The organism is Marinobacter sp. JSM 1782161, from assembly GCF_011421605.1.
In the GTDB taxonomy this organism is placed as follows: domain Bacteria; phylum Pseudomonadota; class Gammaproteobacteria; order Pseudomonadales; family Oleiphilaceae; genus Marinobacter_A; species Marinobacter_A bohaiensis.
Genome location: NZ_WSSA01000004.1, coordinates 113,793 through 568,336, shown reverse-complemented (window position 1 = coordinate 568,336; position 454,544 = coordinate 113,793). Strand labels below are relative to the sequence as shown.

At 64.8% G+C, this 454,544-nt stretch carries 417 protein-coding genes, 1 tRNA gene, 1 pseudogene and 2 riboswitches (2 of these 421 cut by a window edge); of the genes and pseudogenes, 194 read left to right on the top strand and 225 right to left on the bottom strand.

The genetic code is table 11. The features are described from left to right. Positions 1-306, bottom strand: the beginning of a protein-coding gene (coaBC, locus tag GQB00_RS18990) for a bifunctional phosphopantothenoylcysteine decarboxylase/phosphopantothenate--cysteine ligase CoaBC (protein ID WP_165857423.1). It extends 894 nt beyond the left edge of the window; only the first 306 of its 1,200 coding nucleotides appear in the window; it begins with the start codon at positions 304-306; the stop codon falls past the left edge of the window. Between the two features lie 241 nt (positions 307-547). On the opposite strand from coaBC, the gene radC reads away from it, so the two are divergent. From radC to rpmG, 3 genes are all read left to right on the top strand, one after another. After that, positions 548-1,231, top strand: a complete 684-nt coding sequence (gene radC, locus GQB00_RS18985) for a RadC family protein (protein WP_228160656.1) — start codon at positions 548-550, stop codon at positions 1,229-1,231. A 185-nt stretch (positions 1,232-1,416) separates the two neighbouring features. Further along, complete coding sequence (gene rpmB, locus GQB00_RS18980; RefSeq protein WP_092020087.1) at positions 1,417-1,653, top strand: 50S ribosomal protein L28; 237 nt, start codon at positions 1,417-1,419, stop codon at positions 1,651-1,653. 11 nt (positions 1,654-1,664) lie between these two features. Next, complete coding sequence (rpmG, locus tag GQB00_RS18975; RefSeq protein ID WP_111496926.1) at positions 1,665-1,820, top strand: 50S ribosomal protein L33; 156 nt, start codon at positions 1,665-1,667, stop codon at positions 1,818-1,820. A 130-nt stretch (positions 1,821-1,950) separates the two neighbouring features. Here the strand turns inward: rpmG and GQB00_RS18970 are convergent, their stop codons facing one another. The 3 genes from GQB00_RS18970 to GQB00_RS18960 form a co-directional block, all read right to left on the bottom strand. Next, positions 1,951-2,808, bottom strand: a complete 858-nt coding sequence (locus tag GQB00_RS18970; RefSeq protein ID WP_111496927.1) for an endonuclease/exonuclease/phosphatase family protein — start codon at positions 2,806-2,808, stop codon at positions 1,951-1,953. Positions 2,809-2,843: 35 nt separating this feature from the next. Further along, positions 2,844-3,476, bottom strand: coding sequence for a thiol:disulfide interchange protein DsbA/DsbL (locus GQB00_RS18965; RefSeq protein ID WP_111496928.1), 633 nt, complete (start codon positions 3,474-3,476; stop codon positions 2,844-2,846). 180 nt (positions 3,477-3,656) lie between these two features. Further along, complete coding sequence (locus tag GQB00_RS18960; RefSeq protein ID WP_111496929.1) at positions 3,657-4,265, bottom strand: c-type cytochrome; 609 nt, start codon at positions 4,263-4,265, stop codon at positions 3,657-3,659. A 212-nt stretch (positions 4,266-4,477) separates the two neighbouring features. Between GQB00_RS18960 and yihA the strand changes: the two genes are divergently transcribed. After that, positions 4,478-5,137: a ribosome biogenesis GTP-binding protein YihA/YsxC gene (gene yihA, locus GQB00_RS18955; protein WP_165857422.1), complete on the top strand. Its 660-nt coding sequence runs from the start codon at positions 4,478-4,480 to the stop codon at positions 5,135-5,137. A gap of 302 nt (positions 5,138-5,439) precedes the next feature. On the opposite strand, the gene GQB00_RS18950 is transcribed toward yihA, so the two are convergent. Further along, positions 5,440-6,144: a TetR/AcrR family transcriptional regulator gene (locus GQB00_RS18950; protein ID WP_165857421.1), complete on the bottom strand. Its 705-nt coding sequence runs from the start codon at positions 6,142-6,144 to the stop codon at positions 5,440-5,442. Between the two features lie 284 nt (positions 6,145-6,428). Here GQB00_RS18950 and GQB00_RS18945 point away from each other — a divergent pair, with 284 nt between their 5' ends. The 4 genes and pseudogenes from GQB00_RS18945 (at position 6,429) to ggt (ending at position 10,428) form a co-directional block, all read left to right on the top strand. After that, entirely contained in the window at positions 6,429-7,874 is a 1,446-nt protein-coding gene (locus GQB00_RS18945) for a coniferyl aldehyde dehydrogenase (protein WP_165857420.1), read from the top strand. Between the two features lie 112 nt (positions 7,875-7,986). Then, positions 7,987-8,469: a pantetheine-phosphate adenylyltransferase gene (coaD, locus tag GQB00_RS18940; RefSeq protein WP_165857419.1), complete on the top strand. Its 483-nt coding sequence runs from the start codon at positions 7,987-7,989 to the stop codon at positions 8,467-8,469. Between the two features lie 47 nt (positions 8,470-8,516). Continuing rightward, positions 8,517-8,693 (top strand): annotated as a pseudogene (locus tag GQB00_RS18935) (ferredoxin); the annotation flags it as partial. A gap of 13 nt (positions 8,694-8,706) precedes the next feature. Next, positions 8,707-10,428: a gamma-glutamyltransferase gene (gene ggt, locus GQB00_RS18930; protein WP_165857418.1), complete on the top strand. Its 1,722-nt coding sequence runs from the start codon at positions 8,707-8,709 to the stop codon at positions 10,426-10,428. Positions 10,429-10,434: 6 nt separating this feature from the next. On the opposite strand, the gene GQB00_RS18925 is transcribed toward ggt, so the two are convergent. Genes GQB00_RS18925 through hemB form a run of 4 tightly spaced genes read right to left on the bottom strand, consistent with a single transcriptional unit; the run spans position 10,435 to position 15,784 of the window. Beyond that, the gene (locus tag GQB00_RS18925) at positions 10,435-11,727 is read right to left on the bottom strand and encodes a DUF945 family protein (protein WP_165857417.1); all 1,293 of its coding nucleotides are present in this window, start codon (positions 11,725-11,727) and stop codon (positions 10,435-10,437) included. Further along, positions 11,724-12,623: a cobalamin-binding protein gene (locus tag GQB00_RS18920; RefSeq protein ID WP_165857416.1), complete on the bottom strand. Its 900-nt coding sequence runs from the start codon at positions 12,621-12,623 to the stop codon at positions 11,724-11,726. The genes GQB00_RS18925 and GQB00_RS18920 overlap by 4 nt, the downstream gene beginning before the upstream one ends. Before the next feature lie 5 nt (positions 12,624-12,628). Further along, positions 12,629-14,734, bottom strand: coding sequence for a polyphosphate kinase 1 (ppk1, locus tag GQB00_RS18915; RefSeq protein ID WP_111496937.1), 2,106 nt, complete (start codon positions 14,732-14,734; stop codon positions 12,629-12,631). A gap of 36 nt (positions 14,735-14,770) precedes the next feature. After that, positions 14,771-15,784: a porphobilinogen synthase gene (gene hemB / locus GQB00_RS18910; RefSeq protein WP_111496938.1), complete on the bottom strand. Its 1,014-nt coding sequence runs from the start codon at positions 15,782-15,784 to the stop codon at positions 14,771-14,773. A gap of 322 nt (positions 15,785-16,106) precedes the next feature. Here hemB and GQB00_RS18905 point away from each other — a divergent pair, with 322 nt between their 5' ends. Then, positions 16,107-18,302 (top strand): FAD-dependent oxidoreductase, encoded by a 2,196-nt coding sequence (locus GQB00_RS18905; protein WP_165857415.1) that lies wholly within the window; start codon positions 16,107-16,109, stop codon positions 18,300-18,302. Between the two features lie 161 nt (positions 18,303-18,463). Here GQB00_RS18905 and GQB00_RS18900 read toward each other — a convergent pair whose 3' ends face one another. Continuing rightward, positions 18,464-18,688 (bottom strand): hypothetical protein, encoded by a 225-nt coding sequence (locus tag GQB00_RS18900; protein WP_111496940.1) that lies wholly within the window; start codon positions 18,686-18,688, stop codon positions 18,464-18,466. Positions 18,689-18,981: 293 nt separating this feature from the next. Between GQB00_RS18900 and GQB00_RS18895 the strand changes: the two genes are divergently transcribed. The 5 genes from GQB00_RS18895 (at position 18,982) to GQB00_RS18875 (ending at position 24,205) form a co-directional block, all read left to right on the top strand. Continuing rightward, positions 18,982-19,629, top strand: coding sequence for a TetR/AcrR family transcriptional regulator (locus GQB00_RS18895; protein ID WP_165857414.1), 648 nt, complete (start codon positions 18,982-18,984; stop codon positions 19,627-19,629). Between the two features lie 4 nt (positions 19,630-19,633). Next, positions 19,634-21,325: an isovaleryl-CoA dehydrogenase gene (locus tag GQB00_RS18890; RefSeq protein ID WP_165857413.1), complete on the top strand. Its 1,692-nt coding sequence runs from the start codon at positions 19,634-19,636 to the stop codon at positions 21,323-21,325. Positions 21,326-21,404: 79 nt separating this feature from the next. Beyond that, positions 21,405-21,743: a DUF503 domain-containing protein gene (locus tag GQB00_RS18885; protein WP_165857412.1), complete on the top strand. Its 339-nt coding sequence runs from the start codon at positions 21,405-21,407 to the stop codon at positions 21,741-21,743. A 242-nt stretch (positions 21,744-21,985) separates the two neighbouring features. Further along, a complete protein-coding gene (gene panP / locus GQB00_RS18880; protein ID WP_111496944.1) occupies positions 21,986-23,656 on the top strand; it encodes a pyridoxal-dependent aspartate 1-decarboxylase PanP in 1,671 nt (556 codons plus the stop codon). Between the two features lie 78 nt (positions 23,657-23,734). Continuing rightward, positions 23,735-24,205 carry a DUF962 domain-containing protein gene (locus GQB00_RS18875; protein WP_111496945.1) on the top strand — a complete coding sequence of 157 codons (471 nt, stop codon included), beginning with the start codon at positions 23,735-23,737 and terminating at the stop codon, positions 24,203-24,205. A gap of 366 nt (positions 24,206-24,571) precedes the next feature. Here GQB00_RS18875 and GQB00_RS18870 read toward each other — a convergent pair whose 3' ends face one another. Both GQB00_RS18870 and GQB00_RS18865 read right to left on the bottom strand, forming a co-directional pair. Next, complete coding sequence (locus tag GQB00_RS18870; RefSeq protein ID WP_111496946.1) at positions 24,572-24,838, bottom strand: hypothetical protein; 267 nt, start codon at positions 24,836-24,838, stop codon at positions 24,572-24,574. Positions 24,839-24,933: 95 nt separating this feature from the next. Next, positions 24,934-26,496: an inorganic phosphate transporter gene (locus GQB00_RS18865; protein ID WP_111496947.1), complete on the bottom strand. Its 1,563-nt coding sequence runs from the start codon at positions 26,494-26,496 to the stop codon at positions 24,934-24,936. A 282-nt stretch (positions 26,497-26,778) separates the two neighbouring features. On the opposite strand from GQB00_RS18865, the gene GQB00_RS18860 reads away from it, so the two are divergent. The 3 genes from GQB00_RS18860 to GQB00_RS18850 all read left to right on the top strand — a co-directional run bounded on the left by GQB00_RS18860 (position 26,779) and on the right by GQB00_RS18850 (position 31,146). Continuing rightward, a complete protein-coding gene (locus tag GQB00_RS18860) occupies positions 26,779-27,876 on the top strand; it encodes a GGDEF domain-containing protein (protein WP_165857411.1) in 1,098 nt (365 codons plus the stop codon). A 69-nt stretch (positions 27,877-27,945) separates the two neighbouring features. After that, the gene (locus GQB00_RS18855; protein WP_165857410.1) at positions 27,946-28,404 is read left to right on the top strand and encodes a flavodoxin; all 459 of its coding nucleotides are present in this window, start codon (positions 27,946-27,948) and stop codon (positions 28,402-28,404) included. A 168-nt stretch (positions 28,405-28,572) separates the two neighbouring features. Next, positions 28,573-31,146 carry an EAL domain-containing protein gene (locus tag GQB00_RS18850; RefSeq protein ID WP_165857409.1) on the top strand — a complete coding sequence of 858 codons (2,574 nt, stop codon included), beginning with the start codon at positions 28,573-28,575 and terminating at the stop codon, positions 31,144-31,146. 15 nt (positions 31,147-31,161) lie between these two features. Here GQB00_RS18850 and GQB00_RS18845 read toward each other — a convergent pair whose 3' ends face one another. From GQB00_RS18845 to rd, 3 genes are all read right to left on the bottom strand, one after another. After that, positions 31,162-32,022, bottom strand: a complete 861-nt coding sequence (locus GQB00_RS18845) for an acyl-CoA thioesterase (RefSeq protein ID WP_111496951.1) — start codon at positions 32,020-32,022, stop codon at positions 31,162-31,164. A 166-nt stretch (positions 32,023-32,188) separates the two neighbouring features. Beyond that, positions 32,189-33,346, bottom strand: a complete 1,158-nt coding sequence (locus GQB00_RS18840; RefSeq protein ID WP_165857408.1) for an FAD-dependent oxidoreductase — start codon at positions 33,344-33,346, stop codon at positions 32,189-32,191. 65 nt (positions 33,347-33,411) lie between these two features. Beyond that, positions 33,412-33,579 carry a rubredoxin gene (gene rd, locus GQB00_RS18835; RefSeq protein WP_111496953.1) on the bottom strand — a complete coding sequence of 56 codons (168 nt, stop codon included), beginning with the start codon at positions 33,577-33,579 and terminating at the stop codon, positions 33,412-33,414. A 275-nt stretch (positions 33,580-33,854) separates the two neighbouring features. Here rd and GQB00_RS18830 point away from each other — a divergent pair, with 275 nt between their 5' ends. The 5 genes from GQB00_RS18830 to phoR all read left to right on the top strand — a co-directional run bounded on the left by GQB00_RS18830 (position 33,855) and on the right by phoR (position 38,171). Beyond that, the gene (locus GQB00_RS18830; protein ID WP_111496954.1) at positions 33,855-34,412 is read left to right on the top strand and encodes a hypoxanthine-guanine phosphoribosyltransferase; all 558 of its coding nucleotides are present in this window, start codon (positions 33,855-33,857) and stop codon (positions 34,410-34,412) included. Next, positions 34,393-34,965, top strand: a complete 573-nt coding sequence (locus GQB00_RS18825; RefSeq protein ID WP_111496955.1) for a chorismate--pyruvate lyase family protein — start codon at positions 34,393-34,395, stop codon at positions 34,963-34,965. Before GQB00_RS18830 ends, GQB00_RS18825 begins: the two co-directional genes overlap by 20 nt. 94 nt (positions 34,966-35,059) lie before the next feature. Then, positions 35,060-35,944 (top strand): 4-hydroxybenzoate octaprenyltransferase, encoded by an 885-nt coding sequence (ubiA, locus tag GQB00_RS18820; RefSeq protein WP_165857407.1) that lies wholly within the window; start codon positions 35,060-35,062, stop codon positions 35,942-35,944. Positions 35,945-36,081: 137 nt separating this feature from the next. Continuing rightward, positions 36,082-36,774 carry a phosphate regulon transcriptional regulator PhoB gene (gene phoB / locus GQB00_RS18815; protein WP_111496957.1) on the top strand — a complete coding sequence of 231 codons (693 nt, stop codon included), beginning with the start codon at positions 36,082-36,084 and terminating at the stop codon, positions 36,772-36,774. Between the two features lie 83 nt (positions 36,775-36,857). Beyond that, positions 36,858-38,171 carry a phosphate regulon sensor histidine kinase PhoR gene (phoR, locus tag GQB00_RS18810; RefSeq protein ID WP_111496958.1) on the top strand — a complete coding sequence of 438 codons (1,314 nt, stop codon included), beginning with the start codon at positions 36,858-36,860 and terminating at the stop codon, positions 38,169-38,171. Between the two features lie 21 nt (positions 38,172-38,192). On the opposite strand, the gene GQB00_RS18805 is transcribed toward phoR, so the two are convergent. Then, positions 38,193-39,017, bottom strand: a complete 825-nt coding sequence (locus GQB00_RS18805; protein ID WP_165857406.1) for a response regulator — start codon at positions 39,015-39,017, stop codon at positions 38,193-38,195. Between the two features lie 179 nt (positions 39,018-39,196). On the opposite strand from GQB00_RS18805, the gene GQB00_RS18800 reads away from it, so the two are divergent. Together GQB00_RS18800 and nudE are read left to right on the top strand one after the other, a co-directional pair. Continuing rightward, positions 39,197-40,465, top strand: a complete 1,269-nt coding sequence (locus GQB00_RS18800; protein ID WP_416234169.1) for a lytic murein transglycosylase — start codon at positions 39,197-39,199, stop codon at positions 40,463-40,465. Further along, entirely contained in the window at positions 40,466-41,014 is a 549-nt protein-coding gene (gene nudE / locus GQB00_RS18795) for an ADP compounds hydrolase NudE (protein WP_111496961.1), read from the top strand. It begins immediately after the preceding gene. Positions 41,015-41,052: 38 nt separating this feature from the next. Here nudE and GQB00_RS18790 read toward each other — a convergent pair whose 3' ends face one another. Continuing rightward, entirely contained in the window at positions 41,053-41,625 is a 573-nt protein-coding gene (locus GQB00_RS18790; protein ID WP_111496962.1) for a PEP-CTERM sorting domain-containing protein, read from the bottom strand. Between the two features lie 296 nt (positions 41,626-41,921). Between GQB00_RS18790 and GQB00_RS18785 the strand changes: the two genes are divergently transcribed. After that, complete coding sequence (locus GQB00_RS18785; protein ID WP_165857404.1) at positions 41,922-42,614, top strand: pseudouridine synthase; 693 nt, start codon at positions 41,922-41,924, stop codon at positions 42,612-42,614. A gap of 12 nt (positions 42,615-42,626) precedes the next feature. On the opposite strand, the gene GQB00_RS18780 is transcribed toward GQB00_RS18785, so the two are convergent. Next, complete coding sequence (locus GQB00_RS18780) at positions 42,627-43,118, bottom strand: asparaginase domain-containing protein (RefSeq protein ID WP_111496964.1); 492 nt, start codon at positions 43,116-43,118, stop codon at positions 42,627-42,629. Positions 43,119-43,146: 28 nt separating this feature from the next. Continuing rightward, complete coding sequence (pbpG, locus tag GQB00_RS18775; protein WP_111496965.1) at positions 43,147-44,076, bottom strand: D-alanyl-D-alanine endopeptidase; 930 nt, start codon at positions 44,074-44,076, stop codon at positions 43,147-43,149. A gap of 117 nt (positions 44,077-44,193) precedes the next feature. Between pbpG and GQB00_RS18770 the strand changes: the two genes are divergently transcribed. After that, entirely contained in the window at positions 44,194-44,802 is a 609-nt protein-coding gene (locus GQB00_RS18770; protein ID WP_165857403.1) for an arylesterase, read from the top strand. Between the two features lie 37 nt (positions 44,803-44,839). Here GQB00_RS18770 and GQB00_RS18765 read toward each other — a convergent pair whose 3' ends face one another. The 5 genes from GQB00_RS18765 to GQB00_RS18745 form a co-directional block, all read right to left on the bottom strand. Then, positions 44,840-45,304, bottom strand: coding sequence for a CopD family protein (locus tag GQB00_RS18765; RefSeq protein WP_165857402.1), 465 nt, complete (start codon positions 45,302-45,304; stop codon positions 44,840-44,842). A gap of 89 nt (positions 45,305-45,393) precedes the next feature. Then, entirely contained in the window at positions 45,394-45,720 is a 327-nt protein-coding gene (gene trxA, locus GQB00_RS18760) for a thioredoxin (RefSeq protein ID WP_111496968.1), read from the bottom strand. A gap of 344 nt (positions 45,721-46,064) precedes the next feature. After that, positions 46,065-46,691, bottom strand: a complete 627-nt coding sequence (locus GQB00_RS18755; protein WP_165857401.1) for a TetR/AcrR family transcriptional regulator — start codon at positions 46,689-46,691, stop codon at positions 46,065-46,067. Positions 46,692-46,836: 145 nt separating this feature from the next. Next, entirely contained in the window at positions 46,837-48,513 is a 1,677-nt protein-coding gene (gene ilvD, locus GQB00_RS18750) for a dihydroxy-acid dehydratase (protein WP_165857400.1), read from the bottom strand. Between the two features lie 70 nt (positions 48,514-48,583). After that, positions 48,584-49,180, bottom strand: a complete 597-nt coding sequence (locus GQB00_RS18745; protein ID WP_111496971.1) for a DUF938 domain-containing protein — start codon at positions 49,178-49,180, stop codon at positions 48,584-48,586. A 291-nt stretch (positions 49,181-49,471) separates the two neighbouring features. On the opposite strand from GQB00_RS18745, the gene GQB00_RS18740 reads away from it, so the two are divergent. Together GQB00_RS18740 and GQB00_RS18735 are read left to right on the top strand one after the other, a co-directional pair. Next, positions 49,472-52,030 carry an EAL domain-containing protein gene (locus GQB00_RS18740; protein WP_165857399.1) on the top strand — a complete coding sequence of 853 codons (2,559 nt, stop codon included), beginning with the start codon at positions 49,472-49,474 and terminating at the stop codon, positions 52,028-52,030. Positions 52,031-52,146: 116 nt separating this feature from the next. Continuing rightward, a complete protein-coding gene (locus GQB00_RS18735; RefSeq protein ID WP_111496973.1) occupies positions 52,147-52,809 on the top strand; it encodes a TetR/AcrR family transcriptional regulator in 663 nt (220 codons plus the stop codon). A gap of 9 nt (positions 52,810-52,818) precedes the next feature. Here the strand turns inward: GQB00_RS18735 and GQB00_RS18730 are convergent, their stop codons facing one another. Continuing rightward, complete coding sequence (locus tag GQB00_RS18730) at positions 52,819-53,427, bottom strand: Yip1 family protein (protein WP_111496974.1); 609 nt, start codon at positions 53,425-53,427, stop codon at positions 52,819-52,821. Between the two features lie 243 nt (positions 53,428-53,670). On the opposite strand from GQB00_RS18730, the gene GQB00_RS18725 reads away from it, so the two are divergent. Further along, the gene (locus GQB00_RS18725; protein ID WP_165857398.1) at positions 53,671-54,396 is read left to right on the top strand and encodes a dienelactone hydrolase family protein; all 726 of its coding nucleotides are present in this window, start codon (positions 53,671-53,673) and stop codon (positions 54,394-54,396) included. Positions 54,397-54,448: 52 nt separating this feature from the next. Here the strand turns inward: GQB00_RS18725 and GQB00_RS18720 are convergent, their stop codons facing one another. Then, positions 54,449-55,021, bottom strand: a complete 573-nt coding sequence (locus GQB00_RS18720; protein ID WP_111496976.1) for a glutathione S-transferase family protein — start codon at positions 55,019-55,021, stop codon at positions 54,449-54,451. A gap of 143 nt (positions 55,022-55,164) precedes the next feature. Here GQB00_RS18720 and GQB00_RS18715 point away from each other — a divergent pair, with 143 nt between their 5' ends. Genes GQB00_RS18715 through pelG form a run of 7 tightly spaced genes read left to right on the top strand, consistent with a single transcriptional unit; the run spans position 55,165 to position 67,100 of the window. Further along, positions 55,165-57,930, top strand: coding sequence for a bifunctional glycoside hydrolase 114/ polysaccharide deacetylase family protein (locus GQB00_RS18715; protein ID WP_165857397.1), 2,766 nt, complete (start codon positions 55,165-55,167; stop codon positions 57,928-57,930). Then, entirely contained in the window at positions 57,930-61,343 is a 3,414-nt protein-coding gene (locus tag GQB00_RS18710; RefSeq protein ID WP_165857396.1) for a tetratricopeptide repeat protein, read from the top strand. Before GQB00_RS18715 ends, GQB00_RS18710 begins: the two co-directional genes overlap by 1 nt. A 10-nt stretch (positions 61,344-61,353) precedes the next feature. After that, a complete protein-coding gene (locus GQB00_RS18705; protein ID WP_165857395.1) occupies positions 61,354-61,890 on the top strand; it encodes a hypothetical protein in 537 nt (178 codons plus the stop codon). Positions 61,891-61,897: 7 nt separating this feature from the next. After that, positions 61,898-63,229 (top strand): PelD GGDEF domain-containing protein, encoded by a 1,332-nt coding sequence (locus GQB00_RS18700; protein WP_165857394.1) that lies wholly within the window; start codon positions 61,898-61,900, stop codon positions 63,227-63,229. Further along, a complete protein-coding gene (locus GQB00_RS18695) occupies positions 63,219-64,205 on the top strand; it encodes a polysaccharide biosynthesis protein (RefSeq protein ID WP_165857393.1) in 987 nt (328 codons plus the stop codon). Before GQB00_RS18700 ends, GQB00_RS18695 begins: the two co-directional genes overlap by 11 nt. Before the next feature lie 4 nt (positions 64,206-64,209). Further along, the gene (gene pelF / locus GQB00_RS18690) at positions 64,210-65,724 is read left to right on the top strand and encodes a GT4 family glycosyltransferase PelF (RefSeq protein WP_165857392.1); all 1,515 of its coding nucleotides are present in this window, start codon (positions 64,210-64,212) and stop codon (positions 65,722-65,724) included. Then, positions 65,724-67,100, top strand: coding sequence for an exopolysaccharide Pel transporter PelG (pelG, locus tag GQB00_RS18685; RefSeq protein ID WP_165857391.1), 1,377 nt, complete (start codon positions 65,724-65,726; stop codon positions 67,098-67,100). The genes pelF and pelG overlap by 1 nt, the downstream gene beginning before the upstream one ends. A 62-nt stretch (positions 67,101-67,162) precedes the next feature. On the opposite strand, the gene GQB00_RS18680 is transcribed toward pelG, so the two are convergent. Further along, entirely contained in the window at positions 67,163-67,900 is a 738-nt protein-coding gene (locus GQB00_RS18680) for a lysophospholipid acyltransferase family protein (RefSeq protein WP_111496983.1), read from the bottom strand. Positions 67,901-68,037: 137 nt separating this feature from the next. Between GQB00_RS18680 and GQB00_RS18675 the strand changes: the two genes are divergently transcribed. After that, positions 68,038-69,336, top strand: coding sequence for a glycerophosphodiester phosphodiesterase family protein (locus GQB00_RS18675; protein ID WP_165857390.1), 1,299 nt, complete (start codon positions 68,038-68,040; stop codon positions 69,334-69,336). A 23-nt stretch (positions 69,337-69,359) separates the two neighbouring features. On the opposite strand, the gene GQB00_RS18670 is transcribed toward GQB00_RS18675, so the two are convergent. The 6 genes from GQB00_RS18670 to cysZ form a co-directional block, all read right to left on the bottom strand. Continuing rightward, the gene (locus GQB00_RS18670) at positions 69,360-70,631 is read right to left on the bottom strand and encodes a D-amino acid dehydrogenase (RefSeq protein ID WP_165857389.1); all 1,272 of its coding nucleotides are present in this window, start codon (positions 70,629-70,631) and stop codon (positions 69,360-69,362) included. Between the two features lie 233 nt (positions 70,632-70,864). Further along, complete coding sequence (locus tag GQB00_RS18665) at positions 70,865-71,071, bottom strand: cold-shock protein (RefSeq protein WP_111496985.1); 207 nt, start codon at positions 71,069-71,071, stop codon at positions 70,865-70,867. Positions 71,072-71,301: 230 nt separating this feature from the next. After that, the gene (gene crcB, locus GQB00_RS18660) at positions 71,302-71,676 is read right to left on the bottom strand and encodes a fluoride efflux transporter CrcB (protein ID WP_111496986.1); all 375 of its coding nucleotides are present in this window, start codon (positions 71,674-71,676) and stop codon (positions 71,302-71,304) included. 159 nt (positions 71,677-71,835) lie between these two features. After that, positions 71,836-74,286: an acyl-CoA dehydrogenase gene (locus GQB00_RS18655; RefSeq protein WP_165857388.1), complete on the bottom strand. Its 2,451-nt coding sequence runs from the start codon at positions 74,284-74,286 to the stop codon at positions 71,836-71,838. A 166-nt stretch (positions 74,287-74,452) separates the two neighbouring features. Further along, complete coding sequence (gene rapA, locus GQB00_RS18650; protein ID WP_165857387.1) at positions 74,453-77,308, bottom strand: RNA polymerase-associated protein RapA; 2,856 nt, start codon at positions 77,306-77,308, stop codon at positions 74,453-74,455. Positions 77,309-77,369: 61 nt separating this feature from the next. Further along, on the bottom strand, positions 77,370-78,116 hold the full coding sequence (gene cysZ, locus GQB00_RS18645; protein ID WP_165857386.1) for a sulfate transporter CysZ: 747 nt from the start codon (positions 78,114-78,116) through the stop codon (positions 77,370-77,372). A 192-nt stretch (positions 78,117-78,308) separates the two neighbouring features. Here cysZ and GQB00_RS18640 point away from each other — a divergent pair, with 192 nt between their 5' ends. Beyond that, positions 78,309-78,683 (top strand): VanZ family protein, encoded by a 375-nt coding sequence (locus GQB00_RS18640; protein WP_165857385.1) that lies wholly within the window; start codon positions 78,309-78,311, stop codon positions 78,681-78,683. Between the two features lie 502 nt (positions 78,684-79,185). Here the strand turns inward: GQB00_RS18640 and GQB00_RS18635 are convergent. After that, positions 79,186-79,848: a class I SAM-dependent methyltransferase gene (locus GQB00_RS18635; protein WP_165857384.1), complete on the bottom strand. Its 663-nt coding sequence runs from the start codon at positions 79,846-79,848 to the stop codon at positions 79,186-79,188. A 110-nt stretch (positions 79,849-79,958) separates the two neighbouring features. Here GQB00_RS18635 and mnmH point away from each other — a divergent pair, with 110 nt between their 5' ends. The 5 genes from mnmH to GQB00_RS18610 all read left to right on the top strand — a co-directional run bounded on the left by mnmH (position 79,959) and on the right by GQB00_RS18610 (position 84,573). Continuing rightward, complete coding sequence (mnmH, locus tag GQB00_RS18630) at positions 79,959-81,062, top strand: tRNA 2-selenouridine(34) synthase MnmH (RefSeq protein ID WP_165857383.1); 1,104 nt, start codon at positions 79,959-79,961, stop codon at positions 81,060-81,062. A gap of 207 nt (positions 81,063-81,269) precedes the next feature. Beyond that, positions 81,270-82,109: a mechanosensitive ion channel family protein gene (locus GQB00_RS18625; RefSeq protein ID WP_165857382.1), complete on the top strand. Its 840-nt coding sequence runs from the start codon at positions 81,270-81,272 to the stop codon at positions 82,107-82,109. 167 nt (positions 82,110-82,276) lie between these two features. Continuing rightward, on the top strand, positions 82,277-82,783 hold the full coding sequence (locus GQB00_RS18620; protein ID WP_111496994.1) for an aminoacyl-tRNA deacylase: 507 nt from the start codon (positions 82,277-82,279) through the stop codon (positions 82,781-82,783). 93 nt (positions 82,784-82,876) lie between these two features. Next, positions 82,877-84,163 carry an FAD-dependent monooxygenase gene (locus GQB00_RS18615; protein WP_165857381.1) on the top strand — a complete coding sequence of 429 codons (1,287 nt, stop codon included), beginning with the start codon at positions 82,877-82,879 and terminating at the stop codon, positions 84,161-84,163. Between the two features lie 44 nt (positions 84,164-84,207). After that, complete coding sequence (locus tag GQB00_RS18610) at positions 84,208-84,573, top strand: histidine triad nucleotide-binding protein (RefSeq protein WP_111496996.1); 366 nt, start codon at positions 84,208-84,210, stop codon at positions 84,571-84,573. Between the two features lie 54 nt (positions 84,574-84,627). Here the strand turns inward: GQB00_RS18610 and GQB00_RS18605 are convergent, their stop codons facing one another. Continuing rightward, complete coding sequence (locus GQB00_RS18605; protein ID WP_228160632.1) at positions 84,628-85,053, bottom strand: GFA family protein; 426 nt, start codon at positions 85,051-85,053, stop codon at positions 84,628-84,630. Positions 85,054-85,413: 360 nt separating this feature from the next. Between GQB00_RS18605 and GQB00_RS18600 the strand changes: the two genes are divergently transcribed. Beyond that, positions 85,414-86,673: a maltoporin gene (locus tag GQB00_RS18600; protein WP_111496997.1), complete on the top strand. Its 1,260-nt coding sequence runs from the start codon at positions 85,414-85,416 to the stop codon at positions 86,671-86,673. A gap of 53 nt (positions 86,674-86,726) precedes the next feature. On the opposite strand, the gene GQB00_RS18595 is transcribed toward GQB00_RS18600, so the two are convergent. Together GQB00_RS18595 and GQB00_RS18590 are read right to left on the bottom strand one after the other, a co-directional pair. Further along, on the bottom strand, positions 86,727-87,350 hold the full coding sequence (locus GQB00_RS18595) for a LysE family translocator (RefSeq protein WP_165857380.1): 624 nt from the start codon (positions 87,348-87,350) through the stop codon (positions 86,727-86,729). 35 nt (positions 87,351-87,385) lie between these two features. After that, a complete protein-coding gene (locus GQB00_RS18590; protein ID WP_165857379.1) occupies positions 87,386-88,009 on the bottom strand; it encodes a LysE family translocator in 624 nt (207 codons plus the stop codon). Positions 88,010-88,286: 277 nt separating this feature from the next. Here GQB00_RS18590 and GQB00_RS18585 point away from each other — a divergent pair, with 277 nt between their 5' ends. Further along, entirely contained in the window at positions 88,287-90,143 is a 1,857-nt protein-coding gene (locus tag GQB00_RS18585; protein ID WP_165857378.1) for a diguanylate cyclase, read from the top strand. Between the two features lie 75 nt (positions 90,144-90,218). Here GQB00_RS18585 and GQB00_RS21750 read toward each other — a convergent pair whose 3' ends face one another. The 7 genes from GQB00_RS21750 to GQB00_RS18550 form a co-directional block, all read right to left on the bottom strand. Then, positions 90,219-90,890, bottom strand: a complete 672-nt coding sequence (locus tag GQB00_RS21750; protein ID WP_207950857.1) for a hypothetical protein — start codon at positions 90,888-90,890, stop codon at positions 90,219-90,221. A gap of 8 nt (positions 90,891-90,898) precedes the next feature. Continuing rightward, a complete protein-coding gene (locus GQB00_RS18575; RefSeq protein ID WP_165857377.1) occupies positions 90,899-91,894 on the bottom strand; it encodes a 5'/3'-nucleotidase SurE in 996 nt (331 codons plus the stop codon). Between the two features lie 118 nt (positions 91,895-92,012). Beyond that, positions 92,013-93,212 (bottom strand): hypothetical protein, encoded by a 1,200-nt coding sequence (locus tag GQB00_RS18570; RefSeq protein ID WP_165857376.1) that lies wholly within the window; start codon positions 93,210-93,212, stop codon positions 92,013-92,015. Further along, positions 93,209-94,051: a hypothetical protein gene (locus tag GQB00_RS18565; protein WP_165857375.1), complete on the bottom strand. Its 843-nt coding sequence runs from the start codon at positions 94,049-94,051 to the stop codon at positions 93,209-93,211. The genes GQB00_RS18570 and GQB00_RS18565 overlap by 4 nt, the downstream gene beginning before the upstream one ends. 91 nt (positions 94,052-94,142) lie before the next feature. Next, positions 94,143-95,054, bottom strand: coding sequence for a DNA-3-methyladenine glycosylase family protein (locus GQB00_RS18560; protein WP_165857374.1), 912 nt, complete (start codon positions 95,052-95,054; stop codon positions 94,143-94,145). Then, positions 95,044-96,156 carry a bifunctional DNA-binding transcriptional regulator/O6-methylguanine-DNA methyltransferase Ada gene (gene ada / locus GQB00_RS18555; protein ID WP_165857373.1) on the bottom strand — a complete coding sequence of 371 codons (1,113 nt, stop codon included), beginning with the start codon at positions 96,154-96,156 and terminating at the stop codon, positions 95,044-95,046. The genes GQB00_RS18560 and ada overlap by 11 nt, the downstream gene beginning before the upstream one ends. Before the next feature lie 97 nt (positions 96,157-96,253). Further along, positions 96,254-98,227, bottom strand: a complete 1,974-nt coding sequence (locus GQB00_RS18550; RefSeq protein WP_165857372.1) for a methyl-accepting chemotaxis protein — start codon at positions 98,225-98,227, stop codon at positions 96,254-96,256. 305 nt (positions 98,228-98,532) lie between these two features. Here GQB00_RS18550 and GQB00_RS18545 point away from each other — a divergent pair, with 305 nt between their 5' ends. Then, complete coding sequence (locus tag GQB00_RS18545) at positions 98,533-98,934, top strand: PA2779 family protein (protein ID WP_165857371.1); 402 nt, start codon at positions 98,533-98,535, stop codon at positions 98,932-98,934. A 36-nt stretch (positions 98,935-98,970) separates the two neighbouring features. Next, entirely contained in the window at positions 98,971-99,915 is a 945-nt protein-coding gene (locus GQB00_RS18540; RefSeq protein WP_228276906.1) for a PA2778 family cysteine peptidase, read from the top strand. A gap of 27 nt (positions 99,916-99,942) precedes the next feature. Here the strand turns inward: GQB00_RS18540 and GQB00_RS18535 are convergent, their stop codons facing one another. The 6 genes from GQB00_RS18535 to GQB00_RS18510 all read right to left on the bottom strand — a co-directional run bounded on the left by GQB00_RS18535 (position 99,943) and on the right by GQB00_RS18510 (position 106,522). Further along, positions 99,943-100,812 carry a DUF2059 domain-containing protein gene (locus GQB00_RS18535; protein WP_165857369.1) on the bottom strand — a complete coding sequence of 290 codons (870 nt, stop codon included), beginning with the start codon at positions 100,810-100,812 and terminating at the stop codon, positions 99,943-99,945. A 151-nt stretch (positions 100,813-100,963) separates the two neighbouring features. Beyond that, positions 100,964-101,686, bottom strand: a complete 723-nt coding sequence (gene phoU / locus GQB00_RS18530) for a phosphate signaling complex protein PhoU (RefSeq protein WP_111497008.1) — start codon at positions 101,684-101,686, stop codon at positions 100,964-100,966. Positions 101,687-101,709: 23 nt separating this feature from the next. After that, on the bottom strand, positions 101,710-102,594 hold the full coding sequence (gene pstB, locus GQB00_RS18525; RefSeq protein WP_111497009.1) for a phosphate ABC transporter ATP-binding protein PstB: 885 nt from the start codon (positions 102,592-102,594) through the stop codon (positions 101,710-101,712). Positions 102,595-102,609: 15 nt separating this feature from the next. Beyond that, the gene (gene pstA / locus GQB00_RS18520; protein ID WP_165857368.1) at positions 102,610-103,884 is read right to left on the bottom strand and encodes a phosphate ABC transporter permease PstA; all 1,275 of its coding nucleotides are present in this window, start codon (positions 103,882-103,884) and stop codon (positions 102,610-102,612) included. Then, on the bottom strand, positions 103,877-105,265 hold the full coding sequence (gene pstC / locus GQB00_RS18515; protein ID WP_165857367.1) for a phosphate ABC transporter permease subunit PstC: 1,389 nt from the start codon (positions 105,263-105,265) through the stop codon (positions 103,877-103,879). Before pstC ends, pstA begins: the two co-directional genes overlap by 8 nt. Positions 105,266-105,475: 210 nt before the next feature. Further along, positions 105,476-106,522 (bottom strand): substrate-binding domain-containing protein, encoded by a 1,047-nt coding sequence (locus tag GQB00_RS18510; protein WP_111497012.1) that lies wholly within the window; start codon positions 106,520-106,522, stop codon positions 105,476-105,478. A gap of 329 nt (positions 106,523-106,851) precedes the next feature. Between GQB00_RS18510 and GQB00_RS18505 the strand changes: the two genes are divergently transcribed. The 4 genes from GQB00_RS18505 (at position 106,852) to GQB00_RS18490 (ending at position 110,810) form a co-directional block, all read left to right on the top strand. After that, positions 106,852-107,403, top strand: coding sequence for a TRAP transporter small permease subunit (locus GQB00_RS18505; protein WP_111497013.1), 552 nt, complete (start codon positions 106,852-106,854; stop codon positions 107,401-107,403). A 29-nt stretch (positions 107,404-107,432) separates the two neighbouring features. Then, positions 107,433-108,785, top strand: coding sequence for a TRAP transporter large permease (locus GQB00_RS18500; RefSeq protein ID WP_111497261.1), 1,353 nt, complete (start codon positions 107,433-107,435; stop codon positions 108,783-108,785). An 81-nt stretch (positions 108,786-108,866) separates the two neighbouring features. After that, positions 108,867-109,268, top strand: coding sequence for an acyl-CoA thioesterase (locus GQB00_RS18495; protein ID WP_165857366.1), 402 nt, complete (start codon positions 108,867-108,869; stop codon positions 109,266-109,268). A gap of 144 nt (positions 109,269-109,412) precedes the next feature. Next, entirely contained in the window at positions 109,413-110,810 is a 1,398-nt protein-coding gene (locus GQB00_RS18490; protein ID WP_165857365.1) for an aldehyde dehydrogenase, read from the top strand. Positions 110,811-110,921: 111 nt separating this feature from the next. Here GQB00_RS18490 and GQB00_RS18485 read toward each other — a convergent pair whose 3' ends face one another. The 3 genes from GQB00_RS18485 to GQB00_RS18475 form a co-directional block, all read right to left on the bottom strand. Continuing rightward, the gene (locus GQB00_RS18485; protein ID WP_111497016.1) at positions 110,922-112,073 is read right to left on the bottom strand and encodes a TRAP transporter substrate-binding protein; all 1,152 of its coding nucleotides are present in this window, start codon (positions 112,071-112,073) and stop codon (positions 110,922-110,924) included. A 192-nt stretch (positions 112,074-112,265) separates the two neighbouring features. Continuing rightward, positions 112,266-114,431, bottom strand: a complete 2,166-nt coding sequence (gene uvrD, locus GQB00_RS18480; protein ID WP_165857364.1) for a DNA helicase II — start codon at positions 114,429-114,431, stop codon at positions 112,266-112,268. Positions 114,432-114,586: 155 nt separating this feature from the next. Continuing rightward, positions 114,587-116,041 carry an NAD-dependent succinate-semialdehyde dehydrogenase gene (locus tag GQB00_RS18475; protein ID WP_111497018.1) on the bottom strand — a complete coding sequence of 485 codons (1,455 nt, stop codon included), beginning with the start codon at positions 116,039-116,041 and terminating at the stop codon, positions 114,587-114,589. A gap of 233 nt (positions 116,042-116,274) precedes the next feature. Here GQB00_RS18475 and GQB00_RS18470 point away from each other — a divergent pair, with 233 nt between their 5' ends. Together GQB00_RS18470 and GQB00_RS18465 are read left to right on the top strand one after the other, a co-directional pair. Continuing rightward, entirely contained in the window at positions 116,275-117,300 is a 1,026-nt protein-coding gene (locus GQB00_RS18470; RefSeq protein WP_165857363.1) for a histone deacetylase family protein, read from the top strand. 243 nt (positions 117,301-117,543) lie between these two features. Next, positions 117,544-117,759, top strand: coding sequence for a PA3496 family putative envelope integrity protein (locus GQB00_RS18465; protein ID WP_111497020.1), 216 nt, complete (start codon positions 117,544-117,546; stop codon positions 117,757-117,759). Positions 117,760-117,805: 46 nt separating this feature from the next. Here the strand turns inward: GQB00_RS18465 and thiI are convergent, their stop codons facing one another. After that, complete coding sequence (gene thiI, locus GQB00_RS18460; protein WP_165857362.1) at positions 117,806-119,254, bottom strand: tRNA uracil 4-sulfurtransferase ThiI; 1,449 nt, start codon at positions 119,252-119,254, stop codon at positions 117,806-117,808. 201 nt (positions 119,255-119,455) lie between these two features. Between thiI and ppnN the strand changes: the two genes are divergently transcribed. Continuing rightward, positions 119,456-120,829: a nucleotide 5'-monophosphate nucleosidase PpnN gene (gene ppnN, locus GQB00_RS18455; protein WP_111497022.1), complete on the top strand. Its 1,374-nt coding sequence runs from the start codon at positions 119,456-119,458 to the stop codon at positions 120,827-120,829. A gap of 157 nt (positions 120,830-120,986) precedes the next feature. On the opposite strand, the gene GQB00_RS18450 is transcribed toward ppnN, so the two are convergent. After that, positions 120,987-121,313 (bottom strand): c-type cytochrome, encoded by a 327-nt coding sequence (locus GQB00_RS18450; RefSeq protein ID WP_111497023.1) that lies wholly within the window; start codon positions 121,311-121,313, stop codon positions 120,987-120,989. A 347-nt stretch (positions 121,314-121,660) separates the two neighbouring features. On the opposite strand from GQB00_RS18450, the gene GQB00_RS18445 reads away from it, so the two are divergent. Next, complete coding sequence (locus tag GQB00_RS18445) at positions 121,661-122,767, top strand: enoyl-CoA hydratase/isomerase family protein (RefSeq protein WP_165857361.1); 1,107 nt, start codon at positions 121,661-121,663, stop codon at positions 122,765-122,767. Between the two features lie 7 nt (positions 122,768-122,774). Here the strand turns inward: GQB00_RS18445 and GQB00_RS18440 are convergent, their stop codons facing one another. Both GQB00_RS18440 and GQB00_RS18435 read right to left on the bottom strand, forming a co-directional pair. Continuing rightward, positions 122,775-124,925, bottom strand: a complete 2,151-nt coding sequence (locus tag GQB00_RS18440; protein ID WP_165857360.1) for a tRNA(Met) cytidine acetyltransferase TmcA — start codon at positions 124,923-124,925, stop codon at positions 122,775-122,777. Between the two features lie 4 nt (positions 124,926-124,929). Continuing rightward, positions 124,930-125,313: a DUF2237 family protein gene (locus GQB00_RS18435; RefSeq protein WP_111497025.1), complete on the bottom strand. Its 384-nt coding sequence runs from the start codon at positions 125,311-125,313 to the stop codon at positions 124,930-124,932. 54 nt (positions 125,314-125,367) lie between these two features. Here GQB00_RS18435 and GQB00_RS18430 point away from each other — a divergent pair, with 54 nt between their 5' ends. The 3 genes from GQB00_RS18430 to GQB00_RS18420 all read left to right on the top strand — a co-directional run bounded on the left by GQB00_RS18430 (position 125,368) and on the right by GQB00_RS18420 (position 129,620). Beyond that, a complete protein-coding gene (locus GQB00_RS18430) occupies positions 125,368-127,677 on the top strand; it encodes an ATP-dependent helicase (RefSeq protein WP_416234168.1) in 2,310 nt (769 codons plus the stop codon). Positions 127,678-127,882: 205 nt separating this feature from the next. Beyond that, positions 127,883-129,070: an OmpA family protein gene (locus tag GQB00_RS18425; protein ID WP_165857358.1), complete on the top strand. Its 1,188-nt coding sequence runs from the start codon at positions 127,883-127,885 to the stop codon at positions 129,068-129,070. Between the two features lie 64 nt (positions 129,071-129,134). Further along, the gene (locus GQB00_RS18420) at positions 129,135-129,620 is read left to right on the top strand and encodes a DUF4124 domain-containing protein (RefSeq protein WP_165857357.1); all 486 of its coding nucleotides are present in this window, start codon (positions 129,135-129,137) and stop codon (positions 129,618-129,620) included. Here the strand turns inward: GQB00_RS18420 and GQB00_RS18415 are convergent. From GQB00_RS18415 to GQB00_RS18400, 4 genes are read right to left on the bottom strand one after another with little or no spacing between them, the layout of a single operon-like run. Continuing rightward, positions 129,605-130,849, bottom strand: a complete 1,245-nt coding sequence (locus tag GQB00_RS18415) for a methyltransferase (protein ID WP_323127306.1) — start codon at positions 130,847-130,849, stop codon at positions 129,605-129,607. The two genes, GQB00_RS18420 and GQB00_RS18415, sit on opposite strands and share 16 nt — an antisense overlap. Next, positions 130,846-131,133: a SelT/SelW/SelH family protein gene (locus tag GQB00_RS18410; RefSeq protein WP_111497263.1), complete on the bottom strand. Its 288-nt coding sequence runs from the start codon at positions 131,131-131,133 to the stop codon at positions 130,846-130,848. The genes GQB00_RS18415 and GQB00_RS18410 overlap by 4 nt, the downstream gene beginning before the upstream one ends. Before the next feature lie 35 nt (positions 131,134-131,168). Beyond that, entirely contained in the window at positions 131,169-133,085 is a 1,917-nt protein-coding gene (locus tag GQB00_RS18405; RefSeq protein WP_162628838.1) for a putative bifunctional diguanylate cyclase/phosphodiesterase, read from the bottom strand. Beyond that, entirely contained in the window at positions 133,078-133,641 is a 564-nt protein-coding gene (locus GQB00_RS18400; protein ID WP_165857356.1) for a heme NO-binding domain-containing protein, read from the bottom strand. The genes GQB00_RS18405 and GQB00_RS18400 overlap by 8 nt, the downstream gene beginning before the upstream one ends. Before the next feature lie 185 nt (positions 133,642-133,826). After that, positions 133,827-134,041: riboswitch (cobalamin riboswitch) on the top strand. Between the two features lie 151 nt (positions 134,042-134,192). On the opposite strand from GQB00_RS18400, the gene GQB00_RS18395 reads away from it, so the two are divergent. The 4 genes from GQB00_RS18395 to GQB00_RS18380 are packed head-to-tail and all read left to right on the top strand — an operon-like array spanning position 134,193 to position 137,518. Beyond that, entirely contained in the window at positions 134,193-135,263 is a 1,071-nt protein-coding gene (locus tag GQB00_RS18395; RefSeq protein WP_165857355.1) for an ABC transporter substrate-binding protein, read from the top strand. Continuing rightward, complete coding sequence (locus GQB00_RS18390) at positions 135,260-136,327, top strand: FecCD family ABC transporter permease (RefSeq protein ID WP_111497033.1); 1,068 nt, start codon at positions 135,260-135,262, stop codon at positions 136,325-136,327. Before GQB00_RS18395 ends, GQB00_RS18390 begins: the two co-directional genes overlap by 4 nt. After that, entirely contained in the window at positions 136,324-137,088 is a 765-nt protein-coding gene (locus GQB00_RS18385) for an ABC transporter ATP-binding protein (RefSeq protein WP_165857354.1), read from the top strand. Before GQB00_RS18390 ends, GQB00_RS18385 begins: the two co-directional genes overlap by 4 nt. A gap of 13 nt (positions 137,089-137,101) precedes the next feature. Beyond that, complete coding sequence (locus GQB00_RS18380) at positions 137,102-137,518, top strand: pseudoazurin (protein ID WP_165857353.1); 417 nt, start codon at positions 137,102-137,104, stop codon at positions 137,516-137,518. 61 nt (positions 137,519-137,579) lie between these two features. Here GQB00_RS18380 and GQB00_RS18375 read toward each other — a convergent pair whose 3' ends face one another. Then, entirely contained in the window at positions 137,580-140,069 is a 2,490-nt protein-coding gene (locus tag GQB00_RS18375) for an ExeM/NucH family extracellular endonuclease (RefSeq protein WP_165857352.1), read from the bottom strand. A 138-nt stretch (positions 140,070-140,207) separates the two neighbouring features. Then, positions 140,208-141,023, bottom strand: coding sequence for a polyphosphate kinase (locus tag GQB00_RS18370; RefSeq protein ID WP_165857351.1), 816 nt, complete (start codon positions 141,021-141,023; stop codon positions 140,208-140,210). Positions 141,024-141,148: 125 nt separating this feature from the next. On the opposite strand from GQB00_RS18370, the gene GQB00_RS18365 reads away from it, so the two are divergent. Together GQB00_RS18365 and GQB00_RS18360 are read left to right on the top strand one after the other, a co-directional pair. Then, a complete protein-coding gene (locus GQB00_RS18365; protein ID WP_165857350.1) occupies positions 141,149-141,961 on the top strand; it encodes a TatD family hydrolase in 813 nt (270 codons plus the stop codon). Between the two features lie 147 nt (positions 141,962-142,108). Next, on the top strand, positions 142,109-143,317 hold the full coding sequence (locus GQB00_RS18360) for an HD-GYP domain-containing protein (RefSeq protein ID WP_111497039.1): 1,209 nt from the start codon (positions 142,109-142,111) through the stop codon (positions 143,315-143,317). A gap of 3 nt (positions 143,318-143,320) precedes the next feature. Here the strand turns inward: GQB00_RS18360 and choV are convergent, their stop codons facing one another. The 18 genes from choV to GQB00_RS18270 form a co-directional block, all read right to left on the bottom strand. After that, the gene (gene choV, locus GQB00_RS18355; RefSeq protein WP_111497040.1) at positions 143,321-144,502 is read right to left on the bottom strand and encodes a choline ABC transporter ATP-binding protein; all 1,182 of its coding nucleotides are present in this window, start codon (positions 144,500-144,502) and stop codon (positions 143,321-143,323) included. After that, entirely contained in the window at positions 144,499-145,347 is an 849-nt protein-coding gene (choW, locus tag GQB00_RS18350; protein WP_111497041.1) for a choline ABC transporter permease subunit, read from the bottom strand. Before choW ends, choV begins: the two co-directional genes overlap by 4 nt. Before the next feature lie 73 nt (positions 145,348-145,420). Next, positions 145,421-146,350, bottom strand: a complete 930-nt coding sequence (locus GQB00_RS18345) for a choline ABC transporter substrate-binding protein (protein ID WP_111497042.1) — start codon at positions 146,348-146,350, stop codon at positions 145,421-145,423. 116 nt (positions 146,351-146,466) lie between these two features. Further along, entirely contained in the window at positions 146,467-148,134 is a 1,668-nt protein-coding gene (betA, locus tag GQB00_RS18340) for a choline dehydrogenase (RefSeq protein ID WP_228276902.1), read from the bottom strand. A gap of 222 nt (positions 148,135-148,356) precedes the next feature. Further along, a complete protein-coding gene (gene betB, locus GQB00_RS18335) occupies positions 148,357-149,820 on the bottom strand; it encodes a betaine-aldehyde dehydrogenase (protein ID WP_111497044.1) in 1,464 nt (487 codons plus the stop codon). Further along, on the bottom strand, positions 149,817-150,416 hold the full coding sequence (betI, locus tag GQB00_RS18330) for a transcriptional regulator BetI (RefSeq protein WP_111497045.1): 600 nt from the start codon (positions 150,414-150,416) through the stop codon (positions 149,817-149,819). The genes betB and betI overlap by 4 nt, the downstream gene beginning before the upstream one ends. Positions 150,417-150,779: 363 nt before the next feature. Continuing rightward, entirely contained in the window at positions 150,780-151,688 is a 909-nt protein-coding gene (locus GQB00_RS18325; protein WP_111497046.1) for a lysine exporter LysO family protein, read from the bottom strand. Positions 151,689-151,829: 141 nt separating this feature from the next. After that, positions 151,830-152,144: a DUF2288 domain-containing protein gene (locus GQB00_RS18320; protein WP_165857349.1), complete on the bottom strand. Its 315-nt coding sequence runs from the start codon at positions 152,142-152,144 to the stop codon at positions 151,830-151,832. 26 nt (positions 152,145-152,170) lie between these two features. Beyond that, positions 152,171-152,728: a hypothetical protein gene (locus tag GQB00_RS18315; protein WP_111497048.1), complete on the bottom strand. Its 558-nt coding sequence runs from the start codon at positions 152,726-152,728 to the stop codon at positions 152,171-152,173. A gap of 161 nt (positions 152,729-152,889) precedes the next feature. Next, positions 152,890-153,270: a response regulator gene (locus GQB00_RS18310; protein ID WP_111497049.1), complete on the bottom strand. Its 381-nt coding sequence runs from the start codon at positions 153,268-153,270 to the stop codon at positions 152,890-152,892. After that, a complete protein-coding gene (locus GQB00_RS18305; protein ID WP_165857348.1) occupies positions 153,263-155,872 on the bottom strand; it encodes a GAF domain-containing protein in 2,610 nt (869 codons plus the stop codon). The genes GQB00_RS18310 and GQB00_RS18305 overlap by 8 nt, the downstream gene beginning before the upstream one ends. Further along, on the bottom strand, positions 155,859-157,046 hold the full coding sequence (locus GQB00_RS18300) for an HDOD domain-containing protein (RefSeq protein WP_165857347.1): 1,188 nt from the start codon (positions 157,044-157,046) through the stop codon (positions 155,859-155,861). The genes GQB00_RS18305 and GQB00_RS18300 overlap by 14 nt, the downstream gene beginning before the upstream one ends. Next, positions 157,046-158,770, bottom strand: a complete 1,725-nt coding sequence (locus GQB00_RS18295) for a diguanylate cyclase (RefSeq protein WP_165857346.1) — start codon at positions 158,768-158,770, stop codon at positions 157,046-157,048. The genes GQB00_RS18300 and GQB00_RS18295 overlap by 1 nt, the downstream gene beginning before the upstream one ends. Positions 158,771-158,980: 210 nt before the next feature. Beyond that, complete coding sequence (acnA, locus tag GQB00_RS18290; RefSeq protein ID WP_165857345.1) at positions 158,981-161,749, bottom strand: aconitate hydratase AcnA; 2,769 nt, start codon at positions 161,747-161,749, stop codon at positions 158,981-158,983. A gap of 207 nt (positions 161,750-161,956) precedes the next feature. After that, the gene (locus GQB00_RS18285; RefSeq protein ID WP_165857344.1) at positions 161,957-163,873 is read right to left on the bottom strand and encodes a methyl-accepting chemotaxis protein; all 1,917 of its coding nucleotides are present in this window, start codon (positions 163,871-163,873) and stop codon (positions 161,957-161,959) included. A gap of 185 nt (positions 163,874-164,058) precedes the next feature. After that, positions 164,059-164,823, bottom strand: a complete 765-nt coding sequence (locus GQB00_RS18280) for a c-type cytochrome (protein WP_111497055.1) — start codon at positions 164,821-164,823, stop codon at positions 164,059-164,061. A gap of 70 nt (positions 164,824-164,893) precedes the next feature. Then, a complete protein-coding gene (locus tag GQB00_RS18275) occupies positions 164,894-165,574 on the bottom strand; it encodes a copper resistance protein B (protein WP_228160658.1) in 681 nt (226 codons plus the stop codon). 50 nt (positions 165,575-165,624) lie between these two features. Beyond that, on the bottom strand, positions 165,625-167,565 hold the full coding sequence (locus GQB00_RS18270; RefSeq protein ID WP_165857343.1) for a copper resistance system multicopper oxidase: 1,941 nt from the start codon (positions 167,563-167,565) through the stop codon (positions 165,625-165,627). Between the two features lie 173 nt (positions 167,566-167,738). Between GQB00_RS18270 and GQB00_RS18265 the strand changes: the two genes are divergently transcribed. Beyond that, positions 167,739-168,404, top strand: a complete 666-nt coding sequence (locus GQB00_RS18265) for a response regulator transcription factor (RefSeq protein ID WP_111497058.1) — start codon at positions 167,739-167,741, stop codon at positions 168,402-168,404. Then, positions 168,391-169,737: a sensor histidine kinase gene (locus GQB00_RS18260; protein ID WP_165857342.1), complete on the top strand. Its 1,347-nt coding sequence runs from the start codon at positions 168,391-168,393 to the stop codon at positions 169,735-169,737. The genes GQB00_RS18265 and GQB00_RS18260 overlap by 14 nt, the downstream gene beginning before the upstream one ends. 12 nt (positions 169,738-169,749) lie before the next feature. On the opposite strand, the gene GQB00_RS18255 is transcribed toward GQB00_RS18260, so the two are convergent. Further along, on the bottom strand, positions 169,750-171,555 hold the full coding sequence (locus GQB00_RS18255) for an ABC transporter ATP-binding protein (protein ID WP_165857472.1): 1,806 nt from the start codon (positions 171,553-171,555) through the stop codon (positions 169,750-169,752). Between the two features lie 218 nt (positions 171,556-171,773). Here GQB00_RS18255 and GQB00_RS18250 point away from each other — a divergent pair, with 218 nt between their 5' ends. Further along, positions 171,774-173,216: a DUF4013 domain-containing protein gene (locus tag GQB00_RS18250; RefSeq protein ID WP_323127305.1), complete on the top strand. Its 1,443-nt coding sequence runs from the start codon at positions 171,774-171,776 to the stop codon at positions 173,214-173,216. A gap of 14 nt (positions 173,217-173,230) precedes the next feature. Here GQB00_RS18250 and GQB00_RS18245 read toward each other — a convergent pair whose 3' ends face one another. Beyond that, positions 173,231-174,688 (bottom strand): rhomboid family intramembrane serine protease, encoded by a 1,458-nt coding sequence (locus GQB00_RS18245; RefSeq protein WP_165857341.1) that lies wholly within the window; start codon positions 174,686-174,688, stop codon positions 173,231-173,233. Between the two features lie 216 nt (positions 174,689-174,904). Here GQB00_RS18245 and GQB00_RS21910 point away from each other — a divergent pair, with 216 nt between their 5' ends. Both GQB00_RS21910 and GQB00_RS18235 read left to right on the top strand, forming a co-directional pair. Beyond that, positions 174,905-175,648, top strand: coding sequence for an OmpA family protein (locus GQB00_RS21910; RefSeq protein WP_228160638.1), 744 nt, complete (start codon positions 174,905-174,907; stop codon positions 175,646-175,648). Positions 175,649-175,753: 105 nt separating this feature from the next. Next, positions 175,754-176,203 (top strand): copper resistance protein NlpE, encoded by a 450-nt coding sequence (locus GQB00_RS18235; RefSeq protein WP_165857340.1) that lies wholly within the window; start codon positions 175,754-175,756, stop codon positions 176,201-176,203. Here the strand turns inward: GQB00_RS18235 and GQB00_RS18230 are convergent. The 6 genes from GQB00_RS18230 to GQB00_RS18205 all read right to left on the bottom strand — a co-directional run bounded on the left by GQB00_RS18230 (position 176,165) and on the right by GQB00_RS18205 (position 180,976). Beyond that, positions 176,165-176,566 carry an MAPEG family protein gene (locus GQB00_RS18230; RefSeq protein WP_165857339.1) on the bottom strand — a complete coding sequence of 134 codons (402 nt, stop codon included), beginning with the start codon at positions 176,564-176,566 and terminating at the stop codon, positions 176,165-176,167. The two genes, GQB00_RS18235 and GQB00_RS18230, sit on opposite strands and share 39 nt — an antisense overlap. Before the next feature lie 16 nt (positions 176,567-176,582). Beyond that, positions 176,583-176,825, bottom strand: a complete 243-nt coding sequence (locus GQB00_RS18225; RefSeq protein ID WP_111497063.1) for a GlsB/YeaQ/YmgE family stress response membrane protein — start codon at positions 176,823-176,825, stop codon at positions 176,583-176,585. A gap of 198 nt (positions 176,826-177,023) precedes the next feature. After that, on the bottom strand, positions 177,024-177,746 hold the full coding sequence (locus GQB00_RS18220) for a lysophospholipid acyltransferase family protein (protein WP_165857338.1): 723 nt from the start codon (positions 177,744-177,746) through the stop codon (positions 177,024-177,026). A gap of 119 nt (positions 177,747-177,865) precedes the next feature. Beyond that, complete coding sequence (locus GQB00_RS18215) at positions 177,866-178,156, bottom strand: DUF6316 family protein (protein ID WP_111497065.1); 291 nt, start codon at positions 178,154-178,156, stop codon at positions 177,866-177,868. Positions 178,157-178,262: 106 nt separating this feature from the next. Next, positions 178,263-178,868 (bottom strand): class GN sortase, encoded by a 606-nt coding sequence (locus GQB00_RS18210; RefSeq protein WP_207950873.1) that lies wholly within the window; start codon positions 178,866-178,868, stop codon positions 178,263-178,265. After that, positions 178,868-180,976 (bottom strand): marine proteobacterial sortase target protein, encoded by a 2,109-nt coding sequence (locus GQB00_RS18205; RefSeq protein WP_323127304.1) that lies wholly within the window; start codon positions 180,974-180,976, stop codon positions 178,868-178,870. The genes GQB00_RS18210 and GQB00_RS18205 overlap by 1 nt, the downstream gene beginning before the upstream one ends. A 228-nt stretch (positions 180,977-181,204) precedes the next feature. Here GQB00_RS18205 and pdsR point away from each other — a divergent pair, with 228 nt between their 5' ends. Beyond that, positions 181,205-181,906: a proteobacterial dedicated sortase system response regulator gene (gene pdsR, locus GQB00_RS18200; RefSeq protein ID WP_111497067.1), complete on the top strand. Its 702-nt coding sequence runs from the start codon at positions 181,205-181,207 to the stop codon at positions 181,904-181,906. A gap of 21 nt (positions 181,907-181,927) precedes the next feature. Then, positions 181,928-183,961 carry an ATP-binding protein gene (locus GQB00_RS18195; protein ID WP_228276901.1) on the top strand — a complete coding sequence of 678 codons (2,034 nt, stop codon included), beginning with the start codon at positions 181,928-181,930 and terminating at the stop codon, positions 183,959-183,961. Position 183,962: 1 nt separating this feature from the next. On the opposite strand, the gene rhtB is transcribed toward GQB00_RS18195, so the two are convergent. Next, positions 183,963-184,589: a homoserine/homoserine lactone efflux protein gene (gene rhtB / locus GQB00_RS18190; RefSeq protein ID WP_165857336.1), complete on the bottom strand. Its 627-nt coding sequence runs from the start codon at positions 184,587-184,589 to the stop codon at positions 183,963-183,965. A gap of 141 nt (positions 184,590-184,730) precedes the next feature. On the opposite strand from rhtB, the gene GQB00_RS18185 reads away from it, so the two are divergent. Beyond that, on the top strand, positions 184,731-185,174 hold the full coding sequence (locus GQB00_RS18185; RefSeq protein ID WP_165857335.1) for a DUF4124 domain-containing protein: 444 nt from the start codon (positions 184,731-184,733) through the stop codon (positions 185,172-185,174). A gap of 28 nt (positions 185,175-185,202) precedes the next feature. Here GQB00_RS18185 and GQB00_RS18180 read toward each other — a convergent pair whose 3' ends face one another. After that, positions 185,203-185,757 carry a DVUA0089 family protein gene (locus GQB00_RS18180; RefSeq protein ID WP_228276897.1) on the bottom strand — a complete coding sequence of 185 codons (555 nt, stop codon included), beginning with the start codon at positions 185,755-185,757 and terminating at the stop codon, positions 185,203-185,205. Positions 185,758-186,148: 391 nt separating this feature from the next. Here GQB00_RS18180 and GQB00_RS18175 point away from each other — a divergent pair, with 391 nt between their 5' ends. After that, positions 186,149-187,456, top strand: coding sequence for a DUF3422 family protein (locus tag GQB00_RS18175; protein WP_111497071.1), 1,308 nt, complete (start codon positions 186,149-186,151; stop codon positions 187,454-187,456). A gap of 24 nt (positions 187,457-187,480) precedes the next feature. Here GQB00_RS18175 and GQB00_RS18170 read toward each other — a convergent pair whose 3' ends face one another. Then, complete coding sequence (locus GQB00_RS18170; protein ID WP_165857334.1) at positions 187,481-188,785, bottom strand: MFS transporter; 1,305 nt, start codon at positions 188,783-188,785, stop codon at positions 187,481-187,483. A gap of 229 nt (positions 188,786-189,014) precedes the next feature. Between GQB00_RS18170 and GQB00_RS18165 the strand changes: the two genes are divergently transcribed. Continuing rightward, a complete protein-coding gene (locus GQB00_RS18165) occupies positions 189,015-189,419 on the top strand; it encodes a DUF4332 domain-containing protein (protein ID WP_111497073.1) in 405 nt (134 codons plus the stop codon). Here GQB00_RS18165 and GQB00_RS18160 read toward each other — a convergent pair. After that, a complete protein-coding gene (locus GQB00_RS18160) occupies positions 189,413-190,525 on the bottom strand; it encodes a right-handed parallel beta-helix repeat-containing protein (RefSeq protein WP_207950855.1) in 1,113 nt (370 codons plus the stop codon). The two genes, GQB00_RS18165 and GQB00_RS18160, sit on opposite strands and share 7 nt — an antisense overlap. Positions 190,526-190,748: 223 nt before the next feature. Here GQB00_RS18160 and nfi point away from each other — a divergent pair, with 223 nt between their 5' ends. The 7 genes from nfi (at position 190,749) to nirD (ending at position 199,551) form a co-directional block, all read left to right on the top strand. Continuing rightward, on the top strand, positions 190,749-191,465 hold the full coding sequence (nfi, locus tag GQB00_RS18155) for a deoxyribonuclease V (protein ID WP_416234170.1): 717 nt from the start codon (positions 190,749-190,751) through the stop codon (positions 191,463-191,465). 285 nt (positions 191,466-191,750) lie between these two features. Then, complete coding sequence (locus GQB00_RS18150; protein WP_165857331.1) at positions 191,751-193,118, top strand: CmpA/NrtA family ABC transporter substrate-binding protein; 1,368 nt, start codon at positions 191,751-191,753, stop codon at positions 193,116-193,118. Positions 193,119-193,139: 21 nt separating this feature from the next. Next, positions 193,140-194,117: an ABC transporter permease gene (locus tag GQB00_RS18145; protein ID WP_165857330.1), complete on the top strand. Its 978-nt coding sequence runs from the start codon at positions 193,140-193,142 to the stop codon at positions 194,115-194,117. 66 nt (positions 194,118-194,183) lie between these two features. Next, entirely contained in the window at positions 194,184-195,101 is a 918-nt protein-coding gene (locus tag GQB00_RS18140; protein WP_416234167.1) for an ABC transporter ATP-binding protein, read from the top strand. Between the two features lie 275 nt (positions 195,102-195,376). Next, the gene (locus GQB00_RS18135; RefSeq protein WP_165857329.1) at positions 195,377-196,591 is read left to right on the top strand and encodes an NAD(P)/FAD-dependent oxidoreductase; all 1,215 of its coding nucleotides are present in this window, start codon (positions 195,377-195,379) and stop codon (positions 196,589-196,591) included. Between the two features lie 29 nt (positions 196,592-196,620). Further along, complete coding sequence (gene nirB / locus GQB00_RS18130) at positions 196,621-199,140, top strand: nitrite reductase large subunit NirB (protein WP_165857328.1); 2,520 nt, start codon at positions 196,621-196,623, stop codon at positions 199,138-199,140. Between the two features lie 45 nt (positions 199,141-199,185). Further along, complete coding sequence (gene nirD, locus GQB00_RS18125; RefSeq protein ID WP_165857327.1) at positions 199,186-199,551, top strand: nitrite reductase small subunit NirD; 366 nt, start codon at positions 199,186-199,188, stop codon at positions 199,549-199,551. 61 nt (positions 199,552-199,612) lie between these two features. Here the strand turns inward: nirD and GQB00_RS18120 are convergent, their stop codons facing one another. The 4 genes from GQB00_RS18120 to GQB00_RS18105 all read right to left on the bottom strand — a co-directional run bounded on the left by GQB00_RS18120 (position 199,613) and on the right by GQB00_RS18105 (position 205,631). Next, positions 199,613-202,762, bottom strand: a complete 3,150-nt coding sequence (locus GQB00_RS18120; RefSeq protein WP_165857326.1) for an efflux RND transporter permease subunit — start codon at positions 202,760-202,762, stop codon at positions 199,613-199,615. Further along, positions 202,762-203,832, bottom strand: a complete 1,071-nt coding sequence (locus GQB00_RS18115) for an efflux RND transporter periplasmic adaptor subunit (RefSeq protein ID WP_323127303.1) — start codon at positions 203,830-203,832, stop codon at positions 202,762-202,764. Before GQB00_RS18115 ends, GQB00_RS18120 begins: the two co-directional genes overlap by 1 nt. A gap of 195 nt (positions 203,833-204,027) precedes the next feature. Continuing rightward, positions 204,028-204,429, bottom strand: coding sequence for an NINE protein (locus tag GQB00_RS18110; RefSeq protein WP_111497083.1), 402 nt, complete (start codon positions 204,427-204,429; stop codon positions 204,028-204,030). Positions 204,430-204,524: 95 nt separating this feature from the next. Then, positions 204,525-205,631, bottom strand: a complete 1,107-nt coding sequence (locus GQB00_RS18105) for a helix-turn-helix transcriptional regulator (RefSeq protein ID WP_165857325.1) — start codon at positions 205,629-205,631, stop codon at positions 204,525-204,527. Positions 205,632-205,937: 306 nt separating this feature from the next. Here GQB00_RS18105 and GQB00_RS18100 point away from each other — a divergent pair, with 306 nt between their 5' ends. Further along, a complete protein-coding gene (locus GQB00_RS18100; RefSeq protein WP_165857324.1) occupies positions 205,938-206,828 on the top strand; it encodes a metal-dependent hydrolase in 891 nt (296 codons plus the stop codon). Positions 206,829-207,202: 374 nt separating this feature from the next. Beyond that, positions 207,203-207,778, top strand: a complete 576-nt coding sequence (locus GQB00_RS18095) for a DJ-1/PfpI family protein (protein WP_111497086.1) — start codon at positions 207,203-207,205, stop codon at positions 207,776-207,778. 36 nt (positions 207,779-207,814) lie between these two features. On the opposite strand, the gene GQB00_RS18090 is transcribed toward GQB00_RS18095, so the two are convergent. Beyond that, entirely contained in the window at positions 207,815-208,630 is an 816-nt protein-coding gene (locus GQB00_RS18090; protein ID WP_165857323.1) for an SDR family NAD(P)-dependent oxidoreductase, read from the bottom strand. A gap of 204 nt (positions 208,631-208,834) precedes the next feature. On the opposite strand from GQB00_RS18090, the gene GQB00_RS18085 reads away from it, so the two are divergent. Continuing rightward, positions 208,835-209,239 (top strand): NUDIX hydrolase, encoded by a 405-nt coding sequence (locus tag GQB00_RS18085; RefSeq protein ID WP_165857322.1) that lies wholly within the window; start codon positions 208,835-208,837, stop codon positions 209,237-209,239. A gap of 23 nt (positions 209,240-209,262) precedes the next feature. Here the strand turns inward: GQB00_RS18085 and GQB00_RS18080 are convergent, their stop codons facing one another. The 4 genes from GQB00_RS18080 to GQB00_RS18065 all read right to left on the bottom strand — a co-directional run bounded on the left by GQB00_RS18080 (position 209,263) and on the right by GQB00_RS18065 (position 213,889). After that, on the bottom strand, positions 209,263-209,835 hold the full coding sequence (locus GQB00_RS18080; protein ID WP_165857321.1) for an ATP-dependent zinc protease: 573 nt from the start codon (positions 209,833-209,835) through the stop codon (positions 209,263-209,265). Between the two features lie 138 nt (positions 209,836-209,973). Further along, entirely contained in the window at positions 209,974-211,026 is a 1,053-nt protein-coding gene (locus GQB00_RS18075) for an AraC family transcriptional regulator (protein ID WP_111497097.1), read from the bottom strand. 130 nt (positions 211,027-211,156) lie between these two features. Beyond that, the gene (locus tag GQB00_RS18070) at positions 211,157-212,071 is read right to left on the bottom strand and encodes an alpha/beta fold hydrolase (protein WP_165857320.1); all 915 of its coding nucleotides are present in this window, start codon (positions 212,069-212,071) and stop codon (positions 211,157-211,159) included. 105 nt (positions 212,072-212,176) lie between these two features. Then, complete coding sequence (locus tag GQB00_RS18065) at positions 212,177-213,889, bottom strand: ExeM/NucH family extracellular endonuclease (RefSeq protein WP_165857319.1); 1,713 nt, start codon at positions 213,887-213,889, stop codon at positions 212,177-212,179. A 178-nt stretch (positions 213,890-214,067) separates the two neighbouring features. Between GQB00_RS18065 and GQB00_RS18060 the strand changes: the two genes are divergently transcribed. Beyond that, the gene (locus tag GQB00_RS18060; protein ID WP_111497100.1) at positions 214,068-214,475 is read left to right on the top strand and encodes a hypothetical protein; all 408 of its coding nucleotides are present in this window, start codon (positions 214,068-214,070) and stop codon (positions 214,473-214,475) included. A 30-nt stretch (positions 214,476-214,505) separates the two neighbouring features. Here GQB00_RS18060 and GQB00_RS18055 read toward each other — a convergent pair whose 3' ends face one another. Continuing rightward, positions 214,506-215,369 carry a helix-turn-helix transcriptional regulator gene (locus GQB00_RS18055; RefSeq protein WP_111497269.1) on the bottom strand — a complete coding sequence of 288 codons (864 nt, stop codon included), beginning with the start codon at positions 215,367-215,369 and terminating at the stop codon, positions 214,506-214,508. Between the two features lie 342 nt (positions 215,370-215,711). Between GQB00_RS18055 and GQB00_RS18050 the strand changes: the two genes are divergently transcribed. Then, positions 215,712-217,037, top strand: coding sequence for an MFS transporter (locus GQB00_RS18050; protein WP_165857318.1), 1,326 nt, complete (start codon positions 215,712-215,714; stop codon positions 217,035-217,037). Positions 217,038-217,049: 12 nt separating this feature from the next. Here GQB00_RS18050 and GQB00_RS18045 read toward each other — a convergent pair whose 3' ends face one another. Further along, on the bottom strand, positions 217,050-217,253 hold the full coding sequence (locus GQB00_RS18045; protein ID WP_111497102.1) for a DUF3565 domain-containing protein: 204 nt from the start codon (positions 217,251-217,253) through the stop codon (positions 217,050-217,052). Between the two features lie 213 nt (positions 217,254-217,466). Between GQB00_RS18045 and slyA the strand changes: the two genes are divergently transcribed. The 6 genes from slyA (at position 217,467) to GQB00_RS18015 (ending at position 226,051) form a co-directional block, all read left to right on the top strand. After that, a complete protein-coding gene (gene slyA, locus GQB00_RS18040) occupies positions 217,467-217,898 on the top strand; it encodes a transcriptional regulator SlyA (RefSeq protein ID WP_111497103.1) in 432 nt (143 codons plus the stop codon). Between the two features lie 46 nt (positions 217,899-217,944). Beyond that, positions 217,945-219,336: a DHA2 family efflux MFS transporter permease subunit gene (locus GQB00_RS18035; RefSeq protein WP_165857467.1), complete on the top strand. Its 1,392-nt coding sequence runs from the start codon at positions 217,945-217,947 to the stop codon at positions 219,334-219,336. Positions 219,337-219,516: 180 nt separating this feature from the next. After that, positions 219,517-221,106: a pyridoxal phosphate-dependent decarboxylase family protein gene (locus tag GQB00_RS18030; RefSeq protein WP_165857317.1), complete on the top strand. Its 1,590-nt coding sequence runs from the start codon at positions 219,517-219,519 to the stop codon at positions 221,104-221,106. Continuing rightward, on the top strand, positions 221,099-222,427 hold the full coding sequence (locus GQB00_RS18025; RefSeq protein WP_165857316.1) for a lysine N(6)-hydroxylase/L-ornithine N(5)-oxygenase family protein: 1,329 nt from the start codon (positions 221,099-221,101) through the stop codon (positions 222,425-222,427). Before GQB00_RS18030 ends, GQB00_RS18025 begins: the two co-directional genes overlap by 8 nt. Position 222,428: 1 nt before the next feature. Further along, on the top strand, positions 222,429-223,637 hold the full coding sequence (locus GQB00_RS18020) for an MFS transporter (protein WP_165857315.1): 1,209 nt from the start codon (positions 222,429-222,431) through the stop codon (positions 223,635-223,637). Beyond that, positions 223,634-226,051 carry a GNAT family N-acetyltransferase gene (locus tag GQB00_RS18015; RefSeq protein WP_165857314.1) on the top strand — a complete coding sequence of 806 codons (2,418 nt, stop codon included), beginning with the start codon at positions 223,634-223,636 and terminating at the stop codon, positions 226,049-226,051. The genes GQB00_RS18020 and GQB00_RS18015 overlap by 4 nt, the downstream gene beginning before the upstream one ends. A gap of 214 nt (positions 226,052-226,265) precedes the next feature. Here GQB00_RS18015 and fhuB read toward each other — a convergent pair whose 3' ends face one another. The 4 genes from fhuB to GQB00_RS17995 are packed head-to-tail and all read right to left on the bottom strand — an operon-like array spanning position 226,266 to position 230,763. Further along, positions 226,266-228,293, bottom strand: coding sequence for a Fe(3+)-hydroxamate ABC transporter permease FhuB (fhuB, locus tag GQB00_RS18010; RefSeq protein ID WP_207950854.1), 2,028 nt, complete (start codon positions 228,291-228,293; stop codon positions 226,266-226,268). Continuing rightward, positions 228,293-229,222, bottom strand: coding sequence for an iron-siderophore ABC transporter substrate-binding protein (locus GQB00_RS18005; protein WP_111497108.1), 930 nt, complete (start codon positions 229,220-229,222; stop codon positions 228,293-228,295). The genes fhuB and GQB00_RS18005 overlap by 1 nt, the downstream gene beginning before the upstream one ends. A gap of 16 nt (positions 229,223-229,238) precedes the next feature. Then, entirely contained in the window at positions 229,239-230,006 is a 768-nt protein-coding gene (locus GQB00_RS18000) for an ABC transporter ATP-binding protein (protein WP_165857313.1), read from the bottom strand. Then, positions 229,999-230,763: a siderophore ferric iron reductase gene (locus GQB00_RS17995; RefSeq protein ID WP_165857312.1), complete on the bottom strand. Its 765-nt coding sequence runs from the start codon at positions 230,761-230,763 to the stop codon at positions 229,999-230,001. The genes GQB00_RS18000 and GQB00_RS17995 overlap by 8 nt, the downstream gene beginning before the upstream one ends. Positions 230,764-231,132: 369 nt before the next feature. On the opposite strand from GQB00_RS17995, the gene GQB00_RS17990 reads away from it, so the two are divergent. From GQB00_RS17990 to GQB00_RS17975, 4 genes are all read left to right on the top strand, one after another. Next, positions 231,133-231,723: a TMEM165/GDT1 family protein gene (locus GQB00_RS17990; protein WP_111497111.1), complete on the top strand. Its 591-nt coding sequence runs from the start codon at positions 231,133-231,135 to the stop codon at positions 231,721-231,723. 278 nt (positions 231,724-232,001) lie between these two features. Continuing rightward, entirely contained in the window at positions 232,002-232,916 is a 915-nt protein-coding gene (locus GQB00_RS17985; RefSeq protein WP_228276928.1) for a L,D-transpeptidase family protein, read from the top strand. A gap of 285 nt (positions 232,917-233,201) precedes the next feature. Continuing rightward, positions 233,202-234,647, top strand: coding sequence for an NfeD family protein (locus tag GQB00_RS17980; RefSeq protein WP_165857310.1), 1,446 nt, complete (start codon positions 233,202-233,204; stop codon positions 234,645-234,647). A gap of 39 nt (positions 234,648-234,686) precedes the next feature. Beyond that, on the top strand, positions 234,687-235,466 hold the full coding sequence (locus GQB00_RS17975) for a slipin family protein (protein WP_111497114.1): 780 nt from the start codon (positions 234,687-234,689) through the stop codon (positions 235,464-235,466). A 68-nt stretch (positions 235,467-235,534) separates the two neighbouring features. Here GQB00_RS17975 and GQB00_RS17970 read toward each other — a convergent pair whose 3' ends face one another. From GQB00_RS17970 to GQB00_RS17950, 5 genes are all read right to left on the bottom strand, one after another. Then, positions 235,535-235,813 carry an Lpp/OprI family alanine-zipper lipoprotein gene (locus tag GQB00_RS17970; protein WP_111497115.1) on the bottom strand — a complete coding sequence of 93 codons (279 nt, stop codon included), beginning with the start codon at positions 235,811-235,813 and terminating at the stop codon, positions 235,535-235,537. Positions 235,814-236,019: 206 nt separating this feature from the next. Further along, a complete protein-coding gene (locus GQB00_RS17965; RefSeq protein ID WP_165857309.1) occupies positions 236,020-236,577 on the bottom strand; it encodes a L,D-transpeptidase family protein in 558 nt (185 codons plus the stop codon). A 149-nt stretch (positions 236,578-236,726) separates the two neighbouring features. After that, on the bottom strand, positions 236,727-237,722 hold the full coding sequence (locus tag GQB00_RS17960; RefSeq protein ID WP_165857308.1) for a CobW family GTP-binding protein: 996 nt from the start codon (positions 237,720-237,722) through the stop codon (positions 236,727-236,729). A gap of 79 nt (positions 237,723-237,801) precedes the next feature. After that, on the bottom strand, positions 237,802-239,535 hold the full coding sequence (locus GQB00_RS17955) for a potassium/proton antiporter (protein ID WP_111497118.1): 1,734 nt from the start codon (positions 239,533-239,535) through the stop codon (positions 237,802-237,804). Positions 239,536-239,607: 72 nt separating this feature from the next. Further along, positions 239,608-242,286, bottom strand: coding sequence for a diguanylate cyclase (locus GQB00_RS17950; protein WP_165857307.1), 2,679 nt, complete (start codon positions 242,284-242,286; stop codon positions 239,608-239,610). Between the two features lie 200 nt (positions 242,287-242,486). On the opposite strand from GQB00_RS17950, the gene GQB00_RS17945 reads away from it, so the two are divergent. The 7 genes from GQB00_RS17945 (at position 242,487) to GQB00_RS17915 (ending at position 248,888) form a co-directional block, all read left to right on the top strand. After that, a tRNA-Gly gene (locus tag GQB00_RS17945) sits at positions 242,487-242,560 on the top strand. Positions 242,561-242,982: 422 nt separating this feature from the next. Then, positions 242,983-244,029, top strand: a complete 1,047-nt coding sequence (locus GQB00_RS17940; RefSeq protein ID WP_165857306.1) for a DUF1116 domain-containing protein — start codon at positions 242,983-242,985, stop codon at positions 244,027-244,029. Positions 244,030-244,035: 6 nt separating this feature from the next. Then, positions 244,036-245,379: an ABC transporter substrate-binding protein gene (locus GQB00_RS17935; RefSeq protein WP_228276895.1), complete on the top strand. Its 1,344-nt coding sequence runs from the start codon at positions 244,036-244,038 to the stop codon at positions 245,377-245,379. A gap of 76 nt (positions 245,380-245,455) precedes the next feature. Then, entirely contained in the window at positions 245,456-246,328 is an 873-nt protein-coding gene (locus GQB00_RS17930; RefSeq protein WP_111497122.1) for a branched-chain amino acid ABC transporter permease, read from the top strand. Between the two features lies 1 nt (position 246,329). Beyond that, positions 246,330-247,376, top strand: a complete 1,047-nt coding sequence (locus GQB00_RS17925; RefSeq protein ID WP_111497123.1) for a branched-chain amino acid ABC transporter permease — start codon at positions 246,330-246,332, stop codon at positions 247,374-247,376. Beyond that, positions 247,373-248,182 carry an ABC transporter ATP-binding protein gene (locus GQB00_RS17920; protein ID WP_111497124.1) on the top strand — a complete coding sequence of 270 codons (810 nt, stop codon included), beginning with the start codon at positions 247,373-247,375 and terminating at the stop codon, positions 248,180-248,182. The genes GQB00_RS17925 and GQB00_RS17920 overlap by 4 nt, the downstream gene beginning before the upstream one ends. Beyond that, positions 248,169-248,888, top strand: a complete 720-nt coding sequence (locus GQB00_RS17915; protein WP_111497125.1) for an ABC transporter ATP-binding protein — start codon at positions 248,169-248,171, stop codon at positions 248,886-248,888. The genes GQB00_RS17920 and GQB00_RS17915 overlap by 14 nt, the downstream gene beginning before the upstream one ends. Positions 248,889-248,927: 39 nt before the next feature. On the opposite strand, the gene GQB00_RS17910 is transcribed toward GQB00_RS17915, so the two are convergent. The 4 genes from GQB00_RS17910 to GQB00_RS17895 form a co-directional block, all read right to left on the bottom strand. Further along, the gene (locus GQB00_RS17910; RefSeq protein ID WP_111497126.1) at positions 248,928-249,428 is read right to left on the bottom strand and encodes a MarR family winged helix-turn-helix transcriptional regulator; all 501 of its coding nucleotides are present in this window, start codon (positions 249,426-249,428) and stop codon (positions 248,928-248,930) included. A 97-nt stretch (positions 249,429-249,525) separates the two neighbouring features. Then, a complete protein-coding gene (locus GQB00_RS17905; protein WP_165857305.1) occupies positions 249,526-250,662 on the bottom strand; it encodes a xanthine dehydrogenase family Fe-S subunit in 1,137 nt (378 codons plus the stop codon). Further along, positions 250,652-251,467 (bottom strand): FAD binding domain-containing protein, encoded by an 816-nt coding sequence (locus GQB00_RS17900; protein WP_165857304.1) that lies wholly within the window; start codon positions 251,465-251,467, stop codon positions 250,652-250,654. The genes GQB00_RS17905 and GQB00_RS17900 overlap by 11 nt, the downstream gene beginning before the upstream one ends. Beyond that, positions 251,464-253,809 carry a xanthine dehydrogenase family protein molybdopterin-binding subunit gene (locus GQB00_RS17895; protein WP_323127302.1) on the bottom strand — a complete coding sequence of 782 codons (2,346 nt, stop codon included), beginning with the start codon at positions 253,807-253,809 and terminating at the stop codon, positions 251,464-251,466. Before GQB00_RS17895 ends, GQB00_RS17900 begins: the two co-directional genes overlap by 4 nt. A 289-nt stretch (positions 253,810-254,098) precedes the next feature. Here GQB00_RS17895 and GQB00_RS17890 point away from each other — a divergent pair, with 289 nt between their 5' ends. Both GQB00_RS17890 and GQB00_RS17885 read left to right on the top strand, forming a co-directional pair. After that, on the top strand, positions 254,099-255,361 hold the full coding sequence (locus GQB00_RS17890; RefSeq protein ID WP_165857302.1) for an amidohydrolase/deacetylase family metallohydrolase: 1,263 nt from the start codon (positions 254,099-254,101) through the stop codon (positions 255,359-255,361). 60 nt (positions 255,362-255,421) lie between these two features. Further along, on the top strand, positions 255,422-256,351 hold the full coding sequence (locus GQB00_RS17885) for an XdhC family protein (protein WP_165857301.1): 930 nt from the start codon (positions 255,422-255,424) through the stop codon (positions 256,349-256,351). Here GQB00_RS17885 and GQB00_RS17880 read toward each other — a convergent pair. Both GQB00_RS17880 and GQB00_RS17875 read right to left on the bottom strand, forming a co-directional pair. Next, positions 256,338-257,279: a sterol desaturase family protein gene (locus tag GQB00_RS17880; protein WP_111497132.1), complete on the bottom strand. Its 942-nt coding sequence runs from the start codon at positions 257,277-257,279 to the stop codon at positions 256,338-256,340. The genes GQB00_RS17885 and GQB00_RS17880 overlap by 14 nt on opposite strands. A 94-nt stretch (positions 257,280-257,373) precedes the next feature. Continuing rightward, entirely contained in the window at positions 257,374-258,681 is a 1,308-nt protein-coding gene (locus tag GQB00_RS17875; protein WP_165857300.1) for an NAD(P)/FAD-dependent oxidoreductase, read from the bottom strand. A 311-nt stretch (positions 258,682-258,992) separates the two neighbouring features. On the opposite strand from GQB00_RS17875, the gene GQB00_RS17870 reads away from it, so the two are divergent. Next, the gene (locus GQB00_RS17870) at positions 258,993-259,616 is read left to right on the top strand and encodes a YbhB/YbcL family Raf kinase inhibitor-like protein (protein ID WP_111497134.1); all 624 of its coding nucleotides are present in this window, start codon (positions 258,993-258,995) and stop codon (positions 259,614-259,616) included. A gap of 110 nt (positions 259,617-259,726) precedes the next feature. Here GQB00_RS17870 and GQB00_RS17865 read toward each other — a convergent pair whose 3' ends face one another. From GQB00_RS17865 to GQB00_RS17850, 4 genes are all read right to left on the bottom strand, one after another. Further along, complete coding sequence (locus GQB00_RS17865; RefSeq protein ID WP_111497272.1) at positions 259,727-260,437, bottom strand: amino acid ABC transporter ATP-binding protein; 711 nt, start codon at positions 260,435-260,437, stop codon at positions 259,727-259,729. A 95-nt stretch (positions 260,438-260,532) separates the two neighbouring features. Next, positions 260,533-261,618, bottom strand: coding sequence for an amino acid ABC transporter permease (locus GQB00_RS17860; RefSeq protein WP_111497136.1), 1,086 nt, complete (start codon positions 261,616-261,618; stop codon positions 260,533-260,535). Then, a complete protein-coding gene (locus GQB00_RS17855; RefSeq protein ID WP_111497137.1) occupies positions 261,618-262,805 on the bottom strand; it encodes an amino acid ABC transporter permease in 1,188 nt (395 codons plus the stop codon). The genes GQB00_RS17860 and GQB00_RS17855 overlap by 1 nt, the downstream gene beginning before the upstream one ends. 235 nt (positions 262,806-263,040) lie before the next feature. Continuing rightward, positions 263,041-264,066, bottom strand: coding sequence for an amino acid ABC transporter substrate-binding protein (locus GQB00_RS17850; RefSeq protein ID WP_111497138.1), 1,026 nt, complete (start codon positions 264,064-264,066; stop codon positions 263,041-263,043). 591 nt (positions 264,067-264,657) lie between these two features. Between GQB00_RS17850 and GQB00_RS17845 the strand changes: the two genes are divergently transcribed. The 7 genes from GQB00_RS17845 (at position 264,658) to GQB00_RS17815 (ending at position 273,117) form a co-directional block, all read left to right on the top strand. Next, complete coding sequence (locus tag GQB00_RS17845) at positions 264,658-265,620, top strand: radical SAM protein (protein ID WP_165857299.1); 963 nt, start codon at positions 264,658-264,660, stop codon at positions 265,618-265,620. 62 nt (positions 265,621-265,682) lie between these two features. Beyond that, a complete protein-coding gene (locus tag GQB00_RS17840; RefSeq protein WP_165857298.1) occupies positions 265,683-267,086 on the top strand; it encodes a sodium:solute symporter family transporter in 1,404 nt (467 codons plus the stop codon). Between the two features lie 3 nt (positions 267,087-267,089). Then, positions 267,090-268,046 carry a hypothetical protein gene (locus GQB00_RS17835; RefSeq protein WP_165857297.1) on the top strand — a complete coding sequence of 319 codons (957 nt, stop codon included), beginning with the start codon at positions 267,090-267,092 and terminating at the stop codon, positions 268,044-268,046. Positions 268,047-268,291: 245 nt separating this feature from the next. Then, positions 268,292-268,813, top strand: coding sequence for a diaminobutyrate acetyltransferase (gene ectA, locus GQB00_RS17830; protein ID WP_111497142.1), 522 nt, complete (start codon positions 268,292-268,294; stop codon positions 268,811-268,813). Between the two features lie 128 nt (positions 268,814-268,941). Further along, positions 268,942-270,210 (top strand): diaminobutyrate--2-oxoglutarate transaminase, encoded by a 1,269-nt coding sequence (ectB, locus tag GQB00_RS17825; RefSeq protein WP_165857296.1) that lies wholly within the window; start codon positions 268,942-268,944, stop codon positions 270,208-270,210. A gap of 116 nt (positions 270,211-270,326) precedes the next feature. Then, on the top strand, positions 270,327-271,769 hold the full coding sequence (locus GQB00_RS17820) for an aspartate kinase (protein ID WP_111497144.1): 1,443 nt from the start codon (positions 270,327-270,329) through the stop codon (positions 271,767-271,769). A 271-nt stretch (positions 271,770-272,040) separates the two neighbouring features. After that, a complete protein-coding gene (locus GQB00_RS17815) occupies positions 272,041-273,117 on the top strand; it encodes a sigma-70 family RNA polymerase sigma factor (protein WP_228276892.1) in 1,077 nt (358 codons plus the stop codon). Between the two features lie 34 nt (positions 273,118-273,151). Here the strand turns inward: GQB00_RS17815 and GQB00_RS17810 are convergent, their stop codons facing one another. The 4 genes from GQB00_RS17810 to pdxH all read right to left on the bottom strand — a co-directional run bounded on the left by GQB00_RS17810 (position 273,152) and on the right by pdxH (position 275,299). Next, positions 273,152-273,604 carry a DUF3429 domain-containing protein gene (locus GQB00_RS17810; RefSeq protein WP_111497145.1) on the bottom strand — a complete coding sequence of 151 codons (453 nt, stop codon included), beginning with the start codon at positions 273,602-273,604 and terminating at the stop codon, positions 273,152-273,154. After that, positions 273,601-273,906, bottom strand: coding sequence for a DUF6482 family protein (locus GQB00_RS17805; RefSeq protein ID WP_111497146.1), 306 nt, complete (start codon positions 273,904-273,906; stop codon positions 273,601-273,603). The genes GQB00_RS17810 and GQB00_RS17805 overlap by 4 nt, the downstream gene beginning before the upstream one ends. Positions 273,907-273,993: 87 nt before the next feature. Beyond that, positions 273,994-274,611, bottom strand: a complete 618-nt coding sequence (locus GQB00_RS17800; protein ID WP_165857295.1) for a DNA-3-methyladenine glycosylase I — start codon at positions 274,609-274,611, stop codon at positions 273,994-273,996. 52 nt (positions 274,612-274,663) lie between these two features. Then, positions 274,664-275,299, bottom strand: coding sequence for a pyridoxamine 5'-phosphate oxidase (gene pdxH, locus GQB00_RS17795; RefSeq protein WP_111497148.1), 636 nt, complete (start codon positions 275,297-275,299; stop codon positions 274,664-274,666). Positions 275,300-275,832: 533 nt separating this feature from the next. On the opposite strand from pdxH, the gene proV reads away from it, so the two are divergent. The 5 genes from proV (at position 275,833) to yfbR (ending at position 282,933) form a co-directional block, all read left to right on the top strand. Continuing rightward, a complete protein-coding gene (gene proV / locus GQB00_RS17790) occupies positions 275,833-277,023 on the top strand; it encodes a glycine betaine/L-proline ABC transporter ATP-binding protein ProV (protein ID WP_165857294.1) in 1,191 nt (396 codons plus the stop codon). 2 nt (positions 277,024-277,025) lie between these two features. Then, positions 277,026-278,156 carry a glycine betaine/L-proline ABC transporter permease ProW gene (gene proW / locus GQB00_RS17785; protein ID WP_165857293.1) on the top strand — a complete coding sequence of 377 codons (1,131 nt, stop codon included), beginning with the start codon at positions 277,026-277,028 and terminating at the stop codon, positions 278,154-278,156. A gap of 48 nt (positions 278,157-278,204) precedes the next feature. After that, positions 278,205-279,194: a glycine betaine/L-proline ABC transporter substrate-binding protein ProX gene (gene proX / locus GQB00_RS17780; RefSeq protein WP_111497151.1), complete on the top strand. Its 990-nt coding sequence runs from the start codon at positions 278,205-278,207 to the stop codon at positions 279,192-279,194. 183 nt (positions 279,195-279,377) lie between these two features. Further along, positions 279,378-282,320 carry a DUF748 domain-containing protein gene (locus GQB00_RS17775; RefSeq protein ID WP_165857292.1) on the top strand — a complete coding sequence of 981 codons (2,943 nt, stop codon included), beginning with the start codon at positions 279,378-279,380 and terminating at the stop codon, positions 282,318-282,320. 16 nt (positions 282,321-282,336) lie between these two features. Further along, positions 282,337-282,933, top strand: a complete 597-nt coding sequence (yfbR, locus tag GQB00_RS17770; RefSeq protein ID WP_165857291.1) for a 5'-deoxynucleotidase — start codon at positions 282,337-282,339, stop codon at positions 282,931-282,933. A gap of 134 nt (positions 282,934-283,067) precedes the next feature. Here the strand turns inward: yfbR and queE are convergent, their stop codons facing one another. Together queE and queC are read right to left on the bottom strand one after the other, a co-directional pair. Continuing rightward, complete coding sequence (queE, locus tag GQB00_RS17765) at positions 283,068-283,724, bottom strand: 7-carboxy-7-deazaguanine synthase (protein ID WP_165857290.1); 657 nt, start codon at positions 283,722-283,724, stop codon at positions 283,068-283,070. Then, the gene (gene queC / locus GQB00_RS17760; protein WP_111497155.1) at positions 283,724-284,389 is read right to left on the bottom strand and encodes a 7-cyano-7-deazaguanine synthase QueC; all 666 of its coding nucleotides are present in this window, start codon (positions 284,387-284,389) and stop codon (positions 283,724-283,726) included. Before queC ends, queE begins: the two co-directional genes overlap by 1 nt. Before the next feature lie 178 nt (positions 284,390-284,567). On the opposite strand from queC, the gene GQB00_RS17755 reads away from it, so the two are divergent. Further along, entirely contained in the window at positions 284,568-285,101 is a 534-nt protein-coding gene (locus GQB00_RS17755) for a hypothetical protein (RefSeq protein ID WP_111497156.1), read from the top strand. Between the two features lie 10 nt (positions 285,102-285,111). Here the strand turns inward: GQB00_RS17755 and GQB00_RS17750 are convergent, their stop codons facing one another. Continuing rightward, the gene (locus GQB00_RS17750; RefSeq protein WP_162628844.1) at positions 285,112-285,348 is read right to left on the bottom strand and encodes a hypothetical protein; all 237 of its coding nucleotides are present in this window, start codon (positions 285,346-285,348) and stop codon (positions 285,112-285,114) included. 1,000 nt (positions 285,349-286,348) lie between these two features. Between GQB00_RS17750 and GQB00_RS17745 the strand changes: the two genes are divergently transcribed. Beyond that, positions 286,349-286,618 (top strand): hypothetical protein, encoded by a 270-nt coding sequence (locus tag GQB00_RS17745; RefSeq protein WP_165857289.1) that lies wholly within the window; start codon positions 286,349-286,351, stop codon positions 286,616-286,618. A gap of 27 nt (positions 286,619-286,645) precedes the next feature. Here the strand turns inward: GQB00_RS17745 and GQB00_RS17740 are convergent, their stop codons facing one another. The 3 genes from GQB00_RS17740 to GQB00_RS17730 all read right to left on the bottom strand — a co-directional run bounded on the left by GQB00_RS17740 (position 286,646) and on the right by GQB00_RS17730 (position 291,123). Further along, a complete protein-coding gene (locus GQB00_RS17740) occupies positions 286,646-287,059 on the bottom strand; it encodes a response regulator (RefSeq protein ID WP_165857288.1) in 414 nt (137 codons plus the stop codon). A gap of 34 nt (positions 287,060-287,093) precedes the next feature. Beyond that, positions 287,094-287,522, bottom strand: coding sequence for a hypothetical protein (locus GQB00_RS17735; protein WP_228276920.1), 429 nt, complete (start codon positions 287,520-287,522; stop codon positions 287,094-287,096). A gap of 208 nt (positions 287,523-287,730) precedes the next feature. Then, entirely contained in the window at positions 287,731-291,123 is a 3,393-nt protein-coding gene (locus tag GQB00_RS17730) for a 7TM diverse intracellular signaling domain-containing protein (protein WP_416234166.1), read from the bottom strand. 318 nt (positions 291,124-291,441) lie between these two features. Between GQB00_RS17730 and GQB00_RS17725 the strand changes: the two genes are divergently transcribed. Further along, positions 291,442-292,431, top strand: coding sequence for a hypothetical protein (locus tag GQB00_RS17725; RefSeq protein WP_165857286.1), 990 nt, complete (start codon positions 291,442-291,444; stop codon positions 292,429-292,431). A gap of 12 nt (positions 292,432-292,443) precedes the next feature. On the opposite strand, the gene GQB00_RS17720 is transcribed toward GQB00_RS17725, so the two are convergent. After that, positions 292,444-292,725 (bottom strand): hypothetical protein, encoded by a 282-nt coding sequence (locus tag GQB00_RS17720; protein ID WP_228160643.1) that lies wholly within the window; start codon positions 292,723-292,725, stop codon positions 292,444-292,446. A gap of 278 nt (positions 292,726-293,003) precedes the next feature. Between GQB00_RS17720 and GQB00_RS17715 the strand changes: the two genes are divergently transcribed. Further along, positions 293,004-293,348, top strand: coding sequence for a hypothetical protein (locus tag GQB00_RS17715; RefSeq protein ID WP_111497163.1), 345 nt, complete (start codon positions 293,004-293,006; stop codon positions 293,346-293,348). Between the two features lie 8 nt (positions 293,349-293,356). On the opposite strand, the gene GQB00_RS17710 is transcribed toward GQB00_RS17715, so the two are convergent. After that, the gene (locus GQB00_RS17710) at positions 293,357-294,643 is read right to left on the bottom strand and encodes a serine hydrolase domain-containing protein (RefSeq protein ID WP_165857285.1); all 1,287 of its coding nucleotides are present in this window, start codon (positions 294,641-294,643) and stop codon (positions 293,357-293,359) included. A gap of 221 nt (positions 294,644-294,864) precedes the next feature. Here GQB00_RS17710 and GQB00_RS17705 point away from each other — a divergent pair, with 221 nt between their 5' ends. Next, positions 294,865-295,683 (top strand): zinc-dependent peptidase, encoded by an 819-nt coding sequence (locus tag GQB00_RS17705; RefSeq protein ID WP_165857284.1) that lies wholly within the window; start codon positions 294,865-294,867, stop codon positions 295,681-295,683. Here GQB00_RS17705 and GQB00_RS17700 read toward each other — a convergent pair. The 3 genes from GQB00_RS17700 to GQB00_RS17690 all read right to left on the bottom strand — a co-directional run bounded on the left by GQB00_RS17700 (position 295,647) and on the right by GQB00_RS17690 (position 298,891). After that, positions 295,647-297,212, bottom strand: coding sequence for a sensor domain-containing diguanylate cyclase (locus GQB00_RS17700; protein WP_165857283.1), 1,566 nt, complete (start codon positions 297,210-297,212; stop codon positions 295,647-295,649). The two genes, GQB00_RS17705 and GQB00_RS17700, sit on opposite strands and share 37 nt — an antisense overlap. A gap of 212 nt (positions 297,213-297,424) precedes the next feature. Beyond that, positions 297,425-298,453, bottom strand: coding sequence for a CNNM domain-containing protein (locus GQB00_RS17695; RefSeq protein ID WP_111497167.1), 1,029 nt, complete (start codon positions 298,451-298,453; stop codon positions 297,425-297,427). A 78-nt stretch (positions 298,454-298,531) separates the two neighbouring features. Beyond that, the gene (locus tag GQB00_RS17690) at positions 298,532-298,891 is read right to left on the bottom strand and encodes a DUF6164 family protein (RefSeq protein WP_111497168.1); all 360 of its coding nucleotides are present in this window, start codon (positions 298,889-298,891) and stop codon (positions 298,532-298,534) included. Positions 298,892-298,997: 106 nt separating this feature from the next. Here GQB00_RS17690 and GQB00_RS17685 point away from each other — a divergent pair, with 106 nt between their 5' ends. The 6 genes from GQB00_RS17685 (at position 298,998) to GQB00_RS17660 (ending at position 306,639) form a co-directional block, all read left to right on the top strand. Beyond that, positions 298,998-299,546, top strand: coding sequence for a DUF1415 domain-containing protein (locus GQB00_RS17685; protein ID WP_165857282.1), 549 nt, complete (start codon positions 298,998-299,000; stop codon positions 299,544-299,546). A 167-nt stretch (positions 299,547-299,713) separates the two neighbouring features. Further along, positions 299,714-301,093, top strand: a complete 1,380-nt coding sequence (locus GQB00_RS17680; RefSeq protein WP_165857281.1) for a DUF2868 domain-containing protein — start codon at positions 299,714-299,716, stop codon at positions 301,091-301,093. Then, positions 301,086-302,501, top strand: a complete 1,416-nt coding sequence (locus GQB00_RS17675) for a GTPase/DUF3482 domain-containing protein (RefSeq protein WP_165857280.1) — start codon at positions 301,086-301,088, stop codon at positions 302,499-302,501. The genes GQB00_RS17680 and GQB00_RS17675 overlap by 8 nt, the downstream gene beginning before the upstream one ends. Positions 302,502-302,608: 107 nt before the next feature. After that, positions 302,609-303,010: an ectoine synthase gene (locus GQB00_RS17670; RefSeq protein WP_165857279.1), complete on the top strand. Its 402-nt coding sequence runs from the start codon at positions 302,609-302,611 to the stop codon at positions 303,008-303,010. A gap of 249 nt (positions 303,011-303,259) precedes the next feature. Continuing rightward, positions 303,260-305,338, top strand: a complete 2,079-nt coding sequence (locus tag GQB00_RS17665; protein WP_165857278.1) for a TonB-dependent siderophore receptor — start codon at positions 303,260-303,262, stop codon at positions 305,336-305,338. A 107-nt stretch (positions 305,339-305,445) separates the two neighbouring features. Further along, positions 305,446-306,639 carry a CynX/NimT family MFS transporter gene (locus tag GQB00_RS17660; protein WP_165857277.1) on the top strand — a complete coding sequence of 398 codons (1,194 nt, stop codon included), beginning with the start codon at positions 305,446-305,448 and terminating at the stop codon, positions 306,637-306,639. A gap of 135 nt (positions 306,640-306,774) precedes the next feature. On the opposite strand, the gene GQB00_RS17655 is transcribed toward GQB00_RS17660, so the two are convergent. Next, positions 306,775-307,560: a TerC family protein gene (locus GQB00_RS17655; protein ID WP_165857276.1), complete on the bottom strand. Its 786-nt coding sequence runs from the start codon at positions 307,558-307,560 to the stop codon at positions 306,775-306,777. A gap of 22 nt (positions 307,561-307,582) precedes the next feature. Further along, positions 307,583-308,506, bottom strand: a complete 924-nt coding sequence (locus GQB00_RS17650) for a DUF4124 domain-containing protein (RefSeq protein ID WP_228276890.1) — start codon at positions 308,504-308,506, stop codon at positions 307,583-307,585. Between the two features lie 157 nt (positions 308,507-308,663). Here GQB00_RS17650 and GQB00_RS17645 point away from each other — a divergent pair, with 157 nt between their 5' ends. Then, positions 308,664-309,056 (top strand): nucleoside-diphosphate sugar epimerase/dehydratase, encoded by a 393-nt coding sequence (locus tag GQB00_RS17645; RefSeq protein ID WP_165857275.1) that lies wholly within the window; start codon positions 308,664-308,666, stop codon positions 309,054-309,056. A 23-nt stretch (positions 309,057-309,079) separates the two neighbouring features. Next, positions 309,080-309,613 carry an MOSC domain-containing protein gene (locus GQB00_RS17640; protein WP_165857274.1) on the top strand — a complete coding sequence of 178 codons (534 nt, stop codon included), beginning with the start codon at positions 309,080-309,082 and terminating at the stop codon, positions 309,611-309,613. On the opposite strand, the gene cra is transcribed toward GQB00_RS17640, so the two are convergent. Further along, positions 309,563-310,549, bottom strand: a complete 987-nt coding sequence (gene cra / locus GQB00_RS17635) for a catabolite repressor/activator (RefSeq protein ID WP_165857273.1) — start codon at positions 310,547-310,549, stop codon at positions 309,563-309,565. The two genes, GQB00_RS17640 and cra, sit on opposite strands and share 51 nt — an antisense overlap. A 190-nt stretch (positions 310,550-310,739) precedes the next feature. On the opposite strand from cra, the gene ptsP reads away from it, so the two are divergent. The 3 genes from ptsP to GQB00_RS17620 are packed head-to-tail and all read left to right on the top strand — an operon-like array spanning position 310,740 to position 316,281. Then, positions 310,740-313,589, top strand: coding sequence for a phosphoenolpyruvate--protein phosphotransferase (gene ptsP / locus GQB00_RS17630; RefSeq protein ID WP_165857272.1), 2,850 nt, complete (start codon positions 310,740-310,742; stop codon positions 313,587-313,589). Further along, positions 313,574-314,539 (top strand): 1-phosphofructokinase, encoded by a 966-nt coding sequence (gene pfkB, locus GQB00_RS17625; protein WP_165857271.1) that lies wholly within the window; start codon positions 313,574-313,576, stop codon positions 314,537-314,539. Before ptsP ends, pfkB begins: the two co-directional genes overlap by 16 nt. Next, positions 314,536-316,281, top strand: coding sequence for a PTS fructose-like transporter subunit IIB (locus tag GQB00_RS17620; protein ID WP_165857270.1), 1,746 nt, complete (start codon positions 314,536-314,538; stop codon positions 316,279-316,281). Before pfkB ends, GQB00_RS17620 begins: the two co-directional genes overlap by 4 nt. 59 nt (positions 316,282-316,340) lie before the next feature. Here the strand turns inward: GQB00_RS17620 and GQB00_RS17615 are convergent, their stop codons facing one another. Together GQB00_RS17615 and GQB00_RS17610 are read right to left on the bottom strand one after the other, a co-directional pair. Further along, positions 316,341-316,544 (bottom strand): DUF3185 family protein, encoded by a 204-nt coding sequence (locus GQB00_RS17615; RefSeq protein WP_111497183.1) that lies wholly within the window; start codon positions 316,542-316,544, stop codon positions 316,341-316,343. 101 nt (positions 316,545-316,645) lie between these two features. Continuing rightward, positions 316,646-317,608 carry a LysR family transcriptional regulator gene (locus GQB00_RS17610; RefSeq protein WP_165857269.1) on the bottom strand — a complete coding sequence of 321 codons (963 nt, stop codon included), beginning with the start codon at positions 317,606-317,608 and terminating at the stop codon, positions 316,646-316,648. Positions 317,609-317,738: 130 nt separating this feature from the next. Here GQB00_RS17610 and GQB00_RS17605 point away from each other — a divergent pair, with 130 nt between their 5' ends. Both GQB00_RS17605 and GQB00_RS17600 read left to right on the top strand, forming a co-directional pair. After that, a complete protein-coding gene (locus GQB00_RS17605; protein WP_165857268.1) occupies positions 317,739-318,641 on the top strand; it encodes a DMT family transporter in 903 nt (300 codons plus the stop codon). 283 nt (positions 318,642-318,924) lie between these two features. Next, the gene (locus GQB00_RS17600) at positions 318,925-319,974 is read left to right on the top strand and encodes an acyltransferase family protein (protein WP_111497186.1); all 1,050 of its coding nucleotides are present in this window, start codon (positions 318,925-318,927) and stop codon (positions 319,972-319,974) included. Between the two features lie 12 nt (positions 319,975-319,986). On the opposite strand, the gene GQB00_RS17595 is transcribed toward GQB00_RS17600, so the two are convergent. After that, positions 319,987-320,580 carry an exopolysaccharide biosynthesis protein gene (locus GQB00_RS17595; protein ID WP_111497187.1) on the bottom strand — a complete coding sequence of 198 codons (594 nt, stop codon included), beginning with the start codon at positions 320,578-320,580 and terminating at the stop codon, positions 319,987-319,989. A gap of 16 nt (positions 320,581-320,596) precedes the next feature. Continuing rightward, the gene (gene trxC, locus GQB00_RS17590; protein WP_111497188.1) at positions 320,597-321,043 is read right to left on the bottom strand and encodes a thioredoxin TrxC; all 447 of its coding nucleotides are present in this window, start codon (positions 321,041-321,043) and stop codon (positions 320,597-320,599) included. A 238-nt stretch (positions 321,044-321,281) separates the two neighbouring features. Between trxC and GQB00_RS17585 the strand changes: the two genes are divergently transcribed. Together GQB00_RS17585 and GQB00_RS17580 are read left to right on the top strand one after the other, a co-directional pair. Then, the gene (locus tag GQB00_RS17585) at positions 321,282-322,769 is read left to right on the top strand and encodes a flavin-containing monooxygenase (protein ID WP_165857267.1); all 1,488 of its coding nucleotides are present in this window, start codon (positions 321,282-321,284) and stop codon (positions 322,767-322,769) included. Between the two features lie 63 nt (positions 322,770-322,832). Continuing rightward, positions 322,833-324,086 carry a methyl-accepting chemotaxis protein gene (locus GQB00_RS17580; RefSeq protein ID WP_228160645.1) on the top strand — a complete coding sequence of 418 codons (1,254 nt, stop codon included), beginning with the start codon at positions 322,833-322,835 and terminating at the stop codon, positions 324,084-324,086. 6 nt (positions 324,087-324,092) lie between these two features. Here GQB00_RS17580 and GQB00_RS17575 read toward each other — a convergent pair whose 3' ends face one another. Together GQB00_RS17575 and GQB00_RS17570 are read right to left on the bottom strand one after the other, a co-directional pair. Continuing rightward, positions 324,093-324,521: a potassium channel family protein gene (locus GQB00_RS17575; protein ID WP_111497275.1), complete on the bottom strand. Its 429-nt coding sequence runs from the start codon at positions 324,519-324,521 to the stop codon at positions 324,093-324,095. Between the two features lie 89 nt (positions 324,522-324,610). After that, positions 324,611-325,579 carry an MBL fold metallo-hydrolase gene (locus GQB00_RS17570; protein ID WP_165857266.1) on the bottom strand — a complete coding sequence of 323 codons (969 nt, stop codon included), beginning with the start codon at positions 325,577-325,579 and terminating at the stop codon, positions 324,611-324,613. 135 nt (positions 325,580-325,714) lie between these two features. Next, a riboswitch (TPP riboswitch) is annotated at positions 325,715-325,835 on the top strand. Between GQB00_RS17570 and GQB00_RS17565 the strand changes: the two genes are divergently transcribed. From GQB00_RS17565 to GQB00_RS17555, 3 genes are all read left to right on the top strand, one after another. Beyond that, positions 325,825-327,195 (top strand): sodium:solute symporter family transporter, encoded by a 1,371-nt coding sequence (locus GQB00_RS17565; RefSeq protein ID WP_165857265.1) that lies wholly within the window; start codon positions 325,825-325,827, stop codon positions 327,193-327,195. Its footprint overlaps the riboswitch before it by 11 nt. Positions 327,196-327,497: 302 nt before the next feature. Beyond that, positions 327,498-329,186 carry a PHB depolymerase family esterase gene (locus GQB00_RS17560; protein ID WP_165857264.1) on the top strand — a complete coding sequence of 563 codons (1,689 nt, stop codon included), beginning with the start codon at positions 327,498-327,500 and terminating at the stop codon, positions 329,184-329,186. Between the two features lie 81 nt (positions 329,187-329,267). Beyond that, positions 329,268-331,394: a 3-hydroxybutyrate oligomer hydrolase family protein gene (locus tag GQB00_RS17555; protein WP_165857263.1), complete on the top strand. Its 2,127-nt coding sequence runs from the start codon at positions 329,268-329,270 to the stop codon at positions 331,392-331,394. A gap of 12 nt (positions 331,395-331,406) precedes the next feature. Here the strand turns inward: GQB00_RS17555 and GQB00_RS17550 are convergent, their stop codons facing one another. Next, a complete protein-coding gene (locus GQB00_RS17550; protein WP_165857262.1) occupies positions 331,407-331,736 on the bottom strand; it encodes a hypothetical protein in 330 nt (109 codons plus the stop codon). After that, positions 331,730-332,272: a shikimate kinase gene (locus GQB00_RS17545; protein ID WP_165857261.1), complete on the bottom strand. Its 543-nt coding sequence runs from the start codon at positions 332,270-332,272 to the stop codon at positions 331,730-331,732. The genes GQB00_RS17550 and GQB00_RS17545 overlap by 7 nt, the downstream gene beginning before the upstream one ends. A gap of 400 nt (positions 332,273-332,672) precedes the next feature. Here GQB00_RS17545 and GQB00_RS17540 point away from each other — a divergent pair, with 400 nt between their 5' ends. Genes GQB00_RS17540 through GQB00_RS17520 form a run of 5 tightly spaced genes read left to right on the top strand, consistent with a single transcriptional unit; the run spans position 332,673 to position 335,982 of the window. Beyond that, positions 332,673-333,833 carry an amine dehydrogenase large subunit gene (locus GQB00_RS17540; protein ID WP_165857260.1) on the top strand — a complete coding sequence of 387 codons (1,161 nt, stop codon included), beginning with the start codon at positions 332,673-332,675 and terminating at the stop codon, positions 333,831-333,833. Next, on the top strand, positions 333,830-334,360 hold the full coding sequence (locus tag GQB00_RS17535) for a MauE/DoxX family redox-associated membrane protein (RefSeq protein ID WP_165857259.1): 531 nt from the start codon (positions 333,830-333,832) through the stop codon (positions 334,358-334,360). Before GQB00_RS17540 ends, GQB00_RS17535 begins: the two co-directional genes overlap by 4 nt. A gap of 8 nt (positions 334,361-334,368) precedes the next feature. Further along, complete coding sequence (gene mauD, locus GQB00_RS17530; RefSeq protein ID WP_165857258.1) at positions 334,369-334,974, top strand: methylamine dehydrogenase accessory protein MauD; 606 nt, start codon at positions 334,369-334,371, stop codon at positions 334,972-334,974. A 5-nt stretch (positions 334,975-334,979) separates the two neighbouring features. Continuing rightward, complete coding sequence (locus GQB00_RS17525; RefSeq protein WP_165857257.1) at positions 334,980-335,528, top strand: methylamine dehydrogenase light chain; 549 nt, start codon at positions 334,980-334,982, stop codon at positions 335,526-335,528. Then, positions 335,518-335,982, top strand: coding sequence for a c-type cytochrome (locus GQB00_RS17520; protein WP_165857133.1), 465 nt, complete (start codon positions 335,518-335,520; stop codon positions 335,980-335,982). Before GQB00_RS17525 ends, GQB00_RS17520 begins: the two co-directional genes overlap by 11 nt. Before the next feature lie 7 nt (positions 335,983-335,989). Here GQB00_RS17520 and GQB00_RS17515 read toward each other — a convergent pair whose 3' ends face one another. The 8 genes from GQB00_RS17515 to GQB00_RS17480 form a co-directional block, all read right to left on the bottom strand. Next, positions 335,990-336,970, bottom strand: coding sequence for a hypothetical protein (locus GQB00_RS17515; RefSeq protein ID WP_165857256.1), 981 nt, complete (start codon positions 336,968-336,970; stop codon positions 335,990-335,992). A gap of 2 nt (positions 336,971-336,972) precedes the next feature. Continuing rightward, positions 336,973-337,803: a YbaY family lipoprotein gene (locus GQB00_RS17510; protein WP_165857255.1), complete on the bottom strand. Its 831-nt coding sequence runs from the start codon at positions 337,801-337,803 to the stop codon at positions 336,973-336,975. Between the two features lie 94 nt (positions 337,804-337,897). Further along, positions 337,898-338,311 (bottom strand): alternative ribosome rescue aminoacyl-tRNA hydrolase ArfB, encoded by a 414-nt coding sequence (gene arfB / locus GQB00_RS17505; RefSeq protein WP_165857254.1) that lies wholly within the window; start codon positions 338,309-338,311, stop codon positions 337,898-337,900. Positions 338,312-338,395: 84 nt separating this feature from the next. Continuing rightward, a complete protein-coding gene (gene mtgA / locus GQB00_RS17500; RefSeq protein ID WP_165857253.1) occupies positions 338,396-339,103 on the bottom strand; it encodes a monofunctional biosynthetic peptidoglycan transglycosylase in 708 nt (235 codons plus the stop codon). Between the two features lie 124 nt (positions 339,104-339,227). After that, positions 339,228-340,259 carry a DUF2955 domain-containing protein gene (locus GQB00_RS17495; protein WP_228276918.1) on the bottom strand — a complete coding sequence of 344 codons (1,032 nt, stop codon included), beginning with the start codon at positions 340,257-340,259 and terminating at the stop codon, positions 339,228-339,230. Positions 340,260-340,294: 35 nt separating this feature from the next. Continuing rightward, positions 340,295-341,359, bottom strand: coding sequence for an HlyD family secretion protein (locus tag GQB00_RS17490; protein WP_165857252.1), 1,065 nt, complete (start codon positions 341,357-341,359; stop codon positions 340,295-340,297). Continuing rightward, positions 341,356-341,880, bottom strand: a complete 525-nt coding sequence (locus tag GQB00_RS17485) for a MarR family winged helix-turn-helix transcriptional regulator (RefSeq protein ID WP_165857251.1) — start codon at positions 341,878-341,880, stop codon at positions 341,356-341,358. Before GQB00_RS17485 ends, GQB00_RS17490 begins: the two co-directional genes overlap by 4 nt. Positions 341,881-342,036: 156 nt before the next feature. Next, positions 342,037-342,960 (bottom strand): LysR family transcriptional regulator, encoded by a 924-nt coding sequence (locus GQB00_RS17480; protein ID WP_165857250.1) that lies wholly within the window; start codon positions 342,958-342,960, stop codon positions 342,037-342,039. 143 nt (positions 342,961-343,103) lie between these two features. Here GQB00_RS17480 and GQB00_RS17475 point away from each other — a divergent pair, with 143 nt between their 5' ends. From GQB00_RS17475 to GQB00_RS17455, 5 genes are all read left to right on the top strand, one after another. Then, on the top strand, positions 343,104-345,092 hold the full coding sequence (locus tag GQB00_RS17475) for a ligand-gated channel protein (RefSeq protein ID WP_165857249.1): 1,989 nt from the start codon (positions 343,104-343,106) through the stop codon (positions 345,090-345,092). 107 nt (positions 345,093-345,199) lie between these two features. After that, positions 345,200-346,147 carry an ABC transporter substrate-binding protein gene (locus tag GQB00_RS17470; protein WP_165857248.1) on the top strand — a complete coding sequence of 316 codons (948 nt, stop codon included), beginning with the start codon at positions 345,200-345,202 and terminating at the stop codon, positions 346,145-346,147. A 93-nt stretch (positions 346,148-346,240) separates the two neighbouring features. Next, positions 346,241-347,185, top strand: coding sequence for a FecCD family ABC transporter permease (locus tag GQB00_RS17465; RefSeq protein WP_266096066.1), 945 nt, complete (start codon positions 346,241-346,243; stop codon positions 347,183-347,185). 18 nt (positions 347,186-347,203) lie between these two features. Then, positions 347,204-348,298, top strand: coding sequence for a FecCD family ABC transporter permease (locus GQB00_RS17460; protein WP_228160646.1), 1,095 nt, complete (start codon positions 347,204-347,206; stop codon positions 348,296-348,298). Next, on the top strand, positions 348,295-349,158 hold the full coding sequence (locus GQB00_RS17455; RefSeq protein ID WP_165857246.1) for an ABC transporter ATP-binding protein: 864 nt from the start codon (positions 348,295-348,297) through the stop codon (positions 349,156-349,158). The genes GQB00_RS17460 and GQB00_RS17455 overlap by 4 nt, the downstream gene beginning before the upstream one ends. Before the next feature lie 37 nt (positions 349,159-349,195). Here GQB00_RS17455 and GQB00_RS17450 read toward each other — a convergent pair whose 3' ends face one another. The 5 genes from GQB00_RS17450 to GQB00_RS17430 all read right to left on the bottom strand — a co-directional run bounded on the left by GQB00_RS17450 (position 349,196) and on the right by GQB00_RS17430 (position 352,272). Beyond that, positions 349,196-350,053 (bottom strand): ABC transporter substrate-binding protein, encoded by an 858-nt coding sequence (locus GQB00_RS17450; protein WP_111497213.1) that lies wholly within the window; start codon positions 350,051-350,053, stop codon positions 349,196-349,198. A gap of 147 nt (positions 350,054-350,200) precedes the next feature. Continuing rightward, positions 350,201-350,740: a DUF2058 domain-containing protein gene (locus tag GQB00_RS17445; protein ID WP_111497214.1), complete on the bottom strand. Its 540-nt coding sequence runs from the start codon at positions 350,738-350,740 to the stop codon at positions 350,201-350,203. A 70-nt stretch (positions 350,741-350,810) separates the two neighbouring features. After that, positions 350,811-351,173 carry a thiol-disulfide oxidoreductase DCC family protein gene (locus GQB00_RS17440; RefSeq protein WP_111497215.1) on the bottom strand — a complete coding sequence of 121 codons (363 nt, stop codon included), beginning with the start codon at positions 351,171-351,173 and terminating at the stop codon, positions 350,811-350,813. Between the two features lie 20 nt (positions 351,174-351,193). Further along, a complete protein-coding gene (locus GQB00_RS17435) occupies positions 351,194-351,874 on the bottom strand; it encodes a DUF4336 domain-containing protein (protein WP_165857245.1) in 681 nt (226 codons plus the stop codon). Positions 351,875-351,894: 20 nt separating this feature from the next. Further along, positions 351,895-352,272 carry an STAS/SEC14 domain-containing protein gene (locus tag GQB00_RS17430; RefSeq protein ID WP_111497217.1) on the bottom strand — a complete coding sequence of 126 codons (378 nt, stop codon included), beginning with the start codon at positions 352,270-352,272 and terminating at the stop codon, positions 351,895-351,897. Positions 352,273-352,457: 185 nt separating this feature from the next. On the opposite strand from GQB00_RS17430, the gene GQB00_RS17425 reads away from it, so the two are divergent. Together GQB00_RS17425 and GQB00_RS17420 are read left to right on the top strand one after the other, a co-directional pair. After that, entirely contained in the window at positions 352,458-353,561 is a 1,104-nt protein-coding gene (locus GQB00_RS17425; RefSeq protein WP_111497218.1) for a GGDEF domain-containing protein, read from the top strand. 60 nt (positions 353,562-353,621) lie between these two features. Next, complete coding sequence (locus GQB00_RS17420) at positions 353,622-354,500, top strand: complex I NDUFA9 subunit family protein (protein WP_165857244.1); 879 nt, start codon at positions 353,622-353,624, stop codon at positions 354,498-354,500. Positions 354,501-354,612: 112 nt separating this feature from the next. Here the strand turns inward: GQB00_RS17420 and GQB00_RS17415 are convergent, their stop codons facing one another. Beyond that, positions 354,613-354,939 carry a thioredoxin family protein gene (locus tag GQB00_RS17415; protein WP_111497220.1) on the bottom strand — a complete coding sequence of 109 codons (327 nt, stop codon included), beginning with the start codon at positions 354,937-354,939 and terminating at the stop codon, positions 354,613-354,615. A 164-nt stretch (positions 354,940-355,103) separates the two neighbouring features. Here GQB00_RS17415 and GQB00_RS17410 point away from each other — a divergent pair, with 164 nt between their 5' ends. Next, positions 355,104-356,054 (top strand): LysR family transcriptional regulator, encoded by a 951-nt coding sequence (locus GQB00_RS17410; protein WP_165857243.1) that lies wholly within the window; start codon positions 355,104-355,106, stop codon positions 356,052-356,054. A gap of 45 nt (positions 356,055-356,099) precedes the next feature. Here GQB00_RS17410 and GQB00_RS17405 read toward each other — a convergent pair whose 3' ends face one another. Continuing rightward, positions 356,100-357,182, bottom strand: coding sequence for a lipid A deacylase LpxR family protein (locus GQB00_RS17405; protein ID WP_165857242.1), 1,083 nt, complete (start codon positions 357,180-357,182; stop codon positions 356,100-356,102). A 309-nt stretch (positions 357,183-357,491) separates the two neighbouring features. Here GQB00_RS17405 and GQB00_RS17400 point away from each other — a divergent pair, with 309 nt between their 5' ends. Further along, a complete protein-coding gene (locus GQB00_RS17400) occupies positions 357,492-357,644 on the top strand; it encodes a hypothetical protein (RefSeq protein ID WP_162628848.1) in 153 nt (50 codons plus the stop codon). Positions 357,645-357,755: 111 nt separating this feature from the next. On the opposite strand, the gene GQB00_RS17395 is transcribed toward GQB00_RS17400, so the two are convergent. Then, positions 357,756-357,959, bottom strand: a complete 204-nt coding sequence (locus GQB00_RS17395; protein ID WP_207950852.1) for a hypothetical protein — start codon at positions 357,957-357,959, stop codon at positions 357,756-357,758. Between the two features lie 25 nt (positions 357,960-357,984). Continuing rightward, complete coding sequence (locus GQB00_RS17390) at positions 357,985-358,782, bottom strand: AraC family transcriptional regulator (protein WP_165857241.1); 798 nt, start codon at positions 358,780-358,782, stop codon at positions 357,985-357,987. Positions 358,783-358,854: 72 nt separating this feature from the next. Here GQB00_RS17390 and GQB00_RS17385 point away from each other — a divergent pair, with 72 nt between their 5' ends. Further along, positions 358,855-360,255 carry an SLC13 family permease gene (locus tag GQB00_RS17385; protein ID WP_165857240.1) on the top strand — a complete coding sequence of 467 codons (1,401 nt, stop codon included), beginning with the start codon at positions 358,855-358,857 and terminating at the stop codon, positions 360,253-360,255. A gap of 6 nt (positions 360,256-360,261) precedes the next feature. On the opposite strand, the gene GQB00_RS17380 is transcribed toward GQB00_RS17385, so the two are convergent. The 10 genes from GQB00_RS17380 to GQB00_RS17335 all read right to left on the bottom strand — a co-directional run bounded on the left by GQB00_RS17380 (position 360,262) and on the right by GQB00_RS17335 (position 371,003). Beyond that, a complete protein-coding gene (locus GQB00_RS17380) occupies positions 360,262-360,786 on the bottom strand; it encodes a C40 family peptidase (protein ID WP_228276888.1) in 525 nt (174 codons plus the stop codon). Positions 360,787-360,910: 124 nt separating this feature from the next. Then, positions 360,911-362,479: a bifunctional GNAT family N-acetyltransferase/carbon-nitrogen hydrolase family protein gene (locus GQB00_RS17375; protein ID WP_165857239.1), complete on the bottom strand. Its 1,569-nt coding sequence runs from the start codon at positions 362,477-362,479 to the stop codon at positions 360,911-360,913. A 211-nt stretch (positions 362,480-362,690) separates the two neighbouring features. Then, entirely contained in the window at positions 362,691-363,302 is a 612-nt protein-coding gene (locus GQB00_RS17370; protein WP_111497227.1) for a Yip1 family protein, read from the bottom strand. A 222-nt stretch (positions 363,303-363,524) separates the two neighbouring features. Then, on the bottom strand, positions 363,525-364,415 hold the full coding sequence (gene cyoE, locus GQB00_RS17365; protein ID WP_207950851.1) for a heme o synthase: 891 nt from the start codon (positions 364,413-364,415) through the stop codon (positions 363,525-363,527). After that, positions 364,415-364,747, bottom strand: coding sequence for a cytochrome o ubiquinol oxidase subunit IV (gene cyoD / locus GQB00_RS17360; RefSeq protein WP_111497228.1), 333 nt, complete (start codon positions 364,745-364,747; stop codon positions 364,415-364,417). Before cyoD ends, cyoE (GQB00_RS17365) begins: the two co-directional genes overlap by 1 nt. Further along, entirely contained in the window at positions 364,747-365,373 is a 627-nt protein-coding gene (locus GQB00_RS17355) for a cytochrome o ubiquinol oxidase subunit III (protein ID WP_111497229.1), read from the bottom strand. Before GQB00_RS17355 ends, cyoD begins: the two co-directional genes overlap by 1 nt. Positions 365,374-365,375: 2 nt before the next feature. Next, positions 365,376-367,367, bottom strand: coding sequence for a cytochrome o ubiquinol oxidase subunit I (gene cyoB / locus GQB00_RS17350; RefSeq protein WP_111497230.1), 1,992 nt, complete (start codon positions 367,365-367,367; stop codon positions 365,376-365,378). Between the two features lie 4 nt (positions 367,368-367,371). Continuing rightward, positions 367,372-368,325 carry a ubiquinol oxidase subunit II gene (gene cyoA, locus GQB00_RS17345; protein ID WP_111497231.1) on the bottom strand — a complete coding sequence of 318 codons (954 nt, stop codon included), beginning with the start codon at positions 368,323-368,325 and terminating at the stop codon, positions 367,372-367,374. 632 nt (positions 368,326-368,957) lie between these two features. Then, positions 368,958-369,137: a hypothetical protein gene (locus tag GQB00_RS17340; RefSeq protein ID WP_111497232.1), complete on the bottom strand. Its 180-nt coding sequence runs from the start codon at positions 369,135-369,137 to the stop codon at positions 368,958-368,960. 105 nt (positions 369,138-369,242) lie between these two features. After that, positions 369,243-371,003 carry a diguanylate cyclase gene (locus GQB00_RS17335; protein WP_323127301.1) on the bottom strand — a complete coding sequence of 587 codons (1,761 nt, stop codon included), beginning with the start codon at positions 371,001-371,003 and terminating at the stop codon, positions 369,243-369,245. Between the two features lie 361 nt (positions 371,004-371,364). Between GQB00_RS17335 and GQB00_RS17330 the strand changes: the two genes are divergently transcribed. The 4 genes from GQB00_RS17330 (at position 371,365) to GQB00_RS17315 (ending at position 375,422) form a co-directional block, all read left to right on the top strand. Then, positions 371,365-372,672, top strand: a complete 1,308-nt coding sequence (locus tag GQB00_RS17330; RefSeq protein WP_165857237.1) for a hypothetical protein — start codon at positions 371,365-371,367, stop codon at positions 372,670-372,672. A gap of 178 nt (positions 372,673-372,850) precedes the next feature. Continuing rightward, positions 372,851-374,035, top strand: coding sequence for a PilT/PilU family type 4a pilus ATPase (locus tag GQB00_RS17325; protein WP_165857236.1), 1,185 nt, complete (start codon positions 372,851-372,853; stop codon positions 374,033-374,035). 69 nt (positions 374,036-374,104) lie between these two features. Further along, complete coding sequence (locus tag GQB00_RS17320) at positions 374,105-374,683, top strand: MarR family winged helix-turn-helix transcriptional regulator (RefSeq protein ID WP_228160650.1); 579 nt, start codon at positions 374,105-374,107, stop codon at positions 374,681-374,683. Further along, entirely contained in the window at positions 374,676-375,422 is a 747-nt protein-coding gene (locus tag GQB00_RS17315; RefSeq protein WP_111497235.1) for a siderophore-interacting protein, read from the top strand. The genes GQB00_RS17320 and GQB00_RS17315 overlap by 8 nt, the downstream gene beginning before the upstream one ends. 24 nt (positions 375,423-375,446) lie before the next feature. Here GQB00_RS17315 and GQB00_RS17310 read toward each other — a convergent pair whose 3' ends face one another. Next, a complete protein-coding gene (locus GQB00_RS17310; RefSeq protein ID WP_111497236.1) occupies positions 375,447-376,019 on the bottom strand; it encodes a phosphoribosyltransferase in 573 nt (190 codons plus the stop codon). Positions 376,020-376,108: 89 nt separating this feature from the next. Here GQB00_RS17310 and GQB00_RS17305 point away from each other — a divergent pair, with 89 nt between their 5' ends. After that, the gene (locus tag GQB00_RS17305; RefSeq protein ID WP_165857235.1) at positions 376,109-376,720 is read left to right on the top strand and encodes a phosphoribosyltransferase; all 612 of its coding nucleotides are present in this window, start codon (positions 376,109-376,111) and stop codon (positions 376,718-376,720) included. 44 nt (positions 376,721-376,764) lie between these two features. On the opposite strand, the gene GQB00_RS17300 is transcribed toward GQB00_RS17305, so the two are convergent. Then, positions 376,765-377,172, bottom strand: a complete 408-nt coding sequence (locus GQB00_RS17300; RefSeq protein ID WP_165857234.1) for a rhodanese-like domain-containing protein — start codon at positions 377,170-377,172, stop codon at positions 376,765-376,767. A gap of 213 nt (positions 377,173-377,385) precedes the next feature. On the opposite strand from GQB00_RS17300, the gene GQB00_RS17295 reads away from it, so the two are divergent. After that, positions 377,386-377,799, top strand: coding sequence for a MarR family winged helix-turn-helix transcriptional regulator (locus GQB00_RS17295; protein ID WP_165857233.1), 414 nt, complete (start codon positions 377,386-377,388; stop codon positions 377,797-377,799). A 46-nt stretch (positions 377,800-377,845) separates the two neighbouring features. Next, on the top strand, positions 377,846-378,727 hold the full coding sequence (locus tag GQB00_RS17290) for a serine aminopeptidase domain-containing protein (RefSeq protein ID WP_165857232.1): 882 nt from the start codon (positions 377,846-377,848) through the stop codon (positions 378,725-378,727). A gap of 50 nt (positions 378,728-378,777) precedes the next feature. Here the strand turns inward: GQB00_RS17290 and GQB00_RS17285 are convergent, their stop codons facing one another. Next, positions 378,778-379,080: an antibiotic biosynthesis monooxygenase gene (locus GQB00_RS17285; RefSeq protein ID WP_111497241.1), complete on the bottom strand. Its 303-nt coding sequence runs from the start codon at positions 379,078-379,080 to the stop codon at positions 378,778-378,780. 294 nt (positions 379,081-379,374) lie between these two features. Here GQB00_RS17285 and GQB00_RS17280 point away from each other — a divergent pair, with 294 nt between their 5' ends. Continuing rightward, on the top strand, positions 379,375-379,683 hold the full coding sequence (locus tag GQB00_RS17280; RefSeq protein ID WP_165857231.1) for a hypothetical protein: 309 nt from the start codon (positions 379,375-379,377) through the stop codon (positions 379,681-379,683). 61 nt (positions 379,684-379,744) lie between these two features. On the opposite strand, the gene GQB00_RS17275 is transcribed toward GQB00_RS17280, so the two are convergent. The 8 genes from GQB00_RS17275 to GQB00_RS17240 form a co-directional block, all read right to left on the bottom strand. Then, complete coding sequence (locus tag GQB00_RS17275) at positions 379,745-380,176, bottom strand: GNAT family N-acetyltransferase (RefSeq protein WP_111497243.1); 432 nt, start codon at positions 380,174-380,176, stop codon at positions 379,745-379,747. Between the two features lie 25 nt (positions 380,177-380,201). Further along, positions 380,202-380,567: a VOC family protein gene (locus GQB00_RS17270; protein ID WP_165857230.1), complete on the bottom strand. Its 366-nt coding sequence runs from the start codon at positions 380,565-380,567 to the stop codon at positions 380,202-380,204. A gap of 61 nt (positions 380,568-380,628) precedes the next feature. Continuing rightward, complete coding sequence (locus GQB00_RS17265; RefSeq protein WP_165857229.1) at positions 380,629-382,029, bottom strand: ABC transporter ATP-binding protein; 1,401 nt, start codon at positions 382,027-382,029, stop codon at positions 380,629-380,631. Beyond that, positions 382,026-382,910 carry an ABC transporter permease gene (locus tag GQB00_RS17260; protein WP_228276886.1) on the bottom strand — a complete coding sequence of 295 codons (885 nt, stop codon included), beginning with the start codon at positions 382,908-382,910 and terminating at the stop codon, positions 382,026-382,028. The genes GQB00_RS17265 and GQB00_RS17260 overlap by 4 nt, the downstream gene beginning before the upstream one ends. Beyond that, the gene (locus GQB00_RS17255; RefSeq protein WP_165857228.1) at positions 382,907-383,845 is read right to left on the bottom strand and encodes an ABC transporter permease; all 939 of its coding nucleotides are present in this window, start codon (positions 383,843-383,845) and stop codon (positions 382,907-382,909) included. Before GQB00_RS17255 ends, GQB00_RS17260 begins: the two co-directional genes overlap by 4 nt. Continuing rightward, a complete protein-coding gene (locus tag GQB00_RS17250; RefSeq protein WP_207950850.1) occupies positions 383,842-385,398 on the bottom strand; it encodes an ABC transporter substrate-binding protein in 1,557 nt (518 codons plus the stop codon). The genes GQB00_RS17255 and GQB00_RS17250 overlap by 4 nt, the downstream gene beginning before the upstream one ends. A gap of 261 nt (positions 385,399-385,659) precedes the next feature. Further along, entirely contained in the window at positions 385,660-387,228 is a 1,569-nt protein-coding gene (locus tag GQB00_RS17245; RefSeq protein ID WP_165857227.1) for a phospholipase D family protein, read from the bottom strand. Between the two features lie 129 nt (positions 387,229-387,357). Next, on the bottom strand, positions 387,358-388,077 hold the full coding sequence (locus tag GQB00_RS17240; RefSeq protein ID WP_165857226.1) for an ArsR/SmtB family transcription factor: 720 nt from the start codon (positions 388,075-388,077) through the stop codon (positions 387,358-387,360). Positions 388,078-388,157: 80 nt separating this feature from the next. Here GQB00_RS17240 and GQB00_RS17235 point away from each other — a divergent pair, with 80 nt between their 5' ends. Together GQB00_RS17235 and GQB00_RS17230 are read left to right on the top strand one after the other, a co-directional pair. Continuing rightward, positions 388,158-388,505: an NIPSNAP family protein gene (locus GQB00_RS17235; protein WP_111497250.1), complete on the top strand. Its 348-nt coding sequence runs from the start codon at positions 388,158-388,160 to the stop codon at positions 388,503-388,505. Then, positions 388,502-388,852, top strand: coding sequence for an antibiotic biosynthesis monooxygenase family protein (locus GQB00_RS17230; protein ID WP_111497251.1), 351 nt, complete (start codon positions 388,502-388,504; stop codon positions 388,850-388,852). The genes GQB00_RS17235 and GQB00_RS17230 overlap by 4 nt, the downstream gene beginning before the upstream one ends. 49 nt (positions 388,853-388,901) lie before the next feature. Here the strand turns inward: GQB00_RS17230 and GQB00_RS17225 are convergent, their stop codons facing one another. Next, complete coding sequence (locus GQB00_RS17225) at positions 388,902-389,867, bottom strand: calcium/sodium antiporter (RefSeq protein ID WP_111497252.1); 966 nt, start codon at positions 389,865-389,867, stop codon at positions 388,902-388,904. Between the two features lie 111 nt (positions 389,868-389,978). On the opposite strand from GQB00_RS17225, the gene GQB00_RS17220 reads away from it, so the two are divergent. Next, positions 389,979-390,656: a nucleotidyltransferase domain-containing protein gene (locus GQB00_RS17220; protein WP_228276885.1), complete on the top strand. Its 678-nt coding sequence runs from the start codon at positions 389,979-389,981 to the stop codon at positions 390,654-390,656. Next, positions 390,634-391,062, top strand: coding sequence for a hypothetical protein (locus GQB00_RS17215; RefSeq protein ID WP_165857225.1), 429 nt, complete (start codon positions 390,634-390,636; stop codon positions 391,060-391,062). The genes GQB00_RS17220 and GQB00_RS17215 overlap by 23 nt, the downstream gene beginning before the upstream one ends. A 65-nt stretch (positions 391,063-391,127) precedes the next feature. Here the strand turns inward: GQB00_RS17215 and GQB00_RS17210 are convergent, their stop codons facing one another. Beyond that, a complete protein-coding gene (locus GQB00_RS17210) occupies positions 391,128-391,868 on the bottom strand; it encodes an NUDIX hydrolase (protein WP_165857224.1) in 741 nt (246 codons plus the stop codon). 284 nt (positions 391,869-392,152) lie between these two features. On the opposite strand from GQB00_RS17210, the gene GQB00_RS17205 reads away from it, so the two are divergent. The 3 genes from GQB00_RS17205 (at position 392,153) to GQB00_RS17195 (ending at position 393,706) form a co-directional block, all read left to right on the top strand. Further along, positions 392,153-392,464 (top strand): helix-turn-helix domain-containing protein, encoded by a 312-nt coding sequence (locus GQB00_RS17205; RefSeq protein ID WP_165857223.1) that lies wholly within the window; start codon positions 392,153-392,155, stop codon positions 392,462-392,464. After that, on the top strand, positions 392,461-392,781 hold the full coding sequence (locus tag GQB00_RS17200; protein ID WP_165857222.1) for a HipA N-terminal domain-containing protein: 321 nt from the start codon (positions 392,461-392,463) through the stop codon (positions 392,779-392,781). The genes GQB00_RS17205 and GQB00_RS17200 overlap by 4 nt, the downstream gene beginning before the upstream one ends. Positions 392,782-392,887: 106 nt before the next feature. Continuing rightward, positions 392,888-393,706, top strand: coding sequence for a HipA domain-containing protein (locus GQB00_RS17195; RefSeq protein WP_165857221.1), 819 nt, complete (start codon positions 392,888-392,890; stop codon positions 393,704-393,706). Positions 393,707-393,732: 26 nt separating this feature from the next. On the opposite strand, the gene GQB00_RS17190 is transcribed toward GQB00_RS17195, so the two are convergent. The 16 genes from GQB00_RS17190 to GQB00_RS17115 all read right to left on the bottom strand — a co-directional run bounded on the left by GQB00_RS17190 (position 393,733) and on the right by GQB00_RS17115 (position 410,282). After that, complete coding sequence (locus GQB00_RS17190) at positions 393,733-394,164, bottom strand: bifunctional diaminohydroxyphosphoribosylaminopyrimidine deaminase/5-amino-6-(5-phosphoribosylamino)uracil reductase RibD (protein ID WP_323127300.1); 432 nt, start codon at positions 394,162-394,164, stop codon at positions 393,733-393,735. A gap of 68 nt (positions 394,165-394,232) precedes the next feature. Further along, positions 394,233-394,994, bottom strand: coding sequence for an endonuclease/exonuclease/phosphatase family protein (locus GQB00_RS17185; RefSeq protein WP_165857219.1), 762 nt, complete (start codon positions 394,992-394,994; stop codon positions 394,233-394,235). Between the two features lie 151 nt (positions 394,995-395,145). Further along, positions 395,146-395,598 (bottom strand): hypothetical protein, encoded by a 453-nt coding sequence (locus GQB00_RS17180; protein WP_165857218.1) that lies wholly within the window; start codon positions 395,596-395,598, stop codon positions 395,146-395,148. Positions 395,599-395,808: 210 nt separating this feature from the next. Further along, the gene (locus GQB00_RS17175; protein WP_165857217.1) at positions 395,809-396,309 is read right to left on the bottom strand and encodes a hypothetical protein; all 501 of its coding nucleotides are present in this window, start codon (positions 396,307-396,309) and stop codon (positions 395,809-395,811) included. Positions 396,310-396,406: 97 nt separating this feature from the next. Then, a complete protein-coding gene (locus GQB00_RS17170; RefSeq protein ID WP_165857216.1) occupies positions 396,407-396,859 on the bottom strand; it encodes a hypothetical protein in 453 nt (150 codons plus the stop codon). A 96-nt stretch (positions 396,860-396,955) separates the two neighbouring features. Beyond that, entirely contained in the window at positions 396,956-397,237 is a 282-nt protein-coding gene (locus GQB00_RS17165) for a hypothetical protein (protein WP_165857215.1), read from the bottom strand. Between the two features lie 94 nt (positions 397,238-397,331). After that, complete coding sequence (locus GQB00_RS17160) at positions 397,332-397,661, bottom strand: hypothetical protein (protein WP_165857214.1); 330 nt, start codon at positions 397,659-397,661, stop codon at positions 397,332-397,334. A 99-nt stretch (positions 397,662-397,760) separates the two neighbouring features. Beyond that, positions 397,761-398,453, bottom strand: a complete 693-nt coding sequence (locus GQB00_RS17155; RefSeq protein WP_165857213.1) for a hypothetical protein — start codon at positions 398,451-398,453, stop codon at positions 397,761-397,763. A 46-nt stretch (positions 398,454-398,499) separates the two neighbouring features. Beyond that, positions 398,500-399,027, bottom strand: coding sequence for an ArsR family transcriptional regulator (locus GQB00_RS17150; protein ID WP_165857212.1), 528 nt, complete (start codon positions 399,025-399,027; stop codon positions 398,500-398,502). Between the two features lie 104 nt (positions 399,028-399,131). Continuing rightward, positions 399,132-399,410: an NIPSNAP family protein gene (locus tag GQB00_RS17145; RefSeq protein ID WP_323127309.1), complete on the bottom strand. Its 279-nt coding sequence runs from the start codon at positions 399,408-399,410 to the stop codon at positions 399,132-399,134. 259 nt (positions 399,411-399,669) lie between these two features. Next, positions 399,670-402,153 carry an ATP-dependent helicase HrpB gene (gene hrpB, locus GQB00_RS17140; RefSeq protein ID WP_165857211.1) on the bottom strand — a complete coding sequence of 828 codons (2,484 nt, stop codon included), beginning with the start codon at positions 402,151-402,153 and terminating at the stop codon, positions 399,670-399,672. A 317-nt stretch (positions 402,154-402,470) separates the two neighbouring features. Next, positions 402,471-403,478: a lipid A deacylase LpxR family protein gene (locus tag GQB00_RS17135; protein WP_207950848.1), complete on the bottom strand. Its 1,008-nt coding sequence runs from the start codon at positions 403,476-403,478 to the stop codon at positions 402,471-402,473. A gap of 156 nt (positions 403,479-403,634) precedes the next feature. Further along, entirely contained in the window at positions 403,635-404,414 is a 780-nt protein-coding gene (locus GQB00_RS17130) for a MipA/OmpV family protein (protein WP_111498468.1), read from the bottom strand. Positions 404,415-404,510: 96 nt separating this feature from the next. Next, the gene (locus GQB00_RS17125) at positions 404,511-405,956 is read right to left on the bottom strand and encodes an efflux transporter outer membrane subunit (RefSeq protein ID WP_165857210.1); all 1,446 of its coding nucleotides are present in this window, start codon (positions 405,954-405,956) and stop codon (positions 404,511-404,513) included. After that, the gene (locus GQB00_RS17120) at positions 405,953-409,132 is read right to left on the bottom strand and encodes an efflux RND transporter permease subunit (protein WP_165857209.1); all 3,180 of its coding nucleotides are present in this window, start codon (positions 409,130-409,132) and stop codon (positions 405,953-405,955) included. Before GQB00_RS17120 ends, GQB00_RS17125 begins: the two co-directional genes overlap by 4 nt. Before the next feature lie 4 nt (positions 409,133-409,136). Then, positions 409,137-410,282, bottom strand: coding sequence for an efflux RND transporter periplasmic adaptor subunit (locus GQB00_RS17115; protein ID WP_322873924.1), 1,146 nt, complete (start codon positions 410,280-410,282; stop codon positions 409,137-409,139). Positions 410,283-410,480: 198 nt separating this feature from the next. On the opposite strand from GQB00_RS17115, the gene GQB00_RS17110 reads away from it, so the two are divergent. Then, entirely contained in the window at positions 410,481-411,131 is a 651-nt protein-coding gene (locus GQB00_RS17110) for a TetR family transcriptional regulator (RefSeq protein WP_165857208.1), read from the top strand. A gap of 14 nt (positions 411,132-411,145) precedes the next feature. Here GQB00_RS17110 and GQB00_RS17105 read toward each other — a convergent pair whose 3' ends face one another. Next, positions 411,146-412,357, bottom strand: a complete 1,212-nt coding sequence (locus GQB00_RS17105; RefSeq protein ID WP_165857207.1) for a YbfB/YjiJ family MFS transporter — start codon at positions 412,355-412,357, stop codon at positions 411,146-411,148. 240 nt (positions 412,358-412,597) lie between these two features. Between GQB00_RS17105 and GQB00_RS17100 the strand changes: the two genes are divergently transcribed. After that, the gene (locus GQB00_RS17100) at positions 412,598-413,368 is read left to right on the top strand and encodes a FadR/GntR family transcriptional regulator (RefSeq protein WP_228160726.1); all 771 of its coding nucleotides are present in this window, start codon (positions 412,598-412,600) and stop codon (positions 413,366-413,368) included. A gap of 77 nt (positions 413,369-413,445) precedes the next feature. On the opposite strand, the gene GQB00_RS17095 is transcribed toward GQB00_RS17100, so the two are convergent. Next, complete coding sequence (locus tag GQB00_RS17095) at positions 413,446-415,191, bottom strand: IlvD/Edd family dehydratase (protein WP_165857206.1); 1,746 nt, start codon at positions 415,189-415,191, stop codon at positions 413,446-413,448. Positions 415,192-415,433: 242 nt separating this feature from the next. On the opposite strand from GQB00_RS17095, the gene GQB00_RS17090 reads away from it, so the two are divergent. The 7 genes from GQB00_RS17090 (at position 415,434) to GQB00_RS17060 (ending at position 423,664) form a co-directional block, all read left to right on the top strand. Then, positions 415,434-416,489, top strand: a complete 1,056-nt coding sequence (locus tag GQB00_RS17090; protein WP_165857205.1) for a TRAP transporter substrate-binding protein — start codon at positions 415,434-415,436, stop codon at positions 416,487-416,489. 51 nt (positions 416,490-416,540) lie between these two features. Further along, positions 416,541-417,167 carry a TRAP transporter small permease subunit gene (locus GQB00_RS17085; RefSeq protein ID WP_165857204.1) on the top strand — a complete coding sequence of 209 codons (627 nt, stop codon included), beginning with the start codon at positions 416,541-416,543 and terminating at the stop codon, positions 417,165-417,167. Beyond that, on the top strand, positions 417,167-418,471 hold the full coding sequence (locus GQB00_RS17080; RefSeq protein WP_165857203.1) for a TRAP transporter large permease: 1,305 nt from the start codon (positions 417,167-417,169) through the stop codon (positions 418,469-418,471). The genes GQB00_RS17085 and GQB00_RS17080 overlap by 1 nt, the downstream gene beginning before the upstream one ends. 101 nt (positions 418,472-418,572) lie before the next feature. Beyond that, on the top strand, positions 418,573-419,970 hold the full coding sequence (locus tag GQB00_RS17075) for an MFS transporter (protein ID WP_165857202.1): 1,398 nt from the start codon (positions 418,573-418,575) through the stop codon (positions 419,968-419,970). Positions 419,971-420,000: 30 nt separating this feature from the next. After that, positions 420,001-420,969, top strand: coding sequence for a family 43 glycosylhydrolase (locus tag GQB00_RS17070; protein ID WP_165857201.1), 969 nt, complete (start codon positions 420,001-420,003; stop codon positions 420,967-420,969). Between the two features lie 100 nt (positions 420,970-421,069). After that, positions 421,070-422,056: an AraD1 family protein gene (araD1, locus tag GQB00_RS17065; protein WP_165857200.1), complete on the top strand. Its 987-nt coding sequence runs from the start codon at positions 421,070-421,072 to the stop codon at positions 422,054-422,056. 30 nt (positions 422,057-422,086) lie between these two features. Continuing rightward, positions 422,087-423,664, top strand: coding sequence for an aldehyde dehydrogenase (NADP(+)) (locus tag GQB00_RS17060; protein WP_165857199.1), 1,578 nt, complete (start codon positions 422,087-422,089; stop codon positions 423,662-423,664). A 294-nt stretch (positions 423,665-423,958) separates the two neighbouring features. On the opposite strand, the gene GQB00_RS17055 is transcribed toward GQB00_RS17060, so the two are convergent. From GQB00_RS17055 to GQB00_RS17035, 5 genes are all read right to left on the bottom strand, one after another. After that, positions 423,959-424,642, bottom strand: a complete 684-nt coding sequence (locus GQB00_RS17055; RefSeq protein WP_165857198.1) for an SCO family protein — start codon at positions 424,640-424,642, stop codon at positions 423,959-423,961. A 9-nt stretch (positions 424,643-424,651) separates the two neighbouring features. Next, positions 424,652-425,557, bottom strand: a complete 906-nt coding sequence (cyoE, locus tag GQB00_RS17050; RefSeq protein ID WP_165857197.1) for a heme o synthase — start codon at positions 425,555-425,557, stop codon at positions 424,652-424,654. Further along, positions 425,554-426,654, bottom strand: a complete 1,101-nt coding sequence (locus GQB00_RS17045) for a COX15/CtaA family protein (RefSeq protein WP_111498451.1) — start codon at positions 426,652-426,654, stop codon at positions 425,554-425,556. The genes cyoE (GQB00_RS17050) and GQB00_RS17045 overlap by 4 nt, the downstream gene beginning before the upstream one ends. 178 nt (positions 426,655-426,832) lie before the next feature. After that, positions 426,833-427,468, bottom strand: a complete 636-nt coding sequence (locus GQB00_RS17040) for a hypothetical protein (RefSeq protein WP_165857196.1) — start codon at positions 427,466-427,468, stop codon at positions 426,833-426,835. Next, on the bottom strand, positions 427,461-428,186 hold the full coding sequence (locus tag GQB00_RS17035; protein ID WP_165857195.1) for an SURF1 family protein: 726 nt from the start codon (positions 428,184-428,186) through the stop codon (positions 427,461-427,463). The genes GQB00_RS17040 and GQB00_RS17035 overlap by 8 nt, the downstream gene beginning before the upstream one ends. 80 nt (positions 428,187-428,266) lie before the next feature. Between GQB00_RS17035 and GQB00_RS17030 the strand changes: the two genes are divergently transcribed. Further along, a complete protein-coding gene (locus tag GQB00_RS17030) occupies positions 428,267-428,470 on the top strand; it encodes a twin transmembrane helix small protein (protein ID WP_111498448.1) in 204 nt (67 codons plus the stop codon). 13 nt (positions 428,471-428,483) lie between these two features. On the opposite strand, the gene GQB00_RS17025 is transcribed toward GQB00_RS17030, so the two are convergent. From GQB00_RS17025 to coxB, 3 genes are all read right to left on the bottom strand, one after another. Then, the gene (locus GQB00_RS17025) at positions 428,484-429,371 is read right to left on the bottom strand and encodes a cytochrome c oxidase subunit 3 (protein ID WP_111498447.1); all 888 of its coding nucleotides are present in this window, start codon (positions 429,369-429,371) and stop codon (positions 428,484-428,486) included. Positions 429,372-429,422: 51 nt separating this feature from the next. Further along, positions 429,423-431,009, bottom strand: a complete 1,587-nt coding sequence (gene ctaD, locus GQB00_RS17020) for a cytochrome c oxidase subunit I (RefSeq protein ID WP_111498446.1) — start codon at positions 431,007-431,009, stop codon at positions 429,423-429,425. Positions 431,010-431,100: 91 nt separating this feature from the next. Next, the gene (gene coxB, locus GQB00_RS17015) at positions 431,101-432,225 is read right to left on the bottom strand and encodes a cytochrome c oxidase subunit II (protein WP_165857194.1); all 1,125 of its coding nucleotides are present in this window, start codon (positions 432,223-432,225) and stop codon (positions 431,101-431,103) included. Positions 432,226-432,623: 398 nt separating this feature from the next. Between coxB and GQB00_RS17010 the strand changes: the two genes are divergently transcribed. The 9 genes from GQB00_RS17010 (at position 432,624) to GQB00_RS16970 (ending at position 441,423) form a co-directional block, all read left to right on the top strand. After that, complete coding sequence (locus GQB00_RS17010) at positions 432,624-433,889, top strand: MATE family efflux transporter (RefSeq protein WP_165857455.1); 1,266 nt, start codon at positions 432,624-432,626, stop codon at positions 433,887-433,889. A 224-nt stretch (positions 433,890-434,113) separates the two neighbouring features. Continuing rightward, positions 434,114-434,782: a hypothetical protein gene (locus GQB00_RS17005; RefSeq protein WP_165857193.1), complete on the top strand. Its 669-nt coding sequence runs from the start codon at positions 434,114-434,116 to the stop codon at positions 434,780-434,782. 169 nt (positions 434,783-434,951) lie between these two features. Beyond that, positions 434,952-435,596, top strand: a complete 645-nt coding sequence (locus GQB00_RS17000) for a methylamine utilization protein (RefSeq protein WP_165857192.1) — start codon at positions 434,952-434,954, stop codon at positions 435,594-435,596. A gap of 5 nt (positions 435,597-435,601) precedes the next feature. Continuing rightward, entirely contained in the window at positions 435,602-437,974 is a 2,373-nt protein-coding gene (locus GQB00_RS16995; protein WP_165857191.1) for an EAL domain-containing protein, read from the top strand. Next, positions 437,968-438,819, top strand: a complete 852-nt coding sequence (locus GQB00_RS16990; protein WP_165857454.1) for a DUF3034 family protein — start codon at positions 437,968-437,970, stop codon at positions 438,817-438,819. Before GQB00_RS16995 ends, GQB00_RS16990 begins: the two co-directional genes overlap by 7 nt. A gap of 17 nt (positions 438,820-438,836) precedes the next feature. Further along, a complete protein-coding gene (locus GQB00_RS16985) occupies positions 438,837-439,292 on the top strand; it encodes a group I truncated hemoglobin (protein WP_165857190.1) in 456 nt (151 codons plus the stop codon). A 53-nt stretch (positions 439,293-439,345) separates the two neighbouring features. Continuing rightward, positions 439,346-439,732 carry a DoxX family protein gene (locus tag GQB00_RS16980; RefSeq protein WP_111498439.1) on the top strand — a complete coding sequence of 129 codons (387 nt, stop codon included), beginning with the start codon at positions 439,346-439,348 and terminating at the stop codon, positions 439,730-439,732. 74 nt (positions 439,733-439,806) lie between these two features. Next, on the top strand, positions 439,807-440,022 hold the full coding sequence (locus GQB00_RS16975) for a DUF1653 domain-containing protein (protein WP_111498438.1): 216 nt from the start codon (positions 439,807-439,809) through the stop codon (positions 440,020-440,022). Positions 440,023-440,103: 81 nt separating this feature from the next. After that, complete coding sequence (locus GQB00_RS16970; protein ID WP_111498437.1) at positions 440,104-441,423, top strand: Na+/H+ antiporter family protein; 1,320 nt, start codon at positions 440,104-440,106, stop codon at positions 441,421-441,423. A gap of 213 nt (positions 441,424-441,636) precedes the next feature. Here the strand turns inward: GQB00_RS16970 and GQB00_RS16965 are convergent, their stop codons facing one another. Then, a complete protein-coding gene (locus tag GQB00_RS16965) occupies positions 441,637-441,897 on the bottom strand; it encodes a YheV family putative zinc ribbon protein (protein WP_111498436.1) in 261 nt (86 codons plus the stop codon). A 56-nt stretch (positions 441,898-441,953) separates the two neighbouring features. Next, on the bottom strand, positions 441,954-443,999 hold the full coding sequence (prlC, locus tag GQB00_RS16960; protein ID WP_165857189.1) for an oligopeptidase A: 2,046 nt from the start codon (positions 443,997-443,999) through the stop codon (positions 441,954-441,956). 195 nt (positions 444,000-444,194) lie between these two features. Here prlC and GQB00_RS16955 point away from each other — a divergent pair, with 195 nt between their 5' ends. Beyond that, the gene (locus GQB00_RS16955; RefSeq protein ID WP_111498434.1) at positions 444,195-444,743 is read left to right on the top strand and encodes a gamma carbonic anhydrase family protein; all 549 of its coding nucleotides are present in this window, start codon (positions 444,195-444,197) and stop codon (positions 444,741-444,743) included. Between the two features lie 213 nt (positions 444,744-444,956). Beyond that, positions 444,957-445,412, top strand: a complete 456-nt coding sequence (locus GQB00_RS16950; protein ID WP_165857188.1) for an Hsp20/alpha crystallin family protein — start codon at positions 444,957-444,959, stop codon at positions 445,410-445,412. A gap of 33 nt (positions 445,413-445,445) precedes the next feature. Here GQB00_RS16950 and GQB00_RS16945 read toward each other — a convergent pair whose 3' ends face one another. The 8 genes from GQB00_RS16945 to GQB00_RS16910 form a co-directional block, all read right to left on the bottom strand. Continuing rightward, positions 445,446-445,757, bottom strand: coding sequence for a PA4642 family protein (locus GQB00_RS16945; protein ID WP_111498433.1), 312 nt, complete (start codon positions 445,755-445,757; stop codon positions 445,446-445,448). Between the two features lie 148 nt (positions 445,758-445,905). Next, on the bottom strand, positions 445,906-446,760 hold the full coding sequence (locus GQB00_RS16940; protein ID WP_111498432.1) for a flagellar motor protein MotB: 855 nt from the start codon (positions 446,758-446,760) through the stop codon (positions 445,906-445,908). Positions 446,761-446,763: 3 nt separating this feature from the next. Next, positions 446,764-447,537 (bottom strand): motility protein A, encoded by a 774-nt coding sequence (locus GQB00_RS16935; protein ID WP_111498431.1) that lies wholly within the window; start codon positions 447,535-447,537, stop codon positions 446,764-446,766. A 244-nt stretch (positions 447,538-447,781) separates the two neighbouring features. Continuing rightward, positions 447,782-448,606 (bottom strand): shikimate dehydrogenase, encoded by an 825-nt coding sequence (aroE, locus tag GQB00_RS16930; protein ID WP_165857187.1) that lies wholly within the window; start codon positions 448,604-448,606, stop codon positions 447,782-447,784. Next, positions 448,603-449,529: an oxygen-dependent coproporphyrinogen oxidase gene (gene hemF, locus GQB00_RS16925; protein WP_111498429.1), complete on the bottom strand. Its 927-nt coding sequence runs from the start codon at positions 449,527-449,529 to the stop codon at positions 448,603-448,605. The genes aroE and hemF overlap by 4 nt, the downstream gene beginning before the upstream one ends. 24 nt (positions 449,530-449,553) lie before the next feature. After that, positions 449,554-450,147 carry an L-threonylcarbamoyladenylate synthase gene (locus GQB00_RS16920; protein ID WP_111498428.1) on the bottom strand — a complete coding sequence of 198 codons (594 nt, stop codon included), beginning with the start codon at positions 450,145-450,147 and terminating at the stop codon, positions 449,554-449,556. A gap of 103 nt (positions 450,148-450,250) precedes the next feature. Then, positions 450,251-451,417, bottom strand: a complete 1,167-nt coding sequence (gene dprA, locus GQB00_RS16915; protein WP_165857186.1) for a DNA-processing protein DprA — start codon at positions 451,415-451,417, stop codon at positions 450,251-450,253. A gap of 151 nt (positions 451,418-451,568) precedes the next feature. Then, complete coding sequence (locus tag GQB00_RS16910) at positions 451,569-452,594, bottom strand: LysM peptidoglycan-binding domain-containing protein (RefSeq protein ID WP_111498426.1); 1,026 nt, start codon at positions 452,592-452,594, stop codon at positions 451,569-451,571. 374 nt (positions 452,595-452,968) lie between these two features. Here GQB00_RS16910 and def point away from each other — a divergent pair, with 374 nt between their 5' ends. Both def and fmt read left to right on the top strand, forming a co-directional pair. Beyond that, a complete protein-coding gene (gene def / locus GQB00_RS16905; RefSeq protein ID WP_111498425.1) occupies positions 452,969-453,472 on the top strand; it encodes a peptide deformylase in 504 nt (167 codons plus the stop codon). Positions 453,473-453,610: 138 nt separating this feature from the next. Next, on the top strand, positions 453,611-454,544 hold the 5' portion of the coding sequence (fmt, locus tag GQB00_RS16900; RefSeq protein ID WP_165857185.1) for a methionyl-tRNA formyltransferase. It continues 2 nt past the right edge of the window; only the first 934 of its 936 coding nucleotides appear in the window; its start codon is at positions 453,611-453,613; only part of the stop codon is in view: it crosses the right edge, with 1 base visible at position 454,544.

The window sequence follows — 454,544 nt, the reverse complement described above, 5'->3', positions numbered from 1 at the left end:
GTCGGCCATGCCGTTGGCGAGCCGCGCCATGAAGTCGGCCGAGGCCGGGGCCACCAGGACCACATCGGCCCAGCGGGCCAGCTCGATGTGCCCCATGCCCATTTCGGCGTCGGGGTCGAGCAGCGAGGTGCGCACGGCTTCGCCGCTGAGGGCCTGGAAGGTCATGGCGGTGACGAAGGCTTCAGCGCCGGGGGTCATGACCACCCGCACCTGGTGGCCGGCCTTTTTCAGCAACCTCACCAGCTCCGCGCTCTTGTAGGCCGCAATGCCACCGGTGATGCCCAGAAGAATCTGTTTTTGCGCCATGTCGGCTCCGTTATCCAACCGCAAATAGAGACCGTTGATAAACGCACTAAGATAGCATCGACCGGGCGCTGCCGACAGTCCGGAAGACGTGTTAACCTGTTGCTGGCGCAGGACGCGCCGTTACCGTCTGTAACAGGGAGACCCGCCCAGCCACACGCATAAGGCCCGGCCACTCGCTGTATAAGGAAGACACACCAGGAAAGACACAGCGGCTGGTTTTCGACCGGTCGCCCCGGAGGGAATCGGGATGCCAGATACCACACCGTGGCCGACGGACGAGCGGCCCCGCGAACGCCTGCTGAAACATGGCGCGGACAGCCTGACCGACGCCGAACTGCTTGCTATTTTCCTGCGCACCGGCACCGCCGGCCAACCGGTGATGGCGCTGTCGCGCTCGCTGATCGAGGAGTTCGGCAGCCTGCGTGCGATGATGACGGCCTCGGCGGAGCGCTTCTGCGCCATTCGCGGTCTGGGCACCGCCAAGTACGCCCAGTTGCAGGCCGCTCAGGAAATGGCCCGGCGCGTGTTCGACCACGCCCTGGATCAGGGCGAGCCCCTCACCTCGCCCGACGACACCCGCCGTTACCTGGCCAGCCGCCTGGCCCACTACCCGCATGAGGTGTTCGCCGCCCTGTTCCTGGACAACCGCCATCGCATCCTGCGCTACACCGAACTGTTCCGCGGCACCATCGACGGGGCGGCGGTGTATCCCCGGGAGGTGGTGCGCCAGGCGCTGGAGCACAATGCGGCGGCAGTGATTTTCGCCCACAACCACCCGTCCGGTGTGGCGGAGCCCAGCCAGGCGGACATCAGCCTGACCCGGCGTCTGTCCGACGCCCTGACGCTGGTGGATATCCGCGTCCTGGATCACATGGTGGTCGGCCATGGCGAGGTGGTTTCGCTGGCCGAACGCGGGCTATTATGAGCGGCTCGAACCACGCGACATGCGTAGTGACCGAAAGAACTGATCAAATTCCCAACATTTTTTTGCGTTGGGTTTTGCATTCTGGTATAAAAGCGTCCCTTTCTGGCGGCGTCTGGCGAGCACCCAGAGGCGCGAAATAAAGAATTCCGTATTTCAGGACTTAAGAGCTCAGGTCGGAGGCAAACATGTCCAGAGTCTGTCAGGTTACCGGTAAGCGACCGGTCACCGGTAATAACGTTTCTCACGCGATGAACCACACCAAGCGTCGTTTTCTGCCGAATCTGCAGAACCATCGCTTTTGGGTAGAGTCTGAAAAGCGCTTTGTTAAGCTGCGCGTTTCTACCAAGGGTATGCGTATCATCGATAAAAAAGGCATTGACGCTGTGCTGGCCGACCTTCGTGCCCGCGGCGAGAAAGTGTAAGGAGCCGCATCATGCGCGAGAAGATTAGACTGGTATCATCAGCAGGAACGGGTCACTTCTACACGACCCACAAGAACAAGCGCAACACGCCTGAAAAGATCGAGATCAAGAAGTACGATCCGGTCGTTCGCAAGCACGTTGCCTACAAGGAAGCCAAGATCAAGTAATTGGTCTGCTTCTAAAAAAGCCGGCGCTCACTCAGGTGACCGCCGGTTTTTTTGTGCCCGTTATTCCAGTGTCCCGAGCGACGCCCAGGTCCGGCTGCCCCCGAAAAGACGTCAGATTCCCGAGAAAACGTCAGAATTTTTCGACGTAGCCCGATGGCAGGGCGATGTCCATGGCAATCGGCAGGTGATCGGACACCGGATGGTTTACCACCTCGGCGCGACGGATCTCCAGCGACGGACTGACCAGGATGTGGTCCAGCGCCCGCTCCGGCCGCCAGCTGGGGAAACTGTGGGCGGTTTCCGGCAGCGGCACCAGGTCGGTCTCGGACAACGGAGTGCGGTTAAGCAGCTGGTCGGCGTGATTGTTCATGTCCCCCATCAGCACCACATGCCGGTAGTCGCCGATCAGGTCGCGGATGAAACCAAGCTGACGGTGCTGGGCCTGGGCGCTGAGTGACAGGTGCATGATGACCAGCACCAGCGGATCCGCCGGATCGCCGTAACGGGCAACGATGGCGCCACGCCCCGGAATCAGGGCCGGCAGCTTGTGTTCGGTCACGTCCAGCGGGCGATAGCGGCTCAGCAGCCCGTTACTGTGCTGGGCCAGGCGCCCCAGATTGCGATTGAGCTGCTGGTACCAGTAGGGAATCTGGGCGGCTTCGGCCAGGTACTGCACCTGGTTGATAAAGCCGCTGCGCAGGCTGCCGCCATCACACTCCTGCAGCGCCACCACATCGTAGTTGCGCAGCAGGGTGGAGATCTTGTCCAGGTTGTCGTTTCGACGGCGATGGGGCAGCACGTGCTGCCAGCTGCGAGTTAGGTAATGGTGGTAGGAGGAGGTGCTGATGCCCACCTGGATGTTGTAGGTGAGCAGCCGGATATGCCGCTGGGGCTCGAACTCCGGCACGTGCTCCATGCCGGAGCAGGCCCCTTTTGCGTTTTCCTGGCCTACCAGACCGGTAAGCTGCCTGCGGATCCGCTCGTACATACCCTGCTAACCCTTCAGCCCCTTGATCGGCGGCCTCAGTTTGCGTTGCGCTCCTTCTCGACCAGGTAATCGATTACCTTGATCATGTTCTCGTGGCTCCCGGCCATGGAAGCGGTGACCTTGTATTTACCATTAACAATCATAGTCGGAACCCCGGTGATGCGGGCCGCGCGGACAAAGGATTGGGCCTGCTGCATCTTGGCGTTGACGCCGAAGCTGTTGAACGTCTTCACGAAACGGTCCTTGTCCACACCGTAATCGGTCAGGAATTCGCCAATGTCTTCAGCCGAGGTCAGGCGCTTGTGATCCCGCGCCAGGGCGTCAAACATCGCGTCGTGCGTCTTGCTCAACACGTCCAGGGCCTGGGTGGTGTAGAACGCCCGGGCATGAACTTCCCACAGGCGCCCCAGGGCGGCCGGCACCAGCACAAAATCCACGTCGCTGGGCTTCTGGGCCGCCCAGTTTTCGATCAGCGGCTTGAACGCGTAGCAATGGGGGCAGCCGTACCAGAAAACTTCGGTGACTTCGATGTGGTCAGGGTTGCGGGTGGGGATGGGGCTATCCAGACGTTGATAATCCTTGCCTTCCTGCCATTCCGCCGCCTGCACCGTTGCCGCCAGGGGCAGGAGCAGCAGCGCACAAAGCCAGCCTTTCCAGAATTTCGACATTATTTACTCCTGAGTAGATTTTCGCAGGACCTGTGACCCCGGACCTGCGCGAAAGTTCGAGCCACGTCGGTCGGCGGCCTTCGCAAACCCGCATTATTGCGACTCGATCCGGCCCACGCAACGTCGCCACCAACAAAAAACCCTCGCCAAAGCGAGGGTTTCCATGATGCCCGGGACTGGTCAGTGCAGGCCTGAAACGTAGCTGGCCACCGCCCTGATTTCGTCGTCGGTCAGGCGCGAGGCCACGTCCACCATGATCTGACTCATACTGCCGGTGTTACGCTCGCCGCCACGATAGGCCTCGAGCTGCTGGATCACGTACTCCGGGTGCTGGCCGCTGAGGCGTGGGAAACCGCCCGGCTCGTTGCCCATGCCCTGCGGGCTGTGACAGCCGGCACATGCGGGCACCCCGCTGGCCAGGTTGCCGCCGCGGTAAAGCTGCTCTCCGCGCGCCACCAGTTCGGGATCGGCCTTGCCAATGGGCGTCTGCTGCTGATCGTAATACGCGGCCAGATCCTGCAGATCCTGCTCGGACATGCCATCCAGCAGGCCGGTCATCTCAGCGATCGGACGATCGCCGGACTTGATGTGTTGCAACTGGCGATAGAGGTAGGCTTCGCCCAGCCCCGAAAGCTTGGGGTAAGCCGGCTGGATCGGCGCCGCTCCGGACTGGCCGTGGCAACTGGCGCATACGGCCGCCTTGGATTCACCGGCCTGCGGATCACCATCGGCGTATGCCGACGCCACCAGCCCCCATCCCAGAAAAACCGCCGCGATCCACTGTTTCATGCTCGCCCCGCTCTCAATCAGATTATTCGGATTCTTATCGTGGCCCGGTCGTCGGATGGCCCGCCGTTACCGGCCCTTGGCCCGCTTTTGCTGTGGTACTATACATTAGTTCCTAGGCAGGCTCTGTTCAATTCCCTAGTTATTCTAGTGACTTTGCGCGAGTTTGCCCGTCCGTACCCGCCCACATTCATCCACAGGGAAGCCGTTAGACCGTGCCCGAGTCGACCGCCGGCGATGCCGCAGCCAAACCGATTGCCTACAACAGCGCCCGATTCCTGACCAGCGCCTCAAAGGTGGCCGAGTGCCCCACCGATGAGGGCAGCGAGGTGGCGTTCGCCGGCCGTTCCAACGCCGGCAAGTCCAGCGCCATCAACGCCATTACGGTCAACAGCAAGCTGGCCCGCACCAGTAAGACCCCTGGCCGCACCCGGCTGATCAACTTTTTCACGCTGAACCGCCCCGGCTGCCGGCTGGTGGACCTGCCGGGCTACGGCTACGCCAAGGTGGCCAAGGACATGCAGGATGACTGGCAGCAGCATCTGGACGATTACCTGTCCCGCCGCGAATGCCTGCGCGGCCTGGTGCTGGTGATGGACATCCGCCACCCGCTGCAGGATTTCGACCGCATGATGATCGAGTGGTGCGAACACAGCGGGCTGCCGCTGATGATCCTCGCCACCAAAGCGGACAAGCTGAAATCCGGGCAGGCCAAACAGGCCATGCTCAGGATCCGCAAGGCGCTGGAAGGACTTGAGTGCGTGGAGCACCTGATCCAGTTTTCCGCCCTCAAGAAGCAGGGCCTGGACACGGCCCGCGACGCCCTGACCGGCTGGCTGGAGTCGGAGCCGCACGAGATTACGGTGGCGCCCTGAGGGCCGGCCCGGCAGGGCGGCCTGTTATCGTTTCCATGGTCTGGAAGATGGGTAGACGGGCACCTGACGGCGCCTCCGAAGCTGAAGCTTCGGCTACATTTTTGGGGAATGTATCGGGGAAAGGGGTATTACCCAGACACTTCAAGGCCGGAAAAAAGCTCCCGGCTTGCAGGAGCCGGGAGAACGTCAGGGTTTTGCTTTCAGCTAAAACCTGAGCTTGGCGCTCAGGAAGACGCAACCAGTAATCCGTTCTGGTCCACGTCTACCCTATACGACATCCCTTCCATCCTTGAGTTCCTGAATTATTCGCTCGCTTGCGTCCGTAATAACCCCGACATGAGACCGTCGCCCGGCACGGCACCCAGCAGGGCCGGCCGGTAGCGTTCGCGGATGGCCATGACATCCCGGTAGTAAGGCTCACGCAGGTAGGGCATTTCCAGGGTCAGCACCTGGTAGATGCCCTGCTTGAGCTGATCGCGGGTGATGCTGTCGTAGGCTTCGCTGGCGTGCGCTGTTTTCAGGAACGCCATCCAACTGGTGATCACCAGCCAGACATTCAGGGCCATGGCCTCTTTCAGCGCTTCGGTCTGCACTTCGAACAGACCGCCGTCGGTCAGGCCCGAGAAGATACGGCGAATAGCGTCCAGACAGCGGGTGGTGAAATCCCGGTAGTCCTCCCGCAGGCGTTCGTCGTTATCCAGCAGGAATTCCAGGTCACGGTGCAGGAATCGGTAGCTCCAGAGACCGTCGAACACCGACTCCAGGTAGAACATCATGTCGTCCAGGCCCAGCGGCCGGTCGTCGGGAATCTCCAGGTAATAGTTCACCAGCTTCTCGTACTCCTGGAAGATCTCGTAGATGATGTCCGACTTGTTGCGGAAGTGGTAATAGAGGTTGCCCGGCGATATGCCCAGGTGGGCGGCGATGTGGTTGGTCGTGACGTTGCGTTCGCCACGCTCGTTGAACAGTTCCAGACTGGTCAGCAGGATCTTGTCGCGTGTTTTCATACAGCAGGCTTTTTGTCTTATGTAACAGGCCGTTGGCGAATGTCGGCCGACCGGGAAATCCACCCCGTCAAACCCCAGCCAGGCAGTCTGGCCCGAACGGCCAGCCACCACCCTTGACTCCCTAGAGTATATACTCTAATAATAGCCCCAACCACAAATCGAATAATTTTTGAACACCCAACCATGGCCGCTTCGGCTGCCCTGACAACGCCGTCACACCCGTCTCCAGGCTTCAAGGGGAACGTGCAATCGGCAACGGGCCGGAGTCGTGCGAGGAGACAACCATGACTGCGAACGTCGTTCACCTGACCGAAAGCAAGAAGCAGATCCAGCAGACGGCGCGAATTTTCGAGGAGCAGCGCCAGGCGTTTCGCCGTAATCCCGATCCGTCCCTGACCGAGCGCCGCGAAAACCTCAAGCGTCTCAAGCGCCTGCTGCTGGACAACGAAGACCGCCTGATCGAGGCCGTGGACCGCGACTTCAGCTGCCGCTCCGCCGATGAAACCCGGATTGCCGAGCAGATGCCGAGCGTGCAGGGTATCAACTACGCCCTCAAACATCTGGCGGAGTGGATGAAGCCCTCCCGCCGCAGCGTTTCCATGCTGTTCCAGCCGGCCAGCAACAAGGTGCACTACCAGCCGGTTGGTGTGGTGGGCATCATCGTGCCCTGGAACTACCCGCTGATGCTGTCCATGGGACCGCTCACCGCCGCCCTGGCCGCCGGCAACCGGGCGATGATCAAGATGTCCGAGTTCACACCGCATTTCTCGGCCCTGATCAAGGAGCTGATCGAGGACCGCTTCCCCCAGGATCTGGTCAGCGTGATCAACGGCGACGCCGACGTGGCCGCCGACTTCACCACCCGCCCTTTCGATCATCTGCTGTTCACCGGTTCCACCGCGGTGGGCCGCCACGTGATGCGGGCGGCGGCGGAGAACCTGACGCCGGTCACCCTGGAGCTGGGCGGCAAGTCGCCGGCGATCGTTTCCGACGACGTCCCCATGCGCGACGCCACCGAGCGGCTGGCCTTCGGCAAGGCGGTCAACGCCGGCCAGACCTGCGTGGCCCCAGATTACGTGCTGTGCCCGGCGGATCGGCTGCAGACCTTCATCGACGAGTTCCGTACCCGGCTGGCCAGCATGTACCCGACGCTGCGGGACAATAACGACTACACCGCCATCATCAACGAGCGTCACTACCAGCGCCTCAACGGCCTGCTGGAGGACGCCCGCAGCAAGGGGGCGAAAATCGTCGAGATCAACCCCGCGGCGGAGAACCTGGGGGACGGCGGCCGCAAGATGGCCATGCACCTGGTGCTGAACCCGACCGAAGACATGCGGGTGATGCAGGAGGAGATCTTCGGCCCGATCCTGCCGGTGGTCACCTACGCCAGCCTCGACCAGGCCCTGGACTACATCAACGACCGCCCACGCCCACTGGCCCTGTATTACTTCGGCTACGAAAAGGATGCCCAGGACTACGTGACCCGCAACACCCACGCCGGCGGCATGTGCATCAACGACACCCTGATGCACGTGGCCCAGGACGACCTGCCCTTCGGCGGGGTCGGCGAATCCGGCATGGGCCACTACCACGGCAAGGAAGGCTTCCTGACCTTCTCCCACGCCAAGTCGGTATACAGCCGCCAGCGCATCAACAGCGGCCGTTTCGTGTACCCGCCCTACAACACGCCGTTCCACAAGATGGTGTACCGGATGTTCATCCGCTGATAGCGGTAGCCGGATCGGGGCTGCGCCACCATGGCGCAGCCTGCACCTGATTTGAACAGCCCTGTAAAGTCAGGCTACTATCGCGCTGCATCCATGTCAGCGAGGGCTCCCCATGAACACAGTTGTCTACCCCGGCACCTTTGATCCGGTGACCAACGGCCATGTCGACCTGATTGCCCGGGCTTCCCGGCTGTTCGATACCGTGATCGTCGCCGTGGCGGCCAGCACCAAGAAAAACCCGTTGCTCTCGCTCGACGAACGCATTCACCTGATCGAGGCGTCCACCGCGGACATGTCGAACGTCAAAGTGGTGGGCTTCAGCAAGCTGCTGGCCGACTTCGTCCAGGAACAGGGCGCCAACATCCTGATCCGCGGCCTGCGGGCGGTGTCCGACTTCGAGTACGAGTTCCAGCTGGCCGACATGAACCGGCGCCTGGCTCCGGGTGTGGAGAGTATCTTCCTGACGCCGGCCAACCACCTGTCCTATATTTCCTCCAGCCTGATTCGCGAGATTGCGTCGCTGGGCGGCGATGTCACGGAATTCGTACCGCCGGTGGTGGCACAGGCCCTGCACGACAAATTCGACCGGGGCTGATGCGCCAGGCGCCGGGCTGACTCACCGTCTCCCGGGCGTTTGGGTAAAATGACGCCATTACGCCGGGCGACGGGATCTGCGTCATCCATCCCGGCAAGTGCACCGAGTGCGTCGGTCACCATGATGAACCACAATGTCAGCAGGTGTGTCCGGTGGACGGCATTCCGCTCGACCTGGCGCACCAGGAATCCCAATCGGAACGGATGGACTCAACCATCGACTGACAGGAGCCTGATCATGATGGCACGGACGCCCGGAACCCCCTTTCTTCTCACGGTATTGCTGCTTCTGGGTGGCTGCGCCACCACCTTCCCGCCCAGCGCCGGTGATACCGACACCCGTGCCGTCGCCAGCGCCCATCCCCTGGCCACCGAGGCCGGCCTGGACGCTCTCCGCAACGGGGGCAACGCCTTTGATGCGGCGGTGGCCACCGCCGCGGTGCTGGCTGTCGTGGAACCCTACAGCGCGGGCATGGGCGGCGGCGGATTCTGGCTCCTACAGGAGGGCGACGGCACCACCCGCTTCGTCGACGCCCGGGAGAAAGCCCCCGCCGCCAGCACCCGCACCATGTACCTGGACGCCGACGGCAACGTCCACCCCGACAAGCTGTCCATCAACGGCCCCATGGCCGCCGGCATCCCCGGCCAGCCCGGTGCCTTCGTCCACATCAGCGAACGCTACGGCCAGCGGCCATTGCAGGCCAACCTGCAGGCCGCCATCGACCTGGCCCGCGATGGTTTCCCGGTGGACGAGCGCTACCAGGACCTGGCCCGCTGGCGCCTCGACATCCTGCAGCGCTATGCCGCCACCCGGGACACCTTCCTGCAGAACGGCCAGGTTCCGGCACTGGGCACGCTGATCCGCCAGCCGGCGCTGGCCAACACCCTGCAGACCCTCGCCGACCGGGGCTGGGACGGCTTCTACGACGGCCCCGTGGCGCGCCGGCTGGTGGACGATGTCCGCGCGGCCGGCGGCATCTGGCAATTGCAGGATCTGCGCGACTACACCGTCGAGGAACGCGAGCCGGTGGTGATCCACTACGGCGACGCCACCGTCTGGAGCGCGCCGCCGCCCTCCTCCGGCGGCATCGCCCTGGCCCAGATGTTCGGCATGATGACCCAGCGGCCGTTCGGGGACGTGTTCAGCACGGACGATGCGCTATCCCGCGTCCAGTACCGTGTGGAGGTGATGCGCCGGGCCTACCGCGACCGCGCGGTCTACCTGGGGGACCCGGATTACACCGACATCCCGGTCGACCACCTGCTCGACCCGGCCTACCTGAATCGGCTCATGGCCGGCGTCGATCCCGACCGGGCCACTCCCAGCACCGCCCTCGACGGCGTCCCCAGCGCCGGCACCCACACCACGCACCTGTCGGTAATGGACGCCGCCGGCCGTAAGGTCAGCGCCACCCTGAGCATCAACCTGCCGTTCGGCTCCGGCTTCCTGTCCGGGGCCACCGGCGTGCTGCTCAACAATGAGATGGACGATTTTGCCATGAAGCCCGGCGTGCCCAACGCCTACGGTCTGGTGGGCGGCGAGGCCAACAGCATTGAGCCCGGCAAACGGCCGCTGTCGAGCATGACGCCGAGTATCCTGCAGTCCGGCGACCGTACCGCCATCATCGGCACGCCGGGCGGCAGCCGCATCATCACCATGGTGTACCTGGGCCTGCTGGACGTGATGGCCGGCCGCGACGCCGACGCCATCGTGGGCGCGCCGCGCTATCACCACCAGTACCTGCCGGACGTCATCCAGCACGAACCGGATACGTTTACCGCGGACCAGAAGGCGGCCCTGACGGCCAAGGGTTATGAGCTCAAGGATGTGGGGCGCCGCTACGGCAATATGCAGCTGATCCTGCGGGATCAGGAGAGCGGAGAGGTCAGCGCCGCGGCCGACCCCAGGGGGATCGGCGCGGCCAGGGTGGAAGCCGCCGATACGGAGACCGGCGGCTAGCCGCCATCAGAGCAGCGGCGGAATCGGCATTTCCCGGCCGTTCAGGTTGACGGCCATGTCCGCCACCTCGGCCTCGATGCGATAACGGTCGCCATCCCGGGTCAGGATACCCTGTTGAACCAGGTTCTCCAGGTTGGCGGCCATTTCCGGCTCCGACTGGAACAGCGCCACCGGGGCGGACAGGTCGAGTTCGCCGGTCAGTTGCTGCACGATCAGCGGCATGTCCGCGCGCTGGTCGGCCGGCACGGCCGGATGAGACAGCTTCCAGTGGCCGGTGATGTCGCCGTCCGACGATTTCAGGTCGATGGTTGGCATGCCGATGGTCAGACCGGCCGCGGCGACGCCCTTGGCGGCCTGACTGAACTTCTGCATCAGCATCATCTGCTGTTGGAACAGGGCCTGCTGGGTCATGTTGGGATCCGGCTGCGCCTGCAGCATCTGGATTTCCGTGGCCACCGACTGGAACCGGGTCCAGGCCGCCACGTCCAGGTTGTCCAGCACAATATCCACGCGATGCGGGCCGTAGCTGTCGTCGCCGACGCTCACCTCGTCCAGCAGGAACGACGCCTCCGACGACAGCTTGGTGTCATCTTTCTCGGGACGGGTGTCGCTGGTCACGGTCAGCCCTTCCAGGTGCACCGGTGCCTGGTCCCCGTCCACCAGATCCATACTGGCGATGGTCATCTCCGCGTCGCCGGACCACAGGCTGTCCGCCACACGCTGGGCTTCCTGGGTCAGCTCGAAGTCATCCAGGCTGGCGCGCATCCCGCCGCTGCGCAGGATCACGCCCGGCCAGCGCACGTTGGCCTCCACGTGATCGCCGGCGTCGGTGATCTTCGCCCAGCCGTATGCTTCGGTGGTGTTGAGGGTCTCGCCGGTGGCGTCGTCCACCAGATCAATGGCCGGCACGTTGAAGTCCGCCTCCAGGGTGCCCCACAGCCAGCTCTTGATGCGCAGATTGGGCAACTCATCCGGGAACAGGGCGGTCAGGGTTTCGCCTTCGCGGACCGGCTCCAGGTTCACGCTGCTGCTGAGCACGCCGTGAGTGGCCTCGCCGTTGAACGCCAGGCGGTGGACCTCACCGGTGTCCGGGTCAGTGACCTCGGCGTAGCCGGCCAGGTCGGCGCCAAAGTAGTGGCGCTCATAAGTCTCTGTCACCACCGTGGCGATGGGCTGATCGCTGTTAAAGCGGGCGACCGCGTTCTGCCACTGCTGTTCAGTGGCCACGCCGACACCGTAGGGCGCTGCGAGAATAACGACGACCAGCACCACGGCCCCGGCCAAAATCCATTTTTTCATGTACTGCTATCTCCTGATTCATGAATGGCCTGCCGGGCCCCCTCGATCGCCTCGCACAGATGATGCAGGCCGTCGACCAGGCGCAATGTGGGACGCACCAGGGTATCCGGGGGAAGCAGGACGAGCTGATCGTAGTCTACCGCCGGCGTCGCGCCAAGCGCACGCCAGCGTGCGAACACCATTTCGTCAGCATCGCCGTCCGCAGCCACGATGAGCTCGGGCTGTCGTTCGATCACCGCTTCTTCGCTGACCGTCGCGGTTTTTCCCGGCAGGTCCGCAAAGATATTGATTCCGCCACAACGTTCAATGGCGTCCGTCACATATTGGTCAGACGCCAGGGTCATCAGCGGCTGATTCCACACCTGGTAGAACACCCGAATCGTTTGCCGGGTACCGTAGCGTCGGGTCAGATCCGCCAGGCGTTCACGATAGACACGGGCCTCGCCGGCGGCAAGGGAGTCACGACCGGTCAACTGGCCCAGTCGCTCCAGGACGTCGGGCACCGCCGTCAGGCTGGCCGATTCCAGCACGAACACGGTCAGGCCCAGCGCCCGCAACCGGGCGATGGTCTGCGGCCCGTTGCCGCTGCGCCAGGCCACCACCAGGTCCGGCCGCAGGGCCAGGATGCGCTCCACGTCGACGCGATCGTGGCTGCCAACGCGCGGCAGCGACCGGGCGGCGGGCGGATAATCGCTGTAGGCACTGGCGCCGACGATACGATCCCCCAACTGGAGGGAATACAACAGTTCGGTGATGTGCGGAGCCAGACTGACGATGCGCTGCGGCGGAGACGGCAGCGAAACGGCATCGCCGCTGTCGTCGACGGCCTCCAGGGCACTGCAGCCCAGCGCCCAGCACGCCAGCAGCAGCCCCGCCAGCCCCCGTGTGATCAGCACCCACCTCACTTGCCGGTCAGTCGCTCCAGCAGGAGCAGTTGCGACGCCAGGCGCTCCTCGCCTTCAGCGGGGGTGTTGCGCCGGTAGTTGCCGTCGGACTGCAGTTCCCAGCTCTGGCAGTTGTCCGCCAGGTAGGTTTCCAGCTCCGAGCGCACCCGATCGGCCAAGTCGCGGTCTTCCACCGGGAAGGCCACTTCCACCCGGTTGATCAGGTTGCGCACCATGCCGTCGGCGCTGGAGCAGTACACCTCGAACTTGCCACCATGGCCGAAGTAGTAGACCCGGGTATGCTCCAGGAAACGGCCGATGATCGAGCGCACGTGGATGTTCTCGGACAGACCCGGCACGCCCGGGCGCAGGCAGCAGATGCCGCGGATGATCAGGTCCACACGCACCCCGGCGCGGGACGCCCGGTACAGCGCCTGCATCACTTCTGGCTCGGTCAGGGCATTGATCTTCATGATGATGTGGCCGCGTTCGCCCAGCTGCGCCTCTCGGTCGATCAACTCGATCAGGCGCTTGTGCAGGGTGAACGGGGCGTGGAACAGCTTCTTGATCTTGAGCGCCTTGCCCATCCCGGTCAGCTGCTGGAACAGCTTGTTGACGTCGTCGCCCAGGGCGTCGTCCGCCGACAGCAGGCTGTAATCGGTGTACAGGCGGGCGTTGCCGGCGTGGTAGTTGCCGGTGCCCAGGTGGACGTAGCGCTTGAGCTTGCCCTCCTCGCGCCGCACGATCAGGATCATCTTGGCGTGGGTCTTGTAACCCACCACCCCGTAGACCACGATCACGCCGGCCTCCTGCAGGCGGCTGGCCAGCTCCAGGTTCTCCGCCTCGTCGAAGCGCGCCCGCAGCTCGATCACGGCGGTCACTTCCTTGCCACGGCGGGCGGCGTCCATCAGCGCCTCGACGATTTCCGAGTCGGCACCGGTGCGGTACAGGGTCTGGCGGATGGCCAGCACCTGCGGGTCCTTGGCGGCCTGGCGCAGGAAGTCGACCACCGGGGTAAAGCTTTCATAGGGATGCAGCAGCAGCACCGGTTTCTGGCGGATCGCCTCGAACATGCCCTCAGTGTTGCGGATCTGGCGCGGCACCGCCGGCGAGAAGCCGCTGTAACTCAGGTCCGGCCGGTCCACCAGGCCGCCCACCGCCATCAGTCGGGTCAGGTTGACCGGACCGTGGACGCGATACAGCTCCCGTTCGGTCAGGCCGAACTCCTTGAGCAGGAAGCCGGTCAGCTCTTCCGGGCAGTTGTCCGCGACCTCCAGGCGCACGCCGTCGCCGAAGCGGCGGCTGAGCAGCTCGCCACGCAGGGCCGAGGCCAGGTCTTCCAGGTCGTCCTCCAGCTCCAGGTCGGCGTTCCGGGTGAGGCGGAACTGGTAGCACCCCTTCACTTCCATACCCGGGAACAGCTGGTCGGTGTGGGCGTGGATCATGGACGACAGGAACACGAGATTGTCGCCGCCGTTACAGATGTCGTCCGGCAGGCGCACCAGGCGCGGCAGCGAGCGCGGCGCCGGCACGATGGCCATGCCGGTCTCGCGGCCGAAGGCGTCCTTGCCGTCCAGCTCGACGATGAAGTTGAGGCTCTTGTTGACCAGGCGCGGGAACGGGTGCGACGGGTCCAGCCCGATCGGATTGACCACCGGCAGGATTTCATCCTCGAAATAGCGACGCACCCACTCCGCCTGTTCGGCGGTCCAGTCCCGGCGCCGCACGAAGTGGATGTTCTCCCGCTCCATGGCGGGGATCAGCTCGTTGTTGAGGATGTCGTACTGCTCGTGGATGTAGTCGTGGGCGACTCGACCGATCTCGTTCAGCAACTGCTCCGGCAACAGGCCGTCCGGGCCCACGCTTTCGCGGCCGTATTTCATCTGCTGGCGCAGGCCGGCGACGCGGATCTCGAAGAACTCGTCCATGTTGCTGCTGAAGATGCAGCAGAACATCAGGCGGTTGATCAGGGGATGGGTGTCGTCCATCGCCTGCTGCAACACCCGATAGTTGAACTGCAGGTGACTCAACTCGCGGTTGAAGTAGTTCTCGCTGGCGGTCAGGTCCGGCAGCTTCTCTTCGCTGACCGCGTTGTCGGCGGTGGCTTCCATTTCGGTGGTCATAGTCTGTCGCGTTCCCGAGAGTCAGTGTGCGACGGCTTACCCCTGATCGCGCAGGAGCTGGGCCGCCCGCTTGGCAAAATAGGTCAGAATGCCGTCGGCGCCGGCGCGGCGCAGGCACAGCAGGCTTTCCATCATTACGGCGTCTCCGTCCAGCCAGCCGTTCTCGGCCGCCGCCATGTGCATGGCGTACTCGCCGCTCACCTGATAGACAAAGGTGGGCACCTGCAGTTCGGTCTTCACCCGGTGGACGATGTCCAGGTACGGCATGCCGGGTTTGACCATCACCATATCGGCGCCTTCGGCCAGGTCGGCAGCCGTCTCGTGCAGGGCCTCGTCGCTGTTGGCCGGGTCCATCTGGTAGGTGGCCTTGTTGCCCTTGCCCAGGTTGGAGGCCGAACCGACGGCGTCGCGGAACGGGCCGTAGTAGCTGGACGCATACTTGGCGGAATACGCCATAATGCGGGTATTGATGTGGCCAGCCTCCTCCAGCGCTTGGCGAATGGCGCCGATGCGGCCGTCCATCATGTCCGAGGGGGCCACCACGTCGGCGCCGGCGTCGGCATGGGACAGCGCCTGGCGCACCAGGGCCTCGACCGTGATGTCGTTGAGCACGTAACCGTCGTCGTCGAGGATGCCGTCCTGGCCGTGGGAGGTGAACGGGTCGAGGGCCACGTCGGTGATCACGCCCAGCTCCGGACACGCCTGCTTGATCGCGCGCGTGGCGCGCTGGGCCAGTCCCTCCCGATCCCAGGCGCCGGAGCCATCCAGGTTTTTCAGTTCCGGCGGCGTGACCGGGAACAGGGCGACGGCGGGAATCCCCAGCCGTACCAGTTCCTGAGCCTCCTCCACCAGGAGATCGATGCTCATGCGCTCCACGCCCGGCATGGACGGCACGGCTTCGCGCTGATTGTCGCCCTCAAGGATGAACACCGGGTAGATCAGGTTATCGGCACTCAATCGGTTCTCGCGCACCATACGGCGGCTGAAGTCGTCCTTGCGGTTGCGGCGCAGTCGGGTAGCGGGGAATTGACGGTGGTTGGCAGAAAACACAGCGGGACCTCCTGGAACATGCGATTGAGGGGCGCCAACAGCGCCGGGCAGCGGGGACGGCAACCGGCTCTGATCGGCTTGACCGGAGCGAACGTATCCCACGCTAATTCAACGCATTATAGCGAGGCTAACGACGAAATGTGACAGCCTGTAGACAGCCGCGCCAGATCGCCATGCTGCGCTTTATAACGTCGGAACAGTAAGTTGCCCGTTTCCGGATAGAATTGTGACAGACACACTGTAACGTCGACGGCATGAGCGGGTCTGTAGACAGGACCCCCTATTCGACAACTCGACAACGCCACCCAACAAAGGAAGCCCCATGACCACCTCGCGCAAAGTCGTCCTGTTGCTTGCCATCCTCCTGGCCGTCGGCCTGTTCTTCAGCCTCGACCTCGGCCGCTTCCTCAGTCTGGACTACATCACCAGTCAGCGCGACCTTTTGCAGCAGCAGGTGGCGGCGCATCCCTGGGTGAGCGGGCTGGCTTTCTTCCTGATCTACATCGCCGTGACCGGCTTGTCACTGCCCGGGGCGGCGGTGCTGACCCTGCTGGGTGGCGCGCTGTTCGGACTGGCATGGGGGCTGCTGGTGGTGTCCTTTGCCAGCTCCATCGGCGCCACCCTGGCGTTCCTGGCATCCCGCATCCTGTTCCGGGAGAGCGTTCAGCGTCGCTTCGGCGACTCCCTGCGCTCGGTCAACCGCGGTGTCGAACGGGACGGCAGCTTCTACCTGTTCGGCCTGCGCCTGGTACCGGTGTTTCCCTTCTTCGTGATCAATCTGGTCATGGGCCTCACACCAATGAAAGCGGCCCGCTTTTACTGGGTCAGCCAACTGGGCATGCTGCCGGGCACCCTGGTGTACGTGAACGCCGGCACGCAGCTGGGGCAGGTCGACAGCCTGGCCGGCATCGTGTCGCCGGGCCTGATCGGCTCCTTCGTGCTGCTGGCGCTCTTCCCGCTGATCGCCCGCCGCGTCATGAACGCCATCCGGCATCGGCGCCTGCTCAAGCCCTACAGCAAACCGGCGCGCTTCGACCGCAACCTGGTGGTGATAGGCGCCGGCTCGGCCGGGCTGGTAACCGCCTACATCGCAGCGGCCACCCGCGCCAGCGTCAGCCTGGTGGAGCGGCACCGCATGGGCGGCGACTGTCTGAACACCGGCTGCGTGCCCAGCAAGACCCTGATCAAGAGCGCCCGCATCGCCCACGATGCACGTCGCTCCGATCATTTCGGCATCGACACCGGCCCGGTCAGCGTCAACTTTCCTGCCGTCATGGAACGGATACAGTCAGTGATCCAGACCATCGAACCCCACGATTCGGTGGAGCGCTATACCGGCCTCGGCGTGGACTGCATCACTGGCTCGGCGCGCATTCTCGATCCCTGGCGGGTGGAGGTGGACGGCCGTGTGCTGACCACCCGCAACATCGTCATCGCCACCGGGGCGCGCCCGTTCGTGCCGCCCATCGAGGGCATCGAACAGGTGCCGTACTACACCTCCGACACCATCTGGTCCCTGCGCCAGGCTCCGGGAAAAATGCTGATCCTGGGCGGCGGCCCCATCGGCTGCGAACTGGCCCAGGCCTTCGCCCGGCTGGACGTGCCGGTAACCCAGGTGGACCTGGCGCCACGCATCCTGCCGCGCGAGGACGAAGACGCCGCACGGCTGGTGGAGCGCAGCCTGGTGGCGGACGGCGTCGACCTGCACACCGGCACCCGGGCCATCCGCTTCGAGGCCGGTGACGGTCTGCACACGCTGGTATGCGACCGGGACGGGACGGAAATCCGCATCGAATTCGACACCCTGCTGCTGGCCGTGGGCCGCAAAGCCAACACCGACAGTCTGGGACTGGATAAGCTGGGCATCGACCTCAATGCCAACGGCACCGTGCAGGTGGACGAGACCCTGCAGACCCGCCTGCCCGGCATCTACGCCTGTGGCGATGTGGCCGGCCCCTACCAGTTCACCCACGCCGCGGCCCACCAAGCCTGGTACGCCAGCGTCAACAGCCTGTTCGGCACTTTCCGCCGCTTCAAGGTCGACTATAGGGTGCTGCCCTGGACCACCTTCACCGATCCGGAAGTGGCCCGCGTGGGCCTGAACGAACAGGAGGCCGCCGAACAGGGCATCGAGGTGGAGGTGACCACCTACGGCCTGGATGACCTGGACCGCGCCATCGCCGAGGGTGATGCCGAAGGCTTCGTGAAAGTGCTGACACCGCCGGGCAAGGACCGCATCCTCGGCGCCACCATTGCCGGCCATCACGCCGGGGAGCTGATCACCGAGTTCATCAGCGCCATGAAACACGGCTACGGGCTGAACAAGATCCTGGGCACCATCCACGTCTATCCGACGCTGTCGGAAGCCAACAAGTTCGCAGCCGGCAACTGGAAAAAGGCCCACGCGCCGGAAGCGGCCCTCAACCTGCTGCAGCGCTTCCACCGCTGGCGCCGGGGAGGCACCCGCGAGCAGGATGCGACGCCGGCCCACCCCGAATCTCCCGGTGGGCCGAGCTGACAGGGCTTCGACAGAAAGGGCGGCTGCAAGTCATTGACCGGCGGCCTATAATTAACGACAGGATTTTCCGGGAAAGACAGGACCGGGCAAGGGCGTCCGGCTCCCGGGAACACTGGAAACCGGCCCCGCCAGAGAGGCGTGGCGGGGCCGCAAGAGAATGATCAGATCGACCGGTTGTTGAAGCCCGGCTCTGCCTTTCTGGGCGCATCCGAGCGCAGTGTTGTGTCCAGCTCGGTGATCTGGCCGCCCCGACTCAGGAATTCCTCGATATCCGCCTCAAGCTTCGCACGAATGCGTGCCCGGGCAGCAACGGTGTGGTTATCCTCGGTGTCGGCGCTCCAGTTGTTGCTGGAACTGTCCAGATTGCTTTCGTCGAGTTCACTCATGGGTTTACCTCCATCAGCGAAAACAAACCTGGGATCCGACGCTCGGTCGGACCCGTCTCGGCCTCGGAAGCCACTCACTGCCGTGCCTTGCCCGACTATATAATCCCGAATTGTTGCATTGACTATTCACGACCAAGGTGTTTTTTGTAACGTTTTGTAACCAGCCTGATCTAACCTCCGGAATCTCCGCTGAAATAGGGATTATGGGTCCTGTTGTCACGAGCCTGTAAAGCAGACACCACAACGATTGACACAAAAAATGAATAGTGATTCACTTCTTTTAGGGAGACGCCATGGCCTACCGTGAAACCGAGAAAATGCGGCTGCGTAAAGCGGAAATCCGCCAGCGCATTCTCAGCTGCGCCCTGGACCGGGTCGCCGAGGGCGGTTTCCGCCATGCCCAGATCAACCAGGTGGCCGAGAAAGCGGAGGTCGCCACCGGCACGGTATACCGGCATTTCGAATCCAAGGCGGAGCTGTTCGCCGAGGTCTTCCGGCTGGCCACCGAGCGCGAAGTCAGCAAGGTCGGCGAAGCCCTGAACGGCGACGGCCCGGTGCCGCAGCGCCTGGAAAGGGCCCTGCGCCAGTTCGCGGTTCGCGCAATGCATGGCCCGGTACTGGCCTGGTCGCTGATCGCCGAGCCGGTGGATCCGGCCGTGGAGGGCGAACGCCTCGCCTACCGGCACGCCTACGCCGAGTTGTTCGAACGCGCCATCCGCGAGGGCATCGGCGAAGGGTCGCTGCCCTCGCAGGACGCACGACTGAGCGCCACCTGCCTGGTCGGTGCGGTGGCCGAAAGCCTGGTGGGCCCCCTGGCGCCGACGCAACAGACGACACAGCAGGACACAACATCGCCCACCCTGAGTGAGGCGCAAATAACAGACCTGGTCGACCCCATCATCACTTTCTGCCTGCAGGGAGTGACCGGCCAACGGAGATAACGTCATGAACGCACCGCATCCGTCCCCTGCCGCGTCCGGCGAGGAGCGCTACCTGGCCAGCACCCACGAGGTCGTCAACCAGCCGCCGGCGCTGGAAAACTACAATCTGTATCATCAGGATCGGGCGTTGCAGGAAGGCGCCCGCCGGGAGGGAGCGGATTGGGCCCGCGACGAACTCGACGCCTACGGCGCCCTCACCGGCCGGGCCGACAGCATTGAGCTGGGCTTTCTCGCCAACGAGAACAAACCGGTCTTCCACACCCACGACCGTTTCGGTCACCGCCTGGACCTGGTCAAGTTCCATCCCGCCTACCACCAGTTGATGGACATGGGCCTGAGCCACGGCCTGCACAGCAGCCCCTGGACCGATCCGGGCCCGGGTGCACACGTGGCCCGGGCCGCCAAGTACTACATGCATTCCCAGGTGGAAGCGGCCCACGGCTGCCCCATCACCATGACTTTCGCCGCCGTGCCGTCGATCCGCCAGCAACCGGATCTGGCCGAAGCCTGGCTGCCCAGGGTCACCGCGCGCGGCTACGACCCGCGCAACGTGCCGGACGCGGACAAGAACGCGGTCACCATCGGCATGGCCATGACCGAGAAACAGGGCGGTTCCGACGTGCGCGCCAACACCACCCGCGCCTACCCGGTGGGCCAGGGGGGGCCGGGTAAGGCCTACGAGCTGGTGGGTCACAAGTGGTTTGTGTCGGCCCCCATGTGCGATGCCTTCCTGGTGCTGGCCCAGGCCCCCGGCGGCCTGTCCTGCTTCCTGATGCCACGCTGGCGCCCGGACGGGACCAAGAACCCCTGGCAGATCCAGCGCCTCAAGAACAAGATGGGCAACGTGGCCAACGCCTCCAGCGAGGCCGAGCTGCGCGGTGCCCTGGCCTGGATGGTGGGCGAGGAAGGCCGGGGCGTGCCCACCATCATCGAAATGGTCGCCATGACCCGTTTCGACTGCATGATCGGCAGCTCCGGCGGCATGCGCCAGGCCGCCGCCCAGGCCCTGCACCACTGCCGCCACCGCGCCGCCTTCGGTGCCCGACTGAGCGAGCAGCCGCTGATGCAGAACGTGCTGGCGGACCTGGCCCTGGAAAGCGAGGCGGCCCTGGCCATGACCTTACGTGTGGGCCGTTCCCTCGACCATCAGCACAGCGAGCAGGAACGCCTGTTCACGCGCCTGGCCACGCCGGTGGGCAAGTACTGGATCTGCAAGCGCACGCCGAACCACGCCTACGAGGCCATGGAGTGCATCGGCGGCAGTGGCGTGATGGAAGACTGCATCATGCCCCGGCTGTTCCGGGAATCCCCGGTCAACGCCATCTGGGAGGGCAGCGGCAACGTGCAGTGCCTGGATACCCTGCGCGCCCTGCAGAAATCCCCGGAAAGCCTGGACGCCTATTTCGCCGAAGTCGCCCAGGCTCGCGGCGCCGACGTCCGTTTCGACCGGTTCCTGGCCCGGTTGCAGGCCGACTTCGGCCGCCAGGACGACCTCCAGTACCGCGCCCGCAATCTGGTGGATCGCCTGGCGCTGGCCCTGCAGGCTTCGCTGCTGCTGCGCCACAGCACCCCGGCGGTCGCCGACGCGTTCTGCGCCAGCCGCCTGGAACACCACGGCGGCCTCAATATCGGCAACCTCCCCGCCGGCACCGATGCCGCCGCCATCATCGAGCGGGCGACGCCTGTCGTCGGTTGACGGACCTGTAGTAAAGTGGTGATCAGGGCTGCGGTGCCGCAGCCCTGCCCTGTTTCACGAGCCTGTCCGGAGTTTCCCCATGTCAGAAGCCATGCGCCGGTTGCTGGAAGCCACCGGAGACCACCCCGTCATCACCCCGCACCTGGGCGTGCTGACCCTGCACTTCCAGGTCTACGGCTGCGACGACATCAAGGCCAAGCGCCGCGCCTTCGCCGCCCTCAAGGCAATCTGGGGCAAGGAGTCGGACCTCGCGGTGGCGGAAACCGGCGACCTCGACGCCCTGGACCGGGCCACCTGGTCGATAGCCGCGCTGGGCACCTCGACCCAACTGATCCAGCAGCGCCTGGACCAGGTGGAGAAAGCCATCGAGCAGCGCATCGACGCGCCGGTGCTCGATGTGCATCGGGAGATGCTCTAGCCCCTCGTTGCCCCGGCCAAGCGGCGCTCTGGTCTCCCTATTGATGACGCCTTATACTACGCGGCCCCATGAGAGTCATGGCAGGACAGCCGTGAAAGGCCCTGAAACAGGGACGCCAGAGCAGTCGCCCGGAGGATCCCGGACCTGCGACAATGAAACGGGCCCAGGCCCGAATCACGATGCGACCTGTCGGGCGTTACCCGGCGGGGACGGCATCAACCACTGCAATGTGTGTGGCGCGTATGACCGGTAAGAAGAAAACGGCTCAGGCCTCGCTGGAGGCCATGTATCGGGTATTCACGGTACCCGAGGCCCCCGAATCCACCCTGAGCCGCATCGATCAGGACATTAGCCGAAATCTGGCGGGTTTCCTGCAGGAACACATCGTCGCCATCGAGCGCGACCTGGGCGATGTGGTGAAGGACTTCAGCGAGTCCGCTGTCCCCGAAAAACCCATTTTCGTCTCAGAGCAGACCCAGTTCCTGCTGGACAAGCTGGTCGCCCACTCGGTGCATACCGCTTCCCCCAGCTTCATCGGGCACATGACCTCGGCGCTGCCCTACTTCATGCTGCCGCTGTCGAAGATCATGATCGCGCTGAACCAGAACCTGGTGAAGACGGAAACCTCCAAGGCCTTCACGCCGCTGGAGCGCCAGGTGCTGGGCATGATTCACCGGCTGGTCTACAACGAGGACAGCGCCTACTACCGCAAGTGGATGCACGATCCGCGCTTTGCCCTGGGTGCCATGTGCTCGGGCGGCACCGTCGCCAACCTGACCGCCCTGTGGGTGGCGCGTAACGCGGCGTTCCCGGCGGAAGGCAGCTTCCGCGGCCTGCATGAGGAAGGCCTGTTCCGCGCCCTGCGCTACTACGGCTACGAAGGCGCCGCCATCCTGGTGTCACGCCGCGGCCACTACTCGCTGCGCAAGGCCGCCGACGTACTGGGCCTGGGCCGCAGCTCGCTGGTCTCCGTGCCTACCGACGACAACAACCGCATCCAGACCGACGCCCTGCGCGAGAAATGCCTGGAGCTGCAGGCGCAGAAGATCAAGGTCATGGCCATCTGCGGCATCGCCGGCACCACCGAGACCGGCAGCGTCGATCCGCTGGACGCCATGGCGGACATCGCCACCGAGTTCGGCGCCCACTTCCACGTGGACGCCGCCTGGGGCGGGCCGACCCTGTTCTCGCGCACCTACGGCCCGCTGCTCAAGGGCATCGAGAAGGCGGACTCGGTCACCTTCGACGCCCACAAGCAGCTGTACGTGCCCATGGGCGCCGGCCTGGTGGTGTTCCGCGACCCGGCCATGGTCAACGCCATCGAGCACCACGCCCAGTACATCATCCGCAAGGGTTCCCGCGACCTGGGCAGCACCACCCTGGAGGGCTCTCGCCCGGGCATGGCCATGCTGATCCATTCCGGCCTCAAGATCCTGGCGCGGGAGGGCTACGAGCTGCTGATCGACCAGGGCATCGAGAAAGCCAGGCGGTTCGCCGAGATGATCGACGGGCGGGACGATTTTGAGCTGGTCACCCGTCCCGAGCTCAACATCCTGACCTACCGCTACTGCCCGGCGGACACCCAGCGAGCGCTGGAGCAGGCGGACACGCTGCAGTCCGAGCGCATCAACGCCTCTCTCAACCGCATCACCAAGTTCCTGCAGAAGACCCAGCGCGAGCACGGCAAGGCGTTCGTCTCCCGGACCCGGCTGGAGCCGGCCAAGCACCATCGCTACCCTTGCGTGGTGTTCCGGGTGGTGCTGGCCAACCCGCTGACCACGCCGGAGATCCTGCGCGACATCCTCATCGAGCAGGCCGAACTGGCCGGCCACGACGAGATCCGGGACGAGATGAACGTGCTGCAGAACCTCACCGACGCGGTGCTCTCGCCGCAGCAGGCTCATCGCGCCTGAAGCGCGAACGGTTGTGATCCGGGTGTGATCTGGCGCTATACTGCGCGTAAAACAACAACAGACACACAGGAGCCAATCATGACCAAAAGCGCAGACCAGTGGTTCGAGGAATACGGCGAGAGCCATCGCAACCCGACCAACAAAGCCATCCACTGGGTGGCCGTGCCGGTCATTTTTACCACCATCGTCGGCCTGATCTGGTCGATCCCCACGCCCGCCGCGTTTGACGCCGTGCCCTGGCTGAACTGGGCGACCCTGGCGCTGATCATCACCACCGCCTGGTACGTGCGACTGTCGCCGGCCCTGGGCGTGGGCATGGCGCTGTTCAGCGTGCTGATGGTGGCAGTGATCGCCGGTTTTGAAAGCACCCAGCTGATGCCGGTGTGGGCCGCTTCGCTGATCCTGTTCGTGGTGATGTGGATTCTCCAGTTCGTCGGCCACCACCTCGAGGGCAAGAAACCGTCCTTCTTCAAGGACATCCAGTTCCTGTTGATCGGACCGGCGTGGCTGATGGGCTTTATCTACCGGAGCCTCGGGATTCGATATTGAGCCGATCAGGGTTACGGGTGCGGGAAGGCCTTTAGCGGGCGCTTTAGCTTCCTGAGCCGCCGAAACGATACCCTCTCGGCATCGTTTAATAACCGACCTGCGTTAACACCGGGGACCGGATGCCCTTGCCGAAGGAAGGACAGGGACGTCCTGGTCGCTATTCTGGCCAGGGACGACCATTAATAGCAGCGCAGGCAAGGGCATCCAGGCGCTTCCCGCCTGAGGCCACAGTCTGGCGAACGTAACGGCTTCGGACGACTCGGACGCTCAAGCGCCCGCTGCATTTGACGCCCCCAGCCTGCCGTGGCAACGAAAAACGGCGCCCGCAGGCGCCGTTCTTGTCTTGAATCGGGATGATCGCAGCGATCAGTACAACGCCGCCTCGTCATCCAGCACATCGTGAATGATGTCGATGAACATCTTGTCCGCCTCACTCCAGTTCTCGGGAATTCGCACCGTGGTGTTGGCGCTGATTTCCTCTGCGATTTTCTGGTCGGCGTTGGGATCGTCCTTGTGGCGGCGGGCGATCTCGATGCACTTGACCGCGACGGTCGGGTCACTCAGGACCTTTTTGATGAAGACACGCAGCTCATCGATAATGCGTGCCTGACGGCTTTCGGATGCAGTGCTCATAGGTGTCTCCAGGTTGGCTGTGCCGGGCAGATGGTTTGTCTAACGCTAACCAAGCTGCCCGGTGAGGGCAAGCGACTTTAGCCGCAGTCCCGTCTTTACAGCATGATCCCGCGCAGGGTGAAGAACAGCGTCGCCGCCATCGCCGCCGAAGCCGGCACGGTGATGATCCAGGCCGCGGCAATCCGCATCAGCTGGGAGCGCTTGACCAGCTCCTCCTGATAGATCTTCTTCAGGCGCTTGCGCTCTTTCTTCGACAGCGGCACCTGCACCTTGTTCTTCTTGGCCTCCTTCAGCATGGCTTCCATTTCCTCGACGGACGCCTCGCGGAAGCGGGCCAGGAAGTCATCCAGGCGCGCCCGGTCCTCACCCTGGTGATCCTCCAGGATGCTGTGGAGCTGCGAGGCGTAGCTGCGCTTGAGGTACTCACGCAGGAAGCCGACGCCGAAGACGCCGCCCAGGGCAATGTGGGTGGAGCTTACCGGCAGCCCCAACTGGGAGGCGATGATCACCGTAATCGCCGCCGACAGGGCCACACAGAAGGCGCGGGTCTTGTCCAGCTCGGTGATCTCGGTGCCGACGGTCCGGATCAGGCGCGGGCCGAACAGAGTCAGCCCCAGGGACAGGCCGACAGCACCCACCACCATGACCCACAGCGGAATCGCCGCTGCGGTGGCCACCGCGCCCTGGGTCAGGGCCTCGTTGATGGCTGCCAATGGGCCGATGGCGTTGGCCACGTCGTTGGCGCCGTGAGCGAAGCTGAGCAGCGCTGCGGCGAAGATCAGCGGCCAGGTGAACAGACTGTTGACGGTGTTCTCGCCGTTGGACAGGGTCGAGGCCTTGCGACGGATGTAGAAACGCATCAGGAACAGCACGGCGGCGGCCACCCCGACGCCCACCAGGGCGGCACTCAGGAAGTCCACCTTGATCACGTGCTTGACGCCCTTGAGCATCAGGTAGGTACCGAATGCCCAGGCCATCAGCGCGACGATCCAGGGCACCACGCGGCGGGCCGAAGCCACCATGTTGGACTGGTACAGCACCGTCTTCTTGAGGACGAACAGGAAGAACGCGGCGATCAATCCACCCAGCACCGGAGAGATCACCCAGCTGGCGGCAATCGCGCCCATCACGCCCCAGTTGGCGATACCCCAGCCGCCCGCAGCAATGCCCGCGCCGAGAACACCACCGACGATGGAATGCGTCGTGGACACCGGTGCGCCCATCCAGGTGGCCAGATTGAGCCACAGGGCTCCGGCCAGCAGGGCCGCTGTCATCAGCCAGACAAAGGTCTGCACGTCGGTCAGGCTGGCGGGGTTGATGATCCCCTTCTTGATGGTGGACACCACGTCGCCGCCGGCGATGAGCGCACCCCCGGCCTCGAACAGCGCAGCCACCACAATGGCCGCCCCCAGGCTCATGGCGCCCGATCCCACCGCCGGGCCCACATTATTGGCCACGTCGTTGGCGCCGATATTCAGCGCCATATAGCCGCCGATCACGGCCGCCGCCATCAACAGACTGCTTCCAGGTAATCCGTCACCCAGCTGGCCCACGAAGAGCCAGACAATCACGAGAAAGAAAAGGCTGATCCCGAGCCGGAACCGCTCGGTTCGCTTGCTGGTAAACGCGCCATCCATGAAAGACACATTCTGGGCCATTACAGATCACCACAGTTGTCGAGTCGATTTCAGGTTGGCGCCACTATAGGCAGTTCGTAAACAAAATGAAACTTTGCCGTCATCTTTGCCGGGGAAACCCCGTATGTCGCCATTAACGACAAAAAACGCGACCACGGCAACACCCCGTCGACGGAAGATTTTACAATGAATGACCTGAGCGCCCGGCAAAGCCGCGGGACGTGCATTATCATGCAGCAAAACATATTGAAATAACTGGCATTTTGGCGATCACTCCAGGCGCCGGAGAAGCACAACCCACGCATGTCCCCTCATACACAAGCAGGTGCCGTCCCCGCTGTCGCTGACGACGAAGCCCGGCAATCGGCCCGCATCGTCATTGGCCTGTCCCTGGGAGCGCTGCTCAGCCTGGCACTGGTTGGCCTGGCCTCATGGCAGGCGGGGCAGCGGGTGCACGCCGAGGTGCTGGGCCTGTTCTTTCTGCTGGTCAGCATCAATCTGCTGGTCTACCGCCTGACCATTCGCCTGGAGTGGATGAAAACCGGTCTGCTGGGCATCGCCGGAGGCCTGTTTGCCTACCTGATCGCCAGCGGCGGCGAAAGCGGCACTGGCCCCCTGTGGCTATACGTGCTGCCGCCGGTCATCTTCTACCTGACGAGCCTGCGCGCCGGCACCGTGATGCTGACGGTGATGTTGATATTCACGCTGGTCGTCTTTCGTTTTCCGCAACTGCCGTTCGTGCTCACCCATTACGGAACGGATTTCCAGTTGCGTTTTATCACCACGCTGCTGTTCGAGTCGGTCTGCTGTTTCTTTATGGAAAGCAGCCGTCGCAAGGCCCGCGCCGAATGGATGCGCCTGGCTGAGGCCCACGAGCAGGCCGCCCACACCGACAGCCTCACCGGCCTGCCCAACCGCCGCGACATGCAGCGCCAACTGGCGGAGGAGTTTGCCCGCTACCGCCGCTCCGGGCGGCACTTCTCGGTCTGCCTGATCGACCTGGACCTGTTCAAGCAGATCAACGACGACTACGGACACGACGCCGGCGACACGGTCCTGCTGGCGTTCGCCGGCCTGATGGAACGAGTGTGCCGGGAAAGCGACCGTCTGTGCCGCTGGGGGGGCGAGGAATTCCTGGTGCTACTGCCGGACACGTCCCTGTTGCAGGCTCTGAGCCTGGCCGAACGCCTGCGTGATACCGTCGAGCACCACACCTTCCGCGACCACGACCGAACCCTGCCGGTCACGCTCAGCGCCGGCGTCTGTTCCATCAGCCAGTTCGATTCCATCGACGCCCTGCTGCGCCAGGCCGACAAGCAGCTCTACGACGCCAAATCCGCCGGCCGCAATCGCATCGCGCCCCCGGTACGCCGCAAGGGCAAACGGTCGCCCGGCGCATGACGCTGCCTTGAGGGGCATTCCGCCAGCGGCTACCATAGCCCGCCCAGACAGCAACACGAGACTCTTGTTATGGCCCGGATTCGCATTCTGGTAGGCACGGTATACGGCGGCGCCCTGATGACCGCGCGCGCCATCCGCAAAGACCTGGAGAGTCAGGGCCATCAGGTCACCGTGCTGGAGAAACCCACGCTGACCGATCTCACCGACAGCGACGATGCCGTGCTGGTCTGCACCTCCACCACCGGCCAGGGCGAAGTCCCGGCGCCGCTGCTGCCATTCTACGTGGAACTGCGCGAGACCCTGCCGATGCAACCGGGCCGGCCATTCGGGGTCATCGTGCTGGGGGACAGCTCCTACGGCGACACCTACTGCGGCGCCGGTGAGCTGATGGAGGAAGCCTTCTACGAAATCGCCTGTCGCAAGGTGGGCGAGACCCTGCGTATCGACGCCCTGGAAACCGTCGACCCGGAAAACGAGGCCCTGCCGTGGGCCCGGGACTGGGCGGACGCCGTCGACCGGATCACCTGATCACTGAGGCAACGCAAAAACTGAACGCTGCGCCATACCTCTTGAGACGTTGGGCGATTCTGCCCATACTGCGACTGCACACGTGATATTGACGAGGCCCTGGCGGGCCCGGGACCGGCCACTCCAGGAAGCCGCCCGCGACAACAAACACAACAAAGAACCAATTCCGTGCTTCGACCCGCTCTGTTTCTCGCCTTACTGGGCGTCTGTCTGTTAGCGGCAGCCGATGGTCGCGACGATCTGGCCACCCAGCGTCACATCGAACCCGCCATCGATTACCGGCTATTCCCCGACGCCGGAAACGCGCCCGACGACCCGCTCGTCGCGGCTCAACTCGACGGCTGGCACCGACTGCCGCCGGGCCGCTCCGCCAACTTCGGTTATCGCGAGGATGTCGCCTGGTTCCGCCTCGACGTGCCCACCTTGCCCGAGGCCCGGCAACAGATCCTGGAAATCGGCTACCCGCAACTCGACTCCGTCCGCATCTATCTACTGCGCGACGACCGCGTCGCCGGCCAGTTGGACAGCGGCGACTGGCAACCCATGGCCAACCGCCCCTTGCAGCACCCTCATGTGCTCTACCCCTATACCGTCGATCCCGACAGCCGCTACCGCTTCCTGATCCGGGTGCAGACCAGCGGCGCGCTGCAGGTGCCCATCACCGTCTGGGAGCGGGACGCCTTTTTCGATCACATCTCCCGGATCGACCAGGCCCATGCGGTCTACTACGGCATTCTGATCACAGTGATCTTCTTCAACCTGTTCGTATTCTTGGCCATGCGCGAGGCCACCTACCTCTACTACGCGCTGGCCACCTTCGGCTACCTGTTCCTGATGTCGACCCTGCGCGGGATCACCTATCCGCTGCTGTGGCCCGACAATCCCTGGATGCAGAATCATTCGATGATGCTGTCGGTGCCCCTGGCGATGCTGTTCTCGCTGCTGTTCGCGCGCGCATTTCTTGGCCTGAACCAGCGCAGCCCGGTCCTGGACCGTCTGGTCCGGCTGGCCATCATCGCCAACCTGCTGGCGATCCTGGGCAGCTTCCTGCTCGACTACAACGCGTCCATGCGCCTGTCGGTCGCCCTGGCGATCCCCAGTTGCCTGCTGCTCACCGGGATCGGGCCGCTGGAATGGTGGCGCGGCAACCGCCCCGCCCGGCTCTATACCTTTGCCTGGGGGCTGCTGACCCTGGGCAGCGCCCTGACCGCCGCCAACAAGTACGGCTGGATTCCCAGCAACTTCCTGACCGACTTCGGCATGGAAATCGGCTCGGCACTGGAAGCCCTGCTGCTGACCGTTGGTCTGGCGGCGCGTCTCTACCAGGAGCGGGAGGAGAAAGTCGAAGCCCGGGAATCGCAGTTGCGGGCCCTGGAGGCACGACGCCAGGCGGAGCTGCGGATGATGGAGCAGGCCCTGCACAACCCGCTCACTCACCTGCCCAACCGCAGTTCGTTCGAACTGCTGCTGCAGGATCTGCTGACCCGGGAAAGCGACCGCCGCCACGCGGTGGGCATCGTCCAGCTGGGCAACCTGGACACCATCACCCGCACCCTCGGCCACCAGAACACCGACCGGGTGCTGGAACTGGCCGCTCAGCGCTTCAACAGCGTGTGCCGCGATCTGCCCGGGGTCTACTCGGTGGAGCGGGACGCCCGGCACACCTTCCACGCCGCCTCGCTCGAATCCGCCACCTTCGGCTTCATTGTCGACGCCGACACCGCCCAGAGCCAGCGGCGTCGCATCATCGAATGCCTGGAAGCGATCCGCGCGCCACTGGACTACCTGGGCATGCAACTGCCACTGGAACCCGTGGCCGGCGTGGCGGTTTCGCCGGATCACGGCAATGACCCCAACACCCTGATCCGCAAGGCCTATGTGGCCCGGGAAAGCCTGGAGGCGCGGGAACGGGGATTGGCCTACTACCATCCCCGACACGATTCTTACAGCGCGGACCGCCTGACCCTCGCTTCCAGCCTGCGCGAGGCCCTGAAATCGGACCAACTGGCGCTGTATCTGCAGCCCAAGCTGGACCTGCGGACCCGTCAGGTGGCCGGTGTGGAAGCACTGATCCGCTGGCCCGGACGCGAGCCGGCCGTAAGCGCCGACCAGATCGTCGCCGTGGCGGAACAGACCGGCCTGATCAAACCACTGACGCGCTGGGTCCTGGAACAAGGCCTGGGCATCCGCGAAGCCCTGGTGCGGGCGGGTTACCCGGAGCTGAGCGTGTCGGTGAACGTGTCACCGAACAACCTGCGCGAGCAGGAATTCCCGCTGTTCGTGCAGCGCCTGCTGACCAGCCACCCGCAGCACGCCGGCAAGCTGATTCTGGAAGTGACGGAAACGTCGATGATGCTGGACCCGGCGAACTCCCTGCGCGCCCTGCGCTCGCTGCATTACACGGGCATCCCGCTGTCCATCGACGACTTCGGCTCGGGCTACTCGTCGCTGTCGTACATCAAGCGGCTGCCGGCCCGGGAAATCAAGATCGACCGCTCGCTGATTACCGACCTGAGCGAACTGCCCGAGGACCGGGTCATCGTGCAGACCACCATCAACATGTGCCACGACCTGGGCTACGCCGTCGTCGCCGAGGGCGTGGAAGACCATGCCACGCTGGATTTACTGGGAGAGATGGGCTGCGACATGGTGCAGGGCTATGTCATGACACCGCCGCAGCCGATGAAGGATTTCCTGGCGTGGATGGAGGATCAGGCGGCGTCCGAGCAACGCCGCGCCTGATTCAATGCCGGCACATCACTTGCGGCGCTGGCGGATCAGCGCTTCCTGGGTGGTGGAGGCCACCAGCACGCCGTCCCGGTTGAAGAAGTTGCCGCGGTTGAAGCCGCGTCCACCCGAAGCACTGGGGCTGTCGGTGTCGTACAGCAGCCAGTCGTCCAGACGGAAATCCCGGTGGAACCAGATGGCGTGGTCGAGGCTGGCCACCTGCATGCCCCGGTTCATGAAACTGACGCCGTGTGGGTTGAGCGAAGTCCCCAGCAGCCCGAAATCCGACGAGTAGGCCAGCAGGCAGCGGTGCAGCACCGGGTCGTCCGGCAGGTCGCCCTGGGCGCGCAGCCAGGCCTGTTTATGGGGCGGCCTGGCCTCGGGCTTGAGCGGGTTGACCGGGTCCACCGGGCGAATCTCGATGGGGCGCGGGCGGGTCAGCTGCTCGCGACGGTCCTCCGGGATATGCTGCTTGATCATCAGCGCCAGGGCGTGCTCGGACTTGAGCTGCTCGTGGTCCGGCGCGTCGGGCATGGTGTCCTGGTGATCGAAACCGTCTTCCGGGGCCTGGAACGACATCGAGCCGGTGAGGATCTCCTTACCCGCCTGACGGGCGATCACCCGGCGTACCGAGAAGGTGCCGCCGTCACGAACGCGCTGCACTTCGTAGTCGATGGGCAGTTCCTTGTTCCCCGGGCGCAGGAAATAGGCATGCAGGGAATGCGCGGGCCGGCCCTCAACGGTGCGGCTGGCCGCCATCAGCGCCTGGCCCAGCACCTGCCCGCCAAACACGGCGGGAAACCCCAGATCCTCACTGTCCCCCTGGAAGTGATCATCGCCAATCGGCGCCAGGTCGAGCAATTCGACCAGCTTGCGCGTGACATCCAGCATGCCTGCTCCTGTTTACGGTGTCTGTTTCCGGTCTCTCATTCGGGGCGGCGCTGTGACAACGGCGCCCGGTCGGGAAGGTGGATTATACAGGAAGCGGGCCCGACACGGGCCCGGGTAGGTGTCGTTCGATGCCAGGCAAAGGCATGGTTCGTGGCCGGTCGCGGGATCAGTCGCCGTGGATCGGCGGCACTTCCTTGGCCAGGGACTGCTTCTCGATGGCGAAGTCACCGGTGACCGCAAAGCCACGGATGGTGCCCTCAGCGTCCTTGAACAGTGCACGCACGCTGCGGCCATCCTGCTCGATTTCCCAGTCGCCTTTGGTTTCCGGTGCCGGCGGCGCCACCGCCACCGGGCAGCAGGGTGTCTTGACCATCACCGGCATCACACCATAGGACACCTCGGTCGGCGTGCCGGTCAGGGTCTTGGCCAGGGCGCGGGCGCTGGCCATCAGCGGCAGCACGTACATCAGCACATGGCCATCCACCTCGGCGCAGTCGCCCAGGGCGTAGACGTTGTCGGCGCTGGCCTGCAGGGTCCGGCTCACCTGGATGCCCTGGCCCACGTCGAGGCCGGCGGTCCGGGCCAGCTCGACCCGCGGGCGCAGGCCCACGGCGGAGAGCACGCGATCAGCGTCGACCGTCTCGCCATTGGCCAGGGTCAGGCGCACGCTGTCGCCCTCGTGCGCGATCCGCTCCACCACGGTCTCCAGGTGGAAACGTACGCCTTCGTCCTGCAGGGCGGCCGCCACGGCGTTACCCGCCACCGGCGGAATCAGCCCCGGCATGACCGTGTCGGACGGGGCGATCACGTCCACCTCGTAACCACCGTTACGCAGGTCGTTGGCGAACTCACAGCCGATCAGACCGGCGCCCATGATGGCCACACGGGATTCAGCCTTCAGCGTCTTGCGGAACGCCCGGTAGTCCATCAGGTCGTTGATGGAGTAAACGAATTCCTGGCCGTCGCCATCCAGTGACAGGCGGATCACGTCGGCGCCCCAGGCCAGCACCAGCTTGCTGTAGGCCAGTCGCTCGTCGCCGATCAGCACACACTGGGCCTCGGTATCCAGGCCGGTCACCGTGGTGTGGGTCCGCACCTCCAGGTTGAGCTGCTCCGCCATACCGGCGGCATCGGCCTGGGCCAGCTCGTCGGCCTCTTTGCCCTTGGTGAAACCGGTGGACAGCATCGGCTTGGAGTAGCTGTGGCCGTCGTCCGCCGTGATCATGAGCACCGGCACCTCTTTGTCCTGCTTGCGGATCTCGCGGGCCAGCGAATAACCGGACAGACCGGTGCCGATAATGACGATGGGGGCATCCTGACTCATGCCACTGCTCTCCTCTGATTAGCCATTTGCACGCCGGCCATGCAGCCGGTCGCGGGGGATCGGGATCAGCCGATCTCAATCATCTCGAAGTCTTCCTTGCCGACGCCGCAGTCCGGGCATACCCAGTCTTCAGGCACGTCTTCCCAGGCAGTCCCCGGCTCGATGCCGTCTTCCGGCCAGCCCTGGGCCTCGTCGTAAATCCAGCCACAGACGACACACTGCCACTTTTTCATCGTTTTCCTCCAGGTTCTCTCATCCGGTCAGGGATCTTAAATGTTCTACAATCGAGCGCGCAATTGCGCTCAGCGTACATGTGTTCATTGGGCCCGACATGATACGCCTTGTGCGCGGCAGGACCAATTCCCCGGCGATTGCCTCTGCCTAGCTACGCCATAGCCACATCGGTATCAACCCCGATGCCCCTCCCGCGACGCATCCGGCTTGGGTATAATGGGCCGTTTTTGGGGAGCCGGCGGCGGCCGTTCCCCCCGGAACAGGATCCCAGGGTATGACTGACAGCCACGACGAACTGCAACGCGTCTTCGACGAAGCCGACTGCCTCTGTAGCGAGGCACAGGTGCAACAGGCCATCGATTCCATGGCGCAAGGCATTGCCGAACGGCTTCAAGGTCGTGATCCGCTGCTGTTCTGCGTCATGAACGGCGGCCTGATCCTGACCGGGCAGCTGCTGCCGCGTCTGCCGTTCCCGCTGCAGGCGGAATACCTGCACGCCACCCGCTACCGCCAGGAAACCACCGGCGGCATCCTCGAATGGAAGCTGCGCCCGGACGCCGACATGACCGGCCGCACCGTGCTGATCGTCGACGACATCCTCGACGAGGGCACCACCCTCAACGCCATCGTCGACTACTGCAAGGCCCAGGGTGCCGCCGAAGTGCTCACCGCCGTGCTGGTAGACAAGCAGCACGACCGCAAGGCCCGCCCCGGCCTGAAGGCGGACTTTACCGGGCTGGAAGTGGAAGACCGTTTCCTGTTCGGCTTCGGCATGGACTACAAGGGCTACTGGCGCAACGCTCCGGGCATCTATGCCGTCAAAGGGCTGTGAACGGCACCGTCACGACACGCCGGCCGTGATTCCGGCCTGCCACTGGCACCCCAACGCCGGCGCGGCCAGACTCTCGCACCCCGGCGCGGTGGAAGGCGCGGCGCTGTGGCTGACACTGGAAGGCTCGTTGACCCAGGCCCTCAAGGCACGCTGTCGCGAGCATTTTGCCGTGGAGGTCCTGCGCGAATGCTTCGATCGCCCCAGCTTCGATGAAGCCCGCCTGCTGGGGCTGAACGATCGTGAACTCTGCTGGATCCGCGAAGTCCATCTTCGCGGCGACGGCCAGCCCTGGGTGCTGGCCCGTACGGTGATTCCCCTGGCCACCCTGAATGGCCCCGGCAAACGCCTGCGGCAGCTCGGCCGCCAGCCCCTGGGCGCCTACCTGTTCCATCACCGTCGCTGGCAGCGCGGACCGCTGGAAACCGGCATCGCTCGCCAGGCCGGCCATGACCCGGCCATCGGGCGACGCTCCTGCTTCCGCCGCGGTTCTCACGCGCTCCTGGTCAGCGAATTCTTCTACTCGCAGCTGCTGCGAGCCAGGCCAGCGCTCTAACGTTCCGGGCCGCATTGGACGGTTCGCTTCAATCCGCTGCGCTCCGGCGGCTATAATCGGTCAGCTTTCGTTCACCGGACCTGCCAGGGACCCCATGACGCTCGACTTTCTGCCCGCCAACCTGCAAACCAAGCTCTCCGCCTACTACCGCCTGACGCGGCTGGACCGCCCGATCGGCTCCCTGCTGGTGCTTTGGCCGACCCTGTGGGCCCTGTGGCTGGCCGGGGACGGCATACCGGCGATCGGCAACCTGGTGGTGTTCGTGCTGGGCGTGTTCATGATGCGATCCGCCGGCTGCGCCATCAACGACTTCGCCGACCGCAAGGTGGACGGCCACGTCAAACGCACCAAGGCGCGCCCGCTGGCCACCGGCGAGATCAAACCGGCGGAAGCGGTTTTGCTGTTTCTGGGCCTGTGCCTGGCGTCGTTCCTGATGGTGGTATTCTTCACCAATACCCTGACGCTCTACCTGTCGTTCGGCGGGCTGGTGCTGGCCTTCATCTATCCGTTCATGAAGCGCTACACCCACCTGCCCCAACTGTTCCTGGGGGCCGCTTTCTCCTGGGCCATTCCCATGGCCTGGGCGGCGGAGGCCAACGACGTGACGCGCCTGACCTGGCTGCTGTTCACCGCCAACCTGCTGTGGACCGTGGCCTACGACACCCTCTACGCCATGGTGGACCGCGACGACGATCTGAAGATCGGGGTCAAGTCCACGGCGATCCTGTTCGGCGAAGCGGACCGCCTGATTGTCGGTATCCTGCAGGCGCTGACGGTGCTGATCCTGGCCATGGTGGGCGTGCAGTCGGATCTGGGGACTTTCTATTACCTGGGGTTACTGGGCATGGCGGTGCTGTTCGTGTACCAGCAGCATCTGGCGCGCTTCCGCGAACGCGAGCCCTGTTTCAAGGCGTTCCTCAACAACAACTGGGCCGGCGCCGCCGTCTTCTCGGGCCTCTTCCTCGACCTGTTGCTGTAGCGGCGGTGACAGGAATCGGCCCCGTCCGGCCCTTGTCATATACTTGTAACAAATGACGGTTGTAATGAGCCAGCAACACGAGTGGGGTTTCTCCTGAAACCCGACTCCATTCGCTGGTGATGACAGGGTGAAATGTCATGACAGGAAAGACTGTTCTGATTGTCGATGATGAGGCATCGATTCGCGAGATGATCGCGGTCGCGTTGGAAATGGCCGACTACGACTATCTGGAAGCGGCCGACGCACTGGAAGCGCACGCCATGATCGTGGACAAGAAGCCGGACCTGGTCCTGCTGGACTGGATGCTGCCGGGTACCAGCGGCATCGAGCTGGCCCGACGCCTCAAGAAGGAAGAGACCACGGCGGAAATCCCCATTATCATGCTCACCGCCAAGGTCGAGGAAGACAACAAGGTGCAGGGCCTGGAGTCCGGCGCCGACGATTACATCACCAAGCCGTTCTCCCCGCGCGAACTGGTGGCGCGCCTCAAGGCCGTGCTGCGCCGCACGACGCCGGCCGGGGTGGAAACACCGGTCGAGGTCAACGGCCTGCAGCTCGACCCGGCCAGCCACCGGGTGACGACACCGACCGGCGCGGTCGACATGGGACCAACCGAGTACAAGCTGCTGCAGTTCTTCATGACCCACCAGGAGCGCGTCTATACCCGTGCGCAATTGCTGGATCAGGTCTGGGGCGGTAATGTCTACGTCGAGGAACGCACCGTCGATGTGCACATCCGGCGCTTGCGTAAAGCGCTGGGAGACAAATACGATCACCTGATCCAGACGGTCCGGGGCACCGGCTACCGGTTCTCGACCCAGGCCGCCTGACCGGCCAAGTCCCGCCGGGGCGTTCCAGCATCACCATGTACCGACGCCGGCAACTGCGCCCGGCGTCCTGACGGGAAGTGCCCATGCAGCATAACTGGTCACACTACTTGCGCCTGTTGATCGGGGGCCTGGTGGCCTTGGTTATCGTGGGCTTCTGGTTCGGCTACCCGCTGATCGGGCTGCTGGTCGGCCTGGTGGTGTTTACGATCTGGAACCTGTACCAGACCCGCCGCCTGCATCACTGGCTCTACCATCCCGACGATGACGACGAAGCCCCCGGCTCGGTGGGCCTGTGGGGCGAGCTGTTCGACGGCCTGCATCGCATGCACCAGAACCATCTGCGCACCCGGGACCAGCTGCAGGCCCGCATCAACCGCGTACAGGAATCCACCAACGCCATGCGCGACGGCGTGGTCATGACCGATGCCGACGGGGTGATGGAGTGGTGGAACTGGTCCGCCGAACACCTGCTGGGCTTCCGCCGGGAAACCGACCGCGGCCAGCCGATCCACAACCTGATCCGCAGCCCGGCCTTCAAGACCTATTTCGATGCCCGCGACTACCGGGAACCGCTGGAACTGCGCTCGCCGGCCAAGCCCCACATCCACCTGCAGATCCAGATCAGCCTGTTCGGCGACGACGACCGCCTGATCGTGGCCAAGGATGTGACGCGGCTGGTGCAGCTGGAACAGATGCGGCGGGATTTCGTGTCCAATGTGTCCCACGAAATGCGCACACCGCTGACCGTGATCAGCGGCTACCTGGAAACCCTGTCCGACCACGCCGACGAAGCGCCGCCCAAGTGGAAGCGGGCCCTGGCCACCATGAGCCAGCAGTCGGAACGGATGGAAGCACTGATCACCGACCTGATCCTGCTGGCCAAGCTGGAAACCGGCGAGCAGCACGTCGACGACCGGGTCACCGACGTGTCGGCCCTGATCCGTCAGACCTGCAGCGACGCCCGCGCCTTCAGCGGCGATTCCGGCCACGAGATCGACATGAACATCGGCGAGCGGCACTACCTGTTCGGCGACGAGAACCAGCTGCGCAGCGCCTTCTCCAACATCATCTTCAACGCCGTCAAATACACCCCGGCGGGTGGCACCATCAAGGTTCGCTGGTACACCGACCGGGACGGTGCCCACCTGGCGGTCAAGGACAGCGGGATCGGTATCGACCCGATCCATATTCCGCGCCTGACCGAACGCTTCTACCGCGCCGATCCCAGCCGCCACCAGCAGACCGGCGGCACCGGCCTGGGCCTGGCCATCGTCAAGCATGTGCTGCTCAACCACGACGGCCGGCTGGAGATCCACAGCCACCCCGGCGAAGGCAGCGAGTTCATCTGCCATTTCCCGCGCACGCGACTGACCGAAGCGCCGATCAAGAGCGCCTGAGAGGTCGCCCGGCGGGAATCGCTAGCCGGCGCGAAAGCGGGCGATGAAGCGTGACAGGTCTTCCATTTTCTGGGGGTCGTCGTCGACGAAGCGGATCACCAGGCTGACGAAATCCGTGTCCTGGCGTTTTTCCACCGCCTGCAGCTGGTGCACGTAACCGTTGAGGCGGGCCATCTCGCCCTCACGGAACTCGATGTCCACCACCGCCTGGTCGAGGATGCCCGGGAACGACTGGTCGCGCTTGGCGATGCAGCGTATCTCGGTCAGGGTGATGTCCTTCACCACACACGGCAGGGTGGATTCCGCGAAGCGCACGCTGGCCACGCTGCGGGCCTTGGGGGCCGGACGGCCGGCAGCCGGCGGCTCGCTGGCGCTGGACGGCTTACGGGTCAGCAGCGCGGCGGATTCCTTGAACGCATCCGCCGGCCCCTCCATGGATCCCCCGGACGCGCCCATCGCCTGTTTCAGCTTGCGCCCCATCACTTTGGTGATCTTCTTGCTCAGGCCGTCCGGACTGAACGGCTTGCCCAAGTATTCCGAGACCCCCTCCTGGACCGCCTCGACCACGTGGGACTTGTCGCCGCGACTGGTGATCATGATGAACGGGCAACTCTTGTAATGCTCGTTCTGACGCATCCAGCGCAGCAGCTCCAGGCCAGACATTTCCGGCATCTCCCAGTCGCACAGCACCAGATCGTAGACGGTCTTGGTCATCAGGAACTGGGCCTTCTTGCCGTTGGTCGCCTCGGTCATTTCCATGACCGGGAAGCGGCTGCGGACGGTGCGTTTGATCAGGTCCCGGACGAAGCTGGCGTCGTCCACCACCAGCGCCTTGAGCTTTGCCATACTGCGGCCCTTTTTGGAGTATTGCCCCCACTATAGCCCAAGCCACCCGGCGGCCCTGTTGCACAACCGTGTTATTCCTTAAAAAATTGTCATTGGCAGGACGTACTGGCGGTGTTTTCGGCCGGTCAAAACAGGCTACCATGCGGATTCGCCCCGGTTACCAGCGAGAGGATGCCCCATTGAGACCACGGACTGCCAGACGACGGATCCCTGCCCAACGAACCCTGTGCGGCCTGCTGCTGAGCAGTTGCCTCCTGCCCGGCCTGGGCCAGGCCGCCACAGACAGTGAGGCCGCCAGCGGCACCACGCCGTTCAGCGACTGCATCGCCGGACTCAAGGATCAGGCCCTGCAGGCCGGCGTTACGCCGCAAGTCACCGCCGACGTGCTGGACCACGTTACCCTGCTGGACCGGGTGATCGAACTGGACCGCCGCCAGCCGGAGTTCACCACCACCTTCGCCGACTACTTCAACCGCCGGGTCAACGACGCCCGCATCGAGAAAGGCCGTGAGCTGCTCAAGACCCACGCCGACCTGCTCGACCGGGTCACCCGCGAGACCGGCGTCCCCGGCCCCTACCTGGTGGCCTTCTGGGGCCTGGAGACCAACTTCGGCAGTTATTTCGGCAAGATGCCGGTACCCAGCGCGCTCGCCACCCTGGCCTGCGATCACCGCCGCAGCAGCTACTTCTCCGGCGAACTGATTTCCGCCCTGCGCATCATCGACGAGGGCGCGATCGAGCCGGACCAGATGGAAGGTTCCTGGGCCGGCGCCATGGGCCACGTGCAGTTCATGCCTTCGGTGTTCCTGCGCTACGCGGTGGATGCCGACGGCGACGGCAAGCGCGATCTCTGGCACAGCGTGCCGGACGCCATGATGTCCGCGGGCAATTTCCTCAATAACCTGGGCTGGGACGGCGACTATCGCTGGGGCCGTGAGGTGATCCTGCCGGACGGATTCGACTACAGCCAGGCCGGTCTCAAACGCGCGCGCCCGCTCTCCGAGTGGCGCAGTCTGGGCCTGACCGACGCTTTCGGTAACCCACTGGCGCATGCCGACATTGAGGCGGCGCTGCTGGTACCGGCCGGCCACGAGGGCCCCGCGTTCCTCGTCTACCACAACTTCGACGTGATCATGGGCTGGAACCGCTCGGAGTACTACGCACTGGCGGTCGGCAATCTGGCGGACCGCATCGCCGGTGCCGGCGGTCTGCAGCACCCGCCGCCCACCGACCTGCCGCGCCTGTCCCGGCAGGACATCCAGGCCCTGCAAACGGCCCTCAACGACCAGGGTTATGACAGCGGTACACCGGACGGCATCCTGGGCCCGGCCACCCGCGGCGCCATCCGCGATTTCCAGAAAGACCGCAACCTGATCGCCGACGGCTACCCCGACCCCTCGGTCTTCGAGGCCCTCAACATCCAACTGAGCGACCCGGAAGCCAGCTGAATGGACGACAAACCCGACATCCTCGACACCCGCCTGGTGGCCCGCAGCCGGTTATTCGGCATCGAATCGGTTCACCTGCGCTTCAGCAACGGCGAGGAACGTGAGTTCGAACGCCTGCGCACACCGCCCCTGGCTGGCGTCATGTGCGTGCCCCTGCTGGACGACGATACGGTGGTGATGATCCGCGAATACGGCGTCGGCGTGGAAGCCTACCAGCTCACCCTGCCCAAGGGCGCCTACGAGCATGGCGAGGACTGGCGCGACGCGGCCAACCGCGAGTTGAAGGAAGAAATCGGCTACGGCGCCGGTCATCTGGAACGGCTCAAGGACATGACTCTGTCACCGGGCTACATGGGCCATCATATCCGCGCAGTCATCGCCCGCGACCTTTACGAGGAAAGCCTGCCGGGGGACGAACCGGAGCCGCTGGAAGTGGTGACCTGGAAGCTGTCGGAGCTGGAGCAGCTGGTGGCGCGGGAAGACGTGACCGAAGCGCGGGTGATCGCGGCGCTGTTCATGGTGCGCGACCGCCTGGCCCGCCGGGGATAAGGCAAACAGCGCCCCGGGTGGGGCGCTGCAAATCGCCGTCAGGCAGCCAGTGACGACTGGCGACGGCGGCGGCTGCAGGCGAACGCCAGCAGACCGGTGCCCAGCAGGGCCAAAGTACCGGGTTCCGGCACGGACTTATAGGTGATCTCGAGGACCGACTTCTTGATGTAGAAATCGCCACCCAGCGATTTCAGGGTCACACCGAACATACCGTCGGCCAGGGAGGCCACATCGATGTCATAGCCGTAGGCACCGCTATCGACGCCACCGATGTCCCAGTCGCCGTTTTCGGTGTAGCCGAAACCGAACTCCCAGGTCCAGGGTTTGAAGATGTTGTCGTGCTCATCGTCCTTGAGGTACAGCGTCAGAGTACCGGTCAACAGCTCGCTCGCGGCCGGATCGAACACATACTGGTGCTTCCAGGACACGTGGTCGAGGAAACCTTCCAGCTTGTTCACATAACGACCGCCGTAACTTTGCAAGTCTTCCGGCGCGTCCGTCGCATCGCTCAGGAACTTGGTGGTATCCGTCAGCGTGATCACGGTCGCATTGGCGGAACCGCCAGCCAGCAACAGCAGCGCAGCGCCCAGCATCGCTAGGTATCTTTTCATGGCAAAATTCCTTGTTTCGGTTCTTTTTGGGAGAAGGCAGTGGCCCTCAGACCGTGATTAGCAATCGCCAGGCCAATTTTTAACTGCATGTTTTTAAATGATTTTATTCGGAATTATGACGCCGACCTGTAAAGAAACCCGACGAATTATCAGCTTTGCCGGCAGGCCGTTCGACGCCTGTCACACCCGGTAAACGGGCGCTGCTCCGGCGCCGGCCATCGACGCTCTGCGCCTTTCCCGGTAACCTGCCGGCACCGCGCCATTGCGGCCGCCCAGCAACCCGTGGACTCCCGACCATGCGCCTCGACTTTTTCCTCGCCAACGCCGCCGACATGACTCGCAAGGAAGCCCGCCGCTGCATCCTCGGCCGTCGCGTCACCATCAACAACGAGCTGTGCCGCAAAGCGGCCACACACCTGGCGGACGGCGACGTCGTCGAACTCGACGGCCAGCCGCTGACACTTCCCGGTGAACGCTACCTGATGCTGAACAAACCGGCCGATGTGGTCAGCGTCACCCGGGACGGCGAACACACGACCGTGACCGATCTGCTGCCGCCGGAACTGCGCCGCAACCTGCACGTGGCCGGCCGGCTCGATCTGGACACCACCGGTCTGGTGCTGCTGACCACGGACGGCCAGTGGTCACACCGGGTCACGTCCCCCAGGGCAAAGTGCAGCAAACGCTATCGGGTGGAACTGGCGGAACCCTGGACATCGGACATGGTGAGCGCCCTGGAGCAGGGCGTGACGCTGAAAAGCGATAACCGGCCGACCGCGCCGGCCGGTGTCGAGCCGTTATCGGAGAAGCAGCTGCGACTGACCCTCAGCGAGGGGCGCTACCATCAGGTCAAGCGCATGCTGGCGGCCGTGGGCAATCACGTGACCGGATTACACCGGGAAGCGATTGGGGCGGTTACGCTGGACCCGGAGCTGGGTCCCGGAGAATACCGATCGCTGACCGAGGCGGAAATCGACAGCTTCCGATAGGAAAGCTGGGGGCTACTCCGCCTCGAAGCGCCCCGCCGCGCGGTTCTTGCGGGCGTGATGGGGATTGAGGATCTGGCCGCTCATGGCGATGTAGACGCCGCTGGCCAGGGACTGCAGCGCACCGAGGGCGAAGCCGACGTTGAATGGGGCGTCCGTCACACGCATGCGTGAGGGCTGCATGGCGCCGGTCAGGACGATGATGCGATCCGGCAGGTCCGCCAGCACCCGCGCGGTGTCCACCATGGTGTCGGTGCCGTGGGTGATCAGTATGCGGCGTTCCGGTGCCGCCTCCACCGCCGCGCGGATCGCCTGGCGGTCGGCGTCGGTCATGTCCAGGCTGTCCTTGCGCATTACCGATTCCACCCGGTAGGGCATCGACACCTGGGCCAGCGCGGCGATGTCCGCAAACTCGCTGTCGCCGATACTGAATTCGCTCTTGGCGTCGAAGTAGATCTTGTCGATCGTGCCGCCGGTGGTCAGTACCAGCAATCCGTTGTCCGTCATGACTCGCCCTCCGGTGGTTGCGCCAGCCTCAGGGTGTGGCCGTTTCGGCCTTTGCCGTCTGGCGACTGGCGTATTCGGCATTACGTCGATTCTCGTATGCCCGGGCGGCCTTGGCAATGCTGCCTCCCTGGCCGCTGGTCAGCCAGCGGCGCACCCGCCCGGCATCCCCCAGCGGCGTGCGGGTGCCGAAGGAATCCAGCAGCACCGCCACCACCTCGCGCCCGTCGATGCGGGTGACCATGATCAGGCAGCGCCCGGCCTCGGAGAGGTAGCCGGTCTTGCTCAGCTCCACATCCCAGCTCTGGCGGTGTACCAGCGGATTGGTGTTGCCGAAACGCAGATCGTAGCGCGGCTGGCGGAAATGCGCGGTGAAGTAGCCGGTGGTGGTGTAGCGACGCAGCTCCGGGTGGGCGAAAGCGGCCCGCACCAGCTTGACCAGATCGCCGGCCGAGGCGTGGTTCTCCGGCGACAGGCCGGTCGGTTCCACGAAATGGCTGTGGCTCATCCCCAGCTCCGCGGCTTTCTCGTTCATCGCCCGTACGAAGGCGTCGAAGCCGCCGGGGTAATGCCGCGCCAGGGTGTAGGCCGCCAGGTTCTCCGACGACATCAGGGCGATGCGCAGCATGTCGCCGCGCTTGAGGGTGGAACCGATGCGGATGCGGGAGTAGGCGTTGTTCGGTGCCGGCCGATGGCGTTTGTAGACTTCCAGCCACTGGTCCATCGGCTGGCCGGCGTCCATGACCACCACCGCCGTCATCAATTTGGTCACCGAGGCAATGGGCACCGACCGGTCCGGGTGCTTGCTGAAGATGGGCTCGCCGCCGTCCACATAGGCCACTGCGGCATTGACCGAGGCCAGCTCCAGACCGGCCGGATCGGGCGCTGCCCAGGCACGGCTGCACGCCAGGATCGGCAGAATAACGAAAAGAAACAGCGGGAGTCGCCACCCACGGTGCATACTGGCCCTACCTCTGGAAATCGAACGCTTATGGAATGAGCGTTATACACGGATGAGCGCCGGAATTCAGCCCCGAATCCAGCGACAGACCATGGAATGGACCCTCAGGAAAGACCTATGCGCAACCTCCGCAGTACCCTCACCCTGATCGGCCTGGCCCTGCTGCTGGCCGCTTGCAGCGATCCCAGGCTGGAGCCGCTGTTCGACGACGATGTCATTCTGGCATTCGGCGACAGCCTGACCGAAGGCGTGGGTGTGGACGCGGAACAGAGTTACCCGGCAGCGCTGGAGCGGCTCAGCGGGCGCACCGTCATCAATGCCGGCATCGCCGGAGAGACCACCACAGAGGGCCTGCAGCGCCTGCCGCAGGTGCTGGACCGGACGCGGCCCAACCTGATGATCCTGCTGGAAGGGGGTAACGATATCCTGCGCAACCACGACCCCGCGGTTACCGAAGCTAATCTGGAGCGCATGATTGAGATGGCCCGCGAGCGGGGTATCGAGGTCTTACTGGTGGGCGTGCCCGAGAAAAAACTGTTCTCCGACACGGCGCCGCTCTATGGCGACCTGGCGCAACGCTACGACCTGCCGTTCGAGGACGACGCTGTGGCCGACCTGCTGCGCAACCCGGAGGTCAAATCCGACGCCGTGCATTTCAACGCCGACGGTTACCGGCGCCTGGCCGAAGCCGTCTACGGGCAGTTGCAGGCCGAAGGCGCACTCTGAGCCACGGCCTGCCGGTCTTCAGACCCGGAACACGGCCTCAGCCCAGAAAAATATAACGCCCACCGGAAGCGATCAGCACCACAACGATACCGAGCACCAGGTTAGCGAGTACAAACTTCCGGATCTGACCGATGCGACGGCCCGCCTCGGGAATGTCCTGATTCGCCAGCGCCTGTTTAAGACGGCGATAGGGTGCAAACCATACGTGCAGGAACAGCAGCATCATCACCGCGCCCAGGGTGACCATCGCATGCACGTGCCAGCCGGCCGACGCCAGGCCATCGAAATACAGCCCCAGGGTGGCGAAACCCGACAGCAGCAGGACCACCACAGCGATCCAGACCCACAGGAAAAAGCGGGCCAGCGTGGCGCCCCACAGGGCCGCCCGTTGGGCCGGCTCCAATACCTGCACCGCCGCCGGGCGCAGCGCCACGTAAGCGAAGAACATACCACCGACCCAGATCACGGCGGCCAGCGTATGAAGCGCAATCAAAAATCCCATAATGCCTGTCTCCTGAAGCGGTTACGGCGGGCACTATAGCAGGGCCTCCGATCAGGCAACATGGCACGGGCCTCCCTGCCCGCACAGGATCAGGCGTGGCTGTCGATAAAACCGTTCAGTTCACGCGCGCCCACGGCGCCGATCTGGGTGCCGACCGGCTCACCGTCGCGGAACATCATCAGCGTCGGGATCGAGCGCACGCGGTAGCGGGCGGCCACATCGCCATAGGCGTCCACATCCAGCTTGGCGACTTTCAGGCGCTCGCCCTGTTCGTCGGCGATGTCTTCCAGCAACGGGGCGATGGATTTGCACGGCGCGCACCACTCCGCCCAGAAGTCCACCAGGACGGGCCCTTCGGCGTTCAGCACTTCCTGCTCGAAAGTCTCTGCGGTCACAGCAACGGGTTCATGGCTCATGGTCTATCCTCCTCTTGGTTTCACTCGTGGTTTCACTCTTGGTTTGCACACATGGATCTGCAGCCACGGATCTGCAGACAATCTGCGGGATGCACAGGATCTGCGTTCTTTCACATGCCCCGGCCTGGGACACGATGTGGTGTCGAGCCTGCCCAGTTTGCCTGCTCAGACGACCAGGGTATTGACGGGTTAACCGCCACTCGACAGAACGCGACCTTCTATTCATAGATCGAATTTGTAGACCGGTCTACTACAAACCCGATCCAAAAAATCAGGCGCCCGGACGATCCGTCGCCTGATGACGTCTGCCCCGGCGGTCTCAGCCACCGATGGCTTTCCCGGGACTAATGTCGGGCGCGCGCGCCCAGCACTTGCCGGAAGAACATATCGGCAAAGCCCTGCATCGGCGTCACCGATCGGCTCACCTTGGCACGCAGGGTGGCGCCCTGCCAGCCCATCTGCAGCAGCTGCGCCAACGCCGAGGTGTCGGCGGACGCGTCGATATCACCACGCTCGCGCGCCTCGTCGAGACAGCGGGCAAAACGTGCCTGCCAGTCGTTGAAAAGGCCATCCAGGCGCTGACGGAAGGCCTCGTTCTGTCCCGCCAGTTCCTGCCCCAGGTTGCCCGCCAGACAACCGCGACAACAGTCGCAGTCGGTCATATCGGTCATGCCTTCCTCCAGGAACTGGCGAATTCGCTCCAGCGGCGCCAGTTCCGCGTTGCCCAGGGTACGATTGAGGCGGTCTTCGTAATCCGCGGCGAAATCGTCGATCACCGCCAGCCCGAAATCCTCCTTGCTGGCGAAGTAATAGTAGAACGACCCCTTGGGCACCCCGGCTTCCTTGAGGACCACGTTGATGCCGGTGCTGTTGAAGCCGCGGCGGGCGATGATGTCGCTGCCCACCCGGATCAGTTCAGCCCGGGTTTCGTTGCCCGGTTTGGCCTGGGGTTTTGCGGTTACTGAAGTCATAGCTCGATATTAGACCAGTCGTCTAGTTGGCGTCAAACTGAACAGATTTCGGATACTACCGATTCCGGGCCATCCCCAAGGAGAACGCGCAAGCCACCGCCCGGTATGCTGGTCGGACCGGCACCACGCCGGCCCGACGGCCCGGTCAGAAGGCATCGGTCACCGCTCCCTCGGAGGCGGAATTGACGGTTCTGGCGTACTTGGCCAGCACACCGCGCCGGTACTTCGGCGCCGGCGGCTGCCAGGCCTGGCGGCGGCGCTCCAGCTCCTCATCGGACACGTCCAGCTCGATGGTATTGGCGTCGGCATCGATGGTGATGGTGTCGCCGTCTTCCACCAGCGCAATGGGCCCGCCGTCGGCGGCTTCCGGCGTGACGTGTCCCACCACGAAACCGTGGCTGCCACCGGAGAAACGGCCGTCGGTGATCAGCGCCACGTCGCTGCCCAGCCCCTTGCCCATGATGGCGGACGTGGGGGTGAGCATCTCGCGCATGCCGGGGCCGCCCTTGGGCCCTTCGTAGCGGATCACCAGCACATCGCCGGCCACCACCGTGCCGTCCATGATGCGGGCCTGGGCCTCTTCCTCGGAGTGGAACACCCGGGCGCGGCCGGTGAAGTGGGTCCCTTCCTTGCCGGTGATCTTGGCCACGGCACCGGTGGGTGACAGGTTGCCGCGCAGGATGCGCAGGTGACTGTCTTTCTTGATGGGGTTGTCGAGCGCGTGAATGATGTCCTGGTTGGCCGGATAAGGGGCCACCTCGGCCAGGTTTTCCGCCAGGGTACGGCCGGTCACGGTGAGGCAATCCCCGTGCAGCATGCCGGCGTCCAGCAGGGTCTTCATCAACGGCTGGATGCCGCCGATGGCCACCAGCTCCGACATCATGTAGTGGCCGCTGGGACGCAGGTCCGCCAGCACCGGCACCTTGCGGCCGATACGGGTGAAATCGTCAATGGACAGCTCCACTTCGGCGGTGCTCGCCATGGCCAGCAGGTGCAACACGGCGTTGGTGGAGCCGCCCAGCGCGATCACCACGGTGATGGCATTCTCGAAGGCCTCGCGGGTCATGATGTCGCGCGGCTTGATATCCTTGTCGAGCAGGTTCAGGACCGCCGCGCCAGCGGCCCGGCAATCGGCTTCCTTGGTTTCGGACACAGCGTTCTGGGCCGAACTGCCGGGCAGGCTCATGCCCATCGCCTCGATGGCCGAGGCCATGGTGTTGGCGGTGTACATGCCGCCGCAGGAACCCGGGCCGGGAATCGCGGTTTCCTCGATCTGTTTCACCTCGATCAGATCCATGTCGCCCTTGGCGTGGGCGCCCACCGCCTCGAACACGGAGATGATGTCGGTGTGGTTCTCGCCCGGCTGGATGGTACCGCCGTAAACGAACACCGACGGCCGGTTGAGCCGCGCCAGACCGATCATGCACCCGGGCATGTTCTTGTCGCAGCCGCCGATGGCCACCAGGCCGTCAAACCCCTCGCAGCCGGCGGCGGTCTCGATGGAATCGGCAATCACCTCCCGCGACACCAGCGAGTACTTCATGCCTTCGGTGCCGTTGGCGATGCCGTCGGACACGGTGATGGTGTTGAAGATCAGGCTCTTGCCACCGGCGTCGTCGGCGCCGTGGCCGGCCTCTTCCGCCAGCCGGTTGATGTGCATGTTGCACGGGGTCAGGTTGCTCCAGGTGGACGCAATGCCCACCTGCGGCCGCTTGAAGTCCTCGTCGGTAAAGCCAACCGCGCGCAGCATGGCGCGACTGGCGGATTTGCCCAGGCCATCAACCACAGGGCTCGAGTAACGGCGACGCTTGTCTTCGCTCATATCGTCTCTCCCGGTCTGTCTGTTTTTATGCCGATGTCAGTCCGGCCGCGGCCGGTCGGGTTCGGTCCCGTCAGGAACATTGCCGCAGGACCAGCAGGCGATTATTGGCTGGCATGTCCTGCACGTCGTGGAACCGCAGCCCTCGCTCTGCGGCGCATTCGATCACGTCGGCCTCGTCCTTGATCCCACTGTCCGGATCGCGGCTGCGCAGCCACTCGTCCAGGGCCGCATTGCCTTCGCTGGTGAAACGTTGCTCGCGGTTGAAGGGGCCATAAAGCGCCGCGTAACCGCCCGGGCGCAGGGCCTCCGCGATGCGGTCGAACAGCGCCCGGACGATCGGCCAGCCTACAAAGTGCACGGTGTTGGCACTGAATACGCCGTCGAAATCCCCGGACGGGACGCTGTCGCGGGTCACGTCCAGGATCCGCGGGGGCGGCAGGTTGTCCAGGGCGGCCTCGGACTGCCAGGCCAGCAGGCCCGGCTGGGCATCTTCCAGGTCGCTCAGCTGCCAGACCACTCCCGCGTGGCGGGAGGCGATGTAGACGCCATGCTGGCCGGTGCCGCTGCCCAACTCCAGCCAGCGTCCGCCGCCGGCCAGATAGGGTGACAGTGCCTCGGCGATGGGCTGCTGGTTGCGCAGGCAGTGTTCGGCGATGGGTTTGGTCACAGGGTTCCACTCCGTTTGTTGTCTTCAGGTTACCACCGCTGCCCGTCGCCTGCCGCCGGCGGATACGGCCCTCAACTTTAGCGTCGGGCTTGCCGCATCCGCCAGGGCATGTCCGGAAGGAAAGGACAATATGCAAACAAACTACAAATACAGTAAAATGCCCGAGAATTCAGTGTGTTACAATTCATTTCAGCATGTAGTGAAGTGTAACCGTCCACGATAGGTTGGGCCATTGGGCCCGGGACGACGCGATGGCGCAAAGGACGCACCTCCAGCAGCGGCGAGGCTACCATGCCTGAGCCCCACAGCCCCAGGGTCCGAAAGTGGATCTGGCTACCGTTCGTGCTTTTTCTCGGGCTCGGTGTCTACGGGTTCCTGCTGAATCTGTCGCCGGCCCTGGGCGCTCACGCCCTTCCGCTGCAGCCATCGTCGCTGTTGCCCGAAACCGGCGACGATATCTTCCAGCCCCACATTGCCTTCCGCAAGGCCAACCTGGACCAGGTCCTGGCACACGACGACTGGCTCTCGGGCAGCGGCTGGCAAACCCTGCCCGATTTTCGTGAGGGCCTGGGCTACCTGCAATCGCCCGCCACCTTCCGCATCACGCTGCAGAACCCGGATCCCGAACCGCTCTCGTTGCTGCTGCAAATCGAGGCGCCCTCCCTGGACCGGGTCCGCGCCGTCGCCATTCCCGAGGACGGCCAGCCCGAGCGACTGCCGACGCTCGGCGACCAGGCCCCTTTCGCCGAGCGCATCGTCAAACTGCCGGAGCTGATCTGGCCCATCGTGCTGGGCGGACACAGTTACACCACCCTGCTTTTTGAGGTCAATAACGCCGGACCGACGCTGTTTCCCTTCAGCGTCACGCGCCCGGAGCACCTGCTCAGCGAAGTGGGCAGCCGGATTGCCTGGAAAGCGGCGCTCTACGGCGTCCTGCTGTTTGCCCTGGTGTTCGACATCGCCCTGCTGCTCACACTGCGCAGCATGGCCGCCGCCTGGCTCACCTGCCTGCTGACCAGCGTGCTGTTTACCCAGCTGTGCGTGGACGGCTTCGGGCTCTGGCTGATCTGGCCCAACATGCCGGCCCTGGGCAGCCTGCTGTCCCCCATGATCGCACTCAGCGCCGTGGCGCTGATCCGCTTCTGCCGGCACTTCCTGGGGCTCGCCGGCCCCTGGCTCTACCCCCTGCGCCTTGCCGCCCTGAGCATGCTGGCGCTGGCCCTGCTGGAGCCCGTGCTCCCCGGGCTGGTGGGGCAGGACACCATTCTCGTGGGCGGGAGCATCAGCTTGCTGCTGGTGCTGGCCGTTGCCCTCGCCCGCTCCCGTGAGCAGGCCTCGGCGCGTTATCTCTCGGTGGCCCTGGTGCTGCTGATCCTGGGGGCGGCGACGGCCATGCTGCGCACCATTGGCTGGGTGCCGGTCAACGCCATCACCAATTCCGGTTTCTATCTGGGCACGGCCGCGGCGTCCATTTTCCTGACGCTGGTGGTCGGCTATCGTCTGGTCGAGGAACGTCGGCGTCGCCTCAGCGCCACCCAGCGCGCCCTGGAAGAGCGCCGCCTGCGCACGCGACTGGAGCAGGACTACGACCAACTGGCCGCCTCCAACCGCATCACCCGCCGCCCCAACCGCGCGATCATCGAGCAGACCCTGGCCCAGCTGTCGCCGCTGGACCAGCCCTTCGTGGTGGGCCTGTTGCGCCTGGAACGCTACGGCGAGATCGAGCGCGCGCTGGGCTACCAGGAGGCGGAAAACCTGCTGCGCATCTACCTGACCCGCCTGTGCCGCTACCTGGAAACCCATTTCAGTGGCCAGCTGATCCTGTTCCGGGGCCACCCGGTGGGCACGGTGGACACCTTCAACCACGTCTTCGCCCTGCGCACCGACGTGGGCAGCATTCCCTGGAACGACATCCGCGCCTGGCTGGAGCAGACTTTCAACGAAGAACACTACGCGTTCAGTTGGGTGGGCCGGCTGGGGCTGGCCTACGCGCCGGAACACGGCACCGCCGGCAGCGAACTGATCTCCCGCGCCGGCTTCGCGGCCCTGTCCAGCGACGCCATCATCAACGTCTACGATCCGTATTCCGAGAAGAAACAGAACCTGCAGCACTTCCTGATCCTGGACCTGGACCAGGCCCTGCGCACCGGCGCCATCCACCTGCACTACCAGCCCAAGGTGTTCGTCCACGACAGCCGGGTCATCGCCTACGAGGCGCTGATCCGCTGGGACCATCCGCAGCACGGCCGCATCCGCCCGGACCAGTGGATTCCCTTCGCCGAACAGGTGGGCGCCATCCACGGCGTCACGCTCTGGGCCATCGAACGGGCGGTGCAGGATCTGCCGATGCTGGAGCAGCAGACCGGTTACGCGGTAACCATCGCCATCAACATTTCCGCCCGCGATCTGGCGCGACAGGACTTTCACAGCGAGGCGCTGGCAATCCTCGATCGCCACCGGGTAGCGCCCGACCAGGTGATGCTGGAAATCACCGAAACCGCCGTCATGGGGGATGTGGACCGCGCCCGCCAGATGCTGGAGAAACTCAGCCACGCCGGCTTCCGCATCGCCCTGGACGACTTCGGTACCGGCTATTCCTCCCTCAGCGCCCTGGCCTCGTTCAGTCTGGACGAACTCAAGATCGACCGCAGTTTCCTGACCGACATCCACATCGACGCGGTGCGCCAGCGCATCTTCCACACCGCGGTGGAGCTGGGCGAAGCGCTGGATCTCCGCATCGTGGTGGAAGGTGTGGAATCGGCAGCGGTCGCCGACTGGCTGCAGCGCTACCCCGGCCTGTGCGGCCAGGGCTACTACTGGGGCCGGCCGGCGCCGCTCATACCCGCCTGAAGCACCACGCCCGGCGTGGTCGCCCCAGAAACCCGAGGGACGGTTTCCCGGGCAAACGACTTTCGCGGCGCGTCCACCTAGACTGGCTCAAACCGCCAGCCAGCCGGGAACGCCAGATGACCAGGAAACCGCAACAGCAGCGGGCCAAGGCCACCGTCAATGCCATCGTCGAAGCCGGCTTCATCGCCATGGCCGAACATGGCCCGGCGGCCACCACCACGCGCCAGATTGCGGATATCGCGGGGGTCGGCGTGGGTTCACTGTACGAGTACTTCGACAACAAGGAAGCCATCTTCAGCGAGATGTCGCAGCGTTTCGTGGCGGACACGGTGGCGATGATCCAGCCGCTGGTGCCGGAGCTGGTGCGCTTACCCATCGCCGACGCGGTGCGGGAGCTGCTCGACCGCTTCCGCGATTTCCTGCAGCAGGACGACGGGCGCTACCTCAACTGCGTCCAGTACGCCATGACGCTGGATTTCGAGATGTACCTGGAGCCCCTGCAAAAGGCCCTGTCAGACCTGGTGACCCAGTACCTGATGCACCATCCGGAAACCCTGCAGATCCGCAGCATCCCCACCATGAGTTACATCATGATCCACGGCGGCATTTTCGCGGTGGTGCGCCACCTGACCGACCCCAGCCCACCGATCCGGTTCGACGAACTGGCCGATGGCCTGGCGCGCATGGTGGGGCATTACACAACGCGGGAGATCGAACTGGCACGGCAGCCCCGCGAACAGCCGGTCGGCAGCCGTCCGCAGGACAGCGACGAGCGCTGATTCAGCCGGTCAGCCGATGAACTGCGGCGCGAAACCGTAATTCCAGATCAGCACCGAACCGACCCGGGTGGTGACCAGGATCACCAGCGCCACCGTCAGCACCGCGCCGCAGTAGAGAATCGCCCGCTCCTTGGGAATTCCCATGACGATGGGCAGACCGTCATAGACCAGGTAGCCGGCGTAGGCGGCGGCGGCCAGCAGCACCAGGGCATTGAACCAGGGCACCGGATAGAGCATCGCAAACCCCGCCAGGAACAGCGGCGTGGCGGCATAGGCGGCCAGGGCCATGCCGTTGGATTTGTCCGCCTCACTCTTGGCACCGTAAGTGCTGGCCATCCAGTCGATCATCCAGCCCAGGGCGAACACACCGACCAGAATCGCGACGTAGGTCAGCACGCTGAGCTGGATGGCGCTGATGTTGGACAGCCGGATCAGGCGGTCGCCGCCGACCGTCCAGCCGAAGTAGGTGGTGGAGATATAGGCACAAACCGGTCCGATGGCGGCCAGTATCAGCACGTACGCTACATAGACGTGCCACGGCGTTTCATGCTCCCGACGGATTTCCGCCCATTCGTGATCCGGGTGGGTGAACAGACCGAAAGCGTGTTTGAGCAACATAGAAGCCTTCTCCTTTCTTGTTCGAGTGAGGCGAAAACGGCCCTTTGCTTAGCATAGATCAACCTGCCGCAAGCCGGTCAATAATTGCACAGCACGCACCCCATACTGACCTTGCTCATGACGCCCTTTGACGGAATCCGACGACCGGTCTAGCGTTGCTCCATCCGGATCCGACAGCGGTTGCCCGTCCGAGAGCGGCCGCCCTGTCCAGCAACGGTTACCCATCCATGAGCGGAGGTGAACATGACGAGTGAATCCCTGGAATATACGATCGACGGCCGCAACTACATCGGCCACATTGCCTACGACGATACCCGGAGCGGCCCCCGGCCGGGCATTATCCTGGTTCACGAGTGGTGGGGTCTGAACGACTTCGTGCGCGAGCAGGCGGACAAGCTGGCGGAGCAGGGCTACACCGCCTTCGCCATCGACATGTACGGCGACGCCGCGCAGGCGGATAACCCGGACGACGCCAAGGCCATGATGCTGTCGGTGAAGGACACCCCGGGCGAGCTGGAGAAGCGTTACCGGGGGGCGCTGGAGGTGCTCAAGGCCCATGACAGCGTCGATCCGGAGCGTATCGCTTCCCAGGGCTACTGCTTCGGTGGCGCGGTGTCGCTGAACATGGCGCGGCTGGGATTGGACCTTAAGGGTGTGGTCAGCTTCCACGGCAATCTGGGCACCGACATCCAGATCAAACCGGGCGACATCAAGGGCCAGTTGCAGGTCTACACCGGCGGTGCGGATGTGATGATCCCGCCGCAGCAGGTGGCGGCGTTCGTAGAGGAAATGCAGGAAGCCGGCGTGCGGTTCGACCTGATCAACTACCCCGGCGCCCAGCACGGCTTCACCAACCCCGGCGCCACCGCCAAGGGACAGAAGTTCGGCTTCCCGGTGGGTTATGACGCCAATGCGGCCCGGGACGCCTGGGAAGGCTCACTGGCCTTCTACAAGCGACTGTTCGGCTAAGCGGCCGACCGCATGCCCTGTCTCACGGGACAGGGCTTCTGGTTCACGCGTTTCAAGCGTCTCGCGGATCGGTCCCGCCCACCATGGGCCGCTCCCGGTTGGCATCACGGAAACTCAGCAGACTTTCCACACCGGTGAAATCCACCGACTCACGAAACTCCAGCCAGTCCACCATGCAGTAGAGGCAGATCGCCGGATAATGCCACTGGGCGAATTCGCCCGCGTCCACCATGGCCGCCAGAGTGCGCAACGACAGCATGATGCGCTCACGCTGGAGGTTGTAGAACATCAGGTCCTGTTCCACGTCGATGCCGGACTTCTTCGACAGCAACAGGGTCACCGCCGAATCGTTGACCGCGTCGATCAGCGTCAGCTGGTTCTCCTGATCCCAGCTCAGGGGCGCATCGCCGTTTTTCTGGGCGAGGTAGCGTGAGATCACCCGGGAGTCGTACACCTCCTGCTCGCCGTCAATGAGCATCGGGATCTTCAGGGCCGGGTTGTTACGGCGTAGCTCGTCCCGACCCTCGCCGTAGATGTTCAGGTTGACGAACTCGTAGTCGCTCTCGGCCAGCAACAGGCGGATGCGACGGACGTAGGGCGACGTGGTGGAACCAATCAGTTTCATCTCAGATTTCTCCGTGGGGTTGCTGGCGATGACATGAGTGTCATGATTCAAGCCGTTGAATTAGCATCTAAACTGCTAATCTGATCGTACAGGGATAGTTCCGTCACTTCATGATGACCCATTGCGGCAACAAAAAGGACCCCATGCCCAAAAACCCCGTTGTTTTGCCAGCGGTACTCGTCCTGGCGCTTTTCAGCCAGGTCGTCCTGGCTCAGGCACCCCGGAATGTCGGCTTCTATTACGGCCACGAGGCACCGGTCAGCGCCTTGATGGCGTACGACTGGCTGGTCCTGCAACGCGATCGCAACAGCACGTCACGCCTCGACACCCTCAACGACGCCGGCGTGGCGCCCATTGCCTATGTCAGCGTGGGCGAAATGGCCCGCAGTCACAAGCAGTTTGCGCAACTTCCCGCCACCGCACGCCTGGGCCGGAACACGGGCTGGGACAGTGCCATTCTCGATATCCGCCAGCCGGCGGTACGCGCCTTCCTGCTCGACAGGCTGATCGACCCGGCGTTCCGGGCCGGCTACCACGGGGTTTTCCTGGACACCCTCGACAGCTACCGGCTCACCCAGGCCGGCCAGGACGATCCGGCGGCGTTCGTGCAGGCCCTGGCGACCCTGATCGGCCGCATCCGCGAGCGCCACCCGGACGCCCGGATCATCATCAACCGGGGCTTCGAACTCCCCGAGAGCGTCCACGCCCAGGTAGACGCACTGGCCTTCGAATCCTACCGGCGCGGCTATGACGCCGGCCGCAAACGCTATCGTCCGGTGTCCGACGCCGATCGCCAATGGCTCCGGGGCCAGCTCGATCACTGGCGCGACCGGCACCCGGACAAGCCCCTGATCGCCATCGACTACGTGCGCGACGCCAGCGACGCGCCCGCCCTGGCCAGGCAACTGCGCCAGGATGGCTTCGTCCCCTACGTCACCGACCCGGACCTGCAGCGCCTGGGGCCCACCGAACCGCAACGGATCAAACGCGAGGTGCTGGTCCTGCACGATGCGCCGGACGGCCTGATGGCGCACAGCGCCGCCCACCGGTATGGCGGTGTGCTACTGGAACGGCTGGGTTACATCCCGGTTTACCGGGATATGCACGCCCCCCTGCCCAGCGAGCCTCTCGATGACCGCTTCGCCGGCATCGTCGCCTGGTGGGAGGGCGGCGCCAAGAGCCGTCGTGTGTGCCGATGGCTGTCGCAGCACCGTGGCAACCTGCCGCTGGTGGTCATGGGCCGGCTGCCACCGGACCGCAACTGCGAGGCCCTTATCCGGTCCGACACCGTCACCCTGCCCGCGCTCCCTGTGACGACGACGCCGCGCCAGGCATCGGTCGGCCGTTTCGAGGGCACGCATTTGCCCGCGATGCCGGATTCGGCACTGCCGCGCGCCGAAGGCGTCTCGTCGTGGCTGGAGATCACCGATGCCCAGGACACGACCTTCACGCCGGTCTATACGGCCGAGCATCTCGGCGTGGCCCTGGAGCCCTACCTTTTCGAGCCGGGCCCCGAAGACGAACGCTACTGGCTGTTCGACCCGTTGGCATTTCTGGCGGAGGCCCTCGGGGGGCCTCTCTATCCCACACCGGACGCCACGACGGAAAGTGGGCAACGCATCCTGACAGCTCACATCGACGGCGACGGTTTCGTATCCCGGGCCGAGCTGGAAGGCAGCCCGCTGGGTGCGACGGTCATCATGGACCAGATCATCAAACGTTACCGCGTTCCGCATACCGTGTCGGTCATCGAAGCCGAAACCTCGCCGGACGGCATCTATCCAGCGACCAGCGCCGAAGCCGAACGCATCGCCCGCCAACTGTTCCGGCTGGATAACGTGGAAGTGGCGTCGCATTCCTACAGCCACCCCTTTTTCTGGCAGATCATCGAGGACGGTTCGCGCCCGTTACCGGTGTTTGCAGATTACGGCTACGCACTGGGCGTCCCCGGGTACAAGCCGGTCCTGCAGCGCGAGATCCCCGGCTCGATCGACTACATCAACCGGCGCCTGGCGCCGGCGGACAAACCGACCAACCTGTTCCTCTGGACCGGCGACGCCCTGCCCGGCGAGCGCGCACTCAAAGCGGTTCGCTCCGCTGGCGTCCTGAACGTCAACGGCGGCGACACCCACCCGCTGCCCTACGCCTCCCAACTGGCGGGTGTCTGGCCCATGGCGCGCCCGGTCGGCGACGAGCTGCAGATCTACGCGCCGGTCATGAACGAAAACGTCTACACCAATCTCTGGCACGGCCCGTACTATGGCTTCCGCGACGTGATAGACACCTTCCGTATCCTGGAAAACTACCAACGGCTCAAACCGCTGAGCATCTACTACCACTTCTATTCCGGAACCAAGCCTGCCGCGCTCAATGCCCTGAAGGCGGTCTACGACGACGCCCTGTCGCGGCCGGTGACCCCCCTGTACCTGAGCCAGTACGCCCGGCGCGCCCGGTTCAACTACCGCTCGGCCATGCTGCGGGACAGCCATGGACGCTATACCTGGCGCGGCATCGGCGCCCCGCACACCGTGCGCATCGACCCGGCCGGCCAGTACCCGGATCTGGCCGCCAGTCAAGGCGTCGCCGGGTTCCATGACGATGCCGGCAACCGCTATGTTCACCTGACCGGCTCCCAGCCAACACTCGCGCTGCGCGACACGCCTCCGGAAGGCCCCTATCTGCAACAGGCCAATGCGGTTCTGACCCACTGGTCGCGGCGCCGGGTCGACGACCGCTGGCGTATCGAGCTGGGGTTCTCCGGCATCGGCCCGCTGAGCGCCACCCTGGCCGGCACCGGGCATTGCCGTGTGATCCGCGGAGCGTCCCTGTCCGTGAAGGGCACGGGGCGCCCGGTACAACTGGGCGCGCCGGGTAAAAACGTGAACTCGGCGACCCTGGAGTGCCGTTGATGCGGGCTCGCAGACGCATCCAGTTTTTCCGGCTGCCGTCGCTGCTCGCCATCGGGGTGCTGTTCACGCTGGCGCTGTTCGCCCTGTACCCGCGTCAGACCGTGTTCGAGGACATCCACTTTCTGGAGCAACCGGACGCCCTCTCCATTGCCTACCTGCACGTGCTGCTGCGCGCCGACCCCGACAACCCGTCGCTGCGCATCAATCTGGGGCACATGCTGCGCAAGACCGGGCAGGGCCGTGCAGCCGAGCGAGTCCTGAATCCGTTTCTCGAGAACGATCCCATTCCCTACAACGCCCTGTCCGATATCCTCCTGCTCCGCCAGCAACGGGTGTACGAGGCGACCCGACCGGAAGACCGGGCAACCGCGCGGCGCCGGCTGTTCGAGACGCTGGAGCGGGTGCCGGATCAGCCCTACAGCTTTGACGATAAAACGGCGTTGATCGATCCCGTCGAGGACGCGCTGAGTCTGGCCCAGGCCAGCCACCTATGGCGCGACATGGCCCGTTTCGCACCGGAAGCCGGCGAGCGCCGCAAGATCGCCCGCCGGCTGGCCGAACTCCAGGAGGCCCAGGGCAAGCCCGGCGCCGCCGCCGGGACCCTGCTCGACAGCCTGCGGGAAGACGGCGCGGCCGACTCGGGGCCGATGATCGATGACATTCTGCGACTGCAGCTGGCCGCCGGGCAGCCTCGCCAAGCGCTGTCCCTGTTCAAGTCGCAGCGCGCCACGACTCCGATGGACACCGCCACGCTGGAGCAGGGTATTGAGCTGGCCCGCTACGCCGGCGCCGACGACGACCGCCTGCGCTGGCTGCAACGCCTGGTGGACCAGCAGCCCGATGACGTGCCTCTCCTGCGCGAACTGCTGACCGCGCAACTGGCCCAGGGTGACACCACCTCGGCACTGGCCACGGTCCGCCGCCTGCAGACACAGGCACCGGACCTGACGCCCGCAGACCGGACCCGGATGGCGCAAGTCCTGGACTGGAACAACCTTCCGGCCGAGGCCTTGCCGTACTGGTCCGAGCTGTATGTGGAGCACAACCAGCCGCAAGCACTGGAACGAGCGACCTCGACCGCCCGCAGCCTGTTCGACTGGGCCGCTCTGGAGAGGCTTCTGTCGCTCGCGGAAAATCGCGGTCACAGCAATCCCGACAGCTACCTCCTGCTCGCCGACAGCCACATCCGGAACGGCGATATCGAGTCCGCCTTGCGGGTGCTCGACCGCGGTATCACCCGTTATCCGAAAGCCCCGGCGCTGCAGGAGCGCAAGCTGTCGCTGCTGCTCAACAGCCGGGATTTCAACGGTGCCATCGCCTACCTGGAACAGCGCGACACCCTGAGCGACAAGCAGCGCCTGCAACTGGCACAGCTTTACTGGCGCACCCGACAGCCGGAAGCCGCCCTGGCCCACCTGGATTTCCAGCCGTCGGACCCGGGCATCCGCAACGACGTCACGTTCATGCGTCTGCGGCTGGGGCATTACCTCGGGCGACTGCGGGGGATCCGGGACGATTACCAGGCCATGCTGGACCGCCTGGAAGACGAACCGCCGCAGGTTCAGGAGGAACTGTTGTCCCTGGCGATCCTGTTCGAAGACTACACCGCCGCCCGCCACATCAGTCGCGTGCGCTATGCCAGCACGAACGAGCCGCGCTACCTCGCCAACCAGGCGGAGTACGCGGCCGGCACCGGCGACTGGTCCGCCGCTACGGACGCGCTCGACGCCTGGGTCGACGCCTTCCCGAGCGCGGCCAACCTCAACCGTTACTGGCAGCTGCGCGCCCTGACCTATCACCAGACCGGCCGTCTCGATCAAGCCGACCAGACTTACCGGGAGGCCTACCGCCTTGCCCCCGACGACCTGGAAACCCTGGTCGGCTGGGGCTGGCTGATGCTCAGCGAACCTGAACGTTTCGGCGAGCGACTGTCCCATATGCTCGCCCGCCTCGAGGCCCAGGGCGACCCCGAAACCTATCCGGTGCTGGCCTACGGCCACAGTGCTCTGGGCCATCCCGAACAGGCCCGGGCATGGTTCCTGCGCGGGTTGGACGGGCATCGGGCGGAACCCGAATGGCTGCTGTCCACGGCCCGGGTGCTGGAACTCACCGGCCGGGAACGGCAGGCAGAAGCATTACGGGCGAGCATCGACCCCGGCCGGATCACCGACGCCAACACCCGGGTCGCCTATTACCGGGCCCGCGGACTGGACCGCCTGGCCCTGACGGTCCTCGGTCGCGCCGCCACCGACACCGATCAACGGCAGATGGCACAGCAAGCCCTGGATGCCGGCCACGCCCTGCTGGCCGAAGCCTGGCTGGCGCAGTCGCGCGAGCCGGACGACAACGCGCTGCTGCATCCGGCCGACCTGACCCCGGCGCAACAACGACAGCGCCTGCTGGCCAACCTGGATACGTTGGAATCGGACCGCGGCTCCGATCTGTCACGGTCGCGTCTGCGGGAAACGGTGGACCTTCACCGCGGAGCCCAGCGCTCAATTCAGACGGGCGTGGAACGCCTCGACCTGGGCAATTTCGCCGTGCGCCAGACCGGTATCAAGGGCCGCTACGCGCTGGACGAGGTCAGCGTCAGCGGGGCTGCCAGCCGGGTGGCGCCAGAATCCGCCGGGCGTCTCGCCGAGCGTCCCGACGCCGGCGCCGAGGGACGCCTGGGTCTGGCCTGGCAGGGCTCGCGCTGGGGGCTCCAGGTGGAGGCGGCCAGTCTGGCACGGAACGAAGGGCCCTCGCCGGCCTTCTCCGTGGAAGGGGACTGGCAACCGGCGGACCGCTGGAGCCTGCAGGCGGGGCTGGAACACAACGCCCGCGCGCCCGACTCCGCCGAGGCCTGGTGGCTGCTCGGCCGCGACCGACAGTCCCTGGCCGCCACCTACAGCCCGTTTTCACGGCTGGCCCTGACCGGGCGGGCGGAACGTCTGGCCTACCATTCCGCCGATGACGATTCGCTGGGTTCGGGCCACAGCCTCGAGTTCACCGCCGATTACACCCTGTTCCGCGAAGACCCCGCCATGACCGTGACATTGGGCTACCAGCGACAGCAACTGGACCTGGAGCCGACCCTGCCGGCGAGCGTCAACGACGAACTGGACAGCCCCTTGCCGCCCTCGGCGCTGCTAACCGACGAATACGAACGCGTCGGCGCGCGCGTTCGCTGGTTTCACGGCGAGCCCCACAGCCTTTTCCGAAGTACCGCCTCGCCCCGGGGCTTCCTGGAAGTGGGCAGCGGCTATGTGATCTCCACGGATACCCCCGAGATCGGTCTGGGCGCGGGCCTGGGCTGGCGGCTGTTCGGGGACGACGAACTGGCCCTGTCCGCCCGCTGGGCGTCCGAAGGCATCGACGGCAGCGGTCGCGCCGACCTGAATCTAACCTATACCCTGTATCTGGACCGTTAAGGAGAATCCGATGTTGCAACGTATCCCGCGCCTCCCCACCCTGCTGTTCGCCAGCCTGCTGGTGCTGAGTGGCTGCTCGGTGCTGCAGAGCGAAGACGGCCTGGCCATTCCGGCCGATAGCCGCCTGGCCGTGGTGCCCCTGATGAACCTGTCGCAAACCCCGCAGGCCGGCGAACAGGCCGCCAGCGTCCTCAGTGCGCTCCTGCGGGCCAAGGGCAGTCACAACACCACCTTGTTCCTGCCGCAGCAGCGCGACCCTCTGCTCTACGACAACAGCGAGCGTCGCCAGGAGGCCCTGGAATCGGCCGAAGCCAGCGCGCCCGATTACCTGGTGACAGGCACCGTCGAGGAGTGGCGCTACAAGAGCGGTCTGGACGGGGAACCCGCCGTGGGTGTGACGCTGGAGATCCGCGACGCTGACACCGAACGCCTGGTGTGGAGTGGCACCTCGGCACGCACCGGCTGGGGCCGGGAAAGCCTGAGCGTCGCTGGTCACAAGGTACTGGATGAATTGGTCGAGCGTATGCCGTTAACCAACAGGGACTGAACCGCCCATGGTGGATACTTCGCTACAGAGCGCCCTCCGCCCGCAAGAAGCGAGCGATCTGCTGAAATGGCTGGAAACGCTGCTGATCACGTCGGCCTGCTTCGCGCTGGGGGCCTGGAGCCGCCCGGACGATCCGTTCTTCCTGACCGGTAATTTTCCCTGGCCGGTCATCGGTCCGTTGCTGGTGGCCCTGCGCTACGGCTTTTTCATGGCCCTGGCGGCTTCGCTGCTGCTCATTGGCGGATTGGGGATGTACCTGCGTTATCTGATGGACGTGCCACAGCCGTATCCCTTCACCTGGGCCGCGGGGGTGCTCGCGGTGGTTCTGCTGGCCGGTGAATTCCGGGACTACTGGGAGCGACGCCGGGCCGAGCTGGCGGCGGCAAACGACTACCGCGACGGGCGGCTGGAGGAGTTCACTCGCAGCTATTACCTGCTCAAGGTATCCCACGACCGTCTCGAACAGCGGCTGGCGGGCAGCTCCCGCAGCCTTCGTGAAGCCTTGCGCCGCGTTTATTCGGAACTCGCCGCCGACAGCCACGCCGGCCTGACTCGGGACCGCGCCCAGGCGACACTCGCGTTGTTCGGCCACTACGGTCAGATACAGACCGCCGGGGTTTTCCCGGTGCGCCAGGGACGTCTCACGGCACAGGCCCTGGCATCCATCGGCGAATTCAAGCCGCTTTCCGGTAGCGACCCCCTGATCGAGCACGCCCTCCGGGAGCGCAAGCTGGTGTCGATACAGACGGAATACCACCGCCGCCAGGCCGAGCTCGACAGCCGCTTTCTCGCGGTGATTCCGCTGCTGACGTCCGATGGCGAGATCCTCGGCGTGGTCGCCGTCGAGGCGATGCCGTTTTTCTCGTTCGAGCCGCAGACGCTGCGCTTCCTGGCGATCCTGGCGGGCCATCTGGCCGACCAGTTGCAGGAGCAGGATCTCACGCCTGCGGGAGAAACGGAGGAACGGCGTCACTTCCGTCGTCAGTTGGCGCGAGTCGGACGCGACGCCGAGCGCTTCGACCTGCCAGCCTGTCTGCTGTGCTTCCGGGCCGACACGACGCTGACGTCGCGCCAGATCGTCGACCACATCAAAAGCGTGCGTCGTGGGCTGGATGTGCTCTACGAAGCCTCGGACAACCACGGGCTGCGCCTGGCGATCCTGATGCCGCTGACGGATGAACTGGGGCAGTCCGGCTACCTGCAACGGCTGGAGGACGGCGTCCGCGAGACCCTCGGGGTTCACCTCGCCGACTGGCTGGGCGCCCCAGCCAGTCACCAGGTAAGCGACCGCGCAACCGCCGAAAGCTGGCTGGAGGCCCATCTCGCCCATGGGGAGTAGCGGACTCATCCTCCAGGCCCTGGCGGCCGAAGCCGCTGCGTTCGCCGGTCTGTTCTATCTGGACGACGGGCTGGCGCAGCTGGTCACCTATATGACGCTTCACGCCCTGGCCTGCGGCTTGCTGACGCCGGTGCTGCTGAGGCTGCTGCCGGCCCGCTACCGTGGCTCTCCCCGCCGGGCCGCCGCGTTCCTGTTCACCATTCAGTTCGCCATCCCTTTTATCGGCAGCCTGGGGGTGGCGCTGGGGGTATTGCTGGCGCTTTACCTGCCACGCTCCACCCGCGAGCTGCCCTGGCAGGAAATCGACATTCCCGAATTGCCGTACCGGCCCATCGATACCGAATTGCAGATGTTCTATTCCGAGGGCGGGCTGCAACAGGTCCTGCGTGACGCCGCCGACCCCGAGAAGCGCCTCAAGGCCCTGATCGCCACACGCCAGATGGACAGCCGGGAAGCCATCGTTATTCTGCGCCAGGCCTTGCGGGACAAGACGGACGATGTCCGTCTGCTGGCCTACTCCATGCTCGAACAGAAGGAAAAGACGCTGTCTCACCAGATTATCCGTCTGCAGGATGCACTGCGGACCGCATCCGACGAGCAGGGCCTCATTCTCCAGCGGCGCCTGGCGCAGCTGTGGTGGGAAATGGCCTACCTCGGTCTCGCCCAGGGCGGCTTGCAGCGCCACTACCTGGAAAACGCACGGGCCACGCTGCTCCGCCTGGTCGACCGGCGCCCGAGGCATGGCGACTATCACCTGCTCGGCCGAGTCCACCTGCAACTCGGCCAACTCGACGACGCTCGCGCCGCCTTCGAGCAGGCACAGGCGCTGAACGCGCCCCCCGCGAAAATCCAGCCCTACCTGGCCGAAGTCGCCTTCCTGCAGCGGGATTTCGCCAACGTCCGACACCACCTGTCCGCCTGCCCGTCCACCGTGCGGGATGCGGGCATCGAATCTCTCAAACAGGCCTGGTTGTAAGCGAATGGAGAAACAAGCGCCTCCCGTCAAAGCCGACATCGCCCTCCTGCTGGAGGGCACCTATCCGTTCATCCGCGGCGGCGTCTCGTCCTGGGTCCACCAGATCATCCAGGGCCTGCCGGAGTACACCTTCGCGCTGATTTTCATGGGTGGCGAACGCAGTCACTACGGTGAGCAGCAGTACGAGCTACCGGCCAACGTGCGTCACCTGGAATGCCATTACCTGATGGACGGGCACAGCGAGCCCAAGCCCCGCCCCCGCAAGGGCAACCGCCGGGCGTTCGACGCCCAGCGCGACCTGCACGCGACCTTCCGTTCCGGCGAACCGGCCTCCCGGGCGATCATGCAGCGGGTGTTCGCCGATCTGGGCTCGTCGAAAGGCATCAGCTTCTCGGACTTCCTGCACAGCGAAGCCAGTTGGGAGATCATCGACGATTACTACCGTCGTTACTGCACCGAGCCCTCCTTCGTCGACTATTTCTGGTCGGTGCGGATCATGCACGCCCCGCTGTTCCAGCTGGCGCGCATCGCCCGGGAGATGCCGCAGGTCCGGATGCTCCACTCGATTTCCACCGGTTACGCGGGTCTTCTGGGCGCCATGGTCAGCGAACAGCGCCAACTGCCGCTCGCGCTGTCGGAACACGGCATCTACACCAAGGAACGTAAGATCGATCTGTCCCAGGCGCAATGGATTCACGATCCCGCCGATCAGGTCAGCGGCACGCTCAACGAGCAGGTGGGCTATATCCGCCAGCTGTGGATTCGTTTTTTCGAATCCATCGGGCGCATGACCTACCAGCAGGCCGACCCCATCGTGTCGCTGTACCAGGGCAACCAGGACCGGCAGCACGTCGACGGCGCCCCCACGGAGCGCACACGGATCATCCCCAACGGCATCAACCCGCAACAGTTCGAACGCGCGCGAAAAGCCCGACCGGATCGCGTGCCTCCGGTATTGGGGCTGGTCGGGCGGGTGGTGCCGATCAAGGACATCAAGACCTTCATTCGCGCCATGCGGACCGTGTGCGACCAGCGGCCCGACGCCGAAGGCTGGATCGTCGGCCCGGAAGACGAGGACGAGGCCTACGTGCGGGAATGCAAGGAGCTGGTTCAGAGCCTGGGGCTGGACAAGCGGGTGCGCTTCCTCGGTTTCCAGAATATCCAGGACATCCTGCCGCAGCTGGGCCTGATGGTGCTGACGTCCATCTCCGAGGCGTTACCACTGGTGATCCTCGAAGCCCACGCGGCGGGGCTCCCGTGCCTGGCGACGGATGTGGGCTCGTGCCGGGAACTGCTGGAAGGCAACCAGCCCGAGGACCGGGCCCTGGGCGCCAGCGGGGCGGTGGTGCCCATTGCCGATCCCGAAGCCACGGCGCGGGAGGCGGTGCGCCTGCTGGGTGACGAGCAGGCCTGGTACGCCGCCCAACGGGCCGGACTCGAACGCGTGGAACGCTACTACACGCTCGACAGCATGTTCGAGGCGTACCGCGACATCTACCGGAAAGGAACGACAGCATAATGGCCGGCATCGGTTTCGAGATTCGCCGCATCCTGCGACGCGAGAGCTTCCTCAACCTGATTGAAGCCTACGGGCTGGCGGGGATTATCAGCTCCGGCCCGTGGGTGCTGTCCGTCCTGGGGGTGATGGTCATCGGCATACTCAGCCTGTCGATGGCGGTCGATGATCGCGAAATCATCCAGTTTCTGGTTTCGGTGACCTACCTGATGGCGATCTCGCTGGTGGTTTCCGGGGTGTTCCAGCACGTTTTTACCCGCTGGGTCGCCGACCGCCTGTACGAGAAGAAAAACGAGTTGATCCTGCCCAATCTGATGGGGCTGATCTGGGTCACCACCCTGATGGCCGGCGTCATCGGTGGCCTGGCCGTTGCCTTTCTGCTGGACGGCACCTCGACGATCTACCGGCTGCTGATGTTCGGCAACTTCGTGGTGCTGTGTAACCTGTGGCTGGTCACCATTTTCCTGTCCAGCATGAAATCCTATCGCCGCATCGTGATTCTCTTTGCGCTGGGCTACGCCACCGCGGTCGTGGCCTCCACCCGCCTGGCCGACTGGGGGCTGGAAGGTCTGTTGACCGGCATCCTGCTGGGCCACAGCCTGCTGTTCTTCAGCTTCTTCTATTCCATCATCCGCCAGTACCCCGGCGAGAGCTTCATCCGCTTCGACTTTATCCGTCGCCGCCAGATCTTCCCGTCGCTGATTCTCACCGGGTTGCTGTTCAACGCCGCGGTGTGGGCGGACAAGTTCATCTTCTGGTTCTACCCGCCCACCTCGCAGCCGATCATCGGCGAACTGCGGGCGTCGGTCATCTACGATCTCCCGATTTTCCTGGCCTATCTGTCGATCATCCCCGGGATGGCGGTATTTCTCGTACGCATGGAAACCGATTTCGCCGAAGCCTATGACCGCTTCTACCGGGCCGTCCGCGAGGGCGACACCCTGGCGCGCATCAATCAGTTCCGCGACGAGATGGTGCTCATCGCCCGCAACGGTATCTATGAAATTTTCAAGGTGCAGGGCCTGACCATCGTGGTCCTGTTCCTCTGGAGCGAAGACATCCTCTCGGCCATTGGCATCTCTCCGCTCTATCTGGCGCTGTTCCGCATCGACCTGGTGGCGGTAGGCATCCAGCTGTTGTTGCTCGCTATCCAGAACGTGCTGTTCTACCTCGATGCACGCGGGGTCAACGTCGCGCTTTGCAGCCTGTTCTTCTTCGGCAACATTGCCTTCACCCTGCTGACACTGGAACTGGGCGCGTCGTTTTACGGCTACGGCTTCGCCGGGGGCGCCCTGCTGGCGGTTCTGGGCGGGCTGTTCCTGTTGTCACGCAAATTCGACCGACTCGAGTACGAGACCTTCATGTTGCAGGGACGCTAGTAACCCACCGAACGACGGAGCCCCGGAACACCTTGAGAGCAGGACGCGGTCGCGGTCGGATCTCAACCGGACGGGACATGAGTCGCTTTCCGGGCCCGCTCGGGCAGCGGCAAGCGGCTGGCGATCCGTTCCCGGGTTTCGTCCATCAGCTCGTCCAGTTCCAGGTCGTCGGTGGGAATCGGCGGGTGCACCACCACCTCGATGGTACCGGGCCGAAACGCGCCGGTGCCCTTGGGCAGACAGTCGTGGGAGCCGCGAATGGTGATCGGCAGGATCGGCAGTTGACTGTCCTTGGCGATCACGAAGCCACCCTTCTTGAACGGCAGCAACTGACCATCCCAGCTGCGGGTGCCTTCCGGAAACAGCAGCACGCCGGTGCCGTCCGGTAACTGCCCGACCGCCTCGCGAATACTCTGCATGGCGTCACTGCCTTTGGAACGGTCGATGAACAGGTTGCGGGAGGCCTCCAGCGCCAGTCCGAATAGCGGCACCTTGCGCAGCTCCTTCTTGATCACCCAGCGATACTGGATCCTCAGAGCCAACACCAGAGCCGGCGGGTCCAGATACGAGGCGTGATTGCTGAGAATGACGTAGCGCTGGCCCGGTTCGATGTTCTCAAGCCCAGTCACACGCAGGCGTACACCCACCATCTTGAACAGCACCCATGCATAAACCTGGGTGCCGTGAAACGCCATATCGCCACGCCGGCCCAGCAGTGCGGCCAGGACAATCGGCAGGAAGAGCACTAGAGTCAGGGCAATGGCCCAGAAAAAAATCCAGACTGTTTTCAGGGCTTTCATGGAATACATCTGTCCTTGGCATCCACAAACGGTCACGACTTCATCATACCTTCATGGCCGTGTCACGGATCACCGGCAGCCTGATTGTGGCCTTATCGCAAAGTCAGTTCACTAATAATTCGTAAAAGGATCTTACTATGACGAATGCACGTTATTGCCCGTGGTTGCTGTCACTGGCCGTTCTCTTCACCGTCATGGGCAGTGCCGATCTGCAGGCCGGCTGGGGCCATGGCAAGGACGACGACCGTGACCGCGACCGACACGGCCACCATGATCGCAGCTGGCACGACAACACCCACACGGTCCAGCTGGGGCCGCGCCCCTATTACCTCGTCAACGATATGGACGAGGGACCGCTCAAGCGCAAATTACAGTCCTGCATGAACCAACCGATGAAACGCTCCGACTTCTCCATCGGCCACCGCGGCGCGCCGCTGCAGTTCCCCGAGCATACCCGCGAGTCCTACGTGGCGGCAGCCCGCATGGGCGCCGGGGTAATCGAGTGCGACGTGGCGTTCACCAGGGACCGGGAACTGGTGTGTCGCCACGCCCAGAACGACCTGCACACCACCACCGACATCGTCACCATTCCCGAGCTGAACGCCAAGTGCACCCAGCCGTTCGTGGCCGCCGATCCCGCCAGCGGCACGCCGGCCCGGGCGGAATGCCGCACCAGCGACCTGACCCTGGCGGAGTTCAGGCAGCTGACCGGCAAGATGGACGGCTTCAACCCGGACGCCACCACCCCGGAAGAATACGTTCAGGGCACCGCTAACTGGCGCACCGACCTCTACGCCACGGAAGGCACCCTGATGACCCACAAGGAGAGCATCGAACTGTTCCGCGAGCTGGGCGTCCAGTTCACGCCGGAACTCAAGACACCGGTGGTGGATATGCCGTTCGAGGGGGATTACACCCAGGCAGATTACGCCCGCCAGCTGATCGAGGATTACCGCGAAGCCGGTATCGATCCGTCGGACGTGTGGCCGCAATCCTTCCAGTTGGACGATGTGCTCTACTGGATCAACCACACGCCGGCCTACGGCCAGCAGGCGGTGTTCCTGGACCAGCGCGCCAACGAGCCCGACGTGACGTCACTGGCGTACCTGCAATCCCTCAAGAGTCAGGGCGTGAACGTGGTCGCCCCGCCCTTGTGGAAGATGCTGACCCTGGACCCGCGCGGTGAGATCGTGCCCTCTGAATACGCCCGCAACGCCCGTTCCGCCGGCCTCGAGATGATCGCCTGGAGCCTGGAGCGCAGCGGCCCGCTGGCTTCCGGGGGCGGCTGGTACTACCAGTCGGTGAACGACGCCATCGACAACGACGGCGACATGTTCACCGTCGTCGACGTGCTGGCCCGGGACGTGGGCGTGATGGCCATCTTCTCCGACTGGCCGGCCACCACGACCTTCTACGCCAACTGCATGAAGCTGTGATCCCAACCGGCCGGGCCGCACCGCTACTCGGCGAAGCGGCCCGGCCGGAAGGCGTCCAGATCCAGCGACGGGGTTTCGCCGTCAATCACCTGGGCGATCAGCTCAGCGCTGCCGGCCGACAGGGTCCAGCCGAAGGTGCCGTGGCCGGTATTGAGGTAGAGGTTGTCGCGGGTGCCACGGCCGATGGTCGCCGGGCCGTCCGGCGTCATGGGACGGAAGCCGGTCCAGGACGTGGCGCGCTCCATATCCGCCGCGCCGGGGAAGCGCGAGGCCACGGACGCCCTGATGGTGTCCAGGCGCGTCTCGTGAATACGGCGGTCGAAGTCCGCCAGCTCGACGAAGCCGGTCGCGCGCAGACGGTCCCCCAGGCGCGTGGAGACCACCTTGTAGTTGTCGTCGTGGATCGTTGAACGCGGCGCCGCTTCCGGATCGATCAACGGCGCGGTCAACGAGTACCCCTTCACCGGATAGATCGGCAGGTGCACGCCCAGCGGCTTCACGATCCCGGGTGACGCGCAGCCGGCGGAGACCACCACCGCATCGGCATCGAGCTGCTCCAGCGCGCCGCCGGTTTGGCGTACTTCCACGGCTTCGACCCGCCGATGATCCGCCAGCAGGCGCTGTACCTCGACGTTGTAGCGAAACGTGACACCCCGCTCCTCGCAGGCCGCCGCCAGCGCCTTGGAAAACAGGCTGCAATCCCCCGTGCCATCGGTAACGTAGCGCAACCCGCCGTAGAGCGGCCCGTCACCGCGCATGCCCGGCTCGTATTCGCGCACCTGCTCCGGGCTGAGCAGCTGGTTCTCGATGCCCAGCTCGTCCAGCAGGGCGGCGGTATCCAGGTACTCGGTCATGGTATCCGGGCGACTGGCCAGGTGCATCAGGCCGGCGTGGGCACCGTCGAACGCCAGGTCCAGCTCGTTTTCCAGGGCCAGGAAACAGTCCCGGCTGTGGATACCGAGCCGCAACATGGCGCGCTTGTTAAGCCCGAACACGCCGGGGGCATAAGCGTAGCGCAGGGTGGAGACCAGGAAGCGGAAGGTGTCGAGAGACGGCGGCATGCGCATCTTCAGCGGGCCCTGTTTGTCCAGCAGCCAGGGCAGCGCCTTGCGCACCATGGCCGAGGACGCCCACGGATAGACCACCCCATAGGAACGCTGGGCGGCGTTGCCCTTACTGGTTTCCTCGCCGGCCTGGTCGAGACGTTCCAGTACGGTCACCTGATGGCCACGCTTGCAGAGGGACCATGCGGTGGTCACGCCCACCACCCCGGCTCCGATAACGACGATGTGCATCACTGCCTCCCTGTTGTGGGCGCCCTGTCCCGAGTGGCAGGACGCCGGTACCAGTCTCTATCTCAGTGGCTGGGAGGAAAAAGGTCAACCCGTGGGGATGGGTATTTGCCGCGACAGATCAGTTGCTTGCAGCGCGGCGGGCCGGAAAACGAGCACAAAAAAAGGCAGCCCGAGGGCTACCTTTTCCGGATTCATCCGACGATGAGGTGCATCGCCGGACTGATCGCGGCGGCTTAGAGCGGAGTAACGTTCTCAGCCTGCGGACCTTTCTGGCCCTGAGTCACGGTGAACTCAACCTGCTGGCCTTCAGCCAGGGTCTTGAAGCCGCTGCCGTTGATGGCGCTGTAGTGAACGAAAACGTCCGGGCCGCTTTCGCGAGTAATGAAGCCGAAGCCTTTGGTTTCGTTAAAGAATTTAACGGTACCGGTCTCTGTAGACATGGTTTTCCTGTCCTTCAATTCAAATTCAAAAATTGCCCGTAGGCGGTCATCGGAAAAGCAAACTCGTGTAATCAAAAACAGGACGATGCACTACTTAACTACAGAGGGATACGTCTTATTTATGAAACGCTTTGCTGAAACTTTCCTACGGGACCCACTGTATACCCGATTGGTGACTTTGCCAACAGAATTTTTCATGGTAAGTACAACTACGAAATGGTCCGCGTCAATCACCCTCTCAGCGCGTGAAAACAGTATATTCCCAGCGCCGTCATGGACAGCGATCCGACCACATGCAGGGCGACTCCACCGAAAGCCGCCAGCCACTTCCCGGCCTGGATCGCGCCGTACATTTCCACCGAAAACGTTGAGAAAGTGGTCAGCGCCCCGCACAGTCCGGTGACCGCAAACAGCCGCCATTCCGGCCCCAGATGCGGCGCCTGGCTGAAATAGCTGATCAGGTAGCCAATCAGCCAGCCCCCGCACAGATTGGCCACCAGCGTCCCCACCGGAATGACATGCCCGCTGGTATTGAGCCAGAGGCTGAGCAACCAGCGCAGGTTGGCGCCGATAACGGCCCCCAGGCTGACGGCGAGGATGGACATGGCAACAGGCACCGGCTGGACTCCTTCTGGATCATTCACACGACGGCGCCGGCGGCGAGGCACCGGCCCATAAAAAACCCGCTGGCCCGGGAGACCGGACGCAACGGGTTCGAGTCTACCAGAGCTCGCCGACGCTGAGCGGGCCCGGCTTTGGGCGGATCAAGCGGCGTTGTGCTCGATCACGCTGTCCTTCTGCTGGGCAAAGGCGTCGAAGGCGAAATCGTCCACCGTGAGCATTTCCAGCACGCGCGCCTCATAGTCGCTCATGAAGTCGGCGTCTTCCTGCGAAAGGATGCCCGCCTCTCTGGCGGCGTCGAAACGCTGCTCCGGATGCAGGGCTTCCATGGGCAGTTCGCCTTTGGCGTAGGCCTTGTTCACCGTGCGGTAGATGCCATCCGCCCGCTCGTAGGACGCCAGCAGGTCGTTGTACTCGGCGACCGGGTTGTTGACGCCGCCTTCCACCTGGGTGGTCCAGGCCGGGCGCAGCAGCTTCTCACGCAGCGGCGTGGCGGTGCTGATGGCCCGCGCCAGGGTGCGGGTCACGTCGTCGTGCGGCATTGACCAACGCCGGCCCAGCGGCAGCGTGATGGCCCGCAGTGCCCACGCCACCGGCCGGTTGGGCAGATTCTCCAGCACTTCGTGCAGGGCCTTTTCGGTGCGGTGCAACAGCGTATCGAGACTGTACTGCACCAGCTCCTTCTCGCCCTCCACCGGCTGGGTCTCGTTCCAGTTCTTCAGCACCATGGACGCCAGGTACAGGTTGGACAGCATGTCCCCCAGCCTCGCCGAGATCAGCTCGCGCATCTTCAGCTCGGAGCCCAGCGTGGTCATGGCGGCGTCCGCACACAGACCGAAGGCGGCACTGAAACGCGCCACCGCCTGGGCGTGACGACGGGTGACCACATCGAACGGCACCTCCGGACGACCCACGCCCAGCGCCTGGGTGAAGGCCCGGGCGGCGTTGCCGAAGATCAGGCCGGCGTGACCGAAGAAGGCGCGGTCAAAGGCATCGAGGTCGTCGTTGTCCTTGGCCGCCAGTTCCTCAAGCACATAGGGATGGCAGCGGATCGCGCCCTGACCGAAGATCATCAGGCTGCGGGTCATGATGTTGGCGCCTTCCACCGTGATGGAGACCGCCGCCCCGCTGTAGCCGATACCCAGATAGTTGCGCGGCCCCAGGGTCACCGTCTTGCCGCCGTGCACGTCCATGGCATCGGTCAGGCACTGGCGCTGCATCTCGGTCAGCTGGGACTTGAGGATCGCCGACGGCACCGCCGGTTTCTCGCCCTTGTCCACCATGTTGGCGGTCTGGTAGACCGACGACTGGGTGATGTAGGTCATGGCGGCGATGCGGGCCAGCGGCTCCTGCACGCCCTCCATGTCCGCCACCGGGGTGTTGAACTGGCGACGGATGCGGGTGAAACCGCCGGCTACGCCCAGCGCGCCGGCGGCGGCACCGGCCGCGCCCGATGGCAGGGTGATGCAGCGGCCCACGGACAGGCACTCGACCAGCATGCGCCAGCCCTCGCCCGCCATTTCCGGGCCGCCGATGATGTAGTCCAGCGGGATGAACACATCCTTGCCCTTGATCGGGCCGTTCATGAACGGCGAGCCGATCGGGCAGTGGCGACGGCCGATTTCCATGCCCTTGGTGTCGCGTGGGATCAGGGCGCAGGTGATGCCCAGGTCCTTCTCGTCACCCAGCAGGTTATCCGGGTCGAACATGCGGAAGGCCAGGCCCACCACGGTGGCAATCGGCGCCAGGGTGATCCAGCGCTTCTCGAAGTTCAGGCGCAGCCCCAACACTTCCTTGCCCTCGAACTCGCCTTTGCAGACGATGCCGGTATCCGGCAGGGAGGTGGCGTCGGAGCCGGCACGCGGGCCGGTCAGGCCGAAGCAGGGAATGTCACGACCATCAGCCAGGCGCGGCAGGTAGTGGTTCTTCTGCTCATCGGTACCGTACTTGAGCAGCAGCTCGCCGGGCCCCAGGGAATTGGGCACGCCGACGGACACCATCAGGGATTCGTTGGTGGCCAGGCGCTGCAGCACCGCGGACTGGGCCTTGGCGGAAAATTCCAGGCCGCCGTAGGACTTGGGAATGATCATCCCGAAGAACTTCTCCTTCTTCAGGAAATCCCAGACCTCTTCCGGCAGGTCGGCGCGCTCGACCGCTACATCCCAGGCGTTACACAGGCTGATGGCCTTGACGCACTGGTTGTCGATGAACGCCTGTTCCTCGTCGGTCAGGCCATTGTTGCGATCAACCAGCAGCTTCTGCCAGTCCGGGCGACCGGTGAAGATTTCACCGTCCCAGCCGACAGTGCCGGCTTCCAGGGCCACCTTCTCGGTCTCGGACACCTTCGGCGCCACTTTCTTGAACATCGAGAAGATGCGCGGCGTCAGCCAGGAACTGCGGAACCCGGGCAGACCGCAGGCGGCGGTCGCGATCGCGCCGACGAACAGGACCAGTGCCAGCCAGCCGGAAGCGAAAATCAGCGACACCAACCCGAACCCGGCCATCACCCCGATTGCCGGCTTGGCGCCCGCCTCTTTGCGCAGCACCGCCAGCAGACCGGCGATGGATAACAGGAGCAGGATCAAAGTCGTCATAGGCACTCTCAGTCTTCCATGTCATTGAAGTAGGTGGGTTACATCAGCAACCCGACTTAGCGATACGCTTAACCTACCGCAATGCATGGCTCCCGGCCAGTGACCCGATCACCGTCTGTCAATGCGCCTTTCGGCGAACCGCGCATGAGGCGCGGCCGCCGCCCCGTCAGGACGACACGATCACCCGCAGACCACTCAGGGCCATGCGCGCCTTGTCGATGGCCGCTTCGCCGGCCGCCATCTGGGACTCAAAGAAACGCACCTCATCCTCACGGATCGCCGGGTTGACCTGGCGCAGGGCTTCCAGACGATCAATCTCCGGCTGCAACAACTCGCGCAAACGGCTGACCGCCGACTGCTGGGCCTCACCCAGACGCTCCGCCGCCATGCCTTCGGCGTGGTCGATCATGGTTTCCACCTCGGCGCGGATCTGCGGTACGACGGCCTGAGCGGTACGCCGGCGAATGTTGGAGCACAGCTCGTTGAGGCGATCGTGCGGTAGCGCGCCGGACAGGTCCTTGCCATTGAGGTCCACCAGCAGGCGCAGCGGTGCCAGCGGCAGGACGCGGTCCAGCTGCAGGCTGTCCGGGGCCGGGCAATGCAGGGTGAACAGGGTTTCCAGCAACAGCGTGCCCGGCGGCAGGCCTTTCACGGACAGACTGGCCAGGGCGGCGTTACCCAGCTCGGACTCGGTCATCAGTTCCATCACGCCGCGCACCATCGGATGCTCCCAGCTCAGGAACGCCAGGTCTTCCCGCTCCAGCGCCTGCTGCCGGTCGAAGGTAACGGTGATGCCGTCCTTGGGCAGCTCCGGGAACTGGCCGGTGAGCATGTGATCCGACGGTTTGAGCACGTCCGAGGTTTCGGTGTGGTCCTCGGTCTCGACGCCGAAGATGTCGAAGGCTTCGGTCATGTACCCGGTCAGGCCGTCGCCCTGCTCTTCCGACTCGATGGCGTCGATCAGTGCCTGGGCCTGGTCCGGCCGGCACGAGTTCATCTCGATCAGGGCGTCGCGACCGTCCTGCAGACGCTGGCGCAGGGCGCCGGCGGCTTCCCGGGTGCGCTCGATGAGCGCGTCAATCGGCGCGGATGGGTCGTTGAGGGCGGCGTCCAGGTCATCGGCCACTTCCTCTTTCACCGCCACGCCCACGGCGCTGCTCTGCCCCAGCGCGTTGAGGCCTTCGTGGTACCAGCGGAACAGGGTTTCCTGCACGGTGCCGGCGAGATACGGCACGTGGATATCGATCACGTCGCCCTGGCCGATGCGGTCCAGCCGGCCGATGCGCTGTTCCAGCAGGTCCGGGTTGGCGGGCAGGTCGAACAGCACCAGGTGGTGGGCGAACTGGAAGTTGCGGCCCTCGCTGCCGATTTCCGAACAGATCAGCGCCTGGGCGCCCTGCTCGGTTTCGGTGAAGTAAGCGGCGGCGCGGTCCCGCTCCACCAGGCTCAGCCCCTCATGGAACGCGGTACTGCGGATGCCGGCGCGCAGCTGCAGGTAGTGCTCCAGGGCCGTGGCGGTGGCCGCATGGGCGCAGATCACCACGACTTTCTCTTTCTTCAGCTCGGTCAGTTTCTTCTCGAGCCAGACCACCCGCGGGTCGTCCGCCAGCCAGACTTCTTCGTCCAGACCCGCTTCCGGGGTCAGGCCATCAGTGCCGGTGCTGACGTCGCTGTAGGCCTCGGGACAGGGCAGCGGCTCGCCGTGGACGCGGCGCTCGGGGAAGCCCTGGATCGCCGCACGGGTGTTGCGGAACAGGACACGTCCGGTGCCGTGACGGTCCAGCAGGGTCTCGATCAGGGCCTGGCCGCCGTCGCCTTTCGCCAGCAGGGCGTCCAGGTCATCGCCGAGCCACTGCGCCAGCGTCTGGCGTTGCTCGGCGTCGGGCTCGCCACCCTGGTTCTGCAGGGCCTGGACCAACTGGTTGACCTCGGCGTACCGCGCTTCCTCGGCCTGGAACTCGGCCAGGTCATGGTAGCGGGCCGGATCCAGCAGACGCAGGCGGGCGAAATGGCCGGCCACGCCCATCTGCTCCGGGGTCGCCGTCAGCAACAGCAGACCCCGGGTTTCCTGTGCCAGGGCCTCGATGGCCTGGTACTCGGGGCTGGCCGCCTCCGGGGTCCAGCCCAGATGATGGGCTTCGTCGACCACCATCAGGTCCCAGCCGACGCGGATGGCGTCGCGGCGGGCCTTGTCGCTGCGGGTGAGGAAACCCTGGCTGCACAGGACCAGTTGGGACTGCTCGAACGGGTTCTCGTTCTCTTCCTCGTCGTCCGCTGACTCGCCCAGAATCGCCAGGATCTGGTCGGCAGCGTCGTCCAGCTCATAGTTCGAGTCGTCAACAATCGAAAAGCGCAGGTTGAAGCGCCGCAGCATCTCCACCAGCCACTGGTGCACCAGCGAATCCGGCACCACCACCAGCACGCGCTTGGCCAGACCGTTTTGCAACTGCGAGTGCAGGATCAGGCCCGCCTCGATGGTTTTGCCCAGGCCCACCTCATCGGCCAGCAGGACCCGCGGCGCGTAGCGGCGGGCCACCTCGCCGGCAATGTAGAGCTGGTGCGGCAAGTGGCTGGTGCGGGCGCCGATCATGCCCCGCGCCGGCGACTGACGCAGGCGCTCGGCGTGCTCCACCGTCGCCATGCGCAGACGGAAGGCGCCGTTGCGATCAAAGCGACCGGCAAACAGACGCTGGCGGGGATCGGTGAAGCGCACGTGGCTGCCGAGTTTGACCTCCGAGACTTCCTGCATGTCGCCGTTGGCGTCTTCAGCGTGGTACATCAGCACGCCGTCGAGGTCTTCCACGGCGCGGACGGTGAGCGATTCGCCGTCGAAGGTCTCGATCTCATCGCCCAGTTGGTAACGCACCCGAGCCAGGGGCGCGCTGTCGGTGGCGTAGGTACGTTCTTCGTCGACCGCCGGGAAACCCAGCGTGACGCGACGGCCGGAGATGTCCGTCACGATACCCAGACCCAGGTTGGCGTCGCTGTGGCTGACCCAGCGCTGACCAATGACAAATTCCATGCTTTGATTCACCTTGAAACACTTGGACTTGAAACGGGGGGAGACCGGGTCCGCGGACCGATCAGGCGTTGGCGGAACGCTCACGGACCCAGAATGCCGTCGCACCGCACACGGCGGCGGGCACGACGAAGAGATTCAGCACCGGCACCATCGCCGCGAGGGCGACCGGCAGACCGAAACCGAAAGCAGACAGGCGCCGGGCACCAAGCGACCGACGCAGGTCGCCGAAGCTGACCCGGTGATTGTCCGCGGGGTAATCCACGTACTGCAGCGCCATCATCCAGCCGTTGAACAGGAACCAGAGCACGGCAGACACCAGGTTCACCACCGGGATCAGGCCCAGCAACAGCAGGAAGACGGCACGCGGCAGGTAGTAGAGGATTTTCTGGACCTCCCGCCACAGCGCGCGCGGGATATCCTTGATGATCTGCGCCCAGCCGCCCTCGGTGGTCACTTCCTGGCCGGTGAGCTGCTTTTCGGTCAGCTCGGCCAGGTAGCCGTAGAAAGGCGACCCGATCAGGTTGGCGAGAATCACGAAACCATAGGCCAGCATCAGCAGAATGACGACGCCGTAAAGTAGCCAGAACAGCCAGTCCAGGGCCTGCAGCCACTGCCAGTCCGGCAGCCAGCTCATGGCGGCGGCGATCATCACGCCGAAACCTTCAGCGAGGAAATAGAACAGCAGGCCGAACAGCAGGATGTTGAGGATCAGGGGAATGATGACGAACAGGCGCAGCCCCGGCTGGCGGATCAACCGGAAACCTTCCGCAAGGTAGCCCAGGCCGTGAAAGAAATTGCCCTTCAGCATGTCCGCATCCTCCGGTTTCCTGGCGCAACGATCGCCAATCGCGTTTCAACGCGCGTGGTACCGCCTGGGGCACAACGCGGCCCGACGGGACCGCAGCCGGCGTGCCGACTGGCGCAAATCGGGCGCAGAGCATACCATGAGCCGCCTGCTGACGATAATCGCAAATGACGCCTGCCCGACCGGGAACCGACAATGACCGACCTGCTTCGCAAGCTGACTCAACAGACCCGATTGTGGCGCGTTGCCCTGCTGGTTTCCATGACGGCGATCCTGTGGCTGGCGACCTCCGACCTGGACCAGCCGATCCAGGTCTCCTCCTGGGACAAGCTCAACCACGTCACCGCTTTCGTCGCGCTCACCCTGCTGCTGCGCCTGGGCTGGCCGCGCCTCGGGGTCGCCGCCAGCGTTGCGGTCCTGCTCGGCTACGGCCTGTTCATCGAGCTATGTCAGGCCCCACTGCCCTATCGCAGCTTCTCGCTGCTGGACCTGGTGGCGGATGGGGTCGGCATCGCCGCCGGACTGGCACTCTGGTTCCTGACGGTTCGCCGACTCTCGGATAACACTTAAGAAATCGCCCCCTCTCCGTGTGAGACATTTCTCACAGCGCTGTAGGTAAATTCGATTTCGTGCCGTGCGAAGCCCACGAGAACGCCTCTGAGAATTTTCCAGACCTTTGTTTAAAAAGAAAATTTCAAGATGGCAATGTTCCCGCCATGGGAAAGCAAGAAAGCCGTCACATATCGGCAATGTGCAAATTGCTATAGTGGAGTTGTCAGGATGACAGGGACAGGAAGACACACGGAGTAGTTCCTCACAGGAGCGTGAGGGGAAGCAGGGATTAAACGGATTTCCCGCTTTAGGGACTCGTTTTATCTGGATCGCCGGCTAGGACGCTGGCGCCACGGAGCTGGCAAGGGACTTCAAAACGCGACAGGGTTTGACGCGCGCAGGGACGCGGATACCCGTTCCGACCAAGGGCAACGCAAGTTGCCCTTTTTTTGTGCCCGGTTTTTATTCGCGCGCCCGGCGCTCATCCGGACATACCGTCACGATCACGGCCGATGATCGATCACTCAGACCCCGCCCGATAGATGCGCACCCGGTTGAACTCCTCGAACTCGTGGAGGTCGGGCCAGGTCCGGCCCTCTCCGACCGTCTGCAGAACGTAGCGGTCGTCCCCCAGATCCTTCACCCGGGAATCCGCCAGCAACACGCTGGGCGCGGCGGCCCGGAATTCGGCCAGTAGCGGCCGGTTTTCCGGGTCGTAGAGCACATCGGCCGCCGTCACCACATCGAATACACCGACACGGCCGTTCCAGTCGTCGCACAGGGTTACCGCCACGTCGTTCAGGCGGGCGTTGGCCGCCACAGCCGCCAGGGCATCGGCATCGATGTCGCACGCGACCACCTCGCTCGCGCCCGCACGGGCGGCGGCAATCGCCACAACCCCCGAACCGGAACCGAAATCGATCACCCGCCGGCCGGCCACCGTGTCCGGATGATCCAGGAGGTACTGGGCCAGCACCTGACCGCTGGCCCAGCAAAAGGACCAGTAGGCCGGCTCGGCCACCACCGCCTGGGCTTCGTCGTGACTGAGCGGCCCTTCCAGCACCGCCGGATCGAACAGGTATAGAGGCAGTGTCGGACAGCCGGACGGGGCGGTCCGGGCCACGCGTCCGCGGGCCAAGGTGCGCTGCATGCGCTGGTTGAGCAGGGCGTCGGTTTTGAGCATGCCGCATTCTAGCCCGCCGCGAGCGGCCCGGCCACAACGGGGACTGAAGCCGGCGCGGCCTTTCGTTATACTCCAGACACACTTCGCAATCGCCGCAGACCGACAACCCTATGGCCCGCCCCGACACCCAGGATTACCTCGACATCTTCCTCAACGACATCCCGCTGATGGACGTCCGCGCCCCCGTGGAATTCCACAAGGGCTCGTTCCCCCAGGCCATCAACGCGCCGCTGATGAACGACGACGAGCGCCATCGGGTGGGCATCCGCTACAAGGAACAGGGCCAGCAGGCGGCCATCGAGCTGGGCCACCAGTTGGTGCGCGACGACATCAAGCAGCAACGCGTGGAAGACTGGGTCCGCTTCACCCGACAGCATCCGCAAGGCTACCTGTTCTGCTTCCGCGGCGGCCTGCGCTCGCAGCTCACCCAGCGCTGGATTCACGAGGCGGGCATCGACTTCCCGCTGGTCAAGGGCGGCTACAAGGCACTGCGCCGTTTCCTGATCGACACCCAGGAGCAGCTCCTGGAAGGCGGTCTGCCGCTGCACATCATCAGCGGCCGCACCGGCACCGGCAAGACACGCGTGCTGCTGGAAACCCCCAACCCGGTGGACCTGGAAGGCATGGCCGAACACCGGGGGTCCAGCTTCGGCCGCACCCTGACGCCACAGCCCGGCCAGATCGATTTCGAGAACCGCGTGGCCATCGCGCTGCTCAAAGCCCACCACAAGGTGGGCGGACCGATCTACCTGGAAGACGAAAGCCGCCTGATCGGCCGCTGCGCCCTGCCTCACAACCTGCGCGAGCGCATGTCCGAGGCGCCGTTGCTGGTACTGGAGCGCCCGTTGAACGAGCGCACGGAGATCATCCGCCAGGACTACGTCACCGACATGCTGGCCGGCTTCGTCGCCCGGGACGGCGAAGACGCCGGCTGGTTCAACTTCCGCGACTTCCTGCTCAGCGCCCTGGACCGCATCCGCAAGCGCCTGGGGGGCGAACGCCACCAGCGCCTGCGCCAGATCATGATCGACGCCCTGGACCAACAGCAGGCCCACGGTGATCCGAGCGGTCACGACGAATGGATCCAGGTGCTGCTGCGGGACTACTACGACCCCATGTACGATTACCAGCTGAGTCACAAGTCCGGCCGTATCGCTGTGCGTGGGTGCGTGGACACCCTCCTGGAGTGGACCTATCGCCAGGCGGCAGCCTGATAGACTGACAATATGCATCCAATCCCGCTAACGAACGTACCTCTGGTCGGCTGTCGTCGGCAGGACGATTTTTGCCAGCCGTCTTAGCGGTTTGCCATATTTCTGCTATAAAAACCCGGGTAATCCCAGTCGTTGCGGCGATCAGTGCGCCGCCCCGCACCGGCCCCGGTCGACATCCTGGATTCAAGAACGCAACAAGGAGTTCACATGGAAAACCTCTTCTCCGGCGACGGACAGCTCGCTGAACTGGCCCAGATGGCCTATGGCATGGTGATGGCCTATGCGCCCAAGGTGCTGCTGGCGATTGTGACGCTGATTGTCGGCCTCTGGCTGATCAACCGCTTTGTCGGCGTCCTCGACAAGAAGCTGGGCGCCAAGGACCCGACCCTCAACAAGTTCCTGTGCGGTCTGATCAGTGCCATCCTCAAGATCATGCTGATCATCTCCGCCGCGTCGATGATCGGCATCGCCACCACCTCGTTCATCGCCGTGGTCGGTGCCGCCGGCCTGGCCATCGGTCTGGCCCTGCAGGGGAGCCTGGCCAACTTCGCCGGCGGTGTTCTGATCCTGATTTTCAAGCCGTTCAAAGTGGGCGACGTGATCGAGGCCCAGGGCTTCTTCGGCAGCGTGGTGGAAATCCAGATCCTCTACACCATCATCAACACCTTCGATAACCGCCGCATCATCATTCCCAACGGCGACCTGTCCAACTCCAGCCTGATCAACGTCAACGCCTACGAGCGCCGTCGTGCCGACATGGTGTTCGGCATTGGCTACGGCGACGACATCGACAAGGCCAAGGCCATCCTCAAACGCCTGGTGGAAGCCGACGAGCGCGCCTACATGGACCCGGCTCCGGCCATCTTCGTGGGTGGCCTGGGCGACAGTTCGGTGGACATCAATGTCCGCGTCTGGACCGACACGCCCAACGTCTGGCCGCTGATCTGGGATATGCAGGAAAAGGTCAAGAAAGCGTTCGACGCCGAAGGCGTCACCATTCCGTTCCCGCAGCGCGACGTGCACCTTCACGAGGTGAAAGCCGGCTGATACCAGTCGATCCGGTCGCCCCGGCCGGATCGCTTTTCCTCCCGTCTCCTCTCTCGCCGGTTCAACTTCTTCGCACCCTGAACTATGCTTGCCAGTGACAACAGGTGGCGCCTGGCCGGTCAACGGTGAGGGCGTTCGTGCTGACGTTGCTGGTTGGAGGTCGTCCCATGCCGGTTCAGCAATTGAAGGAATTTCTCGAAGCGAAGGCGGTGCCGTATGACTGCCTCACCCACCCCGCCGCTTTCTCGGCCCAGGAACTGGCACACCACGCGCATGTGTCCGGTGACGACGTGGTCAAGACAGTCATTATCGAACTCGACGGCAAGATGGCCATGCTGGTCATGCCCGCCACCTGGCGGGTGCGTTGGGACCGCCTGTCCCACGTGCTGGACACGGATTTCGTTCAGCTCGCCGACGAGGACGAGTTCAAGGATCGCTTTGCCCACTGCGAGGTGGGCGCCATGCCGCCCTTCGGCAACCTGTACGGGATGTCGGTCTATTGCAGCGAGGCGCTGACCGGCCAGGCCAACCTGGTGTTCGCCGCCGGCAGTCACTCCGAATCGATCCGTCTGGCCACTGAGGATTTCCTGCGGCTGGTCAGTCCCATGGTCATCAACGAGGGTTTCCGGCGCCCGGACTCGCCGCGTCCGGCCTGGCTGCGCAAGGTTTCCTGAGGCGACACCCGCGCCGGTCGGGCGATCGCAACAGCGGTTTGCGGTGCCTGCGAACGGCCTCTAATATGGGGCCATTCGATTCAGGAAGCGGATATGACGCAGACTTTCGACGTGATCATCGTCGGCGCCGGCATGGTGGGCGCCGCCCTGGCCAATGGTCTGGGCCGGGCCGGTTTGACGGTGGCCCTGCTGGACCGCCAGACACCTCCGGCCTTCCATGCCGACGAGACACCGGACCTGCGGGTCTCGGCCCTCAGCGCCGGCAGCGAAGCCTACCTGGAACGGCTCGGCGCCTGGTCGCGGATCCATGCCATGCGCCTGACGCCCTACGCGCGCCTCTCGGTATGGGACGCCACCGAACACCCGTTGAGCCGCCTGCTGCCGCCCGGCCGTTTGCGCACCACCTTCGACGCCGCGCCGCTGGGCCGGGATCACCTGGGCCATATCGTCGAGAACCGCGTAACCCAGGCAGCCCTCTGGGATCAGGCTGGCAGCATAAATACCATCAGCCGGCTGACCCCGGTCGAGATCGACTCCGTCAGCGAAAGCGGGGAAGGCGTTCACCTGCACCTGGCCGACGGGACCCAACTACAGGGCCAGCTTCTGGTGGGCGCCGACGGCGCCCAGTCCGCCATCCGCCAGATGGCCGGCATCGGCGTCACCCGCGACCAGTACGGCCAACAGGCCCTGGTGGCCAGCGTGCGCTACGCCGGCGCCCCACAGGACATCACCTGGCAGGCGTTCCATCCCAGCGGGCCGCGTGCGTTCCTGCCGCTGCACGCCGACGGCGATCACAGCTGGGCGTCACTGGTCTGGTACGACAGTCCGGCGCGCATTGCCGAACTCAGACAACTTCCCGATGACGCGTTCCTGGCCGAAGTCGCCCGGGCCTTCCCCGCCGACCTGCCGCCGCTGCAGGCGCTGGCCGGTCGCGGTAGCTTTCCGCTGGCCCGGCAACACGCCAAGACCTACGCCAGCGGCCGCACGGTACTGGTGGGCGATGCGGCCCACACGATCAACCCGCTGGCCGGCCAGGGCGTGAATCTCGGCTTCCAGGACGCCGAAGCCCTGCAACAGCTGCTCGTGGAAGCACGGCGGGCCGGCCTGCCGCTCTCCGATACGGCGCTGCTGCAACGCTACGAAGCCCGGCGCCGGCCGGCCAACCAGCGCATGATGCTGGCCATGGACCTGTTCTATCACGCCTTCAGCAACCGGCTGCCGCCGCTGCACCTGGCCCGCAACCTGGGCCTGGCGCTGGCCAATAGCCTGCCGTTCGCCCGGCACCAGGTGGCCCGCTACGCCATGGGCATCGACGACCGGCTGCCCGCGGCCCTGCAACCGCTTATCGACCGGGTCCCGCGCCCGGCCCTGTTACGCTAACCCGGATTCCGAATCAACGGACGAGCCAATCCAGAGGAGCCATCATGGCGGAAACCATTTTCGACAAGATCATCAACCGGGAGATTCCCGCCGACATCGTCTACGAGGACGACATCAGCCTCGCGTTCAGGGACATCAACCCTCAGGCGCCGGTGCACCTGCTGATCATCCCCAAGACGCCCATCGCCACCATCAACGATCTGCAGGACGACCAGAAAGAGCTGGTCGGGCATCTGTTCACCGTGGCCCGGGACCTGGCCAAAGAAATGGGCTTCGACGAGAGCGGCTACCGGGTGGTCATGAACTGCGGGGAGCAGGCGGGACAATCGGTGTTCCACATCCACCTGCACCTGCTGGCAGGCAAGCCGCTGGGCTGGCCGCCGTATACGGACAAGATGAAACAGGTCTGAGCCAGCGCGTCCAGCCTGCGCGAGAGCCGGCGACCCGGACCGGCTCCGTTCCCTTCATTCCGGTAGGCCGTAGCGTTCCAGCACCTCGGCCTCAGTCATCATCGGCGTCTGGTTGGCGAAGTCGTAGTAGCCCGGCTTGGCGTCGATGAAGATCTGACCGCACATCACGAAATTATCCGCGCCGGACTGGAAGAATCCCGCCGGCACCGCATACTCGTTATTGCCCTTGAACTTGTAGAACAGGTGGGTCCCGCAGTGGCGGCAGAAGCCCCGCTCGGCCCAGTCCGACGAGTCGTACACCGTAATCGAGTCCTGCCCGGTCAGCAGGATGTCCTGGCCACAGTGCACCGCCAATAGAGGACTGCCGCCCCAGCGCCGGCACATGCCGCAATGGCAGACCTCCAGCTTGTCGCGGCGCTCGGCGCGAATCGAGACCGCGCCACACAGGCATTGTCCTTCCATCATTTCTGTCGCTTCCATGACCGGCTCCTCCCGTTACTCAACTGACACCGCCAGATCCAACTATAGCCGCTTCTCCATGGGAGAGCCCCAGGATCGGACCCGGTTGCCTCGCCTGGCTGGGCAAATGCGCGTTAAGCGATGAGAATGATCAACATTATTTAGAAATAAATCCTATTTAGTTGGCAATAGCGCTTTAAAACCAACCGATTTATATGTAGTTTTACTAACACCCTGCCATTACGCCGGGGGCATACGCCCCGCGCAACCGGTTAAGGGATGAGGAGCCGGCCGGGACAGGCTCAAGGAGAAACAAGCCCGTTTCCAGGGCATCCCGACGCGCTCCGGGTGAATTCCAAAAACAAAACCAGGACGACAATCATGCGCAACAACAAGAATCCTCTGTTCCGCCGTCAGTCGCTTTCGGCAGCCGTCGCCGCGCTGCTGGTGTCCAGCACCGCTTCCGCCGTCGACTTCCATGGCTATTTCCGTTCCGGTATCGGTTCCACCGTGGGTGGTGGCGACCAGGCCTGCTTCCAGGCTCAGGGCGCCGGCGCCAAGTACCGTCTCGGTAACGAGTGCGAAACCTACGCCGAAGTCCAACTGGGCGACGAAGTCTGGAGCGAGGGTGATACCAGCTTCTACGTCGACTCGATGATCGCCTACGTCACCGACCAGGAAAACGACGGCGAATTCAGCTCCGATGACGACGCCAATATCGGCGTGCGCCAGTTCAACGTGCGCGGCACCAACGTCATCAAGTCGCTGCCCGGCTCCACCCTGTGGATCGGTAAGCGTTACTACAAGCGCCACGACATCCACATCAACGACTTCTACTACTGGGACGTATCCGGCCCTGGCGCCGGCCTGGAAGACATCGATGTGGGCACCGGTAAGCTGCACGTGGCCTGGACCCGCTCCACCAACGACGAGACCGGCACCAATGTGGACGACGATGATGAGGTCACCAACGACATCATCGACGTGCGCTGGACCGACATTCCGGTCAACCCCAACGGCAACCTGGAAGTCGGCTTCGACTACGGCAGCGCCAACCTGACTGACGAACAGGAAGACGCCGGCGTCGAGGACGACCAGAACGGCTACCTGGTCACCGCCGAACACCACCAGACCGAATTCCTGGGTGGTTTCAACAAGTTCACCGTGCAGTACGCCACCGACTCCATGATCGGCGGCCCGGGCAAGGCCAACAGCAGCGCCGTTAATGAGGGCGACATGCTGCGGGTTATTGATCACGGTGTGATCCCGCTGGGCAGCAAGATGGACATGTTCTACGCCGCCATCTATCAGGATGTCAGCCTGGACGACGACACCGGCGCGCGCTGGCTGTCAGCCGGTGTCCGCCCGACCTATTACTGGAGCCAGTTGATGAGTACCGCCGTGGAGGTGGGGCTGGACCAGGTGTCGCCGGAAGCCTCGGGAGAGGACGACTACGACCTGCAGAAGATCACCCTATCCCAGCAGTGGGAACCGGACGCGACCTTCTTCGCCCGGCCGCAGCTGCGCCTGTTCGCGACCTACGCCCACTGGAGCGACAACTACAACGCCGCCAGCGAGTCCATCGAGGACAGCGAAACCGACGGCCTGACCTTCGGCGCCCAGGCCGAAGTCTGGTGGTAACGCCAGCCTAGGCAACGATGCGGGCGGGCTGCCCCTTCCTCGGTCCGCCCGCATCAAACTGGACGCGACGCCGTTTTGCTCCCCAACAACAGCGCTGCCCCAATCAGACACAGACCAGCGATCCGATCCAGCCGGCGTCGGGCCACCCCACTCAACCGCTGCGCCAGCAAAGCCGCACTGCTGCCATAGAGAGCAAGAAAGGCGGCATCCATGGCCAGGTAAGTCACGCTGAGCAGCAGGAATTGCGGCCAGAACGCCAGCTCCGAGTCGATGAACTGCGGGAACAGCGCGGCGAAGAACAGGATCGCCTTGGGATTGGCGGCCGACGTTACAAACCCCTGCCACCACAGCTGGCGCCCGCTCGCGAAAGCCCCCGGCGTTATGCCGCCGGTTCCGGCCCGGCGAAAGGTACGCACACCCAACCACAACAGATAGGCCACCCCGGCCCATTGCAGGGCCGCAAAAACAGAGCCTGACGCCAGCACCAGCGCACCAACACCCAGCCCGGCCGCCAGCATCTGCAACAGATTGGCGGACAGATCGCCCGCTGCCGTCAGCAGCGATCGTCGGAAGCCGTTACCGATGCTGTTCGACAACATCAGCAACTGGCTCGGCCCAGGCGTACACATCAGCACCAGGACCGTGGCCACATAGACACTCCATGTCTCCAGCGTCATCTTCGAATCCTCCCTGATTCTCGAATGTTATGGCGCTACCGATTCTGCGACGCCAGTAATCCCGCCCCCGCACAGGCCAGTGCTCCGGCGCAGCCGCGGTTGAAAAGACGCTGCCGGAGCGGTTGGGTGAACCAGCTCTGCAGCAGTTTTCCACAGACGCCGTATCCGGCGATGACCAGCCACTCCATCAACAGGAATACCGCACCAAGTACCGCGAACTGAGCCGGCACCGGGGCTGAGGTATCGACAAACTGGGGAAAGAAAGCGGTAAAAATCAGGATGGCCTTGGGGTTGCCGGCAGCGATCAGAAATTCCCGTCGTGCACCGTCCAGCTGCCCCACAGGGCGAGCCGGTTCGGCATCCGGCATTGCGGCCACCTCCGAAGTCCACATCTGGTAGGCCAGCCAGAACAGGTAGAGCGCGCCGGCTACCTTCAGCGCCAGGAAAAACAGTTCCGAGGTATACAGGATCACCGCCAGTCCGTAGGCGGCCAGTGCGATCATCAAGACGAACGCCACCAAGCGCCCCAGCCCGGCCAGCACAGCGTACCGCAGACCGTACCTTTGACCGTGGGTCATCGCCATCAGATTGTTGGGGCCGGGAAACGCATTCAGGGCGAAGCACGCGGGGATGAAGAGCCAAAGCGTTGATAATTCCATGATCCACTCCCTGGTCGATGGATAAAGGTTGGTTGTGGTCTCTCAGTGGCGCTCGCTCAGCGCCAGGCGGACCAGTGCAGCAAGCTGTATTCAAACATCGCGTCCCTTCCTGTCGGTGATCTCGCGCCGGCACCGCAATGAATAACATTACAAATTATTCACCACTTCATCCAGAATCGTGTAATCTGCTTGGGCGTCCCTGCGCCCATCGTGATCCGGCACCGGACGACGCAACCATGGATCCAGCTTATCAGTTAGCGGATGTCGGTGCCGTTCCATGTCGATCAGCAATCCTTCTCGATCCAGCCTTTGTACTGGCCCGGTATGGTTCGCCAACGCCGCCCTTTATCTGCTGGTTTGCCTGCTGGCCCTGTTGCCGCGATGGAGTACGGCCCAGCCTGTAATCGATGTCACCGACCATGAGAACGGCCGTCAACGCACCGGCCAGGCGGCCATCTGGCACGACCCCGGCGCCCGGGCCACCCTCGACGACGCGCTGACCGCCCTGCGCCAGCAGCGCTTCACGGCCTTGGACAGTGCCGGCTCCACCGGCATGAAACCCGGCGCTTTCTGGTCCCACTTCCGCCTGCGCAACACCACCGATCGCCCCCTGACGCTGAACCTGGAATACGTGGATCACCAGCTCATCGAGCTGACCGCCTTCGCCCGCAGAGACGACACGCCCTACGTCCCGATCGCCGACCTGTCGATGCACCGGCCATTCGACCAGCGGCCCGTGGTCCACAACCGGTTCGTGGTGCCGGTCGACCTGGCGCCGGGCGAGACCCGCGAACTGCTGCTGCGCCTGAGCTCCGACGAGCTGGGGTTCGTCTTCCCCAGCCTGCGCATCTGGTCGCGGGACAATCTCGTGGCCGCCCATACCACCGAATCCAGCGCCATCGCCTTCCTGTTCGGCGGGTTCTTCCTGATGGGCCTGTTCGCCTTCTGCGGCGGCGTGGCCACCGGCGAGCGTACTTTCTTCGCCTACGCGGTCTATTCCCTGTCCAAGATCACCTGCTGGGCGACGATCCTGGGCTACACCCACCAGTACCTGATTCGCGATGATTTCCAGTGGCACTACATGTCCATCAGCGGGGCCGTCACCATCCTGTGCGGTCTCTCGTTCGCCCGGATTTTCCTTGCCACCCGCGAACACACCCCGCGCCTGGACCGCCTGCTCCTGCTGATGATGGCCAACGCGGGCCTGCTGCTGATCGCCGCGCTGTTCCAGATCAAGGTCCTCGCGCTGGCCACCATCACCCTGGCCCTGTTGCTGTACCCGGTCATGATCCTGGTGGGTCTGGTTCGCTGGCGCCAGGGCTCGCTGGAAGCCGCCATCTTCGCTGTCGCCTGGTCGCTGCTAGTGGTTGGTCTGGTGGTGCAGGCCTGCCGCGACCTGGGGCTGGTGGAACACAACCTGTTCAACTACTACTGGCCGCCGGTGGCGTCCTTCACCGAGATGCTGACCATCATGGCCGCCATGGGCTTCCGGGTGCGGCGACTGCGCCAGGAGAGGCGCCAGTACCGGCGCCAACTCGAACAGTCCAAGGCCGACCTGGAGGCCCAGGTGCAGGCGCGGACCCGGGAACTGGAAGACGCCATCCAGACCGCTGAGCGTGAGGCCCGCACCGATGCCCTGACCGGCACCCGCAACCGTCGCAGTTTCCTGTGCGACTGCCAACAGGCGATTGAACGGGCCCGGCGCCAGGGACGCCCGATCAGCCTGCTGATGTTCGACATCGATCACTTCAAAACCATCAACGATACCCACGGTCACTCGCTGGGCGACGAATCCCTGCGCGCGTTTACCCGCGCCATCGTCGAGCAGATACGGGAGTCCGACGTATTCGGCCGGTTGGGGGGCGAGGAGTTCGGTCTGCTGATCAGCGAACATCCCGACGACTCCCTGGTCACCGCAGAGCGCCTGCGCACGCGCATCGGCCGGATCCGGGTGCTCAACGGCAAGCGCACGATCCGCTTCACCTCCAGCATCGGCGTCGCGCACATGACGCCGGACAGCAACATCGACAGCCTGCTCAAACAGGCCGACCAGGCCCTCTACCAGGCCAAACGTGACGGGCGGGACAACGTGGTGGGTCTGGACTGGGGCGGGGAGCCGCAGGCGGTCTCCTGACGACCACGGCCACCCCGGCAACGGGAAGATCAACGCAGTGACCCGCCGCGGCCGAAGCCGCCGCGGGTCGTGGGATCAGCGGATCCAGTAACCGGACAGGTCGGACGCCGGCAGGTACACCGCCAGGGCGTCGTCGTCCGTATACAGCGGCTCGGCCTCCAGGTAGCCCCGGGCCAGGCTGCCACCACAGTCATCGCCGGTGATCGCCACAGCCAGCACCTGGCCGTGCAGGGCCGGACTCACGGTGCCCGCGGTTTCGCAGCCGTTCGCCGCCAGGCTGAACTGGCCGTCGCTGGCCAGGGTCAGCGGATACAGCGCGCCGTCGATGCGCAGCTGGTAGTCGCCCGCCAGGTCGGATACCGCCGGGGCGGTGGCGTCGTTGACCACATCCAGCCGCACCGACACGCCGTCGATGTCGCAGGTCAGGTGGTCGCCGCCGGTGTCGCAGTCCGCGCCGGCAAAGCTCACCGCGCCGCTGCCGGAGTCGAACGTGCCGCTGTACTCGGTGCGCCGGTCCTGCTCATCCAGCCCGACAAACGTCAGGTTGTCGTTGCCGATCAACGTCACCGTGGCCAGGTTGGGCTGGCCGTCCGCATCCTGATAGACGCCGCTGTACTGGCCGACCACGCTGTCCAGCGCCACGCTGTCGTCGTCACTGTCGGATCCGCCGCAAGCCGCCAGGGCCAGTGTCGCGCCGAGCATCGTCAGGCCCCGCAGATACGGGAATCGCTTGGTGTCCGTCATCATGGCCCCCATCACTCGCTCAGTGCGTTGAGTTTCTGGGCGGTCAGCGCCACCTTGGCGCGACTGGCCTGCACGTGGGCATCGATGGTGCTGATGGTGACGTAGCCTTCCTGCACCCGTTTGCCTTCGGCATTGGCGCTGTCGTCATCGACCAGCCCGCCCGTGAACGAAATCCCGGACGCGCCCGCATAGGCGGCCCGCGCCTGGGCCAGGGCCTCGGCTTCGGTCAGGGAGCTGTCGGCCGCCATGATGCTGGCTGCCACATAGCTCATCATCAGGTCATTCTCGGACATATCCTCGACGAACATGGCGTCGTAGCCGCCGGCGTTCCAGGCCACGTCGGTGAAGCGGTAGCCGAGGTGATTGGCCACGTCGTCCGGCGTATTGACGTTGAGGCCGGTGAACGGCGGCAGCAGCGCTTCGCCGGCGGCGCGGCCGGCGTCCAGTTGATCGACGATGTCGATGACGATCTGGGCCACCGTGGCCGCCTTGGTGGCGTCCCCGTCGGCCGCGCTCACCGCAATCGCCGGGATGCCCCGCGCGATGCTGATCATGGCCGCGCCGAGGGTGCCGGAGTTGTTGTTCATGTAGCCCAGGTTATTGCCCTCGTTGGGACCGGAAATCACCAGATCCGGCGCCGCGCCCCAGACCGCGGGCGCCACCACGTCCAGCCCGTGCAACACCGCCATCACCGGGGTGCCCTCGGTGAAATCCTCAAAGGCGACGGTTTCATCGGTGTCGCCGACGCAGTATTCCTGCTGGCCGGCCTTGCTGTCGTCCACGGAGACCGGTTTGAGGAAATTCAGGGCACCACCCTTTCCGCTCTGGCCGGTGCACGGCGCCGACATGATCACGTTGTGACCGGCCGCCTGCAGGGCGCTGAACATCGTCTGGATGTTATCGGTCTCCCAACCGTCGTCGTTGGTCAGCAGAATGTTGAGGGCGGACGCCTGCCCGCTGAACAGCAGGGTGCCGGCCAGGGCCAGCGGGGCGAGGGATGTTTTCATGGGTTTACTCCTGTCATTGGGTGAAAAGCAGGAGCAGCTTCGGCCCGGCGCATGTCCGAACCGTGAAAAAGACATCCCAGAACGCTTTTGGATATCTCCGGAACGTGCCGTGAGAGGATCAGGTGACGATTTCTTCCTGGTGCCGCAGCACCGGCTGGATGGCTGAGGCCGGCAGGGCCAGCCGGTAGCGGGACTGGGCACGGGTGGACACACGCTCACTCTCGAACAGGTAGGGCGCCGCCAGCGACTCGCCGAATTGCCGGGTCAGCTCGTCCTTGATGCGATTGCGGTTCTGGTCGAGGGTCTTGGAGCGCAGGCCGTTCTCGCGCAGGTCGTTGATCGCCTTGGCGTGGCCGTGGTGGGCGGCCATGAAGTCCGCCAGCCAGCGCCCGGCCGCCCGGTCGGGCCGGTTCGACGGCGGGTTGGCGTACCATCCGTCGCCATCAGAGCCACCCTCGCAGCGCTGACGCGCGTACCAGAGGTAATAGAACAAAGGCGTTCGCGGCAGCGCCACGGCAATGCCGCGCACCCGCACTTCGGCCCGTTCCAGATCAAACGCAAGATGGTCGTCCCGTCGGGCCACGGCCAAGGCCGCTTCGGCATCCCCGTCGTGATGGGGCAACGCCCACAGGAACCAGGCCTGGCGACGTTCGTCCAAGCCCTCCCGATGCAGCATCAAGGCCAGTGCCAACTGCTCGGGGAAGGGCCGCCCAATGCGCTCGCGCAGCCGTTCCAGCAACGCCGACGGATCAGTCTCGCAGCTCGCAAGCGGCGCCACCCAGCGTCGCGCCCGGGAGGCCGACACGCCCTCGCCGCGCAGCGTTTGATACCAGGCCTGCTGAGACCCGGTCAGCGGTGTCGGCAATACGCGGATCAGGGCAAGCGCCAGCACCGCAAGCACGCCGCCCTGCCCCAGGGCCGCCCACCACGCGGGCTGACAGTTCACTGTAAAGGCCGCATGCAGCGTCGTGTCCTCATGCCGCCAGCGAATGTCGATATCGGCCCCCGCCGTAGTCTCCCGCGTAGCGGGGCCCAGGGCACTCACCGTCGTCCGGCAGCTCTGGATAGCCGGCCGCAACCCGCCCTGGACATCCAGCCTGTCCAGGTCCGCCTGCAACTGGCCGGCGATGGCGCCGTAGAGGCTGTCACGGTCATCGCCGTTGACCAGAGCCTGATCCACCGCGCCTGGCAGCGACGCCTGCAGTTGCCCCTCCAGGCTGGCCAGCGCCGACTGCCGCGCCACGACCACCATCAGCAGCGCCAGCCCCCCGGCCAACACCAGCGCGGCGAGACCGGTCCGCCACGGACGCGCACTCACAGGACGCACTCCGGGTCCTGGACGCGGAAACCGGGATGGATACGGCGATAGATCGGGGCCATCACCGCCAGCGCCGCCAGCAGATCACAGCGCGCGCCCGGCTCGAGGACGCGGCGGCTGGCGAACCAGGCGCCGGTGGACAGGCCCTCGGCAATCACCAGGCGGCGTTCCGGCGGCACGGCCTGCTCACCGACCCATTTCAGGCCGCTGATGATATCCACGTCGCCGGTGTTGAAGGCCTGATAAAGACTGCGCCGGTCGGCGAAGAAATGCAGCTGCTCCGGCGCCAGTTCGATACCCGCCTGGCGCAACTGTCCCACGGGCTGCTGGAAAGACGACTGACTCTGGCTGTCCTGAATCAGACCCACCCGCTTGTCCGCGAAGTAGTCCGCCGTGAGCTGTGGCTTGTCGGTCCGGCTCAACCAGTAAACGGAATAGGTGGGCGTCTGCAACAGGCGCTCGTAGTACTGGTCGACGTTGGCCAGCAGCCCCCGCAGCACCCGGTGCCGATTCCACAGCAGGTCGTAACGTTGGTCCGCCAGGTCGCGGGTGTCCAGTAAGGCGCGGGGCTGCCAGGAAATGTCCACACCGCCGAAGCGGTCGGCCAGCCAGCCCGACTGGCACAGGTGATCCGCCAGCGCCGGCGCCAGGTAGTTGGTGGTGGTCAGGATGCGGAAATCCCGCCCGCCCTGTTCGGCGCCGGTGTCACAGCGGTAGTGGTCGTAGGGGCCCAGGTTCGCATCCGCCACGCGCACCTGCCCCAACAGCAGAGCCAGGCCGGTGGCGGCGAGCACGACCAGCGCCACCAGCACACGGTAGACAAGCGGCGATAGAGGCATGAACGGAACCAGATCATTCGGGAAAACGGAATGTTACGGAGGTTAGGTCAATCCTGTGACAGTTCTGTGACACAGCGCGGACGCCGGCCAGTCAGTAGCCGGCCGCCGACTGCATGGCCCAGAGGTGGGCCGCCACCAGCGCGCGCCAGGGGGAAAAGTCCGCCAGCCAGTCGCGGGTTTCCTGCTGCGTGGGTTTGTCCTCCCGGCCCAGCAGGGTCTGGAGGTTGCGCCGTACGGCCACGTCGCCGTCGAGGGAGCCGTCCAGCCAGCCGTAGCCGCGCAGCAGGGCGTAGCTGACGGTCCAGGGCCCGATGCCACGCACCGCGTTGAGCCGTTCCTGGATGGTGTCCGCCTGCGTGTCGGACAGCCACTGGTCCAGGGGCAGCTCGCCGCCCAGAATCTGTTCGCTGACCGTCTGCAGGGTGCGGGCCTTGGTGCGCGACAGCCCGGCGCCCTGCAGGGCTTCCGGCGCCGCGGCCGCCACCTGCTCCGGGCCCGGTGGGCACCACAGGCCGCTGCTGTGGCGTAGGCCGAGCGCGCGGATAAAGCGCCGGCGCACGGACACCGCCGCCTGAACGCTGATCTGCTGGCCGGTCACCGCCCAGGCCAGGGCCTCGAACGGGGTGGCGGTCTGGGGCACGCGCAGCCCGGGCTGGCGCGCAATCAGGGGCCCCAGCGCCGGGTGATTAGCCAGCGCGGCGGCAAACTCGGCCACCGGCTGATCGAGGCCGATCATGCGCCGAACCTGCGCGGTCAACCGGTCGCGGCTATCGGGCCGGGGCGCGCCGTCCACGTGCAATGCCGCCCGCATCCGCCCATCATCGAACGCCAAAGCCAACAGCGCCGGCTGGCCATCCCAGATCTGCCCCTTGGCGATACGCGCCCCGTCCACCCGTTCCGCCACCTCTTCAGCGTCGCGGCGATGAAAGGCCAGGATGTCCTCCGCCCGGAAATCCGCGGGCAGGGGCAGGTCGACACTCAACGCGGGCACGTCAGTCGGCATCGCTGTCTCCAGCCTGGGCCGCGGCCTCCCGCTGCAGCAGCGTGCGTTTGCGCTCCAGCCCCCAGCGATAACCGGACAGCCCGCCGTCGCTGCGTACCACCCGGTGACAGGGAATGGCGCAGGCGATGGCGTTGGCGGCACAGGCCTGGGCCACCGCACGGAACGAGCGTGGCGCGCCGATGCGACGGGCCACGTCGGTGTAGCTCAAGGTCTGGCCCGCCGGGATCTGGCGCAGCACCTCCCAGACGCGGCGCTGGAAGGCGGTACCCCGAATGTCCAGCGGCAGGTCGAGGCCGGTCTGCGGCTGCTCCACGAACGCGACCACCTGGTCGATTACGGCCTGAAAGCCGGCCTCGGCGGGTCTCAGCTCCGCCGCGTCAAAACGCTGCGCCAGGTCCTGCGCCAGCGCGTCCGGCTCGTCCCCCAGCAGGATGGCGCAGACCCCACGTTCACTCTGGGCCACCAGCACATGACCCAGCGAACAGGGCGCCACACCGTAGTGAATCTCGACCCCCTCGCCACCACGGCGGAAGCGGCCCGGGGTCATGCCCAGCACGGCGTCGGACTCGGCGTAGAAGCGGCCGCTGGAACCGTAGCCGGCGGCGTAGACGGCGTCGGTGACGTTGGTGCCCTGGCCCAGCGCGTCCTGCAACCGCCCGGCGCGATGAGCGGCGGCGTAGTTGCGCGGCGTGATGCCGGTCGCGGCCTTGAAGGTGCGTTGCAGGTGATAGGGGCTCCAGCCGACGTGGCGGGCCAGCTCGTCCAGGGTAGGCACGCCATCGGCCCCTTCGATGTAACGGCACAGCGCCGCCACTTTACCGGCCCGTTCCCGGTCGGGGGCGGCCTGCTCGGGGCGACAGCGCTTGCAGGGCCGGAAGCCGGCGGCCTCGGCGGCGGCCGCGTTGCTGTGGAAGCTGACGTTCTCGCGCCGGGCCGGGCGCGACGGGCAGGTTGGCCGACAATAGACGCCGGTGGTGCGCACGGCGTACACGAACGCACCGTCCGCCTCGGGATCCCTCGCCAGCAGAGCCTGCCAGCGCGGATCATCGGCCAGCGGCCGGGCATCGCCCGACGAGATGGAGGGGGTGTTGGGGGCAGTCATGGCGCAGGTCTCCTTCGCTGTCTCAATGCTACGCCAAAACTACACCCCGGACGAGGCGCAAACACTCCGCTCCTTGCGCCCGAATTCGACGCCGGCGTCAGGCCTGCAGACGGAAACCCTGGGCGAGGGTCTGGAGCTCCTGCGCCAGTTCCGCCTGATCGGCCGTCACCTGGGAAATCTCCTGCGAACCGGTCAGGGTCAACCGCGAGGTTTCCCGCACCGACGCCAGGTTGTTGGAGATATCCCGGGTCACCGATACCTGCTGCTCGGCCGCAGCGGCGATCTGGGTCGCCATGCCGGAAATCCGGTCCACGTCACCGCGAATATCGGCGAAGGTTTCCTCCAGCGCCTCGGCCTGGTCGGCGCTGGCGTTGGCCAATTGGTGACTGTCCTGCACGGACGCATCGACGGCGTTGGCCACGTCCCGGAAGCCGGCGATCATGCCTTCGATCTCGACGGTGGAGCTATGGGTCTGCTGAGCCAGGGTGCGCACCTCTTCGGCCACGACGGCGAAACCGCGCCCATGTTGACCGGCCCGGGCCGCTTCGATGGCGGCATTCAGCGCCAGCAGGTTGGTCTGGTCAGCCACGCCCTTGATCACATCCACCACCCGGGTGATGGATTCGCTGTTGGCCTGCAGCTGGCGCATGTGTTCGCTGACCTGTTCGATCGACGCCGCCAGCTCGCGGATGCGCGCCACGCTGTCGCGCACCACCTGCTGGCCGGCTTGGTTCTTGGCACTGGCGTCCCGGGCGGCACCGGCCACATCCTGGGTGTTGCGGGAAATGTCCTCAGCGGTGCTCGACATCTCCTCCGCCGCGGTCGCCACCTGTTCCACCAGGGCCTGCTGATTGTTGACCTGGTCGGTGTTCTGGCCGGCGGTGGTGCGGGTCTGTTCGGACGCGGCGGCCAACTGCACACTGGCCCGGTCGATCTGTATCAGCGCGCCGGCGAAGGTGTCCATCAGGCCGTTGAGCGCCTGACCAATGCGCCCCATTTCATCCCGCGTGCAGATGCTCGTGCGGAGGCCCAGGTTGCGCTGCTCCATGATCTGGTGGAAGTCCCCCAGCAGGCGCGACACCTGGCCACTGACACCGCGAATGATCAGGACCGCCAGCAAGGCCACACCCAGCATCACCAGGCCGCCCACCGCCGCCGCGCGATAGAGTTGCGCCTCGGCCACTTCCATCGACGCCGTGGCCTGCACCATCATGTCGCTGACAAGCATCTGTTTGAAGGCATAGAGCGGACCCACCGCCTGACTGCCGGTCTCGAACCAGTCGAAATTGGTCATGCCGATAAAGCCGAATTCGGAGCCAATCAGTTGGCCGCGCATGGCGTCGTAGGCCTGCACCGCATCGGTCTGATCGATGGCCAGCAGAGCCTGCCGCTCGGCATCGGCCAGGAAATCGCCGGCCAAGGCCATCAGCGTACGCTGACGGGCGTGATCGGCGGCGACCGTCGACACCGCCGCCAGCCCGGCGTTGCCTTGCTGGATGATCGACGCGCCGGCGAGTACACCGCGCCCGGCCCATTCCGAGGCCCGGGTCAGGGCCAGGTAGGCGCCCATCTGCCGGGCCAGCACAGCGTCGTTCGCATCCCGCAGGATCACCGGCAGGCGGTCGATCAGCCGGCTCAGGGTTTCGGTGTAAGCCTGGAAGACCGAATCCACCGTCATCTCCCCGCCGCGCACCTGCTGGCGCAGGGTGGCCAGTTGGTCCAACGACCCTGAGAGCTTGGCAAGGCCATCGTCGCCGATCCCGTCGCGGAACGTCACCAGGTGCTCATCGGTGCGGGCCTGCTGGCCGTCGAGCCGGTCCACCACCCGGCCATCGCTGCCCTGGGTGGCGATAAACAAGGCGCTGAGTCCGCGCTCTTTCTGCAGCGATTCCACCAGCGGATCCGCCAGCCGGACCTGCTGGAACCGGTCCAGCAAATGCCGCGTGCCCGCCAGGTTGTCGTAACGGTCACCGATCGTGGTCACGGCGAAATACAGAACCCCCAACAGGGCGGGCAGGATCAGCAGCAACAGCTTGCTGCGCATGGACAGATTACGAAGCAGATACAACATGGACTCGGGCCTTCGAAAGAACAAACCCGGGGCCTTCAGCAAGAACGGGGCCATGACCGGAGCGAGCGACCAGACCGCGCCAGAGCCGCTTCCGGGCACCTCCTGTGCGCCGTATCGGTGCGGCGCGCCAGATCATGGTGCCAGGAGCGACACACGGCAACAGAATGCCTTCGCTATGGCGATACATCGACGCACCTTACAGACCTTTAACCGGATCCCCTCGCACCCGCACGCAGAATCATTACACTTCTGAACACTGCGTCACGCAACAAACAAACCCAACAAGTGCAATCAGGAGTTTGCAGATGGACATAATCCGGCAATGCAGTCGCCCCATCGCGGGGTTCATGTCGTTGATGATGTTGTGTTTCACACTGTTCGCCGCCCCGGCGTCAGCCAGCGTGGTGGGTACCGGCGAGCTGCTCAACCAGCAGCAGGCGGACATCGACCGTCAGGCCCTCATGCAGATGCTGGAACGGGATGACGTCAAACAGACGCTGGTGGACATGGGTGTGAGCCAGGATGAAGTCCGCGACCGCATCCAGAGCCTGACGCCTTCCGAGCTGGCCTCTTTCAAGCAGCAACTGGCCGATGCACCGACCGGCGAAGGCGTGGTGGGCATTATCGTGCTGTTCCTGGTGATCTTCATTGTCACCGACATGCTGTGCGCGACGGACATCTTCCCGTTCGTGAACTGCATCCGCTGATCCATGGGCGATCGTCGTCCATACGGAGCCGGCCGCTTGCGGTCGGCCCTGACCCTCATGCTGGCGCTGGCCCTCGGCGGCTGCGCCAGCACGCCACCCTGGCCAGACACCCCAACGAACACCGACCGGACGCTGCTGACCCACGTTCCCTTCTATCCCCAGGAACAGTACCAGTGTGGCCCCGCTGCCCTGGCCATGATGCTCGGCAGTCAGGGCGTGAGCGAGACACCGGATGCGCTGGTGGACAAGGTCTACCTGCCGGAACGCCACGGCTCACTGCAGGTGGAGATGGTGGCCGCCGCCCGCCAGTACGGCCTGCTGGTGTATCCGCTGGCGCCAACGCTGGACGCTGTTATCCGGGAAGTGAACCACGGCAATCCCGTGCTGGTGATGCAGAACCTGCGCTTCGGCTGGTGGCCACAATGGCACTTCGCGGTGGTGATCGGTTACGACGAGGCCGCCCAGGAGCTGATCCTGCACAGCGGCACCGAGCGCAACTACCATCAGCCCCTGGCGGCGTTCATGGCCACCTGGGATCGCACCGACAACTGGGCCCGGGTGATGCTGCCGCCTTCACAGCTGCCGGCCACCGCCGAGCCCCTGCCCTTCCTGCGCGCCGCCAACGATCTGGAAACCACGCACCAGACTGACGCGGCCCGAACCGCCTACGCCACGGCGCTGGCCACCTGGCCAGACCAGCCGGCGGCGCAGTTGGGACTGGGCAATATCGCGTTTGCCGAAGGAGACTGGCCGCAGGCCGCCGGGCGCTATGCATCGCTGACCCGGGATTTCCCGCGCCTCAGTGCCGGCTGGAACAATTACGGCGAGGCTCTGGAGCAACTGGATTGCCCGCAGGCGGCGCAGCAGGCACGCCACTGCGCAGCGACACTGAACCCCGAACGTTTCGAGGCGGCCGCTGCGGAGGTCGGGGACGACGAGACGGGCAAGGATTGCCCGGTGATTGATTGCCCGGCCCCTTGATAGCGGGCCGGACCGGGATGGACGGAATCAGGAGCCGGAGCGGCCCGGGTTGAGCAGCCGCACCAGCTGGCCGCCGACGTTTTCCACCGGCTCAAGGATCGCCTTCTGGATGCTGTCGGTGACCACCCGGTTGAAGGCGCTGCCGGCATCCGAGCCCATGAAGTCCAGATAGGTGTCGATCTCGTCGGCACTGAAATCCTGGTAGGTGTACAGATAGGCCGCGTAGACCTGCTGTTCCACCGCGCCTTTGAGCATGAAACGCTGATCCTCGATCTGCTGCTTCATCTGGTCATAGGTCGGCCCCTGCCCGCCACTGAAGGCGCTCATGGCCGAGGCCAGACCCAGCTGCACCGCCACCGCCGTGTCCACCGTGCTTTCGGTGGCGCGGGTGACCCGGTCAAAGCGGGAGAACATGTCCGCGCGCTGGCTGCCTTTGTAGCGATCGACCAGGGATGAGCCCTGCGCCTGGATCGTTTTCCAGGCCGACGGGCTGGACGCGGACACTTCCGCCTGCGCCATGCGCTGGCCCAACGGCGTCTCGTACCAGTCCTGCACCGCCTGCAGCTGACCGTCGCTGAGGCCGGCGTCGAGATCCTCCACCACCTGGCGGCGAATGGCCGCACTGCTGAAGGCGTTGCTGACAATACCGCCCACTGTGTTGGCGACCATCGGGTCCACCTGGCCGGTCTGCTTGAGACCCTCGCGGATGCCTTCGCTCATCATCGCCGGATACTGTTCGATGATTTCACCCAGCGGCGACACCCGCACCACGGATTCCGCACGGGTTTCCGCCTCGGCCAGGCCGCCGGCCATCACCAGCGCCAGCAGGGTCAGTGACCGCAGCGCCGTCAGCCGATACAGCGGAGCGAACAGGTCAATTCGGGGGGATACACGCATACTTGATTCTCTCCTGTTTCGATGGGCCCCGTTATGCCATGGCACCGCCCGCCCGGCAAGGGAATGGCGGGCCCACCAGATGACGGTTTGGAGAGAAAGGGGCAGGGAACGGCGCGAAGCGGGCCTCCACCCGCCTCGCCGGATGTCGGCGTCAGTTGCCGACCACCTTTTCCGCTTCTTCCATCGGGGTGTGGCGCACGTCCTCGCCCTTGGCCATGAAGATCACGTGCTCGGCCACGTTGCAGGCGTGGTCGCCGATGCGCTCCAGCGCCCGGAACACCCACATGACCGACATGCAGCGGGAAATATTGCGCGGGTCTTCCATCATGAAGGTGATCAGCGATCGGGTCGCGGCCTGGTATTCCTCGTCCACCCGCTTGTCTTCCTTCATGATGCGCAGGGCCTGCTCGGAGTCCAGCCGGGCAAACGCGTCCAGCGCGTCCCGCAGCATCTGGCCGACGTGGTTGCCGATGTGGCGCACTTCCACGTAGCCGCGCGGGGCCTGGCCTTCTTCCGACAGGCGCAGGGCCAGCTTGGCGATTTTCTTGGCCTCGTCGCCGATGCGCTCCAGGTCCGCCACCATCTTGATCACCGACAGCACCAGGCGCAGGTCCCGCGCCGCCGGCTGACGCCGGGCGATGATGCGGGTGGCTTCCTCGTCGATCTCCAGCTCCAGCTTGTCCACCTGCTTGTCGCGGGTACGGATCTCATCCGCACGGTGGCCGTCGCCGTCGATCAGCGATTCGATGGCGTCCACCACCTGCTGCTCGACCATGCCGCCCATGCGCAGGAAATCTTCCTTGAGACCGGACAGGTCTTCATTGAACTGGTGGGAAATGTGATCGCCGTATACGTCTTCCTGTTTGTTACTCATCTCGTTCTCCGCAGTCCGTCGGATTAACCGAAGCGACCAGTGATGTAGGACTCGGTCAGTTCATGCTCGGGCGCCGTGAACACCTTGTTGGTTTCGTTCACTTCCACCAGGTGCCCCAGGTGGAAGTAGGCCGTCCGGTCGGACACCCGCGCCGCCTGTTGCATGGAGTGGGTGACGATGACAATGGTGTAGCTCTCGGACAGCTCGGAAATCAGTTCCTCGATGCGCGCGGTGGCGATCGGGTCCAGCGCCGAACAGGGCTCGTCCATCAGCACCACCTCCGGGCTCACGGCGATGGCGCGGGCGATGCACAGACGCTGCTGCTGACCGCCGGACAGGCCGGTGCCCGGGGTGTCCAGGCGATCCTTGACCTCGTTCCACAGACCGGCACCGCGCAGACTGTTCTCGACGATCTCGTCCAGCTCCGACTTGCGGTTGGCCAGGCCGTGGATGCGCGGGCCGTAGGCGACGTTGTCGTAGATCGACTTGGGGAACGGGTTGGGCTTCTGGAACACCATCCCGACCCGGGCGCGCAGTTCCACCACGTCCCGCTTGGGATCGTAGATGTCGTTGCCGTCCAGCGACAGCTGCCCCTTCACGCTGCAGATGTCGATGCTGTCGTTCATCCGGTTCAGGCAGCGCAGGAACGTGGATTTACCGCAGCCGGACGGCCCAATGAAGGAAATCACCTCGTTCTTGGCGATGTCCAGGCTGATGTCCTTGATGGCGCGGTTGCTGCCATAGAACACTTCCACGTTGCGCAGGGAGAACTTGGGTTCATCGGCGAAGGGCTTGCCTACCGTCTTGCCTTCCAGCTCGCTGTCGGTGACGGTGGTTTCTTTCTTCTCCACCGCTTCCTCTACCGGGACGTCCTGGTCCTGGGCGATTGTCGAATTCATCGTATTCATACTTTCAATCTCCTGTTACCACCGGCGCTCGAGGCGACGGCGCAGCCAGATGGCCAGGGCGTTCATGCCAATGAGGAAGGTCAGCAGGACCATAATGGCAGCGGACGCCCGTTCAATAAATGCCAGTTCGGGGCTGCCCGCCCAGAGGAAGATCTGGACCGGCAGGACGGTGGCGGAATCGGTAAAGCCGCCGGGTACGTCGACGATAAAGGCGACCATGCCGATCAGCAGCAGCGGGGCGGTTTCACCCAGCGCCTGGGCCATGCCGATGATGGAACCGGTCAGCATGCCGGGCATGGCCAGCGGCAGCACATGGTGCAGCACCACCTGCATCTTGGACGCGCCAATACCCTCGGCCGCCTCGCGGATCGACGGCGGTACGCTCTTGATGGCGGCGCGACTGGAAATGATGATCGTCGGCAGCGTCATCAGGGTCAGCACCAGGCCGCCCACCAGCGGCACCGAGCGCGGCAGGCCGAACAGGTTGATGAACACCGCCAGACCCAGCAGACCGAAGATGATGGACGGTACCGCCGCCAGGTTGTTGATGTTGACCTCAATGAAATCGGTCAGCTTGTTCTGGGGCGCGAACTCCTCCAGGTAGATGGCCGCCGCCACCCCGATCGGGAACGACAGGGCCAGGGTCACCACCATGGTGAGCAGCGAGCCGACCATGGCCCCCAGCACACCGGCGTTGGCCGGCTCGCGGCTGTCGCCGCTGGAAAAGAAGACGTCGTTGAAGCCATTCTCGATGATGCCGCGCTGTTCCAGCTCGTCGACCCAGCCCTGCTGCTCCTCGCTGAGCTTGATGGAATAGCGGTCGTCGTCGGCGTGCTTGACGTAGACGCTGACGTCGTCGTTCACCAGGAACGTCATGGTCTGGGTGGTACCCAGCAGGTCCGGATCGGCCTTGATCGCGTCGCGCAGCTTGTTGGAGGCGTAGCTGTTGAGCAGCCCCTTGAGCGCGCGGTTGTCGTCTTCCCCGGTCTGCGGCAACGCGTCGTGCAGCGCTTCGATCAGCGGTGCGGTGAAGTCCGCCATGGCCAGGGCGTCGGAATCGGTGGCGTCTTCCAGATACATCGCCTGGGGATCGTAGGTAACCTCCAGGGTGATGGTGGTCTTGATGAACCCGGTGTAGCCCTTGCCGATAATGTCGGCAAACAGGATCACCAGGGCGGCGATCGCAATGGCAATCGCGGTGATGCCGTACATCCGGAAACGGCGTTCCTTGCGATAGCGACGCTTGAGCGACTGACGGACGAGTTCCGCCTGATTCTCTGGCTTATTCATACTGTTCCCGATATTTGCGAACCACTTTCAGGGCGACGACGTTCAGCAGCAGCGTGACGATGAACAGCATCATGCCCAGGGCAAAGGCGGACAGCGTCTTGGCACTGTCGAATTCCTGGTCACCGGTCAGCAGGGTGACGATCTGCACGGTCACGGTGGTCACGGCGTCCAGCGGGTTGACGGTCAGGTTCGCCGCCAGGCCCGCGGCCATGACCACGATCATGGTCTCGCCGATGGCGCGGGACACCGCCAGCAGGATGCCGCCCATGATGCCCGGCAGGGCCGCCGGGAAGATCACCTTGGTCATGGTCTCGGCCTGGGTGGCCCCCAGGGCCAGCGAGCCGTCACGCAGGGTCTGGGGCACGGCGTTGATCACGTCGTCGGACAGGGAGGAGACGAACGGGATGATCATGATGCCCATGACCAGCCCGGCCGCCAGCGCGCTCTCGGTCGAGGCTTCCAGCCCCAGCCAGGCCGCCGCGTCGGCAATGAAGGGCGCCACGGTCAGAGCGGCGAAGAAGCCGTAGACCACCGTCGGCACACCGGCGAGCATTTCCAGCATCGGTTTGACGATGCCGCGTACCCGCTTGGTGGCGTACTCGGACAGGTAGATCGCCGACATCAAACCCACCGGCACGGCCACAACCATGGCAATGAGGGAAATCAGCAGCGTACCCACGAACAGCGGGATCATCCCGAAGGCACCTTCCGCCGCCACCTGATCGGCGCGGATGGCCGTTTGCGGGCTCCAAGTCGTGCCGAAGAAGAACTCGACGAAGGAGATCCGCTGGAAGAAGTGGATCGTCTCGATGATGACCGAGAAGATGATGCCCACCGTGGTCAGGATCGCCAGACCCGCGCAGCAGAAGAAGATCTTGCGCAGGATGGACTCGACCTTTTCCCGGGCGTTGATGTGCGGCGCAATCCGCAGCCAGGCGACGAAGGCGCCCAGCACCGCGACGCACACCACCAGCAGGGTCATCATCAGTTTGCTTTCTTCACGCAGGGTGGTCAGCCGGCCCGCCGCCTCAGCAATGGGGCCCGGCACGAAATCCGCCGGCAGCGCGCCGGACGCGACGTTACTGATCTGCGACAGGATCAGGCTGGCGCGCCCCGGGGAATCCGGTTGCAGGTCCGCCGGCAGCGAACCGACCACCAGAAACTGGATCACCTTGTGTTCAAAGCCGAGCCACAGGGCAAAGATCAACAGCGCCGGAATGCCACACCAGAAGGCGGCGCGGGCGGCGTAGTAAAAAGGCAGGGATTTGAGGTGACGGATACCGCCCAATGGCATCGCGACCGCTCGCGAGCGGGCATAGCCCAGCCCGAAGGCAATCGCAACCATCACCACAATCAGCGGAAACAGGTTGCCCGGTTGCATTGATGTCTCTCTTTCAGCGTTGCAAGAAGTCCCTGGAACAGCCCGCCCACGGCAGTACCGTTTCAGCGGCTCCCTTCTGGCGCGACAGTGTATCGCTTCGCCAGAACAACGTCACAAGTGCATTTAATGGCTTTCTTCGTCCTTGAATACGCGAAAAGTGCGGAGCCCTGCGGCCCCGCACTTTACAGTTTCACACGCCTGGCGTGCTGCTTACAGCTCGTCGCCCGTCATCGGCGTCAGGCTCTGGGCGTTCTTGGCCGCAGCCATGCGAGCATCACGCGCCAGCGGGATCAGGCCAACGTCAGCCAGGTAGCCGTTCGGGCCCCAGGTGCCTTCGCTGGTGAATTCCTTGACGTATTCGCTCATGCCCGGAATGACACCCACGTGGGCTTTCTTCACGTAGAACCACAGTGAACGGGCCAGCGGGTATTCATCGCTGGAGATGGCTTCCTGAGTCGGCTCTTCACCGTTGATGGTGGCGGCCTGCAGGGTGCCGGAGTTCTCTTCCAGGAAGCTGTAGCCGAAGATACCGAAAGAGCTCTTGTCGGCGGTCAGCTTCTGGACGATCAGGTTATCGTTCTCGCCCGCTTCGATGAAGGCGCCGTCTTCACGGAAGGTCATGCAGACTTCTTCGCGCTTGCTTTCTTCCATGTCGGCAATCATGTCGATCTCTTCACAACCGGCTTCCATGGCCAGTTCGTTGAAGGCGTCGCGAGTACCGGAAGTCGGCGGCGGACCCATCACGCGGATGGCTTCGTTCGGCAGGCTGGAGTCAACGTCGCTCCAGTTTTTGTACGGGTTGGCCACCAGGCCGTCGCCGTTCGGGTTGGGAACCTGCTTGGCCAGGGCCAGGTACAGCTGCTCCAGGCTGATGTCCAGGTTCGGGGCGCCCTTGGCGCTGGCCAGAACGATGCCGTCGCTGCCGATCTTCACTTCGGTGATTTCTTTAACGCCGTTGCTCTGACAACGCTCGAATTCGCTCGACTTCATGCGGCGGGACGCGTTGGTGATATCAGGATGCTGGGTACCCACGCCGGCGCAGAACAGCTTCAGACCACCACCGGAACCGGTTGACTCCAGCTTCGGTGTCGGGAAATCCGTGTTACGACCGAAACGCTCGGCGACCACGGTAGCGAACGGGTAAACGGTCGAGGAACCGACGATGTTGATGGTGTCACGGGCCAGAGTCGGGGTTGAGATGGTGGCCATGGCGCCGGCTACTGCAACGCTGGCGACAGCTGTTTTCAGTTTATTCACGTTGAGCCTCCATAATGCGATTTATTCACGGGTTCCGCTGATCTCCGGAAGTCGGACACGGCATTCGGACCCGTCTTCGAAACCGGCAGTGGTCAGCCGATGTGTGAAGCCTAAGGGGTCTTTATGACACTTAGATGACACACGTAGCCGATGTAATGTTTTTTGCAACATCCCGTGAAATCCGGCCCCTTTCCCCTGTTTTCAGAGGCCGAAAAGAAATTGATCTCCTCAATTATTAGCCTTTCGTCGGTTATGCCCCCTGTTTTTGTTGCACCCGCCGCCGAGGCCCTTAACATGGAGGAATAACTCGACAAACCAATAAAAACATCATGAATCAGAACGCGCTTCTCGTCCGCCTTACCGGCTACCTCGACGGTTTCACCGAGGTGACCGGCCGTACCCTCGCCTGGCTCAACATCGGCATGGTGTTACTGACGTTCACCGTGGTTGTCATGCGTTACCTGTTCAACAGCTCCTCCATCTTCATGCAGGAAAGCGTGATGTATCTGCACGCCATCGTATTCCTGCTGGCCAGCGCTTACACGCTCAAGCACAACGATCACGTGCGGGTGGACATCCTCTACCAGCGCCTGTCCGGCAAGGGCAAGGCGGTAGTCGACCTGCTCGGGACCCTGCTCCTGCTGATGCCGGTGGTGATCTTCATTCTGGTCAGCAGCTGGGACTATGTGGCCCGCTCCTGGGCGATCCTGGAACGCTCGCCGGAGACCAGCGGCATCCCCGCGATATTCCTGCTCAAGAGCCTGATTCCGGCGATGTGCGTGCTGATGATCATCCAGGGCGTCGCCGAATCCCTGCGTAACATTGCGGTCCTCGCCGGGGCCATTTCCAAGGAGAACGGCCCTGCGGAGGACACGCTGTGAGTGTATTCATCGAATTCCTGCCGCTGGTGATGTTTGCGGCGGTCTGTATCGTGCTGATGGCCGGTTTCCCGGTGGCCTTTTCCCTGGCCGGCACCGCACTGGCGTTCGCCCTGGGCGGTGCGGCGTTCGGCGTGTTCGACATGAGCTTCCTGGGCGCCACGCCCAACCGCCTGTTCGGCCTGATGACCAACGAGACCCTGATCGCGGTGCCGCTGTTCGTGTTCATGGGCTGCATGCTGCAGCAGTCCAAGATCGCCGAGAACCTGCTCGAAAGCATGGCCGAACTGTTCAAACGCATGCGCGGCGGCCTGGGCATCTCGGTGGCCATCGTCGGTATGCTGCTGGCCGCCAGCACCGGCATCGTCGGCGCCACGGTGGTGACCATGGGGTTGATCTCACTGCCCACCATGCTCAAGCGCGGCTACAGCCCGTCCCTGGCAACCGGCACCATCTGCGCCACCGGCACCCTGGGCCAGATCATCCCGCCGTCGATTGCCCTGGTCCTGCTGGGGGACGTGATGTCCAGCGCCTACCAGCGGGCCCAGCGCATGCAGGGCATCTTCAGCCCGGACACCGTCTCGGTGGGCGACCTGTTCGTCGGTGCGCTGATCCCGGGCCTGGTGCTGGTGCTGCTCTATATCGTCTATATCGTGCTGGTCGCCTACTTCAAGCCGTCCGCCGCGCCGCCCCATGATGACGATATCAACGGCGAAAACGGCCGGAAGTTGAACCTGTGGCATGACCTCACACCGCCGCTGATCCTGATTGTAGCTGTGCTCGGCTCTATCCTCGCCGGTGTCGCCACCCCCACCGAGGCCGCCGGCGTCGGGGCTCTGGGCGCCACGCTGCTGGCCGGCCTGCGGCGTCAGTTGGGCATCGGCGTGCTGCGCGAAGTCTGCCAGCAGACCACTCGGGTCACCTGCATGGTGTTCCTGATCCTGGTGGGTGCGGCGATCTTCTCGCTGGTGTTCCGCGGCTACGGCGGCGACGAGTTGATCCACGGCATCTTTGCGGACATGCCCGGTGGCGTGGTAGGCGCGATGATCGTGGTCATGCTGGTGATCTTCCTGCTCGGCTTCATCCTCGACTTCATCGAGATCACCTTCGTGGTGGTGCCGATCGTGGCGCCGGTGCTGCTCAACATGGGCCTGGATCCGGTCTGGCTGGGCATCATGATCGCCCTGAACCTGCAGACCTCGTTCCTGACGCCGCCCTTCGGATTCTCGCTGTTCTACCTGCGTGGCGTGGCGCCGCCGGAAATTGCCACCTCGCAGATCTATCGTGGCGTGATTCCTTTCATTATCATTCAGCTGATCATGCTGATCCTGCTGTCGATCTGGCCGGTACTGGCCACGGGCCTGCCCGATTACCTCTACGGCTGATTTTGGCCGTAGGGGCCGGACCCGCGCCTCGCACACGACACGCTGAATAATGAAAACTCTGAAAACCGGGCGAAACGATTCATGAACCTGACGGATGACGACAAACCGAACCCCCGGGGCCAGCTTGCACTGCAAGTGGTGCCCTACCCTTCCGACACCAACGCCAACGGCGACATCTACGCCGGCTGGCTGGTGAGACAGATGGACGTGGCCGCCGCCACGACCGCCGGCCGCATCTCCAAGGGCCGCAACGCCACCGTGGCCATCGAGCGCATGGAATTCCTCTCGCCGCTGCGGGTGGGCTCCCAGGTGGCGGTCTACACCGACCTGGTGGACATCGGCCGCAGCTCCATGAAGATCCACGTGGAAGTCTGGACCCGCGACCGTGACCGGGAACGCATGCGCAAGGTGACCGAGTCGCTGATCGTGTTCGTGGCCATCGACGAACACGGCCGCATCCGGGAAGTGCCGCAGCAGGACTGAACCGATCTGTCCGGCGCTCGTGCACCGGGCGCTTGCCATTGAGCAAGTGGCCCACTGGCGTTGCGGTCGCGGCCTTTGTCATGGTGGGGCTTTACACGCTGATCGACCGATCAGTCACCCGAGAACAGACAAAGCGAGACCGCCATGACTTTCCAACGCGTCAATCCGGTGACCGGTGAGGTGGCCAGTGAAGCCGCCGCCATGAAAGCGGCCGACGCTGTCGCCATCGCCGAGCGGGCCCAGTCCGGCTTCGAAGCCTGGTCACAGGTCGGCCCCAACGCCCGCCGGGCTGTACTGTCGAGTGCCGCCACGGCGCTGGAATCCCGCCGCGACGATTTTGTCCGCGCGATGATGGACGAGACCGGCGCCACCGAGGGCTGGGCGCTGTTCAACCTGAACCTGGCGGCCTCCATGCTGCGCGAGGCGGCGTCCCTGACGACCCGCATCAACGGCGAGGTGATTCCGTCCGACAAGCCCGGCTGCCTATCCATGAGCCAGCGCGACCCGGTTGGCGTCATTCTCGGCATCGCGCCGTGGAACGTGCCCATCATCCTGGGCGTGCGCGCCATCGCCACCGCCCTGGCCTGCGGCAACGGTGTCGTCCTCAAAGCCTCCGAACAGTGTCCCCGTACCCACAGCCTGATCACCGAAGCGCTTGGCGAGGCGGGTTTCCCCGACGGCACGGTCGGGCTGGTGACCAACGCGCCGGAAGACGCCGCCGACGTGGTGGGCGCGCTGATCGACCACCCGGCGGTCAAGCGCATCAACTTCACCGGCTCCACCGAGGTCGGCCGCATCATCGCCAAACGGGCCGCCGAGCATCTCAAACCCTGCCTGCTGGAACTGGGCGGCAAGGCGCCCTTCGTGGTGCTGGCTGACGCTGACCTGGATGAAGCGGTCAACGCCGCCGCCTTCGGTGCCTTCATGAATCAGGGGCAGATCTGCATGTCCACCGAACGCCTGATCGTTGTCGATGAGGTGGCCGATGCCTTCGCCGCCAAATTCACGGACAAGGTGCGCAGGCTGAAAACCGGCGATCCCCGGGAGGGCAACGCACCGCTGGGCGCCGTCATCGATCGCAACACCGTGGACAAGATCAACGCCCTGATCGACGACGCTCAGGCCAAGGGCGCCCAGACCCTGACCGGCGGCAAGGCCGACTCCCTGCTGATGCCCGCCACGGTGCTGGATGGCGTCACCGCCGACATGAACATTTACCGGGACGAAAGCTTCGGCCCCGTGGTGGCCATGATCCGTGCCCGGGATGAAGAAGACGCCGTCGCCATTGCCAACGACAGCCGCTACGGCCTGAGCGCCTCCGTCTTCACCCGGGATCTGTCCCGCGGTCTGAAAGTCGCCAAGCGCATCCGCTCCGGCATCTGTCACGTCAACGGCCCAACGGTGCATGACGAAGCCCAGATGCCCTTCGGCGGCCTCGGCGACTCCGGCTACGGGCGCTTCGGCGGCCAGGCCGGCATCGACCAGTTCACCGAACTGCGCTGGATCACCGTGGACACCGAACCCGGCCAGTTTCCGTTCTGATCCGGGACACGCCGGCGGCCATTGCTGGCCCGGCGTCAACGGGCTGCCCCGTGCCCACAGAACAAAAAACCCCGGCCTGTCTCCAGACCGGGGTTTTTATTGAGACCGGTTTCAGCCCTCGTCGGCGGAGTCCGGTTCGCGGATCTCAACATAGGTCTGTTCGGAGATCTCGGTGTAAGGCACCACCTTGTCGCGGAACGCCTTGTAGGACTCGTAGGCCTTGCCGGCCATTTCGTCCCGCTCGGCGAGATCCCTGACCACGTCGTCGGAAATGCTGCGCAGGCGGTTGAGCACGTCGTCCGGGAAGCGGCGCAGCTTCACGTCCTTCTCTTCCACCAGTTCCCGCAGGGCCTCGTTGTTGCGGGCGGTGAATTCCGCCAGCATGTCGGCGTTCATTTCCCGCGCCGCCACGTCGATGATCGCCTGCAAGTGCTCCGGCAGCTTGTTGTAGGCGTCGGCGTTGACGATGGTTTCCAGCGCGGTACCCGGCTCGTGCCAGCCCGGATAGTAGTAGTACTCGGCGATCTGGTGCAGGCCGAACGCCAGGTCGTTGTAGGGGCCGACCCACTCGGTGGCGTCGATGGTGCCGGTCTGCAGCGCGGTGAAGATCTCGCCGCCCGGCAGGTTCACCGGCGTGCCGCCGGCTTTTTCCAGTACGTCGCCGCCAATGCCCGGAATCCGCATTTTGAGGCCGTTCAGGTCCTCGACGCTGTTGATTTCCTTGTTGAACCAGCCGCCCATCTGCACGCCGGTGTTGCCGCCCGGCCAGGGAATCACGCCGAACGGTTCGTAGGCTTCGCGATAGAGCTCCAGGCCCCCGCCGTGGAACATCCAGCCGTTGTATTCCTGGGCGGTCAGGCCAAAGGGAACGGTGGCGAAGAACTGGCCGGCGGGAATCTTGCCTTTCCAGTAGTAACCGGCGCCGTGACCCAACTCGGCGGTGCCCTGGGAAACCGCGGAGAAGACTTCGAGGGCCGGCACCAGGTCACCCGCGCCGTAGACGGTGATGTCGATCTGACCGTCGGTCATCGCGCGGACCCGGTCGGCAAAGTGTTCGGGACCGGTGCCCAGACCCGGGAAATTCTTGGGCCAGGTGGTGACCATCTTCCACTTGTAGGTCTGCTTCTCGGTGGCCGGGGCCGCCGCCTGGTCGGACGAGCCGTTGGCCGCGGCGGAGTCATTTTCCGCTTCCTGGGAACAGCCCACCAGCCCGATACCCAGCACACCCGCGACCAGAGCAGCCAAAAGATTGCGACGCTTCATGTTTTCTCCTTACTTTCTTTTATCGTTGTTGTTGCGCGCCGCCACGCAGGAATGGCGGCGCTGAACCGATACGGACGACCCAATGTGTCGTTATATCAAGTCTGTAAGGATGTAAGATAACCCCGCAGGCTGCCTTTATTCAAAAGTATGAGTTTTCGAACCAGCTGATCCCGTGTCGCGACACCGGGGCTCCTACAATCGCTCCAGTGGAGCATAGGCCAGAACCAGCCATTTCGCCCCGTCGTCGAAGTTCACCTGGACGCGGGTGTGGTGGCCGGAACCTTCGCAGTTCATCACCACGCCCTCGCCGAACTTGGGATGCCGCACCCGCTGGCCCAGCTGCAGCCCCGCCTGAGACGCGGCGGAATCGTCGAACAGCCCCTCGTTGGGTCGCTGCACCAGCGCCGGACGCGTCACCGTGTTGCGCAGGCGCACTTCCTGGATGAACTCCGGCGGGATCTCCCGCACGAAGCGCGACACCGCGTGGTACTTCTCCTGGCCGTAGAGGCGGCGGGATTCGGCGTAGGTCATGACCAGCCGCTGCATGGCCCGGGTGATGCCCACGTAGGCCAGACGCCGCTCTTCCTCCATGCGCCCCGGTTCTTCCAGGGACATGCTGTGGGGGAACAGCCCCTCCTCGACACCGGCCAGGAACACCAGCGGGAACTCCAGCCCCTTGGCCGAGTGCAGGGTCATCAGTTGCACGCTGTCCTCGTTGGCGTCTGCCTGGGACTCGCCCGCGTCCAGCGCCGCCTGGGCGATGAACTCCGACAGCGGGTCGATGCCGTCTTCCACCTCGAAGTCGGCCATGGCGCTGACCAGCTCTTCCAGGTTTTCCACCCGGGCCTGGGCTTTCTCGCCTTTCTCATTGGCGTGGTGATCGCGCAGGCCGCTGTCCTGGATGGCGCGCTGGGTGAGCTGCTTGAGGTCCAGTTCGTCCTGGTCCGCCGCCAGCGCCTCGATCATGGCGATGAACTGCTGCAGGCCGGTGCGGGCGCGGCCCTTCATGGCGCCGGCTTCGAGCAGGCGCTCCGCCGCCTGCCACAGGGAAATGCCCTGGCCGGTGGCCAGTTCGCGCAGCTCCGCCAGGCTCTTGGCGCCGATGCCCCGGGCCGGCGTGTTGACCACCCGCTCGAAGGCGGCGTCGTCGTGGCGGTAGTGGACCAGACGCAGGTAGCCCAGGGCATTGCGGATCTCCTGGCGGTCGTAGAAGCGCAGGCCACCGTAGACCCGGTAGGGAATGCCCTGGCGCAGCAGCGCTTCCTCCAGCACCCGCGACTGGGCGTTGGAACGGTACAGGATCGCCGCCTCGCTGCGCAGGTTGCCCTCGTCCACCCAGGCGCTGATGGAATCGGCGATGTAGTTGGCCTCGTCCTGCTCGTTGAAGGCGGAGTAGAGACTGATCGGCTCGCCCTCGACGCCGTCGGTCCAGAGCTCCTTGCCCAGCCGCCCCTGGTTGTTGGCGATCACCGCGTTGGCGGCCTTGAGGATGTTCTGGGTGGAGCGGTAGTTCTGCTCCAGGCGTACCATGCGGGCGTTGGGCCAGTCCTGCTGGAAACGCTGGATGTTCTCGATCCTGGCACCACGCCAGCCGTAAATGGACTGGTCGTCGTCGCCGACGATGGTCAGCGGCACCCGGTTGCCCGCCAGCACCTGCAGCCAGGCGTATTGAATGGTGTTGGTGTCCTGGAACTCGTCCACCAGGATGTGCTGGAACCGGCGCTGGTAGTGGGCCAGCACTTCCGGCCGGTGCAGCCACAGCTCGTGGGAACGCAGCAGCAGCTCGCCGAAATCCACCAGGCCGCTGAGCTGGCACTGCTTCTCGTACTGGCGGTAGATCTTGAGCATCACCGAGGTGAAATGGTCGCCCGGATTCTCCTGAATGTGATCGGCGCGCAACCCTTCGTCCTTCTGGCCGTTGACGAACCACTGCACCTGTTTGGGCGGCCAGCGGCTCTCGTCGACCTGCTGCTCACGCATGACGCGCTTGATCAGGCGCAGCTGGTCGTCGCTGTCGAGCACCTGGAAGTTCTCGGGCAAGCCCGCGTCCTGCCAGTGGGCCCGCAGCAGGCGATGGGCGATGCTGTGGAAGGTCCCGAACCACATGCCGTAACCCGGCAGGTTCATCATCTCGCCAATCCGGTTGCGCATCTCGCGCGCGGCCTTGTTGGTGAAGGTCACCGCCAGCAGTCCCGTCGCCGGAATCCGGTCCACCTGCATCAGCCAGGCCATGCGGTGCACCAGCACCCGGGTCTTGCCCGAGCCGGCGCCCGCCAGGACCAGCAGATGGTCGTTCTGGGCGGTGACCGCCTCGCGCTGGGCATCGTTGAGGGGATCGATAATCGGGGAGACGTCCATTGGGAACCACTGATTCAGGAAAATGAGAGCGCCGATTATAACAAGCCGGCACACAGGATCACGCCGGGACAGTGCCCGGCGTGGGGAGGGAGGCGCCTGACCCAGACGGGTCAGGCACTTACGGTGTCATAAAACGGGTAGGCGGGCCGCCGGGATCAGTTTCCGCGCGGCACCGTCTGCGGCTCGACAAACTCGAACAGGCCTTCGATGCCGCCCTCGCGGCCGACGCCGGAGGCTTTCATGCCGCCGAACGGCGCTTCCGGGGTGGGGCCGGTGCCGGTGTTCCAGCCGACGTGGCCGAAACGCAGGCCGCCGATCACGCGCGCGGCACGGGCCTCGTCTTTGGTGAAGACGTAGGCGGCCAGGCCGAACTCGGTGTCGTTACCGGCCTCAATCACCTCGTCCTCGCCCTTGAACAGCGCCATGGGTACGAGGGGACCGAAGGTCTCTTCCTGGGAGCAGGCCATATCCCGCGTGATGCCGCTGACCACCGTGGGCGGGTAGAACAGGTCGTTGCCGCTGAGGCTGTCCGGCTGGGGTCCGGCCACCAGTTGGCCGCCCTTTTCGAGCGCGTCGGACACGTGACGGCGCACCTTGTCGAAACCGGCCTTGTTGATCAGCGGGCCGATGTCCACACCGTCCTTCATGCCGTCGCCGACAGTCATACGGTTGACCCGCTCCGCCAGTTTTTCACCAAAGGCGTCGGCCACCTTCTCGTGCACGAAGATGCGGTTGGCGCAGACGCAGGTCTGGCCGCCGCCGCGGAATTTGTTGGCGATCAAATTGTCCGCCGCCGCGTCCAGGTCGGCGTCGTCGAACACGATAAACGGCGCGTTACCGCCCAGCTCCAGGGCCAGTTTCTTGACCCAGCCGGTGCTGTCGGCCATCAGCGTACGGCCCACTTCGGTGGAACCGGTGAAGCTGATCATGGGCACGTCCGGCGACTCGCAGAACAGCTTGCCGATCATGCTGGATTTGCCCATCACCAGGCCCAGCATGCCCTTGGGCAGGTCCAGTTCCTGATGGATCAGGCTGAACATCGCGATCATGGTCAGCGGCGTCTCGCTGGCCGGCTTGATGATCGACGGACAGCCGGCCGCCAGCGACGCGGACAGCTTCTTGGCGATCATGCCGATGGGAAAGTTCCAGGGGGTGATCAGCGCCGCCACACCGATGGGCCGGTAATGGATGGTCCAGGTGCAGTTCTTGGGCTGCTCGTCGATGGTGTGCGCATCGAGGGTGTCGATGTTCCGGGCGCAGTAGTCGAAGAAACCGGCCGCGTACTCCACTTCCCCCTGGGCTTCCTTCAGGGGCTTGCCGTGTTCCATGCAGAGGATGCGGCCCACTTCCTCCTTGTGCTTGAGCAGGGCATCGCGGATGCCTTCGAGCCAGCCCCGACGGGTATCCAGGTCGTAGGGCTCGGTCAGCCGCAGCGCCTGCTTGGCTTCATCGATGGCGCGCTGCACGTCCGCTTCGGCCATGGAGGCCACCTGGGCGATGACCTCGCCGGTGGCGGGGTTGTAGACGTCGATGGTCTGGCCCGTCGACGTGCTGATCCACTGTCCTCCGATGTACCCGTCTAGGTTCGTCAAAAGCGGTGACTGAATCATGTCGGCTCCTTGCGATTGGGCGTATTGGCGTAGTGAGTTATCCAGCGCTAACCGGTGACATTGGACTGATCGCTTCATAGTGGCTGAAGCGGGCACGTTGGACAAGTGCGCGCCCGGCCCCGGTCAAAAATGAGTCAAATCATGGGTTGAGCCGGACTTTAAACGATGCTTATACTCGACCCACGTGTTCAGAATTCGCCCGGCCCAACCGGCCGTTCCAGGGAGGCAGTGCCATGCGTGCATACTTTCATCCCGCGCAGGATTTGCATGTTCCGAAGACGTATTTCACGCGCGGCCAGATGCGCGAGCCACAGGAGGTTCCGGCGCGCACGGCGGAGATGATCGCCGGCCTGCACAGCCTCGAATTCGAGGTGCTCGAGCCCTGCGACCAGGGTGCCGGCCCCATCTCCAAAGTTCACGACCTGGGTTACCTCCGTTTCCTCGAATCCGCCCACCGGCGCTGGAAGGCGATTCCGGACGACTGGGGCGATGAGGTGATGTCCAACATCTTTGTTCGCTCCCCCAACGCCATGCGCGGTATCCTCGCCGAAGCCGCCCGCTACCTGGCGGACGGCAGCTGTCCCATTGGCCCGGACACCTGGAAAGCGGCCTACTGGTCCGCCCAGACCGCGCTGGGCGCCGCCGACGCCCTCAAGGCCGGCGACCGCAGCGCCTACGCCGTGTGCCGCCCGCCCGGGCACCACGCCCGCCGCGACGCCGCCGGCGGCTTCTGTTACCTCAACAACGCGGCCATCGCCGCCGAAGCCCTCAAGAAACGCTTCCCCCGGGTGGCCATCCTCGACACCGACATGCACCACGGTCAGGGGATTCAGGAAATCTTCTACGACCGGGACGACGTGCTCTACATCTCGATCCATGGCGACCCCACCAATTTCTACCCGGTGGTCTCCGGTTACGAGGACGAACGCGGCGAAGGCAAAGGTTACGGCTACAACATCAATATGCCCATGCCCCATGGGTCTTCCGAGGACGACTTCTTCGAGAAACTGGAAGAAGCCATGACCGCCATCCGCCTGTTCCAGCCGGACGCGCTGATCCTCACCCTGGGCTTCGACATCTACAAGGACGACCCGCAGGCCAAGGTCTCGGTCAGCTCCGAAGGCTTCGCCCGGCTTGGCAAACGGATCGCGGCGCCGGCCCTGCCGACCCTGGTGATTCAGGAAGGCGGCTACGACATCAGCACCCTCGCGGAGAACGTGCGCCAGTTCCTGCACGGGCTGGAGGGACGCTCACCCTGACGCCCCGGGCGACGGATTCAGGCACAGTGTTTGCTGACTTTTCTCTACCTGAGAGTGACCTGACGACAAACGGCTTCGGATCCGGCAACAGGCTGGCTGAAGCGCGCTAAAAAGCACAATCAGGGGGCGGATGGTGGCCAGATCCGGTCACTGTCCTGTCACAGAGTGGGAGTACGCTTTTGCTGACCGGATGAGGGATCCGGGACGCAATCGGGTTGGATTTTCCTAGGGAGGATGTGACACGTGCGATCTTCAACAGCAAACACCGCCAACCAGCAGCCGGTCGAATCCGTTCAGGCCGAAATTCTCTCCATTTTCGATCACCTGCAGCGCGACGAGCAGCGCGACCGCGAGAAAGCGGCCGCCAAGCGCCGTCTGGCCGCGCGCCGTGCGATCGAGCAGCACTTCGAGCGCAAGGCACTGGAAGATTCCATCCGCGACGGCTGGCTGGACGACTGACTGGGCCTGACGGCGGACGCCTCCGGGGCGCCCCGCCGTCCCCGGATCAGGCCGGGGCGTAGACGAGGATGTTGTCGCGACCGGTGGCCTTGAGATGGCCCGCGTGCATGCGGCTCATGGTCCCCTTGTCGCAGTAGAGGAGGTAACGCTGGTTGTCAGCCAGTTCCTCGACTCGCTGGTTCAGCTCGTAGAACGGAATGTGCAGGATCTGGTTGTTGGTCAGGTGCAGCGGCGAGCGCTCTTCCTCGTTGGGATGACGCACGTCGATCACCACATCACCGACCGCCGGCGTCTGCACCAGCTCCACGTCTTCCGGGGTGCTGACCGTATCCAGGATCTTCTGGATCGGCGTTTCCACCCGATCCTCGATGGCCTGCTCGATCACCGCCATGTCCATCTTGGCTTCTTCCGCCTCAACCCGGTGCAGCTTGGCGCGGGTCACCGGCTTCTGGGAAATCACGCCACAGTACTCCGGCATGTTGCGGGCATAGCTCTCGGTGCCGATTTCGTCCGCCAGGCGGATGATGTCCACCTTGTCCATGGTGATCAGCGGCCGCAGCACCACTTCCTCGCTGGCCCGATCCACCACGTTCAGGTTGGCCAGCGTCTGGCTGGACACCTGCGCCACCGCATCGCCGGTCACGATCGCCTTGCCCAGACCGGTGGCGGAAATCCGCGAGGCCACCTTCAGCATCATGCGTTTTAGGACGACGCCCATGTGGCGGTGATCCACGGAACGCATGATTTCACCAACCACGCCCTCGAACGGCACGGAAATGAACTTCACCGAGTGGGAGGCGCCGTAACGCGACCACAGATAGTGCGCCACCTGCTTCACGCCCACCTCGTGGGCATCCCCACCCAGGTTGAAGAACAGGAAGTGGGTACGCAGACCGCGGCGCATGGTGAGGTAGGTGGCCACCGAGGAATCGTAGCCGCCGGACAGCAGGCTCACGGCCGTCTCCACGCTGCCCAGCGGATAGCCGCCCAGGCCTTCGAAACGACGCTCGACGATGTGGAAGCGGTCGTGGATGACTTCCACGCGCACCTGTTCATCCGGGTTCTTGAGATCGACCCGCGCCGCGCCGGACTCGGCCAACAGCACGGCGCCTACCTTGCGCTCCACGTCGGAAGAGGTAAACGGATGCTCGCCCGTGCGCCGCGCACGCACCGCAAAGGATTTGCCGTCCAGGGCCTGGCCCCAGATCGCCAGCGTGCGTTCGGCCACCTCGTCCAGGGTGGTCAGCGGGTAGTCGCGCACCTCGAGAAAGTTGCTGATGCCCGGGACACAGCGCAGCAGGTCCACCAGAGGGGCACTGTCGGCATCGTCGGGAACCCGCACATCGAGGCGATCCCAGTTGCCTTCCACTTTGATGCGCTCATCGGCGCGGCGAAGAATCTTGCTGACGTTCTGGCGGAGCTGGCGGATCTGCTGGCGGCGGACGGGCTTGCTCTTGATGGCCACTTCCGCACTGGGTCGAATCAGGAAATTCATGCTGAAAAGTTCGGTCGCTTGGTGAAAAAAGCAGCAGTTTACCGATTTGCCCCGACAAAGAAAAATAGGGAACCGCCGAAGCCACCGCCTGACTCGTGCAGGGACACTGATCACCCGGCCGCAAAACCGTTACACTCAGGGTAAGACCGGTGGCCCATCGGCCGGACGGTCGCTCCCCAGTCACCAAATGGACGACATTACATGGCGCAGGAAACCATCAATGCCCTGGTCTCACCCGAGGGCAGCCTGGAGATCCTTTCCAGTCACGAAGTGAACCGCCTCAAGGATAAAAGCGAGGGCGGGCTGTATCGCCTGTTTCGCCAGTGTGCGCTGGCCGTCATGAACATCGGCACCGACACCGACGACTGCAAGAACCTGATGGAGCAGCACGCGGATTTCGACATCCGTCTGGTGCCCCAACCCCGTGGCCTTAAACTGGAGCTGATCAACGCCCCGGCCCAGGCGTTTGTCGACGGCGAAATGCTGCGCGGCATCCGCGAGCACCTGTTCTCGGTGTTACGCGATATCATCTACGCCCACTCCATCGTCAGTAACTACCCCGGCCTCAAACGCGACGACCCCGACACGGTCACCAACCTGATCTTCCACGTGCTGCGCAATGCGCGAGTGATGCACGCCGGCCGCCAGCCGGACCTGGTGGTGTGCTGGGGCGGCCACTCCATCGGGCGCGAGGAATACGTCTACAGCAAGGAGGTGGGCCACGAACTGGGCCTGCGCGGGCTGAGCATCTGCACCGGCTGCGGGCCGGGCGCCATGAAGGGCCCGATGAAAGGCGCGACCATTGGCCACGCCAAACAGCGGGTCAAGTCCGGGCGCTACATCGGCATCACCGAACCGGGCATCATCGGCGCGGAACCGCCCAACCCGATCGTCAACGAACTGGTGATCATGCCGGACATCGAGAAGCGCCTGGAAGCCTTCGTCCGCGTCGGACACGGCATCATCGTGTTCCCCGGCGGCGTGGGCACAGCCGAGGAGATCCTCTATCTGCTGGGCATCCTGCTGCACCCGGACAACCGCGACCTGCCCTTCCCGCTGGTGTTCACCGGCCTGCCGGAGAACGCGGAGTACTTCGAGATGATCGACCGCTTCATCCGCAACGCCCTGGGCGAGGAAGCCGCGGCGCGCTACCAGATCATCATCGACGATCCGGAAAAGGTGGCCCAGGCCATGAAACAGGGTATGCACGAAGTGCAGTCGTTCCGACGCACCAACCAGGACGCGTACTACTTCAACTGGATGCTCAAGATCGACCCGGTGTTCCAGGCGCCGTTCGAGCCCACCCACGAGAGCATGCGATCACTGGAACTGCACCGCAACCAGCCGGCGCACCTGATCGCCGCCAACCTGCGCAAGGCCTTCAGCGGCATCGTCGCCGGCAACGTCAAGGAACAGGGGGTGCGTCAGGTGGAAGAGCACGGCCCGTTCGAAATCGCCGGCGACCCGGAGCTGCTGCAACCGCTGGAAGAACTGCTGACGGCGTTCGTGCAGCAAAACCGGATGAAGCTGCCGGGGGCGGCGTACAAGCCGAGCTACCGGATTGTGAATCCGTAATCGGGCAAACCAGTGCTTTACGGCGGCCGCCCGGAGGCCGAATGGAAGCGGATGGAGGCCGTCCATTCGCTTCGCGCCGGAACGGGTCGTCCTGTCAGGCGAAAACACCAACATGTCTGCCCGTCCCGTGACGGGAGACATGCCTGGATACCGGCGCTTACTCCTTGGCCGCCGGCAGGTTGGCGTAGTAAGCCGCCAGGTTGGCGATGTCCTGATCGTTCAGGGCCGCCGCCTGGGCCTGCATCACCGCCGCCTGGCCGCCCTGGCGCTGGCCGGCCTTGTACGCTTTCATGGCCGTGACCAGATACTGCTCGTTCTGGCCCGCCAGGTTGGGATAGGTGGGAATCTGGGCGTGCCCGTCCTGACCGTGACAGGCGGCGCACACCGCTGCTTTCTGTTTACCCGCCTCGGCGTCACCCGCCGCCTGGGCGGCCACCGGAAGCACCGATACGGCAAGCATCGGTAACGTGTACATCCACTTCATAAAAAGCCCTCAATCTGGTCTCTCTGGGTGATCCCTGGTGCCCATGCAATCGATTTGCGGCATCCAGCGACCCCGTGATTCTTCTGTTGGAATCGTCGTTGTTGGCACAAAGCTTATACCACAGGGCAGAAGTCCCGATAAATCCGCCACTTGATGTGGGCTTTTGGTCGTAGAGCGAATTCGACCTTGGTCGCATTCATCGCCACCGGGCCGGAGTGACATCGTGAGGGCAAGCCGGCCCCCTGTACGCCGCCCCGCAACCGGGTATGCTGTAGGGCTGGCCGCACCGGAACGAACCGGCCGGATGACACCGCCCAGGCGCACTGTTTCAGGAGTACCGTCTATTCATGTCCATTCGCACTGAAGTCCGCCCCTGCACCGAAGGCCAGATCGGCCTGATCACCCTGGACGCTCCGCGCAGCCTCAACGCGCTGTCGGAGCCCATGATCCGCCAGATGCAGGCCACCCTGGACCAGTGGGCGCAGGATCCCTCCGTGTGCCTGGTGCTTATCTCCGGTGAAGGCGACAAAGGCTTCTGCGCCGGCGGCGATATCCGCCAACTGCACCAGGCCATCGATGCCGGGCAGGGCGACAGCCACGCGATCCAGTATTTCGCCGCCGAGTACCGGCTGGATTACACCCTGCACCGCTATCCCAAACCGCTGGTGTGCTGGGCCCACGGCCTGACCCTGGGTGGCGGCCTGGGCCTGCTGGCCGGCAGCCGCTACCGACTGGTCTCGCCCTCGGCGCAGCTGGCGATGCCGGAAATCAGCATCGGCCTGTTCCCGGACGTGGGCGCCGGCTATTTCCTCAATCGCCTGCCGGAAGGCATCGGCCTGTTCCTGGGCCTGACCGGCGCGCGCCTGAACCAGAGCGACGCCCTGCGCATCGGCCTGGCCGACCTGGCGGTGGCGGATGAGAAACCCGATGCCCTGATCCAGCGCATCGTCGACACCCGCTGGACCGGCGACCGCGCCGCCGACGACAACCGCCTGTATCGCCTGCTCAACCGGTTCGCCGTGGAGCAGGCCCCCACTCTGCCGGACAGCCACCTGGCCGACCACGAACAGCGCATCGCCCAGCTGTGCCGTGGCGAATCACTGCCGGAAGTGGTGCACAAGCTGACTGGGGAAGCCGCCGAAGACGACTGGTGGCAAACGGCCATCGCCAACCTGGAGAAGGGCTGCCCCACCACCGCCTGGCTGGTGTGGGAGCAACTGCGCCGGGCCCGGCAGCTATCGCTGAAGGAAATCTTCCGCATGGAGCTGGTGATGGCGGTGCGCTGCTGCGCTGAAGGCGACCTGCGCGAAGGCATCCGCGCGCGGGTGATCGACAAGGACCAGAACCCGCAGTGGCAGTTCGGCCGCGTCGATGCGGTGCCGGTCGAGCACGTGGAGCGCCACTTCACCGCACCCTGGCTGCCGGCGGACGATCCCCTGGGGGACCTGCACTGAACGCCAGCTATCCCGCCGGCGTATCGACCTGATCCAGCAGCTGGCGGGCCAGACGCCGCAGCGTCTGTTCGCCGGCACGCCGCCCCTGACACAACCCGGCGCCCTGCAGATCGGCCCAGCCCCAACCCTGCAGGATCGCGCGGCACCAGAGCACGCCGTCGTCGTGATCCAGCAGCGTGCGGACCACGCCCGGCTGTCCGGTCAGCCGCTGCAGCGGCAGGCGCGACAGCTCGAACAACCGATAACCGTCGGCAAACGCCGCCAACTCCACGTGATCCATGGCCCCGAGGGCGTCGGTGTGCAGCCAGGAGCCACTCAATGACAGCGCCAGCGTCGCCTCCAGTTCCGTAAACTCCCGCGCCAGCAGCAGCGGCCAGTGCTCCGAGAACCGCTGTTGCAGCGTCTGTTGCAGCACCGCCCCTTCCTGGGTCAGCGCCAGACTCATCTGCAGGGTGTGCTCGCCACTGCTGGCGGACCGGTGCAGCCCCAGGCGCAACGGGTGCATGGCCGCCCGGCGCCAGAAGCCCAGCAGCGGACCGGTCACGCCGAAGCTGGTGCCCAGCAGATCGGAGCCTTCCCGCTGGGCGTTCTGGGTAGCGGCGCTCAGCAACCGGCGCCCGATGCCCCGGCGGCGCAGTTCCGGCACCACCGCAATCCGCACCACCCGGTCGATCTGCAGGCTGGCCACCGCCGCGATGCCACCGTGGCTGGCCAGGGACTGCGCCAGCAGATGGCCGCGAATCCGGCGCTCGCCGCGCATGACCCGGCGCGCCAGTTCCGGCGGCAACCCACCCTCGCGACTGGCCCAGAGCACGCCGACGACCGGTCCGTCGTCCCCGCCCTCGCGCGCCAGCCAGCTGCGCGCGCCGGTATCGTCCAGCCACTGGCGCAGGTCCGCCGGCGTGGTGCGGTAGTGGGCATCGGTGAGCAACCCGAAGGCCTGGGCCAGGGTGACGGCGTCCGCCTCCGACGGCTGCCAGGGATAGATGCCCACCTCCGCATCCGCCGGCGTTGCCGCGACGCTGTCGGCGTCCAGCAGGAACAGGTCGTTGACCAGGGCTTCGAACGGATCGCCTTCGGCCCAGCGGATCGGCTGGTTCAGCCTGCACGGACGCCACTGGGGCGTGTGCCGGTCCAGCGCCGCCCGGAAGCGCACGTCAAACCCGCGCCCGGTGCCTTCATAGCCGTGAACGGTGGTGGCAAACACCACCCGGGGCCAGCCGGTGAGAATGGCTTCCAGCATCGGCGCGGGCAGCCCGGCCGCCTCGTCCACCAGCACCAGGCCCGCTTCGGGCCGTTCCCGCAGCAGCACGTCCGGCGGCACGAAGCGCAGCTCGCGCTCGCCGTCGCTCAGCGCCAGGCCGCTGCGTTCGGCCTCCGGCCAGCTTTCGGCCGCCGCTGTCATCAGCGTCTCCACCGCCTCGGCCTGGGGCGCGGTCACCAGCACCCGTTGCCACTTGTCCTGCAGCAGACGGGCGGCGGCGCGCCCCAGCGCGGTGGATTTGCCCCGGCCCCGATCGGCCCGCACCACCAGCGGGCGGCGTCGGCGGCCGCGGCCGGTCTGGTCGATGGCATCGATGGCGGCGATCTGATCGGCGCTGTCGGCCAGGGCAAACGCCTCTCGCCGGGGACGCACCGACAGCGACCCCCACTGACCATCGGCGTCGAGCCGGACCACGGCGGGATGGTTTGCCAGCGCCTGCGCAAGGCGGGCCAGGAACGGGTGATCGCCGGGACGATCCAGACCGGTGCGGGCGTAATCGGGGTCGTGGAACTGTGGCCAGTCGCTGCGGGGCGGCATCAGCCAGATGAACAGGGCGCCGGCGCCGAGGGTGCCCATCAGGGCCGCCAGGCTGTCCGGCGGGTTACCGTGCCAGCCATCCCAGATCACCAGATCCAGCTCCCGGCCCAGCCAGCGGATAGCCTTGTGGGCGCCGGTCACGGGCAAGGCATCTTCCGCGGCAGCGGCCGGATCACCCACCCACAGACGGCGGCTGGCCGGCGGGTGATCGCACAGATGACGCGCGTAGGCCCGAGCAGTGTCCGGATCGGATTCGATCAGCAGCAACCGGCGCTCACCGGCGTGACGCAGCAGGCCGCACCAGCGCTGGATATCGTCCGGCTGCGGCCAGCCGGTGGGCAGAGACGGCGTGGCCACTCGCTCAGCTCAGATCGACCGCGTGACGCTTCAGGGCGTCGAGGTCGCAATGCGCCAGGGCGGCCTGGTGTGTGGCACGCAGTCGCACCCGGGGCGCCTGCCCGGCGTTGAACGCCTCCTGCCAGCGACCGGCGCACAGGCACCAGGGATCGCCCGCGCGCAGGCCCGGGAAGCCGAACTCCGGACGCGGTGTGGACAGGTCGTTGCCGCGCGCCCGGGAGAACTCGAGAAAATCGTCGGTGACCACGGCGCACACGGCATGAACCCCGAAATCGTCCGGGCCGACGTTGCAGCAGCCATCGCGATAGAAACCGGTCTTGGGATCGTAGCCGCAAGCCTCCAGGGGTTCGCCCAGTACGTTGCGTGCGTCGTTTTGTGCTTGCTCCATGATCGTGCCTCCTGACCGAGCGTTTTTGCGGAATCCGGGGGGAATCCATTATGGATGAGCGCCCGGGACCATGCCAGAATAGCGCCCATGCCAACAGCCCTCCCCCCGCACCTGACCGACGAACAGCACGCCATCATCACCGCCGGCTACGAGCACGCCCTGATTACGGCCGTGGCCGGCAGTGGCAAGACCACCACCCTGGCCTGGCGCATCCGCTACCTGCTGGAACAGGGCCACGATCCCAATCGCATGCTGGTGCTGATGTTCAACCGCAGCGCGCGGGACGACTTCCAGAAGAAGCTGCAGTCAGTGGCTACGGACACCGGCCTGGGGCTGCCGGAAATCCGCACGTACCACGCCATGGGCTTCCGCCTGTACAAGCGTTTCGTGCGCGAGGGCTACCTGCCGGATTTCGTCGACAACATCCTCAGCGAGCAGGAGATCCAGTTCCAGGTCTGGCTGCTGACCCGCCAGCTGGCGCCGGAATCGCTGCAGGACGAGATCAAGCGCAACAAGAAAGACTACGTGGAAACCGCCGCCGGCTTCATCGACCGGGTCAAGACCACCCTGTCGCCGGTGGAGATCGTCTTCGAGCAGCTCGATTACAGCCCCAAGCACCGTTACCTGATCGACCTGTTCCACGGCTTCGAGCAATGGCGCAAGCGCAATGCCCGCATCAGCTACGCCGACATGCTCTACGAGCCGGTGATGGCGATCCACCAGAACCCGCCGCTACAACGCCTGGTGGCCAACAAGATGGACCTGGTGATGGTGGACGAGTACCAGGACACCAACGAGATCCAGCACCTGCTGCTGCGCTACATCGCCGGCGACCGCGCCCGGGTGACGGTGGTGGGCGATCCGGACCAGACCATCTACGAGTTCCGCGGCGCCCAGCCGGAGTTCATCCTCAACCGCTTCAGCGAGGAATTCGAGAGCCCCATCGAGCAGACCCTGAGCTACACCTTCCGCTACGGCCATCGGGTCGCGCTGTTGGCCAACCACCTGATCAGCCACAACAGCGGGCGTAAGAACGTGCTCTGCCACGCCCACGAGGCTACGCCGGCCACCACCATCGAGCGCCACGAGAGCAAGGACGACAGCGCGGTGATCCTGCGTCTGGTGGAAGCCCGACGCGACGCCGGAGAGCCGCTGGAAGCCATCGCCATCCTGTTCCGGGTGTGGAGCCAGAGCGTGCCGATCGAGCTGCGCCTGCTGTCGCGCGGCGTGCCCTACCGCATCGACAGTAACAAAGGCGCCCTGTTCACCCGCGAAGTGGAGGCGGTGACGCACCTGCTGCGGGTCTGCGGCGGCCAGTTGGCGATCCTGCCCGAAGAGAGCCGGCTGGACGTGGCGCGCGCCCTGCTGCGTTTCCCCCACGTGGGGCTCAAGGAAGCGGAGCTGCAGAACCTGGCGCAGATGCTGGCGCGCTTCGAAGGCCAATGGGGCGCCCGCCTGCTGGACCTGGATTTCGACAGCCTCGGCCCCATGCCTGCCCGCAAGCTGCGCAAACTGGGCCAGTGCCTGCAGACGCTGGACGGCTACAGCGGCCGCGCCCACACCCTGGTCAAACGCTACGCCGAGGACACCGAGCTGTTCGACGGCATCCGCAGCCTGGCCATGACCCACGAGGCCGCCGACGAGCGCATCGAGACCGTGCGCGGCTTCCAGGCCTATCTGTACGGCCTAGACTGCGGAGTGGGCGAGGCCCTGGCCCACCTGGACACGCTGCGCGATCAGGCCCGCCAGCCCGGACGCGGCGGGGTGCAACTGTCCACCATGCACCGCACCAAGGGGCTGGAGTGGCCGATGGTGATCATCCCCGGCCTGCAGGAGAAGTACCTGCCCTACACCGCGCGCCAGACCGACGACCTCAAGGGCCTGCTGGAAAGCGAACGGCGCCTGCTGTACGTGGCCCTGACCCGGACCCGCGATGCCCTCCACCTGATCACCCGGCCGGACCAGGGCACACCGCACCTGGACGGCGATCAGGGCCCCAGCCGCTTCATGCACGAACTCTGCTTCCCGATCAGCGATGCCCTGGGCTCAGCGCTGGACGACGGCGTCGGCAACGACGGGGCCATCGAGCTGGACCAGCCGCTCACCGCCATCAGCGAGCGCTACGCCGAGCGCGCCGGCGTCACCCTGGTGGGCGGCGATACAGCCGAGACCGACAGCGGTTCCGGCCCCATCTGGTGCCGCCCGCGTCTGGTTCACGCTCTTCTCGGTGCCGGCCGGGTCACCGACGAATCCGAAGGCGCCTTCGACGTCTGCTTCGACAACGGCGACACCCTGACCTTCAGCAAGAAGAGCGCGCATCTGTATTTTCGCGAACCGGATTTCAGCGAACCGAACCTTTCCTGAACGGCCGCAAAAGATTTCCATTCTGCAATAAAGTCCCGAAAAGACTGACCTTCAGGCATCCCGTTATTAAAATTGTGCGTAAACGCACAGGGACGTGGCGCATTCGCGGCGGCCTGTGTCCGCCGGACAGGGCCGCAGGCGACGTTCGGCCAACAATAATAATTCACCAGAAAAATGACTCGAATGAAACGAACAGGAGGTTCCTATGACATTTCCACAACCACTCAGCTGGCGCCCGCTGGGCATCGCGGTCCTGGCCGCCAGCGTCGCTGCGCCGGCGCTGGCGGACGAGCAGCACATCTACCTCAACCCGTTCATCGGTTATCAATACTTCGATGACAACCGGGATCTGAGCGAGTCCGACACCTACGGCGGCGGTATCGAATATCGCTTCCTGCCGCGCTGGGCGATCGAGGCGGTCTACTCCCGCGGCGACGCCGACCGCAAGTACATCTCCGGCAGCAGCGATTTCGACGACTACCGCCTGGATGGCCTGTACTACTTCGGCGATCCGGACGAAACCTGGAATCCGTATCTGGCGACCGGTGCCGGCCACACCGAATTCGAGAGCGTGGGCAGCGGCATTGCCGGGGAAACCCGCCTCAATCTGGGTGGCGGTATCCGTTACAACATCAGCGAGCTGATCTCCCTGCGCGGCGACGTGCGCGAGTTCTACAGCCTCGACGAGGAATCCTTCGACACCCTGGCTTCGGTGGGCATGAGCTTCGCCTTCGGTGTCGGGTCGTCCGAACCGGAGCCGGTGGACACCGATAACGACGGCGTCACCGACGACCGCGACCAGTGCCCGGGCACCCCCTCCGGCGTCGGTGTCGATGCCAATGGCTGCGAGCCGGACGGCGACAACGACGGCGTGCCCAACCGTCTCGATGAATGCCCGGACACCCCGGCCGGCGCCAGCGTCAACAGCCGTGGCTGCGAACTGGACAGCGACAACGACGGCGTCGTCGACAGTCGCGATCAGTGCCCCAACACCACGGCCGGCGCGGACGTGGACGAAACCGGCTGCCAAGGCGTGATGGAGGAAGTGGAAACCTTCACCCTGGAAGTGATGTTCCCCACCAACAGTGCCACCATCGACGACCGTTACGACGATCAACTGCGCCGGGTGGCGGATTTCCTGGAAGAGCATCCGGACACGGTGGTCGAGGTTGGCGGTCATACCGACAACACCGGTGCGGCCAGTTACAACCAGACCCTGTCCCAGCGCCGCGCGGAAGCGGTCGCCGACCGTCTGGTGGAAACACTGGGCGTCGATGCCGACCGGGTCAGCGCGCGTGGCTATGGCGAAGCCGAGCCCATCGCCGACAACAGCACCGCCCAGGGCCGGCGCGAGAATCGCCGCGTCGAGGCGTCGGTGCAGATGGCGCGCTAGGCGCGATACCGCCGACTCCGTCTGGGAGTCGGCGGTATCGCCGCGTTCGAATTGAGAGGTATCGATGCGTACGGTTCTGGTTTTACTGCTCCTCGGTCTGGCGCCAGCCGGCGTCCAGGCGGACATCTACCGGTGCAGCGAGGGCGGGACCGTACGCTATTCCGACACGCCCTGCGGCGGCGACGCCGAAACCGTCACCATCCAGGACAACCGCATTGGCGGCGCCTTCGACAGCAACCTGCCGGAATCCCGGCCACAGCCGCAAACGTCCGAGCCCGACGAGGCCACATCTTCCGCCGAAAGGCACGACGATTCACCCTGCCGGTTCATTCCCTCCACCGACCTGCGCCGTTACATCATTCGCGAACAGGTAGTGCGTGGCATGACCCGCGAAAACGTGATCGACGCGTTCGGGCGCACCTCGGAAACCTACCCCACGCCCCAGGAAACCTGGGTCTACACGACCGACTACTACGGCCGCCTGTACGAGCTGACGTACGTTTACTTCAAGGACGGCTGTGTGGACAAAGTGGTCTACCGCAAACCCTGAGCCGGCACCCGCTCGGCATCCAGTAACAGATTGCGGGGCGTCAGCGCCCGCTCGCAGAAGGTCCCCAGCCGCACCCGGTAGCCCCGTTCTTCCAGGAACACCGCGTAGTCCAACACCATCCACACCTCCAGCGGTCGCCGGAACAAGTGACGCAGCAGTTCATGGCGTCTGACCTGACGCTGTCGTCGCCCGCCTTCCACCAGCCAGCGATCCCAGTCGACATCGTGCGGGAGGGGCACACCGCGCCGGTCGGCGGCCCAGCGACAGAAGGCCGCAAACCCCTCGTGGTTCAGCCGGGTCGGATGCGAGGGCACCGGCAGGTACTCCTCGACCCCGCGCAGGTGACGCTGGAGCGCATCGAACCCCAGCCGCCAGACCTGTTGCTGCACGGTCTGGCGCCGCACCCGGGCCGGCGCGGTGACCGTCTCGCGCACCGCCAGGCGCAGCATGGCGCGGGACAGCTCCGGCATCCGGCTGTGATCCGCCGCCAGCCGGGAAAGCGGGGTGTAGCGCGCCTCGCCAGTGAGGTGGAAACAGCAGGGGGACACGCTGAGCCGGGGCCAGCACTGGGTGGTGGCGCCGCGGATCAACCGCCGGTGCAGGTCGCCGCAGGCGTGCAGGGCCACACCATGGTGGGCATCGGGCCAGGGCAGATCGTCGGCGAGGACGTCCTGATGTTGCAGGGTGACATGATCATGGTAGCGGCGCGCCAGGTCGTTGCCATCGCGCACCAGCGCCGCGTCCCATTCGAACCCGCTGACCGGCCCATCCACGTGCGGCGCCAGCGTCCGTGCCAGGTGGCCTTTGCCGCAGCACCAGTCAAGCACGGGATGCGCCAGCGGTTTCAGGGCACCGGCCAGGGCACCGGATTGCAGGCGTTTGCGACCGGGCATGTCGACGGCCTGGGTCTCCGGCAACGGGTCCGGCGTACCGCCCAGGAAGGGCAGGTGCAGCAGTGCCCGGCGCTCGGCCAGGGCCGGCAGCAGTGGTGCCAGGGCCTCCGTCAGCGCGGCACCGTCCGTCTCGTAAACGGCCACCGACGCCTCGTCCAGTGCCTCAAGCCACCGCGCCAAGGCCGGCTGCTCGCGCGTCCAACCCGGCTCCGGCGTAGCGAACGGCACCGGCAGCCAGAACGCATGCTGGGCGGCAAGCCAGCGATCCATCGCCAGCCAACGCTCGCGCCAATCCGTTTTCGCCGGCGGGATCTCCGGAGCCGGGGCTGGGGTCACGACGGCTCTTTCTTGCGGTCGGCATGCCCCAGCGAGCGATCCGGGGCGATGGCATCGCGCACGACCTGCTTGAGTTCGGTGATCTCGGGAAAGCGCCCCGCTTCCTTACGCGACCAGATCAGCCGGTCGTCGGCGCGCACTTCGAACACACCGCCGGTCCCGGGTTTCAGGGTCAGCTCGGCGATCTCGTCCTCGAAAGTGGTCAGCAGCTCCTGGGCCATCCAGGCGGAACGCAACAGCCAGCGGCATTGCGTACAGTAGTGAATCTCGATACGACTCGACATGGCGGTCTCCAACAATCAGAAACGAAGCGACAGCGCTATTGTCCCGCGCCGTAGGCGGTCTGGCCACCCTCCGCCACCTGCAGCAGCCCCATGGCGGGCACCTGGCGGATCAGCTCGTCCACCGGCAGTGGCCGGCTGAACAGGAATCCCTGGCCCATGGTCGCACCCAGCCCCATCACGCAGCTGAGCATGCGCTCGGTCTCGATGCCTTCCACCACCACCTTCAGGTGCAGCCGCTCGCACAGGGCGATGACCATCTCCAGGATGGCGCGTTTCTCGGCGTCGCGGTCCAGGCCGGACACCAGGGAGCGGTCGATCTTGAGGTAGTCCAGCGGCAGCTGGCGCAGGTAGCCCAGCGAGGAATAGCCGGCACCGAAATCGTCCAGCGCCACCGCGATACCGCCCTCTCGCAATTGATCCATCAACCGCACCGCCAGCCGCGAGTCGGCCATGACGGCGGTTTCGGTGATTTCCACCTTGAGCCGGCTGGGACTGACGCCGGCGTCGGCCAGGCGTCGGAGCAGGTTGTCGGCCAGGTGCGGGTCGTGCAGCTGCACGGCGGACAGGTTGATGCCGAGGTTGAAGTGTTCGCCGTAGGCCTGGAGCAGACGCGGGTCGGTGAACAGCGGGATGAGTTTGTCCTGCAGCTGCTCGCTCAGCTCGCGGATCAGGCCGGTTTCTTCCGCCACGCCAATGAACTGCCCCGGCCCGATCAGACCGCGTTCCGGGTGGCGTATCCGGGCCAGGGCCTCGAAGCCGGTGATCCGCCCGTCGTACAGGTTGACCAGCGGCTGCAGAAACGGCTCGACCCAGCCCAGCCGCAGAGCGTTGCGCAGCAGTTGTTCGGTTTCCAGGCGCTCCAGGTTCTCGCGACTCATGTCGTCCTGGTAGCGCAGGCAGTGCCCGGTGCCCTGCTGCCGGGCCTTGCGCATCAGGGTCCGCAAGGCCTGCAGCACGGCCGCGGCGGAGTCCAGATGGGTCTCGCGCACCGCCATGGTGCCGACCACCGCCGACAGCCAGACGCTGCGCTCACCGATGGAGAAGATGCGGTCGAAACGCGCCAGTATCTGGCGGGCACGCTCTTCCAGGGACTCCCGGCGCGGTCCGCGCAGCAGGATCGCCGTGGAGCTGTCGGACAGCGTGGCGATCAGCTCGCCGTCGCGGACGCATTGCTCCAGGCGCCGGCGCAGCTCAGCCGTCAACAGTTCGTTCTCCCTGCGACTCAGCGTCTCCCGCACCAGCGCATGGTTGGGCAGGGCGATGGCCAGGATATCGATGTCCGCGCCGTCGGCCTGCCGCAGACGGTCGGCCAGTGTGGTTTCCAGGTAATGGACGTTGGCCAGGCCGGTGCCGGGGTTGATGAACTTCTGCCGGGTGATGTCCGCCTGGGTGCCGGAGATCATGCGCGCCGTACCGGTGGCCGGATCGTGGTCGCAGATCCCCCGCGCGACAACCCAGCGGTAACCGCCGCGACCGTTGGCCAGGCGGTACTCGGCCCGAAATCGGGGTATCAGGCCGTTGATGTGGTCGTGCAGTTGCTGGCGCACCCCGGACACGTCCGCCGGATGGATCATGTCGAGCCAGTGGGAGGGCGCGAACGAGGTGCCCAGATCGGTGCGACCGCACATCGCCAGCCAGCGTTGCGAGACCTGCAAGCGCTCTTCCTCAAGATTCCACTCCCAGACGCCGTCGTTGGCCCCTTCGATCACCAGGTTCAGGCGCCGCGTGCGCTCCGCCACGCGCTGCTCCAGATCCGACTTCACGCGTTCCAGCTCGGCGAGGTTGCGGCGCACCGACTCCAGCACGAAGTTGGACAGCACCGACAGTTTCTGGATATCCAGGTCGTCGGAAGCCGAGTGGACGTGAAAGTCGAAGCGGCCGTCCACCGCCTGGCACAACTGGTCGGCAATGGCGTTGATCTCGTCGCGCAGGCGCTTTTCGGCGTCAGTCACCGGCGGCCTCCACCTGCAGGCAGAAACGGCACGCGGCGTCGCCGCGCTTGCGGCAGCGTTCCACCACGAACTGGCCGGTTTCGCCATACTCCTGCAACAAGCGCCGGAACAGCGCTTCATAGAGCCCGCACAGGCGATTCGGGGAACCGTAGGTGACCAGCAGGCGATCGCCCTGCTCCCGCACCGAAAACTTGTCCCGCACCCGGTCGCGCTCGTCTTCGTCGCGCAGGCCGGCGGCGAGGGTGGCGTGCACGGCCGGTTGGCGTTTGAGGAAATCCCGCGCCGAACCGGACACCTGATAGAAAATGGGGAACATGCGCCGGGAGATGTTGATGAAATAGTCGGCGTAGAGCGCCCAGAGGGTCTCTTCGTCCAGCTGGAAATGGCTTTGGGCCGCCCGGATCAGACGCAGGCACTGCCCGTCGTCGTAGTCGGTGTCGATCCGGAAATCCTGGCCCGGGGCCAGTTCCGCCTTGGCCCGGACCTCTGCCAAGGCCTCCGGTCCGCCTTCGCTTTCCACCAGTTCCAGTAAGACTTTCTGGATCAATCCAATCATGCCTATCGATACTCTACCGTGCCGGGGCCGGGCAACGTCGGGTGGTTCCGGCCAGGCCTCCAGTCTAGGCCAACCTCCGGACCGATGCAGGGCCACTTTATAAGGTTTTACACTCACCTTTCGCCGCCACGACGGGCCGGAGCGCGTATTCAAGAGCGTCCCGACTTGCTCCGGCCCGCCAAGCTGTTTATGCTCCACTCGTCGGTTTCCTTCGGGAAGCACGGAGCATCGCAAGACGCTCCCGACCAGGGAATTCGCCGCGGCCCCGCCGCGAAACGAAACTGCCCCCGCAACTGTAGGCGGCGAGCCACGCCCATCCGCGCCACTGGGAAACCCCGGGAAGGCCGGGCGCAGCCACGACCCGTCAGTCAGGAGACCTGCCGACACGACGTTCACCCATCCGGGCGGGGTGCCCCGGGGTTCAGGAAGGACGATTCCCATCTCAGCGATCTGCCAGCCGACCCGACGCGTTTCCATCCCCCCGATTGCAACCTCAGCTAACTGTTATGTTATAACATAACCATATAGCGACAACGGAGATCGGGACTGACATGACTTCCCCTCAATCAGCAGGCCATCAAAACAGCCGTTTTCAACGGGCCGCAGACGCGACTCGACCGCTGCGCGGCTTACTTCTGGCGATAGCGGCCCTCTACACGCCGCTTGCAGCGGCCACCGACTACCCATTGACCCTGACCAACTGCGGCCGTGACATCGAATTCGACGCCGCCCCGCAGAGCACCGTCACCATCGGCCAGTCCGCCACCGAGATGCTCTACTCGCTGGGGCTGGGCAACAAAGTGTCCGCCACGTCGGTGTGGTTCAACCCGGTGCTGCCGGAATACAGGGCCCTCAACGACCAGATAGAGCGCATCGCCGACAACGACCCCAGCTTCGAAGCCGTGGTCAATCACAAGCCGGACCTGGTGGCGGTCCAGTACGAGTGGCACGTTGGCCCCACCGGCATCGTCGCCACCCGCGACCAGTTCCACGACCTGGGCATCAACACCTACATCCTGCCGGCGGACTGCGACACCAAGGACAACTCCACCGGCGGTGACGGCACCCGCGTCGCCGCGTTTTCAACGGATTCCGTCTACAAGGGGATCCACGAACTGGCGACCATCTACGACGTGGAAAACGCCGGCGACGAGCTGGTGGCCGACCTCAAAGCCCGCGAGAGCAAGGCCGTCGCGCGCGCCCGCGACCTGGATCTGCCGGACGACCTGTCCGCCGTGTTCTGGTTCTCCTCCGCCGACCTGGAAATCGATCCCTACGTCGCCGGCCGCCTGGGCGCACCGGGCTACATGATGGACAAGCTGGGCATCCGCAACGTGATCGAGTCCGATGAGGAATGGCCCACCGTGGGCTGGGAGTCCATCGCCAAGGCCGACCCGGACATCATCGTCGTCGCCCGCATGGACCGTCGCCGCTTCCCCGCCGACGACGTGGAAAAGAAACTGGAGTTCCTGCGCACCGATCCCGTCGCCAGCCAGATGACCGCCGTCAAGGAAGGCCGCATCGTGCAGATGGATGCCCACGCCATGAGCGCCACCCTGCGCACCATCTTTGGCCTGGAAGCGCTGTCTGAATCCCTGGCGGAGATGACCTTCAACCGATGATCCGCGCCCTCGCGACGATCTGGCCACTGACGGCACCGCGCCTGCACTGGTTCTGGCTGGCGCCGACGGTACTGCTGACCGCGCTGGTCGCCGGTACCGCCATCGGCGAGACCCGGATTCCCATCGAGACCATCCTCAAGGTGCTCGCCAACCACCTGTGGGGAGCGGGCTACGCCGTGGACCGGATCGATGCCGGCATCATCTGGAGCTACCGGCTCAGCCGCGCCATCGTCGCCGCCTGCTGTGGCTCCGGCCTGGCGCTGGCCGGGGTGGTGCTGCAGGCGCTGCTGCGTAACGCCCTCGCCGACCCGTTCCTGATGGGCATCTCCGCCGGCGCTTCCACCGGCGCCGTGGCGGTCACGGTGATCGGCGTTGGCGCCGGAGCTGTCACCCTATCGGCGGGTGCCTTCGCCGGCGCCACCCTGGCGTTCGGGCTGGTGGTGATGCTGGCCCGGGCAGCCAGCGGAGGCAACGGCGGACGCGGCATCCAGACCGCCGGCGCCATTATCCTGGCGGGCATTGCCGGCTCCCAGCTGTTCAACGCCCTGACGGCTTTCATCATCGCCAAATCCGCCAACGCCGAGCAGGCCCGGGGCATCATGTTCTGGCTGCTGGGCAACCTGTCCGGCGTGCGCTGGGAGGACGTCACCCTGGCGGTCCCCACCGCCCTGGCCGGCCTGCTGGTGTGCCTGTGGCACATGCGCGCGCTGGACGCCTTCACCTTCGGCGCCGACAGCGCCGCCTCACTGGGCATCGCCGTGCGCCGGGTGCGCGGGCTGCTGATCGGCATCACGGCGCTGGTGACGGCGGTGATGGTGTCCATGGTCGGCGCCATCGGCTTCGTGGGGCTGGTGATTCCCCACGCCATGCGCTTCATCGTCGGCAGCCGTCACGCCCGGCTGGTACCCGCCTCGGCCCTGGCCGGCGCGGTGTTCCTGATCGGCTCGGACATCCTGTCGCGCATCCTGGTGCCCGGTCAGGTGCTGCCCATCGGCGTCATCACCTCGCTGATCGGCGCGCCGGCGTTTGCCCTGATCCTGATCCGGGGGAGCGGAACGCGATGAAGCTGTGTGCCGAACACCTCGACTGGACCGTCCACGGCCGCAAGCTGGTGGATAACGTCAACCTGAGCATCGAGCCGGGGGAAACCTTCGGTCTGGTGGGGCCGAACGGGTCGGGCAAGACCACCCTGCTGCGCCTGCTGGCCGGCCTGCGCAAGCCCCGCGCCGGCATGGTCCGGCTGGACGGTCGCCCCATGGCGCGGCTGCGCCAGCGTGACATCGCCCAGTCCGTCGCCCTGGTGGAACAGCAGGCGGATACCGGTGAGCGGCTCAGCGTGCGCCAGGCGGTGGAACTGGGGCGCACGCCGTTCCTGTCGCCGCTGCGGCCCTGGTCGGACGCCGACGAACGCATCGTCAACCGCGCCCTGGACGACGTGGAAATGCGTCATTTCGGCGACCGTCTCTGGCACACCCTGTCCGGCGGCGAGCGCCAGCGGGTGCACATTGCCCGCGCCCTGGCCCAGCAACCGCGCATCCTGCTGCTGGACGAGCCCACCAACCACCTGGACATCCACCACCAGCTGTCGATCCTGGACCTGGTGCGGCGTTTGCCGATCACCGTGGTGATCGCCCTACACGACCTCAACCAGGCCATGGACTGCGACCGGCTGGGCGTCATGGAACGCGGCCGCCTGGTCGACCTGGGCCCGCCCACCGGTGTGCTGAGCGCCGAGCGCCTGCAGCGCACCTTCGGCGTCCGGGCAGACGTCATCGACGATCCGCTGGACGGCCGTCCGATCCTGCGTTTCCGACAAGCCATCTGATTCCGGAAGACCCATGCGACTGACCCTGTTTCTGATCCTGTTGATCCCCACCCTGGCCCAGGCCGAAACCCACACGGTCAACATGCTTACCCGCGCCGGCAGTGAGGCCATGGTGTACCAACCCGACCACCTGACCATCGCGCCGGGAGACAGCGTGCACTTCGTGGCGACCCAGCGCGGCCACAACGCCGCGGCCATCAAGAGCATGTTGCCGGCCGGCGCCGAGCGCTTTATCGGCGGCATCGACGAGGAAATCACCGTGACCCTGGACGAGCCCGGCGTCTACGGCGTGAAATGCTCGCCCCACTACGCCATGGGCATGGTGATGCTGATCGAGGTGGGTGACGCCCACGCCAGCGCCGGCGAATTGCCCGATGACCTGCCCAACCGGGCGCGGCAACGGTTTGAATCGATTCTCGCCACCGACTGATCCGCCATAAAAAACGCCCGCAATCGCGGGCGTTTTCATTTCCGGTGGTGCTTCCGCCGGGTCAGGCGATACGACGCGCCTCACGCCCGGCCTGGATCAACGCGAACAGGTCGCGCACGCTGACCCGGCCGTCGCCGTCAATGTCGTGGCGGTCGACGCTGGCGCGGCCGAACAGCAGCGCCAGGGTCAGCCGTGTCAGATCGCGACCGTCGATGCGGCCATCTCCGTTGAGGTCCGCCGACGCCACCGGCGCCGCTTCGCCCATCGCCAGCGCGATCACCACCGGGTCGTGGTCCGAGGCCCGGTAGGCGTCCGGCGCGTAGAAGCTGGCCTGCTGCTCGGCGGTCTGGTACTCCAGGTTGTAATCCAGCACCTTGGGCTCGTCGGCGTTGATGGGCCAGACGGTAGCGTCCACGACCTTGTCCGCCAGCGCCTCGTTGGCCAGGGCGTGGTCGAGGGTGCCGGCCGCACCGTAGTAGACGTAGGAGTACGCCTGGGGCCCGACGAACTGGTCCACCAGGTTGGTGTAGCCGCTGTTGCGCAGGGTCGTGATCGGGTCTTCCAGGGCGTAGGCGTTCATGTCGCCGATCACCAGCACGTCGTCCTCACCGCTGCCGGTGGCGTCGTTGGCCAGCCAGTTGGAGAGCGCCCGGGCCGCCTCGGTGCGCGAGGCGTTCCAGCAGCCCTGGCCGTCGCCCTGGGCGGCGTTGGCGCCCTCGGCATCGCCGCAGCCCTTGGACTTGAGGTGGTTGACCACCACAGTCACGCCATCGTCGCTATCGAGCCCTCGGAACGTCTGGGCCAGGGGCTGACGGTTGAGGTCGACGAACGGGGCACCGGTCAGGGTCGCCGCGTCGCCCACGGTCTCGACCCGGTCACTGCGATACACCAGCGCCACGGCGATGGCGTCGCCGCCCAACTGCGCCAGGCCCGGATCCACATAGGACCAGTGGCTACCCAGCGCATCGGCCAGTTCGGCCACCGCGCTGTTCTCGCCATAGCCGTCGTTCTCGATCTCCATCAGGCCCACCACATCGGCGTCCAGGGCGCGGATGGCGCTGACCAGTTTGTCGGTCTGGCGCTGCAGCTCTTCCGCGTCGTTGGCGCCGCGTGCGGTCGGGAAGCCGCCGCCCAGGCCATCGCCGTTGAAGAAGTTGAGTACGTTGAACGACGCCACCACCAGGTTGCCGCGGTCCTGCAGGTCCGGAGCGCCCGGGCGCGGGTTGTCGGCCACGAAGGTCGGCGCCTGCACCGGCTGCACGCGCCAGGCTTCGAAGCGGTAGTCCAGCACGCCGGTCAGGCCGCTGACCCGGTCCCCATCGCGCACGGTATTGGCGGCGCTCAGCTGCGGCGCCGGATAGGGCACGACCTCCGGATTCTGGGTGTTGGAGGCATCGTCCAGAATCACGCTATCCAGGGCGTTCATCTCCGCCACCAGTTGCGCATCGGTGCCCGGAGCCACCACCTGGGTGGGGATGAAATGACGGCCGCTGCCGAGGGTGAGGCTGCCGTAGCGGCCCAGGTCGTAGGTGTCGTTGACCGTCAGCGGCTGGTCGAAGGTGACCCGCATGCTTTCCCAGGCTTCCGGCGCGTCGGCGTCGGCCCAGGGCAGCTGGATGGACACCGGCTCAATGGCGGCTCCGGCGCCGCACACGGTCAGGTCGCTGACCGAACTCAGCTCGGTCAGGCCACTGTACTCGACCACCTGGCCGGCGATGCGTACCCGGTCGCCCACGCTCACGGCCGCGCCCGGCCCGTACACGAACAGCCCTTCGGAGGTGGCCGGGTTGCCGTCCTGGTCGTCCGCTTCCTCCTGGATGTAGAAACCGCCCAGGCCGTTGTCGCCGGCGGCGTAGGCGGTCACGGTGGCTTCCACCACCACACCGGTGTCCACTAGCGGGCTGGTGGCGCCGCTGCCCTGGATCTCGGAGATCCGGGTCGCGGACGCGCCGCAGGTCATGTCCACGTCACCCGGATCGGTCGGCTCGCCGCTGTCGCCGTTGGCGCTGCCCAAATCCTCGAAGCTGTCCTGGCCGTAGGCGTCGTAGCGGGCGGCGGGGTCGAAAGCGTTGTAGGGATCGGCATCCGGATCAGTGCCGTCGCGACGTCGCAGGGTCTGGTTCTGGGTCCTGACGTCGTCATTGCCCCAGTAGCTGCCCGGGTCCTCGCCCACCTGGCCGATGCTGTCGACAATCGCGCCGCCGTTGAGCAGCACCACCGCGTCGTCGCCGTTGAACAGGCCGGCGCCGGTGGTCTGGTCGGCGACCGCCAGGATCGCGTCGTCCGAGGCGCTGTGGGCGTAGACGTGGTTGGCGCCGGCGGCCACCTCGCCTTGCAGGTCGAGGGTCACCCCGGCAGAGGTGCTGCCGTTGAAAAAGACCTGTATTTCCCAGGCGGTCAGGTCCACCGGGTCGCTGCCGGTGTTGAGCAACTCGATCGCCTTGTTGTTGCCGGAGCCTTCGATGTACTCGCTGATGACCAGGCCGGCCTGGGCCGGACCCGCCAGCAGCCCCGCCACGGCGGCCGCCAGCGTGAGTTTGCTTGAGCGCATGATGCCTGTCCTTTTGCAGTGATGGCTTTGCAGTGCTTGTTGTTGCGAATTTTTCAGGGCATCAACGACTGTGCCCGCCGCAGATGACGGGCAGATTGGGAAACGATGACCGGCGTGTGGCGGTTTTAAGACAGGGCGTCAGGTCAGCAACTTGCGGTAGGCCTTGAGGGTTTTCTCGTCCGCCTCCGGGTAGTCCGGTGCCAGGGCCTGGAGCTGTTCGTCCAGCATGGCCGCGACGACGGCCCGGGCCACCGGCTTGCGGTCGCCGGGAATGATGAACCACGGCGCCTCGGCGGTGTGGGTGGCGGCGATGGCTTCCTCGGCACGGGCCAGGTAATCGTCGCGCCGCTGCCAGGCCTCGACGTCGGAGGGGTCGAACTTCCAGCGCTTGCGGGGCTTGTCCAGGCGGGTAACCAGGCGGCGGCGGTGCTCGTCTTCGGTCAGGCGCAGCCAGCACTTGATGACCGTCGTGCCCTCGCGCACCAGGTTGTTTTCGAAACCGCGAATGGCTTCGTAGCGGGCCTGCCAGTTGTAGTGATCGTCCGCGTGGATCGGCCACAGGCGCTCGGCGATCACACCTTCGTGGTGACTGCGGTTGAAGGCGGTCAACTCGCCAAACGCCGGCAGCATGGGCACCACGCGCCACAGGAAATCGTGACGCGCCTCCACACCCTGGGGGCGGCCGAAGGACCAGGCGTGGAAGCCCGCCGGATCCATGTAGGTGGCCAGGGTGCGGATCAGGCTGTCCTTGCCGCTGGCGTCGAGGCCGTGCACGATCAGCAGCACCGCGCGCTTGCGGTTGGCCCAGAGCCGGCGCTGGTACTCGCCGATGTTCTCCAGGCTGGTTTCCAGCGTGGGCAGCGCCGTCTCGTCGGCCACGTCCGCGGCGTAGTCGGCCAGGGTCTGCCGCGTGGGGTCGTAGCGCCAGGTTTCGTTGAACGGGGTGGTCATCATCGCCGTGCTTCCTCTTCCCGCTGCGGGCTTTGCGGATTGGGATCGCCTTTGCTGGAAATGGTAGACTGCCCCACATCTGATTCACAGTTCCCATTCACCGCATCAAGACAGGCAAGTGTCTGGCCATGAGCAAGAAGAAACGTCGCGAGATTCCGGTTTTCGAGCAGCCGATCATCGAAACCCACTGCCACCTGGATTACCTCAAGGACCGCCCCCTGGCGGAGACCCTGGCCGAGGCGCGCCGGGTCAACATCGAGCGCGTGATCACCATTGCTGTGGCGCCGGATAACCTGGCCACCGTGCGTGAACTGACCGGCGAGGCGGATTTCGTCTACGGCACCCAGGGCATCCATCCGCACGAGGCGGAGACCTACAGCGACGCCGTGGAAGCGGAAATCCGCCAGCACGTGGGCGGCGACAAGATGGTCGCGGTGGGCGAAATCGGCCTGGACTACTTCTACGACAACGCCGACCGGGAGGTGCAGCGCGAGGTGTTCCGGCGCCAGCTGCAGATCGCCTGTGACACCGATCGCCCGGTGGTCATCCACAGCCGCGAGGCGGACGACGACACCATCGAGATCCTGAAAGAATTCGAGGGCACCCTGAAGCGTCGTGGTGTGATCCACAGCTTCACGTCCGGCCCCGGCCTGGCGCAGTATGCCCTGGATCAGGGCTGGTGCCTGGGCTTCAACGGCATCTCCACCTTCAACAAGGCGGAGAACGTGCGCGACATCATCCGCATGACACCCATCGGCCAGCTGCTGCTGGAAACGGATTCGCCGTTCCTGACGCCGGTGCCCTACCGCGGCCGCGAGAACGCCCCCTTCTACATCCCGTTCGTGGCGGAAAAAGTGGCCGAGGTGAAAGACCTGCCGCTGGACACGGTGCTGGAAACCACCTACGCCAACAGCCTGCGCACCTTCTTCCCCGCCGGCTGAGGCCGGCCCGCATCCCGGCGGGCCAAACGGCTCGCCGCCGGCACATGAACGGATTTTTAGTCGTCCCCTTCGCCAACTCGACTAGACTCGGGGTACGTAACCGTTCCATCGCCAAAGTCAGATGACGACCATCGGTATGCCGAAGCCATGATCAAGCGGATACCCGTTTCAGCCCTGCGGGTCGGCATGTTCATCTCCGACCTGAACAACGACTGGATACCCCACAACAACAACCGCCGCCGGGGCGTGATTCGCCGTGAGGAACTGATCGCCCGAATTGCCGGTCTGGGTGTGGACTACGTCTATATCGACACCGACAAGGGGCTGGACGCCCCCGACGCGGAACCTGCCCAGAACGTGGATCGCGCCAATGAGCGTCTGTTGCAGGAGGTGGGCGCACTGGCCCCCTACACCCAGGCCCGGACCGCCCTGGAGGAGGAGATGGTAGCAGCCCGCCGCGTCCACAGTGAGGCGGAAGGTCTGGTGGGCAACCTGATGCAGGACGTCAAACTGGGCAAGGCCATCGACCTGGCGCCGGTGCAGGAGCTGGCCGAAGCCCTGCAGGGCTCGGTGTTCCGCAACCCCAATGCCATGGCCTGCCTGGGCCGCATCCGCGAGAAGGACAACTACCTGCTGGAGCATTCGGTCAACCTGAGCGTGTTGATGTCCATTTTCGGCAAAGCCATGCAACTGTCCCCGCAGGTGATGACCGAAACCGTGGTGGGCGCCCTGCTGCACGACATCGGCAAGATCCTCATCCCCGACAACATCCTGCATAAACCCGGCCGCCTCAATCCCGGCGAGTTCGAGATCATGAAACAGCACGCGGTGCATTCACACACGCTGCTGGCCAGCATCGAAGGCATTGGCGAGCTGACCCTGCTCACCGCGGCGCAGCACCACGAGCGGGTGGACGGCGGCGGTTATCCGGCAGGGCTCAAAGGGGAGGAGATCTCGATCTACGGCCGAATGGTCGCCATTGCCGACGTCTACGACGCCATCACCGCCAACCGCGTCTACCACGAGGGCCTAACGCCGACACAGGGGCTCAAGAAACTCATGGAGTGGAGCGGCAGTCACCTGGATCCGGAGCTGGTGCGGCAGTTCATCCGCTGTATCGGGATCTATCCGGTGGGGTCAACGGTACTGCTGGAAAGCGGTCGCCTGGGCGTGGTGGTGGAGACCAACGCGGACGACCAGCGCCTGCCGGTCGTCCGCCTGTTCTATCACACCAAATTTCGCATGCCGGTCACCCTGGAGACCCTGGATCTGGCCGCCCCCGGCAACCAGGACCGGATCGTGCAGGCGGTGGACCCGGCGGCCTACAAGCTCGACATACGGCGGGTGCTGGCCTGAACCTCAGCTGTCGTCCAGGTGCTTGCCCAGCATGGCGTGATACAGCTCGCGGTCGCCGATGGCGCCGATGATGGCACCGCCGTCTTCAACCAGCAGGCTGTGGCCAGTGAAGTAACGGATTTCCACGGCGTCGCGCAGGGGCGTGCCAGGGGCGATGCAGGTGGGTTTCTGCTCCAGGCTGTCGATGGCCTGGCCCTCCTGCCAGCTCTGGGTCTGGAAGGTCTGCCCCTGACTGGTGACCACCGCCTCCATGGCGCTTTCCGGCGAATGCAGCCAGGTGTCGTAGCGCTTGTTGAGGCAGCGGTTGCCCTCGGCGTCCGCCGGCACTTCCTCGATCGGCAGCATCAGCGACTGGGCCGCCAGCACGTTGAGCGGGTTGGTGCTGGCCACGAAGCTCTTGACGTAATCGTTGGCCGGCTCCAGTACGATCTGCTCGGGCTTGCCGTGCTGGACGATCTGGCCGTCCTTCATGATGGCGATGTGGGAGCCCAGCTTGAGCGCCTCGTCCAGGTCGTGACTGACGAAGACGATGGTCTTCTGCAGCTCTTCCTGCAGACTCAGCAGCTCATCCTGCAACTGGTGGCGGATCAGCGGATCCAGCGCCGAGAAGGGTTCGTCCATCAGCAGCACTTCGGATTCGGTTGCCAGGGCGCGGGCCAAGCCGACGCGCTGGCGCATGCCGCCGGACAGCTCGTCCGGGCGCCGGTTGGCCCAGCCGTCCAGCCCCACCAGTTCCAACTGACGCTTCACTTTCTCGCGGCGCTCGGCCTTGCCCAGGCCCTGCATTTCCAGGCCGAAGCCGACGTTCTCTTCCACGGTCAGCCAGGGCATCAGGGCGAAGCTCTGGAACACCATGGACACGCGCCGGGTGCGGATGTCCCGCTGGACCGCCTCGCTGGCCTGGGTGAAGTCCACCGACTGACCGTCGTGCTGGATGCGGATGGCGCCGCTGGTGACGGTGTTGAGACCGTTGATGCAGCGCAGCAGGCTCGATTTGCCGGAGCCGGACAGGCCCATCAGCACGCAGATCTCGCCTTTCTTGATGGACAGGTTGGCGTTCTGCACGCCCACCACCAGATCGGTCCTGGAGCGGATCTCTTCCCGCCCGAGGCCCTGTTCCAAAAGCGGCAGCGCCCGTTGCGGCTGCTTGCCGAAGACCACATTGACGTTTTCCAGTTCAATCATGCGGCAGCCTCCCCGGGATTTTTCTGACGGAAGAAGCGATCCATCCAGATCGCCAGCAGGACGATGGCCAGGCCGGCCTCGAAGCCCTTGCCGATATCGACGGTGTTCAGGGCGCGGACCACCGGTACGCCAAGGCCGTCGGCGCCGACCAGTGCGGCGATCACCACCATCGACAGGGACAGCATGATGCACTGGGTGATGCCCGCGCCGATGGAGCTCATGGCGGCCGGCAGCTCGATCTTGAACAACAGCTGGCGGTTGGTGCAGCCGAACGCCTTGCCGGCTTCCACCAGCTCGGTGGGCACCTGGGAGATGCCCAGGTAAGTCAGCCGCACCGGCGCGGCGATGGCGAAGATGACGGTGGAAATCACGCCCGGCACCACGCCCAGGCCGAACAGGGTCAGCGTGGGGATCAGGTAGACGAAGGGCGGAATGGTCTGCATCAGGTCGAGGATTGGCTGCAGGCCTTTGTACAGCCATTGGTGATGCGCTGCGTAGATCCCCAGCGGTATCCCGATGACCACACACAGGATGGTGGCGTACAGCACCAGGGACAGGGTGGCCATGGTGTCTTCCCAGTAACCCAGGTTCCAGATCAGCAGGAAACTGATGACGGTGAAGGCGGTCAGCCCCCAGCGGCGATGACGCAGGTGCGCGGCCACGGTGAACAGGGCCACCAGCACGCCCGGCGGAACCCACAGCAGCGCGTCGGTCAGCCCGTGGATCAGGCCGCCCAGGTTCTCGGAAACCGCGTCGAAGAAACCGGCGCCGTTGTCGATCAGGAAGTCGACAACGTCTTCCATGAAGTCGCCGAAGGGCAATTGATGCTCGGTTATCCAGCTCATGGTGTCGTGTCTTTTCAGATTCAAAGGCGTTCCCACAGCCGGCCCTCAGGACCGGCCGTGAGAGGCGAAAGGCTTACTTGAGGCTCGCCTTGACCGCCGGCAGGGCCGGCTGGCCGTCGAGAGTGGTGACGCCGTCGAGCCACTTGTCGAGAACCTCGGGGTTCTGGGACAGCCACTGGTGGGCGGCATCACGCGGGTCTTCACCGTCGTTCAGGATCAGGCCCATGACCTCGTTCTCCATGGTCAGGGAGAACTCGAGGTTGTTCAGCAGCTTGCCCATGTTCGGGCACTCAGTGGTGTAACCGGCGCGGACGTTGGTGTGCACGGTGGCGCCGCCGTAGTTGGGACCAAAGAAGTCGTCACCGCCGTCCAGGTACTTGAGGTCGTGGTTGGCGTTCATGGGATGCGGCTCCCAGGCCAGGAACACGATCCAGTTGTCGCGACGCACGGCGCGGCCCACCTGGGACAGCATGCCGGCTTCGCTGGATTCGACCACGCGGAAATCTTCCAGGCCGAAAGCGTTCTGGTCGATCATGTCCTGGATCAGGCGGTTGCCGTCGTTACCCGGCTCGATGCCGTAGATGCGGTTGTCGAACTCATCGGCGTGCTTAGCGATGTCGGCGAAGCTGTGGACGCCGGCGTCATAGACGAACTTGGGCACGGCCAGGGTGTACTTGGCACCGGTGAGGTTGGCGCGCAGGGTTTCCACGTCGCCGCTTTCCAGGTACGGGCGGATGTCCGCTTCCATGGTGGGCATCCAGTTGCCCAGGAAGACGTCGATGTCTTCGTTCTTCATGGAACGGTAAGTGACCGGCACGGACAGGACCTTGGCTTCCGGCGAGTAGCCCATGCCTTCGAGGACTTCGGAGGTCAGCGCCGTGGTGGCGGTGATGTCGGTCCAGCCCACGTCCGCAAAGCGCACGGTCTTGCATTCCTGGTTGGGCGCGGCCACGGCGGCGCTGCCAACCAGCAAACCGGTAAGAGCCAAAAAGAACTTCTTCATCATAATCTCCTTTCTCCAGCGTGGGCCATCCGGCGGGTTGCCGGCAGCCCCTTGGTTTTGAAAGTGCTTTGGATGTTGCGTCACATCGTCGTTGTCGTTATGGCGCTTTCCAGCGCTTATCGCTGCTTGTTCTGCCAGTCCGGATGTTCCCAGACATCCACCGGCATCGGGTTCAGCGGGTCCCGACCGCGGATATGGTCCGCGCATTTTTCCGCCAGCATGATGGTCGGCGCGTTCAGGTTGCCGCTCACCACGCTGGGCATGATCGAGGCATCCACCACCCGCAGGTTCTGGACGCCGTAGACGCGCGCCTGCTCGTCGACCACCGCCATGGGGTCGTCGGCGCTGCCCATCTTGCAGGTGCAGGACGGGTGGTAGGCGCTGTCGGAGTACTGGCGCACGAAGGCGTCGATGTCGGCGTCGGAGGTCATGTCCGCGCCGGGACGCAGTTCCTTGCCGCGGAACCGGTCGAACGCCTTCTGCTGGAACAGCTCGCGGGTCAGCTTGACGCTCTCCCGCATTTCCCAGCGGTCCCGCTCGGTACTGAGCAGGTTGGGCTGGATGATCGGGTGATCGCCCGGCTTGTCGGATTTCAGGGTCAGGTAGCCGCGGCTGGAGGGCCGCATGGGGCCGACGTGAACCTGGAAGCCGTGACACTCGGCGTCCTTGCGGCCGTGATCCAGCACCTGGGACGGCAGGAAGTGGAACTGGATGTCCGGATGCTGCACGCCCGCCTCGGTGCGAATGAAACCGCCCGCTTCCAGATGCGCCGTGCGGCACGCGCCCCAGTCGTGGTTGAGGAACCACTTCACGCCGGCGACGGTCTTGCCCGGCTGGGTGGTGTACTTGTACAACGTCACCGGTTCCTTGCACTCGTGCTGGACGTACAGTTCCAGGTGGTCCTGCAAATTCTGACCCACCCCGGGGCGATCCGCCTTCACCTTGATGCCGTGCTTCTGCAGCTCCGCTTCCGGGCCGATGCCCGACAGCATCAGCAACTGCGGCGAATTGATGGCCCCACTGCTGACGATCACTTCCTTGCGCGCCGCCACCCGGACGGTCTTGCCATCCTGCACGTATTCCACGCCCACGGCGGTGTCGCCGTCGAACAGGATACGGTGGGTCATGGCGCCGGTCTCGGTGGTCAGGTTGGCGCGCGACAGCACCGGGCGCAGATAAGCCTGGGCGGCGCTCCAGCGTTTGCCCTGCTTGATGGTCATGTCCATCATGCCCACGCCTTCCTGCTGGTAACCGTTCATGTCTTCGGTAAAAGGATAGCCCGCCTGCTGACCGGCCTCGATAAAGGCATCGAACAGCGGGTTGGGCTCATCGCCGGTGTGGACGTTGAGCGGGCCGTTACCGCCGCGATAGTCGTCGGCGCCCTTCTCGCGGGACTCGGCCTTGCGGAAGTAGGGCAGCACGTCCTGGTAACGCCAGCCGGCGGCGCCTTCCTCGTGCCAGCGGTCGTAGTCATAGGCGTGACCGCGGATATAGACCATGGCGTTGAGCGCGGACCCACCGCCCCAGACCTTGCCGCGCGGCCAGTACAGGCGGCGGTTGTCCATGTGTTCCTGGGGTTCGGTGTGGTAGTACCAGTTGTACTTGTCGTCCATCAGGTTGTACATCAGGGCCGCCGGCATGTGGATCTTCCAGGTGTCGTCCCGGCGTCCGGCTTCCAGCACCAGCACCTGATCCCGGCCGTCCTCGGTCAGGCGATTGGCCAGGACACAACCGGCGGAACCGGTGCCCACCACCACGTAGTCGAATTCGCGATCAAACTTCAAAACTTCCCCCTGATTCTGGCCCATCGGGACGCGCTGTACCTGTCCCGACAAGGCTGACCTCCCCGGCCTCTCTCCCTGACGGAAGAGAGGTCTGGAGCGAGGATGCAGGCCAACGACCTGCCCTGATTTTCCCGAAGCGTTCGGTGATGCCGAACGCTCAACGGCGACGATGCGTGACCGTCGCGGACCGCCCTGGGCGCGCCCTTGCTGGACCCAGGCCGATCAGAACGGCGCTTCCAGCGGCACCATGCCGACGTAGACGGACTTGGTCTGGGTGTAGTGCTCGATGGCCTCGCGCCCGTTTTCGCGGCCCAGACCGGACAGCTTGTAGCCGCCCACCGGCATCTCCGCCGGCGATGCGCCGAAGCTGTTGATCCAGCAGATGCCTGCCTCAATCTGGTGAATCACCCGGTGCGCCCGCACCAGATCGGTGGTCATGACCCCGGCGGCCAGGCCGTACTCGGTGTTGTTGGCGCGGCGGATCACCTCATCCTCGTCGTCGAACGGCAGCACCGCCATGACCGGGCCGAAGATTTCCTCACGCACGATGGTCATGTCGTCGGTGCAGTCGGCGAACACGGTCGGCGCCACGAAATAGCCGTTCTCGACGCCGGACGGGCTCAGCTCGCGGCCGCCGGTGACCAGGCGCGCGCCTTCCTGCTTGCCACTCTCGATGTAGTGCATCACCTTGTCGCGGTGATCGGCGCTGATCAGGGCGCCCAGATTGGTGTCCGGATCGGTGGGATCGCCGGCCACGATGTTGTTCTCGGTGCGCCGCGTCAGTTCCTTGAGGAACGCGTCGTAGATACCGCGCTGGACGAACACCCGCGTGCCATTGGTGCACACTTCACCCTGGGTGTAGAAGTTGCCGATCATGGCGGCGGAGATGGCCTGTTCCAGGTCGGCGTCGTCGAAGATCATCAGCGGCGACTTGCCGCCCAGCTCCATGGTCACGGACTTCAGTGACTTGGCCGCGTCGCCCATCACGGTGCGGCCGGTGGCCGCCTCGCCGGTGAAAGACACCTTGGCGATGCCCGGATGACCGGTCAGCATCTGGCCGACGCGGTAGTCGCCCTGCACCACGTTGAACACGCCGGCCGGCACGCCGGCTTCGATGTAGAGCTCGGCCAGCTTGAGGGCGCCCAGCGGGGTTTCCTCGGACGGCTTGAAGATCATGCTGTTGCCGCAGGCCAGGGCCGGGGCGGATTTCCAGCAGGCGATCTGCAGCGGGTAGTTCCAGGCGCCGATGCCAGCGCACACGCCCAGCGGCTCGCGGCGGGTGTAGAAGAAGTCCCCCGCCACCGGCTGGCTGATGCCTTCGATGCTTGAGGCCTGGCCGGCGAAGTACTCGACCGCGTCGGCGCCGGTGACCACGTCCACCACGCTGGCTTCCTGCCAGGGCTTGCCGGTGTCGGCCACTTCGATTTCCGCCAGGGCGTCGTTGCGCTCACGCAGCAGCATGGCGGCGCGATGCAGGATGCGGCCACGTTCCATGCCGCCCAGGGCGGCCCACTCGCGGAAACCGCGCTCGGCGCTTTCCACCGCCGCCGCCATGACCGACTCGTCGGCCTGTTCCATGCGGTAGATGATCTCGCCGGTGGCCGGGTTGACCACGTCGAAGGTCTCCCCGTTCTGGTTGGCCAGGTACTGGCCGTCGACAAATGACTGGTAAACAGGAAGTGTCATGATTGTGCTCCGTTATTCGCCTGGATCGCCTGATCGATGTAGGTCTTGCAAAGCGCGACCGCTTCGTCGGTCTCGATGCGGCCCTCACTCATGGCCGCGCGCAGCCAGAAACCGTCGATCAGGGCGGCAATGGTTTGTGCCGTACCCAATGCCCGACCGGCGGGCATCAGGGATTTCAGGTAATACATCAGGTTGGACAACAGGCGACGTTCGTTGACTCGCTGCAGGCGCATCAGCTCGGCGCTGTGCATGGCCTGGGTCCAGAACGCCAGCCAGGTCTTGGAGGACTGGGGATCGATCTGGACACTGGAGAAGTTGGCATCGACGATCGCCATCAACCGTTCACGCGGCGTATCCGGCCGCTCTGCCATCAGCCGCTGGACGTCGTCTCCCAGGGTCGCCAGCAGATGACGCATGGCCGCTTCCAGCAGGCCCTGCTTGCCACCGAAGTAATGACTCACGATCCCCACGGACATGCCCGACGCCTTGGCAATCTTGCCCACGGTCGTGCCCTGGAAACCGTTTTCTTCGATGACTTTCAGGGTAGCGTCAATCAACTGCTGACGCCGGATTGATTCCACATCCAGCCTTGCCATTGCATCCTCGCTCGTCGGTTTTGAACACTCATTCAATGTGTTGAACAACCATTCAATACGGACAGGTTAATCATTTGACATCTAAATATCAAACCGATGTCTGGAGCACCAAGTCCCCGCCACGCTTGGCCAACGACGCGGATCGCCGATTAAAATCAGCCAGATCAGTGATATAGGGAAACTACTTAGGCCCCTATAAGTCGATTAGAGGTCTAATGAAAAGCGCGATAAGAACGCCGCCAGCGGCCTCAGAGTCAGACGTAGACAGCGACACAGTGGCAAGGACGGCAAGCCCGACCGGACCCGCCGGAATGCCCGGATCGGAACGGCAGAAAAGCAGGGGAAGAACGGGGACGGGCCGGCTCAGCCGGCCAGGAACAATCCCATCAGGATCGGGGAGACAAACGACAGGATAAAGCCGGAGGCAATGGCCACCGGCACGCAGGCCAGGCCACCGCTGCGGCGGATGATGGGCAGCGTGAAGTCCATGGCGGTGGCGCCGCCGTAGCCGATGGCCACCGCCGGACGCCGGCCGATCACCAGGGGAATCAGCACCAGGGCAATGATTTCCCGGAACACGTCATTGAGGAACGCCACCCCGCCCCAGGCCGGCCCGAGGGCGTCGCCCACCACGATGCCGGACAGCGAGTACCAGCCGAATCCCGAGGTCAGCGCCAGTACATCGAGCAGCGGCAGATCGTAGAATGGCGCTATCGCAAGCCCTGCCAGCAGCGAGGTGATCGCCAGGGTGACGGCTATCCCGACGCCCTGGCGGTTCATCAGTAGGCGCCGCAGGGACAGGCCGGCGTTACGAAGCTGCAGGCCGATCAGCAACAGCAACAGCATCAGCGCGGCGCTGGCCAGATCCTCGATCCAGCCCAGCGCGGGCAGGACCGCGTAGCCCAACAGCATGCCCGCCACGACCGACAGCAGTGGCTTCAGCGCCCCCAGGAACAGGCGACGATAGCTGAGCGGACCTTCCCCGCTCTCTTCAGGCTCCAGCACCATCGGCTGCCAACGCTGCCAGAGCCACAGCCCGGCCAGGTTGGCGACGGCCAGGGCCCCGACCAGCAGCGAGACCTGCCCGCCCATGCGGGCCAGATGTCCGGCCAGCCCTTCGAGCTGGCCCAGACTGACGCCCAACAGGCCGAGAATCAGGTAGACCAGTCCCTCGACGCCGTGATTGATTCCCGCCAGCAGGCGCGGGTTGTTGATGTGGAAGGCGAAACCGACAAACAGCGGTACGAGAATCAGCAGGGCACCGGCGAGCATGGAAATCCTTGGTCAAACGGGGTGGACGGGACGCGGGGGCATCCAGTGAAGCAGTATCGCGGAAAGCGCGATCTTACCAGAGCAGGAATCGGGGCGGGAATCGGGCCCGGCGTAAAATTCGGCGCCGGGGCCCGTCACGGCTCAGTTGCGCGTGTTGCGGTCCTGGACCAGCACCCAGGGGGCGATGACTACGGCCCAGACGGAGGCATCGGCGTCGTACCAGGACTGGGCCAGCTCCACCGGCACCTCGCCCACCAGGCCCTCAGCCATCCAGCCCTCAAAACGGGCCTTGTCGTCCGCCGTCAGGGCTTCGCCCACCGCCAGCAGGTCCAGTTGCTCGCTGACAAACACCACCTGGCCTCGGGCAAAGTAGGTTTGCAGCTCGTGCCAGCGGATCGTTGCGGTCTCCAGGTTGAGCCTGGCACGGGTGTCATCGGTGGACGGGTCGACGGACATCGTGTCTCCTGTGCGGTGGTCGTGCTTCAGTTGGCCGGCGCCGGCTGACGCTGTTGCTGCTGCGCCTGCATAAATTCCATGATCTTCTGCTGGTTGCGCTCGAGGACCTCACGGTCATTCTCAGACACTTTCTCGGCGATGTCGCCGAACTGGGCCTGCATTTTCTGGCGCGCTTCTTCCGGTACGTTGGGGTTGTTCATCATGGCTTCCTGGGTCGAGGCCAGGAAGCCCATCATGACCCGGGCCTGGACTTCCAGCAGCTCTTCAACCGAGTCGAAACCGTGTTGCTTGGCAACCCGTCGCACGTCGGAATCGGCGTCGACCTTCTCCAAGGCGTCAGCCATCTCGCCGGCCATTTTCTCGGGATCGAAATCGGAGGCCTTCGGATCCAGGCGAGGCGGACGCTCTTCCGGCGGCAGCGACGCCAGACGCTGGCCCACCTGCTCCATCACCGGTTGCAGGTCTTCCATCGCGCTGAGCAGGTTGTCCAGCCGTTCGTCGGTCAGGGGCGCGTCCGCGTGTGCCGCCAGTGTGCTCAATGCCAGCAGGGCGCCTGCCAGCCAAAGTCCGATTGTTTGCCTCATCCTGTTCTCCTTTACCGGGGCCGGCTACGGCGGACGCGACCGGCGGGGAATTGTGTTCGTTTCCGCAGGCGCGGGCAACCCGCCCCGGCCGGAAACGTCTGGTCAGCGTGGCACGATTTATCAGGGGCGACAAGCGGATTGACGGCCCCGCCGCCCGGCGATCAGGCGCTTTGCCAGATGGTACGCACCGAGTCGGCCAGGGTCATGGGGTCGAACGGCTTGGGGATGGTGCCCGCGGCGCCCAGCGCCAGGTAGCCGTCCAGCTCCGCCGGTTGCACCTTGGCGGTCATGAAAACCACCGGCACGTCCTCAAGCGCCGGACGCTGGCGCAACGCGCGCAGGGTTTCCGGGCCGTCCATGCCGGGCATCATCACGTCGAGCAGGATCAGTTGCGGCGAGAAGTCTTCGGCTTCCGCCAAGGCCTGTTCGCCGGAGGCGCAGAGTTTTACCGTGAAGCCGCCCACCGCTTCCAGGGCCAGTTCAGCCACCGCCCGGATGTCCGGCTCGTCTTCCACATAGAGCACACGTTGCAAATCAGCCATGGGATCGTTCCCCTTCGCCGGCATCCAGTCCCGGCAGTTCAAAATGGAAAGTCGCGCCCCGACCCGGTTCGGACTCGAAGTCGATCCGGCCCTCCATGCGCTCCACCAGTTCCCGACAGATGGCCAGCCCCAGACCGGTGCCGCCCTTGCTGCGGGTGTCGGACGAGTCCGCCTGGGCGAAGGCGCTGAAAATCCGCGAGCGGAATTCATCGGGTATCCCCGGCCCCTGATCGCTTACGGCGACGCGCAGCCTGTCGCCGAGGGCATCCACCCGGACCTCGACCCGCCCCCGGGCGGGCGAAAACTTGGCGGCATTGGACAGCAGGTTCGCCATCACCTGCCCGAAACGCATCTCGTCGGTCAGCAGGGTAACGCCCGGCGCCCGATTGTCCAGAACGATCTGGACATCGAACCGGTTGGCATAGGCCTGATTTTCCTGCACCACCGCCTGCAACAGCTCGTCCACCGACACGGACGCCATGCGGAACGTCATCTTGCCCGCCACCAGCTTTTCCATGTCCAGCAGGTCGTTGATCAACGCCACCAGACGCTCGCTGTTGCGATACGCCAGCGCTATCATTTCCGCGCCCTTGCGCGGCAGCTCCCCGACCACGCCCTGGTCGATCAGTTTCAGGGACCCCGACAGCGCCGTCAGTGGCGTGCGCAGCTCGTGACTGACGGTGGAGATGAATTCACGTTGCAGCCGCGCCAGCCGTTTGCGCTCGGTGATGTCCTCGACGATGCGCCAGATGACGCGCCCGCCCCCCTGGTCCTCGACCAGCACACTGTGGGTCATCACCGGGTAAGCATGGCCGTCGCGATGCAACAGTTCTTTTTCGTAGGGGCCGAAATGACCTTCCGACAGCAGCGCCCGGTACTCTTCGGCGTCCCGGTCGGTGTAACGGTCCGGGGTGATGTCGCGCATGGCGGTACGCTGCAATTCGCTGCGCGAGTGGCCCGATGACGACAGCACGGCGTCGTTCACGTCGAGGAAGCGGTCGCTGTCGAAATCGATCAGGGCGATACCCACTGGTGACAGCTCGAACAGCGCCCGCAGCCGGGATTCGCTGTTGCGCAGGGTGTCCTCGGCCTCGCGTTTCGCCGCCTCGCCGCGCTCGGCTTCAATCAACTGACCGATCGTCCGCAGCAGCGGCTTGAGCTGCCCGGCGATTTCCCAGGTGAAGCCGCTGGACTTGTTCGCCAGGCCCACCACACCCATTAGTCGATCCCCATGATGGATCGGCAGCCCCAGATAGCCGTTCGCCCCTCCCTGCCCGGACCGCTGACCGTCATTGGCCGTTTCGCCCGCGAGGACCGCGGCCTCCGTTCTGATCACGTCGTCGATCAGCGCCTCAAGGCCCGGAAACCCGTACGTGCTGGCGTGCAACGCCGGCGCGCAACCCGGCGATGCCCGGTCCGTTTGCGTGCTGGCGTACGTCTTCATGCAAGGCTGACCGGCTGCGTCGCGCAGGACCTCGCCAATAAAACCCTGAGGGCAGCCGGTGAGATCCAGCAAATCCGCCAGCAGGCCGTCGAACACGCTGGCACGATCCTGGTCGCTGATGTAGGCCCCTTGCGCCCGAGCCATGGCCATTTCCATCCGGCGCAGCCAATCGAGGGACTGATCCGCGTACCAGCGGTCCAGCACACGCTCCACCCAGCCGGTCAGCAGCACCAGGAAATCCCGATCCCAGCGGCTGAACCCGTTGGGCTTGCGCGGTTCGGGCGAGGAAAAATTGAGGGTGCCGTAGGGCTTGCCCGCCACCGTCAACGGCATGCCGATGTAGCTTTCCAGTTGGAAGTCCCGGTAGCAGGGATGGCTGGCATACTCGGACTCGGCCATATGATCAATGACCATAATGCCATCCGCGGCCAGGGTGATCTCGCAGTACGTGTGGCGGAAGTCGAAGGTCTGGCCGTCTTCCAGCGTTTCCGGTGGCGACACCTGCGTGGCAACCCGGTAGAGGTTCCGCTCGATCTGGCTGATGATCCCGAACGGCAGGCGCAGGTAGTCGGCGCCCAGACGCAGGCCGGCGTTGAGGGTCTGCCAGGGGGTGCCTGCGCTATCCGTCTGCAGACGCGCCAGGGCTTCCAGGGCCTGGTGGTATCGGTCGCGCTCGCTGGCGGCGATCTCCCGTTCCACGCAATCGGCCAGATCGCGCAGCTTGCGCCCGTCCTCCGGCGAAAACGTCCGGGGCCTGGGGTCGATGATGCACAAGGTGCCCAGCCGGTAGCCATCCGGCGAATGCAGGGGCGCGCCAGCATAAAAGCGAATATTGGGGGCCCCCACGACCAGCGGGTTATCGGCGAAGCGTCGATCCTCAAGCGCGTTCTCGACCACCAGCGTGCGGCTTTCGAGGATGGCGTGACCGCAAAACGACACCGAGCGGGGCGTTTCGTCGGCATCCAGTCCCTGGCACGATTTGAACCATTGGCGATCACGGTCCACCAGCGTTACCAGCGCGATCTCGACGCCGAACAGATCGCGGGCCAGTCTCGTCAGGCGGTCGAAACGCTCTTCCGGGGCACTGCCGACCAGACGCGTCGCGTCCACGGCCTGTTGACGTTCACGTTCGTTGCTCGGTTTTTCAGGTGCTTCCATCGCCAGGTCTTCCCTGTCCGCCACCCGTCTCGTCGGGTTCGTCCTGTTTCTGAACCGGCTCCAGCCCGATACGTCGCATCAGGCTCAGGTATTCCTTTGTCTCGGGCCCCTCGCTGGTCAGCAGGGAGGCGGCCCGCATCAGCAGTCGACTCTGGTGCGAGCTGCCGTGCGGCAGACTGTGGATGGCCCCCACCAGTTCACGCAGTTCCAGCGGCAGACGCCACTGCACCTTGAGCCGGTTACCCAGCGACTGCGCCCACTGCCGGCTTAACGCGTCGATGTCCTCGTCGGCCAGGGTGCCGCCCTGGTCGAGATACTGCTGGAGCACGCTGAAGACGGCCAGCTCGCCCACGCGCCCCAGCAGACCGGCGGTATAGCAGGCCACCCTGTCGTAATCCAGCAGGCGCGCCATGCGACTGGCCTCACGGGCCAGGGCATCGCTGAGTGCGTTTATATCGCGCGCCCGGGCCTGCAGCCTCGGATCGCGGAGGTCGTGGGCGTGATTGAGCGCCACGCTCAGCCCCAGATTGAGCGCCATTTTCACGCCCAGTATGTGGATGGCGTCCCGAAGCGACGCCACCGGCTCGCCGCTGCGCCGATAGGCACTGCCGTTGGCTACGTTCAGCAGGCGCGTGACCAGGGACTTGTCGTCACGCCAACGCTCGGCCAGTTGCGACACGGAGATCGGGTCCTCGCGCTGGATCATGGCGAGTACCTCTCCCGGGTCCAGGCTGGTGGGCAGCAGGACCTGCCCACCCAGCGCTTCCTCGAGCGCCGCTTCCGGGCCTTCCAGGTTGAGGGCCGCCCCCTCCTCGACCGGTAACAGCTTTTTCAGGCGCTCGTGCACCAGATCCGCCTGGAAAGGCTTGGTGATGAATCCGTTGATCTGGTACTTCGCTGCGGTCAGCACCGACTGGCGATCGGCGCGGCCGCTGATCATCACCACCGGCACCTCGGCGTCAGCCTCGCGCACATAGCGCACGAAATCCAGGCCGGAACCTTCCGGCAGATTCCAGTCACACAGCAACAGGGCAAAGCGATCCGGCGCCCAGGCCTTCTCGGCGGCGTGCAGATCATGGACCAGAGTCGCGCGCGCCTGGGGGTAGAGCCCCAGCACCACCGTTTCCAGCAGTTCCGCCATCAGCGGATCGTCTTCGAGCACAAGGATGTTCATCACATCTCCGGGGAAAACAGGCTGACGCCATCTTTGCCCTGTCGTTTGCGACGATCCAGTGCCCGGTCGGCGGCTGCGATCGCTGCATCGGCGGACTGGAATCCTTCCAGCGCAGCCAATCCGACGCTCAACGAACAACGGAAGGTCTGCGCTCCGGCGTGAAACGCCAGTTCCGCGAATTGGCGACAGACGTCCTGTAACACCAGTTCGGCCTGTTCGCCGGTGCAATCCGGCAGCAGCACCATGAATTCTTCACCGCCGTAGCGCCCCACCAGATCAGTGCGGCGCAGGCGCTGGCGCAACAGGTTGGCCAGGGTGCGCAGTACGGTATCCCCCACCGGGTGACCGAAGTCACGATTGACCTGGCGGAAATCGTCCAGATCAATGATCGCCATCACCGTATGACGCCCGTGACGCCGGGCCTGGGCGTGCTCGCGGTGCACTTCCTGACGGATGCGCGACGCCACCAGCACGCCGCTAAGGCTATCCCGGGTGATCAGACGCGCAAACTGGCGAGCCCGGTGGCAGCGGGAACGCACGCACGCGATCAGGGTACGGTCAGTGAGCGGCCCGGCCAGCACATCCTCGGTGGCCAGTTCGCGGCTTTCCTCGTCGGTCAGGGGCGCCGGCGTTCGGAACAGGATGGACAGGTTCTCCCACTCGGCCTGCAGGCGGATCATCCGCGCCAGGCTGGCGCCGTCAAAGTCCCCCAGTCGGGTTTCCATCAACACCAGGTCGGGGCGAAAAGCAGGCAGCTGTGCCAGCAGCTCACGCGGCTCGACCACCAGACGCACGTCGAAACCGGCGGACGCCAACACCGTCTGGGTGTGGACCACGCGCTGGCGGTCGTCGTCGACGATCAACACCCGCCCGCGTCGAGAGGCCTGGTACTCGGCAATCTGCGCCTCGATCCGCTCCACCAGCTGCGACACGTCCACCGGCCGCAGCAGGAAACCGCCGGCCCGGGCTGAAGCCAGGGCGTAGCGCACCTCGAAGCTGTCTTCGCTCCCCAGGTAGATGGTGTGATGGAACGCCGGTGAGCGGTCCACACCCTGCGTCTGCAGCGCCTCGCGCATGGCGACGTCAGCCACCACGGCCACCGGTGCCTCCCCATCCAGATTGGCCAGGATGGCGCGGATTTCTTCCGCCGAGGGCAGCCAGTGAACCCGGTAGCCCAACGCCTCCAGTTGCGCCGACAGTTCGCCGGCGCGAGCCACGTCCGGGTCCACCAGCACCACCCGGGTGGGGTTGACCTGGGGGATAACGGACAGTCCGGCATCGTCCTCCAGAGGCGCGACCGAGTCGTTGCCGGCCGGCTCTTCCGAAGGCAGGAAAGGTTCGCGCCGGCCGCCTTCCGCGGTGGGCTCCGGCTCGGCCTGATGCAACAGGTGATGCAGCTCGCGCAGGCGGGCGAAGAAATCGTCGTTAAGGATACTTTCCAGGTGACGGGACAGCTCCGGCCCGAATCCACCGTCGCTGGCCACCGGCTCCAGCGCCAGTTCGAGGCGTCGCGCCTCGGCGCCCAGGCCCTGCAGGCCGAAGCTGCCGGCCCCGCCAGCGATGCGATGCAGTATCTGATAGGCCTCGCGGGCGCGCTGGATGCCAGCGGCGTCCAGTTGGCGTGGTTCCAGCAGGCGCTGGAGCTCATCCAGCTCGCCGCTGACACGATCGGTAAAGCGGGATTTCAGTGCCAGAAGCCGTCCCTGAACATGATGTGCACTCAATCGGTCACCCAAACAGTCAATTCTGACTCCAAATGCCCACAACGTCGGCTGCGGGGTGTCCTGTCACTATAGACGGGTGCGATCCATAAACAAACTGTCCGAAAGCTGTATAGAGACGCCGATGTCGACCCTGTCGACGTCGGGTACGGAGGAAGCCGGGAGGGGAAAACCCGGGCCCGCCGGCGTGGGCAGGCCCGGGGCTGGAACCGCCTAGGCGGCCTTGATCATTTCCCGCAGCACGTAGTGCAGGATGCCGCCGTTGACGAAGTACTTGGCTTCGTTGGCGGTATCGATGCGGGATTTCAGCTCGACCGTTTCCTCTTTGCCGTCCGGGTAGGTCACGGTCATGGTGACCTTCTGTCCCGGCTCCACGGTGTCGCCGGCCAGGCCAGCCAGGCTGATGGTCTCCTCACCGGTCAGCTTGAGGGACTTGCGGTCCGTGCCTTCCGGGAACTGCAGCGGCATCACGCCCATCCCGATCAGGTTGGAGCGGTGGATGCGCTCGAAGGATTCCGCCACCACGGCTTTCACGCCCAGCAGGCGGGTACCCTTGGCGGCCCAGTCCCGGCTGGAACCGGTGCCGTATTCCTTGCCGGCAATGACCACCAGCGGCGTGTCGTCCTCGGCGTACTTCATGGCCGCGTCGTAGATGGCCATCTGCTCGCCGGAAGGCACGTGGCGGGTGTAGCCGCCTTCCACACCGTCGAGCATCTCGTTGCGGATGCGCACGTTGGCGAAGGTGCCGCGCATCATCACCTCGTGGTTACCCCGACGCGAGCCGTAGGAGTTGAAGTTCTTCGGCTCCACGCCGTGCTCCTGCAGGTAGCGCCCGGCGGGGCTGTCCGCCTTGATGGCGCCGGCCGGGGAGATGTGGTCGGTGGTTACCGAATCCCCCAGCAGCGCCAGGATGCTCGCCCCCTTGACGTCTTCCACCGGCTCCGGATCGCGGCCCATGCCTTCGAAGAACGGCGGATGCTGGATGTAGGTGGACTTGTCGGACCACTCGTACACCTTGCTTTCCGGCACCTTGATCGCCTGCCAGGTGGCGTCGCCGTCGAACACTTCGGCGTATTCCTTGCGGAACATGTTGGTCTTGACCTTCTCCACCGCCTGGGCGATTTCCTCCTGGGACGGCCAGATGTCCTTCATGTAGACCGGGTTGCCGTCCTTGTCGGTGCCCAGCGGGTCCCTGGTCAGGTCGACGCGGACGTTACCGGCCAGGGCGTAGGCCACCACCAGCGGCGGCGAGGCCAGCCAGTTGGTCTTGACCAGCGGATGCACCCGGCCCTCGAAGTTACGGTTGCCGGAGAGCACCGAGGCCACCGTCAGGTCGCCCTTGTCGATGGCCTCCTCGATGGCTTCGGGCAGCGGCCCGGAGTTGCCGATGCAGGTGGTGCAGCCATAGCCCACCAGGTTGAAGCCGAGCTGGTCCAGGTCGTCCTGGAATCCGCCAGCCTTGAGGTACTCGGTCACCACCTTGGACCCCGGCGCCAGCGACGTCTTGACCCAGGGTTTGGTGGTCAGCCCCTTCTCCAGCGCGTTACGCGCCACCAGGCCGGCAGCCATCATCACGCTGGGGTTGGAGGTGTTGGTGCAGGAGGTGATCGCGGCGATCACCACCGCGCCCGGATCGAGCCGGAACTTGTGGCCGTTGTGCTCGGCATGCTGACTGTCGGCGTGCTCGTAACTGGCCTCCACGCCCACCGCCGACTGGCCGCCCTCGGACTGCAGCTTGCCTTCCTCGGTGTCCGCGCCGTTGGTGGTGTCGGACGTCTTCATCAGCAGTTCGAAGGTGGACTTCATGTTGGTCAGCGCCACCCGGTCCTGCGGGCGTTTGGGGCCGGCCAGGCTGGCCTCCACATCGCCCATGTCCAGTTCCAGGGTGTCGGTGTAGACCGGCTCATGGCCGGGCTCGCGCCACAGCCCCTGGGCCTTGGCGTAGGCTTCCACCAGTTCGATCTGCTCTTCCTCACGGCCGGTCAGGCGCATGTAGTTCAGGGTCTGCTCGTCCACCGGGAAGAAGCCGCAGGTGGCGCCGTATTCCGGCGACATGTTGGCAATGGTGGCGCGGTCGGCCACCGGCATGTCTTTCAGGCCGTCGCCGTAGAACTCCACAAACTTGCCGACGACGCCGCGCTCGCGCAGCATCTGGGTCACCGTCAGCACCAGGTCGGTGGCGGTGATGCCTTCACGCAGCTTGCCGGTGATCTTGAAGCCGACCACTTCGGGAATCAGCATCGACACCGGCTGCCCCAGCATGGCGGCCTCCGCTTCGATACCGCCCACACCCCAGCCGAGGATGCCCAGGCCGTTGATCATGGTGGTGTGGGAATCGGTGCCCACCAGCGTATCGGGGAAGGCGTAGGTCTTGCCGTCCTGCTCTTTGGTCCAGACGGTCTTGCCCAGGTACTCCAGGTTGACCTGGTGGCAGATGCCGGTACCCGGCGGCACCACGCGGAAGTTGTCAAAAGCCTGCTGGCCCCAGCGCAGGAACTCGTAGCGTTCCTGGTTACGCTCCATCTCGATGGCCACGTTGTCCTTGAAGGCGGAGGCGTCGCCGAAATGATCCACCATCACCGAGTGGTCGATGACCAGGTCCACGGCGGACAGCGGCTTGATCCGGGCCGGGTCCTCGCCGGCGTTCTTCATGGCGTCGCGCATGGCGGCCAGGTCGACCACGCCGGGCACACCGGTGAAATCCTGCATCAGCACCCGCGCCGGGCGGTACTGGATCTCGGTATCGGAATGGCGGTTCTTGAGCCATTCGGCCATGGCGTTGAAGTGGTCTTCGGTAACGGTGTCCCCGTCCTCGTTGCGCAGCAGGTTCTCCAACAGGACTTTCAGGGAGAAGGGCAGCCGGGACAGGTCGCCCAGGCTCTCGCCCGCCTTGGGCAGGCTGTAGTAGTGGTAGGTCTGGCCGCCAGCATCGAGGCTGGCGAGGGTATTCAGACTGTCGTTGCTGATGCCTTCATTGGACATGGAACGCCTCCTTTCCTTATCGGTATCGAAGTGTCAAAGGGCGTAAATCAGGAGCTTGTGGCTTTGGTTCTCTCTCGATTGCGCATCATCAGGTTGCGCCATAGCGCTCTGTATGAACAGTGTATACCTACTATTGCGTTGATTTGGGTAACTTCAACGGCCGCCTCATGAATGTCGGGCATAAGCATGGTGAATGGTCAGGATCCCTCACCGATCCAGCCTGAAGGCTTTCATCTGACGCGCCAGATCGTCGGCCATGGCGCGCAGTTCCTCCACTTCGCGGCTGGCCGCGCTCATATCCTCGCTGGAGCGGGCGCTCAGCTCGGAGATGTTCTGGACGTTGCGGCTGATGTCCTCGGTCACCGAACTCTGCTCTTCCGTGGCGGCCGCCACCTGATGACTCATGCCGACGATGCGATCGACGCTCTCGCCGATTTCATCCAGCGATTCGCCCATGCTGCGGGTCGCGGTCACGGTCGCCTCGGTCGCCTGTTCCCCCGCCTGCATCGCCTGCACCGAACGGGCGGATCCCTGTTGCAGGCGCTCGATGATGGCGCGAATTTCCTCGGTCGAGGACTGTGTTTTCTGCGCCAGGCTGCGCACCTCATCCGCCACCACCGAGAAACCGCGACCGTGCTCGCCGGCGCGGGCAGCCTCAATAGCCGCGTTCAGCGCCAGCAGGTTGGTCTGGTCGGAAATGGCGTTGATCACGTCAATCACGCGGCCGATGTCCTCAACCTCTTTCGCCAACTGCTGGATGGCAGCGGCCGACTCGCGGATATCGTCGGCCATGGTACTGACCTGGCGGATCGATTCGGACATGGTGGTGCGGATATTACCGGCGTGATGGCCCACCTGCTCCAGCTGGTTGGCGGTTTCCGTCGCGCTCTGTGCGATCTCCTGTACGGTGGTTTCCATCTGGTACACCGCCGTCGCCACGGATTCGGTCAGGTGGCTCTGCTCACCGGCGCGGGACGTGTTGGCCGCCATGACCTCGGAAATCTGCTCGACGAACCGCTGCAGCCGCTGCGCCGTTTCCAGCAGCCCGCGGATCATCTCCCGCTGGGAACCGACAAAGCCATTGAACCCGGAGGCCAGCTCGCCCAGCTCGTCCCTGCTGTCGACGCTCAACTCCTGGGTCAGGTCGCCGCCGCCCTTGCCGATCTCGGTCAGTGCGCCGGTGATGCGTTTGAGCGGCCGGGTCATGCGCGTGGCCACCAGCGCCACGATCCCCAGGAACAGCGCGGCCACCAACAGCCCCACCACCAGCGACACGGTGTTGGCGCGGTTGGCCGCCGCGTAGATCTCGTCGGTCGGCACCGCGGCCACGACCCGCCAGTCGGTCAGAGTCAGCGGCAGGCTCGCGGCCAGGTAGTCCGTGCCGTCACGGCTGAACTCGCTGACGGTGTATCCCTGTCCGGACTGCAGGGTCTGCGCCGCCTGCGGCGATGTGACGGACGCCAGGGACTGGCCGGTCTTGTCCAGGTCGGGGTGAATGTTGACCTGTCCGTCCGCGGACACCAGGTACACGATGCCGGTCTCGGCAAACCGGAAGTCACGGATACGATCGGCCATCTGATCGAGGCCCAGACCTATCCCGGTCACTGCCACCGCCCGGCCCCGGTCTTCCATGCGCACGTTGATGAACAGCATCGGCCGGCCGGTGGTCTTGTCCACATCCAGCGCCAGGGCCCGGTCCCGGCCGCTGTCCAGGAAACCATAGAACCAGTCGTCCTGGCCGGGCTGGATCACCCGGGCGACGCCATCCTGGGTGTAGTATTTTTCGGTGGCGACCGAGACGAAGTGCGCCGACACCGCATTCTGGCGCTGCCGCACGCTTTCCAGGAAGCGCCTGACCGGCCCCAGCTCACCGGTCGGCTCGCCGTTGGCCATCCAGTCCTTCAGGTAACTGTTGTCGGCGATCATTTCCGACGCCGTCAGCGGCGACTGCAGGTCGCGCTCCACCGAGCGGGCGATCGATTCGACGCTGGCCGGCAGCGCCGTGTCCAGCAGGTAGCGATCAAGCAGCCCGCGCATCTGGACGATGTTGAGAACGATCAGGACGCAGGTGCTCACCAGCAGCGCCGCGCCCATACCGACAATCAGCTTCAGACGAATGCCCATGGATCGGGACTCCCGGAATACCGTTTCGAGCTGGTTTCAGGTCAGGGTGGTGTTCGAGTCAGTCTAGAGGCTGTTGCGCCTTGCCGCGACCCGGACCCTCCGGGGCCACACCCCGGAGCTCAGCGCAGCCGTTCCCCTTGGGCTGGCCTCGCAGGCGATCCGGTCGTCGTGGCGGACGGCCCGCCTCAATGGGTGTGGCCATCCGAATAATGGTCATCCTCCCCGGCGGCCGGGGCGGCGTCGTCGTGATGACCATCGCTGTTGTCGTGAACGTCGCCGCCGGAAGGCGCTTGCTGAGCATCAGTATCGTGGTGGCCTTCGACGTTGTCGTGGTGGGTACCCATATCGGCCCCGGACGCTTCGGCATGATGGTCGTCGCCGGAGCCGCTCATCATGGCGCCCATGTTGCCGTGATCGTGGTCGTGACCGTCATCGGCCGGGGCATCCCCGGACACTTGCAGCAGCGCCGCGTACTGCGGCTCGGACAGGCTCGGCAAGTGCCGGACGAACGCGGTCAGCTCCCACAGGTCGGCGTCGTCGTGGGTCTCGCCCCAGGCCGGCATACCGGTCATGCGGATGCCGTTCTTGATGATCCAGAACTGCTCCTCCGGTGTCCAATCACCCGCCTGCGTCAGGTCCGGCGGGGTCGGATTGAGGCCGGTCCGGATCAGCGAGCTGTCTTGACCCGGTTTCAGGTGGCAGGCGGCACAGAGTTGGTCGTAGGCCCGCGCGCCCTGACGGATCATGGCCTCGTCGGACAGGTCAGCGGGCACCTCAATGTCCACGGCGCGGCTGGCCACTGACTGGCGCATGGTGGTGTGCAGTGCCCACTGCCCGATCGGGCCATGGGCCTCGGTGGCGGTCACGTTGTAGACGCCGCTGTAGACAAACGCGAGGCCGCTCAGGACCATCACGAGCAGCGTGGCGACAACCCCATACAGGAAACGCATGATGCACCTCGATCATTGTTGGTTGTGACGTTGTCCGGGCCTCAAGGCCCCGACGGCGATAGCAGGACCGCTAGAACATCCACCGAACACCCGCAACCGCGTACCACTCTTCCGTGCTTTCCGCATCCTCCCGGGCCAGGTCGCGGGTATCACCGTACGCCTTTTCGTGAACGACACCGACGTAGGGCGACAGCGTCCGGTCGATCAGGTCATAGCTCAGCCGCAACCCCAGCTCGGTGCTGGACAGGCCGCGCCCGATGCCGATGGCCCGGTCCTCACTGAAAGCATAGGTCGCATCCAGCCCCATGTTGACGATCCAGCGATTGGTCAGCAGCCATTCGTACTCGACGTCCAGCTCGGTCATGGCTTGGCCGCCCTCGCCGAAGTAGAGGCTGGCGTCAATCTCGAACCAGTAGGGCGCCAGGCCGGCAATCCCCAGCACGCCGTAGGTCCGGTCGGGCCCTTCCGGCGTGTCGACACGCACCCCGGCCTTGGCGTCGAAGAAGTCCGAGATCGGGGTTTGCAGAACCAACTGGTTCTCCAGGGTCTCGTAGGCTCTTTCGTCGATGCCGTATTCGCCCTTGCCCAGCCAGCGCAGCTTGAGTTCGTCGGTGCCGTAGAAGGCATCACCGTCCCAACTGGCCACTTCTTCATCGCTGTCGCTGTAGCGGTACTCGAACTCCTCGAACTGAATGCCCCAGAAATAGCGCGCGGTGTGTGGATCAGGTTCCGCGGCCACGACCGGCGACATCCCCCCCGTCAGCGACATCCAAACGCTCCCGACGAACACGGCTGACCACTTCATGCATCACCTCCCTGAACCGGGGCTGTATCAACGGCGGTGTCCGGACCGCCTTCGACAACAACCTTGCGGAACATGCCGGACGCCGCGTGATAAGACAGATGACAATGGAAAGCCCACTGTCCAGGCGCGTCCACTTCGGTTTCCATGTAGACAGTGGTGCCCGGCTGGACGCTGACCACATGCTTGATCGGGTTCCACTGCCCCGCCCCCACGTCGAGGATCGACCACATCCCGTGCAGGTGCATGGGGTGGGTCATCATGGTTTCGTTGACGAACTTGAAGCGGACACGCTCGCCGTATTGCAGGCGAATCGGATCGGCGTCCTCAAACTTCACCCCGTTGATGCTCCAGCTGTAGCGCTCCATATTGCCGGTCAGGCGCAACTCGATCTCACGGGTCGGCGCACGCTCGGGGTAGAGCGGCTGGGCGGCACGCAGATCGGCATAGGACAGGAAGCGTCCGCCGTTGGCGGCCTCGGGCGTCAGACCGCTGCCCCTGACATAGAAGGGGTTATGCTCACGGCCCTGCGGCGCCGTGCCGGCGTGAGACATGGCCGCGTCGTCTGTCCTGGCCGCCATGGCCCGATGCCGCCCCGCGGCGTGCCCCGCCGGAACAGCGTCGTGTTCGCTCATGTCAGCCGTCGCCATCGGGGCCATCTGATCGTGCCCCATGGCCTCGTGGCTCGCGGCACCGTGGTTCATCTCCCCATGCGCCATGGCGCCATGGTCCATCGCCCCGTCATCGGATGCCGGGTCCGCATGATCCATGGCCATGTTGCCGTGACTCATCTCGCCGTGCGCCATCTCACTGTGATCCATAGCCGCAGCGCCATGGCCCATATCATCGTGATTCATATCACCGTGGCCCATGTCGCCATGATCCATTCCCGGCATGCCACTCATATCCGCCATGGTCAGGTAGGACGGCGGGCGTCTGTCGGGGACCGGGGCGGTTTGCCCGGCCCGCGTTGCCAGGGTCCCCCGGGCATAGCCGGAACGGCCCATCGACTCGGCAAAGATGGTATAGGCGCGGTCGTCACGCGGTTCCACAATCACGTCGTAGGTTTCCGCCACACCAATGCGGAACTCGTCCACCGGTACCGGGCGAACCCGGTTGCCGTCGGCCTCGACCACGGTCAGGGTCAGGCCGGGAATGCGGACATCGAAATAGGTCATCGCCGACGAGTTGATGAAGCGCAGCCGCACCCGCTCGCCGGGCCTGAACAGACCGGTCCAGTTCTGTGCTGGCCCGTGACCGTTGATCAGGCCGGTGAAGCCCTGCACGTCCTCGACGTCGGCCTTCATCATGCGCATGTCGCCCCACATCATCCGGTCTTTCATCGTTGCCCAGAAGCCCCTGTCCCGGGCCTCAGAGACGAAATCCCCCACGGTCAGCTGCTGGCGGTTGTAGTAATCCGGCATCATCTTGAGGTTGCGCATGATGCGATCGCCGTCGTGCGGATGCTTGTCGGTCAGCTGCACCACGTACTCCCGGTCAAAGGCCACGGGGTCCGCATCGCGAGGCTCGATCACGATGGCGCCGTAAGCCCCGTTCGGCTCCTGGAAACCGGAATGGCTGTGGAACCAGTAGGTACCGCTCTGGACAATCGGGAACTGGTAGGTGAAGGTTTCTCCCGGGCGGATCCCCGGATAGCTGATGCCCGGCACGCCGTCCTGGGTGAACGGCAGGATCAGACCGTGCCAGTGCACGGAGGTCATCTCGTCCAGGTTGTTGGTCACATTGATGGTGACGTTCTCGCCCTCCTTGAAGCGCAGGACCGGGCCCGGCGAAGCGCCGTTATAGCCGATACCCTCCTTGACGAAATCGCCGGTGTCGATGGTGACCCGGTCGACGGTCAGGTTGTACTCCGCCGCCAGGCCATACGCTGGCAGCACGAGGGTCGACAGGCCGGCCAAGAGGCGTCTGAAAACGGTCATTCGTGTATCCTCGATAGGGGAGCTCCAGCAGAACCTGTGCCCTGGAGCGTTGAGCATGCCCCCACTATGCCGGGGCAACCTGAATTCCTGCTGAATGCCCGCCCGGAAAGACGTTTCAGCGTTGATTCAGGCGAAGCGCCCACACTGGCCGGTTTAAATGGGGAGGAACTCGAATGCGGCTGCTGCTGGTCGAAGACGACGACATGCTGGTGGACAACCTGCAATCGCACCTGGCTCGCGCCGGGTTTGCCGTTGACCGCGTCAGCACCGTGGCCCAGGCGCGAGCCCTCGGAGTTCAGGAGGATTACCGCATCGCCGTGCTGGATATGGGGCTACCGGATGGTGATGGCCTGCAGGCGCTGCGTCACTGGCGCCAGAACGATGGTGGCATGCCGGTGTTGATCCTGACCGCCCGTAGCGACTGGCAGGACAAGGTCAACGGCCTCAAGGCCGGCGCCGACGACTACCTCGCCAAACCGTTTCACACGGAAGAGTTGATTGCCCGCCTGCAGGCTCTGCTGCGGCGTTCGGAGGGGCGGGGCGATCCCACCCTGAAAGTGGGCGGCTACATTCTCGACGAGGACCGGCAACGCGTGCAGACCCCGGACGGGGCCTGGCACCCCCTGACCGGTACCGAATTTCGGCTGCTGCGCTGTCTGATGAGCCGGCCCGGCCGTCTGCTGTCCAAGGATGACCTGCTGGAGCAGCTCTACAGCCTCGACGACGAAGCCGCCCACAACACCATCGAAGCCTACGTGCGACGCCTGCGCCGGATCCTCGGCCGCGAGGCCATCGTCACCCAGCGCGGCCAGGGTTACAGCTTCCATGTCCCTGGCTGACCGGCGCTCGCTGCACACCATTCTGCTGCTGTGGCTGCTGCCATTGATGGCGGCTTTCATGCTCGTGGCCTGGTTCATCCATGGCGTGCTGCTGGACCGCATGACCCGAGATGTGGTGCATGAACGGCTGCACCAGGAGGCGCGATTCCTCGAGAAACAAATCCGCCAGCACTACCCCGACGTGAATCCCGCGCTCAACGCCAGCCCCTACTTCGAAGACGTATTCCGTCACGCCTACGGTATCCGGACGCCGGCCCATCGCTGGATGGCGCCGGCGGAACTCCAGTCGGTATTGGGGCCGGCTCTCGACAGCGCCCGACCGGCGCTGCTCAACATCGAGATTCCGGCCACCGATGGCGACGGTGGCGGCCGCTACATCGTGCTGCGCCAGGTGTTCGAGATCGGCGGTGACGCCGTAGTGACCGTGGTGGCCGAAGACCTGGCCCAGCTGAGCCAGAGCCAGCGCGAGCTGCACATCTGGACGGCGTTTGTCGCCCTGGGCCTGCTGGCCGTGCTGATCGGCCTGGTGCTGCTGGCGGTGCACCTGGCGCTCAAGCCCATCCGCCAGCTGCGGCTATCCCTGGAGCAGTTGCAGCAGGGGCGGCGCAAGCGGCTGACCCTGGCGACGCCGCCGGAATTCGACCCCCTGCTCTATCAGATCAACCACCTGCTCGACACGCTCGACAACCGCCTGCAACGCTCGCGGGACGCGCTGGGCAACCTGTCCCACAGCATCAAAACGCCGATTGCGGTCATCCAGCAGGCCCTGGAAGACACCGAGCGGCCGCTGGACGCGCGCTACCGTGCCCAATTGGCGGAGCGGTTGTCACAGATCGACCGCCAACTGGAGGCGGAAATGCGCCGCAGCCAGTTCGCCGGTCCCCAGGCCGGGCAGCAGGCCCATCCGATCGCCCAGGCGCGGGAACTGCTGTGGATGATGGGCCGCCTTTACCGGTCCATTGATTTTGAGCTGCATTCCGAGCTGGCGGAGGATTTTCGCTGGCCCATCGACGAACAGGACCTCAGCGAGATCCTTGGCAACCTGCTGGACAACGCCGGCAAGTGGGCTCGGCGGCGGGTCGACCTGACGATTCACACAGACCAGGGCGCGCTGACCCTGCGCGTCAGCGACGACGGTCCCGGCGTGGCGGATACCGAACGGGCCACCCTCGGCACCCGCGGTCTGCGCCTCGACGAACAGGTGCCGGGGCACGGACTCGGGCTGGCGATCCTGCGCGACCTGGTCGACCGCTATCACGGCGCAGTCACCTTCCGCCGCAGCCCCCGGGGCGGCCTGCAAGCCGACGTGGTGCTGCCGCCCGCGACCGAGTGACGCAGCGCCGGCTCAGTGCTGGCGATCCCCGTAGAGCTGGGCGTAGAGCCCCTGGCGGGCGATCAGATCGTCGTGATGGCCTTCCTCGATGATGTGACCGTCTTCGAACACGTAGGCCCGGTCCGCCTGCTTCACGGCGCTCAGGCGGTGGGCGATGATCAGGGTGGTGCGCTGTTCCAGAAAGGCTTCGAGGGCCTGGTGCAGCTGGTACTCGGTCTCCGCGTCCAGCGCCGAGGTGGCCTCATCGAGGATCACCACCGACGGGTCGGACAGCACCATGCGCGCGATCGCCAGACGCTGGCGCTGGCCGCCGGACAGGCGGATACCCTGGCGCCCGACCAGCGTCTCCAGGCCGGATTCCATGGCCTGGACGGTGCCGTCGAGCTGGGCGATGCGCAGGGCCTCCCAGAGTTCGGCATCGCCATGCTCGCGGCCCAGGGTCAGGTTCTCCCGCACCGTGGCGTTGAACAGGGCGGGATGCTGCAACACCGTGGCCACATGCTCGCGCAGGCAGTCCAGGCCGATGCGCTGCACCGGCACGTCGTCGATCAGGATCTCGCCCCGGGTCGGCGTGTACATGCCCAGCAGGACCTGCACCAGGGTGGACTTGCCGCCGCCGCTGGCGCCGACGATGGCCACCTTCTCGCCCGGCGCCACGTGCAGGTTGATGCCCTGCAGTACCGCTTCCTCGCCGTACTGGAAGTGGACGTCGCGCAGGGTCAGGCTGACCGTATGGCGGTCCCGGAACGGATCCTCCAGGGCGGGATACTTCGGCTCCTCCTGCAGCTGCAGCAGCCGGTTGATCCGCGCCAGTGCGGCGTTGGCGGCGTAGAAGGCGTACTGCATGTTGAGCATCTCCTGCACCGGCGTGAGCATGAACCAGAGGTAGCCGAACACGGCGAACATCATGCCAATGCTCAGGTCGGTGAACAGCACCGCCACCATGGCCGCGGCGCGGAAGGCGTCGACGCCGAACTGGAACAGGCTGAAGCTGGCGCGGGAGGCGGCGTCGCTGCGCCAGGCGAACTGGGCGGCGTGGTCGCGCACGCCGCGGGCACGATCCACCAGGTGGGCCAGGTAATGCTTCTCGCGGTTGGCGGCGCGCAGCTGGTGGATGGCATCGAGGGTTTCGGTCAGGTCACCCTGGAACGATTCGTAGGCGCGGTTCTCCCGGCGCTTCAGTTCCTTGACCCGCTTGCCGATGAGCATGGTGCAGAAAATCACCAGCGGGTTGAACAGCAGGATCAGCAGGCCCAGCTCCCACTGCACCCAGAGCAGCACACCGGCGGTGCCCAGGACCGTCAGGCTGGCCACCAGGAAACGGCTGATCGTGGTCCCCAGAAACTGGTCGATGGTGTCGAGGTCAGTAATGAAGTGGCTGGTCACCGCGCCGGCGCCGAGGGTCTCGTACTCGGCCATGGCGATGCGCCCAAGCCGCCCCAGCAACCGTTCGCGGATTCGGAACACCACGTCCTTGGAGATGATCGAGAACTCCCGCGACTGGGCCACGTTGAAGGCCAAAGCCAGGGCGCGCATCAGCAACGCCACCAGCACCATCACGCCGATGTAGACCACCGGCTGGTGCCACCCCGCCGGCAGGATCGCATCCATCACCGGCAATACCGGCCCCGGTTTGTCGAGCAGCACCTCGTCCACCAGCACCGGCAGCAGCAGCGGCAGCGGCACGCTCACCAGAGTGGCCAGCAGGGCGATGAAGTTGGCGCGCACCAGCCGCGAGCGATGCGCCAGCGCGTACGCCGCGATCTGGCGCCAGGTGTACAGCGGCGGCCGGTAGCCCGACGCGTCGACCGGTTTCAGTGCTGGGTTGTCCGGATTCAAACGACCTCCAGGAAGCTGGCTGGAACACACGCGGCGCCCGTTAACGGGAACGCCGCCCCCTATTCTACCCGACAACGGCCTCCCACCCGGATTGGGTATTTACGAAACTCCAACAGGCGGGGCTCACCCGGCACTGGCCGCCCGAAACCGGGTCTGCCATCATAGCCGGCCCGGAAGGCGTTCAATCACAGGGTCCCGTGAAACACTACTGCCATTACCACCCCAACACCGCCGCCAAGTGGCTGTGTACCCATTGCCAGACCGAGTACTGCGTGGCCTGCATGCCCGATGCCGACACCCACCGGCGTCACGGTCACTGCCCGCACTGCGGCCAGACCCTGCGCTACCTGGGCGCCGGCAAGGAAGTGGAGCCGTTCTGGAACCGGATTCCCCAATTCTTCCGCTACCCGTTCCACACCGACTCTTTGCTGGTGATCGGCATCTGCACCTTCGTGCCGCTACTGTTGCCAGCCAACCTGATCGGCCTGATCATTTTCCTAGTGCTGCTGCTGGCGCTGTTCAAGTACACCTACGCGGTGATCAACCACACCACCGAAGGTCACATGACCCCGCCGCCATTGGCCACCGCTTTTACCGGCTCGGGGTTCAGTATCGCTATACAGCACTGGTTAGTGAATATTCTGGCAGGCGGGCTAACCTATTCGGCCGGTATGGTTGGCGGTCCGTTGCTGGCCCTGGCGGCCACAGCCTTTGTCATGCTGGTGCTGCCGGCCAACGTGATGATCCTGGCGATGGAACGGGAGGTCGGCCCAGCCGTTAACCCGATCAATCTGGTGTCGCTGATCTCGCGCATCGGCTGGCCCTATTTCGTGCTCTACCTGCACCTGATCATGATGGTGCTCGCCAGTGTCGCGGTCGAGGAGTTTGCCTTTCAGAACTTCGCGCCTATGTTGGCCCTGCCGCTGTCCGGTTTTATTGCCGGCACCTTCGCGCTGATATTCTTCCACATGATGGGCTATCTGCTGTTCCAGTATCAGGAGGAACTGGGCTTCGCCAGCGACTTCCAGGACGAGACTCCCGCCCCGGCCCAGGACCGCTCCCGGCGTCTGGAAGCGGACATCGACATGCATGTGAAGGAAGGGCAGTACGATCGCGCCCTGGCGGTCCTGAAATCGGCGGTGAAGTCCAACCCACCCCACCCGCAGCGGGTGGAGCAGCTGTATCGGCTGCTCACGGCAACGAACAACGCCGAGGAACTGATGCGGCATCACCGCATCCTGCTGCACTGGCTGGGCGACCGCCACGAGGGCACGGCGATCGCCGGCTTGCTGAAAACCCTGACCGGGCGCGATCCGGCGTTCCGCCTGGACGATCCCGAGCTGATCGTGCATTGCGCCCGGGCCTTACACTCGCAGGGCGAAAACCGCGAGGTACTGAAGTTGATGCAGGATTTCCACAAGCGTTTTCCCGACAGCGAGCACATCGCCACCGGTTACCTGACCGTGGCCCAGTCCCTGGCCCAGCTGGGCCTGTGGGAAAAGGCCACCGCCTTCCTCAACTTCATCAAGCAGCGCGGCGCCCAGCACCCCCTGCACGGGAAAATCGACGCCTACCTGGAACAGGCCCGCAACCAGCAGCCGCTGCGCGGACCGGCCGCCTCGTTCGATGTGGGTGAATAAGGCGCGTTAGTCGTTCAGGCGCCGCCGGCAGCCGACATCATCTGCCGGTAATGGCGCGCCTTGGGCGCCATGTTGCGCTTATCGAACTCGTCCGCCAGCAGGCGGCACGCCTCCAGGGTCAGGTCCTGGTCACCGGTGGCCCGCAGCCGCTCGAACACCCGTTCGGCGGTCTTGGTGTCGCCGCTGCGCAGGCCCGCGAACAGCACCCGGTTGTGATCCCGCGCCGACAGGGGATGGTGCGGTTGCCCCTTGCTCTGGTACTCCTGCCAGATCTCCAGCATCTGTTCCGGCTGATGCCGCGCCTGGGCCGACGCCATCAGCTCACGCGCCCGCGCCCGATACGTGTCCTGATCCGGCCGCAGCTTGGCCAGGTGGTAGAGGTGTTCGAGCAGCACCGGGCGCTCCGGATAGCGGGTGTACAGGGCCTCGAACTGCAAGCGCGCCTGATCGAACTCGAACCGGCCCAGCAGCGTCATGGCCTGGGCGTAGGCGCTGCGGAAGCGGGCTTCCTGCTCCTCGTCTTCGGGCTCGAAGAAGGTCTCCCTGGGCTGCAGCCAGCTGCGACCCAGCAGCCACACCAGCCCCGCACCCACCAGCAGGCCGCCGGCGTGGGCCAGGTAGGCGACGCCGGTGGCGCCGGCGAAGAAGTAGTCGTAGATTTCCTTGCCGATACACACCGGCAGCAGCACCAGTGCCGGCGCCCGGAAGTACCCGAAATAGAATCCCAGCGAGTAGAAGAAGCGGATGCGCTGGCGTCCGAACAACGCCATGTACATGCCCATCAGGCCGGCGGTGGACCCGGACGCGCCCACCAGGCTCGTGTGCAGGCCCCACTCGAACCCGGCCCAGACAACACCGGACACGGCGCCGCAGGCCAGGTAGGCCAGTAGGAACTTGAGGCCTCCGAGCGCCTTTTCGACGGTGATCCCGAGCACGAACAACATCAACATGTTGCCGATCAGGTGGGCCCAGCCACCGTGCAGGAACTGGTAGGTGATTAAATCCGCCAGGGACAACTCGGCCGGGACCACCCCCGCCGCACGGCCCGACAGGCGATCCAGGTATTCGGTCTCGATGGGCGGGCGATGCGTCAGCCAGTAGGCCCGCTGCTCGCTGTTCCAGATCACGTCGCGGTTGCCCTGCAGGTAGGCGTAGAAATCCGGGTCGCCCATGGCCAGCGCGGCCTGTAACGGCCGATTATCATTGGCCATGGCCTGACGCAGCAGGTCCAGGCGGTCCTGCCGGCCGCTGTTGCCGTCCAGGTTGATCTGGCGCTGCAGATAGGTCTCGTAGGCCGGGGCTTCCAGGCGATCCAGGTCCGCCGCCAGGTAAGCCTGAGTGGCCCGCGCCCCCAGACGGTCGTCGTTACCCTGATAGAACAGGAAAACCAGCAGGCAGGCCAGCATGATGGCCAGCGTCGTCCAGGGTGGCCGACGCCAGTCGACCGAGCGTTCGAGGGGAAGAATCAGCATTCGACGTCCATGATTGCGGGGCGTTCTCCATTGCGCAGGCCGACCTGATCGGGCCGGCTGCCATTTTTCATCACATTTAATCCCATCTCCGGCGTTTTTTCACCACCGCCCTGCCCGATTCCCGCGCTGAAATAGACCCTGACAGACGAGGCGAGCGTGGCCGGCCAATGCCAGGCCCCCGTCCCAACGCGACTGAGCAGGAGTAGGAGAAAAAAGATGAAGCACACACTGTCACACAACGGTAACCTAAGGCGCATTCAATCGGGTGCGTCCCGGCCGGTCCTGGCCGGTTTGCTGGCGGCCGGCCTGATCACCGGCTGCGCCAGCAGTGGAACGGCGGAACCGGAAACCGCCGGGGTCACCGCCGACAACGCGACACCCGCAACGGTGGCCCTTGAGCCCGAAGAACAGGCATCCGACATCGACCATTCGCCAAGTGCAAGCGCCCGGGCTGACGGTCATAGTGAGCCCCAGCCGGACACCGACGTCGCGGCGACACCTGAGGAGAACGACATGACAGTTCTAGTCCTGGATAACCCCGAGTTGATGGCCCGTGCGGCCCAGGTTCAAGCCGCCAGCAAACAGGTGTCCCCGATGCAAGACAGCCCGCGCAAACCGCACCAGATGAAGTTCTATTTCGGCTTTGACAAGCATCGCCTGAGCGACGCCGACCAGGCCGTCCTGCGCGAGCACGCCGAATACCTCAAGGCGCATCCGGAAGTGACCCTGCGCATCAACGGCCACACCGACAGCCATGGCCCCGACGAGTACAACGCCTTCCTGTCACGGCTGCGCGCCACCAGCGCCGCCAAGATCCTCAAGCAGGCCGGTATCGACGGCAACCGCATTGAGATCGTCGGCTGGGGCAGCCACAAGCCGCTGACCAACCCGGAAGACAGCGCCGCCAACCGGCGCCTGGAACTGGAGTACCACAGCGAGCAGATGGCCCGCGTCCAGTAACCCACCGCACCCCGATCCGGTGTGTCGCCCGGCACGCCGGATTGATCGTCCTCCCGGAAATTGCGATTCTTGGCCTCCACAGCAACCTTTGCCAAGGAGACGGCCATGCGCCCTGCGCTTCTCCCCCTCATCCTGACCGCCACCGTCCTTTTCGCCGGCTGCGCCGCCACCCAGGATCCGGCCCCGCGCCACGCCTATGGCGTGTGGCAGAGCGTGCTGCCCTGCGCCGACTGTCCGGGCATCGACACCCGCCTGACCCTGTACCGGCACCCGGACACCTACCGTCTGGAGGAGACCTATCAGGAGCGCGACCCCGCACCGGTGGTGCATGAGGGAAGCTGGGCCTTGCTGCCGCCGCAAGACCCGATGGACCTGGGCCGTGTGCAGCTGGAGGGGGCCAATGAACGGCCGTTACGGAGCTTTCGCCGGCTGCCGGACGGCAACCTGGAAATGCTGGGAAGGGACGGCGAGGCCATCCACTCCCCGTTGAACTACACCCTGACGCGCAAGCGCCTGTCAGAGGGTGACGCGGACCACGTTGGCGAAGGTGAGTAGCGCCATCACCAGGATCGACAGCCAGGTGAACAGCGTGCCGATCATGCGGCTGATGGCGTAACCGCCCTGGCTGCGGATAAAGCCCCAGGCGTGCAGGAGACGGCCGACAATGAACAGCATGCCGACCGCATAGACGTAGTGCACATAGACCCCGTTCAGCTCACCGAGCCCCATCAGGATCAGGGTAATCGGTGCGTACTCCACCAGGTTGGCGTGGGCGCGGATGGCCACCTGGAACGCTTTCTCGCCGTTATCGCCCAGCCCCACCTGATAGCGACGCCGGAACGTGGTGACACGCCAGGCCAGGAACAGCATCAGGATCGCGGTGAATGCGGCGAAAACGGCGGTAACGGGAACAATCATGCTGGGAGCAGCTCCTCTAGGCTTTCTTGATCAGACTGACAATCCATAACAGGAAGATCGCACCCACCGTCGCCGTCACCAGCGACCCGATGGTGCCGTGGGACGACAGCCCCAGCAGGCTGAACAGGAAACCACCGATCAGCGAACCGACGATGCCGACGCCGATGTTGGCCAGCACGCCGAATCCACGTCCTTTCATGATCAGGCCCGCCAGCCAGCCGGCCACACCACCGATGATCAGAAACAGAATCAGGTTCATCGCATTACCCCCTTGGTTGCGAGATCCGGGAAAGAAGGATCCGTATTGCGGCATTGAGCCAGCGGATCAGACCGGCGCGGCAAGCACCGGTTCCATCTCTCATACCGAAGTATTTTTCCAGTAAAGTCAAGCACTCGGCGCACGCCGATTCTCCCGCGCTCGCGTCAGCGAGTACCCCGGACGGGGCACTGATGCCCCTTAACGAGAGTCGGCCGGGGCAGCCGCCAGTTCGCGGATCGCTTCGCTCATCTCGGCGTGGCAACGCTTCATAAGCTCGGGGACATCGTCGGCGGTCAGATGGCGCGTTTCCACCGGCGGCAGGATGCGCAGTGGCACCGGCTTGCGGCGGCCGAGCACACCGCTCGACTGGGAACGGTAGGCCCCGGCGCAGACCATGGTAATGGGCGCACCGGCGGCCACCGCGGCGTGGAAGGCGCCCTTCTTGAAGGATTGCAGGTCGCTGCCGTGACTGCGGGTGCCTTCGGGAAAGATCCAGATGCTCTTGCGTTCGCGGGTCATGGCCTCGGCGGTGGTGCGGATCACCGCTACCGCGCGGGAGGACCGGGTCCGGTCGATCAGGATGTTGCCGCCCAGCCAGAACACCTGGCCGAAAAAGGGAATCCAGCGCAGCGACGCCTTGCCCACCGCCACGGTGCGTTTGGGCAGCAGGTCGCCCATCAGGAACAGATCGTCGTTGTGCTGATGATTGGCGATGATCACCGTGGGCCGGTTCTGGGGCATGTTCTCGTAGCCGTCCAGGGGACGGTCCAGCCCCAGCACACGCCGCCCGGTACGCGCCACCATCGCGCCCAGGATACGCGTGTTATCGGGGTTGAAGGGGCGGGCCAGGCACAGGAAAAAGCCCAGGAAACAGAGAAACGGCACGGACAGCCAGGCCAGCAGCGCGCGCATAAAACGCATCAGGAGTCGCTCCCATACAGATTAAAAAACGCACAGCCGTGCGCCAAAAGCCGCATAGGATAACGATCCGGCCTGTCGAAGGGAACTCCTGCCGGGCCCGGGACAGGGCCGCAACGAGGCTAGGCCAGCATGCGGGCCATCTCGCGGCAGCGCTGGCAATGGGCCGCGGTGCAGGTCTCGTAGTCGTGCAGCACCAGACCGTAGGTATAATTCACATCCGCACCCCGACGCTGGGCGTCCTTGTCCTGGATATAGGAATACGCCGCCACCTGGGCCTGCTCGAAGGATTCGAAAGGCCCCAGGGAACGCTTCTCACGCGTGGCGAAGTACCAACGTCGCCCCACCGCAAAAAACCGACTCGACCGGGGCGGCAGAGGCCCCCGTTCTCCCTGTCGTTTCTGCAGGAACATGACACACTCTCCCTTTTATGTACCCATCAAATTTGAGCCCGAATCGGACGATTGTCAAACAAGGTTAAAGTACGGTCATACACCGCGCTTGGACCGCCCTCCGCCTCTAGCCGGGAAAGGCCGCCAGCGTCCCGGCCGTGGCGGTTTTCCCGACCTCATCCAGCCCCCGGGCTTCGATCACGTAACGCATGGGCCCGTGGGGATCGAGGGCATCGAACGGGTAGCAGGTCACCAGGATCAGGCGGTCGTCAGCCCCCGGCTCCACGGCCAGGCGCGCGTGGCGGCTGTCCACCACCCGTTCGCTCACCACTTCGTAGCGGCGCCAGGTCCCGTCCAGGCCCTGCACCTCTACCGGGTCGCCGGTGCGTATCTCCTGCAACACGCTGAAATGGGTGTCCCGGTGCCCGGCCAGGATAACCGTACCGCGATCTCCCGGCGGCGCCGAGCGGGTCACGTGGCCGGGCCCGAACGCCAGGCTCTCGCCGTGGGTACCGGACAGGATCACCAGCGGCTCGCCGGCGCCCGGCAAGCGCAGGCGGCCCACCGGCCAGGTATCGGCCCAGGGCCAGGGCCGGGTGACCTGCTGCTCCGCCTGACTCTGGGCCCAGGCCAGGTTGAGCAGTTCCTGCGCCAGTTTGGCCTTGAGCGGAATCCACAGCCCCATCAGCAGGACCACGGCCGAGGCCAGGGTAAAGGTCATCAGCAGGCGCATCACGATCCCACCCTCCGGCGCGCCAGCAGCACGCCAAAGGCCGGCATCAGCCCCGCCAGGCCGATCAGGATCAGCAGGTTCGACGCGGTGGCGGTCTGTGGATAACGCAGCATGCCCGGCGTGCTGCCCGCCGGCAGCAGGGTCGGGACGTCTTCGGCGGCCAGGCGGTCCGCCTGCGTGCGGGCCGGCGTCTGGTCCACGGCGACGAAACTGGTGTAGCGGGTGACCAGGCCGTGCTGCAGGGCCAGCGGCGTGACCTGCTCCCGCACCTCGTCCTCATGGGCGCCGTGGATGCGGGCGTCCATCAGCTGATCGATTTTCTGCCGCGCCCAATAGCGATGCAGGCCCTGCCCCGGCGCGGCGGAGGCCAGCGGCAGGCTGCGCTCCCAGGGGGTTCCGTCCGGCAGCTCGCCACTCAGGGTCAGCTCGCCCTCCGCTTCGGCGTCGCGCGCCACCAGTACCAGCGGCTCCCCCTGGAACAGGTCGCCCGGGCGCTCCGGCAAGGCCTGCGCCTGGCCCGGCCAGTCGGCCTTGATATGGCCGAGCACTGTTGCTGCCATGCGCTGCAGCAGTCGATCGAGCTGGCTGGCCACCTCGCCGGCGTTGCCGATGGACGTGTAGGTGCCGCGACCGAATCGGGCCGCTTCGCGCATGAAATGCATGTTGGGCGCGGTGCCGATGCCCACGGTGAACAGGCGACTGGCACCCAGTTGGTCGCGGATCTGGCCGAACAGGGCCGACTCGTTGCCCACCGCGCCGTCGGTCATGAACAGCACCTGACGCACTTTCGGCCGTTCGTCCGGGACGTCAGCTCCGCCGATGCGCAGGGCCCGGTCCAGCGCCGGCGCCATTTCGGTACCGCCGTTCGCGGCCAGGTTGGCGGTGTACTGGCGGGCGGCGCGCAGGTTCGACGGCGTTACCGGCCGGGCGTCGCCGAACAGCGCCGAAGTCTGGCTGTTGAACTGGATGATATTGAAACGATCGCCGGACTTGAGTGTGTCCAGCCCGGCCAGCAGCGCGCTGCGCGCCTGGCGGATCGATTCCCCCGCCATCGAGCCGGAGGTGTCCACCACGAACACCAGCTCCCGGGACAGCGACGGGCCGCCGCCCAGGCCCGGCACCATCAGTGCCAGCACATAGTCTTCCCCTTCATACTGCTCGCGGAACACCGCCGCCGTCGGCGCCGCTCCCCGCGTGGGCTGCCAGCGGACGACCAGGTCGCGATCCATCAGCACGCGGCCGCCCTGGGGACTGACCTCCACCTGCTCGCCCCGGCGCACCGTGTCCAGGGCGTGGGTCGGGCTGAGCACCTGGTCGATGGGCAGGCCCGCGTTCAGGGTCAGCGTGACCCGGGCATGATGGCTGCCCGCCGGCACGTCGCCGGGATTCACAGTGTAGGGGCTGATGGCGCCGGCGTCCGGCACCTGGCGGGTGGGTACCGCCCAGCCACGGCGCCAGTCCAGATCCTCCGCGTCCGCTTCGGTGGGCTCGCCGGGCATGTAACGGGGCGTCAGGGTGGTGGGCAGGCGCAGCTCGAACTCGCCGTCCCGGTAGGCGACGGCCTGCTGGTAGCGCAGTTCCACCGTCACCGTCTCGCCGGGCGGGATGTTGGCCACCCGGGTGGTGAACAGGTTGGGACGCTGCTGCTCCACCTGGGCCGCCTGCTTGCCTTCGCGGCGGGCCTTCTCGTACGTCTTGCGGGCGGCCTCGCGGGTCTGGATCTCGCCCACGATCACGCGCTCGCCGATGTGCAACTGCATGGCGTACACGGTCGCCTGCTCCGGCAGCGGGAACACATAGGTGCCCTCACGCCAGTCGTCGCCGGTGTTGCGGAACGACTGCTTGAGGCGGGTGTCGGCCAACAGGCCGCTGACCCGCACCCGGTAGTCGGTGTTCAGGTTCAGGGCGGTTTCGATCTGGCCACTGGGTGTCATCAAACGCAGTTCGCCGGTACCGGGCGCTTCGCTGGCGCGGGCGGCGGCGGACTGGAGCACGAAGAAAAGCGCCACCGCCAGCCACAGGCTGATGCCTTCCAGGCAGCGGATGGTACGTCGACCGGCACGACGGCTGGCCGTGATGCGGGTCCGGGTTGGGGACAGGGTTGGCACAGCGGATTCCCTCCTCGATGGTTTTGTGCCATTGAAGCGCCGGGGAAAGGCAATCCGGTGGATGAATCCGTGCAGAATGGGACCCAATCGTGATCAATTGTGGCAATGGCGCCGCAAAACCTTGCGGGGCCGGCGGGGCATGTTTAAATAGCCCCAGACGCGACGCCGGCCGGATACGGCCGCTGCCAGGACAGCGACTGCCAAAATTACGGAACCAAGAGCCAAGCCATGAAGCGCCACATCGTACTCGTCGAGGACGAGCCCGCCATCCGCGAGAATTACCGGGACGCCCTGGAGCGTCGCGGCTATCGGGTGTCCGTGTTCGCGGATCGCCCCAGTGCCCTGGAAGGCCTGCAGGGACCGCTGCCGGATCTGGCCATCATCGACGTGGGCCTGGGCGAGGAAATCGAGGGCGGATTCGACCTGTGCCAGGCCCTGCGCCAGCGCTCGCCGGTGCTGCCGATCATTTTCCTCACGGCGCGTGACAGCGACGCCGACTCGGTGGCCGGCCTGCGCCTGGGCGCCGACGACTACGTCACCAAGGACATGAGCCTGGACCACCTGTTCGCGCGCATCGCCGCCCTGCTGCGCCGCGCCGATGCCTGGGCCCAGACCAGCCGTCACAGCGACGAGATCCTGCAACGGGGACGCCTGAGCCTGAACGTGGACCGCATGACCGCCGCCTGGAACGACGGCGCCGTGGAGCTGACCGTCACCGAATTCTGGATGCTGCATTCGCTGGTCCAGCACCCCGGCCACGTACGCAACCGCACCCAGTTGATGGAAGCCGCCAACACGGTGCTGGACGACAACACCGTCACCTCCCACATCAAGCGCATCCGCCGCAAGTTCCAGCAGGTGGACCGCGAGTTCGACGCCATCCAGACCGCCTATGGCTTCGGCTACCGCTGGAACGCCCATGAAAGCTGATCCGTTGACGGGAGCCCGCGGATGCCGCGCCTGACCCTCAAGCGCCAGCTGCTGCTCGCCTGTCTGCTGATCCTGCTGATTCCCTGGGCGGGCCTGCAGTTTGTGCTGGAACTGGACGAGGCGCTGCGCGACCAGGCCCACGAGCAGTTGGCGCGCCAGGCCCAGCGTCTGGGCCGGTTGCTGCCCGCCCAACCGGCGCTGCGGGCGCTGCCCGGGCCCGGCCAGCGCGTGCTGTACGCCCAGGCGCTGGACCGCCCGCTTTACCTGGACGGCTACGGCGACGACTGGCCGAGCTGGGACGAGGACACGGATTCCGCCTACGATCATCCCGTCAGCCCGTCCGATCCGGTGCAATGGCGCGCCGGCACCAACGCCCAGTCCCTGTACCTGCTGATCCGCGTGCGCCAGGCACCCGGGCGCTACTTCGACCCGGGCCGGCCGGACCGGCCCCACGCCCACATCCGCCTGTTCCTGACCCTCGACGGCCAGGCGCTGACCCGGGAGATCCGCACCCCCGCGCCCGGCCCGGTGGTGGCCGCCGCCGGACCCGGCGAGCCGCGCGAGGCACGCGTCAACGGGGTCTGGCAGGCGACGTCCCAGGGCTACCAGGTGGAGTTGCAGATGCCCCGTCCCGACCTGGGAACCGCGGTTGGCTTCGAAATCTGGCACCCGCATCCGGACATGGCCGACGGCTACCGGGTCCTCGGCGACATGGGCCACGACGCCCATCAGCGACTGCCGCGCCTGCTGTATCCGGACACGCCGCTGCAACAGGCCATCCAGCCGCTGCTGGCCACCGGCCAGCGCGCCCTGCTGCTCGACGACCACGGCTGGGTCATGGCGGATACCGCCGCGCCGCTGCCGGAAGACGAGACCGATTTCGACGCCCTCGGCCCCTGGCAGATCGTCGAACAGATCGCCCTCAACGGCCTGCGCGCCCTGCTGCGCCACTTCCAGCCGGACCCGGTACAGCTGCCGGAAGCCGCGCCCCGCTATCGGGCCGCGCAGTGGCCGGACAGCGGTCTGGTGCGCCACGGCGACAGCGAGTCGGCGCTGGTGCAGACGCTGACACTGGAAACGGCGCGGGGTCGACCGGTGACGCTGGTGCTGGAGCAGTCCCTGAAAGACATCCTGGCGCTGTCGGGCGACGCCCTGGGCCGGGTGATTGTGCGCAGCGTGCTGTTCGTCGGCCTGCTGGTGCTGATCCTGCTGGGCTACGCCAGCTGGCTGTCCTGGCGCATCACCCGGCTGCAGCGGGCGGTGGCCGCCACGGTGGACGCCGATGGCCGTCTGCTGCGGCGCATGCCGGACAACCACGCCGGCGACGAACTGGGCGAGCTGTCACGCCAGTTCGGTGTGCTGGTGGACAACCTGCACGGCTACACCGACTACCTGGAAAGCTTCGCCCGGCGCCTGTCCCACGAACTGAAGACGCCGGTGGCGGTGGTGCGCTCGTCGCTGGAGAACCTGCGCCACGACGTGCCGGCCGCCGCCGACTCTCCGTACATAGCCCGCGCCGGCCAGGCCACCGACCGGCTCAGCCAGATCCTGCAGGGCATGAGCGAAGCCGCGCGGCTGGAGAAGAGTTTCGAGCAGGTGGAGCCGGAAGTGTTCGACCTGGCGGATGTCTGCCACCAGGCCACGGCGGCCTACCAGAGCCTGGACCCGGACCACGTCATCCGCTACGAGGGACCGCAGTCCGGTTGCCGCATGACCGGGTCACCGGAGCTGATCGTACAGTTGCTGGACAAGCTGGTGGACAACGCCCGGGATTTCACGCCGGACGGGGAACTCATCGAAGTGCGGCTGGAGGAGCACGGCCCGGACTGGCACCTGGAGGTGTTCAACGCCGGCCCGCCGCTGCCGGAGCACCTGACCAGCGAGATCTTCAGCCCCTTCGTATCCCTGCGCGACGGCCCCCAGGACGGCCATCTGGGTCAGGGCCTGCAGATCGTGCGGCTGATCACCGAGCACCACCGGGGCCGCGTGCGGGCGCGCAACGTGGACAGCCCGGCGGGCGTGGTGTTCGACGTCATCCTGCCGCGCAGCGACTGAATCAGGCGACGCCGCGGCGGAAGCTGGCCAGGAACGCGGCGGCCGCGACGAACAGGCCGCCGAAGACACGGTTCATCACCTTCTGCTGCGACGGCCGGCGCATGAAGCGCAGCAGTTGGCTGGCCAGGGTGGCGTAACCCACCATCACCACGATATCCACCACGATCAGGGTCGCGCCCATGATCAGGAACTGCAGCGCGTGGGCCTCGCCCGGCACGACAAACTGGGGGAACAGGGCGATCAGGAACACCGTGGCTTTGGGGTTGGTAATATTGACCAGCGTCGCCTGCCAGAAACGCTGCCCGGCCGGCGGCACGTTGTCGTCACCGGCGGTGACCGGAATCGCCGGCTCCCGCCACTTCTGGATGCCCAGCCACACCAGGTAGGCCACGCCTACCCATTTCAGGACCAGGAACGCCCAGGTGGAGGACGCCAGCACGGCGCCCAGCCCCACGCCCACCAGCAGGATCTGGATGCCATAGCCCAGTTGCAGCCCCAGGATAGCCGGCAGCGACTGACGCACGCCGAAGCGCACGCCATTGCTCATGGTGTTCACGGCACCGGCGCCGGGGGACACGCTGATCAGGACGGAGGCGATGAAGAAGGCAAGCCAGAGGTTGGCGCTCATGGGGCAATCCTGCGGAAATGGAACGAACGGTAAACGACCAGTTTGCCCGGAGCACGCCGCCCCGGCAAGATCTGTCGCTTTTTGCTAGCCTGTGCCTTCCCACTCGCTGTAACGCCCACGGACTGGGCAGGAGAACGCAGGATGCGACGCACACTGATCGCGCTCGTGCTGGGCACGGGCGTCTGTTCACCAGTGGCGGCGGAGATCTACCGCTGCCAGAACGACGCCGGCCAGGTGGTCTTCTCCGACGCCGCCTGTGCCGACAACGCGCAAACCATTGAGGTGCACCCGGTCACCACCGGCGGCCGGCTCGATACCGGCACCGACGTGGAAACCTGGCAACCGGAACCCGCCAGCCAGCGGTCAGGCCGCGATGACGGCTGCGACCAGGGTTATATCCAGTCCACCCGTTTACGCACCCTGCGTGCCCGCCGCCAGGTGTCGACCGGCATGAGCACCGAGCAGGTGCGCTATATACTCGGCGACCCGGACCGTCGCGACGGCCACTGGTGGATCTACACTCACCGCGGCGAGGAAACCGGGCGCTACCGGATGAAAGACGGCTGTCTGGCCAGTTGGCGCTGACACCCCGACGGTGCCAGCGCCGACGTCATCAGCCGCGACGGAGGCGACGCACGCCCAGGCCCAGCAGCCCCAGCCCCAGCAGGGCCACGGAAGCCGGTTCGGGCACCGATGCGGTGGGGTCATCCGGGTTGGAGGCGTCATCCACGCCGTCCAGCCAGACGCTCCAGTAGGAGCCCTTGCCGGTACCGTTGGCGGGCTGGTCCCAGTCCGCCAGGGTGACCGGCACCTGACCGTCGAAGGCAAAACCCTCGTCCAGGGTGTCCCCGACGACGAAGTTGTCGTAGGTGGCCACGGTGAAGATATAGTCGCCGGCGGCCAGACTGCTCAGGGTAAACCCGGAGTCGAAACGGGACTGGGTGCCCGGGTTCACGCCGTCGTTGTCATCGTTCTCGTCGATCAACATGCCATCGCCGGTCCACAGGGCGGTGATGGGGTCGAAGTTGGCGCCGGACAGGAACGAGTCGGTCCAGACACGTACGTCGGTGGCGTCCTCCTCCAGGGAGAAACCAATCTGCACCACGTCGTTGTGGTACTCGATATCGCCGGTGAAATTGAAAAGCGCGGCCTGGCTACTGGCCGCCATCAGGCATCCTGCAAGGATCGCAATTCCCTGTTTCATAAAAGCTCCTTGTTGTCGGGGGTTACGACAGTTTGTTATTCACCTCCGTTGTTGGCAGGCGTTCGCCTGTGAGCAAGATGCGCTCCAGCCCCCGGATTAACCGCCCGTTTCAATCAGTTCGCACCCAGTCACTGCCCCACCAGCGCGAAAGTGAACGCGGCATGTAAAATTCATCGACGCACTAACCCATTGAATTAAAATAAAAATGTGACGCCAGTCACAGCCCCGCCCGAGCCCGCCGAAACCGGGGACCAGACGCCACCCTGGTCGTACGTCGATGGTCCCCTTGGCCGGCGCCAGCGGTTACCGTATCGTTCCGACACCACCCTGTTTCATCCGACCCAAGGACACCGGCGTGAACCCCTCACTGGCCACACTCGACCTGCACCCGCTGCGCGGGGATCTCTATAACGAACTGCACTCGCGCCCGTTCCAGGTGCTGCCCTGTCCGGCACGGGTCACCCAGATTGCGGTGCTGACCACCCCCAACCAGCGCCGGGACCAGTTCCGCCACCTCCAGCACCTGCATCACCTGATGGGTTTCGAGGCGCCGGTGAAGGAAGTGAGCTGTTACGAGAAAGACTTCGGCACCCTGCGCATTCGTCGCGAGGTGCATATGGAGTTCACCACCTACACCTTCGTCAACCTGGCGAACGACGCCAGCGACCCGTTCGAGGCCACCGGCATCAGCCCGTTGCCGGAAGGCTGGCTGGAGCAGCTGGCCGGGCAGGTGGTGGCGGCCTTCCATGTGGACGTGCAGGCGGTGGATCATGGCCCGGACCAGGACCTGCCGTTCGTGCGGCCCTGGTTCGAGGACCTGCGCCTGGTGGGCAGCAGCCCGCAGGAAGGCGCGGCGCGGATCTGGGGCAGCTTCCGCCTGCACAGCGACGGCTTCGGCCGCTTCATGATCCTCAACCGCAGCCTGTCGGACAGTCAGCTGGGCCGCCTGACCCAGCGGGTCATGGAGATCGAGATCTACCGGCTGATGGCGCAGCTGGCCTTGCCGCTGGCGCGGGACATTGCGCCGCGGCTGGCGCACATGGACGAGGAACTGGTGGACATCACCCGTTCCCTGGCGGACAACCACGCCATCGACGAACCGGCCATCCTGGCGCGGCTGACGACCATGGCGGCGCGCATCGAATCCTTCCGCGCCCAGTCCACCTTCCGCTTCTCGGCCACCCGCGCCTATCACCAGCTGGTGCTGGCCCGGCTACAGGCCCTGCGGGAGGACGAGCTGAGTGGCCACCTGACCTTCACCGAGTTCATGACCCGGCGCCTGACGCCGGCGGTGGAAACCTGCGAATCGGTCAGCGAGCGGCTGGAGGACCTGTCCAGACGGGTGGACCGGGCCTCGGACATGATGCGCACCCGGGTGGAGCTGGCGATCCAGAGCCAGAACCAGGAGCTGCTCAGTTCCATGGACCGGCGCTCGAAAATCCAGCTGATGATGCAGCACACGGTGGAAGGCCTGTCGGTGGTGGCGATCAGCTATTACCTGGTGGGCCTGCTCAAGCTGGCCCTGGACTCCGCCCACGACTACGGCCTGCACTTCGACAAGTCACTGGTGCTGGGCGCGGCGATTCCGCTGGTGCTGCTGGCGGTGTTCCTGAGCGTGCGGCGCATCCACGGGCGCTTCCTGAAGATGGCGCGCCGGCAGTAATCGGGGCTCGCCCGGCGACGGCGCTCAGGCCGGATCGACCGCCGCCTCGGCCTGGCCCTTCGTGGAGGGCACCGTCAGCATCAGCAGGAAACCCACCAGCAGGAACACCAGGATGGTGGCCATGCCCCAGCGCTGGCTGCCGGTCAGACCGGTCACCAGCCCCACCAGCAGCGGGCCGGCGAAGGCGGTCGCCTTGCCGGAGAAGGCGAACAGACCGAACATCTGGGTCTGCAGGTGCTCCGGCGCGGCGCGGGCCAGGTGGGAGCGGCTGGCCGACTGCAGCGGGCCGACGAAGATGCCCAGGATCATGCCCCAGACCCAGAAGCCGGTGACGCTCTCCACCAGCAGGATCGCCAGGGCACTGGCCCCCAGCCCCACCAGCGACAGCAACACGGTGTTGCGCCCGCCGATGGTGTCGTCCACCCAGGCGAAGCCCACCGCCCCCAGGCCGGCAGTGACGTTCAGGGCAATGGCGAACATCAGCACCTGGGTCTGGTCCATGCCGAAGGTGCCGGCGGCGTACACACCGCCAAACGTGAACACCGTGGCCAGGCCGTCTGTGTAGAGCATGCGCGCGATCAGAAAGCGCAGGATATGACGGTAGCGACGCACGTGGGCGATGGAATCGGCGATCTGCGCCAGCCCGGCCCGCACCGCCTGACGCGCGGGCAGGCCGGTGGGCGGGCGGTCCGGCGTCAGGAAGAAAATCGGCAGGGAAAACACCAGATACCACATCGCCACCAGCAGGAAGCTGGCGCGCACATGCTCCGCCTGGGCCGTGTCCAGGCCCAGCCAGGCACCTTCCGACTGGATAAAGGCGAACAGCACCACCACCAGACTGAGCACGCCGCCCGCGTAGCCCAGGCCCCAACCCCAGCCGGACCAGCGCCCCACGTGATCGGGCTCGGCCAACTCCGGCAACATGGCGTTATAGAAAATGAAGGCGAATTCCGCACCCAGGATGCCCAGCCCCACCCAGAAGGCCGCCTCCCAGAACTGGTCGGTTTGCGGCGTGATGAACCAGAGCATCCCGGTCGCCGTCACGCACACCAGGGTGAAGGTAATCAGCCAGGGCTTGAGGCGTCCGGACTGGTCGGCAATGGCACCCAGGATCGGCGCCAGGATGGCGATGGCTATCCCGCTGATACCGACGATCTGGCCCCAGGCTTCCGTTCCGGCGACGTCGTCCTGCACCACCGACTGGCTGAAATAACGGGCGAAGACAAAGGTGAGGATGATGGTAAAGAAGGCACTGTTGGCCCAGTCGTAAAAGGCCCACGCCCACAGGGCCCGGTTTCGGCCGTGACTCGGCTGACTGACGGCTGGCATCGCAACTCCCTGGCGGTGCGGTCTTGGAGAATAGCCTGTCGGAGACTAGCACCACCGCCCGATCGCGACCAGTGACCATCCGGTTAATGCCGGCAGTGGACTGGCCGTTTGCCACCGGTCCGCTAAATTTATTCTTGCGGTGGTAGGCCGGCTCCGCACGGCTTCGCAAACCCGGTTGTTTCCCGTAATCGGCAGCGTAACGTCTGCCAATGGCATCAGGAGACCTGCCATGACCAAACTGGCCGACATCGAAGGCATCGGCGCCCACTACGCCGAGAAACTGACCGCCGTGGGCATCGACTCCCAGCAAGGCCTGCTAAAGCAGTGCGGCGACCGCAAAAGCCGCCAGGACGCGGCGGCGCGCACCGGCATCAGCGAGAAGCTCATCCTCAAGTGGGTCAATCGCGCGGACCTGGCGCGCATCAAGGGGATCAGCACCCAGTACGCCGACCTGCTGGAAGTCGCCGGCGTGGACAGCGTACCCGAGCTGGGCCAACGTAAGCCGGACAACCTGCTGGCCCGCATGCAGGATGTGAACGACGAGCGCCAGCTGGTGCGCCAGGTGCCCTCATTGTCGCAGGTGGAGGATTGGGTCACCCAGGCCAAGGTGCTGCCCAAGGCGGTGCATCACTGACCCGCCGCCGATCCGCGTGTGTCGCGCCGGCTGATGTGTTCCAGGGTCTGGCTGCCGTCGTAGGCCAGGCAGCGGCCATAGGTGCCCCAGTCGGGCTCCTCGTTGGGGCTGTCGACGAAGGCGTCCCCCCGTGAGACGTTGGGCGGGTTATCGAAATCCTTGCAGTTGGCCGCCGAATCCACCGCCACCTGGTAGCCGAAGTGGTTGTGCTCGAAGCGGTTGTCGACGAACTCGTTGCCGCGACTGAAGCTGTCCTCCCAGCACAGCACCGGGTTGCGGTCGCGCACCGAGCAGGTCAGGAACACCCCGGCCAGATGGTTGTCGCGGATCAGGTTGCCGGCAAACCGGTTGTTCTCAGCATCCGCCAGATAGAGGCCGTGGGAGCCGTTGTTGGCGATCACGTTGTTGCTGATTTCGCTGCCTTCCAGATATTCCACGGTGATACCGGCGGCGACGTTGTCCTCGATCGTGTTGCCGTGAATCCGGGTGGGCCCGGCGCGGTTGAGGGAAATACCATCCCACTGGGCGCGGCTGACGTGGCTGCCCTCGATGGTGACGTCACGGCTGTGGTACTCGGTGAGCAGGCAGGCACTGCGGCAGTCCTGCACGTTCAGGTTGCGCAGCAGGATGCCTTCGCCCTGGCGCACCACCAGCGCGCTGTTGCTGAGATAGGGCAGGTCCGGCCGGAATTCGTTGGGCGTCTGGCCACCGCCTTCGATGCCCAGTTCTTCCACCGTGACGTTGCGGATCGGTTGTTGCGGCTGCTGGTGGTAGGCGTCTCCCAGAACCAGTACCGGGCTGGACACCCCCTCGGCCATTTGCAGCACCGAGTCGTTGAGGCCGCGACCACGCAGGGTCACGTTATCCCGGGTCAGGGTCACCATATCGGTGAGCTGGAAGGTGCCGTCCGTCAGGCACACGGTCTGCTGGGAGCCGTCGTCGGGCAGACCGTCGAAGGCCGCCTGCAGACTGTCACCGGCACGTACCAATCGGTCGCAGTCGCCTTCCGCGTGGGCACTGGACGCCAGTACCGCGGTCACCAGCAGGGTCGCCAGCAGCGGCTGGATGGTTCGAAGCCGAAAAGCTCGGACAGGATTTGCACGCACGGGGACTGTTCTCCTCCACCTCATGAATGGCGACAGGACATAAACCGAACACGATCAATTTGATACTGTGTCGGATTTGGTGGCGCTCCGCCATTAAGGAATGCTAAGGGAACGCTTGCCCGAACCTATCGCCGGAATAGGCGTAAACACCGGTCGTCACAACGAGGTTCGGCGTCATGGCCGTACCCGCACCACGATGGACGCTGATTAAGGAATAGACATGCTGCCGGATCTGGATGCCGACTGGGCCGGACTCACACCGCAACAGGCCATTGCCCTACAGAAGAAACTGGCGGTGGACGTGGTGACCGAAGATCGCCTGGGCCCGATCAGCACGGTCGCTGGCATCGATGTGGGTTTCGAGGACCAGGGCCGCACCGCCCGGGCCGCCGTGGTGGTGCTGGACCGATGCACCCTGGCGCCGCTCGACTACGCCCTGGCGCGACTGCCCACCCGTTTCCCCTATGTGCCGGGGCTGCTGTCGTTCCGTGAGTGTCCGGTGATCCTCAAGGCGCTCGAACAGCTGTCGCAGTGGCCGGACCTGCTGCTGTGCGATGGCCAGGGCATCGCCCATCCGCGACGCCTGGGCATCGCCAGTCACCTGGGCCTGCTGCTGGACCGCCCCGCCATTGGCGTGGGCAAGAGCCGCCTGCTGGGCACACACGACCCGGTACCCGACACACGCGGCGCCTGGGTACCGCTGGTGGACAAAGGTGACACCATCGGCGCGGTCCTGCGCACCCGCCAGGGCGTGAATCCCCTGTTCGTCTCCCCCGGCCACCGCATTTCCCTGGAAACGTCCATCGACATGGTGATGGCCTGCCTGACCCGCTACCGCCTGCCGGAAACCACGCGCTGGGCCGACGGCCTGGCTTCCAACCGCAGCCCGCGCTGGCGTCTCGCCCTGGAAGCCCTGGAGCGTCCCGGCGCCCGCACCTGATCCGCCCGGCCATGGTGCAATTTCTGAGCAGTTGACCTAGAAACGCCCGCCGCGTCACTCGCCCCAACCCCCAACAAACAGCCAACTACCTGATAGATAAGCATTTAAAATAATGGCACGGGCTATGCTTTATCTCTGGTGACGATTACGCGTACTGATTTCGGCTCAGTACCTCACAGTTTTGCTACAGATGACAGACGATCTGCAGGCATTGGCGCCTGTCCCCGACAACCGGGGGCGGGCGCTTTTTTTTGCCCAAAAGAAAAGACGACATAGGAGAGACGCATGGCGAGCCGTATCCTGACTGCAACCTTTGCCGCGGCACTGGGACTGGGCTCCAGCCTGGCCGCCCACGGCCAAGAGCTGGCCCCCCCGGAAAAACCCGACCTGAAGCTGGGCTTCATCAAGCTGACCGACATGGCGCCGCTGGCGGTAGCGTGGGAGAACGGCTACTTCATGGACGAAGGCCTGTTCGTGGAGCTGGAGGCCCAGGCCAACTGGAAAGTCCTGCTGGACCGGGTCATCACCGGTGAGCTGGACGGTGCCCACATGCTGGCCGGCCAGCCACTGGGCGCGACCATCGGCTACGGCACCCAGGCCAACATCGTCACCGCCTTCAGCATGGACCTGAACGGCAACGGCATCACCGTTTCCAACGATGTCTGGGAGAAGATGAAAGCCAACATCCCGGACAACGGCAACGGCCAGCCGCAGCACCCGATCAGCGCCAGCGCCCTGAAACCGGTAGTCGAAGCGCAGCATGAGACCGGTGAGCCGTTCAAGATGGGCATGGTGTTCCCGGTCTCCACCCACAACTACGAGCTGCGCTACTGGCTGGCCGCCGGCGGCCTGAATCCGGGCTACTACGCGCCCCATAAAGGCGACACCAGCGGCACCCTGCAGGCGGACGTGCAGTTGTCTGTCACCCCGCCGCCGCAGATGCCCTCCACCCTGGAAGCGGGCACCATCCAGGGCTACTGCGTGGGCGAACCCTGGAACCAGCAAGCCGTGTTCAAGGGCATCGGTGTGCCGGTGATCACGGACTACGAGATCTGGCCCAACAACCCGGAGAAAGTGTTCGGCGTCACCGAACAGTGGGCCGAAGAGAACCCCAACACCCACCTGCACCTGCTGCGCGCCCTGATCCGCGCCGCCTACTGGCTGGACGAGAACAACAACGCCAACCGCGAGGAAGCGGTGAAGATGCTGGCCCGTCCCAACTACGTGGGCGCCGACGAGGAAGTGATCGCCAACTCCATGACCGGCACCTTCGAGTATGAAAAAGGCGACGTGCGGGACGTGCCCGACTTCAACGTCTTCTTCCGCTACTACGCCACCTACCCGTACCCGTCCGACGCCATCTGGTACCTGTCGCAGATGCGCCGCTGGGGCCAGATCGCCGAGCCCAAGCCGGATGACTGGTACATGGACATCGCCAAAAAGGTCTACCGCGCGGATATCTACGAGAAAGCCGCCCAGTCGCTGATCGCCGACGGCACGCTTCCTGCCAGCGCTTTCCCCGACATGGACGCGGAAAACTTCACCCGCCCCGACCAGGGCGAGCTGATCGACGGCGTGGCCTTCGACCCGAAAAAGCCCAACGCCTACATCGACAGCTTCGAGATCGGCCTGAAAGGTAACGAGACCCTGTAACCGGGTCCCTGGAGAACCGCTATGAGCACGCTCACCACCTCCAATCCACTGCTGCAGCTGATCCGCCGCCGCTACCCGAACGTGACCGGCCGCGCCCTGCTGCAATCCGTGACCCTGCCGGTGCTGGGCATTGCCCTGTTCCTGATCGCCTGGCAGCTGGTCGCCCCGCAGATCAACACCTCGCTGGGTAACTTCCCCACCCCGGCCAACGTCTGGGAACAGGCGGGGCAGCTCTGGCAGGAACACCAGAACGAGCAGGACCGGGCGGACAAATTCATCGAGATGCAGGAGAAGCGCAACGCCCGCATACTGGCCGACAATCCGGACGCGGAAACCAAAATCCGCCCCTATCCCGGCGCGCCCACATTCTTCGACCAGATCGGCACCAGCCTGGTGACGGTGCTGGCCGGCTTCGCCCTGGCCACGCTGATCGCCGTGCCACTGGGGGTACTGATCGGGCTGAACCGCTACTTCGCGGCGGCGGCCAACCCGATCATTCAGATCTTCAAGCCGGTCTCTCCCCTGGCCTGGCTGCCGCTGGTGACCATGGTGGTCTCGGCCACCTACGTCAGCGACGACCCGATGTTCGAGAAGGCGTTCATTACCTCCATGATCACCGTCACCCTGTGCAGCCTCTGGCCCACGCTGATCAACACCGCCACCGGCGTGGCGCAGGTCAACCCGGACCTGGTCAACGTGTCGCGGGTGCTGCGCCTGCCGTTCTGGACCCACGCCCGCAAGGTGGTGCTGCCGGCGGCGGTGCCGATGATCTTCACCGGCCTGCGGGTGTCCCTGGGCATCGCCTGGATGGTGCTGATCGCCGCCGAGATGCTGGCCCAGAACCCGGGCCTCGGCAAGTTCGTCTGGGACGAGTTCCAGAACGGCAGCAGCGATTCATTGAGCCGCATCATGGTGGCGGTCCTGGCCATCGGCGTGATCGGCTACGGCCTGGACCGGATCATGCTGTTGATCCAGCGCAAAGTGGCCTGGGACGAGTAAGCCGCCGGGGATGAACAGAACCGTCGCCCGGTACGAAAAACGCGCACAGGCGCGAGGAGACAGATCATGAGCAAGGCACATCTTGAACTCACCGGCGTCAGCATGAGCTTCGATACCCCGCAGGGGCCGTTCCAGGCGCTGGACACCGTCAACCTGAAAATCCGCAAGGGCGAGTTCGTCTCGCTGATCGGCCACTCCGGCTGCGGCAAGTCGACGGTACTCAACATCGTCGCCGGCCTGCTGCAAGCCAGCCAGGGCGGCTGCGTGCTGGACGGCCACGAGGTCAACACGCCAGGCCCCGAGCGCGCGGTGGTGTTCCAGCACCACGCCCTGATGCCCTGGCTGACGGTGTACGAAAACGTGGAACTGGCGGTGCGACAGGTGTTCCGCAAGACCATGAACAAGGCCGAACGCCACGACTGGATCGTCCACAACCTGCAACTGGTCAATATGGCCCACGCGGCCGACAAGCGCCCCGGCGAGATCTCCGGCGGCATGGCCCAGCGGGTGGGCATCGCCCGGGCGCTGTCCATGCGCCCCAGCGTGCTGCTGATGGACGAACCCTTCGGCGCCCTCGACGCCCTCACCCGGGCGCACCTGCAGGACGCGCTGATGGAGATCCAGCAGGACCTCAACAGCACAGTGATCATGATCACCCACGACGTGGACGAAGCGGTGCTGCTGTCGGACCGCATCGTCATGATGACCAACGGCCCCGCCGCGACCATCGGCGAGGAGCTGGCCATCGACCTGCCGCGCCCGCGCAACCGGGTCACCCTGGCGGACGATCCACAATACGTGCACTACCGCCAGGCGGTGCTGCGCTTCCTCTACGAGAAGCAGCGCTTCCCGGGCAAGGGTGGGGCGACGGAAACACCGACGGCAGACGCTGTAGAGCCCGCCGAAGATAAGACGGCGGAGACAAAGGGCGGGGAAACCGCCCGCGCACCGGAAAAAGCCGCCGTCGTCACCGAGCCGAACTGATCGCTTTTAGTGCAGTTTTGGCCCCTCACGAACCAGCGCTGGGCAAAACCATCGGAGCGGATATTTTCCGAAAACCTCTAATTATTTGTTTTTGTTAGCAATACCAGCCTGGCACGCTTATCGCTTGATAGAAAACAGGACGACTTGCCCGATCAGGGATTGATCGGACCATCAAACATCGTTGTTGGCACTGACGCCGGACCATCGCGCCTCGCAAGGGGACGATGCTCCGGCTTTTTTTGTTGGGCCGCTGGCCGGCCCGGGGACAGGAACGCATGACCGATCGCAGACTCGTCATCATCGGACACGGTATGGTCGCCCAGCGGCTGCTGGAGCGACTGATGGCCCGCGACGCGCATCCGTATACGCAGATCGACGTGCTCAGCGCCGAAGCGGTGCCGGCCTACAACCGGGTGCTGCTGTCCTCGGTCCTGGCCGGCGACGCCAATCTGGACGGCATTACCCTGCAGCCGCTGGACTGGTTCGCCCGCCACAGCATCCACCTGCACGCGGACACCCCGGTCACCGCCATCGACACCGACCGCCAGACCGTCACCAGCCGCGACGGCGACACCTTCGCCTACGACGATCTGGTGCTGGCCACCGGCGCGCGCCCGGCCTCCCTGAAACTGCCGGGCGAGGAGCTGGACGGCGTGGTCACCTTCCGCGACATCCGCGATACCGAAAAACTGCTGGCCGCCAGTCGCCGGCATCGTCGCGCCGTAGTCATCGGCGGTGGTTTCCTGGGACTGGAAGCCGCCGACGGCCTGAGCCAGCAGGGCATGGCGGTGACCGTCCTGCATCGCAGCCCGTACCTGCTCAACCGCCAGCTCGATCCCACCGCCGGCCAGTTGCTGCAGGACGCCCTGGAACGCCGCGGTATCCACAGCGTCACCGGCCAGAATCCCCGCGCGCTGATCGGCGAGCGCCGGGTGCGCGCCGTGCAACTGGCGGACGAGACCCTGATCAGCACCGACCTGGTGGTGCTGGCCGCCGGCATTCGTCCCAACGCCGAAATCGCCCGGGACGCCGGCATCGACTGCGAGCGCGGCATCGTGGTGGATCACTACCTGCGTACCGGCACCGATAACGTCTACGCCCTGGGCGAATGCTGCCAACTGGGCGAACACACCTTCGGCCTGGTGGAACCCGGCTACCAGCAGGCGGATGTCCTGGCCGGCGTACTCTGCGGCAGCGACGCCGAACGCTTCGAGCCCGGCGCCGTCGCCACGCGCCTGAAAATCAGCGGCATCCCCATTTTCTCATGCGGCCAGGCCCAGCCCGGCCCGGACACCGAATCCGTCATCTGGCAGGACCACGACACCGAGCAGTACTGCCACCTCATGCTCAGGGACAACCGCCTCGCCGGCGCCGTGCTGTTCGGCGATACCCGCGACGGCCCCTGGTTCTTCGACCAACTCCAGCAACAGCGGGACCTGTCGGCGCACCGGCAGCAACTCGCCTTCGGCGCCGCCTACTGCGACGCCTGAGCGGACAGAACGATAGAGAGAGACAGACCATGGCTAAACAGACATTGATCGTGATCGGGAATGGCATGGTGGGCCATCACTTTCTCGAGCAGTTCGCGGACACCCCCGCGGCGGCGGACTACGACGTCCACGTGTTCGGCGAGGAACCGCTGATTGCCTACGACCGGGTCCACCTGTCGGAATACTTCGGCGGCTCCAGCCACGCCGACCTGGCCCTGGGCACCGCCGAGGACTACGCCGCCAAGGGCCTGACGCTGCACCTGGACGAACAGGTCACCGAACTCGACCGGGACAACCGCAAGGTGATCACGCCCAAGGGGGAGTACGAATACGACGCCGTGGTACTGGCCACCGGCTCCTACCCGTTCGTGCCGCCCATCGACGGCCATGATCAGGCGCACTGTCTGGTCTACCGCACCCTGGCCGACCTGGACGCCATCCGCGCCAGCGCCGAGGGCAGGAAGACCGGCGTGGTGGTCGGCGGCGGCCTGCTGGGCCTGGAAGCGGCCAACGCCCTCAAGAGCCTGGGCCTGGAAGCCCACGTGGTGGAATTCGCGCCGCGCCTGATGCCGGTGCAGCTGGACGCCGACGGCGGCGCCCTGCTCAAGCGCAAGATCGAGGAACTGGGCGTGCAGGTGCACACCGAGAAAGCCACCACCGCCATTGTGCCGGGCGAGGAGGCGCGCCTGCGCATGAACTTCTCCGACGACTCGCATCTGGAGACGGACCTGATCGTGTTCTCCGCCGGCATCCGCCCGCAGGACACCCTGGCCCGCTCCAGCGGCCTGGAGATCGGTGAGCGCGGCGGCATCGTCATCGACGACCAGTGCACCACCTCCGACCCGCAGGTGTTCGCCATCGGCGAGTGCGCCCTGTGGGACAACCGCATCTTCGGCCTGGTGGCGCCGGGTTACACCATGGCCCGCACCCTGGCCGCGCGCCTCAACCAGGACGCGGAAGCCGGTTTCAGCGGCGCTGACATGAGCACCAAGCTCAAGCTGCTGGGCGTGGACGTCGGTTCCATCGGCGACGCCCACGGCGCCACCCCGGGCGCCCGCAACATCCGCTTCAACGACGAGCAGGCCGGCACCTACGGCCGGCTGGTGATCAGCGAGGACGGCAAGAAACTGCTGGGCGCGATTCTGGTCGGCGACAACGGCCCCTACGACACCCTGCTGCAGTACGCCCTGAACGGCATCGACCTGCCCAAAAATCCGGAGAGCCTGATCCTGCCGGAATCCGAGGGCTGCGCGCCGGCCCTGGGCCCCGACGCCCTGCCGGAAACCGCGTCCATCTGCTCCTGCCACAACGTCAGCAAGGGCGATATCTGCGGCGCCATCGACGCCGGCTGCACCGACCTGGGCGCGGTCAAGGGCGAGACCAAGGCCAGCACCGGCTGCGGTGGCTGCGCGGCGCTGCTCAAGTCGGTGGTGGACAGCGAGCTGGAAAAACGCGGCGTGGAGGTCAGCAAGGACATCTGCGAGCACTTCCCCTACAGCCGCCAGGAGCTGTTCCACCTGGTCAAGGTCAACGGCATCCGCACCTTCCGCACGCTGATCGAGCAGCATGGCAAAGGCCACGGCTGCGACATCTGCAAGCCGGCGGTGGCGTCGATCCTGGCCACCTGCTGGAACGAGCACATCATGGCGTCCGAGCACGTGCCGCTGCAGGACACCAACGACACCTTCATGGCCAACATGCAGAAGAACGGCACCTACTCCATCGTGCCGCGCATCCCCGGCGGCGAGATCACCCCGGAGAAGCTGATCGTGCTGGGGGAAGTGGCCAAGGAGTATGACCTCTACACCAAGATCACCGGCGGCCAGCGGGTCGACCTGTTCGGTGCCACGTTGAGCGAGCTGCCGGAGATCTGGGAAAAGCTGATCGCCGCCGGCTTCGAGACCGGCCACGCCTACGGCAAGTCGGTGCGCACGGTGAAATCCTGCGTCGGCAGCACCTGGTGCCGCTACGGCGTGCAGGACAGCGTGGGCATGGCGATCCAACTGGAGGAGCGCTACAAGGGCCTGCGCTCGCCGCACAAGCTCAAGTTCGCCGTGTCCGGCTGCACCCGGGAGTGCGCCGAGGCCCAGAGCAAGGACATCGGCGTGATCGCCACCGAGAACGGCTGGAACCTCTACGTCTGCGGCAACGGCGGCATGCGCCCGCGCCACGCCGACCTGTTCGCCACCGACCTGTCCGACGAAGAGCTGATCAGCACCATCGACCGGGTCCTGATGTTCTACGTGCGCACAGCGGATCGCCTGCAGCGCACCAGCGTCTGGCTGGAAAACCTGGAAGGCGGCCTGGACTACCTCAAGGAGGTCATCCTGGAAGACAGCCTGGGGCTGGGCGAAGAACTCGAAGCCCACATGCAGGACATCATCGGCACCTACCAGTGCGAGTGGAAGAGCGCCGTGGAGGACCCCGAGAAGCGCAAGCGCTTCCGCGAGTTCGTCAACGCCCCGGACAAGAAAGACCCGGTGCAGCACTGGACCACCGAGCGCGACCAGCGCCGTCCGGCCAACGAAATCAAGGTAGAGATGGTCTAATGCCTATCGGCCCCCTACCCCATCAAGCATGCGAGGAAAACCATCATGTCTGAGACACAATGGATGCACGTCGGCGAGCGCGGGGACCTGATCCCCGAATCCGGCATCGCCGTGTGGACCCCGGACGGCCCGGTGGCCGTGTTCTACCTGCCGGGTGCAGAACCGGAACTCTACGCCATCGGCCACTACTGCCCGCTGGGCCAGGCCAACGTGCTGGCCCGGGGCATCGTCGGCGATCTCAAGGGTGAGCTGGTGGTGGCGTCGCCGCTGTACAAGCAGCATTACAGCCTGACCAGCGGCCGGTGCCAGGAGGAGGAATCGGTGTCCGTGCCCACCTACGGCGTGCGGCTGAACGGCGACGCCCTGGAACTGGCCGTACCGGTCACCGCCAGGGAAGGCTGCGCCGCCTGAGGCGGTTGGCCCTTTCCAGGCTGCCCACCGGCAATCGTGTTCCCCTTCCCCGGAACGGGCATCAGGCCCGCTCCGGTTTTTTTCGTTGCCAGCCCAGCACAAACACCAGCAACGCCGGCAGGAAGGTCAGCGTGACCACCGCCGCGCCCATCAGACCGAACAGCACGATGGCGCCCATGCCCCGGTAGAGCTCGGTGCCCTCACCCGGGATGAACACCAGCGGCGACAGGCCGCACAGCGTGGTGAGGGTGGTCATGGCGATCGGCCGCAGCCGCACGGCGACCGCCTGACGCACCGCCTCGACCACGTCCACGTCTTTCTGACGCAGATTCTGGCGCGCCTGGTCCACCACCAGGATGGGGTTGTTCACCACCGTACCCATCAGGATCAGGAAGCCCAGCATGGTGATCATGTCGAACGACTGGCTCAGCGGCCGCAACCCGATCAGTGGCAGCAGACCGCCCACCAGGTTCATCAGCGCCAGGCCGACGATGCCGCCGGCGATGCCCAGCGGAATGGTGGTCATGATCAGCAGCGGGTAGCCCCAGTGGGCGAAAATGGCCACCAGCAGCAGGTAGACGATGGCCACGGCAATGACGAAGTTGCCGGTCAGCGCCTCGCGGGTGGCGTTGAGCTGGTCGCTGGCGCCGGAAATCCCGACGCTCACGGAAGCCGGCAACTGGCCGGTGTCGCGCAGGTGGCCCAGCAGTTCCGTACGCACCCGTTCCACTCCGCGTTCCAGCGGCACATTCTCGGGCGGGATCACGTTGAGAGTCACCGTGCGACGCCCGTCCACCCGCCGCACGATGCTGGTGTCCACCGTTTCCTCAATCCGCGCCAGGCTGCTCAGCGGCAGGGTGGCGCCTTCCGGCGTGTGCACCAGGGTGGTGGGCAGGGCGGCCAGGGACGGCTCGGCGCTGCCACTGCCGTAGAGATAGATGTCGATCTTGTCGTCGTCGAGGAAGAAATCATCCACGTAAGCGCCCTCGGTGAGCGAGGCCACGGTGAAGCCCACCGCCTGGGTGTCCAGCCCCAGCTCGGCGATGCGGTCCCAGTCCGGGCGCACCTGGATCAGCGGCTGGGCCAGGCTCAGGGTGGACGGCTGACTCTGGATGCGCGGATTGTCGAAGATCGTCCGGGCGCGGTCGTAGGCGCGGTTGGCGGCCTGGTAGACCGGCACCAGCTCGGGGCCGGAAATGTCCAGGTTGATGCTGCGGGTGCCGCCGTCGTTGCTGGAAATGATCGAGCCCTTGGCGGCGAAGGCGCGCATGCCCGGGAAACGCTCGTAGTAATCGGTGATGGCGGTCATCAGCGCGTCGATCTGGTTGGGATCGATGGACTCGGTGATGATGCGGAGGCGGGTGGGCGTGACCTGCATGTTGAGATACGCCATGGGCGGCACCGGCGTCTCGCCCTTCGCATAGGCCTCGCCGTTGGCGTTCACGTGGGGCAGGAAGTAGGCTTCCACCTGCTCGGCGATGCGGGTCATTTCCGACAGGTTGTAGCCCGGCGGCGCGTTCATGGCGGCGAAGGTCTTGGGTTCCTCCCCTTCCGGCAGATACTCCGCCGGTGGCGTCAGCATCAGGATGATCAGCGCGCTGGCGACGACCGTGAGCCCGATCGTCGCCAGCCGCCGCGCCGGGCCACCGATCAGCCCGCCCACCAGTGCCAGCACACCGCGCATCCAGCGCGCCCGGGGCGTACCGTCGTCGTCCCCCTGGCGGGACGCGAAATCCAGCCGCGCGCACAGGGTGGGAATCAGGGTCACCGCCACCAGCATGGAGGCGATGATGGCCGAGGCGATGGCGATGGCCACGTCCGAGTACAGCTGCCCGGCCTCTTCCTCGATGAACACGATGGGCAGGAACACCAGGATGGTGGTCATGGTGGACGCCAACACCGCCGGCCAGACTTCCATGACGCCCTTGAGCGCCGACTCGAAGCGGTCCAGCCCGCGGCGCCGGTGGCGTTCGATGTTCTCCAGCACCACGATGCTGTTGTCCACCGTCATGCCGATGGCAAAAGCGATGCCGGCCAGGGAGATCACGTTGATGGTGCGCCCGGCCAGCAGCAGGCCGATGAAGGCGGCGATGGCGCACAGCGGCACGCCGATCACCCCCACCAGCGTGGCCCGGCCGGAGCGCAGGAACAGGTACATCACCAGGGTGGCGAACACCGCGCCGATGCCCAGGTTGGTCCAGACGTTGGCCACAGAAGCCTCGACGTAGCGGGCGTCATCGGCGGTCAATTCCAACACCATGCCCGCCGGGCGCAGCACCTCGTCGTTGATCGAGGCCACCTCCGCCATCATGGCGTGCTTGATGTCGATGACGTTGGAGCCGCTTTCGCGCCGCACCTGCAGGCCGATCACCTTACGCCCGTCGACGAACGAGCGCTCGCGGATGCGGGAGTGGTCCTGCACCACCTGCGCCACTTCCCCCAGGCGCACCACGCTGTCGCCCTGACGCGACACCACCAACTGGCGCAGGCCGTCGATGTCCTCGAAACGCCCCACCGTGCGCAGCAGGTAGCGGCGCTTGCCGGCTTCCAGCTCGCCGCCGGAGATGTCCCGGTTGCGGGCGGTGATGGCGTCGCGCAGGTCCACCAGACTCAGGCCACGCTGGTTGAGGCGCTGTTCGTCGACGATCACCTGCATCTGGCGGTCGGCGCCACCGCCGACGGTCACTTCCGACACCCCGGCCACGCTTTCCATGCGCGGGCGCACCCGGTCCTCGATGAAATCCCGCATCAGGTCCATGTCCAGCTGGCGCGGGTTATCCGGCAGGGTGGAGACGCGGAAGTACATGAAGGCGTTGGACGAGAAGGAGGTGGCGACGATGCGCGGTTCGTCCACGTTCTGGGGGTAGTCCGGCACCTGACTCAGAGCGTTGTTCACCTGGATCAGGGTCTCGGTGATGTTGATGCCGAAGGGGAATTCCAGCTCGATTTCCGCCGACCCGCTGGCGGCGGTGGACTCCATGCGGCTCAGGTTGGGCACGTTGCGCAGGTAGCGCTCCTGCTCGATCAGGATTTCCTTTTCCACGTCCTGGGGCGTGGCACCGGGCCAGCGCGTTTCCACGGTGACGGTGCGCACCTCCAGGTCCGGGATCATCTGTACCGGGATCTGGATGGCGGCGGCAATGCCGAGGATGGCGACGATCAGCGCCACCACCGCCACCAGGGTGCCGTGGCGAATCACGCCGGCGAACATCAGTCGGCCTCCGCCGGGGTAACGCGCATGCCGTCGCTGAGGCCTTCGTTACCGCGCGCCACGACGCGCTCGTCGCCGGCCAGTCCGTCGCGGATCACCACCCGGTCGGCAAAGCCGGTGCCGATGGCGACCCGCTGCTCGCGTACGCGGAAGGCACCGTCGCCGTCGGGCTCGGCGATCCAGACCGTGGTACGGCCTTCCGGATAGCGGTTGATGGCGTCCCGCGGCACGGTGAATCCCTGTTCGCCGGCGTCCACCCGCAGCAGCGCGCTGACCGACATGCCCGGCAACAGCGACAGGTCATCCGGCACGCGCGCGCGCAGCAGGAAGGTGCGCACCTGGGGATCGCTGACCGGCACCACCGTGGCAATCGGAGCGACGACCGGAGCGCCGGGCACGCCGTTGACAAGCAGCTCGGCGCGGTCGTCGAGTTTGGGGTAGTACTCCTGGGGCACCTGGAAATCCAGACGCAGGTGATCGATGTCCACCAGCGTCAGCAGGTCATCGCCGGGACTGACCCACTCGCCCAGGTCGCTGCTCCGGGCACTGATCACGCCGGCGTAGGGGGCGGCCAGCCGATGGCGATCCACCAGCGCCGCCTGGCGCGCCTGCCCGGCGGTGAGCCGCGCCAGCTCCGCCTCGGCCGTGGCCACTTCGCTCTCCCGGGCGCTCACCTCGGTCTGGGCGATGTTGCGCCCGGCCCCCACCGAGCGGGCTTCGCTGAAGCGGCGCCGGGCTTCCTGCAGCCGGGCCCGGGCCGCCTGGGTTTCGGCCCGGGCGCTTTCCAGGGTATGGCGCTCCAGCTCGTCGTCGAGCTGGATCAGCCGGTCACCCTGCGCCACCCGGTCGCCCACGTCCACGTGCACCGTCTGCACCAGGCCCGCCACCGAGGTGGACAGGCTGGAGCGGCTCAGGGCACTGACGGTGCCGTTCAGACGCACTTCGTCGATGATGGGCGCGTTTTCAACGGCCGCCAGCCCCACGCCGGGCGGTTCCTGGGCGCGCGCGGCCGAGCTGGCGAGCAGCAGCAGTGTCGCCAGCGCGAGGGTCATCCTGCTCTTGAGTTGCACGGTCTCTCCCTGGCAATCGATGGCCGGTGGGATTCGGTCCAGCCTCTCAGGCCCATACGCCAGGCAGCGCGGGCCGGACTACCGGCGCTTCCGACAAGCGTGGCAGCAAGCCGCGCGGGCCTACAGAAAAGTTAGACTATGCAAGCAACAGACAGCAACGATGGGAACGGCGGACGCCGTTCCCGGAAGAATGAATCAGTCGAAGATGGAGGCGTTCTTGACCGACACCTGGTCGTTCAGCGTCCAGAAATCGTAGAGCACGCCGATCAGGAACAGACCGCCGGTCAGGAGGTAGATGACGCCGGTGATCCACTTGCCCATGTACATGCGGTGCACTCCGAACACACCCAGGAAGGTGAGCAGGATCCAGGCGATGTTGTAGCTGGTGTCGCCGCCGCGGAAACGGAAATCCGCTTCCCGATCCATCGCGGGAATCAGGAACAGGTCGATGATCCAGCCGATGAAGAACAGCCCCAGGGTGAAGAACCAGATGGTCCCGGTGACCGGCTTGCCGTAGTAGAAACGGTGGGAGCCCAGAAAGCCGAACAACCAGAGCAGGTATCCGATGGTTTTGCTGTGCGTATCCGTTTGCGCCATGCAATCGTCTCCAGACCGGGTTAAGTGGCCGCGCTATCCAAACACGATTCCGGACAGGAGGCCAGCCATGTTATCCAACCCTCCGAGACCGTCGTTCAGGGCCCGAGTTCCGGGGCCGGGTCGGGACCGTCCTCGCGGAATTCACTGGCGGACTTGCCCGTCCACTTACGAAAGGCGCGGCTGAAGTTGGAGAGATCAGCATAACCCAGTTCATAGGCGATTTCGCTAATCGACTGATTCGTGTAGCGCAGTAGCTGGATGGCGCGGTCCTTGAGCACCGCTTCGACGATTTCCCGGTAGGTGGTGTCACGATCCGCCAGTCGCCGCTTGAGGGTCCGTGACGACACGCAGAAACGCTCGGCCATGGCCTCCAGCGACGGCAGCGGGCCGGGCATCACGTGCAGCATGTTGCGGATGGCGATGACGATGTCGCCCTGCTCCCGCAAGGCCTTCTGCAGCTCGAACTCGCACTGGCTGCGGGCCATATCCGAGGCGTCGGCGTCGGCCAGGCGCATGCGGATATCGAGGAAATCCTTGGGGAAGATCAGCATCTCCGCGTCCGCGCTGTAGTCGAAGCGGATCGGCAGCTGCTGGGCAAATGCGCGGTAATAGGCCGGCTCGGCACAGGACAGGCGGGCGGACACGCCGGGCAGCTTGCCGTTGCGCAGCTCGAACCCCAGCTCTTCGCCACTGGCGTGATCCACCAGTTGCTCCGCCAGCAGCACCAGCGTCGCCATCACCGTTTCCGCCAGGAAGTGGTACAGGGACGGCACCTCGAACTCGGCCTTGAGCTGGACCAGGACGTGCTCGCCGGTGTCCCGCATCACCAGGCTGAGGAACGGCGCCCGCAGCTGCAGGTAGCGCCGCACCGAGTCCAGCGCGCCGCCCACCGTGGGACTGGTCAGCGCGGCGAAACCCAGGGTGCCGTGGATGGTGACCCGCAGCTCCCGCGCCAGGGCGAAGCTCAGCCCCTTGTCGCCGGCCAGCGCCACCGCCCGGTCCGCCATGATGACGGCGTCGGTGACGAACACCCGGCTGTCCGCGGCCTGCAGATCGGCGCGGGCGAAGCTCAGGCCCTCGTACAGCGGGCGGTCGTCGAAGCCGAGCCGCCGGACGGTATCGCCCAGCACCCGCAGGTAAACGCCGGGCAGCAGGAACAGGCCCAGCATCTGGCGTTCTTTATCCGCACTTCCCTTGACCATCCGCTTTACCTTCGCGATTCACCGGCCACCTCAGTATGAAGCGTCCTGTCTAAAGGCATGCTACCAGAAGCCCACGGCCCCCATTATTTGGCGTAGCGCCCGCCAATCCTGTCGTTGCGGTCAATCGAGGGCCGCAAAACGACGGCCCTGTCCCATCATCCACGACCGGCGTCCCGTTTACGCATGGCCTGGAACGCTTGCCCCAACCACACTGGATCCATCACAACGAGGCGTGCGCCAACCATCATCAACAACGGCGTGCGTCCCCGCGACAAGCGCCCCGAGGTATGGCGCACAGGAGGATCCATGTTGAGAACAGCCAACACAAAGAAAGACATCACCCGCAAACCCGAGCACGTGGACATCAAGCCCCAGCGCATGGGCTTTGAGTTCAACGACAAGGTGCCCCGCTACTGGCTCGACAACAGCCCGTTCCTGAGCCACATGATGAACGCACTGTCGGTGCTGTTCCCCCAGGGTGAGCAGTATTTCGTGGATGCCGTCCGCTATTACCGGGATCAGATCAACGATCCGGCCCTGAAGAAGGAAGTGCAGGGCTTCATCGGCCAGGAAGCGATGCACTCGCTGGAACACATCGCCATGAACCAGCACGTGCGCGACCAGGACATGCCGGTCGAGGACATGGAGCGCCATCTGAAAGTGCTGCTGACCGGCTTCGGCAAACGTCTGCCCAAGCGTCACCAGTTGGCCATCACCTGCGCCCTGGAGCACATGACCGCAATGATGGCGGACATGCTGCTGGAGCGGGACGACGTGCGCGAGGACATGCACGAGACCATGCGCCCGCTGTGGGTCTGGCACGCCATCGAGGAAACCGAGCACAAGGCGGTGACCTACGACGTTTTCCAGCAGGTGGGCGGCACCTATCTGGAGCGCGCTTTCTACCAGATCCTCAGCACCGCGTTGCTGGGCGTGATGACCACCTACTTCACCGCCCGCATGATGTGGAACGACAAGCGCAACATCTCGCTGACCGATGTGGGCAAGGGCCTGTGGCGCATGTGGGGCGTCGGGGGCGTGTTCTCCAGCCTGGCGCCGACCTGGCTGGAGTACTTCAAGCCCGGCTTCCACCCCTGGCAGCACGACAACAGCGAGCTGATCGCCGAGTTCAAGAGCGAGATCGCCGAACACGTTGCCCCGCAGTACCGCAACGGCAACCGCCGTACCCTGCAGTAATCCCTTCACGTCTGGCCCCGAGCCCGCTCCGGCGGGCTTTTTTTGTTGATTCACTCATGCGGCCGGATCGAGTCGAAGAGGTACCAGCGCTTCCGTCATCCCAGATGCTCGTCCCTGACCAACTGGGATGAACCGGAACGTCCCTGTCCCTGCTCCAGCGCTGGTACCCCTTCGACTCACGCCCCCCACTCAAAGACGCGCCTTCAGACCGGGATGACATCGCCCTGGTTCGCCCCCGATTTGTCGTCAGTCGACGCCCGGGATTTGTGGACGTCCTCTTTCTCCAATCCTTCATTTGACAGAACCCCGCTTTGGGTGAAGGTTTAGAGGGGCATCCGGAACCATTCCGAATCCGGCAAAGGAGGGAATCGAACATGAAACGACTGCTCATGCTGGTCGGCGATTACGTCGAGGATTACGAAGTGATGGTGCCCTTCCAGGCGCTGATGGCCGTGGGCTATGAAGTGCACGCCGTGTGCCCGGACAAGAAATCCGGCGAGTCGGTGCGCACCGCCATCCACGACTTCGAGGGCGACCAGACCTACTCGGAAAAACCGGGCCACAACTTCGCCCTCAACGCCACCTTCGCCGCCATCAACCTGGACGACTACGACGGCCTGGTGGTGCCCGGCGGCCGGGCGCCGGAATACCTGCGCCTGAACGACGCCGTGCTCAAGGCGGTGAAGCACTTTGCCGACGCCGACAAACCCATTGCCGCCATCTGCCACGGCGCCCAGTTGCTGGCCGCCGCCGGGGTGCTCGACGGCAAGCGGTGCTCGGCCTACCCGGCCTGCGCGCCGGAAGTCACGGCCGCCGGCGGGCAATTCCAGTCCATCGAAGTGAACGAAGCCCACGTGGACGGCAAGCTGGTGACGGCACCGGCCTGGCCGGCGCATCCCGCCTGGATTGCGAAATTCATGGAGGTGATGGGCGCGAAAATCACGCTGTAGCGCTATTCGGGGCCGGCAGGGCCGGCCCCGACGCGGTCACACGTACAGGTTCTTGCGGGAGAAGCGCGACACCAGCGGCTGATAGGCCGCGCCCAGCAGCCGGTTGAGGGCCTCGATGCCCCACGCGTCCGGGCCGACGAGAATGCGCGACTCGTCCTTCTCGATGCCGCGCACGATGATGTCCGCCGCTTTTTCCGGCGTGGTCATCGCCAGCTTGTCGAAGCCCTTGCGCTGGGCGTCGGCGTTCTCCGACTTGCCCATCCGCGCGGCACGGGCGATGTTGGTCTTGATGCCACCAGGATGCACACAGCTCACCTGCACCGGCTGCTCCTCCAGCGCCATCTCCTGGCGTAGCGCCTCGGTAAAGCCGCGCACCGCGAACTTGGCGGCGTTGTAGGCGCTCTGCTTGGGCACGCCGATCAGGCCGAACACGCTGGAGACATTGACCACATGGCCGTCACCGGAGGCAATCAGGTGCGGCAGGAAGGCGCGGGTGCCGTGGGCCACCCCCCAGAAATCGATGTCCATCACCCATTTGAAATCGTCGTCGGTCATCTCCCGCACCGACGCCGACAGCGCCACGCCGGCGTTGTTGATCACCAGGTTGACCTGGCCGAAGTCCCGGGCCACCGCCTCGGCGTGGGCGTAGATCGCGTCCCGGTCCGACACGTCCAGCCGGTAGGTCTTCACCTCCACCGAGTCGCAGGCTTCGGCGGTCTCCCGCAAGCCGCTCTCGTTCACGTCCGACAGCGCCAACCGGCACCCCTTGGCGGCAAGCTTGGTGGCCAGGGCCCGGCCGATGCCGGATCCGGCGCCGGTGACCACGGCGACTTTATTGCGCAGTTCTTTCATGGCTGATCCTCACAGGTGGGAACCGGTTTACCGAACGATTTCGGACCACGGCTCTTGAAGTAAAGCACCTTCTTTAACCCGCACTGTATCAGCGGGAAAACCAGCGCCAATGGCAGGAAAGGACACCATGCCCGGGCACCCCGGCCACCCTGTTCCGACGCACCCGGAGTGCTAGACTGGCGGTCGCCAACCGGAGGAGCCGCCATGCATCATCCCATCCCTGCCGTGATCGCCATCCTGCAACACGACGACCGTTTCCTGCTGGTACGCCGGCGCAACGAACCGGACGCCGGGCTGTGGGGCCACGCCGGCGGCAAGGTGGAATGGGGCGAGGATCTGGACGCGGCGGCGCTGCGGGAACTGCGCGAGGAAACCGGCATCAGGGCCGAAGTGGCCGGACGGCTGGCGCCGCTGGACTGCCTCAGCGGCACGGCGCCGGAGCACCATTTCATCCTCTGCCCGGTGGTGTGTCGCTATCAGGCCGGAGACCCGGTGGCGGGGGACGACGCCGATGCGGTGGGGTGGTTCTCACTGGCGGCCATGCGACGGGACCCGGCACGCTTCAGCCGGGATGTGATCGGGATCTGTGAGCAGGCGCAGGCCGTCTAAGACCGGCCCGCGCAGTCGACGGATCAGTCGCCGTCGCGTTCTTGCGCCAGCTCTTCCAGTGTCTGGTAGCTGCATTCCTCACCGGCCTCGAAGCTGTCGGAGGAACTCACCAGCACGTTGTCGGGCGCCATGAATCGGCGACCGAGCAATACGCCGTAATGGAAACGACCGCGATCGGTCAGCGAAAACTGCGTTTCGTGGGTCTTGCCGGCGATGCAGAAATCCATGTTGACCACGTAGCGGCGCTGGGATTCGGCGCCCTTGCGCTTGATCAGCACGGTGCGTTCCACCGGGCGCTCGAACTGCAACACCACGTGGGTGTCTTCGGCGTCGTCGCTGTCCTTGTGGTCGTCCAGGGGCAGTTCGAAGCTGACCCAGTCCTCGCCGTCGCGCTCGAACGGCTCGACGTTCACCGCGTGCAGGGACGACGTCTTGGCCCCGGTATCCAGCCGCGCCTTGAGGCGGACGCCGCTGTCCTGCAGCACCACCCACTCGACAAAGCCGAGGGTTTCATAATCCGTGTCGTCGTCCGCTGAGGCCAGCGGAGTGAAGGCCGACAACAGGGCCGCCAGAATCAGACTCAATCCAGTTTTCATGCAGGCTCCTTGGTTACGACGTTCCATGGGGCCGGCGTCGACGCCGGTCCGTGATCAATGGCTCTGGATAATGCCAGAGCCACCGGCGCCGGGCCACGGTCCTGACGGAAAGGTAATCGGCCGGCAAGGCGTGACCGCTCACCCGGGCGCGGAGACCACCTTGAGCGCCGCACGGCCGCTGCGGTAGGCGCTGGGGCTCATGCCGGTCCAGCGTTTGAAGGCGCGGGTGAAGTTGGCGGCGTCGGCGTAGCCCAGGGCATCGGCAATCTGGCTCAGGCTCATGCGGGTGTTCTGCAACAGCTCGCGGGCGCGCTCCAGGCGCACCTGGTCCACCAACTGCTGGAAGCTCACCGACTCTTCCTGCAAACGACGCTTGAGGGTGCGTTCGGACACGAACAGCGTGCCGGCCACGCGGCCCAGTTTGGGGGGAAACGGCTGGCTGGTCTCGATCACCCGCCTGACCCGGGCGTCGAAACCGACGTCCTCCCGGAGCTGTTCCAGCGCCCGTTCGCACTGGCGGCGGGAGGCCTCGGCCACCTGCTCGTCGCTGAAGCGGATCGGCGTGTCCAGGGCCGCGGACGGGATCAGGATGGCGTCGTCGTCGCAGTCGTAATGCACCGGCAACGGGATCTGGCGCCGGAAGCGCTGCATGTAGCCCGGCTCACGGCCGCGCCGGTGCACGCAGGCACCGCGTATCGGATCGCCCAACAGCTGCAGCCCCATCATCACGCAGCCGAACACCATGGCGTCCATGATGAAATTCTGCAGCGGCCCCAGATCGATGCCGCCCACCACCCGCAACGTGGTGGTGCCGCCATCGCTGCGGCAGAAGATGCGCAGATGCGGCGCACGCAGGGACAGGAAACGCACCATCAGGTCCATGGCCTCCCCCAAGGTGCGGCTGTTCATCGCCGCCACACCCAGCGGGCCGTGCAATGGCAGCCGCAGTTCCGCCGCCAGCATCACCCCCAGCCCCGGCTCGCCGCTCTCCACGATCGCCCGGGTCACGAATTCACTGGCCTGGGACAGGGACACGCGCACGTCATCGCTGGCCAGGCATGCCGGGTCCAGCCCCACCTGGGCCAGCAGGGCCCGATCGTCGACACCCCGCCGGCGCAACAGCTCGGCGATGGTGTGCAGGTAGATGGCGGGCAGTCCTGGATCCTGAACCTGGGAAGCGACGGCGGGCATGAAGCGATTCCTCGACAAGTTGCATTATTGTAATAGTGCAATCGAGTATGACGCCTGTTTGGCCGCCAACCCATGACTTCAATGACGCGTCAACGGGATGAAGAGGCCAATCGCTGTGAAACGCGACGTCTCAATCGGCTTGCCGGGCCAGGAAATCCGCCAGGATGCGGTAGGATCGGCGCGGCCGTTCCAGCATCGGCAGGTGGCCGACGCCCGGCAGCACGTGCACTTCGGCGTGGGGCACACGATCGCGATACCATTCGACGCAGCCCGGCAGGGTGATGCGGTCGCGGTCACCCCAGATCACCAGCAGCGGCGGCGTCTGCGGCCCCAGGCCGGTGACCGGTGCAAAGGGATCGTCCACCATGTCGGCGAACACGTGACGGTTCTGGCCGCTGCGGCGCAGCAGGTCCACACCAAGCAGGCCGAGCATGGCCACCCCAGCCACGCTGGGCGCGCCGTGGCTGACGCCGTTGAACATCCGGTAGAGGCCGGACCAGTCCTCCGGCAGCAGCAGGGTTGAATCGAACGTGGGCGGGCGCGTCAGGTCCACGTCGGCGCGGTGGGGAATCCCGGCGCTGTTCATGACCGTCAGGCTGGCCACGCGCTCGCCGGCCTGCTCCGCCATCACGGTGGCGATGGCCGCCCCCATGGAGCTGCCCACCAGATGAACCTGCCCCAGGCCGGCAGCGCCCAGCCATTGCCGCAGGCGGCGAGCCTGTTCCCGATAGCCGTACGCGGCGCCCACTTTGTACTCACTCTCACCGAAACCCGGAATGTCCAGCGCCAGCACGTGGCTGTCGCCCGGGAACATCGGCAGCCAGGCGCTCCAGTTCTCCTTCATCGCCGCCAGGCCGTGCAACAGCACGATGGACGGCCGGTCCGGACGGCGTCGGCCGCGTTCCAGCCAGACCACGCGGTGCCCGTCCACCGTCGTCGAGCGGCGCCGGGCACGCTGCAGCCAGCGGTGGCCGGTGCGCGCCAGCGGCCAGGGGTTGGGCAGGCGGTAGGGCAATGCGGACAATCCGGAAACGTCGGCGGACATGGCAGGCATCCTGTCGGTGACTTCGTGACTCAGAGTCTAACCGCAAAACGCGACGACCCAATGGCTGCCCGGTCATGCATCGACGGGCAACCGGGCAAGTGGTCGTCACAGCGTCAGGTCGAGGTACACGGGGTCGTGGTCGGACGCCCGCCAGGGGCCCTCGCTGTAGAGCCGTTCGGCGCGACCGGGCGGATGATATTCGAGGTTGTAGTCAAGCGCCGGCGGCTCGTCGGCGTTGATGTGCCAGATGCCGCCACCGCTGACCCGATCCCGGGCCGACGCGTCCGCCAGGATGTAATCCAGCAGGCCCCGGGCTCCGAAATAGCGATAGCTGTAGCGTTGATCGCCGGCCAGGGGCGCGGGGCGCTGCAAACCGCCTGAGGCCAGCCGTTGCAAGGGCCTTTCACCGGCGTAGGTGTTCAAGTCCCCCAACACCAGCGTGCCCGCCAGGGACGACGGCTGAGGCCGCCGCGCCAGCCAGTCGAGCAGGGTCGTGGCCGAGGCCTCGCGAACCGGCGCGTAACAGCCTTCGCTTCCCTGCGCCTGGTTCGCCCCGCTGGCGTTGCGGCAGGAGCGTGACTTGAAATGGTTCACCACCACCCGGATGCGGCGGTCCTGCCCGATTCGCCGAAAGTCCTGGAGCAGCGGCGCGCGGCTGTAGCGCCCGAACACCCCGTCGGTCAGGCTGGCGGGCGAACCCGCCGGCTCGACCCGGTCAGTGCGATAGACCAGTGCCACGCGAATGGCGTCGCCACCGGCGTCGGGCGCCCGCACGTAGTCCCAACCGTCGCCCAGGGCGCGAGTCAGGTCCGCCAGGGCGCTGTCGCGTCCGTGACCGTCGTTCTCGATCTCCATCAGGCCCACGACGTCCACGTGCAGCCCGAGGATGGCGCTGACCAGTTTGGCCCGCTGGCGCTCCATCTCGTCCAGGGTGTCGGCGCCACGAGCGGTGGGAAAGCCGCCACCGCGGCCGTCGCCGTTGAAGAAATTCAGCACGTTGAAGCTGGCCACCCGGATCGCGCCATCCGCCCGCGCTGGCGGGGTTGGCGGTCGCTCGTGGCCGCCCACCACCGCCGGCCAGCGATCCGGCTGGATCCGCCACTGGTCGTAGCGGAAATCAAGGACGCCCTGCACCGGCGCCAGGCGGCTGCCGGCCCGCAGCGAACGCCCGGCACTCAGGCCGGGAACCGGCAACGGCAGGATGGCGGGATTCTGGGCCAGGCGCCGATCATCCAGCAGCAGTGTATTGCGTTCGGAGCGGGCGCCGGGGTCCGGGAAGAACGCGTCCTGCGGCGCCAGGGAGACGATGCCATAGCGCGCCAGGTCGTGGTTGTCGATCACCACCAGCGGATCATCGAAGCGCACCCGCATCGACTCGCGGGACTCAAGCGACGCCGGCAGCGGGAACGCCAGGGAAATCGCTGCCGGCAGTTCGCCACGGCCACACACGTCCAGGTCCCCGTTGGCCGCCATTTCGGTGAGACCGTAATACTCCTTGATGCGCCCGCGGACACGGACCCGTTCGCCCACGGCACCGGCCCGGGAACGGGTATAGATGTACAGGCCCTCAGAGGTACGCGCGTCATGGTCGCGATCGGCGGCGGCGGACTCGAGGTAGATGCCGCCCAGGCCATCCTCACCACGCCCGTCGAGCGTGATAATGCCCTCGACCGTCACGGTGCGACCGGCCAGGGGCGATTCGTCGTCGCTTCCCTGAATGCTCGAAATCGGGGTAAAGCCGGTGCCGCACTGGGCGCTGGCAATCGCCGGCATAAGGCCGGCCATGAGGGCAAACAGGCGACAGGCATTCCGGGTCATGGGTCCTCTGCGTCCTTGGTCCGCTGTATAGTGGGGAAAATCCAGCTCGCGAAACCCGCTGGAAACGCGGCGAGTGCGTTATTTTTCATAGGGTTTCACGAGCTGGAGTTTCCCCGACTCGGCCACGTCGTGCAACGCGGAGAGGGGCAATGCGCCTATTGCCACAACGGAGAGATGGATGAGCATGACCGTCGGATGGATCGTGATCGCTTTCGCCGCCATCGGCACGCTGATGGTCGTCCAGGCGCGGCGCCGCAACCGCTCCATGGCACAGCTCCGGCGCGAGGGTTTTCAGCCGGCGCAAAGCTGGCGTTCGAATCTGGCGGTGGTGACCGAACAGGGGACCGATCGCTTCGCGGTGGTCTGGCCCGGCCATTACCGGGTGTTCCGGGCCCACCAGATCCGGCGCATCGACATCATCAGCCAGGAACGGGACGCCGGCCGGCAACAGCACAAGGTGCAGATCGAGCTGGACGATCCGGATCACCAGGCGATCGGCCTGGCCACACTCAACCGGCGTGACCGGGCGGAAAAATGGGCGCGTGAGATCCGGGAGTGGCAAGCCTCCCATGCGGGAGAACGGTAGGGCGGCCCGGGACCGGCCGCAGGCGGAGGCTCAGAGCCAGGCGCCCAGGGCGTCGCGGTTGGCCAGCTCAAGCTGCTGGATCAGCGGATCGCTGTGTGGCGTGTCACCACTCAGTCCGGCGAGGGCCAGCATGTAGCACACCAGCGCCGCGCGGGTGTCGATGCTCAGCTCGCCATCCACCATGGCGTAGTCGTTGGCGATGATCGCCTGCTGCTCGGGCGTAAGCCGCTGGTCCGGGCGCAGCACGATGTTCACGCGGGTGTTCCAGGCCTCGTCGTTGCGCGCCTTGTGGCGGCTGCGCTCGGGCAGCACCTGGGGCGTGCCGCGGAAACGGCTGAGCATGAAATCCCGGTATTCGCCGTTTGCATCGCACCAGGCGCGCACGTGCCAGCGCTGACCGCTGTAGATCAGGGTATGAGGCTCGAGGATGCGCTTCTCGCCTTCCGGCTTGGTAAGCGAGAAATACTCCGCCTCCAGACGGCGTCCCTGGCGCGTGGCCAGCACGATCGGCCGCACCACTTCCGGCTCGGCCAGACGACGTGGCACGTGCAGGATCTCGGTGTTGGGCAGCCCCAGGTCGAGCGACTCGAAGGTCTCGCTCAGGGCGTGATCGCGGCCCAGCACTTCCAGGTATTCGTCGGAGCGCCCCTGGGTCACCGTCGGGCGGAACTGGTCCGCGGGTACATAGCCCTTGAGGTGGCGATCGTACTCGAGGTTGCCCGGCGCGACTTCACGCAGGTAGGTGTTGATGTCCTTGGAGGCCTGCTGACGGCCGATGCCGAAGGCATGGCAGATGTGGTTGGTCGTCAGTCGGCCTTCCCACAACGCGATGATTTCAATCAGGCGATAACGTAGGAGGAGATCCCAGCGAATGGGCCAATCCGTTTTCTTCATCATGTGGCGCTCTTTCTCAAACTGATTGAATTCCGATCAATCCGTAACCGGAGTCGATATGCTATCAGCTTCCCGACACGCCGCGTGTTACGGCACATTAATGTAAAATATCGTCAAACAATACCCTTCCAGTGTGTCGCTTTCCTGCGAAATCCACCACTTACAGTCAGGTAACATCCGCGCCATGATGGGCGCGATGCGGCTTGTATTGTTACCAGTACGCAGCCGCTACAGACGCTGCTATTGTGGGACACAGGATCCTGTATCACCGTTACGATCCAGCCTGTACCACTGTCACGAGCAAGAGGGTTGCGCCACCCTCTCAAGGAATGAGGAACCCTCATGACCCGCATGGTTGCATCGCTGTTTGCCCTGATCCTGAGTACCCTGCTGCTGGTCGCCGGCAACGCCTTCCTGATGACGCTGCTGGGCATCCGCCTGGGCCTGGAAGCGGTCGACCCGGGCACCATCGGCCGGGTGCTGGCCTGCTATTCGGTGGGGTTCGTACTGGGCACCCTGTCGGTGCACCGGGTGATCGGGCGGGTCGGCCACATCCGTGCCTTCGCGGTGTTCGCCGCCATCACGGCGGTGGCCGCGCTGCTGTATCCGCTGGCCCTGTCGATGGCCCTATGGGCGGGGTTGCGGGTGCTGTCGGGTTTCGCCATGGCGGGCCTGCTGGTGGTGATCGAGAGCTGGTTCAGCAGCCGCGCCACCAGCAGCAACCGCGGCGCCCTGTTCGCGGTGTACCAGATCGTGTTCTTCATCTCCGTGGCCAGCGGCCAGTTGCTGGTGAACCTGGGGGATCCGGCAGATTTCCCGCTCTACACCCTGTCGGCGATCCTGCTGACCCTGGCGCTGATACCACTGTCGCTGACGCGCATGGACGCGCCGGTGGTGGTCGCCGCGGAGCGGATCTCAATCTTCCAACTGCTGCGAGAGTCCACCACCGGGGTCGCCGGCTCACTCACCTGCGGCCTGCTGATCGGCTCTTTCTACGCCCTGGGGCCGGTCTACGCCACGCTGATCGGGCTGGATCTGGCGCGAACCTCGGCGTTCATGGCCACGGCCATCATTGCCGCCATGATCCTGGCCTGGCCCATGGGCATGATCTGCGATCGCTTCGACCGGCGCCGGGTGATGTTCACGCTGGCGCTCATTGCCGGCGTAGCGGCCTGTGTGGCGGCCTTCACCGGCATCCATCACCCGATCCTGCTGATCGGCGCCGTGGGCCTGTTCACCGGGCTGTCGGCGGCGCTCTATCCGATTGCCGTGGCCATTACCAACGACCGCATGGACGAACACCGCATTGTGGCCGCCAGCGCCACGCTACTGCTGAGCTACGGTCTGGGGAGTGTCATGGGCCCGCTGCTGATCTCGGAGCTGATCGGCCTGACCGGGCCGGGCGGGCTGTTCCTGGGCTGCGCCGGTTTCCTGGCGTTGCTGGCACTGATCGTGGGCTACTACATCTGGACCACTGAAGACATCCCGGTGGCCGAGCAGGAGACCTTCGTCACCACCATGCCCGAAGCCATGCCGGTACTGGCCGAGATGGACCCGCGCAACGAGGAGTTCCACGCCACCGAAGAGCCCCTGATGCCGGAGCCGGCGGCGCCGGAAAGCCGGCCGGCGGTGCCTATCGAGGAGGAGGAAGCGACCGAGCCGCGCTGAGCCGTCGCCCGGTCACTCAGGCACCGGCTCAGCGCGGTCGCATTTCAGGCAATCCAGCCGGTCGCCCAGGTGTGCGCGGCGGCCCGCTTCGCTGGTTACCCAGGGGCGATTAATAAACGGCGGCCGGTGGCGCATGTGCTGCCCATGGCCGCAGTCAAGTCGCGCCACCCAATCCCCCTCATCATCACGGTAAAATGCCGTCACGTGTCGTTGCATGCACTCGTGTCCCGTTGCTCACCGCCGCCGGTGCGGGTCTTGTCCGGAAGCACCGGACATCGCCCAGGCAAACTGGTTTTCGGTTTTCCCGCATACTAATTTTGTTCTCATATCTGTTTTCATTACAATATTTAGCAAACTATATGAGTAACCCGCCATTTCCGTACTGACCGGTGCCGGATGGCTTACTTTTCCAACGGTCGGAGACTTCCTATGAGAGACCAATTTCCCTTCGCTTTTGCCCGTGTCACCCGTCGCTGGCGCAAGCTGATGGACGAACGACTGAAAGACCTGGGCGTCACCCAGGCCCGCTGGACCACCATGGTCTACCTGCAGAAAGGCGGCGAAGGCCTCACCCAGCGCGAGCTGGCCAACCTGATGGCGATCGAGAATCCCACGCTGGTGCGCCTGCTGGACAGCCTGGAAAGCCAGGGCCTGATCGAGCGTCGTCCCTGCCAGAAAGACCGCCGCGCCCGCCGCCTGCACCTGACCCCGGCCGGTGAAGACTTCATGGAAGACCTCAACAACCGCGCCGAGCAGCTGCGCGAGGACATGCTGGAAGGTCTCACCGACGAAGACCTGGAACACACCATCCGCATCTTCGACCGCATTATGGCCAACGCCGAGCGTCTGCAGAAACACTGACGGCGCCGACTGTACACCCGCTCCCGGTATCCGATCGGAGGTTCCCCTGAAGGACTTCAGCCTCGAAGCCCTGCTCGACCGTCACGGAACGCGCTGGCGCTGGCTGGCCGTCGCCACCGTGATGCTGGGAACCATGGCGACGGTGCTCAGCGCGACCATCGTCAACGTCGCGCTGCCGGAAATCATGGCGCACTTCCAGGTCGGCCAGGGCGTGGCGCACTGGCTGGTAACCGGCTTCATCGCCGCCATGACCACCACCATGCTCACCACCGGCTGGATCCTGGATCACTTCGGCCTGCGTCGGGCGCTGGGCAGCGCCATGTTGGCGTTCACCCTGCTGGCCATCGCGGGTGGCTTCGCCACATCGCCGGAATGGCTGATCCTGTCCCGCATCGGCATGGGTGCCGTGGCGGGGCTGATGCAACCGATGGCCATGTACCTGGTGTTCCGGGCCTTCCCCAAGGAAAAACGCGGCCAGGCCATGGGTATCTACGGCATGGGCGTGATCCTGGCACCCGCCCTGGGGCCCGTGGTGGGCGGGTTCATCGTCGACCAGCTCGACTGGCGCTATGTGATGTTCGCCCCGGCACCGGTGACGCTGCTGGGGGTGTTCATGGTGTACCGCTACCTGCCCTGGCCGGTGTCCCGGCCCGAGCCGTACCGCTTCGATTTTCCGGGGCTGATCTGGCTGGCGCTGTTCATCGTCAGCGGCCTGGACACCCTCAACGCCCTGCAGCACGCCGAGGGCGCCGGAACCCGCATTACCATCGGCGCCAGCGTGGCGCTGGTCAGCCTGATCCTTTTCATCCTGCGGGAACGGCACACGCCGCACCCGCTGCTGAACCTGACCCTGTTGCGGCGGCCGGCCTTCCGCGACGCCAGCCTGGTGGCCATCGCTCTGGGTCTGGCGCTGTTCGGTTCGACCTACCTGATCCCGCTGTTCGTGCAATCGGCGCTGCAATTTTCCGCCACCGAAGCCGGCCTGCTGATGCTGCCCGCCGGCATTGCCCTGGGCGTCACCTTCCCACTGGCCGGCCGCCTGGCCGACCGCAAACCACCCAGACCGATGATCGTGACAGGTATCGTCACGTTCGCGGCATCAACCGCCCTTTTCGCGCTTTCCGATCTGGCACTCGGTTTTTTCTGGCTGGCCGCCTGGGCCGTCATCGGGCGCATCGGGCTGGGGCTGATCATGCCCGCCCTGTCCACCGGTGCCCTCAATCCGCTGGACCCGACCGAACTGGGCTACGGCTCCAGCATCATCAATTTTTCCCGCCAGCTCGGCGGCGCGTTCGGGGTCAACGCCGTGGCGCTGACCATCGAGTACGGCCAGCAAGGAATGGGACTGACCTCCATCGACGCCTTCCACAACGCCTGGTGGCTGGTTACCGGATTCGTCCTGCTGGCCCTGTGGCCGGTCCGACGCATCCGCGGCTGAGCCAGACACAAACCTCGCTTCCATCCAGTTAACGAAGAATTAATCAACCTGAAACCGATTCAAGGTTGACGACGGCTCGCCACTTTATCGAGAATGATTCGCATTAAAATATGCGGATGATTCCGGTTAAGGATGCCGGGACCCCGCCGCCCGTTCGTCCAACAACCGATAAGGCCAGCCATGATGGATCATTCAACGCCTCTGCAAGCGGCTCAGTCCGAGACCGCTTACCACCGCCCCGATCCCCTGCAGTACCTGTTCAACGCCGATCACCCGGAGCATTACCGCACAGCCCTGGAACAGGGCATCCAGTTAATCCAGCGTCGGCTGGCGCTGACCGAACGCCCCTTCACCGGCATCCTGCCGGGGGAACTGGCCGAGCGTTTCCGCGGCCTGGACCTGGATCAGCCGCTGGAGCAGCTAAACGACGTGCTGGGCGAGCTGGAATCCCTGTACCTGCAGGACGCCGTCTACTTCCACCACCCGCGCTATGTGGCGCACCTGAACTGTCCGATCGTGGTGCCGGCGATCCTGGCGGAGCTGATCCTCAGCAGCGTCAATACATCGGTGGACACCTGGGACCAGAGCGCGGGCGCTACGCTCATCGAGCAGAGTCTGATCGACTGGACCACCGGCCGGATCGGGCTCGGCGACCAGGCCGACGGCGTGTTCACCAGCGGCGGCACCCAGTCCAACCTGATGGCCATGCTGGTGGCGCGGGACAACGCCTGCGAACGCCTCTGGGGCCACAGCGTGCGCGAACGCGGCCTGCCACCGGAAGCCGCCCGCTTCCGCATCTTCTGCTCCGAAGTCAGCCACTTCAGCATCCAGAAAGCGGCGGCCCTGCTGGGCCTGGGCTACGACGCGGTGGTCCCCGTGGCCTGCGACGATCACTTCCGCATGGACCCGCACGCCCTGCACGCCGCCCTGGATACCTGCGCCCGGGACGGCAAGCTGCCTCTGGCGGTGGTGGCCACCGCCGGCACCACAGATTTCGGCAGCATCGATCCGCTGCCGCGCCTGTCGGAGATCACCCGCAACAGCGGCGCCTGGTTCCACGTGGACGCCGCCTACGGCTGCGGCCTGCTGCTGTCGCGTCACCACCGCCAGCGCCTGGGCGGCATCGAACAGGCCGACTCGGTGACCGTCGACTACCACAAATCCTTCTTCCAGCCGGTCAGCTGCAGCGCCCTGCTGGTGCGTGACCGGGCACGGATGGGCTGCGTCACCTGGCACGCCGACTATCTCAACCCCCTGAGCCAGCGCCAGGAAGGCACGCCCAACCTGGTGGACAAGAGCCTGCAGACCACGCGCCGCTTCGACGCCCTCAAGCTCTGGCTGACCCTGCGAACCATGGGGCCGGACGCCCTGGGCGACGCCTTCGAGCAGGTCATGGCTCTGGCCCGCAAGACCTATCTGTTGCTGCTGTCAGACGAGCGCATCGAGGTGTTGCACCAGCCGGAGATCAGCACCCTGGTATTCCGCTTCCGCCCCGGGCCGGAGACTCCCGACGCCGAGCTGGACGCCGCCAACGTGGCCATCCGCAAAGCCATCATGCGTTCCGGCGAGGCCATGGTCGCCGCCACCAAGGTGGGCGGGCGCCAGTACCTCAAGTTCACCCTGCTCAACCCGGCCACGCGCATCCAGGACATCCAGGCGGTACTGCGCCTGATCAAACAGCACGGCGAGGACTTTTTCGCCGACCGTAGCGAAGCGGCGGCGGACTCCACCACCGCGTTCATGACCGACCAGGAGGTGGCCCATGGCTGAACGGATTCACGACTTCATCGGCATTGGCCTGGGGCCCTTCAACCTGAGCCTGGCCTGCCTGGCCGAGCCGCTGGACGGGCTGGACGGCGTGTTCCTGGACGAGAACCCGGGCTTTGACTGGCACCCCGGCCTGATGATGGAAGGCGTGCACCTGCAGACGCCGTTCATGTCGGACCTGGTCACGCTGGCCGACCCCACCAGCCCCTATAGTTTCCTCAACTACATCAAGCAACAGGGGCGGATCTACAGTTTCTACATCCGCGAGAATTTCTTTCTCCAGCGGCGCGAATACAACCAGTACTGCCAGTGGGCCAGCCAGCGCCTGGGCAATGTGCGTTTCAACACCTTCGTCGAGCAGATCGACTACGACGCCGGGCGCGACTGCTACCGCCTGTTGACCCTGTGCACCCGCACCGGCCAGGCGCGGGACTACTACGCCCACAAGCTGGTGCTGGGCACCGGGCCACGGCCGTTCGTACCGCCCTGCTGCGAAAACCTGGAAGGGCCGGTGCTGCACGCTTCGGACTACCTCAACCGCAAGGACGAGGTTCAGGGCAAACGCGCCATCACCGTGTTGGGCAGCGGCCAGAGCGCGGCGGAAATCTTCCATGACCTGCTGCAGGACATCGACAGCCGCCACTACACCCTCAACTGGCTGACCCGTTCACCGCGTTTCTTCCCGCTGGAATACAGCAAGCTGACCCTGGAGATGACGTCGCCGGAGTACGTGGACTATTTCTACGACCTGCCCCGGGACAAGCGCGAGCACCTGGTGACTCACCAGAAGCACCTGTACAAGGGCATCAACACGGACCTGATCGACGCCATTCACGACCTGCTTTACACCAAGCGGCTGGCCGGCGAGGTGCCGGTGGGCCTGCACACCAACGCCGCCCTGCGCGACGCCCGCTACCTGGAACCGCAACAGCAGTTCGACCTGACCTTCGAACAGGTGGAACAGGAGCGTCGCTTCGCCCACCGCACCGACGCGCTGATCCTGGCCACTGGCTACCAGTATCAGCCGCCGGCCTTCCTCGACGGCATCGCCGGACACATCCGCTGGGACGACCAGGGCCGCTTCGACGTGCACCGCAATTACAGCATCGACCACGGCGCCAGCCGCATCTTCGTGCAGAACGCCGAGCTGCACACCCACGGCTTCGTCACCCCTGACCTGGGCATGGCCTGCTACCGCAACAGCTGCATCCTGCGGGCGCTGACCGGTGGCGAGCCGTATCCGGTCGAGGAACGCATCGCCTTCCAGCAGTTCGGCGTGCCGGACATGGCAGACACCCCCCTGCCACAGGATGCGACGGTCTGACATGTCGGTTTCCATGAAGTACTGGCTCATCGGCCTGACCGCCATTGCGGTGGTCAGCGATTCGATGCTGATCCCGTTTTACCCGCATTTCTTCGAGAGCGCCTTCGGCGTGACCAGCGCCCACACCGTGGGCCTGTACATCGCCGCCTGCTGCCTGACGGTGATGCTGGCGTTTCCGGTGTGGGCGCGGGTCGCGCGGCGCGCCGCCCTGTTGCCACTGCTGATCAACACGCAGCTGGTGGCCGGTGGTCTGAGCGTCCTGTGTTACTGGACCGCCACCGTGACCCAGTTCTGGGTCGTCTCGCTGGCGATGCTGGTGTTCAAGGCCAGCTACCTGCTGATCTACCCGCAGATCATGCGGCTGGAACAGGCCGACAGCCACGGCCGTACCATCGGCCTGCTGTCGGTGATTGTCCACTTCGGCGGTATCGGCGGCGCCCTGCTGGGCGGAGCCGTGCTGCAATGGTTCGAGCCGCGCCAGGTGTTCCTGCTGATGGCTGTGGGCGACTTCCTGCAGACCGGTATCTGCGTGCTGCTGAAAAGGCGCCAGGCCTCGACGCCGGAGACCGGGAACGACGATCCCGCCACCCCGGACACGCCGGCCCATCTCGGGCTGGTGCTGCGCCTGTGCAGCGTGATGGCGGTGTTCTACTTCAGCGCCTTCCTGATCCGGCCCTTTTTCGTACGCTACTGGGAAGACCTGTCCGGCCTGCACGATGCGTTTCTCTCGGGCGTCGTGTTCGCTATCCCCGGCGCCGTCGCCCTGCTCGCCCTCTGGCTGAGCTACCGCCGTCCCGCCGATCCCCAGGCCCACTGGCGGATCCTGCCGGCCATGCTGTTCGTGGTCGCCGGCCTGTTGCTGCAGGCGGTGCCGTCCTCGCTGGCGGTGTTGGCGGGTCGCGTCCTGTTCGGCTGGGGGCTGTTCCGCGCCACCGTGCGGCTGGACCAGTTGCTGTTCGCCCTGAGCCAGCCGGCCTACTACGCCACCGACTTCAGCAAGGTCAGTTTCAGCCAGAATCTGGGCGTGCTGGTGGCTTCCTGGGCCGCCGGCGCCGTGGTGGCCGGCACCTCGCTGGACACGCCCTTCTACCTGGCCGCCGTCGGTCTGGTGATCAGCGCCGTGCTCTTCTACACCCTGTTATTTCGCCCGCAACGCCCGTCGCGTGTTGCCTCTCCCCAACGTTCCCGCCTATCAAGGAGCGAAGCATGAACGAATCACCGGCAAAGCAGCCGTTTACCCATCTTGACCCGGTTCTGGGTGCCTTCGAGATCCGGCCCCTGCACGTCCCCGACGACATCCCCCTGGTGCGCAGCTGGCTCCGGGAAGACCGCGCCCGCTACTGGGGCATGCAGGCCATGGACGAAGCCGCGCTGGCCGAGTTCTATCGGGACCTGCCGGATTCCGGCAAGGGCGATGCCTTCATCGGCTACCATCACGGCCACCCCGCGTTCCTGATGGAGTGCTACGATCCAGCCCGGGACCCGGTGGGCGAACACTACGCCGTGCAGCCGGGCGACCTGGGCATGCACATCCTCGTGGCACCCGGCAGCACACCGCTCAAGGGCTTCACCCGGGCGGTGTTCCGCAGCATCATGACCTTTATGTTCAACCACCTGGGCGCCCGGCGCATCGTGGTGGAACCGGACACCCGCAACGACGCCATCCATCGGCTCAACCGCAGTGCCGGCTTCGTCTACGAGCGCACCATCGAGCTGTCCGAGAAAACCGCCGAGCTGGCCTTCTGCACCCGCGCCCAGTTCGAGGCCGCGAACCCGAACAGCCACCGCGCCCCGGAGCCCCGGCGCCGCACCGATCCGCGCGAGGTGAGCGATCATCTGTCGAAAGATCTGTGGCGTCACGTCAACCGGCTGTTGGTGCGCAAGGCGATCAGCGAACTGTCCCACGAGCGGGTGCTGGCGCCGGACCCCATCGAGGGGGAAACGGACCGCTACCGGCTGTTCGCGGACGACGGCAAGCTGGAGTACCGCTTCAGTGCCCGCTGCATCACCCTCGACCACTGGCTGGTGGACGCCGACAGCATTGAGAAATGGGACGGCGACCAGTCGCAGCCGATCGACGCCAGCCGCTTCATCCTGGAATTCCAGCAGCAGTTGGGCATCGGCGAAGCCATGCTGCCCACCTACCTGGAGGAAATCGCCAGCACCCTGTACGGCAGTGCCTTCAAGCTGCACCGCCGCGGTCCCAGCGCCGAGGAACTGACCCGTGCCGACTTCCAGACCGTGGAAGCGGGCATGACCGAAGGCCACCCCTGCTTCATCGCCAACAACGGCCGCATCGGCTTCGACACCCTGGACTACCCGGCGTACGCACCGGAGGCCGGGCAGCCGGTGCAGCTGCTGTGGCTGGCCGCGAACCGGGACGATACCGTGTTCGCCAGCACCGACACCCTGGACTACCGCAGCCTGCTGGAGGACGAACTGGGCGAGGGCCAGCTGCGCCGCTTCGAGGACCAGTTGCGCAAGGACGGCCACGACCCGGCGGCTTTCCACCTGATCCCGGTGCACCCGTGGCAGTGGTACAACAAACTGGCCTACCTGTTCGCCAAGTCCCTCGCCGAGGGCACACTGGTGTGTCTGGGCTACGGCGAGGACCAGTACCGGGCGCAGCAGTCGATCCGCACCTTCTTCAACCAGGATCAGCCGGAAAAGCGCTACGTGAAAACGGCGCTGTCGATCCTCAACATGGGCTTCATGCGTGGCCTGTCGCCCTACTACATGAGCACCACGCCGGCGATCAACGACTTTATCCACAACCTGATCAGCCAGGATCCGTACCTGTCCGGCACCGGCTTCAGCATCCTGCGGGAAGTGGCGGGTGTGGGCTACATGCACCCGGACTTCGAAACCACCCTCGACAAGCACAGCCCCTACCGCAAGATGCTGTCGGCCCTGTGGCGGGAAAGCCCGATTCCCACCCTCAAGCCGGGCCAGCGCCTGATGACCATGGCCTCGCTGCTGCACCTGGACGCCGACGGCCAGGCGGTGCTGCCGGCGCTGATGCGCGCCTCGGGCCTGGCGCCGGAAGACTGGCTGCGGCGCTACCTGAAAGCCTACCTGAGCCCGCTGCTGCACTGCTTCTACGCCCACGATCTCGTGTTCATGCCCCACGGCGAGAACCTGATCCTGGTACTGGACGACCAGGTGCCGGTGCGCATGATCATGAAAGACATCGCCGAGGAAGTGGCGATCATGAACGAGGAGGTGGTGCTGGCCGACAAGGTCCAGCGTCTGGCGGTGTCGGTGCCCGAGCACCTGAAGATCCTGTCGATCTTCACCGACGTGTTCGACTGCATCTTCCGCTTTATCGGCGGCATCCTGGAGGAACAGGGGGACATCGGCGAAGCCCGTTTCTGGGAGCTGGTGGCCGAGTGCGTGCACGACTATCAGGCGGCGCATCCGCACATGGCGGAGAAATTCGCCCAGCATGACCTGTTCGCGCCGGAGTTCACCCTGTCGTGTCTCAACCGCCTGCAGCTGGCCAACAACCAGCAGATGATCAACCTGACGGACCCAGCCGCCAACCTGCAGTTCGCCGGCACCCTGAAGAACCCGATCGCGGCCTATGCCAAGCGGCCGGAGAAGGCGACGGCGTCCCAGGACTGACGGTCAAGTAAAGCGAGAACGAACGAGGGCGTGCCGGTTTCTCCGGTGCGCCCTTTTTCGTGGATCGCGGGACTGGAAAAGCATCCGTTTCGGGGTGCGATTAGAAAGAGGCTCAGGCCGTCCTGCGGACGGCTCGGAAGCTGACGCGTCCGCTACACCGACTCCCCTGACAATCGGCTTCACCGCCATGTCGCCGGTGTCCTGTCGGAGGCCCTTACCGCAACCGCCGCCGCGCCAGCAGGAAGATGAAGTAGCTACCGCCGAGGATCGCCGCAATGGTGCCGGCGGGCATCTGTTTGGGATACAGCAGCGACCAGCCCAGCCAGTCGGAGAACAGCATCAGCACCATCCCCACCAACGGCGCCAGCCACAGCTGCGGCCAGACCTTGCGCGCGCCCATCAGGGTGGCCACGTGGGGTGCCAGCAGGCCGACGAACGCAATCGGCCCCATGATGGCCGTCACCAGCGCGCAGCAGGCACACACCAGGACCAGCAACAGCAGGCGCGCGCGGCTGGTGTTCAGGCCGCGGGCCTCGGCGATGGCGTCGCCGGCGGAGATCAGCGTCAGCCAGCGCGAGGTGGCCAGCGCCAGGCCGAACAGGATGACCGTGCCGCCGCCCAACCATAATGCCTTGGCGTCCGACACCCGATAGGTGGAGCCGGACAGCCAGCCGATGATGGTGTAGGCGTCTTCGGTGGCTTTGGCCAGGACAAACTGCACCATCGCTTCGATCATCGCCGCCAGGGAAATGCCCACCAGGATCATGATGCCCGGCGAATACTGGGTACGCCGCCCCAACACCAGCAGCAGGCCCAGCACACCGGCGCTGCCAGCGAACGCCACGAAGGGGCCGGCCTCATGGATGGAGCCGCCCACGAACACCGTGAACAGCACCAGCGCCAGCGTCGCGCCGGCGGACATGCCGAGGATGTCCGGGCTCGCCAGCGGGTTGCGGATCAGTCGCTGCAGAATCAGCCCGGCCAGCGCCATGCCCACACCGGCACAGGCGGCCGTCACGATGCGCGGCCAGCGCAGGGACAGCACCAGGTCCGACGGCCAGCGCAGGCTTTGCAGCGGATGCAGGAAGGAGAAGGCGTCCGGCTTGAAGCACAGACTCAGGAGCACCAGCGCCAGCAACACCACCGGCGCCAGCAACCAGGTTCGCCGACTCACCCGGGGCACACCCTCGGGCAACTCCAGCGCGGTCTGGTCGCGCGCCGACAGCCGCTTGCGGGCGAACCAGATCAGTGCCGGCGCGCCAATCAGGGCCGCCGCCGTGCCGCTGGGCACCATATCCGGGAACCAGCCGCTGGCAGCCACGGCGATGCAGTCGGTCAGCAACAGGAAGACGGCCCCGAGCAGCAGGCTGAAGACCAGTTCATCACCGGCCCGGCGGGCGCCCAGGTTACGAGCGATGTTGGGCGTGATCAGGCCGATGAAGCTGATCACGCCCACCGCGGTGATGGCGCTGGCCACCAGCCACAGGGACAGCAGCAACAGCACCACCAGCACCGGCCCGGTGCTCAGCCCGCGCGCGCCGGCGCCGGCGTCGCCCAGGCGCAGCAGGGTCAGCGGTCGCGGTGCCAGCAGCAGTACGATCACCGCCACGCTCAGCTTGGGCAGCAGCCAGGTCACCCATTGCCAGTCGGTCTGGGTGAGGTCGCCGGCGCCCCAGATGAACAGATTGTTGGTGGCGTACTGGTTGAGCAGGATGATGGCGGTGGCGATGGCCCCCATCAGGATGTGCGTGGCCATGCCGGCCAGGATCACGGGCAGGCCACTGAGACCACCGCGCCCGGCGATCAGCAGCACCAGCACCACCGAGACGATGGAGCCACCCAGGGCAAACCAGGCGCCCCAGTCGCTGGTCAGGGCCGGCGCCCAGACGCTCAGGCATACCAGTGCCAGCCAGGCGCCGGACGCCGCCCCCAGGGTCATCGGCGAGAGCAGCGGGTTCTGCGTCACCTGCTGCAGCAGGCTGCCAACCAGGGCCATCACGGCCCCCACCAGCACCGCCAGGATCACCCGAGGCAGGGCGGCGTAGACGAACTGGAAATCCTCGAAGGATTCGGGGGGGCGCCCCCAAAGCAGGCCCCACTGGTCCGCCAGGGACAAGGGCGAATTCAGGGACAGGTGAAACAGCAACGCCGCCACGAGGGCGGCGAGGGCGAGGGCATAACGCAAGGCCATTGACTGGCCCAGCACCAGCCCGGGGCGGGTGAGGGTTCCGGCGCTGGTCATCAGGGTTCGATCGTCAGCAGCGCATCCGTCATCGCCTCGGCCAGATAGCGTATCGACATGGCGCCACCGTAGGACCATGTGGATTCGACCCCGGCGACGTGCCCGGCCCGCGCCACCGGCATCGCCTGCCACAGGGGCGACTCGAACAGACGCTCAACCCCCGGCGCCGGCTTGAAGTAGAGCAGGACCGAATCCTTCGACATCTGGCTCAGGCTGGTCAGCTTCTTCTGGGCGATGCCCCACTGACTGGGCGGGATGTCCATGGCCGGCTCGATGCCCAGGTGGTTCAACGCGTACTGGGACAGCGCGTTGGCGCCGTAGATGAAGACCACCGACTGGTTGTTGAAGCGCACCCCGGTCACCGGCGGCAGTGCCTCGCCGAAATGATCGTGCAGTTGCTGGCGGAGTTCATCAAAGCGGGCGTCCATGGCGTCCAGCTTGCGCTGGGCCCGTTCCTCCTGACCGAACAGCTTGGCGGTTTCCCGGAAGATCCGGCGCGCCGCCCTGGCGTTGTCCTGCTCGGCGCCGAAGGCGTTGAAATAGAGCACCGGTGCCACCTGCTCCAGCTTGTCGATCAGGCCTTCCTGGCCGTTGGAGATAATAATCACGTCGGGCTTGAGCGCCGCCAGCTCCTCGATGCTGGGCTCACCGCGCTTGCCGATGTCGTCCACGCCATCGGGCACCGCCGGTCGCACCACCCATTCGTTGTAGCCCTCGATGTCCGCCACACCGACCGGCGTCACACCCAGCTCGATGACGTTTTCGGTCATCGCCCAGCTGATGGTCACGACGCGCTCGGGAATCTGCTCGAAGGTGTGTTCGCCATGGGCGTCGGTAACGGTCACTTCGGCCCGGGCAGCACCCGAGAGCAGCAGACAGCACAGGGAAAACCAGGGGACCAGATGGCGATAGGCGCCTCGCAAGATCATTCAATGACTCCGGAAATCAGGCGACAACCGCAACCGGGCGGGACTTGCCCGGCTGCGGGATCAGTTGGATGTCGATGCCGTAGAGATGGCTGAGCCGGTCGCGGGTCAGCATCTCGTCCGGCGTGCCGTCGAACACCAGCTCGCCGCCCTTGAGGGCCAGGATGCGATCGGCGTAGCGGGCGGCCAGGTTGACGTCGTGCAGGATCGCCACCACGCCGCGGCCGGTGTCCTGGTTGAGCTGGCGCAGCAGCCCCATGGATTCGTACTGGTGCGAGAGGTCCAGCGCCGAGGTGGGTTCGTCCAGCAGCAGCAGCGGCGATTGCTGGGCCAGCAGCATGGCGATCCAGGCCCGCTGGCGTTCGCCGCCGGACAGCTGGTCGGTGAGCTGGTCGGCGTAACGGGTTACGTCGGTCTGGGTCATGGCGTCGTCGATAGCGCGGGCGTCTTCCGCGCGCCAGCGACCGAACAGGCCGCGCCAGGGAAAGCGTCCCAGAGCCACCAGCTCGCGCACGTTCAATCCCGCCACTTCCGGCAGGCGCTGGGGCAGGAAGGCAATCTCCCGGGCCAGGGCACGCTGGGAGAACTGATCCATGGGCTGGCCATTGAGGCGGATATGACCGGCGTCCGGGGTCATCTGCCGGGCCAGCAGGTTCATCAGCGTGGATTTACCGGAACCGTTGTGGCCGAGGATGACGGTGAATTCGTGACCGGAAACGGACAGCTCCGGCAGGGACAGGATGTCGCGACCATCGCGGTTAACCCGGATCCCGGCTAGGTCAAGCATTGTGGCTCAGCTCTTCTTTCATGCGGGCGAAACGGACGTCGTCCTTCTGCTTGGGGCAGGTGGCGCACAGGTCGCCATCGTGCCGGCGGTAATGCATGCAGCAGCCCTTGCGGTCCAGCGCCAGCGGCGTGCGACCGTCCGGTAACGGCAGCGGCATCAGGGCACTCTGGCCTTCCAGATCCATTGCGCGCAGCCAGATCCAGGCCAGTTTCAGTTGCCGCTGCTGGTCAATATCGGGACGGATCTCGTGCAGGCGGCTGATCGCGGCCAGCACGCTGTCGGCCACCAGGCGCATGGCGCTCAGCGGCTTGAGCAGGGTGATCTCGCGCAACTCGGCCAGCAGGGTGTCGCACAGCTCACGCAGGGTGCGGGCGCCAACCTCGACCAGGTGATCCTCGGCGCCGGCGTACCAGGCGTCCTCGGGCAGGTCATAGCCGGCCACGAAGCCGTGGCCCAGCTTCTGGCGCATCTGCAGCAGGGGCGGCACCACGCCGGCACCGTGCACTCCGAGCACCGTCAGGAACACCGGCTGCCAGACCAGAAGACTCCAGGTCCGGACCGACCAATAGGGCATGCCGGCTTCCGGGTGAGCGTTCTGCAGGGTGTCGTACAGGCGCTGGATGACGGCGCTGTTGTCCTGCTCGGCACAGATGCACTGCTCGTCGGATATCACCGTACCCCCGGCCAGGGCCGGATAGACGCGGGCCGTGAGGGCGTAGAAATGATCCAGTGGTGTCGTGCGGTGCGCCAGTGACATGAACCGTGAACCCCTTGCGGAGTGGAGCCGCTACCGGCTTCGGCCGGAGTGCGATCAGGATAATCAGGAGTTTACCCAGCCGCAAAACACAACGCAAATGCAAATTGATATCATTTGGCAGCGCAATCGCCCGTGGCCGCCGCAGTTGCCTTGCCTCAGCGGCTCATCTAGAATGCGCGCATCTCCAGGGGAGTAGTCTCCGCGAAGGCAAGGCCTTCCGGGTGGCGGTCAACAAACTTGAGGCACATCCTCATGGCCGCTGCGTCCCGCCCAAAGGGATTGACGAGACCTGGGATAACGTGACCTCCGTTGGGGCGGAAGGTCGAGTTATCCCTGTGTTCTCGGAAAATCCGCCCCTACGGAGTATTCATGGACGCTTTCCTCGCCTCGACACTGGCCGTGGCCATCGCCGAAATCGGTGACAAGACCCAACTGCTGTCGCTGTTCCTGATCTGCCGCTACAGCAAACGTCTGCCGATTATCATGGGCATCGTAGTGGCCACCCTGTTGAACCATGCCCTGTCGGCGCTGCTCGGTGCCTGGCTGGCGAAGGTCATACCGGCCGACTGGCTTCCCTGGATCCTGGCCGCCAGCTTCATTGCCATCGCCCTGTGGCTATTGATCCCGGACAAGGACGACAGCGAGGACGCCGGCCTGCTGCGTTTCGGCGCCTTCACCGCCACCACGCTGATGTTCTTTATCGCCGAGATTGGCGACAAGACCCAGATCGCCACCGTGGTGCTGGCCGCCCGCTACGACGCCACCTCGCTGGTTATCCTCGGCACGACCGTCGGCATGCTGCTGGCCAACGTGCCGGTCATCGTCGCCGGCAAGTGGCTGATGGACCGCCTGCCACTGGCCACCGCGCGCCTGGTGGCCTGCGGCCTGTTCATCCTGCTGGGGATCATCACCCTGTGGACCGCCCTCAACGGCAGCGCCGGGGCCCTGCTGAATTACTGAACCGTCATCCGGAAACACACGTTTGCAACACTCGTGACGGAGAAAGCGACGCGTGACTGTGGAATAATGGCCTCTTTGTGGCCGTCGCGGGGCCTTCCGGTCGACTCGACCGATGACCCGCAACCGGTTTATCCGAAGGCAGTGCAGGCCGGCGCCCCGACAGGGACTGTGTTGGCCCCCGGGCCTGCCCGATGGTTTAATAACACGGACGTCCGTCCCAAGGATATTCAGTGATGCATTTTCTCAGACAGGGCCTGATCGCGGCTTCGATCCTGCTGATGAGCTCCGTCGCCCTGGCGGATCAGCCGATCATGCCGATCAAGGGCGACCTCATCGGTCAGCTGGAAACCATGACCACCCGCTATGAGGACACCTTCGCCGACATCGGCACCCGCACCAGCATCGGCTACCTGGAGCTGGTCCATGCCAACCCCGGCGTTGACCCCTGGCTGCCCGGTGACGGCACGCACATCACCCTGCCCGAGCAGCACGTCCTGCCGGATGCGCCACGCGAAGGCATTGTCATCAACCTGGCGGAATTCCGGCTCTATTACTACACCGACGGCGGCGTTCGCAGCTACCCGGTGGGCGTGGGCACCGAACAGAACCCGTCGCCGCTGACCGAGGCGTCCGTCACCATGCGCCTGGAATCGCCCGCCTGGTATCCGCCGGAAAGCGTGCGCGCCGAATACGCCGCCGATGGTGAGGAACTGCCGCGCATGATCCCGCCCGGCCCGGAGAATCCGCTGGGCCCTTACGCTCTCAAGTTGAGCGCCAAGGGCTACCTGATCCACGGCACCAACAAGAAGTTCGGCATCGGCATGCAGGTCAGCCACGGCTGCGTGCGCATGTACAACCAGGACATCTCCGACCTGGTGTACCAGGTGCCCAAGGGCACGCCGGTGCGCTTCGTCAAGCAGCCGGTCAAGGTGGGCATGAGCGGCAACGAAGTCTGGCTGGAAATCCATCGGCCCAAGGAAGAGATGGATGACGCCACCCGCGACCAGCTGTGGAAACAGGTGATGGCCCGGATGGACGCCCTCATGGAGCAGCATCCGGGCATTGAGTTCCAGCGCCAGGCGGTGGAGCTGGCCATCGACCAGGCGGACGGCATTCCCCGCCTGGTGGGCGAACAGGTGCACCAGATGGCCAAGGCCCACGCCGAAGGCGAAGACGCCGCCGAGTCGCTCTGATCCCTGCCGGCGCTCGCCCCTGAGCGCCGATCACGCCAGCGCCTGCCGCCTTCGGCACGGCGTTCCCCGGGGCACCGGCCGGTGCCCGCCATGCCTCACGCAACCACGCCCCTGGACTGGCCCTGAACGCGATTCGGGTTCATGATGAAAGGGTTAGCGGACGTGCTGCGATTCATCCGGATGTTCCTTCCGGGTGCTTCTTCCGGTGATAGAAACCTGCGCGACGTCCGTATGCATTCGGGACAAGCCGATTGACCACCCGTCTGCGTGACAGGAGTGTGGCCCATGACGTGGATCCGCCAACACAGACCCCGCAAGCTGGTGCCCGGCATCAGCCTGTTGCTGATCATCCTGGGCATGACCATCGCCCTGGCCGACGCCGCTGACGAATCCGCCGACGCCGGCGGCACCGCCGTGGTGCTGACCATCGACGGCGCCATCGGCCCGGCCACCCTTGACTATGTGGAGCGCGGCCTGGATCACGCCCGCGACAGCAACGCTCGCCTGGTGGTTATTACCATGGACACCCCCGGCGGGCTGATGTCGTCCATGCGCAGCCTGATCAAGTCGATTCTGGCCTCGCCGATCCCGGTGGCCACCTACGTTTCTCCGCCGGGCGCCCGCGCCGCCAGTGCCGGCACCTACATTCTCTACGGCAGCCACGTCGCCGCCATGGCGCCGGCCACTCACCTGGGTTCGGCCACGCCGGTGCAGCTTGGCGGCGTCCCCGGACAATCCGAGGAGCAGGACGCGCCATCCAGCCCATCCGGCGAGGACACCGACCAGACCGAGCAGGAATCGGCGCCGTCCGGCGACGGCAGCGCCATGGAGCGCAAGGTGCTGGAGGACGCCGTGGCCTACATCCGCGGCCTCGCCGACCGCCACGGGCGCAACGCCGACTGGGCCGAGCGGGCGGTGCGCGAGGCGATCAACCTCAACGCCGAGGACGCCCTGGCGCAGAACGTGATCGATATCGTCGCCGAGGACGTGCCCGACCTGCTGAACCAGATGAATGGCCGCAGCGTGGTGATGAGCGGCGGCGAACGCACCCTCAACACCGCCAACCTGACCCTGGAGCGCATCGATCCGGACTGGCGCACGCGGCTGCTGTCGGTGCTCACCGATCCCAACGTGGCCTATTTCCTGATGATAATCGGCTTCTACGGCATCATCTTCGAGCTGGCTAATCCGGGCAGTCTGGTGCCGGGCGTGATCGGCGCCATCTGTCTGCTGCTGGCGCTGTTTGCCTTCCAGGTGCTGTCGGTGAATTACGCGGGACTGGCGCTGATTCTTCTGGGGCTGGCGTTCATCGTCGCCGAGGCCTTCATGCCCAGCTTCGGCATATTGGGGCTGGGCGGGCTGATCGCCTTTGTGGTGGGGTCGGTGATCCTGATGGACGGCACCAACCAGGCGATCTCGTTACCGGTGATTGGCGGCACCGCCGCGGTGGCCGGTGGTTTCCTGCTGTGGGTGGTGACCCGTTTCGTCGGGCTGCGCCGGCGCCAAGTGGTCAGCGGCGTGGAACAGATGGAAGGTGAACAGGGTGTGGCGCTGGACAGTTTCGCCCGGGACGACGATCTTTACAGAGGCCATGTGCGCCTCAACGGGGAGCGCTGGAACGCCACCAGCCCCTCCGAGATCCACAAGGACGAGCCGGTCCGCGTGACCCGGATCGACGGCCTCACCGCCCGGGTCGAACGCGGCGATGAACCGGACGATTCAAACCACTGACACGCGAGATGAACACCGTTCAAGACGGGGAGGAAGGTTATGCTGGGTAGTCTGATACCGTATATCGCGCCAACCGTTCTGATTCTACTGATCCTGGGCGCCGCCATCCGCATCATTCCGGAGTACGAGCGCGGCGTGGTGTTCTTCCTGGGGCGCTTTCAAGGCGTCAAGGGACCGGGGCTGATCATCGTGATTCCCGGCATCCAGCAACTGATCCGGGTGGATCTGCGGGTGATCACGCTGGACGTGCCCAGCCAGGACGTCATCTCCAAGGACAACGTCACGGTCAAGGTTAACGCGGTGCTGTATTTCCGGGTGGTGGATCCGGAGAAAGCCATCATCCGGGTGGAAAACTACGGTACCGCCACCAGCCAGCTGGCGCAGACCACGCTGCGGTCGGTGATGGGCAAGCACGATCTCGATGAGATGCTGACCGAGCGGGATAAGATCAACGCGGACATCCAGGAGATCATCGATACCCAGACCGAGGAATGGGGCATCAAGGTCGCCAACGTGGAGATCAAGCACGTGGATCTGGACGAGTCGATGATTCGCGCCATTGCGCGTCAGGCGGAAGCCGAGCGGGAACGCCGGGCCAAGGTGATCCACGCCGAGGGCGAGCTGCAGGCTTCGGAGAAACTGGTCGAGGCGGCCAACGTCATGTCACGCAATTCCGCGGCGCTGCAGTTGCGCTATCTGCAGACCCTGTCCGACATGAGCACCAACAACAGCTCCACCATCGTGTTCCCACTACCGATGGACATCATGGAAAGCTTTGGCAAGCGCGGCAAACCGTCGAACGACGACACGCCCAACTGAGCCACACCTTTCCGGCAGACACAAAAAAGGCCGGCAGTGCCGGCCCTTTTGTGCATCGTCGGAGCGTCTTACTTCATGCTCGACTTCTGCAGCATACGCTTGGCGCGCTCGTTTGCTTCTTCAGCAGACTCTTGCGCTTCCATGGCGGCGGCCATGGCTTCTTCTGCTTTCTCGTAGGCAGCGTTAGCGCGGCTCTGAGCGGAGTTCGCGGTGCTCAGTGCGTTGCTGGCAGTCTGCTCTGCAGAGTTGGCAGTTGCTGCGGCGTCATCAATTGCTTGCTGGTTGCTGGCACAGCCAGCAGTCAGAGCGGTGGCCAGTGCAAAACCTGCGATCATCAACTTACGCATTCTCATTACCCCTTATTGGTGGTTATTGCTTCCTATGACTGCAGAAGTCTATGGAACGAACTCCCTGTCTGTTCCGCAGTGATGGACAAACCGACGTCCAGTTCGCCATTAGCAGTGTAGAACACCGCCTTACGAATAGAGAACTATAGATCAGGATCTTACGTTAGCCAATTACCGGTTCGTAACACGTACGTTAAAGTGACGCGTCAGGGGAGGATACGGATTGGTGTGCCGTCCGGGACCAGCTTCCAGATCTGGTCCATGGCCTCGTTGCTGACCGCGATGCAGCCGTCGGTCCAGTCGAGGCCGGCGTAGGCAAACGCCATGTCGCCGACATCGTTGGGCAGGCCGTGGATCATGATCTGGCCGCCGGGGTCGAGGCCCCAGGCCGAAGCCAGCTCGCGGTCACGGTCGTTGGGGTAGGAGATGTGGATGGACTTGTAGTACTGGCTGCCGGGGTTGCGCCAGTCCAGGGTGTACTCGCCTTCGGGGGTGCGCTCGTCGCCCTCGAACAGCTTGTGCCCTTCCGGATTGTCGCCCAGGGAAATGCGGTAGGAGTGGACGGGCTGGCCGTCGGCCATCAGATCCAGGCGACGCTTGGCCTTGTGCACCACAACCCGATCCACACGCAGGGCCTGCTGCTGACCGGGCATGGTTTCAGGATAGGCCGCCGGCGCCATCGCCAGATTACCGGCGGCGGCAGACACCGTCGGCAGGCACAATAAACTCCACAGCGCAGCAAACGCCAAACGTCGGAAAAGCATAGAAAACCAGTAGATTGCTGAAAGTTAATGCCCCTTATATAGCACAGCCTCCGGGGCCATTCGACTTCCAATCGTTACGCTGCGATGTGTGCAGGTTTCAATCTGCGACCCGTTGTCGCTATCGCCGACACATTCCCGCCGTCGCCCGTCTATTCCCCGGAAGCAGACACAACGCTATCACGCAGGCGGCGCTCCCAACAGGTCGCGTCCAGCGGCCGGTCCGCAATCAGCTCGATCCGGGCCATGGTCTGCTCGCGGATCGGATAGGTCGCCAGGTCGCCTTCCTGGCCGTTGACTGCCTGCCAGCCGGACGGGGTGCGTACCACGGCCTTGACCCGTCGCAGATCGGCGTTCCCCAGCGCGCGGTAGAGCCTGTCGGTCTGGAACAACGTGGCAGCCGGCAGCGCCCAGCCCAGACTGGCATAGCCCTGGCCCCGGTTTTCCCGGCGCACCCACTGCCCCGAGGCGACCGAGAACGCCAGGTCGTCGAAGGTCGGTAACGCCTCCTTGATCATGGCGTCGTGGGCATGGGGATCGGCAAACGTCGCCGTCCCGCCTGGCCCGTCGAGCCAGCCCAGCGGCAACTGACCCTGCCTGATCGTCCCGAGTCGCTGCTTGGCCGGCTGCTGCGCTTGCGACCAGGCCCAGAAACCGGCCAGCTGGTCGTCGCTGCACAGGTCGGCCTTGCTGGCCACCAGCACGTCGGCGGCCGCCACCTGGTCGCGGAAATTGATGTTGTCACACACTCGCGCTTCCTCAAGGCGGCGCGGATCCACCAGCGTCACCGAAGCGCGGAGATCCAGCACGTCCCGATAGAACTCGCCACGCAGGGTCGACAGCACCCGCGCCGGATGCCCCAGCCCGGTGGGTTCGATCAACAGGCGGTCGGGGCGCGCTTCCCGGATCAGCATGTTCAGCCCCATCTGCATGGGCAGGCCGGCGGCACAACACATGCAACCGCCCGGTACCTCGCGCACGAACGCCCCGCTGTCGCGCAGCAGGGCGCCGTCGATGCCGACTTCGCCAAATTCGTTGACCAGAACGGCCCAGCGCTCGTCCGCCGGCTTCTGCGTCAGCAGATGGCGGATAGCGGTGGTCTTACCGGCGCCGAGAAAACCGAGGATCAGGTGGGTGGGAATCGCCATGGCACAACCTAAATACGTTATAACGTAACCATATTATCACGATGCCCGTGGGCGGAACGACGCCACACCGGCGCGGGGATCAGAAACCCGGTGTGGTTTTGTGGCCGTCGTCGACCTTCAGGCCCACCTGGGTAACGCGATCGGCCTCGGTGGCCCGCGCCACCAGCGTGACCGGGCCCAGTCTGACCTGGTCGCCCACCACCGGATGGCCCTTGGTGCGACGTGCGAAGCAGTCCGCCAGGGACAGGTCCGGTGGCAGCTCGTCGAACTCGATGCCGTAGACCTGCTCCACATCCCCGAGCAGCGCGTCGCCGTTGAGCACGAAGTCGCCGAAGAAGGCCCGCTCCATCAGGTAACGCGGCGGCTCCCGCCCGCTGAGGGTCTGGCCCAACTGGGTGAGGCTGTCGGACAGGGCGAACACCGCCAGCACGTCACCCTGGCGCACTTCGGTATCGGGCGCCGGCGACAGGCACTGGCGCTCACGGAAGATGCCGGCCACCGCGGCGCGTTCAGGCAACTGGAGCCGGCGCAGCGGGCGCGGATCGGCCCAGCGGTCGCCGCGCAAGGGGAACAGCATCAGCTCGTGATCACCGGCCGCCGGTACGTCCAGCGGCAGGCGCCGGTAGGGTTCCTCCGGCGCCGGGACCTCCAGCCGCAGCCAGCGCGCCGCACGGGCCAGGGAGCTGCCCTGGACCAACAGGGACACCAGCACCACGAAGAAGGCGATGTTGAAGATCAGGGGCGCCTCGGGCAGGCCCGCCATCATCGGGAACAACGCCAGCACGATGGGCACCGCGCCGCGCAACCCGACCCAACTGATGAAGGTCAGCTCACGGCGATTGAAGCTGAACGGCCAGAGAGTGGCGAACACCGCCAGCGGCCGCGCCAGCAGGATCAGGACCAGCGACAGCACCAGGGCGCCACCGGCCAGCGGCATGAGCTGGCTGGGATTCACCAGCAGCCCGAGGATCAGGAACAGGCTCATCTGCGCCAGCCAGGCCAGGCCGTCGTGCACCTGCAGGATCATCGGCATCATCCGCACCGAGCGATTGCCCAGCACCACACCGGCCAGGTAGATGGCCAGGAAACCGCTGCCCGAGAGCAGGTTCGTCACCGAGAACAAGACGATCCCTGCGGCTACCACAAGGAGCGGATAGAGCGCCGGCATCAGGCGCACCCAGTTGACCAGCCAGACCATCAGGCGGCCGCCGACCAGCCCCATGACCGCGCCAATACCGAACTGTTCGATCAACAGCCAGAAGCTGCCCATCAGCCCGGACTCCTCCCGGGTCAGTAGCGCCAGCAGGGCCAGGGTGAGGAAGATCGCCATGGGATCGTTGCTACCCGACTCGATTTCCAGGGTCGCGCCCACCCGCTCGTTCAGGTGCAGACCGCGCCCCTGCAGCAGCGAAAACACCGCGGCGGCGTCGGTGGAGGAGATGATGGCGCCCATCAGCAGCGCCGCCAGCCAGGGCAAGCCGAACAGCCAGTGCGCCGCCACCGCGGCGATACCGGCGGTCAGCAAGACGCCAACCGAGGCCAGCAGCAGGGCGGGCTTGAGGCCCACGCGGAAGGTTTCGGCCCGGGTGCGCATCCCGCCGTCCAGCAGGATCACCGCCAGGGCCAGGTTGCCAACCACGAAGGTCAGCTCGAAATCGTCGAAGCGGATCCCCCCGGGCCCGTCTTCCCCCATCAACATCCCGACGCCGAGGAAGATGAGAAGAACGGGCATGCCCAGCCGGCTGGACAGGGGGCTCAGAAGGATGCTGATCACCAGCATCAGGGCGCCAATCAGGGTGAGGGTCGGGTCCATGCTATCTCCATCCAATCCCCGGCATCATATCAGGTCCGGCTTCTCAGAATGAACGGAGGATCGTCGCAGTACCTAGAGCGCGGACTCGTAGGGGGATGACATCACCTGGTCGCGACCGTTGGCCTTGGCCAGATAGAGCAGCTCGTCGAGACGCTTGAAGGCCTGCGCCATGGGCTCATCGAGTTCGACCTCCACCACCCCGAAACTGGCGGTCACACGTCCCGGGAAGGGCATGGCACGCTGGCGTAGCTGGTCCCGCAGCAACTCCGCCAGGCGCCGCGCACCGTCCAGCTCGGTGTTTTCGCACAGCACCAGGAACTCCTCGCCGCCCAGCCGGTACACCACATCGGTGGAACGCACCTCGCTGCGCAGCAGGCGCCCCAGGGACACCAGCACCTCGTCGCCGACATCGTGCCCATGGGCATCGTTGACGGTCTTGAAGTGGTCGATATCCAGCAGGATCATCGAGAAGGCCTCCTCCTGGCGCCGATAGCGCGCCATCTCGCGCTTCCAGTAGCTCTCCAGATGGCGCCGGTTGAACGCGCCGGTCAGCGGATCGATGGTCGCCTGTTCGCGCAGCTGGAACTCCAGCTTCTTGATCTCGGAGATGTCGGAGATGTAGCCATGCCAGACGGTGCCGCCGTCCGGCGTTCGCCGGGGCGTGGATTCGCCCCGCAGCCAGCGCTCGCCGTAGGACGGCAGCCTGACACGGAACTCCGAGACCCAGGGCACCAGCTGTTTGGCGGATTTGCGGATCGAGGCGTCGACCTCCTCGATATCCGCCGGGTGGATGCGGGCCAGCGCCTTGCGGGCATCCCGGTTGGCTTCTTCCGGCGAGATCTCGAAAACCCGCCGCACGCCGTCGCTGATGTAGGGGAAGCAGCTGGTGTCGTCCGGCCGCACCAGGAACTGGTAGATCACACCGGGCACGTTGGCGGTCAGGTCCTGCAGCAGGCGATCGTTCTGTTCCAGGGCATCCACCGCCCGCAGGTAGTCGGTCATGTCGGTGGCGATCGCCAGGTAGCCCCGGGCTTCGCCCTCGCCGTCGCGGATCTTGGACAGGGTCAACTGCACCTTGCGGCGCTCGCCGTTCTTGCACACGAACGTCCAGCGCTCCGAGGCGAAATGCCCCTGTTCGATGCCCGCCTTGAGCACCTCGAACCCGTGCACCGTCCGCCCGGCCTGGGCCGACAGCCAGTGCCCCCAGGCCTCCAGTTCGTCGTGATCGTAAAACAGCGTGGGGCAGACCTTGTCCACCACGTCCTCGGCGCGGTAGCCCAGCAGTGCCTCGGCGCCGCGGTTGAACAGGGTGACCGTGCCCTCCTGGCTGGCGGTGATGATGGCCACACTCTCCGCTGACGCCAGCAGGCCCGACAGGAAAGCGTTGGTTTCGCGCAGCTCCAGTTCGGTCTGCTTGACGTGGCTGATGTCCGAGTGGGTGCCGATGATCCGCGCGGGCTGGCCCGGTGCGGCCCATTCGATGACCTTGCCGCGATCCAGAATCCATTTGTAGCTGCCATCCTTGCAGCGCAGCCGGTGCACGTTTTCGTAATAGGGCACCTTACCCTCGATGTGTTCCATCAGGTCGTGTCGGCAGGCGGCCACGTCGTCCGGATGAATCAGTTCCACCCACTCATCGGGCCCCGAGCCAATCTCGTCACGGGTGTACCCCAACATGGATTTCCAGCCGTCGGAGAAGAACACTTCGCGCTTGGCGATGTCATAGTCCCACACCCCGTCCCCCGAGCCTTCCAGCGCGAACTGCCAGCGCGCCTCCAGCTCGGAAAGCGCATCCAGCGCACCGCGCAACTCCACGGTACGACGCTCCACGCTGGCCTCCGCCTGACGTCGGCGATACAACGCGGTGCCCAGCAGGGCAGCGACCAGTACGGTCCCGGTGATCCCGGTCAGCAACACCACGATCGCCGTGGGTCGCGGCTGCCAGGCATCGATGCGCTCCGGCACCGCGGTCACTGCCATGGCGCCGTCCGCCAGCGCCAGAGTGTCGGTGTAGGACAGCCCGGCGATCATCGGTCCGGCGCTTCCAGAAGCCGGATCCGCATCGCCGCGGAAGCTCAGGATCATGCCGGGGCGATCCTGATGCACCGTGGACAGCCACTGAACCAAGTCGCTTAGCCGGAACCCCATGGTGACGAAACCGCGCAGGGTGCCGAAATGACGGTCGGTGACGCCGCGCCCGGCGTCCTCATGGAAGACCGGCGCGACAACCAGCACGCCGGAGGCATCGCCTGGGTCGTCCAGGTTGCGAATGCCGCTGATCAGCACCGGCACACCGCCGACCATGGCCCGCTCGTAGGCACGCACCCGGTCCTCGAGGTAAGCGGTGTCCACCCCGACCAGGTTGGCCTCGGGGACGCTACTCTCCTGGTAGCTGACCGGAAAGTGCCGGGGCGGCTTGGCGACCTGGCTGGCCAGCAGCGCGGCCGGACGGCGCAGGTGGTAGCGGAAGTGATAGTAGTAGTCCATGCGTTCGAGGTAGGCGTCGAGCCGATCGGCAGAAACGCTCTCGATCCAGGCCACGGTCATGGGAATACGGTCGGACAGGCGGGCCAGCGAGCTGAATTCGCTGCGGGTGAGCTCGGACTCCAGGGAAATGAAGCGGCGCAGGGCGTCCAGTTCCAGCATCTGCCCCTGAATCAGCTCCTCGACCAGCAGGATGCGCGAGCGCGCTTCCTGCTCGAAACGGGAATGCACGACCTCACGCTCGGCATCCGCCGTGCGCTGGGCCACAAATATCGTAAGCGCCGTCCCGATGATGAAAACGAACAGGACCGGCCATCCCTGGACCATCGCGCGACGAAAAGCTGGACGCGAACCTGTGGTCAATGCCTATTCCCGGGTGGTCAGAACATCATTTGCATAGTAGCACAGCGCCGCTGTGCCGAAGCCTTGCCTGACAGGAATTGACAATCTATATTGGCACCGGACGCGCGGGTGTAGCTCAATGGTAGAGCAGAGGCTTCCCAAGCCTACGACGAGGGTTCGATTCCCTTCACCCGCTCCAGCTTATCCCGCATCATGCTTACTGCCACGACACTTGGCCACCCCGGCCTGACAGGATTGCATGCAAATTGCTGCTCCTGACTATTCGGCTCGATGGCTCTCAAATCGTTTGCGCTTCCGCCTCCTGAGACCCAAAAAAGGCCTGTCCGGGCCAGCCTTCATTTGGTGCATTAATCAGTACACTGATCTTATTTGAGACATCGAACAGACACATCTCCCATTCATAGCGTTATAGATAACCTGCATTTTTAATTATAAAAATCAAAGATATAAATAAAAAAGAATTCAAATTTAAGCGACTGGCACAGCTTGTGTATGCAAAGTGTCTAAACACACAAATGCAAGCGTAAAGACGCCATGACGCATATCCCTGAAAACAGGTACCGTCGGTTTGATACTCTTCGACTCGAAGGGGTAGTCCCGTTGGGCGAGGTAGTTCCCGACGTCCATGCCCGCTCGCTGTTACATGCTGGACCGCCCTATGCGGAAGGCCCTTTACCCGCACCGGTCCACAACGCGGCCATCAACGCCGTTCTTTTCGAGCGTCTTGCAGACAATGCAAAAGACGCCGCGGCCATGCTCGAACGAGGGAATTTCAGGCTGAGTCCCGCCCAGGACTTCGGTGTCACCACACCGCTGGCCCAGGTGGTTTCGGCGTCGATGCCCGTATTCGTTATTGGCGATGGCGACCGTCACGTCTACGCCCCCCTCGTTGAGGGTGCACCTCCAGCCCTACGTTTCGGCTCGCCTGACTCACAGTGCGTGGGTAACCTTCGACTGCATGCGCGTTTCGCTGCCATGGAGCTGAATGATTCGCTGGCCAAACATCCCGTTCCACTCGCAAGCGTCATTGAATACGCCCTGGCCAACGGCAACGACTGCCATACCCTGACTGACCAGGCCAACCATGCGTTGCTGAGCCACCTGAGCGGTCTGTCCCAAAGTTATCGCACGCTGCTGGAAAAGAGCCCGGGCTTCGTTCTACCGGTGCTGATGGGCGCCTGCGGCTGGCTTTTGCGTTACGGCAAGAGCGCTATCGCCGCGGGTGGCGGCAATGGCCGGGAGTTCGGACTGCGCCTGAAAAGCCAACGCCATTGGCTCACGACAGTCGCCGAACCGCCAACGGGCCCAAGGTTCCCCGCTCAGGTTGGCAAGACTGCCCTTGGGGCAATCGGCGACAGCGCTGTCATCGACCTATGCGGCCTCGGTGGCCAGGCCCTCAACTGCGCGCCCTCTCTGGTGAGCGAATGGCGGGACCTGCTCCCTGATGACTGGGAAAGCCGTCACGCTACCGTGCTTGATGCAGACACCGGAATTGTCAGCCCCGCAGAGGTGGTTCGCCACCAAACACCGCCCATCATCAACCTCGCCCTGGTCGGAGCTGATCAGGAAGGCGGCATACTCGGTAAAGGCTTTTACCAGCCGCCACTGACCCTCTTCCAGCAGTTGACGGAAAGGATGGCCCAATGACGATCCATGCCTTTCAACGTCACCGAAACCCTGGAGCGCCCCCGATTTTTCCCGTTCTGCGAGCTTACTTCCGAGGAAAGTTCCGGGCGGCTTGGTGATCGAATGTTTCCCGGTCTCAGGCTGGCCGGGGAAAACCAACAACAACCACGTTTGAGAAAGCGCCAACCAACGCATCGTAAAACACGAGAGGAACGACCCATGTTAAGTACAAAGCGCTTACTGGCCTCGCTGCTGGTCGGTACCCTGGCATCCACCTCAGCATTTGCGGCCGATCCCATCAAGATAGGGGTCTCACAGCCATTGACCGGTTCTGTGGCTGCATCGGGCAACTACGTAACGAACGGCGCGAAGATTGCGGCGGCCAAAATCAACGAAGACGGCGGTCTGCTGGGTCGCGAGGTGGAACTGATCATCGAGGACAATAAGTCCAACCCGCGAGAGGCGGTCAACGCCGCCGAGAAGCTGATCCTGCGGGATAAAGTGCCCGTCATCATGGGTGCCTGGAGTTCCACGTTCACCCTCGCCACCATGCCCAAACTGGAAGAGTACGGCGTGCCGATGGTGGTCGAGACCTCCTCATCGAGCAAGATCACCAAAGCGGGTAACCCCTGGGTGTTCCGGATCGCTCCCACATCCGAGATGGAGGCCCAGGCTTTCGCCAAGAAGCTGGCGACGTTCGATCCGCCGATCAGGAAGGTGGATTTCCTGTCCGTGAACAACGACTGGGGACTCGGCGCGTCCCAGGAGTTTGAGAAGATGTTCAAGGAGCACGGCATCGAAATCGGCCGCAAGGAGACGGTCGCTCCCTCTGCTGTCGACCTGTCTGCTCAACTCTCGGCTTTGAAGGATACCGGCAGTGACACGCTGATCGTGACCTCCGGTGTCGAGCAACTCACCCTCGGTATCCGTCAGGCGGCGGAACAGCAACTGCCGCAGCGTATCGTCACCACGGGCGGGTCATTCCCTGAACCCCTGCTTGAATCGCCGGGTCCGGACGGCTACACCAGCACCCATCTTCTGTTCTTCTCCCCCTGGACAGCGGAAAGCGCGGTCTATCCCGAGGTGGCAGAAGGCTTCGTCAAAGCCTGGAATGACGCCGGCTATTCATTCCCGGGGCTGAGCGAGGGGTTCCGTGGCTATGACGGCATCATGACGATTGCCGCCGCCATCGAGGATGCCGGCACCGCCGAACCGGAGGCGATCCGTGATGCGCTCTGGGGCGTCGATGTGAAGGGCGTCAATGGCGACATCAGCTTCTTCAAGGACGGCCCGGAAGGCAAGGAAAGTGGCCAGAACGAGCCCAACGTCTACGTCGTCCAGCTCAAGGACGGCGAAGTTTCCGCTCAGTAAGCCGTAAAAACCATGCACGCGGGTCCGTTCAGCGGGCCCGTGTGTGACCGCCAGAACCATCTCCGGGAGCGGGCAAGTGGACGAAATCTTTCAACATATCGTCAATGCCATGGTGCTGGGCTCGACCTATGCGCTGCTGGGCATTGGCCTGACGATTATCTTCGGCATCATGCGCGTGGTGAATTTCGCCCATGGTGAGCTGTACACCCTGGGGGCCTATGTCGCGTACGGCATGGTGGCCCTCCTTAAACTGGACTTCTTTTCCTCCATCCTGGTCGCCGCCGCCGTCGGGATGCTGGTAGGCGCACTCATCGAGTTCGTTTTCCTGAGACGCAAGGACCTCAAGAACATCGATGAAGTGATGCTCATCATGATCGGCATCATGATTGTCATGCAGAACCTGGAACTGCTGGCCTGGGGAGGCGTCGCCAAGATCATTCCCACGCCCTTCTCACAGGATCCGATTTCGTTCGGTTCGATCTCGATTGCGCCCACACGCCTTTTCGTCTTCGGGGTGGCTGCAGTCCTCCTGTTTATTTTCTACCTGGGCATCGAACGAACCCGCTTCGGCCTGGCCATCCGTGCGACATTCCAGGACCAGGATGCGGCGCGCATCGTCGGCGTGAACGTCAAGCGGATCTACACCCTGACCTTTGCCCTTGGCTCCGCCATGGCCGCCGTAGCCGGCGCGCTGCTGGCGCCCATGTTCGTCGCCACCCCGATGATGGGCGACCTGGCGAGCCTGAAGGCGTTTGCCATCGTCATCCTCGGTGGACTGGGCAATCTCGGCGGTGCAGCGCTGGGCGGCTTCCTGCTGGCGTTTATCGAGGAGTTCGGGGCCAGCTACATTTCCAGCGCCTACCGTGACGCGTTCGGCTTCCTGGTCATCATTATCGTCATGCTGTTCCGCCCCCAGGGGCTGTTCTCGGTCAAGGAAAGGGTGGGCTGATATGAACTGGACCCTGTTTTTCGTCTTTGTGGTTGTGCTCGGTCTGCTGCCCGTGGTCTGGCCCGACCCTTACGTGCTGTCGGTCATGGGCTCGGCGGGGATCATGATCATCGCGGCCATCAGCCTCAACCTGCTGCTGGGTTACACCGGGCAGCTATCGCTGGGCCACGCGGCCTTCTTCGGTATCGGCGCCTACACCAGCGCATTGATGTCGCTCGGTTTCAGCGTCGACCTGGGCTTCGGCCTGACCTGGCAGGTGGACGCCAAACCTGTCTGGATCGCCTTCCTCACGGCAATTGTCGTCACCGGCTTTTTCGGCTGGCTGGTGGGCAAGCTGGCGTTCAAGGTTCGCGGTGCCTATTTCGTGGTCATCACCATCAGTTTCGCCCAGGTCATGCGGATGATTTCGCTGAACTGGACCGACCTGACCGAAGGTCCCATGGGCCTGATCTCGATTCCGGCACTGACACTCTGGGTGCCTGGGGAAGGCGTCATATCGCTCACCTCCAAGGCGGCCATCTACTGGCTGGTACTGGCCATCGGTATCCTGGCTTACCTGCTGGTCGCGATGCTGGTCAATTCCCGCCAGGGTCGCGCCATGATTGCCCTACGTGAGAACGAGACCCTGGCCACCTCGGTCGGCATTCCCGTGACCTATTTCCTGGCCCTGGCCACCATTATCTCCGCGGCAATTGCCGGTGCCGCTGGTGGCCTCTACTCGCACACGGTCCGTATCATCGATCCCGACGTCTTCCTGTTCATCTACACGGTCACCATGGTGATCATGGTGATTGCCGGCGGTAAAGGCACCCTGGGCGGCCCGGTGATCGGCGGCCTGATCTTTGGCCTGATGCCCGAACTGCTGCGGGGTGTCGTCGGGCCGGAAGTCCAGTGGGTGATCTATGGCGTCACGATGATCGCGATCCTGCTCTTCCTGCCGAGAGGCCTGGTGCCTGCCTTTTATGACTTCATCGCCTGGCTGCGCAAACCGGGCGCGGAACAGCCACGCAAGTCCAAATCATCACTGGTCCAGGGAGCGAACTCATGAACAGCACGACCGAAGCCGTCCAGCCGGGCCGCACCGTGCTGTCACTGGACGGTATTACCATGAAGATCGCCGGTCTGGTGGCACTGGACAACGTCACGTTCAGCATTCCGGCGGGCCAGATCGTCAGCCTGATCGGCCCCAACGGCGCCGGCAAGACCACCGCTTTCAATGTCATTTCCGGGTACATGCCGCCCACGGCCGGCAGCGTGCATCTGTTCGATGCCGATATCACCGGCCACTCGCCCCATAGCATTGCCTCCCGCGGACTGGTGCGCAGCTTCCAGCGAACCAGCGTGTTTGACGATCAAACGGTGTTCGACAACCTGCTGACCGCCTACCACCTGCAGGGCCGGACCTCACTGCTGCAATCGCTGCTCAGGCTAACGGCCTTCCGCAAGGAAGAAGCCGAACTGCGCACCAAGGTGGAGGGCATGCTGGATTTCCTCGACCTGCGCCATCGCGCCGATGAACGGGCAGGGTCACTGTCCTACGGCGAGCAGCGCATCCTCGGGGTTGGCATCGCCCTCGCCGCCAGTCCAAAGATCCTGCTGCTGGACGAGCCGGCGGCGGGACTGAATCCGTCCGAAACCGATGCCTTCAAGGCCATGATCCGACGTATCGGCGATTCCGGCGTGACGGTGCTTCTGGTGGAGCACGACATGCACATGGTGATGTCGATTTCGGACCATATCGTCGTACTCAATCAGGGCAGGGTCATTGCCGAAGGGGATCCGCAGGCGATCCAGACCAACCCGGATGTCATCGAAGCCTATCTGGGCTCGGGGGTGAAACATGCTCAAGCTTGAAAACGTAACGGTCTGCTACGGCGCCACCGTGGCGGTGGACAACGTATCCATGGACGTGAATGAAGGGGAGTTCGTGACCCTGATCGGCGCCAATGGCGCCGGCAAGTCCACCACGCTCCGGGCGATCAGTGGCCTTGAGCCCGTGCGCAGCGGCCGCATCCTGTTCGAGGGGGAACCGATCCAGAACGCCGCCCCGCAGGACATTATCCGCCTGGGCATCGCCCATTGCCCGGAAGGCCGGCGGGTCTTTCCCCAACTGACGGTTCGGGAAAACCTGGAGATGGGCGCCTTCCGGCGCTTCGACCGCCAGGGCATCAAAACCGACATCGACCGCATGCTGGGCATGTTCCCGCGCCTGGCCGAACGCATCCGCCAGTCCGCGGGGACGCTCTCCGGCGGCGAACAGCAAATGCTGGCTATCGCCCGGGCCTTGATGTCGCGGCCCCGCCTGGTGATGTTCGACGAGCCGTCCCTGGGTCTGGCGCCGAACTTCGTCGAGCAGGTCTTCAAACTGGTTTCGGAAATCTGCGAGGGCGGGACCACGGTCCTGATGGTCGAGCAGAATGCCTACGCCGCCCTGGAGCTGTGTGACCGGTCGTACCTGCTCAGTACCGGCGAAGTCATGCTCAGTGGGACCGCTGAAGAGATGCTGGCCAACCCGGATATCCGGCGGATCTACCTCGGAGGGGAAGCGGCCAGCGCCTGACACGAACGGCCCGCCACGCGGGCCCTTATTACCTTGCCCTCAAGGCAACTTCAGTGACGCCCGTCCATGATCGTTATTGGCGCTGACGATCTTGCTCATATAGCGGATAAAACGTTCGCGCTCCGCTTTGGTCAACGGCTCGATCGTGCGTTCGTGGGCGCGGCGGGCGCTATCCCCAACCTCGGCGAGCAGCGACTCTCCGGCAGGCGTCAGGCGGGCCAGTTGACGGCGGGCGTCTTCCGTACATTTGCGCCGCTCGATCCAGCCGGCCTTGTCGAGCCTGCGCAACACTTCCGTGGTCGTGGCACGATCGATACCGACCCGCTGACCCAGCCGTTTCTGATCCAGTTCGTCCCCCTGCAAAGCCGTCAGCACACTGTACTGGACGGGCGTTAGCCCATAGGCTTCGCACTCATCGTGGAACAACGCCACGTGAATCTGGTGAAGGCGGCGGATCAGGAAGCCGGGACGCTCCGCGAGAATACCGAGGCGATCCTCCGGCGCCATCTGCGATGCACTGGCCTTGGCTGTCTTTGGCATGGGCGGGACCTCTATTTCCTTGTCGGGCCGGATCTAACGGGCGGTCATTGTTACCTATACCGGCCCGCCAGTGCCAATTAGTAAGTGGATATCGACGTTATAGCAGGCGTCTCAGCCATCGCCTTAAGGCCATCCAGGCCAGCTGGAAAAGGCCCAGGGAGCGGGTCTCCAGAGGCGCCTCACCGGCCATGTGACGGTCAAAGTTAGCCTGGAACTGTTCAATCAGCACACTAACGATTTCTTCCACCAGGCCGCCCCGACTGAACTGGGCCAGGGCCCCACTCATCTCGAAACTGATGGCGACCGTCATCTGGCATTGGGCCTCACCCGCTGCCTCCAGCTGAAACGACAGACTGCCCTTGGCCCTGGAGTTGGAACGGCTGTCCGAACCCTGGCCGTCCACCCGGCCTTGCCAGGTGTCATCGTCGAACGTCGCGGTCCCTTCACCCGCAATACGTGCAGCCACGGGGCCCAGCTTGACGTTGAAGAAACCGGCCAACGTACCGTCGTCGTCCAGACGGGTCAGCTCCGCGCCGGGCAAACAGGCGACGACGGAGGGCAGCTCGTCACGCAGGACGGTCCAGACGGATGCCGGCGGATGCGGCAACTCGAACGTCGACTCGATGCGACGCCCATTACCGTCCACCTGACTACGGGTTGCGGCCCGGCCAGCGGCAGACGCGCCTTCCTCGACCGGTATGGCATCGAGATCACCGAGGTCCAGCGTTTCCAGCGCCGCCACCGGGGCGACTTCGGGTTTCTCGTCCTGATAACCGGCAAGCACGCGCTGGATCGCCCGTACGATACCGACGTAGCCGGTACACCGACATAGATTGCCGCTCAATTCATAGCGGATTCGCTCGTCGTCGATCGTCTGTCCGGCAAACCGGCGGACGATATCCTGGGCGGTAATCAACATGCCCGGGGTGCAAAAACCGCATTGCAACGCATGCTCGGCCGAAAAAGCCTCACGCAGACGAATCATCACCGAATCGTCGTCGTAGGCCTCGATCGTGCGGATGTTGCTGCCCTCGCAACCTACGGCCCACGCCAGGCAAGAGCGTACCGGACGCCCATCCCTGACCACCGTACAGGCCCCACAGATGCCCTGCTCACAGCCAACGTGGGTGCCGGTCAACAACAGATCCTCCCGCACGAAATCGGCGAGGTTACGCCGCGGCTCGACATCCAGGGGCACCGCCCGGTCGTTGATGGTCACGACTTTACTGTTCATGGGTCTGACTCCGCTTCAGCGCCTTGTTCATCACATGCAGGCGAACCGTGATATCCGCCTCCTCCATATCGGGGTACCGTTCGGCCAAGGCGCCGCGCCACGACGCCTGATCGAGCGCATCGCCGCCCGCCAGCAGCAAGGGCGCTCCCGGCAGTGCACCGAAAACGACGCGTTGCCCATCCCCGGTCGCGGCACGAAACACCGCCGCCATGGCGTGGGCCAACTCGCCGGTCTTGCGGCACAGCTTGAAGTAACCAAAGCGGGTATCGGCGGCCACATCCGGAACAAACACCGCGATCAGCAACTCGTCGGGTGATAACGCCGTCTGCATGGCGCCGGTCACGAAATCATCGAGGTACATGCGCCGCCGGGCACTTCCCCGCGATGAGGGTCGCTGGAGGATGACCTGTGCGCCCAGGGCCGTCAGCGTGGTGATCCAGTCCGCAGCCGGGTCGGCATGGGCGAGGCTGCCACCAATGGTGCCGCGACTGCGCACGGCTCGATAGGCAATGCCCCGCGCAATCCGCGGCAGGATACCGCCGGTGTTATCCGGCACGAGTCCGTCTTCAATCTCGGCGTGGGTCACTGCCGCGCCGATCAGGACGCCTCCGGTTATTCGTTGGCAGCCACGCAATTCCCGCAGGATGGCAACGTCCAGCAAGGCGTCCGGCCGCGCCAGGCGTAGATTGAGCATGGGACCGAGGGACTGACCACCCGCGATGGGTCGCACCTCCCCGGCAGTCATCTTCTGGCAGGCATCGGCAAGGTCATCTGCCCGGTGATAGTCAAACGCCTGGGGTTTCATGATGCGGCCTCCACGGGGCTGGCCTCTTCCTGGGGCGTAACAGAGGCCCGGGCAATCGCCCGCAGCAGACGCTGCGGTGTCACCGGCACCTCACAGACTTCCGCACCCAGCGGACGAAGGGCGTCGTTGACCGCGTTGACGATGGCTGCGGGTGGGCCAATCGCACCGCTTTCACCAATGCCTTTCTGACCGAACTCGGTATAGGGCGACGGGGTCTCCATATGATCGATCGCCACAGCCGGTACTTCGGTCGCCCCCGGCAACAGGTAATCCGCCAGCGTCGAGGCGAGAGGCTGGCCATTCCGATCAAACGGCATTTCCTCATACAGGGCGGTGCCGATGCCCTGGGCGATGCCGCCGTAGACCTGGCCATCCACGATCATCGGGTTGACCAGCACCCCGCCATCCTCGACCACCACATAATCAAGAATCTCGGTGCTGCCAAGCTCCGGATCCACGGCGACCACGACCGCATGGCATGCGTAGCTGAAGGTGCCGCTGTCCCGGCCGGTCTTGTAACCCAGGGTGACTTCCAGTCCACCCGAATCGACGTTGTCGGGCAGGTGCTGCGGTTTGAGATACCAGGTACGCGCCACATCATGCAGGCTGACGGTCCCGTGACCCTGGGTGGTCGATACCACGCCGTCAGCGACCGTGACTGAGTCGACCGGCACATCCAGCAGGCGGGCTCCGATATTGGCCACCCGCTCCGCCAGCGTTCGGCAGGCCCTGGCCACCGCACCGCCCGCCATAACCATGCAACGGGACCCCCAGGTGCCGGTGGAATACGGTGTCAAAGCCGTGTCACCGTGAATGACCCGGACACGGTCCGTGTCGATGCCGAGGATTTCCTCGGCCACCTGGGCCAATGTGGTTTCCAGGCCCTGGCCGTGGGAATGGATACCCACCCGCACCTCAAGGGCGCCATCAGGGGTCAGGCGCACGACAGCCTGCTCATGGCCGGGCACCATGGGAATGCCCCATCCGGCATAGACCGACGTACCGTGGGCGGATTGTTCGCAGAAGATGGCCATGCCGACACCGATCAGCCGACCGTCTTCCTCGGGCGTCTTCTGGCGCTCGCGCACCGCCTTGAGGTCGACGGCCGCCACCGCACGACGCAGGCATTCGGGGTAGTCGCCACTGTCGAAATGCTTACCGGTAATATTGTCGAACGGCATGGATTCCGGCCGGATCAGGCATTCCATACGCACATCTGAAGGCTCACGTCCCGCCGCCCTTGCCAGCGCATCCATGGTCAGTTCCATGGCAAAACAGACCCCGGTTCGGGCCACACCGCGGTATGGCAGGATCGGCGGTTTGTTGGTCGCCGTGGATGTGGTACTGCAACGGTAAGCCTTGAAATCGTAGGGCCCAGGCAGGATGCTGGCGACCTGGGCACCTTCCAGACAGGCAGAAAACGGGTAGGCGGAATACGCACCGGCGTCCACCACGGCTGTCGTGTCCAGGGCCAACAGGCGTCCCTGTTCGTCACCGTAGGCCGTGACGTGATAATGGTGCTCGCGGCAATTGGCGTTGGCCGTCAGCTGTTCGCGGCGATCCTCAAGCCAGCGGATCGGACGGCGCAGATGCATTGCCAGCCAGGCGGCGCAGACTTCCTCCGGCAACAGAATACCTTTGTAGCCGAAACCGCCGCCGACATCCGGGGCCACCACGCGAATCTGCTCGTGACTCAATCCCAGGCAATCGCACAGGCCAGTGCGGACGATATGAGGCATCTGGGTCGAGGTGTAGACCTGCAGCTGCTCCAGACGACTGTCCCAAAACGCCACCACGCCGCGCCCCTCCATCGGCGACATGCATTGACGTGCCGTACGGTACTCGCGCTCGATCTTGATGGCAGCCTCCCGCCGGACCGACTCGATATCACCCTCCACCAGCGTGTGCTGGAATACATTGTCGCCCCAGTGGTTATGCACCAGCGGCGCCTCCGGCTTGAGGGCGTCGAGCATGTCGGATACCGCGGACAGGGTTTCGATATCGAGATCGATGGCATCCGCCAGATCTTCGGCTGCGGCCCGGTTCGGGGCGACGCAGGCTGCGATCAGCTCACCGACATAACGCACCTTGTCTCCGGCAAGGATCGGTTGCTCCGATGACTTGAAGCCGGGCAGGGCAGAGTCCGCGAGAATACCCTTAACACCCGCCAGGTCGCCCGCCGCGAAGACCCGATCGTCGGCGCCGGGTGGCTTGGACAACGACTTCAGTTTTCCGTGTGCCACCGGGCTACGCAGGAATGCCAGTTCAAGCATGCCGGGCATGGCCATGTCGCCCACATACTCGCCCCGCCCTCTCATATAGCGGTCGTCTTCCTTTCGCACCTTCCTGGCCCCGACACCGCGGGTTACCGGGATTCTGTCAGCTTGCTCGTCTTGCACCTTCCATCCCTCCGGAAAATGGCTTCCGCAATCAAAAAATTTCGTCTTCTAAAACGGCAACTTGCTGTAAATAGTAAAAATCAATCCAGCAAATTAATCAGTACACTGTGTATTTTTATGAAATCACTGTATAACATTAATCAGTGTACTGCATATTTTTTTGAGCCTATCGGCACCTGGGACGGTACAAGGCACGATCCATGCCTGCCGTCGGAGAAAGAGGAGAATGCTTATGCAAGGCAGACCCTACGATCTGCTGTTGAAAGGGGGTCGCGTCGTCGATCCTGCGCAACGCCTCGACCGCACTCTGGACGTCGCCATCAAGGACGGGCGGATTGCAGCGCTTGAGACCGGCCTGGCACCGGAGCTGGCCAACGAGGTCATCGACGCTGACGGTAAGCTGGTCACCCCTGGCCTGATCGATACCCATGCCCATATCTTCGAGCACGTCACCGGTCGTTTCGGGCTCAATCCCGACAGCTGTGGCGTCCGTGCCGGCGTTTCCACGCTGGTCGATCAGGGCGGTCCCAGCCTGATGACCCTGCCTGCATTCCGCCACTATGTGGCAGAGCCTTCCGCCAGTCGCGTGCTGTGCTTCCTGTCCGCCTATCTGGTGGGCGGCCTTGAAGGGCACCACTACCCGCAACTCTATAGTCCCGAGGACGTCGACGTTAAGCGCACCATCGAGATCGGTCTCGCCAATCGCGACCTGGTCAAGGGCATCAAGGCGCATGCGGAGGTCGGCGGCAAGTCCCGCTGGGGCATGGAGGTGATCAAGCAGGCCCGGGACATCGCCCGGGGTATTGGCGTGCCGCTCTATATCCACCTGGGCCAGCTTTGGCCGGAGGCGGGCAAGGGGATCGACGACCCCGATACGGTGATCGAAGAACTGGTTCCGATCATGCAGGAAGGCGATATCCTTGCCCATCCCTTTACCCGTCATCCGGGAGGGTTCATCTCCTGCAAGACCGGCGAACTGCATCCCATCATCCGCGAGGGGCTTGACCGTGGCTTGCGGGTCGACGTCGGCCATGGCTCCCATTTCAGTTTCGAGATGGCGCAGAAGGTGATCGAAGCCGGCATTCTGCCCAATACGCTGGGCGCCGACATGCACGGGTATAACACCGACGCCGGTCAGGTAAAGGCGACCAACCGGGAGTCCAACCCGTTCTTCGGCAAGACCCGGTTCTGCCTGACCCATGCCATGACGGAGCTGCTGGCCCTGGGCATGCCGCTGACGGACGTGATCGCCACAGCCACCAGCAATGCCGCCGGAATGCTGGGGATCGACGACGAAGTCGGCAGCCTCACCGTCGGCAAGGTTGCGGATGTTGCGGTGTTGGAGCGGGAAACCGGACGTTTCACACTGTCGGACAACAGCGGCGTGACCGTGGCGGCAACGGAGGCGATTCGCCCGGTGTTCTCGCTGCGCGAAGGCATCCGCTTTGACGTCGATAGCCCCGTGGTCGTCGAGCCGATGGACCTCGCAAGCTGAGCCATGGACGATGCGTCGGTTCTGCAGGCTGCCCTGGCGTTCCACCGGCGGGATGGTGGCGTGGCCCTGGTAACCCTGATCAATCGCCAGGGTTCATCGCCCCGCCCGCTGGGCAGCCAGATGGCAGTATCGGCGGCGGGAGAATGTGTAGGCAGTCTCACCGGCACCGGTTGCGCGGAGCAACTGATCATCCATGAGGCGCAGGCCGCTCTGACTGCCGGAGAAAACCGGATCCTGCGCCTGGGTGAAGGATCTTCCTACATCGACATTCGCCTGCCCTGTGGCGCGGGCATCGACCTGCATATCGACACACAGATCGACGCTGACGTATTGGCTGAGCTAGTCAAGGCTCACGAAGCACGTCATCCCGCTGCGCTGGAAACCGATCGGGACAAGGGAATCCAGCACTGCACAGCATGCCTTTCAGACAAACCACTCGCGTCACGCTCTTTCCGACGCTGGCTCTATCCCCCATTGCGTCTTGTGGTGATCGGCAAAGGCAACATTGCCATAGCCCTGAGCTGTATTGCTATCGCCAGTGGCTACGCCGTCGACATGATCTCACCGGATCAGGCCACGCTGCTGAGCGCCGGTGAAGCAGGGGCCCAAACGACCCGCTTGCCCACGGCCAATCTCTTCTGCGCGCCGATGCTCGATGCCTGGACTGCCGCCGTCACCCTTTTTCATGACCATGAATGGGAGCTGCCCATCCTCAATACCCTTCTCAACAGTCCCTGTTTTTATCTGGGCGCGCTGGGAAGTCGCAGTACCCATGCCCAGCGGCTGTCAGCCCTTCATGATTTGGGATGGATCAACGCCGGGCGGCGTCTGCATGGCCCCGTTGGCCTGGATATCGGGGCACAAACGCCAAATGAAATCGCCCTGTCTATTCTTGCTGAAATAACGCAGAGCTTCCGGGCAACGGAACGTCCACTGCTGGAAATCGGGCCAGATTTCGTGCTTAACACCCAAACCACTACGTGCTGGTAGGCCGTGCCGTTGGCCGGGTTTCAGGCGGCTGTTCCGTCTCTCTCCGCAGCAAGCGGTCTCCGGCATACTCCGGCGGCCCAAACAGCACCCGCCCGCGTTCCTTCAGCGTCAGCCCCGGCGCCACCAGATCCCGGAACATGTCCCGCCATTCGTGGAAGTTGAGCGTCACCGGGTTGTGGCTGTGGATCTGGCGCGGGATGCCGTAGTCCGGTCGGTCCGCGTCGTCCTCTTCCACGAAGGTGCCGAACAGGCGGTCCCAGATAATCAGGATGCCGCCGTAATTGCGGTCGATGTACTTCGGGTTGCGGCCGTGATGGGCGCGGTGGTGGGAGGGGGTGTTCAGGATCCATTCCAGCGGGCCCAGTTTGCCCACGGTCTGGGTGTGGATAAAGAACTGGTAGGCGAGGCTGATGGCTACGGCGAAGATCACCGTCTCCGGCGGAAAGCCGATGAAGACGATGGGCAGCCAGAACAGCCACATGCCGGTGATGGGGTAGGTCACGCTCTGGCGGAAGGCGGTGGAGAGGTTCAGTTTTTCCGACGAGTGATGCACCACGTGGGAACACCAGAACCAGCGGACGCGGTGGTGGGCGCGATGGAACCAGTAGTAGACGAAATCCTGCACCAGGAACAGCAGCGCCACCGACCAGGCGGTAAACGGAATCTCGAACAGGCGCACGTCGAACAGGGCGTTGTACACGACGATGGTGGCCAGGGCGGCGATCACGTCGCTGGCCTGGTAGAGACCGGCCAAGGTCATGTTGCTGAGCGTATCCGCCCAGGTGTAGCCCGCGCTGGGGTACTCCGTTCGATGCTGACGCAGATGCCGCCACTCGCCCGCCATGGCCAGGAAGAAGGCCGGCGCCAGGGCCAGGGTCACCAGGTGCGGGTCGAAGCCCAGCAGGTCGGTCAGGGGGGTCGGGGACATACGCGCTCCAGCTTATCATTGTACTGGACCCAGTATGTCACCGGAGGGCGTCGGGACCGGTGACCGATCCCGACGTTTTCACTGGCCGATCACGTCAATGCAGCTTAAGGCGCGGATGCATGGCACGGCTGATCTTGTCCATCAGCCAGATCACGCCGGTGCGCAGCGGGCCGTGCAGGGCCATCTGGTGCATGCGGTAGAGGGACACGTAGAACAGGCGCGCCACCTTGCCCTCAATGTACATGCTGCGTCCGGACAGGTTGCCCATCAGGTTGCCGACGGTGGTGTAGCGGCTGAAGTTGATCAGCGAACCATGATCGTTGTAGACGAACGGCACCGCCTCGTCGCCCTTGAGGCGATTCACCAGGGTCTTGAACAGGGTATCGGCCATCTGGTGCGCAGCCTGGGCGCGGGGCGGCACTGACCGCTCGGAGTTGGGCTGCGGGCAGGCGGCGCAGTCGCCCAGGGCGAAGATGTTCGCGTCCTGCGTCGTCTGCAGGGTCTGCTCGGTAACCAGCTGGTTGCCACGGGTGGTTTCCAGGCCCAGCTCCGCCAGGAACGCCGGCGCCTTGATCCCCGCCGCCCAGATGGTCATGTCCGAAGGCAGTTCGGTGCCGTCCTTCATGACGATGCTCTGGGCACGTACTTCGCTGACCGGCTGGCCGGTGAGCACATCCACCTTCTGGCGTTCGAGCTCCTTGGTGGCCGCCACCGACAGGCGCGGCGGCAGGGCCGGCAGGATACGATCGGCCGCTTCCACCAGTGAGATGCTGACGTCCTCCGGACGCAGATGGTTCATGCCGTAGACCGGCAGCTCCCTCGACGCCAGACGCAGCTCGGCGGCCAGCTCCACGCCGGTGGCGCCGGCGCCGATGATGGTGATCGGCAAGGCATGATCCCGGCCCAGCTCACCCTCGTGGTTCTTGCGCAGGAAGGCGTTGAGCATCAGGTTATGGAAGCGCCGCGCCTGATGCAGGCTGTCCAGGAACATGCAGTTCTCCTGGGCGCCAGGGGTGCCGAAATCGTTGGCGGTGCTGCCCACGGCGATCACCAGGGTGTCGTAGGGGATGTGGCGTTCGGGGACGACTTCCTCGCCGTCCTCATCGTGGAACGGGTTGATGACAATCTGCCGCTTGTCGCGATCCAGGCCGCCCATTTCCCCGAGTTGGAATTCGTAATGGTGCTTGCGGGCGTGGGCCCGATAGTTGATCTCGTTGGTACTGGCGTCGAGGGAGCCGGACGCAACCTCGTGCAGCAGCGGTTTCCAGACGTGGGTCAGCCCGGCGTCCACCAGGGTAATGCGGGCTTTCTGGCGCTTGCCGAGTTTGTCGCCAAGACGGGTGGCAAGTTCGAGGCCGCCGGCGCCACCGCCGACCACCACGATGTGGTGCAGTTTTTCCATGCTGATTTCCCGATAAGAAAAGACAGCCAAAAGCTCCGCAAAGCCCTTGGCTGTCTTCACTCCCAGGCGGGTCGTCATCGTAGCGGTGGGAGGGCGTACGGCTCAATGCGACTTCCGGGTGTGATGATACGGCACTGCGACGCATGCACCAAGGCCCGTTGCTGATCTGCATCGGCATTCATGCCGCCGCCAGCGGGACTGGACACAGGGAAAAACAGCCTGTTACAACGTAGAAGACACCCGAGAGGGCACGATGGCTGTCGCTGGACACGGGCGCCACCGTTGCCAACATCCCCCAGAAGGAGCTAACCGTGAAACTTCAAGTGAAAGGTATCAGCGAGGGTCAGCCGGTTCCCGAGACCTTTGCATTCGGTGTCTACAGCGAGGCCGATCATATGAGCTTCGGCCCCAACCGCAACCCCGAAATGGCGTGGTCCGACGCACCGGAAGGTACCAAGAGCTTCGTCATCATGATGTTTGATCCGGACGTGCCCAGCGTCGCCGATGACGTCAATCAGGAAGGCCGGACCGTTTCCAGTGACATCCCCCGCGTCGACTTCTTCCACTGGCTGCTGGTGGATGTGCCGGCCGACACCTCCCTGATCCCGGAAGGCGCCGACAGCGACGGCGTGATCCCCAAGGGCAAGAAAGGCGGCCCCGGCCCCATCGGCGTCCGCGGTGTGAACACCTACACCCACTTCCTGGCCGGCAACCCGGACATGGCCGGCACCTACGCCGGTTACGACGGCCCCTGCCCGCCGTGGAACGACGAGATCGTGCACCGCTACCACTACGAAGTCCACGCGCTGGACGTCGAGTCGCTGGGCCTGGACGGCGAGTTCGAGGGCGACGCCGTGCGCGAAGCCATGAAAGGCCACGTGCTGGCCAGTGCCCGGGTGACCGGCACCTACACCCTGAACCCGGATCTGCGCTGATCCGGAAAACGGCAACGCAGACCACAAAACGCGGACGACAAAAGGGGCACGCCGAAAAGCGTGCCCCTTAATTTTTGCCCGGCACCTTGCCGAATTCAGGCGCCCCCTGATCAGTGATGCAGGATCTGCTTCAGGAACTGCTGGGTCCGCGCTTCCTGCGGGTTGTTGAAGAACGACTGCGGCGGCGCGGATTCGACGATCTCGCCGCCGTCCATGAAGATCACCCGGTCCGCCACGGTCTTGGCAAAGCCCATCTCGTGGGTGACGCAGAGCATGGTCATGCCGCTGCTGGCCAGTTCGATCATGGTGTCGAGCACCTCCTTGATCATCTCCGGGTCCAGCGCCGACGTGGGTTCGTCGAACAGCATGATCTTGGGCTTCATACACAGCGCCCGGGCGATGGCCACCCGCTGCTGCTGACCGCCGGAGAGCTGCCCCGGGTACTTGTGGGCCTGGTCCGGGATCTTGACGCGGCGCAGGTATTCCATGGCCGTTTCCTCGGCCTCCTTGCGCGGCGTCTTGCGCACCCAGATGGGCGCCACGCAGCAGTTCTCCAGCACGGTCATGTGCGGGAACAGGTTGAAGTGCTGGAACACCATGCCCACTTCCCGGCGCACGTTGTCGATCTGGCGGATGTCGTCGGTCAGCTCCACGCCGTCCACCACGATTTTGCCCTGCTGGTGTTCCTCCAGCCGGTTGATGCAGCGGATAAAGGTGGACTTGCCCGACCCCGACGGGCCGCAGATGACGATGCGTTCGCCCTGGGCCACTTCCAGGTTGAGGTCCTTGAGCACGTGGAAGCTGCCGTACCACTTGTGCATGCCTTCCACGCGGATAATGGTCTGTTCGCTCTTGGCGGAACCCACCACCGACTGGTCCGGCGCGGTTTCGATCTGTTCACTCATGTTCATATCCATCAGGTCCTGTGACCGGTATCAAGCTTGCGTTCAAGGTTCTGGCTGTAACGGGACATGCCGAAGCAGAAGATCCAGAAACAGAAGGCGACGAAGACATAGCCTTCGATGGCCACGTTCTGCCAGGCCGGGTCGGTGATCGTCGACTGCACCGTGCCCAGCACGTCGAACAGGCCGATGATCAGCACCAGGGTGGTGTCCTTGAACAGCGCGATGAAGGTGTTGACGATGCCGGGAATCACCAGCTTGAGCGCCTGGGGCAGCACGATCAGCCCCATTTTCTTCCAGTAGCCCAGGCCCAGGGCACTGGCCGCCTCGTACTGGCCGCGGGGAATGGCCTGCAGGCCGCCCCGCACCACTTCCGCCATGTAGGCCGACTGCCACAGGGTGATGCCGATCAGCGCCCGCAGCAGCTTCTCGAAGTTCATGCCTTCGGGCAGGAACAGCGGCAGCATCACCGAGGCCATGAACAGCACGGTGATCAGCGGCACCGCCCGCCAGACTTCGATGAACACCACGCAGAGTCCGCGGATGATCGGCATCTCCGAGCGTCGGCCCAGGGCCAGCAGGATGCCGATTGGCAGCGACGCCAGGATCCCCACGTAGGCCAGGATCAGGGTCAGCATCAGCCCGCCCCACTTGTTGGTGGGTACTGCCTCCAGCCCGAACAGGCCGCCGGGGATCAGGATGTAACCGGCGATCGGCAAACCGATCAGCCCGAACAACCCGAGCCAACGCCGCGCCGGAAAGCGCTCGATGAACTGCGGGATGAACACCATCGCCAGCAGGGCGAACATGATGTCCACGCGCCACTGCAGCTCGTCCGGGTAGAACCCGTAGATGAAAAAGTTCAGCCGCTGGTTGATGAACAGCCAGCAGGCCCCGTCGCCGACGCAGTCGCTGGGCGACTCGCCGGTGAACGTGGCGCCGAACAGCACCCAGTTGAGCAACGGGCCGGCGCTGGTGACCACCAGATAGCCGACCACCAGCGTCAACACGGTGTTGTACCAGGTGTTGAAGAGGTTCTGGCGCACCCACTGCACCGGCGCGAACGGGCGCTTGGGAGGCGCGATTGCTGCTTCGCTCATCATCTCTCCTTAAGCGCGACGGCGCGGTTGTAGATGTTCATGAACAGGGAAATCAGCAGACTGATGGTGAGGTAGACGCCCATGGTCATGGCGACCACTTCCACCGCCTGACCGGTCTGGTTGAGGGTCGTGCCCATGAACACGGCGACCAGATCGGGATAGCCGATGGCCGTCGCCAGCGACGAATTCTTCACCAGGTTCAGGTACTGACTGGTCAGCGGCGGGATGATCACGCGCATGGCCTGGGGAATCACCACCAGACGCAGGGTCAGGCCGGAACGAAGGCCCAGGGCCTGGGCGGCTTCGGTCTGGCCCTTGCTGACCGCCATGATCCCGGAGCGCACGATCTCGGCGATGAACGAGGCCGTGTAGAGGGACAGGGCCACCCACAGGGCCGCCAGCTCGGGGATCAGCGTGATCCCGCCACCGAAGTTGAAGCCCTTGAGCTCGGGGATCTCCCACTGCAACGGGCCGCCAGCGGCCAGGTAGGCCAATACCGGCACCCCGATCAGCACCGCGAGGCCCACCTTCACCGTGGGGAACACCTGGCCAGTGGCCAACTGGCGTTTCTTGGCCCAGCGCTTGATGATCACCACCGCCACGATGGCCACCACAATGGCCGCCGTCACCACGCCGAAGCCCGGCTGGGCGAGGGGCTCGGGCATGTAGAAGCCGCGATTGTTGAGGAAGAACAGGCCGCCGATGTCCACGCTCTGCCGGGGCGATGGCAGGTTGCGCAGGACCGCGAAGTACCAGAAGAAAATCTGCAACAGCAACGGAATGTTGCGCAGGATCTCGACATACGCCAGCGCCAGCTTGGCGATCAGCCAGTTGCTCGACAGTCGCGCCACGCCGATCAGGAAGCCCAGGATCGTGGCGGCCACGATGCCCATGCCGGAGACCAGCAATGTGTTGAGCAGCCCCACCCAGAAGGTACGACCGTAGGAATAGGTCGCATCGTAGGGGATCAGGCTCATGATGATGCCGAAGCCGGCGGACTGGTCGAGGAAGCCGAAGCCGGTACTGATACCGCGGCTTTCCATATTGGCCAGCGTGTTGTCGATCAGCGCCCAGCCACCCCAGAACACGGCGGCTATGGCGATCAGTTGGAAAAACAGGGCTCGCACCCGTGGATCGTTCCACGGCTTGGAGCGGGACGGTTTCAGGGGAAGTGTTTGTTCGTTCATGCAAATCCCGGACAGCACCCTTGGGGTAGCGAGGGTGCTGCAAAAGCTACTGCACTCGGTCAGGCCGCGTTGAAAATTGCGTCAAGATGCTCATTTATTACCAATAAATGGCGCTCTATCCTTAATTTTCGCCTTGCCTGACCTTCGCCCGCGACGCTTTTGCAACACCCCCTAAACGGTGTCTATGACAAACACCGGCGAGGATCACCCGCCGGTGTCCGGTGGTTCTCGGGACTTAGCGCATCGGCGGCGCGTACATGATGCCGCCTTCGGTCCACAGGGCGTTCAGGCCGCGGTCCAGATCCAGCGGCGTGCCCGGGCCGACGTTACGGTTGTACATTTCACCGTAGTTACCCACACCCTTGATGACGTCGTAGCCGAAGTCCGCCGGCAGGCCGAGCTTGTCGCCCATGTCGCCGTCGGTGCCCAGCAGGCGCTGGATGTTCGGGTTGTCGGATTTCTTCATATCCTCGACGTTCTCGGAGGTCACACCCAGCTCTTCGGCGTTGATCTGCGCGAACAGCACCCACTTCACGATGTTGAACCACTGGTCGTCACCCTGGCGCACCACCGGGCCCAGCGGCTCCTTGGAAATGGTGTTGGGCAGGATCACCGCACTGGACGGGTCCGCCAGCTTGGAGCGCAGCGCCGCCAGCTGGGAGCGGTCGGAGGTCAGCACGTCACAGCGGCCGGAGGCGAAACCCTGCACCGTCTGCTCGGAGGTGTCGAATACCAGCGGGTTGAACTCCATGTCGTTGGCGCGGAAGTAGTCCGCCAGATTCAGCTCGGTGGTGGTACCCGCCTGAATACAGATGGTGGCGCCGTTCAGTTCCATGGCGTCGCTCACACCCAGATCCTTGCTGACCAGGAAGCCCTGGCCGTCATAATAGTTGGTGCCGGTGAAATTCAGACCCAGGGACGCGTCGCGGGTCAGGGTCCAGGTGGTGTTCCGGGACAGCATGTCGATTTCACCGGACTGCAGCGCGGTGAAACGCTCCTTGGCGGTCAGCGGGGTGAACTCCACAGCCTTGGGGTCGCCGAAGATGGCGGCTGCAACCGCACGGCAGGTGTCCACGTCAATGCCGGTCCAGTTGCCCTTGTCGTCCGGCTGGGAGAAGCCCGGCAGGCCAGTGGTGACACCACATTGGAGGTGACCTTTTTCCTTGACGCTCTCCAGGGTCGTGGCCGCCATGGCGTTGGTGGCCATCAGCGAGCCCAGCAGCGTAGCCGTTCCTGCAGCGAGTGTGATCAGTTTTTTCATTATCAGTCGTCTCCGAATATCGGTTGTGTGCATAGCAAACCCGCAACAGCAAGGCCTAAGCCAGAATTTGCAGGTGCTTGATTTTGTTGTCGTTAATGAACGCTATTGCGCATAACCACGGTTTAGGACCGTTCGGGCCACTCCATTTCGCCCTACACTAGTGCACGGCAATTTCCCACCGGCGCGCGAGCGGTCTGCTTACAGGATAGGAGAAAATTCGAAAATGCACCGAGTTGGGGAGCACAAGATTGTAAAACTGTGTTTTTTCCGCCGATACAGGTGCTTGTCCGAGTGCTTCCTTTTGGCGCCCCGGCAATCCCTGCGCCACTTTGGACCGAGCGCCCTGACCCGGACCAACCACACACCATTGATCACCCGCCGCCCGGTCCACGTATAGAATGGCGGAGCCCGTCTGACGAACCGGCGGTTCGATGGAACGGCGTCACGGCCGAGATGTCTATCGCTCGTTTTCCGGATTCGAAACGGAATCGTTATAAAGCTGTGACACCTCCCCGCGAGGTTTCGTCCATATTCAAGGGGTGGGGTGACATACGCTTCGCCAAACAGACTGCTGAATGCACTGGAGTACTCATGCCTTTTTCCGCCAACACGGCACAGCGCATCCCGGCCACCGAGCTGGTCGCACCAAGGCACATCGACAGCTGGACCCACACCCGGGCTGGCGAGCCACGCGGCTACATCGACGCCGACGGGCTGCGGGAGCTCTGGATCCACACCGGCACCGCCTGCAACCTGGCCTGCTCCTTCTGCCTGGAAGGCTCGCATCCCGGTGACGGGCGCATTCCCGGCATGAAGCTGGACGACGTCAAACCGTTTCTGCACGAAGCGCTGGAGCTGGGCGTGGAGCAGTTCTCCTTTACCGGCGGCGAGCCGTTCGTGATCCGCGACTTCATCCACATCCTCGACTACGCCAGCCACCACCGGCCCTGCTTCGTGCTGACCAACGCCACCGACCCGCTGCTCAAACGCACCCACCAGCTGCTGCCCCTGAAGGACAACCCGCATCCCGTCCGCTTCCGGGTGAGCCTGGATTTCCCGGACGCCGCGCGCCATGACGTGGACCGGGGCGAGGGCAGTTTCGCCAAGGCGCTGGAGGGCATCCGCTGGCTGCATAAGCACGGTTTCGCGGTCTCCATCGCCCGCCAGAGCGAGGCCGACGAGGACCCGGAACAGGTGGAGGCCGCCTTCCGGTCTATTTTCCGCGAGCACGGCATTCCCGAGGACCTGGCGTTCACCGCTTTCCCGGATTTCGGCACCCCCGGCTCGGAGGACGGCAGCCCGGAGATCACCGAAACCTGCATGGAAAAGTACCCAACGCGGGAGAGTCAGGCCCACTTCATGTGCAGCAACACCCGCATGCTGGTGAAAAAAGACGATCGCGTGCGGGTCTATGCCTGCACGCTGGTGGATGACGACCCCGATTACGACCTGGGCGGCACGCTGAAAGAGAGCCTGGACACGCGCATCATGCTGCGCCACCACCGCTGCTTCGCCTGCTACCGCTTCGGCGCCAGCTGCAGCGCACCGGAATAGGCCTACGGACGTCCCGGCCCCGCGGCCGTCACAACAACAGAACACCGAAAAGGACATCGCCCATGTCATTTGCTGAAGCCGGTCTCTTCTGGGGCTTTCTCCTGGTCTACGGCGTCATCATGTACGCCCTGTCGCCCCGCAGCCGCAACGCCGCGTCGTTCTACCGGGGGGCGGACGACAGCGGCAACCCGGTGAGCCAGTGGTCACTGACCGCCAGCATCTTCATCAGCTGGATCTTCGCCAAATCCGTCACCAACGCTGCCAACCTGGGCGAAGCCTACGGCGTGGTGGGCGGTCTGGCGTACGCTACCTACTGGCTGTCGATCCCCGTGGCCGGTTACATCATCTACCTGATCCGCACCCAGACCGGTGCCCGCAGCCTGCAGGAGTTCCTGACGTCCCGCTTTGGCCGGCTTGCCGCGGTGAGCTTCGCCGCCGCGATCCTGATCCGCCTGTACAACGAGGTGTGGAGCAACACCGCCGTGGTGGGCGGCTACTTCGGCCTGCCCGGTGACTGGCAGTACTACGGCGCGGCCATGCTGTTCACGGCCTTTACCCTGGCGTACAGCCTGAAGGGCGGGCTGCGCAGCTCGATTTTTACCGATGTGATCCAGGCGGTGGTGTTCGTGTTCTTCGTTGCGGCCGTGCTGTTCCTGATCCTCCCGGCCAACGACACCGGCACCCTACTGACCACCGGCGAATTCCGCCTGGATGCCGGCGCCGACCTGCTGCTGGTGGCGGCCCTGCAGATCTTCTCCTACCCGTTCCACGACCCGGTGCTCACCGATCGCGGCTTCGTGAACAAGGAAAAAACCATGCTGAAGAGCTTCGTGGTGGCCGGCCTGCTGGGCTTCGTCGCGGTCTTCATCTTCAGCCTGGTGGGTGTGCACGCCCAGCTCAACGGCATCAGCGCCAACGGTAACGCGCCAGCCGCTGTGGGCGCGGCCATGGGCCTGACCGCGCTGTTCTTCATGAGCGTGGTGATGATGACCTCCGCCGGTTCGACGCTGGATTCCACTTTCACCTCCCTGTCCAAGTCCATCGCCGTGGACCTGCCCCAGCTGGTGCGGCGCACCGCTGACCGGATGCCCAGCATGCGCGTGGGTGCGGTGGTGATGGTGGTGTTCGCCATCCTCGGCAACCTGCCCATGTTCGCCGGCACCGACATCCTCAAGGCCACCACCATTTCCGGCACCATGGTGATGGGACTGGCGCCGGTCTTCCTGTTTTACGGCTTCACCCGCTGGTCGCCCTGGAGCTTCCACCTGAGCTTCTGGAGCGGCATCGCGCTGGGCGTTCTGCTGGCGCTGGGTCTGATTCCCGACAGCTGGGCCATTGGCGAGGGCAAGTACGCCGCCCTGCTGGGCGTGAACGCCTGGGGCGTCCTGATCTGCACGGCGGGATTCTTCCTGCCGCTGGTCGGCCAGCGCCTGTTCGGGCGCCGTCCGCTGTCCTCGGAGGCCTGAGCGATGTCCGGTCAGCCGGGACGCAGCTGCCCGCTGCACTACCGTTATGATCCCGCCGACCTGTGCCGGCAAACCCAGCCGGCGGAGGCCGACGTGCTCTACGTGATCGGCGGGCTCTACGGTAACCCGCTGGCGCTGGCCGCCATCGAGGCCATGGCGCACGAGGAACGGCGGTTGGGGCGCCGGGTGCGGCTGGTGTTCAACGGCGACTTCAACTGGTTCAACACCGACCCCGAGACCTTCCAGACCCTGAACGAGCGGGTGTGCCGCCACGACATCAGCCAGGGCAACGTGGAATACGAACTGGCCCAACCCAGCGCGGACGCCGGCTGTGGCTGCGCCTACCCCGATGCCGTGGACGACGCCGTGGTGCAGCGCTCCAACCGCATCATGGCGCGCCTGCAATCGACGGCCACGGCGTTTCCCGGGATCCAGGCACGGCTGCGGGACGCGCCACGCTGGCGCTGCTACACGCTGGACGGCAACCGGATCCTGGTGCTGCACGGCGACCCGGAATCCCTGGCCGGCTGGGGTCTGGCGCGGGAAGCGTTGCAACAACCCGGCCACCAACCCCGGGTTGCGGACTGGTTCCAGCGCACCGGCGCCGACCTGATCGCCTGCACCCACACCTGCCTGCCCGCCCTGTGGCAGGGAACGAGCGGCGCCGGCCATCCACAGACCGTCGTCAACAACGGTTCGGCCGGCATGGGTAACCTGCGCGGCGATCACCGGGGGCTGGTCACCCGCATTGCCAGGCCGGATGCGAGCGCGCCGATGGCGTCCGTTGCAACCGCCCGACACGGCAACCTCGAGGTGAACCTGGTGCCCGTATCGTTTCCCCTCGAACACTGGCTGACGCTGTTCGATCAATGGTGGCCGGCAGCGTCTGACGCGGCTTTGTCATATCGCACGCGCATCATCAACGGAACGGACATCGAGGCTCCCGGAATCCGGCTGTAAGCCTCTGTCGGGCCGGACATTCCGGGGCTTTTCAGGTTGCAACTGTCGTTCATGGCAACCCGTGGCAATTTGATTTTTCTTTCGTGGTCTATATAATTACAACTCTAAAGATTAGTGGATCTCGCCGGTTAAGACTGTTTTTTCAAAAGGTTACGGCGAATTGAAAGGCCTCGAATCACGGCAAACCGGTTTCAGGCGCCTTTCAAATGAATTCAACTCTAAATGACTGAGTGCCCAACACTGTTATGACCACTGAAGGTTCGAATATCACCGCCATCAGCCTGCGCACCCCGCGCAAGGATGATGGCTTCCGGCTCCACCAGCTCGTCGCGGAGTGTCCGCCGCTGGATCCCAATTCGATTTACTGCAATCTGCTGCAGTGCAGCCACTTCGCCGAAACCGGCGTCGCTGCCGAGAAAGACGGCGACCTGGTGGGCTTTATCTCCGGCTACATCCCCCCTCAGCAACCCGAGACGGTTTTCGTCTGGCAGGTCGCGGTCCACGAAAAGGGACGCGGCCAGGGTCTGGCCAAGCGCATGCTCAAGGCCATCGTCGGCCGCGACGCCTGCGCCAACGTCACGCACCTGGAAACGACGATCACCGCCGACAACGAGGCATCCTGGGCGCTGTTCCGCTCGTTTGCCCGCGATCTCGGCGCTGAGCTCACCTATACCGAGCATTTTGAGAAGGAGGCCCACTTCGGCGGCCACCACGACTCAGAATTCCTGCTCCGTATCGGCCCCTTCACCAAGCCCGTAAACGGTTAAGGCTGGCTGACCGGCGAGCGGTGTCCAGACGCCGCCGCCGAATTTTCCCGCAGCCAGGCGCTGATGCGACCGAACCGTGACAGCGCGGCTGCATTCACCTCGAACCTGACATGCTAAGAGGCAAGACAATGGAAATTTTCAAGACGACCGAATCCGAAGTACGCGTTTATTCCCGTTCATTCCCCGTGATTTTCAACCGGGCCAAGAACGCGCACCTGTACACCGAAGACGGCAAGCCGTACCTGGACTTCCTGGCCGGCGCCGGCTCGCTCAACTACGGTCACAACAACGACATCCTGAAGAAGGCGCTGCTCGAGTACATCGAGAACGATGGCGTCAGCCAGGGTCTGGACATGTTCACCACCGCCAAGCATGACTTCATCGATGCGTACAAGAAATACATCCTTGAGCCGCGTGGCCTGGACTACAAAATGCAGTTCACCGGCCCGACCGGTACCAACTGCGTGGAAGCGGCGCTCAAGCTGGCGCGCAAGGTGAAAGGACGCGACACCATCATCTCCTTCACCAACGGTTTCCACGGTGTCTCCCTGGGCGCGGTTGCGGCCACCGGTAACAAGCACCATCGCGGCGGCGCCGGCGTACCGCTGGGCGGCGTTAACTTCATGCCGTACGACGGCTACCTGGGCGACGAAGTCGACACCATTGCCATGATCGACAAGATGCTCAACGACGGCTCTTCCGGTATCGAACTGCCGGCCGCGGTGATTGTCGAAGCGGTACAGGGCGAAGGTGGCCTGAACGCCGCCCGCGCCGAGTGGCTGCAGAAGCTCGAAAAGCTGTGCCGCAAGCACGACATCCTGCTGATCGTCGACGACATCCAGGCGGGCAACGGCCGCACCGGTGAGTTCTTCAGCTTCGAATTCGCCGGCATCAAGCCGGACATCGTGACCGTGTCCAAGTCCCTGAGCGCCTACGGCCTGCCGATGGCCCTGGTACTGTTCAAGCGCGAACTGGACATCTGGTCCTCCGGCGAGCACAACGGCACCTTCCGCGGTAACAACATGGCCTTCGCCACCGCCACGGCGGCGCTGGAGACCTACTGGAAAGACAACGCCTTCGCCGACGAGGTGAAGAAGAAAGCGGGCATCCTGAACGCCGGCCTGAAAGCCATCGCCGACGAGTTCAAGGGCCAGTTCAAGCTCAAGGGCCGCGGTATGATGCAGGGTATTGCTTGCCGTGACGGTGACATCGCAGGCAAGATTTCAGAGAAAGCCTTCGACAAGGGCCTGATCATCGAAACGGCCGGTCCGGACGATGAAGTGGTCAAGTGCCTCATGCCGCTGACCATCAGCGAGGAAGACCTGCAGAAGGGTCTGGACCTGCTGAAGGAAAGCGTGGAAGAGGTCATGAAGGACGACCTGAGCCAGGCATCCTGATCGCCGTTTGACAGGATGGGGAGGGCCGCCAGCCGGCCGGGACGCCTCCAGGTGAGGGCGGCCCTCCCGCTCAAACGTTCCCGGCGCCCATTCAGAAGCGACCGAAGATCAGAATCATGACTAGCCAACAGCACACAGTAGAAAAAATCGGCGGTACGTCCATGAGCGACTACCAGGCCGTGCGTGACAACATCGTGGTCGGCGAACGCAGCGCCGACGAACTCTACCAACGCATTTTCGTGGTCTCCGCCTACGGCGGCGTCACCGACGAATTGCTGGAACACAAGAAAACCGGCGAGCCCGGCGTCTACGCCCTGTTTGCCGACGCCGAGTCCGACTGGGCCTGGGGTGACGATCTCACCAAACTGACCCAGTTCCTCACCGACTTCAACGGCGAGCTGTTCGACGACCCCATGCTCAAGCAGCAGGCGGACCAGTTCATCGTCGACCGCATCGAAGGCGTACGCGGCTGCCTGATCGACCTGCAGCGCCTGTGTTCCTACGGCCAGTTCCAGCTGGAAGAGCACCTGCTGACCGTACGCGAGATGCTGGCCGGCATCGGTGAGGCCCACAGCGCCTTCAACACCGCGCTGAAGCTCCAGGCCGAAGGCATCAACGCCCGTTTCGTCGACCTCACCGGCTGGCGCGACAACGAGCTGCTGCCGCTGGACGAAAAGCTGCAGCAGGCGTTCGACAACGTCGACCTGACCCGCGAGCTGCCCATCTGCACCGGCTACGCCCAGTGCACCGAAGGGCTGATGCGCACCTTCGACCGGGGCTATAGCGAGATGACCTTCAGCCGGGTTGCGGTCATCACCCAGGCGCGCGAAGCGGTGATCCACAAGGAATACCACCTCAGCTCCGCCGATCCCAAGATCGTTGGCGAGGACAAGGTGGTGCCCATGGGCCGCACCAACTATGACGTGGCCGACCAACTGGCCAACCTGGGTATGGAAGCCATCCACCCGCGTGCCGGCAAGGGCCTGCGTCAGAACGACATCCCGCTGCGTGTGAAAAACACCTTCGAGCCGGAGCACACCGGTACGCTGATCACCCGTGACTACATCAGCGAGAAGCCGCAGGTGGAAATCATCGCCGGCCGCAAGGGCGTGTTCGCGATCGAAGTGTTCGACCAGGACATGCAGGGCGATCCGGGCTCCGACCGTCGCATCCTCGACGTGCTGAGCCGCTACAAGGTGCGCTGCGTGACCAAGGACACCAACGCCAACACCATCACCCACTACGTGGACAGCACGCTCAAGCACGTCAAGCGCGTGGTGCGCGCCCTGCAGGAGGAGTTTCCCAACGCGGAAATCGCCACCCGCAAGCTGGCGCTGGTCTCCGCCATCGGCAGCGACATGCAGGTGCCGGGCATCCTCGCCAAGACCGTCACCGCCCTGGCGGAAGAGGAAATCAGCATCATCGCGCTGCACCAGTGCATGCGTCAGGTGGACATGCAGTTCATCATCGATGAAGAGCATTACGAGAAGGCCATCGCCAAGCTGCACGCCACCCTGATCGAGCCGCACAACCACGAGTACGCCATCGTCGCGGCGTAATCGCGGCAATGCCCCGGCCACCGGCCGGGGCCGCACGAATTGCCGGCGCCGGGTTCGGTCGCCCTGGTGCCGGTAATGGAGGACGTCTTGCCTCCCGATCGGGCCGCCCGGACTGCGAATGCCGGGCGGTACCCGATCACCTTTCCGCGTCATCCCGCGACCTTCACGACCGTCCACACTCACCCCTCCCGACCGTCAATCTGACTCTCGCCCGTCGACGTACAATCTCCAAACTTTTTGCAAACTTCGAAAACTGGACCGTACCGGCACTATGCGACACAGATTCTGGCCGGAAGAATCGGCCGACGACATCGAACTGGCCGCCCTCAATCGGGCGAACGGGACGCCTCCGGGCCGCGACGACACCCTGCAGACCATGGCTGACGCCGACAGCGCCGATAGCCTGTCGCTGGTGTCGCACTATTTCCGCGACGCCGCACGCTATTCGATGCTGGGGGAGCGCGCTGAGCGGCGGCTCAGCCGGCGCCTGCATCACGCCCTGGCGCGGCTGGCCGAACACCGCGGCCTGCCCGAAGGCACGGCGCTGACCCTGCGCGACGTCACCGAAGAGCTGCTGCCCGGCGACCTGACCTCGGCCCATGCCCGCCGCGCCCTGCGCCTGGCATCGGCCTGCCGCAGCACGCTGATCCAGAGCAACTTGCGGCTGGCGGTGCATCTGGCGCGGCGCCACGCCAATCGCGGCATCCCGCTGATCGACCTGATCCAGGATGGCAACGTGGGGCTGATCAAGGCGGTGGAGCGCTTCGACCCCGGTAAGGGCTTCCGCTTTTCCACCTACGCCTATTGGTGGATCAGCGAGGAAATCAAACGCAGCCTCAAGCGCGGGCGCCGGGTGGTGCGCACCCCCGAGCACGTGGTGGATGAGATCCGCGCATTGCAATCCGCCAGCCAGCAACTGCGCGGCGAAAGCGGCAATGCTCCCGACGCCTCGGCGCTGGCGCGACGACTGGGCACCTCGATCCGGCGCATCAAGGAACTGCAGCGCTACGCGCTGCCGGAAGTGTCCACCGACACACCGCTGAGCGACAGCGAGGACCTCAAGCTGGGGGACGCTCTGGCCGCCGAGCCGTCACGCGACCAGCCGGAAACCAGCCTGGAGCCGCGCGACCAGAAACGCCTGCTGGGGGACATCCTCGCCCGTCTGGATCCCCGGGAGCAGGATATCCTGTCACGCCGCTTTGGCCTGGACCGGGCCGAGCCGGAAACCCTGCAGGTGATCTCCGAAGCCCTGGGCCTGAGCCGTGAGCGGGTGCGTCAGATCGAGAAAGGAGCATTGGCAAAACTGCGCGAGCAGTACGCCGATCTGGCTCACATGGCGGGGAACTGAGACGCCGGGCCAGCGTCGGCCGGCATCTCAGCCGTCACAGAGGATGAGTGAGCAACCAGCCCGCCGCGACCGCCTGACAGGCACAGGCCACCAGCGTCAGCACCGCGCGCAGGCGCCGGTACCAGCCGGGCCAGTACAGCCGCATCCACTTCACGTCCACCACGTAGAGCGCCAGATAGGCCAGGGGATAGACCAGTGTCTGGGCCGACAATGGCAGCAGCAGCGCCAGCCCGGCGGTCAGGAAAAACACCTGGCTGACCACCAGCGTGGAGATGGGGGAGAGGGGGAAGCAACGCTGCTCCAGTTGCAACGCGATGGGCCAGTAGACGCCCGCCATGAACGCGAGAATACCGGCGCTGTAGATGTAGAACAGCTTGATGCACAGTGCCTCGGCGCCGGGCCAGAAGATAATCGCCAACACCCCGATCAGGAAGGGTGCCAGCCCGGCCAGGCCGATGGCCGTTGCCAGTCGCGCCACCGAAATCATCGGCGATCTTCCTGCACGCGGATGCGCAGGGGCTCCGACTTGCCGTCGTCGAGGCCGATCATCTCGTCGTAGGCAGAAGCATGGACCACCTCGGTGCGCTGCACGTCGAACGACCCCAGCAGATCCTGGGCCTGCCAGGCGCTTTTCAGCAACCGCGACCGGCCCCGGTCGTCGGACAACACGTAGAGACCGTCCGCCAGGTGCAAACGCGCCATGTAGAACTGCCCTTCCAGGGACAGCAATTCCAGCAGGTCGATCCGGAGATCGTCCCGCTGTCGCAGCTCTTCGAGGGTGATTCGCAAGACCCGTCCTCCCGGCCATGGGTGTGGGTATGGTTGTGGGAAGACGTACGCTCAGGATGCGTGAAAGGATCAGGCCGGGTGCTGCGCTCAGCGCGGGAACGGTCTCTCGCCCGCCAGCTCAGCGCAGACGGCGTGCTGCGGACAGTGCCAGAGGTGATCGTTAACCAGCCCCACCGCCTGCATGAAGGCATAGACGATGGTGGGCCCGACGAAATTGAACCCCTGCTTCTTGAGCGCGCGGGACATCGCCTCGGCCTCGGGCGTGGTGGTCGGCACCTGATCGAGCGAGCGCCAGGCACCCTGGATCGGACGATGCTCGACGAACGACCAGAGGAACCCGGAGAAGGAGCGGCCTGTCTCCTGGAAGGCCAGGTACGCACGCGCGTTGCGGATAATCGACTCCACCTTGAGCCGATTGCGGATGATTCCGGGATTCTTCAGCAGCGATGCCACTTTGTCGGCATCGTAGCGGGCGATGCGCTCCGGATCGAAACCGTCGAACGCGGCTTCGTAGTTGGCCTGCTTGCGCAGGATGGTGATCCAGCTCAGTCCCGCCTGCTGACCGTCCAGGCACAATTTCTCGAACAGCTCGCGGTCGTCGGACACCGGCCGTCCCCAGATCCGGTCGTGATACTCAACGTACTGCGGGTCGCTGCCGCACCAGCCGCAGCGCTCGGCAACGCGGGTATCCGGGGTGTCGCTCATGCCTGTTCTCCCTGCCTGGCCTGTGTGCTTGTGTGATGCCGCGACGGTCCAATCAGGGCTGCAGGCGATTGACTCGCCACCCGTCCGCCTCGCGGCAGTATTCAAACCGGTCGTGAAGGCGACTGGGACGCCCCTGCCAGAATTCGAAGCGCTCCGGCACCAGGCGGTAGCCGCCCCAGAACGACGGCAGCGGCACCTCGCCCTGCTGGAAGCGCTGCTTCATTTCAGCCACCTTCTGCTCAAGCAGACCGCGCGAGGAAATCACCCGGCTCTGTTCCGACACCCAGGCACCGATCTGGCTGCCGCGCGGGCGCGAGGCGAAGTAGCGCAGGGATTCCGCCTTGCTCACCTTCTCCACCCGGCCTTCGATACTGACCTGCCGGTTGAGGGCAATCCAGGGAAACAGCATGGCCGCGCGCGGGTTGCGTTCCAGTTCCTGTGCCTTGCGGCTGCCATAGTTGGTGTAGAAGACGAATCCCTCGTCGCCGAAATACTTCAGCAGAACCGTGCGCAGGCTCGGTTGACCACCATCACCCACCGTGCCCAGCGACAGTGCATTGGGCTCAAGCACGCCCGCATCCCGTGCATCCTGGAACCAGCGTTCGAACTGGCGCACCGGCTCCGGGTCCAGGTGGTCCTCATCCAGGCCTTCGGATTCGAAGTCCCGACGCATGTCACTGATATCCATGATCTCGTCCTGTCGCCCCCTTTCACTGCATTAGAAGTACGGCCACTGCAGTAGAAGTACGGTCATTGCATTAGATGTACGGTCACTGCGCTGAAGTACGCTGTCGCCGCGCTGGAAGTTCATTCCCGACACGCCAATCCCGGGGGCTGGCATACAGGTTGCGTATGTACTCCAGCAACGACCTGTCTCCGGCAGGCTTTCATCATACGGACTCCAACGGCGCCTTGGTATGCCCGGCCGCGGCTGTCCGATTCATCCAGAGGTATCCGGCACCGTCCGGCATGACCGACTCATTTATTTAGACGCCAAAACATTTTGCGTCTTTGTCATGGCGAGCAACGCCCCGACGTTTCCGCCATCTGTTCCGTCAAGTTTAGAGACGGACCTCGCTAGCCTTCGTATAAAGGCTCTGCTAGCGTGCAATACAGATCCAGCCAGGGAGCGGCGAACAAAATGAGTTTAAATTCAATTTTTTACTATACTTAATAAATAACGCCGTACCGGGCCTCGGGGCCCTACAGGAAAAACCTGGAATGAAGCCAAAAGTCATCGTCAAGAACCTCTTCAAAGTCTTCGGGGACAACCCGGAAGAGGCCATGAACCTGGTTCGCCAGGGCATTGGCAAGGCGGATATCTTCAAACAGACCGGCAAGACCATCGGCGTCATGGACGCTTCCTTCGAGATCCACGAAGGCGAGATTTTCGTCGTCATGGGCCTGTCCGGTTCCGGCAAATCCACCCTCGTGCGGCTGCTCAACCGCCTGATCGAGCCCACCGAGGGCGAGGTCTGGGTCGGCGATCAGAACATCGCCGCCCTGTCCGAGAGCGAACTCAACGAGCTGCGCCGCAAGAAAATGAGCATGGTGTTCCAGTCGTTCGCGCTCATGCCTCACATGAACGTGATCGATAATGCGGCATTCGGCCTGGAATTGTCCGGCGTACCGCGGGAGGAGCGCCATAAAAGGGCACGCGCCGCGCTGGCCCAGGTCGGTCTGGAAGCCAACGCCCGCAGCTACCCGGACGAGCTGTCCGGTGGCATGCAGCAACGGGTCGGCCTGGCCCGCGCCCTGACCAACGATCCGGAAATCATGCTGATGGACGAGGCCTTCTCGGCCCTGGATCCACTGATCCGCACCGAGATGCAGGATGAGCTGGTCAAGCTGCAGCGCGACTCCAAGCGCACCGTCATCTTCATCTCCCATGACCTGGACGAAGCCATGCGCATCGGCGATCGCATCGCCATCATGGAGGGCGGCCGCGTGGTCCAGGTGGGCACCCCGGACGAGATCCTCAAGAACCCGGCGGACGATTACGTTCGTTCCTTCTTCCGTGGAGTGGACGTCTCCACCGTGCTGTCGGCCCGCGACATCGCCACCAAGAAACAGATCACCGTGATCGAACGCGAAGGCGCCGGCCCCCGGGCGGCGCTGGAACGCCTGCGCCAGAACGAGCGCGACTACGGCTACGTGGTCACCCCGGACCAGACTTTCCACGGTGTGGTCTCCATCGACTCCCTGAAAACCGCCGACAGTAACGGCGGCCGCGTCAGCGACGCCCTGCTGTCCGGCGTGGAACCCATTGCCGCCGACGCATCCCTGCACGACATCATCGGCTCCGTAGCGGAAGCGCCCTGCGGGCTGCCGGTGGTCAATGGTGACGGACGCTACCTGGGTGTGATTTCCAGGTCCGTACTGCTGCAGGCTCTGGATCGGGAGGGGGAATAGACATGGCAGAAGAAAACAACACACAGAATGGGGACCAGGTCCCCTACGACGCCTCCGGCGATAACAACCCCTGGGCCGACGCCTCGGAACAACAGGGCGCGGGCGGCGGTGCCGGCAACCCCTGGGGCAGCGCCGGCGGCGAGGGCGAAGGCGCCACCAACGGCGGCGACTGGCTCAGCGGCGCGGACCAGGTGGACGCCGTCCACAACACCTTGAGCGATCCCTTCAAAACCGAGTGGTTCGACATCCAGAGCGGCGTGGAACACGGCATCGACTGGATCGTCGACAACTTCCGGATCTTCTTCCAGCTGGTCAAGCAGCCGGTGGATTTCGCCCTGAGCTTCTTCGACGCCACCCTGCTCAGCGTGCCGCCGGTGATCATGATCATCCTGTTCGGCCTGCTGGCCTGGCAACTGGCGGGCATCCGCCTGGGCATCGCCGCGATTATCGGGATGACCGCCATGGGCGCCATCGGCGCCTGGAACGAGGCGATGACCACCCTGTCGCTGGTAATCACCTCCGTGCTGTTCTGCATGATCATCGGCATTCCCACCGGCATCTGGATGGCCAAGAGCGATCGGATCACCAGCGTCGTGCGCCCGGTGCTGGACGCCATGCAGACCACGCCGGCCTTCGTCTACCTGGTGCCGATCGTCATGCTGTTCGGCATCGGCAACGTGCCGGGCGTCATCGTCACCATCATCTTCGCCGTGGCGCCGGTCATTCGCCTGACCAACCTGGGCATCCGCCAGGTGCCGTCCGATCTGGTGGAAGCCTCGCGCTCGTTCGGCGCCAGCCCACGCCAGCTGCTGTTCAAGGTCCAGTTGCCGCTGGCCATGCCCACCATCATGGCGGGCGTGAACCAGACGCTGATGCTGGCCCTGTCGATGGTCGTTATCGCCTCCATGATCGCCGTGCCCGGCCTGGGCCTGATGGTGCTGCGCGGCATCGGTCGCCTCGACATTGGTCTGGCCACAGTCGGCGGCATCGGCATCGTGATCCTGGCCATCATCCTCGATCGCATGACCCAGGCACTGGGGCGCGACTCCCGGGAAAGGGGGACCCGCCACTGGTACGAATCCGGTCCCGTGGGACTGGTCCATGGACTGGTCAAGAGCAAGAAAGAAGCCTGATTTCATCCATAACACGAGAAGAAAGCAGAGAGCAGGAGGAAGCACGACATGACTATCAAGCAAACGCTGACAGGCGCGCTGCTGGCAGGCGGCGTGGTAATGGCGGCGCAGGCCCAGGAGATGCCCGGCGAGGGCGTCACCGTCCAGGCACTGCAAAGCCCGATCGCCGAGGAAACCTTCCAGACCATGCTGGTCAACGAAGCCCTGCGTGACCTGGGCTACGACGTTCAGCCGATCCAGGAAGTGGACTACAGCGCCGGTTACACCTCCATCGCCAACGGCGACGCCACCTACATGGCAGTGAACTGGTATCCCCTGCACAACACCATGTACAAGAACGCCGGTGGTGACGATGCGTTCTACCGCGAAGGCCACTACATCAGCGGCGCCGCCCAGGGCTACCTGATCGACAAGAAAACCGCCGAGGAATACGGCATCGACAACCTGGAAGCCTTCAAGGACCCGGAAATCGCCAAGATCTTCGACACCGACGGCGATGGCAAGGCGGACCTGACCGGCTGCCAGGCGGGCTGGGGCTGTGAAGGCGTGATTGAGCACCAGCTGGATGCCTTCGAGCTGCGCGACACCGTGACCCACAAGCAGGGCCAGTACGCGGCGATCATCTCCGACACCATCACCCGTTACGAGAACGGCGACCCGATCTTCTACTACACCTGGACCCCGTACTGGGTTTCCGGCGTGCTGGTGCCGGGCAAGGACGTGGTCTGGCTGGAAGTCCCATACTCCTCCAACCCGAACGGCACCGACACGGAGCTGCCCAACGGCAAGAACTACGGCTTCGAGATCAACAGCGAGCGGATCGTGGCCAACAAGGACTGGGCTGCGGAAAACCCGGCGGCCGCCAAGCTGTTTGAGATCATGAAAGTCTCGGTCAACGACGTCAGCGCGGAGAACATGAAGATCCGTGACGGCGAAGACAGCCAGGACGACATCATGGCCCACACCAAAGCCTGGATTAAAAGCCACCAGGACATCTACAACGGCTGGCTGGAAGAAGCCCGCGCCGCGGCCGAGTAAGGCCCACGCCGGGGCACGCGTCGTGCCCCGGCCGTTTTTCATTGCCCGTTTGACGCCCCGACAATTGCCCTCCGACAAGCCGCCGGCCATGACAGCCATCAGGCCAAGGCATTATCCTTCTATACTGCCTTTGATTTCACGAATTTCGCTGTTCCTGCTGGTTGACCGACAAGGAGTCTGACTGTGGCCGAATCCCAGGCGCGCAAGCCGGTTTATAAATGGGTGTCCTTCTGGCTGGCCCTCGTGGTGCTGCTGTATCTGCTGGCCGGATTCATAGGCCTGCCCTGGTGGCTGCAAAAGACCATTCCCGAGCAACTGGCCTCGCAGCTCGGCTGGCAGGGCCAGGTCAGCGACGTGGACTTCAACCCGCTGACCATGACGCTGGACGTGGAGGGCCTGGATGCCGAGGACGGCGAAGGCGAGAAAGTCGTGGCCGCCCAGCGCATCCACGTCAATCTGACAGCCTGGCAGCTGGTGACCGGCACCCTGGCGTTCGAGTCCATCCGGCTCGAATCCCCGTTCGTGCGGGTCGATCTGCTCAAGGACTACGGCGTCAACCTGGCGCGGGACTGGAGCGAGCACCACACCGACACCGCCGCCGAAGAAGCGCCGGCCGACGACGCCGGCGAGCCGCCCCGACTCTATTTCGGTGAAATCCAGCTGGTGGACGGCCACATCCGCTTCCGCGACTACAGTCAGGGCCGCGAGGAAACCTTCGACATCACCCCGCTCGACCTGAGCCTGAACGATCTTGCGACCTACAACAGCGAGGGCGATGCCAGCGACTACAACCTGACCGCCGCCATCAACGACCAGCAGATCCAATGGAACGGCAATATCGGCGTGATGCCGTTTCACTCCAACGGCCGCCTCGAGCTGAACAACATCGCCCATTCCACCCTCTGGCACTTTGCTTCGCCGTACGCCCCGTATCTTGTCAACGAAGGCGAGCTGTCGCTGAGCACGGACTACGCCGTTTCCAGCGCCGGCGAATTTGCCCTGGTCACCAGCAACGGCGAGCTGCAGATCCGCGACATCAGCACCAGCCTGCCCGGCGCCGAGGCGCCCTTTGCCACCCTCAAGACCCTCAAGCTCAGCGATATCGGCTTCAACCTGGCCGACCGTTCACTGACGGTCGGCGCCGTGGACCTGGACGGTCTCCAGGGCGACATCCAGCGCGACGCCGACGGCGCCATCAACCTGCTCAAGCCGTTCGCCGGCGCGGACGAATCGACGTCCGCAGCCGAAGCAGAAAGCGCAACAGCGTCGGGCGACACGGACACAACGCCTTTCCGTTGGCGCATCGAGCAGGTGCACCTGAAGAACAGCAACATCCAGTGGCAGGACAACGCCCTGGCCACGCCCGCCAACCTGCAAGCCGGCAACATCGACATCCAGATGGGCCCGCTGACCCAGGCGCTGGAGGAGCCCGTGCCCTATGAGGCCGCGATGACCCTCAACGACGGCGGAAGCGTCGAGGCACGGGGCCAGACCACACCGGTGCCGTTCACCCTGGAGACGGTGTTGTCGCTGGACCAGATCGCCCTGGCGCCGTTCCAGCCCTATGTGCAGGAATCCGCCGACGTGGCCTTCGCCGGCGGCACCCTGCGAGCCGAAGGCAACCTCGACCTGGACGCCCAGGACCCGCCGCTGACCGGCACGTTCAGCGGCAACGGCCAGGTTCAGGACCTGGTACTCACCCGTGCCGGTGACGGCGACCCGCTGCTGAGCTGGTCGTCGCTGCTGCTCAACCCCATCGAATACAACCTGGAGCCGGCGCGGCTGGAGATCGGCACCATCACCCTGACCGGGCCGGACGCCAACATCATTCGCAAGGCGGACGGCAGCACCAACCTGGACGGCCTGATGAAAGGCGACGACGCCCAGGCCGAGCGCAGCGAGTCGGACGCTTCGGGCGACGACGAGCAGGGCTTTATCTTCCGCGTCGGCAGCATCCAGCTGGAAAACGGCCAGTTCGACCTGGCTGACCGCACCGTCGAGCCGGTATTCACCACCCGCATGCGCGAGATGAACGGGCTGATCGAGGGCCTGAGCAACATTTCTCCGCAACAGGGCAGCGTCAAACTCGGCGGCCAGTTGGGGGAACGCGGCCAGGTCGACGTCAGCGGCTCCATCGGCACCCTGGGCCAGGAAGACACCAGCCACCTGGAGCTCAAGCTGGACAACATGGCCATGGCCGAGCTGTCCCCCTATTTCGGCCGTTTTGTGGGCTACGCGGTGGATAGTGGCAAGCTGCGCATGGACCTGAACTACGACATCACCGGTCCGCGCATTGAGGCCGAAAACCGCATCGTCATGGACCAGCTGGTGCTGGGCCAGTCGGTCGACAGCGAGGACGCGGTGCAGGCGCCGGTCAAACTGGGGCTGACCCTGCTCACCGACACCGACGGCATCATCGACATCAACCTGCCCATCGAGGGCAACCTGGAGGATCCGGAATTCCGTGTCGGTCAGGTGGTGATGCGCGCCTTCGTCAACCTGCTGGCCAAGGCCGCGACGTCACCGTTCAGCATGCTGGGTTCGATGGCGGAACTGGCCGGCCTGTCCGGCGACGAGTTGGGGCAGGTGGCGTTCGTTCCGGGTGAAGCCACCCTGGGCGCCGACGAGGACAAGAAGCTGGAAGTGCTGGCCAACGCCCTCAGCGAGCGACCGGAGCTGCTGCTCAACGTGCGCGGCGCGGTGGACCCGGATCTGGACGGCGTGGCGCTCAAGAGTGAGCGCATGAACCGGCGCCTCAACCTGACCACCGACACCCCGCGCGAGCAGCGGGTCAAGGCGCTGGAGGCGGAGTACGCCAGCGATAACGGCCAGTCGGCGCTCACCGCCCTGCAGCAGGAACACGGCGAGACCGGCGAGGATCGCCACAACAGCCCGGAATGGGTCGCCATCCTCACCCGCGAGCTGACCCAGAGCGTCGAACTGCCGCCGGAAGCCCTCGAGCGACTGGCCAAGGCCCGCGGCACCCTGCTGCAACAGCGCCTGTCCCAGGAGTACGGCATTCCCAACGACCAGCTGTTCCTGCAGGCGCCGTCCCAGGACGCCCAAACCGACATGGGCGAGGACGCCATCCGGGTGATCGTGCCCTTCTCCATGGAGGCCCGGTAACGCCGGGGAGTTCACCATGCCGCAACGCCTGAGCCATTTCTTCGCCTACATTGCCCGCCTGCGCTGGATCAAGCGCTGGGGGCTGATGCGCAACGCCATCGAGGAAAACGTAGCCACCCACTCCTGGGAGGTGGCCACCGTGGCCCACGCCCTGGCGCTGATCCGCAACCGCCATTTCGACGGCCATGTCGACGCCGACCACGTGGCCGCCGCAGCGCTCTATCACGACGCCACCGAGGTGATCACCGGCGATATGCCCACCCCGGTGAAATACCACTCCCCGGTCATGCGCGAAGCCTTCAGCGAGATCGAGCACAAGGCCGAGGACGAACTGCTCGACCTGCTGCCGGAGAGCCTGCGGGCCGACTTCGCCACCTACATCAAGGAATCCCGCTGGGACGCGGATGTGAAGACGCTGGTCAAGGCGGCGGACCGTCTGTCCGCCTGGCTCAAGTGCCGGGCCGAGATCAACGCCGGCAACAAGGAATTCGAGCCGGCGGCGGTGCAGATCCTGGAGCGGCTACAGGCGGACAACCTGCCGGAAGTGCAGTATTTCCTGGAGGTGTTTGCGCCCAGCTACAGCCAGCCGCTGGACCATCTGCTGGGAGATTAGCCGCCACCTGCCGTCCCAGGCGCCCTGGGGACGCCTCGGAAACGACAGTGTCCGCTACGTTTCCGGCGCTTCCCGCCCCTGTAGCCGACGCTTCAGCTTCGGTGCAGGCCAGAGGCCTGCCGAGCCCAACGCCTTCAATCAATCCCCACAATCTTGTGCATCTGCAACGTCAGGCGCCACTTCGGATGGGCCAGGCAGTACTCGGTGGCACGCCGGGTATTGCTCTGCTTGACCGGGTCGGGGCCGTCTTCCGGGAGAGTGGGAGAGGCCATCGGCGACAGGAAGAAGTGGTCCGCCTGGATGTGTTCGAAGCGCTCGGGCAAGGCCAAAGGCTGTGGATAAACCAGCTTGAGTTCGTTGCAGCGTTCCAGCACCACCCTGGCGTCGGCCTTGGGACTCATGCACAGCCAGTCGATACCCGCCGGCGCCGGCAGGGTGCCGTTGGTCTCCACGCCCACCTCGAAGCCCCGCGCATGGAACGCGGCGATCAGCGGCTCATCCAGTTGCAGCAGCGGTTCGCCGCCGGTACAGACCACGTAGGGCCGGCCGCTGTCGTGGGGCCAGAGGGCGGCGATGTGGTCGGCCAGCGCGTCGGCGTCGGCAAACTGGCCGCCGTTCTGGCCGTCGGTGCCGACGAAATCGGTATCGCAGAAATTGCAGACGGCCGTGGCCCGGTCCTTCTCGCGGCCGGTCCACAGGTTGCACTTGCTGAACCGGCAGAACACCGCTGCGCGGCCCGCCTGTGCGCCTTCCCCCTGGAGCGTGTAGAAGGCTTCCTTGACCCGGTACATCAGCCCTGCGCCTCGTAGCTCAGTGGATCGGTCAAACCGTGGGCGGCGAAGGCTTCCAGACGCTCGGTGCAGGAGCCGCACTTGCCGCAGGCGGCCTCACGGCCGTTGTAGCAGGTCCAGGTCTGGCCGTAGTCCAGGTCCATCGCCAGGCCCTCAGCCAGGATCTCGCCCTTGTCCAGCGCCATGTAGGGCGCCTCGATACGCACCGGTTCGTAGTTGGCCACGCGGCACACCGCGTCCATCTTCTCCACGAACTCGGGACGGCAGTCGGGGTAGATCGCGTGGTCGCCGCCGTGGGCGCCATACCAGACCGCCTGGGCGCCGACCGACACCGCGTAGCCAGTGGCCAGGGACAGCAGGATCATGTTGCGGTTGGGCACTACGGTGGATTTCATGGAGGCTTCCTCGTAATGCCCTTCGGGCACCGCCACGTCATCGGTCAGGGACGATCCCGACAAAAGTCCCGCCATCGGCGCCATATCGACTATCTTGTGGGGTATACCCAGCTCGCGGCACACCGCGGCGGCGCAGTCGAGTTCCTTCACGTGGCGCTGGCCGTAGTCGAAGGAGAGCGCGTGGACCTCATGGCCCGCCGCCCGGGCACGATGCAGCAGGGTAAAAGAGTCCATGCCTCCGGAATAAATGACCACGACTTTTTCGGACATAGCGGTAAATCCTCATTCAACAAACTGCGGGAATGGACGAATTGTAACAGGGACAATACAGGATGGGTTCGCGTCCTGAGAGCGGGGCGGTTAAACTCATTGAACGAACGGGCCCGGGCCGTATCGCTGTGGATGCGCAGCGTTGCCCGGTGACAACAGCAAAACAGATACTGGCAGTATGAACGTTCCCCAGATACCGGCATTCATCGACTTCGAAGCGTCCAGCCTGGACCTGATCGCGAGCTATCCGATCGAGGTGGGCGTGAGTCTGCCGGACGGAACCCTGCACAGCTGGCTGATCGCGCCCCACGTGCTCTGGCAGGACTGGTCGCAAAGCGCCGAGGCCATCCACGGCATCAGCCGCGACACCCTGTGCCAGGAAGGCTACAACGTGCGGGACGTGGCACAGGAGCTCAACGCCCTGCTCGACGACGTCGTCTATTGCGACGCCTGGACGTTCGACAGCTTCTGGCTGCACCGCCTGTTCCGTGCCGCCGGCATCCAGCCCACCTTCCTGCTGGAATCCATCTCTTCGATCCTCGACGCCCAACAGGTACAGCGCTGGTCGGAAGAACGCCAGCAGGTCATCGCGACCCTGGGCCTGCCGGTGCATCGCGCCGCCAACGACGCCCTGATCCTGCAGGAAACCTGGCACCGGGTCGTGGGCGGCAATGTCACCGGCGAACACGTCTACCGCGCAGCCCGCTCCTGAGGCACGACCATCAGGCCCGGCGGGATCCACTCCGCGCGGCCAGCCACTCGATCACATCCCCCGCTGTGTTCAGCGTCCAGAAGGTCACCAGAGCCATCAGCCCGGCACCCACGGCGGTAAAGGCCATATCGGCGCCGACGATGCGGCTTTCCGCCAGGATAAAATAGGCCGCCAGGGCCAGGACCAGGATGGCTTCAACGACGATGTGCGCTTTCAGGTTCAAGCGTGTGGTTGTGTCGTCGGACATGATGATTTCGGTTTCACCTCGCAATTCGGATGTCGTTGGATGAATCAGCCACGGGACGTGACCGATTTTAGTAGGCAACTAATTATCTCGAAGAACGGGCAACGGGGCTGTACGAAAATCCCTGTACGCACTAGCCGAAGCTGGCGGCTGGCGCCGGTAAAAGACGGGCAAAAAAAAGCACAGCCCGCAGGCTGCGCTTGCAAAAAAGGAGAGATTCATCGTGCCAACCCATCGTAGGTTATGCGGGCAGATGAAATGCACAACGTAAACACGTGACACCGAAATTATGACGCCTGTACGTTCCTTGATCTGTAGGGGATTGCCGCAAACCACGCCAGAGCCCGGTTCCCGGGTCTTCGGCTGTTCACCGGCAACGCGCCTGTTGCAAAGTTTTCGGCAACGGATAGACTGACAGTGAAAGGCATTCCGGCAGACAGTCCGATGGGTGGATAGCCCGACGGACATTCCGATAAGCAGTTGGATAAACAGCCGGAGTGAATCGGCCCTGACCCGCATCGCAACGGCGACGCATCGGGCCGGCATCGACAGACGAACAAACGCACAGACGAGAGCAACGCTGACGTGATCGCCCACAAACGAGCCCAGTCTGCATAACCGCTGAATTCCCGGTCGGGCGATTCGCGGTGCGAATCTTCCGGCGGCCAGAAAACCCGGAAGCGTCACAGGTTCCGGGTTTTTTTATGGACGGAGCGCAGCAGGCCAGGCTCACACACGGCGATACACAGCATTGCCGACGCATTGAAACGAGGATGGGAGTCCGTTTTGACGGCCACCGTACGACAGATTAACCGAAAGACCGCAGGTCCGGTTGCGCACTCGCGCCCGGCGCACCTGCGTTCCCTCGTTATGCGTATCGATTAACGGCTTCCCCCAAACCCGGAAGCCGTTGGGCGACCGGGCAGAGAGTCTCTCTATAAACCCCGGTCACCCTGATCGGGGTTTATTTTTTGCACGCGGACAGAGCAAAAAGGAGAGCACCATGAAAAGACATCACAACCGCCCCGGCCCCCAACACAAGGCGCCCCACAGCGGCCCGCTGCGCCGCCCGGACAAGCTGCCGCTGCTCGACGCCATCTGCAAGAAGCTCAACCAGCGCGTCAACCTCGACAGCGAGCAGAGTGTGCTGGGCCTGTACGAGCGCGGCTGGATCTTTAACGGCGTCATTGCCACGATGGGCAACGCCGAGGCCCGCTACGTGCGCGCCCTGGCCACCAGACACAATTCCTGGATCGCGCGTCAGGTCGCCTAGCCCGGCGCGCCCACGGGTACTCAGCCGTCAGTGAGGGCGGCTGAGCCCGCGCAGGGCGTCTCCTTCCCCGCCGTGAACCATCACGTAGTTATTGACCACATCCTGGATTTTCTCGACCGAGTAGGGTTTGACCACATAACCGTTGGCGCCGGCACTGATGGCGCGCTGGATGCTGTCGATGGAGTCGTCCGCCGTCACCAGCACGATGTGCTGATCCTCGATGGCTTCCTTGAATTCGCGCATCAGCTCGTGGCCGTCACGGTCGGGCAGCCCCAGGTCGAGCATGACAATGTGGAACGACTCCTCCCGGAACCGGCGCTCGGCGCAGGCGGCGTCTTCGCACTCCACCACCATGGTCGCCCCGGCCTGGTGCAACATGTCCTTGAGTAATGCTCGCATGGTCGGCTCATCCTCGACGACCAGCACTCGCAGGTTTTCCATTCTCACATCCTCTCCAGAAACACGGCGTTCCGCTCTACTCGTTGGAGGTTCGCCGGGGAATCACCAATGGGGTGGGTTGCGCGGCGCGCTCGTCGTCGGGCGGCACCGCATCCGCTCGGTTTGATGGCGCCTCGGCGCCCGCCAGCAGGTTACTGATGGAAATGGCGGTGGTGTAGAGCGAGATGGCCACGATCAGTAACACCGGCTGCAGGAACGCCACGAAACCGGGTACCTTGCCACCGCCGACGATGCTGAGGATCAGGATAATCGCCGGGCCCATCACCAGGAACAGGGTCAGGGCAATGAAGAAGACGATGCGCTCCTTGTGACGCCCCAGGTCCCGGTTCATCACCAGCCCCAGCACAAACTTGCCGATCGCCAGGCCCGCCAGGATAGCGGCGGCGATGCTCAGGTCCGGGCGCAACAGGACCTCGGCGATGGCGCCATCCCACATCCGCTGCATCACAATCACCAGGAAGGGAAACAGGACGAACAGCACGTCGGCGTAGGTCCCGAACAGAGTGTTCAGCGAGGGTGTCTCGTTATGCGACTTGTGATCCACGACTCATCTTCCTCTTATGTCTGCTGCGGTAGCCGGTGTGGCCGGCCTCAATGCCGGTTTCAAATTACCGGGTCTGTTTCTCGGCACCGGGCCGTTCCAGGTACCGGGCCTATTCCGACGTACTGGCCTGGGCCGCGACAGCCTGCCGCATCAGACCACTGAGTGTATCAAACAGCGCCGGCACACGGTCGGTTTCACCGGAGCGGATGGCCGCCTCCAGGGCGCCGGCCTGATCGGTCATCTGCGGGTAACCCATCGCCCCGGCCGTCCCCTTGATCTGGTGCGCCTGGTGGCGGCAACTCGTCCAGTCGCCGTCGGCGATGGCGCTGGCCATGATGTCCAGGCGCTCCGGCAACCCCTGGAGGAACTGCGACACCAACGCCTGGATACCCTCGGCCTCCGCCGCCGCAGCGTTGTCCCGGGGTGCCAGGTAGCGCGCCAGCAAGGCCGCCAGGTGGGCGCTGTCGATGGGTTTGGTCAACACGCCATCACAGCCGGCCTCGACCAGCTCGTCCACTTCCACCTGATCGCCGGCGGTGAAGGCGATGATGGGCCTTCGGAAACCGGTCTGGCGCAGCATGCGCGTCGCCGCAGGACCATCCAGATCGGGCATGTGACGATCCATCAGCACCAGGTGGACGGCCTGGGACAGCGCGGTCTGCACCGCGTCGCGCCCGTTGGTGACGGCCAGGACATCCACCCCGAAGCGACCCAGCAGGCGCTCCACCAGATGACGGTTATCGGCGTTGTCCTCCGCCACCAGCACGGTGCCACTGTAGTGCTGCACTTCCGCCGGCGACGGCCACTCGTCCAGGGTCAGGTAGCGCGCCAGCAGGTCGTAGAACCGCCGCTTGTCGATGGGCTTGGCCAGGTGACCGGTGCAGCCGGCGCGCCGATAATCCTCGATGTCCTCGGCCATGACGTTGGCGGTCAGGGCGATGATCGGCGTGTTGACCCCAGCCTCACGCAGGGCGGCGGTGGCGTCGCGGCCGTTCATCACCGGCATCTGGATGTCCATCAGGATCAGGTCGAAACGGTCGTGGGTGGCGGCTTCCAGGGCCTCGGCGCCATTGCCCACATGCACCAGCTCGGCGCCGGTGCGGCGGATCATCAGGTCCACCAGCTTGCGGTTGACCTCGTTATCCTCGGCGTAGAGGATGCGGCCACGCAAGCGCGGCGCGGTGATCATCGGCAGCATGCGCCGGCGCTGGGACAGCTCGGAGGCGTCCCGCAACAGGTGCACGCCATCGAGCGATCCGGTGGCGATGGTCACCTCGAATTCGCTGCCCTCGCCGTAGACGCTGCTGACCCCGATCTCACCGCCCAGCAACTGCGCGAGGCGCCGGGAGATGCTCAGCCCCAGGCCGGTGCCGCCGTACTGGCGGGCGATCGCCGCACTGCCCTGGGCAAACGGATCGAACAGCCGCTCGACCTGTTCCGGCTTCATGCCGATGCCGGTATCCACCACCCGCACCGTCAGCTGTTCCCGCTCGCGCTCGCAACGCACCGACAGCACGATGTGGCCGCTTTCGGTGAACTTGAGGGCGTTACCGCACAGGTTGATGATGATCTGGCGCAGGCGCGTGGGGTCGGTGCGGATCTGCTCCGGCAACGGGAACGCGCACTGGATCGAGAAGCCGAGGCCTTTCTCCCGGGCCCGGGGTTCGAAGAAGGCGCGCACCTCATCCAGCAGCTCCGGCAGGTTGACCGTGAGGATCTCCACGTTGAGCTTGTTGGCGTCCAGCTTGGAATGGTCGAGGATGTCGTTGACCAGGTCGAGCAGGTGGCGGCCGCTGCGCACCACGGTCTCGGCGCTGTTGCGTTTGTCGTCCGGCCCCAGCTGCGGATCCAGCAGGTTCTCGCCGTAGCCGATAATCGCCGCCAGGGGCGTGCGGATCTCATGGCTCATGTTGGCCAGGAACTGGCTCTTGGCCTCGGCGGCGTTGCGGGCCAGTTCCTTCTCCAGGCGCTCGTTCTCGCGTTCCTTCTCCATCGACTCGCGCTGCTTGCGCTCGGTGATGTCGATGCAGGTGCCTTCCAGGTGCGCCGGCTCGCCGTGGGCGTCATACACGGTGTTGAGCGATACGTTGAGCCAGCGTTCGTCGCCCAGGCGGGTGAAACAGCGGGTCTCGACGCCTTTGGTGCCGCCGCGTTCCTGCAGTTGACTGATTACTTGCTGGCGCTGGCCGGGATCGGCAAAGCAGGCGGACAGCACGTCCGGCACCTGGCGGATCATGCGCTCCGGGTCGTCGTAGCCCAGCAGCTCCGCCATGGCGGGGTTGGCCGTCAGGAAACGGCGCTCCAGGGACATCTGGAAAATCCCTTCCACCGCGTTGTTGAACAGGGACTGGTAGCGGGTCAGGTTGGACAGCGCCCGCCGGTTCCAGTCCAGGGCGTCGGCCTGAATCAGTTTGATGCGGTCGGCCAGGGCAAACGAGAACAGGATCACCTGGGCGGTCAGCCCGATCTGCGGGGCGTGGCCGGTCAGGTAGTTGAGCGGAAAGAAGCCCATGACGGTCAGCGCATACAGGCCCACGCCGGCCAGGGTGCAGGTCCAGGCAAAGAAGTAGGTGCGTGCCGCCGGGTTGAAGTGCTTCCAGGCCCAGTAACTGGTCAGGATCATCACGATCGACAGGGTGATGGAGCCGATCACGGTCCATTCCATGGCCACGTGGTAGGGCATGAACAGGCTCAGCACGAAGGTGACCACCACACCGGTCAGGCAGACGCGCATGGTCTTGTCCAGGTCCGGCGAGCGCTGGGGCAATTCCAGCAATCCACGCGCCATCTGAATCCCGAAGAACCAGGTCAGCAGGATCTGGTAGTGCAGGTAGGCCTTGTCCAGGAACCAGGGCCGCTGGTCGAACAGCTGCAGGCCGTGCACCTGCTCGGTAGCGATGAACAGGGCGGCGAACACCAGGTAGAGCACGTAGTAGACGTTGCTGCGCTCGCGCACCGACACCGCGACGAACAGGTTGTACGCCAGGATCGCCAGGATGCTGCCGAGGAAGATGCCCTGGATGGTTTCGTCCACCGCGACCTTCTCGATGTAGGCGTCCGGCGACCACAGCGCCAGCGGCAGGCGGAAGGTGTTGGCGGTCTTGACCCGCAGGTACAGACGCACGGACTGACCGGGATACAGATCCAGCTTGAACACCGGGTTGGGCAACAACAGCTCCCGGTCGCTCCAGTCGGCGGTGTAGCCCAGCTCGCGCTGTTCGGCCAGCCGGCCGTCGCGATAGACGTGCAGGGCAATATGATCCACCAGCGGCAGGCTGAGTTCGAGAATGCGCGGCAGGGGGCGGGCACCGTCCACCTGCAGGTCCAGCCGCGCCCAGTAGGCGGACTCGGTGTAACCGAAGTTGAGGATACCGCCGTCATGGCTGCGGAACGCCCCGTCCAGATCAGCCTGCCGCGCCTGGGACAGAGTCATCTGCGCCCCGGGGTCCTCCAGGTACCAGAGACAGGAGGCCAGGTCGATGTGCTCGGTGCCCGGCGACACCCGGATGGGCGCCTGGTGACAGGCGCTTTGTGCTGCCTGGGACAGGGCCGGGACCAGCAGGCAGGCGCCGAAAATAACAGCCCGGAGCAGAAGCGCAAGCCTCCATGCCGGACACGAACTCTGATGCCGCAAAATGTGATCTCCGAGCGGGCAGGTGCCGTTCATTTCCGTTAACGTGCCGGAACGACTGGCAGGGCTTTATGGTTATTGGGAGAGCTGCCGGGGCTCCTTGCGGTGTGTGCCCATCGCCTTCCACTTTAGCGCGTAATCCGGCCTTGCGCACCCGTCAACCCACCGTTCGCGACAAGGACAACCACAATGGCGAACCTTCACCGGATTCTGGCCTCTTTGGCCGGTACCCTCCTGCTGGCCGGCTGCGGTGGCAGCAGCGACGGCGACAGTGATCCAGCCAGCTGCGGCAGCCAGTTCAACCCGGCCACCCGGGTCCAGGCCGGCTACGCCAGCTTCGATATCACCGCCCCCGGGCGTCTGCAACGCCACCTGTTCCGGGACGTCCTGGCCGGGGTGCAACCCGCCGGCGCCGACGCTTACGGTGAGTCGGTGGCAGACGACGTACTGGCCCAGACCGCACGCTTCAACGGGGGCTCCCCGGCAAGCGGCGCCAGCGCCTACACGGCGGTGCGCAACCCGATGGACTTCATCGACCTGATCATCGGCGAGGACACCATCGACAACTTCAACACCGGCCGGCGCTACATCAGCAGCTGCATCGACGCCGGCAACGCCGCCCAGTACGACACCAGCGAGAAGGGCGCGCTCGTCACCTTCAACGAAGTGCAGGACAGCACCACCACCGACCAGTACAACTACCCCAACCTGCGCTGGGTCTACGCGCCGGACGCGTCGGGAAAGGTAATCCGGGTGATCCGCTTCCAGGGTCGTTCCGGGGAAGACCTCAACGGCGCCGTGGTGGCCAGCCAGTTCGACGACGCCAGCTTCTCGGCGTCCGGCTTCAACGTGCCTGAACTGGTGCAGGCATCGTTCACCGCCGGCAGCAACCAGGAGCGACTGAGCCTGGAGCAGACACTGATCGATCTGGATCGGGACCAGTGGCTACGCAGCAGTGACAACACCTTCGACTTCGCCGATCGGACCGACGTGGATTGCGCGCGGGTACTGGTGGATTACCGGGCCGCCACCGCGGAGGTGTTCACCTCAGCCTATGCCAGCGTCAGCGGCAGCTACGCCAGTCGCAGCGCGTATGTGGAGAGTGAAGACTATTGCGGAAATCAGGAGGAAGGTACAGGCACCCGCTACGCGACACAGGCGGTCAGCGGGCGCCAGTAACGACGTGCCGGTTCAGCGTGGACTGTTGTGTGTTCTGCCGACCTGGGCGCCCAGACCCCAGGTCGACATGAAGCCCTTCTTTCGATCGATCATCCTCTCGTAGGTGGCGATGATGATCGCGGTATGCGGTGCGCGATTCCGGCGCAGGGCTTCGATGCGTTCTTCCAGGTCCGCCACTTCGCGCACGAGACGTTCCTGCAGGTGCTGGCGCACGCTATCGTGCTGGTTGAGATTGGGCTGGTCCGGCTGGTCGCCGTATCCCTGGTCGGGCAGGTCGGGTGGTTCTCTGAACATGGTGTCGATCTCTCATCCTTGAGTGTCGCTGACGGGTATCGTTGGATCAACGATACGGCCGGAGGTTCCGCCTCCAACAAACCCGCGTTTCCCTGTACGCGATCGGGCATCAGCATATACCGATTCACGCGCTTTTAATATTGTGCACAAGCCCCGGCAAAACCGCAACAAAGTGTGAACAATGGTTCATTTTAGTGTTGCGGAACCCGTTCCGGGCGCACCCCGTCCGTCGGCGTGCCTGCTATCCTTTTGGCATCACCCACTGCCTGGAGCCGTCCATGACCCAACCGTCCGTCGCCGATACCCTGCGGGAATTCCTGTCGTTACTGGAACTGCTGGACGACGCCTACTGGGAGGCCGGCACGATCCGCCACAAGGACATGCTGTACGACATCATCAGCATCTTCCACCAGGAAGTGGCCGAGCTCAACAAGCTTAGCACCCAGGACCACCATTATCCCTACGAAGTGATCACCGAAGGCGTACGGCGGGTGATTCCCAAGCTGCAGCGACTGGAAGAACAGCAGGAGGACGTGATCCAGCGTACCCAGACCCTGACCGATTTCAAGGAAGTGCAGTCGTCGGTGCTGGCGATCCTGGAGGCGCAGCTCGACGGCGTTTGAGGCGCGTCTCAGGCGACCCGGTGCTGACCGTCGGCGGGCGTTACCGGAAACGCCCGGCACACGGTGGTGACAAAGCGAATCAGCGCCGGGATGTGATGCGCCAGGATCGGCAGGCCGGTGTTGACCAGGCTCACCGAGATGTCCCGGGCCGCATCCGCCCAGCACAACTTGTTGATCAGCCCCAGGTGGCCGAAGGCCTCCCGGCTCTGGGGCCCCCAGAAACCGAAGGGATTGCCACCCAGCATGAAACCGGGACTGAAGCGCATGGGCACCATCATGGTGCGATCGAGCTGGATCGGGCCGGACTGCTCGATGGCCCGGCGGATGGTGGATGGTCGGCAAATCGTCTGCTCCTGCCAGAGTCCGCCATCGAGCATCATCTGGAAGAAACGCGACATTTCCTCGGCGGTCCCGCACAGGTTGCCGGCCGGCACCACGGCCTCCTGGAAGCGGGGATCGTTGACCGTCGACTCGATGGTGCCGATGTCACCGCCCAGGGCTCGCCGCAACACCCAGGACACCGGGAAACGCGGCGCCGGACCGGTGGCGTAGTTGCGGGCTAGGTCGGGCAGATGGTCAGGTGTTACGCCGTAGGTAAACCAGCGCATCCCCAGGGGCTGGCGCAGGTGGCTGTCGAGGAAGGCTTCGATGGGCGCGCCGGTGACCGTCTCCAGCACCCGCTGCAGCACGAAACCGCCGGTAATGGCGTGATAGGCCAGCTTGGAGCCATCCACTTCCACCGGCACCGCCCCGCACAGGATGCGCCAGATGGCGTCCCGGTCCCACAGGGTATCCAGCGGCGTGTCCTTGGGAATCGCCGGAATGCCGCCCCGGTGCGACAGGATCTGGTGGATGGTGATGGTCTGTTTGCCGTTCTGGGCGAACTCGGGGCAGTAGAACGCCACCGGATGACGCAGGTTGATCCGTCCCTGCTCCGCCAGCATGTGGATCAACAGCGCCGTCACCGCCTTGGAGGCGGAGAAGTAGCACACCGGCGTGTCCGTGGACATCGCCACCCGGGGGGCGTCCGGCGCGTCATGCGGGCCGTTGCCGGAGGCGTGCCCCAGGGCCCGGTTGAGCAGGATCCGGCCACGGTAGCGCAGACACAGCTGGAGGCCGGGATGCACACCGGTGCGATAGAGATTTTCCGCCGCCCGCCAGACCGAGGCCACCGCCGCCGGGTCCAGACCCAGATCCTCCGGCGCCTCTTCGCGGGACGTATCGATATCGGTCACGCTGGCCAGGTCGGTCGGAACGGCGATGGTGTTGAGGGCACGGCGGGTCAGACGGTTCATGGGCAGATATCCTCTACGACAACAGCGGCATCCGCGGTTTCCGGTTTATTGTAGTGTGGTTGTTGAGTCTGGTGTCCGCCGCCCGGCCGGGGCGGGCGACAGGACCCGACCCAAAGATGATACATTGCCCCATCCACCGGCGGCGATGCCCCGATACGGGCAATGCGGGCCATTCCACGCGGTGCCCGCCGCGGACGATACGACAGGGAGCGACCTTCCATATGCTGTATTTCCTGGGCGTAGTGGCCCTGATTGCGCTGGCCGCCTACCGGCTGTTCTTCTACCGCGGCCATCGTCGGGCGCAGGTCGCCGCCCGGGATTTTCCCGATCAATGGCGCCAGCTGCTGCAGGCGGAGATGGCGCTCTACGGGCGCCTGCCCGAGCCGGTGCGCCAGCGGGTGGAATCCGGCACCCTGATCCTGCTCGACGAACTGGACTTCTACGGCTGCAACGGCCTTGAGGTGACCGAGCCCATGCGGGTCCTGATCGCCGCTCATGGCGCGCTGCTGGTCAGCGGCCTGTCGCCGGGCTATTACGACAGCCTGCGCGCCGTCCTGCTCTATCCCGACGTCTATCGCGCACCCATCGAACATCATGAGGATATGGTGGTGACCGAAGGTGAGGACAGTCGGCTGGGGGAATCCTGGGGCGAGGGCCGGGTGATCCTGGTCTGGCCCAGCGTGGCCGAGGACGCCGCCGATCCCCACGCCCGCAACAACGTCACCCTGCACGAATTCGCCCACCAGCTGGATCAGCTCGATGGGGCCTCGGACGGCGCCCCACCGCTGCGCTCGCGGCGCCAGTCGCAGGATTGGCAGGCGGTTTTCAGTGACGCCTGGAACCGTCTCAAACGCGACGCCGAGTGGCGCGACACCGTGCTCGATCCCTACGGCGCCACCGATCCGGCGGAGTTTTTCGCGGTCGCCACCGAAGCGTTTTTCTGCACGCCCGAAGCCCTGCGCGAATCGGAGCCGGACCTCTACCGCTGCCTGGCGGATTTCTATCAGCTGTCCCCGGCGGACTGGGCCGCCCGCACCTGATTGCGTCCGGCACGCTTGGCCGCGTACATGGCGGCATCCGCGGCCTCACAGACGGCACCCACCGAATGGCCATGGGTGGGATAGACCGCCACACCGATACTGACCGACAGGCGCACGTCGCCCTGCCCCCCGATGGTGATGGTTTCTTCGCTGACCAGTTTACGCAGCCGCTCAGCGGTCTCCTCGGCCTCGCCCAGTTCGTGCTCGGGCAGCACCAGCACGAACTCCTCACCGCCGTAACGGCCGGCAATGTCCATGGCCCGGATCGACCGCTGCAGTAGCTGGCTCACCCGGCGCAGCACCTCATCGCCCTGGGCATGACCGAACCGGTCGTTGATCGCCTTGAAGTGATCCAGGTCGACCCAGAGCACCGCTACGGGACGGCCATAGCGATGCGCCCGGATCATCTCCTCGTCCAGCCGCCGCTCCAGCTCACGCCGGTTGTACAGGCCGGTGAGCGCATCGTGGGTGGCCAGGCGCGCCAACTCCTGCTCCAGGGCCTTGCGGTCGCTGATGTCCAGCATGATGCCCTCAAGCATCAGCTGGCCGCCCACTTCGACACTGCGGCCCTTGTCCCAGACCCAGATCCGGGTGCCGTCACGGCGGGTCATCGGGTATTCGGCGGCGTAGGGCTCAGCATTAGCAATGGCCCGCTCCACCGCTCGGATCATGTCCTCGTTGACGCCCGGATCGAGCAGGTCGGTCAACGACACCACGCGGTTCTCCAGCAGTTCGTCCGGACCGTAGCCGGTCAGGGCACGACAGCCATCGGAGACGAATTTCATGGTCCAGCGCTCATCCAGCAGGCAGCGGTAAGCCATACCCGGCAGGTTATCCATCAAGGTCTGCAACTGACGTTCACTGTCGTGGGCGAGGTGCTCCAGGTGATGCTGCTGGGTCAGGTCCTGGCCGATGGTGATGGCGCCGGCGACCCGACCGTCGGGGGTGAAAAAGCGCCGCGAGTTCCAGCTCATCTCGCGCAGCAGCCCCTGCTTGGTCTGGATGCGGCTCTCGAAACCGCTCAGGTCCAGACCATCGCGGATGATGGACTCCGCCAGTTCCAGCACGTGCGCGCGGTAGTCGTCGTCCGGGTACAACAGCGTCCACATGGAATCGGTGTGCAGCACCTCATCCCGCTTGTAGCCGCTGATGCGCTCGGCCGCCTTGTTCCAGACCAGCACCCGCCCGTCGGGGTCGAGCACATTGATCCAGACGCTGGCGTTGTCGATGACGCTCTCGCGGAACTGGCTCAAATCGTGGATGGCCGCCGCCTGGCGCTGGTTGACCGCCAGCATGTCGGCGTAGCGGCGGAACTGGTGCAGGATCATCAGGAACAGCAGGAAAGAGGTCAGCGCCACAAAGCCCCAGCCTTTGAGGGTCTGCAGGCGGGTGAGGACGGCAGGATCGGCCACCAGGTACGCCAGCACCCGGTCGCTGATCGCGATCCAGAGGGCACTGACCAGCCCGTAGGCGACACAGATCAACAATGCCCGCCGCATGGGCGAAGCCACTTTCCCGGATGCTCGCATGGGTCGCTGGATCCTGAACCGATAAGACAGCGGTTACGGCCGCAGAGTTAGCCGCAGACCGGTTTCGGGGCGCCCCGAGCGCACTGCCCAGGCAACGCTTTCGGTTCGCCATAACAGCAAGTTAGCCGCAATCCGACAGCACGTCGAGCCCGCAGGCCCCGCCTGACACGAGGTTTGACCGTGGCGCGGCCGGCCCCTGAAACAGCGCCCCTCTATAGATGCTGCGCGGACAGCTTGCGCAAACGCCGGCTCCAGCGTTCCTTGGCGTAGCGGCGCAGATTGGCCACGTTGTCCGTCTCGTCCATGATCTCCAGGCCCAGGATGGTTTCCAGGATGTCTTCCATCGTCACCACACCCACCCAGGTGTCCATTTCGTCATAGACCACCGCCATGTGCTGGCGCTCGCGCAGCATCAGCGCGAACAGGTGCTCGATGTTGCCGCCGGCCCGCACGATGGTCATTTCCCGCGCCACCGAATCCAGCCGCGCGTCGCCCTCGGCGTTGAGCAGATCCGGCTTGTGCACGTAGCCGTGGCTGCGGCCGTCCTCGTCGATCAGCGGATACCGGGTGAACGGCAACTCCTGGAATCGCTCGCGAAACTCGTCGACGCTGGCATCGGGCCGAACAGTCTGGCACACCGTGCGCGGGGTCATGATCGAGCCGATGGTGATTTCGTGCAGTTGCAGGATGTTCTGGATCACCCGGCGCTCGTCTTCATCCAGCGCATTCTGGTCGCGACCAATCTCGGTGAGGGCGCTGATCTCCCCGCGCAGGTCGACGTCGGGCTCGTTGGCACCGATGCGGCGGGTGATCTGGTTGGACAGCCAGATGAAGGGCGCCAGTGGCACCATGATGCAACGCAGCACCGACGGCAGCCAGGGCGCCAGGCTGCGCCAGAATTTGGCGCCGATGGTCTTGGGAATGATCTCCGACAGGATCAGGATGGCCAGGGTCATTACCCCGGACGCCACCCCCACCCAGGCGTCGCCGAACACCACGGTGACCTGGGCCCCGACGCCGGTGGCCCCGACGGTGTGGGCCACCGTATTGAGCGTGAGAATCGCCGCCAACGGGTCATCGATGTTGTCCTTGAGCTTGCGCAGACGCGCGAACAGCTCGGGCCGGTCCTGTTTCAGCGACGCGATGTAGCTGGGCGTCACCGACAGCAGGGCGGCTTCGAGAATCGAACACAGAAAGGAAAAACCGATTGAGATGGCGGCAAAAGTGATGAGCAGCAGCATCGAGGGTCACCGGTCGCGAAAGAGCCTCTATTCTACGCACAGGCGTATCCCGGCTTAAACCTCCCGGCGACCGTTCTTTCACCAACGCAGGAAAGGGGCCAGCGTCAGCGCCAGTATCAGCGCGATCGCCAGCAGGCTGGCCAGCACGGTCACCGGTTTCTGCATCAGGCGCTGGCCCAGTGACGGGACCTGACCGGCTTCCAGGCGGCGCTGGAAATCGGCGCGCTGATCACGCGCCCGGTCCGCCTGATAGGTCTCCAGCAGCGCCCGCGCCCGATCCGCCTCGTCGGCATCGCGGGTCCAGAAGCCGCCCATGCTGATGCCCCAGCGGCTGGGAGGGGTTTCGTAGTAATCCACGTCGTGGGCCTGGAACAGCTCGCGGATCTCCTCCGCTTCGTCGTCGGGCACATGGCGCAGGTTCATCAGGAAATGGGGCATGCGGGCTCGTCCGTCGGTGTGGCTTTGCCACCATTGTAACCGGTCCGACGCCGGCAGACTCGGTGCGCGCAACGCAGTATCATGGGGCCAGACTCAGGAGTAACCCATGACCGACACCGCCACCCATGCCCTGGCCGCCACCCGCGAGTGGCTGGAACGCGCCGTTATCGGCCTCAACCTCTGCCCCTTCGCGCGGGCGCCCTATCAGCGCGACCAGGTCCACTTCGCCGTCAGCGACGCCGATACCGACGAGACCATTGCCGAGGCCCTGCTGGCCGAGATCCGCCAGCTCGAAGCCCTCTCTGAAGCGCAGCGCGAAACCACCCTGCTGATCCTGACCCGCGGTCTGGCGGATTTCGACGACTTCAACGATTTCCTGGCCCTGGCCGATGGCCTGCTGGAGACCCTGGCCCTGGACGGCACCTTCCAGATCGCCAGTTTCCACCCCGACTACCGCTTTGCCGACAGCGCCCCCGACGCCATCGACAACTACACCAATCGCGCGCCTTTCCCGGTCCTGCATATACTCAGGGAAAGCAGCGTCGGCGAAGCCGTGGACGCCATGCAGGATCCCGACGCCATCTACCGCGCCAACATCGAACGCCTGCGGCAACTGGGTCATGACGGCTGGGACCGGCTCTGGCGGGATGGCTAACGCCCCGGCCACGAGGCCCGGGTCTCGGTGGCCGGCAGGACCGGCGCCGCGCTAAACTCGCCGATCAGCCTGTTGTCAGGACACGGGCTTCGCAGCCAACAGGCTTCTGAGTCACCTGGCTCTTCAGTCACTTGGCTCCTCAGTCACTAGATAAGGACCCGGACCGGATGCGCTATACCCCCGTCACGCTGCTGCTGGCTTTCGATGAGCAGGTCCGGCGTGACCAGGCCCAGTCGGCCGCTTTCCTGCATCGCCGTGACCGCCGCTACGCGCTCGACTGCCAGCAGGCCCGCCGGCGCCCATCGCTGACCGGCTGGCTTGAGCATATCCATCCGTACCGCTCAGCCCCGACGCCCGCCGACGACCGGCTGCGGGCCTGGCGTCGCCTGTCGCACCTGCTGCTGCCGGTGGGCGCACTGCTGGGCTGCCTGACCATGCTGGGACTGCTGTTCTACGACGGGCGTCAGCAGATCAACGTCACCGTCATCATCGGCTTCGTCGCCCTGCAGGGGCTGCTGGCGCTGCTCACCACCGCCCAGGCCCTGCTGGGCTGGCGCCCCTGGGGCCGCCTGTTGACACCCCGGGGCGACGGTGGCGATTCCGCCCTCGACGGGCTGAAGCCGCAACTCGCCGCCTGCACCGCCCACCAGACCGCGCTGGTGTTCGCCCTGTTCGGCTGGCTGACCCTGCTGGGCCTGGTGGTGGTGCAGGACCTGGCGTTTGGCTGGAGCACCACGTTGCGCACCTCGGCGGACGCCTACGCGGGCCTCGTCCAGGGCCTGGCGCGCCCCTGGCAGGTACTGTGGCCGGCGGCGGTGCCGTCGCTGGAGCTGGTCGAGCAGACCCAGTTCTACCGGCTGGGCGATACGACGGTGGCCGAGCCCGCCCGCTTCGGCGACTGGTGGCCGTTCGTCAGCATGCTGTGGCTGACCTATGCGGTGCTGCCGCGTCTGTTGCTGGCGATCGTGGCGCGCCTGCACCTGCGCCTGCGCGCCCGCCGGCTGCTGCGTCTGCACCCCGGACGCCAGTCGCTGCTGCACCGGTTCGCCACACCCACGGTGGAAAGCGTTGGCGATCGCCGCGACGCCCAACCGTCGGACCCGTCGACATCCGCCGACACCTTGCACAGTCTGCCCGATAGTGGCGCGGTCATCGGCTGGGCCGGAGCCGGCGCACAGGTCACCGACCTGCTGAGCAGCCTGGGGCAGGTCGATGCCGATCGCCTGCACGCCGGCGGCACCGCGTCCCTGGAAGACGACCGGCGAGTCATTGAGCGCCTCGCCGCCACGCAGACACCGGTTATCGTGCTGACCCGCGCCTGGGAACCACCCACCGGCGAGCTGGCCGACTTCCTCGAGGAAGCCCGGCGGCACGGGTCCGCCGAGCGCCTGATCGCCCTGCTGCCGGTTGGGGGCGAGGCGCCGCTGCAGCCGGCCAGCGCCCGCCAGTTGGGCCAGTGGCAGCGTTTCGCCGAACGCCAGGGGGACAGCAACCTGTGGGTCTGCCGTCTGCCGGAAGGGTTCGGGGAGGTACGCCAGCATGGCTGATGCCCCCACCTTTGCCGTGGTCGGCCACCCCAACCGGGGCAAGTCGAGCGTGGTCGCCACCCTGTCCCAGAACGACAGCATCGCCATCGCCATGGAACCGGGCACCACCCGCGACAGCCACGCCTACCCGCTGAAAGTGGACGATGAGGTGCTCTACACCCTCATCGACACCCCCGGTTTCCAGCGCCCGCGCAAAGTGCTGGCCTGGCTGGAGGCCCACAGCGCCTCCGCCTCGGACCGACCCGACACGGTGCGAGCCTTCTACCTGCAGCACCGGGACGATCCCCACTTCCACGACGAGTGCGAGCTGCTGCGCCCGATCCTGGAAGACAATGCCGGCATCATCTACGTGGTGGACGGTTCGGTGCCCTACAGCCCCGCCAACGAAGCGGAAATGACCATCCTCCAGTGGACCGGCCGGCCCAGCCTGGCGCTGATCAACGCCATCGGCGCGGACGATCACAGCGCGGCCTGGGAAAACGCCCTGGGGCAGTACTTTCGCATCGTGCGTCGTTTCAATGCGGTGACGGCCCCGTTTGCGCAGCACCTGGGCCTGCTGCGCGGATTCGGCCAGCTGGAGTCCCGCTGGGAAACCCGCCTCAACAGCGCCGCCGACCATCTGCAGCAACAGCGTGAGCAGCGCCAGCTCCAGAGCGCCGAGCTGGTCAGCCGGGCCCTGAGCGACATGATGCAGCTGCGGGTCAGCGGCAGTCCGGGCACCGACAGCACCGGCGAACAGGCCCGCCAGCGGCTGCAGCAGAAATGGCTGGACGCCCAGCGCCGCCGCGAACGGCAGTTGCGTCAGTCCATCGAACGGCTGTACCTGCATCACCGGGTGCAGCGTCACGAGAACGAACTATATTGGGAGAACGAGGACCTGTTCAGCGAGCACAGCCGTCTGCTCTGGGGCGTCAGCCGCAAGCAACTGGCGACGGCCGGCTTCGGCGCCGGCGCTCTGGGCGGTGTGGGTATTGATGCGCTGACGTTCGGCACGTCCCTGGGGGCAGGCGCCCTGGTGGGCGGTGTGCTGGGCGCGGCCGGCAGCTACTTCTACGCCGGACGGCTGGCGAAATGGTCATTGGGGCCGCTGCAACAGGGCCAGCGTGAGTTGCGCTACGGTCCGGTGACGGACCTGCAGTTCGGCTACGTCATCCTGGGGCGCGCACTCAACCACTGGTTCCAGGTGAGCCATCGCAACCACGCCGGCCGCGGCCCCCTGCAGCTGGAACAGGCCGGCAGCCACTGGCTGGCGGGGTTGTCTAAAGACGACCAGCGCCAGTTGCAGGGGCTGCTACAGCGTCTGAGCAAGGGCACGACGGATGGCCGGCGACAGGCCCACTGGGTCGGCGTCATCAACCGGGCCATGGACGCCTTCAGTGAGTGGCGCCAGACCCGGGACGACGCCTGAAAAGCGCGGCACACCAATCTCTTGCGTCAGGAATGCATTTGAACTGGCGGAATAGAGCGTGTTTATACTGATCAGCTTATCCGAGCCACTAAACGAGGATAGCCTCTATGAAAATCGTAGATCTGCAAAACATCATCGGAAGTGAAGCCGACGTCTTCGGCCCGGGCGAAAAGCCGTGGAACAGCCGCCGCCTGCTGCTGAAGAAAGACGGCATGGGTTTCTCCATGCACGAAACCATCATCCCGGCGAACAGCGAGTTCACCTTCTGGTACAAGAACCACCTGGAAGCGGTCTACTGCGTTTCCGGTAACGGCAGCATCGAAGATCTGGCCACAGGCGAAGTTCACCAGATCCGCGATGGCGTCCTCTACGCCCTGGACAAGCACGACAAGCACATCCTGCGTGGCGGCACTGAAGACATGCGTCTGATCTGCACTTTCAACCCGCCGGTCAGCGGTCGCGAGACCCACGACGAAGACGGTTCCTACAACCTGCCGGACGACGCGTAAGCCGGTCCAGGTCCGAACCGGACACGGCCCCTGCCGCCCGGCAGGGGCATTTCTCCCTTTCTCCGCTCAACCCGGCTTCCCCGCCGCTGGCTTTGCCGTCCCACGCTCAGAGCCCCGAATAGACCGCTTGCTACTCCTGCATGTGCTTTCATGTCTTTGCATTTGTAAATATTAATCAATATTATTTGCAAAAAGTTAACGTCAGGCAATTTTTCGCCCAGACCAACACATAAAGATGCGAGGCAATCCATGCTCCCGGCAAAGGCCCCCACATCGCGCCTGGCACACGCGATCCGTTGTTTCCTGCCCCTGACCCTGATCCTCACCTCCCCATTGGCGCTGGCCCAGTCCAACGACGACAGCGAGAGTCTGTCCCTGGGCGAGCTGGTGGTCACCGACACCGCCCTGAAAGTGGAGGCGCCGCTGGTGGAAACGCCACGGCCGGCCTCCGTGGTGGAGCGGGAAGAGCTGGATGAGCGCAACGTACAGTCGCTGGACGAGACGTTCCGGTATCGGGCGGGGGTCGTTTCCGGCATGTACGGGGCCGACAACGACACCGACTGGTTCAAGGTCCGCGGCTACGACCAGTCCACCTATCAGGATGGCCTGCGCATCTATCGCGAGGGGTTCTACCAGTGGCTGCCGGAAACCTATGGTCTGGAGCGTGTCGAGCTGCTCAAGGGTCCGGCCTCCATTCTCTACGGTGAGGCGCCCCCGGGCGGCGTCATCAACGCCATCAGCAAACGCCCGACCGAGGAAACCCAGGGTGAGGTGATGGTGCAGGGCGGTACCAACAACCACCAGCAATACTCATTCGACACCTCCGGACCGGTCTCCGGCCGCGATGACGTGCGTTACCGACTCGTGGGTCTTTACCGAAACGCCGATGGCGACATCGACTACACCAACAACGAGCGCTTCTACATCGCGCCCAGTGTCGAGTGGGACATCACCGACGACACGCAACTGACGGTCCTGGCCAGCTTCCAGAAGGACAACGCCATTCCCTACAACGGCTTCAAGCTGGCCTACGGCACGCTGGACGACACGCCGTTCGGCAAGGTCGATCCGTCGGTGAACTACGGCGAGCCGGATTACGACACCAACGAGCGCGAGCAGTCCTCCATCGGCTACCAGCTGTCGCATCGTTTCAACGACACCTGGACCTTCGAGCAGGACCTGCGTTACAGCCATCTGGACCTGCTGCTGCGCAGCACCTACATCTTCTTCCAGAGCGGCCCCCGCGAAGGCACCCGTGGCCTGACCTACCGGGACGGCAGCATCGAATCCTGGACCATGGACAACCGCATGGTGGGCAAGTGGTTCACCGATCGCACCGAGAATACCCTGCTGCTGGGTGTGGACTACCAGGACCTCAAGAACAGCGGCCAGGAAGCCGATCCTTTCCCGTTCGGCACCATCGACCTGTTTGATCCCGTCTACGGCAACTTCACGCCGGTGGCCGACGCCGACCTGACCAGCCGCAAGATCACCAAGGAGCAGACCGGCCTTTACATCCAGGACCAACTGCGCCTGGACGATCGCTGGATCTTCCTCGCCGGTCTGCGCTACGACTCGGCCGAGACCGACAACACCAACCGCTCCGCCGGCACCACAGAAAGCGCCGACGACGACCAGGTGTCCTTCTCCGGCGGCGTCATGTACCTCGCCGACAACGGCCTGTCGCCCTACATCAGCTACGCCGAATCCTTCCAGCCGCTGGTGGGCACGGACAGCAACGGCGACCTGTACGACCCGCTCGAAGGCAAGCAACTGGAAGCCGGCGTGAAATACGCCCCGGACTTCCTGGACGGTTACGTCACCGCGTCGGTCTATCGCATTGAAGAGAAGAACTCCCTGGTCACCGCCGGACAGGTGCAGGCCCAGGAAGGCGAGCGCAACACCGACGGTTTCGAGCTGGAAGGCGTGGCCTACCTGACCGACAACCTGCAGCTGACCGCCGCCTACACCTACAGCGACTCCAACACCGAAAACACCGCCACCGATGAAGGCGAGGTTCAGGCCGCCCTGATTCCGCGCCACATGGCCTCCGCCTGGCTGGATTACGCCTTCGCCGATACGGTGCCCGGTCTGAAGGTCGGCGGCGGCGCCCGCTATGTCGGCGAAACCAAGGACAAGACCTACGGTTACGACGTGCCGTCCTACACCGTGTTCGACCTGATGGCCCAGTACGATTTTGCCCAGCACTGGCGCGTGCAGGTCAACGCCAACAACGTGTTTGACCGCGAGTACGTCGCCAGCTGCGACTATTGGTGCTACTACGGCGAGCAGCGCAGCGTGATCGGCAGCGTCAGCTACCGCTGGTAAGCCGTCCCATCGTCAGTCCCGGGGAGCGCTGGTTTCCCCGGCGTTCCGATTGAGGCAGACTGGTCCGCTTCTTCGACACGGACCGGTCTTGCCGAGCCTCGATTACGATGCCCCAACAACAACCCGTCACCCTGCGCCAGACGCTGCCGTTGCTGAGCCTGCTCTGGTTCGCCGGCCTCTACCTGCGCATTCCCATTCTGGTTGCGCCGCCCCTGGCCCCCCATATCGCCGCCGACCTGGCGCTGTCCCAGGCCCTGACCGGTGCCCTGACCACACTGCCCGTCCTGATGCTGGCCGTTGGCGCCTTGCCCGGCTCCCTGGGGATTGCCCGCATGGGTCCGCGCGCCACCCTGGCGCTGGCCATCGTGGTCATGGCCATCGGCTCCAGCCTGCGCAGCGTGGCGCCGGAAGTCGGCACCCTGCTGGCCGCCAGCGCGATCATGGGGCTGGGCATCGCCATCATGCAGCCGGCGCTGCCCGCCTTGCTGAACGTCTGGTTCCAGCCGGCGCACCTGGCACTGGGGACCGCGGTCTACATGAACGGCATGCTGATGGGGGAGTTCATCGGCGCGGGCATCACCCTGCCGGTGCTGATGCCCATGCTGGGTGACAGCTGGCGCGTGACGCTGGCCGCCTGGTCGCTGCCTGCGTTCCTGGTGGCCGCAGCGCTGTTCCTGCCCAGGGCCCCGGCCAGCCGACCGGTTGCCCGGCCCGCCTGGGTACCGGACTGGCACAACCCGCTGACCTGGAAGCTCGGCCTGCTGCTGGGGGCCTCCGGCTCGATGTTCTTTGGGACCAACGCCTACCTGGCCAGCCTGCTTGACGCGCGAGGCGAGGCGGGCGCGCTGGAGCAGACCCTGTTCTGGTTCAATCTGGCCCAGGTGGCCGCGTCGCTGGTGATGCTGCGGACGTCCCGGCGCTGGGTGGGCCGGCGCTCGCTGATCGTGCTGATGCTGGTGACCGCCATCGTCAGCCTGGCGCTGTTCCTGCTAACCCGCGGGCCGCTGAGCATCGCCTTTGCCTTCGTCATGAGCTTTACCGCCGGCATCCTGCTGATCCTCGTGGTGGCGCTGCCGCCGCTGCTCAGCCACCGCGACGACACCGGGCGCCTGGCGGCGGGCAACTTCACCATCGGCTATACGCTGTCGTTTGCGGTACCCATGCTGGGTGGCGTGGTGGCGGATTTCTCGGGGGCGCCGGTGGTGGCGCTGATCGTGATGGTGGTTTACGCGGCGTTGATGGTGCCGGTGGCGCTGAAGCTGGAGTTGCGGATGCCACCCGAGCCGTTCCGGGGAGCTTAGACCCACTACAAAGACGCCAGGACCCTGGCGGGTCTTCCGAACCGCCGAAAGCAGCGATTTACCGCATTCGATGTAGCGGACGCTTCAGCTTCCGAGCCGCCCGGAGGGCGGCCCCTAGTGCCCCGTCCCCGAAAGTCAGGCCGAATCGGAATCCGCCCGATCCGCATCGTCTTCCACCAGCGGGTGATGCAACCGCACCTTCGCCGCCCGCTTCTTGCGCATGCGCAGGTTGAGGATTTCCACGCCGAACGAGAACGCCATGGCGAAGTAGATGTAACCCTTGGGAATGTGCAGGTCGAAGCCTTCGCCCAGCAGCGCCACGCCCACCAGGATCAGGAAACTCAGGGCCAGCATCTTGATGGTGGGGTGATCGTCCACGAACTCGCCGATCGGTCTGGCGGCGAACATCATCACGCCCACCGCCAGCACCACCGCGATCACCATCACCGCCACATCGTCGGCCATGCCCACGGCGGTGATCACCGAATCCAGGCTGAACACGATGTCGATCACCGCGATCTGCGCCAGGATTGCCGCCAGGCTCGCGGTGGCGGCGGAAGCCGCGCTCTCCTCGGCGCCTTCCAGACTGTTGTGGATCTCGTGCACGCTCTTGCCGAGCAGGAACAACCCACCGACGATCAGGATCAGGTCACGCCCGGAAATCGCCTGTTCCAGCACCGTGAACAGCGGCGTGGTCAGCGTCATCACCCAGGCCAGGGACAACAGCAACAGGATGCGGGTAATCATCGCCAGGGACAGGCCGATCAGCCGCGCCCGGTTGCGCTGGTGTTCCGGCAAGCGCCCCACCAGGATGGATATGAAGATGATGTTGTCGATACCCAGCACGATCTCCAGCAGGGCCAGGGTGGCCAGGGCGATCCAGGCCTGTGGGTCGTTGATCCAGGTGAACCATTCCACCATGTCATCGGTCCTCGTCAGTGAACTAGAAATTGATGGCGTCGCGGCGGGCGCCCCGCAGCCAGAGTCCCCAGTTGTCCTGCAGCACCGGCATGCCGCCGACGTAGTTATCGTCCACCAGGTAAGCCGCCAGCGTCCGGTCGCCGCGATGATACTGGTGGATCAGCCGCACCAGGAAGCTGCGGCCGGTGGGGGACGCCAGCAGGAAATAGACGAACTCGCCGGTCTGGGACTGCAGCGAGAACCCCTTGTCTGTGTATTGGCTGCGCCAGTCCCGGCTTTGCATCGCCAGGAAACGATCCACCTCCGGGAGCTGACCCTGGCGACGTAAATAGTCCACCACGGCGGTGTTTTCCGGGTGGGCCTGAATCACCAGCCGGCCGTCGTCGCGCAGCAGCATCTCCGCCTGTTCCGCCAGCCCCTCATTGAGCCAGGCAGGCACGTAGGGCGTCAGGGTGGCGACGATGGCGTGGGCGGTTTCGTGGCTGATGGTGCGCAGGGTGGCGGCCCGGTCCTCCTGCATGTAGACCGCGATCTGGTTGCGCCAACCCAGGAAAATCCCCAGGGACGGCGGCGAAGGGCCGGGGACGTTGTCAGCCACGTAACGGTCGTAGGTGGCCCGGTCCGGCAGCACCAGGATGTTCACCGGCACTGTGCTGTGGATATCGAAGTAGAGAACGTCATCGAAGAAGGCGTAGACGAGATTGACGTTGGCCTCGATGCGGGCCCGCTCGGCCTCGCTCAGGGTCACGTCGCCACGGGTTTCGATGGCGATCTCGAAACGCTGCCAGTCGGACGCGCTGGGGCGCACCTCCACCGTCTCCTGCCGCTGGTCCGGCAGCTTGCGATCGCCAAAATGCACCACACCGTTCTCATCGGTGTAGCGATAGATCTCCGCCTGTGCCAGCAGCGGCAGCAGGACCATCAGCAACATCAGACGTCGTGTCATGCCCCGGCCATTTTCCCTGCCTCCATGAGTCTGGCAGTGAGTGTATAGTGCAACGACCGCTTCAACCAGCCTGATCCGGGTCAGGATCGGTTGTGGGGTTGGCGACGGAAAACGGTATGCTTCCCCAAAACCGGAAACCCAAGGACAACGTACTCCCATGCGATGGCGCGACCGCCTGCAACACTGGATCGGCCGTTCCGGCCCCCGGCGCAAACTGATCGTGATCGGCATCGGCTACCCCAGCTTCAGCCTGGGCCAGGCGCTGATCGACAGCCGGCAGTTCGACATCGTCGCCTTCATCGACGACGAACCCTGGACCAACCGCACCCAACTGCTGGGCACCACGGTGCGCTACCCGAGCGACCTGGCGGCGCTGATCAGACGCCACGCGGTGGACGGCGTGGTCCACATTGAGGGTGAGCCGCCGGTCATCGCCGACAACATCCGGGACGAGGCGCTGGCCACCGGCGTCAGCCGCATCGACCTGCCGGCGGATCAGCCCGCGGACGCCCAGCTGGAGCGCATTCGCGCAGCACTGGCCAACGCCTGAAACCACAACCGATAGGAGCCACGATGCCCGCAACGCTCAAAGACCTGATGGCCATCCTGCCGCAACAGGGCCGCCTGGACTGGATCGGCCTGCGTCCCGGTCGGGGCGAGGCGATGATCGAGGCGAACACGGCCACCATCGAGATCGGCAGCGGCCTGGCCGGTGACCGCTTCCGCGGCCGGCCGGACAGCAAACGCCAGGTAACGCTGATCCAGGCGGAACATCTGCCGGCGGTGGCCTCGCTGCTGCACCGGGCCTCCATCGACCCGGCGCTGCTGCGGCGCAACCTGGTGGTCAGCGGCCTCAACCTGCTGGCCCTCAAGGACAAACGGTTCCGCGTGGGCGAGGTGGTGCTGGAGATGACCGGCCTGTGCCATCCCTGCTCGAAGATGGAGACGATCTTCGGCGCCGGCGGCTACAACGCCCTGCGCGGCCACGGCGGGATCACCACGCGGGTCATCCAGGGGGGAGGCATCCGGGTCGGGGATCCGGTTGAGGTGCTATCGTCACATCGCGCGCCGGTGCAGACGGCGTTCGACGACCTGACAACCGGCTGAGCCTTCGCCACGGATTGCCGCCAGCGCCGCCCTCAAGGTGGCGTCGGCAATGGCCTCGTGCTGCTGAGGCAGGGCGTTGACCGGCACCGGCAGGAAATCGAGCAGCCGGTCGTCACCGAAGGTGGCCATGCGCAGGTTCCGGGGCAGGCCGTCCGGCCGCTCCAGCAGCACATCGAGCACCCCCTGCAGCAGCGAGAAAGACGCCGTTACCAGCGCATCGGGCAGCCCACCCTGCGCCAGCATCTGCCGGGTCAGGCTCGCGCCGCTGGTCCGGTCAAAGCGCTCGCCGCTGAGCAGCGCGGCGCTCACCCCGGTGCCGGCCACCGCCTGCTCGAAGCCTTCCCGTCGCTCCCGGGTCATGGTCAGCGACGGCAGGGCGTCCATCCACACCACCGAATTCACATCCGGGTCGATCACCGAACGGGTCAGGGCGGCGGCGCCGGCCTGGTTGTCGCTGACCACGCAGGCCAGGTGCGCCGGATCCTGGGCCCGGTCCACGGCAATCACCGGCAGGCCGCTGTCCTGCAGCTCGCGGTAGAACGCACTCTCCGGCGGCAGGCAACTGGCCACGATCAGGGCGTCGCAGCGCCGCGCCTGGAAGGATCGTGCCAGCGACCGTTCCGTCTCGGGATCGTCGTCGGAGCCGGCGATCAGCAGCTGGTAGCCCTGGGCGCGGGAACCGATTTCCAGCAACTTGGCCAGCCGGGCGTAACTGGCGTTTTCCAGATCCGGCAGGATGAACCCCAGCGTGCGGGACTGGCCGCCGCGCAGGGCCGCGGCCTGGGCGTCGATGCGAAATCCATGCTGCTCCGCCGCCGCCAGCACCCGGGCCACGGTGTCCGGCTTGATGCGGTTGGCCTCCGCCCGGCCGTTGAGCACATAGCTCGCCGTGGTGCGGGACACCCCCGCCAGTTTCGCCAGTTCCGCCAGCGTCATGACGCCTTTCTCCTGCAGTCGATCCGTTCAACGGCTGCCATCATAGGGCATCCGGTGACGAATAATGAGTGGCGGCCCGAATTGCTTGAAATTCGATCAAACCTGAGCCACTATCCATTCTATTCGTTGCTGACACGATTCAGCAAATGCTTAAATACGACAACAACAACCGCTTCAAGGGGCACTCCCCATGCTTGCACTCACTGCCAACGATATCCGTCTGGGTTGCCGTGCCGCCGACTGGCGCGACGCCCTGACCCTGGCCAGCCGGGAACTGGAAGCCGCCGGGCGCACCACGCCCGACTACCGCCAGGGCCTGCTGGACCGGGAAGCTCAATCCTCCACCGTGCTGGGCAACGGCATCGCCATTCCCCACGGCACCCCGCAGAGCCGGGAGCACGTCATTAGCACCGGCATCCGCGTGCTGCAGTTCCCCGACGGCGTCACCTGGCACGACGGTGCCCGGGTGCACGTGCTGGTGACCATCGCCGCCCAGTCCGACGAGCACCTGGACATCCTGCGCCACCTGACCCGCGTGCTCGACAAGCCGGGCCTGGCGGAACAGCTCGCCACGGCCACGGACGCCGACACCCTGCTGGCGAGCCTGTCCAAACCGCCGGTGACGCCGCGCTGCGACCGCGACACGCTGCTGCTCAAGGTCCCCGCCGGCGACGCCCGAGAGCTGGCGTTGCTGGCCGCTGGCCGCCTGCTGAGCCTGGACTGCGTGGAACCCGGCTTCATCGCCGGCCTGTCGGCGCAGACACCGCAGCCGCTTGGCCAAGGGCTGTGGCTGGTGCAGGCGGGCAACGACGTCCAGCAACCGGCCCTGGCCATCGCCACGCCGGCCCAGCCCGGCGACGACCTGAACGGCGTGCTCTGCCTGGCCGCCCGGGGCGCCGACACCCAGCCGCTGCTGGAGCAGATCGACCACCTGCTGTCCCAGCCGGAACCCCTGGCGAACCTGTCCGCCGACGAGCTGCTGGCGCGTCTGTCCGGCGAGTCCGCCAACGCCGTCACCCGCCAGGTGGCGTTGCTCAACGCCCACGGCCTGCACGCCCGGCCCGCCAAGCAGCTGGTCCAGGTGGCGCGCCAACAACCGGCGCCGCTCAAGCTGCGGCTGCTGGAAGGCGACGCCCAGAGCGTGTCCGCCACCAGCCTGACCCGGGTCATCAGCCTGGGTGCCCGGCGCGGCCAGACCCTGGTGATTGCCGCCAGCGGTGAGGGCGCGGACGCCAGCGTCGCGGCCCTGGCCGAGGCCATCGAAGGCGGCCTGGGCGAGACGGTCACACCGCTCAACAGCGCCCGGCGCGAGACCGTTCAGCCGGTCGAGACAGCCGATCCCGAACCGCTGACGCCGGACGAGCCGATCAAAGCCGTCGCCGCCTCCCCGGGGCTGGCCGTGGCGCCGGCGTTCGTCATGCGCCTGCCCAAGTTCGAGTACGCCGCCACCGCCACCCACGCGGACGGCGAGAAACAGCGCCTCAACCAGGCGGTGGATGCCGCTTTCGAACAGCTGCAGGCGCTGATTCGCCGCGCCGAAGGCGGCGAGGCCGGCCCCATCCTGGCGGTGCACGCCGAGATGCTGCGCGACGACGACCTGCACCAGGCCGCGTTCGACCTGATTGGCGAAGGCGCCTCCGCCGAAGCCGGCTGGTGGCAGGCCATCGACACCGCCGCCGCCGCCCAGGAAGCCCTGGCCGACCGGCTGCTGGCCGAGCGCGCCGCCGACCTGCGCGATGTGGGCCGCCGGGTGCTGGCCAACCTGTGCGGCGTGAGCCTGCCAACACCGCCGGACGAACCCTACATCCTCGTTGCCGACGATCTGGGCCCGTCCGACGTGGCGCGCCTGGACACCCAGCGGGTGCGCGGCCTGGTCACCGCGCGCGGCGGCGCCACCGCCCACAGCGCGATCCTGGCCCGGGCCCTGGGCCTGCCGGCGGTGGTCGGCGTGGGTGAGCGCCTGCTGACCCTGGAGACCGGTATCGACGTGGTGGTCGACGGCGAACGCGGCTGCATCGTGCCCGCGCCCGGCACAGAACGCCGGCAGCGGTTGGAGCAGCGCCTGCACCAGCTGCGGCAGTTGCAGGCGCAGGCCCACGACGCCCGCCATGACCCCGCCAGCACCCGCGACGGCCATCGCGTGGCGGTGTGCGCCAACCTGGGCAACACCGCCCACACGCCGGAAGCGGTGGAGCGCGGTGCCGACGGCATCGGCCTGCTGCGCACCGAGTTCATCTTCATGGCGCATTCCGAGGCGCCCGATCAGGCCACCCAGGAAAAGGAATACGGCGAGGCCTTCGACGCCCTCGACGGCCTGCCGCTGGTAGCCCGCACCCTGGACGTGGGCGGCGACAAACCGCTCGATTACTGGCCACTGCCGGCCGAGGACAACCCGTTCCTGGGCCTGCGCGGCATCCGCCTGTCACTGACCCGGCCGGAGATCCTGGAAACGCAGCTGCGAGCCCTTTTGAGCGCCGCCGGCGAGCGACCACTGCGCATCATGTTCCCGATGGTCAAGGACCGCGCCGAATTCCGCGCCGCCAAGGCCCTGTTGGACAGGCTGCGCGAGGAAATCCACGCCCCGGACGTGCAGGTGGGCATGATGATCGAAATTCCCTCCAGCGCGCTGCTGGCCCCCACGCTGGCGCCCGAGGTGGACTTCTTCTCCATCGGCACCAACGACCTGACCCAGTACACCCTGGCCATCGATCGCGGCCATCCCGAGCTGTCCGCCGATTCCGACGGCCTGCATCCGGCGGTGCTGCACCTGATCCGGATGACCGTCGAAGCCGCCCACGAGCATGGCCGCTGGGTCGGCGTGTGCGGCGAGCTGGGCTCCGATCCCCAGGCGATCCCGGTGCTGCTGGGCCTGGGCGTGGACGAGCTGTCCGTCACCAGCCGCCGGGTGCCGCTGGTCAAGGCCTGCATCCGCAACCTCAACCAGTCGGACGCCCGTGCCCTGGCGCAACGCGCCTTGCAGCAGGCGACCGCCGCCGACGTCCGTGACGCACTGGAGGGCGCCGTATGGCAAGGATCCTGACCATCACCCTGAATCCGGCGCTGGACCTGTCGGTGGAAACGCCCGACCTGGCGCTGGGCCGGGTCAACCGCACCGGCCGCACGCACATCGAACCGGCGGGCAAGGGCATCAACCTGGGCCGGGTGCTGATGCGGCTGGGTCACGAGGTGGTACTGTCCGGCCTGCTGGGCGCCGACAACGCCGGGCCGTTCGAGCGCCTGTTCGCCGACGAGGGCCTGGAGGACCGCTTCGTGCGGGTGCCCGGCGACAGTCGCACCAACATCAAACTCGCCGAGCAGGGCGGCCGGGTCACCGACCTCAATGGCGTCAGTTTCGACACGCCCGCCGATGCCGCCTCGCGCCTGCAGTTCCGGCTGGCCGGGTTGATTGACGACTGCAACGCCATCGTCATCGCCGGCAGCCTGCCCCGGGGCTGGGCACCGGCGCAGCTGGCCGAGCTGATCCGCTTCTGCCAACGCGGCGGGGCGCCGGTGTGGCTCGACGCCAGCGGCGATGCCCTCACGGCCGGCATCGAAGCGCGCCCGTTCGGGGTGAAGCCGAATCACGAGGAACTGGCGGAATGGGCCGGTCGTCCACTGCCTAACCTGACTGCCCAGGCCGACGCCGGGCGCCAGTTGCAGCAGTCCGGCATCGCCCACGTGGTGATTTCCCGCGGCGGTGACGGCGTGCTCTGGCTCAACCCGCGCCGCGACCTGCTGGCCCGGGCCCCGCAGGTGCCGGTGACCAGCACCGTGTGCGCCGGCGACACCCTGCTGGCCGGGCTGATCCACGGCGAGCTGAGCGGATTGGACGACCACACGTGCCTGCAACAGGCCACCGCCCTGTCCGCCGAATGCGTCCGCCACTTCGGCGTGGGCCATCCCGACGCCGACGACATCGAACAACTCCAACAACAGACCAGGGTCACCCCCTGGCCGGAAACCGAACTGTCCGGGGAGGCCTCATCATGAAGCTGATACTCGTTACCGCCTGTCCCCAGGGGCTGGCCACCTCCTTCCTGGCCGCTCGTGCCCTGTCCCGGGCGGCCCGGAGCCGCGGCTGGGACGTCACCCAGGAAGTCCACAGCCAGGCCGCACCGGTCGAGGCGGTCTCCGCCGAAGCCATCGCCGCCGCCGACCTGATCGTCATCGCTGCCAGCGCGCCGCTGGACCTGTCCCGGTTCGAGGGTAAGCCGCTGTTCCGGGCGCCGGTGACCGCACCGCTGGCGGATCCGGACGCGTTCCTCGACGATGCGCAGAGCCAGGCGCAACCGTTCCAGGCGGACGCCGAACCGCAGCAGGCCGACGCGCCGGCCGTGGCCGGAGGCATTCGCCTGGTGGCCGTCACCGCCTGTCCCACCGGCGTGGCGCACACGTTCATGGCCGCCGAGGCCCTGACGGAAGCCGCCCGCGCGGCCGGTCATGCGATCCGGGTGGAAACCCAGGGCTCGGTGGGCGCCCAGGATGCCCTGACCGACGACGAAATCGCCGCCGCCGATGCGGTGATCCTGGCCTGCGACATCGAGATCGACCCGGCCCGGTTTGCCGGCAAGCGGGTCTGGCGCACCTCCACCGGCACGGCGCTGAAGAAGCCCGCCGACACCGTGCGCGACGCACTCGACAAGGCGGAAGTGGAAAGCGGCAGCGCCAAGGCCTCCGGTTCCGCCGAGAAAGCCGGCGGTGGTGAGCGCAAGGGCCCCTACAAGCACCTGCTGACCGGTGTGTCGTTCATGCTGCCGATGGTGGTGGCGGGCGGCCTGATGATCGCCCTGTCCTTCGTGTTCGGCATCAACGCCGCCGAGGAGGAAGGCTCGCTGGCCGCGGCGCTGATGCAGATCGGCGGCGGCACCGCGTTCAAGCTGATGATCCCGCTGCTGGCCGGCTACATCGCCTACTCCATCGCCGACCGGCCGGGCATCGCGCCCGGCATGATCGGCGGTTTCCTGGCCGGGGAACTGGGGGCCGGTTTCCTGGGTGGCATCGTTGCCGGCTTTATCGCCGGCTACGCGGCGAGGTTCATCAGCCGCAAGCTGCCGTTGCCGGAGAGCATCGTGTCGCTCAAGCCAATCCTGCTGATCCCGCTGCTGGCCAGCCTGTTCACCGGGCTGACCATGATCTACGTGGTGGGCGAGCCCATCGCCGCCATCATGACGGCCCTCACCGACTTCCTGACCAACATGAACACCGGTAACGCGGTGCTGTTGGGGGCGCTGCTTGGCGGGATGATGTGCTTCGACCTGGGTGGACCGGTGAACAAGGCCGCCTACACCTTCGGGGTGGGGCTGCTGTCGGAAGGTTCCGGCGCCTCGGCACCGATGGCGGCGATCATGGCCGGCGGCATGGTGCCGGCGATCGGCATGGGCATCGCCAGTCTGCTGGCCAGCAGCAAGTTCGGCGACAACGAACGCCAGGCGGGCAAGGCGTCGTTCGTGCTGGGTCTGTGCTTCATTTCCGAGGGGGCGATCCCGTTCATGGCCAAGGATCCGCTGCGGGTGATTCCCATCTGCATGGTGGGCGGGGCCATCACCGGCGCCCTGTCGATGTACTTTAACGTCGCCATCATGGCGCCCCACGGCGGGCTGTTTGTGCTGCTCATCCCCAATGCGGTGAGCGCCGTGCTGCCCTACCTGTTCGCCATTGCCGCGGGGTCGCTGGTCATCGGCGTCGCCTATGCGTTCGCCAAGGACGGCAAGGCGGAAATGGCCACCGCCTGAACGTAAAACGCCCGGCGGATTGCTCCGCCGGGCGCTTCCCTATCCTGCCACCAGCACGACTAGCGCCTGAAGAACAGCATGAACGCACCGCCCACGGTCGCGGCGGCGCCAATGACCAGATACCACATGGTCTCGTCACTGAAACGCCCGGTCAGGCTTTCGGAGATCTGTTCCCCCACACTTTGCGTCGACTGCCAACCGAAATACAGCAGCAACACCCCCACCACCAGCGCAATCAATCCAATGATTCGAGTCGTAGCCAAGCAACTTCTCCTTTGACTCTATTTTACATTTGCCCAAAAGCTACACGTCGCCCCGGCAAAATAAAAGTTACGATGCCACTGTTTAACCCGGAGTCTTCAGTCTAGCTCTCATCCGTCGCATGACGAGAACGCAGCCCACTGGCAATGGCCTGCTCGATCAGCCAGCGCCGCACCAGGCGAATCGCCGGTTCGTTGCGCCGGCTGGTCTTGTGGGCGAAATAGAAACGATCGCCGGTCATCAGGGTATGACAGGGCAGACGCACCAGGTTGTCGTCGGCCTCGTCGCTGAGCATGTAGTCGTTGGTCAGGGCGATGCCCTGGTCGTAGCGGGCGGCCTCCAGGGCCATCAGCATATGACTGAAATGCTGGATACGCGCCCCGGCCGGCAGACGCTCGTCCGCCACCCGGAACCAGGCGTCCCAGTCGCCGGATTCCCGGTCGTAGATGCTGAAGGTGGACAGCAGGGGAAAGCGCGCCACCTGTTCCGGCGTGAGCGGGGCGGCACCCTTGGGATCGGTGTCCGGGGGCAGGTCCAGCGCGTCGCAGATGCGTCGCCAGTAGGCCCGACTGCAGATCGGGAACAGCCGCTCGCGGTAGAGCAGGTCGTAGGTAAACGCGGGACTGGCGGTGCGGATGGTGATGAAGCAGTCGGCGACCCGATCGGACAGCACCGGCGATTCGCCGGTCATCTCCAGCGCCAGGTCGATCTGGGAATGGGCCCGCTGCAGGCTGGGCAGGCGCGGGATCAGCCAGCGCACGCAGAACGAGCTGAACACCGCCAGTCGCAGACGCGAGGTGGACGCTCCCAGCAAGTGCTCGCTGGCCCGTTCGATCTGCAGCAGGGCGGAGGTGACGCTGTCCTGGTAGCTGCGACCTTCCTCAGTCAGCTCCAGATAGCGGCCATTGCGCCGGAACAGGGTCTCGCCCAGGTAGTCTTCCAGCGCCTTGATCTGGTGACTCACGGCGCTCTGGCTGACGCTCAACTCGTCCGCCGCGCGGGAAAAACTGTTGAGCCGCGCCACCGCCTCGAACACCGGCAGCGCGCGCAGTGGCGGCAGTTTCATGGCCCGATCCCTCCCTCTTTCACTATCCAAATAACTAATAATACACCAGCAAATATCATTAAACAGGCCATGGAAGCCCGATTAGACTGGCGCTCTCACTGATTCACTGACCGATCGCGGGGAGGGAGCCATGTCCGGACGCACCGTCAACAGCGCCATCCTGTTGCTGGTTATCGGCAATGCCATGGCCCTGGTTTCCGACGTCTTCATCAAGCTGCTGGAACCGGGCTCGCCGGTGTTCCAGTTCGTGTTCCTGCGCTGCCTGATCACCCTGGCGCTGCTGCTGCCGTTCCTGGGTCAACTGGATCGCGGCCGGCTGTTCGCGGGCCTGGGCGTTCACACCCTGCGTGCCCACATTCACCTGGTGGGCATCGTCTGCATGGTGTTCGCGCTGGGGGCCCTGCCACTGGCCACCGCCAACGCCGTGTTCTACGCCGCGCCGGTGCTGGTGATGGTGTTCTCGGTGCTGTTCTTCCGCGAACGCCTGGACAGCCGCAGCGTGTTGGCCGTGATAAGCGGGTTCATCGGCATTCTGGTGATCCTGCGGCCGGTGGCGATCAACTGGATGGCCCTGAGCGCCCTGGCGGTGGCAGCCAGCCTGGCGGTCAACGCGCTGCTGGTGCGCAAACTGCCGGACGGCCAGTCCACGGTGCACAAGCTGTTCCTCAACTACCTGCTGGTGCTGCCCGCCAGCGCGCTCTTGATGCTGTGGGAGGGGGCGGCCTTCGACCCATCGCTGCTGCTCACCGCCGCCGGCTCGGCGCTGTTCATCCTGGGCTACAACATGACGGTGCTGCTGGCCTATCGCCACGTGGACGCCAGCCAGGTCACCAGCGCCGAATACACCGGCCTGATCTGGGCCATCCTGCTGGGCTGGACCCTGTTCGGCGAGGCGCCGGACCTGTGGTTTATCCTCGGCGCCAGCATGATCGTCCTGCCGCTGCTGCTGATCAGCCTGCGCCAGCGGCGGCCACAGCGGAGGCGGCGCGGGGTTCTGGTGGGTGAATCAAGCCAGGTCGGAGACTGCCCATAGCTGCTGCGACCACGCCGTCGAATGACTGAAGCGAGTGGGTGCCCTCGCCGAAGCAGGGACACGGGCGTCCTGGTCGCTATTATGGCCAGGGACGGCCACTAACAGCAGCGTAAGCGAGGGCACCCATTCGCTTCCTGCCCGAGCTCACCGTCTGATCTTAACGGCCTACTCGCCCACGTTTACGACAACCCCGTAAGCCTCCGGCAAGCGGACGGTAACCAAAACCGCTCCCTTCCGCGCCGCGCGCCCTCTAAACTGTGATTTTTGCTGAAGGAACGCGACCATGGCCGGAGCCAGCCAGCGATTGCAGGCCCTCGACGCCCTGCGCGGCATCGCCGCCGTCGGGGTCATGCTGTTTCACTACATTCCCTATTACGACGAGCTCTACGGCCACGATTTCGAGCCCTGGAGCCCGCTGGCGTTCGGACGCTACGGCGTGCATCTTTTCTACATCCTCAGTGGCTTCGTCATTTTCATGACCCTGGAGCGCACGTCGACAGCGCGCTGGTTCGGGCTGGCCCGCGCCTTTCGCCTGCTGCCGGCACTCTGGGTCGGCATTCTCCTGACCAGCCTGTCGGTGCACTTCCTGGGACCGGCCGACCGCGCCACCACGCTGACAGAAACCCTGTGGAACTTCAGCCTGCTGCACGAATACCTGGGGATGGGTCCGGTGGACGGTGCCTACTGGAGCCTGGTGGTGGAAGCCACGTTCTATGTGTGGATGGCGCTGCTGTTCTACGGGCTGGGCGCCCAGCGCCTGCGGCCGGTGTTCTGGGCCTGGGTGATCGGCAGCTATGTGGCGGTGCGCTACTGGAAGTCGATTCCGGACGGCCTGGATTTCCTGGTCAAGGACCTGCTGTTCATGAAGTACGCCCCGCTGTTCATCAGCGGCATGCTGCTCTACCGCTGGCACCGCCACGGCACGCCGCCGCTGTGGGACCGGGTGCTGCTGGTGCTGTCCATCGGCCACTGCCTGCTGGCCTACAAGGCGCCGTTCAACGTCTTCGTGCTGGGCTGCTACGGCGTGTTTATCCTGGCGATCACCGGCTACCTGAACCTGCTGGCCAACCGCTTCCTGCTGACGCTGGGCAGCCTGTCCTACAGCCTCTACCTGGTACACCAGAACATCGGCTACGGGATCATTGGCCTGAGCTACGACGCCGGATTACCCGGCGGGGTGGGCGTGGCCCTGGCCGTAGCCACCGCGCTGTGCCTCGCCTGGCTGATTCACAAGGGCGTGGAACAGCCGGCCCTGCGCTGGTTCCGCGAGCGCCGCAAGCAGACCGCCGAGTCCACGCCGTCCGGCGGCGAAGCGCTGGACGTCGGTCGCTAGCCCAGGCGGACCTCAGAACAGGTTGTAGCCCACGACGCCCAGGGTCGCCGCCGTGACGATCAGGGCGAACAGCGCCACCGCGCCGTCACGGGAAATCATCGCCAGTCCGAAGGCGGTGAGAGCCGCGCCGCCGCCGTTGGCGCTGAACGGCACGATCTCCATCGCCGGCATGGCCAGGGCGACCGCCACACAGGCCAGGGTCAGCACCATCAGGCCCGGGCCTTCCACGAACAGGGTCAGGCGGGGTCTGGTCCAGCGGTCGATACGGCGCGCCGGCTTGCGCGACCATGCCAGGCCCTTGCGCAGTTTGTCCCGGGGCAGCCGGCGGCACATGATCCAGCGCGGCAGCCAGATGTGCTCGCGCCGGAACAGCAGCTGGCCGGCGGTCAGGATCACCAGCAGTGCCAGCAGCGTGGGGACGCCGGGAATATCGCCGATCAGCGGCGCCAGGGTGATCAGCCCCGCCACCAGCACCACCGGACCGAAGGAACGATAGCCCACCGCCTCGATCAGGTGGTCCATGGTCACCGTTTCCAGGCCCGCCGCCACTCCGTCGATGCGGTCGATCAGTTGTTCCAGATCATTCAGGTCGCCCCGGACGTTCATTGCGTCTCCCTGTGTTTTATGGCGTTCCCTGCAACTGCTGCGCCAGCCAGGTGCCGATCTGGGCGGTCGGCAGGGCGCCGCTGTGTCGGGCGATTTCACGGCCACCCCGGAACAGGATCAGGGTGGGAATGCTGCGAATGCCGAATTGCGCCGACACCCGGGGCGCCTGCTCGGTGTTGAGTTTGGCGAACAACGCCTTGCCCTGCCATTGCCGCGCGGCTTCCTGATAAGCCGGCGCCATGGCCTTGCAGGGCCCGCACCAACTGGCCCAGAAATCCACCAGCACCGGCAGGTCCGAAGCGCCGGTCACCCGGGCCAGGCTGCTGTCATCCAACTCAGCGACGCGGCCATCCACCAGCTTCTGGCGGCAGGCGCCGCAGTTGGGGCGGTCACCCAGCCGCTCGGGAGGCAGGCGGTTGGTGCGCAGGCAGTGCGCACAGGGCACGTGCAGGATGTCGCTCATCGGGTGTTTCTCCAGTTGTGTCGTACCCTCTCGTTTGGGGCCGGGCCAGGGGATATCAAGCGGCTTACCCAACGGTAATGGCCGGAAACCGGCTCTGGTTATCCCGGGCCAAGCTGCTGTCCGATAATGCCTTGCCCTTGCGCTGCCCGGATACCGGATCAACAATAAAGCACGTGCTTTACCCGAACAAAAACCGGTCGCACAAGCCGGGAACCGATGCCCAAGCGAGGTTTATAGCATGGCCAGCACGCATTTTGATGTCATCATCGTCGGCGCCGGACTGTCCGGCATTGGCGCGGCCCACCACCTGCAGCAGGGCTGCCCGGACAAGTCCTACACCATCCTGGAAGGCCGCGACGCCATCGGCGGCACCTGGGACCTGTTCCGCTACCCCGGCATCCGCTCCGACTCGGACATGTACACCCTCGGCTACAGCTTTCGCCCCTGGCGCGACGGCAAGGCCATCGCCGACGGGCCGTCGATCCTCGACTACGTCCGCAACACCGCCGCCGAAGGCGGCATCGACCGGCACATCCGCTTCCAGCATTGGGTAACCCGCTACGACTGGTCCAGCGCAGACGCCACCTGGACGGTCACGGCGAAGAACGGCAAGACCGGGAAGACCGTGCGGCTGACCGCCAGCTTCGTGCTCAACTGCTCCGGCTATTACCGCTACGACGCCGGCTACATGCCCGACTTTCCCGGCATCGACCGCTTCGCTGGCCAGGTGATCCATCCCCAGCACTGGCCCGAGGACCTGGACTACGCCGGCAAACGCGTGGTGGTGATCGGCAGCGGCGCCACCGCCGTCACCCTGGTGCCCGCCATGGCCGGGACCGCCGCGGATGTGACCATGCTGCAGCGTTCCCCCACCTACATCGTCTCCCTGCCGGACGTGGACGCCATCGCCCAGTGGCTCAAGCGTCTGCTGCCGGCGAAGGCGGCCTACCAGCTGACCCGCTGGAAGAACGTCTCGCTGCAGACCCTGTTCTACCAGGCGTGCCGGCGTTATCCGAAGCTGATGCGCCGTATTCTGCGCCAGCACCTGAAAACCCAGCTGGGCCGGGATTTCGACGTCGATACCCATTTCAATCCCAGCTACAACCCCTGGGACCAGCGCCTGTGCCTGGTGCCCAACGGCGACCTGTTCCGGGCGCTGCGCCGGGGCGATGCCCACGTGGTCACCGACCACATCGAGACGTTCACCGAGACCGGCGTCCGCCTGCAATCGGGACAGACCCTGGAGGCGGACATCGTGGTGTCCGCCACGGGCCTCAACCTGGTAGCGCTGGGCGGCGCCGAGCTGTCCGTGGACGGCCGCACGCTGACGCCCAACGAAACCATGGGCTTCAAGGGTATGATGCTGAGCAACGTACCCAACCTGGCCATGGTGGTGGGCTACACCAACGCCTCCTGGACCCTCAAGGCCGACCTGACCGCCGAATACGTCTGCCGGCTGCTGCAGCACATGGACCGGCACGGCTACGACGCCTGCACGCCGGTAGTGGACGGCGACGTCGCCGAGGAACCCTTCCTCGACCTTGACGCCGGCTACGTCCGGCGCGCCCTGGAACAGCTGCCCAAGCAGGGCGATCGCAAACCCTGGCGGCTCTACCAGAACTACCTGCTGGATCTGCTGCACCTGCGCTTCGGCAAGGTCAACGATCCGGCCCTGCATTTCGACCGGGTCGACGCCGGCGAGCGGGTATCGGCACAGCAGGCCTGAACGGCATTGTCTTGATCTGGCGCAACACAGATTTGCAGTAGGATGCTATGTTTGGGAGTTCTCATGCTGTCATTGGAGAACTTTCGCCCTATGCCCGGCCTGCTGAAAAACGCGCGTCTCAAGTACAAGTTCTGGTTGCTCAACATCGTCGTGTTCGCGGTGATGATGCTGCTGGTGGTTTTCGCCCTGGATCGCATCGCCGACGCCAGCGGCCAGACCCTGTCCCAGGCCATCGGCAAACACGCCGCCGCCTTTGCCGGCGTCGTGGCGGTGCTGATGCTGGTGGAAATGGCCTGCTCACAGCTGTTGATCAGCTTCATCGAGCGCCACGTGCACCGGCTCAAGGACACCATGGTCGAGGTCCAGTCCAGCGGCAACCTGAGCCTGCGCGCCAACGTCGATTCCAGTGACGAGATCGGCGCCATGAGCGACGCTTTCAACGCCATGCAGAGCCGCACCGGTCAGGTGGTGCAGAGCATGAAGGCCGCCATCAGCCGACTGGAGCAGGAAGTCCAGGCGCTGACCGAGGCGGCCGAGCGCAGCCGCGACGAACTCCAGCGCCAGCAAGCCGGCACCGATCGCTCCGCGGACGCCATCGAGGCCATGCTCAACGGCTTCCAGGGCATCGCGCAGCAGGCGGATGCCGCCAAGGAACTGTCCCACGAAGCCCGGGCCGCCGCACTCAACGGTAGCGAGCGGGTGTCCCGGACGTCCCGCTCGATCCAGCAACTGGCCGAGAAGATCCAGACCTCCGCCGGCAGCGTCGAGGCCCTGGCGGAGAACAGCCGCGAGATCGGCAGCGCCGTCACCGAGATCCAGGGCATCGCCGAACAGACCAACCTGCTGGCGCTCAACGCCGCCATCGAGGCCGCCCGCGCCGGCGACCAGGGCCGCGGCTTTGCGGTGGTGGCCGACGAGGTACGCCAGTTGGCGCAACGGGTGCAGGACTCCACCGAACAGATCCAGGGCACCATCGACCGGTTACTGGGCACCATGGGCGACGCCGTCCAGCAGATGAACACCAGTTCGGTGGACGCCAGCCGCTGCGTGGACGAGGCCGACGCCGGCGCCGCCGCGCTGCAGGAAATCAGCGCCATGGTGCTGCGCATCGATGACAGTAATCAGGAGATCGCCGACGTCTCCGCCCAACAGACCGCCGGTACCGACGCGGTACAGACGGACATGCAGAGCATCCGTGAAACCACCCAGGCCATGGTCAGCCAACTGGTGGACAGCGCCAACATGAGCCAGCGCCTGCGCGCGTTGATCCGGGAGCTGGAAGGTGCCGCGGCCCAGGTGTCGGTGGAGAACGCCTGAGCGGCGTCAGCGGCCCAGCTTCCAGGTGCGCTGCATCTCCAGGAACAGGAACGACGCGCTCCAGGTAATCATCACCAGCCCGGTCAGGGCCTCGATGCCGGAAACGTAGCGGATGGGGCCGAACGGCTCGATGTCGCCGTAGCCGACGGTGGTGTAGGTGGTCATGGAAAAGTAGACGCAGTCCAGCAGCTCGCCGTTGAAATTGCCCACCAGGCTGCCCCAGTCCGGGCGCTCGTTCATCCAGTAATAGACCAGCCCGAACAGCCAGATCTCCGCCAGGTGCGCCAACAGCGCACCGCCGACACCCACGACGATGCGGAAATGGTGGGGCAGGCCCAAATGGGGAATAAAGCGGCTCAACAGGTACAGGCTCTGGAAGTGCACCAGCACCACCAGCGCCGTCACGCCGATATTGAGCGCACTGACGACCAGCAGGGAAACCTGATCGATTGCAACAGCATCGGACATCGCGGGCATCCTGTTAACGACTCAGGGAGCAGCATACCCGCGTCCGGCCATCCTCGCTAACAGCCTTCCGCACAGCGTCCGCTGGCATCGAACGCCATGGTCCGGCCACTGAGCGGCACGTGCGCCGGCACATCCACCGCCTCGATGAACGCCGCCGTGCGGGTCCCCGCCTGAACCTTGCCATCCTTCGTCGCCGGTTCGTTGGCGTGGGAGGGAATCACGCTGGCCGGCTCCACCAGCTCGTTGACCACGTAGGCCGCCTCGGTGGGGCCGGTGGTGTAGGTGTCGCCGATGTTGATCACCGCCAGCTTGGCACCGTAGTAGTCCTGGACAACCGCTTCCTGATCGGCAGTGATGCCGGTGTCCCCGGACAGGTAGACCACCAGGCCGTTGCTGAAGGTGAGCACATAGCCGGTGGGCGGGCCCACGTAGGCGGTCAGCCCGGCGGCCTGGTAGATCTTGCCCATCTCACCGTCGATGAACTTCGGCGACAGGCCGTTGCTGTGCACCGCCGGCACGGTGGTGATGCCGACGCCGCCTTCATCCACGTGGGCGCCGAAGCGGACCAGCACCGAGTTGTCCGGGTTGCCGCCAGCGGCCTGCAGACGCCCGGCGAAGAAGCTCGCCATTTCGCTGCCGGTGACGATGCGCGCGTCCTTGGCCACGGCGATCTTCACGCTGTTGGACAGGGGTGCGTCGTCCTCCGAGGCCGCCGGGCTACCGCAACTGCCGGCATTGGGCTCGGGGATGTGACGGTCGCCCAGGTGATCGCCGTGAACGTGGCTGACCAGCACCACGTCGATATCACCCAGGCGCGGGTCGTCGGCCCCGGCCACGGTGCGGCCGGCGTCGTAGAGAATGCGGGTGCCGTTGGGGTCTTCGAACACCAGGGCCCGGTCGAGCACGCAGAACTCGCCGTCCTGGCCGCCCAGTGGGGTCACCCGGACGGTGTCGGCCGCGTGGGCGAGGGGATTGGCCAGAACCAGCAGCGCCAGGGCCGCGAGTCCGGATCGGATAAGGGGCATGCGGAGTCTCCTTCTGGTCGGTGTCCATGCGTCGTCGAAAAGAGGCTACGTCGTTCAAAGTAAAGCCGATTAAACGCCAATCGCCTGAACTTTCGAACTGTGTCAGTATGGACCATTACTTACCGACTACACACATTTTGTCGCCAGGGGAGTCCGCCGCGACGCGGTGGACTGAGAACACGACGGGCCTTCCCGTCCCAAACCCTGGAACCTGATCCGGTTCGTACCGGCGGAGGAAGCGCGACGTGATTCTGACCTCGGTGGCCATAGCGGCCGCACTGCTTGTATTCACCTGGCTGGGCCTGCGCGCCCGGGCGACGGACGGCGGACTGGACGACTACGTCACCGCCCGCAATTCCCAGGGCTCCCGCGCCCTGGGGCTGTCCTTCCTGGCTTCCGGCATGGGCGGCTGGATCCTGTTCGCACCGCCCGAAGTGGGCGCCCTGGTGGGGCCGGTGGCCCTGGCCGGTTACGCCATCGGCGCGGCGCTGCCGTTCCTGGTGTTCGCCGCCTGCGGCCCGGCCATCCGCCGTCACCTGCCGGAAGGCCGCAGCATCGGCGAGTTTGCCGACGCCTGTTACGGACCCCGCATGCGCCGCTGGGTGGCGCTGATCTCGGTGTTTTATATGCTGTGCTTCCTGACCGCCGAGCTGACCGCGGTGGGCGCCATCACCGCGCTGCTGACCGATCTCGACGGCAATATCGCGGTGCTGGGTGTCGCCCTGGCAACCCTGACCTACACCGCCTGGGGCGGGCTGCGCGCCAGCCTTGCCACCGACCGCTGGCAGGCGCTGCTGCTGATCGCCCTGATCGCACTGGTCGCAGCGGTGGCCCTGCCGCAACTGCCGGATCGCCCCGCGACCGCCATGGCCTCGGCGCCACTGGGTGATGCCCTCGCCGTGGCCCTGACCCTGGTGATCGCGGTCACCGCCGCCAACCTGTTCCACCAGGGCTACTGGCAACGCCTGTGGGCCGCCAGCAGCGACCGGGCACTGGGCCGGGGCGCGGTGCTCGGTGGCATAACCACGGTGCTGGTCGTCGCCCTGGTGGGCGGTCTGGGCATTGCCGCGGCTGCCAGCGGCGCCGACCTGGGCAGCCCGCCCATTCCCTTCTTCGCGATGCTCGGCCAGGCGCCGGGCTGGCTAAGCCTGGCGGCGCTGGTGCTGGCGCTGACCCTGGTCGCCTCGTCGGTGGACACCCTGCAGAACGGGCTGGCGTCGCTGGCGGTGACCGAAAAACGCGGCCTATCGCTGAGCGGTGCGCGCTGGCTGACGGTGGGCCTGATGGTGCCGGTGGTGATCGTGGCGCTGCAGGGCTACTCGGTGCTGCGCCTGTTCCTGATCGCCGACCTGCTGTGCGCCACCGTGGTGGTGCCCGTGCTGCTGGGCCTGTGGTCGCGCATGACCATCGAGGCGGCGGTGTGGGGCGCCGTGGCCGGCCTCATCGGCGCCATCCTCCCGGGCTGGATCGACACCGGCAGCGCGATGCGGGGCCTGCACGCGGCCAGCTTCCCCGGCGGCGTACCGACCCTGGCGCCGTTCCTCGGGTCACTGCTTGCGTCCGCCGGGATCAGCGTTGCGGTGAGCCTTTTGCGCCCGCGCACCACGACCGCCTGACGGCCTGATCATCGGCCGGCCTCTCACGTCAGGCCGGCCGATCTGTCCAATCCCGCGGACACTGTCCATCGCCGCGGACACCGCCTCCGTCCCGTCCGCTGGGGCTTTGCCGCCCGACGCAGCCCCACACCTGTCCGGGAATCCGGATACTCCTCTCGGCCCCTGCCAGGCGCAGATTGCCAACCTGCTGTTTTAAAAGCTTTTCCTGGATTGGCATGGCAACCGCATAACACCCGGTTGCCGGGCCCAGTGGCCCGTCTGAATCCCCTTCATCACAACAACAAGACAGCAAGGAGCGCACCATGCCTACCCGATTGCTCATGGCGGTCGTCATGATCGTGCTGTTGCCGGCGCTCGCCAGTGCCGGCAGCGTCACCTCCAACACCCTTCCCGCCGGCAGCTACGCCGCCTCCCGGGACCGCCAGTACCAGGTCTATGTACCCGACACGCTGATCACCCCGGCGCCCATGGTCATGGCCCTGCACGGTTGCAGCCAGACCCAGTCCAACGCCCTCAACGAGTGGGGGCTGCAGTCGGCCGCCGACCGCTACGGGTTTATCCTGGTCACACCGTTCATCACCAGCTACGACGGCCTGCGCAACCAGAACTGCTGGGGCTTCTGGTTCGACCAGCACCAGCACGAAGGCTCCGGCGAGCCCCAGGATCTGCTGCGCATCGGTCAGGCGGTGGAGGCGACCTACAGCATCGACCCCAACCGCCGCTACATCACCGGCCTGTCGTCGGGCGGTGCCATGGCAGTGGTCGCCGCCGTCATCCACAACGAATACTGGGCCGCCGCGGCTCCGGCCTCGGGGCTGCCCTACGGTGAGGACGCCGCCTCGGTCTCCCTGTCCGGGCAGTGTCCCGGCTACGCCACCTTCCACAGCGTCAGTCAGTTGGTCAGCGACATGAACGCGGAACGGAACGACACCTACCCGATTCCGCTGATGGTCCTGCAGAACAACAACGACTGCACGGTCATCCAGCCGGCGGGACGCAACATCCGCGATGCCCACCTGCAGGTGTTCGGCGACGCCAGCCACAATACACCCGCCACCGCCCAACAGAGTCAGGCCACCTGCGCGCCGTTCCACCAGGACGACTACGACTGCCTGCACACCCGCTACGGTAACGGCGACGGCCGCTCGGTGATGGAGACGGTGTTCTTCGACGGGCCCACGGCGACAGCCAATACCACGGACACTGACCACGGCCATTACTGGGTCGGCGGCGAAGATGGCAGCGAAGGGGCCTGGGCAGTGCGCGCCGGTCCCAGCTACCCGGACATCATCTGGGACTTCTTTGCCCGCCACAGCCGGGACGGTTCAGGCGGAAGCAATGGCGATCCCTCACTGACCCTGAACGGCGACAACCCCATGACCGTGGATCTGGACAGCACGTTCACCGATCCCGGCGCCACCGCCACGGATCCGGAGGACGGCAGCCTCAGCGTCAACGCCGACTGCAGCGCCGTCGATACCAGCACCGAGGGCGACTACACCTGCACCTACTCTGCCACCGACAACGACGGCAACAGCGTCACCCGCAGCCGCACCGTGTCGGTCATCGATCCCAGCGCACCGGACGTCACCTGCGATACCGCCAACGCTTCACCCAGCGGCCATATCACGGCCGGACGAGCCACCGCCGGCGGCACCTCGGACCTGCGCGCCTTCTCGCTGACCGACCAACAGGACATCGGGGCGTCTTTCGACACCTGGTCGAGCGTCACGCTGTTCCAGGGTGAGCCGGGCACCTGGTACGCCGCGCAGCCGGAAGCCTGTCGAACAGGTGGCGGCGATACCGGCGGCGACGGCGACTGCCAGGACTGGTACGCCACCAATCTGCAGCACGACTCTGCCGGCCGGGCCTACTACCAGATGGGCTATTTCACCATCGGCGGCGACGACGCGCTGGGCGCCGTGTCGGGCACCTACGCCTGGGTCCACAGCACAGCGGCCGGAGTTTTCCAGGCGGGCCAGTGCCCGTGACAGCGTTCTCCCACCCGGCCTGGTGCCGGGTGGGAAGGGCTCATCCCTGACAACAATCGATAAAAACCAGAGGACATGATCATGCAACGTCTGACGCACCTGGCCCTGCTGGGCACCTGCACGCTGGTGCTGGCTGCCTGCAAAACCGACGACCTGCCAATCGCGGGCATCAACCAGAAGCCCGATTTCCTGACCAGCGACATCGTTCAGCAACGCTACGACAACGCCGACAACGACCTGCTGACCGGCGGCCTGGGAGCCAGCGGCCTGGCCAGCGCGACCGCACCGGCACCGGCCGATCCCCTCAACCCCACCGCCGCCGAACTGCGCACCCTGGCCATCTACAACAACTACCGGGCGCTGGTGGACACCACGGCCGGCGGCGGTTACGGCACCCTGTACGGGCCACAGGTGGATGCCGAAGACAGCGAAGGCCGGATCCAGGGCGATGAATACCTGGCCCTGATCACGCTCGATGACCGCGACGTGCCAGCCACAGTCATGCTGCAGATTCCCGACCGCTTCGACCCAGACAACGCCTGCATGGTCACCGCCCCATCGTCCGGCTCGCGCGGAATCTACGGCGCCATCGGCACCGCCGGGGAATGGGGGCTGAAGAAAGGCTGTGCGGTGATCTACACCGACAAGGGCACCGGGACCGGCGCCTTCAACCTGATGACGGGTGCCGGCCAGACACTTCTGGGCCAGACGACAACCGATGCCACGGCCCAACGTCAGTTTCAGCCGGATCTGTCGGCGTCGGACCAGGCCGCGTTCAACGCCGACTGGCCGGATCGCTTCGCGCTCAAGCACGCCCATTCGCAAACCAATCCGGAGGCCGACTGGGGGCAGTACGTGCTCAAATCGATCGAGTTCGGGTTTTACGTGCTGAACGAGGTTTATGGGGACGAGTTGCCCAACGGCAAGATCCGGGTGACCGTGAAACCGGCCAATACCCTGGTGATTGCATCGTCGGTGTCGAACGGTGGCGGCGCCTCGGTACGGGCGGCGGAGGAAGATCGCCGCGGCCTGATCGATGGGGTCGCCGTCTCCGAACCCAACGTAAACCCGACCGTGGAGAACGGCTTCAGCATCCGCCAGGGCAACGCGGCGCCTGTCAGCGACCACAGCCGCAGCCTGCTGGATTACACCACCGCCCTGGCGGTCTATCAGGGTTGCGCCAACCTCGCCCCGGACGTCCGGGACAACGCGCCATTCAACGCCGTGCTCAATGACGCCGCAGTGGATGACAACATCTGCAGTGCCCTGGCCGCCAAGGGTCTGGTCAGCGGGGCGGACACCGATACCCGGGCCATGGACGCGCAACGCATCCTGAATGAGACCTACGGCGTCCAGCCGGAGCAGAATCTGGTCGCCCCCAGCCACTTCGGCGCCGCCGTGGCCCAGAGCATCAGCATGACCTACGCCAACGCCTACGGGCGCTTCGGGGTCGAGGATCGCCTGTGCGGCCTGGGCTATGCCGCCACCAACGCCAGCACCGGCGCGGTCGAGCCGCTTGCAGACACCACTGAGGCGACCCTGTTCGCCACCAGCAACGGGGTTCCACCCTCGGCGGGCATTCACCAGGTGTTCGACGACGCCAGCGGAGGCCCCACCAACCTGGCACTCAGCACATCCCCCTCAAGCGGGTTGCCGGACTACGGCCTCGACGCCCTGCTGTGCCTGCGCAGCCTGGCGCTGGGCCGCGATGCGGTTACCGGGGCACCGCTGCCGGACGACCAGGCGGCCCAGGCCGAGCGCATCGCCGACGGCATTCGGGCGATCCGTGCCAGCGGCAACCTGCGGGGCACACCAGCGGTATTCGTCACCGGACGTTCCGACGCCATCCTGCCGATCAACCACACGTCGCGACCGTATTTCGGGCTTAATCGAACAGTCGAGGGGGCTCGCAGCCAACTGCATTACTACGAAGTGCTCAACGCCCATCACCTGGACGCGTTCAACGCCTTCCCGGGCTTTGACGAGCGCTACGTGCCGCTGCACCGCTATTACGTGGAAGCGCTGGACCGGATGTACGCCCACCTGAGCACCGACGAGGCCCTGCCGCCGAGTCAGGTGGTGCGGACGACTCCGCGGGGCGCGGGTGCTCCAGCCATTACCCACGCCAACGTGCCGCCGATTGCCGACACGCCGGAAGAAGCCGACCGGATCGTGTTTGAGGCCGGCGAAGTGGTTGTTCCTGACTAGTATCCGGCGAGGCTACTCCAGGTCGATGCGCCGGATCGCCTGGCGCAGGAAATCCGCCTCGGCCTGGAAGGCGGCCCTGCGCTCAGGGTCGCGGGTCGCATCGAGCTGGCTTTCCACGCCGGCCAGTTCCTGCACCAGCCAGCCGCGGATCATGATGTAGTAGCGGGTGTCCGTGCCGTAACGGGCGATGGTCTCCAGCGCTTCCGGGTCACCGGGCCGGTCCATCGCCGCATCCACCGCCAGCACCATCTCGCCGATCCGCTGCGACTCGCTGGGCGGCGTTGACTGGCACGCCGTCAGCAAGAAGGCGATGACCAGCACCGCCGACAGACGCTTCACCATCCCGAGGACTCCACGCCCGAATCCATGGCCAGCGCCGGCACGCGGCGGATGATCGCATCGCAGACGGCATCCTGGTCGAGGCCGTCGCAGTTGACGGTGATATCGGCGTAATGGCTGTAAAGGGCGTAACGCTCCTCGAACAGCTCGTCCAGAGTCTGGTCCGGGCGCTTGGAGATGCCACGCAGGCTGTAGTCGCCGATCCGCGCCTGCACCGTCTCCAGGGAGACGTTGAGGAACACCACCCGGCCCGACGTTTTCAGATGCTCCATGGCGCGCTGGCTGTAGACCGCACTGCCGCCGGTGGAGATCACCGCCCCGGATTCATGGACGCCGGCCAGCACCCGCTCTTCGATACGGCGCAGGGCGGCGTAACCCTCGGTGTCGACAATGTCCTGCAGGGTGCGACCCTCGGCGGACTGGATCAGCAGATCGGTATCGACGAAGCTCAACGCGGCCCGCTTGGCCAGCAGCACGCCGACGGTACTCTTCCCTGAGCCCGGCATGCCAATCAGGATTACATTGGTTCTCTCGGTCATTCCCTGGTCACCTTCTGAACGGTACTGGAAAAAATGGGGTGATCAGCAGAGCATACAACGCCCGCCAGAGCACATCATAGACGCCAACGCCTCCCACTTCGGGACCCATGGGCAAGATCCGATGGTCTATTGGCGGCCTACCCGTCAGGGCCGACACCAGGGCAGCGCCCGTTTTGGGGCATTCGGTCCCGGAAAGGGTGCGCTTTATCAGACACTTACAAAATACGCCTCACCGTTGGCGACACAAAACGCCAAATCCTGACCAACGACTCCCAATATTTCAGCAAGTTACGGACTCACTTCATAGCTTCCTATGCTTTGGCATGCCGCTTGCCACTCTCCTCGTGACCATCGGGCCGGGCCTCGTCCCGGAAATGAGCAACGACAAAGAGCCGCGAACATGAAGAATAGACGTCCTTTATCGCGATTTCTCGGCGTGACCACTGCCCTGATCACCCTGGGCGGTGCCTCCGGCCTCCAGGCCGCCGAGCCCTTCAAACCGGAAGTGATGAGTGTGGAACCGGCCATCAGCGACGGCCCCAATGTGTTCGTCAATCAGGCGAGCTGGGACGGCGCCAGCCGGGTCCACGTTTACGGCCAGGACGGCCTGACCTACAAGGGACTGGTGTCCATGGGTCTGACGTCGCAGCTGCTCCTGTCCGATGACGGTGCCACCGTCTACACCATTTCCGACTACATGAAGCGCTACACCTACGGCCCCATCGAGAGCGTGGTGCAGGCGTTCGACGTCAAGACGCTCTCGCCCAAGGGTGAAGCAATCGTACCCAACAGCGCGGCCCAGGCCATCGGCATGACGCAGCTGCTGGAAGACAGCGCCGACGGCGAACTGGTCTACGTGCAGAACGCCACGCCCGCCACCTCCGTCACGGTGGTGGATACCGAATCCATGAGCGTCGTCGCCGAGGTGCCCACCCCCGGCTGCTACGGCATCATCCCCGCCGCCAGCGGCCACCGGTTCTCCAGCCTGTGCGGCACCGGCCAGTTCAACACTTACACCCTGGACGGCAAGGACTACACGGTCGCCACCTCCGATACGCTGTTCAGCGCCGATGACGATCCACTTTACCTGCACGCCGAGCGCCGCGCCGACGACGAGCTGATCTTCACCTCGTTCAACGGCAATCTCTATCTGATGGACGACAGCGGTGAGACGGTCACCCTCAAGAAAACCCTGCCGGTCACCGAAGGCGTGGACGGCGACTGGGCCCCCGGCGGCTACGCCATCACCGCCTACAACAAGCCCAACGACATGCTGTTCATGATCGTGCATTCCGACGCCTACGACGGCAGCCACAAGGACGCCTCGGAGGAGGTCTGGGCCTACAGCATGGCGGACGAGGAGCTGGTCAGCCGCTCCCAGGCCCCTTACATGACCGCCATCGACGTCACCCAGGACGACTCACCACGGTTGTTCGGCACCAATGAGGAAGACGAAAGCGTCGACGAGTACGTGTTGGCCGACGACGGCGACTTCCAGTTGGTCAAAGCCGCCTCGGACGACAAGGTGGGCTGGGCCACATCCCTGCAGGTGGCCCCATGAGCGGCGTCGCCGGTCTGTTCAGCCTGACTTTCCTGGTGTTCACGCTGTTGCTGTTCCTGCGCGCGTTCACCCACAAGCTGTTCGACTTCGATGAATTCCAGGGCTTCCTGGCGGATTACGAGCTGCTGCCCGAGTCGCTGGTGCGCCCGGCGGGTATGGCACTGGTGGCGCTCGAGGGTGTCACGGTGCTGGCGCTGGTCTTCGCCGCCAGCCGCCCGATCGGCCTGTTCCTGGCCATCGCCCTGCTGGCGCTCTACGCCACCGCCATCGGCATCAACCTGCGGCGCGGCAACCGGCGCATCGAATGCGGCTGCGGCGGGGCCCCGCAATGGCTGAGCCGTTCGCTGCTGGTACGCAACGGCGTGCTGGGCCTGCTGGCGCTGGTGCCCCTGACGGCGCCGCCGCTCGAAACCAGCACGCCCGGCGTGATCGCCGCCATCGCCGCCGGCCTGTGCCTGTGGGTGCTCTACACCCTGTTCGAACAGGCCAACGCCAATCTGGTGGCGATGAAAGCCCGACAACACTGAGGATTCCCATGACAACCATCTACTTCATCCTGGCTTTCCTGTTCCTCGCCGTGATCGGCCTGGGCGTGGCCTTCTTCGTGCTCGCCCGCCAGATCGGCATTCTCTACGAACGCATCGCGCCCATGGGCGCGCTGGTCAACGAGTCCGGTCCCAAGGTGGGGGAGCAATCGCCCCGCTTCGCCCTGGCCAACCTCACCGGCGAGCCGGTCCACGTCGGCACGCCCACCGACCGCGCCACCCTGGTGTTCTTCCTGTCACCCACCTGTCCGGTGTGCAAGAAGCTGCTGCCCATCCTCCGTTCGGTGCGTGACAGCGAGGGCGACTGGATGCGCATCGTGCTGGCCAGCGACGGCGACGAGGCCAAACACCAGCGCTTCATCAACCATGCCAAACTGCACGACTTCCCCTACGTGGTCTCCACCGAACTGGGGCTGGGCTACCGGGTGGCGCGACTGCCCTACGCGGTGCTGATCGACCGCAACGGCCGCATCCGCGGCAAGGGGCTGGTCAACAGCCGCGAACAGCTGGAAAGCCTGTTCAATGCCCACGACATGGGCATCGGCTCCATCCAGGGTTACCTGGACGCTTCCCAATCCTCATCAGCACAAGGATAACGAGCATGAACAGACTGATTGATGCACTGATGTCACGCATGGACGCGGGTTCGGAGAGAATCGCCCGCCGGGTGGCCCACCACAGCGGCCGACGCAGCTTCCTGGGCAAGATGGGCATGGCCGTGGCCGGCAGCGCCATGCTGCCGATCCTGCCGTTCGACAAGAACTTCGGCGTGGCCCACGCCGAAGAAGCCGGGGGCGAGGACCACAACGACCCCACCAACTGCGAGTACTGGCGCTACTGCGCCCTGGACGGCAACCTCTGTAACGACTGTGGCGGCACGATTACCAGCTGCCCACCGGGAGCCGAGGCGTCCAAAGTGTCCTGGGTCGGCACCTGCAGCAACCCCAACGACGGCAAGGACTACCTGGTGTCGTACAACGACTGCTGCGGCAAGGCCGCCTGCACCGGTAACGAGTGCCTGACCAGCGAGCGCGAGCGGCCGGGCTACCGCATGGGCCTGCACAACGACATCAACTGGTGCATGGCCAACAGCTCCCAGGGCTACCACTGCACGGTGGCGGTCGTGGTGGGTATGGCCGGTGGCGCCTAGGCCCGCCCTCCTGGCACTGCTGATGGCACTGGCCTCTCCGGCACTCGCCGGGGAGGCCGGCACAGGCGGCGCCTGGACGCCCAAACAGAACTACACCCTGCGTTGCATCGGCTGCCACGGGCCGCACGGCGCCGGCAGCGAGCGGGGTCGGATTCCGGATTTCCGGGATTCGGTGGCGTCGTTCAGCTATCTGCCGCGTGGCCGGGAATACCTGTTGCACGTGCCGGGTGTGGTGGGCTCCAGCCTGAACGACCAGCAGATTGCCGACGTGCTCAATTACGTGATGAAGGAGTGGGGCGGGGAATCGCTGGGGCGGGGCTTCACACCGTTTACCGATGCCGAAGTCCATTACCTGCGGCAGACGGACGTGCAGGACGTGGTGCAATTGCGCCGCGAAGTCGCCCGCCAGCTCAAGGCGGAAGGGCGGCCCGTCGCCGACTATCCCTGGCCCTGAACCACGATCAACCGGTCGCCGTCGTGACACTGCGGGGGATCAGTAACCCGGCGGCCGGATCCCATTCCCAGAAGCGCTCCGGGCGCAGCTCGACGCCACCGATCCAGCGCCCATCGACGAGCAGCGGATAAGCCGAGGCGCGGCCCGCCATGACCGCCCGACCGTGATCGGTGAGTTCGTAGGTCTGGCGCGGATCGATCACCGGCGGCTGCGGCCCCGCGGTGGCCAGCAAGGCGGCGTCACCCTGTGCCAGGGTGTCCAGCAGCCAGTGAAACCCCAGGTCCCCGAGGAAACGGCGATCCTCGGTTTTCTGGTATTCGGCAAACAGTGGGCTGAAACGGTTCTCGCCCTGGGCGATCAGGCTGAGGGCATGGTAGGCGGTGCGCGACAGCCCGGTACCGGGCTGGGGGTATTCCTCCAGCACCCGCCGTACCGTGCCGTCGAGATACGGCAGGGCGGTGGTGTCTTCATCCAGCAGATGCACCCAGGCCTCGGGGTCAGGCTCACGGAACGCCCGCCAGGCGCGTTGGGCCAACTGGATCTGTGCCCGGCTGACCGGCGCTTCCAACGCCTCGAAACGCGGCCGCATCCCGTCCCGGCCCTCGCCCAGGTATTCGTCCGCGCACAACAGCGTCAGCGCGGTGTTCGCCGGCAGCCGCTCAGCGAGGGCGTCGAGCACCTGCAGCAACTGAAGCTGGTCGTACAGGTCATGCTCGAACCAGAGCCGCACGGCGTCGAATCGTCCACACCCCGCCAACAGGGCATCACGCTCGGCGAAATCCGCCTGCACCTGCTCAGGCGTTGACCAATGCCGCTCCGCGATGAACCGGGCGCGGCAGGCGGACAGTTCGGTCAGACTGAGGCCGGCCGGGACCGGCCCTTCGTGCAGGATGTCGCGCCAGGGCAGCCATTCACCGGTGACCCCGGCGTCCTGCAACGTCTCCAGGGCCCGATCGCCGTTGGTGATGTTGAGGACGGCGGCGGTCATGATCAGAGCTGATCGCCGGAGACAAATTTCAGCAGCACGGCGCCACTGGCATCGAACAGCGTCAGTCGTACGCCCTGTTGCTCGTAACGGGCCGTCTTCTGCAGTGCGTTCTGGAATGCCTGCTCGCGCTCCATGCCCTTGAAGCAGGCCATCATGGTGGAGGCCAGCGGGCCTAACTGGAGCTGGTCGCCGGTCAGGGTGTAGCCGCCGGAGAACTGGTTGCAGCCGGAGAAGCCGGAAACGCGGTCGTCCTCGCCATCCAGAACGATGTTGAGCTTGCGCTTGTCGCTCTCCCGGTCGATAGCGTCATCGCCGATGTGAGTCAGTTCCCAGAAAGTGCCCTCCAGGCTGTGGGCGCGCGTGTCGGCACGCGCCTTGTCAGCGATGGTTCCGCCGGTGCGGGACACCACAATGTCGACCGGTTCGGTCTGGGCCATGGGATCCACCGGGTTGGCCTGGGTGGAGATGAACATCAGCCGGTCCTCAACGGTCACCTTGGCGCGCAGGCTGTAGCGACGGTTGGGCAGCAGGTCGTCCGGATCGTAGGCCAGCTGGAAGTTCCAGGGCGGGGCACTGTCGGCCTTGAAGCGGGTTTCGGCGATCACGTGCGCCGGCGCGTCGGCCAGGGACACGTCTTCCAGGGTGACGGTCACGTCGGCACCGGGTGGCAGCATCATGCGCTCCCGGTACGTGACCGTGCCGTCGATTAATGTCATGTCGGAGGTCCCCTGCAACCAGGCGCAGCCGCTGGCCAGCACCAAGGCTCCCAGTACCAGGCTGATGCCCGTCCACTGGCTCATCCGTTTGAACATACGCTTAGCGCCGCGATTCATCCTGTTGTCTCCTGCTGGTCCATTTATTCACGGATCGATGACCGCCCCGTGACAGCAGCGGCCAACCTGTGCCTCTCAGATCTGCATCTCACGTTCAGACCTGTACCTTGCCACGCAGGGCCTTGGTGCGGCCGCGCTGGGTCTTGCGGTCCATGCGTTTGCGTTTGGCAGAGCGCGACGGGCGCGTGGCCCGGCGTGCCTTGGGAGTCTCGCCGGCCGCCTGCAACAGTGCCTGCAGCCGGGCCAGCGCATCCTCCCGGTTCTGTTCCCGGGTACGGTACTGCTGCGCCTTGATGACCAGGGTCCCGTCCTTATTGATGCGCTGGTCGGCCATGGCCAACAGGCGTTCCTTGTAGACCTCCGGCAGCGACGAAGCGCGGATATCAAAACGCAGGTGGATCGCGCTGGACGTCTTGTTGACGTTCTGGCCGCCGGCGCCCTGGGCTCGGATGGCGGTCCACTCGATTTCGTCGTCACTGATCACGACATTGCGGGAAATCCGCAGCACACTGTCTCCTGTTCGTTGGCGTTGAGCGATGGGCTGGCTCCCTCACACTATAAACCAGCCGTCGGGGTCTCGCCGGGGCGGGCCTCAGCGGGTACCAATCATCGGCCGTACCAGGGCCGGCCCACCCAGCTGACTCATCTGCCCGGTGATCCAGTCCACCCGCTGCCAGACGTAGGCGGAGGGACGCGCCGCGTTCAACGCCTTGGGGTTGGGCAACACCGCCGCCAGTCGCGCCGCCTGACTGGCACTGAGCTGGCGGGCGTGGATGCCGAAATAGCGCAGACTGGCCGCTTCCACACCATAGACGCCATCGCCGAACTCCGCGACGTTGAGGTAGACCTCCATGATGCGCCGCTTCGACCAGAGCGCTTCCAGGCCCAGGGTGATCCCCGCTTCCAGCCCCTTACGCACCAGTTGACGGCCGTTCCATAGGAACAGGTTCTTGGCGGTCTGCTGGGAGATGGTGCTGGCGCCGCGCAGATTGTCGCCGTCGCGATAATCCGCCACCGCCGTACGGATCGCATCCAGGTCCAGCCCCCAGTGTTGCAGGAAGCGCTGATCCTCACTGGCGATAACGGCCAGCGGCATCCAGGGCGAGATCTCCTCCAGCGCCACCCAGTTCTGCACCTGGCGGCGTTCCGGATGCTGGAAGCGGTCCGCCAGCATGAAGGCCGTGGTGGGCGGATCGACGAAGCGCAGCAGCGCGATCAGACCGAGCAGGAGCAGTAACAGCCCCAGCACGAGGAAGAACAGCCAGCGGAGGGTCCGCTTCCAAACCGATTGTCGCGCCACGCACCAGGCCCCCACTCCCGGATCCGATGAAATTCAGCCTTCCATGTTGCCCGGTATCGGCGACACGTCAAGTGACCGGACTGTCAGGCACCGCCCGATCCCGCCGATCCGCCCGGGCGGAACACTACCCCAGCGGCTGCAGGCGGGTGGCGGGGAAACGGTCGAGCAGGTGGTGCATCAGGTAGACCAGGCACAGGGTCACCAGCACCGCCACGGCCATGGAGCTGAAGCGGTAGAGGTCGCTGTAGATCAGGTCGTGCGCGGGCGTCAGATACTGGCCGAACAGGATTGCCATGGTGGTCAGGGCGCTGAATCCGGACGCCGACAGGCCGCCTTCCAGGGTGTGCAGGCGGGCGAACAGGAACAGGCTGAGCCAGAGACCGAAGGCGGTCAGCGGCAGGGTGGTGTAATGGTTCATCAGCACCAGTTGGACGATGAGGCCGAAATTACAGCCCACCAGGGTGCCAATGGCCCGGTTCCAGCCGGCCGGTCCGGCGCCTTTCCAGGTCATCGGGAACAGGATCAGGATGGTCGCCACCTGGGCCGACAGGGAACCGCGCAGGTCCATGACCTGGAACACCACGAACGACAGGGTGCACACGGTGGTGGCCAGGATCACCTCGTGACGCTGGTTACTCAGCGGTTTCTGCGCCATCTGCCGGGGCTGGCGTGGCTCCACATCCGGGAACAGCGTGTGCATCAGGAAGGCGATGAAGATGGTCGTCGCCGTGGCCCCAGCGTTGGACAGGGCCAGGTCGATCACGTCCGTCGACGGGTAGCTGGCAAAGTTGAACTGCATCGAGAGACTGACGATGCACTGGGCCCCGAACAGCAGGTTGGGTCCCCGCGACATGGCGCGAAAGCACAGGGTGAACAGGCCCAGCACGATCAGGACCATGGGCACCGGCTTGTCGCCGAACAGGCCATGCACCACCAGCACCACCACCGTGACCAGACCGGCCGCGGCGGCGAACTGGCGCACGATGTGGGCGTTGATGATCGGCACCATGCCCAACAGCAGCATCGGGTAAACGGTATAGAACGCGCCGTAGCTGCTGTTGCTGAGCTTGCAGATCAGAAAGCCGATGATACCGCCGAAGGCAATGCGCAGGCACTGTCGCAGATCGTTGGCGTTCATCGATGCCTTCTGGACCATCAGGACCGGCTTGAAGCGCGACATCGGCAGGCCCCCTAGTAGATGTAGTGCAGCAGGCTGACCAGGTGGATCTGTACGCTCCCCAGCCAGCTCGCCGGTCCGTCGACTGGGAACAGCTGCACCGTCGCCCGGGCGCCGGAGGGCATCTGCTCCAGCCGTTGCGGATCGCGGGTCAGTTGCAGATGCAAGCGCTGGCGCTGGGCGTCGCGCACCCAGCGGTCGGTGGACTGGGGCGTGGCCAGGGTGCCGTCGGGCAGGATCTGGCCCTGACCGGTGCCGGCGTCGATGGCCTCGACCCGGGCCGGGTACACGTCACCGGGGCGCCCGTCGAAGACCACCGAGGCGGTGTCGCCGGGATGCACCTTGGTCAGAGATTTTTCCCGAAAATCCGCCACGATGTCGGCACGATCACCCACCAAAGCCGCCAGCGCCGTACCGGCCTTGGCGTAGGTGCCGGGCTGAACCTGGAGATTGGACACCACCCCCGGCTCTTCCGCCCGAATCTCGGTGTAGCTCAGGTTGAGCTGGGCCTGGGCCAGGTCGTTGCGAGCCTGGCGCAGCAGCAGGTTCTGGTCGTCGGTGACGCCGCGCTGCACTTCCAACTGCCGGACCTTGGCGCGAGCTGCCGCCACCTGGGCGCGGGCGGCGTCGTAGGCGGAACGGGCCTGGTCGGCCTGTTGCCGGGACACACCGCCCTGTTTGATCAGACGCTGCATGCGCCGGTGATCGCGTTCGGCCTGCTCGGACTCGGCCTGGGCGGCGGCCAGGTCAGCCTCGGCGGCGGCGATGGCGGCGTCGTATTCATCGTTCTGCACGCTGGCGGACTCCAGCGCCAGCCTGGCCTGTTCCACCGCCAGCTCGAACGGTCGCCGGTCGAGCGTGAAGAGCCGATCGCCCACCGCCACATGCTGGTTGTTGCGTACGTGAACGCTGGCCACCTGGCCGCTCACCTGGGGCGCCACCTGGACAACCGGGTGCATGACCCGGGACTGCGGCGTCAGCGGCATCCACAGATCGGCCATGAGGAAATAGGCAAAGACAAGCGCAAAGGCCACCAACGACAGGTGGACCCACCGGGCAAACTTCTGATCCGGCGTCATGGTTCGGGATTCTCCTTCTGGTCCTGCTCCAGGTGGCGGCGCACGTTGGCTTCCATCAGGGTGAGCAGGTCGGCAAAGACATCGGCCTGTTGCTGGGTCACGCCCTCGCAGATCGCGGCGCGGACATCCAGGATCCGACGTTCCATCAACGCCACCCGGTCGCGGCCGGTCTCGGTCAGCCACAGGCGGTGAGCGCGGCGGTCGTGGGGGTCGGGCCGGCGTTCGAGCAGGTCGAGTTCTTCCAGCTGGTTGAGGGTGCGGGTCAGCGACGGCATTTCGATTTCAAGCTCCCGGGCAAGCTGCTGCTGGCTGCAGCCTTCGCCGATCTTCACCAGGTGCACCATCACCGCCCAACGGCTCTCCGTCATCCCCAGATCGGCGACGGATTCGGTGATCGCACGCCGCCACAGTCGGTGCAGGCGCCCCAGGGCACCGCCCAGCGAGGGTTTCAGGTCGGTATGGATGGACAGGGTCAGATCGTCGTGACCGGGAAGACGGGTGTCCGTGTTGGCTTCGGACATGAGGTGTCCTCCTGGGCTGGCGACGCATCTGGTCGCTTACAAATCATTAGTGTAGCAAGCTAATATAAACCACCATTCTAACAATTTATAATTTTAGTTAGCCAGCTACCAATAATACGTAGATCTGCTTACCCGATATCGTGGGGATGAGGGCCGTTAATAAACGGGTTCGAGGACGCGCCGGGTATTCCAGGCTTCCGGCACCCCGGCCTTGAGGTGCTCGATCAGGGCGCGGGTGCGGCGCGGCAGTTGGCCGTGCGAATGCACCAGCCAGACGGGAAGGGCCGGCCCCTGCCATTCCGGCAGGCACAGTTGCATGGCGCCGGGGTGATGCCGGTTGCGCAGGGCTACCAGCCAGTGCGGCATCAGGCCCAACCCGCGACCGCGCACGATGGCATCGCCCTGCAGGGTGAACTGGTCGACGCGGAAGGACGGTTGCGACGGCTTCAGGGGATAGATGCCCTCACGCGGGTGATGCAGGATGACCCCGTCGGAGGCCACGCCCATCATGTCCACCCAGTCATAACGCGCCAGCTCACGGGGATGGCGCGGCTCGCCGTGGCGTTCCAGCAGTTCGGGGCTGGCATAGATGCCCTGGCTCAGGCTGCCCAACTGGATCTGTCGCATCGGACAGTCGTGCAGGGGCCCCAGCCACAGGCAGACATCATCGCCCGGATCGCCCCGGGGCGGTTCGGTCTGGGTGCGCAGGACCACCTTCACCTCCGGATGCCGCTCCATGAAGCTTTCCACCTGGCGCGTAAACCAGCCCCGGGTAAAAGCGCTGTGGGAACGCAGGACCAGCTCACCCCGCACCTCGCCGCGCAGCTCTTCCAGGGCATCCTGCCCCCTTCCGGCCAGCTCCAGGATCTCGTGACAGTAGCGGTAGAACACCTGGCCGGCCTCGGTGGGGCTCAGGCGATTCGATTCCCGTCGCAGCAGGCTTTGGCCGATATTGGCTTCGAGCTGACGGATGCGCCGGCTCAGGGTCGACTTGGGCAGATCCAGATCGCGGGCGCTGGCCGACAGGTTGCCGGAGCCGATGACCGCCACAAACGCTTCCAGCTCCTTCAGATCAAACATTGGTTTTCCACCCCCGTTCCGGAATCTGCAACAAAGCGTTCGACTTTATCACCTGCCCACCATGAACGCGAATTATTATCATTTATAAAAATTTACAGATTCTTTGCAATCCCTGTTTTTGCAATTCCTGTGCTGGAGACGCTATGCCTTTACACCAAAAAAACCTCGCCGCAGCCGTCAGTGCCGCCACGCTGGCCAGTCTGGCCATGATCCCCGGTCAGGCCTGGTCCCAGGAGTCGGACGACGATTCCACCACCCTGGCCCCGCTGGTCGTGACCGCCGCCGGCTTTGAGCAGGACGTCACCGACGCGCCCGCGTCGATCACCGTAATCGACAGCGAGAAGCTGAACAGCGGTTCCTATGAAGACATCACCGACGCCCTGCGCGACGTGCCGGGCGTGATCGTGACCGGCGGCGGTGCCGGCGACAACGGCGCTGACATTTCCATGCGCGGCATGGGCGCCAGCTATACCCTGCTGCTGGTGGACGGCAAACGCCAGGGTAGCCGGGAAAGCCGACCCAACGGCTCCGCCGGCTTCGAGCAGGACTGGCTGCCACCGCTGGCGTCCATCGAGCGGATCGAGGTGGTGCGCGGGCCTATGTCGACGCTGTATGGCTCCGACGCCATCGGCGGTGTCATCAACGTGATCACCCGCAAGGTGCCGCGCGAGTGGACCGGTAACGTGGAGATCAGCACCATCTACCAGGAGGATCAGGACTCCGGGAACGTCCAGCAGGCCAATTTCAACATCGGCGGGGCCCTGGTCGAGGACCTGGTGGGCCTGCAGGTGTACGGTCGCCAGTACAGCCGGGAAGAAGACGAGATCATCAACGGCTATGAAGAGAAGGACCTGCAGAGCGCCACGGCCCGCCTGTCCTTTACCCCGACCCAGGACCAGGACTTCGTGCTGGAAGCCGGCGTCACCGACCAGCGCCGCCGCTCCAACGTGGGTGTGTCCGGCCAGGCCGACGGCTGCCGCGGCGGTTGTACCGACTCCGACAACAAGCACATCCGTCGCTACTATTCCCTGAGCCACACGGGGCGCTGGGCCATCGGCACCAGTGACAGCTACGTTCAGCGCGAAGAAACCGAAAACCAGTCGCGCGAAATCACCATCACCAACACCGTCGCCAAAACCAGCCTGGTGGTGCCCCTCGCCAACCACACCGCCACCGTCGGTGCCGATTTCGAGAAAGAGGAACTGGAAGACCAGACATCCAACCAGATTTCCGACCGCACCGAGATCGACAACGAGCGCTGGGCCGTCTTCGCCGAGGATGAATGGCAGATGACCGACAGCTTCGCCCTGACCGGCGGCGTGCGCATGGACGACGACGAGAACTACGGCAGCAACATCAGCCCACGTCTCTACGGCGTCTGGCGCTTCGCCGAAGCCTGGACCCTGAAGGGCGGCGTTTCCACCGGCTACCGCGCACCCAGCCTGCGGGAAATCACGCCGGACTGGGGCCAGACCAGCCGCGGCGGCAACGTCTACGGCAACCCGGATCTGGAACCGGAGACCTCGCTCAACAAGGAAATCGGACTGCACTACAACGATTTCGCGACCGGCCTGAACGGCTCGGTGACCGTGTTCCACAACGACTTCGACGACAAGATCACCCGCGTCGCCTGCCCGCAGACGATCTGCGACGCCGGCCCCAACCAGTTCGGTTCCGATCCCACCTACCGCATCAACGTGGACGAGGCCGTGACCCAGGGCGTGGAAGTCAGCCTCGGCGCGCCGCTGACCGACACCCTGGAGGCGAACGTCAGCTACACCTATACCGATTCCGAACAGAAGTCCGGCGAGTATGAAGGCGAGCCGCTGACCCAACTGCCCAAGCATCTGGCCACCCTGGGCCTGGACTGGGAGGCCTCCAATCGCGTCAAACCGTGGCTGCGCGTGACTTACCGTGGCGAGGAAAGCAACCCGACCACCGGACCATCACAAAGCTCCACCATCGCGCCGTCCTACACCTTCGTCGACAGCGGCCTGACCTTCGCCGTCACCGAGCAGGCCACCATCAAGGCTGGCGTCTACAACCTGTTCGACGAGGACGTGAACTACGACGAGTACGGCTACACCGAGGACGGCCGCCGCTACTGGCTGGCCCTGAACGTCGGTTTCTAACCGACGTAAGGACTCTGTAAAGATCGGCGCCTGCGGCGCGCTATCCGGCCGCTTCTGGTAGGATAGGCTCGCAGGCTTTCCAAACGCGAATGGGAAACATCAGCACTATGACATCGAATCATCCGGCCCGCCGCGGGCTCAGCCTTGTTTTCAGCCTCGCCATGGCCTTTGGCGCCGGGCACGCCTTTGCGGAAGCCCGCACCCTGGACACCGCCTACGGCCCGGTCACGGTCGACGGCGATGCGGAACGTGTGGTTACCCTTTACGAAGGCGCCCTGGACAGCGCCTACGCGGTTGGCGTCGAGCCGGTGGGCGCGATCATGACCCGCGGTGGCGACGGTGTCGCCACCTATCTGCAGGATCGCGCCGACGGCATCAACATCGTCGGCACCGCCCGCGAAACCAATCTGGAAGCCGTGGTCGCCCTGCAGCCGGACATCATCCTGGCGTCCTCCCGACTGCCCAAAGAGCAATACGACCTGCTGTCGAAAGTCGCCCCGACCCTGGTTCCGACCACCAGCGGTTTCAAACCGGACAACTGGCGCGCGGAAGCCGAGTTCTTCGCCAAGGCGCTGGACAAGGAAGACGAGATGCAGCAGGCCCTGACGGACGTGGACGCCCATATCGCCGAGGTAGCCCAGACCGTCGAGGCGCGCATTCCGGCCGACGAACGCGACGCAGTACTCGCCCGCTGGATGCCCCAGGGCCCGCTGATCATGGCTTCGACCCTGTTCTCCACCGGCCTGCTGGAAGCCACCGGCTTCACCGTCGGCGACGCCGGTGCGGTCAAGGCCAACCGCCCGCACAGCTCGCCGCTGAGCCAGGAGAACCTGAACCTGATGGACGGCGACTGGCTGTTCCTGGCCACCCTCAACACCGAAGGCCGCGACGCCCTCGCCGCCGCCGAGAAATCGCCGGCCTACAACCGCCTGTCGGTGGTCGAGAAAGGCCACGTGATTCCGGTGGACGGGCAGATCTGGACCAGCGCCACGGGCCCGCTGGCGGCGCAATCCATCCTCGACACCATTGAGAGCCAGTTGCCCGATGCCCGGTAATTCGTAATGCGGTCCAGGCTATTCGCCTCAAGGCGCAGATACCGTCTGCGCCAACCGTTGATCCCGTTGCTGCTGGCGACGGGATTTTTGCTGTTGGGGGTCTGCCTCGCCAGCCTGCTGCTGGGGGCGGGCTCCGTATCGCCCGCCGACGCCATCCAGGTACTGGCCGGGCAGGGCAGCGACGAGGCCCATTTCATCGTCACCGAATTACGCCTGCCGCGCACCCTGGTGGGGCTGGCGGTGGGTATCGCCCTGGGCATCGCCGGCGCGCTGATGCAATCGGTGGCGCGCAACCCCCTGGCCGAGCCCGGGTTATTGGGCATCAGTGCCGGCAGCGCCTTTGCCGTCGCCGTGGCCCTGGTGCTGGGCGCCAGCGCCGCTACCCTGACCGTCGCCGTGGCCCAGTTCGGCGCCCTGTGCGGCTGCCTGTTCGCCTTGGGCGCGGCGCGCCTGCAGGGTGTCGGCAACGACCCGATCCGCCTGGTGCTGGCCGGCGCCGCGCTGTCGAGCCTGCTGATCGCGCTCACATCCCTGTTGCTGTTGTTCGATGAACGCGCCGCCGACGAGATCCGCTTCTGGGTCACCGGCAGCGTCGCCGGCCGCAACCTTGATTCACTGATGCGGGTCATACCGTCGTTCAGTGTGGCGGCGCTGATCACCCTGTTGATCGCCCGCCCGCTGGCTTCTCTGGCGCTGGGCGAGCGGGTGGCGGTGGGCCTGGGGCACCGCCCGGGGCGTATCCGCCTGCTGGTGGTGATCGCCGTGGCGCTGCTGGTGGGCGGTGCCACCGCCATGGCCGGGCCGATCGTGTTCGTGGGTCTGGTGGTGCCGTTTGCCGCCCGCGCCCTGGCCGGTCCGGATATCCGCCGCACCCTGTGGTTGTGTCTGCCCATCGGTCCGATCGTGGTCATCGGCGCGGACGTGCTGTCGCGCCTGATCGCCGCGCCCACGGAACTGCCGCTGGGCGTGCTGACGGCCCTGATCGGCGCCCCGGTGCTGCTGGCCATTGTCCGCGCCCGTCGTCTCCCTTCGCTCTAACCGGTCACTGAACAGTCTATGGATCTGTCCCACCCCGTCATGCCCCGGCCCACCGACAGGCCGCCCGCCCCCGATGGCTACTGGCGCCTGCGCCTTTCGACCACCGCCCGAGGCTGGAACCTGCTGCTGGACAAGCGCTCGGTCGCCGTCAACGGAGTGTTGCTGATCGTGCTGATCGTTGCGGCGCTGGCCTCCCTGTCGCTGGGCACGGTCAAACTGTCGCCGCTGGAAACCCTGCACGCGCTGATGGGCCAGGGGGCCACCATGAGCCAGTTCGTGGTGCAGGAACTGCGCCTGCAGCGGGTATTGGCCGGCATCGCCACCGGCGCGGCCCTGGCTCTGAGCGGCTGCCTGATGCAGACCCTGGCGCGCAACCGGCTGGCCACGCCCGGCATCATCGGCATCGACAACGCCGCCACGGCCTTTGCTGTCGCTTCGGTGGTCAGCGCCGGCATCGCCATCGCCCCTTCGGCCATGTCTCTGGCCGGGGCCGCCACGGCCACCGCCCTGGCGTTCGGCCTGGCCGGCGGCAGCGGCACCCGGGGGTATCGTTTCATCGTCGCCGGCCTGGGCATTGGTGCCGTCGCCGGGGCGGTGACCCAGGTGATGCTGAGCCGGGTGGCGATCGACACCGCCAACGCGGCCTATCCCTGGACCGTGGGCAGCCTCAACGCCCGCGAGCCGCTGTCCACGGCCATTCTGGGCGCAGGGCTCGCTCTGGGTCTCATGGGTGCGATCTACCTGGGGCGCTACCTGCGCATCCTGCAGTTCTCCGACCAGGTGGCCGTGGGTCTCGGCATCCGCCTGCGCCAGGTCCGCTTCGCCGGGTTGTTCCTGTCGGTGGTGCTGACCGGCCTGGCGGTGGCCGTGGCGGGCCCGGTGGGCATGGTGGCGCTGCTGGGCCCGGAGGCCGCACGCGCGCTGTGTCGCTACCGGGGCGTGCCGCTGCTGGCCTCGGCCCTGGCCGGCGCCATCGTCATGGTGCTGGCGGACCTGACGGGGCGGATCATGCTCGCCCCCATCGAAATTCCGGTCGGTATCGTCACCGCCATCGTCGGCAGTCCTTACCTCTTGTGGATTCTGCTGCGCCGTTCCCCGAGGAGTCATCTATGAGCCATTTCCTGGCCACCCCGTTCCGGCAGATCGATCTGCAGGCCAGCGCACTGGGCCTGGCGCACGGCCCGCACACGATCATCGACGATCTCGACCTGACCCTCAAACCCGGGGCGGTCACGGCCATCGTCGGGCCCAACGGTTGCGGCAAGTCGACCCTGCTCAACGGCCTGGCCCGGGTCCACGCCCCGTCCAACGGCGTGGTCCTGCTGGACGGCAAGGACATCCACCGGCGCCCGTCGCGGGAAGTGGCCCAGGAGATCGCCCTGCTGCCCCAGGACAACGCCGCGCCGGAAGGCCTGACCGTGTCCGACCTGATCCGCTTCGGCCGCCAGCCCCACCAGGGCTGGCTGCGCCAGTGGTCCGGCGACGACCGCGACGCGGTGGAGCGGGCGCTGGCCGCGGCCGACCTGGAGAGCCTGCGTCACCGTTCCCTGGACACCCTGTCCGGCGGCCAGCGCCAGCGCGCCTGGATCGCCATGGCCATCGCCCAGTCGACGCCCCTGCTGCTGCTGGACGAGCCCACCTCCGCCCTGGACCTGGGCCACCAGATCGAAGTGTTCGAGCTGATCCGCGAGCTGTCGGAGCAGGGCAAGACGGTGGTGATGGTGGTGCACGACCTGGTCAGCGCCTGTCGCTACGCCGACGAGCTGGTGGCCATGCGCGAAGGCGCCATCATCGCCCAGGGCGCGCCCTCGGACGTACTGACGGAAGACCTGGTGCGGGAACTCTACGGGGTGAACTGCCAAGTAGTGCCGGACCCGGCCTGCGGCAGCCCGATGCTGGTGAACGTGCGGCGGGTGGGGAAGGAGAATCGAACGAGAGGGGCGGCAAAAACGCCGCACCCGAGCGTCGAATAACGCCGGGCACGGCCAATCAAGAAAGACGCCGTTCGATTTAGAGGGCCTGCACCACTTCTTCCACCTGCAGGCGAACGCTTTCCAGGCCATTGCCGGACAGGTACCACAGGCCCGGGTTGAGCACGGTGACAGCCGGCACCGCGCCACCCAACTGCTGCTTCAACGCATCGAGATCGACCTGACCGGCCCCGATGGCGGCGCTGCGGTCGACGATCATCAGGTGATCCGGTGCCATCCGCGCGATGACGTCCGGCGTCAGCGGCGTGAAGGTGCGGGTACCGCGGGTAACCGACTCCACATCGTCCGGGACCACCGGCTCGGCCAGGCCCAGCAGGTCGTAGACCACGGGCTCGTGACGCAGGCCGAAGTGACCGTCGTTGTGAGTAACCACCAGCACGTCCTGCGTTTCGTCGATGCGATCGCGCTGCTTCTCCACAACCGCCCGAAGCTCCGCCAGCGCCGTCTCCGCCTGATCCCGGGCGTGGAAACGCTCGGCCAGCTTCAGCACGTTGGCGGAAACCGCCTCCAGGTATGCGCCGTCTTCCAGACCCACATTGACCGTCTCGGCGATCTCGTCCAGCGTTTCCACGGCGTCGCCCTGACGGCCGGTGACTAGGATCAGGTCCGGCGCCGCTCCGCGCACTGCTTCCACGTCAGGGCTCTTGAGGTTACCGGCGTCCGGGTAGGCATCGCCGCTGTATTGGGACAGGTAATCCGGCAGGCCGCCCTTGGGGACGGCGACCACCTGATCGCCCAGCCCCAGGGCATCCAGGGTGTCGAGGCTGCCGAAGTCGAAACTCACCACGCGTGGCAGGTCGTGGGCGGCGACCGCCGCCGGGCCCAGGCTGGCGCCGAGAGCCAGCGCCGCGGCGGCCAGGGTTTGTCTTACCTTCATGAATGTCTCCTTGGTGTATTTGTTGAGAACCGATCTCATAAACATCGATTCCGCCAAGATACACAAAACCCCGGCCCGTCAGGGACGGCGGGGCGAGACATGATGTTGCGGAAAGTGGAACGACCGGCCGACGCCGGCTCTACGCCGTTACCACATCAGGTCGTCGGGGATCTGGTAGTCCTTGTAGGGATCGTCCTCATCCGGCTGATCCGCCTTGGGATCGTGCAGGATCACCGGCATCTCGGCGTCCCGCTCCAGGATCTTGCGGGCGGTGTCCGCCGGGATCAGGTGAAAATCCTCCCCCAGCACGGCAATGGCCAGACGGCCACGGGCCAGCTTGTCCGCCTGCTCGGCGCTGACGTAGATCTTCTGGATTTTCGTGCCCACCACGAACTGGTAAGCCGTCTCACCCTTGTCCCGGGCGACGCCGTGCTGATCGACCATCTGCCGGATCTGCGCCTGGCGGGCCTGTTGCGCCTGCTGTTCCTGACGCTGACGGTTGATCTCGCGATCCCGCTCGACTTTTTCCGCACGCGCCTTGTCCGCCGCGGCCTTGCGGGCCGCCGCCTCGGCGTCCGTCGGCTGCTTTTGCTTGCGGGCCTTGCGCTTTTCCTGGCGCACCTGGCGGGCCTTTTTCTCGTCCGCCAGTCCGGCCTGCATCAACTGTTCCTGCAGGGATTTCGCCATCGTTCACCTCTCTGCCTGTCGTTGCCCGCATTATCGGCAATCGCCGCCCCCGCTGACAACGCCCGTCGACTCAGGCCCGTCCCTGCCGACGCAGGCGGCGTCGCACCCAGTCGCGATAGAGCCGGGACAGCAGCGGACGCACCAGCGGCAGCCCCAACAGCCAGGCCAACGGGCGCAGACGCGGAACCCGCGCCATCAGCAGGCGATAGGCGTCCAGCTCGCGATGGATGTGGCCGGCGCTGTCCTGCACGTGGAGTTCGTGCAGGGCCTGGCGCGGGTCGATGCCCAGAGCGCGCAGCTCCGCATCCTGACCGGTGATGTCGTACCAGGTGACGGACTGGGCGCCGGCCCAGCGCTCGTAGCGACGCCGGTCCGCCCGGCAGCGCGGGCAGGCTCCGTCGTAGTAGACGATCAGGCGTTCATGGCGGTTCATACGGAAACTCCGGAGCCGGATCACTGCAACCAGTCGAACGACTCGTTGAGGAACTGGTTGTCCTTTTCCGCCACCACCTCGCCGTGGGCCATGACGATGCGTGTCGGCGCCCACGCTTTGATATGGGCCAGTGCGGCCTGCGCCTTGTGCTTGTTGAAGCTCAGGCGCCAGTCCAGCGGCGTCTTGCCATGGGGCGCGAGGATGCCGGCCAACCGGGCCACGGGCCGCTGCCACCAGTTGAAGTGGCCTTCCGGGAAATTCTCGATCAGGTCGGCGACGATCAGCGTGCGGCTGGCACGGTGGAAGAAAACCGCTTCGCTCATCAGCCGCGAACCGTCGAACAGGACCTGGTCAATCTGCCGCGCCCAGGCCTGGGGCGGATGCTCGCCCAGGGTCTCGTCGAAGTGGACGTCCGGGCGCTTGTCGATCACCTGCCGGGTGCCGTATACCCGGGCGTCGGGACAGGCCTCGGCCCAGTCCGCCAGGAACAGGTGGTGCAGATGATTGGGTGCAACCAGGTGCGCCACCGGTCCCAGGGCATTCAGCTGCGCTTGCAGCGATGTGGTCAGGCGGATCGGGCTATGCAGCCAGAGCTGGCCGTTGTCCAGGCGCACCACGGTCATGCGCGTGCTGTAGGGGAAACCGTGGAAGGTGACGGTATCGCCGTCAACGATCCACAGGTCGTCGGCGAGACGTTGCATCAGGCGGCTCCGTTGTACGTTCAGGCCGCGCGGTCAGCGGCCAGCAGCCAGGCCCGCGCCTGTTCCATTTCATCGTACCCGAAGGTGCGGATTTCGGCGGCCAGGAAATGGCTGCCCAGGGTTTCCGCCGCATTGAGCACCCCGGAGTCGGTGACCAGCGCCACGCGCCGGACCTGACGGTGATGGTCGCGGACGAAACGCAGGTGCGACAGCATCGAGGCCAGCGATGCCCAGCCGGGGAAAGACCGGACATGCACCAGCAACCCCGGCAGGGGGCCGTTCTCTTCGATGTAGGGATCGATGACCTGGGCCGCGTACTGGAAATCCTCCGGGGTCAATGCCCCCTCCGGTTCCAGCACGGCGATACCCGCTTCCCGCTCCAGTTTTACCTTCAGCATCTGTCACCTCCTGTGGGCGGAACTCCAGGGCTTGGGGGCGTTCTTACCCTGCTTGGGCGGACTGGCGTTCGCAGCATCCCGACGAAGCGTTTACCATGGCCAACGCTTCGGCCGCGGTCTACTGTGAACGCGTTCTGCCAACGCTATACTGACTCCAAAACAAGACCCATGAGCTAACGCTGTCAATGCCTGTATCACAAGCCTATCGCCTGCGCCCGAAGCCCGCCAGCGTCCGTATTGAAAACTACCGCAAGTACGCGGTGCTGCATAACACGGCGCTGGTCGCCACCGTACTGCACGCCGGACTGATCTTCCTGTTCGGCCTGATCGGCAGCACCGTCCTGGCACTGTTCAATGTCGCCAGCGTGGCGGCCTGGCTGCTGGCCTGGTGGCTCAACCGGCGCGGCCGGCATGGCCAGGCAATCTATGTGATGTGCCTGGAAACCGCGGGGCATGCCTTTCTCGCGGTGTCGATCCTGGGCGCGGACAGCGGCTTCCATTTCTATCTCTGGCCGGTAGCCTGCCTGGCCATCATGAACCCACGCCTGCTGCCGCGGCAGGCCGCGGTGATCGGTTACACCTGTATCGCCCTGTTCGCCTACCTGCAGCTGCGTTACGGCGGCGTTCCATACCGCTATGCCTTTGCCGACTATGTCCCGCTGCTGTACTTCATCAACGTGATGACGGCGGCCTTCCCGCTGGTACTGGCGATGGTCATGGTGCGCACCACCAAGGAAGCCCAGGAATACCAGCTCATGGAAATGGCCACGCGGGATCCGCTCACCGGTCTGTACAACCGGCGCTTTGCCAACGAGTTTCTGGGCCAGACCTTCGCCGGACACGACCGCCAGGACCGGGCTTTCTGCATCGCCCTGGGCGATATCGACCGATTCCGCGACGTCAACGACCGCCACGGACACGAGATCGGCGACGAGGTTCTGGAAACCATCGCCATGACCCTGCTGGGCACCTTTCGCCGTTCGGACTGCCTGTGTCGCTGGGGTGGCGATGAGTTCATGATTGCCTTCCCGGAAACATCCGAGGACACCGCCCTTGCCGCGCTGGAGCGCTTTCGCACGGCCCTGCAGCGCCAGCGTGTACGCCGCCAGGAGCAGTCGGTGTCGGTTACCCTGAGTTTCGGGCTCGTTACGGCGGCCCCCGGGGAAAGCGCCGAGGAGTGTATCCACCGGGCGGACGACATGCTCTACCACGCCAAACGTGCCGGCGGCGACCGGACCGTGACCCCGGCGCGCGCCGCCGAGCCGTCACTGCAGGATTCCCCGGGCTAAGCCGAACGGCGCCGTCACAGCCCTGGCCAGACGGCGCTCCCCGGGACTATCTTGAATTCCATGACTGCACCGTTAATCGTCGTATTCGGCGGCACCGGCTATCTGGGAACCCACGTTGTCCTGCGGTGCCTGCGGGCAGGGTTCCGGGTCCGGATCGTGGCCCGCCAGCCGGCAACCTTGCCGGTCGCCTCCGGATCAGCCAGCTATCAGGCGGCGGACCTGAACGATCCGGCGTCGCTCCCGCAGGCGCTGGTGGACGCCGACGCCGTGGTCAATGCCGTCAGTCTGTATGTGGAAAAACCGCCCACGCTGACGTTCGAACGTGTCCACGTGACCGGCGCCCGTCAATTGGCCGAGGCCTGTCGGCAGCGCGGCATTCCCACGCTGGTTCATCTGTCCGGCCTCAATCCCGACCCGGACTCTCCGTCTCGCTACGTCAGCGCCCGCGGGCGCGGCGAGCAGGCCGTGCGCGCCGTCTTCCCGGACGCCATCGTGCTGCGGCCCAGCGCCCTCTTCGGCAATCACCGGGGGTTGATGAGCACCCTGGAACAGCTGACCCGTCTGCCCGTGATTCCCCTGTTTGGCCGCGGCCAGACCCGATTGCAACCGGTGCACGTCGAAGACGTGGCCCAGGCCGTGGTGAACACCCTCGCCGAGCCCACCTGCCGGGGACGGATCTACGAGCTGGGCGGTGCCCGAATCCTGACCTATCGCCAGTTGGTGTGCCTGGCCCTGCGCCACACCGGACGCCGAAGGCCGCTGCTACCGGTGCCGTTTGCCCTCTGGTTCGCGGGCGCCACTCTGCTGTCACTGCTGCCGTCGCCGCCATTGACGCGGGATCAACTGATTCTGATGCGGGACGATAACGTGGTGGCGCCGGACACCGACGATCTGGCGAGCCTGGGCATCAAGGCAAGGGATATCGAGACAACAGGCTGAGGGAGGAGGACAAAGCCGGCGCAGTCGCACCCGGACCACAGCCTACAGAACAGAAGCGAATGAACAGGGGCACAAAAAAAGGAGCAGCGACGGGGCTGCTCCAACAGGGGGATTACAGTGCTTCGGCTAAAAAGGACCTGAGTTCACCCAGGGAGGCAACTCCAGTGCGGCGGGCGACCGCCAGCCCCTCTCGAAAGACGATGAGGGCGGGCAGGTTGCTGACGCCAAGGGCGCTGGCCGTTTCCGGGTTAAGGTCCACATTCACCGACACCACATCCACGGTGTCGGCAAATTCATGGGCCAAGCCGGCCAGGGTGGGCTTGAGTGTGTGGCACGGACCGCACCAGGGGGCCCAGAATTCGACCACCACGGTTTTCTTGCGGTGGCTGATGGCCCCGGCAAATTCGCGATCGGACACCTCGCGGACAAGGTTTTTCACACCCCGGCTCCACTGCTGTGACTTGGCTGATGTAGGGCATGATGCCGCAGGTCACTGGCTCGGACTAATTGCGACGCCGTATAGTGGACATCACGGCTGGTGATGCGGTGATCGCCGTGGCGTATTGGCACCCCGCTCAAGCGCTTGTTCCCAGGAGACCCGGAATGAAAAATCAGGAACTGACCCTGCTGTATGTATTCAACGCCATTATGACGGAAGGGTCGATTACCCGGGCGGCGGAGCGGCTGTCGATGACCCAGCCGGCGGTCTCCAATTCGGTGGCGCGCATGCGTCAGATCTGGAACGACCCGCTGTTCATCAAGAAGGGCCGCAACATCGAGCCGACGTCGTATGCGCTCAGCCTCTGGAACCAGGTGCGCAGCCCCATGTACGAGCTGTCCAACGCCGTGCGCGACAGCCACTTCGATCCCGGCGAATCCAAGCGGGAATTCCGCATCGCCATTCCCGACGCCACGCTGGAGCTGATCTGGCAGTCGCTGGTGTGCGAGCTGGAGAAATGCGCGCCGGGCATCGACCTCCACGCGGTGCCCTACGCCACCGAGACGGCCTTCAACCAGCTGCGCCAGGCCCACGTGGACATGGCCATCGGCATGCTGACCGAGCACGACCACAGCCTGCGCAGCCGTTGGCTGTTCGACAGCCACCAGACCCTGGCCATGCGCAGCGACCATCCTCTGGCGGGCCAGCCGCTGAGCCTGGACGACTTCATCGCGGCCAAGCACCTGATGGTGTCCATGGCCGGCACGGCGCGCAATATCGTGGATTCCGCCCTGAGCCGCCAGGGTCTGAAACGGCGGGTGGCGGTAACGGTCAATCATTTCCCGGCGGTGCCCAAACTGCTGCGCACCTCGGACCTGATCGCGACGATTCCGGACATCGCCACCTACGACGAGGATTTCAAGGACGGCATCTGGATGACAGCGCCGCCACTGGACGTGGATCGCACCAGTCTCTACCTGATCTGGCACACCCGACACGACCGGGATCCAAGCATTATCTGGATGCGGGACCTGGTGGAACGGGTGACCAAGGCGCGCTGGGCCGATCTGAACGATGCCATGGCGGAGGCCGGACAAACAGCCAGCTCCGGCTGAGGCGGGCGGGGCAACTCGGTCCCCCGGCACTCGTGTCCCTTGGCACTAGTTCAAGGTCTTGCTGAAAATCAGCCCGCCCCAGGCCAGGGTGCGGTCGGCGTCGCCACCGTCCACTTCCGAACTTTGCACCCGGGCCACGTAACTGAGCTTGTAACCCTGCCCCAGGGAGTGGGTATAGCCCAGCCATGCCTCCGCCAGCAGCGGACGCACATCACTGCGATCAATGGTGTAGTCGCTGTGGCGGAACTGGCCTTCCAGAAACGCGTTGTAGGCCCGCGCCTTGAGGGCCACACCGCCCCAGAAATAGCTCTCCCGCGCCTGACCGGCGCTGGTTTCGTTGACCCGCTCGCCGTAGGCGGTCAGCTCCGGGTTGAAGCGGTTGTCCGGGGATGAAATCAGCCCGTCCCGGAAGGTCAGCGCCACCCCCGCCTCGGTCAGGTAACCGGCCGACGCGTAGTAGGTGGCCTTGAACTTGGACGACGGCGTGCTGATGTCCAGGTAGTCGTGATAGGCCAGGGAATAGCGCAGCGTGGGCTCGCCGCCATCGGACACCTGGTGGTCCCAGCCCCGGGCTTTCTCGCTGGACAGCACCTGGTGCACCGCGTTCTGGCCGCCCTTGAAGACATCCAGCCCCAGCATCCCCAGCGTCAGCGACGAGGTCCAGCCATCACCGGTCTTCGGGTTCACGTAGGAGCGACTGTTGCTCAGGTACACCAGGCTGGCGTATGGGCGATCGCCGTGGACGACATTGGCCTGGTCGATGTCTTCGGGCGTGAAACCGTAGACACCGAACTCGATGGCCGGCGTGTGGGCGTCTATGTCCGGCAGGGCGCGATCCAGGCCCAGCGAACGGTCCACCCAGCCCAGGGTATTGTCCAGTGGGCGCCAGTGATCGACGCCCTGCCTGCCGGCGTAGGTCAGCGCGAAACCGGCGGTGTAATCGCGGTCGGTGTGGCGCGGGGCCAACAGGTCGTTGTCGAAAGAGATGGCCCAGGCCTGTGGGCTGCCATGCTCAGTGGGGGATGCGGACGCCACCGCGAGTGATGATGGGTCCGTCTGCGGGGCCGCCGACAGCACGGGATGGAAGAGTACTGTTGCGAGCAACCCGGCTAGCCGTCTGTTTCTCATTGGGTCCTCCTGCAGCGATCGCACCGCCTGCGGTGCGATTCCGTCGAGGCCCAATAGTTTTACGCTTAATTATTGCCAAAACTAATCAAAATTTGGAATTCAATGCATCATATATTTTTATGATTTCATACTATTAACTCTCTTTAACGGGGTAGGTAGTCGCACGTACATCATGCAGGATGATATTTAGAATACATACATAGAATTATTCTATGCCGGTGTGTTCCTCGATAATTATTTCATCGGGACGCGGCAAGGACTCGTCCGAACCGCTCCCACAACCAGCGTTACTTATTTGGAGGAAACACCATGCGTACCACTATCCTGAACACACTGCTCGTTGCCGCACTCGCATTCGCCGGCGTTGCTCACGCCAGCCAGGCCGACCGCGCCTCTGACGAAGCGGTCGCCGCGCCGATCACACTGGCCCCCCAAAGCATCGGCGAAGCCAGCGGCTCTTGATCGCCCAGACCATCCGGCCGCAGCGCGCTCAGCGCCTGCCGGCCGGATGCCTGATCTCCCATCGACCGTAGCGCTATCCACCAAGCCAGGCCGATCCATCCCCCGCACCGGTCACGGCGCGAACCGCGGCAAAGCCAGCAACAGTACGCCCACACCGACCATCGGCCAGGTGCCTGTCACCAGATACGGATACAGCATCAGCGCCAGCCCGCTGTAAAAGTACGGCTTGCGTTGCTGTCGACGTCCGTAAATGAAGTAACCCAACCCCAACGAACTGAAAACCAGTCCGACGAACAGCGGCGTGGTATCGATCATGGCCCTGCTTCCCTCATCATTCCGTTTACGACAATTCCCGGATAAAACTCTGCGGCGGCTTGCCAAAATGGCGCCGGAAGGTCGCCACGAACGCGCTGCTGCTGCGGTAGCCCAGGGTGTGGGCCACCGTCGCGCTACGCTCGCCCTGGCTCAACCGATTCACCGCTTCCAGCAGGCGCAGGCGCGTCCGCCATTGCTGAAAACTCATGCCTGTTTCGGCCTTGAACAGCCGCTCCACGGTGCGCGGGCTGGCGCCGCAGTCCCGGGCCAGCTCCGCCAGATGGCGGCGGTCGGCCGGGTCGGCGGACAGCTGCTGCATCACGGCCTGCAGGCGCCGGTCCCGTGCGGCGGGCAGGTACAGCGGCGAGGGTTCCAGGCGGGCGATTTCATCCAGCACCACCTGCACCAGACGCGCATCACCACCATGGGGCGGATGCGTCGGGTCCAGGGCCATCACACGTCCGATCAGCGCCCGCAGCAACCCGGTCATCTCCATCACCTGGCACTGCTCGGGCAGGTCGTGGCAGGCGCTGGCGTCGACGTAGAGGTAGCGGATCGAGGCACGCGTCTGGGTGGTTACCTGGTGACGGATCCAGGGCGCAATCCAGACGGCGTGGGTGGGCGGCACCACCCAGGCGCCGCCGTCGGTGATGATCCGCAACACACCCTGCTCGGCCCAGGCCAGCTGTCCGCGGGGATGGGCATGGCTGCGCACGGTCCGGTCGCGGTGGTAGGCGGCCGCGTGGCACAGCACCGGCCGCCGCGGATCCTCGATGAAGCCTTTGCCTTGGGGCTCGTGTTGTGGCGTGTTGGCGATACCCATTGTCAACCTGTCGGCTTTTAACCTGACGAGAATACACCCAAGATAAGCGCTCGCAAACTGAGGAGTCTCGCCGTGTTTAACCGACGTCACCTGGCGCCCGCGCTGGTGGTCCTGGTCGCCTTCCTGGCGGTGCTGATCCAGGTCCATCCACCGGCGGTGCTGGATGCCAACCAGACCCGGACCCTGGGCATCGTGCTGGTCACCCTGGTGCTCTGGGCGACCGGGGTGCTGCCGGAATACCTGAGCGCGTTGCTGTTCTTCCTGGCCGCCCTGCTGCTGGAAGTGGCGACGCCGGCACAGATCTTCTCCGGCTTCGCGTCTTCCGCCTGGTGGCTGATCTTCGCCGGCATGATCATCGGCCTGGCGATCCGCAACACCGGCCTGGGCGACCGGCTTGCCGCCGTATTGGGTAAACGCCTGGCCCACAGCTACGCAGGCCTGATCGTGGGGTTGGTGGTGGTCTGCACCCTGTTGGGTTTTGTCATGCCCTCGTCCATGGGGCGTATCCTGATGATGATTCCGGTGGGCATGGCCCTGGCGGAGCGTTGCGGCTTCGAGGCCGGGAGCCCGGGGCGTACCGGCGTGGCACTGGCGGTGACGATGGGCTGTCACGTGACAACGTTCACCATCCTGCCGGCCAACATTCCCAACATGGTGATGGTTGGCGCCGCCGACACGATCTACGGGCTGCAGTTCCGTTACACCGATTACCTGCTGCTGCATTTCCCGATTCTCGGTGCCCTTAAGGCTTTCGTCATCGGTTGGCTGATCCTGCGTTTTTTCCCGGCGACGACCGCGACCACTCCGGCGTCGACGTCCCAAGTGCCATCATCCGGCGCCCTGTCGGGGCAACAGCGTTATCTCTCGGTCATCCTGCTGGTCGCGCTGGGCCTGTGGCTTACCGACAGCTGGCATGGTGTGGGCCCGGCCTGGGTGGGGCTGGGCGTGGCCATCTTTCTGCTGCTGCCGAAAGTGGGCCTGGTGGACAACAGCCGCGTGGGTCCGCAACTGAACATCACCGTGCTGCTGTTCGTCGCCGGCGTGCTGGGCCTGGGCGCGGTGGTGAACGGTTCGGGGCTGGGGCAGATCCTGGCCACGCACATGGAACGCTGGCTGCCGCTGTCGCCGGGGTCCGACGCCGGCAACTTCTTCTCGCTGGTGGGGATGGCCTTCAGTACGGGCCTGCTGACGACACTGCCGGGGGTGCCGGCGGTGCTCACGCCCATGGCCCAGGATCTGTCCCAGTTGACCGGCCTGAGCCTGGAGACGGTGATCATGACACAGGTGGTGGGCTTTTCGACGATCCTGCTTCCGTACCAGTCCGGCCCGCTGCTGGTGGGGATGCAACTGGCCCACGAACCGGTGCGCAGCCTGCTTAAGATCACCTTGCCACTGGCCGTGATCATGTGGCTGGTGCTGATTCCCCTGGATTATCTGTGGTGGCAGCTGCTGGGCATGTTCGGAGGCGCCTGACGGATTTCAGTGCTCGAAGCGGCGCGCCTGGCTGTAGCGGTCGCGCCAGTAGTAACCGTCCAACGCGGATTCGGTGACGCCCACTGAGCTGGAGGCGTGGATGAAGCGGTTGCCGCCCATGTAGATGCCGGCATGCTGGTCTTTGCCCTCGATGCGGAAGAACACCAGGTCTCCCGGCTGTATCCGGTCGATGGGCACCACATCGCCCATGGCCAGCATCTGGTCTGTCGTACGTGGCAGCAGACGGCCCAGGCCCTCGCGATAGGCGGTCATGATGAAGCCCGAGCAATCGAAACCATCACTGTCGGTGCCGCCGTAACGGTAGGGCGTGCCTTCGTAGCGCTCGAACACCGCCTGCAGGCGATGCGTGGTGGTCGAAGCCGGTGCTGCATCGACGGTGGAGAATCGCGGCGGCGGATCCGCGGGCGGCGTACCGGCACAACCGACCAACCCGATCAGCAGCAGCGCCATGAGCCCCAACCGGTGAGAACCGGTAAAGAATCTATTTTTCAGAAGGTTGGGGCGAATCATGGGTATTTCCTGTGAACAACGGGTGCTACCCGGTCACTTTTCAATGACTTTTAACGGGTTTCCAGCCACTTTCCGAACACTCTATCGGCAAAATCCGTGGCTGTCAGGTTACCATTCCGACGCCCTAATCCCCCCGCCAGTTGACGCTGTACAGCTCGTGCCGACGGTCGTGCAGGTTCTTGACGGTCCCGCTGTTGCGCGCGGTCAGTAGCACCTTGGGCCGCAGGTCTGCGAAGGCGACGGTTTCCACGTTGGGGGTGGTATCGGCCGCGATGCCGTCGCGGTCGAAGGGGAAATCGCAGGGCGTGAGGATGCAGCTCTGGCCGTACTGCAGCTCCATGTTCGGCACATTGGGCAGGTTCCCCACATTGCCGGACAGCACCACATAGAGCTGATTCTCCACCGCCCGCGCCTGGCCGCAATAGCGCACCCGCAGATAGCTCTGGCGCTCGTCGGTACAGAACGGCACGAACAGGATCTGGATGCCCTGGTCCACCAGGTGGCGGGCCAGTTCCGGAAACTCGGCGTCGTAACAGACCAGCACACCGATGGGGCCGCAGTCGGTCTCGATGGCGCTGACCCGCCGACCGCCGGTGATGTTCCACCAGTAGGCCTCATTGGGGGTGGGGTGGATCTTGGGTTGCTCGAACACCTGGCCGTCGCGCAGGAACACGTAGGCCATATTGCGTATCGTGTCGTCGGCGGCTTTCACCGGCGTCGAGCCGCCCACGATGTTGATGTTGTAGCGCAGCGCCAGGTCGCGCATCAGCTCGCGATAGGCCCCGGCGTAGTCGGTCATGGCCTCGATCGCCGCGGCCGCGCTTTCCCGGCGCCGCTCGATGGACAGCAGTTGCAGGGTGAACAGCTCGGGAAACACCACGAAGTCGCCCTTGTAGGTCGCCACGACGTCGACGAAGTACGTCACGATGTCGCTGAACGCCTCGAAAGAAGCCACCGGCCGCTGCTGATACTGCACCGTGCCGACGCGCACCGTGTCCGGCATGCGCTTGCCGTAGAGCTTCTGGCGCCCGCGTTCACCGTTGGGCGTGACCGCCGGGTTGCGCCAGATCAGGTGAATACCGTAGCCCATGGAATCGTGGTCGGCGTCCAGGTAATGGGGCAGGACGCCGTGGATTTCGAACTCGTTGTGGAGCTGGAAGGAGAGCACATCGTCGCGCTCCTTCTTCGAACGGATCGCCTCCACGTAGGCCTCGACGGAGTCGTAACGACGGATCTTTCGGCGCAGGGATGGCAGACGCCCGGCGAATACCACGCCCTGCAGCTCCAGCGCCTGACACAGCGACTTGCGCTCGTTGTACAGACGCTGGCCGATACGGTAGCCGCGATAGTCCGGGTCCACGCAGACTTCCATGCCGTAGAGCCAGTCCCCCTGGGGATCGTGGCGGGACGCATAACCGTTGCCGGTAACGGAAGTCCAGTCGTGGGGTTTCAGGGCCACCTCGCCGTCAATGCGGAAAGTGGCGCAATACCCCACCACCTGCTCGCCCACCACGGCCACGAACTGGCCTTCCGGGAAATTATTCATCTGACCGGTCAGTGGGCCCTCACTGTAGCCGTACATGCCGGTGCCGGCGTAGACCCGACGGCTGAGGGTGATGATGGCGGGAATATCCGAACGCCGCGCCTGACGGACCTCCAGCCGCTTGTTCGGGTCGGAAAAGGGCGGACACATAGGTTTTCTCCCGGGAAGGCCTTCGTGTTGCCGTCACGGCGTTCCCCACCCGATCCGACCGTCCGGTCCGAGTGATCCCCCCGCCAGACAGCACAGCCGCGGAATCGACTCGACGCAGACAGGATCACCGGAACAGGACGCCACCGGCCCATGGCCGGCGGCATCAGCAGAATGGTGGGCGGGGCCGACGGCCGGCCCCTTTAAAGGCGCGCTAGAACCGGAACAGCCAGGGCAGCAGCACCTCGCCGTAGCCCCACAGCATCACCGTGATGGCCAGCATGCCCTCAAGGATCAGCACGCCGAAGGCCAGGGTGGTGCTGGAGACGATGAAGCCTTCTTCCGAGCTGATGCCCAGGAAGTACGGGATGCCGAGGTAGAGCAGGTAAGCGGACACACACAGACCCACAATTCCGGCCAGCAGGCACAACCAGACCAGCGGATAGACCGCCACGAGCCCGCTGAGGAACATGGGGGTGGCGATGTAGCCGGCGAAGATCACGCAGCGGCGGCGGCTGGGCGGCTTGCGAAAGCGCTTGGCCATCCAGTGGATCACGCTGCCGACCAGGAACACGGCGCCCAGAATGGCGACGTAGAAGGCAACGCCCGCCAGGAACGCGCTGAGCAGATCAAGCTTTATGAAGGCATGGTCGCCCCCAAAGCCCCAACCCACCAGAGTGGTCCCGATAAAGGCACAGATCACGGGGATCGCGGCGAGCAGGAGCACGTGGTGAGCGTACAGGTGCCTCACCGTTTCGTGCTCGTCCTCAATGTGCCCCCACTCGGACTTCGGATGGGTCAATAGGCCCCAGACGTGCGTCAGCATACAAACACCCCCTCTCACGGCGTTGATGACTTTCAACATCCAGAACGTTTGTTATCTCAACATATAGTCGATGTTTGCCCAATGCGCACACCCGGATGCAGTGATTCTTTCGCCAGATCAACACAGGGATCGCGAAATCGGGCTCGGCCTGGAGGGGGAACAGCAGGAAAGGGAAGGTGATGCAGACCGCCGCCCGTTCAGACGGCAATCTGCATCGGAGGATCAGGCCAGGGCAGCCGGCAGCAGCCCGTTGATGGCCATCATGAAGCTCAGCACCATGACCGTCAGGATCGAGAATCCGAAGTGGCCCTTGGCCCACTTCACATCGTCCTCGGCCCGATAGCCCTTGAGCCCCAGACGCAGCCAGTAGAGGCCCATCAGCAGGATCACCACGAAGTACGCGATGCCCGTATAGCCCGCCACAGTCAGCGACAGGGCCGCCACCAGGAAGGCGACGGTATACGCCACCATGTGGTGCTTGGCGCTGTCGATGCCGTTGACCACCGGCAGCACCGGAATGCGGGCCGCCTTGTAGTCACTGAAGCGGAAGATGGCAATCGCGTAGGAATGCGGCATCTGCCACAGGCAGAAGGTCACCAGCAGGATCAGCGCGGCGCCGTCGAACTGCCCGGTCACCGCACAGTAGCCCACCACCGGCGGCATGGCACCGGACAGACTGCCGATCAGCGTGCCGTACACCGAATGGCGCTTCGAATACAGACTGTAGGCGCCGACGTAGATCGCGAAGCCGAACAGCGCCAGACCCGCGGTCAGCAGGTTGGTCTGCATCAGCATGGTGAACCCCGCCAGACCCAACAGCGTGGCAAAACCCAGGGTCGTGGCCGGTGTAATCGTCCCCTGCACCAGGGGCCGGTCCTGGGTGCGCTCCATCACCGCATCGATGTCGCGATCGATGACGTTGTTGAAGGCACACCCGGAGGCAATCACCAGCGCCAGACCCAACAGGGTGACAACGAACAGCGCCGGATTGAACCCGCCCTGGGTGGCCAGGAAAAAGCCACCCATGACGGAGATCGAGTTGCCGAAAATGATTCCCGGCTTGGTGAGGGCGATGAATTGCCGGAGCACGTCCTTAACAGACGCGCCCGACATCACATCAGATTGATGTGCAGGTGATACAAAATCCACAGTGAGCCACCAATGACGAGGACCAGGATCACGGCGGTGAAGAACACGAAAGAGCCGGATTCACGGCCTTCCTGTGACTTCAGGTTCATATGCATGAACAGGATCAGCTGAATCATTACCTGCAGGATCGCCATGATGGTGATCGTGACAACAGTAACGGCCTCGCTGAAACCGCCTTTCATCACCATGCCAAACGGAATAGCCGTCAGGACAAGGGAGAGAATCAGCCCGATGACGTAGGACTTAACGCTGCCATGGCTATGGCTTTCGCTGTCATGAGAGGTAGACGTACTCATTACAGGGCTCCCATCAGGTAGACAAAGGTGAACACGCAAATCCACACGATATCCAGGAAGTGCCAGAACAGGCTCAGGCACATGATGCGCGGACGCGTCATATCATTGAGTCCCTTGGTCGACAGCTGAATCAGCATGACCAGCAACCACAGCAGGCCGAAGCTGACGTGCAGACCGTGGGTTCCGACCAGGCCAAAGAAGGCGGACAGGAAGCCACTGCGGTCGGGACCATAACCTTCCACGATCAGGTGATGGAATTCGTAGATTTCCATACCGACGAAGCCGGCGCCCAGCAGGAAGGTCACAGCCAGCCAGCCCTTGAGCTGGCCGATCTTGTCCTTGTTCATGGCCAGTACAGCCATGCCGTAGGTGAAACTACTGAACAGCAGCAGGACCGTCTCGACCAGGACAAAGTCCAGTTCGAAGATGTCCTTGGCGGTGGGACCGCCGGCGGTGCCGTCGTGCAGCACGCCGTAGGTCGCGAACAGCGAGCCGAAGATGATGAGATCTGACATCAGATAGATCCAGAACGCATACATCTTCATACCAGCGGTATCGTGGTGCTCGTGGTCATCGTGGCCGCCGTGAGCGGCCACATTGTCGTGAGTCATAGTGTCAGTTGCCATGATTACGCCTGCATCTCCACACGTTTGTAGTGCTCAGTCTCGATCCGCTTCACTTCGTCGGCGGGCACGTAGTAGTCGATGTCATCGTTGAACACCCGCGCCATGAAGGCCGCGAAGATGCCGATGGCACTCAGACCGGCCAGCCACCAGATGTGCCAGATCAGGGCGAAGCCAAGGACGATGCTGATCGCGCCCATAATCGGACCGGCAGCGGTGTTACGCGGCATGTGGATATCCTGGTAGGTGGTTTCCTCCGGGTTCTCCAGATGCTGCTTGCCGCCCGTCTTCTGCTTCTCCTCCCAATAGTTATCGATTGAGTGGATCTCAGGCAGTTTGGCGAAGTTGTAGAAGCGCGGCGGAGACGGAATCTGCCACTCGAGCGTACGGCCGTTCCAGGGATCGCCGGAGACGTCCTGGTTCTGCTTGCGGTCGCGGATACTGACGATCATCTGGATCGCGGTGCACAGAATGCCCAGCAGGATGATGACGGCGCCCACCCAGGCGACGATCATCAGCGGCTGCCATTCGGCGTTTTCGTAAGACTGCATGCGACGTACGGCGCCGAAGAAGGCGAGGATGTACAACGGCATGAAGGCCATGTAGAAGCCAATGAACCAGCACCAGAAGGAGCGCTTGCCCCACTTCTCGTTCAGCTTGAAGCCGAACGCTTTCGGGAAGTAGAAGGTCAGGCCGGCCATCATGCCGAACACCACGCCGCCGATGATGACGTTGTGGAAGTGGGCGATGACGAACAGGCTGTTGTGCAGCACGAAGTTGGCCGCCGGTACGGACAGCATGACGCCGGTCATACCACCAATGGTGAAGGTGATGATGAAGCCCAGGGTCCACAGCACCGGAGAAGTGAACTCCAGACGGCCGCGGTACATGGTGAACAGCCAGTTGAAGATCTTCACGCCCGTGGGTATCGCGATGATCATCGTCATGATGCCGAAGAACGCGTTGACGTTGGCCCCCGCACCCATGGTGAAGAAGTGGTGCAGCCAGACGATGAACGACAGCACACCAATCGCCAGGGTCGCCCAGACCATGGTGTTGTAGCCGAACAGACGCTTCTTGGCGAAGGTCGCGATGACTTCGGAGAACACACCGAACGCCGGCAGGATCAGGATGTACACCTCAGGATGGCCCCAGGCCCAGATGAGGTTCACGTACATCATCATGTTGCCGCCCATGTCGTTCGTGAAGAAGTGGAAGCCGAGGTAACGGTCCAGCGTCAGCAGAGCGATGGTCGCGGTCAGGATCGGGAACGACGCGATGATCAGGACGTTCGCCACCAGCGAGGTCCAGGTGAAGATCGGCATGCGGAACAGGGTCATGCCCTTGGTACGCATCTTCATGATGGTGACGAAGAAGTTGATGCCGGTCAGCGTGGTACCGATACCGGATATCTGCAGCGCCCATATCCAGTAATCCACCCCGACCCCGGGACTGTACGTCGTCTCCGATAGGGGCGCGTAGGCCAGCCAGCCGGTCTGGGCGAATTCGCCCACGAACAGGGAGATGTTCACCAGAACCACACCGGCTGCGAACAGCCAGAAGCTCAGGTTGTTCATGAACGGGAAGGCCACGTCGCGCGCACCGATCTGCAGCGGAACCAGCAGGTTCATCAGGCCGATGATCATCGGCATGGCGACGAAGAAGATCATGATCACGCCGTGGGCGGAGAAGATCTGGTCATAGTGGTGCGGCGGCAGATAGCCTTCGGCACCGCCCGCGGCAATCGCCTGCTGGGTACGCATCATGATCGCGTCGGCAAAGCCGCGGATCAGCATGACCAGGGCCACCAGGAAGTACATGATGCCCAGTTTCTTGTGGTCGATGGAGGTGATCCACTCGTTCCACAGGTACATCCACTTCTTGTTGACAGTAATCCAGCCAACCAGGGCCGCGCCGACGATGGCAATGACTGCCACCGTGGTCACGATGATCGGCTCGTGTAGGGGGATCGAATCCAGGGTTAATTTACCGAACATATGCTTACTCCGCTGCCTCTGCGCTCATGCGCTCGCCATGCTCTTGTTCACTGTGTTCACCGTGACCGTGACCAGCGGGTCCACCGTGGCCATGGTGTTCCATGCCGCCGCGGAAGCTGTCGAGGATCTTGTTGTAGAGATCCGGTGAAACGTTCGAGTAGTGATGGACCGGCTCAGACTCACTTGGCTTGGCCAGTTCCTGATATTCGTCCTCGAAGGACAGGGTTCTGGACGAGTCCTGAACCTCTTTGACCCAGGCATTGAAATCGCCGTCAGACAGGGACAAGGCCTCGAAAGTCATTCCGGAGAAGCCGGCACCACTGTAGTTGGTGGAGCGGCCCATCCAGTTCCCTGTGTCGTCAGCAATCAGGTTCAGACTGCTGTCCATGCCGGCCATGGCATAGATCTGGGTGCCCAGTTCCGGAACCCAGAAAGAGTTCATGACGGAGCCGGAGCTGATGCGGAAGTGAATCGGGGTATCCACCGGGAAGGCCAGTTCGTTAACCGTGGCGATCTTCTGGTCCGGGTAGATGAACAGCCATTTCCAGTCGAGAGAGACCGCCTGGATTTCGATGGCTTCCTTGTTGTTGTCCGCTTCGATGGGCTTCATCGGGTTGAGGCTGTGAGAGGTGATCCAGGTGAGGATCGCCAGCACCACGATGATCACGCAGGGGATCAGCCAGACCACGATCTCAATGGCGTTGGAGTGGGCCCAGTTCGGCTTGTAGGTGGCGTCCTTGTTGCCTTCACGATAGCGATAGGCGAAGAGCAAGGTCATCACGATAACGGGGATAACGACAATCAGCATCAGGGCGAATGCCGTGATGATCAGAACGCGCTGTTCCTCACCAACCTGGCCTTTGGGATCCATCAGCGCCGAGCTACAGCCCGACAGCAGCAATGGCAAAGCGGCTAGTAGTACAGCGCCCAAGACGCGTAACAAGCTCTTCTCTCTCATTTTTCAACCTCATTAGAGCAAGGCAAGGCAAAGCCCACGTAACAAGCTCACATTTAGCTAACTAAATTGGATTGCGGAAGTTTAAGGAATCGTATGGCGGACAGTGCGGGCCGGTCAGGCTCGACTGCTTCAGGTTAAGCCTGACTCCATGCAGAAATCGGCGCCAATAGTGGAGCAGGTCACGACCGGATTCCAGCAACAACTTGACACAGGTCATGCAGACAAATTTGACGCGGGCGATTCTCCCCGCTAGAGGGGGTATCGAGTCAATATCGCCTTTGGCGACACTTAACGAAAAACCGGCGACTTAACAACCGGTTAGTACGTACAAATTCGTACCTGAATCCTGTCTTCCTGTTAATAAGAGCCGACCGCAGTCTTTTCACGCACGCCACAACACGCCGAAAAACGGCAAAAACGAATCCAATCACAACCTCGGCGCGCGGAATTCTACCACACCCGGCGCAGCGCTCCACTTTCTGTGACGATTCAATTCATGAGTGACGAACAATTTGCCATTGACAATAACTACGCAAGGCAACTTTCAGATCGAGTGCGATGCCCGGACGGCATCCGGAGAGAGACTGAGGGACGGCGGGCTACAACAGGGGCGGCACAAGGCCCGACGCCGCTCAGTGCGGGCGCCGGTCCTCTTCGGAGCGGTTTTCGGAGAGGTTCTCGTCCGGCGTCAGGTAATAGTCCTGCTCCTCGACGCGCTTGACCTCGGGATCCTCCACCGCATTACGGCGTCGTCCGCGGTACAGCCAGACGCCGATCACCACGGCGACAATCAGCACGATAAGCCATTTCATGGGGCACCTCCTGCGGGCTGCGAGGCCTATGTCTATGTTCTAGCCAGCCGACGCGGTGCCGTCAACGCCGACAAGCCATCATGGAGACATCGTCACGAAGACCGGTCATGACGGCAGTGAACCGGGCGACAGCCCATGACGCTCACCGCCGGCACAGACCCGGTTACGGCCGGTGGATTTGGCCCGGTAGAGCTGCCGGTCGGCCACCACGATCAAGTCGTTGAGCGACTGATGCCAGGTCAGGCGACTGGCCACGCCGATACTGACCGTGACCCGGATCTCCGCGCCGCGCTCCCGCATCACCCAGGTCTCCACGCGGCGCCGGAAGCGCTCGGTCACCCGGTGCGCCTCATCCAGCGTGGTATCCGGCAACGCCACGATGAACTCCTCGCCACCCCAGCGCCCGAGGATGTCGCCGTTGCGTTTGGATTCGTTGAGGATGGCGGCGATCCGACGCAATACCGCGTCACCGGTATTGTGTCCGTACTGGTCGTTGATCTCCTTGAAGTGATCCAGGTCCAGGATCGCGATGCAGATATCACCCTCCTGGCGCTCGGCCAGGCTCCAGAACGACCGGGCAATGGGCAGGAACCCGCGGCGGTTATTGAGCCCGGTCAACGGATCGACCTGGGCCTGGTGTTCCGCCTTCTGCCGGGCCTCCTGGTACTGGCGTACCAGATCGGCCAGCGCCAGCACCAGCAGGACCGCATCGATCGCCATGCCGATGTCCACCGCCCGGAAGCCAACCCAGGTAAACGGCAACACGCCCCAGACCGAGAAGCCAGTGACCGACGCTCCCACCGTCGACGCCAGTGTCCCCAGCAGGAAATAACGCGCCGCCCGGTTACCGGCCCGCCAGCTGGACACTCCCATGTACAGCATCAGCACACTGAACAGCGGCACCAGCGAGAACGCCAGCAGCAGCGCCGCACTCTGCTGGTTGGCGACCAGCATCACCAGGAAAACAATCAGGTACGCCAGACACAGGGTCCGGATGGCCCGGTACAGACCCGGCCGGAAACGGGCGATGCGCAGGAAATTCGTGGCAAACGCCAGGCCGCTGAACATGAAACAGAACATGAACAGCGGCGGCGCCCACTGCTGCCAGAGCACGGCTCCGGGCCAGAACGCCACCATGCCCAGTCCGGTGTAGGACAGATTCATGGCCAGGAACGCCCCCATATAGAGCGTGTAAAAGAGATAGCGGCGCTGGCGTATACCGACGAACAGCAGGAAATTGTAGAGCAGAAGCGCCGTGACGACGCCGTAGATGAAGCTGTAGAAGATCGCGTCGTGCAGCCCTTGCGCGTGAGAGGTCTCGACGCTGGAAAACGACACCGGCACGACCATGGGATCGGCGGTTTCAACCCGGAGCAGGACGCGCGTCACGCCCGTCTCATACCAGTGATCGAACTGGCCAAACCGGTTCTGTCCGGAACGCTGCTGGACCGGCAACCGATCCCCCGTCGTCGCCACCGCGATCAGCGAGTCACCGCGCAACAGGTACATATCGACCCGATCCAGCCAACCGATGCCCAGCACAATGCGGCGCAGTACCGGATCGGGATGGGGCTGTTCCACATCGGCCACCAGCCAGACCGGCGGCGAACCAATTCCCTGGACCAGTATCGACCGGTCCGGTCGCAACAGCTTTTCCGGACGCTGATCCACCTGCTTCACAACCTGACCGACGGTAAGCGGGCCTTCAGATTCGATGAGATAGGCAAAACGATGCGTGACCGAGGTCCGGCTGTCCGCCGAGACATCGATACGGGGAACATCCGCCCAGACCGGACGGACCGCCAGCATCAGGGCCAGCAACAGAAAACAGAATAGACAACGGCAACCGAGGGTATCGGGAGGCACGGGGCTAGACCTTACTTGGCCGCTGAAAGCGTATTGTTATGGCGCCATCCGAGGCAGGACTCCGTGCAAGTATGACGCAAATGCAACTTTCACAGCATAGCCGGACGCCGCCCGCCCCACAACCCGTTGTTGACGGAGGCGTCATAAATCATAAACCCGAAGACCAGCGGTCGACAGCCCCCGCCGGGAGCCCATTCAGCCGAAAGTGAATTCCCTTACATTTGCAATATTTAACGTTACATGGATAACCGTTAATGTTTGTCCATACTCGCATCAACGTGCCCGGTTCTCCCCCCGGACGGCGGTTCGCCATCGACGTTGAGTCAGCGTTGTGCCATGGACATAACACCCAGGGACTTTCATGAAACGGATTCTGCTCGCCCTCATTGTCGTCGTAGCCGGCGGCGCCTTTTTCGCCCATCATCAGATCACCAGCCGGGTCGAAGACCAGATGGACAAGGCCGTGCAGATGGCCAGCCTCTACGGTCGTCTGACTTACGAAGGCGTGTCCGTCTCGCCGGACGGCAGCGTGGCCGTCAACCAGATCGATTTCTATCCCCATGCGATTTCCGACCAGGTCCATATCGACCGGGTTGCACTGGAAACCGGCAACCCCTGGGTGCTCTATAACCTGAAACAGAAGCTTCGTGACGGCGAGGTGCCGGACCACCTGGCGCTGCGGTTGGAAGGCATTACGATCGATCTGGATGGCCCCCTGTATCGCCAGATGCTGGCGCAAAAGGGCGAGCAAAGCTTCCCGTCCCGCCTGAGCCTGGCCGGTTGCGGATCCGAACAGACGTTCAGTGCTTCCGAACAGCTGGATATGGGGTATCAGCAGGACGTCATCGACCTGACACTCGCCTATCAGCTCAACGATTCCCGGGACAGTCTGGCCTTCACTCTGGGTGCCGACTTCCGCGACCAGACTAACCTTCAACTGAATCTTGCGATCGACCCGGGGAGTAGCCTTGAGGGCAGTACAGCATTGGGCGCCGCAGCCATGGGGGCGGCGCTCAAGTCCGCCAAGGTCACTGTAGACGATAACGGATTCAACATGCGCAGCCAGGAAGTCTGTGCCGAAAGAACCGATATGGACCTGGCCGCCTTCCGCACGCATCACCTGCAAGCCTGGGAGACGGTGTGGGCCGAGTATGGCATGGCGCCCAGCGATTCCCTCAGACAGACCTACAAGACCTACTTCGAAAACCCGGGCAGCACGCTGACGCTTTCCATTGAGCCTTACCCGCCCCTGACGTCGGCGGACCGGAATCTCAGCCAGGATCCGGACTACCTCAGCGGCCGCCTCAACCCCAAGGTCGGTGTGGACGGCCACCTGAAGCCCTTCCAGATCACCAAGGCGGCGCTACCGGACAAAGACGACAGCGCCACCGCGCAGGCCGCCCCGCAAACGAGCGAGCCGGCCGTCACCGAGGCCACGACGGCGACCCGGCAGCCGGCGGCGGATAACACGCCCAAACCGCTGCCGCTGAACGCGCTCGATGACCACAGGAACCAGTCCGTGCGCATCACCCTGACCAGCGGCGAAACGGTCGAAGGCCGGATTCAGGGCGTCGAAGGCCAGCGCCTGAAGCTGCAGCGGCGGATGTACGGCGGCAACATGGTGGTACCCATCCAGTTCAGCGCCATTCAGGCCGTATACCGCCAATAACCCGCCATACGGTCACGTATCCCGGTGCGCCGCCGGGATACGTGACGGCACCGACCGTTACAAAGGGTGTCTTGTACCGCGACAGCCTCCTGCCAATACTCGAAAGTCCTGGAAAAATCGATTTCTGCGCCGCCGACGACAACCGCTCCGGCGCGCGCTCACAGAAAGGACATTCGCCGTGGCCACGCCCATCGACAAGTACCTCAACGTTCTCGCCAAGCATGACGGTTCCGACCTCTACCTGAGCACCGGCGCGCCGCCCAGCGCCAAGTTCCAGGGCAAGCTCAAGCCGCTCTCACAGCAGTCCCTGAGCGCCGGCCAGGTGGAAGCCATCGCCATGGAGCTGATGGACTCCGAGCAGAAAGAAACCTTCTCCAGCGAGCTGGAAATGAACCTGGCCGTCTCCATTCCCGGCGTGGGCCGGTTCCGGGTCAACATCTTCAAGCAGCGCAACGAAGTCGCCATCGTCGCCCGGAACATCAACACCGAAATCCCGCAGTTCGACAACCTGGGCCTGCCGGAAGTGCTGAAAGACCTGGTAATGGAGAAGCGCGGGCTGATCCTGTTCGTGGGCGGCACCGGCTCGGGCAAGTCCACGTCGCTGGCGTCGCTGATCGACCTGCGCAATTCGTCTGTCGGCGGCCACATCATTACCATCGAAGACCCGGTGGAGTACGTGCACAAGCACAAGAAATCCATCGTCAACCAGCGCGAGGTGGGGGTGGACACCCGCAGCTTCCGCAACGCCCTGAAGAACACCCTGCGCCAGGCGCCGGATGTGATTCTGATCGGCGAGATCCGCGACCGTGAGACCATGGAACACGCCCTGGAATTCGCCGAAACCGGCCACCTGGCCATCTCCACCCTGCACGCCAACAACGCCAACCAGGCGCTGGAGCGGATCATCAACCTGTTCCCGGACGAGAAACGCCCGGCGCTGTTGATGAGTCTGGCCCAGAACATCCGAGGCTTTGTCTCGCAGCGCCTGATCCCCACCGTGGACGGCAAGCGCTGCGCGGCCGTGGAAGTCCTGCTGGGCACCAAGACCATCCAGGAGCTGATCCTCAAGAACCGCCTGCCCGAGATCAAGGAGATCATGGAGAAGTCGGAAAACCTGGGCATGCAGACCTTCGACGCCGCGCTGTTCAAGCTCTACATGGACAACCGCATCAGCCTGGACGACGCCATCGCCAACGCCGACTCCCCCAACAACCTGCGCCTGCGCATCAAGCTGGCCAGCGGCGAGAGCGTGGCGGCGCCGGCCGAGACCAAGCCGCAAGCCCGTAGCGCCGGCCCGATGGAACTGAGCATCGAATCCATCGACGAAGACGAGGACGAGGATCCCGGCACCCTGCACGTCTGACGCCACACGCCCCGCCGACCACCGCCTGGCGGGGCTTTTGATTCGGGCAATTCCTTACGGTGTCACTGATTGACACTGTCAACCATCATCATTATCGTTGACAGTATCAACCACATGGAGACGCCGATGTCCCTGACCTCGATCAGCGAGCCCATGCATCGCCTGATGCACGGGTTCAAGTCGGAAATGCGCCGCGCCGTCCAGGACGCGGACCTGCCGTTGCCGATGACTCACATCCGGGTGCTCAAAGTGATCTGGAAAAACCCGGACTGTACCGCCCAGGTCATCGCCCAGCGTATGCTCCGCGACAAGGCCCAGATCACCCGCGTCCTGAAGGAGCTGCTGGCCGAGGAGCTGATCCGCAAGGACGCTCACCCGGAAGACGGCCGCAGCCAGCTGCTGCGCCCGACCACTCGCGGCGAAGCCATCATTGCCCGGCTCCACGCCCTGGAAATCCAGACGACCGAAAAGATGACCCGCGATCTGGACCCGGCCGACATCGACGCCTTCGTTCACCTCGCCAACACCATGGCAGACAACCTGGCCACGATCGGTGCAGGCGCGAGTGACGGTGACCCTAATGATGAGAGAGACGATGACAGCGACACCGGCCCCGAATCCGTAAAAGGAGACCCGATTCATGCCTAAACCGGCACCGCGCGAACTTGAAGTCATCCGCACCACGCCCGTCACCCCGCACATGCTGCGGGTCACACTGGGCGGCGACAACATGGCCCAGTTCCCCACCGACCAGGCCAGCGCCTACATCAAGCTGGTGTTTCCCCGAGGGGAAGGTCAACGCCCCATGATGCGCACCTACACCATCCGCCATCAGCGCGCTGACGAAATCGACGTGGACTTCATGGTCCACGACACCGAAGGCCCCGCGTCAAGCTGGGCGCAAGCCGCCCAACCCGGCGACCGCATCCTGATCGGCGGCCCGGGCGCCCGCAAGCTGGTCGATCCGGAAGCGGACTGGTTCCTGCTGGCCGGCGACATGACCGCGCTGCCGGCGATGAGCGTCAACCTGGAGCTGATGCCCGCCGATGCCCGTGGCTACGCGGTGATCGAAGTGGTGGACGAGGCCGACATCCAGGAACTGGACCATCCCGAAAACGTCGAGCTGCACTGGGTGGTCAATCCCACGCCGGATGCCGATGGCCAGACGCTGCTGAACCGCGTGCGCCAACTGGCGTGGCTGGACGGCGAGCCGTCGGTCTGGGCCGCCTGCGAGTTCACCAGCATGCGCAACCTGCGCAAGCACTTCAAACAGGAAAAAGAGGTGGGGCGCCGGAGCCTGTACGTCTCCAGCTACTGGAAAATTGGCGTCAGTGAAGACGAGCACAAACTCGCCAAGAGCCGGGACGCCGAAACCGCGGGCGCATGACGCTCTGCGCCTGAGAGCGCGCGCCTACTCCGCAGCCGGCAAGTGCGGTGCCAGGATCTCGTACAGTTCGGGCCGGTTGCGGGCGATCTCGTCCGCCGACAGGCCTTCCAGCGAGTGCGGGTACTTCAGCCAGGCGTCGGTCTCATGGACGACATACTGCGGCGCCCAGCCCACCTCGTTTCGATCGGGCTTGTAGTAGGGCACCGCGACGCGGATATCGTGGGGCGTGTTGAGGCGCGCGCGCTGGCGCAACTCGGCGATGATCGCCTCCACCGAGCGGCCGGTGTCGAACACGTCGTCGACAATCAGCAGCGAGTCTTCGTGGGTGACGTGCTTGACCAGGTAGTTCAGGCCGTGCACGCGCACCGTCTTACTCTGCTGGTCGATGCCGTGGTAGGACGAGGTGCGAATGGCGATGTGGTCGGTTTCCACACCGTGGAAATCGAGGAACTCCTGCACCGCGATGCCAATCGGCGCGCCGCCGCGCCAGACCGCAATCATGAACGTCGGGCGGAAGCCGGAATTGAGGATCTGAGCCCCCAGCCGAAAGGAATCCTCCAGCAAGCCCTGCGCGCTGATGTATTGTTTGTCTGCCATGGCACCGTTACTGTTTAGTGAAGATCGCCATGATCCCATCAAACGGATCGCTCCGGCAAACCCGACACGCCTGTGGATAACCCGATACCATGACTGAGACCAGCACCGCCTCGAACCACCCTGAACGCCCCCGCCGTTTCCTGCAGGAGTCGGCGCTGATCGAGGACGCCTTCCGGCTCGGGGTCAAGGTGTTCGAGAGCGGCTTCCGGCCCAACTTCATCGTCGGCCTGTGGCGCGGCGGCAGCGCCATCGGCATCTACGTGCAGGAGTGCCTGCAGACACTTGGGGTGGAGACCGATCACATTGCCCTGCGCACGTCCTACCGCGGCATGCACGATTACGACGCCATGGTGTCCGCGCCGGAAGAGAACATCCGCGTCCACGGCACCCACTATCTGCTGGACAACCTCAACCGCGACGACCGCCTGCTGATCGTCGACGACGTCTTCAGCACCGGCTACAGCATCGCCGCCGTGCTGCAGCGCCTGGAAGGGCAGCTCAAGCGCAACATGCCCACCGACACCCGCATCGCCACCCTGTACCAGCGCCCCAGCGCCGGACGCATCGGCCGGGAACCCGATTTCTGCCTGCACCAGTCCGAAGACTGGCTGGTATTTCCCTACGAGATGAACGGACTGAGTCGGGACGAGATCGATGCCCACAAGCCGTTCCTGGGGGAGATCCTCGACAGCGTGAAGTGACTCTCGGCGCGCGCCCACCAAGCCATTCGTCCGCGACATCGCCGCTACGCCCGGGATGATCGCGAATACGCCGCCACCGGCAACCCGGCGGCCTTCCATGCCGCGAAGCCGCCCTCGATGTGACACACCGGCGCCAGCCCCATGTCCTGCAGCGTGGCGGTGGCCAGGCTGGAGCGCCAACCGGACTGACAGAACAGCACGAACGTCTTGCCCGAGCCGAACACGGGTTTGAAATAGGGGCTGTCCGGGTCCACCCAGAACTCCAGCATGCCGCGCGGGGCGTGGAGGGCGTCGGGGATGCTGCCTTCCCGCTGCAGCTCGCGCACGTCGCGGATGTCGACGAACACGGTGTCCGCATCCGCCAGCCGGTCGGCGGCCTCCGCAAGCGTCAGGGTGCGGATGCGCGCCTGGGCATCGTCCACCAGTTGCCGGTAACCACGGGTCAGGGCCATCGTTTCGCTCTCCTGTTTGCGTAACCGTCCTGCTTTCCAGCGTAGTCCGGGATGGCGATTCCGGGTCTTTCTTTGTTTACGGTGGTTTTAGGATCGTCGTCATTCCCGCCCCTATCCATTCCCTGTTCCTCACCTTGCCCGTAATCATGGGCTTGCCATTTAGTCCACATGTGGATTATTTTATTTCACATACGGAATAAATTGAGATTGCCCATGGATCAACGCCTGTTCTACCTGCTCAACATGGCCCGCCAGCGGGTCTACAACGTCGCCGACCAGCGGACCGAGTCGGCCCTGGGCATTTCCGTCACCCAACTGGGCGCGCTGTTCCTGATCGGGGAAAACGAAGGCTGCCTGCTCAAGGAGGTTGCCCGCGGCCTGCACCTGAACAACTCGGCCCTGACCGGGCTGACCGGCCGCATGGCGCAAAACGGCCTGATCGAGCGGCGCCCCTGCGAGCAGGACAAACGCGCCACCCGGCTGTACCTGACGGAACTCGGCCGCAGCCGGATCGACGCCGCCCGGCCGCTGGTCCGCCAGTTCAACGACGCCCTGAGCGACGGTTTCAGCGACGCGGAAATGCAGGTCATCCTGCGCTTCCTGAATCGACTGGTGAACGAGTTCTGAGCGGGCTGAAACAACCCACAACCACACGAACAACGAGGGACACCCGATGAGCGCCCACACCCAGATGCCACAACCGGGCGAACGCCTGGAGATGCGACTCGAGACCGGCGACAACCGGCACATCACGCTGCGCCTGTTCGAGGCGCCGCACCCGCGCGCCGTGGTCATCGTCGCCGGCGCCATGGGCGTGGGCCAGCACTGCTACGAGAAGTTCGCCCGCTTCCTGCAGGCCAACGGCGCGACCGCGATCACCTTTGACTATTTCGGCACCGGCGCCTCGCTGGATGGGCACCTGCGGGACTGTCCCACGGACATCATCGACTGGGGCCGATTCGACGCTCACGCCCTGATCGAGTTCGCCCGGGCGCGCTATCCGGACGCCGACCTGCGCTGGGTCGGGCACAGTGTCGGCGGCCAGCTACTGGGCATGACACCCAACATCAACCAGCTGGAACGGGCCGTGACGGTCGCCTGCGGCAGCGGCTACTGGCGTGAGAACTCACCGCCGACGAAGCGGGTGGCCTGGCTGCTCTGGTACGGCCTGGGGCCGGCGCTGGTCGCAACGTTGGGGTATTTCCCGGGTACCCGTCTGAACATGGTGGGGGATCTGCCGCCCAACGTGATGCGCCAGTGGCGCCGCTGGTGCCTGAATCCGGATTACGCGGTGGGGGCCGAAGGGGCGACCATGGCGGATCAATTCGCGGGCGTCCGTGTGCCCATCACGGGTGTGGCGTTTACCGACGACGAGATGATGTCCCGGCGCAACGTGGAATCCTTACACGGGTTCTTTCGCGGCACCGCCGTCGACCTGCAACACATCGCGCCGCAGGCTGTCGGCGAACAACGCATCGGTCACCTGGGCTGGTTCCGCGAGCGTTACCGCGATGCCCTGTGGCAAGACGTGCTGCTGCCACGATTGCTGGGCTAGGGCGACTCAAGAACGCACCGCGGCGATCCAGGGGCTCGATCAGAGGTTTCCTACAGCACCACGTTGTGGTGTTGCACCCAGTGCTCGAAACGGCACATCAGCGCCTGGACCTCGCCCGGCACCACGGCTTCAAGAAAGTGGTCGCCGGCGAACGTCTTCACGTCGGCCAGCGAGTCGAACCAGAAGATGGTGGTGAATTCCACTTCGCGGCCGGCATCCTGGCGCAGCAGATTGGTGCCTTTCAGGCCGGTCACGCCGTCAGTCACCCGGGGCAGCACCGTATCCCGGAACAGCCTCTCGTAGCGGTCGGCGTTGGCATGGCTGGTCCAGCCTCTCCAGAATCGTGCGATCATCGGATGTCCCTCTCTGCGGCCGGCGGCCATGTCCTGATTGCGTCAGTTTCGAACGCGAAACCATAGCGAAATGTCATGAACAACCGCAATCGTCGACATGAGCCAAGCGATGTACCGAACGGAGCCTCCGTCATTTGATCGCGGCCATCCAAGTGATGCTTTTGTGATCAAATCATGATCAACCTTTAATATCTGCCGCGCAATCCCCGCCGTTGCCCGCTGTCCAATACTCATCGCTCCGGAAGCGCATTCCCGTCGGGAGCGACACCCCTGGCAACGATGGAGGATCCAGTCATGAAGCGATACGCAACCCGGTCACTGCTGGGCTCCGGCCTGCTGATGTTCACGGCGGGCCTGGCCCTGGCGGAGGACAAAGCCGACCCGGGTAACGAAACCCGCACCGAGCCGCACGCCTACACAGCGCCGGCCGAGATCGAAGTCATCCACGACACAATGGGCGACACCGCCGCCGGCCCGGCCAGCCGGGAAACCCGTCTGGAACCCGACGTAACGGTCGTGGTGACATCACAGCACGACTTTCCCGAGGATGTGGACACCGCGTACGCGCGGAAGCGCTATCTGTTTGACTCGAATCAGATCTAACCGCTGCTCCGGCCCGCGCCGAATCCCGGCGTGGGCCCTTCCTGGCCGCCGCCCACATGGCTCACGAGTTGTCGCTGCCACCGTTGATAAACGAATACAGTGCCACATCATCACGCCGCTGCCAGCCCAGACGGCTCCAGAAAGCCTGGCCGCGCTCGTTGTCCTGCAGGATCATGACATGGGACTTGAGGATGCCCTCGCGTTTCAGTGCGGCCAGGCAATCCGCCACCAGCCGGGTGGCGATGCCCTGACGGCGATACGCTTCCGACACCGCCAGATGCTGGATGTACCCGCGCTTGCCATCGTGGCCGGCCATGACGGTGCCGACGATGCGGTCCCCGTCCAGCGCCACGATGCTGAGCCCGGGATTGCGCCGGAGGTAACGGCCGATGCCGTCACGCGAGTCCGCATCGCGCAGCCGCACGCCGGCCATTTCCTGCCAGAGCCGGAGGGCACCGTCGTAGTCGTCGAGGGTCATGGGTCGATAGTGCATGGCGCGTCCCTGTACAGCCGATGGATCAGAGGTTCTGGGCAACCCGCCAGAGCACGCCGCTGGGGTCGGACACAACGAAATCGAGCATGCCCCAGGGCTGTTCGGTCACATCGCCCACCGTGACGCCATAGCGGCCGGCGAGATCACTGTTTCCGACCTGCTGGCGCCAGGCCTGCACGTCTTCCACCAGCAGGTGCATCATCAGGTTTTCCGCCAGCGCCCGATCGTAGAAGTCCTGGAGCAGGAAGCTGCACTCGCCCACATGGAAGTAGGCGACGCCGCCGGTATCCGACGCCATGGTGAACCCGAAATCCGTGTAGAAGCGCTTGGACAGCTCGAAGTCCCGGGCCGGGACGAAAGCCTTGATCTCGACCGCTTTCAGATCGCTCATGACGCTCCCCTGTCGTTGGCCGGGCTGCAGGCCCGGAAACGTCCGATTCTGAACGATCCGGCTAAAAGCGCAACACGCGATGGCAGACCCTGTCCACCACATCGGCATCGTGACTGACCAGCAGCACCGCGCAGTCGCGCTCGCGGGCCAGTTCACACAGCAGCTCGATGATCTCCTTCGAGGTGATCGGGTCGAGGCGGGATACCGGCTCGTCGGCGAACAGGAACACCGGGTCCAGCAGCATGGCGCGGGCGATGGCCAGGCGCTGCAACTCACCGCCGGACACTTCGGACGCGGGGCGCTGCAGCAGTTCCGGTCGCAGGCGCAGGCGTTCCATCAGCGGCGGCAGGCGGCTGGCATCGAGCCGGTGCAGGGCGATCAGGTCGTCGAACAGCACGCCCAGGGGCACGCCGGGTGCGAACGCGGCGGGCGGGTCCTGGAACAGCTTCTGGTAGCGGTGGGCGGCGATGCCCGGCACCCGCGACACCTGACCGGCATCCGGCGGGAGCAGGCCCAGCAGGGTGTCGCCCAGGGTGCTCTTGCCGCAGCCGCTGTCGCCGACAACGCCCACGACGTCACCGGCGCGCACGTCCAGGTCCAGCCCCTCGAACAGCTGCCGGCCGCCACGCTGCCTGGACAGCCCCCGGGCGCGGATAACCGGTTCGCCGGCGGCCCGATCGCCCGCCTGCTGGACCGTCTCCGGCCAGTGTCGAGGCGATGCCGCCATCAGCTCACGGGCATAGTCCGATTGCGGCGCACGCAACACCGCGTCCGCGTCACCGGTCTCCACCACCTGCCCCTGACGCATGACGATCATCCGCCCGCCCAGTTGCCGGGCCACGTCGATGTCGTGGGTGATGGTCAGCACCGCACCACCACTGTCGGCGTGCTCGTTGAGCAGGGCCGCCAGGTTGTCGCGCTGGGTGGCGTCCAATCCCTTGGTGGGCTCGTCCGCCAGCAGCAGCCGGGCCCCGCCGGCGGTGGCGGCGCAGAAGGCGACCCGCTGGGCCATGCCGCCGGACAGTTCGAACGGGTACTTGGCGCCATCGTCGGCCAGGCCCACACCGTCCAGATCCTTGTCCGCCAGCGCTGCGGCGGCTTCCTCGGCCTCGCCGGCAACGCATTCGTGCACCTCCGCCACTTGCTGGCGGCCACGCATCAGCGGGTCCAGCGAATGCCAGGGTTCCTGGGGCAGCATGGTCAGGGTGCGGCCCCAGAGTCGGTGCAGAGCCCTGGCGCTCAGGCCGGACAGGTCCTGGCCGTCCACCGTGACCCGCCCGCTCTGGCGCAAGGCGGACGGCAGCAGCCCCATAATGGCCTGGGCCAGCACGCTCTTGCCGGCGCCGGTCTCGCCCAGAATGGTCAGGCGCTCGCCGGGATGCAGCTGCAGGGACAGGTCGTCCACCAGCACCGCGTCGGCGGCGCGCACGGTCAGGTTCTCTAGCTCGAACAGCGCGGTCATCGACGGGCCCTCCCGGCCAGCAGGTTGAAGGCGAAGATCATCAGGAAGACGGCCAGCACCGGCTGGGCCAATACCCAGGGCGCGTCACTGTAGTAGGGGAACAGCTCCACCATCATCAGGCCCAGTTCCGCCGTCGGTGGTTGCAGGCCGACGTAGACGAAGCCCACCGCCGCCAGCGCCAGGATCGAGTTGGCCGCGCCGAACGCCGCCAGGGTCAGCACCGGCGTGACGATGGCCGGCCACACGTGGCGCTTGAAGCAATACAGCGTGCCAAAGCCGAGCATGCGCGACGCCTGCATCTGGGGCGAGGCCACCGCCGTGCGGGTCACCGCCCGCACCACCCGGAAATACTCCACCCAGAGCACCAGCGAGATGGCCACGTAGAGCATGGTCAGCGATCCCGGCGCCAGCGCCGCCATCAGCAGGATCAGCACCAGCCCCGGCAGCGCCAGCAGGATGTTGACGAAGAAGGACACCAGGCGATCCGCCGCGCCCTGGCGCCAGCCCGCCAGCACGCCGAGGCCCACGCCCACCAGCGCGGAGGACAGGGTACACAGCAGCCCCAGGAACATGGAGATCCGCACCGCCTCGCCCATGCGCGCCAGCATGCTGCGGCCGAACTGGTCGGTGCCCAGCGGTTCGCCCCAACTGGGCGCGGCGAAGGTGTTGTCCAGGTTCTGCAACGCCGGGTCAGCCGGGTGCAGCAGCGCTTCCAGCAAGGCGAACAGGATCAGCGCGCCAATCATGAGGGCGCCGGTTTTCTGGCCGGTGGCCAGTTGGGCCCACACACGGCGCACGGACGTCCGGCTGCCATTCGAGGCCAGGCGGGCCCCGCTTATGGTTGAACCCGTCTCGCTCACGGCGTCTTGCGCTCCATTCATGCCTGTGCCCTCCCGCGCGGATCAATAACGTAGCAGGCGATGTCGATCACCAGATTCAGCCCCACGAAAATGAGCCCCATGGCCAGCGCGGCGCCCTGGATCATGGGGACATCCCGGGAAAAGATGGCGTGGGCCAGGCCGTGGCCGATGCCGGGCCAGGAGAACAGGGACTCGATCATCACGATGCCCTCGATCAGGCTGACCAGCTGGATGCCCATGAACGCGATCACCGGCACCGCCATGTTGCGCAGGCCATGGCGGGCAAAGGTCTGGCCATAGCTCAGGCCCTTGACCCGCGCGAAGCGGAAAAACGCGGAATGGATCACGTCGAAGGCGCTGTGACGCACCACGCGGTTGGACACCGCCGCCAGGGCGAGTGCCAGCGCCACCGCCGGCAATACCACGAAGCGCAGGTCGTAGAAGCCTGCCACCGGCAGCAGCTTCAGCTCCAGGGCGAACACCAGCAGCAGGATCAGGCCGATGACGAACACCGGCTGCGCCCGCAGGATGGTGGAGGCGAACAGCGCCAGCCGGTCGAACCAGCCGTGGGCGCGGACCGCCGAGTAAATGCCCACCGGCAGCGCCAGCAGGGCCGCCAGCACCAGGGCGACGAACGCCAGGAACAGGCTGTGGCCCAGGAAATGGCCCACCTCGTGCGCCACCGGCAGGCCGCTGACCAGGGAATCCCCCAGGTTGAAGTGCAGCAGATCCCGCAGCCACTCCAGGTAGAGCTCCCAGGCCGGGCGGTCCAGCCCCAGTTCCTCGCTGACCGCCCGGGCGGCGGCTGAGTCCACGTTGTCGTAGCCGTAGCGGCCGGCGGCGATGCGGAAGGCCATGTCGCTGGACATCATCCGCATCATCAGAAAGCTGACAGTCCCCACGGCCCAGGCCACGAAGGCCGCCTGCCCGAGCCGTTTGAGCAGAATCGCGATCATTGTTCCTGGAACCTCATCTCGGACAGACGGTAATTGCGCTCGTAGGGATCGAAACTGAAGTCGAGCACCCGGTCGGACACCGCGGTTTGCTGGGTGTAGTAGGCCAGGGGAATCACCGGCATCTCGGCGGCGAGAATGGCGGACACCTGCTGGGCGTCCCGGCGATAGACCGCCGGATCGGTGGTGGCCTGCATGGCCTTCAGCAACGCCGGCACGTCATCGTTGTGCCAGCCCATGGCACCCCATTCGCCGCTGCCGCCGTCGCCGTAGTCGGCGAGGAATACACCGAGGGGATCGGCCATGTTGCCGTAGTTACGGGCCACCACCGCCGTCTCCAGGGTGCCGTCCAGATGCTTGCGCGGAATCGCACTGGCATTGACCACCTGGACCGACAGATCGATGCCCACGTCCCGCCACTGGGCCTGCACCACCGTGGCAATCACCATCAGCTCCGGCCGGTCGGCGTAGGTGATCATCTCCAGCTCGAAGCGCTCGCCGTCGCGCTGCAGGATGCCGTCGTCGCCGGGCGTCCATCCCAGCCGCGTCAGCAGTTGCCGCGCCTGTTCCGGATCGTGCGCCAGCTCGGGCAGGTCGTCCCGGTGCCAGTCGGCCATCGCCGGGGGCGCCAGCTGGTTGGCCTGGGAGTCGGGCACGCGCATCACCTGGCGCACCAGGCTGGCGCGGTCCAGTGCCAGGCTCATCGCCTGCCGGGCGTCGCGTTCGGCCATGAACGGGTGGCTGGCGTTGAGCTTGATCTGGATGGTGCGCGGAATGGTGTCGGAGTGAACCGCCACGTCCTCATGCCGGGTGAGCAGGTCGAGGCTGGCCGGGTCCAGGGTGTAGATGATGTCGGTCTGACCCGCCATCACCTGCAGCGCCCGGCTCTCGGCGCGGTGGCCGGTGAGGTAGGCGGCGCTCTCGATGTGGGCCGGCTCGCCCCAGTAGTCGTCGAAGCGCTCGACCACCAGGCTGTGGGGCGGCTCGAAGGATCGGATCTGGTAGGGCCCGGTGCCGTACATCCAGTCCACCTGACCCTCACCGTGGAAGGACGCCGGAGACAGGATCGCGGCGGAGAAATGCGCCAGCACGGCCGGAAGCAGCGCGTAGGGGCGGGCGAGCGTGACGGTCACCGTGCGCGGGCCCGCTTCCTCGATTCCCTCGATGGGCGCCTTGGCGATCACGCCGGGCTTGAGACGCGCCATGCGCAGGGCGTTGACCACGGCGGCGGCGTCCATCGGCGTACCGTCATGGAAGCGCACCCCATCGCGCAGTGTGAGGGTCCAGGTCAGGCCGTCGTCACTGGCGTGCCAGTCCGTGGCGAGGCCCGGCAGGAAGTTGCCCTGGTCGTCCACATCGAGCAGGGTTTCCGCCACCTGCATGCGGGTGTAGACGTAGCCATCCCGGGACGGATCCTGGCTGGTGAATTCGAAGGGCCCGCCCAGCGTGAGCTGGTCCGGGTCCTGGTTGGGGGAACAGCCGGCCAGCAGGCAGAGGCCGATCATCCCCAACAGGCAGCGCCAAAACGGCCTATCCGTAGCAAATCGTCCAGACATCGATGTGAGAGGCTCCATCCGACAGAAAACAGGCGATGGATGTTATAACATATCAATATCAAGCAGCAAGATGATAACGATAACCGATTTCATCAAGCGGGCGCATTAGCCGACAGCTTTCAGCATCGCCGCGGGCAGCAGGGAGGCAGGAGTCGGATGAAAGAACGGAGTGTATCAGCGATCGATGGACATCCTGCCTGGATTCGCGAACAAGGCGAGTTCAACGCCGCATGATCGGGAGCAGCGTCTTCGCCTCCCCGCCTACAACAACCCCTCAATCGGCAACAATGAGAAAAACCCCACGCTGAACCGCTTGAACCAGCCGGTGCCGGGCTCGGTGTCCCAGCGTTCGGTGCCATCGTCGGTTTCGCTGGTCCAGTAGAGGTCGCCGTCGTCGTCCAGGCGGACGCGGTAGGCCAGCTTGGGCACGGTTTCATCGAACGTCGCGACCAGCTGGCGGGCCAGGTTGGGGCTTTCGATCAAAAAGCCCAGCTCGGTATTCAGGTCGTTGGAGCGCGGGTCGAAGTTGTAGGAGCCCACGAATACCCAGTTGCCGTCCACTTCGAAGGTCTTGGCATGCAGGCTCGTGGCCGAAGCGCCCACGGAGTCGATGGTCCTGGCCATCTCGGCGTGCTCGGGTAACGGTTTCATCTCGTACAGTTCGATGCCCGCTTCCAGCAGATCCTCCCGGTAGCGGGCATAGCCCGAGTGGACAATGGCGACGTCGGTCGCGCTGAGAGAGTTGGTCAGCACCCGCACCCGGATACCGCGTTCGGTCATGCGGCGCAGCGCGGCAACACCGGTCTCGGTCGGTATGAAATAGGGCGATACCAGGTTGAACTGCCGATTTACGGGCCCGATCGTCTCCGACAACTGGCTCGACAGCAGGCCGTCCTCTTCCACGTAGCCCAACCCTTTGCCCGGCGCATCGCTGAAGACGCGCGTCCGGGCCCATTCCAGTTGAAGATCACTCTCCCGGACCTCACGCACGAAATCGGAACGTTCGACGGCGCGCAGATAGTCCCGGGCCCGCTCAGTCTGGCGCACCTCTCGTATAGCGTCATCCAGATGGTCGCGGTCCACTTGCGACGCTGCGCCGAGGATCAGTTCGGCCGGGTAAGACGAGGCACTGCCCCAGTAACGGTCGAAATCCGAGGACACTTCCGACACCACCTCCCCCGCGACCATCACGTCCAGGTCGCTGAACAGCACGTCCTCGGTGGCGCCGAAGTACTCGTCGCCCACGTTGCGCCCGCCGACCACCGAGATCAGGTTATCGGCGGTAAAGGACTTGTTGTGCATGCGCCGGTTCAGCCGCGAGAAGTCGGACACGAACCCCATCCAGCGGGCCGAGCGCACCACGAACGGATTGAACAGGCGCAGATCCAGATTGGGGTGGGCATCAGCGGCGCGCAGCAGCGGGTCCAGACCCGCCGTATTCATGTCGTCCAGCAGCAGCCGCACGCGCACTCCGCGATCCGCCGCCTGGATCAGGGCATCCAGCAGGAGCAGCCCGGTGGTGTCCGCCCGCCAGATGTAGTACTGCACGTCCAGCGTCCGATCCGCCATTTGCGCCATCAGCACGCGAGTGGCAAACGCCTCCCGGGCGTTGGGCAGAGGATGGATGCCCGCCAGCCCCGGATGCGCCGCCAGCGGCTCGCTCGCGCTGCGACCGATGCGCGTCTCCCGCGCCTGGTCCTGCGGCAGCGCCCAGGACGGCTCGCGGTTTTCCAGCGACGGCAGGGCCGCGCAGCCGATCACCAGCACGAGCGCCAACACCAGGACGGCCAGCAGCCCAACGGGACGGGGCAGTCGCTTGAGCAGGGGCATGATGGCCTCCTTTGCATCACCGCATCGCCCGGGACCGCGTGCGGATCAGCGACACGGCGCGGTCTGCACTTCCGGGCACCCTATAACGGTTATAGCTCCGAAGCGGCGATGGCGAAACCGGTATCCGACTCAGCGCACACAGCGGATGGGCGGCTCGGGTTCGCGATCTTCCCCGCCCATCAGGTTCCGCAGCGAACGCTCCCCGGAATCGCTGAAGACAATCACCCGGGAGTTTTCCAGGCGGCGCGCCCAGCCCAGGGCTTCGATCCGGTCGAGGAAGGCCGCGCCCAGCGCACCGGCCAGATGATCCCGACGCGCGCTCCAGTCCAGACAGGCGCGACAGAAGGTGCGTTTTGTGCGGGCCAGCGCGTCGGTGTCGATCCCCAGTTGCCGGAACCACAACTGGCCGTGATCGGTCAGACGAAGCCCGCCACGTCCCTCCCGCAGCACACCATTCTCCAGCATGCCGTGGAAGGCATAGACGCCCATCTCGCCGGCCAGATGGTCGTAACAGATGCGCGCCTTGCGCAGGGCGTGATCCCGCGGGCCGGTCCGCGGACGCTGGTCCTCGGCGATGGCCGTCATGCCCATCAGGGATTCCAGCAACTGCGCCACATCCGCACCCGCCAGCCGATAGTAGCGATGCCGTCCCTGGCGGACGACCCGGAGCAGGCCGGCCCCAAGCAGCTTGGCCAGATGCGAGCTCATGGTCTGGCGGGTCACGCCGGCGCTGTCGGCCAGTTCGGTGGCGGTCAGCGCACAGCCTGACATCAACGTGGAAAGCGCCGCGGCCCGGGCGTTGTCACCGATCAGTGCCGCGACACGGACGATGTTCGGTCCCTCAGCCATGGTTCGATCCGGGTCGAATCGTCAGGCGGTGGTCGGGTGCTAGCGTCGTCATTGTCCAATACCTCACAGGGAAACGGTCCATGAGTATCACTTGTATCATCCGCTATGAAATCGATCCGTTCCAGAGCGACGCCTTCCGGCAATATGCCGCAAACTGGGGACAGATCATTCCCCGCTGCGGTGGCCACCTGGTGGGCTACTTCCTGCCGCACGAAGGCACCAACAACGTCGCCTGGGGCCTGATCGCCTTTGCCAGTCTGGCCGACTACGAAACCTACCGGCGACGCCTGAAAACGGACGAGGCAGGCCGCGCCAACTTCACCCTCGCCCAGGAACAGCGTTTCATCCTGAAGGAGGAACGTACGTTTGTGGAGACGGTCGACAGCACCCTGGGCGTGGCGGCCCACCCGCAAGGAGACGCCCCATGATTGCCGTAATCTTTGAAGTGGAACCCCACGCCGGGCACCGGCAGGCCTACCTCGACACCGCCGCCGCCCTGCGCGCCCACCTGGAAACCATCGACGGATTCCTGTCGATCGAGCGCTTCGAAAGCCTGACCCAGCCGGGCAAGCTGCTGTCGCTCTCCTTCTGGCGGGACGAAGCCGCCATACGGCAGTGGCGGCAACTCGATGTGCACCGAGGCGCGCAGCACAAGGGTCGCCAAAGCTACTTCGCCGATTATCGGCTGCGGGTGGCCGGGGTGATCCGGGACTACGGCATGCACGACCGCGCCCAGGCGCCGGAAGACTCGCAGCAGGTGCACCCGGCCCGGTAGGCGGACGCCGGCGAGCGGACGAAGCCAGCCACGCTTCAGTGTGTGTCCGCTAGAACGCCGTAGTAATCAGGTAGGCGGTGTAGGCGCCGTAGGCGACCATCAGCACCGCCCCTTCGAACCGGTTGATCCGCCCCGGGCCGCGGAACCCGTAGCCGATCACGAACAGCGACAGGGTAAGGGCGGACATCACCATGATGTCGCGCCAGAACACCTCCGGCCCGACGCTCATAGGCTGGATCACGCCGGCCAGCCCCACCACCGCCAGCGTATTGAACAGGTTCGAGCCCAGCACGTTGCCCAGCGCCAGGTCGTGCTCGCCCTTGCGGGTGGCGATCACGGACGAGGCCAGCTCGGGCAGCGACGTGCCCACGGCGACAATCGTCAAACCGATGATCAGGTCACTGACGCCGAAGCCGCTGGCGATCTCCACCGCGCCCCACACCAGGATGCGGGAGCTGACGATCAGCAGCACCAGGCCCACCACCAGCCAGGTCAGCGAGCGGTTGAGCGGCATGGGACGGGCATCCAGTTCCTGCGCCATCTCGCCGCCCAGCGGATCGGCCTTCTGACGCATACCCTGAACGATCGTCCAGCCCATCAGGCCGGCGAACACCACCAGCAGGACGATGGCTTCAAACCGCGTCACGCGGCCGTCCCAGAGCTGCCAGGCGGCGAGGGCGGTGACAAGCGCCAGTAGCGGCAGCTCCTTGCGCAGGATCTGCGAATGCACCGCAATCGGCGCGATGACCGCCGTCAGGCCCAGGATCAGGGCGATGTTGGTGATGTTGGAGCCGTAAGCGTTGCCCAGGGCGATGCCCGGATTGCCCTGACTGGCCGCCAGCACCGACACCACCATCTCCGGCGCCGAGGTGCCAAAGCCCACCACCACCATGCCGATCAGCAAGGGCGGCATCCCGAAATGGCGGGCACTGGCGGCAGCCCCGTCGACAAAGCGGTCGGCACTCCAGACCAGCAGGGCCAATCCGGCGATTACGGCAATGAAAGCGAGCGTCATGGATCGATTCCGGTTATGCGATGTAAAGCAGAGAGCGTTGGGCTGGGGTCATTATAGACACGGCATTGGCTAACTCATGACAGGAATGGCGAAAGAAACGGTGGTGTTTTGATGGATACCCAATATGGGTATAAAATTACCCATATTGGGTATAACAGGTTTATGACGATGCCAACACATGACACCCGGTCTTCGAGAACGAGCCTGGCGGATGCCTTGTTTTCGAAAACCCGCCAAAAAATGCTGCGCCTTTTTTTTGCCAGCCAGGGAAAGGACTTCTCCATTGCCGAGCTGATCGACCAGGCGAATGCCGGGTCCGGTGCGGTCCAACGGGAATTGGAGCGCCTCGTCGATAGCGGGCTCGTCAGGGCCAGAACGCTGGGGCGTCAGAAACGCTACCAGGCCAACGTGAACTCACCCATCTATTCGGAATTATCGTCACTGGTTGGCAAGATACTGGGGCCAGAACAGCACATTGCAGACGCTCTCCAATCGATTGCCGACCAAATCAGCCTCGCGCTGATCTATGGCTCGGTGGCGCGCAAGACAGACCACGCCGACAGCGACATCGACCTCATGCTCGTCTCGGACTCGCTGACCCTGGAAGACGTTTTCGCAGCTGTGGAGCCGGTTGAATCCGCCCTTGGCCGTCCCATCAATCCCACGCTCTACAAGCACGAAGAGTTTGATAAGCGCAGGACGAGCAACAATCCGTTTCTGACGAAGGTCCTGGATGGACCCTATATACTGTTGAAAGGAAGCATCGATGAATACAGAAGCACTGGATAACCTTGTCAGAACCGGCAAGCTTCACCATGAAGCGGCCGATTCAGGCGAGGTCCAAGGATTGATCCAGTCTGGCAGCACCCGGCTGAAAGACGCCAACCTGTCATCTCTAAGCCTGGAAAGCCGCTTTGACCTGTCATACAACGCGGCCCACGCCTTATCCCTGGCGGCGTTGCGCCATTTGGGTTATCGGTCGGATAATCGATACCTCGTATTTCAATGTCTGCAGCACACACTCAATCTCGCGGCTACCAAGTGGCGCGTCGTCGACCAGGCCCATCGGAAGCGCAACCTTGCGGAGTACGAAGGTATCATCGATGTTGACGAGGCAACCGTGGCCAGCCTGTTGGCCGTTGCCGAAGAGATCCGACTGGCCGTGATTGAGCTAACGCAACACGATCAAACCTGATACCCAAAATGGGCAAAATCTTACCCATTTTGGGTAGACAGGAAGCCTCCCCCCAACACCAACACTCACTCGCCATCGGCAAAGAACGTCTCGTGCTTGCGGAACGGCCCGGTATTGTGGCTCGGCTCGAACGGCTTGAGCCCGTCCGCCTGGCTCAGTTGCGCCACCATCTGGCGGTTGAAGGGGGAATGGGTGGGGTCGGCGATGTAGGTGTGCCAGTCGACCCAGCGGGCCTCGGCGATCTCGTCCGTGTCCTGAATATCGATTGTTTCAGACGTCGGCGCCAGCCGGCACACGAAATAGAGATTCGACTTGCCGAAGCGGAAGGGATGGCGCGTGGTGAAGCCGACGATGGACTGGAAGTCGGCCTCCACACCGGTTTCTTCCCAGACTTCCCGCACCACCGCTTCCTCGATGCGCTCCCCCAGCTCCACGTGACCGCCCGGCAGCTTGAAGCCGGCCATGCCCTGCTCCCGGATCACCAGGATCTGACCCGCTCCGTTTGTCACGATCGCGCCGGCGCCGATGGTGTGGGTGGGGATGAAGGGCACGAACTCGGTCGTGGGCGCCTTCAGGATCAGCGTCAGCTCGTCTTCCTGGCAGTTGTGGAACACAAAGCCCAGATCCGTAGCCATCGCCACGAGGTGCGACTGGCGAATCGACAGGGTCAGCCAGACGATGTTCTTGGCCTCGCGGCGGGCGAACGTGACGATGTCCTGAAGCGATTGATGAAAAGCGCTGGCGTCCTCCGGGATGGCGTCCGTTTGGATGATAACGCCGTTGAACGGGTCCAGTTCGAACTGCAAAGCGGTACCTTTTGTTGGGTGCGGCTGAGGCGGAGCGTACAGTCTATCGGCCAGGACTCTAGCGGAATCTGTCCAGCCCGGCTATGGCCACGAGCCGGCTGGGTCCGTGAGAAAACCGGATGCCGTGCCAGAGAGCACCACCAGAGCTCACTTTAATGACTTCGAAGTCAGTTTATTTAATAATTACTCAGTAAATTGACCAAAACCGATTTAAGGCGCAGTATACTGACCCAGTAGATGATTTAATTCTAACTCAGTCATTATATTGAATGAGGTACCCTGACATGACTGACGAGGTGCGTACGAAATCCACTGTCATTACGGCGCTTAAAGACCAAATAGCATCCATGCAGAAGCTGGTGGATGATCTGGAGCACTCGACCACACCCGACCTCCGCCAGATCGGGCATTTACCGGAACTGCTCAGGGAGCGGCGGGAACAACTCAAGCTGAGTCCCGTGGAGACCGCAGAACTGGCCGGCCTGTCGCCGAATACCTACCGCACCCTGGAACGCGCCGATGGCAACCCACGGCTGGAAACGCTGGAGAGCGTCGGTCAGGTTCTCAATTTCAGGCTCTGGATCGAGATGGTATGAGAGCGAACGTCTACCTGTACGGCGAGCTGGCCGGTACGCTGGAACGGACGCCGGCGGGTGAAGTGATTTTCCAGTACAACCCGGATTACCTCGCCATGGCTCGACCGCCGCTGAGCATGAGCCTGCCGTTGCAGGAGGCCCCTTTTGTCTCCAGCGGGCTTCCCGGCTATTTCAGCGGCCTGGTGAGCGAAGGTTGGCTCAAGCGCGTGCAATCGCAACAGCAGCACATCGATCCAGACGACCAGTTTGCACTGCTGGTCCACAACGGCCAGGACCTTCCGGGAGCGGTGACCATTGAACTGTCAGATTTGCCTTAAGGATGCGGGCCATAGCCCGTACCACCCAGCCTGCCTGAGGGCGCTTTTTGGACACCCGAAAGTCTCGACGGATCTGGCCGAGACGCGGGGCGACCTTGTCCGTGAGATGCCCCGGAAAACCCAGGGCTTTTCCATCAGCGGCGTTCAGATCAAAGCCCAACTGAAAGTCTGTGACGGGAGACTGGCGCTGGTGGATCACGACGGTGAACTGATCCTCAAGCCCAGTCCGGAGGCTTTCGAATACGTCGCCGAAAACGAGCACCTGACCATGACGCTCATGCGCCAGGTGGGGTTTGACGTGCCGCCGTGTGGCCTGATCACCCTGCAGGACGGCCACCGGGTCTTTGTGATCCGTCGCTACGACCGGACATCCGGCGGCAAGCGCCATCAGGAGGATGCGATGCAGGCCCTCGGCATCCACAATGCGACATCCGGCTCCAAATACGACTCGGCGAGTTACGCCGACGTACTGGCTCTCACCAAGGCGCGCTGCGGAAGCGCGGTTGCGGCCAGGCTGCTGGATCGCCTGGTCTTCTCATACCTGGTCGGCAACGACGATCATCACCTCAAGAACATCAGCTTTATCCTGGAACGCCCGGTCACCCTGGCGCCCGCCTACGATACGCTGGCTTCCAGCCTCTACAACCAGGGCGGCCAGGTGATGGCGCTCCGATTCTTTCCGGACCGGGAGCCGGCCTACTTCGCCGAAATGGGCAACGGCCACTACTCGGGCTCCGATTTTGTCGAGCTGGCCAAGAGCGCGGGCCTGGCCGAAAAAGCCGCCAAAAGCCGCATTGAACGACTGGCTCTACAGACCGAAAAACGGGCGCCGGACCTGATCCGGTCGAGCTACCTGCCGGACGAGATGAAGGGGCGTTATCAGACTCTGGTGTCTGAAAGACTTGGGTTTATTCGGGTTATGTAGGGGTAATCTGGGCGGAGTTTGCATGGCTAGCGGTCACTCAGAAAAGGCCCCAAAAACTCGCCCGCCTCTTGTGAACAAACGCCCTGAATGATGTCTATTCCAGCGTGGCGCAACTTCGCCAACCCTTGGCCGTTGTTCCTCGGGTCGGGATCGACCAGCGCAACAACCACACGGCGAATACCGCGATCGATGAACGCCTCAGCACATGAGGGCGTTCGCCCGTGGAAGGAACAGGGCTCAAGCGTCACGTAGGCGGTAACGTCCGATAAAGCCCCTGTGCACTTGGACAGAGCATCAGCTTCGGCATGGCATTCACCAGGCGATTTGGTGTACCCCGTCGAGATCACGACCTCATCGCGAACTAAGACGCACCCGACTGGGGGATTCGGGAGGCATTGTGGCAACGCCTTGCGGGATTCTGAAAGGGCAAGAGCCATGAAAGATTCGTGTGATGCCACTTTTAAAACCTGTGCGGATTATATCTTGCGACGAAAAATCTCCCAGCGGTTCACTAATCAAAATAATGCTAGATATTTTGAAGTAAAGTACGTCTATCCAGGTTTGTGCCCATTCGCTCAAGCCTAATTGACAGCACCGCGTGATCGGTCACTGGCGCTTTGTCACTAGGGCCAGCGAGCACTATACTGTTCCACTCTGCGATATACTCAGCTTCGGCAATCTCCAACGATTCCGACGCAATCGCATGATCAATCCTTGATGACCGCTGACCATTTGTAGATATAAAACTCCAGTCTCCGACTGGGTTAGGAATGTAGTAATCGGAGTGAAATGAAAACCCAACTTTGGGGACTGAGCGCGCGATGCCCACGAAAGGATCGTAGTTCAAATCCCCAAGCAAGATCATTCGCTTTGCCTTTGACTCCGCCGCTATTTCGGCGATCTCTCTCCAGTAAGCCTCTTTCTTTATCCGTGAGTTATATGCCGGAGCACGAATTCCGACGATATCAAGCTCACTCTCGGGAAGCGAAACATGAAGGAAGTTTGAAAAAGCTGCCGAATCGTATTTAGGAGATGGTAGTGAACCACGCACCATGGGTTTCTTTGAGCACGCGAGAATCTGATTGTTTCCTGCGGTAGGTTCCGACAACTCGATGTGAGAATAGCCAAGATCACGAAGTTCTCTGTAAAAGCTTTCTCGCGACGGCCCATCGACATACTCGTTCAGCGTAACGACATCGGGCGAATACGATTCTAGGAAATGACCAACCTCAGCCGGAATCCTTTTCTCCCGGGTACGGTGATTTAAGTTCCAAGCAATGATCCTCAATCTGCCTCCTATGTTTAGAACCCTTGTTAGTTGGCGACATTATTTCCGGTAAAGGCACGTTCGGTGGAGATCTATTAAGTAAAATAAATCCGTCCCGGTTTCGCCGCTGGTGGGCATCCTGGCGGAAAAATAAATGGATTCGGGTTTCTCTCTATCGCCACGCATGCTTTATGACAAACTCGACCCCACCAATATCCTCCACTTTTTCCGGTGGTGGACATGACAGCACGAAGCTTTTTGTTTCACTAAGCTCATACTTCGAGTAGCTAAAATAATCCTGGCAGTCCGATAACACCACACTGTTTCGATCTCGGGCAATTGCAGCCATAGCCAACTCGTTCTCAGCATCGGTAACGGGAGGGTTGAGATCACCTTCAAGCTCACCGGATATCAATAGCTCACTTTGCGAAGACGGGTGGTCGATAATGCGTGTCGCATAGGATTTGACCTCAAGGTTCTTCTGATCAGTAAGCTGCCAGTCTCGCTCCCATGCTTCTTCTCCATCGAAAGCCCAAATCACATTACCCAGCGCACATGCCAGAAAGAAAAAAGAAACTAAAGAGCCAGCCCCCCATAAAAGTCCTTTTTTAAAGCTTTGATTCAAGATATTCACTCCATTTATAAGTACCTAGCGCTTTCAATGAACTCGCAAGGCAACTCCGCCCGATTGTCCATTGGTCGCTATGATTCGCGGTAAGGATCGCCTGTTTTACTGCAGAAAATAAATCTGTCCCGGTTTCTTGCGCATATAGACCTACCATTAAGTGCAGCTGCGTATGTTGCGCAGCAGTACACGTCGGCTGGGCGCGCCTGGTTAGGCACCGGCTCCTATTTGAACCAATACGCTCTCATCGCCACCAACCTGAACTTGGAGCGACCCATCTGGGTTTTCGTAAACTTCGCCGGCTATCAAAGACAAGAACGAACCCGCCACAACTAGATTGATGCGTTCAATATCGCCCGCGAAATCTCTAAACACTTGCACAGAATCAATTGAGCCACTTGGTAATTCCGCGAGCGATCGTGTTCGAAAAATTCCCTCATGGTCGGCTCGAAAACCTGAGCTACTGGGCAGGCGGGTCAACATCAGGCCCCAGTTATCGTTATTTTGATAAGTGGAGATCTCAAGCTGTTCATCTAACTCCAGCCGTGCATGCAGTACTAAAAGTTGCAAAAACGGAACTGAAGGTTCCATGAAGCTTGGGAGGCCATCTGGCCCCCATTCTCGAAGCGCCATTTCAACGCCATGCCAGTCAACAACACGAAGGCCGACGAGCTTCTGAAATTCTGCGACTTGAGTTGCTACAAACGACATGGTGTCCCTGCTGCCTAGCGCTGAAATAAGCGGCGGCCCGAAAGGTGCGTCCGGTGGAGGCCGAAGCCCGGAACGGGCTTGATTGATTGGTTATGTTTCACCAAAACTTCCACCACGGCTTTGTGTTCTTTAGTTGGGCCTCCGTGAGTATGCCGCTCTTGCGCCGCGCCTCAATCATCTTGGAGAAAGCAGCAAAATCATGCGCCTCTTCGTTCGCTACATACATCAAACTCCCAAAGTATTTGGCGTAGTCATTCAGATAGAGACCATCATCTCCATAGTACTCTGACGCATATTGATTTCCTTCTTCGTTAAAGTCTTCGTCGGTCAGCTTGCCGTCACAATACTTAAAGAAGAATTCTGTAGCCGATAGCTCGCCGGAAACGACTTTTGCGACATCCTCTGGCTCTTCTTCAACATGAAGCTCTCCCACCCACCCTTGAGCAAAGCACCACTTCATAAAGAGAGCGATATGTACTCCGCCGTATTCTTCCGGTGAGTCGGCCGGAAAATCTCCCCCGTAATGCCAACTGGCATCATCGTATTTCATGCCGTGCCCCTTGAAAAATAACGCCGCCAACAGCGGCCGAGCGTAGCAAGGTCCAGCCCCGAAGGAGTGATGCTGCTTCGCCTTGTTAAATGTTGGCTATTCATAGATTTTCCCGCAGTATAAAAACACTGCGAACTGCTTCCATTTGTTGTCGGCTAGCTCTCCACGTTGCCTCAAACCAAAATCAGAGACTTCAGCCCAAGCAACAGCAGACTCTAAAAAATCCGCGATAGTGTTGTTGGCCCAGCCTTCAGTAAAGCACGCTTCATCTGTTGGCTTTCCTTCATGCGGAACTCTGTCTGCAATAAGGACTTTGACGAAAGCAAGAAATGACTCTTCGTCTTTTACTTCCTCAAGAACTTCATGGACTTCCTTCATAGCTCTCTTAGGCATTTAACGCCGTGAGCAGGCGCGGAAAAACTGGAGCGAAGCGGAGGTTTTTACGTCGCGCTGCCTTACCTTGTTAGGTGATTTAGCCACAAACCCACGTGCCATCTGGATTTTGCTTAGCGCCTGCATATGCTCCGCCACAAACCCAAGTGCCATTAGGATTTTGTTTGGCACCCGCGTAATTTCCTCCACAAACCCATGTGCCATTTGGATTTTGTTTCGCACCTGCGTAACCGCCACCGCATACCCAAGTACCATTAGGATTCTGCTTGGCACCGGCATACGCTCCACCGCATACCCACGAGCCATCGGGGTTTTGCTTTGCCCCTGCGTAAGCGCTGCCGCAAACCCACGTACCATTTGGATTCTGTTTTGCGCCGGCGTATCCGTAATATTTTCTATCTTCTGACATAGTGGATTCCTTGTGTTCACCTAACGCCCGGCTCACGCGCCGGTTTGGAGCCGCGAAGCGGCGGAAAATCGGTCGCAGTGCAGCCGATTGTTAGCAGAATCATCTAAGCAATTTATTGATGGTGTTACCTATCTCGAATACTAGCCGAGTCTCTCGATTAAACTCAGATTCCAAGAAATCGTTTACGCTCCTAGCACGAAAGCATTGCGCGTCATAAGTGAAAGAAGGAAAGACAAGCTCCTTCATTTCCGCACCTGAGCGCCTCAAGTTGAAATTGAAACTAAGGCTCACAATGCTCCTGTGTTTTGAGTAATTAGCCAGAGCACACAAATAGTTATAGTCATCATGATCAACTAGCTGATCAAGACCTTCCTTTATTTCCTTAAAATTCTGATTGGCGCCGAGCCATTTTCGAATTTTTCCCAGACTAATATCACGATCTTTTTTTGCGTGGCTCAAATCAAAGGCATAATAAATTACGTGCGCGAGAATATCTGAGACACTGTGAAGGCTTTGGACGCATCCGACTATGTGAGCTCTAGCACGAAATTTATTGTCTTCTAGTTCCTCTCTTTGAGGTCCACTACCAGTAAACACCAGCCGAAACAGTTCCATTTCCGGGTAGCTATCGTCCATGTAGGACTGCATAAGTTCCTTGGCCTCATGATAGTGGTAACGAGCAAATTCCTGGCGTTCCACAATCGAGTTTAAACAAGGTGTGAGACTCGCGTAGGCGGGCTTACCATGCTTTCTAAGCACATTCTCTTTGAGTTCCTTGAGATTCCAGTCCAAAGCTCTCCCCTAGATAGTGCTAACGCTGGGTGGCAGGGGCGCGACGTTAGGAGCGTCCCTTGCCCGCCTTGGTTATATCTTTTGATAGGCTGCTGGCAACATCCCGGCCTTCGTTAGATAGGCCCCAATTTGTGCGCCGACTGACACCTACCTGCACTACCAGATCGTTTTCACGTAGCCAGTTTAGTTTGGAAACTACAGCCGGCTTGGACAACCCGGTTTCTTGGCAGATACCTCCGATCGAGCGCCACGTATAATTGGAACTGTTGAGAGCTGTAATGACCCGCCTCGTAGTTTCATCGAACCCGTAAGAATGAACCTGAAACCCACTGAATCCCTGCTCATTATCGGGCTCCGCTTCTTTTGCAACCATAGCCTCAAGCTGATCCTTCATCTCAGCTTCAAACCCACCCCCTTTGAAGCGCTTAAGGCGGTCAAGATTTGCAAATGCCAAACCCAGCGCACCCGCGACGACACACACACCTGCTTCAGCAGGCTTACCCAAAGTTCCCAGAATGACTGGAGCACCGAGCAAGACAATGAACGAGGCGATTTTAGCGAGCTGAATTTTCATGCATCCTCTTCTTTGCGATATAACGCTTGCATAAGCGGCGCCCGACTAGGGCGTCCGGTGGAGGCCCATCGGGCCGGAACAGACTTAATGCACTTGTTACAAGCTCACTCAAAAACTGGCCTCATAAAACTGCGCTCGCAGCTCAGTACACAGCGAGTTTCTTCGGCGTATTTGAAGGCGGCCTGGCAACCTGAGTCTCGAAACGAGGCCTCACGGTATTTTTCATAGGCTGCCAGAGACTCGAATGTGAATAGCGCGATGGCGATATTGTTAGCTCCCTCGGAGGGCAAGAAATAACCATGATGCTGACCGCCGAATTTCTGAACCAGGGGAATCCACATTTTCGCGTAGCGCTCGAACTCGGCGGCTTTGTAGGGATCTATGACCTACTTAAGGTAGCAGGTAACCACTTGAACTCCCTTTCAGTTGGCCTTGTAACAGTAATTAGACCGCGTTCCGCGATATTGAATATACGCGCGTTCTCGATAACAACACGTTTTACCCACACTCCATGACACTTCTTTTCATTTAAAAACAAAAAGATAGGTCAAATTCGTCTGCCTCGCCGCGCATTCGCGTGACCGCCGCCTTTTGTCATTTCAATAACACCGTAGCCTATTACGACAGGGTGTCACGATCCACCTATCGCCCCGACTTCTTGGTCCCCATCTTTGCCTCGGCCGTCATCGGATCTTCCGGCCAGGGGTGTTTGGGGTAGCGCCCGCGCTGTTCCTTTCTCACCTGGGGATACACCTCCCGCCAGAAGTTGGCCAGGTCGGCGGTGACGGCCAGGGGGCGTTGGGCGGGGGACAGGAGGTGGATGACCACCGGCAGGCGGCCGTTGGCGAGTCTCGGCGTTTCGGTCCAGCCGAACAGGGCCTGGAGTTTGGCGGCCAGGACGGGGCCATTGTCGGCGCTGTAGTCGAGGCGGATGGACTGGCCCGTGGGGATCTCGAGCGCGGTGGGCAGCTCGCGTTTGAGGGTCTGCTGCTGGGCGTAGTCGAGCCGGCTTTGCAGGGCGTCGATCAGGGCGACCTGTTGCAGGCCTTTCCAGTTGCGGACGCCGGCCAGGAAGGGCGCCAGCCACTGGTCGAGGCTGTCCAGCAGGGCCGCTTCCGAGGTGTCCGGCCAGGCGTCCGGTTCCAGCGCCCGCATGTGCTGGACGCGGGCGCGCCACTGCCTCGCGGCGTCGGTCCAGGGCAGGCTGTCGAGGCCCTTTTCCCGCACGGCGTTGAGCAGGCCGAGCTGGATCTGTTCGGGGCCGGGGTCGGGCAGGGCCTTTTCGTCGAGGATCAGCCGGCCCAGGCGGCGTACGCGGCGGGCGATGACGGTGCCCCGGGCGTCGTCCCAGCGGGCGTCGTCGACGGTGTCGATGTGCTCGGCCAGGTCGCTTTCCAGGGTGGCGCGGTCGGTGGCGGCGGCCAGGAAGATGCGGGACTCGCGGGCCTGGCCGTCCAGGTCGGCGGCCACCAGCCAGTCTTCCCGGCCCAGGGCGTCTTCGTCCCCCAGGCGGGCGCCGCGGCCGTTGCTGAGCTGGTAGCGGTTGGCGTCGCCGGGGCGGCGGCGGGCGATGCGGTCCGGGTAGGCGAGTGCCAGCAGGCGCCCGACCGGCTGGGCGTCATCCCGGTCGCGCGCGTCTTTCTGCGGCAGCAGGCGGTCCACGGCGCGCCTGAGGGCATCGAGGCGGTGGCGGTCCAGGTTGGGGGCGCGGTAGTCCCCGGTCAGCACCTGCACCCGGTGCAACAGGTCGGCGCCGGCCTGGGGGCCGAGCAGGTCGCGGTCGCCCAGCAGCGCGGCGAGGCGGGCGGCGGTCTGTGGATAACCCCGTTCGCGGCCTTTGAGGACCATATGCGCCAGCCGGGGGTGGATGCCCAGCGCCCGGGCGCGGCGGCCGTGGTCGGTGATGGCGCCGTCGCGATCGAGCAGGTCGAGCCATTGCAGCAGCTCGACGGCCTGGGCCCAGTGGGCGGGCGGCGGCGCGTCCAGCCATTCCAGGTCGGCCGGGTCGCGCGCGCCCCACTGGGCCAGTTCCAGCGCCAGGGGTGCCAGGTCGGCTTCGAGGATCTCCGGCGGGGTGAAGGCGGGCAGGCCCTGCTGTTCGGACTCGCCCCACAGGCGATAGCACACGCCCGGCTCCACCCGTCCGGCGCGGCCCTTACGCTGCTCGGCGGCGGCCTGGGACACGCGGCCGGTGATCAGGCGGGTCATGCCGCTGTTGGGATCGAAACGGGCCCGGCGCGCCTGGCCGGCGTCGATCACCACACGCACGCCTTCGATGGTCAGGCTGGTCTCGGCGATGGCGGTGGCCAGCACGATCTTGCGCTCACCGGCCGGGGCGGGCTGGATGGCGCGGTCCTGCTCCTCGCCCTTGAGGTTGCCGTAAAGTGGGGTCAGGTGGGTGCCCGGTGGCAGATGCGGGCGGATCAGGCGCTCCACCAGCCGGATTTCCCCCGCGCCGGGGAGAAAAGTGAGGATTGAGCCCGTTTGCGCGTCCAGCGCCTCGCGGATCACCGCCACCACATGGTCGGGCAGGCGTGCCGGCTGGCCGCCCCGGCTGGGCAGGGGCCGGTAGTGCACCTCCACCGGATACGCCCGCCCCTCGCTGGTGAGCACCGGGGCGTCGTCCAGCAGCGCCGCCAGGGGCGCGGTGTCGAGGGTGGCGGACATGACCAGCACCCGCAGGTCGTCGCGCAGCGCCTGCTGGGACTCCCGCACCAGGGCCAGCCCGAGGTCCGCCTGCAGGGAGCGCTCGTGGAATTCGTCGAACAGCACGGCGGCGTAGTCCTCCAGCGCCGGGTCCTGCTGGATCAGGCGGGTGAGGATGCCTTCGGTGACCACTTCAATACGGGTGCGGGCGGAGACTCTGGTGTCCAGCCGGGTGCGGTAGCCGACGGTCTCGCCGGGCTTCTCCCCCAGTTGCTGCGCCATGAAGCGGGCGGCGGCCCGGGCGGCGATGCGGCGCGGCTCCAGCATGAGGATGCGGCCGTCGCCGCGCCAGTCGGCGTCGAGCAGGGCCAGGGGCACGCGGGTGGTCTTGCCGGCGCCGGGCGGCGCCTGCAGCAGCACGGTGGTTGTCTGGGCCAGGGTGGTCTGGAGGTCGGGGATCAGGGCGTCGATGGGTAGCATGGGGAGATCATGCCGGGACTGGGGGAAAACTCAAGGTGTGGTGTCTGTTGCGGTCTTCCGTCGACAAGGCCCATCACCCGCTGCGGTGCCCCTGGCAATCGGCCGGCAGCCCGGCGGGCAGCTCCGAAGCTGAAGCTTCGGCTACATTGAGCGCGTCTTTCTGAAGGTGTCGGAGGGGAGAAAGTAGAAAAAAGCCCACCGTCCGGGAGGGTTGGGTTCTCCGGGTGGACGGTGGGCAACAACGTCGACACTCGAAGGGCGGTGCCGGATCGTCTTAAACCTTAACAACGACGCTCACACTGATAGTCAGCACCTCCTTACCAGGACCAGGTGGCCGCCAGGGTACCGAAGGTGAGTTCGTCCTTGTTGGTCTTGTCGGGGCTGCTGGTCCCCCTGAGGATCAACGTGGCCTGGAAGCCGTTCCAGTGCCAGCCGGCGCCGACGCCCGCCTGCCAGATGAACGGGTTCTGGTCGTAGGTGTAGGGATCGGCATGGTGATCCATATAGGAGTAAGGCACCCACTGGCCACCGACACCGGCGAACACGGACCAGCCCATACCCGGCGCATCGGTGGAGCCGGGCAACGCCAGGGTGGACGAGGCGCCGGACGTCAGGGGCACGAAGTCCTGGGGCAGGTTCTCGCCCAGGCGCCAGACCAGGCCGGTCTGGGCGTTGGTGATGAAGTTCGAGGCGGTGACGCCCGCGCCCCAGCTCACTTCGTTCTGCAGCCCCTCTCCCGCCGGCGTGCGGAAGAAACGGCGGGCGTGATAGGCCTCCAGGCCGCCGACGGCATCCTGGCCGATCTGGTTGTCCCAGCCCTGGGGCTCGGTGCTGCCGGTGAGCTTGTGCACCCATTCCTGGGTGCGGCGGGCGCCGGAATCCGGCCCCACCACGCCGACGATCAGGCCGTAGCCGGTGATCCAGTCGTCGTTCCAGCTCCACAGGGTCAGCGAGCCGTCCAGGTAGCCGGCGTAGGGAATGTCGTCATACTGGGGTTCGCTGGACTCGATGTTCTCGGGCGTAAACATCAACTGGCGCAGGCTGAAGGCCAGCGCGTGCTGGTCGCCCGCCGCGCCGATACCGGGCAGCCAGTCCAGGCCATCCCGCGCGTGGGCGGCGAGACAGACCGAACAATCGTCATCCACCTCGGCGGCGTCGGTCAGATAGGACAGCCGGCCGCCGTTGGTGTAGCCCTTGTCGCTCGCCGTCAGCAGGTCGTTGTCCCAGGAAATGTTGAAAGTGCCGGCCATGGCATCGGGCGCGACGCCGGCCAGGCACGCCACAACGGCGTACATCCATCCCGGATACGGTGCCGATCGTGCCATCTTCATCAGCTTTGGGCCTGTCACGGCAGTCCCCCTGTGGTTGAGTCGCGCCGGATCTGTCGGATGGCGCGGGTCCAGTGGAAAAAGCCCGCCGTCCAAGAGGGTTGGGTTCAGGGGTTGGACGGCGGGCAGAAAACGGGTTCGTCAGGTGGCCCCTCAGAACCGGTAGGTGACGATCACGCTGCCGAACCATTGATTGGCGTCGCCCACATCCTCGACGATGGGGCTGTCCGCCGCGTCGCCGAACAGGCGGCTGTAGCGGGCAATGGACGTGACGTCCCAATTGCGGGCAGCGTGATAGGTCAGGCGACCGTTGAGACTGGCACGCAGGAAGGCGCCGTCCGGATCGTAGGCGGCCAGGCCGGAACGGGCCGCGCCGGCGTCGGAGACGCTGAACAGGGCGTCGTTCCAGTCTTCGCTGGCCCAGGTGGCGCCCGGGCCGACACCGTAGCTCCATTGGGGCGACAGGCGGCCACGAAACCTCAGGTAGGAGCGCAGCCGCACGCCGTCCAGATCGCCGCCCACCGGGGCTGCCAGCTCGGTGTTGAACTGCCAGGGGCCCGGGGTCCAGCTCAGCAGGACGCCGGCCATGGCACTGTCGTCCACTTCGTCGAGGTCGGAGATGTCGCCGACGTCGTCGCGGCCGCGCTCGTAGGAAATCACCGGCGAGATGCTCAGTTGCTCGGTCTTCACCACCTGCCAGCCAATGCCGGTGATGGGGTTGATGAACAGGCGTCCCAGGCGAGCTTCCACCACGGGGATCGGAATCGCCTCGTAGGTGTCGGCGCCCCGGTACTCCGGGGCCACCCCGACGCCCACGCCGAGGTTGAATCGCCACTCGTTGGCATCCGGGGTTTCCGGCGCCTCGTCCTGGGCCAGTGCGCCGGCGCTGGACAGCCCCAGCACCATGGCGATTAACGGCTTGCCGATTGTCATCGTCGCTCCTTTATTGCTTCCGTCCGGAAAACACGCCTGTCCGGACATCCATTGTTGTGCTGAGCAACAGCTTACGCGGCCTGTGTTGCAACAGACCTACGCGCCCGGCGCATCCTCGTCACTGGCCGCCGTCTTGCCGATCACGGTGGTCTGGTCCGCGGACTCACCCCCGCCCAGCGCCCGGTACAGGGTGATGCGGTTGGTCAGCTTCTGCAGTTTGACGTCGACCAGGGTCTGGCGCGCGCTGAGCAGTTCCCGACGGGCGTCGAGCACCGCCAGGTAGTCATCGGCGCCGGCTTCGTAGCGGCTCTCCGCCAGCTCCAGCGAACGCTCGGTGGCGGTGACCAGGGCGGCCTGGGCCTGTTCCTGGTCTTTCAGGAAGTTGCGCGCCGAGAGGGCGTCGGACACTTCCTGGAAGGCGGTCTGGATGGTCTGCTCATAGCTGGCGACCTGCTGGTCGCGGCGCACTTCGGCCAGGTCCAGGTTGGCCTGGTTCTCGCCGCCGGTGAAGATCGGCAGGTTGATGCTGGGCGCAAAACTCCAGGCGCCGGAACCCCCGTCGAACAGGCCGGACAGCTCGCTGCTGGCGGTACCGGCGGAGCCGGTCAGGGTGATGCTCGGGTAGAACGCCGCCCGCGCCGCGCCGATGTTGGCGCTGGCCGCTTTCAGGCTGTATTCCGCCTGACGGATGTCCGGGCGCTGCAGCAGGATGTTGGAAGACAGACCAGCCGGCACGTCGGACAACATGGCCACGGCCGGATCGATCAGGCTGTCGTCCGGAATCACCGGAACCGGGCCACCGACCAGCACGGCCAGGGCGTTGCGGTCCTGGGCCACCAGGCGACGGTACTGGGCGCGGTTGCTGCGCGCGGTTTCCAGGGCGATCTCCGCCTGGCGCACGTCCAGCTCGGAGCCCAGGCCGGCGTCGAAGCGGTTACGCACCAGGTCCACCGATTCCTGCTGGGACTCGACGGTGTCTTCACTGATGCGCAGGTTCTGCTTGTCCGCCAGCAGGGTCAGGTAGGCGTTGGCCACTTCCGAGACCAGGGTGATCTGCGCGCTGCGGCGGGCTTCCTCGGTGCTCAGGTAGCTCTGCAGGGCGGATTCCTTGAGGCTGCGCACCCGGCCGAACAGGTCCAGCTCGTAGGACGCTACGCCCAGGTTCACGCCGTACTCACTGGAGATGGTGCTGCTGCCGGTGGAGCTCAGGTCCGCCGGCACCCGCGAACGGGAGCCATCCGCGTTGACGCCGATTTCCGGGAACAGCGCGGCACCTTCGATGCCGTACTGGGCGCGGGCCTCGGCCACGTCGAGCATGGCCAGGCGCAGGTCACGGTTGTTGGCCAGGGCGGTATGGACCAAAGCCCGCAACTGGGAATCGCTGAACAGGGACTCCCAGCCGGGCAGGACGACCGAATCGGCCGTCCCGTTCCTGTCGCCCACTTCTTGCGGCACCGGTGAATCCGGCCGCTGGTAGTCAGGCATCAGGGTGCAGCCGCCCAGGGTCAGGGCAACCAGCACCGCAGGGGTCAGTCGCTTCATGCGCGTCCCTCCGTTTGTTCGAGCGCCGGGGTGTCCCCACGGTCGTCCGATGATTCGTCTTTCGCGGTGCTACCGGTGAGCGGCACGCCGGACAGCTTGCGCACCACCACGTAGAACAGCGGGATGAAGAAGATGGCCAGCACGGTGGCCGCCACCACGCCGCCGAACACGCCGGTACCGATGGCGTTACGCGCGCCGGAGCCCGCGCCGGAGCTGAGCATCAGCGGGGTGACGCCCAGGCCGAAGGCCAGGGAGGTCATCAGGATCGGGCGCAGTCGCATGCGCACCGCGTCCAGGGTGCCCCGCAACAGGCCACGGCCCTGCTGCTCCAGTTCCAGCGCGAATTCGCAGATCAGGATCGCGTTCTTGGCCGACAGGCCGATGGTGGTCAGCAGCCCCACCTGGAAGAACACATCGTTATCCAGCCCGCGCAGGCTCGCCGCCAACACCGCACCGATGACGCCCAGCGGCACCACCATCATCACGGCGAACGGAATCGACCAGCTTTCGTACAGCGCCGCCAGGCACAGGAACACCACGATCATGGACAGCGCGTAGAGCGCCGGAGCCTGGTTGCCCGCCTGCTTCTCCTGGTAGGAGAGGCCGGTCCACTCGGAACCGAAGCCGCCGGACAACCCACTCACCAGTTTCTCCATTTCGGCCATCGCCTCACCGGTGCTGTAGCCGGGCGCGGCGTTGCCCTGGATGTTCATGGCGGAGACGCCGTTGTACCGCTGCAACTGCTGCGGGCCGTAGGTCCATTCGCCCTCGGAGAAGCTGGAGAAAGGCACCATCTCACCGTCGTCGTTGCGCACATACCAGTTTTCGATGTCGTCCGGCAGCATCCGGTACGGGGCGTCCGCCTGGACGTAGACCCGCTTGATCCGGCCGCGGTCGGTGAAATCGTTAACGTAGCTGGAGCCCCAGGCCACCTGCATGGTGGTATTGACGTCGTTCAGGGAGACACCCATGGCCTTGGCCTTCTGGCGATCCACGTCGAGACGATACTGGGGCGCGTCCGGCAGGCCGTTATAGCGCACCTGGGTCAGGGCCGGGTTCTGGTTGGCCTCGCCCAGCAGTTTGTTGGTCGCCTCCACCAGGGCATCGTGTCCGGCGGCGCCGCGGTCCTGCAGCTGCAGGTTGAAACCGCTGGCCACACCCAGTTCCGGGATCGACGGCGGGTTGAGGGCGAAGATGATCGCCTCACGTACCTGCGAGAACTCGGCCATGGCGCGGCCGATGATGGCGTTGACCCCATTCTTCTCCAGGTCCCGGTCTTCCCAGTCCTTCAGGCGCACGAACGCCAGGCCCGAGTTCTGGCCACGGCCGGCAAAGCTGAAGCCGGCCACGGTGAAGATGGACTGCACCGCCTCTTTCTCGTCGTTGAGGAAGTGGTCTTCCATCTTCTTCAGCACGTCGATGGTCTGCTGCTGGGTGGAGCCCACCGGCAACTGCACCTGGGCCAGCAGGATGCCCTGGTCTTCCTCCGGCAGGAACGCCGACGGCAGACGCTGGAAGCTGTAGCCCAGCACACCCACGATGACCACGTAGATCAGCATGTAGCGGCCACGACGGCCCAGGATCTTCTCCACCCGGCCCTGGTAGCGGCCGGTGGCTTTCTCGAAGCTGCGGTTGAACCAGCCGAAGAAACCACCCTTGGTGTGGTGATCGCCCTTGTGCGGCTTGAGCATGGTGGCGCACAGGGCCGGCGTCAGGATCAGGGCCACCAGCACCGACAGCACCATGGCGGAGACGATGGTGATGGAGAACTGGCGGTAGATGGCGCCGGTGGAGCCGGGGAAGAAGGCCATGGGCACGAACACGGCCGACAGCACCAGCGCGATGCCCACCAGGGCGCCGGTGATCTGGCCCATCGATTTGCGCGTGGCCTCGACCGGCCCCAGGCCTTCCTCGGCCATCACCCGTTCCACGTTCTCCACCACGACGATGGCGTCATCCACCAATAGCCCGATGGCAAGCACCATCCCGAACATGGTCAGGGTGTTCACCGTAAAACCGCAGGCGAAGAGGATGCCAAAGGTCCCGAGCAGGACCACCGGCACGGCGATCGTCGGGATCAGCGTGGCGCGGAAGTTCTGCAGGAACAGGTACATGACCAGGAACACCAGCACGATGCCTTCGAACAGGGTCTTGACCACTTCTTCGATGGAGATCTTCACGAACGGCGTGGTGTCGTAGGGGTACTGGACTTCCAACCCTTCCGGGAAGTAGGCGCTCAGTTCGTCGATCCGGTCACGCACCCGGTTGGCGGTATCCAGGGCGTTGGCGCCGGACGCCAGGTTGATGCCCAGACCGGCCGCCGCCTGGCCATTGAATCGGCCGCGAATGGAGTAATCCTCGGCGCCCAGGGTGATGCGGGCCACGTCGTGGAGGCGCACCTTGGAACCGTCGGAGGTCACTTTCAGCAGAATCTTGCCGAATTCCTCCGGCGAGGACAGCAGCGTCTGTACCACGATGGTGGCGTTCATCTGCTGCTGGTCGACGGACGGCGAGCCACCCAGCTGACCGCCGGTGACCTGATTGTTCTGCACTTCGATGGCCGAGGTCACATCGGACGGGGTCAGGCTGTACTCGTTGAGCTTGTTGGGATCGAGCCACACACGCATGGAGTACTCGGCGCCGAACAGCTGGGTCTGGCCCACGCCCTGCACCCGGCTGATGGGGTCCTTGATGTTGGAGCCCACGTAGTCGGCGATGTCTTCCTGGGCCATGGAGCCGTCGCTGGAGGTGAAGCCCAGTACCATCAGGAAGCTGTCGGAAGATTTGGTCACCTCGACGCCCTGCTGCTGCACCGAGGTGGGCAGGCGTGGCGTGGCCAGCTGCAGCTTGTTCTGCACCTGGACCTGGGCGATGTCCGGATCGGTGCCCGGGGCGAAGGTCAGGGTGACCTGCGCGTTGCCGCTGGAGTCACTGGTGGACGCCATGTACAGCAGGTTGTCGATGCCGTTCATCTGCTGCTCGATCACCTGGGTAACCGAGTCTTCCACGGCTTCGGAGGACGCACCGGAGTAGGTGGCGGAGATCGTCACCTCGGGCGGCGCCACGGTGGGGTACTGCTCCACCGGCAGGTTATAGATCGACAGAGCCCCCGCCATCATCAGGACGATGGCGATGACCCAGGCGAAAATCGGTCGGTCAATAAAGAAACGTGCCATTCAATCAACCCTGCTGTGCATCGGCTTTCTGGGAGGCGTCAGCCTGCTGCTCGTCATTCACGTCGACCGGCTTGACCGGTGCGCCCGGTCCGGTCTTCTGCAGGCCCTCGACGATCAGGCGGTCGCCGTCTTCCAGGCCCTCGCTGATCAGCCAGCGGTTACCCACCGCCTTCTCGGTTTTAACGACGCGCTTCTCGACGGTGTTGTCCGGACCCACCACCAGCGCGGTGGCCTGGCCGTTGGGCTGACGGGTCACGCCTTTCTGCGGCACCAGGATGGCGCTGTCACGCTCGGCCTGGGGCAAACGGGCGCGCACGAACATGCCCGGCAGGAGGGCGCCGTCCGGATTGGGGAAGATCGCCCGCAGGGTGACCGAGCCGGTGGCTTCGGCGACGGCATACTCGGAGAACTGCAGGGTGCCGTTGTGCTCGTAGACGTGGTCGCTCTGGTCCACCAGGGATACCGAGGCCTTGTCCTCGCCCACGGTTTCCAGCTTGCCGGCCGCCAGGGCGCCGCGCAGCTTCTGCAGTTCGCTGTAGGACTGGGTCAGGTCGACGTAGATCGGATCCAACTGGCGGATAGTGACCAGCGCGTCGCTCTGGTTGGCGGTCACCAGCGCGCCGGCGGTGTAGGAGGACCGGCCGATGCGGCCGCTGATCGGCGCCTCGATGGTGGTGTAGTCGAGGTTGATCTGCGCGGTCTGTACCGCGGCCTCGCCGGCGGCCACCTGGGCCTCGGCCTCGCGCAGGGAAGCGCGGGCGTCGTCCAGTTCCTGCTGGCTGACGGCGCCGGTCTTGATCAGGCGCTCATAGCGGTTGGCCGTCAGTTGGGCCGATTCCAGGGTTGCCCGTGCCGACGCCACATCCGCCCTGGCGCTGGCCAGGTCGGCTTTGTAGAGCTTGTCGTCGATCTGGTAGAGCGGCTCGCCGGCTTCGACTTTCTCGCCCTCTTCGAACAGACGCTTTTCCAGGATACCGGTCACCTGGGGGCGGACTTCCGCCACCTGATAGGGGCTGGTGCGCCCCGGCAGCTCGTTCACCAGGGTGAACGGCTGGGCCTTGACCGTGACAAACCCGACCTCGGTGGGCGGGCTCTGTTGCTTGCCCTGAGCCTGGGCCGAGCCTTCCTGCTGGCTACAGGCGCTGATCATGAAAGATGCAATCAGCAACAAAAGCAAAGATTGCGTAGAATGGCGCATGGATAAACCTCTATCGACCCAATAAAAACGCGGGCCCGGTCAGGGAACCCGCGTCGACGAACGTGTTAGTGGAAACACGATTATACATACATGCACGAATGTATGTATAGTAGTTAATACTGTGTTTGCGAGATTTTTACAGGATCCAAGATGGCCCGACGCACCAAAGAAGACGCCCAGAAAACCCGTGAAATGTTGCTGGATGCCGCGGAGCAGGTGTTCTACGAGAAGGGTGTATCGCGCACGTCGCTCAACGACATCGCCCAGGCCGCAGGCGTCACACGGGGGGCCATCTACTGGCACTTCAAGAACAAGCACGACGTGTTCGAGGCCATGATGGAGCGCCAGGAAATGCCGCTGGAAATGCTGCGCGCCGTGGTGGAAGACCCGGATCAGCCGGACCCGCTAGGCCGTTTCCGCGATTTCATGCTCCACCTCACCCGGGAGATTGCCCGCGATCCCCAGCGCCGCCGGGTGTTCGAGATCATGTTCCACAAGTGCGAGCTGACCGAGGAGAACGAGCCGCTGGTCACCCGCCACCGCAACAACATCAAGGACGCCACCGAACGCATGCGCGGTGTGCTCCGGAATGCCATCCGGCTGGAGCAGCTACCGGAATCGCTGGACGTGGAACGGGCCATCATCCAGCTGCATGTGCAGATCACCGGGCTGATCTATTTCTGGCTGCTGGTGCCGGACACGTTCGATATGGAGAAGGAATCGGAACGGGTCATCAACGCCTATTTCTATTCCCTGGAGCATTGTTTCGTCGGCGAAGACGCGGCCTGCGGGGCAGGATAACGCTAGCCGGCACATCAGCGACGCGGCGCCTGCGCCGGCACCAGCAGGGCAAACACCAGCCCCCACACCAGAGCGCCGACGCCGATCCAGAAACCGCTTTCCAGCGTGCCGCCGGCATCCAGCCACTGCTTGACCAGCCAGGGCCCGGCCATTTGCGCGAAGGCGTAGAGCGCCACCATCGCCGCCGACAGCCTTGGCCCCTGGTGCGGATGCAGGGCGCGGGCAATACGCTGGGTCAGCAGCACCGAGCCCAGGAAGGTGCCGCCCACCAGCACCCCGCACAGCACGATACCCACCGGCCCCGGCCAGATCACCGCCGCCAGTACGCCAAGCAGTTGCACCACAAAGTTGAGCCGCAGCGCCAGTCGGTCGCCGATGCGCGCGCCCAGGTGATTCCAGATCCACGCCGACGGGATGGTGGCCAGGGCGACGATCAGCCAGGAGCCGTCCACCAGCCAGTCGCCGGGTGCCAGTTGCATGGTCGCCAGCAGTGGCAGGAAGGTCATCGGCAGGATATAACCCAGACCGGCGCCGGCGTAGGACAGGAACAGCGGGATGCTGGCACGGTCGAACAGGGGCGACTTGCCGGGTTTGGCCGGCGTGTGTTCAGTCTCGCCCGGCCCCGTCACCGGCACGTCGAGCTCACGCAATACCCGCCACGCCCACCAGCACAGCGGCACCGACAGCACCAGTGCCGGCCACCAGCGACCCGCGCCCGACAGCCAGTCGGCGCTGAGCGAGACCATAGCGCTGGAAACCAGCAGCCCGATCCCCACGCCCAGGTAAACCAGCCCGCTCAGGGACGCCCGATTGCGGCGCACCAGCCACTCCAGGATCAGCGCCGGCGCCTGCACGAAGACGATGCCGTTGGCCACGCCGTTGAGCCAGCGCACCGCGTCCTGCAGGTCAACGTTCTCGATTTGCGTCTGCAGCAGGCTGGTGACGAGATGGACCACCAGCGACAGAGGCAGCAGAAAGCGAATGTGATCCACCCGGTGCCAGCGGATCGCCAGCATCGCGCCCATCAGGTAGCCCAGGTAGTTCCAGGTGGCCAGGGACGCGGCTTCACTGGAGCTGAGCACGCCGTCACTGACCAGGTACGGCAACAGCGGCGTGTAGTAGAAACGCCCCAGGCCGTGGACCACCAGCAGGGCAACGGCACCGGCTCCCAGGACGGTCCAGAGTTCGCGGGAAGAAAGAGGCGTCGGGGACGACGTGGCAGCCATGCAGCACCTGTTGAGTGGCCAACGGAGAAAAGCATGGGCGAGTGTAGGGCAAGGGACCGGTCACGGAAAGCCGTCCGCGTGTGGCGACCGCCTGCCGAGCGATTGCACGCGGGGGCGCACGCTGCCTACTCCGCCTCGCCCGGCTTGGGTACACTGTGGCCTGGATCGTCGGTCGCCATGCGGCTTGCCGAAATGTAGTACATATGTCACCGTATGGTGAATATAAACGGAAGCGCTGTCGTGAATTCGAATACCACGGTGAAGACCAAAGCCCCGAAATCCCCCCAAAGAGCCAGTGTCGCGGACTTTCTGGCGGAAGCGATCTTCTCCGGTCGTTACCGGCCGGGCGATTTCGTGCCCAAGGAAATCGACCTGTGCGAACAGTTGGGCATCAACCGCCCCGCCGTGCGCAGCGACCTGCGCCAGCTGGTGGATTCGGGCATCATCGAGCGCATTTCCGGCCACGGCTCCAAGGTGCGCGAGTACGACGCCTGGCACATCCTCGATCCCCAGGTCACCGACTGGATGACCCGCTACGCCGCGCCCAACCCGGAGATCCTCAAGGAGATCCTGTCGTTCCGCCTCGACGTGGAACCCTACGTCGCGATGACCGCGGCCAAGTCCGCCAAGGCCCGCGACCTGGTGGCCATCGAGGAGGCCTTCGAGGGCATGAGCCGCACGGTCGACCACAGCGGTGACGACGGGGACGCCCACAGTGAGTTCGACGTGGCCTTTCACGAGGCCATCTTCCGCGCCACCCACAACATCGTCTGGACCCAGCTGTCCCACATCCTGCGGCCGTCGATCTATCTGCTGATCGCCCGCTCCAACGTGCACACCGCCGATCCGGCGGAAAGCCTGGAACGCCACCGCCGGGTGATGGACGCCATCCGCGCGCGCCAGCCCCGCGAGGCCTTCCTCGCCGCCCAGGACGTGCTGGCGAGCACCGCCGCCGCGCTGGGCATCGAGATGCCGGAAACGGCGCTGGGGCACGATCCGGGCCTGGCCTGATTCTCGATATCAGACGCAGAACACTGGACACAAAAACGCCGGGCATTGCCCGGCGTTTTCCGTTCCATCGATCGCAATCAGTGCGAGTGCCGGGGCACGTCCGCCCCCCGGTTGCCCACCAGGAAGTCGAAGTCGCAGCCTTCGTCCGCCTGCAGCACGTGCTCGATGTAGAGCTGGCGGTAGCCGCCGTCGCTGGCGATGCGGTTGGACTGGGCCATGGGGTCGCTCTCGTCCAGCCGCGCCTGGATTTCGGCGTCGCTGACGTCCAGGTGCAGCCGGCCGCTGTCGCAGTCCAGCTCGATCCAGTCGCCGTCGCGCACCGCCGCCAGTGGGCCGCCCGCCGCCGCTTCCGGCGCCACGTGCAGCACCACGGTGCCGTAGGCGGTGCCGCTCATGCGGGCGTCGGAGATGCGCACCATGTCGGTCACGCCCTGCTCCAGCAGCTTGGCCGGCAGACCCATGTTGCCCACTTCCGCCATGCCGTGATAGCCGCGCGGGCCGCAGTTACGCATCACCAGGATGCTGTTGGCGTCCACATCCAGCTCCGGGTCGTTGATGCGCGCCTTGTAGTGATCGAAGTCGTTGAACACCACGGCGCGGCCGCGATGTTGCATCAGCTCCGGGGTCGCCGCCGACGGCTTGAGCACGGCGCCGCGCGGGGCCAGATTGCCGCGCAGGATGCACATGCCGCCGTCGTCCCGCAGCGGGTTGTCGAGCGGGCGGATCACATCCTCGTTGTACAGCGGCGCCTCACAGACGTTCTCCCACAGGGTCTTGCCGTTGACGGTCAGCGCGTCCTTGTGGGGCAGGCGGTCGGCGTCGCCCAGCCGGCGCAGCACCGCGGGCAGGCCGCCGGCGTAGTAGAACTCTTCCATCAGGAAGCGACCGGAGGGCTGCAGGTCGACGATGGTGGGCGTGCCGCGGCCGATGCGGGTCCAGTCGTCCAGCGCCAGGTCGACGCCGATGCGCCCGGCGATGGCCTTGAGGTGCACCACCGCGTTGGTGGACCCGCCGATGGCGGCGTTGGTGCGGATGGCGTTCTCGAAGGCCTCTCGGGTCAGCACTTTGGACAGGTGCAGGTCCTCGTTCACCATTTCCACGATGCGGTTGCCCGACAGGTGCGCCAGCACGTAGCGGCGTGAATCCACCGCCGGGATGGCCGCGTTATGGGGCAGGGTGGTGCCCAGGGATTCGGCGATGCAGGCCATGGTGGACGCCGTGCCCATGGTGTTGCAGGTGCCGGCCGAACGGGACATGCCGGCCTCGGCGGCCATGAAATCGTGCAGGCTGATGCGGCCCGCCTTCACTTCCTCCGACAGCTGCCACACCACCGTGCCGGAGCCGATGTCCTTGCCCTTGTGCTTGCCGTTCAGCATGGGCCCGCCGGACACCACGATGGTGGGAATGTCGCAACTGGCCGCGCCCATCAGCAGCGCCGGCGTGGTCTTGTCACAACCCACCAGCAGCACCACCGCGTCGATGGGATTGCCGCGAATGGCCTCTTCGACATCCATGCTCGCCAGGTTGCGGGTGAACATCGCGGTGGGGCGCAGGTTGGACTCGCCGTTGGAGAACACCGGGAACTCCACCGGGTAACCACCCGCTTCCAGCACCCCTTTCTTGACGTGCTCGGCCAGCTTGCGGAAGTGGGCGTTGCAGGGGGTCAGCTCCGACCAGGTGTTGCAGATGCCGATGATGGGCTTGCCCTGGAATTCGTGCTCGGGAATGCCCTGGTTCTTCATCCAGCTCCGATACATGAAGCCGTTCTTGTCGGCGGTGCCGAACCACTGGGCCGATCGCAGCGGGCGCTTGCTGTTGGTCATGTTGATTCACTCCTTACCGGATTCCGGACGGCGGCCCGGTTTCTTGTTTTGTTTCGACAGTCGTCGCTCACTGCGTAAACCATACATAAAAAATCGTATGTTGAACAAATAAAAATTTATGTCTAATATCGATCCTGCAAAACAATCCGGCACAAACAACGCCCAGCACAACCAACAGTGACTCGTGGTCACGCCCCGCAGCGGGCCACTGATACAAAAACAATCTCCCGAGGAGTGTCACTATGCTGTTTTCCAAGCGCCCGTCTTCAAAGCGGCTATCCCTGAAACGCAACCTTGTCCTCATGGGCACCGCCCTGTCCTTTTCCCTGACCCTGTCTTCCGCCCAGGCGGCCGAGTACGACTGGAAATTCCAGGCCTCGGAAACCGCCGGTGAAGTGAGCTTCAAGATCAAGCAGGAATGGGCCGATCGCATCGAAACCATGACCGACGGCCGGGTCGCCATCGAGATCATGCCGATCAACTCGGTGGTGGGCCCCACCGAAACCCTGGAGGCGGTGAGCGCCGGCATCCTGCAGGGCCACATCACCGACCCCAGCTATTTCTCCGGCCAGAACCCGGCCTTCGGCATGCTGGGCAACCTGGTGGGCGCCTGGAGCGACCCCAACGACTTTCTCGCCTACATGAAGCACGGCGGCGGCGAAGATCTCTACAACGAGCTGGTCGAGCCTTACGGCGTGCACCTGATCGGCGCCATGACCTTCCCGCTGGAATCCATTCCCTCCACCGTGCCCATCAAGTCGCTGGACGACTTCAAAGGGCTGAAGATTCGCGCCCCGCAGGGCATGGTCTACAACATCTTCGAGCGCATCGGCGCCACGCCGGTGAACCTGCCCGGCTCGGAGGTCTACACCGGTCTGGAGAAGGGCGTGATCGACGCCGCCGACTCCACCGTGCTGTCCAACAACGACGCCATGGGCCTGCACAGCTTCGCGCCGTACCCGCTGTATCCGGGCTTCCACTCGATGCCGATGAACGCCATCTCCATCAACAAGAAGATCTGGGACGGCCTGCCCGAGGACCTGAAGGTGACCCTCAAGACCGCCTTCGACGCCATGGCCTACGACCTGGTCGCACGCCTGCAGGCGCAGGACATCAAGACCCTGCAGAAGCTCAAGCAGGACCCGGACGTGCACCCGTTCGACCTGCCTGACAGCGAGCGCAAGAAATTCCGCCAGGCAGCGGAACAGGAGTGGAAGGTCTGGGCGGACAAGAACGACATGACCGCCAAGATCTACGACTCGGTCACCGCGTTCCTGCGTTCGCGCAACCTGCTTTAACCGGTCTATCCGGCCCCAAGACGGTGGCGCCCCGCGCCACCCGGAGGAACCATGTCGTCTTCTTCTCATCCGTCGAACTCAACCGAACCGACCCGGCCGGTGGCGACCGAAGCCAGCGCCGGCAGCCCGCCGGACGCCGGCGCCCGCAACGGCTTCGACCGTCTGGTGCTGCGCTGCGGCCGGTCCGCCGCCTGGCTCGTCTTCATCGCCATGACCATCAGCGTGTACGAAGTGTTCATGCGCTACGGCCTGGACTCGCCCACCTCCTGGGTGCACGAAACCGTGGTGATGCTGGTGGCCACCCTGTTTTCCCTGGGCGGCCCGGTGGCCATGGCCAACAACCGTCATATCCGCGTGCGCGTGCTCTACGACACGGTGGGCCCGCGCGTCCGCCTGTGGCTGGACCGCTTCAACGATCTGGTCACCCTGGGCTTCTGCCTGCTGATGAGCTACGCCGGCTACGTGATGTTCTGGAAGTCGTCCCATAACCCGATGGGCGACTGGTCCCTGGAACGCTCCGGCACCTCCTGGAATCCGCCGTTTCCCACCCTGGTCAAGGGCATGATCCTGCTGGCGCTGGCGGTGATGACCGTTCAGGCCGCCTGCCACCTGGTGCAGTCCCTGCGCGCCCGCCAGGAACCGGAAACCGAAGGCCGCCTGGTCGAGGAGTACCGCTGATGGATATCGCACAAGGCACGACGCTGCTGGTTGGCGCCATCTTCGCGCTGCTGGTGACCGGCCTGCCGCTGGCCTTCATTACCGGGCTGGTGGCGCTGTGTTTCGCTTTTGGCTGGTTCGGGCCGATGTCGCTGCCACTGGTCACCAGCCGGGTCTACGGGTTCGTCACCGAGTACTCGCTGGTGGCGGTGCCCATGTTCGTGTTCATGGCATCGCTGCTGGACCGATCGGGGATCGCCAAAGACCTGTTCAACGCCATGCGCCTGTTCGCCGGACGGCTGGCCGGGGGCGTGGCGGTACAGACGGTGGTGGTTGCCTTTTTCCTGGCGGCGCTGTCGGGAATCATCGGCGGCGAGATCGTGCTGCTGGGCATCCTGGCGCTGCCGCAGATGCTGCGGCTGGGTTACGACAAGCACCTGTCCATCGGCGTGGTCTGCGCCGGCGGCTCGCTAGGCACCATGATGCCGCCGTCCATCGTGCTGATCATCTACGGCCTGATCGCCTCGGTCTCCATCGCCGACCTGTTCACCGCCGCCATCACCCCGGCGGTGATCCTGATGGGCAGCTACATCGCCTACGTGCTGGTGCGCTGCCTGCGCAATCCGGAGATGGGCCCGCCGCTGACCGATGAACACCGCGCCGAAACCTTCGCCTCCAAAGGCGAAGCGCTGAAAGCGGTGATCGTGCCGGCGCTGATCGCGGCGCTGGTGCTGGGCTCGATCTACGGCGGCGTGGCCTCGGTCACCGAAGCGGCCGCCATGGGCGTGTTCGGCGTACTGCTGGCCATTTTCTACCGCGGCGAGCTGCAGCTGGGCACCCTCCACAAGAGTCTGGACCAGACCATGACCACCTGCGGCATGATCATCTGGATCGGCATCGGTGCCGCGGCGCTGGTGGGCGTCTACAACCTGATGGGCGGCAACGACTTCATCTCCGACATGATCCTCGGCCTGGACGTCCCGCCCATCGCGGTGCTGCTGGTGATGATGGCGATCCTGCTGGTGCTGGGCATGTTCCTGGACTGGATCGGCGTGGCCATGCTGACCCTGCCGATCTTCGTGCCCATCGTCACCGAGCTGGGCTACAGCCCGATCTGGTTCGGCATCCTGTTCGCGGTGAACATGCAGGTGTCCTTCCTGTCCCCGCCGTTCGGCCCCGCCGCCTTCTACCTGAAGGGCGTGGCGCCGGCGGGCGTGAGTCTCAAGGACATCTTCGTGTCGCTGCTGCCGTTCATCGCCCTGCAGCTGTGCGTGCTGGCCCTGCTGCTGGTGTGGCCGCAAACCGCCCTGTGGCTGGTGGACTGAGGCCCATGACACCACCCTGAAAAACACCGGGCGACAGCGGATGTCGCCCGGCCGGATACGACAACAACAAACCATCCAAAGCCGATGACAAGGACAACAACATGGCAAGCCAACGACTGACGTACCTGGAGAAGATCGGGTTTGGCAGCGGCGACATGGCCATCAATGTGGTCATCTCCTCGATGTTCCTGATCATTTCCTATTTCTACACCGACATCTTCGGCCTCAAGCCGTCCCATATGGGCGTGCTGTTCCTGGTGGCGCGGCTGGTGGACGCGGTCACCGACCCGCTGATGGGCATGCTCACCGATCGCATCAACACCCGGCGTGGGCGCTACCGGCCCTACTTCCTGGTGTTCGCGGTGCCGTTCGGGGTGTCCATCCTGCTGCTGTTCACCACGCCGGACTGGGACTACAACGCCAAGCTGGTGTGGGCCTACGCCACCTATCTGCTGGTGACCCTGCTGTTCACGGCGGTGACCATCCCCTACATCTCGCTGATCGGCGTGCTTACCGACGACCCCAAGGACAAGCTCTCGGCCAACGGCTACCGCCTGTTCTTCGCCAAGGTGGCGGCGTTCCTGGTGACGATCATCGTGCCCAAGCTGGCGGAGTCCTTCGGCGAGGGCCGGCTGGAACTGGGCTACCAGGTGGCCATGGGGCTGATGGGGGCGCTGGCGGTGGGGCTGCTGCTGTTCTGCTACGCCACCACCACCGAGCGGATCCAGCACCGCATCGACGAGAAGCCACTCAGGCAGCAACTGGCGATCCTGTTCCGCAACGACCAGTGGCTGCTGCTGTGCGGCGCCTGCTTCACCGGCACCATGGGCTACGTCATGCGCAGCTCGGTGGCGGCCTACTACGCCAAGTATTACCTGGACGCCTCGGCCTCGGTGCTGTCCTACTTCCTGTCGGTCGGGGTGGGGGCGGCGATCCTGGCGATGGTGGCATCCACCTGGATCACCAAGCGCTACTGCAAGGTGAAGCTGTTCCGCTACAGCCAGGTGGCGGTGGGCGTGCTCAGCGTGATGATGTTCGTGCTGGTGGAACCCGGCGACCTGTGGCTGGCCTTCGTGCTGTATTTCCTGATCTCGTTCGTGGTCGATCTGCACGCGCCGGTGTTCTGGTCCGCCATCGCCGAATCGGTGGACTACGGCGAGGTGAAGACCGGACGCCGGGTGTCCGGTCTGGCGTTCGGCGGCATCTCCTTCTTCCAGAAGGCGGGCATGGGCGCGGCCGGCTTCCTGGTGGGCATCCTGCTGACCTACTTCGACTACGAGCCCAACGTGGAGCAGAGCGCCTTCACACTCACCGGCATCGCGCTGATGCTGTCGATCCTGCCCGGCGTGTTCCACACCCTGATGGGCGGCTTCATGTTCCGCTACCGCATCACCGACGACTACTACGAAACCCGCATCCAGCGCGGGCTCGCCGACCCGGACGCCGGGGCGACGGGCACCTATCCCGAAACCACGAGCGCCATCAGGCCATCGCCCTGATTCGCCCACGGACAGACACAGGAGGCCATCATGACACGCTCCCACGCATCGGCTCATCCCCGGCCACTGATCGAACAGCGCGCCGACCCCTGGGTGCTCCGGCACCAGGGCCGCTACTACTTCATCGCCTCGGTGCCCGAGTACGACCGGCTGGAGCTGCGCGCCGCGGACAGCATCGCCGGCCTGGCCAGTGCGCCGGCGCAAACGGTCTGGACGCAACCCGACAGCGGCCCGCTCAGCGCGTTGATCTGGGCGCCGGAACTGCACCGTATCGGCGACACCTGGGCGATCTACTTCGCCGCCGCACCGTCGCGGGAGATCGTCGACGGGCTGTTCCAGCATCGCATGTACGCCATCACCTGCCAGACGGACGATCCGCTGACCGGCGACTGGCGTGAACCGGTGCCGATCGAGACGCACCTGGACAGTTTCTGCCTGGACGCCACCACCTTCCGGCACCGGGACCGCACCTATTACGTCTGGGCCCAGAAGGACCCGGCGGTGCCCGGCAACTCCAACCTCTACATCGCCGCCATGGCCTCACCCACGCGCCTGACCGGTACGCCGGTGCGGCTCAGCGTGCCGGAATACGACTGGGAGACGCGCGGTTTCCTCGTCAACGAGGGCCCGGCGGTGGTCGAACGCCACGGCCGCCTGTTCCTGACCTACTCCGCCAGCGCCACCGATGAAAACTACTGCATGGGCCTGCTCTGGGCCGACGCGGACAGCGATCCGCTGGCCCCTGAAAGCTGGTCCAAATCGCCCACGCCGGTGTTCCAGAGCGATCCGGAGCACCGCATCTTCGGCCCCGGCCACAGCTGTTTCACCGTGGCCGGGGACGGCGTCACCGACCTGCTGGTCTACCACGCCCGCACCTACACCGACATCCAGGGCGATCCCCTGTGGGACCCGAACCGGCACACCTTCGTCAAACCCATCCGCTGGACCGACGAGGGCTTTCCCGACTTCGGTCGGGCCGGCGAGGGCATTCTGGGCTAAGTCATATCTACTATTTACTATGTTGTACATATGCGCGTTTCAAGCGCTATGATGGGGCACATTGGTGCTCCGCTGCTGAACCAAGCCAAGGACTTTGACCATGCGAATCATCCAATGCCTGCACCAGAACCAGCCCCGCACCGCCGTGGTGGAAGACGCCCGGCAGGTGCGCCTGACCGACAGCGACACCTACCACCTGGCGGACGAGGCCCTGACCTCCGGCCGCACGCTGGTGGAGGTAGTCACCGCGCACCTGACCGACACCCGCCTCGACTACGACGCGCTGATCGCTGACCGCCAGCTGCTGCCGCCGCTGACCCATGCCGACGACGCCCACTGCCTGGTCACCGGCACCGGCCTGACCCACCTGGGCAGCGCCGACACCCGCGATGCCATGCACGCCAAGCTGGACGATAGTGAGCAGTCACTGACCGATTCCATGCGCATGTTCAAACTCGGCGTCGAAGGCGGCAAGCCGGCGGCGGGCCAGACCGGTGCCCAGCCGGAGTGGTTCTACAAGGGCGACGGCAGCATCGTCGTGCCGCCCGAAGCGCCTTTGCCGGTGCCCGCGTTCGCCGAGGACGCGGGCGAGGAGCCGGAGCTGGTAGGCCTGTACCTGATCGACGCCGACGGCCGGCCACGCCGGCTGGGCTTCGCCCTGGGCAACGAGTTTTCCGATCACGTCACCGAACGCCACAACTACCTGTGGCTGGCCCACTCCAAGCTGCGCGCCTGCAGCTACGGTCCGGAACTGCTGATCGGCGAGCTGCCGGAGCATCTGGAAGGCCGCAGTCGTATCGTGCGGGACGGCGCCACCCTGTGGGAAAAGCCGTTCCTCACCGGCGAGGCCAACATGGCCCACAGCCTGGCCAACCTGGAGCACCACCACTTCAAGTACAGCGGCTTCCGTCGCCCCGGCGACGTTCACGTTCATTACTTCGGGACAGCCACCCTGAGCTTCGCCGACGGCATCGAGACCCGCGACGGCGACCGTTTCGAGATCGAGGTGGCGAGCTTCGGCCGCCCGCTGCGCAACCCGCTGACCTTTGAAAGCGAAACGGCGACGGTCACCGTCACCTCGATCTAGGCAACCCGATTCACCCACCAGGAGATTCTCATGACCCTGAAAGGCACATCACTGATTGGACAAAGCGAACTGGCCGGCACCACCGAAGCCGTCAGCGCCATCAATCCGGCCACCGGCGAGACCCTGGAGCCGGCCTACCCGGGCGTGGCCCCGGCCGACATCGAGCGCGCCTGCCAACTGGCGGCCGACGCGTTCGACACCTACCGTGAAACCGGCCTCGAAGCCCGTGCTACCTTCCTGGAAACCGTGGCTTCGGAAATCGAAGGCATCGGTGACGAGCTGATCGAACGCGCCATGGCGGAAAGCGGCCTGCCCCGGGCGCGTCTGGAAGGCGAGCGCGGTCGCACCTGCGGCCAGCTGCGCATGTTCGCCAAGGTGGTCCGCGCCGGCGAGTGGCTGGACGTGCGCATCGACCCGGCCCAGCCCGAGCGCCAGCCCATGCCCCGCGCCGACCTGCGTCAGCGCCACGTGGCCCTGGGCCCGGTCGCCGTGTTCGGCGCCAGCAACTTCCCGCTGGCCTTCTCCGTGGCCGGCGGCGACACCGCCTCGGCGCTGGCCGCTGGCTGCCCGGTGGTGGTGAAAGCGCATCCGGCGCATCCGGGCGCCTCGGAGCTGGTGGGGCGCGCCATCCAGGCCGCCGTGCGTCGCTGCGAACTGCCGGAAGGCGTGTTCTCCCTGCTGTTCGGCGCCGGCAACGATCTCGGGCAGGCACTGGTGCAGGACCCGCGCATCCAGGCCGTCGGCTTCACCGGTTCCCGTCGCGGCGGTCAGGCCCTGACGGCACTGGCCCAGGCGCGCCCGCAGCCGATTCCGGTATACGCGGAGATGAGCAGCATCAATCCGGTGTTCCTGATGCCGTCCGCGCTGGAAGCGCGTGGCGAGGCACTGGCGGACGCCTTTGCCGGCTCCCTCAACATGGGCGCCGGTCAGTTCTGCACCAACCCGGGCCTGATCCTGGCAGTCAAAGGCGCGCCGCTGGACCGCTTCGTGGAAGCCGCCGCCAAAGCGGTGGCCGGCACCCAGGGCCAGACCATGCTCACCCCGGGCATCCACGCCGCCTACGACCAGGGCGTGAAGGCGCTGGCCGACCAGTCCGCCGTGACGGAAGTGGCCCGGGGCCAGGACGGCGACAGCGCCAACAGCGGCCAGCCGGGTCTGTTCCTGACCGACGCCGGGCATTTCCTGGGGGACGAGGCGCTGCAGGCGGAAGTGTTCGGGGCCAGCTCGCTGATCGTCGCCTGTGACGACCCGGCGCAGATGCGGCAGGTGGCCGAGCAGCTGGAAGGCCAGCTCACCGCCACCCTGCAGATGGACGACGCCGACACGGACGCGGTACGCACCCTGCTGCCCACCCTGGAACGCCGCGCCGGGCGCATCCTCGCCAACGGCTGGCCCACCGGTGTGGAAGTGTGTCACGCCATGGTTCACGGCGGCCCGTTCCCGGCCACATCCGACAGCCGCACCACCTCGGTGGGCAGCGCCGCCATCCATCGTTTCCTGCGCCCCGTCTGCTACCAGGACCTCCCCGAGGCCCTGCTGCCCGAAGCCGTGCGGGACGCCAACCCCCTCGGCGTCACCCGTTTGCTGGACGGCCAGCGCGAGAGCTGATTGCCAGCGTTGCCGGCCGGCCCCAACATCCCCGGGGCTGGCCGGCCTTTTTTTGTTCCGTAGGGCAGCAAGCTCGAGTAGGAAGGCCATGGACACCCTTGCCTACGCTGCTATTAATGGCCATCCCTGGCCATAATAGCGACCAGGACGTCCCTGTCCTTCCTTCGTCAAGGGCATCCATCGCCTTCCATCAGGCCTCGATGTTTACGCAGATGGGGCATTAAGAACACGTTCGGTATCGTGATATGCCCATGTTCCGGTTGCACAGAGAGAGGGCAGCGCCAAAGGTGCCTGTCAGGATTCCCCTCGCCGCGCATGCGCCCAGCGATACACCCGCTCATAGGCCTGGGCCACTTTGCCGGGTTCGAACGGCGGCTGGAGCACGGCGGTCATTTCCCCCTGGGGATTGATCAGTGTCAGGTGCGCGCTGTGATCCACCGTCACCTCACCGTTTTCCCCGGTGCGATGCGAGAAGGCGGCGTTGAGGCTGTGGGCCAGTTCCCGCAGGCCATCCAGGTCACCGGTCACGCCGTGGAAGCGGGGTCCGAAAAAGCCGAGGTAATCCTTGAGACGCTGCGGCGAGTCACGCTCGGGGTCGGCCGAGACCAGCAACACGTCGGGCGCGGGCACGTCCGCCGGGATCGCCTCACCGGCGCGCTTGAGCATCGACAGGGTGGCAGGGCAAACATCCGGGCAAGAGGTGTAACCGACAAAGGCGACGGTCCAGTGGCCCTGCAGCATGGCGTTGGACACTGTCTCGCCCTCTTCATTCTGCAGCGAGAAATCCGCCACCGGCCGCCCCTGTTCGTAGACGAAGGCCTGCAGTTCGCTGAGTTCCGGCGCGGACGACGCCGGTTCGCTGGCCTGAGGCACCAGCACCAGTTGGCGCACGACCACCATGACCAGGATGAGGAGAACCAGCCCGACCAGGATGGTGACGGTCAGGCGGATCGAACTTCTTGATTGGGCTTCTGCCATGATGCCGCCTCAGAAGAACACGAAATGATCCACCAGCAGGACCACGAACAGCGCCATCAGATAGGTAATGGAATACTTGAAGGTGGCCAGCGCCACCCGCCGGTCGTCGCCCCGAAGGAGCTTGATGGCATAGTGCAGGAATCGCAGGCCCAGGACCAGCGCCCCGATCAGGTAGATGCCGCCGGACATGCCGGTGGCATAGGGCAGCAGGCTCGCCGCCAGCAGCACCAGGGTGTAGAGCAGGATATGCAGCTCGGTGTAGCGGTTGCCGTGGGTCACCGGCAGCATGGGAATCTTCGCCTGGGCGTATTCCTCCTTGCGATGGATCGCCAGCGCCCAGAAGTGCGGCGGCGTCCAGGCGAAGATGATCAGCACCAGCAGCAGCGCGTGGCCCTCCACCTGACCGGTGACGGCGGTCCAGCCCAGCAGCGGCGGCATGGCGCCGGCGATGCCGCCGATCACGATGTTCTGCGGCGTGGCCCGCTTGAGGAACAGGGTGTAGACCCCGGCGTAACCGACCAGTGAGGCCAGCGTCAGCCAGGCGGTCAGGGCGTTCACCTGCCACACCAGCACCAGCATGCCCGCCAGCGCCAGGGTCAGGGCGAAGACCAGGGCGTCCGAAGTGGACACACGCCCGGTGGCCACCGGGCGCTTGCGGGTGCGCGCCATGATCGTGTCGATCTTGTGATCCACCACGTGATTGACCACCGCCGCCGCCGCCGCCAGACAGGCAATGCCCAGGTTGCCGAACACGAACACCGTCCAGCCGGGCACGCCGGGTCGCGCCAGCAGCATGCCAATCACCGCGGTCAGCATCATCAGCGCCACCACCCGCGGCTTGGTCAGCTCCAGGAAATCCCGCCAGCTGGCCGGGCGCTGGCGATCGAGGACGACGGCGTCGGACGCTTGGGTCATGCAGGTACCTCGTGGTTGATGAGTCGGGGTTTGGGTAAGGGCCGGCGCACCGGGAACGGCTGCAGGCGCCACAGCAGGTTGATCACCGACAGCAGCAGCCCGGCGCCCATGGCATTGTGGGCCATGGCCAGCGACACCGGAATGTGCAGCCAGACGTTGGCCAGGCCGAGCGCAATCTGTGCCATCAGCACGCCGCCGCACAGCAGTACCCAGCGACCGATGCCCGCGTCCCGCGCCGGCCGCCACATCCGGCACAGCAGCGCGCCCAGCACCACCATGACCAGCAGGGCGCCGATGCGGTGGGTGACGTGGATCGCCACCCGGCCTTCCGCCGTCAGTTGGCCGCCCAGGTAGTTCGGGCCCACTGCCTGGGTCACATCAAAGCCGTGACGGAAGTCCATGGTCGGCCACCACTCCCCCTGGCAGGTGGGCAGATCGGTGCAGGCCACCGCCGCGTAGTTGGACGCGGTCCAGGCGCCCAGGGCGATCTGCAGCACGACCAGCACCAGCGCGGCCCGCAGCCACGGGCGGAAGTGGCCCAGACGCTCCGCCAGCGCAGCGCCGGCCCGGGTGATCGTGCCGCGTAATCGCAGGGTGAGCAGGGTCAGCAGGCTGAGCAGGGTGAACCCGCCCAGCAGGTGCAGCGCCACCACCTGGGGCCAGAGTTTGAGAGTCACGGTCCACATGCCGAACGCGGCCTGCAGAACGATGAAGCCGGCGATCAGCAGCGGCAGGCGCAGGGGATGGCCTTCACGACGCCAGCGCACCGCCAGGGCGGCGATGGCAAACACCAGCACGCTGAGCACGCCGGCGGCGTAGCGGTGAATCATCTCCGGCCAGCCCTTGCTGACGTCCACCGGCGCTTCGGGAAAGCGGAGTTGGGCGATGGCGATGTGCGCCTCCGACTGGGGCACGCTGAGGAATCCGTAGCAGCCCGGCCAGTCGGGGCAACCCAGGCCGGAATGGGTCAGCCGCGTCCAGGCACCAAGCACGACCACGACCAGCGTCATGACAGTCGCCACCAGCGCCAGTTGGCCCAGCAGACGACGGTGGCGCGCTATCGGGTCACGCGTTGTGGGGTCAGGTGTTGCGGTCATGGCACCCTCCTCGCCTCCGGAGCCTTTGAAAACGCTCATCCTGCGGCGAATCGCCGCGTTGCGCGGTACGCAACAGCTCACCTACCGGCCAGGTATGCTTCGCTGTTTGCGCTCCGTGCGCCTTGCGCTTCATCCACAGCCTGAGCGTTTTCAAAGGCTCCCTGTTTTTTCTTTTTTGTCAGCCGATCTGGGAAATCTTCATCAGGTGCTTGAGATCCTCCAGCATCGCCTTGCCGTCGATACCGACGCCGTAGCGCATCATGACGTTGCCGAACGGGTCGATGACGTAGATCTGCGGCGCCTGCTCCAGGTCCACCTCACCCGGCCAGGTGATCGCGCCGGACTCACCGGCCTCCAGCAGCGGCATCTCCGGGTAGCCGGACAGGTCCGCCGGCGGCGACGGCAGGTAGGCGGCGCGCTGCATGCGATCCTGGTTCTTGCCCAGGGCGGTGTTGACCTGACGGGCCAGGTAGACCAGCTGCTGGCAGGCGTCGCCACAGGGCCCCTCGGCGACCACCAGCATCATCCAGGAGGTCTCGTCCAGCATGGGGCCGAAGCGGTCGGCCAACGGCTCGCCGTCGGCACTGACCAGGCCCAGTTCGGCGACCGGCACGGGCGGCTGAATCAGGGTGCCGTTATTGGAGTGGCCGGCGGGGTTCATCCAGCCGGTGTAGTACATGATGGTGGCCAGCACGATGGGGCCGAAACCGATGGCGAACAGCAGCAGGGCGGTGCGGCGTCCACGCCGCACCTGTTCCGGGGTCGGGCCCGTTGCGGAGGTTTGGGCCTGGGATTGTTGCCGGGATTCAGCCATTGCCGTCGTCATCCTGCGCGTGTCCTTCCTGTTTGCGGAAGCTGGCGACCAGGGTCAGCACGACCAGCGCCGTCGCCAGCGAGTACCATTGCACCGCATACCCGTAATGGGTCTGCGGCCCCATCAGATCCAGGGCGAAATCCGCCCGGTAGGCGCCGGGCTGATTCGGGTCTTCCAGCCGCACCAGCCGGTCGATGACCCGGGACGCTTCCCGGCGCACCGTTTCCGGATGCAGCGCCTGCACCCGCCGGGGCCAGCCGTTCTCCGGCCGGGTCTCGCCCAGCACCGGCGGCGTCGGAAAGTCCGCCACCCGCGCCCGGATGGTGACCGTCTGCGCCGGCGTCTCGATCGCCGGCCGTTCCTCGCGCCGTCGCGGGGCCAGCACCCAGCCTCGGTTGACCAGCACCGGCGGCCCCACGTCCGGCTTGAACAGCGTCAGCACCTCGTAGCCACTGGCGCCATCGCGGGTGCGGTTGTCCAGCAGCCAGTCGTGCCCGGTCCGGTAACGCCCGGTCAGCACCACCGGCTGGCCGGTGTGCAGACCCGCCTGCAGGGTGGCGGGCCAGTCGCCGCTGGCCAGTTGCCGATCCCAGCTCGCCAGCAGGGCCTTTTTCTCGCCGGCCCGGCCCAGCTGCCAGGTCCCCAGCCCGATCAGCAACGGCAACAGCAGGATCGCCAGCAGCCATAGTCGCCAGTCCGGCTTCCACTGCCTTTGCATGACGTCAGCCACGCTTTGCTATAGTGAGCCCAACATCGACTTTGGCCGTGCACGCCGGGCGGCCCTGCGGAGCGGTTGGTATGCTCAAGTTCGTAATCGTTGCTCTCCTGCTTGCCGTGGTCGTGTCCCTGTTCAGCGGCCTGTTCTTCCTGCTCCGGGACGAAGGCAAAACCCAACGCGTCCTCAATTCCCTGATCCTGCGCGTGACCCTCAGCGGCCTGCTGCTGGCGGTCGTGCTGATTGCCCTGTGGCACGGCGACCTGTCGCTCAACCCCACGCCCTGACGCCCCGGCGGCGTCACAGGATGTAGACGAAGACGAACAGCCCCAGCCAGACCACATCCACGAAGTGCCAGTACCAGCTGGCCGCCTCGAATCCGAAATGCTTCTCCGAGGTGAAATGCCCCCGGGTGATGCGGACCAGCATGATGGCCAGCATCAGTGCGCCCAGGGTGACGTGCGCCCCGTGGAAACCGGTCAGCAGGAAGAAGGTGCTGCCGTAGATGCCGGAGTTCAGGGTCAGGTCCAGCTCGGTGTACGCCTCGACGTACTCTTCAATCTGGAACACCAGGAAGCACAGCCCCAGCACCACCGTGGCCGCCAGCCAGAGCTTGACCCGCGGGCGGTTGTTTTTCTTCAGGGCGTGGTGGGCGAAAGTCACCGTAAACGAGGAACTCAGCAACAGGATGGTGTTCACCAGCGGCAGGTGCCACGGGTTGATGACGCCCTTGGTCTGGGTGTAGGTGTCGGTGTCGGGCGTGGTCAGCAGCGGCCAGGTGGCCTCGAACCCCTCCCACAGCATTTGACTGGAGCCACGATCACCCTCGCCGCCCAGCCAGGGAATGGCGAACACCCGGGCGTAGAACAGCGCGCCGAAGAAGGCGGCGAAAAACATCACTTCCGAGAAAATGAACCAGCTCATCCCCCAACGGAACGAGCGGTCCATCTTGGCGCTGTAGAGCCCGGCACGGCTCTCCCGGATAACCGCGCCGAACCAGCCGAACAGCATGTAGGCCATGATCATCGCGCCGATGAAGAACACCACCCAGGACATGGTGGTGGATTCTCCCTGGGAGCCGTTCACCATGATCGAGCCGGTGCCCGCCATGGTGACCAGCAGGCCAATGGTGGCGATGATCGGCCACTTGCTCTGTTCCGGAACGTAGTAGCTGGGCTGTTCTGCCATGGCAGCCTCCGATGGCGTCGCCTGAGTCTCGGATTGTTGCATACGCGCCTCTTACTTCACTTCCGGCGGCGTGGAGAAGGTGTGGAACGGGGCCGGCGAGGGCACGGTCCATTCCAGACCCTCGGCGCCATCCCAGGGTTTGGCCGGGGCCTTTTCCCCACCGAGCACGCACTTGATGACGATGTACACGAACAGCAGCTGGGTCGCCCCGAACAGGAAGGCCCCGATGCTGGAAATCATATTGAAGTCGGCGAACTGCAGCGCGTAATCCGGAATCCGCCGTGGCATGCCCGCCAGCCCCAGGAAGTGCATGGGGAAAAAGGCCAGGTTCATACCGATGAACGACATCCAGAAATGGGTCTTCGCCAGGGTCTCGTCGTACATGTGGCCGGACCACTTGGGCAGCCAGTAGTAGGCGGAGGCGAAGATCCCGAAGATGGCGCCCGGCACCAGCACGTAGTGGAAGTGGGCCACCACGAAATAGGTGTCGTGATACTGGAAGTCCGCCGGCGCGATCGCCAGCATCAGGCCAGAGAACCCGCCAATGGTGAACAGGATGACGAAGGCCACGGCGAACAGCATCGGCGCCTCGAACGACAGCGAGCCGCGGAACATGGTGGCCACCCAGTTGAACACTTTCACCCCAGTGGGCACGGCGATCAGCATGGTGCAGTACATGAAGAACAGCTGGCCGGCCACCGGCATGCCCACGGTGAACATGTGGTGCGCCCAGACCACGAAGGAGAGCAGGGCGATGGCACCCACCGCGTACACCATCGAGGCGTAGCCGAACAGCCGCTTGCGCGAGAACGCCGGGATGATCTCCGACACGGCGCCGAACGCCGGCAGGATCATGATGTACACCTCCGGGTGGCCGAAGAACCAGAACACGTGCTGGAACAGCACCGGGTCACCGCCGCCGCCGGCGTCGAAGAAGCTGGTGCCGAAGTGGATGTCCATCAGCATCATGGTGACCACGCCGGCCAGCACGGGCATCACGGCGATCAGCAGGAACGCGGTGATCAGCCAGGTCCACACGAACAGCGGCATTTTCATGAAGGTCATGCCCGGCGCGCGCAGGTTGAGGATGGTGGCGATGACGTTGATCGCCCCCATGATCGACGAGATCCCCATCATGTGGATGGCGAAGATGAAGAAGGTGGTGCTGGGAGGCCCGTAGGTGGTCGACAGCGGTGCGTAGAAGGTCCAGCCGAAGTTGGGGGCGCCGCCTTCCATGAACAGGGTCGAGACCAGCAGGGCGAACGCCGCCGGCAGTATCCAAAAGCTCCAGTTGTTCATGCGCGGCAGGGCCATGTCCGGCGCGCCGATCATCAGCGGCACCATCCAGTTGGCGAGCCCCACGAAAGCGGGCATCACCGCGCCGAACACCATGATTAGCCCGTGCATGGTGGTCATCTGGTTGAAGAACTCGGGCTCCACGATCTGCAGGCCGGGCTGGAACAGCTCCGAGCGGATCACCATCGCCATGGCCCCACCCAGCAGGAACATGGTGAAGCTGAACACCAGGTACATGGTCCCGATGTCCTTGTGGTTGGTGGCGAACAGCCACCGCTGGATGCCCTTGGCGGGCCCGTGGTGGGCGTGTTCGGTGTCGTGGGTGTCGATGACCGCACTCATGGTGAACCCCCGTTCGCGCCCGGCCCGGGCGCTGGTATCGCGATTGTCGGTGGCGTCGCCGCAGCGCGCCGCTCTCCCTGTTTCCCGTCGCCTACTGCGCGTTCTTGTAGTCGAGAATCTCTTTGGGCGTGACCATATCGCCCGTGTCGTTGCCCCAGGCGTTGCGCTCGTAGGTGATGATGGCCGCCAGATCCACCTCGCTGAGCTGTTCGCCGAACGCCTGCATGGCGGTGCCGGAGACGCCGTTGACCACCACGTCCAGGTGCGCCTGCATGTCGCCGGTCGTAATGGCGCTGCCCTTCATCGCCGGGAAGGTGGGCGGCGCGCCGGACCCGTCGGCCTGGTGGCAGGCGGCGCAGTTGGTGTTATAGGCCTGCTCGCCGCGTTCCATCAGCTCGTCCATGCTCCAGTCCTTGCTGGTGAGCTGGCGCTCCTTCTCGGCCATGGCGATCTGCTCCTGGGCCCAGGCGTCGAACTCTTCCTGGGGTACCGCCTTGACCACCACCGGCATGAAACCGTGGTCCTTGCCGCACAGTTCGGTGCACTGACCGCGGTAGATGCCCGGTTCCTCGATGGTGGCCCAGGTTTCGTTGATGAAGCCGGGGATGGCGTCCTTCTTCACGCCCAGCGCCGGCACCCACCAGGAGTGGATCACGTCGTTGGCGGTGACCAGGAAACGCACTTTCTTGCCCACCGGCAGCACCAGCGGGTTGTCCACCTCAAGCAGATAGTTGTCGTTCTTGTCGAGGCGGTTGTAGATTTCGTCCTTGGGCGTGGACAGGTTGGAGAAGTACCCGAAGTCCTGGTCCTCGAAATCGTAGCGCCATTTCCACTGGTAGCCGGTGATGCGCACGTCGTAGTCCGCTTCGGTGGTGTCGTACATATCCAGCAGGGTGGCGGTGGCGGGAATCGCCATGGCGACCAGAATGCCAAAGGGTATGATGGTCCAGAGAATTTCGACCCAGGTATGCTCGTGGAAGTTGGCCGGCTTGTAGCCCTTGGATTTGCGGTGCGCCAGGATCGACCAGAACATCACGCCGAACACCACGACACCGATCACCACGCAGATCCACAGGATGGTCATGTGAAGACTGTAGATGTCACGACTGACATTCGTGACACCGGGTGTCATGTTCACTGTCCAGTCGGCCAGTGCCGCCTGGGACAGCGGGAGCCCGGCCACAAGGGCGCCGGCTCGCATTGCCATCGTGCGCATACCGTGTCTCCACAGAGTTTGTTCTTGTCGTAGACACGATCGGGTGGCTGGAGCCGGATCGTCATCGGCTCCCGGTCGACCACCGGATCGATCACTCGTTTCTGCGTGACACTTCCACCGGGAAGCTGTGCCTCCCGTCCCGGCTATCAGGCGCGTACTCGCACGTGCGCACCCTGTTCGGGAAGGAAGTCTTTTCACGGATTTCCGGGTTCCGGAAAGGCGAAACCCGATTTGAGTATAGACAGAGGTTCGCGAATCCCTCAAAAAGCTGTTTAAAATTTAGGCGTCTTAAACCTGATTTTTTAGTGCATTTTCGAATAAAGAAACTTTACACCAATGAGCCGACCGTGAATCTGAACCCGCTCGACCGCCGACTCTGGCACCTCGCCTGGCCGCTGATGCTGACCAATATCACCGTGCCCCTGCTGGGCCTGGTGGATACCGCCGTCCTGGGTCATCTGGCGCATCCGGAGTACCTGGGCGCCGTGGCCATTGGCGGCAACCTGTTCAGCATTCTTTACTGGACCTTCGGCTTCATGCGCATGGGCACCACCGGCCTGGCGGCCCAGGCCTACGGGCGCGATGACGGGTTTGCCCAGAGCGCGCTGCTGGTGCGATCGCTGCTGCTGGCCGTCGGCATCGGCCTGTTGCTGATCCTGTTGCGGGGGCCACTGGTGTCGATCGGTTTGACACTGATGGACGCCAGCGACGACGTCACCGCACTGGCCCGGGAGTACACCGACATCCGCATCTGGAGCGCGCCGGCGGTGCTGTGCCAGTACACCCTGGTGGGCTGGCTGATCGGCACCCAGTACCCGCGCGGGCCCATGCTGATGCTGATCCTGGCCAATTCGCTGAACATCGGGCTGGACCTGCTGTTCGTGACCGTCTTCGGCTGGAACAGCCAGGGCGTGGCAGCGGCCACCGCTATCTCGGAGTACTCCGCCGCCGGGCTGGGCCTGTGGCTGGTGTGGCACCGCCGGCCCGCCGACCTGGTGTTCGACCGCCGCCTGTTCGGGCAACTGGCCGACTACCTCGCCATCCTGCAGGTCAACCGCTACATCATGGTGCGCACCATCCTGCTGCTGCTGTCCCTGGCGTTCTTCACCGCCCAGGGCGCCCAACAGGGCGATGCCGTCCTCGCCGCCAACGCCGTGCTGCTGACCTTCCTGATGCTGATCTCCAACGGCCTGGACGGGTTTGCCAACGGCGCCGAGGCGCTGGTGGGGGAAGCGGTGGGCCAGAAGGACCGGGCGCATTTCCGCGCGGTCTGCCGCACCGCCCTGCGCTGGTCGCTGTGGGGCGCGGGCCTGTTCACCGCGCTGTTCGTGGTGGGCGGCGGCTGGATCATCAGCCTGCTGACCAGCATCCCCGACGTAGCGGGCACCGCCCGGGAGTTCCTGCCGTGGATCTGGATCATGCCGTTCGCGGCGGTGGGCGGCTTCCTGCTGGACGGCATCTTCATCGGCGCCACCCGCACCCGGGACATGCAGAACACCATGATCGTCGCGGTGCTGGTGGTCTACCTGCCAGTGTGGTGGCTGACCCAAAGCTGGGGCAACCACGGCCTGTGGTTCGCCATCACCAGCCTGATGCTGGCCCGGGCCGCCAGCATGGGCTGGCTGTTCCGCTCCCACAGTCGTCACGACCGCTGGTTTGGATAGACCGCTATGCAACAGAGGCCGGCACGTAAATGTATGTAAAGGCTATAGACATAACCGGGGTCATGTCGAAAAAATTAACAAAGCCCCGATGCCTCCGATTCTCAACTACACTGAAATTGAATTTTCACAGACAGACGCAGGCGACGCCGTAGTGACCCGCCTGTAACGCGGTTTTGGAGGCGTCATTGCGACCCGAATCCGGAGTAACACGAGCAGTCCCTGTGATGACACCGTCAGCTGTACTTCATATCGTCGACCAGGCCCGTCGACAGGAAGCCCGATCCGGGACCTTTCTGGCGCAGATGGCCGAGCGTGCGGCTTCACTGCCGGAGAGCATCCGCATTTCCGGGCCGAACCCGGCTACCTGCCTGTTCCAGTTCGCGATCGAGTACATCGAGATGGCGCCGCGCCTGATCGACTGCGTCATGACCTGTGCCCGGGAATCCAACCACCAGGCGCTGTTCGACCCGTTCGTCGACGCGGCCATCCGCTACTTCACCCACCCGTCCTCCCTGCTGGCGCGGTATGACGGCCTGGATGGCCTGCTGATCAAGGCCTACCTGTGTCACCGGCTGATGGAGGAGATGTACGAGAACAACTACTTCACCCGCACCAGCCAGTTGGTGGACCTGGAAGCCACCCAGGCCAACCTGGTGACCCATTACCTGATCGGCGAACCCTTTGCCAACGAGCTGGACCAGTCCATCGCCATCACCGTCGTGCAGATCGCCGGAACCCCCGACTACTACGAGCTGAACCTCACTCCCTTCGTGGAAAAGGCCCGGGACACCGCGTGGGACTGGATGCGCGAATACTGGGAAAAGCTGCTCACCCGCAATCACATCTCCTTTGCCCTCAATCCCGGTCTGGGTCCGCTGGACAACCTCTACTGATCTCGCCAACAAGTTTTTCCGGATTTGACGTTTCGGCGCCCGATTTCGGTAGGGCCTCCCCTGACAACTGACGTACATTGACTAAGCTGCCTTAAGCAGCCCGGAAAGTCCGCGCGAGCCCCATGGCCATGATCGCGCCCACCGGATCAATACGACCAGAGCCGGTATCATGCGAGCCTTAACCCTATTCATCCTGATGGCACTGTCGCTGTCCGGCGCCCGAGCCAGCGCTGGAATCAATATCGTCGTCCGCGATGCCGGGACCGGGTCGCCGGTGCCGAACGCCGTGATCATGCTGCCGGATTCGGGAGCGGCACAGCCACTCGACCAACCGGCGGTCGTGGTCCAGTCCGGTCGCCAGTTCCACCCGCACCTGCAGGTGGTGCCGGTGGGCTCGCTGGTGGAGTTTCCCAACCGGGACAACACCCAGCACCATGTCTACTCGTTTTCGCCGGCACGTCGCTTCAACATCGAGCTGTATTCCGGTCGCCCCGAATCGCCGATCCGCTTTCCCGATCCGGGCGTCGTCGAGCTGGGCTGCAACATTCACGACCGGATGCAGGCGTTCATACTGGTGTCGCCCTACGCCACCAACGTGGTCACGGACGACGCCGGGCGCGCCCGCATTGAACCGGCTCCGGATGCTCCGTTTCCGGTCCGGATCTGGCACGAACGCCTGCCAGACAACACCGCTCCCGAAACGCGGCGCGTCCAGCCGGAAAACGGCTCGATCGAACTGACGTTGACCCTCACACCCGCTCAGGCGGACGACGATCCGTTCGCGGACCTGCAGCGGCGGTTCGACTCCCTGTGATGCCGATGTTCCGCCCGACCGGTTTCCGCGGCCGCCTGCTGGTCGCCATGCTCGCCCTGGCGCTGGTGACCAGCCTGGTCATCGCCGCCGCGTTCATGGTGTCCACCTTCCGGGACGAAGAGAACCGCGCCCGGGAACGCCTGCAGGTGGCCAGCGGCGTCATCCGGGAAATCCTCGCCCGTCGCAACCAGTTGCTGGTCAACACCCTCAATGTGCTGGTGGACGACTTCGGCTTCCGGTCCGCCATTGCCAGCGGCGACCAGGCCACCCTGTCCAGCGCCCTGGACAACCACAGCCAGCGTTTCCGCGCCGACCTGGCCATGCTGGCCGACCGCGACGGCAACGTGATCAACAGCCTGCAAACGCTGGCGCCGGGCAAACGCGTGCCGTTTCCCGCCCTGCTGGACGAAGCCAACCGCCGGGGCGCCGCCGCCAGTCTGGTCATCTGGGACGAGCAGGCGTTCCAGGCGCTGATGGTCCCAGTACAGGCGCCGGGGCTCAAGGCCTGGCTGGTGATGGGCTACAGCCTCGACAACCGCTTCGCCCGGGAAATCAGCGAACTCACCGGTGTGGACGTGGTCTTCGAATCCCGGGAATCACCACCGCGGGCGTTCGGCCACAGCATGGTCCAGCGCAATCCCGCCTCGATCATGGCAGCGGTGCGTGACAGCGGAGAGCAGGCCAGCATGAGCGGCGACCATCGCTACTTCAGCCAGACCACCCGCCTCAACGCCGACGACAGTGCTCCGGTCCGGGCGCGCCTGCTGCTGGACCGCCAGACGGCGCTGGCCAACTACTATCGCCTGGCCTGGAACCTGACCCTGCTGGTGGCCGTCTGTCTGGGAGTGGCCTGCCTGCTGGCCCTGGCGCTGGCCCGCGCCCTTGGCAAGCCGGTGCTCCACCTGGCGCGCTACGCCGACGACCTGGGTGACGACCTCACTGCCGTGCCACCGCCGCTGACAGTACGTGACGAGCTGGGACGGCTGGCCCAGGCGCTGTTCGCCATGAGTCGGCGCATCCGCCACCGCGAGCATCGCATTCATCACGACGCCAGCCACGACAGCCTCACGGGCCTGCCCAACCGGCTGGCGCTGGACCGGCACCTGCGCCGACAGCTCGAATCGGGCCGGCCGGGTTACCTGCTCAGCCTGTCGATCGTGGGGCTCAAGGAGCTCAGCGAAACCCTGGGCTACGATTTCGGCGACCGGGTCATCATCGCCACCGGCCTGCGTCTGCGCGGGGCACTGGACCACCGGTGTCCGCTGGGACGCACCGGCGGCAACGAATTCATGACCTTCCTGCCCGGGCGCGACCGGGAGCGGCTGGAGGCGGAACTGGCGCAGCTGCGCCAGGTGGCCGAAGAAACCATACTGATCAGCGGCACACCGGCCTCGGTGAGCCTGTGCGCGGCGATCCTGCACCTGCCAGACCAGGCCGCCTCCCTCGACGACATCCGCCGCCGGGTCAGCCTCACCATGGACAGGGCCCGCTATGGCGAGACGCGCTCAGCCTTCTATGCGGTCGGCGGTGACGAGCTGCACCTGCGGGAGCTGGCCATCATCCGCGATCTGCACACCGCCATGGAAAACAACCAGTTGACCATGGTCTACCAGCCCAAGGTCCGCTTCCAGGACGGCACTGTGGCCGCGGTCGAAGCCCTGGTGCGCTGGACCCATCCCCAATTGGGGCCGCTCAACCCGGAGGAGTTCATCGCCCTGGCGGAACGCTCCGGCCAGATCCACACACTCACCGAACATATCCTGCGGCGCATCCGGCGGGACGCCGGCCAGTGGCAGGAAGCGGGGCTGCGCGAGCTGGGCATCGCCGTCAATCTGTCGGCCCTCGACCTCAACAACCCGCGCCTGCCGGATCTGGTGGACGGCGTTTTCGCCGACTGGCCGCGCCCGCTCAATACCCTGACCTTCGAAATCACCGAAAGCGCCGCCATGGTGGATACGCAAGCGGCCATGCGCGCCCTGGCGCGACTGCGGGAGCTGGGGGTGCGCCTGTCTGTGGACGACTTCGGTACCGGCTACAGTTCGCTGGCGCAAATGCGCCAATTGCCGGTGCAGGAACTGAAGATCGACAAGTCCTTCGTGCTGCGCCTGGACGCCACGCCCCAGGACCAGCTCATCGTGCGCTCCACCATCGACATGGCCCACGGGCTGGGGCTCGGCGTGGTCGCCGAGGGCGTGGAGAACGAGGCCAGCTGGCATCTGCTGCGCCACTGGGGCTGCGAACTGGCCCAGGGCTACCTGATCAGCCGGCCGCTGCCCGCGTCCGAACTGGCCGGCTGGCACGCCGCTTTCCGTGAGCAGGCCGCACAACTCACCCAGGACCGGCCCCGCCGGGCGGTCACCGACAGGAGTCAATCGTGAAACGGGTCAGCGCTCTTCTCCTCGTTCTGTTTTCAGCCTCGCTGGCGGCGGCCCCCGGCAGCCGGCTCTGGGGCACCGGCGGCTTGACCACCATTGAAGGCAGCGCCGGCGGTGGACTGGTCCCGATGGCCGTGCTCACCGGCTACGCCAGCGACCGGGAGTGGGGCGCCTCGATCGCCTTGTCCCACGCGCCGCTGGACGACTACACCGTGGACGTCACCGCCGCGGCGCTGAACTGGCGCAACCGCATCGAGGTGAGTGTCGCACGCCAGACCCTGGACCTGGACACCCTGGGGGCCGCACTCAATGAAGACGAGCTGCAGCAGGACATTTTCGGCCTCAAGCTGCGGCTCTTCGGCGACGTGCTCTACGGCCGCTACGGCCAGTGGTCCCTGGGTCTCCAGCACAAACGCAACCGCACGTTTACGGTGCCGGAGGCGGTGGGTGCCGAGGACGACAGCGGCACCGACCTGTACCTGGCCGGCACTAAGGTGTTCCTGGCCGGCGTGTTCGACCGCAACCTGCTGGTCAACGGCGTGGTGCGCGGAACCCGGGCCAACCAGGGCGGGCTGCTGGGCTTCGGCGGCGACGAGAATGACAGCTACGAGCTGGTGTTCGAGGGCAGCGCCGGCGTCTTCGTGACCCACCGGTGGCTGGTGGGCGGCGAGTACCGGCAGAAGCCGGATAACCTTGGATTCGCCGAGGAAGACGACTGGTACGACCTGTTCGTCGCCTGGGTCCCCAACCGGCACCTCGCGGTGACCGCCGCCTGGGTCAACCTCGGCGGCATCGCCGGCCTGGACGACCAGCAGGGCGCCTACCTGTCCCTGCAGGGCAGTTTCTGAGTAAGGGGAGTTTTGCGATGACCAGAACGATCACCGGTTTGCTGTTGGGCCTGCTGCTGGCGGGCTGCCAGAGCCTTGCCGGGCCACCAGCGGAGGACACGCTTTACCAGGATCTGGGCGAACGCACCGGCATCGCCAACATCGTGCGCGACCTGCTGTACGTGGTGGTTGAGGACGAACGCATCGCCGAGACTTTCCGCGGCGTGGACATCGCCAGCCTGCACCGCAACCTGACCGACCAGATCTGCTACCTGGCCAACGGCCCCTGCACCTATTCCGGACGCAGCATGGAAGCCTCACACGCCGGCCTGGGCATCGACGAGACCGACTTCAACGCCCTCGCCGAAGACCTGATCCTGGCCATGGAGCAGAACGACGTGCCGGTATCGGCGCAGAACCGCCTGCTGAAACGGCTGGTGCCGCTGCACGACGAGATTGTCGATATCCCGGCGCCGCGACCGTCATCCAATTGACGTGACCGACAAAGTCGCTAAGCTCTCGTTTCCATTTGAAAAAGGATATCGCCATGTTGGAGAACGCGGATCTTGGCAAGCTGATCGTCCGGCTGACCCTGGGCGGGCTGCTGCTGTTTCACGGCATCTCGAAGCTGTTCAACGGCGTGGGCTTCGTGGAATCGCAACTGGTCAGCCACGGGCTGCCGGCGTTCCTGGCCTACGGTGTCTACATCGGGGAAATCATCGCCCCACTGATGGTCATCCTCGGCTACCAGACCCGCATCGGCGGGCTGATCATCGCCATCAACATGATCGTCGCCATCGCCCTGGTGCACATGGGCCAGTTGATGAGCCTGGGCCAGTCCGGCGGCTGGGCGCTGGAGCTGCAGGGCTTCTTCCTGTTCATTGGCCTGGCGCTGGTGTTCCTCGGCCCCGGCAAATACAAGCTGCACTCCTGAAAGAGCATGCCGGAAACGGTGCTCCGCGCCGTTTCCGGGTCTAGAATAGACGGACACACCCCCGAGCAGACACCATGACACATACGCTCAAACCCGGCCGCTACCGGCACTACAAGGGCAAGGACTACGAAGTGATCGGCGTCGCCCGTCACAGCGAAACCGAAGAGGAACTGGTGGTCTACCGCTGCCTCTACGGCGACCAGAGTCTCTGGGTTCGACCGCTCAGCATGTTCCGGGAAACGGTCGAAGTCGCCGGCGAATCGGTCCCCCGGTTCAGCTATCTGGGCTGATGCCCGCCGGCGGCCTTTGACTCCGCTGGTCATTTCCTGCACATTAGCGCGCTTTTCAGAAACCCCCTAAGGAAAAGCGCCATGAATGCTGTTGTTGCCGCTGTCGGCATCATGCTCATCCTGAGCCTCTGTCGAATCCACGTCGTCGTTGCCCTGATCATCGGTGCCATCGCCGGCGGCCTGATCAGTGGTCTGTCCCTGGAAGCCACCATCAACGCCTTCAACAGCGGCCTGGGCGGCGGCGCCACCGTGGCCCTCTCCTACGCCACCCTGGGCGCGTTCGCCGTGGCCATCGGCAAATCCGGCCTGGCCCACGCCCTGGCGGACAAGGCGCTGGCCCTGGTGGGGCGCCAGGACAACGGGCAGGGCGGCGCGATCAAGTTCGTGATGATCGGCCTGCTGCTGGCCATCGCCATCTCGTCCCAGAACATCCTGCCGATCCACATCGCCTTCATTCCGCTGGTGGTCCCGCCGCTGCTGTACGTGATGGCCAGGCTGCGCCTGGACCGGCGCCTGGTGGCCTGCGTGCTGACCTTCGGCCTGATCACCCCCTACATGTTCCTGCCGGTGGGCTTCGGCGGCATCTACCTGAACGAAATCCTGATGGCCAAGGTGGAAACCAACGGCGTCGCCCTGGACGGCCTCAACGTGATGCACGCCATGGCGCTGCCGGCGCTGGGCATGCTCACCGGCCTGCTGGTGGCGGTGTTCTTCACCTACCGCAAGGGCCGCGACTACGACATGAAAACCATCGAGCGCACCGAACGGGTGGACATCCAGTACAGCCAGTGGACGCTGATCATGGCCCTGGCGGCCATCGTGGTGGCGTTCGTGGTGCAGCTGATGCTGGATTCCATGATCCTGGGCGCGCTGGCCGGCTTCGTGCTCTTTAACGTCTCCGGCGTAGTGAAGTGGAAGGAAGCGGACGACCTGTTCACCGAAGGCATGAAGATGCTGGCGATGATCGGTTTCATCATGATCGCCGCCTCCGGCTTCGCCGAGGTGATGCGCGAGACCGGCGACATCAAGACGCTGGTGGAAAGCTCCGTCGGCGCCATCGGCGACAACCAGGCCCTGGCGGCGCTGCTGATGCTGGTGGTCGGGCTGCTGATCACCATGGGCATCGGCTCGTCCTTCTCCACCATCCCCATCATTGCCGCGATCTACGTGCCGCTGGCGCTGCAACTGGGCTTCAGCCCGCTGGCGATCGTCGCCCTGGTGGGCACCGCCGGCGCGCTGGGAGATGCCGGCTCACCGGCCTCGGACTCCACCCTCGGACCCACCGCCGGCCTCAACGCCGACGGCCAGCACAACCACATCTGGGACACGGTGGTGCCGACCTTCCTGCACTACAACCTGCCGCTGCTGGCGTTCGGCTGGCTGGCGGCGATGACGCTGTAAGGCTTACCAGAATCGCTAACGAAAAAGGCCCAACCAGTTGCTGGTTGGGCCTTTTTTTGGATCAGATTCGCAGGGTACCCGATCAATGTAGCGGAAGCTTCAGCTTCCGGGCCTCTCGCAGGGCAGCCGGGTTCTGGTCCCGATGCGGGGGAACCTTGGGGCCCTGGCGGGCCCTCCGAAGCTTAAGCTTCGGCTACATTTGAAAACAACGCTTTATCCGTCGTCTTCGCTGTCATCCGCCGCCGCCTTGAAGAACACCACCTGCTTGACGGTGTGATCGTCCTCGTTGTCACGCTTGTTGACCCGGGTCTCCAGCTCGCCGATGGGCTCACCTTCGGGGGTCTGGGCATCCTCGAAGCCGCACGCCACGCACTCGCGGAACTGGCCTTCGTCGGTCTGCTGCATCTTGATCTTGTCCATCTCACCGCAGCGGGGGCAGATGGCGCCGGCAATAAAGCGTTTGGGGGTCGCCATGGGCTCTCCACAGTGTTGGGGCGACCCGTTGGCCGCCCCGGATTCTCGTTCAGTGATCAGGCCGCCTGCGGGGTGATACCGCTCTGGCGCAGCAGGGCGTCCACCTGGGGCTCGCGACCCCGGAAGGCCTTGAACAGCTCCATGGGCTCGCGCGAGCCGCCGCGCTCCAGGATGTTCTCCAGGAACGACCGGCCGGTGGCGGGATCAAAAATGCCCTTCTCCTCGAACAGGGAAAAGGCGTCCGCCGCCAGCACCTCGGCCCACTTGTAGCTGTAGTAGCCCGCCGCGTAACCGCCGGCGAAGATGTGGGAGAAGGCGTTGGGGAACCGGTTGAATTCCGGCGTCTCGGTGACGGCGATCTCGGACCGCACCTGACGGTACATGTCCAGCGGGTTCACCGGAGCCTGTGGGGTGAACTCGGCGTGCAGGCGGAAATCGAACAGCGAGAATTCCAGCTGCCGCACCATCTGCATGCCGGACTGGAAGTTCTTCGCCGCCAGCAGCTTGTCGAGCAGGTCCTGGGGCAGCGGCTCGCCCGTCTCGTAATGTCTGGCGATCAGCCCCAGGGATTCCGGATTCCAGCACCAGTTCTCGAGGAACTGGCTGGGCAGCTCGACGGCGTCCCAGGCCACCCCGTTGATGCCGGACACGTCCGCCACCTCGACCTGGGTCAGCATGTGGTGCAGGCCATGGCCGAACTCGTGGAACAGGGTGGTGACCTCGTCGTGGGTCAGCAGCGCCGGCTTGTCACCCACCGGCGGCGTGAAATTGCAGGTCAGGAACGCCACCGGCTTCTGCAGGGTGCCGCGCAGGTTGCGCCAGCGCACCCGGCAGTCCGCCATCCAGGCGCCGCCACGCTTGCCCTGACGCGCGTAGAGGTCGAGGTAGAACCAGGCCACCGGCTCGCCACCGCGGCTGATGCGGTAGGCGTTGACGTCGTCGTGCCAGGTTTCGGCGTCGTTGTCCGCCTCGATGGACACGTCGAACAGGCGCTCGGCCACCTGGAACAGGCCGCCCACCACGGTGTTGACCGGGAACCAGGGGCGCAGGGTTTCCGGCGAGATGTCGTAACGCGCCTGGCGCAGCTTCTCGCTGTAGTAGCCGATGTCCCAGGCTTCCAGCTCGTCCACGCCGAACTCGTCGCGGGCGAACGCCTTGAGGTCGTCGTACTCCTGCACCGCCACCGGCCGCGACTTGGCCGCCAGCTCCTGCAGGAACTGCATCACCTCGTCGACGCTGCGCGCCATCTTGGTGGCCAGGGAGCGCTCGGCGTAGTTGTCGAAGCCCAGCAGCTGCGATTGCTGGTGACGGCGTTTGAGGATCTCCGCCATCACCGGCGTGTTGTCCCACTGGCCGCCATCCGGACCCACGTCGGACGCGCGGGTAACGAACGCCTCGTAGACTTCGCGGCGCAGCTCGCGGTTGTCGCCGTAGGTCATGACCGGGAAGAAGCTGGGGAAATCCAGGGTGATAACGAAGCCGTCCAGATCACGCTGCTGCGCGGCCTGACGCGCACCATCGAGCGCCGACTCGGGGACGCCCGCCAGTTCGCTCTCGTCGGCGATGTGCTTGAACCAGTGCTGGGTGGCGTCCAGTACGTTGTCGCTGAAGCGATTGGTCAGCTCTGACAATTCCTTGGACAACTCGGCAAACTGCTTCTTCTCGTCGTCGGGCAGGTCGACACCGCCCAGGTGGAAGTCGCGCAGGGTGTTGTCGATGGCCTTGCGCTGGGCTTCATCCAGCTTCTGGAAATCCGGGCCCTCGGCGAGCCGCTTGTAGGCGTTACACAGTTCGGTGTTCTGGCTCAGCTCGGTACCGTACTCGGTCAGTTTTTCCAGGCAGCGCTTGTACACCTGGCGCAGCTCGTCGCTGTTCATCACGCCGTTGAGGTGAGAGATAATGGAAAAGGCGTTGTTCAGGCGATCGTCCAGGGACTGCATGGGCTGGAACAGCGTGTCCCAGGTCGGCTCGGCCTGGCTGGCCAGGTCCTGGATCTGCATGCGGTTGTCGCTCAGGATCTGGTCGATGGCCGGTTCCATATGCTCGACGCGGATGTGGTCGAAGCGGGGCAGCAGGTCATCACTCAGCAGGGGATTGTTCATGGGGCTCCTTTCTCACTCGCTCACTCGCCGATATTCACCGAGTTGGTTGATTCCGACAGCGTTCGCCGGATCGGGTCGCTGATGGATCGTTTGCGGGCGCCGCCGGGACCGTGACAGGCACGGGACCGGTGCTCTACTGTAGGACTCATCATACGCCAACGCCGCCCGCAAGCGGATAGACATAGGATCTATGTAATGACTCAAGTACGTTCTCACAAGGGGTACAGCCCAAAAACCGGCGATCGCGTGTGGATCGACCCCAGCGCCGTGGTGATCGGCGACGTGGAACTCGGCCCCGATGTCTCCGTCTGGCCGATGACGGTCATCCGTGGCGACATGCACCGCATCCGCATCGGCGCCCGCTGCAGCATCCAGGACGGCTCGGTCCTGCACATCACCCACGCCAGCGACTACAACCCGGACGGCTACCCGCTCACCCTGGGCGAGGACGTCACCGTCGGCCACAAGGCGCTGCTGCACGGCTGCACCATCGGCAACCGGGTGCTGGTGGGCATGGGCTCGATCATCATGGACGGCGCCGTGGTGGAGGACGAAGTGATCGTCGCCGCCGGCTGCCTGGTGCCGCCGGGCAAGACCCTGGAATCCGGCTACCTGTATGTCGGCAGCCCCTGCAAGCAGGCGCGCCCGCTGACCGACAAGGAACGCGGTTTCTTCACCTACACCGCCGCCAACTACGTCAAACTCAAGGACGAATACCGCGCCGACGCGACCACCTCCGGCTGAGGCAACGGCTGTGGTTTTTTCCTGATCCAGATCCAAAAATCGCCTCTTGAAATCCATCCGGGCGATCCTACATTCGAAACTAGCCAGTTCAGGAAACCCTGTTCAGTAGGCGCCACTGACGGGATCTTCCTTGAACGGAGCTGATGTCGTACGTCCCCGGTCGATCCGGGGACGACTCAACATGATTTCAGGTTCGTTTTGGAGGACTACACCATGAGCAATCTCACCCGTTGGAATCCCATCAGCGAATTCGAGGATCTGCTGGATCGCTACAACCGCCACTTTGGCTTCCCGGCCACACGGGGCGAAGGCGAAGGCCGCGACCTGTTCCGCCGCAGTGACTGGGCGCCGGCCGTCGATATCCGGGAGACACCGGAAGCTTTCGAGATCCAGGCGGAACTGCCGGGCATCAACAAGGAAGATGTGAAGGTCACCGTGCACGACGGCGTGCTGACCCTGCAGGGGGAACGCCAGAAGCAGGAGGTGTCCGGTGAAGGCAAAACCCACCGGGTCGAGCGCGTCTACGGCTCGTTTATCCGCCGCTTCACGCTGCCCGACAACGTCTCGGAGAACGACATCAACGCCACCTTCAAGGATGGCGTGCTGTCCCTGAGCCTGAGGAAAGTGGAGCCCGCGCAGCCGCGCTCCATTGAGGTTCAGGTGGAATAGGCGGGTGATGTATCCCGCCGGCAGCGGGAGCCCTCAGGCTTCCGCTGCGCCTTTCGCCCCGAATTTCTTCAGGGACGCCACGTACTCGCCGCTGCGACCGTGTTCGCTGATGTGGTCGAGAATGGTCTGGCCGTTCTCGCTCAGGGCGTTGAGGTCGCGACCGGCCTCGGTAAAGAACACCAGGAAGCGCTCGAAATCACCGGCTCGCATGGCCTGGTACGCCTTGATGAGCACCTGGTAGTCCGGATTGAGAGACGTGTCGTACGGCGTGATGAACAGGAAACTCTTGACCCGTTCGTCGCTCCATTCCTCGCCAATCACCTTGGGTTTATCCGGTCCACTCATAACTGCCCTCATCAATTTGATCTGATTATCCTCAGGCTGACCTGGGTGCCTGAAGGGGCGACAGTATAACGGGCTTGGGCCGCGAACGTTATATGAATAGCGAATGAGCACCTGACCCGCTGTCATAAGAGACTGAATCGGCGGGCTTTCAGGGATTGATCTCGATCGGCAGGTCGCTGGTGTCCGCCGCCGCCGAGCATTCCGGATCGCGCACGGTGATTTCCACCCGGCGATTGCGGGCGCGGTTTTCCGGCGAACTGTTGGGCACCAGAGGATTGGTCTCGGCCCGGCCCGCGGCGACCACCCGCTCGGCCGGGATACGACGGTTCATCACCAGCTCATGCACCACCGATACGGCGCGGGCCGCCGACAGATCCCAGTTGGAGCGGTAGCGGCTGCTGACGATGGGGCGGTCATCGGTGTAGCCCGCCACCACCACATCACCACTGCACTGCGCCAGCACATCCACCACCCGGTCGATGATCGGCCCCATCTCCGGCTTCAGCTCGGCGCGGCCGGACTGGAAGGTGGCGTCCTCGGCGAAGCGCATCACCACTTTCTCGGTGTCGTAGCGGACATTGACCGCCTCACTGGCCACTTCATCTTCCAGCTGACGGATCAGGCGCGAAGCCAGTTCGGTGACGCCTTCGGGCACTTCGGTGATCGGCGCGCTGCTGCCGGGGCTGTCGTCGATCAGTTGGGGGACATCGGGTTGAATCACGGCCGGTTCCGGCGCGGGCGTCGGCGGCGGCGTCTCACTTTCGATCAGGGTCAGGGGGCTGCCGCCCACAGCGTCGTCCTGGATCACGCTGCTGCCGAAGGCGCCCGCCAGGGACTGGGCCATGGTCTTGTACTTTTCCACATCCATGCTGGAGTAGGACAGCAGCAGGATGAAGAAGGTCAGCAGCAGCGTCGCCAGATCGGCGAAGGTGACGATCCAGCTGGGGGCGCCGCCGTCACCTTGCTTCTTCTTGCGCTGCCGTGCCGTGGAGGCCACCGCCATGGATCAGGCCTCCCGTTCCCGCGCCAGCACCTGCTGCTGTTCCGGAGTGATGTAGGCGGACAGCAGTTCGGTGATCACCCGCGGGTTCTGCCCTTTCATGATGTTCTGGATGCTGGTGATGATCAGCGTCATGTTGCGCTGCTCGTCTTCCGCCTTGAGCTGGATCTTGTCCGCCAGCGGCAGGGCGATCAACTGGGCGATGAAGGCGCCGTAAAGGGTGGTCAGCAGGGCGATGGCCATGGCCGGACCGATGGAGGAGGGATCGTCCAGGGTGTTGAGCATCTGCACCAGACCCACCAGGGTCCCCAGCATGCCGATGGCCGGCGCCGACTCGCCGATGCCGCGGAAGATCCGCTCGGCCACGTCGTAGCGTTCCATGCGCTGCTGCATATCTTCCAGCAGGGCTTCCTCGATCAGCTCGGGCGGATGGCCGTCAACGCACAGGTTGATGCTTTTCCTGAGGAAATCGTTGTCGGTCTCATGGGACTCCAGCCCCAGGATGCCTTCCTTGCGCACCACCCGCGCCAGCTCGGCGACGTTGCGGATCAGCGCCAGCGGCTTGTCGGTCTTTTCCCGGAAAACCGTGCTCAGGGCGAGGCGAAAGGAGCTGGTCACCGACGCCAGGCGAAACTTGACGAGGGTCACCGCGAAGGTGCCGCCCAGGACAATCATCAGGCCGGGAATGTTCAGGAACGTACTGAGGGTCGCGTCGGCCAGCATCGCAACCGTGACAATCGCCACGCCGGCGATCAATCCGACTAGCGTCAGGATATCCATGGAATGCCTTTTATGGTTCTCGGAGGCGGTCGTGCAGCCTCCCGGTCAATCGCACTCCAGAGAGAATAGCCTACTTGGCCTCCCCAATCCTGTAACCAAGCGTTAAAGGGCGCAGTCAAGACGGTTGCAGCCATGGCGGCGTCTGCACCGCAAGCCTGAAGGAGGCGAATGGACACCCTAGCCGGAGGAAGGACAGGGACGCCCTGTTGCCTCCCTGCACCCGAGTGGCCGTCTCAACCAGGCCTTAACCCACCCGGTCCCGCAACTGAGCCATCACCGGCGCGGTTTCCGGGCGCACACCGCGCCAGCAGGCAAAGGCTTCCGCCGCCTGCTCCACCAGCATGCCCAGGCCGTCGATGACCCGCTGCGCGCCGTGCTCCCGGGCCCAGCGATTGAAGGGGGTCAGGTCGGGGCCGTACATCATGTCGTAACTGACCGTGTGGGCGGCAATGATCCCGGCATCGAGCGGTGGCAGGTCGCCCTGCAGGCTGGCGCTGGTGCCGTTGATGGTCAGGTCGAACGGCTCCGTCACGTCGGCGAAGCCGCAGCCCCGTACCGGGATGTCGTTGCTGAACAGGGACGCCAGGGCCTCGGCCTTCTCCACGGTGCGGTTGGCGATGACGATCTCCGCCGGTTTCTGGCCCAGCAGCGGGCGCAGCACGCCGCGCACGGCGCCACCGGCGCCCAGTACCAGGATGCGCTTGCCGGAAAGATCCAGGCCCTGGTTGACGGTCAGGTCCTGGACCAGGCCCAGGCCATCGGTGTTCTCGCCACACAGTTGACCGTCAGCATCCTGAAACAGCGTGTTGACCGCCCCGGCGGCTTCGGCGCCGGGCGTCATCCGGTCAACCAGTTCGTACGCCGTCTGCTTGAACGGTACCGTGACGTTCAACCCCTTGCCGCCCCGTTCAAAGAAGGTCCGTACCGTGCCCGGAAAATCGTCCATCGGGCACTGGATTGCCGTGTACTCCAGCGACTCGCCGGTCTGTTGGGCAAACAGGTTGTGGATCAGCGGCGATTTGCTGTGGCTGATGGGGTTGCCCATCACGGCGTACAGATCCTGGGTCATGCTTGTTCGTTCTCCTCCGCCAGCCAGTCCCGGTCCGTCAGGAAAAAGGCCGTCAATTCATACTCCGGCGTGCCTGGTTCCGGCTGCCGGTTGTAGTCCCAGCGGGCCAGGGGTGGCATCGACATGAGGATCGATTCGGTACGGCCGCCGGATTGCAGGCCGAACAGGGTACCCCGGTCGTAGACCAGATTGAACTCCACGTAGCGGCCGCGGCGATAGAGCTGAAAATTCCGCTCGCGTTCGCCGTAGTCCATGGTCTGGCGGCGCTCGACGATGGGCGCGTAGGCCGGCAGGTAGCTGTCGCCCACCGCCTGCATGAAGGCGAAGTCGCGGTCGAAGTCGCCGCTGTTGAGGTCGTCGAAGAACAGGCCACCGACACCGCGCGGCTCCTGGCGGTGCTTGATGTGGAAATAGTCGTCGCACCACTGCTTGTAGCGCGGGTAGACATCATCGCCGAACGGCTCGCAGGCGCGCTGGGCGGTGCGATGCCAATGCACGCAGTCGTCGCGGAAGCCGTAGTAGGGGGTCAGGTCGTAGCCGCCGCCGAACCACCACACCGGGGGTGCATCCTCGGGCCGGGCAATGAAGAAGCGTACGTTGGCGTGGGAGGTGGGCACGTAGGGGTTATTCGGATGCATCACCAGCGACACGCCCATGGCTTCCCAGGGGGCGCCGCTGAGTTCCGGGCGATGCGCGGTCGCCGACGGCGGCATGCGGTCGCCCAGGACGTGGGAAAAGTTCACGCCGCCTTTTTCGAACACCCGGCCCTCGCTGATGACGCGACTGATACCGCCGCCGCCTTCGGGCCGGTCCCACTGGTCGGTGCGGAATGCGGCCTGGCCGTCCAGGCCGGACAGGCGCTGACAGATCGAATCCTGCAGTGATAGTAAGTACTTCTTTACTTCGGTGCTATTGGGTTCCATACCCTCTCCACGTTAGCGGCTGGGTCAGCGCAACCGGCGCCCGGATGGCAGGTCGATGATACGGCTGGGCTGACGCTGCTCGCCCAGTTGGCCAGGCAGGATGGCGTCCAGGGTGTCGCCGAAATAGCGGGCCACCTGCAACCGGCTGCGGGCCGGGTTGCGACCGGCGGGATTGCAGGAGGTGGACACCAGTGGGCCGCCGAACGCCTGACAGAGGCGCTGGACGCCGGGATGTGCACTCACCCGGACCGCCACCGAGCCGTGCCGGCCCTTGATCCAGGGCGGAATCAGCTCGTCCGGGTCCGGCAGCAGGCAGGTGACCGGCCCCGGCCAATAGCCCGCCGCCCGTTCGCGCAGCTCGGGCGCCAGCGGATCCAGTAGCGGCGCCACCTGCGCCACCGACGCCGCGACCAGGATCACGCCCTTGTGCTCGGGGCGATCCTTGAGGGCCAGCAGTTGCTCGACAGCGTCGGCGTCCCAGGGATCGCAACCCAGGCCCCAGACGGCTTCGGTGGGATAGGCGATGACACCGCCGGCCTCCAGGGCGCCGACGGCCTCGCGCAGGTGCCACCACCCCGGCGGGTAGCGACGGGTTGTGCTGGGAGTGTTCGAATCCATGGCTCAGTCCGTGTTGAAGGTGTTGCCACACCCGCGGTTGCTTCGGCCTGGCATTATGGCGTCTGGGGCCGCAGGTGAACAGACTCCTGCGGACAACCCGCACTCATCCGCGCTGGTATCCCCCGGGGACGGTGAGGATCAGCCCTTCCAGTTCCAGCATCAGGATCGACTGCATCAGCACATCCGCCGTCAGCCCGGTCCGCTCGCACAAGGCGTCGGTGCTGCAGGTCTCGAATTCCAGTGCCCGCAGGATCTGCTGCTCGCGGGCGCCCAGGTGCTCGGGAATCGGCGGCGGCGATGCCTCGGCAGAGCTGCCGGACGGGCCCGTCGATGGCGGCCCCCAACTGGCCAATTCCTCCTCGATATCATCGACCGTTTCCACCAGGGTCGCGCCCTGCCGGATCAGCCGGTGGCAGCCGCGCGCCTGGGGATTGTTGATGGCGCCGGGAATGGCGAACACCTCGCGCCCCTGCTCCAACGCCAGGCGGGCCGTGATCAACGAACCGCTCTTGAGATTGGCTTCCACCACCAGGGTGCCCTGACTGAGACCGCTGATCAGCCGGTTGCGGCGGGGAAAGTGACCGGCCCGGGCGCGGGTGCCGGGCGGGTATTCCGAGAGCAGGGCACCGCGTTCGGGGATTGCCCGGGCCAACGCGCGGTGGGCCGCCGGGTAGGGCACATCGATGCCGGTGCCGAGGACGCCGATGGTGGCACCGTTGGCATCCAGCGCGCCCTGGTGGGCCGCCCCGTCGATTCCCAGCGCCATGCCGCTGGTCACCACAAAGCCGCGTTCGGTAAGGGCCCGGGCAAATTGCCGGGCGTGTTCCAGGCCCGCGCGAGTCGCCTTGCGGCTGCCGACCATCGCCAGTTGTGGGCGGGACAGCACATCGCGCTGGCCGGCCAGGTACAGCAGGGGCGGGGCGCCGTGGGTTTCCCGCAGCAACGCCGGATAGTCCGGATCGGCCCAGTGCAGCCGCTGGATGTTCAGGGCCTCGCAACGCTGCCAGGCGGCCATCGCCCGGGCCAGGGTGGGCTGGTTGGTGTCGCCGTGCTGCCAGGCGAGAATCGCCTCCCGGGCGGGCGGCTTGAGCCCCAGCGCCTTGAGGGTGGCGACGTCGAAGTCGAGCAGTTCCAGCGGATCAGGCAGGTGGTCCACCAGGGCCTGCCAGCGATGATCGCCCAGGCCGGGCAGGTGGCCAATCAGCAGCCAGGGGGCGTCGGATGCCCGCAGGAAGGCATCGGCGGCGTGGTGAGCAGTCGTGTCGGTCATAAATCAGTCCATTGGGATCACGCGCATCGTCCTGACGCGCCGGGCACCGCCTCTCCATCCGGCGCCCACAAAAAACGGGAGGCGGCGAACCGGCTCCCGTTGTCTATCCAATCTGTCCAGGCGAGCGGTCCATCCGCTCACACAGGTCGGGTCAGGGGTTGCTCACCCGATCACCGACCGCCAGGGTCCGGGTTGCCTTGAGCACCAGACCATAGCTCAGTTTCTCATAGCTCTGGAAGACCATCAGCAGACCGGCGCGCTCGTCCGGCAGCTTGACCGCTTCCTTGGTGACCGGGTCCTGTACGGTGTTGCCGGCCTGGAACACCGCCAGCACGTTACCCGGTTTGAGGCCTTCGCGGGTGCCACGGTTGATCACCACCACGTCGTACTGACCGATCTGGGTGACGCCGCCTTCCACCGCAATCATCGAGCCGGTGATGTCGCTGTCCGGCGCGCTCGGCGAGAAGGTGGTGTTGATCTTGCGGTCTTCGGTGGGCAGCAGGCGGTCGCCGATGCGGACTTCTTCGTCGCTGCGCTTGAGCTCCATGGTCAGTACTTCACCGTTGGTGTCGGTGATCTCACCGGAACCGATGGCCTTGGCTTCCAGCCCCAGGAACTCGTTGGTTTCCGGATCGGTGTAAACGCGGTTGCGGCGGAAGATGCCCAGGTTGTCGTTTTCAGCCTCACCCCGGGCGTAGACGGTGTCGCCGGCGCCGGTAATGATGCGGGAATCCTCACCCTCGAGGATGTAGGGCGCGGCCTCAAGCACCTCCGGGTCGACGACGCGGGTATCGCTCAGGAAACCTTCGATGGCGTCCAGCGGAATCGCCGGCACCGGGGTGTCGATCGGGGTGGAGCGCACCTTGGGCGACAGCTTGACCACACCACTGCCGCCTTTCCTGGCCACCTTGGTCACACGAGGCTCGCCGTCGATATAGACCAGTGCCAGCTGATCGCCGGGATAGATCAGGTGCGGATTGCTGACCTGGGGATTCACGTGCCAGATTTCCGGCCAGTACCAGGGGTTGTCCAGAAAGCGGGATGAAATGTCCCAGAGGGTATCGCCCTTGACGACAGTGTAGCGATCGGGATGGTCCGACCGTAACTCAGGGCCGGCCGCATGTGCTCCCTGCACCAGCAGCAACACAGCCGTCAGAACATACAGCAGTTTCCTCATTGTCCGGGTCCTTGATTGCTTTACTTTGTCCGGTGGAACCTGAGCCCGCTTGGCGTCCGGCGAAACGGTTCCGCTACCCACATCCCCCTACTATAGAAGATGTCAGTCGGTTTGTGATGTTATCTTTTGTTCTTCCAGTAAATTCTGGATTCAGACAGTAACAGGCCCGGCCGGCGTTCGCAGGGGGTTCTGTCATGCCTGGTCAGTTTGTAATCAGCCCGGGAGATGATAGATAATAGACTATCGGCGCCATTGAGGACGTCATCTTGAAACTCGCCGCGCGATCCCGATCATAGAGGATACGGGAGGGTCAATGTGCGGTACACCGTCGCATTTTGGCCAGGAAACGCGGTCAACCAAATGATTTGATACCCATGATACTTGAGATTCTGGAATTCCCCGATCCGCGCCTGCGGACCGTAGCCAAGCCGGTCGAGACCGTCACCGACGAGCACCGCAAGCTGATCGATGACATGTTCGAGACCATGTACGACGCCCCGGGGATCGGCCTGGCGGCGACGCAGGTAAACTGGCACGAACAGATCATCGTCATGGACCTGTCGGAAGACCAGAGCGAGCCGCGGGTCTTCATCAACCCGGAATTCGAGGTGCTCGAAGGCGACCTGCAGGGTATGCAGGAAGGCTGTCTGTCGGTGCCGGGCTTCTATGAAGAGGTCAACCGGCCGGATCACGTCATGATCCGCGCCCTGGACCGCAACGGCGACGCGTTCGAGGAAGAGGCCACCGGGCTGCTGGCGGTCTGTATCCAGCATGAGATGGACCACCTCAAGGGCAAGCTGTTCGTCGATTACCTCAGTCCGCTCAAGCGCACGCGGATTCGCAAGAAGCTGGAAAAACAGCACAAGATCCGGGCCTGATCACAGGCCCACCCGTTTGTGGTTTACAATGGATCGGACAGGACCGGGCAACAGGCCCGGTTTTTTCGTTTGTAACGGGTCCCCGCCACCCTGTACACCCAGACCGACAGACCAGCAACAGACCGAAGGAGGCGCCGCGTGCGCATCGTTTTCGCCGGAACCCCGGATTTTGCCGCTATCGCACTGAAGGCGCTGCTTGCGCACGGCCATGACGTGGTGGCCGTCTACACCCAGCCGGATCGCCCGGCCGGCCGCGGCCGCAAACTGAGCCTCAGTCCGGTGAAGCAGGTGGCCCTGGACGCCGACATCCCGGTGTGCCAGCCGGAGAGCCTCAAACCGGCCGACGCCCAGGCGGAGCTGGCTGCCTTCGATGCCGACGTCATGATCGTGGCCGCCTACGGCCTGATCCTGCCGCAGGCGGTGCTGGATCTGCCCCAGCGCGGCTGCCTCAACATCCACGCCTCGCTGCTGCCTCGCTGGCGCGGCGCCGCGCCGATCCAGCGCGCCATCGCCGCGGGCGACACGGAGACCGGCATCACCATCATGCAGATGGATGCCGGCCTGGATACCGGTGACATGCTGCTCAAACTGACCACGCCGATCCACGCCGACGACACCGGCGGCAGCCTGCACGACCGCCTGGCGGACCTGGGGGGACAGGCCATCCTCACGGCACTGACCGAACTGGCGAACGGCAACCTGCAGCCTGAACCGCAGAACGATGCCGACGCCAACTACGCCCACAAGCTGAACAAACAGGAAGGGCACCTGGACTGGCAGCAGCCAGCCACCGACCTCGACCGTCTGGTACGGGCCTTCAACCCCTGGCCGGGCACCTTTACCGACGCGGGCGAGCAGCGTCTGCGCATCCACGCCGCCACCGTGCTGGACGCGCCCAGCGCAGCCGCCCCCGGCACCGTACTGCGCCGTGAGAGGGACGGCGCCGAGGTGGCCTGTGGCGAGGGCGTGCTGCGCCTGACCCGGGTGCAGCTGCCAGGCAGCCGCGCCCAGAGCGTATCGGACCTGATCAACGGCGGCCGCGATGTGCTGCTGCCGGGCGAGGTGCTGCACT

Excerpts from the sequence above, each read along its gene's own strand:
- GQB00_RS17810 (WP_111497145.1), bottom strand. The coding sequence starts at position 273,604 with ATGATTTCGGTGGCGCGACTGGCAACGGCCATCGGCCTGGCCGGGCTG.
- GQB00_RS17655 (WP_165857276.1), bottom strand. The coding sequence starts at position 307,560 with ATGGTGGAATGGTTCACCTGGATCAACGACCCACAGGCCTGGATCGCC.
- GQB00_RS17175 (WP_165857217.1), bottom strand. The coding sequence starts at position 396,309 with ATGTCGTTTGTAGCAACTCAAGTCGCAGAATTTCAGAAGCTCGTCGGC.
- GQB00_RS17495 (WP_228276918.1), bottom strand. The coding sequence starts at position 340,259 with ATGGTCCAGAAGGCATCGATGAACGCCAACGATCTGCGACAGTGCCTG.
- GQB00_RS17375 (WP_165857239.1), bottom strand. The coding sequence starts at position 362,479 with ATGTGTCCGCCCTTTTCCGACCCGAACAAGCGGCTGGAGGTCCGTCAG.
- GQB00_RS17725 (WP_165857286.1), top strand. The coding sequence starts at position 291,442 with ATGGCGAACCTTCACCGGATTCTGGCCTCTTTGGCCGGTACCCTCCTG.
- GQB00_RS17850 (WP_111497138.1), bottom strand. The coding sequence starts at position 264,066 with ATGAAAAAACTGATCACACTCGCTGCAGGAACGGCTACGCTGCTGGGC.
- GQB00_RS18665 (WP_111496985.1), bottom strand. The coding sequence starts at position 71,071 with ATGTCTACAGAGACCGGTACCGTTAAATTCTTTAACGAAACCAAAGGC.
- GQB00_RS18705 (WP_165857395.1), top strand. The coding sequence starts at position 61,354 with ATGTTGCAACGTATCCCGCGCCTCCCCACCCTGCTGTTCGCCAGCCTG.
- GQB00_RS17595 (WP_111497187.1), bottom strand. The coding sequence starts at position 320,580 with ATGAACGTCCGGGGCGACCTGAATGATCTGGAACAACTGATCGACCGC.
- GQB00_RS17980 (WP_165857310.1), top strand. The coding sequence starts at position 233,202 with ATGACGTGGATCCGCCAACACAGACCCCGCAAGCTGGTGCCCGGCATC.
- GQB00_RS18285 (WP_165857344.1), bottom strand. The coding sequence starts at position 163,873 with ATGGGCATTCGTCTGAAGCTGATTGTCGGTATGGGCGCGGCGCTGCTG.
- GQB00_RS18280 (WP_111497055.1), bottom strand. The coding sequence starts at position 164,823 with ATGCGTTTCCTGTATGGGGTTGTCGCCACGCTGCTCGTGATGGTCCTG.
- GQB00_RS17395 (WP_207950852.1), bottom strand. The coding sequence starts at position 357,959 with ATGATCGATACCACGCCGCTGTTCGTCGGACTGGTTTTCAGTTCGTTG.
- GQB00_RS17970 (WP_111497115.1), bottom strand. The coding sequence starts at position 235,813 with ATGCGTAAGTTGATGATCGCAGGTTTTGCACTGGCCACCGCTCTGACT.
- GQB00_RS17640 (WP_165857274.1), top strand. The coding sequence starts at position 309,080 with ATGCCCGCAACGCTCAAAGACCTGATGGCCATCCTGCCGCAACAGGGC.
- GQB00_RS18390 (WP_111497033.1), top strand. The coding sequence starts at position 135,260 with ATGATCCGCGCCCTCGCGACGATCTGGCCACTGACGGCACCGCGCCTG.
- GQB00_RS18070 (WP_165857320.1), bottom strand. The coding sequence starts at position 212,071 with ATGTCCGCCGACGTTTCCGGATTGTCCGCATTGCCCTACCGCCTGCCC.
- GQB00_RS17515 (WP_165857256.1), bottom strand. The coding sequence starts at position 336,970 with ATGACCGCCGCCGTCCTCAACATCACCAACGGCGATCGGGCCCTGGAG.
- GQB00_RS17000 (WP_165857192.1), top strand. The coding sequence starts at position 434,952 with ATGCGAGCCTTAACCCTATTCATCCTGATGGCACTGTCGCTGTCCGGC.
- GQB00_RS17170 (WP_165857216.1), bottom strand. The coding sequence starts at position 396,859 with ATGAAATACGATGATGCCAGTTGGCATTACGGGGGAGATTTTCCGGCC.
- GQB00_RS17445 (WP_111497214.1), bottom strand. The coding sequence starts at position 350,740 with ATGGCGAAATCCCTGCAGGAACAGTTGATGCAGGCCGGACTGGCGGAC.
- choW (WP_111497041.1), bottom strand. The coding sequence starts at position 145,347 with ATGAGCTGGATAACCGAGCATCAATTGCCCTTCGGCGACTTCATGGAA.
- GQB00_RS18365 (WP_165857350.1), top strand. The coding sequence starts at position 141,149 with ATGAGCAAGAAGAAACGTCGCGAGATTCCGGTTTTCGAGCAGCCGATC.
- GQB00_RS17455 (WP_165857246.1), top strand. The coding sequence starts at position 348,295 with ATGAGCCATTTCCTGGCCACCCCGTTCCGGCAGATCGATCTGCAGGCC.
- GQB00_RS18600 (WP_111496997.1), top strand. The coding sequence starts at position 85,414 with ATGCGCAACAACAAGAATCCTCTGTTCCGCCGTCAGTCGCTTTCGGCA.
- GQB00_RS17860 (WP_111497136.1), bottom strand. The coding sequence starts at position 261,618 with ATGAGCGAAGCAGCAATCGCGCCTCCCAAGCGCCCGTTCGCGCCGGTG.
- GQB00_RS17975 (WP_111497114.1), top strand. The coding sequence starts at position 234,687 with ATGCTGGGTAGTCTGATACCGTATATCGCGCCAACCGTTCTGATTCTA.
- GQB00_RS17845 (WP_165857299.1), top strand. The coding sequence starts at position 264,658 with ATGCCTTTTTCCGCCAACACGGCACAGCGCATCCCGGCCACCGAGCTG.
- araD1 (WP_165857200.1), top strand. The coding sequence starts at position 421,070 with ATGCGAATCATCCAATGCCTGCACCAGAACCAGCCCCGCACCGCCGTG.
- GQB00_RS18875 (WP_111496945.1), top strand. The coding sequence starts at position 23,735 with ATGACCAAAAGCGCAGACCAGTGGTTCGAGGAATACGGCGAGAGCCAT.
- GQB00_RS18055 (WP_111497269.1), bottom strand. The coding sequence starts at position 215,369 with ATGAAGAAAACGGATTGGCCCATTCGCTGGGATCTCCTCCTACGTTAT.
- GQB00_RS18680 (WP_111496983.1), bottom strand. The coding sequence starts at position 67,900 with ATGAAAGCCCTGAAAACAGTCTGGATTTTTTTCTGGGCCATTGCCCTG.
- GQB00_RS18145 (WP_165857330.1), top strand. The coding sequence starts at position 193,140 with ATGAGCACGCTCACCACCTCCAATCCACTGCTGCAGCTGATCCGCCGC.
- GQB00_RS18755 (WP_165857401.1), bottom strand. The coding sequence starts at position 46,691 with ATGACTTCAGTAACCGCAAAACCCCAGGCCAAACCGGGCAACGAAACC.
- GQB00_RS18075 (WP_111497097.1), bottom strand. The coding sequence starts at position 211,026 with ATGCCCGCCGTCGCTTCCCAGGTTCAGGATCCAGGACTGCCCGCCATC.
- GQB00_RS18210 (WP_207950873.1), bottom strand. The coding sequence starts at position 178,868 with ATGCGCCTGCTGATGACCTTTACCCTGGCCTCGGCCGTGGTCCTGCTG.
- GQB00_RS16980 (WP_111498439.1), top strand. The coding sequence starts at position 439,346 with ATGTTGGAGAACGCGGATCTTGGCAAGCTGATCGTCCGGCTGACCCTG.
- GQB00_RS17295 (WP_165857233.1), top strand. The coding sequence starts at position 377,386 with ATGGATCAACGCCTGTTCTACCTGCTCAACATGGCCCGCCAGCGGGTC.
- GQB00_RS17605 (WP_165857268.1), top strand. The coding sequence starts at position 317,739 with ATGTCCGGACGCACCGTCAACAGCGCCATCCTGTTGCTGGTTATCGGC.
- GQB00_RS18015 (WP_165857314.1), top strand. The coding sequence starts at position 223,634 with ATGAACGAATCACCGGCAAAGCAGCCGTTTACCCATCTTGACCCGGTT.
- GQB00_RS17330 (WP_165857237.1), top strand. The coding sequence starts at position 371,365 with ATGAAACGGATTCTGCTCGCCCTCATTGTCGTCGTAGCCGGCGGCGCC.
- GQB00_RS18120 (WP_165857326.1), bottom strand. The coding sequence starts at position 202,762 with ATGTTCGCCGGCGTGATTCGCCACGGCACCCTGGTGGCGGTGGTGGCG.
- GQB00_RS16910 (WP_111498426.1), bottom strand. The coding sequence starts at position 452,594 with ATGAGGAAACTGCTGTATGTTCTGACGGCTGTGTTGCTGCTGGTGCAG.
- GQB00_RS18965 (WP_111496928.1), bottom strand. The coding sequence starts at position 3,476 with ATGTCGAAATTCTGGAAAGGCTGGCTTTGTGCGCTGCTGCTCCTGCCC.
- GQB00_RS18360 (WP_111497039.1), top strand. The coding sequence starts at position 142,109 with ATGATCAAGCGGATACCCGTTTCAGCCCTGCGGGTCGGCATGTTCATC.
- GQB00_RS16995 (WP_165857191.1), top strand. The coding sequence starts at position 435,602 with ATGTTCCGCCCGACCGGTTTCCGCGGCCGCCTGCTGGTCGCCATGCTC.
- GQB00_RS18855 (WP_165857410.1), top strand. The coding sequence starts at position 27,946 with ATGGCCCGGATTCGCATTCTGGTAGGCACGGTATACGGCGGCGCCCTG.
- GQB00_RS17290 (WP_165857232.1), top strand. The coding sequence starts at position 377,846 with ATGAGCGCCCACACCCAGATGCCACAACCGGGCGAACGCCTGGAGATG.
- GQB00_RS18675 (WP_165857390.1), top strand. The coding sequence starts at position 68,038 with ATGACGAATGCACGTTATTGCCCGTGGTTGCTGTCACTGGCCGTTCTC.
- GQB00_RS17255 (WP_165857228.1), bottom strand. The coding sequence starts at position 383,845 with ATGATCGCGATTCTGCTCAAACGGCTCGGGCAGGCGGCCTTCGTGGCC.
- GQB00_RS17560 (WP_165857264.1), top strand. The coding sequence starts at position 327,498 with ATGCCTACCCGATTGCTCATGGCGGTCGTCATGATCGTGCTGTTGCCG.
- GQB00_RS17880 (WP_111497132.1), bottom strand. The coding sequence starts at position 257,279 with ATGTCCCCGACCCCCCTGACCGACCTGCTGGGCTTCGACCCGCACCTG.
- GQB00_RS17985 (WP_228276928.1), top strand. The coding sequence starts at position 232,002 with ATGAGCTCCGTCGCCCTGGCGGATCAGCCGATCATGCCGATCAAGGGC.
- GQB00_RS17705 (WP_165857284.1), top strand. The coding sequence starts at position 294,865 with ATGCTGTATTTCCTGGGCGTAGTGGCCCTGATTGCGCTGGCCGCCTAC.
- GQB00_RS18080 (WP_165857321.1), bottom strand. The coding sequence starts at position 209,835 with ATGAAAACTGGATTGAGTCTGATTCTGGCGGCCCTGTTGTCGGCCTTC.
- GQB00_RS18840 (WP_165857408.1), bottom strand. The coding sequence starts at position 33,346 with ATGAGTCAGGATGCCCCCATCGTCATTATCGGCACCGGTCTGTCCGGT.
- fhuB (WP_207950854.1), bottom strand. The coding sequence starts at position 228,293 with ATGACCAGCGCCGGAACCCTCACCCGCCCCGGGCTGGTGCTGGGCCAG.
- GQB00_RS18095 (WP_111497086.1), top strand. The coding sequence starts at position 207,203 with ATGAAACGACTGCTCATGCTGGTCGGCGATTACGTCGAGGATTACGAA.
- GQB00_RS17835 (WP_165857297.1), top strand. The coding sequence starts at position 267,090 with ATGTCCGGTCAGCCGGGACGCAGCTGCCCGCTGCACTACCGTTATGAT.
- GQB00_RS18425 (WP_165857358.1), top strand. The coding sequence starts at position 127,883 with ATGACATTTCCACAACCACTCAGCTGGCGCCCGCTGGGCATCGCGGTC.
- GQB00_RS17920 (WP_111497124.1), top strand. The coding sequence starts at position 247,373 with ATGAACAGCACGACCGAAGCCGTCCAGCCGGGCCGCACCGTGCTGTCA.
- GQB00_RS18300 (WP_165857347.1), bottom strand. The coding sequence starts at position 157,046 with ATGAACATCCTTGTGCTCGAAGACGATCCGCTGATGGCGGAACTGCTG.
- GQB00_RS17060 (WP_165857199.1), top strand. The coding sequence starts at position 422,087 with ATGACCCTGAAAGGCACATCACTGATTGGACAAAGCGAACTGGCCGGC.
- GQB00_RS17245 (WP_165857227.1), bottom strand. The coding sequence starts at position 387,228 with ATGCCCCTGCTCAAGCGACTGCCCCGTCCCGTTGGGCTGCTGGCCGTC.
- GQB00_RS17435 (WP_165857245.1), bottom strand. The coding sequence starts at position 351,874 with ATGCAACGTCTCGCCGACGACCTGTGGATCGTTGACGGCGATACCGTC.
- GQB00_RS17165 (WP_165857215.1), bottom strand. The coding sequence starts at position 397,237 with ATGAAGGAAGTCCATGAAGTTCTTGAGGAAGTAAAAGACGAAGAGTCA.
- GQB00_RS17030 (WP_111498448.1), top strand. The coding sequence starts at position 428,267 with ATGCTCAAGTTCGTAATCGTTGCTCTCCTGCTTGCCGTGGTCGTGTCC.
- GQB00_RS18450 (WP_111497023.1), bottom strand. The coding sequence starts at position 121,313 with ATGAAGTGGATGTACACGTTACCGATGCTTGCCGTATCGGTGCTTCCG.
- GQB00_RS17955 (WP_111497118.1), bottom strand. The coding sequence starts at position 239,535 with ATGGACCCGACCCTCACCCTGATTGGCGCCCTGATGCTGGTGATCAGC.
- GQB00_RS17235 (WP_111497250.1), top strand. The coding sequence starts at position 388,158 with ATGAGTATCACTTGTATCATCCGCTATGAAATCGATCCGTTCCAGAGC.
- GQB00_RS17580 (WP_228160645.1), top strand. The coding sequence starts at position 322,833 with ATGCTGTCATTGGAGAACTTTCGCCCTATGCCCGGCCTGCTGAAAAAC.
- GQB00_RS17400 (WP_162628848.1), top strand. The coding sequence starts at position 357,492 with ATGCGTACCACTATCCTGAACACACTGCTCGTTGCCGCACTCGCATTC.
- GQB00_RS17110 (WP_165857208.1), top strand. The coding sequence starts at position 410,481 with ATGGCCCGACGCACCAAAGAAGACGCCCAGAAAACCCGTGAAATGTTG.
- GQB00_RS17005 (WP_165857193.1), top strand. The coding sequence starts at position 434,114 with ATGACACCGTCAGCTGTACTTCATATCGTCGACCAGGCCCGTCGACAG.
- GQB00_RS18640 (WP_165857385.1), top strand. The coding sequence starts at position 78,309 with ATGACCGACCTGCTTCGCAAGCTGACTCAACAGACCCGATTGTGGCGC.
- GQB00_RS17250 (WP_207950850.1), bottom strand. The coding sequence starts at position 385,398 with ATGTCTGGACGATTTGCTACGGATAGGCCGTTTTGGCGCTGCCTGTTG.
- GQB00_RS18625 (WP_165857382.1), top strand. The coding sequence starts at position 81,270 with ATGGAAAACCTCTTCTCCGGCGACGGACAGCTCGCTGAACTGGCCCAG.
- GQB00_RS17910 (WP_111497126.1), bottom strand. The coding sequence starts at position 249,428 with ATGCCAAAGACAGCCAAGGCCAGTGCATCGCAGATGGCGCCGGAGGAT.
- GQB00_RS18410 (WP_111497263.1), bottom strand. The coding sequence starts at position 131,133 with ATGTCGAGTCGTATCGAGATTCACTACTGTACGCAATGCCGCTGGCTG.
- GQB00_RS17240 (WP_165857226.1), bottom strand. The coding sequence starts at position 388,077 with ATGGCTGAGGGACCGAACATCGTCCGTGTCGCGGCACTGATCGGTGAC.
- GQB00_RS18710 (WP_165857396.1), top strand. The coding sequence starts at position 57,930 with ATGCGGGCTCGCAGACGCATCCAGTTTTTCCGGCTGCCGTCGCTGCTC.
- GQB00_RS18435 (WP_111497025.1), bottom strand. The coding sequence starts at position 125,313 with ATGGAGCAAGCACAAAACGACGCACGCAACGTACTGGGCGAACCCCTG.
- GQB00_RS17815 (WP_228276892.1), top strand. The coding sequence starts at position 272,041 with ATGCGACACAGATTCTGGCCGGAAGAATCGGCCGACGACATCGAACTG.
- cyoD (WP_111497228.1), bottom strand. The coding sequence starts at position 364,747 with ATGAGTACGTCTACCTCTCATGACAGCGAAAGCCATAGCCATGGCAGC.
- GQB00_RS16955 (WP_111498434.1), top strand. The coding sequence starts at position 444,195 with ATGACTCAAGTACGTTCTCACAAGGGGTACAGCCCAAAAACCGGCGAT.
- aroE (WP_165857187.1), bottom strand. The coding sequence starts at position 448,606 with ATGACCCAGGATCTGTACGCCGTGATGGGCAACCCCATCAGCCACAGC.
- GQB00_RS17080 (WP_165857203.1), top strand. The coding sequence starts at position 417,167 with ATGGATATCGCACAAGGCACGACGCTGCTGGTTGGCGCCATCTTCGCG.
- GQB00_RS17535 (WP_165857259.1), top strand. The coding sequence starts at position 333,830 with ATGAGCGGCGTCGCCGGTCTGTTCAGCCTGACTTTCCTGGTGTTCACG.
- GQB00_RS18655 (WP_165857388.1), bottom strand. The coding sequence starts at position 74,286 with ATGACGACTTTGATCCTGCTCCTGTTATCCATCGCCGGTCTGCTGGCG.
- GQB00_RS17740 (WP_165857288.1), bottom strand. The coding sequence starts at position 287,059 with ATGGAAAACCTGCGAGTGCTGGTCGTCGAGGATGAGCCGACCATGCGA.
- GQB00_RS17610 (WP_165857269.1), bottom strand. The coding sequence starts at position 317,608 with ATGAAACTGCCGCCACTGCGCGCGCTGCCGGTGTTCGAGGCGGTGGCG.
- GQB00_RS18110 (WP_111497083.1), bottom strand. The coding sequence starts at position 204,429 with ATGGCGCAAACGGATACGCACAGCAAAACCATCGGATACCTGCTCTGG.
- GQB00_RS17510 (WP_165857255.1), bottom strand. The coding sequence starts at position 337,803 with ATGAATCGCGGCGCTAAGCGTATGTTCAAACGGATGAGCCAGTGGACG.
- GQB00_RS17990 (WP_111497111.1), top strand. The coding sequence starts at position 231,133 with ATGGACGCTTTCCTCGCCTCGACACTGGCCGTGGCCATCGCCGAAATC.
- GQB00_RS17600 (WP_111497186.1), top strand. The coding sequence starts at position 318,925 with ATGGCCGGAGCCAGCCAGCGATTGCAGGCCCTCGACGCCCTGCGCGGC.
- GQB00_RS18370 (WP_165857351.1), bottom strand. The coding sequence starts at position 141,023 with ATGATGACCACCCCGTTCAACGAAACCTGGCGCTACGACCCCACGCGG.
- GQB00_RS17285 (WP_111497241.1), bottom strand. The coding sequence starts at position 379,080 with ATGATCGCACGATTCTGGAGAGGCTGGACCAGCCATGCCAACGCCGAC.
- uvrD (WP_165857364.1), bottom strand. The coding sequence starts at position 114,431 with ATGGACGTCTCCCCGATTATCGATCCCCTCAACGATGCCCAGCGCGAG.
- GQB00_RS18245 (WP_165857341.1), bottom strand. The coding sequence starts at position 174,688 with ATGCTGATTCTTCCCCTCGAACGCTCGGTCGACTGGCGTCGGCCACCC.
- GQB00_RS17370 (WP_111497227.1), bottom strand. The coding sequence starts at position 363,302 with ATGCTGACGCACGTCTGGGGCCTATTGACCCATCCGAAGTCCGAGTGG.
- pfkB (WP_165857271.1), top strand. The coding sequence starts at position 313,574 with ATGGCAAGGATCCTGACCATCACCCTGAATCCGGCGCTGGACCTGTCG.
- GQB00_RS18715 (WP_165857397.1), top strand. The coding sequence starts at position 55,165 with ATGCCCAAAAACCCCGTTGTTTTGCCAGCGGTACTCGTCCTGGCGCTT.
- pelF (WP_165857392.1), top strand. The coding sequence starts at position 64,210 with ATGGAGAAACAAGCGCCTCCCGTCAAAGCCGACATCGCCCTCCTGCTG.
- GQB00_RS17650 (WP_228276890.1), bottom strand. The coding sequence starts at position 308,506 with ATGACACGACGTCTGATGTTGCTGATGGTCCTGCTGCCGCTGCTGGCA.
- GQB00_RS18695 (WP_165857393.1), top strand. The coding sequence starts at position 63,219 with ATGGGGAGTAGCGGACTCATCCTCCAGGCCCTGGCGGCCGAAGCCGCT.
- ectB (WP_165857296.1), top strand. The coding sequence starts at position 268,942 with ATGGAAATTTTCAAGACGACCGAATCCGAAGTACGCGTTTATTCCCGT.
- crcB (WP_111496986.1), bottom strand. The coding sequence starts at position 71,676 with ATGTCCATCCTCGCCGTCAGCCTGGGGGCCGTTATCGGCGCCAACCTG.
- ptsP (WP_165857272.1), top strand. The coding sequence starts at position 310,740 with ATGCTTGCACTCACTGCCAACGATATCCGTCTGGGTTGCCGTGCCGCC.
- prlC (WP_165857189.1), bottom strand. The coding sequence starts at position 443,999 with ATGAACAATCCCCTGCTGAGTGATGACCTGCTGCCCCGCTTCGACCAC.
- GQB00_RS18375 (WP_165857352.1), bottom strand. The coding sequence starts at position 140,069 with ATGCGCTCAAGCAAACTCACGCTGGCGGCCGCCGTGGCGGGGCTGCTG.
- GQB00_RS18260 (WP_165857342.1), top strand. The coding sequence starts at position 168,391 with ATGTCCCTGGCTGACCGGCGCTCGCTGCACACCATTCTGCTGCTGTGG.
- GQB00_RS18805 (WP_165857406.1), bottom strand. The coding sequence starts at position 39,017 with ATGGCAAAGCTCAAGGCGCTGGTGGTGGACGACGCCAGCTTCGTCCGG.
- GQB00_RS18790 (WP_111496962.1), bottom strand. The coding sequence starts at position 41,625 with ATGAAAAGATACCTAGCGATGCTGGGCGCTGCGCTGCTGTTGCTGGCT.
- ectA (WP_111497142.1), top strand. The coding sequence starts at position 268,292 with ATGACCACTGAAGGTTCGAATATCACCGCCATCAGCCTGCGCACCCCG.
- rapA (WP_165857387.1), bottom strand. The coding sequence starts at position 77,308 with ATGGAATTTGTCATTGGTCAGCGCTGGGTCAGCCACAGCGACGCCAAC.
- pdxH (WP_111497148.1), bottom strand. The coding sequence starts at position 275,299 with ATGGATATCAGTGACATGCGTCGGGACTTCGAATCCGAAGGCCTGGAT.
- GQB00_RS18970 (WP_111496927.1), bottom strand. The coding sequence starts at position 2,808 with ATGTACGAGCGGATCCGCAGGCAGCTTACCGGTCTGGTAGGCCAGGAA.
- GQB00_RS17040 (WP_165857196.1), bottom strand. The coding sequence starts at position 427,468 with ATGGCTGAATCCCGGCAACAATCCCAGGCCCAAACCTCCGCAACGGGC.
- GQB00_RS17130 (WP_111498468.1), bottom strand. The coding sequence starts at position 404,414 with ATGACAATCGGCAAGCCGTTAATCGCCATGGTGCTGGGGCTGTCCAGC.
- betI (WP_111497045.1), bottom strand. The coding sequence starts at position 150,416 with ATGGCAAGGCTGGATGTGGAATCAATCCGGCGTCAGCAGTTGATTGAC.
- GQB00_RS17025 (WP_111498447.1), bottom strand. The coding sequence starts at position 429,371 with ATGGCAGAACAGCCCAGCTACTACGTTCCGGAACAGAGCAAGTGGCCG.
- GQB00_RS18490 (WP_165857365.1), top strand. The coding sequence starts at position 109,413 with ATGACTTTCCAACGCGTCAATCCGGTGACCGGTGAGGTGGCCAGTGAA.
- hrpB (WP_165857211.1), bottom strand. The coding sequence starts at position 402,153 with ATGCTACCCATCGACGCCCTGATCCCCGACCTCCAGACCACCCTGGCC.
- GQB00_RS18585 (WP_165857378.1), top strand. The coding sequence starts at position 88,287 with ATGTCGATCAGCAATCCTTCTCGATCCAGCCTTTGTACTGGCCCGGTA.
- GQB00_RS17200 (WP_165857222.1), top strand. The coding sequence starts at position 392,461 with ATGAGAGCGAACGTCTACCTGTACGGCGAGCTGGCCGGTACGCTGGAA.
- trxC (WP_111497188.1), bottom strand. The coding sequence starts at position 321,043 with ATGAGCGACATCCTGCACGTGCCCTGTGCGCACTGCCTGCGCACCAAC.
- cyoE (WP_165857197.1), bottom strand. The coding sequence starts at position 425,557 with ATGACCCAAGCGTCCGACGCCGTCGTCCTCGATCGCCAGCGCCCGGCC.
- GQB00_RS17160 (WP_165857214.1), bottom strand. The coding sequence starts at position 397,661 with ATGTCAGAAGATAGAAAATATTACGGATACGCCGGCGCAAAACAGAAT.
- GQB00_RS16920 (WP_111498428.1), bottom strand. The coding sequence starts at position 450,147 with ATGGATTCGAACACTCCCAGCACAACCCGTCGCTACCCGCCGGGGTGG.
- GQB00_RS18595 (WP_165857380.1), bottom strand. The coding sequence starts at position 87,350 with ATGACGCTGGAGACATGGAGTGTCTATGTGGCCACGGTCCTGGTGCTG.
- def (WP_111498425.1), top strand. The coding sequence starts at position 452,969 with ATGATACTTGAGATTCTGGAATTCCCCGATCCGCGCCTGCGGACCGTA.
- GQB00_RS18170 (WP_165857334.1), bottom strand. The coding sequence starts at position 188,785 with ATGCCAGCCGTCAGTCAGCCGAGTCACGGCCGAAACCGGGCCCTGTGG.
- GQB00_RS17340 (WP_111497232.1), bottom strand. The coding sequence starts at position 369,137 with ATGAAATGGCTTATCGTGCTGATTGTCGCCGTGGTGATCGGCGTCTGG.
- queE (WP_165857290.1), bottom strand. The coding sequence starts at position 283,724 with ATGTACCGGGTCAAGGAAGCCTTCTACACGCTCCAGGGGGAAGGCGCA.
- GQB00_RS17010 (WP_165857455.1), top strand. The coding sequence starts at position 432,624 with ATGCTGACCAATATCACCGTGCCCCTGCTGGGCCTGGTGGATACCGCC.
- GQB00_RS17735 (WP_228276920.1), bottom strand. The coding sequence starts at position 287,522 with ATGCAGCGGATGTGGGATGGCGCCATCGCCGAGGTCCTGTTGCGCCCG.
- GQB00_RS17545 (WP_165857261.1), bottom strand. The coding sequence starts at position 332,272 with ATGACCGAGAGAACCAATGTAATCCTGATTGGCATGCCGGGCTCAGGG.
- GQB00_RS18670 (WP_165857389.1), bottom strand. The coding sequence starts at position 70,631 with ATGCACATCGTCGTTATCGGAGCCGGGGTGGTGGGCGTGACCACCGCA.
- GQB00_RS17045 (WP_111498451.1), bottom strand. The coding sequence starts at position 426,654 with ATGACCGCAACACCTGACCCCACAACGCGTGACCCGATAGCGCGCCAC.
- GQB00_RS17135 (WP_207950848.1), bottom strand. The coding sequence starts at position 403,478 with ATGGCACGATCGGCACCGTATCCGGGATGGATGTACGCCGTTGTGGCG.
- GQB00_RS17695 (WP_111497167.1), bottom strand. The coding sequence starts at position 298,453 with ATGCTGCTGCTCATCACTTTTGCCGCCATCTCAATCGGTTTTTCCTTT.
- phoB (WP_111496957.1), top strand. The coding sequence starts at position 36,082 with ATGACAGGAAAGACTGTTCTGATTGTCGATGATGAGGCATCGATTCGC.
- GQB00_RS17070 (WP_165857201.1), top strand. The coding sequence starts at position 420,001 with ATGACACGCTCCCACGCATCGGCTCATCCCCGGCCACTGATCGAACAG.
- cyoA (WP_111497231.1), bottom strand. The coding sequence starts at position 368,325 with ATGAGAGAGAAGAGCTTGTTACGCGTCTTGGGCGCTGTACTACTAGCC.
- mauD (WP_165857258.1), top strand. The coding sequence starts at position 334,369 with ATGACAACCATCTACTTCATCCTGGCTTTCCTGTTCCTCGCCGTGATC.
- GQB00_RS18950 (WP_165857421.1), bottom strand. The coding sequence starts at position 6,144 with ATGAAAACACGCGACAAGATCCTGCTGACCAGTCTGGAACTGTTCAAC.
- GQB00_RS17585 (WP_165857267.1), top strand. The coding sequence starts at position 321,282 with ATGGCCAGCACGCATTTTGATGTCATCATCGTCGGCGCCGGACTGTCC.
- GQB00_RS17670 (WP_165857279.1), top strand. The coding sequence starts at position 302,609 with ATGAAAATCGTAGATCTGCAAAACATCATCGGAAGTGAAGCCGACGTC.
- GQB00_RS16970 (WP_111498437.1), top strand. The coding sequence starts at position 440,104 with ATGAATGCTGTTGTTGCCGCTGTCGGCATCATGCTCATCCTGAGCCTC.
- GQB00_RS18725 (WP_165857398.1), top strand. The coding sequence starts at position 53,671 with ATGACGAGTGAATCCCTGGAATATACGATCGACGGCCGCAACTACATC.
- GQB00_RS17470 (WP_165857248.1), top strand. The coding sequence starts at position 345,200 with ATGACATCGAATCATCCGGCCCGCCGCGGGCTCAGCCTTGTTTTCAGC.
- GQB00_RS17420 (WP_165857244.1), top strand. The coding sequence starts at position 353,622 with ATGACTGCACCGTTAATCGTCGTATTCGGCGGCACCGGCTATCTGGGA.
- GQB00_RS17150 (WP_165857212.1), bottom strand. The coding sequence starts at position 399,027 with ATGAAAATTCAGCTCGCTAAAATCGCCTCGTTCATTGTCTTGCTCGGT.
- GQB00_RS17230 (WP_111497251.1), top strand. The coding sequence starts at position 388,502 with ATGATTGCCGTAATCTTTGAAGTGGAACCCCACGCCGGGCACCGGCAG.
- GQB00_RS18740 (WP_165857399.1), top strand. The coding sequence starts at position 49,472 with ATGCCTGAGCCCCACAGCCCCAGGGTCCGAAAGTGGATCTGGCTACCG.
- GQB00_RS17915 (WP_111497125.1), top strand. The coding sequence starts at position 248,169 with ATGCTCAAGCTTGAAAACGTAACGGTCTGCTACGGCGCCACCGTGGCG.
- GQB00_RS18445 (WP_165857361.1), top strand. The coding sequence starts at position 121,661 with ATGTCCATTCGCACTGAAGTCCGCCCCTGCACCGAAGGCCAGATCGGC.
- GQB00_RS17525 (WP_165857257.1), top strand. The coding sequence starts at position 334,980 with ATGAACAGACTGATTGATGCACTGATGTCACGCATGGACGCGGGTTCG.
- GQB00_RS17700 (WP_165857283.1), bottom strand. The coding sequence starts at position 297,212 with ATGCGAGCATCCGGGAAAGTGGCTTCGCCCATGCGGCGGGCATTGTTG.
- rhtB (WP_165857336.1), bottom strand. The coding sequence starts at position 184,589 with ATGAGCGCCAACCTCTGGCTTGCCTTCTTCATCGCCTCCGTCCTGATC.
- GQB00_RS18315 (WP_111497048.1), bottom strand. The coding sequence starts at position 152,728 with ATGAGGCAAACAATCGGACTTTGGCTGGCAGGCGCCCTGCTGGCATTG.
- nirB (WP_165857328.1), top strand. The coding sequence starts at position 196,621 with ATGGCTAAACAGACATTGATCGTGATCGGGAATGGCATGGTGGGCCAT.
- pdsR (WP_111497067.1), top strand. The coding sequence starts at position 181,205 with ATGAAGCGCCACATCGTACTCGTCGAGGACGAGCCCGCCATCCGCGAG.
- GQB00_RS17300 (WP_165857234.1), bottom strand. The coding sequence starts at position 377,172 with ATGGCCCTGACCCGTGGTTACCGGCAACTGGTGGACGATGCCCAGGCG.
- GQB00_RS18770 (WP_165857403.1), top strand. The coding sequence starts at position 44,194 with ATGCGCAACCTCCGCAGTACCCTCACCCTGATCGGCCTGGCCCTGCTG.
- choV (WP_111497040.1), bottom strand. The coding sequence starts at position 144,502 with ATGATTGAACTGGAAAACGTCAATGTGGTCTTCGGCAAGCAGCCGCAA.
- GQB00_RS18700 (WP_165857394.1), top strand. The coding sequence starts at position 61,898 with ATGGTGGATACTTCGCTACAGAGCGCCCTCCGCCCGCAAGAAGCGAGC.
- GQB00_RS17905 (WP_165857305.1), bottom strand. The coding sequence starts at position 250,662 with ATGAACAGTAAAGTCGTGACCATCAACGACCGGGCGGTGCCCCTGGAT.
- ggt (WP_165857418.1), top strand. The coding sequence starts at position 8,707 with ATGATGGCACGGACGCCCGGAACCCCCTTTCTTCTCACGGTATTGCTG.
- GQB00_RS18905 (WP_165857415.1), top strand. The coding sequence starts at position 16,107 with ATGACCACCTCGCGCAAAGTCGTCCTGTTGCTTGCCATCCTCCTGGCC.
- GQB00_RS17800 (WP_165857295.1), bottom strand. The coding sequence starts at position 274,611 with ATGAGCGACACCCCGGATACCCGCGTTGCCGAGCGCTGCGGCTGGTGC.
- GQB00_RS18085 (WP_165857322.1), top strand. The coding sequence starts at position 208,835 with ATGCATCATCCCATCCCTGCCGTGATCGCCATCCTGCAACACGACGAC.
- GQB00_RS17205 (WP_165857223.1), top strand. The coding sequence starts at position 392,153 with ATGACTGACGAGGTGCGTACGAAATCCACTGTCATTACGGCGCTTAAA.
- GQB00_RS18780 (WP_111496964.1), bottom strand. The coding sequence starts at position 43,118 with ATGACGGACAACGGATTGCTGGTACTGACCACCGGCGGCACGATCGAC.
- GQB00_RS18470 (WP_165857363.1), top strand. The coding sequence starts at position 116,275 with ATGCGTGCATACTTTCATCCCGCGCAGGATTTGCATGTTCCGAAGACG.
- GQB00_RS18620 (WP_111496994.1), top strand. The coding sequence starts at position 82,277 with ATGCCGGTTCAGCAATTGAAGGAATTTCTCGAAGCGAAGGCGGTGCCG.
- rd (WP_111496953.1), bottom strand. The coding sequence starts at position 33,579 with ATGAAAAAGTGGCAGTGTGTCGTCTGTGGCTGGATTTACGACGAGGCC.
- GQB00_RS18305 (WP_165857348.1), bottom strand. The coding sequence starts at position 155,872 with ATGGAAGCACCTGAAAAACCGAGCAACGAACGTGAACGTCAACAGGCC.
- GQB00_RS18830 (WP_111496954.1), top strand. The coding sequence starts at position 33,855 with ATGACTGACAGCCACGACGAACTGCAACGCGTCTTCGACGAAGCCGAC.
- GQB00_RS18535 (WP_165857369.1), bottom strand. The coding sequence starts at position 100,812 with ATGCGTGTATCCCCCCGAATTGACCTGTTCGCTCCGCTGTATCGGCTG.
- GQB00_RS18605 (WP_228160632.1), bottom strand. The coding sequence starts at position 85,053 with ATGGAAGCGACAGAAATGATGGAAGGACAATGCCTGTGTGGCGCGGTC.
- GQB00_RS18265 (WP_111497058.1), top strand. The coding sequence starts at position 167,739 with ATGCGGCTGCTGCTGGTCGAAGACGACGACATGCTGGTGGACAACCTG.
- GQB00_RS17055 (WP_165857198.1), bottom strand. The coding sequence starts at position 424,642 with ATGGCAGAAGCCCAATCAAGAAGTTCGATCCGCCTGACCGTCACCATC.
- GQB00_RS17355 (WP_111497229.1), bottom strand. The coding sequence starts at position 365,373 with ATGGCAACTGACACTATGACTCACGACAATGTGGCCGCTCACGGCGGC.
- proX (WP_111497151.1), top strand. The coding sequence starts at position 278,205 with ATGACTATCAAGCAAACGCTGACAGGCGCGCTGCTGGCAGGCGGCGTG.
- GQB00_RS17675 (WP_165857280.1), top strand. The coding sequence starts at position 301,086 with ATGGCTGATGCCCCCACCTTTGCCGTGGTCGGCCACCCCAACCGGGGC.
- GQB00_RS17715 (WP_111497163.1), top strand. The coding sequence starts at position 293,004 with ATGACCCAACCGTCCGTCGCCGATACCCTGCGGGAATTCCTGTCGTTA.
- GQB00_RS18495 (WP_165857366.1), top strand. The coding sequence starts at position 108,867 with ATGAACCTGACGGATGACGACAAACCGAACCCCCGGGGCCAGCTTGCA.
- mnmH (WP_165857383.1), top strand. The coding sequence starts at position 79,959 with ATGGCCCGCCCCGACACCCAGGATTACCTCGACATCTTCCTCAACGAC.
- GQB00_RS18150 (WP_165857331.1), top strand. The coding sequence starts at position 191,751 with ATGGCGAGCCGTATCCTGACTGCAACCTTTGCCGCGGCACTGGGACTG.
- GQB00_RS18310 (WP_111497049.1), bottom strand. The coding sequence starts at position 153,270 with ATGGCTGATTTGCAACGTGTGCTCTATGTGGAAGACGAGCCGGACATC.
- panP (WP_111496944.1), top strand. The coding sequence starts at position 21,986 with ATGACCGGTAAGAAGAAAACGGCTCAGGCCTCGCTGGAGGCCATGTAT.
- GQB00_RS16940 (WP_111498432.1), bottom strand. The coding sequence starts at position 446,760 with ATGGCGGTGGCCTCCACGGCACGGCAGCGCAAGAAGAAGCAAGGTGAC.
- GQB00_RS18385 (WP_165857354.1), top strand. The coding sequence starts at position 136,324 with ATGAAGCTGTGTGCCGAACACCTCGACTGGACCGTCCACGGCCGCAAG.
- GQB00_RS17380 (WP_228276888.1), bottom strand. The coding sequence starts at position 360,786 with ATGATTCGCCCCAACCTTCTGAAAAATAGATTCTTTACCGGTTCTCAC.
- GQB00_RS17090 (WP_165857205.1), top strand. The coding sequence starts at position 415,434 with ATGCTGTTTTCCAAGCGCCCGTCTTCAAAGCGGCTATCCCTGAAACGC.
- GQB00_RS17310 (WP_111497236.1), bottom strand. The coding sequence starts at position 376,019 with ATGGCAGACAAACAATACATCAGCGCGCAGGGCTTGCTGGAGGATTCC.
- cyoE (WP_207950851.1), bottom strand. The coding sequence starts at position 364,415 with ATGTCGGGCGCGTCTGTTAAGGACGTGCTCCGGCAATTCATCGCCCTC.
- proV (WP_165857294.1), top strand. The coding sequence starts at position 275,833 with ATGAAGCCAAAAGTCATCGTCAAGAACCTCTTCAAAGTCTTCGGGGAC.
- GQB00_RS18215 (WP_111497065.1), bottom strand. The coding sequence starts at position 178,156 with ATGTTCCTGCAGAAACGACAGGGAGAACGGGGGCCTCTGCCGCCCCGG.
- GQB00_RS18420 (WP_165857357.1), top strand. The coding sequence starts at position 129,135 with ATGCGTACGGTTCTGGTTTTACTGCTCCTCGGTCTGGCGCCAGCCGGC.
- GQB00_RS18550 (WP_165857372.1), bottom strand. The coding sequence starts at position 98,227 with ATGTTGTATCTGCTTCGTAATCTGTCCATGCGCAGCAAGCTGTTGCTG.
- GQB00_RS17440 (WP_111497215.1), bottom strand. The coding sequence starts at position 351,173 with ATGAACCGCCATGAACGCCTGATCGTCTACTACGACGGAGCCTGCCCG.
- GQB00_RS17620 (WP_165857270.1), top strand. The coding sequence starts at position 314,536 with ATGAAGCTGATACTCGTTACCGCCTGTCCCCAGGGGCTGGCCACCTCC.
- GQB00_RS16950 (WP_165857188.1), top strand. The coding sequence starts at position 444,957 with ATGAGCAATCTCACCCGTTGGAATCCCATCAGCGAATTCGAGGATCTG.
- GQB00_RS18235 (WP_165857340.1), top strand. The coding sequence starts at position 175,754 with ATGCGCCCTGCGCTTCTCCCCCTCATCCTGACCGCCACCGTCCTTTTC.
- GQB00_RS17035 (WP_165857195.1), bottom strand. The coding sequence starts at position 428,186 with ATGCAAAGGCAGTGGAAGCCGGACTGGCGACTATGGCTGCTGGCGATC.
- GQB00_RS18825 (WP_111496955.1), top strand. The coding sequence starts at position 34,393 with ATGCCGTCAAAGGGCTGTGAACGGCACCGTCACGACACGCCGGCCGTG.
- GQB00_RS18180 (WP_228276897.1), bottom strand. The coding sequence starts at position 185,757 with ATGGCGGCCAGTAGCCAGGCCGCGCTTTTCAATTTCACCGGCGATATC.
- GQB00_RS18090 (WP_165857323.1), bottom strand. The coding sequence starts at position 208,630 with ATGAAAGAACTGCGCAATAAAGTCGCCGTGGTCACCGGCGCCGGATCC.
- ctaD (WP_111498446.1), bottom strand. The coding sequence starts at position 431,009 with ATGAGTGCGGTCATCGACACCCACGACACCGAACACGCCCACCACGGG.
- GQB00_RS17680 (WP_165857281.1), top strand. The coding sequence starts at position 299,714 with ATGCGCTATACCCCCGTCACGCTGCTGCTGGCTTTCGATGAGCAGGTC.
- GQB00_RS17315 (WP_111497235.1), top strand. The coding sequence starts at position 374,676 with ATGCCTAAACCGGCACCGCGCGAACTTGAAGTCATCCGCACCACGCCC.
- GQB00_RS17875 (WP_165857300.1), bottom strand. The coding sequence starts at position 258,681 with ATGGAAAAACTGCACCACATCGTGGTGGTCGGCGGTGGCGCCGGCGGC.
- GQB00_RS18005 (WP_111497108.1), bottom strand. The coding sequence starts at position 229,222 with ATGATCTTGCGAGGCGCCTATCGCCATCTGGTCCCCTGGTTTTCCCTG.
- nirD (WP_165857327.1), top strand. The coding sequence starts at position 199,186 with ATGTCTGAGACACAATGGATGCACGTCGGCGAGCGCGGGGACCTGATC.
- GQB00_RS18560 (WP_165857374.1), bottom strand. The coding sequence starts at position 95,054 with ATGCCGACTGACGTGCCCGCGTTGAGTGTCGACCTGCCCCTGCCCGCG.
- GQB00_RS17935 (WP_228276895.1), top strand. The coding sequence starts at position 244,036 with ATGCCTTTCAACGTCACCGAAACCCTGGAGCGCCCCCGATTTTTCCCG.
- GQB00_RS17220 (WP_228276885.1), top strand. The coding sequence starts at position 389,979 with ATGGATACCCAATATGGGTATAAAATTACCCATATTGGGTATAACAGG.
- coxB (WP_165857194.1), bottom strand. The coding sequence starts at position 432,225 with ATGCGCACGATGGCAATGCGAGCCGGCGCCCTTGTGGCCGGGCTCCCG.
- cyoB (WP_111497230.1), bottom strand. The coding sequence starts at position 367,367 with ATGTTCGGTAAATTAACCCTGGATTCGATCCCCCTACACGAGCCGATC.
- GQB00_RS17225 (WP_111497252.1), bottom strand. The coding sequence starts at position 389,867 with ATGACGCTCGCTTTCATTGCCGTAATCGCCGGATTGGCCCTGCTGGTC.
- GQB00_RS18140 (WP_416234167.1), top strand. The coding sequence starts at position 194,184 with ATGAGCAAGGCACATCTTGAACTCACCGGCGTCAGCATGAGCTTCGAT.
- GQB00_RS17855 (WP_111497137.1), bottom strand. The coding sequence starts at position 262,805 with ATGAACGAACAAACACTTCCCCTGAAACCGTCCCGCTCCAAGCCGTGG.
- pstC (WP_165857367.1), bottom strand. The coding sequence starts at position 105,265 with ATGCAACCGGGCAACCTGTTTCCGCTGATTGTGGTGATGGTTGCGATT.
- GQB00_RS18925 (WP_165857417.1), bottom strand. The coding sequence starts at position 11,727 with ATGAAAAAATGGATTTTGGCCGGGGCCGTGGTGCTGGTCGTCGTTATT.
- GQB00_RS18765 (WP_165857402.1), bottom strand. The coding sequence starts at position 45,304 with ATGGGATTTTTGATTGCGCTTCATACGCTGGCCGCCGTGATCTGGGTC.
- ppnN (WP_111497022.1), top strand. The coding sequence starts at position 119,456 with ATGGCGCAGGAAACCATCAATGCCCTGGTCTCACCCGAGGGCAGCCTG.
- phoR (WP_111496958.1), top strand. The coding sequence starts at position 36,858 with ATGCAGCATAACTGGTCACACTACTTGCGCCTGTTGATCGGGGGCCTG.
- GQB00_RS18000 (WP_165857313.1), bottom strand. The coding sequence starts at position 230,006 with ATGCTTGACCTAGCCGGGATCCGGGTTAACCGCGATGGTCGCGACATC.
- dprA (WP_165857186.1), bottom strand. The coding sequence starts at position 451,417 with ATGACCGACACGACTGCTCACCACGCCGCCGATGCCTTCCTGCGGGCA.
- GQB00_RS17555 (WP_165857263.1), top strand. The coding sequence starts at position 329,268 with ATGCAACGTCTGACGCACCTGGCCCTGCTGGGCACCTGCACGCTGGTG.
- GQB00_RS17755 (WP_111497156.1), top strand. The coding sequence starts at position 284,568 with ATGAACGTTCCCCAGATACCGGCATTCATCGACTTCGAAGCGTCCAGC.
- GQB00_RS18380 (WP_165857353.1), top strand. The coding sequence starts at position 137,102 with ATGCGACTGACCCTGTTTCTGATCCTGTTGATCCCCACCCTGGCCCAG.
- GQB00_RS16965 (WP_111498436.1), bottom strand. The coding sequence starts at position 441,897 with ATGGCGACCCCCAAACGCTTTATTGCCGGCGCCATCTGCCCCCGCTGC.
- GQB00_RS17710 (WP_165857285.1), bottom strand. The coding sequence starts at position 294,643 with ATGAACCGTCTGACCCGCCGTGCCCTCAACACCATCGCCGTTCCGACC.
- GQB00_RS16985 (WP_165857190.1), top strand. The coding sequence starts at position 438,837 with ATGACCAGAACGATCACCGGTTTGCTGTTGGGCCTGCTGCTGGCGGGC.
- cysZ (WP_165857386.1), bottom strand. The coding sequence starts at position 78,116 with ATGCTGAAGGGCAATTTCTTTCACGGCCTGGGCTACCTTGCGGAAGGT.
- GQB00_RS18730 (WP_111496974.1), bottom strand. The coding sequence starts at position 53,427 with ATGTTGCTCAAACACGCTTTCGGTCTGTTCACCCACCCGGATCACGAA.
- rpmB (WP_092020087.1), top strand. The coding sequence starts at position 1,417 with ATGTCCAGAGTCTGTCAGGTTACCGGTAAGCGACCGGTCACCGGTAAT.
- GQB00_RS18565 (WP_165857375.1), bottom strand. The coding sequence starts at position 94,051 with ATGCCTCTATCGCCGCTTGTCTACCGTGTGCTGGTGGCGCTGGTCGTG.
- GQB00_RS18475 (WP_111497018.1), bottom strand. The coding sequence starts at position 116,041 with ATGATTCAGTCACCGCTTTTGACGAACCTAGACGGGTACATCGGAGGA.
- GQB00_RS18025 (WP_165857316.1), top strand. The coding sequence starts at position 221,099 with ATGGCTGAACGGATTCACGACTTCATCGGCATTGGCCTGGGGCCCTTC.
- GQB00_RS17490 (WP_165857252.1), bottom strand. The coding sequence starts at position 341,359 with ATGACGCCGGATCAGAAGTTTGCCCGGTGGGTCCACCTGTCGTTGGTG.
- GQB00_RS17645 (WP_165857275.1), top strand. The coding sequence starts at position 308,664 with ATGCGATGGCGCGACCGCCTGCAACACTGGATCGGCCGTTCCGGCCCC.
- GQB00_RS17965 (WP_165857309.1), bottom strand. The coding sequence starts at position 236,577 with ATGCTTTTCCGACGTTTGGCGTTTGCTGCGCTGTGGAGTTTATTGTGC.
- acnA (WP_165857345.1), bottom strand. The coding sequence starts at position 161,749 with ATGTCCAATGAAGGCATCAGCAACGACAGTCTGAATACCCTCGCCAGC.
- GQB00_RS18785 (WP_165857404.1), top strand. The coding sequence starts at position 41,922 with ATGCGCCTCGACTTTTTCCTCGCCAACGCCGCCGACATGACTCGCAAG.
- GQB00_RS17075 (WP_165857202.1), top strand. The coding sequence starts at position 418,573 with ATGGCAAGCCAACGACTGACGTACCTGGAGAAGATCGGGTTTGGCAGC.
- GQB00_RS18100 (WP_165857324.1), top strand. The coding sequence starts at position 205,938 with ATGTTGAGAACAGCCAACACAAAGAAAGACATCACCCGCAAACCCGAG.
- hemF (WP_111498429.1), bottom strand. The coding sequence starts at position 449,529 with ATGGAACCCAATAGCACCGAAGTAAAGAAGTACTTACTATCACTGCAG.
- GQB00_RS18735 (WP_111496973.1), top strand. The coding sequence starts at position 52,147 with ATGACCAGGAAACCGCAACAGCAGCGGGCCAAGGCCACCGTCAATGCC.
- GQB00_RS18895 (WP_165857414.1), top strand. The coding sequence starts at position 18,982 with ATGGCCTACCGTGAAACCGAGAAAATGCGGCTGCGTAAAGCGGAAATC.
- GQB00_RS16975 (WP_111498438.1), top strand. The coding sequence starts at position 439,807 with ATGACACATACGCTCAAACCCGGCCGCTACCGGCACTACAAGGGCAAG.
- pbpG (WP_111496965.1), bottom strand. The coding sequence starts at position 44,076 with ATGCACCGTGGGTGGCGACTCCCGCTGTTTCTTTTCGTTATTCTGCCG.
- GQB00_RS17820 (WP_111497144.1), top strand. The coding sequence starts at position 270,327 with ATGACTAGCCAACAGCACACAGTAGAAAAAATCGGCGGTACGTCCATG.
- GQB00_RS18275 (WP_228160658.1), bottom strand. The coding sequence starts at position 165,574 with ATGTCGCCGGTCGTGGCCGCGGAACCTGATCCACACACCGCGCGCTAT.
- GQB00_RS21750 (WP_207950857.1), bottom strand. The coding sequence starts at position 90,890 with ATGATGACGGACACCAAGCGATTCCCGTATCTGCGGGGCCTGACGATG.
- GQB00_RS18870 (WP_111496946.1), bottom strand. The coding sequence starts at position 24,838 with ATGAGCACTGCATCCGAAAGCCGTCAGGCACGCATTATCGATGAGCTG.
- GQB00_RS18885 (WP_165857412.1), top strand. The coding sequence starts at position 21,405 with ATGTCAGAAGCCATGCGCCGGTTGCTGGAAGCCACCGGAGACCACCCC.
- GQB00_RS17890 (WP_165857302.1), top strand. The coding sequence starts at position 254,099 with ATGCAAGGCAGACCCTACGATCTGCTGTTGAAAGGGGGTCGCGTCGTC.
- GQB00_RS17305 (WP_165857235.1), top strand. The coding sequence starts at position 376,109 with ATGACTGAGACCAGCACCGCCTCGAACCACCCTGAACGCCCCCGCCGT.
- GQB00_RS18545 (WP_165857371.1), top strand. The coding sequence starts at position 98,533 with ATGGACATAATCCGGCAATGCAGTCGCCCCATCGCGGGGTTCATGTCG.
- GQB00_RS17450 (WP_111497213.1), bottom strand. The coding sequence starts at position 350,053 with ATGAAGGTAAGACAAACCCTGGCCGCCGCGGCGCTGGCTCTCGGCGCC.
- GQB00_RS18610 (WP_111496996.1), top strand. The coding sequence starts at position 84,208 with ATGGCGGAAACCATTTTCGACAAGATCATCAACCGGGAGATTCCCGCC.
- GQB00_RS17690 (WP_111497168.1), bottom strand. The coding sequence starts at position 298,891 with ATGCCCCATTTCCTGATGAACCTGCGCCATGTGCCCGACGACGAAGCG.
- GQB00_RS18045 (WP_111497102.1), bottom strand. The coding sequence starts at position 217,253 with ATGCAACGACACGTGACGGCATTTTACCGTGATGATGAGGGGGATTGG.
- GQB00_RS17540 (WP_165857260.1), top strand. The coding sequence starts at position 332,673 with ATGAAGAATAGACGTCCTTTATCGCGATTTCTCGGCGTGACCACTGCC.
- GQB00_RS17745 (WP_165857289.1), top strand. The coding sequence starts at position 286,349 with ATGAAAAGACATCACAACCGCCCCGGCCCCCAACACAAGGCGCCCCAC.
- GQB00_RS18860 (WP_165857411.1), top strand. The coding sequence starts at position 26,779 with ATGTCCCCTCATACACAAGCAGGTGCCGTCCCCGCTGTCGCTGACGAC.
- rpmG (WP_111496926.1), top strand. The coding sequence starts at position 1,665 with ATGCGCGAGAAGATTAGACTGGTATCATCAGCAGGAACGGGTCACTTC.
- GQB00_RS17425 (WP_111497218.1), top strand. The coding sequence starts at position 352,458 with ATGCCTGTATCACAAGCCTATCGCCTGCGCCCGAAGCCCGCCAGCGTC.
- GQB00_RS17840 (WP_165857298.1), top strand. The coding sequence starts at position 265,683 with ATGTCATTTGCTGAAGCCGGTCTCTTCTGGGGCTTTCTCCTGGTCTAC.
- GQB00_RS17900 (WP_165857304.1), bottom strand. The coding sequence starts at position 251,467 with ATGAAACCCCAGGCGTTTGACTATCACCGGGCAGATGACCTTGCCGAT.
- GQB00_RS18270 (WP_165857343.1), bottom strand. The coding sequence starts at position 167,565 with ATGACCGTTTTCAGACGCCTCTTGGCCGGCCTGTCGACCCTCGTGCTG.
- GQB00_RS17570 (WP_165857266.1), bottom strand. The coding sequence starts at position 325,579 with ATGCCCCTTATCCGATCCGGACTCGCGGCCCTGGCGCTGCTGGTTCTG.
- GQB00_RS18225 (WP_111497063.1), bottom strand. The coding sequence starts at position 176,825 with ATGAACCTGATTCTGTTTCTGATCATCGGTGGTGTGGCCGGCTGGCTG.
- GQB00_RS18230 (WP_165857339.1), bottom strand. The coding sequence starts at position 176,566 with ATGATTGTTCCCGTTACCGCCGTTTTCGCCGCATTCACCGCGATCCTG.
- GQB00_RS21910 (WP_228160638.1), top strand. The coding sequence starts at position 174,905 with ATGAAGCACACACTGTCACACAACGGTAACCTAAGGCGCATTCAATCG.
- GQB00_RS18500 (WP_111497261.1), top strand. The coding sequence starts at position 107,433 with ATGTTTGCGGCGGTCTGTATCGTGCTGATGGCCGGTTTCCCGGTGGCC.
- GQB00_RS17550 (WP_165857262.1), bottom strand. The coding sequence starts at position 331,736 with ATGGTGAAGCGTCTGTCGGCGGTGCTGGTCATCGCCTTCTTGCTGACG.
- GQB00_RS17485 (WP_165857251.1), bottom strand. The coding sequence starts at position 341,880 with ATGTCCGAAGCCAACACGGACACCCGTCTTCCCGGTCACGACGATCTG.
- GQB00_RS18590 (WP_165857379.1), bottom strand. The coding sequence starts at position 88,009 with ATGGAATTATCAACGCTTTGGCTCTTCATCCCCGCGTGCTTCGCCCTG.
- pstA (WP_165857368.1), bottom strand. The coding sequence starts at position 103,884 with ATGAATAAGCCAGAGAATCAGGCGGAACTCGTCCGTCAGTCGCTCAAG.
- GQB00_RS17410 (WP_165857243.1), top strand. The coding sequence starts at position 355,104 with ATGAAAAATCAGGAACTGACCCTGCTGTATGTATTCAACGCCATTATG.
- GQB00_RS17260 (WP_228276886.1), bottom strand. The coding sequence starts at position 382,910 with ATGAATGGAGCGCAAGACGCCGTGAGCGAGACGGGTTCAACCATAAGC.
- queC (WP_111497155.1), bottom strand. The coding sequence starts at position 284,389 with ATGTCCGAAAAAGTCGTGGTCATTTATTCCGGAGGCATGGACTCTTTT.
- GQB00_RS18430 (WP_416234168.1), top strand. The coding sequence starts at position 125,368 with ATGAGCGCCCGGGACCATGCCAGAATAGCGCCCATGCCAACAGCCCTC.
- GQB00_RS18345 (WP_111497042.1), bottom strand. The coding sequence starts at position 146,350 with ATGAAGAAGTTCTTTTTGGCTCTTACCGGTTTGCTGGTTGGCAGCGCC.
- GQB00_RS18945 (WP_165857420.1), top strand. The coding sequence starts at position 6,429 with ATGACTGCGAACGTCGTTCACCTGACCGAAAGCAAGAAGCAGATCCAG.
- GQB00_RS18050 (WP_165857318.1), top strand. The coding sequence starts at position 215,712 with ATGACCCGCATGGTTGCATCGCTGTTTGCCCTGATCCTGAGTACCCTG.
- GQB00_RS18720 (WP_111496976.1), bottom strand. The coding sequence starts at position 55,021 with ATGAAACTGATTGGTTCCACCACGTCGCCCTACGTCCGTCGCATCCGC.
- GQB00_RS18635 (WP_165857384.1), bottom strand. The coding sequence starts at position 79,848 with ATGCTCAAAACCGACGCCCTGCTCAACCAGCGCATGCAGCGCACCTTG.
- proW (WP_165857293.1), top strand. The coding sequence starts at position 277,026 with ATGGCAGAAGAAAACAACACACAGAATGGGGACCAGGTCCCCTACGAC.
- GQB00_RS17665 (WP_165857278.1), top strand. The coding sequence starts at position 303,260 with ATGCTCCCGGCAAAGGCCCCCACATCGCGCCTGGCACACGCGATCCGT.
- GQB00_RS16945 (WP_111498433.1), bottom strand. The coding sequence starts at position 445,757 with ATGAGTGGACCGGATAAACCCAAGGTGATTGGCGAGGAATGGAGCGAC.
- GQB00_RS18400 (WP_165857356.1), bottom strand. The coding sequence starts at position 133,641 with ATGATTGGATTGATCCAGAAAGTCTTACTGGAACTGGTGGAAAGCGAA.
- GQB00_RS17095 (WP_165857206.1), bottom strand. The coding sequence starts at position 415,191 with ATGACCAACAGCAAGCGCCCGCTGCGATCGGCCCAGTGGTTCGGCACC.
- GQB00_RS17475 (WP_165857249.1), top strand. The coding sequence starts at position 343,104 with ATGCCTTTACACCAAAAAAACCTCGCCGCAGCCGTCAGTGCCGCCACG.
- GQB00_RS18395 (WP_165857355.1), top strand. The coding sequence starts at position 134,193 with ATGACTTCCCCTCAATCAGCAGGCCATCAAAACAGCCGTTTTCAACGG.
- GQB00_RS18065 (WP_165857319.1), bottom strand. The coding sequence starts at position 213,889 with ATGACCCGGAATGCCTGTCGCCTGTTTGCCCTCATGGCCGGCCTTATG.
- GQB00_RS17125 (WP_165857210.1), bottom strand. The coding sequence starts at position 405,956 with ATGAAGCGACTGACCCCTGCGGTGCTGGTTGCCCTGACCCTGGGCGGC.
- GQB00_RS17265 (WP_165857229.1), bottom strand. The coding sequence starts at position 382,029 with ATGACCGCGCTGTTCGAGCTAGAGAACCTGACCGTGCGCGCCGCCGAC.
- GQB00_RS17215 (WP_165857225.1), top strand. The coding sequence starts at position 390,634 with ATGAATACAGAAGCACTGGATAACCTTGTCAGAACCGGCAAGCTTCAC.
- GQB00_RS18845 (WP_111496951.1), bottom strand. The coding sequence starts at position 32,022 with ATGCTGGATGTCACGCGCAAGCTGGTCGAATTGCTCGACCTGGCGCCG.
- GQB00_RS18020 (WP_165857315.1), top strand. The coding sequence starts at position 222,429 with ATGTCGGTTTCCATGAAGTACTGGCTCATCGGCCTGACCGCCATTGCG.
- GQB00_RS18575 (WP_165857377.1), bottom strand. The coding sequence starts at position 91,894 with ATGAAAACATCCCTCGCCCCGCTGGCCCTGGCCGGCACCCTGCTGTTC.
- GQB00_RS18195 (WP_228276901.1), top strand. The coding sequence starts at position 181,928 with ATGCCGCGCCTGACCCTCAAGCGCCAGCTGCTGCTCGCCTGTCTGCTG.
- thiI (WP_165857362.1), bottom strand. The coding sequence starts at position 119,254 with ATGAATTTCCTGATTCGACCCAGTGCGGAAGTGGCCATCAAGAGCAAG.
- GQB00_RS17120 (WP_165857209.1), bottom strand. The coding sequence starts at position 409,132 with ATGGCACGTTTCTTTATTGACCGACCGATTTTCGCCTGGGTCATCGCC.
- GQB00_RS18325 (WP_111497046.1), bottom strand. The coding sequence starts at position 151,688 with ATGCTCGCCGGTGCCCTGCTGATTCTCGTACCGCTGTTTGTCGGTTTC.
- yfbR (WP_165857291.1), top strand. The coding sequence starts at position 282,337 with ATGCCGCAACGCCTGAGCCATTTCTTCGCCTACATTGCCCGCCTGCGC.
- GQB00_RS17720 (WP_228160643.1), bottom strand. The coding sequence starts at position 292,725 with ATGTTCAGAGAACCACCCGACCTGCCCGACCAGGGATACGGCGACCAG.
- trxA (WP_111496968.1), bottom strand. The coding sequence starts at position 45,720 with ATGAGCCATGAACCCGTTGCTGTGACCGCAGAGACTTTCGAGCAGGAA.
- pelG (WP_165857391.1), top strand. The coding sequence starts at position 65,724 with ATGGCCGGCATCGGTTTCGAGATTCGCCGCATCCTGCGACGCGAGAGC.
- phoU (WP_111497008.1), bottom strand. The coding sequence starts at position 101,686 with ATGAGTAACAAACAGGAAGACGTATACGGCGATCACATTTCCCACCAG.
- slyA (WP_111497103.1), top strand. The coding sequence starts at position 217,467 with ATGAGAGACCAATTTCCCTTCGCTTTTGCCCGTGTCACCCGTCGCTGG.
- GQB00_RS17195 (WP_165857221.1), top strand. The coding sequence starts at position 392,888 with ATGCCCCGGAAAACCCAGGGCTTTTCCATCAGCGGCGTTCAGATCAAA.
- GQB00_RS17275 (WP_111497243.1), bottom strand. The coding sequence starts at position 380,176 with ATGCACTATCGACCCATGACCCTCGACGACTACGACGGTGCCCTCCGG.
- GQB00_RS18165 (WP_111497073.1), top strand. The coding sequence starts at position 189,015 with ATGACCAAACTGGCCGACATCGAAGGCATCGGCGCCCACTACGCCGAG.
- GQB00_RS18900 (WP_111496940.1), bottom strand. The coding sequence starts at position 18,688 with ATGAGTGAACTCGACGAAAGCAATCTGGACAGTTCCAGCAACAACTGG.
- nudE (WP_111496961.1), top strand. The coding sequence starts at position 40,466 with ATGGACGACAAACCCGACATCCTCGACACCCGCCTGGTGGCCCGCAGC.
- GQB00_RS17750 (WP_162628844.1), bottom strand. The coding sequence starts at position 285,348 with ATGTCCGACGACACAACCACACGCTTGAACCTGAAAGCGCACATCGTC.
- GQB00_RS18865 (WP_111496947.1), bottom strand. The coding sequence starts at position 26,496 with ATGGCCCAGAATGTGTCTTTCATGGATGGCGCGTTTACCAGCAAGCGA.
- betB (WP_111497044.1), bottom strand. The coding sequence starts at position 149,820 with ATGACACTTCCTGTTTACCAGTCATTTGTCGACGGCCAGTACCTGGCC.
- GQB00_RS18505 (WP_111497013.1), top strand. The coding sequence starts at position 106,852 with ATGAATCAGAACGCGCTTCTCGTCCGCCTTACCGGCTACCTCGACGGT.
- GQB00_RS18485 (WP_111497016.1), bottom strand. The coding sequence starts at position 112,073 with ATGAAGCGTCGCAATCTTTTGGCTGCTCTGGTCGCGGGTGTGCTGGGT.
- GQB00_RS18615 (WP_165857381.1), top strand. The coding sequence starts at position 82,877 with ATGACGCAGACTTTCGACGTGATCATCGTCGGCGCCGGCATGGTGGGC.
- GQB00_RS17085 (WP_165857204.1), top strand. The coding sequence starts at position 416,541 with ATGTCGTCTTCTTCTCATCCGTCGAACTCAACCGAACCGACCCGGCCG.
- GQB00_RS18890 (WP_165857413.1), top strand. The coding sequence starts at position 19,634 with ATGAACGCACCGCATCCGTCCCCTGCCGCGTCCGGCGAGGAGCGCTAC.
- ubiA (WP_165857407.1), top strand. The coding sequence starts at position 35,060 with ATGACGCTCGACTTTCTGCCCGCCAACCTGCAAACCAAGCTCTCCGCC.
- GQB00_RS18060 (WP_111497100.1), top strand. The coding sequence starts at position 214,068 with ATGAGCATGACCGTCGGATGGATCGTGATCGCTTTCGCCGCCATCGGC.
- GQB00_RS17105 (WP_165857207.1), bottom strand. The coding sequence starts at position 412,357 with ATGGCTGCCACGTCGTCCCCGACGCCTCTTTCTTCCCGCGAACTCTGG.
- GQB00_RS18960 (WP_111496929.1), bottom strand. The coding sequence starts at position 4,265 with ATGAAACAGTGGATCGCGGCGGTTTTTCTGGGATGGGGGCTGGTGGCG.
- GQB00_RS17460 (WP_228160646.1), top strand. The coding sequence starts at position 347,204 with ATGGATCTGTCCCACCCCGTCATGCCCCGGCCCACCGACAGGCCGCCC.
- GQB00_RS17960 (WP_165857308.1), bottom strand. The coding sequence starts at position 237,722 with ATGGCGATTCCCACCCACCTGATCCTCGGTTTTCTCGGCGCCGGTAAG.
- GQB00_RS17995 (WP_165857312.1), bottom strand. The coding sequence starts at position 230,763 with ATGTCACTGGCGCACCGCACGACACCACTGGATCATTTCTACGCCCTC.
- cra (WP_165857273.1), bottom strand. The coding sequence starts at position 310,549 with ATGACGCTGGCGGAACTGGCGAAACTGGCGGGGGTGTCCCGCACCACG.
- coaD (WP_165857419.1), top strand. The coding sequence starts at position 7,987 with ATGAACACAGTTGTCTACCCCGGCACCTTTGATCCGGTGACCAACGGC.
- GQB00_RS18030 (WP_165857317.1), top strand. The coding sequence starts at position 219,517 with ATGATGGATCATTCAACGCCTCTGCAAGCGGCTCAGTCCGAGACCGCT.
- GQB00_RS17390 (WP_165857241.1), bottom strand. The coding sequence starts at position 358,782 with ATGGGTATCGCCAACACGCCACAACACGAGCCCCAAGGCAAAGGCTTC.
- ilvD (WP_165857400.1), bottom strand. The coding sequence starts at position 48,513 with ATGAGCGAAGACAAGCGTCGCCGTTACTCGAGCCCTGTGGTTGATGGC.
- GQB00_RS18105 (WP_165857325.1), bottom strand. The coding sequence starts at position 205,631 with ATGGTCAAGGGAAGTGCGGATAAAGAACGCCAGATGCTGGGCCTGTTC.
- GQB00_RS17660 (WP_165857277.1), top strand. The coding sequence starts at position 305,446 with ATGCCCCAACAACAACCCGTCACCCTGCGCCAGACGCTGCCGTTGCTG.
- ppk1 (WP_111496937.1), bottom strand. The coding sequence starts at position 14,734 with ATGACCACCGAAATGGAAGCCACCGCCGACAACGCGGTCAGCGAAGAG.
- GQB00_RS17270 (WP_165857230.1), bottom strand. The coding sequence starts at position 380,567 with ATGAGCGATCTGAAAGCGGTCGAGATCAAGGCTTTCGTCCCGGCCCGG.
- pstB (WP_111497009.1), bottom strand. The coding sequence starts at position 102,594 with ATGAATACGATGAATTCGACAATCGCCCAGGACCAGGACGTCCCGGTA.
- GQB00_RS18220 (WP_165857338.1), bottom strand. The coding sequence starts at position 177,746 with ATGCGTTTTATGCGCGCGCTGCTGGCCTGGCTGTCCGTGCCGTTTCTC.
- GQB00_RS18135 (WP_165857329.1), top strand. The coding sequence starts at position 195,377 with ATGACCGATCGCAGACTCGTCATCATCGGACACGGTATGGTCGCCCAG.
- GQB00_RS17405 (WP_165857242.1), bottom strand. The coding sequence starts at position 357,182 with ATGAGAAACAGACGGCTAGCCGGGTTGCTCGCAACAGTACTCTTCCAT.
- GQB00_RS17430 (WP_111497217.1), bottom strand. The coding sequence starts at position 352,272 with ATGCTGAAGGTAAAACTGGAGCGGGAAGCGGGTATCGCCGTGCTGGAA.
- GQB00_RS18185 (WP_165857335.1), top strand. The coding sequence starts at position 184,731 with ATGCGACGCACACTGATCGCGCTCGTGCTGGGCACGGGCGTCTGTTCA.
- GQB00_RS17480 (WP_165857250.1), bottom strand. The coding sequence starts at position 342,960 with ATGTTTGATCTGAAGGAGCTGGAAGCGTTTGTGGCGGTCATCGGCTCC.
- GQB00_RS17865 (WP_111497272.1), bottom strand. The coding sequence starts at position 260,437 with ATGCACAAGTGGTACGGCAGCTTCCACGTGCTCAAGGACCTCAACCTG.
- GQB00_RS16935 (WP_111498431.1), bottom strand. The coding sequence starts at position 447,537 with ATGGATATCCTGACGCTAGTCGGATTGATCGCCGGCGTGGCGATTGTC.
- GQB00_RS17280 (WP_165857231.1), top strand. The coding sequence starts at position 379,375 with ATGAAGCGATACGCAACCCGGTCACTGCTGGGCTCCGGCCTGCTGATG.
- GQB00_RS18320 (WP_165857349.1), bottom strand. The coding sequence starts at position 152,144 with ATGTCCGTCGACCCGTCCACCGATGACACCCGTGCCAGGCTCAACCTG.
- GQB00_RS17685 (WP_165857282.1), top strand. The coding sequence starts at position 298,998 with ATGACCGACACCGCCACCCATGCCCTGGCCGCCACCCGCGAGTGGCTG.
- GQB00_RS17925 (WP_111497123.1), top strand. The coding sequence starts at position 246,330 with ATGAACTGGACCCTGTTTTTCGTCTTTGTGGTTGTGCTCGGTCTGCTG.
- ada (WP_165857373.1), bottom strand. The coding sequence starts at position 96,156 with ATGACTGCCCCCAACACCCCCTCCATCTCGTCGGGCGATGCCCGGCCG.
- GQB00_RS17115 (WP_322873924.1), bottom strand. The coding sequence starts at position 410,282 with ATGATCAGCGCCTGTAGCCAGCAGGAAGGCTCGGCCCAGGCTCAGGGC.